Source organism: Cytobacillus horneckiae (genome assembly GCF_002835735.1).
GTDB classification, from domain to species: Bacteria; Bacillota; Bacilli; order Bacillales; family Cytobacillaceae; genus Cytobacillus; species Cytobacillus horneckiae.
On record NZ_PISD01000008.1, the window covers coordinates 115344 to 456652 of the forward strand.

The window sequence follows — 341309 nt, forward strand, 5'->3', positions numbered from 1 at the left end:
TTATATATTGATGAAGGGAGAAGAGGGCAGTTCTATTATCAGCTGAAATCTGGAGGCTGGAAAAAAATTAATCGCATCCATATTAGGTAAGTTCATCCTTTCATATGTATTTTAAATAAAAGGATAATAAAGCATCAATTTTTTCGAGTTAGAAAAATGGTCTAGCTCCAGCGCCTACTCCCTCGAGGTCATAAGCCAATCCTCCCAGAAAGGTAAAGAACACCTTTCCGTAAGGCTCGTCTTATACTTGTCGGGGGTGAATGAGCAAGGCGCTTGCGCTTTTCTTGTCTATATTTGACGAAAAAACAATCACATGATTTACTGATAATAGCGGTTTAGTTTTCTAGGCCGTTTTTATTATGGTATATTAAGTAAACATAAGCAGTCTATATCATGTGGGAGGTAATAACAATGAGTGTACATATTGGTGCCAAAGAAAATGAAATTGCAGAAACGGTCCTTTTACCTGGAGATCCGCTGCGTGCAAAATATATTGCTGAAACATTTTTAGAGGATGCAAAATGCTATAATGAAGTAAGAAACATGTTCGGCTATACTGGTACATATAAAGGGAAAAGAATTTCTGTACAAGGTACAGGGATGGGTGTGCCATCCATTTCAATATATGTTAACGAGCTAATGAACAGCTATAACGTCCAAAATCTAATTAGAGTAGGTACTTGCGGTGCGATTCAAAAGGATGTAAAGGTACGTGATGTCATCCTTGCAATGACAGCATCCACTGATTCGCAAATGAATCGCCTCACATTTGGCGGCGTCGATTATGCGCCAGCAGCAGATTTTGATTTACTTAGAAAAGCCTATGATAGCGGTGTTGAAAAAGGATTGAATTTAAAAGTCGGCAATGTTTTCACAGCAGATACGTTTTATAATGATAATGCAGAACACGAAAAATGGGCGCAATATCAAATTCTTGCCATTGAAATGGAAACAGCAGCATTGTATACATTAGCTGCAAAATTCTCTCGTAAAGCACTGTCAGTTCTTACTGTCAGCGATCATATTCTTACAGGTGAAGAAACGACATCAGAAGAAAGACAAACGACGTTTAATGAAATGATTGAAGTGGCGCTAGAAGCAGCAATCCAAGAATAAAAAGATAAAGAGGCAGTCAGATGGCTGCCTCTTTTGGTGTTTTTATTATGGGAATTTTTAACTAAATGAGTTCATTTTCGCATTTCATATTATAAAATGATATGATAGGTTGTGAAATGTAAAGCAATAGAGATAGGTGAGTTAAACGATGAAAAAAGTAATTATCGGTACGGTCGCGGCAAGTATAATCCTTAGCGGCTGCAGTCAATTAGATCCATATTTAGAAAAAATCCCATTCTTATCAAATGCTGATCATAATGGCTCAGATACAACGGAGCAAAATGAACAGCCAAGTCAAAATGAAGAAGATAATCATGAAACTAATGAAGAATCGGAAATAGCATCAAACACGATGGAAGAAGAAAACGATATGTCATTAGAGGCAGCTTATTTTAATGACATTAAAGTTGTAGATGAATTAAATATCATTCAAAATCCAAGTAACATTATGGCGCTTGTGAATAAACAATTCAGCCTGCCATCAGATTATGCACCAGATGATTTAGTTCGTCCTGATGTCGCTTTTTCATTCGGTGACGAGGAAGTTGAAAAAAGCTACTTAAGAAAAGAGGCAGCTGAAGGCTTAGAAAAAATGTTCGCAGCGGCTAAAAAGGACGGCATTGATTTATTCGCTGTTTCCGGATACCGCTCTTATGAACGTCAAGATGCAGTATTTAGCGCTGAAGTGAACCGGGTAGGCGAGGAGAAGGCAGTACAGGCAGTTGCTTTTCCAGGCAGCAGTGAACATCAAACAGGCTTATCTATGGATATATCAAGTGCAACAGTTGACTATACCTTGACAGAGAAGTTTGAAAACGCTCCTGAAGGCAAATGGCTAAAAGATAATGCTCACCATTACGGTTTTATTCTTAGATATCCAAAAGGGAAAGAAGAAGTGACAGGTTATCAATTTGAACCATGGCACTTCCGCTACATCGGCGTTGATGCAGCAACGGTTATCTTTGAAAAGGATTTAACTCTTGAGGAATATTTTGATGCGGTAAAAAAAATCTAGCTGAGAGCTTTCTTATAAAGCCGGAAATAGAAACTTGCCCATAATGGGAAAATAGGAAGAATCCACAAATACTTAAAAAGATTGTCAATAGAAAAAAGGTAATAACTAAGCGGTAAAAACAAAACTGCGCTGAGCAGCTCCTGTTTCCAAGAGCGGTTTATTATACCTGATATGAAAAAAATAATAGAAAAAGCAAAGCTTAACCATAAAAGAATACCAATAATCATGACCAGGCTCCTTTCTTGGTCGTTATAAGGTTCTTAGGTATAAATAAATCTTATGAGAGAAAAAAACGGTATAGAATATAAAAAAGCACTTAACATAAAAATGAGTGCTTTTTTATTTTTCCTATTTATAATTAAAATGAGTTATAATTTGTTCATATGCTGGTAAGTTTTTCATTTAGCATCGATGTTGGTTTTTTAATAACTTGAGAAACCCATTCCTTTAGGTCTTTTTTTCTTTGTTAATTATCTAGTAAAAATGTTATTCTAATCAGTAAAGGATTATAAACAATCCTACGGTCATGAAAGTGGTGAAAGATTTGTCAAACGAGGATTTAAATCAAGAATCTACAGAAAAGCAACCTGGTTTTATACGTATGAAGAAATTTCCCTTTATCATGCTATTATTTTTCGTTGTCTTTATTACTGCAGGAATTACAACCCTTGCTCTTTCCTTTGGGGATGAAAAAGCAGTAAATGTCGGCACTAACGAAAGAAGTGAATTTAATAAACTTTATATGGCATATGATACGTTAAACAATAATTATTACGAGAAGGTAGACAAAGATGATCTTATGAATGGAGCAATCAATGGAATGCTTGATGCATTGGATGATCCTTATTCAGATTACATGAATGTCGATGAAGCTAAAAACTTCCATGACAGCATCGCCTCTTCATTTGAAGGAATCGGAGCTGAAATTTCTGAGCAGGAAGGCCATATTGTCATTGTTTCTCCTTTAAAAGGCTCTCCAGCTGAAAAAGCTGGATTACAGCCAAATGATAAAGTAATGTCAGTGGATGGCGAAAGTCTTCAAGGGATGAGTTCATCGGAAGCAGTCTTACTCATTAGAGGTGAGAAAGGAACAGACGTTGAACTGGAAGTCCTTCGTCCAGGCACAGAAGAGTCGGTCAAAATGACGATTACACGCGATACGATTCCGATTGAAACAGTTTATGGCGAGATGATTGAGGATGACATAGCCAAAGTGCAAATCACTTCTTTCTCAGAAAATACAGCACAGGAGCTTGTCGATACATTAAATGAACTGAAAAAAGAAGGAATGAAAGGGCTAGTGCTTGATCTCCGTCAAAATCCAGGCGGGCTATTGGACCAAGCGATAGAAATTTCCAGTTTATTTGTTCCTGAAGGTGAAATACTGTTCCAAATCGAAGATCGAAATGGTAATAAAGAAGCTGTTCAATCAGTCAACAAGGAAAACAAAGATATTCCGCTTGTTGTTGTCATTGATAAAGGCAGTGCAAGTGCGTCCGAAATACTTGCGGCTGCAGTACAGGAATCTGCAGGAATTGAACTAGTTGGAGAAAAATCATTCGGTAAAGGAACAGTGCAGCGTGCACAGGACTTTAGCGATGGATCCAATATGAAGTTTACGACTGAAAAATGGCTGACTCCTGATGGCAATTGGATTCATAGTGAAGGAATCACACCAGACCATAAAGTATCACTTCCAGATTATGCATCACTTCCTTTCCTCAATCCGGAAGCAGAATTAAAGCTTTCTTCTTCATCTAATCAAGTGAAGGTTGCACAGGAAATGCTGAAAGCTGTTGGACATGATCCTGGCAGAGTGGATGGCTTCTTTGATGAAAAAACGGAAGAAGCAGTAAAGGCATTTCAAGAGGAAGCGGAGTTAGAATCAACAGGTGTTCTCTCCGGCGAATCCACATTGAAACTAATGGAAGAATTGCGAAAGCAAGTCATCGAAAATGATACTCAAATTAAAAAAGCAGTAGAAGTGCTTCAAGAAAAAATGAAATAAACGAAAAACTGTCAGTATAACTACTGGCAGTTTTTTTTAGACTGTAGAGAAACCCATTTCAAAGTAAAAATGATCGGTTTGGGACACCGCTCGTTTTCTCCGCAATTAGAGCGTCGAACCGCTTCAACTTTCGCGCCTATCTCCTCCAGGAGTAGATGACACCTCTCCAATTGGAAAAATTGTCAGTATAGCATTGGCCGTTTTCTATCTTCTTTTTTAAAGCATCAAGCTCTATCGGAAAAAAAGTGATTGAACAGATAGCAAAAGCGAATTGACAGGAATGTAGTATAAAGTTTCGCTACTCAAAATATTTTCTGAAATACTAATGATTTTTCCGAAAGGATGTGGTAAATTAGCAATATTCTGATTCAGATGAAGTAGAGAGAAGGAAAAATATGAACCAATTACAACAAAGCATCACCTTAAATGAAACAAAGAAATCAAAGCGATTATTACTAGCGATAATATTAGGTACACTATCAGCCTTTGGACCTTTTTCACTTGATATGTATTTGCCAGCTCTGCCTATATTGGCAGACAATTTACATACCACCGCATCCTATGCGCAATTGAGCTTGACTGCATGTATGCTTGGGCTTGCGATTGGGCAAATTTTTGCAGGTCCGATAAGCGATATTGTAGGGAGAAAAAAACCATTATTATTTGGACTTATATTATATATAGCCGTTTCTATTTTTTGTATATTGGCGCCGACCATACAATCATTTATCATTCTTCGTTTCATTCAGGGAACCGCGGGGGCTGTTGGAATCGTTATTTCTAGGGCGATTGTGCGAGATTTATATGCCGGACCTGAATTAACAAAATTTTTTGCCCTGCTTACATTGATTAATGGGGCAGCTCCTATCATTGCTCCGGTAATAGGCGGACAGCTCTTATCATTTACTTCATGGCGCGGCGTATTTCTTGCGCTTACTTTATTAGGAGCAGCCAGCTTACTCCTCGTCCTTTTTTTCTTAAATGAAAGCTTGCCTATCGAGAGAAGAATGCAAGGCGGGATAAAATCAACCTTCGTTACGTTTAACAAAATAATAAGAAATAAAGAATTTATGGGCTATGCGCTTGCCCAAGGTTTAGTCGGAGCTGCGATGTTTGCCTATATTGCTGGCTCGCCATTTGTTCTGCAAAATATTTTTAATCTTTCCCCGCAAATGTTTAGTCTTTGCTTTGCAATTAATGGACTTGGCATTATTATCGGGAGCCAATTAACTGGAAGACTTGCTGGAAAGGTAAGTGAGACTAAATTGCTTATTATCGGCCTTTCCATCGCGGCAGTTGGCGGAATGAGCTTGCTCGTGAATATTTTCTTTGAAACCGGACTATTTGGTGTATTAATACCATTATTCTTTGTTGTATCGTCAGTTGGTATTGTCAATACAGCAACTTTCTCGCTTGCAATGGAAAGCCAGGGGAGGAATGCTGGAAGTGCATCTGCATTAATAGGATTAATGACATTTTTATTAGGAGGTCTTGTTGCCCCTCTTGTTGGCATGGGGGGAGAGAATACCGCATTGCCAATGGGGATTGTCATTGCGGCGGCAGAAATCGGAGCGATAGCAATTTATTTCTTACTTGTAAGAGGAACAAAAATCAAAGGACAGCGAGGGCATTAGCATCATGAGAGTGAATATACTTTCTTATTTTCAACAGTTTCATCAAACCGTTTGGGTGTTATTAATTGGAACCGTGCTGTCAAGAGGTGCGGCATTCATGACGATGCCGTTTCTAGCGATATACCTTGCAAGACAAGATCTTCACCCTATTTTTATCGGAATAACTATTGGAATGAGTCCTTTAATGAGCACCATTGGCGGTTTTATTGGCGGACATCTGTCTGACCGTTACGGCAGAAAGCCTATTATGATGATTGCCCTATTAGGGACCGCTCTCGGTTATTTTGGTTTTGCCATAGCAGAGCATCAGTGGTGGTTTTTGCTGTTAAATGCTTTATTAGGTTTATGCAATTCTTTCTTTGAACCGACTGCACAGGCGTTGATGGGGGATTTAACAAGCAAAGAGATGCGGATGAAGGTATATTCACTGCGTTATGTAGCGATTAATATCGGTGCTTCAGTCGGCCCTTTAATTGGAGCTTTTCTAGCAATGACGAATGCAAATATGACTTTTTATATAACCGGATCAATCTATTTTCTCTATATGATTATTCTTTTTATTATGATAAAAAAAGTAAAATCAACGAATGGTGTGAACAATAAAACCACATTATCCGCTGCTTTTCAAATTGTTAGGAAAGACCGGGCGCTATTATATTTCATTCTAGGAGGAATGATGATTGCTGTCGGGTATTCGCAAATGGAGTCCAATCTACCGCAGCATTTCGATAATAGGCTAGAAAATGGTGTAATGATTTATTCGATTTTGCTATCCTTAAATGCGATAATGGTCATCTTTTTGCAAATGCCTGCTTCACATTTAATGGAACGCTACAGGCCAATGAAGCTGATGATAGCAGGTTCCATATTTACTATTGCCGGACTGCTTTGCTTTGGATTCGCGACAACATGGCTAGTCGCAATTTTTGGAATGGTTTTATTTACATTTGGGGAAATTCTATCCTTTCCAACGAGCAGTTTATTGATTGATCAGCTTGCAGCAGATCATTTGCGAGGAACTTATTTCGGTGCTTCGCAATTTAGAAATTTAGGCAGCTTTGCCGGTCCTATTTTTGGCGGCGTATTATTTAGTCAAATTGGCGGTGTCTTGACGTTTGTTGTAATTTCTGTCATATGCTTGAGCAGTATACTATTCTTTTCAGCTGGCAGCAAAGTAAATCAAATAACCGAGTTAACAGGAAAATCGGTGTGAATTCTTTTAAACCAATGAATGAGAGGCAGTTTTTAAGAAACTTCCTCTCTTTTTGTATAATTGTCCTTTTCCAATCCTACAATGATGATAAAGTCTGTGGAAGAGGTGTAAGTATGCTAAAAAAGACAATCGTTGTAATGCTGATATTAATGCTTGCTGGGTGTTCTTCCGGTCTTTCTGATAAACATGAGAGTACGGAAAAGAATAGTAGAAAAGAAGCAGCAAAAGAGGCAAAGAACTTCCTGCTAATTGGTGTCGATTCCAGAGGTGAAAAGGATTCACGATCTGATGCCATTATGCTTGCAAGATATGAGCCTTCAGGAGAGGCGATTAAGCTTGTATCTTTAATGAGGGACAGTTATGTAAAGATCCCGGATTACGATAAAACATATAGTAAATTGAATCACGCATATTACATAGGCGGTGCAGATTTATTAAAGGAAACAATCGAACAAAACTTCGAAATCAAAATTGACCATACAGCTGTCATAGATTTTAATGGCTTTGTAGAAGTATTGGATACATTGGCACCGGACGGGTTAGAAGTAGAAGTTACAGAAGCGATGATTGATGATATGAATTTAAATTTAGCTTCCGGTAAGCAAAAATTGCACGGGGAAGAATTATTAGCCTATGTAAGATTTCGTCATGATGATCAGAGTGATTTTGGCAGAGTCGACCGGCAGCGGGAAGTGTTGGAGCTTATAAAAAATGAAATGAAAAGTAGTTTAACCTCAGTCGAAGGCATTGCAAAGTCACCGGAATTGATCAAAAAAGTAATGAATGACATTGATACTGATTTACAGGTGGATGAAGTGCTTGCACTGGCTACTGCCTTTATCCTTAACCCGGTAACAGAAGTGGAATCAATGAGAATTCCAGTTGAAAATTCTTTTACAGATAAAATGTCTAATCACGCCGGTGCAGTCCTGCAATTAGACTTTGCAGAAAATATTTCTGCACTAAAAGAATTTTTCCAAGGTGAAGAGAGTATTGAAGTGAATGGCTGAAATCAAATCGGTTGTAAGCATGTGATTTATCCTTTAAAATGAGTGATTGAAAGAGGTGATTTCTCCTGAGACAAATTGTTCAGTTAGATGAGCAGACAAAACAGGAAGTTGCCAGCCTTGAAAAAAAATGCGAAAACCTTGTTGATAAACTATCTGTACAATATGCAGAAATAGAAAATTTAGTCATCGAACTCATTCGTTGTAAAAAAGGAAAATCTGCATGTAATGAAGATGTCTATGAGGGAGATTACGAATCATTCATTGAAGTGGGAATTGAAAATGATGACGAATATTTCCCTAATGACTATATTCCAATATGGAAATGCAAGAATGAGTTATTTCAAACAGTTGGATATATTACAGATGATTCAATAGAGAATATAGAAAAAAAGCTGCATTGTATTTTAGATGACATGCTGTTGGACTTGGGTGAAAGAGGGAGAAACTGAATGAAGACGGAAATATATATTTTGTCAGGTTTTTTAGGGAGTGGCAAAACTACATTATTAAAGCAGCTCCTTGCTGATGAAAAGCAGCAGGGACGTAAAGTAGCGGTAATGATGAATGAATTAGGTAAAGTATCGATTGATTCTGATGCAGTAGATGAAGACGTGCCGCTAAAAGAATTATTAGACGGCTGTATATGCTGTACAATTCAAGATAAACTGGAAGGCCAGCTTCAAGGGCTCCTAACAATTGAAAAGCCTGAGGTCATTTATATTGAAGCAACTGGTGCAGCACATCCGGTTGAAGTGCTTGACGCCATACTCTCACCATTATTTGCGGAAAAAATCGAAGTGAAAGGCATCATTTCAGTAGTAGATGGTGTAAGATGGCTTAATCGCCATTCATTAACTCCGCAAATACAGCAACTTCTAATCGAACAAGTACGTCATGCAGATTTATTACTAATAAATAAAACAGATGAATTATCAGATATGGAGCAAGCAAAAGTGAGCGGGGAAATTCAATCTCTCAATCAGCATGCCTTTGCTATACTGACATCCTATGCAAAAGCGCCACTTGAAAAAATTAGAGGTTTATCCATGAACGGCAAAGAAAAAAAGCAATCTACAAAAATAGGGCTGGATCTATCATTAAGCACGTTTGTTTATCAATTTAAAAAACCGGTAAATAAAGAAGCATTTGAGGACTTTTTACGTAATTTGCCTGACACCATGTACAGAATAAAAGGCTACATTAAATTTGATTATGCAAAATATCCGTCTTTATTTCAATTCTCTTATGGAATGCCTATCTATCTCCAGGAGAATATGAATATTCCACTTAACATGGTTTTCATCGGAGAACAAATTGACTGGAATATCATTGAACAAAGCTTAAACCACTTGGAAAAATAATAAACAGTCCAACAGCCGATTGAGTCGCTGTTGGACTGTTTTTTTTCGATTCAGCTAATGCTGTAAATGTGCCAATTGAAAAGAAAGCAGAGCGCTTCAGGTGAACAAAGAGCGTTTATTCCTCTGAAGGAAGAAGAATCGGAGCGCTTCAGGTGAATAAAGTGCGTTTATTCGCCTGAAGGAAGAAGAATCGGAGCGCTTCAGGTGAACAAAGACGTTTATTCGCCTGAAGGAAGAAGAATCGGAGCGCTTCAGGTGAACAAAGTGGTTTATTCCTCTGAAGGAAGAAGAATCGGAGCGCTTCAGGTGAACAAAGAGCGTTTATTCCTCTGAAGGAAGAAGAATCGGAGCGCTTCAGGTGAATAAAGTGCGTTTATTCGCCTGAAGGAAGAAGAATCGGAGCGCTTCAGGTGAATAAAGTGCGTTTATTTACCTGAAGGAACAAGAACCCGAGCACTTCAGGTGAACAAAGAGCGTTTATTCACCTGAAGGAAGAAGAATCCGAGCACTTCAGGTGAACAAAAGAGCGTTTATTCCCCTTGTAAAAAGAAAACTATACACAGCCCCAAAAATAGATAGACCTTTCCCTCAATAAATAAAATTCCCTTTCTCCTCTAAAAAACAGCATTTTCCAAGCATACAATTCTCATTTCATGGAAAACTTTTTTTATGGAATAGCACTTAAAAACCTTATGAAATCGAGTGATTTAAATGAAAAAAGTACTATTAGTTGTTCTTGCATCTTTTTGCTTTATCTTTAATCCCAGCATAACAAAAGCAGCTGAGGATGAAATCGGCATGCCGATTGAAATGCTGCATTGGAAAGAAGTGAATAAAATCCTGCCGAAGTTTGTTAAATTCACCGTTCTTGATGTTGAAACAGGGATGAAGTTCAATGTGCAGCGACGGGCAGGGCGTGACCATGCAGATGTTCAGCCGTTAACAGAAGATGATACAAAAATAATGAAAAAAATATATAATGGCAAATGGAGCTGGAAAAGAAGAGCGATTATCATTATAAGTGATGGAGAATGGATAGCTGCCTCCATGCACGGAATGCCTCATGGTGCAGGGGCATTAGCAAATAATTTTCCCGGCCATTTTTGCATTCATTTTTATGGGAGTACAACACATCGAACAAACTCAATGGATTTGTCACATAAGTTAATGATATTGAAGGCGGCTGGAAAACTTGATGAATATACAGCTACAGCAAACCCTGATAAAGTGATTAGTGCTTTTATTGCAGGCCTTAAGCAGCAGGATCCCTTCGTTGTATCCAGTGTCTCTTTAAGAGAAATGTCTTTAAAAGAGATGAGCATGATAGAAAATGCAAACTTAGCTTCAGTGAATAAAAAATGGAAGCAGCAAATGGATGAAAGATGGGTATTAGATATCCCAGTTGAAGTTGAATGGTATATTAAAAACAAAGGAAAGAAAATATACAGAGGCAGCATAAGGGTTGTTCGAATGTCTCCAATGGGTCCTTGGAAAGTGGACGCTGTCACGTTCATGGAAAAAAATAAATTCTCAAAGAAAAAAGCTTGAATGGCTTACGCCTCAAGCTTTTCCTTTTTCTCCAAATTTGATAAAAGTTTTCTCATCTTCTACTAATCCACAAGCACCGCACTGGATTCTAACATCAGGCCCGTTATATTTCATATGAAATGCAGTAAGGTTTTCTTCGCCATATTCCTCAAGGACATTTCCTGTTTGAGGATCAAGCTTGACTGATTTTGGAACCTGCTCAATTATATTGAATCGCGTTCTATTCGTTCTGCAATTTGGACAGCAATAAGGTGCACTCATTTTCTGTCTCCTTTCATAATTAGTTATCTTATTTTTCGCAAATAAACTATATTTATGTATACAGTGTATGTATGGCATAATGGAAGTGGCTACGAAAGGGGGCTGACTAAGTGGGCGCAAATATGAATCAAGATCTATTAAATGGGTATCGTTCTCTATGGAAAAATAGGCAGTTAGGAGAAACAGCTGAAAATTCGGAAGCAATTCTTATAGATGCAATTTCTAGAGAACTTAAAGATGAAAATTCCCATCCGAGAATTAGGAAACCGCCAGCAGATAAATTATACTTGGCAGTCAAGCGAATAAGCGATTCAAATCTTAATGGAGAAATGAAGCTGAAACTGATAGAAAAACATATTGAAATTTATGAGTCAATCAAGTGATTCTTTCACAGAATTATCACAAAAATGGTATATCCTTATGAAGAATTGTTACGTGAGGAGATGGGAAATGCCAACAATATATAAGCTACTAATTGTCTTTGCTTATATTTGCCTTCTAGCAGGATGTCAGCAGGAGGAATATGAACCAATAGCGGAAAAAGCCAATGTCGCAGCGACGATAAATATAAAGGACATGTCTGTATCGTTTATTGATATTGATAAACAGGAAAAAATGGCACAATGGACGCTAGAGAAGCCTTATACCGGCGGAGTTATTTTTCCTGATGGTGATACTTTCCTTTTATACGGAAAGGATATAGATACAATCGACCTGTTCTCTTTATCAAAAGGTACGATGATTGATCATTGGGATGTTGGTGAGGGTATCGTCAATGGACTTCTCATTAATAAAGATGAACTGGCTTTTGCCGATGAAAACCAGGATTCAATACGATTCTTTGATTTATCGGGGAGCGAGCATGCAACAGTAGATACTGAAGCAAATCCATATACAATGACGCTATCTGAAAAAGAAGGACTTCTTTATGTATTAAGCTTTGACCATGAAGAATTGACCAAAATAGACGCAAATAAGAAAGAACGTTTAGAAGGTTTTACGATTAATCCTTATGCATCAGGTGCGCTATTATTGGAAGAACAAAACGAACTCTGGGTTGGCGGTCATGGAGAAGGGATAGATATTGAAAAGAATGTTCATGTGTATGGTACAAAGACTGGAGAGCTGAAAACGAAAATTTCTGTTCCAACCATGCCGGTCGATTTTGTGCAAAAAGACGATTGGATCTATATTGTCAGCCATGGATCCAATACTTTATATAAAGTTGATAAGGAGGGGAAAGTAGCCGATTCGGTGACTGTTACGGCTAATCCCTTCAATATTGAATTAGCTGGTGAAGAATTATTAGTTGCCGGCTATGACAGTTCAGATATCCAATTTATTAATGAGGATACGCTTACAGTAGATAAGCGGGTGAAAGTTGGGGAAGGCCCTTTCCAAATTGTATTAAGGGAGAAATAAAGATGACAAACATTAATATACTTATTATTGATGATGAAGCAGATATGAGGCATCTTACAGAAATGTATCTAGAAAACTCTGGCTTCCATTGTCAAACAGCTTCAAGTGGTGAAGAAGGTTATCAAATTTTACAAGATGAATCGATAGATTTAGTCATACTGGACATTATGATGCCAAATGAAGATGGCTATGAGGTGTGTAAAAATATCCGGGCAACATCAGATATCCCTATTATATTTCTTTCAGCAAAAGGAGAGGAATGGGATAAAGTTAAGGGTCTCCAGCTCGGCGGAGATGACTACATTGTCAAGCCGCTCAGCCCAGGAGAGCTTGTAGCGAGAATTCACGCTGTATTAAGAAGAAGCGGCATTACTAAACAAGAAACCGATCAATTGAAAATAGGAAAGCTATTAGTTGATAAGAAAGCAAGAAAGGTGACAGTAGACGGCAAGAAAATCCCTTTAACCTTAAAGGAGTTTGAAATGCTATTGTTTTTAATTGATCACGTGAACCAGGCGCTTTCAAGAGAGCAGCTACTTGAGCATGTATGGGGAATGGAATATGAGGGAAGCTTAAGGACAGTAGATACACATATAAAAACATTAAGAATGAAGCTCGGAATAGCAGACTACATACAAACCGTTTGGGGTGTAGGGTATAAGCTAGAGGTACCAGATCAATGAAATTTTTAACTGATACATTAGCTAAGAAGCTATGGCTAACTGTAACAGCTGCCATTTTTATTACGATTCTTTATTCTTATGCATTATCATACTTATTTTATGAAAAGCTTTATGTTGAAAATGTGGAGGAATCACTGTTAGAAGAAGGGCTTGCGCTTGCTTCTGATTATCATGATGGTCCGCTAACAGATGAATTTAAAGGCCATGTGGCCTGGTATAATACCAAATCGGAAACGGATGTATTTATCGTTAACAATCCGCGTGAACTAAGTGCATGTTTTCCTTTTCAAATGAATTATGATTCATTGATTAATGGGGCAGAACGCGACGAATTGCTTAAAGGAAACCCGATCTTCAAGTCAGGCTATGAGGACAGATTTAACGGCAGAATTATGGCCGTCATCGTGCCATTGCTAGATGAAAGTCGATTAGAAGGAATCATTTATTTATATCTTCCATTAGAAAAAATATCTGATATTACAAAAGACTTTGCGTATCTTTGGATGATCGCCGCTTTTCTGTTTCTCATTGTGGCTATGATTTCAGGTACAGCATTAGTAAAGAAAATGACAAGTCCGCTTTTAGAAATGAAACGCGCCGCTGAACAAGTATCGAAAGGGGATTATGAAGTAAGTATAAAAAATCAATCCCAAGACGAAATTGGACAGCTAGCTAACGCTTTCAATACAATGGCAGATTCTATAAGACAAGAAGATGAACGGAAGCGGGAGTTTCTTGCGAATGTATCCCATGAACTGAGAACACCGATAAGTTATGTTAAAGGCTATAGTGAAGCATTAAAGATTGGATTAGTAAAAAATGAGGAAGATTATCAGAAGTATTTAGAGTTAATCTATCGGGAAGCTGGCAGAATGGAAAGGCTTGTAGGTGATTTGCTTGATCTTTCTAAATTGGAAACAGAGGAATATCAATTAGTGAAAATGCCTATTCCGCTTGCTCAATTGATTGAGGACTCGCTGCAAAAATATTTGCCGAGAATTAAAGAAAAAGGGCTAGAGCTAGAATATGACCTTGATCCAGAGATTATTATTAATGCAGATGAAGGCAGATTAGAGCAGATTATACAAAACATCATGGATAATGCGCTTCGTTATACTGAATCAGGTTCACTCTCACTTCATTTATATGAAACGGAAGAAGGATGCTGCATCGAGTTGGTCGATTCAGGCATAGGCATTCCAGCAGAGGATTTGGATAAAATAAAGCAAAGGTTCTATCGTGTAAATAAAGCAAGAACACGAGCAGACGGGGGCACTGGACTAGGTTTGGCCATTGCAGAGAAGCTGGTTAATCTTCATGAAGGCGAATTAACAATAGAAAGTACACTTGGAAAAGGCACCACCGTTAGAATTTATCTACCCATTATTATTGAGTAAAGAAGCAGTTATCGCTGCTTCTTTTTTTATAATCATCACTGTTGAAAGATAATCATCATTGTTGCTATATGCCTATCATTTTTGTTACCAGTGTGTAATAAACGTAAAAGTAAACCGTATCTCAAAAACATGTCAATGCTATTATTTTAGTGTATAAATGGAAAGTACCTTAATAGATTTCCAGTGTTGTATAAATTATCCTATTCATATTTTCCTATGTGAAAATCCTATAAGAATAGGTTTTACTTATTTTTCACAACCCAATTAAATAGAAAGATCGTTACGAAATGAGTAATTAAGCATATTCTCCCAGAAATATTACAAAAAACCCTATGATATGATTTAGTCACAGCAAGGCCAGCAACAAAATCACAAAAAAAACAAGTCATAGGGAGGAAATACAATTATGAGTAAGAAAGTTATTTTTTCTGTAGCTGCTGCAGCTGCATTACTAATGTCAACACCGGGTATGGACAAAGCGGAGGCTGCATCTCCTGCACAGGCAAAAGTAGATTCTAAAGTATTTGTCTATAACTCTTCTAATATGAATCAAGAAAATATCAATAAAGTGATGCAAGATTGCATGACTAAATATAATGTGAATTGGGATCAAGCTGAAGACATTATTAAAAATGCTCAAGCTAAAGCTAAAGAAGCATTAGCTTCGAAAAAAGCTCAAGCTGAACAACCAGCTCAAGAACAACAAAAAGAAGCTCCTGCTGAGCAGCAAGCAAAGCCAGAGCAACCAGCTGAGCAACCAGCACCAGCTCCTGAGCAACCTAAAGAAGAAGAAGCTGCTCCAGCACCAGCTCCTGAGCAAGAAGTAACTAAAGATGAAGAAAAACCAGCTGAAAATGCATCTTCAGAAGTAAGTGCATTTGAACAGCAAGTATTAGATCTTACTAACAAAGAGCGTGAGAAAAATGGCGTACCTGCATTAAAGCTTGATGTAGAACTTAGCAAAGTAGCTCGTGAAAAATCACGCGACATGCAATCTAAAGGATATTTCGACCATAACAGCCCAACTTACGGTTCACCATTTGATATGATGAAACAATTCGGTATCTCTTACTCTTCTGCTGGTGAGAATATCGCTATGGGTCAACGTTCACCAGAAGAAGTGGTACAAGCATGGATGAACAGCCAAGGTCACCGTGAAAATATTCTAAATGCTAACTACACTCACCTAGGTGTTGGTCACGTAGAAAACGGTAACTACTGGACTCAAATGTTCATTGGTAAATAATATGAGTAAATTTTAAAGGATTTATTCCTTGAACAATAAAGAAGCTAAAGAAAACAAATCAGTTTTCTTTAGCTTCTTTTTATTTATTTTATTCAAACGAAGCGAACACACTGATAAATTGAATTTATAAAAAAATATAAAAATTTAAAATCAATTGATATAATCAAACGGTGTGAGTAATCAAACAAACAGGGGGGATGATCCATGAGCTATAAGAATGCTCTAAAAGAATACATCGATGCGACTAATACACATGATTTCGATAACGTGAAGTTGCTGTTACATCCTGATGCCATTTATTGGTTTACAGATCGCAGCTGTACTACTATTAAGGAAATCGGCAAATACTTTAATCATACTTGGCGTGTCATTAAAGATGAAGTATATTCAGCGACTGATATTCAATGGATTGCTGTTGATCAAACAGTGGCAACATGTATTTATACATATCACTATAATGGCTATCTTAATGGCGAATATATTTCCGGGAGCGGCAGAGCAACAAATGTTTTTACCTTCGTAGAAAATGAATGGAAATTAATTCATGAACATTTAAGCAGATGATAAGATCTCTGGTATATTTGAATTAGTAGATGAAAAAGTATTAACCAGACAACGTAGTAAATTCGGTTAACAAATAGGAAGATTCTGTTTAATTGGAGATCATTCCCTTAGCAGTTAAGTATTAATTCTACCATCATTTTAATAGCTAAACATAGTCACTAAATGAATGATAAATGATCGTATATGATAGAATAGGTATATATGTATATAATTTTAGTGAGGATGTATAGGTATATATGATTAATGATGATGAATATCTCATTTTTATACGAGAAATCGGAAAGCTTTTTGAGGAATATAATAAATGCTCTAATCAAATGTTCAAAGAAATGATCGCTGAAGACCTAGAGATACTTGGCAGAGCACTAGATTGATAATGAGTTGTAGCTTAAATTATATATTTATTTTGAACAGGGCTATTTTATAAATAAATAGTGCTGTTTTTTTGTCATTAACTTCCATAGTTTGAAGACGATTTTACAGTTTTGAAGCATTTATGAAAACCAATTCATATCTTCTTAATATTCAGTCATTATTTAAAGGGTTTATTGCTATGTTTTAAAGAATTTAACAGTTTAGTTAAAACGAATGAATAAGGGGATTCTCGACAAGTTTTTCAAGATGGCTTGTATATAATGACTGTAGCTTTAAGAGGAAGGAGCTGAGAACGACCTATTTTAATTTCCTGGCACCATTTGAAAAATAATGAGGAGGAATAAAAAAATGATACTTAAAACTTTAAGGAAACTAGCGGTACCAGTTTTTGTTTTGTTTATAGCCACGGCTTGCAGTCAAGGGGTTGATGAAGAAGATGCGCCAGTAAATAGTGATGTGAATACAGAAGAGTCTGTAGATGGGGATGATACCAATGAGGCGCCTGTGGATGGAGAAGTAGAAACAGAAGCACCGGCAAATGGAAGTACGGATTCAGAGGAATCTCCTGTAGATGAGGAGTCAAATATCGATACAGAAGAAACAACGGATGAAGAGTCTGATACGGAATAGATGGACGGGCTAATCTGAATTTATTAGATTTCATCTACTGACTTTGCTTATTTTCAGGATAGAAAGAGATTAAGACAGTGTAATTGTAGAAGGCAGCAAAGCTTTCTTAAAGAAACGCTTTGTTGCCTTTTTGTGATTAACCATTTAACTTAGTCCTGATGTTTATTCATATTCTGTAATAAGAATTTTAAAGTGCAGTCGACATAATAATTCTTTCTCGATTTTTTAAGAAAGATTCTCTACAAATTTGTTTGATGCTATTATAGTTTTGTGCACAAATAGCTTCATAAATATATTTATTTAATTGATTTGCAGAATAGTGCCTTTGGTTCGGGGTTAATTTCCAATTCACCATGGCCATTCGTATAAATTTATCTTTTAATGAATCCATAAAATCTAGCATTGTTTTATTATTTGCAGATGAAATCATACAGCGACTAAATAGGATGTGGTTTTGAATATACTTAAAATAGTCCATATGCTTTTCTGCTTCAAGTTGTTGGTCTAAATACATTTTCAATTTTTCAAGATTGAAGTAATAGCGCCTTGCCACTACTTCATCAACTGAGTATTCTTGCAAAAATAAAATTACTTGAGCGATGTCTAACATTTCCTTCATAGAAATCTCTTTCACTATAATCCCACGGTTTTTTATCGATAAGATAAACCCATCTGACTCTAAGCGCGAGATGGCACTTCTAATAGGGGTGCGGCTCATATTGAGTTCTTTAGCTAAAACATTTTCAGATAGAAGGAGGCCTGGCATATAATTGGCATGAATTAAATTTTCAAGCATTCTCGTATAAGCGATGTCAACTAGTGAGTGTTGGGTCATTTTCTACGATCCTTTCAAAGTAAATCTAATTGAGTGAACTGCCTATGATGCAACAGTTTCACCTAGTCCTAAGAAGCGATGTTTAACCCGATTAATCACATCTTGTTCAACATCTTTTGCCATCAAAAATTGATCTACACTTTGATAGTTTTGAAGAATGTACTCATAGGCTTTTAAGATATAATCGCGATTTGAATACAAGAACTCCTTTGGAATCATGCCATAAGGCAGTTCAGTCTGATGAATGGACTCCAGATTTGTAAACGTTACTTCATAATTTGAGACGATATCTTTCTTTTCTACGCCCGCAATTCCCAACAGCAGCATGGCTAACACGCCTGTCCGATCCTTTCCTGCCTGGCAATGAAAGACGATGCAGCCCTCATTAGCTTGATCAATTATATCAAAAATTTTCTTTACTGAATCGTTTTGCTCCAATAAATCAACATAAAAATCTCCCATCGACTTCTCATAAAAAGATTGAGTAATATCTGAAACCTGCTGAGTAATAAACGGGATATTATGATATTCGCAAAACGCCTCTTTTGCTAGTGGGTTCTTATGTGTTTCGATTTCATCTTTTCCTCGTAAATCTATGACAGTTTTTACACCGTACTCTTTTAAAAAGACGATGTCCTCATGTGTGAGTCTACTCATATCACTTGATCTTAAGAATGAGTGCCACTTTGTTTGCTGACCGTACTCAGTGCTGTATCCGCCTAAATCTCGGCAGTTTTCTATACTATTAATGGGCAATCGTGCCCAATGTAATTTTGCGTTTTTCATTATTCTATTCTCCTCCTAATTTCAGCTATTTCCGTATTTTATATTCTTTTTAATCCTTGTCATTAACAGTTCCATCACAAACATAAGTAAACAAATCATGATGACAATTGTTGTTGTTTGTGCATAGTTATAAGTATTTATTGCTTGCGTCAATAAAAGGCCAATTCCTCCTACCCCAATGATGCCTAAACCAATTGATTCGGAAAGATTGGATTCAAAACAGACGGTAATCCAAGCAATAAAAGAGGTAATGCATAGAGGAATCAAACCATGAAAAATAATTTGAAACCAAGAAGCGCCTGTTGACTTCATTGCTTCGATAATCTCGCCGCCTGTCTCTTCAATACTTCCTGTAAAAGTTTTTGTCAAATAGCCGACAGCAGAAATTAAAATTGCAACAAATCCTGATGTATTCCCAAAGCCTAAGCTTGCAATGACCATTAATCCCCATACAAGAGAAGGGACGGACCGGATGACGGCGAATATACTTTTAATAAATATGGCAGTTAACCGATGGGGTGCAATATTAGAAGCTGCTAAAAAGCTTAAGAGCATCGCTAAAAAAACAGCAACGACTAATGATAAAAAAGCGAGAGCTAAACTGGTCACAATATTAGAAAAGGTATCAGGGACTATTGAAAGGTCAATAGTCATCATTCTACTTAAAACTTCTGGAGCGTTTTCTAGTCGCTCGTAAAATTTTTGCATATCCAGGTCAATTAGCTTTACAGCTGCAAAAAACACAGTTCCTAAAGTAAGAACAGTCAGTATGGATTTGCCAACACTTCCTTTTGAAGTAACTCGAATATGCTCCATTATGTCTCCAATCTCCTTACTTAAATTAAACGAAACGTTTACGAATTGAATTCGTCACTAATTCGGTTAATAATATAATTATGACGACCACAGCAATAATCGTAATCGCTTCTCCATATTTAAATAAATTAATGTTTGTATCAATTAACACACCAATTCCCCCGGCACCGACAAGGCCTAATACAACCGAAGCTCGGACATTAATCTCGAAGGCGAATAATGTCCAATTTATCCACGCAGGTATAAATTCAGGAATGACGCCATGAAATAATATTTGTAAATAGGAGGAACCATTCGCTCTTAACGCTTCAAGCTTATCACCGGAAATTTCATCAATCGATTCTGCATAGCTTTTACTCAAAAATCCAACCGTCACAAGAATCAGAGCAAAAACACCTACGATCCCGCCGATCCCAAATATATAAACCAATAAGGCTCCCCAAATAATAAAAGGAATATTTCTTAAAATCGACACAAAGCCGCGGGTAACTACCTGCAATGTTTTAAATTTATTCGTGTTTTCCGATATTAAGATACCTAAAATAAACGCAATAATCGTTGAAATATAGGTAGAGATGACGGCATAGCCAAGTGTATCAATCACTGCTGGAATATAGTGTTGTAAGTTTTCCGCATTAGGCGGAAAGAACTTTTGAAAGAAAAACATCACAAAGTTTGGCAAGCCCATCATCATTTCAATAAAGGAAATCTCCAAATAATAAACAGAAAAGCTCAATAAAGCAAAGATGGATAGCATAATGAATAACGGTCTTTTAATCTCTCTTTGATCAATCGGGATTTTGTAATTGATCGCTTTATTATTCATCATTTTGTCCCGCTGCCATTGGCATCGCATGGCTTCTTTCATTATCGGTTAGTGCGCCCGGCAAGTGCGGACTTTCATTTTTCAGTGCCATTTGCGATTCTTTTCCTTCATAGATTTCTCTAATCATGGCTTCAGTTAGCTGAGACGGAACTCCGTCAAAAACAACAGCACCTTGTTTTATGCCTATGATTCGCGTAGCATATTTTTTCGCATAATCCACTTGGTGAAGGTTTACAATACATGTCAATTGCTTTTCTCGAGAAATGGTATGAAGCTGCTGCATAACAATATTGGCGGAGAGCGGATCCAATGATGCAATCGGCTCGTCAGCGAGCAGGAGCTTAGGTCTTTGCAGTATTGCCCGACAAATGCCGACCCGCTGCATTTGACCTCCAGAAAGCTCATTCGCTCTTTTATAAATTTGGTCCTGGAGTCCAACCTTTTTAAGAAGCTCAACAGCTTCTTGTTTATCTTCATGACGATAGAGCCCAAGCAAGCTCTTGTATAATGGAAGATTGCTTAATTGCCCATGCAGCACATTTTTAATTACATTTGTTCTGCCAACCAAGTTGTAGTGTTGGAAAATCATTCCTATTCCAGCTCTGTTTTTTCGTAATTTTCGCCCAGTCAATTTTTCGAGATGCTGCCCATCAAAAACAATTTCACCTTCTGATGGATCGACAAGGCGATTGATGCATCTAATAAAAGTGGACTTACCTGCACCGGAAGGGCCAATGACTACGATAAATTCACCAGGGTAGAAATCTAAAGAAATTCCATTCAAAGCACGCGTATCTTTACCATAAACTTTAACTAAATTTTTTATTGATAATAATGGATTCATTTTGCTTCTTCCTCTAATGCATTTATGGCATCCAGCATTTCAATTGTAGGATCATAATAATCTTGTTTCGTAGCTACAAAGCGGGCCTTTGGATCATTATGGACTGCCTCAAAGTATGCTTCATCTTCAAATGATACAAACGCTTCCCTTAAGGCTTGCTTAAAATCTTCAGGTAAATTCTCGCGAACAATATAAGAAGCATCTGGGATATCTTGAGTGCGTCCAATTACTTTAAAGTCATCTTCCTTAATTGTCCCAGCCTGAATCATACTATCCAGCTGACCAATAGCCACTGCCGCTGCGTCAAAATCACCCATTTTTATGCCCATGACACTATTGACGTGAGATTCGGAAAAAGTAACATTTTCAAAAAAGTAGCCCGACTTCTCAACCAAATTTGGATCTAGGTCAAATTCTTGAACTAAAGTTCCCTTTGGATAAAGATATCCAGAAGAGGAAGCTGCATTCACAAACGCAAAGTTCATTCCTTTAAGATCCTCCATTTTGTTGATTTCCTTATTATCCTTCTTAGTAATAAAAGCAGTATAATATTCATTGCCCTCAAATTGAGGCGTGACTAACAATTCAGCTCCTGCCAATTGGTCAGCCTGATAATAGCTCATTGGACTAGCTAGCATGACATCTAACTTCTCACTCGCTAGCGCTTCAATTCCAACAGCGTAACTGCCTCCTTCAAACTCTTTTACTTCAATCCCTAATTCCTCGGAAAGGTGCTCTCGCAATGATTCATGCATAGAAGCTGCATTTGGATTGTTTTCGTTTGGCATTTGAACTAACTTTAATTCCTCCGGCCATCCCTTGTTTGCTGTATCAGCTGAAGCCGATGAACTCGATTCATTCCCGCAAGCTGCCAAAGTAGAAACAAGACCTACTGTAAGAAAAATTGTTGAAAGTTTTTTTAACATGTCATTATCTCCTTTTTCGAATTAATCCAAATTCTCTAGTTTCCCTGCAAACTTAGAAACTTTAACCTCTCAACCATGAAATTTTATATTATGGAATCTCGCTCACCTCTCGTAGTATTCAAGTTGTATACAATTGCTAATATACAGAAGGAGTGTTTAATTAATACTTTACTTGTGTAAAGTTTCAGAAAAAGGATGTAAAGTAATCGTAAATAACAAAGTTATTCCAACAATCATAATTTGAAGATTAATAGGGAGAAATCATTGAACACTTTTTTTACTAGTTAAGGTTTTAAACTTTTCAGCTTAGCAAAAGGAGTATATTATAACATAAAGATTACAAATGTAATATTAAAGTTTTGTATGGAATAATTTTACAAATAAAAATGTTTGACCTTAAAACTTACATATGTAATATTTATAGAGAATAAGCTGTGAGAAAACAAATTATATTCTCAATAAGTTTAATAATTATGGAGGTTGGATGGAGGCTAAACATATTTACACCCAAAAATAAAAGGAGCTTTAGTAATGATAAAAGTTAACAAAGGATACATCGTTGTGATTGCGATTATTTTAATCCTCTTTACTTTATTCATAGAATTAAGCTTTACCCCTGTTAAGGTCAAGGGAAGTTCTATGCTGCCTACTTTTAATGAAAATGACCGATTAATTATCGAAAAAGCTAATTTGAGTGACATAAAAAGGAATGACATCGTCATTTTCAAGGATATAAACAAAGAAAAATATTATTTAAAAAGAATAATAGGTGTGCCTGGAGATCATCTAGAAATTATCGACAACGAAATATTTGTAAACGAACAAAAAATAGAAGATTTCTGTAGTAAAAATGAAAATAAAAACTATATCTTTTCCACTCAAAATCCAATAGAAGATATCACTGTACCAGAAGGGGAATATTTTGTTCTCGGTGATAACTTTGATCATAGTAAAGATAGCCGCCATATTGGAACTGTCCCCTTTGAACAAATACGGGGAAAAGGAATATTAGTGTATTGGCCTTTAAAAGATATACAAATTATAAACTAGGAACGAGAATCGAAAAAAACTGCTCTAGCATGAGGGATGTGAATGGTATTTGAAAAAAAATAGAAAGGTCCATACTTCTTTTCGTTTAAACATTCTATTTGCAATTGTATTCCTATTATTCGCCTTACTGATTATAAGATTGGGTGTCGTCCAAATTGTCAAAGGAGAGCAATTTGCACGAGAAGTTTCAAGAAATCAAGAAAGTAACATGAGCACCTCTGTACCAAGAGGCCTAATGTTTGATCGAAAAGGAAAGTTAGTTGTTGATAACGAGGGATTAAATGCAATTACCTATACTAGAGAACCTGGAACTAGCTTAGAGGATATGCTAAAGATAGCGGAAAAACTGTCAACTATGATAGAGGTTGAAACGTCAAAAGTGCGCGAAAGAGACAAAAAGGATTATTGGATTATGGTAAATGAAAGCAAAGCTAGGAGTAAAATCACCCAAGAGGAATGGGGAAAATATGACAACAAAAAAATAGACGACAAGAAAATTTATGAATTACAACTCGAGCGCATTTCAGAAAAGGATTTAAATACGCTAACAGCTCAAGATATGAAAACACTGGCAATTTATCGAGAAATGAATAGTGGATATGCATTTACCTCCCAGGTTCTAAAAAATATAAATGTGACATTCGAAGAGCTGGCTAAAATTAATGAAAGCTTAGAAGATTTGCCGGGAGTGGACACCGCCGTCGACTGGAATAGGAGCTATCCTTTTGGTGAAACCTTAAAAACCGTTTTAGGAAATGTGAGCTCTTCAGAAAAAGGCATTCCTAAAGATAAGATTGATTACTATCTTTCAAAGGGATACAGTCTGAATGATCGCATTGGGCTTAGTTATCTAGAAATGCAATATGAAGATGTCTTAAAAGGCAACCCAGGAACCATTCAATATATGACGAATAAGGCAGGTAAGGTTCTTAGCTCTCAGATCATTGATAAAGGACAAAGAGGCAGAGACCTTGTATTAACCATTGATATGGAGCTTCAGCTAACTGTAGAAAAAATAATAGAAGAAGAGCTTAAAGCAGCAAAGAGTCAACTAGGAACCTCTTTACTAGATAGAGCGTATGTGATATTGATGGAACCAAAGACTGGTGAAATACTTGCACTGGCCGGAAAACAGATTACAACAGACAAAGAGAGTGGCGAAAAAATCATTATTGATGATGCGCTTGGGAATATTACAAATAGTTATAACATCGGCTCTGTTGTTAAAGGAGCTACTATTCTTGCAGGCTATCAAACAGGAGCAATAAAACCGGGTACGCAATTTTACGATACACCAATGAAAATTAAAGGAACACCAGTAAAAAAGTCATGGACTGCAAATAGCATGGGATATTTAGATGATTTGATGGCGATCAGAAGATCTTCTAACGTCTACATGTTTAAAACAGCGATAGAAATTGGAGATGGATATTACCAGAAAAACCAGCCTTTACGTTTAAAACAAGCCGAGGCTTTTGACAAATTGAGGACATCGTTCAGCCAATTCGGATTGGGCGTAAGAACAGGAATTGATCTTCCTAATGAAACAATCGGTTTTAAAGGGATGGAGACTAAGCCGGGATTTGTATTGGACTTAAGCATTGGGCAATATGATACGTATTCAAACATGCAGATGGCGCAATATATCTCAACCATTGCAAATGATGGTCTTCGCATGCAACCGCATTTAGTCAAAGAAATTCGAGAACCAAATGATGAAAAGGAGATAGGACTAATCATTACAGAAATTCAGCCGACAGCTATGAATCGGATAGATATGAGAAACGAATGGATCGATAGAGTTCAGTTAGGTTTTAAACAAGTAATGCAAGAACCATTGGGCACTGGAGTTAGTTATTTTGGTGATACCCCTTATTCACCAGCGGGGAAAACAGGGACTGCCGAAGCTTTTTATGATGGACCCCTTCGAAGTAAATTTGGAACAGAACCACCTGAAGTAATCAACTTAAGCCTCGCGGGATATGCACCCTCTGATCATCCGCAGATTGCAATGGCAGTCCTTGTTCCATGGGCTTACCAAGGAAATATCGACCACCATGCAAACATGAAAATTGGCAGGAAAGTAATGGATGCATACTTTGAACTAAATAATCCGAATTGAAAGTAAGACACCCACATATTAGAAGGAGAGAGGGAAAAAGATGTAAAATCTTAGTTATCCAAACTGGAACCAAAATCGAGCTTAAAAGAGTCCAAAATGGTCATATTTTTACGAGCTAGCAACAAAAAAGTTAACCCGAATGGATCAAAAAAGCTCAGTCCTAAAAGGACTGAGCTTTTTTTGGATAAACTACTTACCTAGTGTTGTAGAGTGAAAAATGTTTTCTTCCTCTAAAATCGATAGAACAATATTCGTTGCATAAACTCCACCAGCGGGCTTTTTACCTTCAATATGAATAGCAAAGAAATAAGTATTATTTCCAGTTTCTACATAGCCTACAAACCATCCATTATACTTTTCCCCGTTTACTTTTAAAGTTCCTGTTTTTCCAGATAACCGCTTGCCGTCTGTAACTTCTAGAAGTAGAGAATCTTTAACAGTTTGGATATTGGATTGCTCAAATGCGAATTCATTATTATAGAACTTTTTTAACATTTCTACTTGTTCAACTGGAGAAATTTTTAGCGAGCCATCGAACCAATAATTAGAAATATGACCTGATAAATTTTCATTACCATAATTAATTTGCTTGTAGTAATTATTCAATTTCTCTTTGCCTATTTGTGAATCGAGATTTTGAAAATACCATGAGGCAGATATGTCCATAGCAGAGAATAAATCTAAGTCTTGATTCCATTCCTCATAAGGATATTGATTGCCATCCCAAGCCATTTGAGAATGATCCCTTGTAATAATTCCAGATTCTAACGCAAATAATGCACTATAAATCTTATAAGTGGAACTCGGCTCGAATCTCGTGATGCTTTCTTCTTTATTGTGTATCGTATACTTCTTGTTTTTTGAATCATATATGACAGCACTGCCTGAAAGCTCTTCAAAAAAATGACTGTAATCTTTGTAAACAACATTTGAACTAGAAAATGCATGCGTCTCTTTATCCACTGCTAATGCAGATATTGTTGGGATACTAATTAAGATGATAGCAAGAACTATGATAAATACGAGTGAACTTTTCATCTTAAGCTGATTTGATTCCACTTTGTAATTTACGATTTCAACTATACGTCTTTTTACTTGTTTGAACGAGCTGCTGATTTCTGAAGCAGGTGACAAAAAGGTAGATGATCGTTTTGATGGCAAAGCAAATTTTAAGATAACCTCACCATATTTGATTTGCGCTTGCTCGTCTAACGTTTTGATAACGGCATAATCGCATGAAATCTCCATTTCAGTTTTCATCTCTCTTAACAAATACCAAACGAGAGGATTGAACCAATACACAATTCTAGATAAGCACATTAGATAATTGAATAGAATATCTCTGCGTTTACAATGGTGCAGCTCGTGGAGCAAAACGAACTTCATTTCATCACTTGAAAGAGTGGAAATATTTTTCGGTATGACAATATATGGACGAATAAGCCCGAAAGTAATCGGCGATGTCACGAATGAAGAATAGCCAAATATAATCTTCTTTTGAATATGAATTTCTTCTTTACATGTATAAAAAAGGGTAGATAATTCTTTGTTTTTCACTTCTTGTACGCTTTTACGAATTTTATAGATTCTTAAATTGCTATATAAAGTAGCCGAAAGCATAACAATTATTCCTAATATCCAAACAATAAAAAAGACAGTATTCATTGGACCAAGTGGAGATTGTTCAATCGACATCGTAAAGTCTTGTAGCCAATTTGCATTTTGATCAATTGTGCCAGCAGCATTGCCTGTTGAATTGATATTAGCTAGCTTTGGATAATCTATTCCGAAGTTTACCATCCAGTCAAATAAAGAATTTATTTTTAAAGATTGAAAGGGAATAAACGGAACAATCAATGTGACAAGTGCAATTAAACTGATATGAAATTGTGCATTTACAGTTGTTTGCGCTCTTAATAATTTTTTAATCAATATGATGATAGAAAATACCAAGGATAAAATGAGATTACTAATAAAAAAAACAGTAAAGAAAGAACTGCCCATATTATTCCTTCTTTCTATTCTTGCGTTCTTCTAATATTTGATGCAACTCATCAATTTCATCATCTGATAGCTTATCTTTTTCCAAAAAGTTTAATACCATCGAGTTGAGCGTGCCATTATAAAAACGATTTAAAAAACTACGGCTTTCAACTTCAATGTAGTCACTTTCAGCTACATTCGGTGTGTAGACAAACACACGGCCTTCCTTGCCATGATTCAGCGCACCTTTTTTTATAAGCCGTAACAACATAGTTTGAATCGTTTTCGGACTCCAATCACTTGTTTTGGATAACTTTTCAATGACCTCATTTGTATTTATTTGCGGATGTTTCCAAACTATTTTCATTACTTCTAATTCTGCCTCTGAGATTTGAGGTAATTTTTCCATCTTAACCATCCTTTAAACTTACGATTGTAATATTATAATTATATGGTTCATATGTTTATTAGTCAAATTACCCTTACAATTTAATAATAAGTCTTGCAATTAAATCTTACATGTGTAATACTTTTAAAAACTACAACTGTAATATTTGTTTTTTTTAGGAGGTTACTTAATGAATAAAAATAAACCGTTTATGCTCATCGTAATGATGCTGGCATTTTGTTTCATATTGCTATCCGGGTGTTCACAAGAAAATAAACAAGAAGAGGTTTTTAGACTGTTTTCTGAAAATCTATCGAAACAAGATTATGCCAATCTATATTCTATCTTATCTAAGGAATCAACAGAGTATATATCAGAGGAAGAGTTTGTAACAAGATACAATAATATATACTCTGGCATCCAAGCGAATAGTATAAACATAAAAAAAAATAAACCGGCAAATGAAAAGGATGTGATTCCATTCTCAATAGAAATGGAAACAGTGGCAGGTAAGGTGGATGTAACAGATTATCAGCTAAAGTTAGTAAAGGAAAAGGGAGAATGGAAAATCCAATGGAACGACAGCTTGATTTTTCCGAATATGCAAAGGGGGGACAAGATTAGAGTAAAGATTAGTCAAGCAAAAAGAGGAAGTATTCTAGATAGAAATGGCAACCCGCTTGCAAAAGATGGAGAAATCAAAACGGTCGGAATAAACCCGTCCATCTTCGACAAAAACGATCGCGAAAAGAAAATAAAACAATTGGCAGCGATATTAGAAATAAGTGAAGAAGAGATTACGAAGAAATTAGATGAGAACACAAATCCAGATTATTTCGTTCCAATTGTCGATATACTGCCTGATAATGAAAAACTAAAAAGGGTGGAAGAAATAAGGGAAGATGGAATTTTTATATACAATAAACCTTCAAGGATATATAAGAATCATGAAGGCTTCGGCAGGCTTCTCGGACACGTAGGCAGCATTAATGCCGAGGAATTGGAAAAGCACAAGGAAACCGGATATAGTGCTTCCTCACTTATTGGAAAAGCAGGTCTTGAACAAGTATATGAAGATACATTACGCGGAAGTGATGGAGCCGAGATTTTTATTGAAAGAGACGAGGAAAAGGTTAAAACAATTGCAAAAAAAGAACCGAAAAACGGTCAAGATATTCGGTTGACAATTGACTCTGAATTACAAGCTAAAATTTATGATGAAATGAATCGAGAAAAAGGATCTGCAGCAGCTGTTGATCCAAAAACTGGAGAAGTTCTCGCTCTTGTTAGTTCACCTTCCTATAATTCTAACCGTTACACAACATATGTAACGAGAGAAGAACAAAAATTGCGTGAAGAAAATGATTTTGCTGATGAAGAAAATAGGTTTAGTAAACTTTACTCTCCAGGTTCTGTCTTTAAATTAATTACTTCAGCTATTGGACTTGAAAAAGGAATAATTGATCCAGAAAAGCAAATTCAAATGAATGGCCGTTCATGGCAAAAAGATCGTTCTTGGGGGAATTATAGTATTACAAGGGTGAATCATCAATCATCCGTTAATCTTAAAGATGCAGTGAAATACTCGGATAATATTTATTTTGCTATGAGTGCGCTGGATATGGGAAGTGAGGATTTCATTGCAGGGGCAAAACAATTTGGAATTGGCGAAGAATTAAAAATTGGCTATCCATTAACCACAAGCCAAATCTCAAATGATGGCAGCTTGAACAGTGAAATTCTCCTTGCTGATTCAGGATATGGACAAGGCGAAATAATGGTTACTTCATTAAATATGGCTCTGGCGTATAGTAGTTTATCAAATAATGGAAGTATTATGACGCCTACACTTGTTCAAACAAATAATCAAAATGCGGCGGTTTGGAAAGAGGGTGTGATTTCACCTGAGCATCTGTCTACATTGAATAATGCATTTACTGCTGTCATTCATGAAGAAGGGGGCACCGCAAGCAATTCTAAAATCTTTGGCGTACTATTAGCTGGTAAAACAGGCACAGCAGAAATAAAAGTATCCAAAGATGATCATGCCGGAAGTGAAAATGGCTGGTTCGTTGCAACAGATTTAGAGACTTCAAAAATATCACTTGCAATCGTGCTAGAGGATGTAAAAGAGAAAGGAGGAAGCCGAGCTGCTATACCTATTGGCAAAAATACATTGTCAGCCTACATGCAAAGATGAGAAATGGTAAATCGAAAATATATTAACTAAAAAAAGATGAATGGAGATAAATATATGATGAAATTATTAAACACAAATTCTATGATTAAAAAGACGAAAAAGGTTGTCCCTTTACTGCTTCTTTCATGTTTAGCGCTAGTAGGCTGCTCTGAAGATAAGGCTGATACTGCTGAGGTGAAGCCGAAACAGGAAGGCGGCGTAATTGCAGAAAAATTTGGCAAACTGGAAGAGGAATTCGATGCTAGACTTGGCGTCTTTGCGTTGGATACTGGCACGAATCAAACGGTGGAATATCGATCAGATGACCGTTTTGCCTATGCCTCTACCCATAAAGCTTTAGCAGTTGGTGCACTCTTACAGCAAAAGTCTATTGAGGAACTTAACGAAAGAATTACCTATAATCATGATGACCTAGTTGAGTACAGTCCGATCACAGAGAAAAATATTGATAAAGGCATGACGCTAAAAGAGCTTTCAGATGCTTCTATCCGGTATAGTGACAATACAGCGGCTAACCTTATACTTAAAGAACTTGGCGGACCTGATGGTTTTAAAAAATCGCTCAGAGAGATTGGGGATGCGGTGACAAATCCTGAAAGATTTGAGCCAGAGCTAAATGATGTAAAGCCAGGAGAAATTCAGGATACTAGCACACCGAAAGCAATGGCTGAAAGTCTAAAGGCATACGTCATTGAAGACACACTTCCAGAAGAAAAACGTGCTATTTTAACAGATTGGCTTAAGAGAAACACAACTGGAGATGCTTTAATTCGTGCCGGCGTTCCGAAAGGATGGGAAGTTGGCGATAAAACTGGGGCGGCATCATATGGAACACGAAATGACATTGCTGTGATTTGGCCGCCGAAAGGAGAACCAATTGTACTTGCCATACTTTCCAGCCGTGATAAAAAGGATGCTGAGACGGACGATAAATTGATAGCGGAGGCTACGAAGGAAGTCATCAATATCCTTGAAAAATAATGGCGGATTCAACAAGATCATTTATTTTTGAAAAAAGGATAAAAGAATGATGCAATAACAATTCGTCAGCAGTAGCTTTCAAGTAAAAAAACAATTGAAAATGCCTGGCTCAAGTCTTTGCGTTATAGAGCCAGGCATTTTTTTGATGAGTCTTATAAGGTTACTTAACAAAAACACTCTACTCTTTTATTAATCTAAAATAATCGTATTTTCTTTAATTTTTTCAATAATTTTTTCAGCTACTGCACGTGGTGATCTTAATCTGGATTTATCCTTAACATGGTCGCTGCTTTCCCAGAAAGGAGTATCCATGCCGCCCATATATACGGCTTTAATTGAAATTCCTGAACCTTCATACTCTTTTTGAAGGCTCTCGGTAAGTCCTCTTTGCGCAAATTTGCTAGCTGAATAACCCGTCTCATGCTTCTTTCCTTTTAAACCGGCAGTTGAGATAATATTCATAATGAATCCCTCGTTTTCCTCTTTTAATAGAGGAAGAGCACCCTGACACATATTTATAGTGCCATACAAGTTTGTTTGAAGCATATCTTCAAGCTGTGTCGTCGTTAAGTTCTCAAATGGACCAAAATGGCCAACCCCTGCATTGTTAATTAAACCGTATAGGGTAGATTGCTGTATATTTTTCATAAACGATTGCACACTTTCCTGACTTCTTACATCAACCTCGAATGAAGTGGCACTCTTGCCATGTTCATTTATTGCCGCTTCAACCTTTTGTAAATTCCTTAATGATCTTCCAGCTAAAATAATGTGATATCCTTGATTCGCAAATCCAATGGCAAGCTCTTTGCCTAACCCAGTGCCTGCACCGGTAACAATAATAGATTTCATGTTTAATCTCCTTCGCTTTTGTTCTAATGTATCATACTTGTTTTTTAGAAGGGATGGAAATGCTTTTTTAAAAAGGCATCTTCAGTTCATTATTTCAGGGAAATAAGCATTTGTTTTAACGATTATTATAGGGGAGAAAGAGAGTCAATGTTAAATAATTATATGGCAGTTTGTGCTGATTCTTAGCGATATAATAGATTGGACATTGAAGCTTTAGGAAAGTCGTTTAAAAAGTGAATGACAGTACAAAAGACTAAAGCACGACATAAGGAAACTAGAAAAGATGGCAGAGTATGAGGATAGTGTGGCAAGTTGCTGCACCTTCCTGTTGATTATTTGATAAGTTTACATCTAATGCATAGAGAGTTTCAACGATGATGTACAACTTTCAAAACTCAAAGAAAAAGGCCGGTTTCAAACTATTGTCATCTTTTCCATTCAAGTAGGTTCCCAATGTATATTATGCGTGATTGTAGATGTCTAGTAATCAGAAGGGATTTTTATTATGGAGTCTAATTGAATGTAAATGGAATTTCTATTAACCAAAAGTTCATTCGATTCTAGATGTCATCAGAAACACTAATTAGCTTTATAATACATATTTGAATATCATTTATATCCTGACTTGTACATCTATCTTAAAAACTAAAGTACCAATTGGAGGGTTTTACTCGGGTTACATACCATAACAAACATATGAAGTTCAATTCAACTATTTGTACAGTGAAGATTCTTGGTTTTTATATTGGGAAAAAATGCAGTCTTCTTTCTTTTAAGAATAAATCGTTATTCCAACAAATCCCGAAAGTAAAATAACTAAAAAGGGATGCCAACGTAATTTCCAAAGGGATAGTAATGATAAGGAGAAAACAATGAACAAACTTAACGAATGCCAAGAAAAATATAAACTTATCATATTATTCGTAATTGCAAATTTTAATGCCGCATAGATGATCAAGCTTGTAACAATGGGTCTTAACCCATAAAAAATTGATTTTGTAATAGAATAATGATTTATCTTTTGGAAAAAAGCGGCGATAATAAGGACGAGAATAAAAGATGGAAGTGAGATTCCTAAGGCAGATATAACTGCACCTATGATCCCAGATACAGAATGTCCAACTAAAATGGCACTGTTTGTAGCAATTGGTCCTGGAGACATGCCTGAAATTCCAATAATATCAATAAACTGCTGCGCTGTTATCCATTCGTGTTTTATTGCCTCAGCTTCAATTATAGGGATGATAGCGTACCCTCCACCAAATGAAACGAATCCAATAATAACAAACGTTTTAAATAATTGTATTAATATCATGGTGTCAACCCCCTTTTTCTAACGGTTCTACACTTAATGAACAATCTTTACTTCCACCATCAGCTTCCTTATGTTGTCTGTCTAATATAGTGAAATAGCCTAATTTTCTTTTAATCCAAACGATGATAACCCCCATGAGCATACCGATTAATATAACAAAAATAGGATGAATAAAGAAAAGAATAGGGACTCCGGCAACTACAATACATAGTGTAGATTTATCAAAAATAGCTGTTTTTCCAATCTTCTTTGCCGCGTATACAATTAATGCTAATATGGTTGTACGAACCGATGTAAATGCCGCCTCAACCATTGGATGATCTTTGATTAACATGTAGAGCATTCCTAATGAAAGAACAATAATAAAAGTTGGGAGTAAAATTCCAAGCATAGCTGCAATTGAGCCTTTTACTCCACTTATACGATGTCCAATAAATATAGAGGCATTTAAGGCAATGGCTCCCGGAACGGATTGGGCTAACGCAAAAATATCTGTCACATCATCGATTTTTAACCATTCCCTCTTTTCTACTATTTCTTTCTCAATAAGCGGAATCATCGCATATCCCCCGCCAAATGTAACCGGTCCAATTTTAAAAAATGTCCAAAAGATTTGAAAAAGCATTTTCAATTGATCATTCATATATTTCTCCTTCCTCGTGAATTATAAAAATTCTCCTTCTTCTAAGTTACCAAGTGGATGAAGATAGGTAAATTTCAATAAATGCATAGCATATAACAAATTGTTATACATTGACATGTTAAAATGGATTAAATTAAGAAAGGATAGGGGGAGCCATATTTGAATATAGAAAGTTTGAAGTTATTTTGTTTAGTGGTAGATGAAGGAAGTATCAGTCAAGCAGCACGATTAAGCTTTGTTTCACAACCGGCAGTGACAAGACAAATAAACCAATTAGAAAACTTTTATGGCACCTTATTATTTGATCGTACCAATGGGAAAATGATTGTAACAGAGATAGGGAAAATTCTCTATCCCTTCGCAAAAGCGATCATCCATGACTTTGAACGATCAAAAGAAGTGATTTTACTTCAGCAAGGTGAATATCATTTAAATCTTCGTATCGGTGCATCCTTTACAATTGGAGAGTTCCTATTGCCTTCCTTATTGGGGAAATTTAAAAAACAAAGACCAGAAATAAAAGTTACATTAACAATTAAAAATACACCAGGGGTTTTGTTAGATTTATCTAATGACGTAATAGATTTGGCACTTGTAGAAGGGTTTGTTGAAACTAATCATCTCCTTGTAAAGAAGTTTGCAGAAGATGAATTAGTACTTGTTTGCCCTCCTGACCATAAATGGAGGAATCGACAGGACGTACCGATTGATGAGTTAGTGAATGAACGGATGATTTGGAGAGAATCCATTTCAGGCACACGCCATATTGTTGAAAGTATTTTAAAAGAATACGGAGTGCTGGATAGAACAATCAATTACATGGAGATCGGGAGCACTCAAGCAATAAAGAGCGCGGTCGAAGCTGGGCTCGGAATTAGCATCCTTCCTAAATTAGCTGTTGCAAGGGAAGTAGAACAAGGTCAATTAATAAAGGTCAATATAACAAAAATAGATTTAACAAGAAATTTGTGGATGGTACAAAAACCTCAAAGATTTAACAGAAAGGGCTTATCAGACTTTGTGAAATTTGTAAAGAGTAGTATTTGATAAGGGTAAGGAAGAGTGAAGTTTGATTAAATCTTGGAGGAATATATTTTTAAGTTAGAAGTAGCCTATCGAGATTTAACTGACTAGGAAAAATAGAAAATAATTCAAAGGCTTTCAAATTTTTATTTATATAAATTAAGAGACAAATAGTTAGAGCGATTCTCACCGGAGGATCGTTTTTGTTATTTTTTAATAAAGTGTAAATTAACCAATTTTATAACTATTCTTGCTCATGACTAGCTCATAATATTTACTTAACTTACCTTTAAATATTTATCCTTTATAAAATTCAACTATAAAATTATTATAAATTTAATATTCTTTCTATTTTGGATATTGATGATTTATCATACTGTACAAAAAAGAGGGTGTTTGCTTTGGGAAAAAAGTTTAAGTGGTCGCTGTAAGTATGATTCCGGTTTAAAAGCCTTTATACAGAAGAACTTTATGAAGGGATGACAGCTAAAGTAGTAATGATACATTGAAAGTTTGGGAATTGATTACTGAAGATTACAAGTGTATGTATTAGTTAAAAACAGTTCTGTGAGCTAGATTTAGTAATTTTACATGATTACCTTGAACGTAAAAGAGGTCATTGCATTTCTAGAGATTAGACACTTATGTTTTAGTACGTGCCCGAGGAGATTATTATAACAGATTTACAGTTGCGGATGAATTTTAAAACATTAAATTCTAAAGTCTAGTTGAATAACGAATTCCTCTAGATTAAAGCAATAAGTAACGTAAGATTAGATAGACTCTTTCTACACACATTGTTTGTGACCTTCATTATTTTAATCATCTATCAATACTTTGAGAGGAGCTATAAGCATGAAAAAAGCATGGCATGCGAGTTATCCGGAATCCATCCCATCTGAAGTTGAGATACCCTCTTGCTCTATCTATCATTTTCTAGAACGTGCTAGTCAGGATTTTCCAGATCATTTAGCAATCATCGAGGAAACCATGAAGCTTACATATATCGAACTGAAACATGCAGTTGATCGCTTTGCAGCTGCATTGCATCGACGTGGATTTAAGAGAGGCGATCGATTTGGTATTATGCTGTACAATTGCAAAGAATACATCATCGCTTATTTTGGTGTTCAACGATTGGGTGGTATTGTCGTACAGTTAAATCCAATGTATCAGCAGCACGAATTGAATTTTATGCTAGATAATTCCGAGCCGGCCTGGTTGATTTGTGAGAGTAGTCAAATTGAGAAACTGGATGCTCTTAGGTATAGAAGTAAGTTAACAATAGTTACTATAGATAGAAATTTTAATGAAAATCCAAATCACTATTTATACAATTGGATCGAGGAAGAGAACGATGACCTTCCCATGCTGCAAATCAATAATAAAGAAGATATTGCTGTACTACAATATACTGGAGGAACGACTGGAACACCAAAAGGAGTGATGATTACCCATTATAATACTGTAGCTGCCATTTATCATACGTATATCACAGATGATGGGGCACTTCAGCGTCCATGTGAACGCTTTTTTGGTATTTTTCCAATGTTTCACGGTGCTGGCTTAATGCTAATGTTGTCCTGTATTTTCTATGCAGGAGCCTACATCCCCATTAAGCACTTCCGAATAAGCGACGCCCTATGCAAGATCCGAAAATATCGACCAACTCAGGTTTCGGCGCCCCCAACAGTAATTGTTGCATTATTAAATCATCCTGATTTTCAGGAAGATGATTTAAGCTCTTTAAAAGTATGCAGATCGGGTTCTGCTCCTATTCCTCTAGAAGTGTTGCAAGCTTTTGAAAAAAAATCGGGAGTGCGTATTTCCGAAACATATGGATTAACGGAATCCAACGGTATTTTTATTCGTACATTATTGAAAAATAAAGATATTAGAAAAACAAGGAGTGTAGGGATTCCAGTTCCTAACTCGGAAGTAAAGATCGTTGATCTTGAAACAGGTTTGAAAGAAATGCCAATAGGAGAATGCGGGGAGATTCTCTTAAAAGGTCCACAAATTATGAAAGGATACTGGAAAAACCCTGAGGAAACAAATCGAACTTTACGTAATGGGTGGCTGTATACAGGAGATACTGGTTTGCTGGATGAAGATGGATTCTTATACGTTGTCGGAAGAAAAAAGGAAATGATCATCGCTGGAGGATACAATATCTATCCTAACGAGATTGATGAAATCCTGTACCAGCATCCAGCGGTCGCTGAAGCATGTACATTTGGTATCCCAGATGCCTATCGTGGAGAAACGGTCAAAGCTGCCATTGTTGTAAAGGAACAAAATTCGTTAACAGAAGAGGAAATCATTAAATGGTGCAGAGATAGGCTGGCAAAATACAAAATACCAAAACAGATAGAATTCAGGGAACAATTGCCAAAAACAGCGGTAGGGAAAATTTTGCGTCGTGCATTGGCAGAAGAGCATCTTGAACAAATAAGAGTATCTGATTTTACAAAAGGAAAGAGATAAGTGCCTGTACTTCCATTTGATTTTAATTTTCATAAACGAGTTAAAATGTATTTAGAATTTTTATGATCTTCCCTACACTTTCTGCCATAAAATATTGGCTTATGGCACACAAGTAATTTCACATTTTATGAAGTTACAGAATACTGTTTATAACCAAAAGTAAGTTTCAAGCTATATTCAATGGTAGGATTTGACCAAGCCGCTAAAAGAGCAATTATTTTCAAACCAATCAATGTCTAGTTAAGGAAGGGGCAAATCTATAAATCCCTTCTTTAACTAGACTATCCACCCTTTAAAATTTATTTACTCAAAATGCTTTTATTTTCATTTTTGAATCTATTAGCTTGAGTACAAAGTTCTTTCATAAATTCCCGAGCTGCAGCAGTAAAATGCTGGTTTTTTAGTCGAATACAATAATAAGAAAGTATTGTATTGATTCCGAATATCGGCTTAATTATAAAATCTTCGTGATGGAAAAATGAATCAGATTCCAAAGTTAACCGTGTTTCAATTCCGACTGCAATCCCCTGTGAAATAAAATACTTTCTTGTATCTGAATTTTGTGATTGAATAATAGTCTTTAATTCTCGATTTTTACCAAATATTGGAGCGTAATATTTATTTTTATCTTTATTATCCGTAAAGGATACAGCAATAGGATGTTTAATTATATCGTCAATTGAAATGTTGTTTATTCTTGCCAATTCAGAATCTTTTCTAAAACAAACCATCATGGGTGTATCTAGAAGATGTGTGGTAGTAAGTAGCTGATTATCTTCAAGTGTCGAATAGGTATAAAAGTTAATACCGAAAGAAGCATTGCCTCTAAGAACATCTTTTTTAACCTGGTGAGGATTTTTTTCATTAATTTCAAAGGTTATTCTTGGGAATTTGGCTTTGATTTCAGCACATGTTTTAGGAATAATAATTTTACAAAAGCTAGAGACGGCTGAAATGGTGAGATGTCCTTCAAGTTCAGCAGAATCTGATTTTGCCTCATTTTTTAAATCTTCTATACCGTTAATAATCTTTTGGGCTTTTATGATTATTTTTTGTCCAGTTCGAGTTGGCTCTAAGCCAGTCCTAGAGCGTTCAAATATCTTTACTCCAAGCTCTTCTTCTAATTGTCTGATCGCTTGACTTATTGCAGAAGAAGATACATAAAGGCGTTCGGACGTATTCGCAATAGATCCAGTTCTTGCTATATCAGTAATGAATATAAGTTGATCAATACGCATTGTTTCACCTCTAGTACATTGATAGAAATCCATAGTGTTTGATTAATTATTAATGATCTTTATATTCCTAGCTATTAATAATTTTTTAACATACCTTCCGATTACTGAACTTTTAATAATCATGATATATTATTATGATTATTATGATTATTGATATTATTTTGAATGTAGAAGGGGCAATTTAAGAATAAATAGAGAAATCACATAGGGTATACAGGTAATGGTACTGATAAATACCAAAAAGTCTATTTATTTTAGTATAGCAACTGAGTGAGTGTTATTGTTCAAAGAATTAATCTTCTTATTTAGGAGGAAAAATCATGTCTAAAACAGTAAAGTCAACAACTAAAAACCCATTTGACTTATTTAATACACATCGACCTTTTTATAGTCAAGAACATGAAATGTTTAGGAGTTCATTAAGAACATTCATCAAAAAAGAAGTGCTTCCATATTATGAAGAGTGGGAAGAAAACGGTTATATCCCACGTGAACTATACACGAAAATGGGCAAACAAGGTTTTCTCTGTCCTCAGGTCGATCCCGGATACGGTGGACTAGGTCTCGACTTTGGATTTAATTTAGTCCTTTCTGAAGAATTGTCTCGAGTTGGTGGAGGAACTGCCGGTGTAAACATTCACAGTTCAATTGTAGTTCCTTATCTTGAAACATACGGGACGCAAGAGCAAAAGGAAAAATATTTACAAAAGTGTGTGAATGGAGAAATCCTTACAGCTGTTGCTATGACTGAACCGGGTACTGGGTCTGACTTGGCCAGCGTTCGAACAGCTGCAGTACAAATTGGCGACCATTACGTTATTAATGGGCAAAAAACGTTTATTACAAATGGAATTAATGCTGATTTGTTTTTTGTTGTAGTTAAAACAGATCCAAATGCAACACCAGCCCATAAGGGAGTTAGCGTCATCATGGTTGATGGAGATAGCCCAGGTTTTTCACGTGGCCGCAAATTAAAAAAATTAGGAATGCGGTCTTCGGATACTGCAGAGCTTATTTTTGAGGACGCCAGCGTACCTGTTTCCAACTTGCTTGGTGAAGAAGGAAAAGGCTTCTATATTCTAATGGATAAATTACAACAAGAGCGGATCTTGGCTGCAAATGCAGCCTTCGCTCAAGCACAAGAAATGTTAAAGTCAACAATTGCCTATGTAAAAGAAAGACAGGCATTTGGTAAACCAATTAGTTCATTCCAAAACACTCAATTTCAAATGGCGGAAATGGCAACAGAATTATCAATGGCTCGCTCCTTCCTTGATAATCTCGTTAACCTCCATATGAAAGGTGAAAATATCGTAACACAAGTATCCATGGCGAAGTGGTGGATTACTGATATGGCGAGACGGATGGCCGCCCGTTGCTTGCAACTTTACGGTGGTTATGGGTTTATGGAAGAGTATCCCATAGCTCGGCGTTATCGCGATATTGCAGTTTTACCAATTGCTGCCGGATCTAATGAGATTATGAAAAATATTATTGCAAAAAGTCTTGGGTTGTAATAATTTTATTTTGTTAAATAATAGTCCTACTAGTACAAATGCTAGTTTTCTGGAAGATGAAAAAATGAAAATTATGATTGTGCTCAAAAAGGAATGTCTAGTTTAATAGACATTCCTTTTTGGATATTAATCAGAATGCCATATTTATTTTTAAGACCTGTTAGAAAATCCAATATAAAGAATTCGATTCATGGCCAAAACGATTAACCTTACAATTTAACTGTTCGATTGTATAAGTTTTATCTTATCTTCAGAAATTATAGCAACTTTTTTAGAGAAGATTCTTGCTTTTCTACTGAACGCCTGAAATCCATGATGAAGTCCTTTTATAAAAAAATGACTATAAAGCGCTTACATTTTTGGTGTTTCACTCAGACTTTGATTCGCAAAAGGAATAAAGAAATCAATTTTCTATACGCTCAAATTTCCCCCTCTATTTTTTGATAGATTATCTACTTTGGTATCGGAAATTTTGAAATTTCTATGTTTTTAATAATAATTAGATTTTATTTTTTTATAAAGTTTAAAAATTTAAAGGTGCATTAAGTAAATTTTAATGGCTAGAAAATAATGGATGGTCTATAGAAGGTTCATTGGTGAAGCCGGTCAATTAGAAGAGCCACATTTAATAGGATGGAGTTAGTGGATAAATAAAAATGATTGCTATCGAAAGGTAATACAGTATCCTCCTAATAGCTTTAAATAAGTAATCTATTTTTAGAATAGTTTATAGCTTTTTACAGATTTTAGTAAAAAGTCCATCAAAACCAAACTATCAATCAAATAGGAGAACTCATTATTCTACAGATTTTAAATTTGTCTTTAAAATTACTTAAGGTACCTTCAAATATTTATCCTTTTTAAAACGCTTTCAATGAATTATTATTCAAATTGAAAGATTCTAATTATTCAGAATCAAATAAAATTTTTAAACTTTGAGCTGTATGGTAAAGGAGGTGTGGGGGAGTCAATTAAAACTTACCGTAAATGATATTCAAAGAGGAGAGTTGGAATTCGGTATGAGATGGATAATACTCTTATTTATGTTCTTTGGTATAATGATTAATTTTGCAGATAAGTCAATAATAGGCTTTGCAGCAGAGCCTATTATGAAAGAATTTAATTTATCATACTCACAATGGGGAATAGTGGGTAGCAGTTTTTTTTGGTTATTTAGTATTGCTAGTGTTATAGGAGGTGCGTGGTCAGACCGAATTGGGACAAAGAAAGCATTATCCATTTTATTATTATCCTGGACGGTTATCCAATTTGGAGCTTTTGCGATATCGGGACTTCCATTGCTAATTATTTACAGGATATTGTTAGGTATAGGTGAAGGGCCACATGGAGCGATATCCATGAGTCAGTTAAGTAAATGGTTCGATCCGAAATCTCGTGGATTAGCATTATCCATTTTTAATGGCGGTGCTTTAGTCGGAGCAGTGATATTGGCTCCAGTTTTCGTTGTACTAATAGAAGGTCTAGGCTGGCGGGGAGCAATTGCCTCAACTGGTATTTTGAGTTTTGTTTGGGCTGTTTTATGGATGTGGCTGGGCAAAGAGAGACCAGAAAAAGTAGAATGGGACGAACCAATTTCCACTCATAGTAAATTTAAATGGTCTGAAGTTTCATCGATAATATTCTCCCGTTCATGCTTATTAACTTTATTCATAGGCTTTGCAGCATTCGGGGGCTTTGCATGGACATCGGTGTTTCAGCCATTATATTTCGGGCAAATACTCGAATTAACTAATAAACAAATTGGACTTGCATCCGTTGCCGTTGGAATAGGCGGTGTAATTATTAGCATTTTTATTAATCGATTTTCTGATTATCTTTATAAAAAAAGTCAGAGTTATTTTATATCACGTGTTGTTGTCGGTGGAACTAGTCTATTCGTCGCAGCACTCTGCTTTTTTCTTGCAACAATTGTCCAATCTAAATTAGTGATACTAGGGATATTTATTCTGTCAGCTGGTTGTATTGCAACTATTGTCTCTATAGTTCCACTAATAATGATTAAGCTTTTCCCAACTAGGAGAGGATTTGGAATTAGTTTAGGAACATCCTTTCAAAATCTATCGGGGATTATAGGACCAATCGTAATTGGCCTTCTCATTAACCTAGGTGGCAGCGATAAAGTTCTGGGTTTCAATTATGCATTATTTTATGTGGGTGGATTGATGTTTATTGCAGGGCTTCTTTTTATCATTTTTTGTAGGCCTGATAAGTCAGCTGAGGAGGCTCATCCGATTGATGATGCCATTTCAATATAATTTATAAAAGAGGTGAGTTCTTGTGGGAAAGACCAAAAATCAATTAAGCGGTAAGTGTGAAACTGTAACAAAGGTAGGGCCAAAAGGTGAAATTGCTAACGCAAACCTGATAAATCATTCGAAAAATTTCACAAAAAGATTAGTGAAGATTACGGATGGTGTTTATCAAGTTATTGGAGTTGGACTTGCGAATACAACCATGATTGAAGGAGAAAATGGGATAATCATTGTTGATACAGGAGATGGTATTGAAGAAGCGGAAGAACATTTGGAGGAATTTAGGAAAATATCTGATAAACCAGTAACAGCAATTATTTACACACACTGGCATTATACAGTGGGTACAAGGGCTTATGTACCTGAGGGTCAGGAGGGTACTATTGAAATTTGGAGCCACGAACTGGTCGATAATAATTTTACCGCTCATAATGCTGAACTAAAACTGACTCATACAAAAAAAGCATTTACGCAATTTGGGCTGTTTCTTCCGGCAAAAGGTCCTGATGCTTTTCCAAATTTGGGACTGGGCTCTTATTTTATCGATAATGATAAAGGAAAAACAAGGGGGTACGTAAAACCTAATCGTACAGTATCAAAGGCATGTAAAGCTAAAATTGATGGAATTAATGTAGAGTTAATCCCTACAATTACAGACACAAATGACGGGCTGATCATTTGGTTACCTGATAAAGGTGTAGCTATTAATAATGTTCTTTGGGGTGTGTTTCCAAACATCGGAGCTTTGAGAGGTGATACTCGAGATCCAAAAAACTGGATTAATAGTATAAAGGAACTACGTGCATTAAAGCCATCACATATTATTGGAGTACATGGGGTACCCATTTTTGGATCAGAAGAGTGTGAAAAGGCTATCGAAGAATATCACGATGGAATGCAATTTGTTTACGATCAGACGGTACGAGGAATTAATTTGGGACTTACTCCAGAAGATCTTGTTGAGTTTGTTAAATTGCCGCACCGCCTAAAGAATAGTCCGATTTTACAACCTTTTTACGGTGAAGTCGAAAACTTTGTGCGAGGGACATATGCTTATTTAATCGGTTGGTATGGTAATGATACAGCAATGATTCATCCAGTTTCGAAAAAAGTCGAAGCTGAGAAAATGATAAAAGGCTTTGGAGGGCCCGATAAAGTATTAAATGAAGTCCGAAATGCATATGAAGATGATGAATTTGCGTGGGCGGCCCAATTGATTACTTATGTATTAAAATTGGATCCTAATCATAAGGAAGCGCGTCAATTAAAAGCGCTTGCTCTCAGAAAACTTGCTGAAACAACACCTTCTTCCATAACAAGAAATTTTTATCTAACTCAAGTTTTTGAACTAGAAGGGAAAATAAGTCCAAAAGTAAGAGTAGTTAAATCTGATAATTTAAGTACTTTGAAGCCGGAAGCTTTTATGCATTTTCTTAGAGTGAAGTTAGACCCGGTGAAGAGTGAAAAGGTCACTCAAGTGATGCGTGTTATTGTATCAGATTCAAGTGGTGAAATAGGCTTGCAAGTTCGTAGAGGCTTAGCAGAAGTAGTAGATTTCAACAGAGATTCCATTGTTCCTGATTTAACGCTTAAGTCAACATGTAAAGATATAGCTCGATTGCTAACTAGTGAAATTTCACTTGAAGATGCATTAAGATTAGGCAATATTACGATTATTAAAGGCGATATTGATAGGGTGGTTAATTTCTTTGCCTTGTTTGATGAAATCATTATCAGCAACAATGAAAGGAGATAATAGCGATGAATTTTAAATTAAAAGGAAAAAAGCTAAATGTAAACGGGCTTCAATTTCATGTAGTTGATGAAGGTAGCGGCCCTGCTGTACTGCTGCTTCACGGGTTTCCAGACTCTTCATACTTATGGAGAAAACAAATTCAGCCATTGGTTAAGGCTGGCTACAGGGTAATTGCACCAGATTTACGGGGGTTTGGTGAATCAGACAAACCACAAGAGATTGAAGCATATCATATGCAGTCTCTTGTTTCGGATGTAATAGGAATCTTAAAGGAATTAAACGTTGATCGTATTAAATTAGTTGGCCATGATTGGGGTGCATTGCTGGGCTGGGCACTTACTTCTCATTTTCCTAATATTGTTGAAAAATATGTTCCAATTTCTGTTGGTCATCCAGGCGGCAGATTCCATGTGCAAATTGATCAATTTGAAAAATCATGGTACGTGTTTATGTTTCAGACAGAACACTACGCCGAGGAATTTTTAACAAAAAATAATTGGGAACTTTTCCGAGAATGGGGACGAAATCATAGTGAGCAAGAAAAATGGATAGAAGAGCTATCACGACCGGGTGCTTTGAGAGCAGCACTGAATTGGTACAGAGCGAACGGCTCACTGAAATTCTATGTAAATAAGGGGGGGCATCCAAAAGTTAAGTCACCAACATTAGGAATATGGAGCAGCTTTGATCCATTTTTAACAGAGGCAAAAATGCTTCAATCGGGTGAAATGATTGATGGACCATGGCGATATGAAAGATTGTCAGGCAGTCATTGGGTACCCCTTGATCAACCAGAAAAATTAAATGAATTATTAATCGAGTTTTTTGAGAAGTAATTTAGAGAATGATAGTCAGAGTAGAAAGATAATATTTAATGGATAGAATAATTAAAATATTCTTTAGTAGGAAGAAGCTTTTTAAACTTTTAATATGTCGTACAGGTGCTACCTTATTTTTGTTACTATATTGATATTTTAAATTTTTGAGGTGAGTTTATGATTAATCAAGAAATGAAACAGAATTCCCCTTATTTAGGGAGGGAAGTTGAAACGGCTGTTTTACCTAATGGGGCTATTGTTAATAAATTTCTTTCTTTAATGGGTCCTGCAGAGCCCAATCTCATTTCAATTACAAAAGGTATAACAGTTCTACGCCGTTTTTCTGTCGATAACACTGTTATTATTGAAGGAAATGAAGGGGTTATCATTTGGGATACAGGCTCGTACATGTCAATCGGAAGGCGCAAATATGAAGCGCTCCGTCAATTGACGAATAAACCAATTAAAGCAATCATTTATTCACATAACCATTATGCTATGGCAGCGAAAGCATTTGTAAAAGAAGGAGAAGAGGTTGAGATTATTGCTCATCCTGATGTCCATAAAAATGTTATCAATGGGGCAATGGAGCTAGCACCCACATATCAAAGAAATGGTGCACAACATGCAGGATATTTTTTACCACGTACCGGTCCAGACGCAACGCTTGCCCAGTTTGAAAATGTTACAGATAACGATAAATCGACTGGATATTTAAAACCAACCTATGTGGTAAAAGATGGCGAAGAGTTGATGTTGGATGGAGTTAGAATGCAGTTTTTTCATACACCTTCAGACACGAATGATTCCCTAACTATGTGGCTGCCAGATCATGATACAATCATTACGAATAGTATTTGGAATGCATTTCCAAATATTTATACGCTTAGAGGTCAAAGATACCGTAATCCAGTAGAGTGGACAAATGGAATTGATATAATTCGTCAAATTAATCCTCAATACTTAATACCAATACATGGTAATGCAACAAAAACAAGGGCAGAAAGTTATGAGCTTGCAACGAGTTACAGGGATGGAATTTCCTTTATATATAGCCAAACAATTCGTGGAATAAATAATGGCCTTAAACCAGATGAGATTGCGGAGAGGGTAAAGCTTCCTGAGCATTTGGCAAAATTCCCCCAGTTATGTGAAGCATATGGTGAAATTACCCACCATGTCAAAGGAATATATAGTGGTGAATTAGGCTGGTTTAGCATGGATGCAGCAGAGATTAATCCAGTTCCAATTTCGTTTAGGTCTAGGAGAATTATTGATGGATTCGGGGGAATAGATAAACTTATAGGGGCTTCTAATAAAGCTTTGGAAGAAAAAGAATATGCCTGGGCAGCTGAACTCATTACCCATGTCTTAAATGTAGATTCCAAAAATCAAAAAGCTATCCAAATTAAAGCCAATGCACTGCGCCAAATGGGATATGTAACAACTGCTGTAACATCAAGAGCAATTTATCTTACACAGGCGTTGGTTTTAGAAGGGAAAGTAAGTTTGGAAAAAATTCCAGCTGTATTTCCGGGAATTATAGATAATAGTGAGATAAAATCACTTCCAATAGAAAAATCTATAAAAATATTAGAGTTCAAAATTGATCCTAACAAATCAAAGAAAATAGACCGGATTTTGACAATTAAGTTGAAAGACTTGAATCAGAAATTAGGTTTACATGTGAGAAGAGGCGTTGCAGAATATTTAAAGACAATACCTAAAAAGACGGATTTGAGTATAGAAACGACAAGTAATATATGGATTGATATTGTTTTTGGAGAAATAGCAATGGAGGAAGCAATCAAAAATGGAAAGGTAATAACAAAGGATGATGGAGAAGAGGTAATAAGGTTATTTAATGTTTTTGAACTATAATATCACTTTTTGAAAAATGGCAAAAGAAAGGTTTCGCTTAATAGTGAAATCCCTTCTTTTGTTTTATTGCACCAAAGAGGTATTAAAGTTGCAGTATGTCCTAAATTATTCTTTGAAGTAATTAGCTTGATTTTGAAGTTCTAATAAAAATTCCTTCTCCACTGCAGAAAGAAATTTGCTTTTTAATCGAATACAATAATAGGACATTCTTGAATCTATTCCTAATACAGGCTTAGCTAAAATCTCGTCTCCTTGATAAAATGGATCAGACTTGATAATTAACTCAGGTTCAAAACCTACTGCCAACCCTTGTGAAATAAAATACTTTTTTGTTTCAGAATTTTGTGATTGTACTAGAATGTTAAGTTTGTTATGTTTTCCGAATACTTGAGAATGATGTTTTCTATCATTTTCATTTAAATTTGCGGCAATCGGATAATTGTCTATATCCATCATGGTAAGAACTTCTTTACTTGCCAATTCAGAATTTTTTCTGAAGCATAGCATCATAAAGCTATCTATTATATGTGTGGTAGCTAAGAGTTGATTTTCTTCGCGTGATGAGGAAGGATAAAAGACTAAGCCTATATCCGCATCACCATTCAAAACGTCTTTTCTAACTTGTGAAGTTGGTGATTCTTTAATTTGAAGGGTTATTCTTGGGAATTTCAATTTAAGTTCAGCCGATGTTTTAGGCATAATGCTCCTGCAAATGGCAGGATCAGATGAGATAGATAAATGACCTTCAATTTCTGAAGAATCGATTTTAGCCTCATGCTTAAATTCCTCTATACAATTTAAAATCTTCTGTGCTTTTATGATGAGTTTTTTTCCGGTTTCAGTTGGCTCTAATCCAGTTCTAGATCGTTCAAATATCTTTACACCGAGTTCTTTCTCTAAGCTGCTGATCGCCAGACTTATACCTGGTGAAGTTACATAAAGTCGTTCAGCTGTAGTCGCAATTGATCCAGTTTTTGCTATTTCAGTGATGTATAAGAATTGCTCGATACGCAAAGTTTCACCCCTGTCAATAAAAGAATTGGCCTACTTATTTTTTTCATTAATAATTACTTAACCTATGTTTTAATTTCTAAACTTTAAAAAAGTATAATATAAAATTATCATAATTGTAAAGGTTTACATTAATTTGAATTATTAGAATTTTAATTCGAGGAAGGATGATCCAATTGTCACTAGCTTTAGAATCTCTAAGAGTTTTAGATTTAACAAGATTGCTGCCAGGTCCCTTTAGCACAATGCTTCTTGCTGATTATGGTGCAGAGGTTATTAAAATTGAAGACACTGGAACTGGAGATTATGTAAGAGAAATGAAACCGAAAATCGGCGAAAATAGCGCTCTTTTTCAATCAGTAAACCGAAACAAAAAAAGCATTTGTTTAGATTTAAAAACAGAACAAGGTAAAGAAATCTTGTTGAAACTGGTTGAAAAAGCAGATGTCCTTGTTGAATCCTTCCGACCAGGGGTCATGGAGCGGCTTGGCATTGGCTATGACGTGTTAAAACAGGTTAACCAAAGACTAATATACTGTGCCATAACAGGCTACGGACAAACTGGGCCTTATTCTAAAAAGCCAGGACATGATATAAATTATATTAGTTATGCAGGGATACTTGAATATATGGGTGTAAGTGATAGAAAACCGATTGTTCCTCCAGTACAGCTCGCGGACCTTGGTGGTGGAGCCCTCATGGGTACGATAGGTATATTAATGGCTCTTATTGAAAGAGAAAGCTCTGGAAAAGGACAGTTTGTTGATATTTCCATGATGGATGGAGCTCTTTCGTTGTTCCAAGTCCTTCTTCCAGCTTTTTTAGCGTCGAAAGAACAGCCAAAACGTGGCGAACATTTTTTGGCTGGAGGAAGAGCTAATTACGAAGTGTATCAAACGAAGGATGGTCTATATCTTTCAGTTGGATCAACGGAACTAAAATTTTGGAAGCGATTTTGTGAAACAATAGGACGGGAAGACTTCATTCAAAAGATACATGCGCCAATTAAAGAACAAGACTCCATGAAAGAAGAAATACAATCCATTATTATCAAAAAATCAAGACAAGAGTGGCTGGGAATATTTGATAGAGTAGAAACTTGCGTATCTCCAGTAAATAGACTTGAAGATTTAGAGAAAGATCCTCAGTTTATTGAAAGAAAAATGTTTCAAACATATCGAGACGCAGAAAATGATGAGGTCAAATTAATTTCACCGCCGATAATGTTATCAGAAACACCAGGAGTAATTCGTAATCTAGCACCAAAGCTTGGAGAGCATACAAATGAAATTTTATCAGACATTGGATTTTCCGACCAACAAATTGAAGTCTTATTAAATCAACATATTATTAAGAATAGAGCAAGTGAATCTGCTTCTAAAACAGGATAATATTGGAAAGTTTAATAGGGATCCAATGAGTAATGAAAAAGCTAAACCATTAAGCTAAGTTCTTCTCTTAGAGCATACAAAAATATAACATTTAAAAAAAGAAAAGAGGTGTTCTTTATGAATAATAAAAAAAGTAATGTAATTAAGAGTGATAGAAACACTTTAACTACTATTGAAAACAAAGTTTGCTTCATAAAATTGAATAGACCTGAAATTCGAAATCCTATATCTGAAGTAATGTGGGAATTACTCGAAACTTTTAAAAAAATTCAATACGATGACCAAATAAAAGCAGTTATTATAACTGGGGCAGAACGAGTGTTTTGTGCTGGTGGAAATCTAAATAATGTGCAAGGTGATATAAATGTCTTTGACACTCGAAAAAGATTGAAACAAATTCATGATCTGCTTCACATTATGAGAAGTTTGGAAAAACCAATTATTGCTGCGGTAAATGGAGCTGCAGCGGGAGCTGGTGTCAGTCTTGCTTTAGCATGTGATCTGGTTATTTCCGCTCGATCTGCTTTCTTTATTCAGAGTTTTGTAAAAGTGGGTGCTCTCCCTGACTTTGGTGGAATTCATTTTCTAACACAATTAATCGGCCCTCATCGTGCCAAAGAACTCATGCTTTTAGGTAATCGGATCACTGCTGAACAAGCCTTACAATTAGGCATGATAAATGAAGTAGCTGATGACGATGACTTAATTGATCGAGCATATTCGGTAGCTCAAAAGATAGTAGATGGGCCAAGTTTGACAATAGGACTGATTAAACAATTAGTTAATCGTAGCATAAATATAACTTTAGAAGATTTTTTGGAAATAGAAACTTTTGGTCAAGCTTTATGCTTTCAAACAAAAGATTTTAAAGAAGGCGTATCAGCTTTCTTAGAGAAACGTTCGCCATATTTTAAAGGAGAATAATCCCATTTAGTAAAATACTTTTAAAATCTTGAAAATAAGTTGGCTTTTGTTCAAATGAAAAATGATTGAATTATATGGAGAAATATTGAATAACAAATTCTTAATAATTAGGAGAGTTAACATGAGATTAAAAAATAAAGTAGCAGTAATTACAGGTGGTGGAAGTGGAATTGGACGGGCAACTTGCCTTAAATTTACCAAAGAGGGTGCCAAAGTTGTTGTCGCAGATTTTAATGAAACTGCAGGAAAAGAAACGATTGAAATGCTCAAAGAAATAGGCGGAGAAGCAGTTTTTAAAAGTGTAGATGTGACCGACTACAAACAGGTTGAAGACATGGTGAATTTCACAGTTGAAACCTATGGACGAATCGATACGATCTTTAATAATGCTGGAATTGCATTAGGAAAACCTTTACTTGAGCTAGATCCAGAAGCCTATGAAAAGGTTGTTAAAGTGAACCAAGATGGAGTGTATTATGGGATTTCATTTGCAGGCAGGAAAATGCGTGAATTAGGGATTCATGGAACAATTATCAATTCATCCTCAGTATTTGGATTTTTAGCAAATGCAAATACCTTTAGCTATAATGCATCCAAGGGTGCGGTAAGGTTAATGACACAGACTGCCGCGCTAGAATTGGCACCATATGGCATTCGTGTGGTCGGCGTTGCTCCAGGAGTAGTTAATACGCCTATATACGACCCTGTTAAAGCTTTGGGACGTGAGAGCGAGTACACCCATAAGCAAATGACGAAAAGATTCACACCACCATCAGACATCGCGAATGTTGTCGCATTTTTGGCTTCAGACGAAGCATATGCGATAAATGGCAGTACGATTTTGGTTGATGATGGTTATGCCTCATATAAATAATGGAATAAACATAGAATTTTATAGTTTCGGGTAATAAAACAAAAGAAGGGACCTCGCATATAGGTGAATTCCATCTTTTCCATCAATCGTTTTTAGGATTTCACTAATCTCAAACTATTAAAATTTATTTAATATACCTTTTAATTTATAAACTTTATTAAAGTGATTAATAAAGTTATCGTTAGGAAAAGATTCTAACTTTTTAGAATATTATCAGGATAACTTACTTAATAAAACAGGAGGTAATGAAGTTTGGGAAAAAAAGCAAGAATTATTGGGGTAAATATGATACCGTTTACAAAGCCTGGTAATCAAGAACCATATCCAGTGATGGCAGCTAAAGCAGTAAAAGGTGCTTTAGAGGACGCTGGATTAGATTATTCCGAAATTCAACAGGCATATGCAAGCTATATTTATGGTGACAGCACTTGTGGTCAAAAAGCATTATATAAGGTTGGGATGACAGGGATCCCAATTTTTAATATTAATAATAACTGTTCTTCAGGTTCTACTGCGCTGTTTTTGGCAAGGCAAGCAGTTGAGTCTGGTTTAGTGGAATGTGCGTTGGCTGTTGGATTTGAAGAAATGCAGCCCGGTGCATTGAAATCACACTGGGATGATCGTATTTCACCAGTCGAATGGCTACAGGAACGATTGGTAGCGTTGTGGCCCGAAGTGCCGCAAGCACCTAGAGCAATCCGGCTATTTGGAGGTGCCGCTGAGGAATACCTTGAGAAATATGGAGTGAATCCAGACATTTTTGCAAAGGTGGCTGTGAAAACAAGAAGTCATGCGATTCAAAATCCCTATTCGCTTTTCAGTAAGCAATTGACAGTCGAAGAAGTGATGAGCTCTCCAAAGTTGATGCCACATATGACACGTCTAATGGCCTGCCCGCCCACTTGCGGAGCTGCTGCAGTTATTGTATGTAGTGAGGGATTTGCTAAGAAACATGGTATTTCCAATCCTGTTGAGATTGTAGCACAAGCGGTAACAACGGATATGGACGTAACTCATGACAATATTATCAATCTAGTTGGTGCAGACATGACCCGCCGTGCCGCCAAGCAAGTATATGAATCAGCAGGAATTGGTCCTGATGAGGTAGATGTATTAGAACTGCATGATTGCTTTACTCCAAGTGAGGTTATTATTTATGAAGGCTTAGGGTTATGTGAGGAAGGTGGGGCAGAGAAGTTTATTCATGATGGTGAAAATACTTACGGTGGAAAAGTGGTCGTTGGTCCTTCCGGTGGGTTAATGTCGAAAGGGCATCCCATTGGAGCAACGGGTCTGGCTCAATGTACGGAGCTTGTATGGCAACTTCGCGGTCAAGCTCAAAAACGTCAAGTGGAAAATGCGAGAATCGCCCTTCAACACAACTTGGGCCTTGGTGGAGCTTGCGTCGTAACCATGTACCGCTTAGGATAATTGGAATCTTTTTAATAAATTATTTGCTGTATTGCTTTCTCCAAACTGACCGTCTTGATTAACGTGAAATTCGGCATATTTATGCCCTACACGGTCTCCAAGTACGGTTTTTTTATTTATAAATATATCGGAGGTATTAATATTGAATATTGGGAGTTCACTTAGTAGAAATGCGAGAATTATGCCAGAAAAAGATGCAATAATTTGTAATGGGAAGTTTTACACATACGACCAGCTTAACCGAATTGTTAATCGTTTTGCACATGGATTAATTTCACTAGGAATTAAAAAGGGTGACAAAGTATGCTTGATGATGAAAAACTCAGAATACTTTCCTATCGCTCAATTTGCTTCATATAAAGTTGGAGCTGTCGTTATACCAATTAACATTCGTTTAACAAAATCAGAGGTTGCATATATTGTAGATCATTCTGACGCGAAGTTAATAATCTTTGATTCAGAATTTGGAGAGTTAATAGAACAGTCACGATCGACAAAGGTAATTCACTGTATTGCCGTTCACGAAGCAAATATAGAGGGACACTTGCCTTTTAATAAAATACTCACTGAAAATGAAAAAGATCCGGATGTTGTTGTTATACAATCTGATGATTCTCACATTTTATACACCTCTGGGACAACAGGAAAACCAAAAGGAGCCTTATACGATCATTATCGGGGCGTCCTGTTTGTATTTAATGCTTTAGGTTTGCACGGTGTAGGCTTAGAAAATCGCATATTGCATTTTATGCCATTCTTCTTCGCAGGAGGATTTACTGCATTATATAAGTGTATTTTCTTAGGTCAAACTGCTGTCATTCATCAAAAATTTGATGCAGCTGAGGTTCTGCAATCGATTGAACAATATAAGATTAATACATTTCTTGCAGTTCCAACTATGTATAACATGTTACAGCAAGTACCCAATAAAGAACAATATGATTTATCTTCTATTAAAGTTCTTCAATATGGTGGAGCACCAATGCCTCCTGAACTTATAAAGCAAACGATGGAATTGTTTAAAACTGATCAATTTATAAATAGATGTGGACTAACAGAAGGAGGTCCTGGTGGAATTTTTTTATATCCTGAAGATCATAAAGAAAAGCTTGGTACAAGCGGAAAGCAAAGGTTTTTAATGGAGGCCAAAGTAGTAGACAAAATTGGGAAAAGTGTAATACCAGGAGAAATCGGAGAATTGATTCTTCGAGGGGATATGATTATGAAGGGTTATTATAAAAATCCCAAGGCTACAGAAGAGGCAATTCGTGACAGCTGGTTATATACAGGAGATATGTGCTCAATTGATGAAGATGGGTACATAACGCTTGTGGATCGTAAAAAGGATATGATCATTTCTGGTGGGATTAACATTTATTCTGTAGAAGTGGAGAACATATTGTATTCTTATGATGGCGTATTAGATGCAGCTGTTATTGGACTTCCAGATGAAAAGTGGGGTGAAACAGTTACAGCCATTATTGTCCCTAAACCAGGATATTCAATAAATAACGCTAACTTAATTGAATTCTGCCGGTTGCACCTAGCAGGTTATAAGATTCCTCGCAATATTCATTATGTGGATGTATTGCCGAGAAATGCATCAGGGAAAGTCCTAAAGTATGAACTGCGTTACCAGTATTTGAATGGTAAATCGGAACTCCACCCATTTACTAATAGTTAACGACTGGATTTTATTGATTTCTAAATGATATTAAGGGATGTCTATTAAACTAGGCATTCTTTTTTATTGTAATTTTTATTTAGTTATATCCATGATGTTCCCTACTGATAAAGAGCCATAAAATATATTTAATGCACCTTTAATTTTCAAAACTTTATAAAAATACAAAAAATAAATATCATAAAAGTATAAAGATTCATATAATTCTGAATCTAGTTAAACGATTTTTTCAAAAAAGAGGGGAGAAGTATTTGGCTAAAAGGAATAGTTATTGGGTGTAAAAATGATAGCGTTCCCAAAAACCGGAACACTACATTGGGATGAAAATTAAAAATAATTAATATTGAGGTGAATTTATGAGAAAGGATATTCAGAGTAAAGGTTCACTTTATTAAAGTTAACCATAGCTTGCCTCTTATCCGGAAGGAAATCCACATCATATTGAAATACCGTCAATGACTATATTCGACATTCTAAACAAATTCCCAAATTAGATTGCTGTCGTGGATGAAGAGAGGGAACTAACCTTTTTTGAGTTAAAAAATATTAGCGAACGTGTAGCGATGGCGCTCTATAAAAGGGGATTTCGCAAGGGTGATTGCATCTCGATCATGGCACCGAATTGTCTAGAATATGTCATTGCCTTTTTCAATTCAAAGCTTAGGTGGTGTCGTTGTTCATGTGAATCCTAATTATCAGCCGGCAGAATTGGAACATATTCTACAAAAATCGGAGTCAAAAGGTATAGTGGCTTTCATCATGGCATGGAATCGTATATTTTAATTAAAGAAATCCAGAACTGTTGCAGAGATCGATTAACTAGAAATAAAGCTCCTCGTATTATTGACTTTAGAGATTACTTTGTATCGGACAAGAGTAAAATATTATATTTTAAAAATTATGAAGGAGGTGTAATACTTGCGTTGGATTAGCCTTATGTTTTTGTTTTTTGCTTCTTTTATAACCTATGCAGATAAGGTAGTAATCGGTTTTGCAGCCGAACAACTTATGAGAGAATTTAGCTTAAACAGTTCTCAATGGGGAATTGTAGGGAGTAGTTTCTTCTTAGTATACATTATTACCAGTCTTATAGGAGGGACTTGGTCAGATCGTTTTGGAACAACTAAAATAATATTCATTGTCTTAGCGGGTGTTAGTATTATACAGTTGGGATCATTTGCGATTATCGGATTACCAATGCTAATTATGTATCGAGTGTTGCTAGGAGCTTTCGAAGGGCCAATTGTTCCAACTGGGTTGAGTCATATTGCAAAAATCTTCCCTGCAGAGGCAAGAGGGTTCGCAGTGTCCGTGTTCATTGCTGGTGCCTCTATTGGCGGAATAGTTTGTGCACCTATCCTAGTAAGTTTGATTGCAAATATAGGATGGAAATGGACGTTCGTATCACTAGGATTTGTCAGTTTGATATTACTCGTAATTTGGGCTCTAGTTAATTATTTTTCCCAAAATAGGAATAATCACACGACGATAATGACCAAAAAATTAAAATGGTCACATATTGCTCCTATTCTTCGTAATCCAGCTTGCCTATTAACAATTACTTTATCAGCTGCTTCTTATTGGCTCATCATTTGGGTAGCGTTATGGGCCCCTGTATATTTAACGAAGATAATGAAATTGGCACCTATGAAGATGGCTTATCTAATCTCGGGAACAGGTATTGCATCCATATTTTTGGTGTTTTTGATATCAACTATTTCTGACCGCATCTTCAAAAAGACCCAGAGCTATAGAAGGTCACGTGTATTTGTCTCAGCCATTAGCACCATTATAGGTGGTCTAGCTCTTGCAGTCATTCCGCTAGTAGGAACTTCATTCCAATGGATTTTTGTGTTCTTGTGTTTAGCAAAAGGGGCTACCTATGTGAATGTTTCAATGGCTACTCAAGTCATGATTAAACTAATGCCAGAAAGAGCTGGTTTCATGTCCAGCATTTTGACCTTAGGTAACAATATCACACAATTGGTTGCACCAATTGTTACGGGATTATTAATTCAATCTGCTGGGGGGAATTTAGCGCTTGGTTTTAATTATTCCATTTATCTCATGGTGGGGTTGTTTCTCCTCATTGCTATTCTCAACTTAATCTTTGTGAGACCTGATGATATTAAAGAAAACACTATTTCTGAAAAAACAGTGACATTCTAAACAGTGAAGTTGTACTGCAAAGAATGATAGGCAACGAAGTTGTTACTGAGTATTCGCAAGGTGAATTATGTACAACTACTTAAGCTAGTGAGAATTCTCACTAGCTTAATCATGGAAGAATAATCAAATGATTCGTAATATTAATAATGTTTTTAGGGTTAAAGAGTAAGGTGGAGTATGACTGTAATGTAGAATAATCAGATGGGGATAGGGGAATTTAACATGAATGGTTATGATAAGGTTGCTAAAATTAGCCTTCCGACAACTATAAATACAGATGGTGTGAATGTTTTTTTAATAAAGGGAGATACCATCACATTAGTAGATGCTGGTCATAATATCGAGGGTTCTTGGGAAGTTTTTAATGATCAATTAAAATCGTATGGATATACAGTGAAGGATATTAAACAAATAATCATTACTCATCACCATGTGGATCATATTGGTTTTATTAAATATTTTGATCATGATATTACTTTAATAGGCCATTCTGATTGTGAACGTTGGTTAAATCCTACGACTCCATTTTTAGAACAACACGATGTCTTTTTCAATGAATTATTTAATCAGCTTAGTGTACCGGATGATTTAGCTAAACAATATCTTATTCATAAAAATGATCATGTCATAGAAAATGCTCATCGTGGTATAGATCTAAAAGTTAAAGAAGGCTCAGAAATTCCTGATCTTTCGGAATGGAGGATTGTCCATACTTTTGGTCATTGCCAAGGCCATATATCATTATTTCATCCAGAAGATAAGATTTTAATCGGTGGAGATATATTGATGCCACATATTTCCCCGAATCCGATATTAGAGCCTCCTCTTCATATAGGGGGTGAACGATTAAGGCCGCAAATTCAATTAAATGAAACGCTTCGTAAGTTATTTGATTTGCAGATTGAAAGAGTTCTTCCAGGACATGGAGAAGACATCACTAACGCTAGAGAGTTGATTAATATTCGTTTAAAAAGACAGCATGAACGCGCCATTCGTATAAGAGACTGGCTTGTGGAAGAACCAATGACAGCCTTTGAAGTGTGTAGTCGTTTATTCCCCAAAAGCTATAAGTCTAGGCTTGGACTTACACTTTTTGAAACAGTTGGGCATTTAGATTATTTAATAGCACAGAATTTAATAATAGAAGCACGAAGAAAGGATGGTTTTAACTATTCTGTTAACATTAAAAGCAAACAATATTAGAATATATTAAAATATAGTACGTAAGGTAGGGTGTAAATTATGGGATTAGAGGAGTATGTAAAAGAAAACTACCCAAACGTTATGGAAGAATATAACTGTTTTGTACGAGATTTTGTTCCTTCAGTTGGATCTGAAGTGGCTTCTTTAATAGATGACCTTGGTGGTATTTCTGGACAGTTTCTAGAGGTAATTGGGTACAGTGCTTTAGGATGTGGTATGGATGCATTTATAGATTTGAAAAATAGATCTGATGGAGAAAATTGTATGTGTTCTTTTGTAAACTGGCATAAAAAAGTCAAACTGATGAAGGGAGAATTTGTCTTAATAAAAAGTGTAAATTTCAATGATTAATTATTATGTAAAAGAAGGGGGTTCACTAAATAGGGTGAATTCCTTTTTTTTATTTTGATGAAAAATCGTAAAAGCAGTTGCATTGTAGATGTCGTTTTTCCCTAGTGTTAGTAATTGTTTCAAGACATTAATTTTTATTTAATGTACCTTTTAATTTCTATACTTTTAAAAAAAACAATATGAAATTATCATAAATATAAAGATTCGCACTATTTAGAATCTTGCTAAACCAGCAAATCATACTAAGAAGGAGGGATGTAGACTTGAGTAAAAAAGTAAAAGTGATCGGTGTAAATATGATGCCGTTTACAAAGCCTGGGACTCATGAACCCTATGAAGTAATGGCAGCTAGAGCAGTAAAAGGTGCGTTGGAAGATGCAGGAATTAATTATTCTGAAATACAACAGGCTTATGCAAGTTATGTTTACGGTGATAGTACTTGTGGCCAAAGAGCCTTATATATGGTGGGGATGACAGGAATCCCAACTATAAATGTGCACAACAACTGTTCTTCTGGTTCTACGGCTCTATTTTTGGCAAGACAAGCGGTCGAGTTTGGTTCAGTTGAATGTGCACTGGCGGTCGGATTTGAAGAGATGCAGCCTGGAGCATTGAAATCTCATTGGAATGACCGGACATCAGCACTCGGTTGGGCGGAGGATCGCTTGAAAGAGCTTTGGCCTGAGGTGCCAGAAGTACCTAGAGCCATTAGGCTGTTTGGAGCAGCAACAAAAGAGTATCTTGAGAAATATGGAGTAAATCCAGACATTTTTGCAAAAATATCTGTGAAATCGAGGAACCATGCAACTAATAATCCATATTCGCTTTTCCGTAAACCACTGACGGTTGAAGAAGTGTTAAATTCTCCGATGCTGATGCCTGATATGACACGTCTAATGGCCTGTCCACCTACTTGCGGAGCCGCAGCGGCTATTGTATGTAGTGAGGAATTTGCTAAGAAGCATGGTATTTCCAATGCTGTTGAAATTGTTGCGCAAGCTTTAACTACGGATATGAATGAAAGTAATGACAATATTATCAATTTAGTTGGAGCAGACATGACTCGACGTGCCTCTAAGCAAGTATATGAAGCTGCTGGAATAGGTCCTGATGAGGTAGATGTGTTAGAACTCCATGACTGCTTTACTCCAGCTGAGGTCATTACATATGAAGGCCTGGATCTCTGCGAAGAAGGTGGAGCAGAGAAGTTAATAAATGACGGAGATAACACATACGGTGGAAAATATGTGGTAAATCCTTCAGGTGGTTTGATGTCAAAAGGACATCCCATTGGGGCAACTGGATTGGCTCAGTGTACCGAGCTTGTTTGGCAGCTTCGTGGTCAAGCACAAAAACGCCAAGTAGAAAATGCAAGAGTCGCTCTTCAGCATAATTTAGGACTCGGTGGAGCCTGTGTAGTAACAATGTATCGAGTGGGATAAATGAAATTCCATTTATATAATTGCGAATTTTAGAAATCAATATTAGAAAATAGAGAGGAAGATATTTGATGGTCAAGTTATTGGAAAATCAAGTAGCGATTGTTACTGGAGGTGGATCTGGTATCGGTAAAGCAACTGCACTATTGTTTGCTGAACATGGAGCGCGTGTTGCGGTAGCAGATTTAGATGAAAAACTGTCAGCTGAAACGGTGGCAGAAATTAAGGCACTTGGAAGCGAAGCCGTTTCTATCTGTGGAAACCTATTAGATCCTGAATTTCCGAAGCAAGTGGTAGAAGCAACTATAGCTACCTTTAGTAAACTGGATATTCTTGTGAATAATGCAGGCTATTGCCTTGACGGTTTAATTCATAAAATGACAGATGAGCAGTTCCTTGAAATTATGAACATTCACTTGGTCGTCCCGTTCCGTCTCATTCGTGCAGCATCTCCATATATGCGTGATGTTGCAAAGAAAGAAATTGAGCAAGGGATTGTTCATCACCGTAAAATTATCAACGTTTCCTCTGGTTCAGGTGTAAGAGGAAATATGGGGCAGGCAAACTATTCTTCTGCAAAAGCAGGAGTCATTGGATTATCAAAGGTAGTTGCACAGGAATGGGGACAATTTAACATTAACAGTAACGCCGTTGCTTTTGGATTTATTGATACGCGTCTTACACGTCCAAAAGAAGAAGGAACAGTAATTAATGGAGAAGTAGTAGGCATTCCTGAAAAAGTACGCAACATATTAATTAACAAAATTCCCCAAAAACGTGTTGGTAAAGCTGAGGAAGCAGCTGCAAGTATTTTATTCCTTGCCTCTCCATTGTCCAATTATGTAAATGGACAAGTGCTTGGTGTAAACGGAGGTTCATTAACCTAATCGTTTCCTTAAAAAGAGAGGATGTAGAGACATAATACGAAATAGTTAAAAAGAAGAGGTGAAGAAACATGTCAAACGTGAAAGATTTAATCGGGCTTGAGTTAGAACCTTACAGTATGGCAGTGGAAAAAGGAAAAATAAAAGAATTAGCACTCGCTCTTGGTGATGATAATCCGATTTACTATGATTTGGAGGCAGCGAAAAAAGAAGGGTATGACGGAATCCCTATCCCCCCTACATTCTTACAAGTAATTGACTTGTGGGGCGGATTGGGTTCAGCAGAAAAAGTGGAGAAGTTGAAATTCAACCTAGTTAGAGTTTTACATGGACAGCAAGCGTATGAATATCTAGGTGATATTGTGGCTGGAGATGTATTATCAGTAACCAGCAAGGTGGTTGCGGCGGAGACGAAATCAGGAAGTACCGGGGTAATGGAATTCGTATCATTGGAAAATCAATATCAAAATCAACGAGGCGAATTGGTAGCCATTACAAGAAGCACATTAGTGCATCGTCTTTAATAGAAAGGGGAAATAAATGATGTTTTATGAGGATGTAAATGAAGGATATGAATTCCCAGTACTGAAAAAGGAACCAATTACGCGCGTTCAACTTGTAAGGTTTGCAGGTGCTTCTGGTGATTTCCATCCCCTTCATTTGGTTGAAGAGGTAGCCGAGAAAGCAGGTATGAAGATTCTGGCTCACGGAATGTTAGTTATGGGCATGTTGTCCCATGGGGTTACATCATGGGTTTCTAGAAAAAACATTAAGAAACTACAAGTAAGATTTAGTAAAATGACGTTTCCTGGTGAAACCATCCAGATTGTAGGGAAAGTGCTAGAGAAAAAGGCTAATAACATAGTATTGTGTGAAGTACAGGCGAAGAACATCGAAGGCGAAGTAAAAGTGGCAGGAGTTTTTGAAGCGACATTGCCATCAAGAAAATTGTAGATCAATCTATTTCTCCAATCTAACCGCCTTGAGTAACGTGGAATTGGGCAAAACTATTACCTCACACGTTGCTCAAAGACGGTTTTTATTTATACAGGGTTAATTAAGTAGTTTACATTTTTATGAATCAGCATTACGGGATAATAAATCTACGTATCATGCATAAGCCAAATTTATTAAAAAACAGTTGTGTAATTAGTAAATAAAAACTTTCTGGAGGGATTCATATTGTCAAATACAATTGCTAAGCAGGTCAAATTTGATTTATTTAAGAGAGAAAGACCTTTTCTTACTCATGAACATGAGTTATTTCGCAATTCTCTTCAAAAATTTCTTGAAAAGGAAGCACTCCCTTATATTGAGAAATGGGAGGAAGAAAAATATACCCCACGAGAATTTTATGAAAAAATGGGTCACAATGGTTTTCTTTGTCCGCAAATCCAACCTGAATATGGCGGTCTAGGACTCGATTTTGGTTTTAATATGATTTTAGCTGAAGAGTTAAACCGTGTTGGAGTAGGTACCTTGGCAAGCACTAGCAGTTCAATTATCGTACCTTACCTTGAACGATTCGGAACAGAAGAACAAAAGAAAAAGTACTTGCCAAAATGTGTTAGCGGAGAGATTACAACTGCTGTTGCAATGACGGAGCCAGGAATAGGTTCCGACCTGGCCAATATGAGCACAACAGCTGTACGCGATGGTAACGAATATATCTTGAACGGGCAAAAAACCTTTATCTCAAATGGTCTAAATGCAGGGCTGTTCTTCGTTGCTGTCAAAACAGATCCAAAAGCTACTCCTGCACGAAAAGGAATGAGTATCATCTTGGTTGAGGCTGGTGCACCAGGGTTTTCACTTGGACGTAAGTTGAAAAAACTAGGTCAGCATTCTACAGATACAGTTGAATTAATTTTTGAGGACGCGCGTGTTCCATTAGTGAATTTACTAGGTGAAGAAGGAAAAGGTTTCTACTACCTGATGGATAGGCTCCAACAAGAGCGCCTTTTAATTGCCATCGGTGCATTAATTGTCGCTGAAGAAATGCTAAAGTCGACCATTGGATATGTAAAAGAGAGACACGCATTTGGAAAGCCGATTAGTTCATTTCAAAACACTCAATTTGAGATTGCTGAAATGGCAACCGAATTGTCAATGGCTCAGACCTTTCTTGATGATTTAACAAACAAACATTTGCAAGGTGAAAACATCGTTACACAGATTACAATGGCGAAATGGTTCATAACTGAGATGGCAAGAAGGATGTCAGCACGGTGCTTGCAACTTCATGGAGGATACGGATTTATGGAGGAATATCCCATTGCTCGCCGTTATCGAGATGTAGCGGTCATGCCTATTTATGGTGGTACAACGGAAATTATGAAAAACATTATCGCCAAAAACCTTGGTTTATAAATAATTCAATAATTTAATGTTTTGGCCTTAATATAAGTAGAAAACCGATCCAATTCTATTTATTTAACTAAAAAGGAATGAGTATAAATGAAATTTGAAACGAAAATCGCGATGTCTAAACCGGATGCGATATATGTACATGGATTTAATTTAACGGAAGATTTAATAGGAAATATCACCTTGGCTGATATGGCATTTTTAGGAGCAACACATCGCCGACCAACCAAAGAAGAGTCTAAAATGCTCAATGCATGTATGGTAGCCGTTTGCGAACACGGATTTACCCCTAGTTCAATTTCCGCTCGTCTAACTTATTTAGGTGCACCTGAAGCTGTTCAAGCCGCAGTTGCAGCTGGACTATTAGGTGCAGGTTCAGTCTACCTTGGAGCTATGGAAAATGCAGCACAAATGCTTCAAGAAGGCTGGGAAACATATGGCCAGGAAAAGGACGTTACTTTGGCAGCTACAAGTATAATACAGGAACGAAAAGTGAAAAAACTACAAGTAATGGGGTTTGGTCATCCGGTCCATAAGCCAGTTGATCCACGTACGCCTAAATTATTTGCTTTAGCTGAAGAATTAGGCTTTAACGGGATACATACTGCATTGATGAAAGAAATTCATCGTCAAATTAATAAGCAAAAAAATAAGCAAATTAGCTTAAATGCAGCAGGGGCAATCGGTGCAGTTCTTTCGGATATGTCTTTGCCTTTCAGTGTTGTAAAATCATTTGCTGTCGCAGCACGTGCAGTTGGTTTAATAGCACATATTGTTGAAGAAATAGAAGCCGGTCGAAAAAATTGTATATCTCAGAAACTATATAATCATATCGAAGCAAATACGTTATATACAAATGATATATCAGTAAAATAAAAAAACATTTAACAGATGGGTGGAGGTTTTAAAGATTAATAATGTTGTAGAAAAAGATTGTTGAGAAAGGAAATCTGATAAATGAACATTTTAGTATTAATCAAACAAACTTTTGATACAGAAGAAAAAATTACACTACAAAATGGAAAGATTTGCGAAGATGGTGTTAATTTCATCATCAATCCTTACGATGAATATGCAATTGAAGAAGCACTCAAGTTACGTGATTTACATGGCGGCGAAGTAACGGTTATCACTATCGGCCCAGAACGTTCAGAAAATGCTCTCAGAACAGCACTTGCTATGGGGGCAGACAAAGCAATCATTGTAGATAGTGAAGACCAAGAACTGGATGAGCACAGCATTTCCAAAGTTCTGGCGGCTGTAATTAAAGGTCGGAAATATGATCTTATTTTAGGTGGAAATATGGCAGTTGATTATGGTTCTGGACAAGTAGGGCCTCGCCTTGCTGAAGAACTTGATATTCCACAAATTACGACTATTACTTATATAGAGGTTAATGGAAATCAAGTCATAATTGAGCGGGATGTGGAAGGGGATAAAGAATTGGTAGAATCTTCACTCCCGGTACTTGCAACTGCGCAACAAGGCTTGAATGAACCACGATATCCATCGCTTCCTGGAATCATGAGAGCGAAGAAAAAACCAATCGAAAGATTAGAGATTGACGATTTTGATTTCGAAGATGATATAGATGCAAAGACCGTTGTGACGGAAACGTATTTCCCACCGAAGAAAGATGCTGGACGTATCCTGATTGGGGAAATAAAGGATCAAGTAAGTGAATTAGCAAATCTTCTTCGAAGTGAAGCAAAGGTATTATAAACAATTCTGGGGGAATAAACGGATATGAAAAAAGTACTCGTCTTGACAGAAGCTAAATATGGAAGTTTAAGGGGAGTATCCCTTGAAATGCTGTCTGCTGCTCATCGCCTAGCTGATGGCGGGGAAGTCATAGCAGTCGCTATTGGCAACGAAGCGATATATTATGCAAATGAATTAGGTAAACATGGAGCAAAAAAAATATATATTGTTGGCAACAAAGAGCTAGATATGTACATCACTGAAGGGTATTCGCAGGCATTGCAACAAATAATTGATATGGTTAATCCCGAAGCAATTCTAATGCCTCATACAGCAATAGGAAAGGATCTTGCACCTCGCATTGCTGCACGTTATGACCTTGGTTTAATATCCGATGTGATTGATGTTCAAGTTGTTAATGATGTTGTAATTTTTACTCGTCCTATTTATTCCGGAAAAGCATTTGAGAAAAAGACAGTAGTATCTGGTATCCCATTTGCAACTGTGCGTCCGAATAATATCCCTATGAAAGAAATTAATGGAACAACTGAAATTGTGCGTTTAAATGTTGAAATCAAAGATATACGGACGATTGTTAAAGAAGTAGTGAGAACTTCGACAGGAGTTGTAGATCTATCAGAAGCGAAAATAGTCATCTCGGGTGGCCGCGGAGTTAAATCGGCAGAAGGTTTTAAGCCGCTCGAGGAACTAGCGGATGTCCTTAATGGTGCGATAGGTGCTTCCCGGGGTGCATGTGATGCTGAATATTGTGATTATTCTCTGCAAATAGGGCAAACAGGTAAAGTAGTTACACCCGATTTATATATCGCTTGTGGGATTTCGGGTGCAATACAACATTTATCAGGAATGTCAAACGCTAAAATTGTTGTTGCTATTAATAAAGATCCGAATGCGCCTATTTTTCAGGTGGCAGACTACGGAATTGTTGGTGACTTGTTCGAAGTGGTTCCGTTGCTTACCGAAGAATTCAAAAAAGTACTTGTTAATTCTTAAACAATATACTTTATTATCTTGCAGGCCCAATTATTTAGATTTTTTTAGTGCTTAGTAAGTAAACCAACAGCAACATAAAAGCAGGATTAAGGAGCTTAAAAATTATTTATCCTAATACATCTATTGTAATGTGAAATGGATATATTGGGAGAAAATGAAATGAGATGATGGGAAACGAAACTATAAAGCTTTTGGCATGGACGGAGGATTTTCATATGGGCTTCAGTCTGCCATGTCTAAACTGATTGCCGGTGATATCGGAATGGAAGTAGTAATCAAGGCTATGTAAGAAGAAATATCTTATTCATACGTCAAAAAAAAATGGAGAATATATATGAGATTTCAAGGAAAAGTAGCAGTCGTTACTGGTTCAGGAAAAGGGATCGGTAAGTCTATCATACGAAAATTAGTTCAAGAAGGAGCTTTAGTTACAGTATCAGATTTGAATAAGGAAACATGTGAAGAGACTGCCTTGGAAATTAACAATAGCGGGGGAAAGGCAATCGCAGTTGATGGCGACGTATCTAATTCAGTGGATGCAAGAAATATTGTCGAAAAAACAATAGAAGCTTATGGGAAAATTGACATTCTCGTTAATAATGCAGGGGTTTTGAAGGATTCGCGCATCAAAGATATGGAAGAGGAAGATTGGGATAAAGTTATCGATGTTTGTCTTAAAGGCGCTTTTCTATGTTCAAAATATGCTTCTGCGTATATGGTTGATCAAAATTACGGGAAAATTATAAATATTTCATCGAGAGCATATCTAGGAAATCCAGGTCAAGCAAATTACTCTTCTGCAAAGGCAGGAATTGTTGGACTAACACGATCTTTAGCAAAAGAATTGGGTAAAAATAACATTAATGTCAATGCTGTAGCACCTGGGCTGATTGAAACTGATGCACTAAAGAGCCATCCGAAATATAAAAAAATTAAAGACTTACAAAAGAAGGATACACCAATACCGCGAATTGGATTACCTGAAGATGTGGCCAATGCGGTATTGTTTTTTGCTTCTGAAGAGGCGGACTATATTTCAGGAGATATATTACACGTCTCTGGCGGAAGGTTTGGTTAAATAAATTCAGAAAAATAACCTGATAAAAAAAGATAGAAAAATCGACAAATGAGGAGGGGAAATATGTCAAAGGAGACCATGTATTTTGACGACTTTGTAGTTGGAGAAAGCTTTTTATCTCCTGCTAGAACTATCACGGAAACAGATGTAGTAAATTTTGCTGGCTTGTCTGGTGACTATAATGCTCTCCATGTTGATAATGAGTATGCGAACAACTCCATATTTGGTGGACGTATTGCACATGGGCTTCTTGGATTGACTGTCGCTTCTGGCTTATTTACGAGGACGGACTTAAATAGGAAAATGGCGTCATCCCTTCTAGCACTTTTGGGGATTAATTCTTGGAGATTTCTAGGTCCGCTCAAATTCGGAGATACTATACATCTTGAAATTGAAATTGTATCAAAAGAAGAAACAAGTAAGCCTGATAGGGGAATTGTATATTTTAATCGCAAAGTAGTGAATCAAAGAGGAGAGCTTATCCAAGAGGGAACGACCCCCATGTTGATTAAAAGAAGTAATACTAATTTATAAATAAGGAGGAAATGAAATGGCTCTAATATTGTCTGATGAGCAAATGATGATAAAAGATACCGTTAGAAGATTTTTGGATAAGGATATACTTCCAATTGTAGATAGCTATGAAAAATCAGGAAAAGCAGTTTCAAAAGAGATTGTTCAACAATTAGTGCCTCTTGGTTATTTAGGAGGCCTTCTTCCAGAAAACGCAGGGGGTCTAGGGCTAAATTATACAACCTATTTTACTATGATTGAAGAATTATCAAGAGTTTGGCCATCCTTACGTGCAACTGTCGGGCTTACGAATTCGGTTTTGACACATATCTATGAATATGGAACTGAAAATCAAAAAAAAAGATTCTTAGAACCTTTGTTAAAGGGAGAAAAATTTGGCTTTTTTGCTCTAACGGAACCTAATGTTGGATCGGATACTTCCAGCATTCAAACACGAGCAGAACTAAGAGGAGATAAGTGGATTATCAATGGTTCAAAGATGTTTATTACGAACGGTGTAGAAGGTGAAGTCGGTATTGTCATCGCACAAACGGATAAGTCCAAAGGGAATGAGGGAATTGCTGCTTTCATAGTAGAAAAAGGAGAATCTCATTATGAAACTAAACCTATTGAAAAAATGGGAACCACCAGCTGTCCTTTTGCAGAGTTGATTTTTGAAGATTGCGAAATTCCAGCAGAAAATTTACTTGGAAAAGTAGGGGACGGATTAAGACAGGGGCTGAAATTCCTGAATAGCGCACGGGCAATGGTCGCTTTTATATCTACTGGAATCGCCCAAGCATGTATTAACGCTTCAGTAAAATATGCCAAAGAACGTATCCAATTTGGCAAACCAATTGGAGGTTTCCAACTAATACAAGCAAAAATCAGTGAAATGGTGACACTTACAAACGCAATGCGTTTACTTGGTCTTCATGCCAGCCATTTATTAGATCAGGGAAAACCATGCAAAGTGGAATGCTCAATGGCAAAATACTTTGCAACTGAAAATGTATTAAAGGTTGCTGAAGAAGCACTTCAAATTCATGGTGGTTATGGATACACGAAAGAATTCCCCGTTGAACGCTATTACCGTGATATTCGATATTTTACGATTGCTGAAGGAACAAATGAGATTCAAAAACTAATCATCGGTAGAGAAATTTTAGGAATTTCAGCATTTAAATAAAATGGTTTTTTTAAAAAATTTGTCCTTAAGAAATCTTTTGGACTAGCAAATTCGAAAAAACGGAACATCTTTTGACATTAATTACTGCAATTTAAGGTCCATTTTTCCTGAGTAACTTAAATAAAAAGAATTATTTATCCGCTGAGAACACAGGTAGAATAAATGTTTTCTTGAATTAGAGGAAAGAATAGTAGCTATTATTAAAATACGCGAAACGATAATGTCAATAAGTATTTGTTAAAGGCAACTGAACGAAAAGAGGCAATGGCAGCTACACTGAATCCTTAAAGCTTTTTATCCATAATATTTACTTAATGTACCTTTTCATATGTAAACTTTATTAAATGGCAAAAGTTAATTATTATACAAGTGTAAAGATTCAAATAATTTAAAAATTAAGCGACGCCCTTAAGGAGGAGATAAAGTTATTTGAAATGTTAAACGTAAAAATTATCGCCTTTAGGAAGGAAGTGGACTGATGGAAAATTTAGACCCAAATGCCATTGCATATTTAGAAATGTATAATAAATTGCCTGCACTACATTTGATGGAGCCAAAGGCAGTAAGAGAAATATTTGCAAACGCACCCCCAGTAGTAGTTGAGCTTGCGCCGCTCGAAAAAGTAGAAACCCGCCAGATTTGTGTGGGAGAGGATGCTGAAATTAAAATTAGAATTTACACACCTGAGGGGCAAGGTCCATTTCCCCTTTTTATATACTATCATGGCGGTGGTTGGGTATTAGGTAATCTAGAAACATCTGATGCAACCTGCCGAATGCTTGCAAATCGAACTGGCAGGATTGTAGTTTCCGTGGATTATCGGTTAGCACCTGAGTATAAGTTTCCTGTTCCGGTAGAAGATTCATATAAAGCATTGAAATGGGTAAGTAACAATCACTCTGCCATTAATGGCGACGCATCTAATCTAGTAGTAGGTGGTGATAGTGCAGGGGGAAACCTTGCCACTGTCGTGTTACTTATCTCTAAGGAACAAAACGGACCAGCCATTGCAGCTCAGGTTCTAATTTATCCGGTAACCTGCCTGAGCTATGACACTGAGTCATACCAGAAATTTCAAAAAGGATTCGGTATGGAAAGAGAATTGATGATGTGGTTTGGCAATCATTATACGAACAATGATGAGGAAAAGTGTCATAAATATGTTGCACCATTAATGGCGAATGATGTAAGTAATCTCCCGCCAGCTATTGTGATCACTGCAGAAAATGATGTACTTAGAGATGAAGGATTGGCATATGCAGAATGCCTTAGGAGAGCAGGAGTTAAGGTGAAATTGATTTGTGAACAAGGGTTAGTACACGGCTATTTTACAAATATGGCGATGTTTCCTGTTCGTATAAAAGCATCTATTTCTAGAATTGCTGAATATTTAAATAAAATAGAACAAACGATGAAAAACAAGGCTTAGTGTGAAAGGGCTTACATATTATTGGTCCTTATATAAAGAAAATGCTGTAATTTCTAAACAAAAAGTTTTTTGAATTTATGGAGGGAAGATAGATTATGGTGGCTAATCAAAAATATAACCAGACAAATCAGAATAACGACTTCGACGCGATTGTAATCGGGGCAGGATTTTCAGGGTTATACATGCTGCACCGTTTACGTGAAGCAGGACTTTCCACCCGTGTTTTCGAGTCAAATAGTGATGTAGGCGGTGTATGGTATGTAAATCGCTATCCCGGAGCGAGATGTGACTCGGATAGTATCATTTATAATTATACTTTTTCTGAAGAGATTCTACAGGAATGGACATGGACTTCTAGATTCCCGGAACAGGAAGAAATACTGAGCTATCTTAACTTTGTTGCCAATAAATTAGATTTGCGCCGTGATATTCAATTCAATACACGTATAATTGCTGCTCATTATGACGAGATAAATAAACGGTGGAGGTTCCAAACTGAAGAGGGCACTAGCTTAACGGCGAAGTATTTCATTTCAGGGATAGGATTCCTCTCAACCGCAAATATACCAAAATTTAAGGGATTGGATAGTTTCAAGGGAGATTGGTACCACACAGGAAATTGGCCTCATGAAAAGGTAGACTTCAAGGGTAAGCGTGTTGGAGTTATAGGCACAGGTTCAAGTGGTATTCAATCCATCCCAATCATTGCCCAGGAAGCAGATCACCTCACCGTCTTTCAGCGAACCCCAGGGTACTGTACTCCTGCCAGAAACCATCCCTATGACCCTGAGTTCATCAGTAAAACTAAAGCAAACTACAGCAAGATTCGGAATCATACTCGAAATTCTAAGGGTGGATATCTTGATACGCTGATTAATAATCGTTCAGCTCTGGATGATACCCTAGAGGAACGCCAGCGGGAATACGAGAAAGTTTGGGAAAAAGGTGGATTTTCAATGCAAGTTACCTACAATGATTTGATGGTAAACCCAGAAGCCAACGACACAGCGGCAGAATTCATCCGCTCTAAGATTAGTGAAATCGTAAACGACCAAGAGGTGGCAGAGAAACTTAAGCCGAAGTATTATTACGGCGGAAAGCGACCGGTTCTGGACACTAATTATTATGAGACATATAATCGTGAAAATGTTGCTTTGGTAGATGTAAAAAGCGCACCAATTGCAGAGATCACGCCCAATGGAATCCGAACAACAGAACATGAGTATGAACTTGACATGATTGTTTTTGCTACTGGCTTCGATGGGATGACAGGTCCATTGTTTAAGATAGATATCCGAGGTAAAGATGGTTTGTCTCTAAAGGAGAAATGGGTTAATGGAGCAAAGGTTAAAACATACCTAGGAATCGCTAACGCTGGATTCCCGAACATGTTTATGATTACTGGTCCGCAGAGTCCCTCCGCGCTCAGCAACCTTCCGGTATCGATCGAGCAGCATGTTGAATGGATAGGTGATTGCATTGAATATCTTCGTAAGAAGGGTGTGGAAACCATTGAAGCGAATATAGACGCGGAAGAAGCATGGAGTAAACATTGCAAAGAGTTGGCTGACCAATCTCTATATACCAAGGCAGACTCCTGGTACACAGGTGCCAATATTGAAGGTAAACCGCGTAGCTTCCTCATTTATATTGGAGGTGTACAAGCATACCGGCAGAAATGTGATGAGATAGCTGTCAGGGGCTATGATGGTTTTTCATTAACCCCCGCTAGAGATACAGTTTTATAAAAGGGATTTCGTGTCAAATGGTTAAATTCAAAAAGATAGGGGATGAATAATAAATGTCAAAATTATTAGATAAATATCAGGGGAACGTAGCAAAATTTCTTTCTGGCACAAAGAAAATGTTCATTAATGGTGAATGGGTTCCTTCTCTTTCTGGTAAAGTATATGAATCTATTAATCCAGCAAATGGAGAAGTCATTGCTAAAATTTATGAGGGGGAAAGGAGAGATGTGGATCGTGCAGTTCGTGCTGCAAGGTCAGCTTTTAAAGGACCGTGGTCAACTACTTCTCCTGCAACAAGGTCGAAACTCCTCAATAAACTGGCTGATTTGCTTGAACTTCATTCAGAAGAGTTTGCCTATCTCGAAACGCTTGATGGCGGTATAACTATTAATTTTTCTCGCTATGGATTTGTTCCCTCAGCAATCGCCCATCTGCGCTATTATGCAGGCTGGGCCACTAAATTAACCGGTGATACGATACCTTTTGCGAATGGGGGAAACGTCCATGCATACACAAAAAGGGAGCCAATAGGGGTTTGTGGACAAATTACGTCATGGAATATTCCTTTGCTTGGGGCAATTTGGAAATTAGCAGCCCCCCTTGCTGCAGGAAATACAATTATCTTAAAGCCTTCCCAGCAAACGTCCCTTACAACATTGCTATTAGGTGAGCTTATAAGGGAAGCAGGTTTCCCTGACGGGACAGTAAATATTGTAACCGGTTCCGGAGGGGTTATTGGGGAAGCTATCACCAGCCATCCCGATATAGATAAAATCGGCTTCACTGGTTCAACGGTTGTTGGGAAAGGAATTATGAAGAACTCTTCTCAAACGTTGAAAAATATAACATTGGAATTAGGAGGGAAATCGCCGAATATTATTTTTGCAGATGCTGACATCGATAAAGCAATAAAAGGCTCCTTCATGGGGATGTTTACCAATCAGGGTCAAGTATGCATGGCGGGTTCCCGACTCTATGTAGAAAAAAAGGTGTATAACCAAGTTACAGAAAAATTAGTTGAAATGGCGCAACAGATGAAAGTAGGCAACCCGTTAGATCAAAAGACACAGATGGGGCCGCTGGTTTCTAAACAGCATCTTGAAACAGTAAAAAATTATATTAAAACTGCTAAAAAAGAAGGGGCCAAAGTTTTGACAGGAGGAAATACTTTACAGGGTGACGAGTTAGCAGGTGGAAATTACTTGCAGCCAACAATACTAATTAATCTGGATGAAAACTGTATAGCTGTTAAAGAGGAGATATTTGGACCAGTTTTATGTATCATGCCATTTGAGGATATAGATGAGGTAATTAGAAGAGCTAATTTAACTGAATATGGACTGGCATCTGGTGTATGGACGAAAGATATTTCCAAAGCTTTTAAGGTTGTTAATACATTAGAAGCAGGAACCGTTTGGGTAAATAACTACCTCAAATCGGATAATGCGATTCCTTTAACTGGATATAAACAGAGCGGGATTGGTGCAGAAATGGGTTATCCAGGTATTGAAGCATATACCAAAACGAAAAGTGTTGTAATTAATCTGGATTAAACTCAAATCATCTATTTTGAAGGAGGAATAATATTGAAAGCACTAGTACTAGTAGATAAACAGAGGTGTGAGGTTAAAAATGTTCCCGATCCAACACCTGATAAGGATGGAATCGTAATTAAAGTAATGGCAAATGGAGTTTGCCGAAGTGATTGGCATATGTGGATGCATGGGCAGCCGGAAAACCGCATCTTGGGACATGAATTTAGCGGTGTAGTCGAAGAAGTGGGCAAAGAAGTGACTCGATTTAAAAAGGGAGATCGGGTAATTGTGCCATTTATAAGCAGTGATGGAACTTGTCCACATTGTCTCGGCGGTAAGTCACATCTTTGTGACTCTCGCTTATCGCCAGGTGCAAACTATGATGGTGGCTATGCAGATTACGTGGCTATTCCAAAAGGTGATCGCAATGTGATTCATCTTCCAGAAGACCTGAATTTTCTTGATGCCTCTGCCTTAGGTTGTCGATTCATGACTGCCTATCATGGGCTGGTTGATCGGGTACAGGTTCTTCCAGGAGAGTGGGTGGCCGTTTATGGGTGTGGTGGTCTCGGGTTATCCGCGATAAACATCGCATCCACGATGGGGGCCCATATAATCGGCGTTGACATTAATGATGCTAACCTCGAGTTAGCAAAGCAGATGGGTGCTAATTATACCATTAATAGCCGTGTAACGAATCCCGTTAATGCAATAATGGAAATCACGAGAGGCGGAGCAGACGTTTCCGTGGATGCACTAGGGCATTCCGAAACATGTGTTAACTCAATCCGCAGTTTAAAAAATGATGGACGTCACTTGCAAGGGGGAATCATTTCAAACGAAGGTGGGAATGTTTCAATTCCGGTCAATGAGATGCTCAAGAAAGAGATTCGTTTTATTTCTACCTATGGAATGCCTGTTCATCGTTTTTCATCTTTACTTCCTTTGGTTTCACAGGGAAAGCTTACACCAGGAAAAATGGTGAATCGTGAAGTATCCCTTTCTGAAGTGAACAGCCTTTTTGAAAGTATGAGCCGAAATGCTCTTTCAGGTACATTTGTTGTGACAAAATTCGAATAATATCGTATAGCTATTGAACCAGATCATTGTTTCTATAATGATTTTTACTCCTGATATAGGTTTAACAGTTTTTAAAAAGGTAAAGAAGAGGGGGATTATATTGATTTTGAAAAAAATCGTTGATGAATATGAATCAATAAAAGGAAATATGAATGTAGCCCGTAAGCAGTTTGGTGAACATCATCATCTTGTAGCCGAATATCAGAATCAATTAGATAATCTATGTAATCGATATATCAATGTTAAGAGAACAGATAGTAGATTAAATGATGAAAAGTAAACCTTTTCATTTCATCGTTCGTGTTTGCTAGATATGGTGAAGCATCTACAAGATGAGAACAATAGTAACATAAGTGATAATACCTGATAATATTCAGTAGGAATCCATCAAATAATATCGTTATACAAGTTTACTTTTCCTATTTAGTGTACAGTTTAAATTCTTGAATATATCGGGATGTTTTTCTCTTGTTATTATATAAGTAACTAATCTGGTAAGTTTATCTTTTATATTAATGAACCGATCTGCAGACTAAAGTTCTTATGTCTTGAAAAATAGGATTACATAAGTTGAATCCTTAGACTATAAAAGTTAAAAGTTCGGACATAAGAAAGCTGATTCCAGTATGTTTTCTTTAATTAATGCTCAAAATAGTAATGCCCTCCAATAAATCCAAATCGGACAGATGTTTGTACTAAGCTTATTCATTTCAGTTATTTCCTATTTGATATAGAGATGTTCTTCTGTTAGAATAATCTTCTGTTAGCATTGTTGAATGCGAGTGGGGTAATGACTTTTTATGCGGTTAACCTTCCCAAGTTAACTGCTTATTTTCATTATTAATAACAACATCGAAGGAGAAACATACATGGTAAGCATTTTTATAGGTATTTTAGGGATATTATTGGTCCTAGGCCTTGGTTTCTTGCTGTCTAATGACAAAAAGAACATTAATTTCAGGGCAATCATCGTTATGATTGTTCTGCAAATACTAATTACTCTATTCATGTTTAAAACGACGATAGGGTTAAAGGTTGTTGAAGCTGTTTCAAATCTAGTAGCAACAATATTGAATTTTGGATATGACGGAATTGACTTTGTGCTAGGTGGACTCATTCCGGAGGGTACATCCGTATTCTTTATGAATGTACTGATGTTGATTATTTTTACATCAACTTTACTATCTATCCTAACGCATATCAAAGTATTACCGTTTGCGATTAAATACATAGGAGGGACGCTCGCGAAAATTACTGGATTGTCAAAGGTTGTTACGTTCAATTCAATAAACTCTATTTTTTTCGGTCAGAGTGAATCAATCTTAGCGATTAAAGCCCACCTTGATAAAATGAATGATAACAAGTTATTCATTATTTCAACATCTGCAATGGCAAGCGTTTCAGCTGGCATTATGGGATCCTATATGACCATGATCCCTTCAAATTATGTTTTAGTGGCAATGATTTTAAATGCACTGTCTTCATTAATTGTAGCTACCATCATTGCGCCAATTAAACCTGAAGAAGATGAAGAGATAAATATCAAAGAAATATCGTCAACGAAGTCAGTCTTTGAAGCAATCTCTAATGGGGCACTTGATGGCGGAAAAGTTGCATTAATTGTTGCTGCTATGCTAGTTGCATATATTGCGCTTATGTCCCTGCTTAATGCAGTATTTGACGGAGTTTTCGGCATGGATTTAACAACAATGTTAGGCTATGTTTTTGCACCGGTTGCTTGGATCATGGGTATTCCAGCAAGTGAAATTGTGACTGCCGGTTCAATCATGGGTACAAAATTAGCTACAAATGAATTTGTTGCCATGCTTCAGCTGCAACCGATGATTCCAGATTTAACAGAGAAAACAGTTGCAATCGTTTCTACCTTCTTAGTCTCATTTGCCAACTTTAGTTCTATTGGAATTATTAGTGGATCCATTCAAGCGGTTAATGGTGAAAAAGCTAGGGTTGTTGCCAATTTTGGTCTGAAAATGCTGTTAGCTTCCACGTTAGCTTCCGTATTGTCGGCAACGATGGTAGGCTTATTTAGCTAAGAATAACAAGTCAGGTGTACTTTAAATAAACTTGATAATCATGCTTCAATTGAACATTATCAAAGCATTATCCTTTAAAGGATATGCTTTGGATAATGTTCTTTTCTTTTTTATCAGCTTTGTACTAAAGTTATTCTATCATGCCGTTTGTTGCTTTAAATTGCAAATATGGAAACAGTTCATAAAGCTCGATCATCCACTTCATGAAAAATAGTGAAGTCTGCCATTCTATCAAAAGCAAACAAGCTGAATTCCTTGTAAACTTATAGGAGTAATGTTATATTTGAGCCAAAAAATAAGGAGTGATTCATAATGACAAACATTTCACCAATTGTTTCTACACAATGGTTAGCTGATCATTTAGATGATGCAAATTTAAGAATACTAGATGCAACGACTTTTCTAAAACTTCCATCTGGTGACGGCCTTTATTCGATAACGAATGGACGTGACGCTTATGAACAAGAACATATTCCAGGTGCGGTTCATGCAGATGTCGTTAATGAATTAGCTGACCCAAATGATAAGAAGGCATTTACGATTCCTTCCCGTGAACGATTTGTTGATCATATTGAAAAGCTAGGTGTTGGTGACGGAAATCATGTTGTTATCTATGATCGCATTGCTGAAGTTGGATCAGCAAATTCGGCATCAGATTGGGCATCAAGAGTATGGTGGCAACTCCGTTTTGAAGGATTTGAACATGTATCTATCCTTGATGGAGGGTTTAGAAAATGGAAAGCGGAAGGTCGAGACGTGAATTCGGGTATTGAAGAATATCCACGAGGTACTTTTACTGGAGAACGTCGACGAGAGCTTTTGGCTACGAAAAGCGATGTTGAAAATGCAATTGAAGACCGTAATACGATTTTAATGAATTGCTTATCACCTGATGTATTTAGCGGCAAGGTTAACACTTACGGACGTCCTGGACATATTCCAGGCAGTAAAAATGTTTATTTTGCTGACTTATCAGATCATGATTCGCTGCTAATAAAGAAAGAAGAAGAACTACGCGCCATTTTCGAACCTACGGATGTATTTAATAGACGTAAGAAAGTAATTACTTACTGTGGCGGAGGAATCGCGGCAACATGGAATGCATTTATCCTTTATACATTAGGCCGTAAAGATGTAGCCATTTATGATGGATCAATGACAGAGTGGGTACAGGATGAAAGCGCACCGCTTGTTATAAGTGAAGGATAATATAAATAAGGTATATAAGATTAATCCATAATAACGAAAAAATGAGTATCCGTAGTGAAGTTTCTATCAACTTCTCTGCGGATTTTTCATGTATTTCACTCTTCTGGCTACAAAACGGCAGTCCAAAAGAGATTTAATAAAAACATAAGGAGGCATCCATTTTTCGAAGGAAGTATGCAGCTTAAAGGGAAGCTGTATGCAAAAGTAGTTAGATTGATAAAATGAAATTTTCTTTCAAATAAAATTAAAGAGAGTGATACCTGATGGTTAAAATAGCATTTCGTTTAACCTAACCTTATTTTAATTTGGGCTGTGGATAAGTTTCGGTTCAATATAGAGCAACATATATTACTTTAGGCAGCTATTTAAAAAGTGAAAAAGGAGTTTTTTCATGTATGATCATTCTATGTATTTCCCATATATAAACTATAATCAACCATATGAACGTCAATTTCTCGGTTTACCTGGACCATCAAGTTCACAAGCTCCAACAGCTCCTCCACCAGCATTTATTCCACAACAAGCAACGGCCTCACCATTTGCTGTTGATCCAGGAGCGATTTCGCTATGCTTATTTCGAAATACCTATATATGGCTGACTAATGGTCAAAGCTTCTGGTTCTTTCCAATTTTCGTAGGGCCAAGGTCTGTTGCTGGATTTAGGTGGACTGGTAGATTTTGGACCGTTTTTGGTATTGATACAAGACAAATTGTCTCATTTACATGTTTTTAATGAAAATTACTGCCATTTAAAATGAATGATTATTGTGCCTTATTAGTTAGATGCTCGGCACATATTTAGTTGAAGATCCGTATTTTTAGATCAATCCCCTTAATATAAATTAATCTTAATTAAGGGGTCCAGAATTAGATTAGGAAATATGTAAGGTTGTCGCTACCTTTGCAAGTGCTGCCTAAAAATATAAAAATTATTTAAAGTAGAGGGGTCAATATGGCAAACTTCCAACCATTTAATGGTACCATTACTATGATTAGCGATTTTATGACAGGACTAAATGAAGAATCAATAGGGTGCAATAAATTGATGTCGGTAGATAATGGATATGGAGCTATAGTAAATTTTGTGGTGACACCAGATACTTACTTTATTGACCAGGTAATGGTAGCAATTGGGGATAAGGTAACTGGATTTTATGATGCAGATGCACCAGCTCCGCTCATTTTTCCGCCGCAATTTCGAGCAATCGTTATGACAAAAAATATCCCGTATCAAAATGTAAAGGTAGACTATTTTAACAGTCAGTTAGAAAGTAGTGATGGCAAGCTAAGATTAAATATTGCTCCATCTACTTCAATTGTATTGAAAAATGGGCAAGCCTTTACAGCAAATCCTACAAATAGAAATTTAATAGTTGTCTATGGTCCTACGACAATGAGTATTCCAGCACAAACGACTCCCTATAAAATAATTGTAATGTGTTAAATTGAACGGGTAATGACCGGTAAATTATTTAAATAAAGGCAGGTCGTTTCTTTTTTTTTGATTTTTTCTATAGGTGAATTTAAGCAATATCAATTATCACTTTCATATCGATTAGCTTATTCTTTAAGAAAGATAAGAATAATTGAGCTGCTTTTTACTGCACATCGTGAGGAGTTACACTTAGGCGGTGATATCGCTGTGTCTCTAAAAGAAGAAATCATTGAAGGAAGATAAACGCTCTGCGGGTTGAAGAGAGATTTGAAGTAGCGGACAAGCAGGAAAGTAACGGGTATGGCTGCATTGATTTGTAAACTGCATTTATATCAGAAAGAATGGTGAGGATTTTTATTTAGTTTTGGATTAATTCAAGGTTAACCATGATGTATGGTTCCTGTAGCATTTAAATAAATCGTCTGTTTAATTGTGTGCCAGCTCATGCTATAATGAGTAGCTAAGGATAATTATGATAATGAACGGATGCCAAGAAAAGCCTCCGCTTAGCAATCAAATCTGGAGGTATAAGAATGAATAAACGATGGACGATTGGAAAAATTAAAGAATTTGTTGAGAACAACTCGGAAAGCAAATTGCTAACGACTGAATATCATGGTTTTTCTCAAAAATTATTATTTAAATGTGATTGTGGTACAAATTTTGAAAAAACATTTAAGAAATTTAAAAATAATCACCAACGTAAATGTGATGTTTGCCAACCGCCAAAAGCGTCACGCTAACTGGATAGCTAATAAACGAAGCGCCGATTTCTATTAAAGAGAAGTTGGCGCTATTTTTATTCCGTCATTTCCATATTTTTTAGCTTGGACGTTAAATGACCTAATTTACTGATGTAAATGAGGGTTTTAAAGTAACGTAACCTTTTCTATAGGTGCGATGGGCAGATAAAGCAGTCCTACAGGGGTACATCCGTAGTTATAACAAAAAGATGCGAGACCATTCCTGAAATGATCAATCATGTCGTTAAAGCGTGGCGCGGACAGTATCGCTTGATCGAATTCATCCTAACTTAAGGCAAAAAATAAAGAAACCTTCAAAAACAATATCTGAAGGTATCTTCTCTTGAAAGGAGCATGCTAAAAATTTCTCATGCCAAAGTTAGTATGGTCTTTCCCCAATTAAATATTCCTTTTGAAATCATTTCAACGTTCTTTGTTGTCGTTTTTTTATACTCATCCATTACCAAAGCTAGTATAAAAAAACTTTCATTACAAAAGCTAAGGAAGTGTTATTAACTTAATTAGGAAGGAGTAAGGAAAAATGAAGAAAAACTTATTAAAATTATTAGTAACGCTATTTGCCTTCATGCTAATCACAGGTTGTGCGGCAAACAATGATCAAAATCCGCCTCCAGAAAATGAACAGAATGGTGAACAAGGCGGGAATAATGGAGATGAAAATATACCTGGGGTAGACGAAGATGATAACATGTTAAAAGACGATGAAAATGATAATGATCCTGACCCAGAAGATGTAATAGAAGATCCACAAGATATGAATGATGAAGACAACCGAGATAATTAACAGGACTTTGGTGTTGTCAGCAGACAACATGAAAAATTGTAAGTATGATTGAACAAATATCGTTTAGCTTTTACAGTAAGAGGATATGATCTATTCTCTGCTGTAAAAGCTAAAGAAAAAGGAACATCAAGCCCTACAGAATTTATTAAACAAATTCCCGATGAAAAAGGGGTATATATAATGAAAAAACAAGAAAAACAGAATCAAAGCGTTAATAAAGAGAGACAAGAGGAACTGCAAACAATTAATGATATAACTAACATGGAAAACGGGCAGCCAGTACCTACTCCAAAAGATTATGATGAAATAGAATATTAATAAAAACAAAAAAATTATCGCAGATTAACGGGCAGTAGAAGACCCTCAACCAAAGATTAGAGGAATCAAGCTTAGATGGGGGATATCTAACAGAAAAAGCCCGATTATCAGAACTCGGACTAAATGTGTCATATCCCGTAGCAACGTCTGAGTGACCCGTATCCTGCGGACCAAACTAACCATCAGTGAAGAAAGAAGGAAAACCCCACTGCTGGAAGTTTCAGTTTATGAGCCTGGTTTCACACTATTGTGAGGAACAGGCTTTTTAAGTTTTTATAAAAATACTTTATCATATGATAGACTTTGGTTTATCTCAACTTAAATGGACATTTTAAGGCAACTTTTTAGGAATTTATCATAAGGCTGCACAAGGTTGGACCAATTTATCACAGATGAACGGAGTAGGACTCACACTTCAAAGATTAGATTAGAGAAACCGAAGAAGCTTAGGGTGGGTTCAACTGCCCGTGAAGGCCCGATTATCAGAACAACTCAGATTAAATGCGCCACGTCCTGGCATCCTGCGGGTTAACCATCAGTGGAGAGAAGAGATGGAGAAAAACCTCTACTGCTGGAAATTTTACTTTTACAAGCAGTCTGCTATTCGAAAACTTGTCAAAAGTTTAGTAGGTTGCACCATGATACTAGTCCAATCAAAACATTCTCCATTAAATAAAATATATTAAACCATGTGATAATTTTAGGAGGATGAAAATTGAATAATCATCAACGTTTTTTTGCACAGTTAAGCGGCTCTGAAGAGGTTCCACCTGTATGTACAAATGCATTCGGCCTTGCTAAATTTAAAGTTAGCAGCAATGAAAGAAGAATGGGTTTTCGATTAACAGTAAATAAACTGAACAATTTTACTCAAGGACATATTCATTTAGGTAGAAGAGGAGAAAATGGTCCTGTTGTCGCCTTTCTCTTCGGTCCTGTTGACCCTGATATAAGTGTTAACAAAGGAGTTGTAGAAGGAATCATAACTGCAAATGATCTTGTTGGGCCTTTAGAGGGTGAACCTCTATCGAAGTTAATAGACCTTATGAGAGATGGAAAAACATATGTCAATGCCCATACGGCTCAGTATCCAGATGGAGAAATTCGCGGCCAAATCAAATCTCTGAGGCATGATAGATGTTGTGAATATTAAAAGCAATAAATCGGGAGGGAAAAAGCGCCTTGGCTCTTTCTCTCCCTTTGTCATCAGCCTTATCTAGTTCCTTCTTCCGTGTAATAGGAAGGGAACGAACTCATTGTTTTCTCAATGATTGAAATGATTCTGTTCTGAAATATGATTTAAAGCATCCCCGGCTTCGTTTACATAAATGTCCATTTTCACAAGATCACCAATCGCACAAATGCCGACAATTTCACCATTTTCTACAACAGGAATCCGGCGAACTTGATTATCGGCCATCAAACGAGCACATTCGTGAACATCAGTTGTCGGATCACATGTAATTACATCTGTAGTCATACAATCATGGCAATGAGTATCATGGGTATCCTTCCCATCAGCCACACAATTTATTATAATATCACGATCTGTTATCATCCCGACAACTTTTTTTCCTTCACAAACGGGGATAGAACCACAGTCGATATCACGCATCATTTTTGCTGCAGTTTCTACTGAATCATGCGGTGCACATACATTTACATCTTTAGTCATAATTTCACTTACATTAGTCATATGAATCATTCTCCTTTTAATAATAAAATTTTAAACTTCTGATATTATTCCAAGTTATTAGTGAATTATTCCGGAAAGGTCTGCTTTGAGTGGTTATTAGAAAAGTCAGAGGTATAAAAACTGAAGTATACCTAACTTTTTCCCCTTTTGCTGCAATAATGGAATCGTGCAGTGAAAGGCTTATCTGCATGGAGAAAGGTTAAGCTGAACGGTTCTTAGCTCACCTAGTTGGGCACATGTACTTTGGCTACCAATTAATAAAAGTCAACCAGGAATATTTTCTGGCTGACCCAAATCGTTTAGTTAACTAATCAATAAATGAAAATTTTCCTTTATTGTCAGCCTCTACTTATTTCATTTTCATTACTTTTTCACCGTTTTCATCCTCTTCGTTAATGAAAATAAACCCTAATTTCTTATATAATTTAATCGCACGTTTATTATTTTCATATACACTTAAATAAATATTATTAGTAGGAAACTTGTTTTTTAAAAACTCGATTAGCTTTTGCATAAAATACTGCCCTAATCCAGTTCCTTGGAAGCGCTTATCAATTAAAAAACGATCTAGCCAAACTTGGTCTTCAAATTTACCATACATTGAGAATCCAACTGCTTTGTCATTTTTATATAAACCTAAAGGAACATAACGATTATCCTCCTTAGCCTCTGCTAAACATTGTGAGATAGGCTCAATAAAACGATGTTGTTCCTTCGTAATGTTTAATGATAAGATTTCTTTTTCATTCGAGCTTGTGATATCCCGAATTTCCCTAGACATGATGTCAAAACCCTTCTATAAAATATTGTTTACCATTTCATTTTATGGTATATAGTAACTATATAGTCAAGGGAGTGTTTAACAAATTGAATGAAACGAATGTGAAATTTTTTACAACAGGTGAATTTGCAAAACTATGCAAAGTAAACAAACAAACGCTCTTATATTACGATCAAATCGGGCTTTTATCACCAGTATTAAAAAGTGATAAAGGCTACCGCTATTATTCAATTCGTCAATTAGAGCTATTCAATATGATTGATTTGTTAAAGGATCTCGGCATGTCGCTAAAAGAAATTCAACAATATATGCAAAATAAGTCACCTGAGGCTTTCTTATCTTTAATGTACACTCAAAAAGAAGAAATAGTGAAAAGACGGCTCAAGCTGGAAATGAATGAAAACATTATAGACGCAAAAATTAAATTAATGGAGGAAGCGTCTTATATCGATTTTCATCAAATTACACTTGAACATTTTCCTGTAGCTGCACTCTATCTTAGTAAAAATATTGAGAATATAGCTGATGATGAATTTGTAGAGGTTGTATCCGATTTTATTGATGAATTGTATGTTTCACAACTTGATACCGGATATCCAATAGGTGGAATGACTAAACGAGAGCAAGTAATAAACGGTGAATATACTAATTATAGTTATTTATATATGGAGCAGCCTAATCCAAAGAAAGGATATCAGTATTTTCAAACGGTTAAAGGAACTTTCCTTGTTGGCTATCATATTGGGGAGGAGCAAACAATACAAAATACATATAACAAACTTTTTTCAAAGATGAAACAATTAAATTTCACATTAGGAGAGTATGTTTTTGAAGAATACATCTATGATATGGTTGTAAAAAATCGTGAGGAACATTATGTAACTAAAATAAAGATTCATGTAATTTAAAGAAGAGAGGAGGGGGATTGCTCACATTAACTTTCGTCTCTTACTTATTAATTTTATAATAGAAAACAAATCGTATAATAGATTTATTGCTCCTAGCCTATTCAAGCTTCCAACAATTTTCAATGAAAACACACCTCCAAGTCATTCTACGGTACAACAATACATGAATACTTAAGGTGTTTTTATTTATCGCAGATTAACGGGCAGTAAAATCCCCGCATCAAAGCTTAGATGAATCGAAGAAGCATAGGTGGGGATAACTGCCCGTAAAAGCCCGATAGGTTCAACTAACAATCAGTGGGGGCTGAAGGAAAACCCCCACTGATAGAAGTTTCACTTTATCGCAGATTAACGGGCAGTAAAATCCCCGCATCAAAGCTTAGATGAATCGAAGAAGCATAGGTGGGGATAACTGCCCGTAAAAGCCCGATAGGTTCAACTAACAATCAGTGGGGCTGAAGGAAAACCCCCACTGATAGAAGTTTCACTTTATCTCACTGGTTAAAATTAAACCCCTTCAGCATTTTTTAATCGATGTTTTTAGTTAAGTCTTCCATCATTGCCTCGTTCATTGGTCCAACAATCTTTTTTATAATAATTCCATTTGAATCAATAATATAGCTGGTTGGAATAGAAAAGGTTTCATATTGAATACCAATCGTTCCATCCTTGTCTAATGGGATTGTAAATGAAAGATTATTTTCATCAACGAATTTTTTTATCTCTGACATTCCTTTATCTAAGCTGGTTAGGTTTACTGCAACGATTTCAATATCATTCTCCTTGTTATCTTCGTAAAACTGTTGCATATGAGGCATTTCAGCTACACATGGTGGGCACCATGATGCCCAAAAATTCAAAATAACTTTTTTACCTTTATAGTCAGATAATTTAACCGTATCCCCATCTAATGTCGTCAATTCAAAATCTGGAGCAGGCGAACCTTCTTGTACGCTTAATTGCCCATCCTGATTAATATTTTCATTTACAACTACACTCTCTTCAGTTGAAGAGTTTGCCGTTTCTTTCGTTCTTTCGGTTGGTGATAACTTATAAATATTGACAATGACGATGCTAAGAGCTAATAAAACTATTGCAGCAGATATTATACTTTTACTCAAGTAACTGATCCCCCTGTTTCCTACTAATAATAAAAATAATGATTCCTATCCAAATGAATGATAATGTCTCTATGGAGAGGAGCGTCCCAAATAAGCTAATGAATAAAATTTCTAAGAGCATAAGCAATATCAATAATTGGCTGGACACTAGCTTTTTTCTGTTTTTAAGAATAAAAAGTAAAGTAATTAATGGTAAAGAGAGAATGAGTGAACCTAGATAATCTTTTACAATAATATTTAATATAACTTCATAGCTGAAATAGAAAAGCAGAAAAATTCTAGGACTTTCAATGTGAAAAGATGGATATTTATTTGGCGCAATGAATAGTAAGTAGAAAGAAAGGAATATCAATGCAAGCAACTGCCCATTCACTCCGCCATTGAAGTAAATTATAGAGCGCGGTACATTTATAAACATTTCTATATTAAATAGAATGTAACTTAATTTCCATATAACGAAATAAAGAAAAAAGCTATTCCCATACCAATCACTTACTTTTTTATGTCCCAATAACCTGTTTAAAATATTGGCAAGGATAAGAGCAGCAAGAACAGCTATCCAGGTGGCAGGAACAGTTAGATTTCCAACTTGTAAATAATTCATGGCAATCTTCCTTTTGAAAAACTAATTTTTCGCTAATAGATCAATCAACTATTTTGCAAATATTTAATACTTGAAAATAATTAGTAGTGAAGAATATTTAAACGAGCGTTTTACAATGTCTTGCATAGTCTTTAATTCAATTCTTAAAGTTCATCAGGTCCCCCTTACCTTCAACAATCGATTCATAGTGGATTCATTCAAATAAAGTATAGTTGTATCATGTTAAGGAATGATTAAGATTGAAAAAAAACTAACTTTGGCACTTATCCGTTTCCAAAGGGAATTCTATCCAAAAAGAATGATTGTTTCCATCGGTATTCAGACCAATACGGCCTTGATGTGCAGAAATAATTCCTTTAGCTATAGCGAGACCAAGTCCGGCACCTTCAGTCTTGGTACTTCGTGATTGTTCTAATCGATAGAAGCGTTCAAATATAAGCTTTTTCTTATCAGGATGAATATATTGACCCTCATGTAAAAATGTAATTGTGTATGTTTTTTTATTTTTTATCGCGTTAATAGTAAGAGAGTCTCCTAAGTTATAATCAATAATATTTTGAAGAATATTAGTAAAAACTTGAGTAATGCCGTCTTGATTGCCAACAATGTCTGCTTCGTCTATATGAATATTTATTTCTTTAAATTCCTCATTAAGTTTCAGTTGAAAAGATAGGATTGACTCTTCTAACAAATTGTTAATTTTTAATGGATGAAACTGTTTTTCAATAAAATAATGGCCATTGCTCCATGAGTTTAATTCTGTAATGAGCTCGACAATTCTTGTTATTCGACGTGATTCTTCAAGTAATGAGCCAAATAATTCAGGGTTCCCATCAATTACATTATTTTGCAAAGCTTCGAGGTATCCATTGATATTGGTTAGTGGTGTCCGCAGCTCATGCGCAATATCTCGCAGCATTTCATCTCGTCGTTCCTGTACGGATTTTAGCGTGGTAGTCATTGAATTAAAGCTTTCAATTAACTCTTTTATTTCTCCGGTGGTGTTCACCTCTATTTTATTTGGAGTCTTTCCCTCCTTAATTTCCTTCGCTGCATCAGACAAGCCTTTAATCGGTGCGATAATCTTTTTTACAGTAATATAATGAAATAACCCTACGATCACAAAAGAGAATAAGCCGATTTTCCAAAGGAAATTATTTAATGTATCAACGAGTTCCTTGCCGATGACTTGCTCTGAGTTAACCAAAAAGCAGGCATAATCTTTAACAGATATACCTGCTAACAAAATGACAAATACGATGACAATACTATTAAGTGCGACGAGTCTTGATAAAAGGTTGGACAACTTTCTACTGAGCCACAAATTTATACCCCATTCCTCTTACTGTTTGAATATAATTTTTAGGTGATTTATTGTTGATTTTTTCTCGTAAATGCTTAATATGCACATCGATTGTTCTGTTTGAAACCACTTTTTCATCGTTTTCATAAATAAAAGCAAGAATCTGATCTCTTGCTAAAACTTGTCCAGGATGCTGCATGAAAGTTTGAAGAATGATATATTCAAAATGAGTTAAATCAAGCTTCTCACCGTCAATCCAAGCTTGGCGTTCCGTTAGTTTTATCGTAAATCCTGCAATTCTCAATATCCCGCATCTTGCAGCAGCTCTCCTTAAAACAGCTTCAATTCTGAACATTAATTCTTCAGGACTAAAGGGCTTAACTACATAATCGTCGACTCCTAGCTTAAAACCATTGATTTTGTCCTTTTCCGATGCCTTAGCAGTAAGCATGATGATTGGCATATTGCTTTTCATGTCCTCTCTTACCCATCTGCATATTTCTTCACCTGCAATACCTGGAATCATGAGGTCAAGTATTAAAATACATGGATGCAGTGTTTCTATTTTTTTCTTTGCTTCCCATCCATCACTTGCTTCAATTACTTCATAGCCGTCTCTTAGTAAATATATTTTAATTAAATTTCGTACCTTTTGATCGTCTTCGACCACTAGCACAGATTGACTATGCTGATTTTTAACCATCTTGCTACGCCTCTTTCTATAACTGAAATAAACTATATGATGCCAACCAGGCACTTATTTTTTGCATTTGTCCGCTTAATACAAAAAAACCTAGAACAATCATAATCATACCGTTTACAAACGATAATTTTCCTAAATATTTATTTATCCTTTTGATCGTTTTAAGAGAATAAGAAACAATAATCGAAATGACGAGAAATGGAATAGCCATTCCAAGAGAGTATGAGCTTAATAGGTAAATGCCTTGATTTAATGTGTCTGAAGAGCTTGCCAACAGCAGGATAGACGAGAGTGCAAGTCCTACACAAGGTGACCAGCCGGAAGCAAATGCCATTCCGAGTAAAACAGAACTAAACACATTCTTTGTCCCTTGTTTGGTTTCTATTTTTTTTTCCCTCATAAGAAATTTAAATTGGAAAAGACCTGCCATCTGCAAACCGAAAATAATGATAAGAAAACCTGCAATTTGCATAACAATGATACGGTAATCCATTAATATTTTGCCGATAAAGCTTGCCGAGGCACCGAGTGCGATAAAGACTAAACTAAAACCGACGATGAAACCAAATGAACGAATATAAAGCCTTTTACGATTTAAAAGTATTTTTCCCTCCTCAATTTTTCCACCTGTTAAATGTGTGATATAGGCAGGTAGAAGCGGAAACACACATGGAGAGAAAAAAGATAGTATACCTGCTACTAAGGCGAAAAATATACCAATGTCATTCATAATAACATCTCCTTTATTCAAATAGTTTAATTTTTATTTGTTAAATTTTGATTAAGATAAATCGATAACTTTAGAACATATGAACGAATAGAGAAGTGGCATGGGAATGTAGTTAAAGAGTGAGGGGTAAAGAATTTTTGTTACGCTAAGTTGACGAAAGTAATAGGACTTGAATTGGCAGAAGAATGACAGCTTATATTAAAGAACCTTGTGTAATAACCAATTCAATACTTACTAAATATTAGGTGTAGGTAAAATGAATAGGAATTTTATTTAATAGAAAGCAACGGTAAAAAATTTAAGTTTTCTAATAAAAAGGAAGATTCTATTTAAAAATTTATTTATAATAGAAGAGGTGTTTAGTTTCTTTATCAAAAACCTGCAAATTTACTATAAAGAAAATGAATCTTTCATTTTTGTATTTTTTTAAAACTAAATATATATGGAAATAGGTGCACGATAGAAGGAATGAAAAAGCTTTTATCTGCATAATAGGGAAGTTCGGTTAGATACCGACACGGACTCGCCACTGTAATGGGGATCAGTAAAATCATGCTGAAAACTTTCAGAAAAACCACTGGGTTATACCTGGGAAGGTCTGTAAGTGAATGCCTCTAGTCAGGAGACCTGCCTATTTTAACATCACCGTTAGACCTACGGGATTTAGGGAGGTGGTTAGGATGCTCAATGTAAATGATTTTAATTCTATGTCTCATTGTTGATATGGTGATTTTTAGTCATTCATTAACTTATTAAAAAAAGCATTTCTGACCCATATACCGGTCAGGAATGCTTTTTTATTTTTTACATAAAATTGGAGGTTTTCGATTTGGAGAAAAAAAGTCAACAAAATTACTCCTTGGTTTTCTATGTGGTTTTTTGTAGTCTTGTTTTCATTCTAGCTGGATGCTCTGGGATGGAAAAGCAAGAATCTGGAGGTGGGGCAACTGACAATAATGTAACTCTTGCTTTTCCATGGAGCCCGACCAGTCTTGATCCGCATGGAATTGATAGCTGGGAAATCATGCGTTCAGGAACAGGGGAAACATTAGTGAAATTAAATGAAGACTTGGAGCCTACTCCTTGGCTGGCAAAAGCCTGGAAACAAGAAAATGAGACAACGTGGGTCTTCCAGTTAGAGGAAAGTGTAAGTTTCCACAATGGAAAAGCAATGAATGCTGCAAGTGTGATTGAATCATTGAAGAGGTCCTTAGAAAAGGATCAAAAAGCGATAGATTTATTACAAGTAGAATCAATGGAGCCACTTTCTGAAAATGAATTAAAAATTGTTACGAAACAGCCTAATGCTGCTTTAATAGCACATTTGGCAGACCCTTCTACAATCATCGTAGATGTGTCGACTATTGAAGATAAAAACAACTATCCTGCACTTACAGGAGCATTTCAATTTAAGCAATTTAACAAAGATGAATCCCTTGTAGTTGAGAGATATAAAGATTATTGGGGAGAAAAAGCCATACTTTCAGAAATAACAATCAAATTTATACCAGATGGGAATACACGGTTAATGGCATTGCAGTCTGGGGATGTTGATGCAGCAACCGATATTTCTATTGATAATATTCCTATTTTAGAGAAGGACGAGAAATTCGCTGTATTGACGGCAGAGTCACTACGCACACATATGTTGCTTTTTAATATGCGCTCACCTCTATTTAAGGATATAGCTCTTCGGAAAGTTATTGATCAGTCCATTCCGCGTGAAAATATAGTCCAATCGATTATGTTGGAGCAAGGGACGGAAGCAAAGAGCCCATTTCCAGAAATATTACCATTCGGTAAAGTTCTAGAAAATGCACCTAATGAGACTATTGAACAATTAATGACTCAGGAAGGATGGGAAAAAAACTCAGATGAGATGTGGCAAAAGGAAGGAAAACCCTTTGAAGTGAACCTACTCACCTTTCCGCAACGACCAGAATTAACAGTAATGGCAGAAATTATTCAAAGTGAACTATTGAATGAAGGGATAAAAGCAAATATTAGCCAAGTGGAGAATATCGATGAGGCGCTAGCGAATGATGAATGGGATCTATCTATGTATAGTATGTTGACAGCACACACAGGCGATCCCCAATATTTCCTTAATATATTTTATCAATCTGATAGCGAATCAAATGTTAGTTACTATGATTCGCCAACGATTGATGGAATGATAGATGAATTAAATCGAACAAGCGAAAGCGCAAAGCGGAATCAGTTAGCTTTAAAAATACAAGAAGTTATTCATACTGATCTACCTCAGTCATTTATTGTTCATCCAAAAACAGTCTTTGCTGTAAGAAAAGAAGTCAAAGGATTTACGCCTCACCCAATAGAGTACTATTATATTCATTCCAAAATTGATGTGAATGAGTGAGATAGGATATGATACGTTTTTGTTTAGAACGTTTGGCACAATTGATTATAGTCTTCTTTTTTGTCACTACTCTTACCTTTTTACTTTTAAGGTTGGCTCCGGGCGATCCGGCGTATATATTGCTGACTACACACGATGTACCTGCTTCTGAAGAAGCATTGAATGCTTTGCGAAAAGAGCTGGGATTGGCAGAATCGTTATGGAGTCAATATTTTCAGTGGATAACAGATGCATTTACTTGGCAATGGGGAACATCTTATGTTTCGAAAGAACTTGTTGTCGAAGAGTTATTCAGGAGAATACCTGCAACTATAGAACTTGCAACCGCTGGATTGGTCGTAATGATAGCAGTTACCTTAATCATGGGAATATCAACTGCTATTTATTCGCATGGGTTACTTAATCAAGTAGGAAAGCTCATGGCTCTATTAGGATCTTCTATCCCCACATTCTGGCTTGGATTCTTATTAATTTATTTTTTTTCGGTTCAATATGGATGGCTTCCTTCGATGGGGCGCGGTACTGTAAAACATCTATTCTTACCAGCAATCACCCTTGGCTTAGGCTTGGGGTCTATGTATGCACGTGTATTACGCACCAATATGCTTGAAGTGATGAATCAGCCTTTTATAAAAGCAGCTATGGCGAGAGGGTTGTCCAAGAAACGTATTTTCATATTTCAAGTCTTTAAACACGCCTTTTTGCCTGTTGTGACGATGTTGGGTACTAGCTTTGCGTTTATGCTAGGTGGAAGTATTATTGTAGAGGAAATCTTTTCGTGGCCTGGTTTAGGGAAATATATTGTTGAGGCTATTAATATGAGAGACTATCCTGTTATACAAGGCTATGTCATGCTCACTACTTTCATATTTGTAGCTATTCATAATGTCGTTGATATGATTTATGTATGGTTAGACCCGAGATTAAGAGTTAGCTAGGGGGAGCATTTGATGAAAAAAATATCTTATTCATTAAATATAAGCATACTTTTGGGGAGTAGCTTACTGATAGCAATCGTTTTAATCGGTCTTTTCGCACCGTTGTTTTCTCCTCACGACCCTTTAGCAGTAAATCTGTCAAATAGGCTGACATTTCCTAGCTGGAACTATCCCTTTGGAACAGATCATTTAGGACGCTGTATCTTATCGCGAATTATTCATGGAATTAGGGTTAGTGTAGCATGTGCGTTTCTTATTATGATCTTTACATTCGCCATCAGCCTTCCAATTGGCTTTTTAACAGGGTATTGGCGCGGGAGGACGGACCATCTTATTATGCGATCGATTGATGGGATTCTTGCAATTCCAGAATTTGTCCTTACAATAACCATCGTAGGATTACTAGGTCCAGGATTCTTTAACATGATGATTGCCATTACTATGGTTCGCTGGACAAATTATGTTCGGCTCATTCGCAGCCTTGTTTTAAAAAGTTGTGAGGAAGACTATATACGATCAGCTCGGATGTCAGGGAACTCGCATCTGCGAATTATGAAACGTTATGTTTTTCCTGACGTTTTTCCGTCTCTATTTGTTTTTGGAGCATTGGATATGGGGAAGATTGTTCTTTTAATGGCGGGACTTTCTTTTTTAGGTTTGGGTACACAGCCGCCGACACCGGAATGGGGAGTGATGCTGCATGATGCAACCGCATATTTTCAAATTGCTCCGCATGTGATGATTTTCCCTGGTTTAGCTATATTATTTTTTGTTTTAGGCTGTCAGTTAATTAGTGAGCGGTATAGAAAATTAAATAGTGCTCCTTTAAAAGAGGTGAACGATGAGGACAACATTCATAAATCCTATATTAAGTGTTGAACAATTAGAAATTTCCTCTCATGTTATGGAAAAGCCCAGTCCTATTGTTAAGGATGTAACGTTTCAATTATATTCTGGAGAAATGCTTGCACTGACAGGCCCAAGTGGATGTGGGAAAAGCTTAACTGCGCAAGCAGTTGTTGGATTGTTAGAAAGGGAGTGCAAAGTAACGTATGGAAACATTTATTATAAAAGTGAAAACATTCTAGATTATGATGTGAAGAGCTGGCAGATGCTCAGACGTTCGGACATTGCTTTGCTTATCCAACATTCCTTAAATGGATTAAACCCTATCCGTACGGTTAAAAAACAGATGGTAGAAACAATGAATCAAAACAAGAAATGGCCGAGAAAAGAGGGAAATATTTATTTGCATTCTATTTTGCATCAAGTTGGTTTTTCAGATCCGGACGATATCTTGTCCGCGTATCCGTTTGAATTAAGTGGAGGCATGCGGCAAAGGGTATTGTTAGCGATGATGATAAGCTTAAAGCCTAAAATTTTAATTGCTGACGAACCAACCACAGCCCTTGATGTCATAAATAGAGAAAAGGTACTGACCTTATTAAAAGAGCTGCAATACAAATTTGAGATGGCCATTTTACTTATTTCTCATGATTATGAAAATATAAATAAGTATGCAGACCGTGTAATTAAGATGGATCAAGGGGGAAGCATTATTTGATGTTACTCGAATTACGAAATGTAACAAAAGAATACCCATTAAGAGCTAGGTCATTATTTAAACCAAGGCCTTGCCATACAGCTGTCAAACAAATTAATTTGCAAATAAAAAAAGGAGAATGTGTTGGATTAGTTGGTGAAAGCGGAAGCGGGAAAAGCACAATAGCAAAATTAATAATGAAAATGGAGTCCGTCACAACTGGGCAAATTATCCTCAGCGGCCACCCGATTCATGAAAGGAATATGAAAGATTTAAAGTTGTACAAGCATATACAGTTAGTATTTCAGGATTCATCTTCCTCTTTGCATCCAAAAATGAAAGTGAGGCAAATATTAGCTGAACCACTTTGTAATTATTTTTCACTAGAAAACGCTATGCTGGAAGCATCCATTCAAGAATTACTTATGCTAGTTAAACTCGACGCTTCTCTCTTAAACAGATATCCTCATCAATTAAGTGGTGGGCAAAAGCAGCGTGTATGCATTGCGAAAGCATTAGCTGTCAAACCGGAGATCATTATATTTGACGAATCAATTGCCAGCTTGGATCAGCATTCACAAATAGAAATCATAAATATGCTGAAACTTATTAAACAAAAACAAAAAATATCTTATTTATTTATTACTCATGACCTTAAATCGACACAAAAACTTTGTGATCGAGTGATGGTCATCTATCAAGGCGAGATTGTAGAAGCTTTTAGCAGCATGGACAGTCACCAATTCAGCCATCCATATACTCGCCTACTATTTCAAGATTTTGAAGCAAAATAATCATTCACTTTATACTTTTGAGGTAAGATAAAGGAGAGTGCTATATTAACAGGAGGATATATTAACGTATTATATAGGCATATAAAGCTGATAGTTGCAGTGCCTTCTGCAACCTTGTTTACTCGATTTGAAGTCTAATTTAAATTGCATTACCCAATTGTGGACTTTCGATGGTGGAAATTAGAATGTTTAAACAAAAAGCAAAAGCTTGCTTATTTCCGGAAAAATGAAAGAAATGTATAAATTATTTAAGTGTATTCTTAACAATTGAAGTTTACACGAACCAAAACGAGTCTTTTCTTTGCGATAATGATGATATATTTAATAAATAAAGTGAGCTCAAATTATAAAATAATGTTACAGTTAGAGAGAATATTTTAAAAGTGAGTAGGCGATGAATATGCTTGAGGTTAAGACATCTTTACTAAGTGATGGAAAATTCAATAGAGGGGTATTTGCTATTTGTGATTTCAAAAAAGGCGAGCTTTTACATGAAGCGCCTGTAATCTCTTATCCAAATGAACAGCATCAATATATTGAACAAACGATACTAGCTGATTATGCTTTTGAGTATGGGCTTGACCAATCTGCCATCCTTCTTGGCTATGGAATGTTGTTTAATCATTCTTATGAGCCTAATGCTACTTATGAGATTAATTTTGACAATCACACATTTGACTTCTATGCGTTCACAGATATAAAAGCCGGAGATGAAATATTAATCAATTATAATGGCGATGTTGATGACAAAGAGCGACTGTGGTTTATTCAGGATTAAAAAAGAAAAGCGTGTTTCCTAATCAAGTGTTCATAGAAATCCAAACTGGAACCAAAAATTGAGTGGGAAAAAGAAAAAAATGGTCCCAGTTATCCAAACTGGAACATTGCTTGTGCCAGACGATTACAAGGCATGTTCAAAATGCATATGTATGGATATAATTTTTCATAGATGAACCTAAATTAGTTCATTGAAATATTCAGTAAAACACCCTTTCAATTATTTGGAAGGGCATTTTTTTTACAATGGGAATTCAATTGAATCGTGTGAAAAAAGTGTGTTTGGTGTTATTTTTTGTAAAAGGAGGTTAGTTAAACAATAAATTCGTTAAACTAACCAGTTTCTTCATTCATGTAATCGGAAAGGATTTTTAATCCTTAGTTAGATCTTCTAATGAGCTAGTAGAAGACAGTGCAATACGAAGGAATTTATCAGATATAGTTTTTCCGCTTAAAAAACGATTAGAGTGTTTGTAAAGGTCAGTCTCAATCTCAACTTCTTATAGGGTACCATCGATAGAAACTCCAAGGGTGTCCGAATATATCTGTAAGTAAATATTTATTGGAAATTTTGTTGGTTAATTCTGTAAGCTCTTGAAAATGATCCTTATGCCCGTTCACTAGGGATAGAATTAACTAGTTTTGAAGCTGGTTGCACTAGGCAACCATATGGTAAATGCTTATGGCACTGTGCATTAGCTGACCATGCTTGTAATGCTTATGGTAAAATCTCATTAGGACTTTCAACTACTATCCAATTTATTGAATCTGCGAAGCCTAGAGTTTCAATTATAGCTAAAGCTACATAAGAGGAATTTCAGAACAGGTTACTATTGTATGACCTTTTTCAAAGATAAAAACTTGATTGCATCAATAGATGCGATCACTTATAGGAAGACTCAATAACTCTATGAAAAAGGAGAAAAATAAAGTATTGATTATCAATAGTGGGAGGGTTTTAATTGCATAATCGAAGATGGAGCAATGAACAGCTAAGAACACAAGTTGAAGTAGTTAACGGTACAATAAAGCCCCATATTATATTAAAAAAGGCAACTTATCTAAATACCTATTTGCACCAATGGCTAAAAGCTCACATTTGGATTTATGAGGACCGAATTGTGTATGTGGGAGAAAACCTCCCAGATGATTTAACTGGCATTGAGATTATAGATTGTAAAAATCAATATGTAGTACCAGGATATATCGAACCTCACTGTCATCCTTACCAATTATATAATCCTGTTACTTTTGCTGAACATGGGGGACAGTTCGGTACAACTACTTTCATTAATGATAATTTAACTCTTTTCCTTGAACTATCAACACCACAAGCATTTAAATTAATAGATGAATTGAAAGATATTCCCTCAAGTTTATATTGGTGGTGTCGCTTTGATAGCCAAACAGATTTGCCTAATAATGATAATATTTTTAATAGTGACGATGTGCTTGCTTGGTTAAATAATGAAAATGTTATACAAGGTGGAGAATTAACAGCTTGGCCGAAGTTATTAAATGGAGATAATACCATGTTGTCATGGGTTCAAGAAACAAAGTCTCTACACAAAAAAGTCGAAGGTCACTTTCCGGGTGCATCTGAACGAACGCTTGCAAAGATGATGCTATTAGGCACTGATTGTGACCATGAAGCGATGACCGGGAAGGAAGCGCTCACCCGTCTAACACAAGGTTATACTGTATCATTAAGACAATCTTCTATTAGGCCAGACTTGGAAGAAATACTAAAAGAATTAATAGAATTGAATGTGGAACGATTTGATAGGTTCTTCTTTACAACAGATGGATCGCATCCATACTTTTTTGAACAAGGAATGACTGATGAATTAATTCGGATCGCCATAAAGAGCGGTATCCCGATACCTGAGGCATATAATATGGCTAGCTATAATATTGCTAAGTATTATGATATCGAACATTTACATGGATCTATCGCAACAGGCAGAATTGCAAATATAAATTTTCTAACAAGCAAAGAGAACCCTACTCCTTGGAGTGTACTATCTAAAGGTGAATGGATCAAAAAAGAAGGTGAGGACCTTAGAAAATTTCAGCCAATTGATTGGGAAAGGCATGGTATTTCTAAGATTAAGCTAAATTGGCAATTAGAAGAGAAGGATATAACTTTAATAGAACCGATAGGAATCCAGTTAATGAATAATGTCATTACCAAAACTTATGAGAGCCGACTTGATCTAAATAGCTCGCAAATTCATTCAGACTCTGATGAATGTTACCTAATGATGATAGCTAAAGATGGATCTTGGAGAGTAAACACATTAGTTAAAGGATTTGCAAATCAAATAGGCGGGTTTGCTAGTTCTTATTCTGGAACGGGAGACATTTTAATTATTGGAAAAAATAAATCAGACATGATACAAGCATTTCAAAGGGTAAAAGAGTTGGGTGGCGGGATCGTATTGGTTGAAAATGATACAATCATCCACGAAATGGAATTACCGTTATCTGGAATTATGTCTAAAAAAGATATGCATTCATTAATCCAAGAAGAGGTGCATTTGAAAAATTTATTAAAAGAAAGGGGATTTAGCTATAATGATCCCTCGTTTACTTTATTATTTTTCTCTGCAACTCATTTACCTTTTATAAGGATAACGCCTAGCGGACTCATTGATGTCAAAGCAAATAAAGTACTTTTGTCACCGACTGCGAGAAATATTTAGTAGGATATAGAAGCAACTGAGGGCATTTTTTCATTAGGAAGAAATGCCATTCTTATGTAAAAAAATGACTTAAACAAATCAATAATAATATATTAAAAGAGAATAATGATTTATTGATATTCAATAAATAGTGTATTAAAATCAAATTACTAATATTATTAATTGAGGTGCTTTTTATGAAACAGGGAACGACATTATTTTTAAAAATAGCTGTTCTTCTTATCGGCGCTCCCGTTCTTGCAATATGTATATTTGGATTGCCTATGATAGCTAAAGGAGCAGCGGAAAGTAATTCGGAGTTCGCTTATGCACTATATGGCATTTTAATAGTTATGTATGTATCAGTGCTCCCGTTTTTCGCTGCTTTGTATCAAGCTTTTAAACTTTTGAGTTATATTGACAAGAACAAAGCGTTCTCGGAAATATCTGTAAAAGCTTTAAAGATTATTAAATATTGTGCAATCACAATCAGTGCCCTATATGTGGTTAGTATGCCATTCTTCTATATTTTTGCTGAGATAGATGATGCACCTGGCGTCATATTAATTGGAATGCTCATTATTTTTGCTGCAATGGTTATCGCAGTCTTTGCTGCTGTTCTCCAAAGACTATTGCAAGAAGCAATCAATATAAAATCAGAAAATGATTTAACGGTCTGAGGTGAAAAATAATGGCGATTATAATCAATATTGATGTGATGTTGGCTAAAAGAAAAATGAGTGTAACAGAACTTTCGGAGAGGGTTGGAATAACAATGGCTAATCTTTCTATTTTGAAGAATGGAAAGGCAAAGGCAATTAGACTTTCAACATTAGATGCAATTTGTAAGGCTTTAGAATGTCAGCCTGGAGACATTTTAGAATACAAAAGTGAAGAAGACACGCAAGAATAAACAATAAAAAACGATGCAGCGGTATCAAATCGCGAATATTAACGAAAAGCTATCCTTCCATAAAGTGAAGCAAAACACTGCCATTGCTTTGTTGAAAGACAGGACTGATGGCATAAGAAATAATCAATGGAGGGGTTGCTAATTGGAAATAGTTATTGATATTAACCATTATAAGCACTATAATTAGTGTATAAAAGTTCATGGATGTATAAGTAATGTGAGATTGCCTATCTCTATGTCTTTTTTATATTTTTAATGGTGAGATGGATAACTAGTAGGATAAACTGCTTAGATATTAGCCCGCCATAAAATAGTTTGTGCAAAGTCGTATGCACACTATTTTATGGCGGGCTTTTTATTTTGGAAAAAGGAGAGTTGACATTGTCTGAATTAGTGAGAGTGAAGATAAATGGAGAAGAACATGAAGTAGAAAAGGGCATTCGCATTCTCGATTTTCTTTTGCGTCAAGGAATAGAGCACCCCCATATTTGTTATTCAGAAGTATTAGGCCCAATACAAACATGTGATACTTGCATGTGTGAGGTAGATGGGAAAATTATAAGAGCCTGCTCTACGGTAATGGAGGAAGGAATGAATATAATGACTTCCTCAGAACGATCCATAACTGCACAAACAGAAGCAATGGACCGGATTTTGGAGAATCACTTACTTTATTGTACGGTTTGCGACAATAATAACGGGAATTGCCGTGTGCATAATACAGCGGAATTGTTAGAAGTTGAACATCAAACTCGTCCATTCCGAGAAAAAGGATATGAAGTAGATATGTCACATCCTTTTTACCGCTACGATCCGAATCAATGTATTCTTTGTGGGCGTTGTGTAGAAGTATGCCAAGATTTACAGGTTAATGAAACATTAACGATTGATTGGGAAAGAGAGATTCCACGTGTCATGTGGGATAATGGCTTATCCATTAATGAATCTTCCTGTGTATCTTGCGGACAATGTGCAACAGTTTGTCCTTGTAACGCACTAATGGAGAAATCGATGCTTGGAGAAGCCGGATTTATGACGGCCATTTCAAAAGATTTATTAAACCCTATGGTTGAGCTTATTAAAGAAGTCGAACCAGACTATAAGACCATTTTTGCATTATCTGAGGTAGAGGCGGCAATGCGGGAGACTCGTACGAAAAAAACCAAAACAGTTTGTACATTTTGTGGAGTAGGATGTTCATTTGAAGTATGGACAAAAGGACGGGAAATCTTAAAAATCGAACCCACTGAAAATGGACCTGTAAACAGCGTTTCTACTTGTGTTAAAGGAAAGTTTGGATGGGATTTTGTTAATAGTGAGCAACGACTAACAACCCCTTTAATCAGAAAAGGGGATGAGTTCGTCCCTGCAACTTGGGATGAAGCCATGACATTGATTGCAGAAAAAATGAGCACGATTAAACAATCCTATGGTGGGCATGGAATAGGCTTTGTAAGCTCTTCTAAAACAACGAACGAAGATTCATATCTGATGCAAAAATTAGCTCGTCAAGTATTTGAATCAAACAACATTGACAACTGTTCAAGATACTGTCAGTCACCTGCCACAGATGGACTGCTTGCGACAGTTGGACACGGAGGTGACTCCGGTACAATTAAAGATATTGCCAATGCAGGTCTTGTTATCATTATTGGTGCCAACCCAACGGAAGGTCATCCCGTACTAGCGACTCGGGTAAAGCGCGCACAGAAATTAAACGGCCAAAAATTAATTGTTTCCGATCTTCGAAAACATGAAATGGCGGAGCGTTCCGATTTGTTTTTACATCCAAAACAGGGGACCGATTATGTATGGATAACGGCTATTGCCAAATATATCATCGATCAGGGATGGCATGAAGAAAAATTCATTGAAAAACGTGTAAATCAATATAGTGAATATCTAAATCTACTTGAGAAATACACACTTGAATATGCAGAGGAAGCAACTGGTCTATCAAAAGAGCAACTAATTGAAACGGCCAGAATGATTCACGAAGCAGATGGAACATGTATTTTATGGGGGATGGGTGTCACTCAAAATATTGCTGGATCCCATACTTCAGCAGCTATTGCTAACCTTCTACTAATAACAGGAAACTTTGGCCGCCCTGGTGCAGGCGCATATCCTCTTCGCGGCCATAACAATGTTCAAGGGTCCTGTGATATGGGTACCCTTCCGCAATGGCTTCCAGGTAATCAACGATTATCAGACGATAAAGCTCGTGCAAAGTTTGAAAAAGCATACGGGGTAAAAATTTCTGATAAGCCAGGGCTAACAAACATCGAAATGTTAGAAGCAGTGGAGAAAGACGAATTGAAAGCAATGTATTTAATGGGTGAGGATATGGCATGGGTTGATTCAAACTCAAACCATGTACATGATACGCTCAGTAAACTAGAAATTTTTTGTCGTCCAGGATGTGTTCTTAACCAAAACTGCACAATTTGCAGATGTTGTCTTACCAGCAGCACCGTCACTTGAGAAAGATGGTACCTTTACAAATACGGAGCGGCGTATTCAACGGCTTTATCGTGCGCTTGATCCATTAGGCGAATCCAAACCAGATTGGTGGATCATTCAACAAATTGCGCAATATATGGGTGCTAATTGGGACTATGATCATCCAAGCGAAATAATGGAAGAGATTGCAAGTTTATCTCCGATTTTTGCAGGTGTATCGTATGAAAGGCTTGAAGGATGGAATAGTTTAATTTGGCCAGTACAAAAAGATGGTACTGATGAGCCGCTTCTTTATACTAAATATTTTAACTTTCCAGATGGTAAAGCTCGTTTTTCTCTTGAAGAATATGTTCCGCCTATTGAGTTTGCAGATGAATTTGACCTTATTTTGAATAATGGACGGCTTTTAGAGCATTTCCATGAAGGAAATATGACTAATAAATCAAAGGGAATTCAATATAAATTACCTGAAGTATTTGTAGAAGTTTCACTGGAACTTTCCCGAGAGCGTGGTATCAAAGACGGTTCTCTCGTTCGTCTTATGTCACCCTATGGTGCTATTAAACTCAGCGCAGTAGTAACAGATCGGGTACGGGGAAAGGAATTATACGTACCAATGCACTCAGTAAGTCATGAAAATGCTATCAATCTACTAACTGGAAGTGTCGGTGATGTTCGGACACAAACACCTGCGTATAAACAAACGAAAGTAAGAATGGAATTAATAAATGTAAAAGGTAATAATCCACTTCCTATTCATAATCCTCGGTATGCCAAGCGAAATCCACAGCTAGGTGTACAGATGGAGCGTAAATGGGCACGAAATGATTATATCCCAATTGCAGATATGAATGAAAACTCAAGGAGGACGAAGTAATGGCTGAACCGATATGTAAAGTTGCTGAGCCTATTTTGAATGAAGATGAAATTCAAAACCAAGTTCTTGAGAAAGTTTTACAGGATATTACTAAAAACGTTGATGGCATTCAAGAAACAATTAAATTACTTCAAGAGCTCCACGAGAGTGGAATTCTTGAAGCTGTTAATAGTTTGATAGAAGCCAAAGAGCAAATCGCTAAAATTGTGGTGGGTCAAAGTTTACGTCCTCCTGTCACAAATGCAATTAATAATGCAATGGCTACAGCTGGAATATTGACAGAAGTCAATCCTGAAACAACGAAGAAAATGACAGATAGTCTATCTAAAGGGCTTCAAAAAGCCGAGGAGGGAATTCAACTAAATAAAAAAGTAGGTTTATTTGATCTGTTAAAACTAATGAAAGACCCTGATGTTAACCGTGCAATGAGATTTGGTATAGACTTTTTGAAAGGTTTAGGAGAAGGAATGAAGGTAAAGGAGTAAACTTCAAAAGTAAGTTCCATTGCATAAAAAAGTTGGTTTAGAAGATAAATTTATAAAGGAGGGGAGCAATGTCAGCAATATATAAATTAAAAAAAGGAAAATGGGTATTGAAATTTTATCAAAATATATTAAATTTATCCTTAATTATTCTTAGCTGTGTTCTTATATTCTTTCTATTTAGAGAACTTTTCAATATAGTAAAAGACGCGTTTATTGGAAATAATGATGTACATGATATCCTCGGTAGGGTTTTAGTATTTTTCTTGTATTTTGGATTTATTACAATGATTGTTGACTATTTTAAGGAAAATTATCATTTTCCTATAAAGAATCTTCTCTATATTGGAATTACAGCAACCATTCGTTTTATCATTGTTAACAATGAACATCCGATACAAAATTTATGGTTATCTTTAGTAGTATTAGTCCTTATGATTAGTTATTTTTTACCAAATAAAAGGTTGGAAGTTTAATCTACAAAAGGGGAAAAACTTAATGACAATAGAACATCAATTCAATATGCTAGTCCGAGAAATACGTAAAGAGTGTGTTGGGAATGGACCAAGAGAAATCACCACTCGGTTTGTAGGTCCCTGGGCGATTAGTGAAATGAAAGGGAATCTGACAAATATAGAAAAGTTTATGATTGAATCAAAAAAAGGACATCAGGTGGTCCATGAAGCAAGGACCACATTAGTAAAAGAAATATATAATGACATTGAAAAAGTGAAAAAGCTCGAGGACTTGGTTCAGGCAAAACTTGTTAGTATTTTTGCTGATATCAATATTGATTCGGATATTGCAATGACAATTTATGTTTTTGACAAACCTATTATTGTAAATAGAGAAAATAAAAATTAATCCAATCTTGTTACTGAAAGAACAAGAGAATTTTTAGCTAGTATAAAAAGAATCCACATTTTATATACAGCATGATTAGGTTTCAGTCCAAACAAAACGGGATGCAACCGATGAAATATTGTGTTTCTCTATTTCGAAATTGTAACAGCTGGTCGTCCTCTAGTATTTTCTTCGTTTATCCTAGCAAAGGGGACAATGGACATAAACTGAAAGAGCTACTACAAAAATCACATAATATACTTTAAGTATTAACTATTTATTTTTGCAAAATGAGAAAAAATTCATCAAAGATATTTGAACAACTCTGTTACTATTCAACCATACTTTGCGGCTTTATTATGTTGTTTACAGACCCATAGCGCGGCTGTCGCAAGCAGCATAATTCAGTTAATTAACTGGTTTCTGAACTGGATGCTGCTTGTTTGTGTAGTCGTGGTGAAAATATTAAGATATAATTTTGTTAAAATATTATTAGCAACATGAAAAATTTGGGTTATAATTTAACTATGATAAATGAATTAGACTGAGGGACAATAGTTAAAACTTCTTTTGAAGATATGCGGAATGAAGAAAAAGTTCCAATTACAATCACATTTACAAAACCACAATCTATAATTATCGTTTTATGCTGGGTATACAATGATTATAAATGCCACCAAAGCAATCGCACTAATTGACAGTTGGGGAATTTTATTTAATGGTGAAAAGAGCAAATTATCGAAGTAATTATACATCGTGTTAACGACCGATAATCTCTCATACTCACATGATTCTACTACGCTAAATACCTTGATAATTTCATGGTTACAATGAGCGATGTTCTGACAATGCTTTATTACGATGATGCAAGGCGCAAGGGTGACAGTTTGGAGATAGATTAAAGTACAAAAATGAAGAGAATATATTCAGAGTGCCTTCGAAAGGTGAAAATAAAAAAATTTAGTTGGATTTGTAGAGGTGTCCGCTCGACGCTCGCCTCGCGGAAAGCTCGGAAAATCCCAAACCTCATCATTTTAATTTTGGAATGAGTTTCTCTACAGCCTGAATGTATTGTTTATTAGTTAAAAACATTTCATAAGTAATATGAATAAAGTGACAATCGCTGGATGGTGAGTTTTTAATAGAGAAAACAGGAGAAGCGATAATAGAGATGAAAAATAAAACGATCTATGTTTTATTAACAGATACAAATACATTATTTACTAAAATGATCAAATGCTATACAAAAGCACCTTATAATCATGTTTCTATCGTTTTTGACGAAAAGCTTAATGAAATTTATAGCTTTGGAAGAAAATATCCGAGAAATCCACTGATTGCGGGTTTTATTAGAGAAGACGTCTATTTCGGAACTTACCGTTATTTTCACAACACAAAATGCTTATTTTTAAAGATTGAAGTTTCAACAAGGGAATACAATCGTATTAGAAATATTATCAAAACCTTTAACAATAATAGGAATATATATTCATATAATTTATTGGGACTCTTAGGTGTAGCTATCCAACACCCAATCAATAAAAGAAATAAATACTTTTGTTCGCAATTTGTTGCGGAAATTTTTGAAAAATGCGGCTTGAATTTATGGGATATTACACCTGCGCTTATTACACCTAATGACTTTTTTATGCATCCTTCCTTCGAAATTGTTTATGAAGGAAGATTGTATGATTATCCGTTATTGGACGATGCTATGCTGTCGATGCGAGCGACCGGTTTTAAACATGGGGTTTTTCCTTCTTTAGAGCTTATTAAAAGGAAACTTTATTTTTTATTTTAGCAATTGCACACTATGAAGTAATTAAGCCTAATTTCTCAATTCTACACAGTGAAATTAGGCTTTTTTTGATTTCGATGATACCACATATCCAATAACAAAAATTTATTGATTCCTAATCAATAATAATTAATAAACAAAGCATGGCAAAGAAACCCGTTAAAAAACTTGCAGCTTGTTTTCATTCCCCCCTTTTGTTTACACCCCAAACTAATGAATGATTATATACATAAACAACCAGTTCATTTCTATAACCATGTTCGTTATTTAACAAAAAACCTTGAAACAAAGTCACTGATTTATCGTAAATCAACTTGCAGTAAAAGCCCGATTGGTTCAACTAACAATCAGTGGGGGATGAAGGAAAAAACCACTACTGAATGAAGTTTCACTTTATATGCAGGAATTATTGCCATTCGTTCTCAAAGTCAATAACGATAAAAAATTGTGGACCTGCAGGTAGAAAATAATAGAAATGTATACGTTTTTATGATAGTATAATTTAAAATCTCAATATTCTAAAAATAATGAATATACAACCTTCTTGCTTCTCCTGAGCACTTGTGTTTTACGAGAGATTAACCACTGCATTTCCCTTTAATTTTAAAGGTCATTCTTGTGGTTTTTAATAAAATGAATAAAAAGGAGTTGGGAAATTTGCAGAAGAAGCAGAAGAAGACAAAGAACCGCTGGCTTATCGCAGCTTCGGCAGTGGGCGTCCATATCTCGATTGGTTCAGCCTATGCGTGGAGTGTATTCACGAAACCAATGGTTAGTACGTATGGTTGGGAACAAACGCAAGTATCACTAGCTTTTAGTATTGCTATTTTTATGCTCGGCATGTCTGCAGCCTTTATGGGGCGTTTTGTAGAAAAGCAAGGTCCGAGAAGATCTGCTATGTTGGCTGCAACCTTTTTTGGGGTCGGTGTAGCTGGGTCAGGACTCGCCACAGCATTGGAGTCCTTATTTATGCTGTATTTGTTTTACGGGATCATTGGAGGAATCGGTCTGGGTATAGGTTATATTGCTCCGGTTTCTACTCTTGTCAAATGGTTTCCTGACCGGCGGGGATTGGCAACTGGAATGGCAATTATGGGATTTGGATTTGCCGCATTGCTGAGCGGTCCGGCCGCCGAGTACTTAATTGGGGCTGTTGGGATTTCGACTACATTTTTCATATTGGGTGCGATTTACTTTATTGTTATGTTTGCTGCTTCTCAGTATCTTGCTCCTCCACCTGAAGGCTGGGTACCTGAAGGATTTAATGAGCAGGAGAAATTAGGTGAAAAGAAAAATCGCGGAGACCTTTCCCAGCTGACGGCGAACGAGGCAGTAAAGACAAAGCGTTTTTGGATGCTTTGGACGATGCTATTCCTTAATGTTACCTGCGGCATTGCTGTAATCTCTGTCGCCTCTCCAATGGCTCAGCAGATTGCCGGTTTGACTCCGGTTGCGGCTGCAACGATGGTTGGGTTAATGGGGCTGTTTAACGGAGTGGGACGAATTGGATGGGCAACACTTTCCGATTATATTGGACGGCCTAATGTGTATATCGCGTTTTTCGTAATTCAAGTAGCAGCTTTTTTCTTGCTTCCAAGTTTAACAAGCGCAATACTTTTTCAAGTTTTTGTGTTTGCAATTCTGACTTGTTACGGCGGTGGATTTGCATCAATACCAGCATACATCGGAGACATCTTTGGCACTAAACAACTTGGCGCAATACACGGCTATATTTTAACTGCATGGGCGATGGCAGGTGTTGTTGGACCAATCTTATTGTCAAGGATATATGATGCAACCGGCAGCTACAACGTCACGATGTATATCTTTGGTGTCATGTTTTTGATCGCTCTTGCTTTATCATTTTTAATTAAGATGGAGATTAAAAAGCTGCATGAACATCAAGAGCAACACAGCGCCAGTGCTGTAAATTAAGTCGTTCGAAATAAAATGCAATCTCATTCTCCGGTTGGAATTTGAGTGGAATAATGTTTTAGACGGATGAGAATCCATGAAATGGAAGGGAATATGATTTTCGTTGAGTATTTCTTGCTTGTGCAGTAGAAGGATATGCCACAATCAGTAACGAGTGAAAAGACTAAGGAAATACACAGAAAAAACACTTCTTAGAAATGAAAAATTTTTAGATTCCAAATATGGCAAACTCACATATTGATATTGGAATCAAAAAAAGCGTACAAAATGTGTATTTTTGTATTTGAGAAAAATGATCATCTTTTGTAAACAAGAGTGCAAAAAGTTGTACGGTAGTTTTTCATTTGCGAAATTCAACTGCTACATAAGGAGGATTCTAATGGGGGAAACAAAGCATACCGGTCCAATGAAATTACCAAAACTCCCTGAACCGAAATTTTGGGTGAGTTCAATTCCTTTTGGCTTAGGGAAAATTAAACCGAAGCATATTCGGGATACGATGAAAGTTGCTTGGGACAATCGCGATAATCTTGGTTATGCAAGCCGTATCTTAACACAAGGTGTATGTGATGGATGTGCACTCGGGGTATCTGGCTTGTACGATCAAACGCTTTCTGGTCCGCACCTTTGCACAACCCGTTTAAATGTTCTTCGGTTGAATACAATGCCCGCGATGGAACCTGACATCATTCACTCTGATATTGATGAGTTAAGAAAGAAAAGCAGTACAGAACTGAGGAATTTAGGTAGAATACCTTATCCGTTGATCAGAAAGCCGGGAGAAAGAAAATTCCGTCGTCTCTCTTGGGATGAAGCACTAGACAAGATTGCTGCAAAAATGAAAAGGCTTGATCCGAAGCAATATGCATTTTACTTAACATCTCGTGGAACTACGAATGAGTCTTATTACGTAGCCGGAAAGACGGCTCGCTTTCTTGGAACAAATAACGTTGACAATGCTTCACGGATTTGCCATTCACCATCTAAAACAGCGTTAAGCCGATCGCTCGGAATCGGCGCATCAAGCTGTAACTACAAAGACTGGATTGGTACAGATGTCCTGATCTTTTGGGGATCGGTTGCTGCAAACAACCAGCCTGTTTCTACGAAGTACATGTATGCAGCAAAACGGAAGGGGACTAAAATCATCATCATTAACCCGTATTATGAGCCGTCCATGGATAACTACTGGATTCCCTCTATTCCAGAATCGGCACTGTTTGGTACGAAAATTGCTGATGAAGTGTTTCAAGTGAATATCGGTGGTGACATCGGTTTCATGCACGGAATTATGAAGCACTGGTTTGAAATGGAAGATCAACAGCGTGGCTCTGCGATCGATCATACATTTGTAAAAACGCATGTGAATAACTACGACGAATTAAAGGAGAAAGTGCAGCAATATGATTGGGGGCAGCTTGAACAATCTTCTGGGTTGTCGAGGGGAAGAATGGTTGAGCTGGCACAGCTACTTGCAAAATCGAAATCAGCCGTGTTTGTCTGGTCAATGGGATTGACACAGCACCGTTTTGGGACGGATAATGTTTCCCAAATTGCAAATCTTGCTTTGCTTCGAGGCTTTATTGGCAGAGAGAATTGTGGTGTGATGCCAATTCGCGGTCACTCGGGCGTACAAGGAGCCGGGGAAATGGGAGCAGACCCTTTCAGTCTTCCAGGAGGAGGATATAATGAAACCAATGTGAAGCGTATCGAAAATATCTGGGGATTTGACCTTCCTGATTGGCAGGGGGACATTGTAGGGACCACCTTGGAAAACACGTTGCTCCCGAATGATCATGAAAGAAAGTTAAAGCTATATTATATGTCAGGTGGGAATTTCCTCGAAACGATGCCTGATCCTGTTTTTGTAAAACAGTGCTTGGAGAGTATGGATATGCGCGTTCATCAGGACATAATCTTCAATACGTCAACATTTGTAGATGCGAAAGAAGCAGTGATTGTGTTGCCTGCGATGACGCGATATGAACAACCAGGAGGAGGCACGTCTACATCAACTGAGCGCATGGTGTACTTTTCTCCTGAAATCAATGGGCCGCGAATGAAGGAAGCCCGAGCAGAATGGGAGATTTACGTAGATCTTGCCAGCCGTGTTAAGCCTGAAGAAAAACATCTGCTTGCATTCGAAGATGCGCAGTCGATTCGTGACGAAATCGCAACAGCAGCTCCAAACTATGACGGGATTCAACACTTGAAGAAGAAGGGGGACGTCTTTCAGTGGGGAGGAGCCTGGCTTTGCGAGGGTGGTGTTTGTCCCACTCCTGATGGAAAAGGGAATCTGATTTCTATCGAATTGCCTGAACTGCGTAAACCGGTAGGCTATTTTTACGTGACCACGCGCAGGGGTAAGCAATTTAATTCAATGGTGTATCATAAAACGGATCCTTTTAATGCAGCTGACCGTCATGATGTGCTGATGAATAGGGAAGATGCAGAGTCTCTTGGTATTAAAGATAGGGAAGCGGTGGTTGTCTACAATAAATTTGGAACCTTTCACGGAAAAGCAAAATTTGTTAATGTGAAATCAGGAAACATAGAGGTTCACTGGCCAGAGGGGAACCAGTTGATTCCGAAAGGGGTTTATGAGAAGTTTTCAGGAATTCCAGAGTATAACACGGAAGTCGTTGTAGAGAAAGCGGAAACGTACCATGCTCATAAAGATACAAAATACGTTGAGAAACGGATTGAAGAGCTGGAAACCGAAATCAGCTGATTTTAAAAATAGAGGATTATTTAAATGCGAAGAATAATCTTTGACGCAGGAAGAGTATGAAACCGCCGTAAAATTTGAATGGCAACTATATTATAAGGTAAGATACTCGCGACCAGCCCCAAGCATTTTTGGTTAATTTTCAAAAGACTTCACCTTTCGCTAATAGGTTGGAATCATATGAACTAAGTAGGTGAAAAAAGGTTTGACTTAAGTAAAGGTTCCAACACAAATGAACGACATCTCTATAAAAGCTGATTCCCTTAGAATAGGAGAATCAGCTTTTATTTTACTTATTTTCATAGTATGGCTTTTTTATTAGTCGTACCATCAATTTCAACTTTGGAAGTATTTATTTATTCTTCACGCCAAAGGAACAGCCTAGTTGTTCCTAAGTTGCTCTTTAATTTTTAGCACATTATTGATAGCAGGAAGAAAAATAGACATCGCAAATTTTCTCATCAATTCATTTGTAAATCGACGTTGCCAAAATAATGGTGGTCGTGCTTCTGCAACAGCTTTGGGAGCATACTTAAGCATTTCTTCTTGATACGCTTGTAGCGCAGCAGCTGAGTCAATATTTTGTGTCAGCTTTTCCGCTAAATTTACAGCATCAATAATTGCGGTACTAGCACCTAACCCACTAGTTGGCGGCATTGGATGCACGGCGTCTCCAATTAATGTTATCTTGTTATGTTCCCACGAAGATAAATTATTTGGAAACCAAAATTGAAAGGATGCTGTCCCTTCTTTAACGGAGCACTTAATAAGATCATGAAACCCTTGATCCCAATTTTTCAATAATTTGCATGATTCTTCCTCAAGCTGATCGGAATTTAATACTTTTGGGTCGGTACGAAATGATTCATTCAATGCAGCTACTGACCAGATAATATAGGGTTGTTCAATTATATCTAAGGATTTTACAAATTCATTTTCAACCGCCAAATGATTGGGATCATGCACAGTTAAAAACATTCCGATTCCTCTTGGTCCAACTGCAAATCCGGGACCTTTAAATAAGTCTTTGTAGAGAGTTGATCTAAATCGATTTGTTAATATCGTTTTCCCTGCAATCCCTGTCACTCCAGCGCTTTTTGCTGTCTCGCTCCCTAATAACTTTCGCGCTACTGCAGAATGCACCCCATCCGCTCCCACTAAGATATCTACTTTTTCACTCTGCACGTTGGAAAAATGGAGTAATACACCAGAGTCTATTTCTTCATAGTGTGTAAACTGTGTACCCCAACGAATGATGTTTTCCAAATCAACAGCTAATATTTTTCGTAAGGGCACCCTCCCTATCATTAGAAGGTCTTCTTCGTCTGTTTGACGAAAACGCAACTTTGTTTTTCCGTGATGGTCCAGAATTGAAAATTGCTTAAATGATTCCGGTCCAGTACCGCTCATCCTAAGTGCTTGTTCAATTCTCGCTTGCAAACCTTTGCGAATGGATTTTAGCGCTTCTTCGCTAAGATGTAACCGATACCCGCCTGTTTTTGCAGGGAATGGATCACGATCAAACACGACCACTTCTATATTCTGAATACAAAGAGCTTGAGCCAAAGTGAGTCCACCTATTCCTGCACCAATTATACCCACCCGCACGTACATTCCTCCATAATTAAACTATTCACTGTCATTTATTTTTATTGTATTGCTTTAATAAAATTCTATGTCAATTTCGTATTATTAAATTGCGGCGTATTCATGTTATGACTACTGAACGAGCTCGCCGTTACTTAATAATTTGGCCCGATTGCGGAATGGAGTAATTGGAGCTTTTAACTTTACAATTTTTTATGTGGAAAATAAAAACGAATTATTTTAACGATGAAAAAAGACGACTCTTCATCCAAAATGAATGTGAGCCGTCTTTACATTACACTAGGAAAATAATATTTTCATCAGCCTATCAAACAGTTAGCCTCGGGTTTTAATAGTCTATTATTTCACATTATTTTCTTTACTATTTTTCGTTGCTTTTGCTACGTTTTCATGTATTTCTGATTCAATGGCCTGGACATGGGGAGTATCAAGCTTTTGTTTCGGCTGAGGATGGAACCATTGGATTTCACCTTTGTGTATAAAGCCTTTGTATTCTTCTCCGTGAACTTGCAGAGTGAATTGCTGACGCTCGTGTATTCTTTCTTCAAATGCTTGCTTTAATTCAAAATTTTTAATTCCGCTTGAAATACCATACTGTCCCATTAATTTGTGTATGGTCGCTTCAATTGCGTCAACTTTACTTTCACCTATCATTTGTTTTGGGTGAGGGTGGAGCCATTGAATCTCATCCTCATGGTAATGCCCCTTAAACTCATCACCTTGAACATTAAAAGTGAATGCGTACCGCTGATGAACACGATTCTCGAACACCGTTTCAACCTCAAAATCTTCAAGTATGGGTTTTGCATTCTTATCTTTAGACATACTTAACCCCCTTATGAAAGTTTCCATTAATCTTAAACTATTTCATCTTCTCTTTCAAGAAATCGGTTACAAATTATAAAAGACTGGACAGTCGCCTATGAAGCGAAGATTGAATAAAAATTCTACAAGCCTGTAAAATAATGAATATTGCGTAAATGATTTAACCCCCCAATTTTCATTGGGGGAGATGTTAATATTTCCTTAAAGAACTTGGTGTACGATGAAACCATTTTTGATTAATTATGTGAAGGCATTTCGTAAAAACACGTTCAATATGCTGTGTTGAGTTGCCCAGAATACGTAAACTAAATCCTGGCACCTCAAGTTTGGAAAGTCCAAATTTAATATCTATTTCTTCCGTTTCTATAGATTGATAAATTTCATCTATGATGCTGGTACTCGTTTGCTCGCTTATTATTATCATTGAGCCTAGATGAGAATAGCCTTCCATATACCCTAGCCCAGATAAATTCTGCTGTGCAGGGGTTAACTTAATATGATCAAAAACGCCGAGTTTTCCATCCCAATTAATCTCAGTTATTAACTGTACAGAATCAAAGCTGAAATAGTCTCCGTTCGGGGACCATCCAGGCGTTAAAATATCTGTATAGAGAAATGTTGCTCCTTTTTCCATATGAATCACGTTTTTCTGCTTATAACGAGCATTTTGATAGGCAATCAGCGGATCGGGAAGATATTCTAAATAACTACCTTTCTTTAAATATATGACTGTTTCTTGATAGGCATAGTTATTTGGCGTTTTATACACCTTTGTCGCAGATTGTGTTGTCAAAGTGACTTTAGCTCCTTCTTCAGCGGAAATATCCATTTTGTACCGATCGCCGTCTAAGTAGCCACCGCCGGGATTTAAAAGGTAATAGCAAACCTTTCCAGAATCATCATGGTAAATTGGCCGCATCACTTTAAATGCACCTTGGAAAAATACTCTTTTCGCTATCGTTTTTCCTTTGCGATTTTCTAAATCCATAGAAAGTACGCCTGTCCATTTTGACATTTATACTAATCCTTTTAATAAAGCATGCTTTTTAATCCAATCTATGACTTTATCGAGTCCTTCATTATTTTTTAAATTTGTAAAAATAAATGGTTTATCGCCGCGGAAAACTTTAGTGTCTTTTTCCATTACTTCAAGGCTGGCACCGACAAAAGGGGCAAGGTCAGTTTTGTTAATGATAAATAAATCCGATTTAATCATTCCTTGTCCGCCTTTACGAGGAATTTTTTCGCCTTGAGCTACATCAATGATATAAATAGAAAAGTCTACTAGTTCCGGACTAAACGTTGCTGCGAGATTATCTCCGCCGCTTTCGACAAAAATGAGCTCAACATCTTGATGGCGCTCTGTTAATTCGTCGATGGCAGCGAAATTCATAGATGCATCTTCACGAATTGCCGTGTGAGGGCATCCTCCTGTTTCGACTCCAATGATCCGGTCCTCAGGAAGTACACCGTTCTGAATTAAAAATTTGGCATCTTCTTTTGTGTATATATCGTTCGTCACGACCGCCATCTTTACTTCACCTTCAAGAAAGCGAGTCAGTTTTTCAACAAGCATTGTTTTTCCTGCTCCTACAGGTCCTCCAACACCCATTCTAATTGGTTCCATATAAAACACGTCCTTTTCTGATTTCTTTAAAAATGTTTAAGACATAAATATACGAATATTGACACGTTCATGCTTCATTTGTGATAGTTCAAGACCTGGGGACACGATGCCGAAATCATCTTCGTGAAGCTGCATGATGCTTTCAGCCGCTCGGGTTAATTCAGGTTGAAATTTATGTGTGATCGTTTGTCCTGCCGTTTGTCCGAGAGGGATAGCGCGTACCGCGTTTTGAACCTGACTGGAAACAGCTGAATATAAATAATAGAGAATGGTATTTTGTTTTGAAACCTCAAGACCATGCGCAACCATAGAAAATACAATCGCGGGGTGGCCGTAAGATTGTTTCTTGTCGATCCTTTCCCTGTACTGTGAAAGAGTCGGCATACCATATAATGATTCAGCAAGCTTTAGCATTCGATATCCAATCATTTTCGTTCCTTGCCTCGTTTCTCTCGGCAAATTTTGAACAGTAATTAGGTGATCAAGTTTCCATATTTTTTGAATATCTTTTTTTCTGAGAGCATCATAAATGAGACGGCAGACAAGGCCATCCGTATAAATGAGCTGCTCATGTAAATACACTCGGAGCCACTCGTAAAAAGACTCGGGATCTTTCACTTTTCCATCTTGGATATAGCTTTCTAAGCCAAAGGAATGGCTGAAAGCTCCTGTAGGAAGATTAGAGTCACATAGCTGAAACAGAGATAAAATACGATTATCCATGACTATGGCCTATATGCCGGAATGCTTGTTTCACCTTTCGTTCTTCCCGCTTATATGGAATCCCAAGTTCTTGCAGTAAATCCTCTACTAAATAGTCATATTGAACGAGCATATGATGATCTTCAAATTGAGCAGGGAGGTGGCGGTTTCCTAGCTGATGAGCGATTGTTCCCATTTCTTTGATGCATCTAGGACTAATAACAAGAAGGTCATCTGAAAGCACATCAATGACAATCATATTTTTATCGTCCATGTACAAAACATCACCTGCTAAAAGATCACGAGATTCTTTCAAACGAATCCCAAGCTCGTTGCCATGATCCGTCTTTATCCGCTGAATCCTCTTCATTAAATGTGCGCTTTCCAAGAAAACTTTCTCTATATGCCGTTTCTTAATCTCGTCTTTATCCATTTTTTCTAAATTTGTAACAACTCTTTCAATAATCACTGTTTTTCACCTCAAAATAAAAAATATCGCTGACCCATCGGTACTGTATCAACTGGATCACAAGACAGCAGCTCACCGTTTACTCTCACTTCATATGTTTGTGGATCGACTGTAATCTCAGGCGTTTCTGAATTTAATTTCATATCTTTTTTAGATAGTGTCCTAATTCCGCCAACTGGAAGGACCATTTTTTTAAGTGCCAATTTTTCATGAACCCCGATATCATAGGCTGCCTGAGAGATAAAGGTAACAGAACTTTTTGATAGTGCCGCTCCAAACTGGGCGTACATTGGTCGATATATATAAGGCTGCGGAGTCGGAATGGAAGCATTTGCATCTCCCATAAGGCCAGTTACAGCAAGACCGTTTTTAAGAACCATTTCCGGTTTAACGCCAAAGAATTTAGGCGACCAAATGACTAAGTCTGCCATTTTGCCGACTTCGATTGAACCTACATGTTCTGATATTCCATGTGTAATTGCTGGATTAATCGTGTATTTAGCAATATAGCGCTTGGCACGGTTGTTGTCAGCAAATTTACTGTCTCCTTGCATGGAACCCCTTTGTTTTTTCATTTTGTCCGCTGTTTGCCATGTGCGCAGGACGACTTCACCTACACGGCCCATTGCTTGTGCATCAGAACTAACCATGCTAAATACGCCTATGTCCTGAAGAATATCCTCAGCTGCAATTGTTTCTCTTCTAATTCTTGAATCTGCAAATGCAATATCTTCTGGTACAGAAGGGTTTAAGTGATGGCATACCATGACCATATCGAGATGTTCATCAATCGTATTGACGGTATAAGGGAGGGTAGGGTTAGTTGATGATGGCAGAATGTTCAGATAACTTGCTGATTTAATTAAATCGGGTGCATGTCCACCACCGGCGCCTTCAGTATGATACATATGAAGAACCCGGTCTTTCACAGCAGCCATTGTATTTTCCATAAATCCGCTTTCATTCAAAGTATCAGCGTGCAAGGCAACTTGAATATCAAATTCGTCTGCTACACGCAAGGCATAGTCAAGGGATGATCCTGTTGCTCCCCAGTCTTCGTGAACTTTTAACCCAATTACGCCTGCTCTCACTTGCTCTGCTAAAGGCTCAAAGGAAGCCGCATGCCCTTTGCCTGTAAAGCCAACGTTAATAGGAAGGCCTTCAGCAGCAGCTAACATACGATGAATACTCCATTTACCAGGAGTTACTGTAGTAGCCCGCGATCCCGCCGCTGGCCCTGTGCCTCCGCCGATTAAAGTGGTCGTTCCAGATGTGAGAGCTACTTGCACTTGTTCCGGATTGATAAAATGCACATGGGTATCGATCGCTCCGGCAGTCACAATCAAACCTTCCCCGGCAATAATTTCAGTCGAAGCGCCAATAATAATATCAACGTTATCCATCACTAGAGGATTGCCGCTTTTGCCAATGCCAAAAATCAATCCATCTTTAATTGCTAAATCTGCTTTATAAATACCTGTGTAATCTAAAACAACAACATTCGTTATAACTGTATCTGCTACGCCTTCATCTCGTATGGCTAGAGGGTGTTGACCCATTCCGTCCCTAATGACTTTTCCACCGCCAAAGACAACTTCTTCTCCATAGGCTGTATAATCTTTCTCGATTTGGATAAACAAGTCAGTATCTGCAAGCCGGATGGAGTCACCTGTTGTTGGACCATACATTTCTGCATACTGTTTTCGTGACATTTTAAAACTCATAATTGATCCTCGCTTTCTAAAGAGCCATCAACTTTATTATTGAAACCGTATACACGGCGTTCACCTGCAAAATTAATCAGCTCGATTTCCTTTTCATCGCCAGGTTCAAACCGAACTGCTGCTCCGGCGGGAACATTTAATCTTTTTCCGTAAGATTGCTTCCGATTAAATTGGAGCGCTTCATTCACTTCGTAAAAATGAAAATGTGATCCTACCTGAATAGGGCGGTCGCCTAAATTTGTAACGGAAATGATAAATACTTCTTTTCCGTCATTACAAATAATATCTCCCTCTCCTAAGACGAATTCTCCAGGCACCATATACTGATTCCTCCTCATTATTTTATTGGGCTGTGGACAGTTACCAATTTTGTCCCATCTGGAAAAGTCACTTCTACCTGAATATCATCAATCATCTCAGGTATCCCGTCCATGACATCTTCTCTAGATAGAATCGTCGTTCCAAATTCCATTAGTTCCGCCACGGTTTTGCCGTCTCTCGCTCCTTCCATCACTTCATAAGTAATGAGAGCGACAGCTTCCGGATGATTTAATTTTAGCCCTCTTAATTTCCGGCGTCTGGCAAGGTCTGCCGCCACTACTATCATGAGCTTGTCAATTTCCCTTGGCAATAAATGCATATTAAACCTCCTGTATTAAATTTGAGCAATAAAAAACTCCCTTTTGGAAGAAAGGGACTTTTTACTCATAACAAAGTATAAAATTGTCCAAATTTCTCCTCTTGGCACTATTCTCAACTTCACAAGAGCGATTCTAGCATATAAAAAATTTTAAGTGAAGTCTAACGCAATGCGGTTTCGGTAATTTAGACAGTTATATATTTTAAATATTTTCATAGAAACATATGAGTCACAAGGTTTAGCCGTATATTCCTGGTTTATTTTTTTTCACTTCATAAAAAATTTTAAAGTGTTCCTCTTGACAGAAAAATATTTCTTTTTTAAAGTATAGCTGTACTAAATACTCCGCAACAAAAATTGTCTCAAGCATCGTCTCTCCCACTTCACAATTTGAACTGGCTGCTCCCAAAGCTATTCAATTATCTTACATCTAATTATAAAAACTGAATGATTAATGATGCATACTTATCTGAAAATTTTAAAGAAAGGGGGAAGTATGAAAAAGGCAATTAGTGTCCTCGCGCTGATATCAATCTTCTTTGTATTATGTTACAAGGAAGTTATGCAGGAGCACGTAGATAAACACATTGTAATAACTGAGGATAGCAAGGTTACCTTTGAAATAATTTCTCGAACTGGATCATTTAACGATATAGCGTCTGTCGAGAAAGAAGTATTAGAAGCATATGATATTATCCACCAAAAGCTTCAAGTAGATGATGTATCGCCTCTAACGATCAAAATCATTGTGGAGAAGGATAGATCTGCTACTTGCTATAAAAATAATATGAACGAGATGACAATTTCAGAAAATAATGATCTTGTTGTACACAAATTAACTCATATTTTACTCGGATATGGGTTGAACTTTGATGCGAGCAATGGGTATTTAACACAAGAAGGGTTTGCTATTTACATGGAGAGTAAATATGGCAAGCAGAGTTTTCCTAACTTTGGTATTTCAGAGCATAAAATGATGAAATATCTTATTGATTCTAATAAAGAGATCCCTCTATCTGAATTGATAGATGGACAATACGATGGTTCTTTATTTCGACCTTTCATGATGAAACAAGAGGGCCTTACTTTACAGTGGATTAGCTTTATTCAAGCAGGTTCGTTTATAACTTATTTAATTAATACCTATGGTTTAATAAAGTTTGAGTCCATCTACAACAGTAGATACTTAGCGAGAAGAATGGAAGAAGTATACGGAAAAGACATGAATGAATTAGAGCAAGATTGGATTGTTTATGTAAGGAAAAGTCAGAAAGAATTAAAAAGAGCTGAGCAGAAAAAAATTCAAAGTTATGTAAATTAACAAACTTCTTCATCTACTATTTTTTGAAAAGGCAATAAAATGAGAAGAAGTATTGGATGTTTAAATGTTTGAATATTCTTATTATTTATTAAATGCAACATGAGGTGAAGAAATGAAAAATAATAAAATTAGTTTTCTTTTCTTGTTACTTTTAGTGTTTTCAATTTTGACAGCTGGTTGTACCTCATTGGATTCAACTCAATCTGTCAATGAAAGTAAGGAGATTAGAAAAGACGAATTGGTATTAGCTGTTGACGGGGAGCCTGATGCTGGCTTTGACCCGACAACTGGCTGGGGCCGCTATGGATCTCCACTGTTTCAAAGCACGATTTTAAAAAGAAATAATCAATTAGAAATTGTTAATGATATTGCGGAAAATTATGAAGTAAGTGAAGATGGCAAAGTTTGGACAGTGGACTTGCGTAAAGATGTGAAGTTTTCAGACGGTGTTCCTTTAACAGCAGCAGATGTTCAATTTACATTTGAAACGGCCTTACACACTGGATCAGTTGTTGACTTGAATATTTTGAAAAAAATAGAAGCTACTGATAAGTACACAGTAAAATTCACATTAAAGGAGCCGCAATCAACCTTTATAAACTCTTTAGTGACGACAGGTATTGTGCCTAAACATGCATATGGAAAGGATTACTCCGAAAATCCGGTTGGATCCGGCCCCTATCAGCTCGTTCAGTGGGACAGGGGTCAACAGCTCATTGTACAAGCTAACCCTGAATATTATGATAAAAAGCCATTTTTTCAAAAGCTGACTTTTTTATTTTTAAATGAAGATGCCACTTTTGCAGCTGCTCAAGCGGGCAATGTTGATGTCGCCTCTATTCCGGCTGCATTTAGTAAACAGCAAGTACCCGGTATGCAATTACAGGCAGTAAAAACGGTTGATAATCGCGGAATTGTGTTTCCATACGTAAAATCAGGTGATTTTACTGAAAGTGGTTTACCAATAGGAAACGATGTAACAGCTGATCCAGCCATTCGACGAGCGATAAATTATGCAATTGACAGACAAGCACTCATTGAAGGAGTGCTGGAAGGGTATGGTTCACCAGCCTATACTTCAGTAGATGGTTTGCCATGGTGGAATTCTGATACCGTCTTTGAGGATGCGAACATTGATGGCGCTAGAAAAATTTTGCAAAAATCTGGATGGGAAGATACTGATGGAGACGGAATACTCGAGAAAGGCTCATTGAAAGCTGAATTCACTTTATATTACACTGCTGGCGATGCAATAAGACAATCTCTCTCGATAGCAGTTGCAGATATGTTAGAGCCTCTTGGGATTAATGTAAAAGTAAAGGGTGGAAGTTGGGATACGATCGAAAAAGAAATGTACTCAAATGCTGTACTCATGGGCTGGGGGAGCCACGATCCGCATGAAATGTATAATGTTTACAGCCGTAAATATGCAGGAGTAGATTACTATAACACTGGTTTCTATCAAAATAATACAGTTGATGAGTATTTTGAAAAGGCTCTTAGTGCTCTAAATGAAAAAGAAGCTTTGGAGTTTTGGAAAAAAGCACAATGGGATGGCGAGACTGGCTTAAGTGCAAAAGGTGACGCTCCATGGGCATGGCTAGTGAACATTGACCACTTATATTTAGTTAAGGATGGGCTTGATATTGGTAAACAAAGAATTCATCCCCATGGTCATGGCTGGCCAGTGACAAACAATATTGAAGAATGGAGATGGAATGACTAAGGTGGACAAAAATTTTTATATAAAACTTGGGAAATTTTTTTTATTGAAAAGTTTTAGAATCGCCACTTTATTATTTGCCATTTGCATCATTTCTTTTCTTTTAATAAAGAACTCGCCTATTGACCCAATTCAAGCCTATATTGGTGCGGATATGTTAACGGTGGGACCTGAACAGCGCGAGAGAATAGCTGAGTACTGGGGGCTAAATCTTCCAGTTATGGTTCAGTTTTGGAATTGGCTTTCCGCACTGCTAACAGGAGATTTAGGCACCTCAATGATCTATCGCAGTCCAGTATCTGAAATAATTAGTGAACGTTTTATTCATTCCCTTGTTTTAATGATTGCAGCATGGCTTTTATCAGGGATTTTTGGTTTTGCAATGGGGGTGATTGCCGCTATGAAAAAGGATACATGGATTGACAAAATCATTGTCTGGTATTGTTATACTCTTGCATCGACCCCGACATTTTGGGTTGGGCTGCTTATGCTCATTATTTTTGCTGTATGGCTTGGCTGGTTTCCAATAGGGCTGAGTGTTCCTGTTGGTTCCCTTGCGGAGGATGTTTCGATAGCAGATCGACTAAGACATCTTATTCTTCCTGCTGTCACGCTTAGCATTGTTGGTGTGGCGAATGTCGCCTTGCATACACGTCAGAAAATGATCGATGTTTTAGCTAGTGATTATGTGTTATTCGCAAAAGCCAGAGGTGAACGCGGTTTTGTCTTATTTTGGAGACATGGATTAAGAAATATTGCGTTGCCTGCAGTCACATTACAATTTGCAGCTTTTAGTGAATTGTTTGGCGGGGCGGTTCTCGCTGAGCAAGTTTTCTCTTATCCCGGTCTTGGTCAAGCAACAGTTGAAGCAGGTTTAAGGGGGGATGTGCCTCTTTTGTTGGGATTAGTAATATTTAGTACAATATTCATTTTTGCAGGTAATTTAATTGCTGATTTAATTTATTACGTAGTAGATCCAAGAACAAGGGAGGGCTGGAGGATATGATTTCAAGCCTCAAAAAAAGAACTCGTTTCTCCCTTAACCGAAGGCAAAAGACATTTCTTACGCTTTTTAGTTTGATTGTTTTCTTAATATGTATTGTATTAGTGGGAGCTTTATTGGATGAAGGGAGAATTGCGACAAACCTTGTCGACCGCAATCTTGTTCCTTCTTTTGACCATCCCTTTGGTACTGATTGGTTAGGAAGAGATATGTTTACACGTACGATCATGGGGCTTTCTTTAAGTATAGGAGTGGGATTGATCGGAGCAGTTGGTAGCATATCGATTGCTCTGATTCTTGGTACCGCTGCAGCAATTATGGGCAACAAAGGCGATCGGCTAATTTCGTGGCTCATTGACCTTTTTCTCAGTGTCCCGCATCTAGTTACCCTTATCCTTATTGCTTTTACATTAGGCGGAGGCTTTAAAGGGATTGTTATTGGAATTGCATTAACTCATTGGCCAAGTCTTGCTCGAATCATTAGGGTAGAAGTGATGCAAATTCGCACTTCAGAATTTGTAAAAGTTTCTCGGCAAATGGGTAAATCTCATTGGTGGATCGCTTTGCATCATATGCTACCACACTTAGTCCCTCAGGTTTTAGTTGGCTTTACCTTACTATTCCCTCATGTAATTTTACATGAATCTGCTGTAACGTTTTTAGGATTAGGGCTATCGCCTCACGAGCCGGCAATCGGGATTATCCTGTCTGAATCTATGAAATATTTGTCTTCAGGTATGTGGTGGCTTGCATTTTTTCCGGGGCTTTGTTTGCTGATTGTTGTTCGGACGTTTGATAATATTGGTGAAAAACTTCGTATGTTCCTTCATTCCAACTAGTAAAAGATGCAGTTTTGTGAGGTGTTAACAAATAGCTATTCTAGAAGTAAATGATTTATCGATAACTTTTAAACAATATACAAATGGACTAAAAAAGAAATATATTAAAGTGATTTCAAGCTTGAACATCTCTGTTGAAGCCGGTGAAATCCTTGCCGTAGTCGGCGCAAGCGGTTCAGGGAAAAGTTTGCTGGCACATGCGATTTTAGGGATACTTCCAAGTAATGCAAAGGTGAGTGGGACAATTAAATTTAACGGAGAAATACTTACTTCTGCTCGACAAGAAGCATTACGCGGAAGGGAAATTGCACTTGTTCCTCAATCAGTAAACTATCTAGATCCTCTTATGCGTGTTGGAAAACAAGTTCGTACATCTGTAAAAAAAGGCAATGAAGCTAAGGCACAGCGGGAAGTATTTGAACGTTATCGCCTTAAATCAGATGTAGATAAGATGTATCCATTTCAACTTTCTGGCGGTATGGCGAGAAGAACACTTCTATCTACTGCCATGGTTAGCGGAGCTAGGGTTATTATTGCAGATGAGCCTACACCCGGACTTGATCCCGCTGTAATCAACGAGGCATTAAATCATTTTAGGGATGTTGCAGACAACGGCAATGCAGTCATGCTTATCACACATGATATTGAGTCTGCCTTAAAAATTGCCGATAAAATTGCCGTTTTGTATGCAGGAAGTACAGTCGAGGTAGCTCCTGCCAATAATTTTACTGGTAATGGTGAGAAACTAAGACATCCGTATAGCAAGGGTTTGTGGAGAGCATTACCCCAAAATGAATTTATCCCAATTCCAGGTTCACAGCCTCATCCAAGTACCTTACCGTCTGGGTGTTTGTTTGAACCACGATGTGTAAAAGCAACTCTTGAATGTACGAAAGCTCAACCAGTGATGAGGGAGCTACGAAATGGAATAGTGAGGTGTATTCATGCAACTTGAAGCTAAAAACATCGGCTTTCGCTATGATAATGGCCCGTGGCTATTTCAAGGAATCAATTTCATTCTCAAGCCAAGGGAGATTGTAGGACTGACTGGAGTAAGTGGACGTGGGAAAACAACATTTTGCAAGATTTTAGCAGGGTTAGAGAAACCTGTTGAAGGCAGTATCACCCTTAATAGAAAAGAGCTTCATAGAAATGGATATCACCCTGTACAATTAATCTATCAAAATCCGGAAAAGGCCGTAAATCCGCGTTGGAAGATGGAAAAAATTCTTAACGAAGGGTGGAAACCTGACGAAGAGTTGCTGACATCATTAGGAATCGAGAAGGAGTGGCTCATGCGCTGGCCGAATGAGCTTTCTGGTGGTGAGCTTCAGAGATTTTGTGTTGCCCGTGCATTGGGACCTAATACTCGTTTTTTAATTGCGGATGAAATGACAACAATGCTTGATGCAATCACACAAGCTCAAATCTGGCAAGCTGTTTTGGAAATCTTCAAAAAAAGAGAGATGGGAATAGTTGTTGTCAGTCATGAAGCTAAGCTTATTCAAAGGCTTTGCCATCGCGTAATTGAGATAAATAGTTTATAAATATTCTATACTAATGAAGAAAGATGAAATTTTAGTTGGATTTGAAGAGGTTCCATCCCGCGAAACAATAAGGCAAGAATTGCTTGAGTGATAAGCCATTAAAAAGAGACCGTCATGACTAAGGATATCAATTATCCTTCATTTTTTAAATTCTTCATATTCTTTTCATGCATCCCATAACTTTTTAAAAAGGTAAAACGTTTATTGATTAGAGTGCACATTTTTTCTATATCATTAAATGAATGGAGGCAAAACATGAAGATTCTTATTTTAGGGGGGACTCGTTTTTTAGGAAGAGCTATCGTAGAAGAAGCAGTGAAAAGAAAACATGAAATTACCTTATTTAATCGCGGAACAAATAAAGAGGTTTTTCCTGATCTTGAGCAGCTTGTTGGAAATCGGGATCAAGATGTATCTCTTTTGAAAAAAAGGAATTGGGATGCCGTTATAGATACATGCGCATTCGCGCCCCACCAAATCAAAAATATCGCGGCAGTACTAAGAGACAGTGTTGAACATTATACTTTCATCTCAAGTATCTCTGTTTATAGAGACTGGATTCCGCCAAATATTACAGAAGATTACCATTTGCAATCAATACAGTTAGATAAATTAAAAGCAGTAGAAGTGGGGACGGTTTCACCGTACGAGTATTATGGCGCATTAAAAGCTTTATGTGAAGCAGAAGTTGAAAAAAATTGGCCAGGGCATGCTTTGCATATACGAGCTGGACTGCTTGTCGGGCCATATGATTATTCCGATCGGCTCCCATATTGGGTCGAGCGGGTAGCACAGGGCGGGAGAATATTGGTACCGGGACGCCTTGACCGTCCAATACAATTGATTGATGTAAAGGATATAGCATCGTGGGTCATTCATATGGCTGAAAACAGAAATGCAGGCGTATATAATGTAACGGGTCCGAATAATCAATTAACGATTGAAGAACTATTAAATATATGTCGAGCAGTGACAGGTAGTGACGGGGAATGGGTGAGTGTTGATGAACCATTTTTGCGGGCGCACAAGATAGAGCCGTGGACTGAAATGCCTTTATGGATACCTGAAGATTTTTCATTGGAAGGTGAAAAAGCACCTTGGAAAGGAACTTTTGCAATCAGTATAGATAAAGCTGTGCGAACGGGTCTTTCTTTTCGACCTCTTAAGGAAACGATTCAAGAAGTATATCACTGGGAAAGGGAGCGGCATCATTCAGATAAAGTAGCGGGATTATCAAGAGATAAAGAGTGTGCACTGCTGAATGAGTGGCATAAGTAAAAGCCTTTATTAACCAAGAGTCCCGTCAATCCATGGAAAGGATGACGGGATTTTTTTTCGCTTAAGGGACAATCACATCTGTTTCAATTAATCGGGGATGGATTTTCTTTGCTTTCTTAAATGTTTCAGGGGTATTAACTTTGTAAACATGCAGTTTCAGTTTTGCTTTTTTTATTTTTTTGGCAGTATATTCATCTACATTATCAATTGATGTTGTATATATGGCGTTTTTATATTTTTTTAACTCTTTAATATCTGCTTCCACATTCTTCAATGCATTTCCTAGAAATGTTACAGTAGCTTCCGGGTACCATGAGTTAAATTGGTCTCTAATCGTTTTATTACTCAGTACAAAAAACGAATGATGCAATACTTTTGCTTCCTCCGCTTCATTCATAATGTCATCAACGAATTCTTTGTCATCCCAGTTTCCTTTTGAACCATCAAAATTGATGCCAAGTTTATATTTATGAGCTTCTTCTAATACTTCTTCAAGTGTTGGGACTTTATAGCTTGTCACATTTCCTTCATGATCTTCAATTGAAAAAGCCTGTAGCTCCTCAAGTGTTAAATCCTCTACCATTCCCGTTCCTGTCGTTGTACGATCAATCGTTTTATCATGCATTAACACATATTGGCCATCCTTCGTTTTTTGAACATCAATTTCAACAAAGCCATATCCTAATACTCCAGCTTGTGTAATAGCCTCCAATGTGTTTTCAGGTGCAGCAACTTGTGCCCCGCGATGGGCACTCAACTCCGTTTTATTACTGCGCAGCCAATGATCATTCGGTGCTGCAATGACGGCATTTCCATATACTGAAGCTGCAAACATCATCGGTATGGCCAGCGATAAAATTCTGCGCTTTTTCAATTTTCCTCACTCCCTCTTGGATCCCATATTTTCTCTTTTTACAATACATAAATGATGTTAAGTCCATTCTTTTGTTTTGTTAAACTTGTGTATCTGTTTATGAAAACTGAGAGCGAGGTCTTTTTGCATTACGAAAAAAATTTAGTGGAAAAATAAAATAAATACTTGAAAATCGTAATCGTTACGTTTTATACTAATGAAGTAATCATTACAGATGGTGAAGCATAGTTATTAAATCGTAATCATTACTATTTAATGATGATAAGGAGAGAGTATGAATGAGAGTCAAAATCACTTTAGCTTGTACTGAGACAGGAGATAGAAATTATATTACTGTGAAAAACAAAAGAAATAATCCTGAAAGAATTGAGTTGATGAAGTATAGCCCGAGGTTGAAAAGAAGAACAATTCACAGAGAAACTAAATAATGCACGGAGTAGAGCAACAAAAGAGTAGTCACCGACACAAAATCGGAGCGGCTGACGCAAAATTAAAATAGAATTTAAAAAGGAATGATAAAAATGAAAAAAATTCCCGTAACTGTATTGAGCGGTTATCTCGGTTCAGGTAAAACTACTTTGCTCAATCATATTTTAAACAATAGGGACGGTTTGAAGATAGCCGTCATTGTTAATGATATGAGCGAAGTTAACATTGATAGTGAGCTAGTCCAAAAACAAGCAGGCTTTTCACGTACTGAGGAAAAACTAGTAGAGATGAGCAATGGCTGTATTTGCTGTACGTTAAGAGAAGACTTATTAGTTGAGGTGGAAAGGTTAGCAAAACAAGGAGATATCGACTACATAATGATTGAATCTTCAGGAATTAGCGAGCCTGTGCCAGTTGCTCAAACTTTTTCCTATATAGATGAAGAAATGAATATTGATTTAACGAAATTTTGCCAATTAGATACGATGGTGACGGTTGTTGATGCAAACCGATTCTGGCATGATTTCGAATCAGGTGACTCATTATTAGAACGCAAGGAAGCGGTAGGTGACAATGATGTCCGGAATATCGCTGATCTCCTTATTGATCAAATTGAGTTTTGTAATGTGCTTGTTCTGAATAAATGTGATTTAGTTAAAGCTGAGGATTTGGAGAAATTAGAAAATGTTATTCGTATGCTACAGCCAGAAGCAAAAATTATCCGTTCAGTAAACAGTATGGTAGACCCTCAGGAAATTTTAAATACAGGATTATTTGATTTTGAAAAGGCAAGTGAATCAGCAGGCTGGCTAAAGGAATTAACTATTGGCCCGGCTGACCATACACCAGAAACCGAGGAATATGGAATTTCATCATTTGTTTATTCAAGAAAACGACCTTTCCATTCTGAGAGATTTGATGATTGGTGCCAAACGATGCCAGTAGAAATTGTAAGAGCTAAGGGAATCGTCTGGTGTGCGAGTAGAAACGACTTAGCTATATTGTTATCCCAAGCTGGCCCTTCAGTCACGCTTGAACCGATTTCTTATTGGCTGGCTTCGCTGTCAAAAGCGGAACAAGAGCAAATATTAAGTGAGGAAGATGCCGATTTATTAGATGATTGGGATGATGAACATGGAGATCGCCATACAAAGCTTGTTTTTATTGGCGTCGATTTAAATGTGGACGTCATTACAAAAGAACTAGATGCGTGCTTATTAACTACAAGTGAGTTTGATGAAGAGTGGAGTAAACTATCGGACCCGTTTCAGTGGACGGTAGAAAGTAACTAGAAAATAGTATGACAGAACGGATTGGGAGGAAAACTTTCCTATCGTTTGACCTTAAGCAGGCCGAATGCTATAATGAAACAAACATTCTAAATATTACTACCTTTGTATAAAGGGGAGTAGCATATACAATAAAGTCGTCAATACAGGTGCGTAATGCCCTCGGCTTTATTGGCAACATTCGTTGTTTGCGAGACCTTTACCAATTTATTTGGTGAGGTCTTTTTGCCGTATAAAATACAAATAGGGGAGTGTAGACGATGTCGATTAAAAAATATATGAAGAAATTTGTTCAAAAGGAAGGGGTCAAGCTATTAAAAGAAAAAGGCTTGCCAATGATTAAAAAAGAGTTAGAAAAAAGAAAAGGCAAGAAATAATGGAGGGATATTAATTTTGAAGAGATTTATATATTTTATACCGGTTTTCTTATTATTAACAGCAGCATGTTCACCAATTGAAGATACGAAGAATACGTTGACCTATATTAACGGTGCCGAAGATTATATGAACGAAATGTCTCAATTTACCGAGGATTTTCCTACTATGGCTGAAGCGGCATTAAGAGATACCCAAGCTGCTCAAGAATTGGAATCTTACGTGCAGCAAATACAGCAGGATATTGAAACCTTTAATAAACTGGAATCTCCCGCTATGATGGAAGAGCTGCATAGTGAAATATTAAATCATAACGAGAACATTCAGCAAGGGCTGAAAACATTTGAGCAAGAACTTGAGAATGGAACATTAAATATAGAGTTTATCGAGAATAGTGAAGTACTGAAATCTGTACAAGATATACAAAATATTTATGAACAAATAGAACAATTAGGTGAATAATTTTCGAATAAGGGTTGAAATTTTTTGACCCTTATTTTGAAAAATAAATACTTGTAATTTGCAAATTATTGAGTTATAAATATTATTAAGAGGTGAAAATAAATGGAAAATATTCGTGAGATTTTTCAAGTCATGACAAGGCATTTTGGTTTTCTAAACAAGAATTGTTGTACTGTAGGGGGCCATGATATTTCTTTAATCCATAGTCATATTCTTTACGAAATTGATAAACAGCACAATCCTTCCATGCAGCAAATTGCAGCAACTTTAGGAACGGATATTACTACATTTAGCCGGCAAGTTCAATCTTTAGTTAAAATGAACTTAGTTAAAAAATCTCCTCTTCCTGAAGATAAACGAATTTCAGTCCTGTCTTTAACAGCTGAAGGAAAATTTATTGCAGCAGTGATAGATGAACAAATGAATACTATGTTAAATGAAGTTTTTGCGAATATGAATGAATTTGAAAGAGAAACGGTTGTTAGATCAATTAAATTATTAAATGCGTCCATGGCAAAAACGAGTTACTGCTGTACAACTCCAATGAGGTAGTTAGCCTCATGAATAATACTTGCAAAATGCAAATAATAAAAATCTTAATTACGAGAGAAGGATGAGTAATGAAAAATTTTAATATTCAAGGATGCTGTACTCCATTCGGACAAACGATTCTTGCGAATGATCAAAATAAACATTTACCTATTGCCGTAATTGGTGCCGGTCCTGTCGGTTTAGCCGCTGCAGCACATTTAGCAGAACGCGGACAGCCATTTCTTTTACTAGAAGCAGGAGAAAAAGTAGGTGCAAATATATTGACTTGGGGTCATATTCGATTGTTCTCTCCATGGGGATATAACATTGATAAAGCGGCAAGAGGTTTGCTTCATAAAACGAGCTGGGAGCAGCCTAATTTAGAAGAATTGCCAACAGGAAAAGAAATGGTCGAAGAATATTTAGAACCGCTTTCCAATGTTTCTGAAATTTATCCATATCTTCATTTAGACACGAAGGTCCTGTCAATTGCTAAAAAAGATACAGATAAGATGAAAACCGAGAATCGTGAAAAAGTGCCATTTATTATTCATACAGAATCAAACGGCCATTATAAGGTGTTTGAAGCTAAGGCAGTGATTGATGCCACTGGTACATGGGGGAATCCTAACCCGGCCGCTTCAAGCGGTGTTTGGCTAAAAGAGGAAAAAGCCCTCTATAATCAAATTTTTTATGGAATACCGGATACATTAGGGACAGAAAAGGAGCGTTATGCAAATAAAAGAGTAGCGGTTGTAGGCGGTGGCCATTCTGCCATTAATTCTTTATTAGATCTAACAAAATTACAAGAGACTTTTCCTGAAACAGATATACTTTGGATTATGAGAAGAAAAAATGTAGAGGATGCCTATGGGGGAGAGGAAAGGGATGCTCTTGAAGCAAGAGGTACATTAGGTATAAGAATTCATAAACTTGTAGATGAACAAAAAATTAAAGTCGTTACGCCATTTTCCATCCAGCAAATAAAAAAATCTGATAACGGAATAATCATTTGCGGTAATCAACTGGGCAAAGAAAGTACTCTAGGAAATATAGATGAAGTCATTGTAAATGCTGGTAGCCGTCCTGACCTAGACATGATCCGTGAAATAAGGACTTCAATTGAAACATCGACAGAAAGTGTTGATCAACTAGCACCTCTCATTGATCCTAATCTTCATAGCTGTGGAACAGTCCGACCCCATGGTGAAAAAGAGCTTCGACAACCGGAAAAAGATTTTTATATTGTAGGAGCAAAAAGCTATGGAAGAGCGCCGACATTTTTAATGGCGACAGGCTACGAACAAATACGATCAGTTGTTGCATACTTATCTGGAGATAAGACAGCTGCCGAAAAAGTAGAGCTAGATTTACCTGAAACTGGTGTATGCAGTGTGAATATAAATAGTAAAACGCCTTGCTGTGATCATTAGGCATCCACTTGCAACTAATAAATCTTTTATAGAAGGGGGCTTCTTGCTTCCTTTCTTTTTGGATAGAAAATAGTAGACTAGAGAAAAACATGAATTTTTTGCGTCATCGCACTCGCTTTTGCGTCCCATCTCGTCTTTATGCGTCAGTGCACACGTTTTATGCGTCTGATCTCGCATTATTGCGTCAGCCACCACTCTTTTTGCGCCACTTCGCATTATTGCGCCCCCCATTTGCTGCTCTGTTGTTCAAGCAAAGAGCGCAAAATCATATGAAAATATCTTGCAATCAATATATAAGTGTTTTATTATATAAGCAAATTATTATATAAGAATTCGATTATATAATTATATAAAAGTGATTAGGAGGTGTTTTGGAAAATGTCAACGGTGGAAATTGAAAAAACTGCTATGTTACTGAAATTATTAGGAGATAAAACGCGGTTAACAATGGTAAAGATATTAGATTCACATGACTGTTGTGTTTGTGAATTTGTTGAAATGTTTAAGATGAGTCAGCCTGGTGTTAGCCAGCATGTTCGTAAATTAAAGGATGTCGGCATTGTTAGTGAAACGAGAAGAGGGCAATGGGTGATTTATTCTCTTAATAAACAGAGTGAGTATTATCCATTCATTCAAGATTTATTGAATCATCTTCCAAGCCAAGATTTTAAATTACTGGAATTAGAAGAACAGGGATTGCGGATCTCATGTGATTAGTAGGGGGTTTAAACAGTGACATCAGTCATGTTAGCATCTGTGATTTTTTTAATCACACTTATTTTAGTTATATGGCAGCCAAAAGGATTATCTATTGGCTGGTCAGCATGCGGAGGCGCAATCTTAGGATTAATTGTAGGTGTTGTAGATTTTAACGACGTAATAGATGTAACTTCAATTGTGTGGAATGCGACATTAACTTTTATCGCCATCATTATTATTTCTTTAATTTTAGATGAGATTGGTTTTTTCGAGTGGTCAGCCCTGCATATGGCAAGAGCCGCCAAAGGCAATGGCGTAAGAATGTTTGTCTATGTAAGCTTACTCGGTGCGCTTGTTGCTGCATTCTTTGCAAACGACGGCGCTGCCCTTATCCTTACACCGATTGTATTAGCGATGGTACGAAACCTTAATTTTAACGAAAAAATGGTTTTTCCATTCATTATCGCAAGTGGTTTTATTGCAGATACAGCTTCGTTGCCATTAGTCGTAAGTAATTTAGTTAATATCTTATCCGCAGACTTCTTTGGAATTGGATTTGCAGAGTTTGCTTCAAGAATGATTATTCCTAACTTTTTCTCTGTAGGCGCGAGTATTTTAGTCCTATACTTGTTCTTTAGAAAAAGCATTCCAAAAAATTACGATTTGTCTCAATTGAAAAATCCAAATGAAGCAATTAAAGATAAAAAAATGTTTAAATTATCTTGGCTTGTGCTCGGAATTCTGTTAATTGGCTATTTCACAAGTGAAGTGATCGGACTCCCTGTCTCTATCATGGCCAGCATCATAGCGATCTTCTTCTTATTAATGGCAAGGAGAAGTGCTGCTATCAACACCGGAACAGTCATGAAAGGAGCACCTTGGAATATCGTATTTTTCTCGATAGGAATGTATGTGGTTGTCTATGGATTGAGAAATGTGGGATTAACTAATCTATTGAGTGATGTGATTCAAGTAGCAGCTGATCAAGGGTTATTTGCTGCAACTATGGCAATGGGCTTCATCGCTGCCATCCTATCATCAGTTATGAATAATATGCCGACAGTAATGATTGATGCGTTAGCGATTGCTGACACGAATACAACTGGGGTAATTAGAGAAGCATTAATTTATGCCAATGTCATCGGGTCAGATCTAGGTCCTAAAATTACTCCGATAGGCTCTTTAGCGACATTATTATGGTTACATGTATTGTCATTAAAAGGAGTAAAAATCTCATGGGGAACCTACTTTAAAACAGGAATCATTTTAACTATTCCCACACTATTTATTACATTATTAGGCCTATATTTTTGGCTATTATTCATTCACTAAATCTACAAATAAAGGAGCATACACATGTCTAAAAAAACAATTTACTTTTTATGTACTGGAAATTCATGCAGGAGCCAAATGGCGGAAGGATGGGCCAAGGAGCATCTCGGCGAAGGCTGGCAAGTATATAGTGCAGGAATTGAAGCACATGGTTTAAATCCGAATGCAGTGAAAGCGATGAGAGAGGCAAACATTGATATTTCAAATCAAACATCTGATATCATTGATCCTGAAATTTTAAACAATGCTGACTTAGTTGTTACATTATGTGGCGATGCCGCAGATAAATGCCCTATGACACCGCCACACGTTAAGCGTGAGCATTGGGGCTTTGATGATCCAGCGAAGGCTGTAGGAACAGAAGAAGAGAAGTGGGCTTTCTTCCAGCGTGTAAGAGATGAAATTGGAGAAAGAATTTATCGATTTGCTCAAACGGGCAATTAATAATTTGATAAATCAGTAGTCAACATGACTGCTGATTTTCTTATTTTAGTTTTAAAAACTAAGGGCATCATAGAGAAAAATTTCAAAAAACAATGATATCGGATGTATACACCATATTTTGATAGAAAAACAACAGGAAATAGCTGAAAATAATCGTTTTTATGGAAAAATAGTGCAGTTATCCCCTTTACAACGATAAATTTCAGGAGTAATATAACTCTCATGAAAATTAAATCATTCTTAATTCGCTAAATCTTTGAGCGGGGGAACCAATTTTGTGACAAAGTCACTTGGGGTGAATCCTTTATAAGGTAGGGCTACTCTCATGGCCCGAATCCGACAGCTAACCTCGTAAGCGTTAAGGGAGAGGATGGATAACTGGTGTTCGAAAAAGCTATTCGACCACGGGGGAGTCCTCTGTGGTCTTTTTTGGCATTTATTACTTTAATCAATTATCGTATTAAAGAAAAATAAGGATTTACAGCGCATAAGCAAATTTGAAGGGACTTCGTTTTCTTGCTTGTAAGTGATCTCTGTCGTAATGGTCATTTAAATGCATTTAATGATAGACTGCGTAGGCGTCGAAAATTGTAGGAGGAAACAGCCGAATTTAATAGAGATAATAATTTTATGAGATGTCCACTGGATTTCATCAATCACTTAGGAGTACAAAATGAAAAAAAATAAATGGCTATTTTGATCCGCCAAAAATATTAGTTTTGGGCTTTGCGGCAGTTATTCTGATTGGAGCTTTTTTGCTGACTCTCCCCATTTCCACAGAATCTGGAAAGAGTCTTTCGTTTTTGGATGCTTTATTTACGGCTACATCAGCAACGTGTGTGACAGGACTTGTCGTCGTCGATACGGCAGATACTTTTTCTATATTTGGTGAAATGGTGATTTTATCGCTTATCCAAATTGGTGGACTAGGCTTTATGACATTTGCAACTTTTTTGTTTTTACTATTAGGTAAAAAGATTTCTTTAAAAGAAAGGCTGCTGCTGAAGGAGGCATACAATAACATCTCCATTGCTGGGATTATAAAATTAGTGAAGAGGATATTAATATTCACAGCTGTGATTGAGATGCTCGGTGGCATCATTTTATCCATCCGTTTTTCGTTTGATTTTCCAATAGGTAAAGCCGTTTATTATGGATTTTTCCATGCTATATCCAATTTCAATAATGCGGGATTTGATTTAATGGGAGATTTTCGGAGTCTTACCAATTACGTTGATGATCCTGTTGTAACCTTGACCGTATGTTTTCTAATAATTTTCGGAGGGTTAGGCTTTATTGTCATAAATGAACTTTATGAATACCGAGAGACGCGAAGGCTATCAGTGCATACGAAGATTGTATTAATGACGACTGTGATCTTAACTGTATGTGCAACCATATTAATCTTTCTATTTGAATATGGGAATGATAAAACGTTAGGTACTTAATCTGAAGCTGGCAAAAGTTTGGGAGCCTTCTTTCATGCGATCACTCCAAGAACGGCCGGTTCCAATACTTTGCCAATAGCGGATTTGACTCAATCTACATTATTCTTGACAATTTTTCTTATGTTTATAGGAGCGGGTTCAGGCTCAACAGCAGGCGGAATTAAAATTACGACCTTCGCTGTTCTAATTGCAACTGTATGGTCCCAACTTAAAGGGAAAGAAGATGTAGTTTTATTCAGGCGAAGAATTGAATTACAAACGATATTAAAAGCACTGACTGTTGCAATGTGCGGGCTTGCTATTGTTATAGTGGTCACCTTTATTTTAAGTATTACAGAAAAAGGGCAAAACTTTATTGTTTATCTTTTTGAAGCAACCTCAGCGTTTGGTACAGTTGGGTTATCGATGGGGTTAACCCCAGAGCTATCGCCTATTGGTCGAGTGCTGATTATATTCACAATGTTTGCAGGAAGGTTAGGTCCAATAACGCTAGGATTTGCAATTGCAAAGAGACGTAAAAAAGAAGCCTACCGTCATCCTAAAGGAAATATAATGATTGGTTAATTCACTGATTTGGAGTGGAGATGAAATGAAGACAAAACCATATGCTGTTATTGGGTTAGGAAGATTCGGAACTAGTATCGCAAAAAGATTATTTGAGGCTGGACAGGAAGTTCTGGGAATTGACATCGATGAAACTAAGGCGGAAGATGCGGAATTATTCCTCTCCCATACGGTCGTGGCGGATGCCACAGATGAGAGAGCACTTACGTCCGTTGGTATTCTCAATTTTGATTGTGTAATCGTTGCAATCGGAAATAATATGCAATCGAGTATATTGACCGTGATGATTCTAAAGGATCTCGGAGTGAAAAAAATTATTGCAAAGGCGCTTGGTAAGCACCATGGACAGGTTTTGGATAAAATAGGCGCTAATCTGATTATATATCCTGAAAGAGATATGGGTGAAAGGGTGGCAAATCAGCTATTATCACCGAACATGCTGAACTACATTGAATTGTCTAATGAATACAATATAGAAGAGATCATGATTCCATCAAAAATGGCTGAAAAAAGTCTAAAGGAACTTGACATTCGGGCAAAATATAAAGTTAGTGTGATTGCTATTGTAAGAGATGGGGAGATTCTCGTCTCTCCTTCACCTAAAAAAATTATTCATAGAGGTGACTTGTTGGTTATTATTGGAAATAAAGAAAGTCTCGCCAAATTTTCAAGGTTAGAATAAGTATAAGGTCGTATCTAAAAAGGGCTGAGTACAGTACAATATCTAACTCAGTCCATGATTGAATAAATAATGGGGGTCACTTCACGCCTTAGTGTCTCGACTGTCTCGCATCTACCACAGTAGTCGAGCGGACACCTATCTAAATAAAATTTCTATATCTTTCTCTTTGTCTCCAGTCTGAGACCATTCACTATTTGAATGGTCTTTTTTTATTAATAGGTTTCTCTATCATTTTTCTTACAGCATATTTTCCTATTCAATGAGAACATGTCATATTCCCACTTATTTCAACATATTTATGTCCAAAAAGGGGGGAGAGGTAGATGCAAGAATTATTTAAGAATAAATTAATCGCCTATTTTCATACGACCATCCTGTCATTTACACTAATCTGTATTTTCATAGCCGGAGCAGCGTCTTTCATATCTATTAAAGCTTCTGCAAAAATTGAATCTCCGCTCCTGTCAGATGTGCATATAGAATCTCTCTACCTATTTCTCTTGAAGAGTGCGAATCATAGTTTTGTTGAGGACAGCCAGATAAGAGAATTTTCACTGGGTAAAACAGTATTGCAATCACTTGTTCATATGACACCGGAGGATTTGAGCACTTATTTTGGCAGAGAATTGCCGTCATATACGCTGTATAATTCTTTGCCAAAGAGTACCGATAGCCGGCTAGCGGAATCACCTGCTCCTTTGGAAAATTTGTTTAAAGATAAAGAGGCTATTCCAGTAGCTGCTGAGCAAGAGGAAGCTAAGGAAGCTGAGCCTCCGCAAACGAAGAATGTATTCATCTATCATACGCATAGCTGGGAGTCATTTATTCCCTTATTAGGGAGTGTCGATCATGCTGATGATGCCAGAAGTGATGATCCGAAATTAAATGTAATATCGGTAGGGGAGAAGCTTGAAGCTGAACTGCTTTCAAAAGGCATTGGGGTGGAGCATGATACCCGAAATGTGACTGAAGAACTTTTGCAAAATGGCTTAGATGCCAATCACTCTTACCCGTTTATGAGAAATCATGTTTCTCAAGCTGTTTCTGCAAATAAAGATTTGGAATATATCATAGATGTCCATAGAGATTCACTCCGGAAGGAAAAAACGACTGTTACTATCAATGGCAAAAGTTATGCAAAATTATATTTTGTCGTTGGGGAAGAAACTGCAAACTTTGAAGCCAATTATCAATTAGCGGAAAAACTAAATAACGAATTGAAAGAAAAATATCCGGGCATTAGCAGAGGCGTGCTCCCGAAGGATAAAAATGACGGCAATGGTGTGTATAATCAAGATTTCTTTGACCGTTCGATTTTAATTGAGGTCGGCGGTGTCGACAATACGAGGGAAGAGCTAAACAATACAATTGAAGCATTTTCGGAAATCTTCAGTGATTATTACTGGGAGAATAAAGGCGTAGAACAGCATTAGGAAGGGAGAAAAACAACATGCAGAAGCTAACTCCGATATTTTGGCTGTTCTTTATGCTCATTACAACAATTTTGTCATTTTACTTTTTACATTGGCAGCTAACCATCGCCTTCTTTTTTACGGGAATGATTGCAGCTTTAGCTTCTCTTATTGAAAATCAAATGAACAACTAGCAAGTTATGTAGACGTTAGTGCTGTTCTCTACAACTAAAGTCGTAGTTTTCATTAGGCTAAATGCGTATACTTCTTTCTATTTATCCATGTTAAGTTTTAAATAGTTGCAGCTTATTTTTTCTTTATGCAAGAAAGGGGGCAGTAAACGTGAAATCTCAATCTAGAAAAGCGAATGTGCAATTTCCAATACTAAAAAATGATCCTACGATTGGTGATGGCGGTTTTGGTATTGGCACGCTCTCACTTGAGAATATTACGCCTGTTATTGTTGAGCCTGATAATGATGTCGCTTACATCGATATGGATGCTTTGCATGGGAAAAGCAAGGTAGAAAAGAAAGTGCGATTTCAGCGCCATACTGAAGAATTAATTGAGCCACATCTTTACTGGATTGTCTGGGTTGCTATAAATATAGGCAAAAGTGGCGCGTATTATTCTGGAATTGCTGCGGCAAAAATTCTCGTTTCCAGAGAAGAAAGAAGGATAAAATTAGGCTATAAGTCATTGCCAGAACATGTAAATTATTTAGATAAAGCATTAAAAGGAAAATATATTTTCAATCATATGGATAGAAAATCTAAAGCTATTTTAAAGGATTTTTTAGAACAGTATGAAGATTATTGGAAGAACACAACAAACGATTTTAAGAAATTATGGGAGAGGGAGGAATACTAATATGGCTTTTGTAATCACATCCCCTTGTATAGATGAGCAGGCAGCTGATTGCTTGGATGTATGTCCTGTGGATTGTATCGAAAAAGGAGAGGATCAGTATCTTATTGACCCGTCCATTTGCATCGACTGTGGTGCATGTGAAACCGCTTGTCCAGTGGAAGCAATTTTCCATGAGGATGAGCTTCAAGAAGAAGAGCAATCTTTCTTAGAAAAAGCGAAAAAGTATTACCATTTATAAAATGGTTTCCTTCGTTAGATTCTGCAATGATCAGAATTAGCAAGTACAATCTTTATACAGTAAAAGGCCCCAAACCACTTCTGTTTGATTTGGGGTCTTTTATACATCAGTTACATGAATCTCCGATAGCTGCCGATCCATGCTTTTATATAATTTAACTTCAAGCACTTCATCCTGATAATCAGCCTTCGCTCCCTTTTTATTCACAAGAGCAGGAAGAGTAATGATTTCTTTGTCATCATACTCGGGTATATGTTCGATAATTAATTGATTGGATGTATGGTAAATCTTCAGTTGTTTCAGCCATTTCTCATGCTTCATTTTGATGCGCACAAATACAAATTTATGAGTTTCAAAGACAGAATATTGGATTTTGGATGGACGATGATGGTTTGCGTTATGTTCTTTTTTATCTTCGCTTGAGTCCTGTCGTGAAAAGTTGCCCATAATATCATTAGGGAACACTTTGCCTAACATGCTCTGAACATAATCATTTACCTCTGCCTGATCCATTTGCTTCATTTTGGACTTCATTTCTTTACTAAAGGGGAATTGATTCCAAGGAAACATGTTAACCATCCTTTCAAGTGAAGCATATAAGGTCACATCATTGTTGTTTATTGTTCATTCGGCTACGCCCACCCATGCTTATATAGCTTATGCTCGCGTGATTCCATACGTTAAAAAAACCTGATTTCAAAAGGCTTGCATGTTTTTTAAATTCTGTCTAGTATAGGATTAAATAGATGATTAAAATTTCTGACAAATGGGGTTGTTTTGTGAAGAGAAAAACAGCGTTAATAACGGGAGGATCAACCGGAATTGGAAAAAGTATCGCTTATAAGCTCGCTGAACAACATGTAAACCTAATCATTAATTATCGCAGTAGTGAAAAGGAAGCTCTTCAACTATGCCGTAATTTAACTGAAACATACGGCACTAAAAATTTCCCAATAAAAGCAGACATAACGAATTTCACAGAGTGTGAAAATTTAATAGAAAATGCCAATAAGAAGTTTTCTGCAATCGATATATTAGTACATAATGCAGGACCTTACATTCATGAGAAGAAAACTCTTTCTGAATATAAGGCAGATGAATGGCAGTATTTAATCAATGGCAATTTAAATGCTGTTTTCTATTTATCAAGCAAGCTTATACCGCAAATGAGAAGCAATCAATGGGGAAGAATCATTACGATTGGTTTTGATCGGGCAGATACAGCTCCTGGCTGGAAATATCGTTCAGCTTATGCAGCAGCGAAAACAGGAGTCGCTTCCTTGACGAAAACAATCGCACTTGAAGAAGCCCCATACGGCATTACTGCTAATATGGTCTGTCCTGGGGATATCATCGGTGAGTGGAAAGAGAAGCAGATTGATAGCGCTTTGAACTTTAAGGATGATGAAACCCCTATAGGACGGCCAGGAACAGGTGAGGATATCTCCAGAGTGATTGCTTTTCTCATCGATAATCAGTCAGATTTTATAACTGGCAGCATCATTCCTGTCACAGGCGGAAAAGACGTATTAGGAAAAAATATTCATTGCTGAACGCATAATATTAAGTATGTTTTCCTCACTTTTTTCATATAGTGTATGGACAAGTGAGGGGGAGTAAACGATGGCTTATCAAGGTTCTAAAGGATGGTATATTGCACGGCTGAAAGAAGAGGGGATTTTTAAGCATCCGATAGATTTGCGGAAGCTGGAGCTTTATAAAACTTTTGAAGTTCGAAAAATCTATCTGGATGTCATAGCTACAAAAATGAAGGATAAGCAATAGGTTTATTTGCTTATCCTTCAGTATATTGCAATAGAGTTAAGCTTCCTTTAAATGGGATGTATCTTCGATTAATGTACCTTCTCTTAACACATGTAATGAATAGAGGTCTTTTGGAATTTCATATATATCATAGATGATCCCATCAGCATTAATTTGATCATAAACGGCCTTTCGTGACTCATTTGCATGAATGATATACGGGAGCTTCTCTGCCGCTCTTTTAGAGCGGATATTTTCTTTCTTAATTCTCATAAATATGGTCTCAATTCCAAGCTCATAAAAGGCTTCATTAAAGAAAGCGTCTTTTGCGAGTTTATTATAACCTTTGCCATGATAAGGCTTGCCAAGCCAGGTGCCAAGGAAGCCAGCATGGCTTTCTATATCATAAAGGCTGATTGTTCCAATTGGCGACCCCCATTCATCAAGAATAGTGCGTGAGATTAACTCATTTCTTTCTTCTGCTTCAATCGTTTGCTTTGTCATAAAAAGAAGTTCCTCATAGGAATGGGCTTTATGGCGCACAAAAGGGAAGACTTCAGGATGCGTCATTAATTCAAATAAAACTTGGCAGTCAAAAAGTTCACGTTTTTTCAGCAAGGAAATCCCTCCAATGAGGATAAACCTGAACCATGCCAAATAGACACTAAAGGCCCACCCTCGAAATTTTTTGTAATGTAGCTAAAAAATTTCGGGGTGGGAATCGAACCCACTAGAACCAGTTTTACTGGTGGCGCACCATTTGCCTTCCCTCAAATACCGTCAAAGATATTTAATTGAAAAATATTATTTTATTAAAGTATAATACTAAAAAAAATCAAAAAAGGAAATAGATTTTTTTAATTATTTTATCGCCATTTTCCGGCAAATTTCACCACTTTTCAACAAAGCTGAAATTACGCAATAAAAACGAACGCTCCGTTAATCATAGTCCATATTGGCTTGGCCAAAAAATGAAAAGGGTGATGATTCCAAAGTACCAAATCCGCGTCTTTTCCAACCTCAATACTGCCTATTTTATGATTGATTTTTAAGTTTTTCGCAGCGGTCAATGTAATGGCTTCCAGTGCCTTTTGTTCGGACAAGCCTTCTCTCACGGCAATGGCGGCGCAAATATTTAAATATTGGATAGGTGTATAAGGGTGATCTGTTGTTATCGACACTTCCACGCCTATTTGATCTAGCTCTTGATAGGTCCGCCATGTCTTATTTTTTAATTCTACTTTTGATCTTCTTGTAAAGGTTGGACCAACACAAACTTTTAAGTCCCTTCCTTTCAATACATCAGTAATTAAATGACCTTCCGTACAGTGCTCGATTCTTAAATCTAAATTGAACTCATCCGCAAAGCGAATAGCAGACATAATATCATCTGCTCGATGGGCATGTATGCGAACCGGTATCTCCCGGTTTAAAGCTTTCAGAATGGGCTCCGTTCTAAGAGTAACGTATCTTTCATCAGACTTCACATTATAAAATGCTTCTCGAAGCATCCCCATAATGCCCATTCTAGTAATAGAATCATTTGAACTGTGGCTATGGATACGCTTTGGGTTTTCTCCTAAAGCAATTTTAAGTCCAGCCGTTTCTTCTACTAGCATTTGTTGTATGTCTGTTCCCGCTGTTTTTATGACGGAGGTCGTTCCACCGATAACATTTGCACTGCCTGGCATGATATGGACAGTTGTAATACCGTGTTGAACAGCATCTTTAAATGCGGGATCTAACGAATGAACTCCGTCCATTGCGCGTATATGGGGAGTAAGCGGCTCAATTGTTTCATTTGCATCATTGCCCGCCCAACCAGTTCCTTCATCATATAATCCCAAATGGGTATGAACATCAATCAGTCCCGGTAATAAGTATCCTCGGGCACACTCGATCGTTTGTACATCGGTGGGCGGAATTATATTTTTTTCTACACGCGTTATTTTTTTTCCTTCAATCATGATATCTCCTAGAAAGGGAGGCATAATGATTGGATAGAGGAGTGCATTTTTTAGAATTAGTTTTGTCATATAACATCGTTCCTTTTATTTTATGGAGGAGCGAAAAGTTGTTTCCGCATGTAATTTTCATGTAAACTATTTTGAGTGTTCTTTAAAATATGCCTGTCATTTGCATAACTAAAATCGTCAGGCCGAGTATCCATACATAGACAGCAAATATTTTCAATGACCTCTTCTTTAAAAAATTTATCATCCATACAACAGCAATATAGCCGAAGATGGCTGATGTTAATGTAGCGATAAACATGCTGCTTAAGCTGATAGCGTCTGTGTGGCCCGATAGCATTTCGCCAAATTGGAGGACAATCCCTCCAGCTATAGTAGGGATGGATAGTAGAAATGAAAAATAGGCAGCAGTCTCTCGATCAAGTTTTCGAATAAGGCCGGCTGCGATCGTTAATCCTGAACGGGATACAGCCGGGAAGATGGCTGCGGCTTGGAAGCTGCCGATAAATAATGCATCTCCATAGCTGATACTGTCCATTTTTTTCACACCTTTTTTAATGCTGTCTGAAAACCATAAAATCAATCCGGTGACTATAAACTCCCAGCCAATCGTGATGCCGCTTTTTGAGATTGAGTCAAATAAATCACTGAACAGTAAACCAACAACGACTGCAGGAATCGTACCAATGACAAGCAGCATGGATAGTTTGCCGAAGGGTTGTCTGATTATTTGCCATAACTCATTTTTATACACAACAAGTACTGCAAGCAAGGTGCCAATATGCAGCATTGTATCAAGGAACAATCCTGCTTCGTCCAATCCAAACAAATGGCGGCCCAAATATAAATGTCCCGTACTGGAAATGGGGAGAAATTCAGTTATTCCTTGAATGATCCCGAGAAAAAAAGCTTCAATTTTTGATAACATGTACATCACCTTTTAAGAAGAAATAATTTATGCTTATAAAAGTTTATTCGAGTTGTCCAAAACAAGAACTGAAAAATGAATAAGGATAACAGACCGAAACTTTTTATAATATCAGCCGTAAATACGGTATATAGTTTTTATCAATAGGTATTTTAAGGAGGAAACGAAGATGGGTAACTCAAAGGATTCACAAACGGACCGCTTACTTGCTGCAGCTATATACGTTTCAAGCTTTTTTACAGTATTTATAGGACCGCTTGTTATTTGGCTAATAAAGAAAGATGATTCGCCATTGGTAGATTTTCATGGAAGGCAATACTTTAATTTTCTTATCACCTATTTTTTATACGGTGTGATCAGCTACATTTTAATGATCATCCTGATTGGATTTGTACTAGCCGCCATTGTTGGAGTAGCAATGTTTGTGTTTACAATAATAGCAGCCATCAAAGCGTTTGAAGGAAAAGCATACCGGATACCATTTATCCTAAGAATTCTATAATCATACAAGCCATCTTGGAGGAAACTTTAAGATGGCTTTTTTATTGCTGGGAGTGAACGGACTATCGAATAATAGTTAGCATGAAAAATGGCTCCAAAAAATAGAGCAAACTGAGCCTGTCTATAAATCGTATGAACATCAGAAACATCACCTTAAAAAAATCAAAAAAAAAAACTGAACGATTTCTATACTTCACCGTCATATTAAAAAGGGGGTAAACAAATGGAAACGATAAGCACGGAACTTATTCTTATGGTTATGCCGATTATTTTGATTCAGTTGATTTTGATGGTTATTGCAATTATAGATATTGTGCGCAATGAACATACGAAAGGACCTAAGTGGCTGTGGATATTAGCCGTTATATTTATTAATATCATTGGACCAATCGTCTATTTTATCTTTGGTAGGAGGACAGAAGGATGAATGTACTGACTGTTAAGGAATTGAGAAAAAAGTTTAAACGCAACAATGTGATAAAAGGTGTCAGCTTTGAACTTCCAGAGAAGAAAATTATTGCTTTGTTAGGTGCAAACGGTGCAGGTAAAACGACAACTCTGCAAATTATTGCAGGTCTAATGAATAAAACAGGGGGAGAGATTCAGTTTGAAGGGGTGGAAGCGGGAACAGATACAAGACAAATGATTGGTTATTTGCCGCAATTTCCAGTGTTTTATCAATGGATGTCAGGCAAAGAGTTTTTGCAATATGTCGGCAAGCTAAGCGGTCTGTCAAATGAAGCGGCTGCAAAAAAGACAACAGAGCTGCTTGCTTTAGTTGGAATAGCAGATGCAGGGAAGAAGAAAATCGCCAATTATTCAGGAGGTATGAAGCAGCGTCTAGGTATTGCCCAAGCACTTATCCATGACCCAAAGCTGTTAATTCTTGATGAACCGGTATCTGCACTTGATCCTTTAGGCAGAAGAGAAGTAATAGAACTGTTAAAGAAATTAAAAACACAGATTACTGTCTTATTTTCTACTCATATATTATCTGATGCTGAAGAAGTCAGCGATGAGATTCTTTTTCTTCATCATGGTGAAATCGTTGAATCAGGCTCATTAGAGGCGCTAACGGCAAAATATAAGCAGCCGAAAATTACGTTGGTGTTTGAACGTTCCCCGCAATCATATATCGACCAGCTCCATCAAGCCTTAAAAATTGATGAAGTGGATATCAATGGAAAAGAAGCCGTGCTGCTCGTCAATGAAACGGATAAAGCAAGAGATATCATTCTGCAAATGTCTGTGGAAGACAGATGGCCGCTTGTGAAATTTGAGATGAGTAAAGCCAAACTGGAAGAAATGTTCTTAAAGGTGGTGCAAGGTCAATGAGGCAATGGATCTTTTTATTGCAAAAAGAAATGCTTGAGAATATCCGCAATTTTAAATGGATATGGATGCCGCTAGTTTTTATTATTCTCGCTGTACAGCAGCCTGTGACAATGTATTACATGCCGCAAATCATAGAAAAATTTGGCGGTTTGCCTGAGGGTACGGTTCTGCAATTCCCGACTCCTTCTGCTGAGGAAGTGTTAGCGGCAAGTCTGACACAGTATAATAGTTTAGGCATACTGATTATTGTGCTGAGCACAATGGGCATCATTGCTTCAGAAAGGAAAAGCGGCGTCGCAGCGATGATTTTAGTTAAGCCGGTTTCCTACACTTCTTTTGTCACTTCTAAATGGATAGGCAGCATGCTTTTATTATGGGTATCCTTCTTCTGCGGCTATTTAGGCGCTTGGTATTATACAGGTATACTGTTTGAGTTTGTGCCATTTAGTATATTTATCGAATCACTGCTCTTATACGGCATATGGCTCTCATTTGTAACAACGCTGACTTTGTTTTTTAACTCGTTTATGAAATCATCTGGAATGATTGCGTTTATAACATTGACAATCATTATTCTATTAAGTGTTTTTAGCAGTACATTAAGCAACGCGCTGTCATGGAGCCCTGCGTTATTAAGTAATTATGTGACACAATATTTGATGATGGGTGTCTTCCCAGAAGAAATGACCGCATCACTGCTGCTCGCCATCGTTTCGATTATTGCTTTACTTATTGCTTCTATATTTCTATTTCGAAAAAATGAATTAGCTGCTTAATATTAGAAACTATTGATTCTAATATGCTAAAATAATATGAAATGAGATTCGTACGGAAGGGATTTAGAAGCGAATGATGTTAAATGGGAAAGCGCTAGTGTTGGAAGGTGGAGGAATGCGGGCCGCATTCTCTGCAGGTGTAATGGAATATTTATTGGAGCGGGGGCTTTCTTTTCCATATGTGATTGGCGTTTCAGCCGGTGCAGCAAATGCTGCTTCCTACCTATCAATGCAAAAAGGAAGAAATAAGAAAGTGAGTATTGAGTATGTTTCAGATCCACGTTACATTTCTTTCAGTAATTTCTGGAAATCAAAGCAACTCTTCGGAATGGATTTTATTTTTAATGAAGTGCCCAATCACTTAGTTCCTTATGATTTTACTTCCTTTCAAAATAATGAAGCGGAATTTGTAATTGTAACGACCGATTGCATGACGGGAAAACCTCTTTATTTCAATAAAGCAGATTACGGCAATGATTTACTGTTATTGCTTAGAGCCTCCAGCTCCTTGCCATTTATCGCTCCAGAGGTTGAATATAATGGGAAACTATTACTCGATGGCGGAATTAGCGATTCCATACCAATCAAAAAAGCACAAAATGACGGGTTTGCAAAAGCTGTCGTCGTCCTAACAAGGAATAAGGGATATATGAAGAAACCATCAAAGCTAAATTTTTTAGTTAAGAGAAAATATCCTCACTATAAAGGGCTTTACGAAGCAATGGCAAATCGATACAGAATGTATAATGAAACATTGAATTATTTAGAGCAAGAAGAGCAGAGAGGGAATGTCGTCATTATCCGGCCGACGGAAAAAGTTGAAGTCGGCCGAATGGAAAGAAATCCGCAAAAGCTTGAAACGTTTTTTTACCAAGGGTATCGTGATGCAGAAAAGCTAGCAGATAAAATTATTTCGTTGTAATAAAGTCCGTCTCTATTTTTTAGAGACGGACTTTATTACATTTTCATGATTCAATCATGTTATCTTTTTTTCTTAATAGAATAGTAATAAAGCTGCTGATAGATTTAATTGCTTGCACCATCAATATTAGCAGTTTTTACTATTTTTACAGGGAGTAGTAGTCATGAATATACAGCAATATTACGATAAAGCAGCGATGATATCTCTAAATGCAAGCCTTGCGTCACTGCTGCCGCCATTTATATTACTCATCTATAGCCTATTATTTGTCCCTCCTAAAATGGTGATTATATGGGCGGTGCCATTTCTTATTTATAGTATTGTTTGTTTTCAATCCTATATAACAAATAGCCAGAGAGCTAAAGAAGCAAAGTCGGTAAATTTTTCTGCTAATCATGTTGGCGCATTATTTCAGAAGCGAGCTGTTTCGCTTACTTTTTTACCGGCACCTAGCTTAAGAATGTTGTTTTTTAATGCAAATGGACAAGCAATTGGTGAGATTAGAGATACTCATCTGCATAGCTACCGCTGGTTTTTACCATACTTCTGTGATAGGCTTGCTCGTGAGAAACAATATGGATTATTTACTGAGGATGAACAGCCTTTTGCAACATACAAGGTGAGGAGAGACAGCATAATAATTGACTGGGAAGGAAAGTCGATTCAACTGACATTTAAAAACAACCGAGCTGCAAATCATATAGAATTTATCAATGAAATTAATGGTAGAAGCTTTTATGTTGAGAGGGCCCGGCTTTATATGGATTTCAAAATATTTATCGAATCTAAAACAGAGGCAGTGATACTAAAAAAAGGATGGCTGCCAAAGGAATGGAGCAAGCATGTGATGGATGCAAATACCCCGTATTTAACATTCCATAAGGAACTTTCATTAGAAGACCAGCTTGCGGTATATGCTATCTTAATCTACCACCTGCGAAAGCTAAACCATTAGTAAGATAAAAAATTAGCCTATCCATATGAGTTGTAGTATGATTAAAACAGTTTTGAAAACTGATTTTACTTTCTACAATCATGAGGTGTTTGTGTGAAAAAATTCTTAATAATTGCGGCTGTCATTTTAATAGTACTGATTATTGTTGATCGTACTGTGTTAAAAGATAAGGGGATTATTCAACAAGCGAAAATTGAAAAATATGAAGAAATCGAAAACATAGGAGAGCTCCCGGTAGGTCTTAAAGAAGGAGAGCTGGCACCTGAAATCGAATTGGTAGATATAAATGGAGATTCATTCAAGTTAAGTGATTATAAAGGAAAAGCAGTACTATTAAATTTTTGGGCAAGTTGGTGCGGCCCGTGTGAAGCAGAAATGCCGTATATGGAAAAACTTCATAAAAAATATCAAGAGGATGATATTGAAATTATTGCAGTTAATATGACAAGAAGTGAAAAAGTTAATGATGCACCTGAAAAATTTGTTGAGAAGCATGATCTTACATTTACCATCCCAATGGATCAAGAGGGCGTGGCAAGCAAGGATTACGAAATTATGGCCTATCCAACAAGCTATTTTATTGATTCGGACGGAGTGATTCGAAACAAAGTTTTAGGAGCACTAAATGAGGAATATATGGAAAAGGAGCTGCTCCGGCTTCCATAAATGAAAAGACAGTTGTTAATCCAACTGTCTTTTTTTATTTATGGAAGCCGGATTTTTATTGCAGCGTGCTTTTATATGTGCTTAAACGTTCTTGAATTTTTCTTTTGCGATAAAACATCATGCCTGCTTCTGCTATATCGCTTACACTTGACCGGTTAATAAATGCCCCGAATAGGAAGCCGGCAATAGGAATGATTTGAAATAGTTTTTTCCAACCAATATGATCACGATAAGCTAATACTACTTCTCGCCAGCCCTGAAGTTCAGAGACAACTTCTCTTTTGACTGCGTCGTCGGCGTCATCGATTCGTGATAGCTGTTTTAAAATCGTTTCTTTACCTACTATATCTGCAGAAACAAACTGCAGAATTTTTACGATAAACAACCGCTCTTTCTTTTCGTTAGGGTCATATCCATAGCAAATAGCTATATCTTGCAATGTTTTAAGCTGAGTACCAAGAAGGACCGGGACATCAATTGAAAGCGTAAAAATTCCACCAGCACCTGTGCTTGCCCCTTGAATAGTGGCAAAGCGCTTTCGATTGGCCGCTAGCTTAGAAACCGCTTGGTCCATCTCTTCAATAGAAAGGTTATTTAAATCAGAAAAGCTCTGAATGTTTTTTTTAGGATAATAGGAGGTTAATGAGCGGGAGGAGCTTAAATATTGCCCTCCAGATTGAACATAATGGCCAAGTTCATCTAATATTACTCCAACCTTCTTTTGTATAAATGCAGGTGTAAGCTTATCGAGAAATTTAAATGGAATTCTGCCAATTTTCTCCCAAAACCATAAACCAGATTGATCCTTTTCCCAACGCTCACATTCTTCTTTTTTCTTTTGCAGCACTTCAATTGTTTCCATTTTTTCTTCCTTTCACATACGAGATAATCTATATACGTATGATTTCATACAATCGTTTCAAAAATTATATCATATCCGCACAAAGACCCTTATCCAAGATTAACAAATAGTAATAAAACATGTAAACAAATACAGTATATGTAAAAAAAGATTTTGTACTAAAGAGAAAGAAGGAAAAAACTACATTTATTTATCAGCGCTAAGACTTTTAGCATAAATTCACCAAATTTAGATATTAGTAAAATTGGAATGTAGTCGTTAATGTTTATGAAATTCCCAATAAATTTACATAAGATATTTACCTTTATTTGAATATATTTCGTCTTTTGAAATAGTCACATTCGAGATAATTAAGGCTCTATTAGTAAATTTCAACAGATTTAACAAAACGTCCTTTATCTTTTAAGCTTTGGAAATATGAATAAATATTCCTAAATAGAATGTTTTATAAATAGACAGAATACTCATAAAATTAATACTATTATCACTGCCTCCTTTCTTCCTATCATGCTATCGTTCATATTGTATAGATAATTTAATAGGGAGGGGTTCGATTGTTCAAGAGAAAAAAACTAATTAGCGTGATTCTCGCTATTATGATGCTTGTTTCGCTGGATGTATCTTTTGCCAATGGCGCACAGGCATCAGAAGTAAAAGCTGCACCGGAACATCAAATAGTAAATGGTGTAACCGAACCAGTATTTTCTTATAATGATGCGATTAAAGAAACGATTTTCGTAGAGTCAGGGATGGATAGCGACCGAGACGGAAATCCTGATCGCATTGCCGCAGATATTATTCGTCCGCAGGAAACTGAGGATGGTTTAAAAGTGCCGATAATTATGGACGCAAGTCCTTATTATGAAAGCATGGGACGCGGTAATGAATCACAAATAAAGGATTCAGATGGGGATGGTATGAATGAAATGTTCCCGCTTTATTATGATAACTATTTTGTGCCGAGAGGGTATGCAGTTGTCTTAGTAGATATGGTAGGAACAAATAATTCAGATGGCTGTCCTCCGACAGGAGGAAAGGAAGAAATTGAAAGTGCCAAAGTTGTTATTGACTGGCTAAATGGCAAAGGTACTGCCTGGGATAAAGATGGAAATGAAATCAGTGCCGATTGGTCAACAGGCAAGGTTGGCATGATTGGTAAATCTTATGATGGAACAATTGCACAGGGAGCTGCGGCAGCAGGTGTCGAAGGCTTGGAAACAATCGTGCCGATTGGAGCAATCAGCAGCTGGTACTATTACTACCGTTATGAAGGCATTCCTTACTATTCAAATGGACCAGGGAATCTCGCAAGACGTATTACGAGCAGTGAAAGAGTTGAAGCGTGTGCACCGATTCGTGAGGAAATGCGGATTGCATCTGATGATACGACAGGGGATTATAATGAATTCTGGGATGAGCGCAATTATTATAAAGACGCTGAGAATGTAACTGCAAGCGTATTTGCCATTCATGGAATAAATGATTATAACGTTAAAGCTAACCATTTTTCTAAATGGTGGGAAGCGATAAGTGAGCATGATGTCCCTAGAAAAGTATGGCTGACCCAAACTGGTCATGTCGATCCATTTGATTTTAGAAGAGCGGAATGGGTGGAAACATTGCATCGCTGGTTTGATTATTGGTTGTTGGATATTGACAATGGCATCATGGACGAGCCTATGGCTGATGTTGAGCGAGGATTAGATCAATGGGAGACTCATTCAAATTGGCCGGATGAAAAGGCAGAAAAGGTTAAAATGCGTTTTGCTCCGCAAACGGAAGAACTGCCTGGTTCTGTAATGACTAGTCCGCTCCTAGAAGAGGCCATCCAAACATTTACAGATAATCCACGTCAAACAGAGCAGCAAATGGTGACAGGTGAATTTACCCAAAAAGAGAACAGATTGATTTATATGACGCCTGAATTAGAAGGTGATGTTCGTTTAAGCGGCATACCTGAATTGAATATTACTGCTTCTATAGATAAAAATGATACACATTTAACTGCGATGATTGTTGATTACGGAACAGATACGAGAATCAATCATACTTCCAGAGGAGAAGGAATTATTACCCTTGATGAGGTGTCTTGTTGGGGAGAAAGCTCTGATGTAGACAGCAGCTGTTACAAAGAAACAGAGACAATTACACATGAACAGCCTTACGAAATTGTCACTCATGGCTGGCTAGATGCGCAAAACTATGAATCTCTTGACTATTCTATTCCACTAGTGCCTGGACAAGAATATAAATTTACTTGGGATACACTTCCTGAGGATTATGTTTTCAAAGAAGGACACCGAATCGGCGTTATTATTGCTGGAAGCAGTACAAGATTAATGACCGATAATAACCGCGCAACATTTGATGTGTCTTTAGAAAACAGCTATATTTCCTTGCCGATTGTAGGCGGCAAGCCAGCTTTGGACAATGCTTTAGGATTTAACGGTGGTTCATCACCAAGCAGTGCAGCTCATATAAGCAAGGTTGTTGATTTCTATAGAGGAGATGGGGAAATCAAAGAAGAAATAGCTGCCCGTTCACTGCAAATGCATTTAACATCTGTTGCACAATTTGAAAAACAAAACTCGCCGGCAAAAGTAATTAAGCATCTTCAAAGTTTCTATACTTTGTTAGAACATCAGTCCGCCAACAAATTAATAACAAAAGAGGTCTATCAAGTGCTGAAGGCAGATACGGACTATCTCATCGCAAAATGGCAATAGTTTTCAATTGAAAAGGTCGGTTGGAGAGTGGGAAGCCTCTTTCCACCATCATAAAAAGGGGGAAGTTAAGATGGGTTTTAAAAAGAAAATTGCAATGGGTGCAATGTCAGCAGCTTTAGGTGTCGCTTTAATTGGTGGAGGAACGTATGCGTATTTCAGTGATACAGTGACAACAAATAATACATTTGCTGCCGGTACACTAGATTTGGCTGCCGAGCCATTGGAAATTATTAATGTGGATAATATCAAGCCTGGCGATTCAATTCTCCGCAGCTTTGAATTGCAAAATAATGGGTCGCTGGATATTGAGAAGGTGCTGTTAAATACAGACTATACCGTTACTGATGCAAATGGTGACAATACTGAGGATTTTGGCGAGCATATCGTCGTCGAGTTTCTATATAACGCCGACAAGCTTGACGAAGTCATTTATGAAACTACTTTAGCAGAATTGAAAAATATGACGCCTGAAGCAGTTGGAGAAAGTGTATTTTATCCGCTACTCGGGGAAAAAGGACTTCCGGTTGGGACAATTGATGATCTCGTTGTGCAAATTAATTTTGTAGACAATGGGGAAGATCAAAATCAGTTCCAAGGTGACGCATTGCAATTAGAGTGGACGTTTACTGCGACACAAACAGCTGGAGAACAAAAATAGACAGTTAATAGAATCAAGGGGGGATTTTTGTGAAGATTGGTAGAACGCTGTTTGTCTCTGCACTTTCCTTTTTTATGATTGCTTCTTCTGTGCAGGCAGCACCGGTTGGACTTGATCAATTTCCAGAACCGGCAGATAAAGAATCATGGGTGTTGCCGGAGAATATGACTTGGGATGATTATAATCCGATTCCAGGGCTTGATTGGAGAGAGCCGGTCGTTGAACCTGAACGAGAAATAAAAGGCGCGCTTGTTGTCGTTGATTTTTCAGATCGAGATTTTATTTTAAGCATGGAGGAAGGCTCTGAATTGGCCGGCAATCCGATTGTCGGGAATATACCACGAGAGGATATTCCGCAATACTGGGTCGACTTTTTAAATACTCCTCAGGAGATTAATAATTACCGGACGATTGATGAATATTGGCGTGAAAATTCATTTGGAAAATGGGCTGTTGATTTGGAATCATTTGGACCATATAAAATGAGTGGACGCGAATTTCAGTACGGCTTAAGCAGAGGACATGGACAAGATGTAAATATGCCTGAGGGCTATTCTGCGCTGGATTTGAAAAGTGAAGCAATGGCAGCAGCCGAAGCGGATATGGAAGCTTCTGGTGAGGAATATGATTTTACATTCATTCTTCATGCCGGCTATGATGAATCAGGTGTGTGGCAAGAATTTGGAGAAATGATGTTCCAAACGAAAGAGGATGTATCAGCAGAATTTGGGCCGCCTGCTGAATTCGCTAATATGCCAAACTGGGCGAATACGAGGTATGTTGATTGGACATCCTGGATTGCAGCGAGCAGTATTTGGTCTAGTGCTGATATTAGAAACGGAATTTCTATTCAAGGTGAAAATGACGGAATGGGAACGTTCGCACACGAATTTGGACATATTATGAATCTATTAGACAATTATAATAATCCATATGCCAATCCGGTTTCGCGAACTTATTCCGGTCCATGGGAGCTAATGAGCCGCGGCAGCTTTAACGGACCTGGAGGCCCTCATACCCGGTGGATGGTCATGCCGACGCTAGGTGCCTCATCTCCGTCACATCATATGCTTCGAAATAAAATTAAACAAGGCTTCCTTGCTGAAGAAGAATATATTAATGTAGACAGGGATGAGCTTGCTGACACTGGACCAGTATTCGCGGATATTCTTGCTAGGGAAATTCCAGTTAGCAGTGAGTTTGGCAGAGAAAATGTTTTTGCAGGAATTAATATTGAGATGGAAGACTTAACACCGCCTAATTCATTAAATGACGATTGGCGAGCAGATATGCAGCGCGGAGCAAAATGGTATGATAATTATACAGTTGAAGTGGTAGACCGGGTTGGATTCGACTCCTTCCAGACTGATTCTGGCGTTCTGCTGGCAAAAACAAAGAATGCTGAATCTGCACCAAATATTTGGGTCATCGATGCAAAGGATGAAGACATTGATCAAGTAGATTTTGTCAGACCAAATGGCAGCATTGCAAAGTATTCTAAAGGTGACTATCGACAATTAGCTGATGCACTTTTCAAAGCTGGAACAGATGAAGGAGTAGAAAGTGAATATATTGACGAACATAATCGTCTTCACTTCTATATTTTAAATAAAGAAGTAGATGAAATTGGCGCACTCTCCTATCGGGTCGCAGTCCGGCATCTGGATGGAGCAGGTGATTTTGAACGAGGTTTGGAAATAGAAAATGGCACGGTAGAAAGAGCATTGCCTGGCAAAATTGCAACCCATCATTTCAAAGTAACAAATACAGGTGAAGAAACTGATCTCGTTCGGCTTCAAGCTGAAGTAGATGCAGGCTGGGAAACAAAATTAATGAATTCTGTCATTGAAGTGCCTGCTGGCGAAACGGTAGAGGTACCAGTATATGCTGAAGTACCTGATGATCAAATGGGCATCACGACTGTGCAATTTACTGCTACATCGGAAACAGACAGCAGTAAATCAGTGAGCAGTATTCAACCAATAACGAATGATATAAGTGCAAATGGAATAAAAGCGTTAGTCACGTTTTATGGCGATGAAGGTGGTTTTGCAGACAGTGCAGTGGCAAGGCAGCTGAACACGCATTTAACTTCTATTGCATTATATGAATCCAAGGATCTATCAGATAAAGTGACGAAACATACCCAAAGCTTTAAACAACTAGTTTCCAAGCTTAATGACAATGAATTAATCACAGATGAAGCTGCTGGTGCGCTGCTTGATTATAGCGACTATTTATTGCTTCAATGGCAGTAACTCCATTCGAAAGGCAAGGGAGAAAGGGTTCCTTGCCTTTTTTGAGTTCTTTTTATTATGCATTCACACTTAGTGTAGAGCGGCAAGCTTCGGGTATAATACTGGAAAACAGTCATTGTTATTGGGATAAAATAGTCATATTAATAGTGATATAGTATGATTATGATAGGAGGTGGGAACATGAATAAATCAACGATTCTAAAGTGGGTTACCGGAGGCTGTGAAGCTTTTCTTGGCATTCCTTTTATTGGCGGTGTCTTTATCCTTACATATGCCTGGACTCCATTAATGGTTATGTTAATTTTACATATCATCACATTAGTTTTTTCCGCCAAAGAAAATGAAAACAGATATGGCAGTATTTTAGGAATTGTCACTTCATGCCTTGGCTGGATTCCTATAGTGGGCATGATTATGCACATTATTACAGCAATATTGCTGATGATCGATGCAGCGAAAAGCAATAAGAAGCAGAATGAAAGCAGTATGATTTAAGATTGTTTTGCCTTGAGCGGGGGTGTTAACTCCTGCTCTTTTTTTTATAGTGACTATGTAATAGCTTTTTGTTGATTTTTGCATCGTGATCATTGGAGCGGCAAGCGTGAGACTCCTTCGAGGCTTGAAAGGGAAGAGGGACTTCCATTGATCAATTTAATCAACCTCTTTTCCATATTTTTTTGAATATGTTCTTACTGAATTAAGAAAAGTAGACAATTACTATTTAATTAAATTAGATAGATATTAGTACAAGCCATCCTGTAAGTTCTTTAATAACATGAAAAGAATCTTCTTTTTGAAAGCAGGGTGAATAATGGGTGCTAACTATCCGAAAAATAGGAAAAAAACAAACTCAAAAGGAATGAATAATACTTCAGCTCGGTCAGGCAGTAGTACCGGTGTCCCCAATTGGAATCGGCCGCCAAGGAGAAGCGGAACGGTTAATCTCTGTATTAGAGCAGCAGTAGACGCTCAAATTGAACATGGGTATAGGATAAAGAGAGATGTTGAAACTGCAACAGCTATTTGGAACCAATCTACATCGCGCCATTTTTCTGGTGTATCCTTTGATATTATTGATTTGAAGGCGATTGAAACGAATATAAATACTGAAATTTTTAGTATTGATCGCAATATCCATGCAAGTGAAATAAAAGCTATGGTGGATGCAGCAGCTTGTGACGCAGCAGATGTAACTGTATTCTATCTTCCAGGAAAGTTCATATCAACAAATCATCCCTTTAGTTTAGTAGTAGCGAGATATTATCCAGTTCATCGCGTGATTATCATGTCAGAAGGAGCAGTAGCCAATCCATATTTTCTTGCCCATGAACTTGGTCATGCCCTATTTACAACCAATAGCAGAGGTTATTATGATGACCCAGATCCACAGAGAAAAGATAACGCACATAACAGGAACGAAGGAAACTTGATGTATAAAGGATTATCAAGTAGGACAGTGCCAACCATTACAAATGAACAAATCGGAAAAGCATTGTACAGTACTTTGTTTCGATAAGCAATGCTCGTAAATAAGAGTAGCAGTAAAAAGAGCGTGCTGTAGTAATCTTCGCATTACTTTGCACGCTCTTTTATTTAGTCATATTCTACTCAATTGATCAGCGTTAAAGCGCTGTCCAGCCGCCATCGATAACCAATTCAGATCCTGTTACAAAGCGAGATTCATCAGAGGCAAGGAAAACGACGCCATAGGCAACATCTTCCGGTTCACCGAAGTATGGAAGCTGTGTATATGTTTTGTAATAAGGCGTCGCGCCACCTTCTACCATTGTTGGTCCTGTCATCGGTGTGACGATGATGCCAGGATGAACAGAATTAACGCGGATTTTATCTTTTCCATACTCGACTGCCGCTGATTTTGATAGCACACGAAGTGCTCCTTTGGCAGCAGTGTAAGGGCTTGTGCCTGCCATGCCGACAATGCCCCCAATTGATGAAATATTGATGATAGAACCGCCGCCAGCTTTTTTCATTTCTGGAATAACGTATTTCATCCCAATCACACAGCCGTTTAAGTCGATGTCCATGATTTTATTCCATTCGTCCATTTCCATGTTTGCAATCGTTTTTGGTGAAGACACACCGGCATTATTAACGAGAACATCAACTTTCCCAAATAATTTAACTGCTTCTGCAATAATGGCTTTCCATTCGGCTTCAGAAGTAACATCATGTTTAATGGCTACTGCCTCGCCGCCATTCTCTTTAATTTCTTCAACAACTTTATTTAAATGTTCCATTTGCACATCAGTTGCGATGACCTTTGCGCCCTCTTTGGCGAATAGCATTGCTTCAGAAGCGCCCATGCCCATCGCTGCTCCAGTAATAATGGCAACTTTCCCATTAAGTCTGCCCATCTATCATTACCCCCATAAAATTTAAAGTATTACTATATAGTGAATATATAAACAACTAGTTGTCTTATCAACATGATGTTGATAATCTAATTATAACCATCATTTAGAAAAGGGCAATCAACATACAGTTGTGAAGCGTCGCATTATAAACAAGTTTTGAAATAATGTTGTATAAATGGAGAAAGTAATACAAGGAGGCTAATTATGTCGAAAAAGAAAATCGATCCTCGTGTTTTAAGAACGAGACAATTACTTCGAGATGCGCTCGTAGAACTCATCCGAGAGCAGGGCTATGAAAAAATAACTGTCCAAGATATTACTAGCAGAGCAACTTTGAACAGGGCAACATTCTACCTTCACTATCAGGATAAACTTGATTTGTTAACACAAAGTACTGATGAAATTTTAAATGAGCTTGTTGAAGGTATTCATTCATCTTTTGATGGCAAAGTGGAACTGGATTTTCAAATGAACACTCCAAATGAAAAATTTATCTTCTTATTTGAGCAAATATTACTTAATGCAAAATTATATAAAGTGTTTTTAACTGAAAAAAATATGCCTCATTTTACATCGCGAATGATGGAGGTTTTAACAGGCTTTATCTCAGAGGGAATGATGGCAATGGAGCCTGACGATCATAAGCTTACCGTACCGAGAGAGTTTGCAGAGAGGTACTTTTCTGCCGCTTACTTAGGTGTGATTGTATGGTGGCTGGAAAATGATATGCCTTATACACCGAAATTCATGGCTACGCAGTTAATGCGCATTACAGTTCAAGGCCCATATGCGGAAAATCCATTTATAAAACTGAAATAAAGCATATGCAAGTGTTCAGGCTATAAGGGAAAAAGAAGGTGGTACACGGGCTAGGCCAGCTCTGCCGCCGTTTTCAAAATAGAAAGATTGATTAAAAAATAAGTTGACAACATAAAAAAAAATGATAAACTGATGTATGTAAACGGTTACATTCTTTGTTTTCTGTTTTTTTTTAGCAGTGTGTAACGGGTTACACATACGCGTAATTTCGGTCAAGGTAGGTTGTATAAGATGATAACGATTAAAGAAGTGGCAAAATATGCGGATGTATCTGTTGCTACAGTTTCAAGGGTTATAAATAATAAAGGCTATGTGCAGGCAGAAACAAGACAAAAGGTAGAGGAAGCGATAAGGCTCCTGAATTACCGCCCGAATAACGTAGCTCGAAGTCTATTTAAAAAGCAATCTAAAATGATTGGCTATATCGTACCTGATATAACTAACCCGTATTTTCCACAGCTTGTAAGGGCGGTGGAGGATGTAACTGTGAAGGCCGGATTTACGACTTTTTTATGTAATAGTGATGATGACCTGCAGAAAGAACAAATGTATTTAGAAAAGATGCTAGAGAATCATATTGATGGTGTCATTATCGTTTCTAACAACATTGAAGCCCGCCATTTAGAAAATATTCATTTGCCCATTGTAGCATTGGATAGGGTTTTTCATGAAAAAATTCCTTCTGTAACAATTGATAATTATGATGGTGCAAGACGAGCTGTCATGCATCTATTGGAAAATGGCTGCAAAAAAATAGCTCATTTAAAAGGACCTGAGATAATAGAAAACTCCAACCTGCGCAAGAAAGCCTATGAAGATGTTATGGAAGAGAATAAGCTCCCAATCATCATAGGGGCGGGTAACTATCAGTTTAAAGATGCTGAAATGACCATGAAATCACTGTTGGAATTGCATCCTGATATTGATGGTGTTTTCGCTGGGAATGATGTGATGGCAGTAGGTGTGCTAAAAGCATTGAATCGGATGAGGATTCATGTGCCGGAACAAATCAAGTTAGTTGGATTTGACGGGATTGAATGGACAGAAACTGTATCTCCAGAAATTACGACCATTGCTCAGCCTATTTATGATATGGGTAAGAAAGCAGCAACGATGCTGATGGAAAGAATAAATGGACAGGCAGTTGGAGAGGACCATATCGTTCTTGAGACAGAATTGAAAGTGAGAGAAACAACAAATAACGGCAAGTTTTAAATGTATAAAGGAGGAATCCCATGCTAACCGTCATCGGCAGTATAAATATGGATCTAGTCACACTTACAAATATAAACCCTTCTATGGGTGAAACGGTCATGGGAGAATCTTTTTTAACCATCCCCGGCGGAAAAGGTGCAAATCAAGCTGTTGCGGCAGCAAAGCTTGGTGCAGATGTAAAGATGATCGGCAAAGTAGGCGATGACCTATTTGGCAAAGAGTATATGGAATATTTCCAGCGTCAAAGCATCAATGTCGAGAAAATCAGTGTTGAGAAAGGTGAAAAGACTGGTATTGCAAGTATTACTGTCTATCAAAATGATAATAAAATCATCGTTGTTCCAGGTGCAAATCACCTAATTACACCAGAAGTGATTGACAGCTACAAAGAGGATATTTTACAAAGCAGCTGGCTGCTATTACAGCTTGAAATCCCGCTTGCAGCAGTAGAGCGAGCATTAGAAATTGCCAAGTCTGGTAATGTGAAGGTTATTTTAAATCCAGCACCGTTCCATCATATCCCTGAGCATTGGCTAGAGAAAATCACCTATTTGACACCAAACGAATATGAAGCAGAGCAATTATTGAATGCTTATAGCAATGAGCAAATTGGCAATAGGGTAAGAGAAAAGTTAGTGATCACTAAAGGTGATGAAGGAGCAGAATTTTTTAATGAAGGGAAAATCGTGCATATTCCAGCAATGAAAGTCGAGGCAGTTGACACAACTGGTGCCGGAGATACATTTAATGGCGCATTGGCAGTAGCGCTGTCAGAAGGAAACACGCTTGAGCAGGCAGTCGCATTTGCGATTAAAGCAGCTGGCCTTTCAGTTATGAAGCTTGGAGCGCAGTCAGGCATGCCAACAAGAGAGGAAATAAGCGAGTAAAACTATTGAAAGTAGAAGTGAAATGCTTTGAAAAAAAACGGTACATTGAATAGTGAAATTTCTAAAGTTTTAAGTGACATGGGACACACAGACACGATAGTGATAGCGGATTGCGGACTTCCTATTCCAGCAAATGTGAAAAAAATAGATTTAGCTTTAAAAATAGGAACACCAGCTTTCCTTGATGTATTAGAAGAGTTAGAGCTCGAAATGATGATTGAAAAAGTAACATTGGCATCAGAAATCAATGAGCATAATCCGAATTTGCACCATCTTTTATGTGACAAGTTTACGGATATTGCCTATGTTTCGCATGAAGATTTGAAGCAAGAAACAAAGAGTGCCAAGGCAATCATCCGCACAGGGGAGGCAACACCGTACGCCAATATTATCTTAAAGGCAGGAGTGATTTTCTAATGCAAACAAACCCGATTGTTGAAATGAAGCAAATTCATAAATCCTTTTATTCAGTGAATGTATTAAGGGGAGTGGATTTTGATTTATTTTCAGGTGAAATTCATGCATTGATGGGTGAGAACGGTGCAGGAAAATCTACTCTAGTGAAAATCCTTACCGGAATTCATAAAAGCAATCAAGGTGAAATCTTTTATAAAGGCAATCAGACGGAATTTTCCTCTCCAAAAGATGCAGAGAAAAATGGAATGGCAGTTATTCATCAAGAATTAAATATCATTCCTTATTTAACGGTTGCAGAGAATATGTTTCTTGGAAAAGAGCTAAAAGCTACACCGTTCGGAATATTAAAAACAAAAGAAATGAATCAGCGAACAAAGGAATACTTGAATCGACTAGGAATTGATATGGATCCGCAGAAGCCTGCAGGAGAATTATCTGTCGGGCAGCAGCAAATGATTGAAATTGCCCGTGCCATTGCCGCGAATACTGAAGTGTTAATTATGGATGAGCCGACCGCAGCCTTGACAGACAGAGAAATAGAAACTTTGTTTAAAGTAATGGATCAATTGCGCCAAGAAGGTGTTGCCATCATCTACATTTCCCACAGGATGGAAGAGATTTTCAGAATGTGTAATCGGATTACGGTCCTGCGGGATGGCCAATCAATTGGCACGAAAAATACGAATGAAACAAACTTCGAAGAAATCGTTAAAATGATGGTTGGCCGCGAGCTAGGCGAGCGCTTCCCTGATCGTACAGCTGATATTGGGGATACCTATTTTTCTGTTGAAAACTTGAGTTTAGAAGGTGTATTCAACAATATTTCCTTTGATGTGAAAAAGGGAGAAATCCTAGGGGTCGCGGGACTTATGGGTGCGGGCCGCACTGAAATAATGGAAGCGATTTTTGGCGCGCGAAAGAAATCTTCGGGCACAATTGTCTTGGATGGAAAAGAATTATCGATTAAAAAACCGCATCATGCCATTAAAGCTGGGATTGGGTTTATTACTGAAGACCGTAAAGATGAAGGCTTAGTGCTCGGATTAACTGTTCGCGAGAACTTATCAATCCCGAACTTAAAGACATTGTCCAATCAAACCATTATGTCAGACAATAAGGAAAAACAATTTTCTAAGGATATGATTGAGAAACTTAGAATTAAAACTTCAAGCTCTGAACAAGAAGTAAAGTCACTAAGTGGAGGCAATCAGCAGAAGGTTGTGTTTGGAAAATGGCTTGGTATCAATCCGAAACTATTAATTTTAGATGAGCCTACCAGAGGCGTTGACGTCGGGGCGAAAAAAGAGATTTACAGCATCATGAACGAAGAGACGAAAAAAGGAAAGTCCATTATTATGGTATCTTCAGAACTCCCTGAAATATTGGGGATGTCGGACCGTATTATGGTCATTCACGAAGGAAAGGTAACTGCCATTCTCGATAAAGCGGATGCAAACCAGGAGAAAATTATGGAAGCAGCTACAGGGGGGATAAACAGATGAATAAGCTAACAAAAGGTCTCGGATCGTTGCAAAAATTAGGACCAGTACTTGGACTATTACTAATTATTATTATTTTGGCGATTATGAGTCCTAACTTTTCAACAACTGAGAATATATTCAATGTGCTGCGTCAAGTATCAATTAATGCTTTAATCGCATTTGGGATGACCTTTGTTATTTTGACGGGCGGAATTGATTTATCAGTCGGATCGATACTTGCGCTTGCCTCTGCATTAACAGCAGGTATGCTTGCAAGCGGAATGGACCCAATCTTAGCCGTATTATTAGGATTGCTTGCAGGAGCAGCCATGGGGCTATTCAATGGATTGATTATTGCGAAAGGTAAGGTTGCACCTTTTATAGCAACATTAGCAACGATGACAATTTTTCGAGGCTTGACGCTTGTTTATACAGAAGGCAGACCGATTACAGGGCTTTCTGATGCGGTAAGCTTTCAAATGCTCGGAAAAGGTTATTTTCTTGGAATACCTTTCCCTGTCATTACAATGTTAATCGCTTATTTGATTTTATACTTTTTACTTAAGAAAACGACATTCGGCCGTGGTGTATATGCAATCGGCGGAAATGAAGAAGCTTCTAGATTATCAGGCTTAAAGGTGGACCGCCTGAAAATGGGCGTCTATTCACTATCAGGCCTACTGGCAGCACTCGCCGGCATTACGCTGATGTCACGACTAGATTCCGCTCAGCCAACAGCAGGTACAAGCTATGAATTAGATGCCATTGCAGCGGTTGTTCTCGGTGGAACTAGTTTATCCGGCGGAAGAGGCTGGATATTTGGAACATTAATCGGCGCCCTTATTATTGGCGTATTGAATAACGGCTTAAATCTATTAAATGTTTCTTCATTCTATCAACAAGTGGTTAAAGGCGGCGTCATCCTTTTGGCTGTATTAATAGACCGAAAAAAAGCTGCCTAAACATAAATTGAAATGATATTTTACAAGGAGGTTTAATCATGAAACATATTTGGAAGCTTTTTGTTATGGTAATGATCTTATTTATTGTTAGTGCCTGTTCGCTTGAAGGTGGAGATACAAAGGGAACAGAAGAAAAGGGAGCAAAGGATGACACGGCAGCTAAAAAGATTGGCATTTCCATTTCAACATTAAACAACCCTTACTTTGTCACGCTAAAAGACAGTGCGGAAGCAAAAGCGAAGGAATTAGGAATGGAAACAACAACAGTGGATGCTCAGAATGATCCGGCCAAACAAGTGAGTGATATTGAAGACTTAATTCAGCAAGGAGTAGATATCCTTTTGATTAATCCAGCTGACTCATCAGCAATTGCTGCTGCCATTAACTCAGCAAATAATGCAAATATCCCTGTTATTACTGTTGACCGCAGCGCAGAGGGCGGCGAAGTCGTAGCCCATGTAGCTTCAGATAATGCAGCCGGCGGCAAAATGGCAGGAGAATATATTATTGAACAACTTGGTGAGGAAGCGAAAGTAGTTGAACTAGAAGGGATACCTGGTTCTTCAGCAGCGCGTGAAAGAGGCGCAGGCTTTAACGAAGCAATCGCTGCAGCTAGCGGTTATGAGGTAGCATCAAAGCAGGCAGCCAATTTTGATCGTGCGCAAGGATTAACCGTTATGGAAAACATAATCCAAAGCACGAAAGATTTTAAAGCAGTATTTGCCCATAATGATGAAATGGCTTTAGGCGCAGTACAGGCATTAAATGCAGCAGGTCTAACTGACGTCATCGTCGTTGGCTTTGATGCGACTGAAGACGCAGTAAAAGCCGTTGAAGACGGCAAGATGGCAGCAACGGTTGCCCAAAAGCCCGACCTAATGGGTGAACAAGCAATTGAAGCAGCTCAAAAAGTATTGAAGGATGAAACGGTGGAAGAGTTCATTCCTGTAGAGCTTGAATTGATTAAATAAGAATATTCGCAGTCTCCTTGAATTGTGGAGGCTGCTTTTTCTGTATCAGCAGTCGAAATGCTTTTTGCTAACTAAAATGGCAAGATAGAAAATCTTTTCACAGGCACTAGTATTATTGCCTCATCGTTCTCTTTATTTTCGTAACTCCATTGAATGAGTAACGAGTAATCAGTATTCGTTGGTTTTTTTTGTAACAGAAGAATTTGAATTAGAATAATTTATAGGATAGTTAGTCTAATTTGAGGGCTAATTATCTTTTTTGTATACATAATCTTAAATATATATAAAGGTTGAAAATAAGGTATAAGAGGTTCAATATGCAAATACAAAGATTATAGGACGTAGCCTTGGTATGAGGATAGCACTACGCAGAACTTAGTTCGAGGCATTGAAAAGCAAATCGAACTTTTACATCAAAAAAAGAAGCTTTCCGTGTTCCGGAAAAGCCCACTTTTTTTGATAACAAATATGCTTTATTAGCTAGTATATTTACAAATGATACATCTTATTGTTCTTTACTCTTGTAAAAGTGTTTTGTTGGGTGCGAACCTCAAGATATTTTAATCATCGTTTATAAATATGACCGGCGAGCTGGCCATGAACCTTGTAGTTTTCTAAGTTGTACAATTTGTCCTGTATGATAAGCATCGTGCAAAAGGATATTTAAATATTGTTGCCAAACTGGTAGAGAAGGACTTGGTTGATCCAGTTCTGCTTCTTGAAGGGATGTTAATGTAGATAGTAAGGCATCATGTACTTGAAGGGTTCGCTTCACTGTTTCTTGCCAAGCATCTTCATCATTAGCTCCACCTTGGACAAACGTGTCATCGTTATTTTGCGGAGCAACAAATGTGTCATCTTGTTGTAAGCGGGAGAGTAAGCGCTCTTTAAAGGTTAGTAAATGGTTTGCATTTTCCCAAATCGTATTACCGGCCTTTCCTTCTGGTTGCCAACATGCTTGTACAGCGGTAAGATTTTTTAACGCTTCTGATATCGGTGGGTACCATTCTTCTTCGTAAAAAGCTTGCTTGACTCCATTTTGCAAGATTTCTTTTTTACTCATTAGGATAGCCTCCTTGTATGTAACTATCTAAATTAAATTCAGTAGTTACGATCATTTTAGTATATTTTCCGAAAAAAATATATAGGAGTGAAAATATACATGAACTTTATATTTCTGGAGCCTATATCTTAATCAACGATCTTCCGAAAAACCAGCTATTTTAGACACATCGGTTATTCCGTTTTAAGGCGCGATTGGGGAAGATCGAAGTTAGGGAATGATCAAACTTTATTTCAAAGCAGTAGGAACATATTGGATATGTACAAAATGTTCCTACTTTTGATTTTATTGAGTTTAACATCTATGACCTAAATCCTGTATTTTTTATACCGGGACATTTAACTGAATTAAAACGATTATTATCAGGAAAAGAAACCCATTTTAGATTAGTATTTTATTGATGAAATTGAAAGTGAAATTCATTATTTAATGGAGTTTGCTTTTAAAGTTAAGATAAAGGTATGGAGAGACAGATTTGAAAATATTCAGGATAGGATTTGTAGGTTAGATGGGATTAATAAAATGGTGTACTTGGGGATAGGGAAGGCATTTTAGAGAGAGTTAAGTTTGATGATATTTTTGGAATTGAATTGACATGTGAGATATAAGTAACAGTTATCACCTAGAGATGCAATCATCTATCTACGGAGTCTTATGTCTAAGTCATGGTTGGCTAGGAGAAGCCTTCTTTTTAGTTTTATTTTTTACGTTAACTCCCTGATATCTATTGATAAACAATTCCATTAAAATATTTAAGAACTTATTATTAGTAGGAGTGTATATGGGGATAGATTTAAATGATTATTACATAGAAGATACAGTAATTCTAACTGCAAAAGAAAGAGATGAGATAGGTTTCTAGTAAACTTGTCGCTTGGAAAAGATCCAGAATAAAGTAAAGAGGCAATGTTTGAACGCTGACTAGCCTATCAGCAAGTGGATATTTAAGGGAAAATAATCAGTGCCATTCAGCATACGTTATATATCGGTGGAGATGAGGGGGGAATTTAGGGTTAGAAATTGAGGGTTTAGAAGGCATGGAAAACCAGGTTGTTGATGCGGAAACTGGGGAAGAGATATATGAGGATGTATGAAATATATGATGAATTTCCCATTTATAAATAAAATACTTGATTTAGCCAAATAAAGCATCTATGCTTATTTTAGATGCTATAGTACCTCATTGCATCTGAAAATTTAATAAATATCCTTCGGGGCAGGGTGAAATTCCCAACCGGCGGTGATGAGGGGGGACCCTCTTAGTCCGTGACCCGGGTTCGAATTTTTTTGAAAACGGTGGATTTGGTGTAAATCCAAAGCCGACAGTATAGTCTGGATGGGAGAAGGATGGAGTACATTTACGTTAAAAAATTTCATGATTAACGTTTATTTGTTCATGGCTGATTCTCCCGTACATTAAATAATGTACGGGTTTATTTATTCATGAAAAAAATTTAGGGGAGGTGTCGACTTTGGGAATAAATCAATCATTTTAATTGCTGTAAAACTTGCATATTCAACCATTCTTTCCTTTTCTCCGCGAAAATGCCCCGAGCGGAACAAATTCCAAATGAATCTATTAAAAACTTTATAAGAGAAAGGTAGCGTTAGTTGTGTTTACTGGGATCATTGAAGAAATTGGATCCGTAAAACGGACGATTAAAAAAGGGAACACGATTCAATTTACGATTGGCGCATCTCTGATTTTAGGTGATATGCAGTTAGGCGACAGCATTGCAGTAAATGGTGTTTGTTTAACTGTCACAGACTTTAATGATAAAGAGTTTCATGCAGATGTGATGCCTGAAACGTATCGCCATACCTCATTAGCAACCTTAAAGCAGGCAGGGAAAGTAAACCTTGAACGCGCAATGCCTGCAAACGGCAGATTTGGTGGCCATTTTGTCAGCGGCCATGTAGATGCTGCAGGAACAATTATTAGGAAAAGCGTGCTGGAAAATGCGATATACATTGATATTACTATTCCTGGAAAGTACAAACATCTAGTCATTGAAAAAGGTTCTGTTGCAATCGACGGCACCTCGTTAACAGTCATGAAAATAGAAGGCGAATGTTTAACTGTATCATTAATTCCGCATACGGCAGATCAATCGGTACTAGGTTTGAAACAGCCTGGAGAGACTGTCAATCTGGAATTCGATATGATGGCCAAGTATATTTTTTCATTTAGTAAAAATAAAACGGAAACACATCATTCAAGAATAGAGGATTTACTAGAGAAAAATGGATTCCTATCATAGGGGGGCTGCCTCGTGTTTAACACGATTGAAGATGCAATCGCTGACTTGAAACAAGGAAAGGTTATTATCGTTTGTGATGATGAAAATAGAGAAAATGAAGGTGATTTTTTAGCAATTGCCCAATACGCAACAGCAGAAACCATTAACTTTATGGCGAAAGAAGGAAGGGGACTCATTTGTGTGCCAGTCAATGAAGCTATTGCTGCTAAGCTGGAATTAGCACCGATGGTTCTAAAAAACACAGATACTCATCAAACCGCTTTTACCGTAAGCATTGATCATAAACAAACAACAACAGGTATTAGTGCGCATGAACGTGCACTGACAATCGAAAAAATGCTGGACGATCAATCCGAACCGCGCGATTTTCAGCGTCCAGGCCATATCTTTCCATTAATTGCGAAATGTGGCGGTGTGATTGAGCGACCTGGACATACAGAAGCAGCCGTTGATTTAGCGGTTCTTGCTGGTGCAAAGCCTGCAGGAGTGATATGTGAAATTATGAAGGACGACGGTACAATGGCGAGGGTTCCTGACTTGGAAATCATTGCAGACAAATTTGATTTGAAGTTTATTACAATTAAGCAATTAATTGATTACCGGTCAAAATCATTACAATTCAACTAAAGAAGGAGATTAAGAATATGAGTCATATTATAGAAGGAAATTTAGTCGGAACAGGTTTAAAAGTAGCGGTGGTCGTTTCAAGATTTAATGAATTTATAACAAATAAATTACTAAGTGGCGCTCAGGATGCATTAAAACGGCATGATGTTGCTGAAGACGATGTAACAATTGTATGGGTTCCGGGCGCATTTGAAATTCCTTTAACTGCAAAAAAGCTGGCTGAGAGCGGAAAATATGATGCTGTCGTTGCATTGGGCACGGTTATTAGAGGGGCAACACCGCACTTTGATTATGTAAATGCAGAAGTAGCAAAAGGGGTTGCAGCAACAGCGATGCAGACAGGTATTCCGGTAATCTTTGGTGTTTTGACAACGGATTCGATTGAACAGGCGATTGAGCGTGCAGGGACGAAAGCCGGCAATAAAGGCTGGGATGCAGCTGTCAATGCGATTGAAATGGGCAATTTGTATAAAAGCCTTGGCTAATTAATGTCTGCAGTCGCCTTCTTAAACAACTAGCCATCAGCGGGTAAGGTCCGTTGATGGAACTTTCACTTTAAACTTTGAAGTGTTTATAAGTATAATAGTATATATTATTCTACCTAAATGTTGAAAAGAGGGTTTATGATGAAGATTGAATTAACTAAATGTCACGGATCTGGCAATGATTTTTTTATTATAGATGAAATGAATCATTCATACGATCTTGATGATAATAAACGTGCTGCATTGGCAAGAGCATTTTGCAATCGTTCAACTGATTTGGGAGCAGACGGCATTCTGTTTGTTTTAGCGAGTGATGTCTCTGATGCAAAAATGCGTGTTTTTAATACGGACGGCTCAGAAGCTTCCATGTGTGGTAACGGACTGCGCTGTGTTGCCCGCTATGTATGTGAGAAGCTTTCGATTGAAGAAGCTACGATCGAAACGATGAAAGCAAATTTGCAAGTGAAAAATCAGCCGGATATTTTTGAAAATATCCCTACTTATTTAGTGGAGATTTCCCCGGTATCATTTGATCTTGATAGTTTGCCGCTGAAATTAAATCAAAATCAATTAATGAATGAAAAAATTCCAGCGCTATCAGAGAATATACAATTTACTGCCCTATCTGTTCCTAATCCTCACTTAGTGGCAATTGTAGAAAAAGAACAGATTCAATCAAATGAGCAAGAAACCTTAAGTAAATATGTGAATGGCGAAAATGAATTTTTTCCGGATGGTGTGAATGTGAGCTTTGTAAAGCCGCTGAAGAAGGGTCATATTTATGTGCGTACTTTTGAAAGAGGTGTCGGGTTCACGAATGCTTGCGGAACAGCAATGTCCGCCTCCAGCCTCGTTACATGTCTTCAAGGCTTGAATGAGATGGAAACGCCGATTGAAGTGTATAATAATGGCGGAAAAGTCCGTTGTGTCGTCCATGAGCAAAATGGGTTGCAGTCCATTGATTTAATTGGAAACGCAAGCTACTTATATCGCTGTGATGTTGAATTAGAAATTGAAAACCCTGAAATTTTTACAATTGACAATAATAAAGAATATGTTGAAGAAGTTATGCAATATGCTAAACTGCAAAAGCATGCTGCCGAATTTTTAAACGAATGGATAAATGCATAACGGTGAATAAAAAAGAACAAGATTGCACAATCTTGTTCTTTTTGATTGTTCACCATTTAAGATAAATAGAAATCATAGCAGGAATGAGCTATCTTAACCTCCACTCTCACTCTTCAAAGATTCAACAATACCTTCAAGTTCAAAATTTCTCGTATCGAAAAAATCTTTCATTGGGCAATCTTTTTCAGAAAATCTCTCAATCATCCTCGGTATATTGTAATTTTCCATTTTTAAACCTTCATTCACCTCATCCCAAAATAGGGGAGCTGCGACAGTAGCATTTGCTCGCCCGCGCGGTGAGTACGGGCAAATGATGGTTTTGCCCTCTGCATGCTGAATATAATCAATATACAATTTGGCTCCTCTATTTTTTTTCAATCGTTCTATTGTAAAATCATGCGGATATTTTTCTATCAGGTAATGAGCAATTAATTCTGTGAACCGGCGCGTGTCATTAAATGTCAAGCTCGTATGCATGATAGGTATATGGACTTGGATGCCTTTGCTTCCTGACAGCTTTGGAAAACTGATGATATTCAGGTCATCAAAGATTTTTTTCATCTCGACGGCTGCTTTAATGGCGAGCGGGAAATGGTCCGTATCTGGCGGATCCAGGTCAAAGACAATTTCGTTCGGTTGCTTGGAGGCAATCGTCTGAAACGGGATATGGTATTCCATTGCTAATTGATTGCCAAGCCATACAAGTGTTGATAGGCTGTTGCAAAGAATATAATCAATCCCCTCATGCCTCTTCTTTTCAATAAAGGAAGGGGCATAATCAGGACAGTTTTTTTGAAAAAAAGATTCAGAGCCATAGCCATGGGGAAAGCGAATGGTTGTAAGAAGCTTATCTTTCAAAAACGGAAGAAAAAAAGGTGCTGCTTGAATGAGATAGGAAATAAAACCTTCCTTATTCAGTGCTGGCTGTGACCAAAGTGGTTTATCTGGATGGGTTATGCTCACTTCATTTTCAATGTTTGCGCATTTAATGACAAGCCTGTCCCATGTGCAATTTTCCCAGGATTCCTTAAACAGAAATGATTCGAAAACAGCTCCGATAATCTGTTCATTCTCAAACCGATCAAATGAGAGTAAAACACAGATGCTTGGAGGAATAGAAAACTTTCCTGCTTCATTTCTAACAGCATTGGTTTTAAGTGTTAAAACTAAAGTGTCGGCATCAGCCGAACCAATTCCTTCAGAAAAATGCCCAATTTCAACAGCTTGTCCATCCTTGATAACACCGAATAGAAATTGCTTCCTGTTTTCATCCCAGCCGGTAATAAAAAATTCGCCTCTCAACTTCATCTTCTTCATCCTCTTGTCAGTGAAAATATTGTTATTTTTCACATCGCTTCATATTTTATCCCGTAAAAGCGAATATTAATTTCAAAAAACTGGGGGCAGCTATGGAGCCGATTATTCCTTTTGAACCGATGATTACGAATGACATCCCAGCCGGTGAACAATGGATTGCGCAAGTTAAGTGGGATGGTACGAGAATGTTAACCTATTGTCAAAATGGTCAAGTCAAATTGTTTAATCGAAAGCTGAATGAGCGGACAAAACAGTATCCTGAAATACATAATTACCGAGAATATTGCCGTGCAGATTCTTTTATTTTTGACGGAGAGATGATTGCACTCCAAGATGGAAAACCTTCTTTCTACAATGTAATGAAAAGGGATAGGATTAGAAAATTTGCAAATCTCCCACTGCTCATTGCTGAAGTGCCAATTATATATATGGTTTTTGATTTATTATACTGCAATGGAAAATGGATTGTGGATCAGCCTTTATCTGAAAGACAAGCGATGCTCGCTGAGGTTCTTCTACCTAATGCCGCTGTCCAAATGGTGGAGAGTTTTTCCGATAAACTCGGCTTGTATCAAGCCTGTATGGATAAGGAATTAGAGGGGGTTGTTTTTAAGAATTTGACTAGTGCGTATACAATTGGTGGAAAGGATGCAAGATGGCTAAAGCGGAAAAAGGAAAGTGATTTGATTGCCTATGTGGGAGGCGTATCTTACAGGGGGAATGTCGTTAATTCTCTTGACCTGGGCATTTGGAATAAAGAAAATGAGTTTGTTTATATTGGGAGTGCAGGTGGAGGAAAGTTGTCAGTGCGTGATTGGAAGGATGTAACCCATGCTGTTCAGCAGATTATTCAATTCGATAGCCCGTTTTCCAATTATCGTCAGCCGGAAACTAATTTGGAACATCATTGGATTCAGCCGGTATTGCAAGTGAAGGTCGCTTTTTTGGAGTGGACGCAATCTCATACATTGAGACAGCCGATTATTCAGGCTTTTGTATAACGAAGAAATAGTCATAACAATTTCATTCTTTTCTCACAATCGAGTGTTATAAATATGATAGCGGATGTGAAAATTAACATTTTTTCACACTCTCTATCATATTTTTATTTTAATATCGGCTTTGAAAGGAATGAATCCTATGCTGCCAATTGAAAGACAACAACAAATCCTCGCTTGGCTGGAAGAGGAAGGGACATTGAAGGTATCGGATATTAGCGAAAGGCTAAAGGTTTCTGAAATGACAATTTATCGAGATATTAAGCAGCTTGTTAGTGAAAATAAAGCAGCTAAAACAACAAATGGTGTGGCTCTTTTTCAGAAAGAAAAAAGCTTTTCGAGCAATCAATGTGCCTATTGTTTTAAAGAAGGGAAATCGCGACTGTCGATGCAAATCATTATGCATGATCATTCGGTGGAACATGCCTGCTGTCCGCATTGCGGTTTGTTGATGTTCTCAGAACGGAGGGATGAAATTTCACAGCTTATTTGCCATGATTTTTTATATGACACAACGATAAGTGCTAAAATGGCGACTTTTCTTTTACAGCCTGACATTCAAATCCATTGCTGTGAACCACAGGTGATTGCTTTTCAGTCAACCAAGCATGCAAAACAGTTTCAAAAAGGGTTTGGCGGAGAAATTTGTGATTTGGAAAAGGCCATTCATATAATCAAATCAGAAATGCAGGGAGAAACTTGCAAGCATTAGTAGGGGGAAGAGATGAATATTGAAAGAGACAGCAACTACGAGTTAGAACAATCAGAGAAACGAAAGAAAAACCGAAAAACGAAAAGCGCTTTTTATCAATCCGTTTGGAGATGGCACTTTTATGCAGGTCTTATTTTTGCGCCATTTCTAATCATTTTAGCCTTTAGTGGTGCGGTATATCTTTTTAAACCGCAAATTGAATCGTTTTTATATAATAATCAGTACTATGTTCAGCAGGCTGATTCCGAAGCAATAAGTGCGAACGAGCAATTGGCTAAAGTAAGTGAAGCTTACCCTGATAGTACTGTTACTTCTGTTACGTATTATGAAGAGGCGAACCGCACAACTGAATTTGCTCTAAGCGATCAAGGTGTCATGAAAACTGTATATGTGAACCCCTATAATGGTGAAATAGCAGGTGAAATTGAGACAGATAAAAAATTTACGGAAGTGTTTAAAAAACTGCATAGTGAATTAATTATCGGAGGAACGGTTGCTAATCGGATAGTTGAGCTGGCAGCATGCTGGGCTGTTATTTTATTAGTTACAGGCTTGTACATTTGGTGGCCGCGCAACAAAGCATCGATTTGGGGAACGATTTTGCCTCGTATTACGAGTGAAGGAAGAACATTTTGGCGTGATATGCATGCGGTCCCTGCCTTCTGGCTATCGGTTTTTCTATTGATTCTTATAGCTACCGGACTTCCGTGGTCAGGCGTTCTTGGCGAACAAATAAATCGGGTGGCTACTTCTACAAACACAGGGTATCCGGATTATGCCCAGAGCTGGGCAGAAAAGCCTGAATCAGTTGTTAAAACGAAAGATGTCGCAGAAAACGTTCCTTGGGCAGCGGAAAATCTTGATGTTCCATTATCAGTAGCGAATGGATATGTACCGCTTTCGCTGAGTGATGCCGCTTTTATTGCGGAAAATGAAAAAATAGAAAAACCTTACACGATTACGATGCCGCAGGGAGATACTGGTGTGTATACCATTGCAACTTCACACTCGACTCCATGGGATGATGCGACTCTTCATGTCGATCAGTACAGCGGTGCTAAATTAACAGATGTGCGTTTTGCTGATTACGGATTATTGGCAAAAAGTATAACGGTTGGCATCGCACTTCATGAAGGAAGATTGTTTGGATTTATGAACCAATTGATAGGGCTCTTTGTTTGTATGGGCTTAATAGGGCTAATTGTCAGCTCGTTTATCATGTGGAAAAAGAGAAAGCCTGAAGACCGAGTTGGTGCGCCGCCAAAGGCAAAGGATAAGAAAGTTAGCCGCACGGTGTTTGTTATCATGCTTATATTTGGCGTTTTAATGCCGCTTGTAGGGATTTCTATAATTATTGTTTATATACTTGACAGATTTGTGATACAGAAATTTGAACCATTGAGAAAATGGTTCAGCTAACAATGGAGGACCATGATATTGAAGAGGTTAATCTTTTTACTCGTTGGTGCGCTGCTGCTGGCAGGATGTAATGTTCAGGAGAATGATCCTGTAGGTAATCAGCCGGAAAGAGTTGATGGAGCAATCATTTTGCCTGATAAAGCAGAACCTGAAGACACAGTTGAATTGAAGACTGTTGTTACGCAAGGAGAAGAGCAAGTGGCAGATGCTGAAGAAGTGAAGTTTGCAGTTTGGAAAATGGGCAGTGAGGAAGAAGCTATTGAATTAAAAGCTGTTCATGAACAGGATGGCATGTATGCTGCTGCAACAGAGTTTAATGAGGAAGGCATTTATTTCGTACAGGCAAAAATAGATGCTAGAGAACAGCATGTTCGTCCATTGATGCAATTTATCGTAGGTGAATTGACGGAGGAAGAAATTCAAGAATTTATGAATTCAAAGCAGAAAGAAGAAAAGAATGATGCTGAAGAAGGTCATGAGCACCATCATCATTAAAATGGGGACGCCGCCGTCATTCGCTAAATTTGTACTGTAGGTCGATGCCCAAACCAAAGCTGGGTCATAGTCATACTCTGTATATTGAACCTTGATTGAGGAGGAGAGAAGATGACCCGGCACCCATATTATGTGCATGCGCACGAACAATTTTACAGAAGACCATATGGCGGTGGACTAGGCTTTGGTAGACCTGGTTTCGGCAGGCCTTGGGGCGGCGGCTTTTTTGGTGGGCCATTCCTTGGAGGGGTTGCCACAGGATTATTGGGCGGCGCACTAATCGCTCCATATGTATTTGGACCCCCATATCCTTACAACGGCTACCCATACCCGTACCCATACTATTATTAATGATGAATGATTAATTATGAACCAAAACATAAGCAACCCAATGGAATGCGCTCAATCGCCGTTCCATTTTTTTTATTTGATCCATTTGTAGAATATTGTCGAAGCTTGTGGGTGACAGGTACCATAATCGATTTTATCCCGCAATTTTTCCAGTTGTTTTCTTTGTGGGAAGGTGCAAACTAGGGGTAATGATTATTATGTTGAGATGGGGGATTGTTGTTTATGCATACAATTTGGAAGGGCAGTATAAGTTTTGGTTTGGTGAATATACCGATTAAGCTGCATGCGGCGACAGAGGATAAGGATATTAAGTTGAGAAATCTTCATAAAAAATGCCATTCTCCGATTAAATATGAGAAGGTTTGCCCTGTTTGTGAGGAGAAGATTGAACAGAATGAGATTGTGAAGGCATACGAATATACGAAGGGAAAATTCGTTATTCTTGAGGATGGAGATTTGGAAAAGCTAAAGAAAGAAAAGGAAGATAAGGCCGTTGAGATTATTGATTTTGTGAAGATGCAGGAAATCGACCCGATTTATTTCTCGCGGACTTATTATATATCTCCTGGAGATAGCGGGACCAAGGCATATTCCTTATTAAGGAAAGCATTGCAGGAATCTGAGAAGGTTGGCATTGCAAAAATCATTATCCGTTCAAAGGAACAATTGGCACTCCTAAGAGTATATGAAAATACACTTGTAATGGAGACGATTCACTTTCCTGATGAAGTAAGAAAAGCAGAGGATGTACCGAATGTGCCGGCTGATGAAAATGTAACGAAAAAAGAACTGGACACAGCCATTCTGCTCATTGATCAGCTGACAACTGAATTCAGTCCTGACAAATATACGGACGATTATCGAACGGCGCTTCTTGAACTGATTGAATCGAAACGAACAGGCGAAGAAATCGTTACCCCTGCAGGAAAACAGCCAGCCGCAACGAATGTGACTGATTTGATGGCTGCACTACAGGCTTCGATTGATAAAACGAAACCAGCCGTGACAACAGCAAAAACAGAAAAAACCGGCAATCCTGCAAAAACAACAACTAAGAAAAAACGAGCAGCACCGAAGGCAAAAAAACAAGCATAGCACATTACATGCGTAGCAAAATAAAATATGGTAATCTTAAGAAAGACTAGGCTAAAACAACCTAGTCTTTCATTATCTAGAAAAAAATACAATAATTGAATAGGATAATACAATGAAGAAACCAACAGCATATTTTACAACATCATTCACGATACTTTTTTTGTTTACCACTTTATTTTTTTACATCCTGAATGACTATACACGCAATGATTTGGCGTGGTTTGATGAACGTCTTATCACTGCTGTTCAATCGTATGTTTCACCAAGTTTAACAAGTATAGTCAATGTGATAACCTTTTTTGGTTCAGTGAAGTGGTTCGTTTTAGCTGCAATATTCGTATGTTTACTACTCATTATTGCAAAAAAATACTCACTAGCTATTTTTGTTGCACTTTCTTCCGGTTTAGGAGGTCTTATCAATTGGCTGCTTAAATGGCTGTTCAAGCGAGAACGTCCGGATATTTTGCCTTTAATTGAGGAGACCGGATTCAGTTTTCCGAGTGGACATTCGATGGGCTCGTTTATATTTTACGGAGCGCTTGCCTTTGTTTTGATTCACTTCGTAAAGAATATGCTCCTTCGATGTATAATTTGTTTGTTGCTAGGGCTTACAATTTTAACCATTGGAGTAAGCAGAATATATTTAGGCGTTCACTACCCGAGTGATGTTCTTGCTGGCTTTCTAGTAGGTGCCATTTGGCTGATTCTCAATATCATGGTTTATCATTATTATGAATATAAATTAAAGAGACGTGAGGTGAGTTAAATTTGGACCAAGAAATATTGCCAGCGTCGTCTTCTATGAAGGAATTCGAAAGCTTTTTAGAAAGCGCTTATACAATTGGGATATTTCTTGATATTCATGTCGCCCAATTAAAAAACGTTGCTAAAATGGCAAAAGCACATGATAAGAGGATCATTTTTCATGTTGATTTAATTAATGGCTTGAGAAATGATGAATATGCAGTGGAATACCTCTTTCAAGAGTTTAGGCCATATGGCATAATTTCAACAAAAGCAAGTGTCATCAAAAAAGCAAAATCGAAGGGAATGATTGCGATTCAAAGGATTTTCCTCATCGATTCCCACGCACTTGAGAAAAGTTATCGATTAATTGAAAAAACAAAGCCTGATTATATTGAGGTATTGCCAGGCGCCATGCCTTGGATGATTGCCGAGGTGAAAGAAAGAACAAATATCCCTGTATTAGCTGGAGGGCTCATACGTACGGCGGAAGAGGTTAAATCTGCCCTGGATGCAGGAGCAGCCGCGATTACGACTTCAGAGACAGAATTATGGTATTCTTTATCATAAAATATTGGAGGAGAAAAGGTTGGAAAAATATATTTTATCTCTTGATCAAGGAACAACAAGCTCAAGAGCCATTCTATTTAATAAAAATGGTGAAGTGTTTCATTCTTCTCAGAAGGAAATCACTCAATATTTCCCTAAGCCAGGGTGGGTTGAACATGATGCAAATGAGATATGGGGATCGATTCTTGCGGTGATTGCCGGCGTATTATCTGAATCAAATGTGAAGCCAGAGCAAATTGAAGGAATTGGCATTACTAATCAAAGAGAAACAACTGTTGTATGGGACAAGAAAAATGGCAATCCTATTTATCATGCAATTGTGTGGCAATCGAGACAAACAAATGACATTTGCAATGAGCTTAAAGAGCAAGGACATAATGACGTAATCAGAAGAAAAACGGGTTTATTAATTGATCCGTATTTTTCCGGAACAAAAGTAAAATGGATTTTAGATCATGTCGACGGTGCCCGTGAAAAAGCAGAGAATGACGAGCTGTTATTCGGAACGATAGATACATGGCTGATTTGGAAACTATCTGGCGGGAAGGCTCATGTCACTGACTATTCTAATGCAGCGAGAACACTGATGTATAATATTCATGAGTTGAAATGGGATGACGAGCTGCTTTCCATTTTAGATGTGCCGAAATCGATGCTGCCTGAAGTTCGCAGCTCTTCAGAAGTCTATGCAAAAACAGTCGACTATCATTTCTTTGGAACCGAAGTACCAATTGCCGGAGCGGCTGGGGATCAGCAAGCTGCATTATTTGGGCAGGCATGCTTTGAAAAAGGCATGGCAAAAAATACATATGGTACTGGGTGCTTTATGCTCATGAACACCGGGGAGAAAGCTGTAGAGTCAGAGCATGGATTACTCACGACCATTGCATGGGGAATTGACGGGAAAATTAATTATGCGCTTGAGGGCAGCATCTTTGTAGCTGGCTCTGCCATTCAATGGCTTCGAGATGGCCTCCGCATGTTTAATGATGCTAAAGATAGCGAACAATATGCAACAAAAGTAGAGTCCACTGAAGGTGTCTACTTAGTGCCGGCCTTTGTTGGATTGGGAACGCCTTATTGGGATAGTGAAGTGCGAGGTGCAGTTTTTGGGCTGACGAGAGGAACGAATAAAGAACATTTTGTCCGGGCTACAATTGAATCACTTGCCTACCAAACAAAGGACGTTCTGTCGGCGATGGAAGAGGACTCGGGGATAAAAGTGAAAGCATTACGAACGGATGGCGGAGCTGCTAAAAATAATTTTCTTATGCAGTTTCAAGGCGATTTGCTCAATACAAAAGTAGAAAGAGCCAGTATTAATGAAACGACTGCACTTGGCGCTGCATATTTGGCAGGGCTAGCGGTCGGATATTGGAACAATCAAAATGAACTAGAAGAGAAATGGTCCTTCGATAAATCCTTTACACCTCAAATGGAGGAGAAGGAAAGGGAAAAGCTGTATGAAGGCTGGAAAAAGGCTGTCAATGCGGCAATGGCCTTTAAGTAAGCTTTAGTTGGCCCTCTTATCATTTTTATGTTACAATATCATTAAGTTAATAAATTGGCCGGAGAACGGGAGAGACCATAAAATCATTATCTATATTAGGTAATGTATTTTATGGTCTCTTTTTTCTCTATAATAATGTTTTTTCTAAACCAGGAGGATTTTGCTATGAATTTTTCAAACTCAAATAGAAATGAAATAGTAAACAAATTAGCAAGTAACGACTACGATATTCTTATTATAGGCGGAGGGATAACAGGTGCTGGTATTGCACTCGATGCAGTTACAAGAGGAATGAAGGTTGCTCTAATTGAAATGCAGGATTTTGCTGCAGGTACTTCCAGTCGTTCAACTAAATTGGTACATGGCGGCCTTCGCTATTTGAAACAGCTAGAAGTAGGTGTTGTGGCTGAAGTTGGCAAGGAGCGTGCGATTGTTTATGAAAATGGTCCTCATGTCACAGTGCCGGAGTGGATGGTTCTGCCTTTCCATGAAGGTGGAACATTTGGTAAGTTCACAACTTCAATCGGATTAAAAGTATATGACTTTTTAGCAGGTGTAAAAAAATCAGAGCGTAGAAAAATGTTGGATGTGAATGAGACTTTAGCGAAGGAGCCTCTCATTAAGAAAGAAGGATTAAAAGGCGGCGGCTATTATGTTGAGTACAGAACAGATGATGCCCGTTTAACTATTGAAGTGATAAAAGAAGCGGCTCATCGTGGCGCTGATATTATCAATTATACAAAAGCAGAACACCTCATTTATCATGACGGCAAAATTACTGGCGCAGAAGCCCATGATCTGTTAACGGGCAAAAAGTTTAAAATACAAGCGAAAAAAGTAATTAATGCCACTGGGCCATGGGTAGATCAGCTGCGTGAACTGGACGGCTCAAATACGAAAAAATCTTTAAAGCTAACGAAAGGAGTTCATATCGTTCTTGATCAGTCGGTTTTTCCGCTTAAGCAGGCAATATACTTTGATACAAAAGACAAACGAATGGTTTTTGCTATCCCAAGAGATGGGAAAACATATATTGGCACGACAGATACTTTTTACTCAGAAGATCCTGTCCAGCCGACGATTACTAAAGAAGATAGAGACTACTTGCTAGAAGCCATCCATTATATGTTCCCATCGTTAAAAATAACAGATGAAATGATAGAATCAAGCTGGGCTGGCGTGCGACCGCTTATATGGGAAGAAGGAAAGGATCCTTCCGAAATCTCACGCAAAGATGAAATTTGGGAATCAAATACTGGGTTAATTACAATAGCGGGAGGAAAATTGACAGGTTATCGAAAAATGGCTGAATCAGTAGTAGATTTAATCTCACAAAAATTCAAACAGGAAAATGACCGCATTTTTTCTAATTGCATAACAAAAGACATGCCTATATCAGGCGGCCATGTCGGCGGTTCAAGTCAATTTGATGAATATATAAATAAAGAAACAACTGCAGGAATAGAGGCTGGTCTGCCTAAAAGTGATGCCTATCATTTATTGGCTGTTTATGGTTCAAATGCACCTATCATTTTTGACCTTGTACAAAAGGATTCGAGCGAAGCAAGCGCTGCAGGACTTCCTCTTCTATTATGGGCGAAGTTAAAATATAGCATTGATTTTGAAATGGCTGCTACTCCTACAGATTTCTTTTACCGAAGAACAGGCGCATTATTATTTGATATAGCAGCTGTTAAGAAATACAAAAAAGAAGTGAATGAATATATGGCGCAAAAACTCGGGTGGACGACAGCAGAAAAGGAAAAGTATAGTCAGGAATTAGAGGAGAAAATCCTTGTAGCAACAACAGCATCAGAAAAATAAAAAGGATTAAGCGGCCGCTCTATCGAATGTAATTTAGAAATGAACGAATAGGGGGCTGCTTAATAGCTTATGAAGAGAATCACTGCATTCGTTTTTATTTTTGGATTTATCGGCCTGCTTGCCTTTTTGGCCATTTTTATCTTTAATGTTGGTGGAATGAATCCGTTGCAAAATAATAGTACTAAAGGTGAAAGCATTGTTCACTCAAATGAAAAGGTTGGTTCTACTGAAGACCATACAGCTGAAAAATCAGATGATAGCCTCTCGTCCTTCATAAAAGAAAATCATTCTTTTTATAATGAGACGCTAGGGTGGGGAAGAGATAACAATATTAAGTGGGAAGAACAGCGCGAACAAGCAGAATCCATTCAATCAGACTTGGAAAATTTAACGTCTGAGGATAATGAGTTACAAACAGACTTGGACGCGATAAATGAGCTGGTACAAACGATCGCCGCTGGATCAAAAGACAAAGATGATGCAATCAAGCTTCACCGTTATTTTCATGATTTAGATATCGTCTACAATGATTATAAAGATACAAAGGATTTCTTTAAGATGACAAGGTTTCGCGGAGAATAGAAAATCACTTGACAAAAAATAGGATGGTTGCTATACTATAGAATGTAATATTTGAGGTACAATTAACAAGTCGTAAATCTTTGTTAATGAAGATTTCAACGGCTTTTTCTTGTTGTGAAAGTTACTCTTTAGAGTAAGGTTCGATCAACGGGTTTATTATTAAGAACTATTTTGTGGACCAGCATAATAACATGCTGAAATTCTTCTTAAATCATCTTCTGTTAAACCAGAACTTCTACGCAAGGTTTACTTCATTAAAAATAAGACTGCGGTTCTTATTTTTTCTTCTAATCAAAATCTATAAGAGTTACTTTTCTCGAGAACAATCTTTCGAAAACCTGAATCCTACTGGCGCGGTCTTGGAGCTGCAAGGATGGAAGAGAGGCAGGGCTTTCATTGTTTTAGGTAAAGAACTTTAGTGAAAACTCAAATATTCGGCGGACAGCGTTTTAGCTGTCCGCCTTTTGATTTTTTTAGGTAATTATCATGATCAAATTAAATATTAAAATCATCTGATAAAATACGAACATTACAAATCAAATTGATTGTAATATATGTGTTGTGATATAATTTTTATGAGATAAATTTAAATAATTTAAGATTGAAAAATCGCAGTGACTGACGACAATGCGGAATGGACCGCTGGGGAGCTGCGTCTATGTATAGCCGGTCGTCTGGGCAGAGACAAGGGTTATCCTTGTCTCTTTTCTAATTAACGGAGGGAACATACATGGCAGACAAATTAATTTTAGACGGGCAAGTTGTATCAAATGATGTGAAACAAAAGCTGAAAAATAGAATTACCAAGCTAGCTGATGCTGGGGTGACCCCATGTTTAGCGACGATTCTAGTAGGAGATGACCCTTCCTCTGAGACTTATGTCAGAATGAAGGGCAACGCCTGTGAAAAGCTAGGAATCATCTCTAAAAGAATTCATTTGGATAAAGATACAACGACTGAGCAGCTGCTAGAAACGATTCAAAGCTTAAATGAAGATCAAGCTGTACACGGAATATTATTACAGCACCCTGTTCCCAATCAAATTGATGAAAGAAAAGCTTTCGAAACAATTGCTATCGAAAAAGATGTTGATGGCGTTACAAGCATAGGATACGGTCAAACTGCATTCGGTTTCGGTGTTTATCCTTCATGTACACCTGCTGCAATCATGCAGATTATTGACTATTTCGATATCGATATTGAAGGTAAACATGCCGTTGTCGTGGGAAGAAGCCCGATATTAGGAAAGCCGGTATCAGCTTTATTGCTTAATCGCAACGCGACAGTGACTACGTGTCATTCGTATACTGAAAATCTTAACCAACATTTAAAACAGGCAGATATTGTTGTAGCAGCAGTAGGGAAGCCTAACTTCATTAAAGGCAGCTCATTAAAAGAAGGTGCAGTCGTTCTAGATGCTGGATACAATAAAGGAAACATTGGCGATGTTGAATATGAGAGCTGCTATGAAAAAGCCTCGGCCATTACTCCAGTTCCAGGAGGCGTAGGCCCAGTTACCATTTCAATGTTATTAAAACATACGGTTGATGCCGCGGAGAGAACAATCACTATTTAAATAAAACATTTGACTTCTGCTAAAGTATAGCTTATGATTAAGTCAACGCTGTAAAGTTCGTTATATATTATTTGGATAAGTGGTCGTAACTGCAAGTGAAATGTAGGCGATTTAACTCCTCATTTCATGCAGGTACGGCCTTTTTTGCTCAAAAAATTAAGTAACAAGGCTTCCCACTTTTCTATATAAGCCCATATAATTAAGACTTATAGTGAAACATTTTTTTGGAGGTATTATCATGAACAACGGTAAAGTAAAATGGTTTAATGCAGAAAAAGGTTTTGGTTTCATCGAATCAGCAGAAGGACAAGATGTATTCGTACATTTCAGCGCTATTCAAACTGATGGTTTCAAAACTCTAGAAGAAGGTCAAGACGTAACTTTCGAAATCGTTGAAGGTAACCGTGGACCTCAAGCTGCTAACGTAGTTAAAGCATAATAATGCTTGAAATGAGGTGATGCATGTCAAATCATGCATCGCCTTTTTATGTTAATAGAATTATGCGGTAGGTAATGTGAAAATTTTTTATTCATACTCCGCTTTCTACTTCATTCATCCATTCCTCAAAAGCGATTCCATCCAATTATCCTTTTCAGGAATAATTATATACAGTTTTCTTCCATGTGATCGCTATTCAATACTCTTTTCCTTATGTTTAAAAAATATAAATTTCAGGAAATGTAAAAAAGAGAAGCAAACTGGAAAGACTCATAATAATAAGTATAAATCTATTGGGTTTATTAATATAAGGAGGATCTTTTATTTTGGTAAAATTTTCAGATTTTGGACTAAGTATTGAGCTTGAAAAAGCTCTATCTAATATGGGCTTCGAAGAGCCAACACCGATTCAGGCACAGGCACTTCCAATTGCGTTGCAAGGCAAGGATATGATTGGCCAGGCACAAACAGGAACAGGTAAAACAACAGCATTTGGCGTTCCTTTATTAGAAAAAATTGTTAAAGAAGATGGCATTCAAGGATTGGTTCTAGCACCAACGCGCGAGCTGGCTGTCCAAGTAGCGGAGGAATTAAACCGCATTGGTCAAGTCAAAGGCATCCGCACCCTTCCTATTTATGGTGGGCAAGATATCGGCCGTCAAATTCGTGCGTTAAAAAATAGACCGCAAATCATTGCAGCAACTCCTGGTCGTTTAATTGACCATATCGAAAGAAGAACAATTCGCCTTGGCAATATTAAAACTGCTGTTCTTGATGAAGCAGATGAAATGCTGAACATGGGATTCATTGAGGATATTGAAAGAATCCTTGGTGAAATTGAAGGGGAAAGACAAACACTTCTTTTCTCAGCGACAATGCCTAAGAGAATTCAAGCTTTAGCTGAAAAGTTCATGCATGAGCCTGAAATCGTTAAAGTGAAAGCGAAAGAATTGACAGTTAAGAATATTGAACAGACGTATATGGAAGTACATGAAAAACAAAAATTTGATGTGCTTTGCAGCTTGTTAGATATCCAATCACCAGAACTAGCCATTGTATTTGGCCGCACGAAGCGCCGTGTTGATGAGGTGGTTGAAGGCTTGATTAAACGTGGATATTCAGCTGAAGGAATCCATGGCGATATTCCACAGGCTAAGCGTGACCAAGTTATCCGCCGCTTTAAAGATCAAACGATTGATATTATGGTAGCGACAGATGTAGCTGCTCGCGGACTTGATATTTCTGGCGTATCACATGTGTATAACTTTGATATTCCTCAGGACCCTGAAAGCTATGTTCACCGTATTGGACGAACAGGCCGTGCAGGTAATAAAGGATTAGCTGTTACGTTCGTTTCACCAAGAGAAATCGATCATTTAAAAATAATCGAAAATGTAACAAAAACGAAAATGAATAAGCAGCCAGTGCCTTCTTTCAAGGATGTACTAGCTGGTAATCAGCAATCTACAATTAATCGTTTAATGAACACGATTGATAAAAACGATAATAATGATTATAAACGAATTGCAGAAACATTATTGGAAGATACTGATTCAGTCACATTATTATCTGCGGCATTGAAGCTATTAACGAAAGATCCGGATGTCACACCAGTTAAGATCACTGCAGTAGAGCCGTTGCGTACGAAGAAGCCAAAGAGCGGCGGCGGACGTGACCGCAAACGCTATGGCGACCGTTCGAGAGGCGGTAGTAGAGATCGTCGTGAGGGCGGCAAAGAAAGAAGAGAAGGCGGAAGCCGTGAAAGAAGAAGACCAAGAAATCGCACGAAATGATTATAAAATCCAGTGAATTGAGTCATATTAGTAAATACAGGAATAATTTCCTGTGATTTATTGATATTAGGAGGAAAAGAACAAATGGCAACAGGTAAAGTAAAATGGTTTAACTCAGAAAAGGGATTCGGCTTCATTGAGCAAGAAGGTGGAGACGACGTATTTGTACACTTTTCAGCTATTCAAAGCGAAGGATTCAAAACACTTGACGAAGGCCAAGAAGTTAGTTTTGATATAGAAGAAGGTCAACGCGGACCTCAAGCTGTAAATGTTACAAAGGTTTAAATCAATGAGAAGGGCATCCTTATGGATGCCCTTTGCTTATTCGGCTCTGTTTTCGCGAGCGAAGTTACAGCACTTTAATTCAGTTTAATTTTCAAATTTATAATAGGCCTGCTCACCATAAACTTCAAAACCGCAGCTTTGATATAAGCGGAGTGCATGAGCGTTTTTTGCTGCGACCTCTAAATGAATGCTGTATTGTTTGCCCTCATTTCTAATAATCTGATTTAAAACTTGGCCGCCTATGCCGCGTCCTTGATAATCGGGGTGAACAGCAAACCCGTAAATCCAAAGTTCAGCTTCTTGCAGCTGCAGCCTTATTTTCCCCACTTCTTCAGTGCCAGCTAAGATAAGGTAGATGGTATCGTTTTTTGCATTCAATCGGATGTTAGCAAAAGATAAAGCTTCTTCTTCAGTTAAATCAAAACAAAGCATATCAAGCTTTTGTATAAAAGGTATGTCATTTTCTGTTGCCTTTTTTAATGTGAGATCGGCCGTGTTTTTACCTTTCGTTTTCTGATTCCATTTCATTTGAAATTCAGAAAATGCATATTGGCATGGTAGTGACTGAATAAATGCCTTTCCGCTAATAGAAGATTCGGGTGTATTTAATAAGACTTCCTCTGCTTGAACTAGGAGAGGTTTCGCTTTTTCCAGAAGTTTGGTAAAAATGCCTTTTCTTCTAAATTGAGGGTGAACCATCCCGCATAATTCAAACTTTTTGCCGAAAGGGTAAAGCCCTAAATATCCAATTAATTGTTTGCTGTCATAATGAAAAAAATCGAACTCGTCATTATCTCTTTCCGTTACCATATCCAAGTTAAGTTTTAAATTAAATTCTTTTTCCGCCTCGCAAATCTCCTGCAATTGTGTGATTGCTTCAATTTTGTTTTGCATAGGAAGACACTCCCTTCTTGATATATATTTTATCGCGCATGAATAAGCAGTAAAATCCCCACTGATGAAAGTTTCACTTTATCAGAAAAAAACAATGGAAACATCGTACATATTTAAGCTGATAATGTTTCTTTCAAATAAAGAGGGTAATAATAGGAATAGTAGATAAAATATGCTATTATCAGTTTGAAAGCGAGGGAGTTTAATGAAACAATTTACGGTAAATTTTCATGATGAAGATCAAGTAGAGACGATGAAAGTGAACAAGCTATCTGAAGAGGATTTCGAGCGTGTGACAGAAGGTGGAACTAGACATCTGTTTGAACTTGATACGAATATTGGCTTCTTCGTTTATTTTGATGCTTTAGATGAGGATGGAAATGAATCCTATATGGTTCTTCATTATGAAGGAGATGAAGAGGAGCCAAGTGCAGTCTATGGCTTTGAATTAAAGGATTTCTATCAGTTTGCTGCACTTCACCTAAACGATTTAGAGTTTAATGAGGAACATGATGAAGAAGACGATGTTTATGGACCTATTCATCAATTAGCACACTTGATGTATCATATTGTTGAGGATGGCAAAAACGTTGAACTGTAAAAAAAAGCCTGGAATTAAATCCAGGCTTTTTTATTATTCATTATCTTCATCAAGATGTTCTTTACAAAACTTAGTCACAACAATTTCTTCTTCTTCATCTAATGCAAAATCAAAAATTTTATCAGTATTATTTTCTTGAAAATAATAATTGAGAATCTTTTCGTCCTCGGTGCCTTTATAATAAAGAACGCGAAGGCGGATGCCTTGATCAGAATAGAGTTCATCCTCTTCATCTACATCAATATCTAAAAAGTATTCGTATCTTTTCCCTGTTAGGATACCTGTTGGATCTTTAATCTCTTCAATTGTAAAACTAGATATATTCAAAAGAATCATCCTTTCTTCACTTACCCACTAACTAAACTATTATACACTTTATCCAATAAGTTTGAATAGTATTTCCTCTTCATCGAAATTTTTTAATCATAAATGCATTTTTTTAGTGTTGTCTGCGCAGTAAAGCAGACTATTTCAATTTTGACATATTAATTACAATGTGATATACTAAATGTATAAAATAAAAAAATCATTTGGTTACACTTGTTATATAGGCAATTTTTCTGCTATATATGACGAGTGATTTTTATTTTATGGATGTGGTGTTCTACTCTCTAGGAGGTGCCTTTAGATGGCAATGGGATTTGGAAGAAAGAACATGGAAGAAATTAAAACCGAAGAGGTTAAAATTTGGGAATGTTCATCAGAAACTTGTAACGCTTGGGTGAGGGACAATTTTAAAAGCACGCCAAAATGTCCAATCTGCAATAGTGAAATGGTTGCGACAACTAAAGAGCTGCAAGTTGTGAACAATAATAGCATCTTTTCTAAATGAATTATATAACTTGTACGAAGAGTAATCAAATGATTGCTCTTTTTTTCTTTTATAAAATGGTGGATTTATTAGAAAAAATAGGTAAATTTAGCGAATTAGAAGATGAATATTTCGAAAGTTTAAACTGGGATGCTAATACTTCGGTTAAGTCAATTTATTTTTTTGATGCTTGGCCGGCAAAAGAAGAAGGCAATATAGAACAAAATTAAGCCGTCTGCTCTAACGAGTCTAGACGGCTCAATACTACGATTTAAATAAATCGGCCAACACCGACTTATTATAAGAAATATCAGCAAGTGTCACTTCATCCAAAACATTCAAGTAAGCTTTTAACGCTTTATTCAGTACATGTTTAAGGCCACAGGCAGGGGAGATGACACAATGATTGTTGTTTTCATCAAAGCATTCCACGATGTGGAAGTCTTCCTCTGTCTTTCTTACAACCTCCCCAATATTAATCTCTGCAGGATCTCTCGATAATCGGATGCCTCCATTTCTGCCTCTTACTGTTTCGATATAATCATTTTTTCCAAGCTGGTAAATAACCTTCATTAAATGATTTTTTGAAATTGAATAAGCTTCGGCAATTTCTTTAATATTGGAAAGCTTTCCTTTCTCAATCGTTGATAAATATAGTAATACTCTTAATGAGTAGTCAGTGTAATTAGTTAACCTCATATATGACCACACCTTTTTGGAATGATTACTTCTATTATACATTTTTGAACGTGACATGAACAAAATGTGACAACTTTTATAAAGATGTATTTAAAATATTGCTTTTACTAATAGAATAGATGTATTGTAAAGATGTATTTAAAATATATCTTTTACTTTAGGAGTGAAGGGCTTATGTTATCCCAACAAACCATACAAACGATTAAAGCTACTGTACCTGTTCTGGAACAGCACGGAGTAGAAATAACGACTCAATTTTATAAAAGGCTATTTGAACATCATCCGGAATTATTAAATATTTTTAACCACGCTAATCAGAAAAAAGGAAGACAGCAAACAGCATTAGCCAATACGCTATATGCTGCAGCTCAGCATATTGAACAGCTTGAAGTCCTTGTTCCAGCAGTTACTCAAATCGCGCATAAACATCGCAGTTTAGGTGTCAAAAAGGAACATTATCCTATTGTAGGAGAACATTTGCTGGCAGCGATGAAAGAAGTGTTAGGTGAAGCAGCCACAGATGAGGTTATTCAGGCTTGGGGCGATGCATACGGTGTGATCGCTAATATCTTTATTGATGTTGAAGAATCTATGTATGACGAAGCCGACTGGAGAGAATTTAAACCATTTATCGTTTCAAATAAAGTGAAAGAAAGTGCTGTGATTACTTCTTTTTATCTTGTAGCAAAAGATGGGCAACCTGCACCTTCATCTAAACCGGGTCAATATGTAACAGTGAAAGTGAAGCCGGAGGGAGAACAATATACTTCTAACCGTCAATATAGTTTATCTTCGAATCAAAATGAAGAATATTTACGGATCTCGGTGAAAAAAGAACTGAATGGGAAAGTATCTAATTACTTGCATGATGATGTGAAAGTGGGAGATGAAATCGAGGTAAGCGCACCTGCAGGTGATTTCACCTTAAAGCAGGACTCAGATTCTCCAGCTATACTTATTAGCGGTGGTGTTGGAATTACACCAATGATGGGAATGCTCCATTCAATTGCATCAGCAAACAGCAGCAGAAAGACCGCATTTATCCATGCATGTAAAAATGAACAAGTACAAGCATTTAAACAAGAAGCATCAGATTTAATCACCGCCATAAACGGTGAAATCTACACTAAATATGAAGATCAATCTGGCAGGCTGTCAGCTGAAGATTTAGCAAATTTTGTTAATGAAGATGGAGAGTATTATGTATGCGGACCAGCATTGTTCATGAAATCGGTTATTGCGATTTTATCTGAACTTGGCGTGCCTAATGAAAAGATTCACTTTGAATTTTTTGGTCCCGCAATTTCCTTTGAGCAAGCAGAAAATAAGGTCGGCATTTAAACAATATTAAATACCTCCTGAATTTCATTTCAGGAGGTATTTTTATACTGAAACTTATTTCCTGTTCATCTTTTCTATAATCGCATGCAAATCATCCGGCCGATGAAATTCAAGCGGAGAAACCCCTTATCAAAAACGATGGATTCTGATTCGACTAAGAGTACATGAATCATTGGCGCACCTTCACGGGTGGGTAAAACGAGGTCATTGTCGCAATAGCGGGTCTGGCAATGCTTCTTTTCCCATTAGATTAAATGACGGTGTTTTACTAATTCTCCCATAAGTCATCTTGGTATGAATACGGATCTAACGCTGGACTCGTTCTTTGCGCCCGCCTTTATTTCGGCTTTCTGCGTTAAAGTTTGGCGAATGTTTATGATGTTATTATCGAAGTCAATATCCTTCCATCTAAGCGCCAGTATTTCTCCTTGTATAAGGCCGGCAAGCAATCCGATCTGAAATCCTATTAAGCAACGAGTTACTCGGGCAATATGCGGTGCCTCGCGGAGAATATAGTTAACCTGGACGAGCGTCCAAACGGCCATTTCACGTTTCCGTTTCTTAGGTAGCGTTACGTCTTGCGCGGGATTTTCCATAATTATTTTGCGCTGACGTCCTTTTGGAGCGAGCCATAAAGGATACGATACATTAAGTGCACAGTAGGCGGAGAATATTCGTGATCCACCATGTCGTTAACGATATTCTGAATATGTTCGTATGCAATCGCCTGTAATTTTAAACGTCCCAACGCTGGCTTAATATTATTTTCGTAGTGAACGAGTTGAGTTTTTAGAGTTGAGCGTTGCAATGAAATCTTTCTTTCCGTCCAATATTCCTCCATAAATCGTTCGTATGTTAGCGAAGATTAATTCGTATAGTTTTCGGACAAGACTTCTGCTTTCAAACGAATATAAGCGTCATTAGCTGCGGCTCTTGATGCGAAACCTCTCCGTCTAATTTGCTTCCGTTTTCCTGTGAGCGGACTCTTGCCCGCATCGAAAACGAAATCCCATTTTCCTGTTCTTTTGTTCAATGATACTGCCACAGATAAAACCTCCTAGTATACCTGTGCAGATTCCCAATAAATTTATAAAATCACAATTAATTAACAAAATAGATAATGATGTTCGGATTCATTTTCACCAACACCGCTGATTTTACTATCTCGAAGGGAGAAGGAACGGATCTCCAAAAAGACACAACGTAAAATTTTGCTGAATGTTAATCCTATGAAAATGGCTAGGTGCATAGTAGAGTTGGAGAGGATTTATGGAATTAGAGTAGGTAATCCTCAACGACGAAATGATTTCACAATATTTAGGTTCGTAAATGGTACGCATATGTACCAAACTAAGGAACTATTCTACGAATACTTAAGGGGAAGGGTGGTGTTAATTGTGATAGCAGAAGTCATTTCTTCAGCACTCGTTGGTGGAGATTGCTAAAGCGTTGTAGGGTACGTCAAATATGACGCAGGGTTAGGTCTGCGAGGGACCTGAGCTATATATATCATATATTATTCAAAAATATTTCACCATTATTTTCTACTCTTTCTATAATTAGTATAAAAAAGAAAGGGTGATATGATTGGCTAATTTTTCCTTTAGGGTACCGCCAACATTTCGGAAATTTTGTACGCTAAGCGATTTTATAACTTAAAAAAGCTGATTTCCTGTACCTTAAGGAACCGACTTTTTTATTTGACTTGTTAAACTACAGCTGGTTTAGTTTATTGCAATTAATTTCTAACTTTTACAATTGTTATATTGCTCTATATCCTCTAATAACCGTTGTATTGACTGTTGCCAAAATTTTTGTTGAGAGAGATCTATATTGAAATGTTTTTTAATTAGTTGCTCTAGTGGTAGTAATCCAGTCTCACTTAGAAATCCTTGAAACTTTTTGTGAAATAGTTCATTTCCTTTAGCAATTTCTAAAAGTCCAATACTTAATAAAAAACCAAAAGAGTATGGATAATTATAAAAAGGAATATCAGCTTGATAGAACTGTCTATATTTGATCCATACAAAAGGTTCATATTCACTTAAATCATTACCATAAGCCTTTTCCTGACATTGTAACGAAAGTTCTTCAACCTGAATTACATCTAATTGTCCTTTTTTCCTACACTCATAAAATCTATTTTCAAATAAGTAAGCTCCTCTAATAGACATCAAATAATTTAGACTACGTTCAATCTTCCATCCAAGAATTGCTTTTTTAATTGAACCATCATCTGTGTTTTGAATTATATAGTCAATAAATGCCGTTTCAAAAAAGATAGAAGAGGTTTCTGCCATTGTCATCTCAAAAGTTTCTTCTGAAAAGCGTAAGGATGGAACATCTTTCATTTGTTTAAAATGCCAAGCATGTCCTAATTCGTGTGCAAGTCTTCTAGCACTATCTATGCTATCATCATAGCTTAAAGAAATTCTTGATTCACCTTCAGCAATAAATGGAGCACAAAAACCACCAAGTGGTTTTGTATTACGTTGTTCTGCATCTACCCAACCTTGTGAAATTGCTTCCTTTACGAATTCAGAAATATTTTTGTCAATGCCTTCAAGGGATTTAGTTATTCCATCTATTGCTTGTGAGAATTTAATCTGATGAGATCCTCCCTGAGATGACGTCATCAAATCATGCCATGAAAGTCTTTCTTTCTCTACTTCTTTTGCTTTGATTTTTAAATACTTTGAAAGTTCATGTGAATTGGAATCTACTACATCCCACATTGCCTTAAGGGTTGATTCAGATATGCCATTCAATTTTAAAGATTCATTAAGATAATCTACATTTTTTAGCCTGTTTTCATTAAGCCTAAGTCCAACCATTTGATTATAAATGGAAGCAAACACATTAGCTTGTGTTTCTAGTGTGTGGTTTAGTGCCTTAAATACAAGATGTCTTTTAGAAGGTTCCGGGTGAGACATTGCTAAATTATTGGCTTCAACAAAAGGTATTTCATTTTCTCCATTATCAAGATCAACTTTTACTTTTAAATTATTATTAAGTTGTGTATATATGTTTTCAAGACAGCTTAATGTTTCTCTGACAAAACTTGAAATAATCTTTTCTTCACTACTTGCCCTTGCTCCATCTTTTAATAACTCCGATATAAAACTTTCATGATTAATACTGTTAGACCAATCAACAAATTCTTCATATTACCTAGAGATTCTTGTAAATTAGATATAATATAACGAACTTGAGATTTCAATGCCGAGATGCACGCATTTAATGATGTTAAGAAAGAGGGGTCTATATTTTCTGTTGTTAAGCAATAATAAAATGATTCTGCGGATTCAATCTGTTTAATAACCTCCGAAAGGGTTACCAATTCATTTTCATACAGGGTATTTGATTTTGAACTCATCTCAATATCTATCAACTTTTCTTTGATACTACTCATATGTTTTTTAAACTTATCCAAGTCAAGACCACTTTGAAGGTTATTCAAGTTCCAACGTGTTGGTGTAATTATCGTTTCCAAATCCCTTTCCCCCTTTTCCATATCCAACAGATACATGTTAAAAAAATCTCAATCCATGTTAATTCCATATCTATCTTAACATATTTATCCATTTCATTTTCTATAAAAAACACCAAAACGGACGTTTAAGGTACTGAAAACATCTTTATTAAAAATCAACCTATTTTGTATTAATTCATAGAAGCAAAACTCATTTCCGAAATCAAAGTAACATTTTTAAATTCTAAAACCGTTTTTGGTGCTAAAATAGGTTTATAAACAACTATTCGCAGGTGATGAATGATGATATTTGGTTATGCACGTGAAAGTACAGAGGAGCAAAAATTAGATATACAAGTTGATGCTCTCGCACAATTTGGAGTAGAAAAGATTTATAAAGAAAAATTAACCGGAACGAGAAAAGATAGCCCTCAACTAGAAGAGCTTCTTAAAGTTTTACGCAGTGGCGACAAAATTGTTGTATATAAGCTTGATCGTTTTTCACGTTCTACAAAACATCTAATTGAACTTAGTGAACTATTTATTGATTTAGAAGTAGATTTTGTATCCATTACTGACAGTATTGACACTTCAACTGCAATGGGGAAATTTTTCTTCCGTACAATGGCAAGTATTAGTGAAAGAACAAAGTCTGGTCTTCAAGCAGCACGATCCAGAGGAAGGAAAGGTGGTAGACCAACAAAGAAAAAAGATAAAGTGGAAATGGCGATTAAAATGTATAAAAGTAAGGATTATACAATCAACCAAATTACAGAAGCAACGGGAATAGCAAGGACTTGTTTTAATTCGTGTTTATGGAAATGAAGGTATTCACCCAGGTGAAATTGATTAAATGAAGATCAAGAAATTGTCATTTATCTATTTGAATTAATAAATGATATGGGTTGAAGAACTAATCGCCAGAAAGAAGAAGATTAAGAAAGCTTTTAATAAAATTCCGACTGCAAATTTCAGGGGATATTGAATCGAGATAAGTAGAAGTAGACAACTAAATAAAATACACATTTTAATGGAAGAGGGTTATCTATTTTAGAATAATCTGGATTCAAATATTACTTGAATCCAGATTATCAGATGTTGTTCATTAATAATATTTATAATACTTTTCAGCATCTAGTTTCGACCATTCCCAGAAGTTAGAACCATTTGATATAATGAACCTATCTAAAAATATTTCAAAATTCATGTGCATAGGATCTTTTTCAGTGTTACCAATATATAAGTAATTTTTGTTGTTATCTACACAATTTTTAATCCAAAGATAGTTTTCATGTACATATCCAATAGGATAAAACTCATTATCAGTTGAGACAAATTGCTTTACTTTTGATAATTCCTCTAATGAGTATAATTCTAACCCTCCACCAATATTCGTATCACCTAAATACAATTGATGAAACTTCGCTCCATTTTGTTGTAATAAAAAAGCTTCATAATCCTCTGGAATATACAGTTCATTTATTTCCCTAAATTCTGTAATAGCTTCTTGAGCAATAGGAGAATTAAAGTAAAAGCCTACAGTTTGTAATTCCCCTTGATGAGAAAAAATCTGTAGCTTATTTTCTTTTAGTTGTGATTTCAATGTATCTATACTTTGTTTTATAAACATCATAATTCTCCTATCTAATTAATTTTAATAGTTGACCCACCAAGGTGTTACAATCTGTTGATGAATATCTCTAGGTATAGGATATAAGTTTGCAAAGTTATTTTGGCCACCACGCTCTCTAGGTCTTACATGATGTATGTCTAAAGCAGACCAATCCCACTTTGGGTCACCATAGGTATTTATATAATCTTTAATATATTTTCCTCTTAGAGTATTATTCCACGGTACTCTATCCTCGAGGGGAACTGTTTTATAATCTGCTCTTGCTGGGAATGGTAGAACTTTTCCGCTGTGGTTGTTTTTAAATAATTGGTAAAGTTTTGCTCTTTTATTTGCTAATACTGGCCCTACTTGATCAGCAGAATTGCTAATACCGCCGCCTGCCCAACCAACTGTCATTCTATATTTAAATATATAAAAATCTGACTGAGTAACATTATAAGTAAAAGAAACAGTTTTTCCAACATAAATGTCTGTACCTGTTAACTCAGTAGTTCTACCAGCTTGTTTTTTGTAAGTACCCTCATGAGCCTTACTAGTAAAAATATCATCTCCAGTAATAATAATTATGGTTTCAACCCAGTTATTTTAGTAATCTTTGAGGTTACTTTTATTTGTCGTTTATCGGCATCAAAAGTACTTTGTGATGTCATTTGAACATAATTGGCTACGGCAGGTTCGGCTTTGTTTACTTGTTTATCAGTCGTAAATGGTTCACCATTATCATTTTCTATAAAATCACTATCAGATGATTCGTGAGATGCTTTTACATCTTTTTGTAGTAGCTCAAATTCTTCCTGTGTTAGACTTGTGCTATGTTCCCCATTTCCATCAGAAACAATATATGTAATTGTTTCAAATGAATTTACACCTTCATCTACTAATGAAATATCATTATTAGCATTTTCTGAAGCACCGACATTAAGCCCGAGAGATAATAACACTGTGCTAAATGAAAGAACAAATACTAAAAACCACTTAGCTAACACCTTCATTTTATTCCTCTCCTTTTTAAATATAGTGAAAATAATTTTAAAAAACTCTCTCAAATATTAGATCATATCTTTATCACCTCATCTGTTCATCTGACATCAAATACCAATATTATCCAAATAATTTGAAATCCCTTCCCTTTTTTTGAGAAATTTACTTATTTTTTTACGTTATTTCCCATCTGAAATTTTTGGTAATAAATGGGTTAATTAGAATGTTTTTATATGATAATATGAAAATAAATAGAAAAAAGAAAAGTAAGGAGGAGTAATAATGGAGGACAATAAATCAAATTTAAAGAATGCAGCGATCATTTTAGGAGTATGTTTTGTGCTTGGTTCATGTACGATAGCAAGCTCAATTAATGATGTAGTAAATCATAACATTATTGATAGTAACTATGATTCTATTGATTACGAGTTAAGCAGATTTAACGATAATTTCGAAAGATACCTAGACATTATTGAAGGGAAAGAAAGTGGACAATAAACATGGAAAAACTTATAAGAGCTATTTTAGTAGGAGTTATAGCAGGTTTAGTGTTTTATTTTACTAATCCCTATGATTTGAATTTTATTGTTACCTTATTAATCGGGGGGTGACTCTTGAAAAGAGTAAAAGTTGGGGAGTGACCAAGATTTTAATTTTGTAAAAGTAACTAAAAAAACAAAGGGAGAGATACATAATATGGAGAAAAATTTACTTTGAATTTAGGAGCATTTACAATTTGGAAGAAGCAAAATGGCTCCCACAAACATTTATTGATGCAAAACTTGTTGTAATTAATGCCGATGGTCAAGAAATCGAATTAGGAATTGCAGATTTATTGAATATGGATGGTCTAAAAATGTATGATGCGGAAACAGGTGATGAAATATTTGAGGATGGTGTTGTATATGAGTAAAATTTAAGACATTGTGACCAAATAAAAAATGAACACAATTTATGCTCATTTTTTATTTGGTTAATTGGGAAACTGCACATTTTTATTTAGTTTGCGGTCACATTTCCTTGTGACTTCAACTTTTTCTACTATATTATACTGAAACTTATTTCCTGTTCATCTTTTCTATAATCGCATGCAAATCATCCGGCCGATGGAATTCCAGGGGACTCACGCCTTTATCAAATACAATCGACTCTGATTCCACTAAAAGCACATACCGTCCATCAATCTTCCCAAGATGAATATTCTCTCCGAAATCAGCAAGCAAGCCTTTAATTGCAGTATTGCCGATAGTCATTCGAATTTCCGCTTCCGGTGTATGCTCGATAATTTGGGCAGCGGCCTCCATGACTTGGTGTGTATCCAGCCGCTCTTGAATTTCTCTCTTTTCACTCGCTTCCCAAATCTCTAAAGACTCTTCAAATTGCTGCATTTCTTCACTGTTTTCTGCAAAAGTTTCCTGAGCATGCTCCTGCACCATATGCATGACTTGAGACTTCATAATTTCAGGCATGGAGTCCTCATACTCAACAAATTTCAGGAAATCCTCAAAGTATCGTGCGTGTGAGGCTTGATGGATTTTCAATTCGCCTTCTTCAACCATGCCTTCTTCGGGCATATAAGGATATTGAATCGACTTCATATTTTTTGTTGTAATGGCCATTTCTACATTTTTTATTAATGTAGACTCGTCTGATATCGATGCGACCTTTGGTTCAAAATCACATTTCATAATAAATAAAAACGGTTCATCGAAGTATTTAGTTAGTTTCGCTGAGGCGATAAGCACTACGCCGCCGCGTACTGCTGCCGTATCTACATATGCATGAACAATTTGCTCGTTGTGTTCCTTAAAACCATCAATCGTTTCTGCGTATCTCACTTTGTGAAATAAATTATAGTTAGGATTAGAGGTAAGTTCATGACCAGGTTCGACAATAAAGCGGCCGATTTTCGTCGGTGCTTGATCAGTTTTTGGATGGCGCTCGACCTTACGCTTAGAGATTTTCATGAGCTCGCCATCAAGGAAATCTTTTAAAGCGCTATTTTCGTACCCTTCATTATCCAATGTTTGAAAATGCTTAATAAATTTATTTGCTTTTTCCCCTTTACCCTCGACTTGTACTACATAGAAGGAGATGTAACTTATATCAAAGTCCATGATTATGCCACCTATTTTTATATTTCGAACTTTAACAGTATAGAAAATGAATGGAATGCCGTCAACTTTTTATCATTTATGATTAAATATTCATTATAATAAAAATAATCAAGGAGGCGATGTGATGGCAACGGGTATGATTCATCATTTTGAAATAAATGTGTCTAATCTTCAAAGATCTATAGCGTTTTGGGGCTGGCTATTAAAAGAATTGGGTTATGAATCATTTCAGGAATGGGAGAGCGGCAAGAGCTGGAAGCTAGGCGAAACCTATTTAGTATTTGTACAAACAGACGTTAAATTCATCGAACCAGGTTATCATCGCAGGCGTACAGGGCTAAATCATATTGCTTTTCATGGACGTTCCAGAGAACAAGTGAATCAATTAACGGAGAGGCTAATGAGCAAAAATGTCCCCATCCTTTATAAGGATAAACATCCATATGCTGGTGGGGAGCATCATTATGCAGTATTTTTTGAAGATCCTGATAGAATAAAGGTTGAAATTGTTGCACCAATAAATAACTCATATGCATAAAATTTATCCCTCTTCAAAAAATAGAAAGACAACTTTGAGGAGTGTGGTTAAATGGATTCAAAACGCTTAAAACAAATCTTATCTTCATCCAGTGATGTAGATGTTCAGTACAATGGCACATCCGTTTGGGTGGATCAGCTCCACGAAGATGGAAGAACTGTAACCGTTCACTTAAGAGGGGTCCCGCTCGAAGAAAGAACAGAAGTGGATGTAGCTGATTTAAAGGAAATTTAAAATGATGGCTGCCCTTCAGGAGGCGGCCATCATCGCTTTTCTATAACGAAAAATTGAACTTGATTAACTGAGAAAAAAATTTTTTAAAAGTAATCACTTTACATAGGGTACCGGGGTATAATATAATAAGCACATGAAGGAGGCGATTCAATGGAAAATGAATTTGATCAAGAACAAAATGTAATTGATCATTGTGCTGTGACCTCTGATAGACAAAGTCATCATTCTGATAAAGTGAAGAAGAATCTTGTCACGAGACTTAATCGTATAGAAGGTCAAATTCGCGGAATTAAAGGTCTGATTGAAAAAGACACATATTGCGACGATGTCATCACGCAAATATCTGCTACACAGTCTGCTTTAAATAGTGTAGCAAAAATTTTGCTGGAAGGGCATTTAAAAGGCTGTGTTGTTGATCGGATCAATGAAGGCGATCAAGAAGTACTTGATGAATTTTTAATTACGATTCAAAAACTTATGAAAAAATAGGAGGAATTTTAAGATGGAAAGTGTAACTTTAAATGTACAAGGTATGTCATGCGGTCATTGTGTCAAAGCGGTTGAAGGCAGTGTCGGTGAAATGAAGGGTGTAAAAACAGTCGCGGTTGATTTACAAAATGGAAAAGTGAAGGTTGATTTTGATTCAGCTTCTGTTAGTCTAGATGAAATCAAAGAAACAATTGATGATCAAGGCTATGAAGTAAAATAAGGAGCTGCGTGCTTATTTCGCACGTTCTCTTTTTACACTTTTTTATAGGATAGTAGGGTATAGTATTAGTTGTACAAAGAAAGGAGTGTGGCCAATGTCTCGTTCTAATCAAAAAGAAATCCAATTACCCATAGCGGGAATGACATGTGCCGCTTGCTCAACAAGAATAGAAAAAGGATTAAATAAGTTAGAAGGCGTGGAAAGCGCAAATGTTAATTTAGCCTTAGAAAAGGCAACAATTAAATATGATCCAGATGTGATTGGCGAACAAAAATTCGAAGAAAAAATTGATGATTTAGGGTACTCTGTTGTATCAGAAAAAGCGGAATTCGATATTGCAGGGATGACATGTGCCGCTTGTTCAGCGCGAATTGAAAAGATGCTGAATAAACAGCCTGGTGTAAAAAGTGCGAATGTTAATCTTGCACTGGAAACCGGTACGGTAGAATACAATCCTGAACAGATTTCAGTTCAGGAGTTAATCGAGAAAGTTGATAAGATTGGCTATCAAGCAACATTAAAACAAGATGACGAAGACAGTGATTTTCGCGAAATGGCGATTCAAAAGCAAAAGTGGAAATTTATAGCGGCTCTAATTTTGTCCTTGCCGCTATTATGGACAATGGTTGGGCATTTTGAATTCACATCATTTATTTACATGCCGGAATTTCTCATGAATCCGTGGGTGCAGCTTGTGCTCGCAACGCCGGTTCAATTCATCATTGGCTGGCAATTTTACGTAGGTGCCTATAAAGCCTTGCGGAATGGCAGCGCTAATATGGATGTGCTCGTTGCCCTTGGTACCTCTGCAGCCTATTTTTACAGCCTGTATTCAGCAATACAGTCTCTCGGACATCCTGCCGGACATCATGTAGATCTCTATTTTGAAACAAGTGCGATTATCATCACATTAATCCTGCTTGGAAAATTATTTGAAGCACGGGCTAAAGGTCGTTCGTCTGAAGCAATCAAAAAATTGATGGGGCTGCAAGCAAAAACGGCGACCGTTTTCCGCGAAGGGCAGGAACTAATAATCCCCATTGAGGAAGTGCGCAAAGCAGACATCGTTTATGTGAAGCCGGGTGAAAAGGTGCCGGTAGATGGCATCGTTTTAGAAGGCCAATCTGCAGTTGATGAATCGATGTTAACCGGTGAAAGTGTTCCAATAGATAAAGCTGCCGGAGACGAAGTCATTGGCTCTACAGTGAATAAGAATGGCTTTCTTAAAGTAGAAGCAACTAAAGTTGGTAAAGACACAGCTTTAGCACAGATTGTTAAAGTTGTTGAACAGGCACAAGGATCAAAGGCCCCTATTCAACGATTAGCAGACAAAATCTCTGGAATTTTTGTACCGATTGTTGTCGTAATAGCGTTGCTTACATTTCTGTTATGGTTCTTCGTCATCAGTCCGGGTGAATTTGCCGGCGCTTTGGAAAAATTAATTGCTGTATTAGTTATTGCCTGTCCATGTGCACTTGGACTTGCGACTCCAACATCGATTATGGCCGGTTCGGGCAGGGCTGCGGAGAACGGGATATTATTCAAAGGTGGAGAGCATTTAGAGTTGACCCATTTAATTACAACTGTTGTCGTTGACAAAACAGGTACAGTTACAAATGGAAAACCAGTATTGACAGATGTAGTCGTAGATCCAGGCATGAATGAAGAACATTTTTTAACTCTTGCAGGTTCTGCTGAGAAGCAATCTGAACACCCGTTAGCAGAAGCAATTGTTACAGGAATCAAAGAGAAGGGTATCACATTGCAGAGCCCTGAACAATTTGAAGCGATTCCTGGATTTGGCGTCGAAGCAGTCGTATCAGGAAAGCAAGTATTAATTGGAACAACTAGATTAATGAAGAAAAATAATATTGCTATCGATATGGCAAGAAAAGCGATGGAAGAACTTGAATCAGCAGGGAAAACAGCGATGTTGGTCGCAGTCAACGGGCGCTATAAAGGCATGCTTGCTGTAGCAGATACTGTCAAGGATTCATCTAAGGAAGCAATCAGCCGTTTGAAAGCGATGGGTCTAGAAGTCATTATGATGACAGGTGATAATCAGCTGACGGCAAATGCAATTGCCGGTGAGGTTGGCATCGAACGCACAATTGCTGAAGTCCTTCCTGAAGGAAAAGCAGATGAAGTGAAAAAATTGCAACAGCAAGGCAAAAAAGTGGCAATGGTTGGTGATGGAATTAATGATGCACCCGCGCTTGCGGTGGCCGACATCGGCATGGCCATCGGCACAGGGACAGATATAGCGATGGAAGCAGCAGACATCACTTTGATGCGTGGAGATTTAAACAGCATTGCCGATGCCATCTTAATGAGTAAAAAAACCATCAAGAATATTAAACAAAATCTGTTTTGGGCATTCGGCTACAACACATTAGGCATTCCCATTGCTGCAGCAGGATTCCTTGCTCCATGGCTGGCAGGGGCTGCAATGGCGTTCAGTTCCGTCTCAGTTGTTCTCAATGCACTTAGATTACAGCGTGTAAAATTAAAATAGGTTTATTTATATAGCAGTAAGGGAAAAACGAATTGGCCATTTCTCTTGCTGCTTTTTTTGCAGAAGATATTTGATACTTACAGATAACAAACCTCAAAAAAGCTTGTATTGGATATAAAAAAGGTGGTTATATAAGTTAATCTCGCAAATCCTCCGTACTGTTCAAAAATAAAAAATTGTAATCTCGGATTTCATATGTTAGAATTACTCATACAATATCTAGTATAAAAACAAAACTAAAACAACTACATATAGTGATTAAGTGATGGTGTCTAGTAAGACTTAATAGGGAATCCGGTGAAATCCCGGAGCTGTCCCCGCAACTGTAAGTGTCGACGAAAGAAGCATACCACTGTTGTAACCTGCTAAAAGAGAGGTGAAGACGGGAAGGGCTTTGAGTAGGGTGAAGCACAAGCCAGGAGACCTGCCGCCTTAATCTAAAGTTTCTTTTCTTCGGGGGTTGAGAGGATGAAACGATAGTACATAATAAAAGGTGCTTTGCCGCTTTATACTTATTCTGTCGTTTGATCCGCTCAAAACCTTGGGCGGATTTTTTATTTTTGGCGGAGAGTCAACACTTTCCACTAAATAGGAGGAAATAAAATGACAACATTATCTACGGTAATAGATTTAGAAGAGCTGGCGAAAAAGTTTGCTCATTTAGACATGAATACTTTAGCAGAACGAGCGGAAAGCATGAATCACTTAGATTCTTTCAACATACAAGAACAGCTTATATTAGAGTGTTTATCCTACATATCTATAGATGAACCAGACTGGACATATGTCGCAGCAAATTTATATTTGAAGAAAATCTATCATGAAGCATCATTAAATAGAAATTATGCAAAGGAATCCAAATATGGCGGTTTCTATTCACTTATCGTGGACCTTACAAATCTTGAAATCTATGAAAAAACAATCTTGGAAAGCTATTCGCAGAGTGAAATCCAAGAATTAGGTGCATGTATTTGTCCTGAAAGGGACGAGCTGTTCACTTACCTCGGCTTAAAGATGATGACGGATCGTTATTTAGCTAAAGATCGCAAAAAAAATATATTTGAACTGCCTCAGGAACGTTTTATGATTATCGCAATGGTTCTTATGCAAAAAGAGCAAACAAATCGCCTCCAGCTAGTAAAAGAAGCATACTGGGCAATGAGCAACCTTTATATGACTGTGGCCACACCGACCTTGTCAAATGCAGGAAAGAATTGGGGACAGCTGTCAAGCTGCTTTATTGAAACGGTTGACGATAGTTTGGATTCCATCTATGACAGCAATACCGATATTGCTGCTTTATCAAAAAATGGCGGAGGCATCGGTGTTTATTTAGGAAAAATCCGTAGCCGGGGCAGTGAAATAAAAGGCTTTAAAGGTGCATCATCCGGTGTTCTTCCATGGATGAAGCAATTGAATAATACCGCGGTCAGTGTTGATCAGCTAGGACAAAGGCAGGGAGCTATCAGCGTTTATCTCGATGTTTGGCATAAGGATATTTTCTCGTTCTTGGATGCAAAGCTGAACAATGGGGATGAAAGATTGCGCACACATGATCTTTTTACTGGTGTATGCCTGCCTGATTTGTTTATGGAAGCAGTGGAAAACAGACAAGATTGGTATTTATTTGATCCACATGAAGTAAGGCAAAAGATGGGGTATTCACTGGAAGATTACTTTGATGAAACAGAAGGAGCTGGATCATTCCGTCAAAAATACGAAGAATGCATTACAAATGCTGATTTGTCAATGGAAGTTGTCCCAGCCATCGAAATTATGAAATCGCTTATGCGCAGTCAACTGGAAACTGGAACACCTTTCATGTTCTACAGGGATGAAGTCAACCGGAAAAATGCTAATGCACATGCGGGAATGATTTATTGTACAAATCTGTGCACGGAAATCGTCCAAAACCAAAGTGTAACAAAGCGTGTAGAAGAATATACAAAGGACGGCAGGATTATTATCGAGAAAATCCCAGGAGACTTTGTTGTATGCAATCTATCATCTATCAATCTCGCAAGATCGTACAATGATAATATTTTAGAAAGATTAGTGCCGATTCAGGTGCGCATGCTTGATAATGTAATCGATATTAACAGCATTCCAGTTTTACAAGGACAATTAACAAATCAAAAATACCGTGCAATTGGGCTAGGCACCTTCGGCTGGCATCATTTGCTGGCTACAAATAAAGTGATTTGGGAAAGTCCTGAATCATTGGATTTTGCAGATCAAATCTATGAGAAAATTGCCTATTTAACGATAAAAAGCTCTATGGAGCTAGCTTGCGAAAAAGGCTCGTATCCAGCTTATTCAGGATCTGATTGGGAAACGGGCGACTATTTTGCAAAGCGAGGTTACTTAGAAGAAAATAGCGAGTTTGACTGGGCTGGATTAATGAATGATGTGCAGGAAAATGGAATAAGAAACGGCTATTTGCAAGCAGTTGCACCGAATGCATCTACTGCCCTCATTGCCGGAAGTACTCCGAGTATTGATCCAATCTTTAACAAGCAATATTCTGAGGAGAAAAAAGACTACCGTATCCCAGTTACGGCACCTGATCTGAATAGTCAGACTACATGGTACTATAAATCGGCTTATCATATTGATCAGAAATGGAGCATTGAACAAAATGCGCGCAGACAGAAGCATATTGATCAAGCAATTTCATTTAATCTTTATATTAAAAATAATATTAAAGCGAAAGAGCTGCTCGACCTGCATCTAACTGCATGGAAAAACAAATTAAAAACGACTTATTATTTACGTTCAACATCCACAGATATTGAAGACTGTGAGTCTTGTTCAAGCTAAAAGGAAATGGAGAGTTTTACATGGAAAGTATTAAAAAACGTCCGATTATGAATCATGAAGCACCGAACCGCTCAACCGGGATTGTGAACGGTGAATGTTCAAATGTCCTCAATTGGGATGATGTAAGGTATTCGTGGGCTTATCCAAAATACAAAAAAATGCTTGCTAACTTCTGGACACCATTTGAAATTAATATGTCACAAGATATTAAGCAATTTCCACAGCTAACTGAGGACGAGCAGGATGCTTTTTTGAAGATTATCGGGCTGCTTGCATTATTAGATAGTATTCAAACCGATTACGCAGGAAAAACAGCTGATTATTTAACCGATTCAAGTTTGTCGGCACTAATGATCATTCTTGCACAGCAAGAAGTCATTCATAATCATTCATACTCTTATATCTTGTCTTCTCTTGTTCCAAAACAGAAGCAGGATGAAGTATTTGATTACTGGAGGACTGAACCAACTCTAAGAAAAAGAAATGATTTTATCACAAATGGATACAAAGATTTTGCAGAGAATCCTTCTGTGGAAAACCTGTTAAAATCAATCGTCTATGATGTCGTATTGGAAGGATTATTCTTTTATTCCGGATTTGCCTTCTTTTACTACCTTGCCAGAAATCAAAAAATGGTATCAACATCAACAATGATTAATTATATTAATCGTGACGAACAAATCCATGTGGACTTATTTGTAAAGATTTTCAAAGAGATTCTTAATGAAAATCCTGAACTGGATACCCCGCAACTTCATGAATTTGTTAAAAATACATTTAAAGAAGCAGCGGAGCTAGAAATCGAATGGGCTCAATATATTATTGGCAACAAGATGGACGGAATTTTAATGAGTGATTTAGAAGCTTATATTAAGTTTTATGCAAATGTGAGAGCGAATCAATTAGGATTTGATCGTCCGTTTGACGGCTATCGCAAAAATCCGCTTCGCTGGATTGTCGCTTATGAAGAGGTTGATCAAGGGAAATCAGACTTCTTCGAGCAAAAATCAAGGCAATACACTAAAGTCAATCAAGTTGACAATGGATTTGATGAGCTATAAAGCCTATACTTAACCGTGCGAATATTGCAAGGTTCATGCTGTAGAGAAACTCATTTGAAAATAAAAAAAGAAGGTTTCGGATTTTACGAGGGTTACTGCTCGCTTATTAGCGGCTTCGTTGCTTCGCACCTTTAGTGTCTCGCTACTCTCCTACCGGAGACGAGCGGACACCTCATCAAACCAACTAATCACCTTCTCGACACACTGAACCTTGCTATTGCAAGGTTTTTTTTGATGGAGCATAATTGGACAAGGAGTCCGTAATTAGCTTAACCTTAATATATGAATAAGCGAATCGAGGTACAAAAATGAAAACAATATTAATTGTTGACGATGATCAGCATGTAAGATATTTAGTAAAGGATAACCTAATTAAGGAAGGCTTTCGCATTGTAGAAGCTGCTGATGGTAATGAGGCTTTGGCTAAGCTAGAAAAAGAGGATTTCGACTTAGCCATTGCAGATATAATGATGCCTAATATGGATGGATATGAATTAACAAAACGAATTCGATCACAATATGACCTCCCCGTAATTCTCTTAACAGCGAAAGGTCAAATCGAGGATAAAGAAAAAGGCTATTTATTAGGAACAGATGATTATTTAGTGAAGCCGTTTGAGCCGAAAGAGCTTCTTTTTAGAGTGAATGCACTATTGAGAAGGTATGGAAAGGCAGCTGAATCCAGTGTGAAAGCTGGACCGCTATACATAAATAAAAAAAGCTATGAAGTAGAGGTCAATGGGAGAACTTACATATTGCCATTAAAGGAATTTGACTTGCTGCATTTTCTTGCTTCACGCCCAAATCAAGTGTTTAGCCGTTCACAGCTCATAGAAAACGTTTGGGGGCTGGATTTTGAAGGGGACGAACGTACAGTCGATGTTCATATTAAAAGATTGAGAGCAAGATTCGTCAAATTAAACATCAACGTAACGATAAAAACAATTAGGGGAGTGGGATATTCTCTGGAGGTACAGTAATGAAAACCTTATATTCTAAAATTGCATTGACGATTATTGCAATCATGCTGGTAAGCAGCTTCGTTTCCTTTTTCGTTTCAAATATGTATTATCAACGCACATTAAAGTCGCAAAATGATGAAAAAGTCACGAAATTAGCAGAGGAAACATCGTCATTTTTAAATGAGCATGAACAATTAAATATGGATGAATATTTGGATCACATCGGCTCTATTGGGTATCAAATTTATGTAACTGACGGAGCTAGGTTCAACCAATTTTACGGCGCCGATTACCGCGAGCATAATCTGCCTGCCCATGCAGTTACCGAAGTTTTAAATGGCCAAGTTTACCATGGCATATCTGCTTTCCCTCATACTACATTTGTTACTGGATTTTTTGCAAATGAGCTAAAAAATACGGTGGGCATTCAATTTGAACATGATGGAACGGTTTATGCGATGTTTATCAGGCCTGATATCACATTGCTGTTTAGTGAAATGCATGTTATGTTTGCCTGGCTAATCGTTGGCATCCTTGTATTAAGTATTCTTTTTGTGTTAATAAGCACAAAGTATATCGTTAAACCGATTAGTCAATTAACTGACGCCACCGCCATCATAGCCAATGGCAAATTTGGTATTCAACTAAATACTTCGCGAAAAGATGAAATTGGTGCACTATCTGCAAGCTTTATGAAAATGGCAAGTAAGCTGGACAAAGCGAATGAAATGCGAAAGGAATTTATATCAAATATCTCACATGATATTCAATCGCCATTATCTAATATTAAAGGCTATATGAACCTATTTAAAAAGAGAAAGCTTACGCCAGAGGAAAGAGGCTATATTGAAATCGTTGAAGGTGAAGTCGATCGGTTATCAAGCCTCACCAATCAATTGCTGCTTCTCTCTTCCATAGATAGTAAAAAAGATTTAGTGAACCGAGCCACATTCGATATTAGTGAACAGATTAAACTTGTCATTAAACAATATCAATGGCATTTAGAGGAAAAGGGAATGATGGTCAGCTATTCGCTGCCTCCTGTCAAATATAGTGGCGATCCCTCGCTGCTCTATTCAGTTTGGGAAAATCTGATTACAAATGCAATTAAATACGGTAATGAAAGCGGCGAGATTTCCATTCATTTAGAGACTGAAATGGATCATGTAACCATCGAATTCCAAGATGATGGCGAAGGGATAAGCGAGAGGGAAGTGGAAAGAATATTTGACCGCTTTTATCGATCGGATACATCGAGGAATCGCGAGGTTAAAGGAACAGGCCTTGGGTTATCAATTGCACAATCTGTCATCGATTTGCATGATGGCAAGATGCTTGTCCAAAGCAAAAAAGGGGAAGGAACAGCGTTCAAAGTCATTCTTCCCCAAAAACCAGACAATTAGCAAATAGCTATGTCTGGTTTTTGTTTAAATCGTTCTTATACATCCATTTGTATTTGTAAATTTCTATTCATATTCCGTTCATATTCAACTAGTAAATTAAAGAGGAGGCAAACCATATAAAAAGAAGAGGAGAATTGATTTGAATAAATACAGCAAAATATTACTCAGATTATCGGCAGTATTTGCACTTATTGGTGCCTATTTAGGCTCACATATGGCTGGTGCTGGGGGCTATGCCTTCCGACCTGTTCATGCTCACAGTCTTGTTGTCGGCTGGCTGTCATTATTTGCTTGGGCAGTGTATTATCAGATTTTTACACCTAAATTAGGCTTGCTCGCAAAATTGCATGTTTGTACCGCAATAATCGGTTCTGTCGGCTTAACAGGGGGAATGGCTATGTTTATTTTTAAACCGGAAATCCTGCCAGAGCCTGTACACACGGTCGTATATATTGTCGGAGGCTCCATTTTATTACTGAGTTTCTTGTTTTTCCTCATTCTCACATTTACAAACTCAGCGGAACAAAACGTAAACAATGGCATAAGTAATTAATATAAAAAGTCAGTGATGCTATATAGGCTTCGCTGATTTTTTTATTAATCTAAAACTGCCACGAAACTGAATTTGATAAGAAAGCACCGGAATTTCATCAAGAAAATCGAAATCTGTATAAAGCTGATAAGAAAGCACCGCATTCTTATCAAGGAAATCGAAATCTGTATAAAGCTGATAAGAAAGCACTGGATTCTCATCAAGAAAATCGAAATCTGTATAAAGCTGATAAGAAAGCACAGGACTCTCATCAAGAAAATCGAAATCTGTATAAAGCTGATAAGAAAGCACAGGATTCTCATCAAGAAAATCGAAATCTGTATAAAGCTGATAAGAAAGCACTGGATTCTCATCAAGAAAATCGAAATCTGTATAAAGCTGATAAGAAAGCACCGGATTCTCATCAAGAAAATCGAAATCTGTATAAAGCTGATAAGAAAGCACCGGATTTTCATCAAGAAAGGCGAAATCTGTAGGCTATTTTGTTATTTCACAAGCTTTATTAAAAACCGGATATATTAAACTCCCGATGATGACGCCAATTATATTGAATATTAAATCATCAATATCGAGACTGCCGCGATTTAGAAACATTTGCATCATTTCAATGAAAGAGATTGAGAGAAATGAAAGTAAAATGATTTGACTGATCGAATATCGATAGATTTTCAAATAAATACCGAATGGTACAAATAATCCTACATTCGCAGCAAGATTATAAAAAGCAACCAGTTCACTCACTTGTCCAGACAAATAAAAAACAACTGTTGAAAATGGAATGAGATTATACGAATCATATGATTGATTATTCGGACGTAGAAATAACAAAACTAATAAAGCTAATGTATACATGCTAATCAATAAATCCACTACCTTCAAAGGTAGATAAAGTTTTTGGCCAGTAATCAGCAACCCGACTAAAAATATAAATGTAAACAGCAAAATATAAACAACAGGCAATACAATTGGGTGGAGGTAATAAACTAAATCAAAAATGAACGGCAAAAATAATCCGAATATGACAATAGAAGCTAAGACAGTGTAAGTAGTTAATTTTTTCATATAGCACCATTCTTTTAAGGTAATAGAAGTTAGCAGGTTGACAAATATACCCCTATGGGTATAAAATGTGATTGTAAGTTGATAGAAAACATAATTAGGAGGACGTTATACTATGTTATTGCTTGCAATAGCTGTGATTACTGTCATCTATTTATTCATGAGATATAGGCCTGTGATAGGAGTGGATTGCTCAGCGTCATATGACAATTATCCAGATAGTATAAGTGTTTTAGATGTACGAGATTACAGCCAAAGCAACAAAAATCTCTCTGAAGGTAGTATAAATATTCCGATTGCTTATTTAAATAGATACTATCATGAAATTAAAGGTAAAGAAATACATGTGATTGCATCCAGTCAGCTCGAGAAAAATATGAGCATTCGTTTTTTAAGGAAGAAGGGTTTCTCAGTGATTGGATATACGCTAAGGAAGGGGGATAAAACGAATGGATTATGATGATCAAATGAAAAATAGAGTCAAACGAATGGAAGGCCAGCTGCGAGGCATATTAAAAATGATGGAGGATGGCAAAGACTGCCGTGAGATTGTTACACAACTATCTGCTGTACGATCGGCTGCTGATAGAACGATTGGTTTGATTGTCAGTTCCAATCTTGTTGAATGTGTTTTAAAGGCTGAACAATCCAATGATGATAGTGGAAAAATTATTAAAGAAGCTGTCAATATGCTGGTGAAAAGCAGATAAAATAACCAGTTGACAAATTAATTAATTTTCTTTAACATACCCCTTAGGGTATTTAATTTAATATAAGGAGGACAATAAAATGAATATTAAGCAAGTATTAGATGCAAAAGGACTTGCATGTCCAATGCCAATTGTAAAAGCTAAAAAAGCAATAAATCAATTAGAGTCAGGTGATGTATTGGAAATTCACGCAACAGATAAAGGAGCAAAAAATGATTTAGCTGCTTGGTCTAAATCTGGGGGTCATGAAGTATTGGAATTTAAGGAAGAAAATAATGTGCTAAAGTTTTGGATTAAAAAAGGATAAAAAATTTTGATTTGTTCAATACCTATACGGGTATATGTATTAAAGAGGAGGATATTATGACGGAGAAAAAAAGAACAACCATTATATTATTTAGCGGTGATTATGATAAGGCGATGGCAGCGTATATAATCGCAAATGGCGCTGCCGCTTATGACCATGAAGTAACAATTTTCCATACGTTCTGGGGACTGAATGCACTCAGAAAGGATGAGCATGTGCCGACTAAAAAAGGCTTTATGGAGAAAATGTTTGCAAAAATGATGCCGCGGGGTGCCGATAGAATGGGCCTTTCAAATATGAACTTTGCTGGTTTCGGTCCAAAATTGATTAAAGATGTAATGAAAAAGCATCAAGCAGTGCCGCTTCCTGAATTAATAAATATGGCACAAGAACAGGACGTAAAGCTAGTTGCATGCACAATGACAATGGACTTATTAGGACTTCAGCAAGAAGAGCTACTCGATGATATTGAATATGCCGGTGTAGCTGCCTATCTTGCTGATGCAGAAGAAGGCAATGTAAACTTGTTTGTTTAGTATAGAAGATGAGGTATCTTTAAACCTTTAAAAATGGGGGATTTCATTGGAGAGCATCGTTTATATTTTTATCGCATTGATTGCTGTTTTCCTTCTGAAGCATATTCTGCCAGCGAGGGGAGTCCGGCAAATTACACCAGCGCAATTAAAAAATGAATTAAGGATAAAAGGAAAACAGTTTATTGATGTCCGAACGGCCGGGGAGTATAAAAGCCGCTCTATTCGTCAATTTAAAAATATTCCTTTGCATGAATTGGCTGAAAACACTTCATTGCTTTCAAAAGAAGAAGAAGTAATTGTTATTTGTGCGAGTGGAATGAGAAGCAATAAAGCAAGCAAGTTATTGAGAAAATTGGGATATAAAAGAATTACTAATGTTAAAGGTGGAATGAACGCATGGCGAGGCTAAAATCGAGGTGCAAAAATGGAACAGATATTTCCAGCAGAGCTTGAAGAGCTATTAAGTGAAGGGAAGGAGCTAACGGTTGTAGATGTCAGAGAAGCGGATGAAGTAGCACAAGGGAAGATTCCAAGTGCAGTCCATATTCCGTTAGGACTACTTGAATTCCGGATGCACGAACTGGATAAAAACAATCATTATGTCATCGTTTGCCGTTCTGGGGGAAGAAGCGCCAGAGCAACACAGTTATTAGAAAGCTATGGCTATCAAGTAAAAAATCTGAACGGCGGAATGGCTGCTTGGGAAGGAAAAACAGAGTAATTTTTTTAAAATGTAAATATACCATTGGTGGTATAGAGGGAGGATATTATCATGGAAAATATAAACGTTAACCAAAGATTAGATGCTAAAGGTTTGGCCTGCCCAATGCCCATTGTAAAAACAAAGAAAGCAATGAAGGAATTAGAATCTGGTCATATCATTGAGATACTAGCGACTGATAAAGGATCCAAAGCAGATCTTAAAGCATGGGCGAATAGCTCAGGCCATCAATATTTAGGAACGATTGAAGAAAGTGGCGTTTTAAAACATTATTTAAGAAAATCTTCAAATGTAGAGACGAAAAATGAAAATAAGCATCCTCATACAATAAGTAATGAAGAGCTAATCCCGTTATTGGAAAAGAATAATCAAGCAGTCGTTTTAGATGTTCGCGAAAGTGCAGAATATGCTTTTGGCCATATACCTGGAGCGGTATCCATTCCAATGGGTGAGCTTGAAAAGAATTGCGGCAATTTAAATAAAGAGGCAGAAATATATGTGATTTGCCGAACAGGCAGCCGGAGTGATTTAGCTGCCCAAATGCTAACGAAAAATGGGTTTGAAAAAGTAGTTAATGTAGTTCCTGGCATGAGTGAATGGACTGGAAAAGTAGAAGGTATTTAAACGTAACAAAAATTTTTAAATTAAAATATACCATAGGGGGTAATGTCAATGGCGATAAGACCGATGAAAGCAAGTGAAGTGGCCAAGCAGGTTTTTAATAAAGCGGAGCTTTTTATTCTCGATGTTCGCAATGAGGACGATTTTCAAGATTGGAAAATAGAAGGAAGTAACTTTTCTTATTTAAATATCCCATATTTTGAATTATTGGATGGGGTGGATGAAATATTGGAAAAGCTTCCTGCTGGAAAAGATATTTTAGTTGTTTGTGCAAAGGAAGGGTCCTCAATAATGGTAGCAGACATGCTTTCGGAAAAGGGAATCGATGTTTCCTATTTAGAAGGAGGCATGAAAGCATGGAGCGAACATCTTGAACCAGTTAAATTAGGAAACTTAACAGACGGTGGAGAGCTATATCAATTTGTCAGACTTGGTAAAGGATGTCTTTCATATATGGCAATATCCAATGGGGAAGCAGCTGTCATAGATGCGACAAGAATGACAGATATTTATCTCAAGTTTGCAGAAAGTAAAGATGCGAAAATAAAACATGTTTTTGATACTCATCTGCATGCAGATCATATTTCTGGAGGGAGGTTGATTGCAGAGGCAACGGGCGCCGCTTATTGGCTGCCTCCAAAGGATGCAGAGGAAGTAACTTTTGCTTACAATCGGTTAGAAGATGGAAATGAAGTGACAATTGGCGGAACTTCGATGAATATTCATTCCCTTTATTCCCCTGGCCACACGATAGGATCAACGTCGTTTGTCATTGAAGATAGCTATTTGCTAACTGGCGATATCCTATTCATTGACTCTATCGGCAGACCAGACCTCGCAGGACTTGCTGAAGACTGGGTCGGAGACTTAAGAGAAAGCTTATATAACCGCTATAAGAATTTATCGAATGAATTAATCGTATTGCCGGCACACTTTATGATGATTGATGAACTGAATAACGATGGCAGTGTAGCCGAAAAGCTTGGAGTGCTTTTTGAAAAAAACCACGGGCTAAATATTGAAAACGAAGCTGAGTTTAGAAAAATCGTTACAGAAAACTTACCGCCGCAGCCGAATGCTTTCAAAGAAATTCGTGAGACAAACATGGGAAAAATAACACCTGATGAAGTAACGCAAAGAGAAATGGAAATCGGTCCAAACCGTTGTGCAGTGAGGTAAGCAGAGAGACGAATCAACCTTAATGAAGGGAGCCAATTAAGGTTCCCTTTATTAAGGTGAAGTCTTTGAAAGGAGAAATAAGAAATGGATATAGCATTTATTATAACGATCTTCCTTATTGGATTTATAGGTTCATATATTTCAGGCATGCTTGGCATTGGAGGTTCAATCATTAAATATCCGATGCTGCTCTATATCCCGCCATTACTCGGAGTTGCCAGCTTCACTGCGCATGAAGTATCAGGCATAAGCGCCATTCAAGTGTTCTTCGCCACAATCGGCGGTGTTTGGGCTTATCGAAAAGGCGGTTATTTAAATAAACCTTTAATTATTTATATGGGAATCAGCATTTTAATCGGCAGCTTTATCGGAGGATATGGCTCAAAGCTGATGCCGGAAAACGGGATCAATTTAGTATACGGCATATTAGCTTTGATTGCAGCGGTAATGATGTTTATTCCAAAAAAGGGATTAGACGATATCCCATTTGATCAAGTGAAATTTAATAAATGGCTGGCAGCGGCACTTGCTTTAATTGTCGGAATCGGTGCCGGTATAGTAGGAGCAGCTGGCGCATTTTTACTCGTGCCAATCATGCTTACTGTGTTAAAGATTCCTACTAGAATGACAATCGCTTCATCTTTAGCAATCACCTTGATTTCCTCAATTGGGGCAACAGTAGGAAAAGTGACAACAGGGCAAATCGATTATTTTCCTGCGCTAATAATGGTTGTAGCAAGTTTAATCGCTTCACCGCTTGGTGCGATGGCCGGGAAGAAAATGAATACAAAAGTCCTTCAAATCATATTGGCGATGCTTATTTTTGCAACGGCTGTAAAAATATGGTTTGATATTTTATAGTGATTCGCTCATTGAAAAATAACAATAACCGATGCAAAACCGAGTGGAGCGACGTAAAAGAAGCAGCAACTGACGCGAAAAGCAGCAGCGGCGCAAAAGCAGCAGTAACTGACGCAAAAAGAAGTGAAGCGACGCAAAAGCAGCAGTAACTGACGCAAAAAGAAGAAGCGGCGCAAAAGCAGCAGCAACTGACGCAAAAATAGCAGTAACTGACGCAAAACCGAATGAAGCGGTGCAAAAGAAGTAACAACTGACGCAAAAAGAAGTGGTGCGACGCAAAGCAGCAGCAACTGACGCAAAAAGAAGTGGAGCGCCGCAAAAGCAGCAGCAACTGACGCAAAAAGAAGAAGCGCCGCAAAAGAAGCAGTAACTGACGCAAAAAGAAGTGGAGCGGCGCAAAAGCAGCAGCAACTGACGCAAAACAGAATGGAGCGGCGCAAAAGCAGCAGTAACTGACGCAAAAAGAAGTGGAGCGGCGCAAAAGCAGCAGTAACTGACGCAAAAAGAAGAAGCGGCGCAAAAGCAGCAGCAACTGACGCAAAAAGAAGTGGAGCGACGTAAAAGCAGCAGCAACTGACGCAAAAAGAGGCAGCGGCGCAAAAGCAGCAGCAACTGACGCAAAAAGAAGTGAAGCGCCGCAAAAGCAGCAGCAACTGACGCAAATTTGACTCTTTTAATATAGACTCGTCATCCTTTACTGTTTTTGCTATAGTAATAGACAGACTTAGGGGGATGCAAAATGAACGAGAATCATCATATGTTAAATATCATCGATTTCACGAGTACCGCACATCATACAATTTTTGTGAAAGTTACTGGCTATGATGCAGTGATAGCAAGAGAATTTACAGGAGAAGTCAAATTTGTTGGCGGGAGGCCATATGGCGATATCATTCATCCTCAGCGGACACACTTATCATTCGAGTGCAGGCAATTTGTTCAAGAACTGTTATTAAAAAAATATAACGAAGGTGCCTTTCAGTCATTTCTATAAAAATTTGTCTGCACTTTCAGTATTTGCAGAAAAATAAAGAGAAGGCGTTTATAACTTTGACCTAATGGCCAAAGTTATTTTTATTTTACGGCGCAAACGAGAGGTATTCATTGGGAAGAATGAGAATTCATGCTATAATGAATTATAAGAATAATCTTTAAATTATAATAATTGGAGGAGAAGTATGATTAAATTTCCTAAACCTGATGTTAGTCAATTCTTAAAAACATTTGCGATTGGCGATTTTGCTGTGAATCGAGATGAAAGCCAGTTAGTTTTTAGTACAAACTTAAGCGGACAATACAATATATGGGCGATGAACTTTCCAAGTACCTTCCCAGTTCAAATGACTTTTAATAATCAATCTTGTCAAGGACTTCTATATGATAAACAAGGTAGGTTCATCATCTCAGGATTTGATACAGATGGTGATGAAAATACGCAATTCTATGCGCTTCCACTTGAAGGAGGTACATTAAAGCAGCTGGTCAATAACGAAAAGGTCCGCAATTTCTTTCCCGCTTTATCAAAGGACGGAAAAAAGCTATATTACTCATCAGGTAAAGGAAACCCTTCTTATTTAAATGTATATGCGCTTGATTTAGAATCAGGAGAGGAAGAAAAAGTATCCGAAGGAAAAGAAGCAATGACTTTTTTATATTGCTTCAGCCCAGATGAGTCATCTCAGCTGTACTATAAAATGTATGCCAATACATACTCGCTAATGTTCGTTCGCAAGGGCGGTGAAGACATTTATATTACACCTGAGACAGATGAACATCATACTGTTAGTGATGCGTTGTTTGTGACAGAAGATTTGGTATACTTGTTGACTAATTATGATGAAGACTTTACTTACCTAGCTTCATTTGATTTAAAAGCGAAGCAATTTACAAAGATAAAAGCGATGGATAAGGAAAGTTTTGCAATGTTGAAATACGATAAAAAAAATCATCAATTATATTTATCATCTGAAAAGGGTGTAGAAGACTACCTATATAAGTTTGATCTATCCAAAAATGAAATGGTACGGATGCAATCACCGTGTTCCATCATTGAGAAGATGATAATAGCAGATTCAGGAAATTTATATTTATTAGGCAGAAGCGCTATAAAGCCGCATAATATATATAAATTTTCAGCAGACAAATGGGAATCATTAACGCAATATTCAGTACCGGGTGTTGCAGATGAGGATTTGGTCGCTCCTGAAGTTGTGACATATACATCTTTTGATGGTTTGGAGATTGAATCTTTATTTTTTAAAGCTAAACAGGAGAATGACAATGGGGAAATCATCTTCTGGCCTCACGGAGGGCCTCAGGCTGCTGAACGGAAATTTTTTAGAGCGTCTTTTCAATTTTTGCTGAACCATGGATACAGCATCTTTGCTCCTAACTTTAGAGGATCAACAGGCTATGGACACAAATTCACTAAAATGGTAGAGGGGGATTGGGGATACGGTCCAAGATTGGATAATGTGGCAGCACTTGATTGGCTAATCGAACAAGGTTATACAGAAAAAGGCAATATCCTTTTGATGGGCGGCAGCTATGGTGGGTATATGGCTTTGCTGCTACATGGCCGTCATGCCGATTATTTCAAGGCGGTCGTTGATATTTTTGGTCCGTCAGACTTGTTCACCTTCATTGAATCTGTCCCTGAAGATTGGAAGCCGATTATGGATCTATGGGTGGGCAACCCGGAAAAAGACAAGGAGAAATTAATTGAATTCTCACCGATTACCTACTTAGATGGAATGACAAAGCCGATGCTTGTTATACAAGGTGCAAATGACCCAAGGGTAGTAAAAGAAGAATCAGATCAAATTGTGAAAGCGTTGAAGGAAAAGGGTCGTGTGGTAGAATATATGCTTCTCGAGGATGAAGGGCACGGCTTTTCTAAAAAGGAAAATGAAATTGCTGTGTATCAGAAAATCCTGTCTTTCCTCAGTGAATACACATCCAATAAAGTAAATGTTTAGCATATGTAAAAGCCCCTGCCTTTAGAGGAGGGGTTTTTACATACATCACAAGGAAAGGAAGGTGTCCTCGTGCCCATCCAGCTGCAAGAAACCTATGCAATATTGAAGACTGATAAATGTGGAAGAGTTGTAGAAGTGAATGAAAAGCTGCAGCAATCAATCACATTTTCAATTAAAAATCAAAATGTGCGAGATGCGTTTCAACGTTGGGTAACTTATGAGGAGATAAAAGTTGTCATTGCCGAAACAGCTGATGGCTTATCCTTGCTGTTTTTAAAAGGGGAATATGCAGAAGGAGTGCAAAGCTATTATGGAATCATCTCCTCCGAAATGAAAGAATTAATGGTAAAGCTAGACGAATTAATAAAAGCAAATAGAAGATTAAAAGCAGTGATTGAAAACTCATATGATGGAATTTATTTAACAGATAACGAAGGCAATACATTATTAACTAATTCAGCAATGGAGAGAATTACAGGAATACCTAAAGAATACTATATGGGTAAAAAAGTAGAATCGTTAGTGAAGCGAGGTATTTTAGAAACATCATTGACACAAAGAGTGATAGAAACAAAGGAGAGCATTTCACGCGTGCAATTTAACCGGGCTGGCAATGAATCCTTGCTGCTAACGGGTAGTCCTGTATTTAATGAGGATGGCGATGTTGAAAGCGTTGTCACCAATATAAGAGACTTATCACAGCTGATTGAATTGCAGAATGCATTAAAAGAAGCGAATAGTTTAAATGATACTTATCGTCAGGAAATAGAGCGTTTAAAGAAAAACGATGTAAACTCTTCAAACAGCCTCGTTTTAAGAAGCGAGAAAATGAGAGACATTTATGATACTGTGGATCGGCTTGTAAATGTTGATGCAACAGTATTAATTTTAGGTGATACAGGCGTTGGCAAGGATGTGATGGCGATATACATATATGAACAAAGTGAACGTAAAAGCAAAGGGAAATTTATTAAATTAAATTGTGGCGCTATTCCTGCCGAGTTAATAGAATCGGAGCTATTTGGTTATGAAAAAGGAGCTTTTACAGGAGCGAATCAGCAAGGCAAGCCTGGTATGTTCGAGCTGGCAGATCAAGGGGTTCTATTTTTAGATGAAATAGGCGAGCTACCTATAACGGCTCAAGTCAAACTTCTTCGTGTCATCCAGGAAAAAGAGGTACAGCGAATCGGCTCAGTTTCTCCAAAAAAAATAAATGTCAGGCTTATTGCTGCAACAAACCGTGATTTGAAAAGTATGGTGGATGATGGAACCTTCCGTGAAGACTTATATTATCGGTTAAATGTCATTCAGCTTCAAATTCCTCGGCTTTCAGACAGACGCGAGGATATTTATCCATTAATGGAATCCATTTTGAAGAGAATGAATAATAAATATCAAATGAATAAACAATTTAGTGATGAATTAAAAGGCTTTTTATATCAATATAACTGGCCGGGAAATATTAGGGAGCTTTCAAATCTTGTTGAGCGTCTTGTGATTGTTTCAAAAAATTATACGATAACAATAAATGATTTACCCCAGGAGTACCATTCGGCTCAGCAAAATATGGAGCTGCCTCAAGCGTCACTCACATTAAAAGAAGCGATTGAAATGGCAGAAAAACAAGTCATTATGCAGGCATTAAATAAATGCTCAACAACTTATGAATTAGCTGAAATACTGCAAACTAGTCAGCCGACTATATCAAGAAAGTTAAAAAAATATGGAATAAAGTTGATTCATTAATGAATCCTAGATTCAATATTGAATCATAAGATACAGAATATTTAGCAAATAATGATTCAAATATAAATAATTTTTATAAGTAAGCGGATTCATATGTTGATATAATAAGGTTTTTATTGTTGGCACACTCCTTGCATTGTATAGAGAGAAACATAACAAAGGGGAGATGTGCATGTATACTGTTAAAGATTCTGAAATTGAACAAATGGCCCAGATGGTCCATAACTTTGTGGAAAATGAAGTGGAACCATATGCTCAGCAAATTGAAGATGAAGACAAAATCCCGCAGCATTTAATTGATCAAGTAAAGGAACTTGGTCTTTTCGGGATGAGCATTCCTGAGGAGTACGGTGGAATAGGTCTTGGCATGGTAGGAAAAGCAGCTGTCCTAGAGCAGCTGGGAAGGACGCATAATGGCTTTGTAAGCTTAATAAGCGCACATACAGGGATTGGCAGCACTGGCCTCGTCAGGCTGGCTTCTCCATACTTAAAAGAGAAATATTTGCCAGATTTAGCTGCAGGCAAAAGAATAGCGGCTTTTGCTTTATCTGAGCCGGGAGCTGGTTCTGATGCTACAAATCTTGCCACACGCGCTGAAAAAAAGGGAGATAAATGGATATTAAATGGTACGAAGCATTTTATTACGAATGCCCCTGTAGCAGATGTTTTCACTGTGTTTGCTACTACTGATAGAGAAAAAGGTGCAAAAGGAATCACTGCATTTTTAATTGAACGCGGGTTTCCAGGATTTACAGTTGGTAAGAAAGATAAAAAGATGGGTCTGCGCGGATCCTATACTGCACAGCTCATTTTTGATAACTGTGAGGTGCCTGAAGAAAATGTAATTGGCGAAGTAGGGATGGGTTATGTCGCTGCATTAAAAATTTTAAGTGAGGGTAGAATTGGACTAGCAGCTAGAGCAGTAGGGTCATGCGATAAATTAATCGAGCTCTCAGCAAGGTATGCCCAGGAGCGCATTCAATTTGGAAAACCGATTGCAGCAAATCAAGCAATTCAATGGATGATTGCAGATATGGCGACTGAAACGGAAGCTGCGCGGACACTTACACTAAAAGCCGCCCATTTAGTTGATGAAGGGAAGAAAGTTGTTAAGGAATCATCAATGGCAAAACTATATGCATCAGAGGTATTTAATCGCGTAGCCGATAAAGCTGTGCAAATTCACGGTGGAATGGGCTATGTGTCAGATTATCCTGTTGAAAGGTTTTATCGCGATGCGCGTATTACAAAAATATATGAAGGTACAAACGAGATTCAGCGGCTGATTATCTCCAGAAACGTTCTGAGTGAATTTTAAACGAGAGAAAGCGGGGATAAACATATGCGTTGGACAGTTTTAATACTTTTATTTTTAGGAATGATTGTAAACTTTGCAGATAAATCGATCATAGGCCTGGCAGCAAAACCGATTATGGAAGACCTTGGGCTCGGTCCGGCGCAATGGGGCATCGTAGGGAGCGCATATTATTGGCTGTACCCGATTACTGGAGTAATCGGTGCTGCTTATGCAGACAGGCTCGGAGCAAAGAAGATGCTGAGTTTCTTAATGCTCACATGGGCGGTGCTGCAATTTGGCGTTATCGCCATTACTGCGCTGCCTCTATTAATTGTATACCGCATTTTGCTAGGTGCGTTTGAAGGTCCGTTTAGTCCTGTCGCTTATGCTCATGCTGACAGATGGTTTCCGCCAAAACTAAAAGGTTTTGCCAACTCTGTTCTTGTATCTGGTGCGACTGTTGGTTCAATGGTTGTTGCACCGCTTCTTGTAGCGATGATTGCAGGTTTAGGCTGGAAAATCGCATTTGCAGCTCTTGGTGTAGTCAGTATTGTCTGGTTCTTCCTTTTCATGTTGTTAACAAAGGAATCTCCAGTCGAAGCATATGAGAAAGCTAAAAAGAAAAAGAAACTTGAGAAATTCAGCCTGAAGGACTTAAAATATATTGCTTCGTCAAAAACGGCTTTGTTTACGACGCTAGCCTATTTTTCAACCTATTTTATTGTCGTGTGGATTGCTACATGGATGCCGTTATATCTTATTGATATTGTAGGCATGACAGCAGGACAAATGGGCTTTGCAGTAGCAGCGATAGGCATAATATCAGTTGTCCTTTATATGGGCGTGTCGGTTATATCTGATTATGCTTTCAAAAAAACGAAGAATTGGAAGCTCTCCCGGATTTATATTACGGGCGCTTCAATGTTAATTGGTGCCATATGCATGCTGTCAGTCATCGTCTATCAAAACCCGATTTGGGTTGTCATAGCAATGTGTTTATCGAAAGGGCTTACATACGCAATTTTGCCGATAGGACCAACAATTATGATAAATGAAATGCCGGAGCGCGGAGGGTTAATGACAAGTATTTTAACCTCTTCAGGAAATCTGGCAGGCATTGTTGCTCCACTCGCTACTGGCTTTGTTGTCAGCCTTGCAAGTACACAAATATTAGGCTACAGCCTGTCTATCGGGGCAATGGCTTCATTAGTGCTCATATTCTCAATACTGTTTATGCTATTTGCCCGTCCAAATTCAACGGAACAAAAAGAAAAAATGGAGGAAGAGGCAAGTTAAAAAGAAGGGAGTGAGAATATTTTGAGTGCAATTTCAAACACAAAGGTGTGGGGAAAATACTACGAAGATATTATTGACCGCTTTAATATACCTGAGATTGGATTATACAATATGCTGCAAAAATCTGCTGAGCGCTTTGGCCATCTGACGGCAACTATTTTCCAAGCAAAAACATTAACTTATAAAGAGTTAAAAACTCGTGTTGATTTACTTGCAGCTGAATGGCATAGACAAGGGTTTAAAAAAGGTGATCGAATGGGCTTAATGCTGATGAATCATCCGGATTATATTGCTGCATATTATGCTGCACATGCGCTTGGCATCATTGTCGTACAGATGAATCCTGCCTATACACCAAGAGAGGTGCTACAAATTTTGCATGATAGCAAAATCTCCTATGTCACAGTGGATAATCAATCGTTAGCAACAATAAAAAGTATAAAAGAAATGTACCAATTTGAGCATATTACATTATCGACAGCAGTTGAAGATTATATTGACGATGAACGATTAACCAGGATGAATGATGTATTTACACGTGAAGTCCATCCAATCAAGCCAATAGCAGTCGATCCTAAAGAAGATGTAGCAGTGATTCAATACACTGGTGGAACTTCAGGCAAAGTGAAAGGCGCGATGCTCACCCATTATAATTTGGTAGCAAATGTGTATCAAAGCTATGTGCTATATCGTCAAAGAGTAGAATATGGAACAGAAACGGTACTTGCTGCTACGCCATTCTATCATGTATATGCGATGACGAGCGCAATGAATTTAGGTATCTATCTTGGAGCAAAAATTCTAATTATTGAAAAATTTAAAGCGGATGAAGTACTAAAGCAAGTAAAAAGATATAAACCAACAATGTTTCCAGGTGTACCGAAAATGTATATTTCATTTGTGAACCATCCAGATGCAGCCTCATCTGGCCTGAATTCTTTAAAAGTGTGCTCGAGTGGATCTGCACCATTACCAATTGAAATTATTAGGAAGTTTTACGAGCTTACGGGGTCGAAGATATTAGAAGGATTTGGCATGTCAGAAACTTCGCCAACTACACACAGGACACCAATTAATGGAAAGCATAAGCATGGCAGCATAGGCATCCCTGTACCTGCAACCGATTGTCGTATCGTTGATAAAAATCATGAAGTACTAGCAGCTAATCAAGTTGGCGAACTGCTAATCAAAGGACCGCAAGTAATGAAAGGATATTGGAATAATCCTGTAGAGACTGACGCGAATTTAAAAGACGGCTGGTTATTTACGGGCGACTTAGCAACGATGGATGAGGAAGGCTATTTCTATATTGTAGGCAGGAAAAAAGAAATGATTATTTTCGGTGGCTTTAACGTGTATCCACAGGAAGTTGAAGGTGTCCTTTATGAACATCCATCTGTTCAGGAAGCAGCTGTTGTCGGGCTGCCAGACCCTGATTCAGGTGAGGTTGCGAAGGCATTTATTGTAGCAAAAGAGGGGTTAGATATTAATTTGGAAGAGATTAAAGCTTATTGTTATACGAAGCTAACTCCATATAAAGTACCGAGACTCTTCGAAAAGATTGATCAATTGCCTCGTAATGGTGTAGGAAAACTGTTAAAAAGAGTGCTCGTAAAAGAAGAATTGGATAAAAGGGGTGTTTCATATGACGGAAATTAACATAAAAAAAGTGGGTGTAGCAGGTGCAGGAGCAATGGGCGCACAAATTGCCGCTGTTTCCGCGCTGCATGGCTATGAAGTGATTCTTCAAGATATTTCAAGTGAGAGCTTAAAAAAAGCAGAAGAAGTGTTAAGAACACAATTAGAGAAACGTGTGATAAAAGGAAAGCTTACAAGAGAAGATGTGGATTGCGCATTTTCTAATCTCATTTTTACAACGAATCTTGAAGCCTTTAAAGAAGTTGATATTGTGATAGAAGCTATAATAGAAGATTTGGAAGTGAAGAAATCGCTATTCGCGCAATTGGATCATCTTCTGCCTGAACATTGCATTCTCGCAACAAACAGTTCAACCATCGTTAGCTCGAAACTTGCTGAAGCTGTCGTCCGCAAAGACAAGGTGTGCAATATTCACTTCTTCAATCCTGTACTAGTCATGGATTTGGTTGAAGTAGTAAAAGGGCCGCATACTGCTGATGAAACAGCTGATACAAGTATGAAATTCATAGAAACGATTGGTAAAACTCCTGTTCTTCTGAAAAAAGAAATCTCCGGTTTTGTCGCCAATCGCATCCTTGCTAAATTAATGAATGAAGCTGTCTATCTTTATGAAAACGGATATGCAAGCTTTGAGGAAATTGATGTGGTAGTTGAAAAAGCGCTCGGTCATCCTATCGGCCCGTTTGCGCTGATGGATTTAACAGGGCTGGATGTAAATTATGCTGTGAGAAAACAGCGCTATTCTGAATCAGGTGATGAAGCTGACAAACCGGCAAAATCTGTAAAAGAAAAGGTTGAAAAGGGAGAGCTTGGGCGTAAAACAGGTAAAGGCTGGTATACCTATGACGCACAAGGTAAACGCGTCGTTTCCGAAACAATAAAGCAATAAAAGAGGTGGATATTATGAGGAAAATAACGGTGATTGGCGCAGGAACGATGGGCAGAGGGATTGCCCTCGTCTGTGCTCAAGCTGGATTTCATGTGATTGTTCAGGATATTCACCAGGAATCCTTACAAAAATGCAAACAATATATTGATAGATTTTTAGAAACAGGCAGCATCGAATATACAGCTAACCTTGAAGATGCTGTTGGTTCTGCAGATTTAGTAATTGAAGCCATTCTTGAGGTAATGGATTTAAAGAAGGAAATCTTCAAAAAGATTGATCAAATTGCGCCTCGCGAGGCAATTTTAGCCACAAATACTTCAACAATGAGTCCGACTGAGATTGCCTCTGTGACTTCAAGGCCGGATAAGTGCATCGCTCTTCATTTCTTTAATCCCGTTCATAAGATGAAGCTGATTGAAGTGATTTGCGGTTTAGAAACAAGTGAAGAAACGATCGAGTCTGCGTTTGCTTTCGGTGAAAAAATAGGCAAGGAATGTGTGAAAATTAATGAATTTCCCGGGTTTGCAACTAGCAGAATGAACTGTTTAATCGGTAATGAAGCAATGTTCATGGTAATGGAAGGCGTAGGTTCGGTTGAAGATATTGACCGCGCGATGAAGCTCGGCTTAAATCATCCAATGGGACCGCTAGAACTTGCGGATTTAGTCGGACTGGATTCACGCTTAAGAAATATGGAATATTTGCACAAAACTTTAGGAGAGAAATTCAGACCATGTCCGATTTTACAAAAATACGTAAGCGCCGGCTGGACAGGAAAGAAATCTGGCAGAGGATTTTATCAATATGATGAGAGGGGAAATAAAATATGAGCTATATGATTAGCGAAGATATTGAAATGCTAAAGCAGAATGTCCGTGAATTTGTTCAAACAGAAGTTGAAGCAGTGGCGATGGAAATAGAAAAAGAGAATAGAATCCCCCACCGCATTGTCAGTATGGCAAAAGAAATGGGATTGTTCGGCTTAAGCATTCCTGAAGAATACGGCGGCCTCGGAATTGGCATGGTAGGAAAATGTGCGCTTTATGAAGAAATCGGCGCTACACATAATGGATTCACAACGTTAATTGGCGCACATACAGGCATAGGATCAGTCGGCATTGTTGAAATGGGGAATGACGCGCAGAAAAGAAAATATTTGCCCGATATGGCAGCTGGGGAGAAAATCGGCGCTTTCGCCTTAACCGAACCGCAGGCAGGATCAAATGCAACTAATTTAAAGACTACAGCAGTCCGAAAGGGAGATAAATACATATTAAACGGATTGAAGCATTATATTACAAATGCGCCTGAAGCAGATGTATTTACGGTAATGGCAGTGACAGATCCATCCAAGGGAGCAAAGGGGATTACTTCTTTTATTGTTGAAAAGGATTTTCCAGGCTTTCAAGTTGGTGCAGTGGAGAATAAGATGGGGCTCCGAGGTTCGCATTCTGCTGAAGTAATCATGGAGGATTGTGAGGTGCCAGTTGAGAACGTTCTTGGAGAAGAAGGCAGAGGGTATGTAAATGCATTAACGATATTAGCAAATGGGCGTGCAGGACTAGCGGCAAGAAACCTCGGTTCAGCTCAAAAACTGCTCGATTTATCCATGCAATATGCAAAAGAGAGAATCCAGTTTAATGTCCCGATTATTGAACATCAGGCAGTAGCACATATGCTTGCTGAAATGGCGGTTGATATTGAGGCATTGCGTTCGTTCACTTACCGCGTGGCAAATATGGTTGATGAAGGGAAAAAGGTCATTAAAGAAGCGGCAATGATTAAACTGTACGGCTCTGAAGTGTATAACCGCGTAGCAGATAAGGCTGTGCAAATTCATGGCGGCATTGGGTATATTGCAGATTATCCAATTGAACGATTTTATAGAGATGCAAGAATTGCACGCATTTATGAAGGAACATCCGAAATTCAAAAAAATATTATTGTCGGCCAGTTAAATAAGGAATATAGCTAAGGGGGATAAATGTGGACAATAAAAGCAGAATCGTCATTGTAGAAGGTGTAAGAACAGCTATTGGGCGCTACGGAGGGGTTCTTAAAGAGACGGGCTCCGGTTATTTAGCTTCACATGTGATTTCCGAAGTATTAAATCGTGCCGGTGTAAACGCGGATGCAGTCGAAGAAGTCATTCTCGGTGAAGTGCGGCAAACTTCACAATCATCTAATGTGGCAAGAGTTGCTTCATTGAGAGCAGGCATTCCAGATTCTACACCGGCTTTCACAGTTAACCGTTTATGTGCCTCAGGTATGCAGGCGATTGCTTCCGGTATTCAGCAAATACAATCAAATCAAGCAAAGGTCGTCATTGCCGGCGGTACAGAAAGTATGAGCAATGCGCCAATATTTATTAGAGGCTCCCGTTTTGGCGGCGACAAAACGCATTTAGTTGATTCGAATAGTGAAAATGGTCAACAGCCGCAAGAAATATACGGTGAAAAGCTTGGAATGGGCATGACGGCAGAAAATGTGGCAGAAAAATTTAATGTATCAAGGGAAGATCAAGATTTATTTGCATATGAAAGCCAGCAAAAAGCAGATAAAGCGATCAAATCAGGTGCTTTTAAGGAAGAGATTGCACCATTCACAGTGAAATCGAAAAAAGCGGAACTAGTTGTAAATACAGATGAACACCCTAGACCTGAAACAACGATTGAGAAGCTGTCAACATTGAAACCAGCATTCAAAAAAGACGGAAGTGTTACAGCAGGAAATGCTTGTGGCAGAAATGACGGGGCAGCTGCCGTACTCCTTATGAGTGAAGACGAAGCAAGCGCGCGCGGATTAAAGCCCCATGCTGCAATTATTGACTGGTCCTCAGTCGGTGTGTCGCCAGAAATTATGGGTATCGGCCCCGTTCCGGCAATAAAGAAGCTTCTTGAAAGAACAGGGCTGTCGCTTGATGAAATAGATTTATTTGAGATTAATGAAGCTTTTGCTTCGCAGGCTTTAGCTGTTCAGAGGGAGCTTGGTCTCAACCCAAATAAATTAAATATTAATGGCGGAGCGATTGCTCTCGGTCATCCGCTAGGTGCGACAGGTGCCAGAATCGTTGTAACACTAATGCATGCTCTATCAAACAAAGGCGGAAAATATGGGGTTGCTTCTCTATGTGTCGGCGGCGGCCAAGGGATGGCTATATTGATCGAAAATCTCCGCCAAGATGAAGGAGTGGATAAAAATGTATGAATCTATTTTAGTAAAAAAAGAAGGCAGGCTCGCCTATATCACAATAAATCTTCCAGAAGTAAGAAATCGTTTAAGTAAGGAAACCGTTTCTGAAATGCTTCATACGCTGGAAATCTTGAAAGCGGATGATGAAGTTGGCGTTATTGTATTTACAGGACAGGGAGAAAAGGCTTTTGCTGCAGGTGCAGATATTACCCAACTGGTGAAGAAAAATCCGCTCGATGTATTATCATCTGGAGGCATGCAGGAAGCCTATGATTATATTGAATCTTATGAAAAGCCGACAATCGCAATGATAAACGGACTTGCACTGGGAGGGGGCTGTGAGCTTGCACTGGCATCAGACATTCGCGTAATGGCTGACCATGCAAAAATTGGCCTTCCAGAGCTCAACCTGGCAATCATTCCTGGGGCTGGCGGAACACAGCGATTAACAAGAATAGTCGGCAGGGGAAAAGCACTAGAAATGATATTATTAGGCAAGTTTCTTTCTGCGCAAGAGGCGCAGCAATCTGGTTTAGTCTCTGAAGTTGTTCCGCTATTTGAGCTGAAAGCAAAGGTAGAGGAGTTGGCAGACCAAATTTTAGCTAAAGGTCCGCTAGCAGTTAAGCTTGCAAAAATTGCTGTCACTTTGGGGGCAGACACAGATGTGAAAACTGGGCAAATGATTGAACGACTTGCTCAAGCCGTTCTGTTTGCAACAAATGATAAACAAGAAGGAACATCAGCATTTATTGAGAAAAGAAAACCTGAATTTACCGCTAAATAAATATCGTAATAGACAAAAAAAAGTATTAAAAAGGATGCCCGCAAAAGCAGGCATCCTTCCTGTTCCTTAATATACTTTATCACCATTAAAAATTGAATTTTTCACAACAACATAATCAACATTGCGAATGGATTCTAATTTATTTCCGCCTGCATAAGAAATTGAAGATTGTAAATCCTGCTCCATTTCTCTCAATGTATCAACTAGAGAGCCTTTATGCTCAACATACATTTTCTTACCTTCAACATTTTTCTTTTCACCTTTTTGGAACTCTGAAGCAGAACCAAAATACTCTTTAAATAGTTTTCCGTCTTTTTCAAATGTTTCACCTGGTGATTCTTCGTGACCAGCGAATAATGAACCAATCATCACCATTGTAGCGCCGAAGCGAATAGATTTAGCGATATCGCCATGCGTACGAATGCCGCCGTCAGCAATAATCGGTTTGCTTGCTGCTTTAGCACACCAACGAAGCGCAGCTAATTGCCAACCGCCTGTGCCAAATCCAGTTTTAATTTTTGTAATACATACTTTACCTGGTCCAATTCCTACTTTTGTCGCATCGGCGCCTGCATTTTCCAGTTCGCGCACTGCTTCAGGTGTTCCTACATTACCGGCAATCACGAAGCTTTCTGGAAGATGAGCTTTAATATGCTGAATCATTTTTATTACTGCATTTGAATGTCCGTGTGCAATATCAATTGTAATATATTCTGGAATAATATTTTCTTTTGCTAAATTTTCGATAAAACCATATTCCTCTTCTTTTACACCAACGCTGATAGAAGCAATTAGCTCACGTGAATGCATATCTCGAATAAAGTTTTTCCGTTCTTCTGGCTGGAATCGATGCATCACATAGAAATAACCATTTTCGGCAAGGTAGATAGCAATCTTTTCATCAATGATTGTTTGCATGTTTGCTGGTACAACTGGAAGTTTAAATGTATATTTCCCTAAAGTGACTGATGTATCACACTCTGATCTGCTATTAACAATGCATTTTGCTGGAATTAATTGAATATCTTCATAATCAAATACGTTATCCATGGATGACACCCCTAAATACGAATATTATTGGACTACTATTAAATAATCGTTCGTCCATAAGGTAATTTACATCATTTTTAATCGATTGTCAAAGATTTTTTTAGCGGAAAAAGCGTTTTAACGGTCTGAAGGTCTATATAGCAGTAATAGAGATGATTTAAAAAATGTTTATTTTTTATATTAACTGAATAATCATTCAAGTATTTGACAGTCTGATATTATCATAATACTATAATAATAAATATCAAAATATTTAATATTTTTAGACTTGTTTCGTTGTTTTTCTGATAGTTAGGGGGGAATAAAAATGAAAACGGTTACTAAAGGAACACTCTTATGGGAGCCTTCTGAGGAAAAGATTAAGACAGCAGGCGTAACAAAGTTTATGAATTGGTTAAAGGAAAATGAAGAGATAGAACTTACTAATCAGCAAGAAGTATGGAAGTGGTCAGTAGAACAGTTAGAGAATTTTTGGAGCTGCATATGGGAATATTGTGAAATTGATTCTAAAACACCCTATAAACAAGTATTAGATTCAAGAAAGATGCCTGGAGCTAAATGGTTTGAAGGGGCAACGCTCAATTATGCTGAACATGTGTTTAAAAATTATAAGAAGAATAAATGTGCATTGATTTTTCAATCTGAAATTTTGCCAAGAACAGAAATTAGCTGGGATGAATTACAGGAAAAAACAGGTTCAGTTGCCCAGTATTTAAGAGAAATAGGGGTTAAGCCGGGTGACCGTGTCGTTGGATATATGCCAAATATTCCTGAAACGATTGTTGCTTTTTTAGCATGTGCAAGCCTTGGGGCCATTTGGTCAAGCTGTTCACCTGACTTTGGAACTGGAAGTGTGATAGAAAGATTTCAACAAATTGAACCGACTGTTTTATTTGCTGTTGATGGTTATTCATATAATGGCAAATTGCATAGCCGTTTATCTAGTGTAGAGAAGCTTCAAAGTGAACTTCCTACTTTAAAACAAACAATTTTGCTGCCGTATATTCACGCGAACGATGAGAAACTAAGCAAAGATACGGTTCTATGGGATGATGTAACAAAGAATAAACATGAACTACTATATGAAGCATTACCTTTTGATCATCCGCTTTGGATATTGTTCTCATCAGGTACTACAGGATTGCCGAAGCCGATTGTCCAAAGTCAAGGCGGCATTCTTTTAGAACATTTAAAAACTTTAATTGTTGAGCAGGGTGTGAACGATGAAGATGTATTCTTCTGGTTTACAACCACTGGGTGGATGATGTGGAATTTACTGGTGGGCGGATTGCTAGCCGGCGGTACGATCGTTCTTTATGATGGCAGCCCTTCATATCCAAATATGGATGTGCTTTGGAACTTAGCAGAAGAGACTGAAGTAACATTCTTTGGTACAAGTGCTGCATTTATTAGTACCAACCTAAAGTTTGGTGTAAATCCAAATGAAAGGTATTCATTTAAAAAGCTGAAGGCTATCTGTTCTACAGGATCACCATTATCAATAAATGGTTTTAACTGGGTGTATGAAAATGTAAAAAAAGATGTTTGGCTAGTCTCAGTTAGTGGCGGAACGGATGTATGCACAGCATTTGTTGGCGGATCGCCAATTTTGCCAGTTTATTCAGGTGAAATTCAAACGAGAGCATTAGGAGCAAATGTTCAAGCTTTTAATGAGGTCGGCCAACCTTTAATTAATGAAGTTGGTGAATTAGTCATAGTTGATCCAATGCCTTCCATGCCGATATATTTTTGGAAGGATAAGAATAATGAGCGCTATCATGATAGCTATTTCGATATTTACCCCGGGGTATGGCGCCACGGTGACTGGATTCAAATTGATGAGAAAGGAAGCTCCGTCATTTATGGACGTTCAGACTCAACAATTAACAGACAAGGTGTACGGATAGGCACGAGTGAAATTTATCGGGCAGCTGAAGGCTTGGAAGAAATCATAGAGAGCATGGTTATTGATTTGGAACTGCTTGGCAGAGAATCCTTTATGCCTATATTTGTTGTACTAAAGCCTGGCATAGCGTTAAGTGATGAATTAAAAGCAAAAATTAAAGCGGAAATTAAACAAAAGGTATCGCCGCGATTTGTACCTGATGAAGTTTTTGAGGTTCCGGAAATTCCTAAAACATTAACAGGCAAAAAGCTGGAAGTTCCTGTTAGAAGAATATTGCTTGGCCAACCGCTTGAAAAAATAGTAAATCGAGGATCAATGGCTAATCCAGATACTTTACAATATTATATTGATTTAGCAAAGAAATTGGATAAAAAGAAATAGATTTTTATCGCCGCGAGCGGAAGCGCATCAAATGTATTCCATCACTGCTGTTTTAAATAAAAGGAAATCATTTTCTAACGTATAAAATAAGGAACAACATTAAACTTATGAGCTTAAATTCTTTAGAAGCCGATAAAAATGTCGAAATCGGCCTCACGAACGTTGGGCTCATCCTAATGGTGGGTCTGCAGATTGATTTGCGGAGTTTGGTCGCTGAAACTTTGGGGGATATCTGATGGTTAGCAAGGAAATTAAAAGTATGAGAACAAAACAATTATTAATGTTGAATGCATTCATGATTCCTTGCCTATTTTTCGTGCTATTATTTCATGCATTCTCACTAAAAAGCTATCTACCTTTAATATTGATTGGTAGCTTCTCTTTATTGCATGGGGTTTATGGCTTGACTAAGAATGAATTAACAAAATCACTCATCCCAATCTTTGAACAAGTAAATAGTTATGAAAAAGCCAAACTTGGAGTTAAGTGGGAAAAGCAGAAGAGAAGAGGACAATGGTGGTCAATAATCATCGGCTCATTTTTAATTTTTATGTCAGTTATTAGTCTTTCAGGCAACGATATAAGCGACTATTTGGATATGAAAAGCTTAATCATCATCTTTCTCACTGTGTGGACGGTAATGAATTTTACTCATTGGTCTCAAATTCGGGAGATAGACCAGCAGAATATGTAAAGAGAGGTGAAAAAATTATTCATATAAAAAGTATGAGGAAGAGACAATTTGCCGCAATCAATCTTATGATTATCCCAGTCGTTACGCTTAGTGTTGTTGCCGTATATATATTTAATATTACTAGCTTTTATTTTTATCTTACACTTGCAATCTTCTGTTTGTTTCAAGGGGGATATGGCGTAATGAAAAGAGAATCGACAAGTTCAATGATCTCTATTTATGAAGAAGTGAATAAGTATGAAAAAAGCTTGATGGGAGAAGAATGGGTCAAGCAAAAAAAGGTTATAAATTACTGGTTGATTTTATTTAGCATGGTACTGTTTGGAAAATCTTTTGTTTTTTATGGTTCAGCTGCTTTAGTACTGGACGTAGATCCATCAATTATTATCGCAATAATAGTAATGATTATTTTAATGATTAACATAGGACAATTATTCCACATTTATTATATAAACAGGCTAATAAAGAATGGCAAAGTTAAGGGCTTCTGGTGGAAGCAGTTAGTTATTGCCAGTGTTATCGGATTGTTAGTTGCTTTTGTGATGATGTTCGTTATGATTTTATATATTACGAGCGGCATTTGAATGGCTATTAGCATTCTGCTTGGTGGGGTAGTCAAAATATATTTATAATGAATAAAAAAGGTTCATATTTACAGGGACTGTAGGAACAACATCTTTTGAAAGGGTGGATAGCATGAAAGAAATCCTGACCGAAATTGTTGTGCAGCCAGAGGATATTGATGAATTGGGACATATGAATTATTTAAGATACTTAACATATTTTGAGAAAGGTGAGCTAGATTGGTTCGCACGCATCGGCGTTAGCGAAGAATATTTTATAACGAGAGATATAGGTGCAGTTTTGAGGAAGTTTGATGTAGATTATTTGAAGGAAGCAAGGTTAGGTGACTCGCTAAAGGTGAGGACCGAACTTATTCATGTAGGAAGCACGAGCTTTACGTTTCAACAAGATATGTTTAACAGTGAAAATGAACAGTTAACAGAATGTAAGAAAACATATGTGATGTTTCATCTAGTTACTAGAAAAGCGTTACCTGTCATTAAAATCATATCTGCACAAATGACTTCAAAATGAACCATAAAAAAATGCTGGGACTTTGTTCCCGGCATTTTAATTATTCTAAAGAGTCTTTACGTTTTTCGAGTTCTAGTTCTAAGTCGCATAAAAAGGTAACTCCAAATGAGACGAGCATAATAATCCAAAGCTCTGATCCAGAAATATTATGAGCTAAATAACTTTTTTTCAGCAGGACACTAATACCAATAGCGGCAACAAAGATAATCATCGATCCCATAAAATATAAAAATACCTTCTCTGATATACTTTGTTTTTCCATTCAAATGATCCCCTTACATTCGTTTTCTCATCCCGGTAATATATCGCATTTTATAATTTATAATACCATGATTATGATTAAAGGGAACTATTTTTTCGAAAAATTTAAAAAGTTTAATTATGGACAATTTCCAATTTAAATGGATAAAAAACATATTTTTATGAGGTTTTTTACGATGGAAGAATAAAGGTTCTAATCTCTTTTATTTTTCCACTTTTACCAGCTTTATTAAATTTTATTAAATGGCAAAAGTGATACAGCGTGCCATTTAATAAAAAATTCCCTTCAGCGGCTGCGCTTTTCCCATGTGTAATGATTTCATTTAAATGCATCGCTTGGATAGATTCTTTGTAATTGTTTAAGAAATGATGAATCTCTTGCTCGCTGTTCATTTTTTTTTTGAATGAATAATGACCCAAGTGGGTTCATTTATTAGGCTATGAAAAATTTCCTTAAAATCCTTATTGAAAAAATGAATATGCATTTGCTTGATGAGCTCTTTAAGTGGCGAGTTTTTACAGTCTTCAGGATATGTGAGTCCTGTTGGTGAATTTTTATTGCTGTTCATTGTCGAGGTAAGCTCCTTGTTCTAAATTTGTAAAATGTTCTAACGGAAAGGAATGAATGATCATTCATCTATTTCTCCATCTGTTGACTTAAGAACGCTTCAACCTGTTTTTTATGGTGGACATCATGCCAAACAAAACCGCATAAATAATTGAATAAAGAGTGGGGACTGCCTGAGTATTCATCGATTTCTTTCCCATCATAAATGAATTCAGCAAAGAATTCTTCTTCGGTTTTTTTCTTAAGAGAGGAAAGAAGCTTGGACCTTGTCTCAATTTGCAGCTGAATTAATTCTTTTGATGTGAATCCGGATAATGCATACTCTGCCGCTCTTTGATTCATTGGTTCAAATTCGATGCCTGTTATCACTGCATCTTTTTTCATGATTGGCAGCATTTCTTCAATAATATAACGATCCCAGAAGCTTATATGGCAGATAATTTCCGCAACTGACCATTTACCGGAAGCAATTGGGATGAAATATAGCTTTTCATCGAAATTTTCTAAAGAAGAAACCCAAAGGTTAAAGCTTTCTAAATCATCTATAAGATTCTCAATTGTATACATTCTCATCCTCCATATCATTTTTTAACCAATATTTCTACTTTATTAATTAAAATTCCTTTTTTATGAATGAGTAGAATAAACAGGATTTAGAAGAGGGAGAGTTGAATGTAGAAACTGAACCTTATAAGATAAACAGATGAAATGTAGTCATAGAGAGGGTAACAATAAAGGTCAACAGCATGGCAAAAAAATATCCGCTTCTTTTATAAGCGGAAAAAAAGAGACTATGGATTAAGAAGTTTTCAATCGGATATACAATATATAGTGGTTAAATAGATTATTGACATCTATATATTGTTATATTGATTCTAGCATATTTTTTATTTAAGAGCAAATAGCTATTTTATTTGTCATATCAAATTATAGAAACCAAAATACAGTTGATTTTATACGTTAGTTTTGTAAGATTGTACTATATATATTGAAAAGGCTGTGAAGAATTGATTTATACATTAACCTGTAATCCTTCTATTGACTATTTTTTAAATGTGCATGATCTGAATAAAGGCGAGCTGAATCGTGCGGAAACTGTTACGCTGCAGCCTGGTGGAAAAGGGGTAAATATCTCTCGAGTGATGAAAAGGTTTGGTCAAGATAGTGTGGCACTAGGATTTACAGGTGGTTTTACTGGAGAATGGATAACTGCATTCTTAAATAAGGAAGACATTAAAACAGATTTTGTCCAAATAGATTATGATTCTCGCATCAATGTGAAGCTGGTTGGCAAGGAAGAAACAGAAATAAATGCAGCGGGGCCACGTATTTCAAATAATAATATTAGTAAGCTAATTCAAACAATGGAACGGTTTATTGAAGGCGATTTGCTTGTAGTTGCTGGCAGTATTCATAAAGGAATGCAGCTTTCGCGTATATTTCAAATATGTAAAGAGAAGAGAATTAAATTAGTTGTTGATGCTGAGGCGGAACTTTTAAAGCAGGCCTTATTTTTTCAGCCTTATTTAATAAAGCCGAATCAACAGGAATTAGAGGATTTTTTTGAATGTTCATTTTCAAATATGAATGATGCTATTCCCTATTGCAGGAAGCTGGTCAATATGGGCGCCAAAAACGTAATTTTTTCGATGGGAAGCAGCGGCGCGCTATATGCAAACAAAAACGCTTTGTATAAAGCCTATGTACCTAAAGGGGAAGTCGTTCATACGATTGGTGCAGGAGATTCTATGGTTGCAGCATTTTTAACGAAAATACAACTTGGCTATTCACGATTGGCAGCATTTCGTTTTAGCGTGGCAGCGGGAAGTGCGGCGGCTTATTCTGAAGAGCTTTGCAATAAGCAGTCGGCATTTGATTTAATAGGCCAAGTGACTGTAACTAAAGTGGAGGAGGACGTGAATTGAGAATCACTGATTTAATAACAGAAGAAACCATCCTTCTCTCAATGAAAAACCTAACTAAATTAGAAGTGATCACAACATTAGTTGAAAAATTAAATCTTGCAGATGTGCTACACAATAAAGACCAATTTTTAACTGATGTAATTAAACGTGAAGAACAGAGTACAACAGGTATTGGAAAGGGCGTAGCTATTCCTCATGCAAAATCAGCAGCAGTAAAGCAAGTGAGCATTGCATGTGCCAAAAGTGATGAAGGTGTGGATTTTGCCTCATTAGATGGCGAAGCGACTCATCTAATTTTTTTAATTGCCGTTCCGGAAAAAGCAGCGGAAATTCACTTGAATATTATCGCTAAACTATCGACAATATTAATGAATGAAAACGCAAGAATTAAGCTTTTGCATGCGAAAACGGCAAAGGAAATGATAGATATACTAGATTTTTACGATGAAAATGATGTCCAATCACATTTGGCAAGCAACGATCATGAACATCCATTTGTAGTGGCGGTTACAGGCTGTCCAACTGGGATTGCCCATACATATATGGCTGCACATGCTTTGGAATCTGCAGCAGCGGAGGCAGGCATTCCGCTTAAAGTAGAAACAAATGGTGCAGCAGGTGTAAAAAATCAATTAACGAAAGATGAGATTGAACAGGCAATTGCAGTTATTATCACCTCAGATACAAAAGTTGATTTAGCGAGGTTTAGCGGGAAGCATTTAATTATTTCATCCGTTTCTGATGGAGTGAGCAAGCCGAAGCAGCTTATAGAAAAGGCTGTTAAACGTGATGGCCCCATATATGATCATAATAATGAGAAACAAAGTGGTGGTAGAAAAAGAAGAGATTTGTACCAGCATGTGATGAATGGACTTTCAAATATGCTACCTTTAGCCATTGGCGCCGGATTTTTACTCTCATTAGCGATTTATAGCAGTGACATGACTCATAGTTTTTGGGAAATACTTTCATTCTTTGGTGAGCAAACAATAGTCAGCTTGCTGATGCCAATATTCTCTGGATATATCGCCAAAAGCATTGCCGATCGCCCAGGCTTTGCTCCTGGAGCCATTGGCGGATTATTTGCAGCAATAAACGGTGCGGGATTACTCGGCGGTATATGTGCAGGGCTGCTTGCCGGATGGATTGTCAACTGGCTGAAAAAACTCTCTGGAAAACTTCCTACTGTATTGACAGCAATGTCATCTATTATTATTTATCCAGTAGCAGGAATTCTAATTACGATACTGGCAATGTATGTCATACTTATTCCGTTAGTTATCGTTAACGAAAAAATAATTTCTTTTTTCAATGTTCTTAATCCTATGCTAGCACTTGCTTTAGGGGCAATTTTAGGACTTTTGATGGCTATTGATTTAGGTGGGCCAATAAATAAAATCACCTACTTAAGCGGGATTGGGTTTATGTTAAATGGCGTTTATGAACCAATGGCCGCGATTATGGCTGGAGGGATGGTGCCTCCACTATCCATCGCCATCGCATCGACGATTTTTAGAAGCAGATTTTCAAGCTATGAACAGAAAGTATATAGAACAAATTATATTAAAGGACTATTCTTTATGACTGAGGGAGCTATTCCGTTTGTAGCGAAGCACCGCAGAAAATTTTTGCCGCCAATTCTTGTTGGGGCAGGATGTGCAGGTGGAATTTCAATGTTTGCAGGAACAGGTTTGGCGATTCCACATGGAGGCGTGCTCGTAACTCCGTTCATATTTGGTAGTTCAATCGTATTTTTGGCCGCCGTTTTTATTGGGAGCATTGTGTCAGCGATTATGCTCGGATTTTTAAAAAAGATTCAATTCGATTAAAGTAGGATGATGGTCTCAATTTTCTGAAATAGAACAGGTGTTCTGTTAAATTATGTAGAATATGTTATAATAGAAAGGCAATGGGAAGTTCGCAAGGGTGGTCGGCTAGCCCCGTATTGAAAGGGGGTGATGCCTTTTGACAGTATTTGAATCGTTAATGCTAATGATTTCTTTCACTACATTGATGTTGGCTGTCTTAGCTTTTAAGCATAAAAAATAGACCCCCCTTGATCTTAAACACCTATTAGGGTAAGGTCTACGTCTTATTATATTGGCCGACCCCTTTAGGGACGAACCTATTGCAGGTGACCGTTGGTGCTGCAACACCTGCGGTCATTTTTATTAGCGATTTGACCTATTTGGTTTGTTTAATACCGCTAGTTCAATAATACACCATAATTTTATGATATATATTAGAATATCATATGGTTTTTCGAAAGTCACGGTGAAACGTTTATTTTTGTAATAATTATACGCTTTAATTATATAGATTATGATTATTCACTCTTTTTCTGGTTTAATCGCAAAAAAAGTGTAAATCGCAGCTAAAAAAATCAAGCCGCTCAATAAATAGAACAATATATGATCGGAATGCTTTAATAATACTGCTACTGCTGGCGGACCCGCAGCAACCCCAATGAAACGCATCGAACTGTAAATGGAAGAAATGGTCCCTCTCGCTGCTTTTTCTATTCCTTCTGTAATTAATGCATCAAGACAAGGAAGTGCAAGGCCAATACCTACTCCACTAATTAAAAACATGACAATGAGAAACCATAATTTCTCTGAAAAGCTTAAGATGAAGATGGCAGCAGCAGATAATAGGCAGCCAGAGAATGTCAATCTTTTCATTAGCACCTTGTTTTCTTTAATAATCTTTCCAGTTACGTAAGAAGAAGCACATAAAGCACATAAAGGTACAGCAAGAAGAAATCCTTTTTTTATATCTTTTATTTCGAATGTTTTTTCCAGTGTGTCAGATAAAAAAAATAGAACACCGAAAAGGGCAAACATTAAAATTGCTCCTATAGCAAAGATGGCGTAAAGCCACATCCCATTGTCGGTAAAGATTTTTTTTATGTTAATAAAGAATTGTTTAACTGGGATCGGCTTTTCTCTTTTATTCGGTGTTTTAACGAGAAAAAGCATTAAAAGGATAGATATTAAGCAAAAGACCGGAATGGAGAAGAAAGGAAGAAACCAAATAAAGCCTGCTAATAATGCACCTAGAATCGGGCTTAAGACTTTACCAAATGTATTGGAGGTTTCGATTAAGCCTAAGGAACTGCTAACCTCGTCGTCATTTTTAAACATGTCTCCTACAAGCGGCATGACGATTGGCGAAGCTCCAGCTGCTCCGACTCCCTGCAAAGCCCGGCCGACTAAAATCAGCCAATAGGGATCTTTCATTTTCCATGCTGCCCATCCTGAGATAATTCCACCGATGCCAGCGATAATTAAGCTTGGAATAATCACTTTTTTTCTGCCGATATGATCGGATAAAAATCCTGCAATTGGTATGAGAAAGATAGCAACAATGGAATATACAGTGATAATCATACTAACCTGAAAAGAAGTAATGGATAATTCATTTTCCATTGCTGGCAACACCGGAATTAGCATAGAATTTCCAAGCGTCATAACTAATGGAATCGAAGAAATGGAGAGAATAGCCCATTTTTGATTGTTATATCCATCAGTCTTCTTTTTAGCTTTTTTTGTGGATTTATTGACTGCTTCTTCAATATGCTCCATATTTTCTCCTACTCATCTTTATTATTTTACACTATTTATTAATATGAGCTAATCTTTCGTGGAAAAAAGCTTACTTTTTTTGGAAAAATAATAAAAGAGAGGTTTTTGTCTAGCCAATCTTTGCTATAACAGATAGAATAAGAAAAACATAATATTCAGGAAGTGAGTCTCTTTTGAAATTAATTACTTTAAGTGTAGGAAAGCCAAAAACACATGAATGGAAGGGTAAAACCTTTGAATCAGGCATTGGGAAATCAAAAGTAGTAGAAGCTTTTTTAACGAAAGACGCTTTTATCGGAGATGGGGTAGCAAATCCTGCTTTCCATGGTGGTCCAGATCGGGCTGTTTGTTTATATTCTTATGAGCATTATCAATATTGGAAAAAGGAATTTAATCATCATTTTGAACTACCGGCATTCGGAGAGAATATTTGTGCCACGGGAATGCTGGAAAAGGATGTATACATAGGAGATATCTTTTCACTTGGTGAAGCGGAAATACAAATAACCCAAGGAAGAATACCTTGCTCTACGATTTCTAAACATAATAATCTCGATCCTTTATTACCGCGCATTGTTGAGACCGGATATACAGGTTACTTTTTCAAGGTATTGAAGGAGGGAAAGGTTAATAGTCATTCCCGTATAGAATTAGTCGATAGAGTGCAAACTATTATGACTGTGCTAGAAGCAAATAAAATTATCCTCCATAAAAAAAGAGATAAGGACGCACTTGAAACGCTGCTCCAAATTAATGAGCTTGCTGATGATTGGAAGGAACGGCTTCAAAAAGCATTAAAAAAATTTTAAAATAGTGTTGACATTATCAAATATTAAGAATAATATAATAACCAATATAGGCAATAGCAATGACGAAGAGTAGTAGCCTTAACAGAAACTTTCCAGAGAGCTGATGGTTGGTGAGAATCAGTGTGGATGTTTTGGTGAATGGACTTCCGAGCTTCCAGACCGAACCTTGATAACTAGTAGGCTCTGGCGACATGTCTCATCGTTAAAAGAGACAGGTATTAAAGCGATAGCTATGATATCTGTAAAGTGAGCTGTTTTACAGCTAATGAAGGTGGCACCACGGGTTTCTCGTCCTTTTTATAGGAGAGAGCCCTTTTTTATTTGGAAAAAAATATAGTAAATCGTTTGAACAAGAGTAGTAGGTTAATCTTGAATCGTTACAGAGAGCTGGCGTTGGTGGGAGCTGGTACGATGGAATAACTGAATGGACTTGTGAGAGGCACCCTGAATTCTAGTATGGGGCACGGATTTCCGCCGTTAAAAGGATAGAGTATCGATAAATGAAATTATTACTTAACGGGCAATATAACCCCCGGTTTCACTTTATCCGTACTTGAAGGAGTGAACGATTTTCGTTCTAAAAAGAGGTGGCACCGCGTTCAGCAGATACGTCCTCTATACGCAGCAGTTTTGCGCGTATAGGGGACTTTTTTATTTTTAAAGGGAGAAGTGATAGAAATGCAACCAGTACATGGCGATATTTTAGTTGAGGAAATCGAGGGGGATACATTAACTCCGATTCTTATCTATCAACGGTTAAAAGGAAAGAAGAAGTTTTTGTTTGAGAGCTCGCTAAAGCATGAAAAATCGGGGAGGTATTCATTCATTGGTGCCGATCCGATATATGAGGTTAAAGGATTTGGCGGCAAAACCATCGTTTGCAAAGATGAAGAGAAAGTATTGGAGAAAAAGCCGCTTGAAGTCATTCAAGAACGATTGACACGATATGATCATGAATTATTAAAAACCTTTCCTTTCACGGGAGGAGCGGTGGGGTATGCTGGCTACGACAGCATTAGGGAGTATGAAAATATCGGGAGCGCGCAGCAGGATGAAATGGGCGTACCTGATGTATATTTTATGTTTTTTGAAGAACTGGCTGTTTTTGATCATCTTGAACAAAAAGTATTTCTGCTTGGAATCCCAATGCAATCGTCTCGAGATGAGTTAGCTATTAAGATAGCGGCAAGAATAAAGCAAATTACAGAAGGGGCTGCAGAAAAAACAAAAAATGTGGCAATTACCAACTTCAAGCCAATGATGGAGAAGCATCAGTATATTGCAAAGGTTGAGAAAGCGAAGGATTATATTGTCGAAGGTGACATCTTTCAGGTTGTTTTGTCACAGCGTTTAACAGCAAATATAGACGGTGATCCATTTAGCTTTTACCGCCGGCTAAGGGTGCAAAATCCATCACCATATATGTACTATATTGACTTTGAAGACTTCATTGTTGCGGGGGCATCACCAGAAAGTCTTGTCAAGGTATCAGGAGATAAAGTAATCACCAATCCGATTGCCGGGACAAGACCTAGAGGGAAAACAGATCAGGAAGATCAGCTGCTAGAGAAAGAATTAGCAGAAGATGAGAAGGAAATGGCAGAGCATCGAATGCTGTTAGATTTAGGAAGAAATGATTTAGGCCGGGTATGCACATTCGGCTCTGTAAATGTTTGCAAATACATGGAGATTGAAAGGTATAAACATGTCATGCATCTTGTTTCTGAAGTAGGTGGCATTTTAAAGAATGGATTTTCTAATGTTGATGCGTTAATAGCTTGTTTGCCAGCAGGTACAGTGTCAGGTGCACCTAAAATAAGAGCGATGGAAATTATAAATGAGCTAGAAGAGGTAAAACGGGGCATTTATTCAGGCGCAATTGGCTATTTTTCAGCTAATGGAAATATGGATTTTGCTTTAGCGATCAGGACGATGGTTGCTAAGGATAACAAAGTTTATATTCAAGCTGGGGCTGGCATTGTTCACGATTCGATTCCGGAAAAGGAATATGAAGAAACGATTCATAAATTAAATGCATTTTTGGAGGCAGACCATGATTTTATTAATTGATAATTATGATTCCTTTACTTATAACCTTTATCAGTATCTTGGTGAATTAGGGGCGGATGTAAAAGTTGTAAGAAATGATTGTATGACTATTGATGAAATCGGTAAAATGGCACCTTTAGGTATCGTTTTATCGCCAGGTCCGGGAAGACCAGAAAATGCCGGAATCTGTGTGGAACTCATACAGCAATTTTACAAGCGCATACCAATATTAGGAATTTGCCTTGGGCATCAAGCAATTGGCTATGCCTTTGGGGCTCGGATTGATAAGGCTAAAAAAATCATGCATGGAAAAACATCTATGCTTATGCACAATGGTTCTGAGCCTTTTCAATATATGCCGCAGCCGTTGGAAGTGATGAGATATCATTCATTAGTTATACAGAAGGGAACATTGCCTGCAGCCTTTAAAGTATTGGCAAAATCATTGGATGATGATGAAATTATGGCAGTGAAACATGAAAAGTATCCATTGTATGGCCTTCAGTTCCATCCTGAATCTGTCGGGACGGGATGTGGAAAGAAGATTTTATCTCATTTTATTCAATTATCCAGGAGGGAAAGCGGAAATGAAAAACATTCTAGAACGCTTATCTGAAAGAGATTCACTTACAGAAAAAGAAATGATGGAGGCGATGGCTCAAGTTTTTTCACCAGAAGTTACGGATAGTGAAATTGCAGCGTTTTTAGTTAGTCTAAAAACAAAAGGTGAAACTGTAGAGGAAATTGCCGGAATTGTTCGTGCGTTAAGGGAAAGGTCGTTATTCTTCAATAAGAAGATTCCTAATATTATGGATAATTGCGGTACTGGAGGAGATGGATCAAAGAGTTTTAATATCAGTACAACTTCGGCATTTGTTATTGCCGCTGCCGGGATTCCAGTTGCAAAGCATGGGAACCGCAGTGTTTCCAGTAAAACGGGAAGTGCGGATGTTCTTGAACATTTAGGGATTAATCTGAATTTGCCTGTGAAACGTACTGAGGAAATTTTAGCGGAAATTGGGATTGCCTTTTTGTTCGCACCGCATGTCCATCCGCAAATTAAACGGATAATGAAGGTAAGACAGGACTTACGTATTCCAACGACATTTAATTTAATTGGTCCGCTCATTAACCCAATTAAATTGGAAAATCAACTGCTTGGAATTTATCGCCGAGATTTAGTAGAAATGTTTGCGGAAGTATTGCAGACCTTAGGAAGAAAAAGAGCGGTTGTCCTTAATGGAGCAGGATATATGGACGAAGCATCATTGCAGGGAGAGAACTATATGGCCGTGCTCGATAGTGGCCAAATACATGTGAAAACTCTTCATCCCGAAGAGGTAGGATTATCCGTTTATTCCAATGATGAAATTCGCGGCGGGGATTCCAAAGAGAATGCTGACATTTTATTAAAAGTATTAAAGGGTGAAAAAGGTGCAGCTCGGGAAACCGTTTTGTTAAATGCCGGCATTGGAATTTTTACAGGCGGAAAAACAGACAGTATTGCAGCAGGTGTAGACAAGGCAAAAGAAATAATTGACTCTGGGGCTGCTCTTTATAAGTTAATGGAATTAACAAAGCTCAGTAAAGTAATGACAGAAAAGGTGATGTAAGTGGGTTCTATATTAGACAAAATTATTTTAGTTAAAAAAAGAGAAGTAGAAAAATTAAAAAGCGGCAGTCATATTGCTGCTCCAATAGAAACAAAAAAGCGATCTTTATTGCATAAGCTGGAAAAAGCAGACGGTCTCGTTGTCCTTGCGGAATTTAAAAGGGCATCTCCTTCAAAAGGGGTAATAAATGAAGGGCTTGATCCAAAGGAACAGGCGAGGAATTACGAGGACTTCGGCGCTGATGCCATATCTGTACTGACTGATGAAACTTTTTTTAAAGGAAGCCACAAAGATTTAGCAGCGGTGTACGAAACAGTTAACCTTCCCATTTTGTGCAAGGATTTTATCATTGATGAATCGCAAATAAGCCAGGCAAAGGAAGCTGGTGCGAGTTTGATTTTACTTATTGTCGCTGCTTTGAATTTTGCAGAGCTTAAGCGTCTGTATACATTTGCTCTAGCCAATGAGCTTGAAGTGCTTGTAGAAGTGCATAATGAAGCAGAGGCAAAGCAGGCGATAGAGTTGGGTGCAAAAATCATCGGAGTAAATAATCGAGACTTAAATACTTTTCATGTTGATTTAAGTATGACCGAGAAGTTAGCCCCATTCATAAAAAGTTCAGGCGCCTTCCTAATTAGTGAAAGCGGCATGAAAACTTCCGCAGATGTCGGAAGAGTGATTCGCGCAGGGGCAGACGGCATTCTCGTTGGTGAAGCGTTCATGAAAGCAGACGATGTAGAGAAACTATTGAAAACCATGAAGAGTACAGATAGCGGAAAAAAAGAAAAGAGGGTAAATCATCATGAAAGTTAAAATATGTGGCATTACAGACATAAAGACAGCTCAGTTTGCAATTGAGTGTGGCGCAGACGCATTAGGCTTCGTATTCGCAGACAGCAAACGAAAGGTGACAGTACAACAGGCAAAAGAAATCATGGAGAAACTGCCTACATCTATTCTAAAAGTAGGCGTCTTCGTAAACGAAACAATCCAAAACATGACAGCCATCGCCTCCGAAGTAGGCCTAACCACCATCCAGCTCCACGGCGACGAACCTCCCGAAATTTGTCGAAATCTGGGGGTGACAGGTACCATCAAGACTATAAAAGCGTTTAATGTTGGGGCGAGGGAGGATTTGCGGCAGGTTGATGGGTATGGGTGTGATTATTATTTGCTGGATAGTCCGAGGGGAAGGTATCGCGGGGGAAATGGGACCGCTTTTGATTGGACTGTGCTTGAGGGCATTCAGCTGATTGATAAAAAAGTGATTCTTGCTGGCGGGCTCACGCCGGAAAATGTCGCTGAAGCGATTCGGCAAACCAATCCATATATGGTCGACGTCAGTAGCGGAGTAGAAACAGACGGAAAAAAAGATCATCGAAAAATCAAGGCATTTATTGAAGCCGCCAAAAGTACTGTTAAGGAGGAAGTAAAATGACAGCTACAACAATCTATCCAGATGATAAAGGGCAATTTGGCATATACGGGGGAAGATATGTACCAGAGACACTGATGCAAGCAATCCTTCAATTGGAAGCCGAATATAAAAAGGCATTAGCGGATCCCGCGTTTCAAACTGAATTAAACACACTGCTTACAGATTATGTCGGAAGAGAAACACCTTTATATTTCGCAGAAAACTTAACAAACTATGCCGGAGGCGCAAAAATTTATTTAAAGCGGGAAGACCTAAATCATACCGGTGCCCATAAAATAAATAATTCACTCGGCCAGGCACTCCTCACAAAAAGAATGGGCAAGAAAAAAGTAGTGGCAGAAACGGGAGCGGGCCAACATGGTGTTGCCACTGCAACTGCTTGTGCTCTATTAAACTTGGACTGTATTATATTTATGGGAGAAGAAGATATAAAAAGGCAGCAGCTAAACGTCTTCAGAATGGAAATGCTAGGTGCAAAAGTAGTAGGGGTAAACTCCGGCAGCTCCACACTTAAAGATGCCGTTAATGAAGCGCTAAGATATTGGGTGACAAACGTCGAGGATACGCATTATATTCTCGGATCAGCGATGGGGCCGCATCCGTTTCCAATGATGGTTCGTGACTTTCAAAGTGTCATTGGGAAGGAAACGAAAGAGCAATTTCAGCATAAAGAAGGCAAATTGCCTGATGCTGTCGTTGCCTGTATAGGTGGAGGAAGCAACTCTATTGGCATGTTTTATCCATTTATTAATGATGAATCGGTTCGCCTTTATGGTGTAGAAGCGGCTGGTCTCGGTCTAGATACGGATAAACATGCCGCATCATTAACAAAAGGAACGCCAGGTGTCCTTCATGGTGCACTCATGTATCTCCTGCAAGATGAGCATGGTCAAATTCAAGAAGCCCACTCAATTTCAGCAGGGCTGGATTATCCAGGAATCGGCCCTGAGCATTGCTATTTAAAAGAGATTGGTAGAGTCAATTATGACTCAATTACAGATGATGAAGCATTATCTGCCCTTCAGCTGCTTTGCAAAACAGAGGGGATTATTCCAGCTTTAGAAAGTGCGCATGCGATTGCCTATGCATTAAAGCTGGCACCAACGATGAACAAGCAAGAAAGCATGGTTATCTGCCTGTCAGGCAGAGGTGATAAAGATGTGGATGCAGTCAGAGCACGGTTGGGAGGCGCAAATTAATGAACCGCATAGAAAAAGTATTTCAAAACTTGCAGAAAAATAATCAAAAAGCATTTGTTCCATATATTATGGCCGGAGATGGCGGAATTGACAGTTTAAAAGAAAAGATTACTTTCCTAGAAAAAGCAGGTGCAACTGCGATTGAAATCGGCATTCCTTTTTCTGACCCAGTAGCTGACGGTCCGGTCATTCAGCAAGCAGGAATCAGAGCATTAAAAGAAGGAACAACCTTAAAGGATGTAGTTGCAGCAGTAGCTGAAATCCGTCCAATTGTCCATATTCCATTATTATTCATGACCTATACAAATCCGATGATGGCCTATGGATTCGAACAATTTATTAAAGATATTGAGGCTTCAGGAATCGATGGGCTCATTGTACCGGATATGCCTATTGAACAAGAGGAATTAATCGTTCCGTATCTTGAAGAAGCCCATATTGAATTGATTCGACTCGTCACATTGCAAAGCCCTCTTAGCAGAATAGAAGAAATAGCAAAAAGAGGAAAAGGATTTGTCTACGCGGTAACGGTTAATGGAATAACAGGGGCTAGAAGCAGCTTCAAAGAGGAGCTTGGCGCCCATCTGAAAAAGGTAAAAGAGCTAAGCCCAATCCCAGTATTGGCAGGGTTTGGCATTTCATTTCCTGACCAGGTGGAGGAAATGATTACTTATTGTGATGGTGTTATCGTCGGAAGCAAAATGATTGAGCTATTTGATAAAGGAGATTTACAATCCATCGTTGATTTGATCGATGCCTCGAAAATACGAGCGTCACAATTGTGAAAAGAACAAGAAAATATTAATTTGCGCCCTATAGAGTAGACACTTTCTAAAAGAGTCTGTTCTGTAGGGTATTTTTATTTCTATAGATATGATTCTTAAAAAGCAGACAATTGATGCTCATAAAAAAGACAATGTCTGATGAATAAGACAGCAACAAGCATTAAAACTGATGATAGCAATTAAAAATATTGAACTAGCATGGCACATAATTTGCATATAGATAAAAGACAACCCCAATCATCATTTTGTAAACGCATTCATTTTTCACTAAGCTTTTTTGAGGAGGTGTTTATAATGAATATGAGTCAATTATTATTTAACTCCGCTGAGAAGTATCCAAAAGACGAGTTTATCTTCTTTCAAAACAAAGTACTAACTTACGGATCAATAGCCGAAAAGGTAAAGGAAAAAGCTTCAGGATTAAGGCAATATGGGATTAAAAATGGTTCACATGTTGCTTTGATGATGGGGAATAAACCGGAATATATTATTGCATACTTCTCCCTGCTCTCTCTTGGGGCAACTGTCATCCCCATTAATCCCACTTTTAGACAGAAGGAAATAACGTATATTCTAAATGACTCAGATGCAGAAGCTGTCATTGCTGATGAGAATGCAATTGAGTCTGTGAAAAGCGCCCGGCCATCATTGAATACGGTGAAAATGGTTATTTCAATAACAGAATCTAAGCATTGCATTCATTGGTCTAAAGTGAATGGGCACAATAAAGACTTTTTTCTTGAGGAGAAAGCGCTGGATGACACTGCACAAATCATTTACACTTCTGGAACAACCGGCAGCCCAAAAGGAGCAGTTATTACACACGGTAATCTCAAATGGATGACAAAAACCTGCACAGAGATGAACAGCTTAACAAAAGAAGATCGCATCCTTGTCGTGTTGCCAATCTTCCATGCTTACGCAAAACTGCAGGGTCTTTGGCAAGCGGTTAATAAAGGATGCAAGGTGTACTTAGAAGAGCGCTTCGTTCCTGAACCGATTCTACATAGGCTGGCAGACAATAAGATTACTATTTTCTTAGGTGTTCCAACAATGTATACAATGTTTCTTGCTGTCCCTTCTATCTATCAGCTTGATTTTTCAAATTTAAGAATTGCAGGAAGCGGAGGTGCCTCACTTCCTCTAGAAACAATAGACAAAGTTAGAGAAGTAATGGGCGTTGTATTGCGTGAAGGCTATGGCCAAACAGAAAGTACAGTGATGATAAGCTGTTTCCCTCCTAATGTTGAAAGAAGACATGGATCTGTCGGACTGCCTTTACCAGGAATTGAATTAAAAGTCATTGATCCAGCTGGCAGGGAAGTTCCGACAGGAGAAGTTGGAGAAATTATTTTCCGTGGACCAAACGCAATGAAAGGCTATTATAAAAAAGAACTGGAAACGAAAGAGACAATAAAGGATGGCTGGGTCTATACAGGCGATTTAGCAAAAAGAGATGAAAACGGCTACTTGTACATCGTTGACAGGAAGAAAGATATGATCATTAGAGGAGGCTATAACGTATATCCCCGAGAAATAGAGGAAGTGCTTTACACTCATCCAAATATAGTTGAATGCGCAGTCTTAGGGGAGTCAGACCCGGTATTTGGAGAAGAGATTGCTGCCTATCTCGTTGTAAATAACGATATAGGTCCTGAAGACATTAAGGCCTTTTGCAAACAGAATCTTGCCCGCTATAAAGTGCCAAAAAACATTTATTTCCGAGAATCATTACCTAAAAATGCAACAGGGAAGATATTAAAAGCGCCGCTTAAAAATTAAAAAGTAAATATTTCACTAAATAGAGGAGGAACTAAAATGGATTTTTCCTATTCAGAATCAGAGCTATTATTTCAAACGGAGCTAAGAACATGGCTTGAGGAAAACCTGCCAGAAGGCTGGCTGGATGGAAATAGAAATATACCAGCAGATAATAAAGGCAAAGGAGAATTCCTGCGTGATTGGCAGAGGAAGCTCTCTGAAGGAGGCTGGGCGGGAATTTCATGGCCGGTAGAATATGGCGGGAGAGGAGCCACGCTCATAGAAGAAGTAATTTATGAACAAGAGATGGCAAGAGTGAAAGCTCCCCCGGTATTAAATATCATTGGTACGGCAATGGTCGGCCCAACGCTGCTTGACATCGGTACAGAAGAACAAAAAGAAAAATATGTCCGGAAGATATTAAACGGAGAGGAAATTTGGTGCCAAGGGTATTCAGAACCAAATGCCGGCTCTGATTTAGCCTCATTACAAACTAAGGCTGTAAAACAAGGGGATAAATGGATTATAAATGGACAGAAGATTTGGACAAGTTATGCCCACTTATCTGATCGTTGCTTTTTGCTTGCTAGAACTGAAAATACAGGCAAAAAGCATGAAGGAATTACGGCATTCCTTGTGAAGATGGATCAGCCGGGTGTAGAAACAAGAGGGATTCGCTCTATCAATGACCAGTATGATTTTAATGAAGTGTATTTAAATGACGCCGTTGCTGATGATGCAGATATTGTAGGCGAAGTGAACAATGGCTGGAAAGTATCGCTTACTTTATTAAGCCACGAAAGAGTGGGTGTTGCAAGACAAACCTTCAGGCTACAAAAGCAGTTTGATGAATTAGTAGAATTAGCGGAAACATTAGAGAAAAATGGACGCCCATTAATTTTAGATCCAATTGTTCAGCAAAATCTAGCCATATTCAGGGCAAAAACGAAAGCGCTGCTATTTAGCTATTACCGCCATCTAACAAATTCAATTCGGACAGGTAAACCAGGTCCTGAAGGGTCTATGGATAAGCTTGCCTCAAGTGAATTGGGCCAGGAGATGCTTGCCTATGCAATGAGCCTGCAAGGAGCGGAAAATACATTATGGAAAGAGGACGCGCTCGTTGACGCCAGCTGGCAAAGAGATTATTTGCGCTCGTTTGGCTACACAATTGAAGGTGGAACATCAGAAATTCAAAAAAATATTGTTGCTGAACGCATTTTAGGTTTGCCAAAAGATATTAAAAAATAATTCTTAGGGGTGAAAATATGGATTTCGCATTTAATGAAGAGCAAACAATGTTTCAACAAACGACGCGCCAATACTTACAATCCAAAGGTGATTTAGCGATTCCACGAAACTATATGGAAGGCAAACAGGAAATCCTAACACAATTATGGGGTGGATTAGCAGAGCTTGGTTTTATGGGAATAAATGTACCAGAGCAATACGGAGGTATAGGCTTAGGCCATTTATCAATATTACCGATATTGGAAGAAATGGGCCGTGCAGTTATTCCAGGCCCTTATCCGGAAACTGTTGCTTTTGCCATTCCATTACTAAACGAATTTGGAACAGAGGAACAGAAAAAAAGGTATTTACCTGATGTTGCAAGCGGAAAAACTAAATTTACACTTGCGATAATAGATGATCGGAAAAATCAACTGAAGGCAGATCTGCAAGGTGACAACTATGTTTTAAATGGCGCGAAGATTCTCGTGGCGCATGCCGAATTCGCTGATTTAATGATTGTGGCTGTACGAACAGGTGCAAGTAATCAAGATGTTTCATTATTAATTGTTGATCATCAGCTTCATGCTGAATGTCAGCCGGTAAAAAGCATCGACGAAACGCGGACTCTATTTACAGTAAGTTTCTCTGACTTCCTTGTTCCTAAGGAAAATTTGCTAGGGCAGGAAAGCGCCGGAGATCAAATTTTAAAAGCAGGTTTAAATGAATTAACTGCGGCTTGGTCTGCAACAATGGTCGGAGGCATGGACCGAGTGGTTGATATGTCAGCTCAGTATGTGAAAACACGTGAACAATTTGGGCAGCCAGTCGGACGTTTTCAAGCAGTAAAGCATAAAGTAGTCGATATGCTCTTGGCACTTGAAAATGCCCGCTCGCTTTCGTACTATGCTTCATGGACTGTCGAGAACAAGGCAGGAGATACATTTGAAGCAGTATCGATGGCAAAATCCTATAACTCTGAAGCATTTATTCGGACAGCGAATGCCAATATTCAAAATCATGGCGGTATGGGCTTTACTTGGGAGTTTGATTGCCATTTATTTTTAAAGCGTGCAAGGTCATTGGAAAATTATTTAGGATCGCCACAGGAGCATCGAGAAAATATTGCAAAAGAATCAGGCTGGAATAAAGAAAAAGTGCTGCAATATAACAAATAATTAAAGTAAAATGACAAGCATCCTTAGGAGGTGAAAAACGTTGAGGTTATGGTCGGTGGAGAGATTAGGAGAGCCGAGGGAAGCGCTTGAAATCAAAGAAAAACAGATGCCAGAACGGGAAGAAAACGAAGTATGCATTAAGGTTGAGGCTGCTGCACTTAATTTCTTTGACATTCTTTTATGCCAAGGAAAGTATCAGGAAAAACCGCCGCTCCCATTTACGTTCGGCTCTGAAATATCCGGTGTTATTACGGACGCGAATGAGGAGGGAGCTTTCAAAAGAGGTCAGCGTGTGATGGCGCTACCAAAAATGCCAAAAGGCGGACTGGCGGAATATGTATCCGTTCCTGAAGATCATGTTTTTCCGATACCAGACTCTATTCCTTGGGGAGAAGCTGCTGCTTTCAGCATCACTTATCGTACTTCATATTATGCATTAGTTGATAGAGCAAAGCTTCAAGCGGGCGAGGTGTTATTGGTGCATGCAGGTGCAGGAGGAGTAGGTTCGGCAGCCATTCAATTAGGAAAAGCCATCGGTGCAACTGTCATTGCCACAGCAGGCGGACCGGAGAAAGTAAAAGTGTGTAAAGACATCGGAGCTGATATCGTAATTGACTATTTGGCCGAAGACTTTGTCAGTATAGTAAAAAACGAAACGAACGGAAAAGGTGCGGATGTTATTTATGATCCTGTCGGAGGAGATGTATTTGATAAATCCCGCAAATGTATTGCATTCGATGGGAGAATACTAGTCATCGGTTTCGCGGAGGGCAGAATCCCAACAGTGGCAACGAATCATATTCTTATAAAGAATTATTCTGTTGTTGGTGTTCATTATGGACTGTATGCAAAGCTTTTTCCAGAAAAAGTCCATGAAGCACATCAATCATTAATGATCTTATATAATGAAGGAAAAATTAATCCACTTATCTACAATGAATACGCCTTTAATCAAGTTCCCGAAGTATTAGACTTGCTAGGTACGAGAAAAACTTGGGGAAAAGCAATCATCAAAGTAAATTGTTGATAGTAAAGCTAGAGTGACAATGCAATGCTGCATTTAACTCTAGCTTTTATTATAGCCGTGGAGAATGAAGTGTTTGATAAATTAACAATTGTATTCAAATAAATACAAGGTGTAAGCAAAATCAAACAGTTCATTGCATAACATTCAAACGCGTTAGCAAACAAGCAGCGGCTTTGCTGTAATTAGATGAACTTTGGCATGGTATTTGCATTAAAAATGTGATAAGGACTGTACAAAATTGATCACTTATTAAGCTCGTACTCGATAGAACTGAAAGCGTTTTCTATATAAGAAAGGAGGAATTAACGAGAAATACTGAGCTCTTCCAGCAATCCATTTGCAATCATGGTTCATGCTTCCTCTTTTGATTGCGTAGCTTGCGTGAAAAATAACTTTCTTAAATGAAAAAAGGAGTGCTTATTTTGAATAAACCGTGGCAGGCTTTTTATCCAACTGGAGTGCCTCATGAAATAGCGCCAGCACAATACTCTATTTATCAATTTCTTTCAAATGCTGCAGAACAGCATCCAAATAAAATTGCGGTAAAAGAAAATTACCATGAAACGACCTATGCAGAATTGAAACGAGCAGTAAACAAGTTTGCAGCAGCCCTATATGAAAATGGTTTCAAAAAGGGTGATATGTTTGCAATCATGCTCCCGAATTGCTTAGAATATGTGATCTCCTTTTATGCTGTACAAAGATTAGGTGGAACAGTTGTTCAAGTTAATCCAATGTATCAGCAGCGTGAGCTTGATTATATTTTAGAAGACTCAGGAGCTACTTGGCTAATCTGCAACGAATTCCAAAAGCCAAAACTAAAACATATAGAACATGTGATTTGTATATTTGCTGATGGTGCAAATGAAGATAAGCAAACTCTTTATACTTGGATAAATAAGGCGGAAAATTCTCCGCCAAGCATTCTGGTCGAGGTCGAAAATGATATTGCTATTCTCCAATACACTGGAGGGACGACAGGACGTTCCAAAGGAGTAATGATTACTCATCAGAACGTTGTCTGTAATATCTCTCAAAATATGATTACTAGCAGTGATTTGAATAGCTGGGAGCGAGTAATTGGCATTGCCCCGATGTTTCATGCGATGGGCTTAACAATAATGAATACGACTGTTTATAATGGTGGCACATACTATCCAATAAAAAGATTTGAATTAGATTCTTTAGTAGAAACAATAAAGGATTTTCAGCCTACAATTTTCAGCGGATCTCCAACAATGTTTATTGCACTGCTGAATCATCCTGATGTAAACAGCGAGACGTTAAATTCTATAAAAATATTTGGCAGTGGTTCTGCACCATTATCGTTAGAAGTAATGAAAGCATTTGAAGAAAAATCTGCAACACCGATTATTGAATCATATGGGCTTTCAGAAGCAACGACGATGACACATAAAAATCCCACTGATCAAAGAAAAGTAGGCAGTATCGGCATCCCAGTTCCAAGTACAGATGCGCAAATCGTAGATATGGAAACTGGAACAAAGAGATTGCCAATAGGAGAAATAGGCGAGCTGATTATAAAAGGGCCGCAAATTATGAAAGGATATTGGCGGAATAAAAATGAGACAGAAAAAGCGTTAAGAAACGGCTGGCTGTATACTGGTGATCTTGCTTATATGGATGAGGACGGCTTTTTTTATATTTCTGGCAGAAAAAAAGACATGATCATTGCAGGAGGATACAATATTTATCCAATGGAAATAGAAGAAGTTTTATATAAACTTCCTGCAGTGAAGGAAGTTTGTGTATATGGCATCCCAGATTCCTACCGGGGCGAAACGGTTAAAGCGGCTATCGTATTAAAGGATGGAATGAAGCTGAATGAGAGTGAAATTGTAAATTGGTGCAATGAGAACTTAGCAAGATACAAAGTACCCCGTGTGATTGAATTTAAAACCGAGCTACCAAAAACGGCAGTCGGGAAAATCTTAAGAACGAAACTAATCGAAATGGAGACATCAAAATTGTAATAAATAGCATGAAAGGAGGGATGTGACCTTGCACGATCATCGTAACGATACCATTCAGATCCGTAATGGGGAAGTATTTAATTATGTTAGGCTGGAAGTGCTGCTGCGGAATAAATTTGCCGGCATAAGTGATGATGATATGAAAGTGAAGCAATTTAGTGCAGGCCGTTCAAACTTAACATATTTAGTGGAAATTGGAGACTGGAAGGCTGTCATCCGCCGGGCTCCTATAGGACCAGTCAATACAAAAGCGCATGATATAGAACGGGAGTACCAGGTGCTTAAAGCTGTAAGTCCCATTTTTCCCCTAGCACCTAAGCCGTTTTATTATATTGAAGATGATGCGATTATTGGTGCGCCCTTCTATTTAATGGAGCTTAAGAGTGGTGTTTTACTTGGTCAGGTCCTGCCGAATAACGAAGATGGAAGTCAGCAGCTTTTCCAAAGGGTGTCACATTCCATGGTACATGCACTTGTGGACCTTCATGCACTTAAATATAACGAAACAAACCCTTATTCACTTCACGAAGCCTGATGGATTTTTGGAAAGACAGGTGAATGGGTGGGTTGGACGCTATAGGAATGTAAAAACAGAGGAAGTTCCATATATGGAGGAGCTAATAGAATGGATTGCAGACCACAGACCAATTTCACAGCCTCCAACTTTTATTCATTATGATTTTCATCTGAAAAATGTATTGTTCTCTGAGAACAATTTAGGTGAAATTTCAGGCATTCTTGATTGGGAAATGAGCACTGTTGGAGATCCATTAACGGATCTTGCTTCCGCTTTAGTTCTGTGGCATGAAAAGGACGATCCGGAATTGTTTAAAAATCATTTATCAAATTCTCCAATTACTTTAAGACCGGGATTCATGACAAGGAATGAATATATTGAAGCCTATGCAAAGAAGAGCGGCCGTGATGTTTCAAATATGAATTATTATATGGTATTTGGCTATTTCAAACATATTGTCATTATGCAGCAAATGTACTATCGCTGGAGAAAGGGGCAGACTGCAGATGAAAGATCTAAGAATCTTGACTCACTTGTAAGAGAATTAACCCAATGGGCAATGGAGAAGACAGAAGAAAAATTTTAACAGGAGATAATGTTTATTTTATCAAAAATAGTCGAGAAACCCCTCCTCAAGGAATGCGAAGAGCGAACATCCCAATGAGTAGGTGGGGGATGAATCGCCTTTGGACTAAGAATAGCTTCAGCTATCTCAATTATCCTAGAATACAAAGCGAAATGGTACGGGAAACGAGTGGTCACCGTAGATAAGAATTCCCCATCAAGTCAACGCTGTTCCTGTTGGGGCTATCGGAATAAAGACGTGGGATGCACCATGCCAAGGCTCTTAACGCAAGTAAAAACATTGAAGTCGAAGCGATCAGACTTCTAACCGTATGGACTACGGGGATAGCTAATCAAAACTTTTGGTTACGAAAGTGTTCTTAGAAATCCCTTCCTTCAAACAGCTCGTATAAGTGTTAAGTGGTGGGTAGTTCAAAGAAGCTCCTTCATGAAGAAGGTATCTTATCTGTAAACATAATATAAAGCTTGTTTTCTGACTATTTATACTTATAAAATAATAATATGGGGTGAACTTGATGCAAACTTTGACGTACAAAACATTAAAAACAGAAGTAAAAGACCGGATATTGACAATTACGCTATGCAGGGAAAATATGAACGCCTTTAATAGAGAGATGTTAACGGAACTACTTCATGTCTTTGATGAGGCTGATAAGGATGATCATATACGTGCCATTATTTTTACTGGAGACGGAAAAGCATTTTGTGCTGGAGCTGACTTAGGACGGGGAGAAAGCAGCTTTAAAAATACAGACACACCTACTAATGAATTTCGTGATGGAGGAGGAATCCTCAGCCTCCGTGTATATGAATTGAAAAAGCCGATTATTGCAGCTATAAATGGCGCCGCAGTTGGAGTTGGTGCAACAATGACTTTGCCAATGGACATTAGAATTGCTTCCACGAAAGCAAAAATAGGTTTTGTATTTGCACGAAGAGGAATTACTCCTGAGGCATGCAGTGGATGGTTCTTGCCGCGCGTTGTTGGGATTAGCCGTGCGGCAGAACTTGTTTATACAGGTAAAATCGTACCGGCAGAAGAAGCATTAAATATCGGCCTTGTGAGCAGAGTCGTGGAGCCTGAAGATTTGCTTTCAACTGCCCGCGAAATTGCAAAAGAGATTGCCGAAAATACATCAGCTATCTCAGTTACACTATCAAGACAGCTCCTGTGGAAAATGATGGGTGCTAATCATCCGCGAGAATCGCATTTAATAGAATCAAAGATGATTCAATGGACAGGTCAACAGGAAGACGTACGAGAAGGCATTAACTCTTTCTTTGAGAAACGGAAGCCTAACTTTCAAATGAAGCCAAGTAAGGATTTACCCGACTTTTATCCATGGTGGGAATGAATCAATCAGAGGCAAGGAGTTCATCATGCTCCTTGCCTCTGATTATAAATGGGGGAAGAAGAATGCAAAAAATGATAGACATTGTCGTTAAGGCGGAAGATATTGACCATTTAGGGCACATGAATTATATGAAATATTTATTCTATTTGGAAAAGGGCGTAATTAATTGGTATGAGATGGTTGGAATCGGAAGAAAAGTGCTTGATGAAAAAGGGTTAGGCACAGTCCTTATTCAATTTGATGTTTCGTATAAACAAGAAGCAAGATTAGGAGATCAATTAAAGATCATTACTTCGCTCACACATGTTGGGAATAAGAGCTTTATTGTTCACCAGGAAATTTATAACCAAGAAGAACAGCTTTTAACTAGATGTAAAAAGGTTTTCGTCATGTTTAATACGAGAACTCGAAAAGGAATACCTGTTGTTCAGGAAATTGCCCAATTTGCACTACAGTTAAATAAGGAAAACACGCTATAAAGCGATTCAAGTTCATTTTTAATCGGCAATGGAGGAATTCAAATGAATGAAAATATAATGATAAATAATATTCTGCCTCTAACAGGTGCAGTGAACTTCCGTGATATGGGAGGCATTCAAACAGCAGATGGGAGAACAATCAAGAAGGGGTTATTATTTAGGGCAGCGGCATTGACAGACTTAACTGCAGATGACATCGTCCAAATATCGGCCCTGAATCTAAAAAGAATTTTCGACTATCGAAGATTTGAAGAAGCAAACAGGCAGCCAGATCCGATATTGGAAAGTGTCATTAATGAAAGAATTTCTGTAATGGATGAAGAGAACGTCATTAATAATATATTTGTTAACAATCAATTTGATCAGCAATATTATCGTAAATTTACGCGTGCTCACTTTTTGAAAATCTACACTGAAATGCCGATAAATAACCCATCATATAAAAGGTTAATGAACTTCCTCAAAAAACCTAAAGAAAACCTTCCGTTAGTACATCATTGTACAGGTGGCCGTGATCGTACTGGAGTAGGCGCAATGATTATTCAAATGACACTCGGTGTACCATTTGAAACGATCATGGAGGATTATTTATTTTCCAATCATGCGCTAGAAAACTATCATAATAAAATCTTTCATAAAACAGCTGCATTCTTTAACGAAACAGAGCATAAAGAGTTCAGGGAATCATTCCTTTTACAAGAAGATTATTTACTTGCTTCCAAACAAGCCATTGAGCAAAAATATGGAAATTTTGATTATTATCTAGAAAAGGAATTTCAAATAACTGAACAAGTAAGGAATGAAATTCAAGAAGTTGTTTTAGCCTAAAAAAGTAATTAAAGGTTAGCTGCATTTTTTTATTTTGGAGTATGACTCTTCTCATTGTATGGAATGGAGAACTCTGTTAGGATAAATTTGTTATATGTAAGTGCTTTTAGAAGTAAGGAGAAGTGAATTCATTGAGTCAGTCATCATTAGCCATAAGATTGCTGCCTGGCATCTTAATTGCAGCAGCTGTTGCAGTGCTGGCAACGATTTTAGGCGGTTATTTTCCGCTATTAGGCAATCTTTTATTTGCTATATTAATTGGAATGCTCATTCGTAATACAATCGGCATTTCTCCAACGATTGAGCATGGAATTAATTATACTGTGAAAGGATTTTTAAAATTTGCTGTCATATTATTAGGCGTCGGTTTAAATTTGCATGAAATTGCTACAATAGGAAAGCAATCCTTTTTTATTATTTTTACATCAGTATGTTTAGGCATCATTCTCACAGTGCTTGTTGGGAAAATGCTTAAATTGGACAACACTTTATCCCTTCTTATTGGAGTGGGGACAAGTATATGCGGAGCCACAGCGATTTCCGCAGTAAAAGAGGTCGTGAAGGCGAAAGAAAATGAAACAGCCTATGCTATTTCTACTATTGTATTATTCAATTTGTTTGCTTTTTTTACATATCCAATTATCGGACAATTTTTTCAACTAAGTGAGACTTCATTTGGGATTTGGGCGGGTACTGCTGTGCATGACACATCATCAGCCATTGCTGTCGGGTTTTTATATGGGGATCAAGCTGGAGATACTGCTACGACTGTGAAATTAGCACGGACATTGTTTCTGCTCCCTCTGCTCTTCCTCCTCCCTTTTATAATTAAAAAATCTGCAAAGAGTAAGGTGAATTCATCCATTTTAAAAGCATTTCCTTGGTTCATCTTATGGTTCCTCCTTGTGAGTTTGTTAAACACAATCGGACTGATTCCAGAAATAGTAAAGATACCTTTGAATGATTTATCGAAGTTTTTAATTACAATGGTGATGGCAGGAGTAGGCATGCAGGTGAGTTTGAAGGAATTGACAAAGCTAGGCTTGAAACCTTTATTAACAGGATTGTTCGCTTCTCTTTGCGTAGGCATCATCAGCTTAATAATGATTCTATTATTTATTTAATTATGAAAGCTAATCTTATTAAAATTAGCTGAGGCTGAAGACAAACTCATTTCCTGTTCTAAAAGGTGCCGATTAGGGATTTTCCGAGGCTTACCGAGGGTGAACGTTGAGCCGCTTCGGCACTGAAATGCACCCCAATTGTTGTACACGTCTATCAATTGGAGGTGCGGTTTCTCTAATGGGGAAATTTACTCTAGAAGAGAAATTATTAGCGGTTCAGCTCTATCTATCCGGCAAGTTTTCTTATCATGAGGCTGCTACAGAAAATCGGTAATGAAATAAATAGGAGTATACGAAAGGACCATTTTTTGCGGACTAGTCACAATTACGGTTCCAATTACGTGGCTGATTAGAGTGGATTGTCCTTATAACTGAGGTTTAAAGAGGCGAACAGTACCAGCATGGAGCGATCCACTTCACGCTACGCACCTCGCGGGTCAAGACGGTCTCGCTACTACCGCAGGAGTCGAGCGGACACCTCTTCATATCCAAATAAAATATGGTTAATTTTCACTTTGTCTACAATCATGGCGAATCTTGTTAAGATTCGCCTTCTTTTTTAGGATAAAAATAAACAATCTGGAAAACGTAATAACATGTTATACATACAAAAAGGAGGATGACTGATGTGAACTACGGCATCAATCAATATCAAAATGATATAGAGAGATATGTGAATGATATTCAAGGGCAGTTGAACCATCTTTCATCTTCTTGGAAAGAAATTAACTGCTGTATCCTTACAGAGTTTGAAAAATTGCAAAAGCTTGTAAATGAAGCGCATAATTTAACCTCCACATATTACTTACAACATTATTTATCTCCTTATACTGAACAATTTTCTATCTTATCTCTTGCTGCTCAGCACTTATCTAATAAACGCCATGGTGGATTGATGATTGTTGAGCGAAGTATCAAAGTCGATGGCTTTATTCATAGCGGGACACCTATTGGGGCGAAAGTAAGTCACACTCTATTAGAAACAATCTTTTATCCGGGTAACCCTATCCATGATGGAGGGACATTGATTAGAAAAGATGAAATAATTTCTGCAGGAAATATTTTGCCGGTGACAGAGAAACAGGCAAATGGAAAAAAGCTCGGAACGCGGCACCGAGCAGCTATTGGACTGACAGAACATACTGATGCAGTAGTCATTGTCGTCTCTGAGGAAACGGGCAGAATTTCTTTTGCTTATGAGGGCGAACTATATGTAGTAAGGCCATAAAAAAGTACTCTGGAAAATAATCTCCTTATTATTTACTTCCCATATGTAATTTTTTTGAAATCGATAAATAGAAAAGAAACTAATCGGGAATATTGTAAATAGTTCCAAAGGAGGTTAATTATGAATAATAATGAAAAAGAGACAAACCACGAAACAGATGAAACGTTAACAACAAGGCAGGGGCATCCAATAACAAATAATCAAAATATTAGAACTGTGAGTAATCGCGGTCCTGCTACTCTTGAAAATTATGATTTTATTGAAAAAATCAGTCATTTTGACAGAGAAAGAATCCCTGAGCGTGTCGTCCATGCCCGCGGTGCAGGCGCACATGGTTATTTTGAAGCGACTGGTATGGCTGGAGATGAGCCAGTGTCGCAATATACACGGGCAAAATTATTTCAAGAAAAAGGAAAGAAAACACCTGTATTTGTTCGGTTTTCTTCCGTTATTCATGGCGGCCATTCCCCGGAAACGTTGCGTGATCCGCGCGGCTTTGCCACTAAATTTTATACGGAGGACGGAAACTGGGATCTAGTAGGCAATAACTTAAAGGTTTTCTTTATTCGCGATGCAATGAAATTCCCTGATATGGTCCATGCGTTTAAGCCTGATCCATTAACAAATATTCAGGATGCTGAAAGATTTTTTGATTTTTGCGCTAACTCGCCTGAAAGCTTTCACATGGTTACATTTTTATACTCTCCGTATGGAATTCCTGCAAACTACCGGCAAATGCAAGGCTCTGGAGTGAATACATATAAGTGGGTAAATGAAAATGGAGAAGGCGTTCTCGTAAAATATCACTGGGAGCCAAAGCAAGGGATAAAAAACTTAACTCAAAAAGAAGCGGAAGAAATTCAGGCAAAAAACTTTAATCATGCCACACAAGATTTGTATGATGCAATTGAAGAAGGTAACTACCCGGAATGGGATTTTTATGTTCAAATTATGAGTGATGATGACCATCCGGAACTGGATTTTGATCCGCTTGATGACACGAAGCTCTGGCCGGAGGACCAATTTCCATGGAAACATGTTGGTAAAATGGTCCTTAATAAAAATCCGGAAGATTATTTCAATGAAGTGGAACAAGCTGCATTCGGTACCGGTGTACTCGTGGACGGCTTAGATTTTTCTGATGACAAAATGCTTCAAGGTAGAACATTCTCTTATTCAGATACACAGCGCTATCGCGTCGGTGCAAACTATTTGCAATTGCCAATCAATGCGCCTAAAAAGCAGGCGCAAACGAATCAGCGTGGCGGGGCAATGTCTTACTATGTAGATAAAGCACCTGGACAAAATCCGCATATAAATTATGAACCATCAGATCTTGGCGGTTTAAAAGAAGCGAAGCAGACAGGCAAGGAACATACGCCGATGGTACAAGGACATTTAGTCAGGGAATCGATTGAGCGAACAAATAATACGAAGCAGGCAGGCAATACTTATCGCGAATTCGAGAAATGGGAACAGGATGAATTAATCTTCAACCTAGTCGGAGATTTATCTACATGCGCCAAAGTGATTCAAGATAAAATGATTGCACTTGCCGAAGAAGCGGATGAGGAATATGGACGCCGCTTAAGAGAAGGATTGGCAAATGCAAAACAAGAAACTGGAAAACATAAAGGACGCCCATTAGGAGATAAAGATGGCGATGACGCTCCTAAAAATGCAGAAAATATGGGCCATGATGCTGATCGTTATTAGAAATATGAAAAAGGAAGGTGAAAGCCTTCCTTTTTCATATACAATAAAGATGGATTGGAGGTGCTGAATCATATGTGCGGCAGATTTTCGCTAACAGAAGAAGTTTTAAATTTACAAAGAGGATTTGAATTTTATTATGCAGATGAAGAGCGCCCAAGATATAATATTGCACCGGGACAGCAAATATTAACCGTCATTGAGCAAGAAGGTGCAAGGATTGGCAAGTCAATGAAGTGGGGACTAGTTCCAAGTTGGGCAAAAGATTTAAAGACTGGATATAAAATGATTAACGCACGTTCAGAAGGAATTGAAACGAAACCAAGCTTTAAAGTACCGTTTAAAAAACAAAGATGTCTAATATTAGCTGACGGATTTTATGAGTGGAAGCGAATAAACGAAGGAAAGCAGCCTTACAGATTTGTAATGAAAAGCGGTTTGCCTTTTGCCTTTGCAGGGCTTTGGGATGTCTGGGATAAGGGAGAAGAGCCCCTTGTCACTTGTACGATATTGACTACTGCACCTAATAAAGTGACAGAAAAGGTGCATGACCGAATGCCGGTTATATTAAATGAGGAGGATTATGATTTTTGGCTTAATTCGTCAGTCAGCGAAACAGTGCAGCTATCAAAGCTCCTTGTTCCATATGATGAAGGAGCGATGGAAATGTATCCTGTGTCTACCCTTGTCAATTCATCAAAGCAAGATCATCCAGAAATGATAAAACAATTGAACAGCTTATAACAAGAGCCAATGACTAATCATCGGCTCTTGTTTATTGTTAAAATGTGGCCACTAACGGATGGGGTGATCGAATAAAAAATCCATCATCTTTATAATCGATTTCGGTTCCTTCTAAATATTTCAAATCAGCCGGGTGGTATAGTACGTCTACGCCATTAAAGTTAATTATTTTCTCTTGTGGCATGGCAGAAGCAGTCATCGCTAAGTCATATTGCATTTGATTGCAGCAGACGTTCGCAATCCGATATCTTACGTAAGATGGTGTAGTTTCATCTTTTTGAAATGATTGAATTGCTTCAATTGCCTCTGAAGTGAATGTAAACATAACGCTCATCCTTTTTCATATCTTTCCATTGTTAATTGTTACTGTTAACTATCTTATCTAACCTAACACAGAAAGGGCAAATCTTTTGTTTTCAATTAAGAAACACTGCTCCTTTTAAAAATATTCCTGATTTTGCTCCCTCGTTTCTCTGCTTTAGCAGGGCTATTTCCTACAAAGCGGCGAAGGATAAATTGTATGCTTTCTTCAATTAGCGCGACGATGATAATTGGTCCTAAGAGAACAGCCAACCAAAACCACATGAAAGACACCCCACTTTTTTAGTAACTATTTACCAATATTATATTTCTATTTCTCTATAAAGAACACCTTTTTCGCATCTCTGCAACTCTAAGATTTTCCCCTACATACTGACGAATGAAAGAATGATAGAAATGATAATAAAAAATGTGTATTTTCATATTTTCCTATATAAAATTAATTGTCTCGTTTAGTAAACAGTGTCCGCTATATCGTCCAACTAAAACACAATTAAAAACTACAAATTAGAAAGGATACAGCTAGAAAGCGCTTTCCTCATTGGCATGTTTTTTGCATCATAAACAGTGTCAACCCATTTTATATATATGAGAGGAGATAAAACGGATGCTATCGGGAATAAAAGTCATCGATTTTTCACAATACTTGCCTGCCCCGCATACTACTCTTCGCCTTGCAGAATTAGGAGCTGAGGTCATTAAAGTAGAATCTCCTGTTGGAGATCCTTCGAGAGCGCCTTCTGGGGAAGAAGAGATGGGCTATATTTTTCAAGCGCAAAATCGAAATAAAAAGAGTATAGTATTGAATTTAAAAGATGAAGCAGACAAGGAATGGGCATTACAGCTCATTGCCGCCGCAGATGTGGTGGTAGAAAGCTATCGACCGGGAGTAGCTGATAGGTTAGGAATTGGGTATAAAGAGGCACTATCGGTAAACGAAAAAGTTATTTACTGCTCGCTATCAGGCTATGGAAGAACAGAAACAATGCGCCACTTAGGTGGACATGATTTAAATTATTTATCTATTAGCGGGGTTTTATCCCAGCTGAAGGATCAAACTGGGCGCCCGATTCAACCGGGGACACAATTAGCAGATTTTATCGGCGGAATAACAGCAAGTGAAACGATTTTAGGCGCCCTTGTCAAAAGAGAAAGAACAGGTGAACCGAGTTATCTGGATATTTCAATTACAGACTCGTTATTTCCGTTTATGTCAAATCACTTTTTAATTGAAGGCTATACAGGCGAGCAAAATGGAGCTGATAAGCTTGGTGGCAAATATGTATGTTATTACATTTATGAGACGAAAGACGGAAGGTATGTTACCCTTGGCGCCCTTGAACCTAAGTTTTGGAAAAACCTTTGCCATGCTTTAAATAAAGAGTCCTGGTTAACTGGCCACTTCTCAAAAACGACGGATGACAATCCAGTCTTTAAAGAGCTGAAAGAAGTTTTTGCGAACAGAACTTTAGCTGAATGGACTCAGTTTTCAATGGAAGTGGATTGCTGTTTAGCGCCGATTTTAGAAACAAGCGAAGTAGTCAATCATCCACTAGTGAAAAGCCGCAACCTAGTCTTTACTAAACAAGGTGTGAATTACACGGCTACCAGATTTTCAGAACAAGAAAGCAAATTCTCTCCCCCGCCGAAGCTGTCACAGCATGCGGATGAATTGAAACAGCTTAAGTAAGGAGGAGTGGGAAATGGAAGCCTCACATTCATCATATGAAATAAATACATCATTAGCCATTCCAGAACAATCTGTGTACGAAATCCTTCATCAATCTGCCAATGACTATCCTAATCGTATAGCTGTAATTGATGGTGAGAAGCAGCTCACATATGATCAGCTTCTTCAAGCTGTGCAAGGGTTTGCATCATGCTTGAATGAGAAAGGAGTTCGTAAAGGGGCTCGTGTCGCGTTCATGCTGCCAAATTGCTTGGAATATATTGTTTCGTTTTTTGCAGTACAACATTTAGGAGGGACTGTTGTACAAGTCAATCATTTATATCAATCTGTTGAATTGGACTTGATTATAAACGATAGTCGCCCCAGCTGGATAATATGCAATCGCGCTCAAACAGAAAAGCTGGAACAAACAGAATGGAACAGGCGATTGAATATATTATTAATCGAGGAAGAACTTTCATATGAAAAGCTATTTGGTTATGTGCCTATGGCATTTTCACCTGCAAGTATCAACTGGGAAGAAGATGTTGCTGTTCTTCAATATACTGGCGGTACGACTGGGAAGTCAAAGGGTGCTATGATTACCCATAAAAATATTGTCAGTAATATTCATCAATCGTTTGCTGTTTTTTCTTCAGTATTAAATAAAGGTGTAGAAATTACTTTAGGCGTTTCGCCGCTCTCACATGCGATGGCGCTAAATAATATGAATATGACAATATTAATTGCAGGTACATATGTCATTCTCGAAAAATTCAAGATAAATTCTGTTATTCTGGCATTTCGGAAGCATCGTCCTACAGTATTTACCGGATCGCCGACAATGTATATTTCCATCCTTCATTTTTCTGATTTAAAGGATTCTGATTTAACTTCATTGAAGATTTGTACTTCCGGATCAGCTCCGCTGCCATTAGAGGTCAGAAGAGAATTAGAAGAAAAATCCGGTGCGAGAATTTTGGAAGGGTTTGGGCAAACAGAAGCAACGACTGCAACACACCGAACACCTCTGATCGGGAAGCAAAAGCTTGGCAGTATCGGTGTGCCAATCCCGTTGACAAAAGCTAAAATAATGGATCTCGAAAATGGAGAAAAAGAACTGCCTGTCGGGGAGCCAGGTGAACTGGTTGTAAAAGGCCCGCAAGTGATGAAAGGCTATTGGAATAACGAAGCAGCAACAGCAGAAACGATACGCAATTCATGGCTTTATACAGGGGATATTGCCATAAAAGATGAAGATGGCCACTATTTTATCGTCGGACGGAAAAAAGATATGATTATTTCCGGCGGTTATAATATATATCCAACTGAAATAGAAGAAGTGCTTTACGCCCATGATGCGATAGCCGAAGTATGTGTCTTTGGGGTGCCAGACGAGTATTTAGGTGAAAAAGTTGTAGCTGCTATCGTTCCCATCGAAGATAAGACAATCGATTCAACACAATTGCTAGCGTGGTGTAATGAAATGATTGCCCGCTATAAAGTACCGCGAGAATTGAATATAAGAAAAACTTTACCGAAAACGACGGTCGGCAAGATTTTGCGCCGTCAATTAATAAATGAATATATAGAGACTGAGTGAAACGATAACACTTTCATAATGAGGAGGAAAGGATATGAAAGGCATTATTTCTTATGGCGCATATATACCTTACAATCGGCTCCAGCGGAAGAAAATAGGCGACTTTTTCAATAAGCCAGTATTCGGAGGAGTAAAGGCGGTTGCTGGCTATGATGAAGACAGTGTCTCTATGGGAGTTGAAGCTGCCATCGATTGTTTGCAGCGAATGGAACATGAAAAAGTAGATTCAATTTATTTTGCTACTGTAAGTGCCTCTTATAGAGAGAAAGGATCAATCCCAACGATTGCAGCAGCATTAAACTTGCCAAATACTATACGCGGGATTGAAGCATCAACTTCATTAAGAAGTGGAACATCAGCAATACTTGCTGCAAATGAAACTGAAAATACATTGGTAATTGCTTCGGATAGCCGTACAGGTGCACCAACTGGTCAAAATGAACAGTGGTTCGGTGATGGGGCAGCTTCTTTTCTAATCGGCAGCGGTGAAGATGTCATCGCCCACATAATTGATTCAGGGACTGTTCAAGGTGAAGTCATTACTTCCTGGCGCAGTCAAAGCGATCCATTCACACAAAACTGGGAAGAAAGGCTTGGTTCCACTGTTTTCCTTGAACAGGTTAAATCTAATATTGTTCCATTTTTAGAGAAAAATGATGTCACAGCAGACGCGATAGCAAAGGTAATGATCTCCGGCCCTGGAACTAGGGCACATACTGCTGCGGCGCGGGCACTTGGCTTTAAAAACGAGCAAATTCAAGATCCTTTGTTTGATAAAGTAGGTGCTGCCGGAAATGCGCATGCGCCGATGATGATCGTCTCCGCTTTGGAAGCTGCCCATCCTGGCGATTATCTATTAACTATAAATTTCTCTGAAGGCCTCGATTTCATTCTATTTAAAGTAACTGCAGCAATTGAACAGCTGCCAGCAAGAAAAGGCGTGAATGGTTATTTAAAGATTCATAGCGATAAAATTGCTTACAGTGATTATTTGAAATGGAGAGAATTAATAGTTACTGAACCGCCAAGACGACCGGACATAGAACGGCCGTCCGCTCCGGCATTATATCGCGGTTATAATCAAAACTTATCTTTTACAGGGTCTAAATGCCGCAGCTGTGGCATACCTCAATTTCCGAAACAGCGAGTTTGCGTCCAATGTCAACAGAAGGATGAAATGGAAGACTATCGCTTTGTTGGTCAATCCGCCAAAGTAACGACTTTCACACTTGATTATTTAGCTGCCTCACCAGCGCCACCGATGATTGTTGCTGTAATCGACTTTGTGAATGGCGGCCGCATTATTTGTGAAGTAACGGATTGTGATCCTAAGGAAATGAAGATTGGGATGAATGTTGAGATGACATTCAGACGGCTATATGAAGCTGGCGGCATTAATAACTATTTCTGGAAAGCAAGACCAATTCGTCAGAAGGAGAGTAGCTGATATGGGGAAAAAGGGAATAACAGATAAAGTTGCTGTCATTGGTATGGGCTGTACAAGGTTTGCTGAACATTGGGATAAAAGTGTAGATGATTTGTTAGTAGAGGCCGCTTATGAAGCTTTTGCGGATGCAGGAATTGAACCTTCAGATGTAGAGGCAGCGTGGCTAGGCACGATGATCTCAGGTTATGCCGGCATTACCCTTTCAGGACCATTAAAAACGCAATTTATTCCAGTGACGAGAGTGGAGAATATGTGTGCAACAGGATCAGAAGCTTTTAGAAATGCATGCTATGCAGTAGCTTCTGGTGCCTATGATATCGTTCTGGCAATAGGCGTAGAAAAGCTGAAGGATTCTGGATTTAGCGGATTAAATGCGCCAAAACCTGCAAATGACGGCACGGTGCCCAATATATCCGCTCCTGCTTCATTTTCATTTTTAGCTCCTGCCTACTATGAAAAATATGGCCTTTCCAATGAGCAGGGCAGGGAAGTACTGTCGAGAATTGCCTGGAAGAACCACTATAACGGCTCATTAAATCCAAAAGCGCAATATAGGAATGAAGTGCCAATGGAGAAAATTACTAAATCGCCGATGGTTGCAGCCCTTTTGGGCATTATGGACTGTTCCGGTGTTGCAGATGGGGCAGCGGCAGCGATTATTGTAAGAACAGAAGATGCTCATAAATATAAAAAAGACCCGATGTATGTTAAGGCGCTATCGATTGCAGCAGGACCAGGCGATGGGAGGCTGCGGCAAGATTATGATTTTACTACTATTAAAGAAAATGTCGCAGCAGCAGCAGCTGCTTATGCACAAGCTGGAATTAAAAATCCCCGCAAAGAAATTGATATGGCTGAAGTTCATGACTGCTTCACACCGACTGAACTGGTAATCTATGAGGACTTAGGCTTTAGTGAACGGGGACATGGCTGGCAGGACGTGCTTAATGGCGTTTTTGAGCTAGATGGAGAACTGCCAGTTAATCCTGATGGAGGGTTGAAATCATTCGGCCATCCGATAGGAGCAAGCGGACTTAGAATGCTTTATGAAATGTACTTGCAGTTCCAGGGGAAAGCAGGCAAGCGCCAGTTAGACAATCCGAAAATCGGCCTTACCCATAATCTTGGCGGCACACCGATGCAATGTGTCTCCTTCATTTCCATTGTTGGAAAGGAAATATCTTAATTTAAAAAGGAGTGATTGTTAAATGGCAGCAGCCTTAGAGGAGAAGATAGGTTTAAAGCTAACACCAGCTACATTTAAAGTGGAGAGCGGAAAAATTAAAGAATTTGCGCTGGCAATTGGTGATTTAAAGGAAGAGTATTTAAGCGGGGAAAAGGTGCCTCCGACTTTTCCAACAGTTATAGACTTTTGGTCGGAAGGAGATTCGACCTCAGCATTGCTCGGTGTCAACATGGAAAAGGTTTTGCATGGCGGCCAGGAATACGAGTATTTAGCAGAAATTAAAGCAGGCGATGAGATTACGATAACTGGTGAGGTAGAGAACGTATATTCAAAAGCTTCAATGAATTTCTTCGTTATTAAGAAAGAGTATGTGAATCAAAATGGAGAAACGGTGCTAATTGCAAAATCAACGATTATAGAAAGACATTAGGAGTGAATTATGATGCAGACAGGATTTGAATTTAAACCATTGGTAAAACAAGAAATTACGCATTCTCAATTAGTCCGTTATGCAGGTGCCTCAGGGGATTTTAATCCGATTCATACAGTCGTTCCATTTGCGGAAAAGGCGGGCTTGGGCGGCGTGATTGCCCATGGAATGATGATAATGGGGTTTATTGGCCAAGCCATTGGTGAATGGGTGTCAGTAAAAGACTTGGCAAAGTTCTCTGTAAGGTTCAGCAAAATGACAAGACATGGCGAAGAAATTGTAGTTACCGGGAAAGTTGTCGGTGAAACCGAAAACAGATGGATTTGTGAAGCAAAAGCGCAAAATAAGGAAGGCGAAGTAAAAGTGAAGGCATCATTTGAAGTAAAGAAATAGATGCAAAAGTTCATTTCGCACTCAAGTTAATGTAATCTACCTGCGCATCATGATTTTGATGTGGAGGTTTATTGTGGGGGGAGTTATATATGTCGAATCTTTTAGAGAATCAAGTTGCCATTGTAACAGGTGCAGCTAGAGGAATTGGGCTGGAAGTTGTTAAAATGTTTGTTGAACACGGTGCAAAGGTTGTCGTATCCGACAAAGATGAAGCGCCTGCAGCAGAGGTGGTTGCAGCCATTCGTGCAGAGGGCGGGCAGGCAATAGCGGTTTGCGGTGATGTCACTGAGCCCCGTTTTGCAAAACATATAATCGATTCTACAATTGGAGAATATGGCAAATTAGATATTTTAGTGAATAATGCCGGTTATACTGTTGATAATTTAGTGCACAAGTTAACGGATGATCAATTTCAAAAAATGCTTGATATCCATTTAGTTGCCCCATTTCGCCTAATTCGTGAAGCGGCTCCATATATGCGGGAGGCAGGCAAGAAAGAAAGAGAGAATGGCATCAGCCATTACCGCAAGATTGTCAATGTATCCTCGATGTCAGGTGTAAAAGGGAATGTCGGCCAGGCAAACTACGCTGCCGCAAAGTCAGGCGTGATTGGGCTAACTAAAACTGTCGCGTTAGAGTGGGGTCAGTTTAATGTCAACTGTAATGCAGTTGCATTCGGCTTCATAGATACGAGATTAACTCGTCCGAAAGAAGAAGGCGGTCAGGTTGATGGAGCAGATGTTGGCATTCCAACAAAGGTGCGTGACGCAATTATTAGCAAAATCCCTCAGAAAAGACCAGGCGAAGCAAAGGAAGCTGCAGCGGCAATCTTCCATTTATGTTCACCGTTATCAAACTATATAAATGGTCAAGTTCATTTAGTAAATGGAGGCTCCTACACTTAAACATCGTCATTAACTAGGAATCTTTCACAATGATTCCTAGTTATTTTTAATGAGAAAGGCTATTGAATATCTAATTTTCTTAGCTTTTTATAAAATTGAGAGCGGCTGATGCCTAAAAGCTTGGCTGCAGCTGTACGATTGCCGTTAGACTGATTTAAAGCAAAAGTAATCGCATCTTTTTCGGCATTGTCCATATTCAATTTATAAAAATCAGAAATGGAAACTTGATCTTCATTAGACTGTTTTATAGATACTTTCTCATTTGTGTTATTGTTTTTCTGCTTTTGAATATATTCCGGCAAATGCTCTGTATCTAATAAATCACCTTCAACAGCGTTCAAGGCACGTTCGATTGCATTTTCAAGTTCCCTGACGTTGCCGGGCCAGTTGTGCATGGATAAGACCATTAACGCTTGTTTGCTTATGTTTATTTCTCCCATTCCCATCAAATGGCTTAATTTTTTTATGATGAAATTGGACAACAGTGGGATATCATTTGTTCGTTCACGCAATGGTGGAATATTTATGACGATGACATTCAATCTATAAAATAAATCCTCTCTAAATTCATTTTTTGCAACCATCTCAGTTAAATTTTTATTTGTTGCAGCAATGATTCGTACATTCACATTGATTGTTTCACTTCCGCCTACTCTCTCAAACTCCTTCTCTTGTATAACCCTTAGTAGCTTAACCTGCATGAGTAATGGCATATCGCCGATTTCATCAAGAAATAAAGTTCCATTGTTTGCTAGTTCAAATTTTCCCGGCTTTCCACCTTTTTTTGCTCCTGTGAAAGCACCGTCCGCATAGCCGAAAAATTCAGACTCCCATAACTCTTCAGGTATGGCAGCGCAATTCACTTTTATAAACTTCCCTGAACGAAGTGAAGCATTATGAATTCCTCTGGCAAACAATTCTTTACCTGTACCGCTTTCACCTAAAAGTAAAACATTGGAAAAACCTGATGCAGACTGACGTGCGAAGTTCTTCAATTTTTTCAGTTCATCGTCCTGAGTGATAATATCATCCAAATCAAATGGAGTTCCGCCAATTAACGATAATTCACCTCTGTAAAAGGATACTTCTTTTTCTAATTCGGTTAATGTTTTTATCACGCTTTTCCACTTGTGTAAATCTTTATAAATAATTTTTGCGATGGAACCTACAAGCTGCTGATCTTTATAAATGGGTGTTTTTTGGACAAGGCATTTTCGGTTGCCGATAATCAGCGCTTCTAATTTTTCAGTTTGAAAGTCTTTACTTAACGCTTCTTCTAAGTGAATTTCCGGTATAACCTCTCGTACATGCTTATTTAGCAGCGCGCTTCTTGGTTCTTTTATGAACTCCATTGCAGCTTCATTAACCATGTCTACTTTACCGCTCTGATCAATTACAATGTAAGCGTCATTTGTCGTATTTAGAACAGTTTGTAAAGTTCTTTCAAGTCTTTTCGTTATTTCCAGCTCTTTTGCGATTTCTTCATAATCAGTTAAATCGGATATCAGGATAATGCCGCCCCAATACTTGCTCTCGCGTGATAAGGACTTATATTTAACGAGCAGCTGTTTATTTTCAATTGTAACCCTCTGAAGGGGAATATCGGTCATCTGATTATGCTCACTAGTAAACTCTATTAGATCAGGGAAAACCTCAGAATAATGCCGTCCGATACTATAATCTCTCTTTATGTTGCACATGATTTCTGCCGAGTGATTAGCAACCAAGATTCTTCCATTTCGGTCTAAAGCAAGCAGGCCGCTTTGCATATGCTGAAATAAAGATTCCAAAGAGTTGCCGTACGTATCGCTTCGTGTTTGATAGGCATAAATAATGTTTTTTGTATCAAGTACGCCGCTTACCGTATTATCTGATGATAGCACAACAGCTTGGCCGACCTGTTTTTCTTGAAGAAACAGACGGACTTCAGCCAGGTCATCTGTTTCATAAACGGTAATCGTATTTTTAATAATATATGGAAGAATGTTGTCATCAATGGAAGCGTTTTCTGAAAGGGCTTTAAAAATAGCGGATGGAGTCATTGCGCCGATAAATAAATTATGTTCATCCATGACAGGCAAGATCCATATTTTATCTTTTCTGAAAATTTCAACTGCATCTCGTACTGTGTGCTTAGCGGTCAATTTAGGGACATTTCGATTCATATAATTTTCTACAGTCTGTGTAAAAGAATTTCTTACAAGCAATTTCCTCACTCCGTAATTTTGTATTTAATTAGAGACATTATATGAATTCTTCATAAGTAATACAAAATCCTTTTAATTTTCTGAATAATGTATGAAAAAACAAACACTGTCTTCATTAATGGACATTTTATGAAACAGTTTGTCTTTCTTTTTTTTTGAAAAAATATGAAAAGACTGTGCTAATCATGACTGGCATAGTACTTGCATTGTTTTAAAGTGCAGACAACCAAATCTATATTAATAATTTGAGGGAGGGATAGATTTGAAGGAAAGTGAGACGAAGGTACGGCAATTATTAATCGGGGAAGCGTTAAAATATGCTGCACATAGTTCCCCTAATAGATCTGCATTTGTTTTCGAGAATAAGAGATTATCATACAAGCAGCTTCTGAATCGCGCACAGCTGTTGGCGGGCTGGCTAACGGAAACCGGAATTAGCAAGGGTGATAAAATAGGCTGTCTTTTTAAGAACGGGTTATCATTTGTTGAAGTATACTTTGGGGCGAGTCTTTCCGGCGGTGTGCTTGTTCCGGTAAACTTTCGGTTAGTGCCTAATGAAGTTGAATATATTTTAGACCATGCAGATGTGAAGATTTTATTTGTCGAAGAGGATCTTTTAAGTTCTATTGAACCGATTGTAAATAAATTAAAAAAAATTGAGCAGATAGTTGTAGTGGGAGAAGTTTATCCACTATTAAATAAAGAAGTACTCTCATATGAAACTATTTTTCCAATGAACATAAAAGGTGAGGCTGAAGAGCTTTGTGATGATGATGCACATGCAATCATTTACACCTCTGGTACGACTGGAAAGCCAAAGGGCGCTGTGCTTACACATAAAAATATATACATAAATGGGATGAACAAATCTTATCACGGTCAGAGCAAACGCGGTGCAAAGCACTTGCTTATTCCGCCATTATTTCATGTAGCAGCACTCTCCCTGCTAGTTACCAACTGCTTGTTGGAAGGAACAATGGTCATCCATCGTGAGTTCAACCCGGAAAAAGTATGGCAAACGATTGAAAATGAAAAGATTAATTCAATGTTTCTAGTCCCTGCGATGTGGAATATGCTTTTTCAAGTCCGAAATTACGAAAAGTATGCGCTTGATTCGATGACGAGTTGTTCTACCGGAGGAGCGATTTGCCCGCTTGAACTTAAGAAAAAAATTATGAGCACGTTTAAAAATGCTGGCCTGCATGAAGCATTTGGGCAAACGGAGATGAGCCCATCGACAACGTATTTATCAGGAGAGGAATCTATAAAAGAAGGAAAAGCCGCCTCTGTAGGCAGGCCGTCTTTAAATGTAAGAATCCGCATTGTTGATGAATATATGAATGATGTACCGGCTGGTGAGGTGGGAGAAATCCTTTACCAGGGCCCGACAATGATGAAAGAGTATTACAAAAATCCGGAAGCTACTTCAGAAGCTTTTAAAGGGGGCTGGTTTCACAGCGGCGATTTAGTGCGAATGGATGAAGACGGCTATATTTATGTCATCGACCGCAAAAAAGACATGATTATTAGCGGCGGTGAAAATATTTATCCGAAGGAATTGGAAGAGGTTCTATATACCCATCCATATATTTTGGATGCTGCAGTCATTGGCGTACCAGATGCTAAATGGGGAGAAACAGTAAAAGCATGTATCGTATTAAAGGAAGATAAGCAATTATCGAAAGAGGAAGTTTTAGAATTTTGCCAAACTAGAATTGCGTCATATAAAAAACCACGTCTAATTGAGTTTTTGGAAGCGTTACCACGTAATGCTTCAGGAAAAGTTTTAAAAACTGTATTAAAATCACAAGTTTTTACAGAAAAAAGTGAAGGGAGAATTGAGTGATGGGGAATTTACAAGGAAAAGTGGCGATTGTTACAGGGTCAGGAAGAGGAATAGGCAGAGAGATTGCTATATTACTGGCAAAAGAAGGGGCAAGTGTTGTTGTCAACGATCTTGGCGGAGGTTCAGACGGTAAAGGAAATGATACTAAGGTTGCGGATGAGGTAGTAGCGGAAATTAAAGAATTTGGCGGTGCAGCAATTGCGAACGATCAATCTGTAACAGAGCTTGAGAATGCAGAAAATATCGTAAATACAGCGGTAGAGGAATTTGGCGGCATTGATATCGTTGTCAATAATGCAGGAATCTTGCGTGATCGCATGGTGTTTAAAATGAGTGAAGAAGAATGGGATGCAGTCATAGCGGTCCACTTAAAAGGCTCTTTTAATATGACAAGAGCAGCATCACCACATTTTAAAGAGCAGAAAAGTGGCAGATTTATCAATTTCACATCCACTTCCGGATTAATTGGGAATGTTGGGCAGGCAAACTATGCTGCAGCTAAGCTTGGAATTGCTGGTCTTAACAAGATTACAGCTTTAGACATGGCTAGGTATAATGTTACCGCAAATGCGGTAGCTCCATTTGCTTGGAGCAGATTGATCGGTTCAATTCCGACTGATAGTGATAAAGAAAAAGCACGTGTGGACAAATTGAAAAAGCTGTCTCCTGCACATATCGCCCCTCTAGTTGCTTTCCTTTGTTCAGATGAGGCAGCAGACGTGTCAGGCCAAATTTTTGGCGTTAGAGGAAAAGAAATTATGGTCTTTTCTCAGCCTCGGCCAATCCGGTCTGTATACAAAGAGGAGGGCTGGTCAATTGAAAGCTTGAGTGAAATTAAGGGCTCCTTGCAAGGAAGCTTTACTCCTTTGGAAGTTAGTGCAGATGTATTTCCATATGAACCACTTGTATAAATAAAGTTCAACGATAGGAGGCCAACAAAAATGATTGATCAGGAAGCATTATCAAAACTAACACTCTATGATTTATTACTGCAGTCTGCAAAGGAGTTTCCGAGCAAAATGGCAGTTATTGACGGGTCATTGCAGTTTACTTACGAAGAGCTGGTGAAGGCAGTCGATGCATTCTCATCCAGTCTCTATTATCAAGGCTTTAGAAAAGGGGACAGAGTAGGCATGATGCTTCCTAATAGCATTCATTATATTGTTTCCTACTATGCTGTCCAACGGCTTGGTGGAATTGTTGTTCAAGTGAACCCGCAATATCAAGCGGTTGAATTGGATTACATAATGGTGGATGCTGAACCAAAATGGTTTATTTGTGAACGCATTCAACATGGGAAAATACGTGAGGTGAGAGCTTTTAATGATGTTCATGTAATTTTTACAACAGATGATTACGGTGCAGACCGAATCCTGCAGCCAAGCAGCGGTGTACAGCCTGAGCAAGTGAGTATAAGTCCGAAAGCGGACATTGCAGTGATTCAATATACAGGTGGTACAACCGGAAAGTCAAAGGGTGTCATGCTTACACATTTCAATATTGTCTGTAATATTCATCAATCAGGTGAGGCGTTTTCAGATGTACTGAATAAAGGGGAAGAGAGAATTTTGGGTGTGGCCCCGTTAACACATGCAATGGCAATGACAAATATGAATAATTCCGTTCGGTTAGCTTCCACGTTTATTATTTTGGGGAAATTTGATGCAGGGAAAGTGCTGGAGCTTATTCGAAAGTATCAGCCGACGATGATGTTAGGCTCACCTACAATGTATATTGCTCTTCTTAATTTACAGGATTTGCAGCCAAATGATCTATCGTGTTTTAAAATATGTATTTCCGGTGCGGCGCCTATTCCGGCAGAAGTATTAAAAAATCTTGAAAAAAAATCAGGGGCTCATATTTTAGAAGGTTATGGATTATCGGAAGGAACAACCTCGACACATCGGACGCCATTAAATAAAAAGAGAAAAATTGGCAGTGTTGGCTCGCCCATCGCTCTAACAGAAGCAAAAATAGTTGATGAGGAAACAGGCACAAAAGAATTGCCTCCAGGAGAAAAGGGAGAATTAATCATCTAAGGACCTCAAGTGATGAAAGGCTATTGGAAAAAGCCTGAAGAAACGAATTTAACGATTAAGGGCGGATGGCTGTATACAGGGGATATCGCTGTACGTGATGAGGATAATTACTATTTTATCGTGGGCAGAAAAAAAGATATGGTGATTGCCGGCGGCCTCAATATTTATCCCGCAGAGGTCGAAGAAGTCATTTATCAGCATCCTGATATCGCTGAAGCATGCACATTCGGTGTCCCTGATCCGTATTTAGGTGAGAAATTATATGCAGTGGTCATTTTAAAAGAGGGGGCCAAGCTGACAGACAAGGAACTTTCCAGCTGGTGTGAAGGAAAGATTGCCCGCTATAAAATACCGCGTGTGATCGAATTCCGTGACTCCCTTCCAAAAACGATTGTAGGAAAAATTTTAAGACGGACTCTAGTGGAAGAATTCACGCAAAAAAGTAAATGATAATGATCAATGGAGTTGATGAGGATGGAAAGAAGTAGTGTTATTGTGACTGGCGGCGGCAGCGGAATCGGAAAAGCCATGGCAATGAAATTTGCAGAAAAGGGAGCCAATGTTGTCATTACAGGCCGAAGTGCAGAAAGATTAGCAGATGCGAAAAAAGAAATCGAGCAAATAGCAACGGGGAAGGTACTGCAGTTTCAGATGGACGTCCGCAATCCAGAAAAAGCAATTGAAATGATTGAATTTACAAAGGATGCATTCCAAAAAGTAGATGTCCTCATCAATAATGCTGCCGGTAATTTTATATGTCCGGCAGAGGACCTCTCTTTTAATGGCTGGAATTCAGTTATAGATATTGTCTTAAATGGAACTTGGTACTGTTCCCAGGCAGCTGGAAAGGACTGGATTGCCAATGGGACGAAGGGTAGTATCCTTAATATCGTTGCGACTTATGCTTGGGGTGCAGGAGTCGGGACGATTCACTCTGCAAGCGCAAAGGCCGGAGTTTTGACAATGACTCAGACTTTGGCTGTTGAATGGGGAAAGAAATATGGCATACGTGCAAATGCAATTGCTCCTGGGCCAATTGAAAATACGGAAGGCGTAGCAAGGCTAGTAGCTTCAGAAAAAGCGAGAGAAAGAGCCATTGAGTCGATTCCATTAAGCAGGTTTGGTAAGGTCGAGGAAATTGCTCATATGGCCTACCTTCTTTCAACTCCTGAATTATCATATATTAATGGTGAATGTATTACGATGGACGGAGGAAAATGGCTAAATACACAAACAAGGTAATATGACTGCGGCATGTCTACATGCCGTATTTTTTACTATGCTTATTTGAAAGCTATGTAAAATGTGTTTGTACCGCTCTTGCATAGAAAGAAGTCGTAAAAATAAAAAAAGAACCATCATTATTGTCATTCAATGATTGGTTCTTATATTTTTGCTTGTATAGATAATCCTTCTTCGTTTTCGTTATTCTTGTACGCATATCTGCAAATGCATATATACCTCGATTTTGGTCAGGATTCCTTTTGCCTTCTCTTTCAAGCTTTTCTCTCATTTTCTTTGCTCGTGATTTACTCATCAAATTCACCTCATCTAAAAATTGGTTCATTTGATTTTATCATATTTCTAAAGATTAAGCAGGAGGTATAAGTCCTGATACAAGAAGAATAAAAAATACTAATCCAATAACAGTAAAGATTATAGATGCAATTAAGGCAAAACTGGGGTGTAATTTAAATTGTTCCCATTTAAGAATAATTCCTGTCGCAGTTGTTGTTTGCGTATTATAATAATTCCTTGCTGCTCCACCACTGCTCGTGAAAAATATAACTATTAATGTAAACATAACACCGCTAAAAAACATAATTTCGATAAATCGAATGGAAAAAAGTTGAGAAAAAGCATAGGTTACTGCAAATTCTACTATGAGTGTTGATATGAATATAATTGCGCGTTTCATATTTTGCATTCCCCCTTATAATGGAAATTACGGATGGGTAGAGGGGAAGGTTTCAATTATTGCAAATATTTAACGGGCATAACCAACAACAACCGAAATAGAGAGAGTCGAAAAGCTTAGCTGTTTTGTACAAGTCTTAACAATTTATGTACATCGTCACCTGTAAGAGCAGCATAATGCTCCCAAATCTCATCTCGCAACATATCAAGTTCAATAATCTTTTTCGCTAACTCAACAGCTTCCTGGCTTGCCATCCGGAAAGTCCTCCTAAATCGTTATTTTACCGACAAATATTTCTTTGATAACCCCTCAAGTTCTGATAATGTTAAATTTTGTAAGTTTTTCTCGAGTTCATGTATTTTATTTTCTTTCAAAAGTTGGATTAAATAGTTGCGTTTTTTTTCAACCGCTTTTCTTAAATATTGCATACAACCTGCTCCTTTAAATTATGATGGTGTTATTTTAATTAAAATAAAAGAAAAATTCATTTAGTCTGTCAGAATTTCTTACATACTTTATATTATGTAAGAAATTCTGACATTAAAGGTGAAATTATTTAACAATTCTGTATAATAGAAATAAAACCTTCTAACTAATATGGGGTGGTCTGCAGATGGAAAGTGAATACTCCTATAAAGAAAGAAAAGTCATTTCTATTGGAGCGGTAAGTGAATTAACTGGATTAAGTGAAAGACAGATTAGGTATTATGAAGAAAGAAAGCTAATTTTTCCGTCACGGTCTAATCGCGGCAATCGAAAATACTCCTTTTCCGACGTTGAACGGTTGATAGATATCGCCAATAAACGGGAAGAGGGTGTGAGGACGGATGAAATAAGAATGGAATATAAGAAAGAAAAGACGAGAGAAGATCGTGAAACTAGAAAGAAAATGATTCAAGGACAGCTTAATGCAAGATTTATGACGCAAAAAAACGGGAAGCGATTTAGCTGAATGGATTCATCATCGAAAGCAGTAAAGGACAGCCGTATAAGATTCATTTACTGCTTTAGAGTGCCTTCGAAAGTGAAAATAAGAAAATTTAGTAGGATTCGAAAGAGGTGTCCGCTCGACACCTGCGGGAGAGAAGCGAGACAGTCGAGAACCAGGAGATGCGACCCGACGCTAGAGCTGCTAGAAAGGGAGCAGAAAGCCTCGAAAAATCCAAAACTCTTTATTTTACGTTAAATGAGTTTTCTACAACCTGAAGCAGAAAAGGGGACAGTTCGTTTCCTTTACTGCTTTTTTGTTGATTGCCATTCAGGAATTTAATACTCTTTAAAATTTAATTTTCTGTTTATAGAAATCATACTTTCATATTTTTAACAATTCATTTAATATGTAAAGACGAGAATTTGATTAAAAAGGAGGGAGTACAATGGAGAATAAATACCCTCAGACTTTCGAAGTGATTGAACTGTGTCTGTTAGCAGGAAAAATTATGCTGCAGTGCGGAGCAGAAACGTATCGGGTGGAGGACACAATGACCCGGATTGCTGCAGCTCTTGGGATACCAAATTCACATAGCTATGTTACGCCAACAGGAATCGTCTTTTCAACAGATGATACGAATCCCGCCAAACTGATCCGCATTTCGGAACGTACGACTGATCTATATAAAGTGACGTTAGTAAACGGCGTTTCACGGAAGGTGAGCAGCGGGGAAATGACGAGAGAACAGGCTTTTCTAAAATTAAAAGAGATTGAAAATGCCAATTACACTTTTCCAATCTATCAGCAAATCCTGGCAGCTTCTATTGCAAGCGCCTGCTTTATGGTTATGTTTCAAGGTGAATGGAACAACTTTATTCCTGCGCTCATAACAGGTGGAGTAGGTTTTACTTCATTTATCTTTCTGCATAGAGTGGTGCAAATAAAATTCTTCTCGGAATTTATTGCTTCGTTTATTATCGGCATCCTGTCCATTCTTTTCATAAAGGCCGGACTGGGGACGCAGCTGGATAAAATAATTATTGGTTCAGTGATGCCGCTTGTGCCGGGGCTGCTGATCACGAATGCTGTACGGGACTTAATGGCTGGCCACCTTGTATCTGGATTATCTAAAGGGGCGGAGGCATTTTTAACTGCATTTGCAATCGGAGCGGGAATCGCAGTGGTGTTCTCCTTTCTATCTTAAAACGATAAGGCGGGATAAAAATGACAATTATCATCAATTTAATGACAAGTTTTATTGCCGCGGCAGCTTTTGGCGTTATTTTTAATGCACCAAAAAAATCTTTGCTGCAATGTGGCTTTGTCGGCATGTTCGGCTGGCTTATTTATATATCATTAGTCAATCATAATCATGATGCCGTATTGGCTTCTTTAATTGCAGCCATTTTTATCTCCGCTATTAGTCAAGTGTTTGCAAAAATATATCGCACGCCAATTATTATTTTTAGCGTAGCCGGCATCATTCCCCTCGTGCCTGGAGGAATTGCATACGATGCCATGAGAAACTTTGTGGAAAATGATTATAATATGGCGATTCAGCTTGCGGCGAGAGCATTTATGATATCTGGTGCAATCGCTGTCGGCTTAGTGATATCAGAAGTCATCTATCAGCTGATCATGAAGGCAAGATTGAAATTAAAAAAAGCGTAAGAAGCTTCGTTCATTCGAAGCTTCTTTTGTTTTGATTAGCGTTTATTCTAAGGTAAACTCGTTCACACTAAAGTATAAGGAATGGGGGCCAATATGCTAAAACTACGAATCATCTTTATTATTTTTTTAATGCTGGCACTTGTTTGTTTTCTATTTGTATACTCGAAGCCAGCCCCTGCAGAAACTGTATGGGACGACTTAATCATAATAAATAACTTGCCAGAGGTTGAAACCTCCTTTCATAAAGGAAAAACGAGGTTGACTGCAATCCATTTATATAAGGATGGCCACGTCAAAAAAGCAGCCAGAGCTTTAACATGGCATTCTTCTGACAGAAGTGTCGCTCAAGTAAGTCAAGATGGTCAAATAAGATTAAAAGGTAAAAAAGGGATGACAAAAATAACAGTTACAGACGGAACTTTTCAGGATAATCTTGTCATTAATCATGGCAAAGAAAAAGTTTCCGTTATTAAAGAAAAAGGGACTAAATATCATTTGATTTCACAACTGGTTAAAAGCTTAACTTTAGAAGAAAAAATAGGACAGATGCTGATGCCGGATTTCCGGCAGTGGGACGGTAAAGCTGTAACTGAGGTTAAACCAGAGATCGCTCAAATCATTCAAAAATATCATCTTGGCGGCATCATCCTATTCAAAGAAAATATTCAATCTATCGAACAAACGCTCCATTTAACAACTGGATTTCAAAGCAATGCAGAAAAATTTGGATTATTATTGTCGATTGACCAAGAGGGTGGCAGTATTGACCGCTTGAATTTTGGCACAACAATGCCTGGAAATATGGCATTAGGAGCAGGAAATGATAAAAGGCTTACAGAACTTGTCGGTAAGGCGATTGGAAAAGAGTTGTCGTTACTCGGAATCAACATGGATTTTGCCCCAGTATTAGATATTAATAATAATCCGGAAAATCCTGTTATTGGGTTGAGATCCTTTAGTTCTGATCCGGAGACAGTTACAAAAATGGGTACAGCGCTAGCAAAAGGGCTTGATGAAGCTAATATTGTTGCGGCAGCCAAGCATTTTCCAGGTCACGGGAATACTGCGGTTGATTCACATATAGGTTTGCCTGTTGTAAGGACAAAACTTGATGAGTTGAAGAAGATGGAACTACAACCATTTCAACAATTAATGGATAAAGATATTGATGCGGTCATGTCGGCACATATTACCTATCCTTTCATCGAAACTGAGAAATTTAAGTCAGCTGTGTCAGGACAAGAAATTACACTGCCTGCTACATTGTCGCATAAAATCTTGACAAGACTAGTGAGAGACGAAATGGGATACGAAGGGGTGATCATTACAGATGCCTTGAATATGAATGCGATCGCATCTCATTTTCAGCCTGTGGACTCGGCGATACGTGCAATTAAAGCCGGAGTGGATGTCCTTCTAATGCCTGTAGGAGTCGAAGAGGTGGCTAATGGTTTATATGAGGCAGTTGCAAAGGGAGATATAACAGAGGAAAGAATCAATCAGTCTGTCACTCGAATATTGACGCTTAAACTAAAGCATGGGATTTTAAAAGAGGAAGAAGCTCCTTCTTATCAAAAAAAGCTTGAAGCGGCTAGAAGTGGAATTCATTCTATAGAGCATCAACAATTAGAAAAACTAGCAGCAAAAAAAGGAATTACATTAGTGAAAAATAATGGAACGCTCCCTATTTCGCAAAATCTATATAAAAAAATCATCGTAATTGGCGATGATAGTAGTGATGTGTTAGCGGCCAGCTTAGAAAAGTTTCACTCAAATATTACCGCTTTTCGATTAGAAAATAAAAGCGATGGATTTGAAGAATGTAAAGAGGCTGATTTAATCATCATTTCTGTAAGTAATAATAAAAAACTGTCAGAAGATTACATAGATTTAGGCGAAAATAGGGATGTGCCTGTTGTATTCATATCAGTCGGTACTCCGTATGCAATTACTGCACTTCCTTCTGCTGATAGCGTTATTGCCCAATTCGGACAAACGAAAGCGAGCTATCAAGCGACAGCTGAAGCATTGTTCGGTGGGTTTAATCCATCTGGACGATTACCAGTAGCCATTCCAGATAAAAACGGACATGTGCTGTATCATTTTCGAGAGGGCTTATCATATGATTAATTGGCGAGAGGCAGTAGAAAGAGAACCGTCTAATTTTGCCTGTTTAATACGACCAAATAACAGATGAGGATCGGAAAGCTGCCTGCTAATCGACCAGATGAGCAGCAATGGAAGATGAACAGTCGATTAGCCGCGTCCAATTCGATCAAGTGAGCAACAATGGATAATGAACGGTCAATAAGCTACCTCCAATTAACCAAAAGTAAGAAACAATTAGTAAGGAAAGGTCGAAAAGCTACCTGCCTCTTATTCGACAAGGAGAGTAACAAAGAGCGGAGAAAGGTCGATGGTTTTGATGGTTCACTTTGAAAAAAATATAATTGATATTGAATATCATTTTCAATTGGTATACAATACATACTTGGAAAGCAGTGTCATGCAAAATTAATTTTATGAATGACTGCTTGTATCACCTCAGATAGAAGCATATAATCCAAAGTATATTTTAATAGATGCATAGAATAGGGGATAAGCATGATTAAACGATTTTTTAGTTATTACCGGCCTCATAAACGATTATTTATTATTGATTTTAGTTGTGCGATTATCGTTGCTATATTAGAGCTTGCCTTTCCAATTGCCGTGCAGTGGTTTGTAGATGATCTGCTTCCTACAAGCAATTGGTCGATGATTGTCTCAGTTAGTGCTGGATTATTGACGCTTTATTTAGTAAGCACGGGTCTGCAATTTGTCGTTAACTACTGGGGACATAAACTTGGGATTAATATTGAAACAGATATGAGACAACAGTTATTTAAGCACGTGCAAAGCCAGTCCTTCCGTTTTTTTGATAATACTAAAACTGGGCATATTATGAGCCGTACAACAAACGATTTAATGGATATTGGGGAGCTCGCCCATCACGGACCTGAAGATTTATTTATTGCTGCGATGACTTTTATAGGCGCTTTTTGGATTATGATGACAATAAATGTGAAACTAGCTTTATTAGCCATCTTTATTGTTCCATTTCTAATCTGGCTTATTGCTTATTGCAATATTGCCATGAATAAAGCGTGGAAAAAGATGTATAGTGAAATTGCAGAAGTGAACGGCCGTGTAGAAGATAGTGTTTCAGGTGCACGCGTTGTTCAATCTTTTACAAATGAAGATTTTGAAATCGAGCGCTTTACAAAAGATAATCGAAGATTCCGCAAAGCGAAGCTTGGAGGATATAAAGTAATGGGGTATACTGCCTCTGGCGTATATTTTCTTACGCGAATCTTAATTTTAGCGATATTGGTATACGGTTCCTATTTGGCTTTCAACGGCGAGCTAAAGCCAGGAGAGCTAGTTGCTTTTGTATTATATGCCAATGTTTTAATGAAACCGATTGATAAAATCAGTGCATTAATGGAGCTTTATCCGAAAGGAATGGCAGGGTTTAAGCGTTTTACGGAAATGCTCGATATGCAGCCTGAAATAGAGGATAGAGAGCATGCGATTGATGTTGCATCTTTGCGCGGAGATATCGCATTTAAAAATGTCTCATTTAGCTATGATGACAATAAAACGGTACTATCGAATTTAAATATGAAAATAAATGCAGGGGAAACAGTTGCTTTTGTAGGGCCTTCTGGTGCCGGGAAATCAACGATTTGCTCACTTATACCAAGATTTTACGATGTGAATGCTGGCCAAATTACAATTGATCGTATGGATATTAGAGATATGACAAAACAATCATTGCGTTCGCAAATTGGTATCGTCCAGCAAGATGTCTTTCTTTTTACCGGAACATTAAAGGAAAATATCGCTTATGGAAAGCTGGATGCGACGGATGAAGAAATTTTTGATGCTGCAAAAAGAGCGCATCTTGAAAGTTTCATAAAGTCATTACCGAATGGCTATGAAACGCAAATAGGGGAAAGAGGTCTTAAGTTATCAGGTGGCCAGAAACAAAGGTTAGCGATTGCGCGAATGTTCTTGAAGAATCCGCCTATCCTCATTCTCGATGAAGCCACTTCAGCACTTGATACGGAAACAGAAAAAATTATTCAAGCAGCTCTTAATGATTTGGCAAAAGATAGAACAACACTTGTGATTGCGCATAGACTGGCAACAATTAGGAATGCAGATACAATCAAGGTAGTGACAGAGGACGGCATTGCCGAAGAGGGCTCTCACGAAGAGCTTATCGAGCTTGGAGGGATTTTTGCGAACCTTCATCAAGTTCAGTATCAACGGGCATAAACGCTTACAAATATATCCTTCCAATTATTAATGAAAAGTGGTTGTTTTCTTAGTGAAAATCATTGATAATCTTATGGAGATAAGATTGTCTAAAAAGCATATGATATTTACGGCCTAGTACCTTCATCTAGGAATAATAAATTGAGGGGGATGACGATGAAAATGAGAGTTTCTAGTGTGCAATATCATTTGCATACCATCCGTTCGTTTGAAGATTTTGCAACACAATGTGAACATTATATTAAAACTGCCCAGGAGTTCGGCACAGAATTTGTGCTCTTTCCAGAGTTCTTCACAACTCAGCTGCTTTCAATTGGAAGTGAGCAAGGAACGAGCCTTACTATCAACGAACTTCCTGGTTTTACTGAACAATATAGAAATTTATTTACAAGACTGGCAGTCGAATCAGGCATGCATATCATTGCCGGTACCCATGTCATTCATCGGGATGGAAAGCTGTACAATGTCGCTCATCTTTTTTACCCGGATGGAAGAATCGGCGAGCAGGCCAAGCTCCATATAACGCCAACTGAAGTACACGAGTGGAATATGTCTCCGGGTGAAGATTTACATGTATTTGATACTGATAAAGGCAGAATAGCGATTCTTACATGCTATGATATTGAATTTCCTGAAATTGTCCGCATGGCAAAGGCAAAGGGGGCAGATGTCATCTTTTGCCCGTCCTGTACAGATGATCGCCACGGCTTTCATCGCGTTCGCTACACTTCACACGCACGTGCGATTGAAAATCAAGTGTATGTGGTTGTAACAGGAACAATTGGCTCCTTGCCGACTGTTGACTTTATGAGAGCAAACTTTGGGCAAGCTGCGGTGATTACTCCTAATGATATCCCGTTTCCGCCTAAAGGCATTATGGCAGAAGGCGAGCTGAATGATGATATGATTATTACTGCTGATTTGGACTTAAGCCTTCTTTATGAAGTAAGAGAAAGAGGTTCTGTTACTACTTGGCGTGATCGCAGAGTCGATTTGTACACAGATTGGGAGAAAGAAAACATTGACGGCTAAATATCACAATGAATTTTTCGTTATGAAAGACAGCAAGCCGATTCCAGCCGTAATAAGAAATTATACTGAAGCTGATTTCGAGAATTTAATAGCTATTCAAGCTAAGTGTTTTCCTCCGCCGTTTCCACCAGACCTTTGGTGGAATGAAGCACAATTGAAGAACCATGTAGCCATTTTCCCTGAAGGCGCACTTTGCATCGAAGTTGATGGCATACTGGCAGGTTCATTAACTGGTGTAAGAGTGAACTTTAATTCTGATTATCCTGCTCATACATGGGAAGAAATGACTGATAATGGCTATATCGGAACGCATAATTCCACCGGGAATACTTTATATATTGTCGATATTGCTGTCAGGCCGGATTACCGAAAGCTTGGTATAGGGAAAATACTAATGCAGGCGATGTATCATGTAGTTGTTGAACTAGGTATAGACCGCTTGTTAGGTGGAGGCCGAATGCCAGGCTATCATAAAGTTTCGCACGAAAAAACACCTGAGCAATACGTTGATTCGGTTGTAAAAGGCGAGTTAAAAGACCCTGTTCTCACATTCTTGCTAAGCTGCGGGAGAAAGCCGCTCGCCATTGCAGCAAACTATTTAGATGACGCCGAATCGAATAACTTTGGTGTATTAATGGAATGGAGAAACCCATTTAAGATGAAATGACCCGCGAGTCAATTGACTGCGGGTTTCTTGTTCTCTACAATAAAGAGAAGAAAGATTGTATAGGGCGGTGCTGTACTTGCAAAAGAAATATCCCGGATTTCTGTTAATATTTATTGGATTAATATTTTTATATTTATCTTTTAAATTTCCAATGTCCCCTATTTTAGCTCTCTTACTGCTTATAGGCAGCATAATTTTAAACATTGCCGGCACGATAGTTTTAATAAAAATGTTCATATCGTTGCAAAAACAGAGCGAGATGAAGGGAAAAGAAACAACCAAAAAGCACTGATTAGTGCTTTTTTTTTATCTCTAAAGGATGATTGCCGTTCGGAATGCGAAAGATAACTGCGAAGCTTCCAACATTATATAATTTGCGTTTCTTTTCAAGCAGAACATTTGAATTTTTTATGTTTATCATCTAACTTGATAGTTATCATTTTACACACAGACACAAAGGGGACTTTACTATGAAAAAGAAATTTGAACCGCTTTTTAAAGAGTTTCAATTTAAAAACGGAGTCACTCTAAAGAATCGCGTTGTCATGGCGCCGATGACGAATTATTCCTCCAATGAAGATGGTACGGTTTCTAAAGGTGAATTGGCTTATTATGCACGCCGTTCGACTGGAGCTGGGATGGTCATTACTGCCTGTACTTACGTAACAGAAAATGGCATTGGGTTTCCAGGTGAATTTGCAGGCTATGATGATAAATTTATTCCTAGCTTTAAACAATTAGCCGATACCATAAAAGGGCAAGGAGCAAAAGCTATCCTGCAAATCTTTCATGGAGGAAGAGAGTGCCCACCTAATCTAGTCCCGAACGGAGAAATTGTCTCAGCAAGCTCAGTTCCCTCACCAAATAGGAGTGGGCAAGAACCAAGAGCATTGCATGATGATGAAATAAACCAAATTGTGAAAGCATTTGGTGATACGACAAAAAGAGCTATTGAGGCAGGATTTGATGGTGTAGAAATTCATGGTGCAAATGGATACTTAATTCAGCAATTCTTCTCTCCTCACTCAAACCAGAGAGCAGATAGATGGGGAGGAGCGCTGGAAAAAACAAGGCTGGCGTATGTTCTGGAACAAATTGCTGATAGAGTGCCGCTAATTGGGGTGGGATCTATATATCATCCGGAAGATGCAATAGTAGCAATGAATGAAACGAATGTCCCTCTGTTGGCATTGGGCCGTGAACTTTTGGTTGATCCTGATTGGGTACAGAAAATAGCGGAAGGCAGAGAAGAGGAAGTAGTAACAAAGCTTGATCATGAACAGCAGGACAAACTCGTTATCCCAGATCCACTTTGGAAAGTTATTATGAGTGTGCCTGGGTGGGTTCCTGGAGTATAGCCAAAGAAGCCCCGCTTTTTCTAAAGCGGGGCTTTGATTAGCAATGCTGCAATAGTTAAGTTCAATTTATTCGATCACTGTATTCTTCTCAAATCCATCTGCAAACTGACGGTATTCCTGCACTTTTCCATCTTTATTTAAGTAATATACCGATATATTTCTAATATTTTCATTGTCATCAAAGCTAAAGAAAATGATAGCTTGCAATTCTTTATCCTTTAATGCTTGGAAATCAACTGAATCAGTACCCGTTTTACTTTCATAGTCCTCATTTATTTTTATATCATATCTCCATGTTGGCAAATTGTACATTGAATCTGTCAGGCGTTGATCAGGATCACCAAATGTGTCTGTTATTTCCTCTGTACTTAAATTAGGGTGAATCTTCTCTTTAATTGAATCGATTGTGACTTTTTCTTCTTCAACAGCAGCTTCAATGGTCGGTTCAGTATAGCTTGTCTCTCCACTGGCATCAGAAAAATGTAACGGCATTGAAATTAGGCCTAGGGTTAGGAAGGAAACTGAAAAAATAAGCTTGAACATATTAAAACCTCCAATGATTTCTTACTATATATTAGACGTATTACCCGCTAAAAAGATTCATAATATTACAGTATGATTACATTTGGTACTTTAGAACGATAAAATAGTAAAATAAAATAAAGATATATTACATAATCATACATTAAATGTAATTACTAGGGGATGTGAGATGAAACGATGGAAAATGATTTTGCTGTTGATTTCATTCATCAGAGGCATATAAGTGAACAAAGAGAGTTTACGGGAAAAGGAGAAAATTGGGAGGTCTTCAGCAAGCTAACTTCAGAGGGGGAAAGAAAATATCATCATCATATCGAGATTAAATATTTAGGCTCTGACAATGAAATTAATATTCGAGAATGGAAGGTACAATCCAATGGAATTGCAACTGGCGGGGGAGATTTCATGCTTGATAATCATCGTGTAATTATTAGTGATGATGAGATAGGTATTAGTTCTATCCAATTTGAGGAGCAGCAATTTTTCATTAAATGGAATGATGATAACAGCGAGGGATTTATTTTAAAGATAAAAGAAAACTAACCCCGGCAAAATGACTGCCGGGGCTTCATAGAAGGGATTACTGAAAACCAAAGAATCGGTCATCGACCAGCCATAGCCATAGGCGGTTATGGGTAAATGGTGAAGGTTTAACAGGTAATGTGTCATTGGTTTGCCATTACTTGTATTTAGTACTTAGATGTACTCTATAAGAATCCTTCTATGCCTTGAAGCAGAGTCTCACTGCTTCAAGGTTTTAGAAATATTTATCTTGGTCAAATTCAAGCTCAATTGTATAGTTTTTACTATTTATTAAGTTTGACAGTCTGTTTGCATGTCTTTCAATTTCAAGCGACTTTATGCGATACTCCTCCGGTTCAAAGGCGGCAACTCGCAACATGCTGCTTGACTCTCCAATCATATAAAGAAATTCTTCTTTTTGAGCAGATCCAAATTGTTTACATTTCCGTGCTTTTGCCCGAAGCTGTGTCGCCAGTTCAATCGCTTCGACAATAGATAAAGAGTCGCCATTGAACTGGATTTCATTGTCAATATTAGCTCGATAAACAAGCTTATCAAGCAATCGGAAATCCTTTCTAATTTCATCTATATCCTTTTCTGCATCTTGAAACAGCCTTTTCTGTGTAGGGAGAGGACTCGCTTTCTCGATTTCAAAGAAGGCAAGTCTATCCATTTCTTCTTCAAGTTCATGGATCCTCTTAGATAAGACACTTTTTAATTTCACTGCTTCTGCTAATGTGATTTTCGGCATTTAAGATTCTCCTTCACATTTATATATAATCCAATATTACTAGAAAAAAATGGATTTGGAAATAAATATATTTATAAAATAAAGTTATAAAGAAGTTTTTATCTGTAATAATTAAAAAATAGAGGGAGTTCGTATATGAAACTATAGCTAAGTGGCTATAAACTAGAATACAATATTCAGCTCAATAAATGATATTTAGGAATGGTTCTCGTTGTTGATGACGGAATTGTCGTTACTGGAACTACTTTATTGTGAATGGGCATGTTTGTTATAATTAAAAAGTAGAAACAGATTCGCAATCAAGGGAGTTTTCCTGTTGAATAACCAATTAAGTCAAAAAAACATCATTGAGCGCTGCGGAGCTGTCTCCTATAAAAGAGGAGAGGCTTTTTATCGCGGTAATAAAGTGCTAATACATAAAACGAATGACCATAAATATGTAGGTAAAGTAAAAGCTGCAGAAGCTTTTTCAGTCACTGTGGATATAGACGAAAACGGCAGCTTGTTTACCGAATGTTCATGCCCAAAGCTCGCTTCATTTAATAAGGATTGTCAGCATATTGCAGCTGTCCTTATCGCATTGGGAGAGGTAAAACCTAGTAGAGAAGGACAAACACAGGGAATGGCAGAGGATTTAATTGCCATTTTCTCAACTGACTCAGAAAGGCTTTCTACAGAACAAGCCCATTTTGAAAACAGGGAACTGTTAAATCCGACTTTTATATGCAAAGTAATTCCAGTTGATGGAAAACAATATTTGGGGATTTCGCTTGCATTTAAAAATAGTGACGTATTAGACGCAGCTTCTTTTATTCAAGCTGTTCGCAGCAATAAGGCATACACAATAACGCATCAAATTAAATACTCACCTGAGCTTCATTGTTTTCGTGAAAGTGTTGATACAATATTCCAGTTTCTTGCTGACGGAGATTATGAAGGTGAAGGCAAGTCTATATTATTGAGCCCATCGATTTGGAAAAATGTTTATCCAATCCTTTTGAAAATCAAAGATGTTCACTTTATATATGTAGATAAGCAGTATGATCGATTAATTGTGAAGAATGAAGTACCGCCATTATCATTCTCTTTTTACAAAAAGACCGATTCAGCAGCTGTTACGATTAGCGGTTTACATTCATCCGTTTTATTTGATATGTATGACATGGTTTTTATTGATGGTGTATTTTATCTTCTTTCATTGAAAGACTTTCAAAGACTCACAGAAATAAAAACAATGATTGAGAAATCTCATGCTGATGAAATAGTCATTGAAGAAAAACAAATAGGATTTTTTCTCGAGAAAGTCGTTCCAGGATTAAGAAAGCTTGGTCATGTACATATCTCGAAAGAAATGACAATGCAATATGTGGCGTCGCCTCTAAAAGCAAAGCTTTATCTTGATCGCGTCAATCACCGAATACTTGCTAGCCTCGAATTTCATTATGGAAATATCGTCATCAATCCAGTCGAAGGCAGTCATGTACATAAAGATGTGATGGTTTTTCGAGATATTGATAAAGAAGAAACGATTTTGGAACTGATGGGGACAGCTTCATTTACTACAACAGATGAGGGCTATTATCTTCACAATGAAGAATTAGAATACGAGTTTTTATATCATCTACTTCCTAAACTGCAGAAGCTTGTAAAAGTTTATGCTACAACTGCAATTAGAAATCGTATCTACCGGGAAAACCCAAAGCCAAAAATCAATGTCCGTATGAAAAAAGAACGAACGAACTGGCTAGAATTCAAATTTGATATTACTGGGATATCGGAACAGGAAATACGAAATGTTCTTGCGTCGCTTGAGGAAAAAAGAAAATACCATCGTTTAAAAGATGGCACATTATTCTCATTAGAATCTAGAGAATTTGCTGAAATACAAGCATTTCTCAAAAGAGTGCCTGTTCAGGATGATTCATGGATTGATTTTCCGTTTTTAAAGGGAATGCAAACGATTAGTCAATCTAATGAAGAAATTCTTCATTTTGAAAAATCGTTTCGTGAATTTATGCTGCAATTTAAGCAGCCCGGATACAAAAGCTTTCCGCTTCCAACGGGCATGCAGACGCTACTTCGCACTTATCAAAAAGAAGGTTATTACTGGATGAAGTTGATGGCACAATATGGATTCGGCGGTGTGCTTGCTGATGATATGGGTCTTGGAAAAACGATACAGGCCATTGCATTTATTTTATCCTCCATGGATGAGATTCGTAGAAATGAACAGCCGGCTCTAATCATTTGTCCATCTTCTGTTACTTATAATTGGTTAAGCGAATTTCTGCGGTTTGCGCCATCAGTAAAAGCGGTAATTGTGGACGGAAAGCAAGTGGAAAGAGCAACTATCCAAAAGGAAGCTAAAGTGGCAGATGTTCTTATTACTTCTTATCCGCTTCTAAGAAAGGATATTACATGGTATGAGAAACAGTTTTTTCATACGATTATTTTTGATGAGGCTCAGAGTTTTAAAAATCCTGTAACAGAAACCGCAAAAGCTGTAAAAAAACTGCAATCAAATCATCGCTTTGCGCTTACTGGCACACCGATAGAAAATTCTATAGAAGAGTTATGGTCAATTTTTCATGTGGTTTTTCCAGAATTATTCTTAGGGCTGAAGGAATATAGTCAGCTGAGCAGACAAAAAATTGCACGTATGGTACAACCCTTTATGTTAAGAAGAGTAAAAGCAGAGGTTTTGTCGGAGCTGCCTGAGAAAATTGAAACCTTGGAGGCAGTTGAGTTATTGCCGGAACAGAAAAAATTATATGCCGCTTACTTATCAAAGCTGCGTCATGATACGTTAAAGCATTTAAACAAGCAAACGCTGCGAAAAAATCGCATCCGCATTCTTGCTGGTTTAACTAGATTGAGGCAAATATGCTGTCATCCAAAGCTATTTGTAGACGGTTATAATGGGAACTCTGCTAAGTTTGAGCAATTACTATCTATTCTTCGTGAAGCAAAGCAGTCAGGCAGAAGGGTACTTGTGTTTTCACAATTTACAAAGATGCTTGAAATAATCGGAAGAGAGCTCGCAAATGAAGGTAGAGAATATTTCTATTTGGATGGACAAACCCCCACTTATGAAAGAGTAAAGATTTGCAATCAATTTAACGAAGGTGAAAAGGATTTGTTTCTTATTTCCTTAAAAGCAGGGGGAACAGGGCTAAACTTAACCGGTGCAGATACCGTCATTTTATATGACTTATGGTGGAATCCAGCTGTTGAGGAGCAAGCTGCGGATAGGGCATACAGAATGGGACAAACAAAGGATGTTCATGTAATAAAAATGATAACAAGAGGAACGATTGAAGAAAAAATAGAAGAGCTTCAAGATAAAAAGAAGCATTTAATAGAGGAAATATTAGATAAGCAAACACAATCCACACTTACCGAAGAGGATATTTTAGATATTTTAGAATTGAGAAGCTAAAGTTTTTTTAGCTTCTTTTTTTGTAGGTCGTAATAAATAGGTATTTCGCTTAAGTAATTACAATTATTTAGGAGATTTTTCTTAAATTTTTCAAAAAAATGATGAATTGTGTCGGTTTAGTAATATATTTGTAATATTACTATTACCTGATTGTCAAAAACAGATGTTATAATGCTTTTTGTAAACATAGTAAGAACGTAGTATTTTGTCGTATATTTAGTAAACACATAGAATAATAGAACATAATGAACTTTAAATAACATACATATGTCGAAAAGAGAAATAATTAGAGAGAAAGCAGGGGAATTTGAGTGAAGAAGAAAATAATTGCTTTAAACACAACGATTATGCTTGGATTAGGAGCTTTTGCATTACCGGCAGTGAACGCGGAATCAGTAGACGATATTAAAAAGGAACGCTCAGATGTTCAATCAAATTTATCTAAAGCTGAAAAAGAGCTGGCAACTGTATTAGCTGAACTTAGCAAATTAGAAGATCAAATTAAAAAAGTAGACAAAGCAATGGCTGATAATGACAAGTTTATTGTTGACACTGAAAAAGAAATCGAAGATACAAAGAAAAAGGTTAAAAAGCTAGAAGAAGAAATTAAAGTTATTCAAGAACGCATCGATCAGCGCAGCGAAGTTTTAAAAGAGCGCGCAGTAGCTTTCCAAGAGAGCGGCGGAACAAATGTTGGATACATAGAGGTATTACTCGGATCTACTAGTTTCGGTGACTTCATCGATCGTGTCGGTGCAGTTTCTAAGATCGTTGAAGCTGACCAAGATCTATTATTACAACATGATGCAGATAAAAAAGAAGTTAAAGAAAAGAAAAGCACTGTTGACAAAGAATTATCTGGGCTTAATGAGAAAATGACTGAGCTTGAAGGTATGCGCGCTCAGATGGAAGATCAAAAGAAACAAAATGATGTTCTTAAAAAAGAGTTAAAAACAAAAGAAACAGCAGCAGCTGATAAAAAATCTAAACTACAAACAAAAGATAGCGAACTAGCAGCGATGCAAGCAGACATTGAAAGAAGCATGGCAGCTCAAAACACAGCTGTTGCATCTGTAGCTTCAACTCCTAACTCAGGTAACTCTGGTTCATCTGCAGATTCAACATCTGTAAAATCTAGTGGCGGAAAATCAGCACCTGCTAAGTCTGCGCCTTCTACAACTGTTGGTAGCGGAATTAGCGCTGTAATTAGTGCTGGTAATAAATACATCGGAAACTCAGTATACGTATTTGGTGGCGGTAGATCTGCAGCAGATATCGCTGCTGGTCGTTTCGACTGCTCTGGCTTTGTTCACTGGGCATTCGCTCAAGGTGGATATAGCGTTGGTTCAAGCACAGAAGCATTAAAAAACCAAGGTACACCTGTATCAGCTAGCCAAATGCAGCCTGGTGACATGGTATTCTTCGACACATATAAAAAAGATGGCCATGTAGGAATCTACATTGGCGGCGGTAAATTCATCGGTTCTCAAAGCAGCACTGGTGTTGCCATTGCCAACATGTCTAGCGGATATTGGAAAGACGCCTTCAACGGCCGTGTAAACCGTATCAACTAATAAATATCCTAAAGTCCAATCACGATAGTGGTTGGGCTTTTATTATTTTTATACCACTTATATAGAACAAATAAACGCTGAACTTTGCATTGAGTGCGCGCTTTAATTCAAAATTACGGGGCGAGTATATCGTTCTAGGTAAATAAAACATATAAAAAGTGTTCATTCCTGCGAATATATGAATCATCGCGATAAAGGTATGATTCCATTCTACTAATATAATTTTCGTAAATCTGCTTCACTTTATCTCTTTTCCAAGTGATATTTAAGAATAACCTTTCATTTGCTAACTTTTACTATTATTTTAAAAAAAAATGAACAGAAAAATCTGTTAATTCTAAATAATCATTGCATTTTTATTTTCTAAATGTTTAAATAATATTAACTTATCAGATATGTGATGTCTGCAAACAAAGGCGGTGACTATTTGAAGGTCGAAAAAATATCAACGAGAAAGATCTCTGAAATCGTAGCGGAAAAGATTGAGGACATGATAGATGAAGGTAAGTTTACTGCAGGTGAGAAACTTCCGTCGGTCCGTGAACTATGTGAATTATATGGGGTAGGTAGATCAGCAGTTAGAGATGCAATTACAGCGCTGCAAGGAAAAGGATTAGTTCAAGTTAAACAAGGAGAAGGGACGTATATACTTGGCTTTGATTCTTCGAAATTGTTTACTGCTAATCATCTTCTTCCTGGAATTAAGGATATTAAAGAGCTTTTCCAGGCGAGGAAAATGGTAGAGGCAGGATTAGCAGAAATGGCAGCCAAACATCGAACAGATGACGATTTAAAAAATATGGCTAGCCTTCTGAAACGGGATGATGGCTGGGAATCAGACTATTTATTTCACCATAGTATTGCTACAGCTGCAGGAAATACAATCATGGTTCATTTTATTGAGTTTATTTCATCAACCTTAAAAAAATCGATGGTTAATTTTCACGATTTAATTCAGAGTGATCAAGAAATCGTTCATACTATCAATCAGCAACATCTCATGATTTATGAAGCGATAAAAAACAAACAATCAAACAGCGCTTATCAGTCAATGATTGAACATTTGAATCTTGTAGAAAAATTGCTGCAGAAACAAATTCTCCAACAAAATTAATTTTTGCCTTACTAAAAAACAGTGTTTGTTATTACAATACACGGGAGGTGCGAAGCAATTGACAACAACTAGCTTTTTAGATGAAATAAAAAGCCTTATCGATGAGGATCAAGTAATTGATTCAACTAAGGATAATCAGCCATATGGCAATTCCGGCCATATCACGATACATCCACAGACAGAGCAAGAAATATGCGATATTTTACAATATGCCTCTAACCATCATTTATTAGTTAACATCGCAGGTGCCGGATCAAAAAGAGGCTTTGGCGGAGAAATGGAATCAGCTAATATTCTATTATCATTAGAGCGATACACTGGTATTGTTGAACATCACGCAGGCGATATGACTATTACTGTGAAAGCAGGCACATCATTTCAAGAGATTCAAAATTACTTGAAACCATATAATCAGAAAATCGCCTTGGATCCATTTTTACCACAGCAGGCGACTATTGGCGGGTTAATTGCCTGTAATGACAGCGGTCCGAAACGGCTTGGCTATGGATCAGCAAGAGATGCTGTGATCGGTCTCCGCATCGTCTATCCCGATGGAAAAGTCATCCGTTCCGGCGGCAAAGTTGTAAAAAATGTTGCCGGCTATGATATGAATAAGCTTTTTATCGGATCAATGGGCACCATTGGTGTGCTCTCAGAAATAACCATTAAGCTTAGACCGGTCACGAAAGATGAAACGACAATGCTTATCACTTTTCCAAACCATAAAATTGAGGAAATTAAGGCGTTTAGTATTCAACTTTTAGATTCAATGATTGAACCAATATGTTTTGAGCTATTAAACCCTGAATTGACAGAAATTTTTTCCGGCGAGAAATCGTTTGCACTATTAATAAGTTTTGAAGATGTTGAAAAATCTGTTCAATATCAAGAAGAATATTTAAAAAAGCAAATTCCCAAGAATGCAAAAATGAAAAAATTAAAGGGAGAAGATAGTGCGCATTTTTGGCAGGCTTTTTATCAGTTAGTGCCAAATGCATTGGAAAATCCAAAAAATGAGAAAGTAAAAGCTGCAGTAAAAATAGGGACGGTTAATGTGAACATCGCTCCTATTCTAAAAGAAAGTTCATTAATCCAGGATACATGCAATGTAAAGATTTTCGGTCATGGGGGTTTGGGTCACGGCATTATGCAGTTATATATAGATGGTGCTGAAGTTGATGTCATTGATGCATTGAAAAAACTAAGGAGTTTGGCAAAGATGTATAATGGCTATGCGGTTATTCGTCATTTACCATTCAATCTCAGAAAACAAATTGATACTTGGGGAGAAAAACCATCATCATTTTTCCTGCTAGAAGGTATTAAAGAAAAAATAGACCCAAAACGGATGCTGAACCGGCATAGATATGTAGGAGGGATATAAATGGCTGTAACTGAAGAGCGTTTAAAACAAAGCCCGCCTTGTACGAATAACAGCTTAAGTAACTATCTTTGGAAAGATGCACCGGATGAGAATAAATGGGCGGATTGCGTCCATTGCGGAATGTGTTTGGAATCTTGCCCTACCTATGAACAAACCGGGCAGGAGCAGCATTCGCCAAGAGGAAGGGTATATTTAATCAAGTCTGTCGCAGAAGGAAAATTGACAGTCAATGAACAATTTATGGACCCAGTGTTTGCATGTTTGGACTGTCGTGCTTGTACAACTGCATGTCCAGCAGATGTTGATGTAGGCGGCTTAATCGAAGAAGCGCGCGGTCAAATTCGGCAGGCAATGCCATTAACCGGATGGCAGGGAGCGGTCAGCAAGTTGTTTTTGCATGGTATCTTTCCTCATGATAAGCGGCTGCAATCGCTTGGAGGATTACTTAAGTTTTATCAAAAGAGCGGCATGCAAACGCTCGTCCGCAAAACAAAGCTGATCAATGTCATGCCAAAGCATCTTGTTGAAATGGAAGCCATTATGCCAGAAATAAATCAGCCAATTAAAAAGAAGTATAAAAATAATAACATCATAAAGGCAAAAGGTGAAACGAAGCGTGAGGTAGCGATGCTGACTGGGTGTGTGATGGATGTAATGTTCAGTGACATTAATGAATCGACAATTAATGTACTTACACGGAATGGCAATGATGTCGTAATTCCTAAAAACCAAACATGCTGTGGGGCGCTTCATGTTCATGCAGGTGATCGCGACATGGGCCGAAAGCTTGCCAAGCAAAATATAGAAGCGTTTGAAGGAACAGAGAAAATAATCGTTAATGCGGCTGGCTGTGGCTGTATGATGAAAGAATATGAAGAGCTGTTCCGAGAAGAGCCTGAATGGAAAGAAAGAGCAGAAAAATTCTCAGAAAAAGTGGAGGATATATCAAAGTTCCTTCATGATACAGGCTATGAAAAGCCAAAAGCTGAACTTAACACTCGCATTACTTATCATGATGCCTGCCATTTAGCGCATGGGCAAGGTGTCAGGCAGGAACCGCGTGACATACTCCTTGATATCCCAGGTGTAGACATGGTTCACATGCCAAACGCAGACCGCTGCTGCGGCAGTGCAGGCATTTATAATATAACAAACCCGGACATGGCTGGGGCTGTATTAGAAAGCAAAATGGAAAATGTTCCTGATGATGTAGAGATGATTTCAATGGGCAATCCAGGGTGTATGCTGCAAATGGCAATGGGTGTGGAAAAGTATGGCCGCAATCATAAAATTGTTCATACTGTACAATTGCTTGATTGGGCGTACCAAAAGGAGGCTGAGAAATAAATGGCGCGAAAAAAGATTAAATCAAAAGATAAACATATTCTTGCTCTGTCCACTCTAGTCAATCATCCAAGTGCAATCCTCTATGAAAAAGAAGATTTAATTGCCTACGATTGTGACGGCTTTACAATTCATAAAGCAACACCTAAAGCAGTTGTTTTTCCAGAAAATACGGAACAAGTAGCTAAAATCGTAAAGTACTGTCATGATCATTCTTTACCTTTTTTAGCGCGAGGAGCTGGAACGGGCCTTAGCGGCGGAGCTATCCCGTTAAATGGTGAAGTCATTATTAGCATGGTGAAAATGAAAAAACTGCTGAGTGTAGATTTAGAGAATAGGAGAGCAGTAGTAGAACCTGGATTTGTGAACTTAAAATTAACGAATACAATTTCTGATAAAGGATATTATTATGCACCAGACCCTTCAAGTCAATATTGCTGTACAATTGGCGGGAATGTGGCTGAGAATGCTGGAGGCGCACACTGTTTAAAATACGGCGTAACGACCAACCATATTCTTGGGCTTGAAGTTGTATTGCCGAATGGCGATGTCATTGAAATTGGCAAAAATGGTATAGCAGACGAACCAGGCTATGATTTATTGGGCTTAATAACCGGATCAGAAGGAACGCTTGGCATTGTGACAAAAATAACTGTCCGCATTTTAAAGAACCCTGAATCAAAGCAAACCGTATTGGCTTATTTTGATAAAGTAGAAGACGGAAGTCAGGCAGTTTCAGATATTATTTCTGCCGGCATCGTGCCTGCAGCATTGGAAATGATGGATAAAACCGCGATTGAAGGGGTGGAGGCAGCTGCATTTCCGGTAGGGCACCCAAAGGATATTGAAGCATTATTACTTATTGAAGTGGATGGAATTGAAGCAGGGATTGGTGAGCAAATTGAACAAATTTTACAAGTTTGCAGAAACCAAAATGTCCGTGAGGTTCGCGCAGCTAAGGATGAACAGGAACGCGCAGCGTGGTGGGCTAATCGGAAGACGGGCTTTGGCGCAATGGGGGCCATTTCACCGGATTACCTAGTACAGGACGGTGTTATTCCGCGCAGCAAGCTTCCAGAAGTATTAAGCAAAATTAATAAAATCAGCGAAGAATCAGGTTTAAGAATCGCTAATATTTTTCATGCCGGTGATGGGAACTTGCATCCGCTCGTTTTGTTTGATGCACGTATTCCAGGTGAAACAGAAAAAGCAATGGAGGCAGGCAGCGCTTGCTTAAAAGTTTGTGCAGATGTAGGCGGCACGATAACTGGTGAACACGGAGTTGGAATTGAGAAAAGAGAAGAAATGAGATTTGTATTCAAAGATGAAGAAATTCAAGCTCAAACGGATATCCGCGATGTCTTTAATCCTGACAATCTATTGAATGCAGGAAAGCTGTTCCCAACGCCAGGACGTTGTGCTGAAGTAAAGAAAGAAATGAAAGCAGCAGCCATTTCGTAAAAAATTGAAAGACAATGCTCGAAAACGGTACCAGAAAGGCAAACTAAGACGATTTTCGCAAGGCAATGCTAAAAAATGGTTCCAGATTCAAAGACAAAACCATTTTTATTCAGAAAAATATGAAAATAATTGAAATCCCCTTTACAATCATGATATTATTTTTTTAAGAATTATAGAAACAGCGTTTTGTAATAACAAACAAATAATACTAGGAGGCTTTATGCAATGAGTAATTATGTAAATGCAGGTCAATTGAAAGTAGCAAATGAACTCTATGAATTTATTAATTCAGAAGCACTGCCAGGTTCAGGTTTGGATCAAGCGGTATTCTGGAATGGATTTGAAGAACTTGTTAAAGATTTGACACCAAAGAATAAAGCTTTATTAGCAAAAAGGGAAGAACTGCAAGAAAAAATTCATGAATGGCACCGTGAAAATAAAGGTTTTGATTTTAATAAATATAAATCCTTTCTTGAGGAAATCGATTATTTGCTTCCTGAAGCAGAAGATTTCCAAATCACGACTGAAAATGTTGATGAAGAAATCTCATTACAAGCAGGTCCGCAGCTTGTTGTTCCAATAAATAATGGCCGCTATGCTATTAATGCAGCGAACGCAAGATGGGGCAGCCTTTATGATGCATTATATGGAACAGATGCAATTAGTATGGATGATGGCGCCCATAGAGAAGGACCGTACAATCCTGTGCGTGGAAATAAGGTCATTGAATTTGGCCGCAATTTCTTAGATGAAACAGTACCACTATCTTCAGGTTCGCATAGTGACGCGATTCTATATAGTGTGGAAGAAGGAAATCTAGTTGTTACACTCCATAGCGGTGAAAAGGTTGGATTACAAGATGATTCAAAATTTGCCGGCTTCCAAGGTGAAGCAAATGAACCTTTTGCCGTATTGTTGAAAAATAATCGACTTCATTTTGAAATCCAAATTAATCGTGAACATCCGATTGGAAAATCAGATGATGCAGGAGTAAAAGACATTTTACTAGAAGCTGCCCTCACAACTATTATGGATTGTGAAGACTCGGTGGCTGCTGTTGATGCTGAGGATAAAGTGCTTGTTTATAGAAATTGGCTTGGCTTAATGAAGGGTGAATTGTCAGCCACTTTCAGTAAAGGTGCAAAAACAATCACAAGAAACATGAATCCTAATCGTGTATATTCCAGTCCAGACGGTGAAAAGATCACTTTAAATGGCCGCTCGTTAATGTTTGTCCGGAATGTAGGACATTTAATGACAAATGAAGCAATCCTTGACCATGAGGGAAATGAAATTCAAGAAGGCATCCTAGATGCAGTCATTACTTCTTTAGCTGCTAAACATACCCTTTTAGGTAATGGCACATATAAAAATACTGAAAAAGGATCTATCTATATTGTTAAACCTAAAATGCACGGACCGGAAGAAGTTGCGTTCGCAAATGAATTATTTAATCGTACTGAAGATTTATTAGATTTGGAAAGAAATACATTAAAAATTGGAGTAATGGATGAAGAACGCAGAACGTCATTGAATTTAAAAGCATGCATTAAAGAAGTAAAGGACCGAGTTGTTTTCATTAACACAGGTTTTCTCGATCGAACAGGTGACGAAATGCATACTTCAATGGAAATGGGACCAATGATTCGTAAAAATGATATGAAGTCAACTAAGTGGCTGCAAGGATATGAAAAATCAAATGTATTAACAGGACTTGCAATAGGCTTTCAAGGAAAGGCGCAAATTGGAAAAGGAATGTGGGCAATGCCGGATTTGATGGCGGGTATGCTTGAACAAAAAATCGGGCATCCGCAAGCAGGAGCGAATACCGCATGGGTCCCTTCACCAACAGCGGCAACATTGCATGCGCTGCACTACCATCAAGTAAATGTTGCAGAAGTACAAAAAGACTTGCTAAATAGTCAAAATAATTTAAGGGATGACATTCTGCAAATCCCGGTAGCAGCAAATGCGAACTGGACGGAAAAAGAGGTTCAAGCCGAATTGGATAATAATGCGCAAGGCATACTCGGCTATGTCGTACGCTGGGTAGAGCAGGGCATCGGCTGTTCAAAAGTACCGGATATTAATGATGTGGCATTGATGGAAGATCGTGCAACATTAAGAATTTCCAGTCAGCATATGGCAAATTGGCTGCATCACGGCATTACGACAAAAGAACAAGTACTTGAAACACTTCAGCGCATGGCTGCAGTAGTCGATGAGCAAAATGCCGGCGATGTTGAATATCGTCCCATGGCTCCTAATTTTGATGAATCCGTTGCTTTCCAGGCGGCATGTGATCTTGTTTTTAAAGGATATGACCAGCCAAGTGGCTACACTGAACCAATTCTCCACCACCGCCGCTTAGAAGCAAAAGCTAAATTTGCGGTAAAACAGTAATGAATGTTAGGCAGGGCAGTTATGTTGCCCTGTCTTGCTATAAAGTTTAGCAAATGACTGTAGCGGTGGTTGCTGCAAGATTTTATGTGGATTGAGAAGAAATGTGAAACTGGTATTTCGCTTGTAATGAGCAAAAGTGGCATCAAGAAGCAAAAACCAAAAAATTTCCCATTATGATACCGATCAATACTGGCATAAAAAAGCTGCCAATCTTCAATTGTGTAAATAACTAACTTATCAGCATAATAAATAAATGTCTAATAAAAACTTAATTAATATCCAGAAAATTAAATTAGTATCTACCACAATATAATGCTACTATTTTAGTAAAATAAAAACAGAGAGGGAGAAGCATAATGAAATTCACAAGGTTTGAAGCGAATGATAATATCTTCCAAGGAGTAATTGAAGGAGATGAAATTCGCGTTTTCTCAGGAGAGTTATTTGGAGATTGGTCTTATACGGGAGATACATATAAAAGAGATGAAGTGAACTTGCTGGCTCCTTTGCAGCCGAATCATATTATTGGAATTGGAGCCAATTTCGTTGCAAGGAAGGAGGACTTGCCAGAAAGCTTGCCGGAAATTCCTGTCTTCTTCTATAAGCCGTCTTCGTCTGTCATTGGACCTGAAGCTGAAATTGTCATTCCAGATGGGATAAATCAGGTGAAATTTGAGTCTGAACTTGCTGTGGTTATAGGAAAAACAGCAAAGGATATAAAAGAAGATGAAGTGCTGGATTATGTTTTTGGGTACACTGTTGGAAATGATGTTACCGCACCTCAATTTTTTCATGAGGATGGCCATTGGACCGTTGGAAAATCATTTGATACTTTTACACCTTTAGGACCGGTTATTGAAACGGAATTAGACCCATTTTCTGTTAAAGTCGAAGCGAAGCTGAATGATGTTGAGAAGCAAAATAGCGCGACTGATTTAATGATTATTCCTATCCGTAAAATGATTTCATATTTATCGAAAGTGATGACACTACAACCTGGCGATGTCATTTTAACAGGAAGTCCTGTAGGAGCAGAGCTTGTGAATGAAGGGGATGTCATTCAATGTGAAATTAAAGAAATCGGCACTTTAAGAAATTCATTTGTAGCTGCTCGTCAATCTGTAAAAAGTTAAATAGAGATAGGTGAAAGCTTGTTTTGAGGTGAGACGATGGAACGGGAAAATATGGTGAAATCTGTGAGCCGGGCTCTGGATATTATTTCAATTGTCAGTATGAAAAAAGGCGGCCTCGGAGTAACCGAGATCGCCAACCAAATAGATATTAATAAGAGTTCAGTCTATAGGATCTTATCTACACTAGTCCAGTATGGTTATGTAGAACAAGATGATGATACAGGGAGATATAAACTCGGTTATAAACTTTTAGAAATTAGTTCACGGCTGCTCGATTCGATTGATTTGCGTACTGAAGCACATCCGTTCTTGCGTGAGCTTGAAAATGCAACAAATGAGGTCATTCATCTTGTTGTATATGATCAGGATGAAGTCGTGTATATTGAAAAGCTAGATGGGAATGAAGCGCTGCGCATGCACTCAAAAGTTGGTAAGCGCGCGCCAATGCACTGTACATCTGTCGGCAAGGCGATTTTATCTCAGCTGCCCGTTCATCTTGTTCATGACATTCTTGATCGCAAGGGGCTGCCTGCACATACAAATCAAACGATTGTAGATAAAGAAACATTGCTTAGAGAACTAATAGAAGTCAGGCATAAAGGCTTTGCCCTTGACTTGCAGGAAAATGAGTATGGGATTACATGTATTGCAGTGCCCATTTTCGATCACCAAGGTAAAGTTTCTGCAGCAGTCAGTATTTCGGGCCCAACTATGAGAATGACAGACGAGCGGTTGCAGGAGCTTCGGCCGCTTATGATTCAAACAGGACAGCAAATCTCTGCAAGGCTTGGATATGTACAATGATTCTTTGGATCAATGGGACATTCGGTTCTGGAAAAACAACGCTTTCATACGAATTAAATGATCGTATCGAGGGTTCCTTTCGTTATGACCCGGAAAAGCTGGGCAGCCATTTAATGAGAACGATTCCAGCAAACGTCGCAGAGAATGATTTTCAAAAGTATCAGGCATGGCGAACAATGGTCTGCTCAATGATTCTCGAATTATCCATGCGTTTACAAGGAAAAATAATCATTGTCCCTATGACACTTACAAATAAAGATTATCGGCATGAAATTTTTAGTGCACTGAAAAGCAATGGGCTGGAAGTGCATGAAGTTCTTTTGGAAATAAAGGAAGATAAGCTCCTTAAGCTTCTTCAATCACGAATGGAGACTAAATCGTCATGGGCGTACAAGCAATTTGAATATAAAAAAAATGAAATCAAGCAAATAGACACTTTCAAACTGGACGTAAATGAACGGTCAATTGATGATGTGGCCGAAACAGTCATAAGCCATTTTAACTTACCGGCAAGAGCTGATCAAAGAGGCATCCTTCAGAAAAAATGCAAACGAATGATAAATAAATTTAGGGAATCTTTTTATTTCAAATAAGAGCCATCTAACAGTCGCTATAAGCGTTTGTTAGATGGCTCTTATTTTTTGACTGCCGAACAAAATAATTGAATAAAATTAATATAATAAATTCTCAGAATATTATTGTAATTGATGAGAATCTTAGTATAATTATATTAAAGTGTTTGTTATATAACATATAAAATATAGTTATATAACAATGTTTACTGATGCGCAACATCTTGCATTTATTGTTTGTTATGAAGAAACATGAACTAAGGGGGAGAGGTCAAATGAGTACAGGAATGTTAGCAATTTTATCACTTTTACCGATTATTGCCGTTGCCGTTTTCTTAGTCGGATTAAAGTGGCCTGCAAGTAAAGCCATGCCAATAGCATTTTTGGTAGCGGTTGCATTAGCTCTGTTTGTATGGAAAGTGCCAGGCGTCAATGTGGCGGCTGCTTCTGTACACGGATTAGTAGTTGCAATTACCTTGCTTTATATTATTTTCGGATCGATACTTCTGCTCAACACATTACAGGAAAGCGGTGGCATGAGAACAATTCGACAGGGGTTTACGGATATAACCGCAGACCGTAGAATTCAAGTTATTATCATTGCCTGGCTCTTTGGCTCATTTATTGAGGGAGCGTCTGGTTTTGGTACACCTGCTGCCGTTGCCGTACCATTAATGGTTGGATTAGGATTCCCTGCAATGGCTGCTGTAGTAGCAGGAATGGTTATTCAAAGTACCCCCGTTTCCTTTGGAGCAGTTGGAACACCCATTCTAGTAGGTGTTCTATCAGGGCTATCAGCTGACGCAAGTATTACTGATAATTTTCTTGCACTTGTCTCGCAAATTGGCGGTCAAGTAGCGATACTACATATGATCGCAGGTACATTGGTGCCTTTATTCGTTGTAGCGCTAATGACGCGATTTTTTGGGAAAAATAAATCTTTCTCAGAAGGAATTAAAATTTGGAAGTTTGCACTATTTTCAGCATTTGCAATGACGATTCCTTATGTAATCGTTGCCAACACACTTGGCCCTGAATTTCCTTCGATGACAGGCGGTTTAGTTGGTTTGGCAATTGTTATATTTGCGGCAAAGAAAGGCTTTCTTATGCCTAAGGATGAAGTGTGGCAGTTTGAAGAAAAATCAAAGTGGAATCCTGATTGGACAGGGAAAATTGAAATACAATTAGACAAAAAAGGTAAAGAGATGAGCATGTTTACAGCATGGCTACCCTATGTATTAGTTGGATTATTCTTGGTGTTAACAAGACTGAATGCACTTCCATTAAAAGCATGGCTGCAATCAGTCGTATTAAAGATAGAAAATTTATTTGGCTCAGGAATAGGTACGAGCTTTGAAATTTTATATTCACCGGGGACAGTTTTTATCCTTGTATCCATACTCACTTTCTTTATACACGGAATGAGGAGCGGAGCTTATGTAAATGCATGGAAACAATCTGGCAAGACTACATTGGCAGCATCAGTTGCGCTTGTCTTTACTGTCCCGATGGTTCAAGTCTTTATCAATACAGGGGGCGGAGCAGCGGGCTATAACCAGATGCCAATCGAGCTTGCAAATGGAGCAGCGGCACTTGCTGGCGAATTCTGGCCATTCTTTGCTACATTTATCGGTGGGATTGGCGCTTTTATAGCAGGAAGTAATACTGTCAGTAACATGATGTTTGCTCTTTTCCAATATGATGTGGGCAGCCAAATTGGCGTTGATCCAACATGGATTGTTGCTCTCCAGGCTGTTGGTGGGGCAGCAGGGAATATGATTTGTGTGCATAATGTCGTTGCAGCATCCGCTGTCGTAGGTCTTGTCGGCAAAGAGGGAGAGGTCATTAGGAAAACTTTATTCCCGTTTGTTTATTACTCTTTATTTGCTGGTGCAGTTGGATATTCAATTGTATGGTATTCAACAAAAGGAATATTTAATGTTGGTTCAATTGTTGCTGTCCTGATTGCAGTCGCGGCAGTATACATCATTGCCACTAACAATCGGAGATTAAGTTTAGAATATCCGAATAATAAAACGATCTCGAAATAATCATAAATATCCTTTGAAAACAAAAACGCCCCTCATTCTTATTCGTGTCTAATAATGAAGGGAGAGTTCAGATTAAGAAAAAGATGCAAGAACTGAGCAGTTTTTTTCATATTTTAAATAATAAAGCGATATATTTATACTGTTGGGCTTAACTTTATGCCCGCACACCCCTGACATTATGAAGATGCAGTTATTAAAACTTTTTTGAGCCAGTAATGGCTCTTTTTTTATGGAAAAAGAAGCTAAGTAAGGTTTAAGGTGAGTTCCTGGAAACGGACGCCAACAGCTTCATTTAACAGATAGCTCTTTTGTTAGGTTGGAATAATATTCCAGATGACATTAATTACTTTGTAAAAGATGATTTATTTCATCTAAGTTTTTCTCAGATAAAACTTTAATCCCATTCTGTTTAAACAAAGCAGCTGTAACTCCAGTTCCTTCGACTTTTCTTCCAGAAAAGCTGCCATCATAAATTTTTCCGCTGCCACATGAAGGGCTATTTTCTTTCAATATAACTATAGAAGCAGATAATTCTTTTGCTTTTTTTAATGCTTCTTCAGCCCCAGTAATATAAAGATCGGTTACGTCGTTGCCAGAAGCATCATATACTTTCGCTCTCCCATTTAATACATCATCTCCATTTCCACCAACAATCTCCGCGGGTTCTCTAGGAGTAGAAAATCCGCCCAGTAATTCTGGACATACAGAAATGGCTAATTGTTGCTGGAGGAGCTGAGCAATGCTGTTATTGTAACAATCTGAAGCATCATACCGCACTTTATGGCCTGCTAAACAAGAGCTGACTAATATCATGATTCACTCTCCTAAGCTTTTCAATATACACCTATCGTAATTCACTTCTCCCGGTTTGAAAATAAATAAATTAAAATAAAGCTTCTATTTTCCATAAAATTGATATATAATTCAACTGTACTACGTATCATAGTACACTACATACAGCTATATCCAGATAGGAGGGTGGCTATGCTTGAGCTTGATTTGCGGAGTCGTAAGCCGATTTATGAGCAATTAGTCGATAAAATAAAAGAGTTAATTATCATAGAAGTGATGAAGCCTGATGAACAGCTTCCATCTGTAAGGTCGATGGCACAAGAGCTTGCGATAAACCCAAATACCATCCAAAAAGCCTATCGTGAATTGGAAAATCAGGGATATATCTACTCGGTCAAAGGGAAAGGAAGCTTTGTCAGTCCAGCTACGCCACAACCTGACATAGAAAAACTGATTCAAGTAAAAAAAGAATTAGCCAAATACTTGTCAGAGGCCATGTTTTTAGGAATGCCTTCTGAAGAGATTATAAATTTAATAAAAGAGATAGAAGATTCAATGGGAGGAGGGTCATAAATGATGAAAATGATCCAAGTCAGAAAGAAATTAGAAAATACCTGGGCAGTAGATAATGTGACTATTCATGTAGCAAAGGGATCGATTTACGGTCTTTTAGGTTCGAATGGTGCCGGAAAAACTACATTGCTGAAGATTATGTCAGGGATTTACTTACAAGATGATGGCGAAGTAATTTTTGACGGAAATCAAGTTTTTGAAAATCCATCAAATAAAAGACGAATCTTTTTTATTCAAGACAGCCCTTATTTTATTCCGCAATATACTGTAAAGCAAATGGCTAATTTTTATAGTCAAATTTACAGCAGATGGGATTGGGAATGTTATGAAGCGCTGATTGCTAGTTTTGAAATGAACACGAATAAAAAAATTCACCGCTTTTCAAAAGGTATACAAAGACAGGCGGCCTTTATCTTTGCACTATCAGCGAAACCAGATGTATTAATACTAGATGAACCGATGGACGGCTTAGATCCAGTGCTGCGCAAGAAGATTAAATCCCTCATTATCGATGAAGTTGCCGCAAGGGAAATGACAGTAATCATCTCCTCACATAACTTGCGAGAAGTTGAAGATTTATGTGATACGATCGGAATTATGCATAAAGGGAAATTGATACTTGAAAAAGATATTGATGATTTAAAATCAGATACTCATAAAATTCAGATCGCATTTAAAGGACCTGTTCCTCCGGTTATTTATCAAAATATGAAGGTTTTGCATAAAGAGAAAAGAGGAAGTATTGTCCTGTTAATTGCCAAGGGGGATGAAGAGGAAATATCATCAGTGATTCAAAGTTACCAGCCGATCATATTTGATTTATTGCATCTAACTCTTGAGGAAATTTTTATCTATGAAATGGAGGATGTCGGTTATGCAGTCAAAAACATCCTTAATTAATAAAGAGATTATAAAAAGTATTTTTCGCAGTGTCGGATGGGTATCCATCCTGTATTTCCTATGTTTAATATTTATCCTTCCTTTGAATATGTTTATTCTCTTTTCGAATGGTCAAGGACAATTTTATTATTATGATAATTTATTTTCTTATAATTTCTTTTATCAAGCGGCATTAATGATTGGTATTCCTGTGATATTGTCGATGTTCCTATTCCGGTTTTTACAAGTTAAACAATACAGTGATTTTATTCATAGTTTGCCAATAAAACGCACGAGTATATTTCATCAATATACATTGCTAGGCTATTTCATTTTAATAACGCCAATTGTTCTCATTGCGGGCGTGATTTTACTATTATACTCGCCTTTAGAATTAAATGGGTATTTTCCGCTAACGGATATATTTGAATGGCTTGGATTAACAATTTTGTTCAACACTGTTTTCTATATTGCCGGCGTTGCGGTAGCAATGATTTCGGGGATTTCAATTGTACAGGGCGTATTAACTTATATTGCTTTGTTGCTTCCGTTAGGGTTGCTTATATTAATAAGCTATAACCTGCAATATTTTCTTTTTGGCTTTTCGGCAGAATATATTTTACAAAATAAATTAGACTTTATATCACCGCTTGTTGTAGCAGCCCAAATTAATTATTATAGTTTATCAACAATTCAGTTGGTTTTATATATTGGTTTAATCATTGTCTTATATTTCACAGCATTATTTCTTTATAAGAAAAGGAATGTGGAATCTGTTTCACACGCATTAGTATTCCCGATATTAAAGCCATTTTTTAAATACGGAGTTACCTTTTGCATGATGCTCCTAGGTGTCTTGTACTTTGGGGAGATGCAGGGAGATCGCACATGGGTGATGATTGGCTATATTTTTGGAGCGATATTAGGCTATTTGATCGCCGAAATGGTCCTGCAGAAATCATGGCGAATCACTGTCCACCTTAAAGGGTTTATATTATATTGTGCAGCAATTATCTGTCTTGTTGTTTTATTAAAGATGGACTTAATGTTTTTTGAAAAAAAGATGCCTGCAATGAACGAAATAGAGTCTGTCCATTTTAGTGAAGGCTATTACGGATATTACCTTGAGGAAGATCAAGAACAATATTCTCTAAAAGAAAGAGATAATATTCATTTTGTTCAACAGCTGCATAAAAGCATATTAAACAACCATGAAGGAAAAAGGCTTGATAGTCGTTTTGGAGATTCTGCTTTTTTTGCCTACAAGCTTAAAAACGGGAAAAAGGTCGTGCGCGAATACAAGATTGATAAGAAAAACTATGAAGGAATGTATAAACTTATTTTCGAATCTGAGGAATATAAGATCGCTACTAATGATATTTTTTCAATCAATGAAAATGAAGTTTCTAAGATTATGATACATTCCAATTCGATTGTCGATAAAATTACATCCATCAATAAACATGAGGAAAAGCTTGAGTTCATAAAGGCATTAAAGCAAGATATTCTAACCTCGAAATATGAAGATATGCAAGAAATGACTAATCCGTATGCTTCCATTAACATAATTACTGATAAAGATGATATCTATCTAGACTGGAATTATTACAATAAAGAAGTTGAAGCTTGGTTAAATAACCACGGATATAGCGATGTAAGATTAACTGGTGATGATCTTGACTATGCCCTTATTGTGAAAAAAGATGCGGTGGAAATTAATGATCGGCAATCATATGAAGAAATAAGAGATACGATAGAAAAATCTCCTAATAAGCTAAAAATAGAGAAAACGTCTGATCTGGAAGAGACATTAGTAAAAACGCGTCCTTTTGTGGACGGCGACTATGTCATTGTCTATTACTATAAAGATATTAATCAGGTAGAGATAAGCGGGATATCTGCTAAGGATGCCCCTGAGTTTATAAAGAATAATTTAAAATAAAAGGAGGGAGAAGCGTGAACAGAAAAGAAACGCTGATGAAAGAGCTATGCGGACAATATGAGAAAAGAATGTTCCACATAGCTTATCGAATTACTCGTGATCATTATACTGCTCAAGATGTTGTGCAAGAATCATTTGTAAAAGCATATATGAAACTCGATACACTTCAGGACCATGAGAAAATCGGGTCATGGCTTGCAGCTATCACGACTAGGACGGCTATAGATGTAGTTAGAAAAGAGCGGTTAACGAAGGAGCGAACAGAGAGTATAGATGATTGGGAGAAGTCAAACTTACGGATGAAGCAAAACGTTGAAGATGAAGTAGCGGCACATATAATAGAAGAAAAAATTTCCCGTTTTATTGATTCGATATCAACAGATCAGCAAAACGTTTATCAGTTGAAAATGAAGGCTGGCCTAAAGGAGAAAGAAATTGCTGCGCTTCTACAATTAAATCAAAACACAGTAAAGACAAAAATATATCGGCTGAGGAAGCAATTAAAGCAATTGTTAAATAATAACGAAATAATTGAATGGTCTTAAGAGAAAGCCTGGCATAATTGCCAGGCTTTCAGAGTTTCTTCAAAAGTTGCAATAAGAATATTCCGTTGGATTTGGAGAGGTGTCCGCTCGACTCCTGCGGGAGAGTAAGGAGACAGTCCAGACCTGCAGGCGCGTAGCGCTGAAGCGGCTGCGATGCTCGCTCTGTGGAAAGCCTCGGAGAAAATCCCAACCCATTCATATTAATTTTTGAGATGAGTTTCTCTACAGCCTGTAAGCCTGGAATAATTGTCAAGCTTAATTTCTTTAGATTGGTGATTCATTAGACCCTCATTAACGGAAAAATACCATATATCTTTATTATCCTACCAGAAAAATAATGGCAAGAAAAATAATGATGCAATAGCGCCAAGGGCAATGCCTGCACCAAAGCCCCATCCCCATCCGCCGCCGCAGAATCCACCGCGACATCTACCTGCATATCCATATCCGCCATAATTTTTACCTAGAGGGCGAAGATAAACTCTGTCTGAAGAAACGCGATCAATAATTCCGCGTTGGATTCTGCCATCATGTAGTCTTACTTCTACGGGTTTGCCGACTCCACCGCGGCAACGATTATAATAACAATTTCCTGACAAAACATACACCTCCAAACGAATGTTGAAAAATTAATATCACTTACAATGTATGTCCATTTATTGAGAATGAATAGATACAAGCCTAATAATGGTGCGGAATTTTTTTCAATTTCGAAAAATCGTATCATTGCTGATTTAATCCTCATAAGATAGGTAAGAGATTTAGAAAAGGAGGAAGAAGAATCCTGAGTTATTCATACGAAGATGCATTAGCTTATTTTAGAATTGGCTCTGCACATCCAGGTGGAATGAGATTAACTAAAGAAATTTTATTAAACGAAAATATACAATCTAGTGCCACAGTTCTTGATGCTGGCTGTGGTATTGGTGACACTTCAATATTATTAGCTGAAATGTTTCATTGCCAAATTGAAGCAATTGATCAACATCCGGAAATGGTTCGAGTCACAGCTGCGAAGGCAAAAAATTCGGCCCATGCGATTACTGTTGCGCAAGGAAATATTGAGAACCTGCCCTATAAAAACGAAACGTTTGAAGTCATCATTTCAGAATCTGTGACTGCTTTTACTGATACAAGCAAAACATTAGCAGAGTTCTCAAGAACATTAAAGGAAAACGGTGTTCTCTATTTAATAGAAATGACAGTGGAACAGCCATTTTCAAAAGATGAGGAAGAAGAATTTTTGGATTTTTATGGAATGGTGGAAATGTTAACAGAAGAAGGGTGGAAGGAAAGATTAAAAAAAGCAGGATTCCAGACTGTACAAGTAGTAAAGGCAAATACCGTTTCGAATGAAATGAGTATGCAAAGCGCGCCGGAAGGACAAGAACAGCCTGTACCTTTTGTCATGATAGACAATGATGACTTAAGAGGGGTTTTAGAAGATCATTATGTTCTTACTTATCAGTATGCAGAAAAACTTGGTTACAGAGTTTTTCGTGCACAATTATAGCGATCAAGATTTTTCTAATAGGTTGTTTAATTTATTGTAAATAGTTAATAATTGATGTCTTTCTTCAGCAGACAGCTTTTCAAACGTTCGCATTTGTAAAAGATAACCTTCTTCCTGTGCCTTTTGTAAAATCTCTAGTCCATTCTCTGTAATAGCCACATAGGATATCCGCTTATCGTTCTCATCAGCGATACGAATAATAAGTTTTCTGCTAAGCAGCTTATCTGTAAGATGTGTAATGGATGAGGGAGCAATACCTAAGTAATTCGCTAAATCAATTGGCCGGCATTTGCCATTATTTTTTAATTGTCCAAGCAAAAGGATATGCGTGATGCCTAAATTTTCATTGAATGATTGGTTCCATTGAATAATTAATCGATTTGTTACTTTTTCCATTGTATGTATGAGTTCAAATACAGATTGATCTTTCATTTTTACCATGCTCCCTTATTAAATCCTTCTATTCATAATTTTATTCTATTCTTTTTTAAACGAGATTTTTAGTTGTTCATCCTCTTATTAATGAGCAGTAAATCCACCATCGATTACAAGCTCTGTACCTGTAACAACAGAGGAATCATCTGAAGCAAGATATAAAGTAGCTTTAGCAATATCTTCAGGTTCACCTAATCGCTGTAGTGGTGTCATAGCAAACAGTTGGTTAAGAACAGCTTAAGCGATTGTATACTTCCTCAGCAAGTCTGCTCCAATCTTCATCAGAAGAAACATTTAACAATATTTTCCTTTCGGTCTATTTGCTTTACTGCATCCTCATTGATATCTGCGGCGATTACTGTTGCGCCTTCATTTCTGAATAATTCAACCATACCGGCACCAATTCCAGAAGCGCCCCCAGTAATGATGGCAATTTTGTCCTGTAATCTTCCCATTCTATATCCCTCTATATTACTGTTTTGTTTTCTATACACTGATTTATGTAACAGAGAGTATTTAGATATCTAAATAATATCACAGATAGGCAATTAAAACGAACATTATATTTTAGGCGAAATAAAAGCGGTTTATTTTATGACGCTCATCAACTGAATTTATATAAGATGATAGCTTTCCTTCATACACTTTTCTTAATTGCGGGAGCCTGCCTAAATCGAAGGGAGTAACCAATGATACAGGTTTTCCAAATCCATTAACTTTACCTTTTTCAAGTGTTGCAGCCACAAATTGAGAACAAAAATACGCATTTGAACGCTCCAGTTCAATATTAAAAAGAATGGCAAATAGTCCAAGCAAGTTATAGCGGTATTGATGCTTGCATTCGTTTAATTCTTTAAGGAAGGCTTGAATATCGTTATATTGATTATTTGAAATAGTGCAAGCATAAATGGCGCATGTTGTGTGGCGAAAAAAAGGATTGCGCCAGTTTTCTTTAACAAAACCTCCAAAAAAAGGGTTATAAGGATTTTTACGGCCAAAGCTATAAACTTGATGAAAATCTTTATCTAATGAAAGCGAGGCATGATTAAAAGTTTTTTTAGTATATAATTTTATGCATTTTGTAAACCAAGTACCAGTATCTGTTAATAATATATAAATTTCTTTTTTCATGACATATGACCTTCTTTTTCTATATGGAGTGGTTGGTAATTAAATGGTATCAAGGCTTAGATTAAAAGATAACTAGCTGCAGATTGAACTTCATATCAGACTAGAGACGCATATTTTTTCAGTTTTCTCGGAAATTATATTCTAAATGTTCGAAAAATAACGAAAAGTATTGTACAATATGATTGAGAAATGGAAAGGAGACTTTTATGGCAGCTGCATACTTAACAGAGGATCATGAAATTTTTCGTAAGTCATTAAGAAAGTTTTTGGAAAAAGAAGCGTATCCTTACTATGAACAATGGGAAAAAGACCGAATCATTCCAAGAGAATTTTGGAAAAAGATGGGTGAACAAGGATATCTCTGCCCGGATATTGAAGAGCAATATGGCGGCAGTGATGTAGATTGGGGCTTTTCTGTTGTCATAAATGAAGAAATTGAAAAAGTTGGTTCTGGGACAGTAGGGATTGGACTTCATAATGATATTGTCGTTCCATATATAACAGCATATGGAACAGATGAGCAGAAAAAAAGATGGCTGCCAAAATGTACAACAGGTGAAATCATTACAGCTATTGCAATGACTGAACCGGGTGCTGGGTCTGATCTTGCTTCTATTTCGACAATAGCTAAGCTTGAAGGAGATACTTACATTGTAAATGGTGCGAAGACATTTATTACGAATGGGATTCACTCCGATTTAGTAATAGTCGCCTGCAAGACAGATCCGAATGCACAGCCTAAGCATAAAGGAATTAGTTTAATTGCAATTGAAAGAGATACGCCAGGGTTTTCAAGAGGAAGAAAACTTGAAAAAGTTGGTCTCCACTGTCAGGATACAGCTGAACTTATCTTTGAAGACTGCCTTGTGCCAAAGGAGAACTTAATCGGTGAAGAGGGTATGGGTTTTAAATATTTAATGCAAAAACTGCAGCAGGAAAGACTTGTCGTAGCGATTGCAGCACAAGTGGCAGCAGAGGAAATGTTAAGGCTTACAATTGATTATGTGAAAGAGCGTCAGGCCTTCGGGAAATCGATTAGCAGGTTTCAAAATACGCAATTTAAAATGGCTGAAATGGCAACAGAAGTTGAAATGGGCAGAGCATTTCTTAATCAGCTCATATGCGATCATATGAAACAAAAAGATGTAGTTACCCAAGTTTCTATGGCTAAATGGAAACTAACCGAAAATGCCCGTAGAATTGCTACAGATTGCATGCAGCTTCATGGCGGTTACGGCTATATGGAAGAGTACGAGATTGCAAGAAGGTATCGTGATATTCCGGTGGCTAGCATTTATGCCGGCACAAATGAAATCATGAAAACAATTATTGCAAAGAAATTAGGATTATAGAGGAGGAGTTTTCATGCGTGAAGTAGTGATTGTTGAAGGAGTTCGGAGCCCGGTTGGCAGGAAAAACGGATCATTAAAAGATATTCGTCCCGACGATTTAGCTGCTGAAGTGTTAAAGGCATTAGTCAATCGTGCGGGTATAGATCCAGCAATGATTGATGATGTCATTTTAGGCTGCGTATCTCAAATTGGAGAGCAGACGGGCGATATTGCAAGAGTAGCCGCCCTTATTGCTGGATTTCCAATTGAAGTTCCTGGGACGACCATTGACCGTCAATGCGGTTCAAGCCAGCAGGCTGTTCATTTTGCAGCACAGGCGATTCTTTCAGGAGATATGGATATTGTCATCGCCGGCGGGGTGGAAAGCATGTCAAGAATCCCAATAGGTTCAAGTTATCAAGGTGTAGGATTGAGTGAGAAGCTGAAAAGCCGCCATGAAATGATTCATCAAGGCTTATCAGCAGAAAGAATAGCTGAGAAGTACGGCTTTACTAGAGAAGAGCTGGATGAATTTTCATTGCAAAGCCATGAAAAAGCATTGCATGCTCAGGAAAATGGCTATTTTGATCATGAGATTGTTCCAATTGAAGGATCCAATACTGAGGGAGAAAAAGTTTCAGTTACAGAGGACGCTGGTCCGCGAAAGGGAACAAGCCTTGAAGCATTGAGCAGCCTAAAAACCGTTTTCAAAGAGGATGGTGTCATACATGCCGGTAATTCAAGCCAAATAAGCGACGGTGCTGCTGCTCTACTGATCATGTCGCGCGAAAAGGCAGAAGAGCTTGGTTTGAAACCTAGATTCAAAATATTGACAAGAACTGTTGTAGGGTCTGATCCCACCTTAATGTTAACTGGACCAATTCCTGCTACTGAAAAAGTGTTGAAAAAAGCTGGTTTATCAATTGATGAAATTGATGTATTTGAAGTAAATGAAGCGTTTGCCTCTGTCCCATTGGCATGGCTTAAAGATACTGGCGCAGATCCAGCTAAATTGAATCCAAATGGCGGTGCGATTGCACTTGGACATCCACTTGGTGCAAGCGGTGCGCGTTTAATGCTTACTATGATGAGCGAATTGGAGAGAACCGGTGGGAAATATGGATTGCAAACGATGTGCGAAGGCCATGGAATGGCGAATGCAACGATTATTGAAAGGTTAGAAGCATAGTAGATTAATTACTTTGGGGGTATGATGAATGACGATGACGATTGGAAAAATTTTCGATTTAACTGTAAGCAAATATCCGAACAAAGAAGCAATATATGATGTTAGAAAGGATTTGCGCTATACGTATAAAGAGTGGAGTGAAGAAGTAAATAAATTAGCTAATGTTCTTCTAGACCATGGTATTAGAAAAGGAGATAGAGTAACGACATACCTTTATAATACTGAAGAGCTTGCAACCGTTTTCTTTGCTTGTGCGAAAATTGGCGCTGTTTTCAACCCCGTTAACTTTAGATTAATGGCCGAAGAGCTTGCGTTTATTTTAAGTGATGCTGAACCAAAAGTCGTTATTTTTGAAGAATTACTGCAATCAAGTATAGATCCAATAGCAGAGCGGTTTCAACAAACTGCATTTTGGACAATTAATGATCATACCCCCACATATGCTGAAAGCTATCATGAAAAAGTAAAATCTGCATCTAATAAAGGTATTGCTGCATCTGTCGAACCTGATGATATTTACGCGATTATGTATACAAGCGGTACAACAGGAAGGCCAAAAGGCGTATTGCATCGCCATCGTGACATGACTGAACAAAGCTTGGTCGTCATCAATTCAGTACAGTATAACATTAATGATAATGGCTTGGTGACAGCACCGATGTTCCACTGTGCCGAGCTGCATTGTGCATTTTTACCGCGCGTTCATATTGGTGCAAAAAACACAATTTTACATCAATTTGATGCAAAAAAAGTATTAGAATTAATAGAAAAAGAAAAGGTGACGATTCTTTTTGCAGCACCTACAATGTGGAATATGCTATTGCAGGAAAATTTAGATGACTATAATATTGAGAGCTTAGCTACAGGATTATATGGTGCAGCTCCAATGGCCCCCTCACTTGTCTTTGCTTGTCAAGAGAAGCTGGGAGTTAGGCTTGTACAGGCATATGGAATGACAGAAATGGGGCCGGCAATTACGTTTTTATCTGATGAAGATCAAATTAGAAAAGCTGGTTCAGCCGGAGTAGCTGCGATTAATCATGAAATCAGAATTGTTGTGCCAAATGAGGATGGGCGGTCAGACCCGAATGCTATCGTTCCTGCTGGTGAAACTGGTGAAATCATTGTTAGAGGCCCTAGTATGATGAAGGGATATTTTAAAAGAGAAGAAGCAAGTGAGCAAGCATTGGCTGAAGGATGGTATCATTCAGGGGATATTGGCTATTTGGATGATGAAGGGTTCCTTTATGTAAAAGACCGTGTTGATGACATGATTATTAGCGGTGGGGAAAATATTTATCCGAGAGAAGTTGAAGATATTATTCACTCTCATGCCGGTGTGCTAGATGTCGCAGTCCTTGGGCAGCCAGATGATCATTGGGGTGAAATTGTTACAGCTTTCGTTGTCAAAAAAGACCCTAATGTAACAGAGGAAGAATTGGATGAACTATGTAAATCTAGTGAGGAGCTGGCGAATTATAAGCGTCCCCGTAAATATATGTTTTGTGAACAATTACCAAGAAATGCTAGCGGGAAAATTCAAAAGTTTGTTTTAAGAAAAGAACTGGATGGGATAATATCAGAATAATCAAACAACGAAGAGAGGCAGTATGATGCTAAATGGAATGAGGGTAGTGGACTTCTCTAATTATTTGCCTGGTCCATACGCAACAATGAGACTAGCTGAGCTCGGTGCTGAAATTATTAAAGTGGAATCACCAAGAGGAGATCCCGCCCGTGAACTAGATGTAAAGCTGGACGGTACAGGAGTTGTTTTTCTAGCAAATAATAAAAGCAAAAAAAGCGTAACACTCGACTTGAAAAATTTTAAAGATCAACAGTTAGCAAAGCGGTTAATTGCTTCTGCAGATGCAGTGCTCGAAAGCTTTAGACCAGGTGTGATGAAAAAGCTCGGTTTGGATTATGAGACGGTCCGTTCGCTTAACACGAAGCTTGTTTATTGTTCATTAACAGGCTATGGAAATAACGGGAAGTATCATCAGCACGGAAGTCATGATTTAAATTATATGGCTATTAGCGGCATGCTCGCACAACTGAAGGATAGAAGTGGAAAACCGATTCATCCTTCGCAAACAATTGCTGACTTTGTCGGCGGAATTGCGGCAAGTGAAAGGATATTAGCAGGGCTTGTTGCAAGGGGGATTTCGGGTGAAGGTAGCTATCATTGTATCTCGATTGCAGATGTTATGACTTCAATGATGGGAAACCATTTTATTATGAATCAGGCGACTGGTGCAATAAATGGAGTTGAAATTCTCTCAGGATCGATTATAAATTACGCGATTTATGAAACGATGGACCAACGCTATATCGCATTAGGAGCGCTAGAAAAGAAATTTTGGGAAAACTTTTGTGAGGCGATACAGAAGAGAGAATGGGCTGTTTACTATTATCATCAAACAAATTCAGATATATATCAAGAAGTAAAGACTGTTTTTATGAGCAAATCGTTTCAGCAATGGATTGAATTTAGTGAAAAGGTCGACTGCTGTATGACTCCAGTACTAGAAGTGGATGAACTATCTAATTTTTCCTATTTTACAAATAGAGATATCATTAAAAATGAAAATGATATTTTACTACCAAAGTTGCACAGTGATAGATATGATGCATCACAATGTGCACCTCCGAAACTAGGAGAAAATACAAATGAAATATTGTCCTCATTGTCCCAAGGGAAATGAAAAAGTGGAAAAAACAATCTTTTCAATAAATGTCAGTTATAATGATTAACTTTATAGAATAAAGTGATATAATATAAGGAATCTAAACCTAAACAATAATAAATGTTTAGGTTTATTTCATTTAACATCAATGATGATTTATAGAAAAGTGAGTGATGAAAACGCGTGAAGTTTATTAAGATGATTCCAAACATGATGACGCTTGGCAATTTGTACTGTGGTTTTCTATCAATTGGATACGCAGCCCACGGACAATATAATAATGCGGCAATATTAATCATTATCGGAATGATGCTGGATAGCATGGACGGCAGAGTGGCACGAATGCTGAAAGCCGATAGCACTCTAGGGATGGAGCTGGATTCGTTAGCTGATGTTGTGACATTTGGCGTCGCCCCGTCATTTTTAGTATATTATACATATTTTTATCAGTTTGGCACGATCGGATTAGCCGTTTCTGGTTTATTCCCTTTATTTGGGGCATATAGATTGGCAAGGTTCAATGTTGGATCTCCGAAGCAATCAAAGAACTATTTTATTGGTGTACCCATTACAGCTGCAGGAGGAATCCTAGCGATTCTTACACTTTTAGGCAATTGGGTTCCTAATATCATTACAACGGTTGTATTTACAGCCCTTTGTTTCTTAATGGTAAGCCGCATTAGAATTCCTAGCTTTAAAGATGTTCCTCTGCCAAAGTACGGAACAATTGTAACGATTTTTCTAGGCTGCCTGCTATTCGTTCTATATAAGGGGACATACGGTGCCTATCCTTATTTAATTTATATTGCAACGCCGCTTTATATCGCTTATTTAGCTCATCGGTTTAAAAAAGGAAAAAGCAATAAATCAGCAGATTAATGATATGTTTAAATTGGTAATTGTTTAGCAGCCAAGTTTTTAAAACGAAAAAGCCAAATAAAAAAGCGATTTTCACTTGTGATAGTGAAAATCGCTTTTTTATATTTATTTATAAAACACCTTATCAACATTATACTTTGCTTCTAAAGTATTAATAATATATGTTTCATAAATTTCGCGCTCCATCGCATCATCAACAAAAATAGCAGCAATTTTGTGGACTTCATCTCGATGAGCTTTAATCGGGGAAACATTGTCTTCAAAATGCTTCTTTACTCGCTGTCTCAATTTTCTTGCTTTACCTACGAATAACAGGTCTTCATTTGCATCAAAGAAGAGAATAATGCCGCCTTTATCGCGAGGGATTTTATGATAATCAATAAATCCGTACGTGTTGCTCAAAGGTGACTCCGTTCCTTCTCCACCATGATTTTTTCTAGTTATTACTATATCCGGAGATGGTATTTGAATTTCTATCATTTGTCATCACTTCCTATTCTGCCCTTCATCGTACCATAAATGAATTGCATTATCCATATCCACTCGATTGATAAAAAAAGAATAAATTTTCAAATTGTTTAAATGGCAGATAGACTTTTTACTTAAAGACTAGATATGTCAAAAAAGGCCTTATTCGGTTATGGCAATAATATTTCCTGAGAATTACAGGTAATAATTCCGTTTATTTCCATAAAGGGAGTGAAAAAGTGAGTGTTCACAGAGAAATAAGTTGTTTATCTCCGTGGAGGCACTGAAGAACGTGTTTCCATAGAAAAAAATGCCTCCAAATGTTTCTCGACTGTCTAGCTTCTCAACCGCAGGAGTAGAGCAATCACCTCTCCAATTAAATGTAGATAATTGTATTAAAAACATGATAGATTAAGCATATTTAAATTCTGCTGGCTTATTGGGATTCAAGTTTAGAGTTTTCAAACATATTATTTAATTTCTCATATGTCTCAGGATACTTTGCTTCATATTGAAGATAATGTGGGATTGGGTAGCGTACGCCTCCTTTATGTGTTCTCTCTAATCCAACAATAAAATCGTCCACCATAATATATGGAAGAGTGAACGCCATTTCATGGTCCTGTGTTTGTCCAAATACCCGATCTCCGTAGCACGGAAGAATCACTTGCGGTTTGCTTGTTTGAACGGTCTTAATCACAATATCTGCACAATCAGCTCTTGCAGTGAAAGTCGATGCAATTTCTCCGCCTGTTTGATAAAGTGCTGCAGCAACCATCCTCATGACTTGTGCAGAGTTTCCATAAACAGTAATGACCTCAGGTTCATAATTTGTCCGGTTAAGCGGGGAAATAAGTACTGTTCCAGCTTCATTCTGACTGAACTTCGGCACAGCAGCCTCAGTTATAGCGCCTGCTTCACATGTTTTAGTATACATTCCGTCTGTTAAATTTCCTGCTGAATAATAATCTAATTCTTCTTCAAACCCAAAAGCGACTTTGGCAATTGGACAGGATAAATCCTTTGCCCCCATTGCCAATGACCAGCCATATTTGCGTGCCATTGTTATCGCTTGGCAAATACTAAAAGTTTTTGCGAAGTCAATATGCGGCTGCTTTATGTGCGGAGGCAAACTTTCATTTTTCTTCATTACTCGGATAGCAAGCGCAAAGCTATCTGGTCTAACGTATTTTTGAATGGCATCCTCAAGCAAACGCAGCTTTTCTGAAATGTCGGTTTTTATCATTCCATCACCACCTCTATATACTATTCCATACATGAATGGCATCCTCCTTTGAAATAGAAGAAAAGCCTGTAAAGAAAGAAGGAGATTTTTTTAAAGACAAAGAATTAAAGTAATGTGAAGGAGTGATTAAGAAATGGTGCATGCAGAAACTGTGTTATTAGATCAATTACTTGCGAATGCAAATGATGAAAGCTGGTATATGTCTTTTGAGCAAGTGGCAGACGGAATAGCCGAAGCTGATGCTGTTTGGAAGCCAGACGAGAACAGCCATAGTATTGTGGAAATTGTTCAGCATTTGATTTATTGGAATGAAGCATGGCAAGTAAGGTATGAAAAGAATGATGTTGCAGCTGTCCCAAAAATCGAAAGAAATGAGGACAGTTTTAAATATAAGGAAGGTAGCTCCTATAAAGAACTAAAGGAAGAGTTATTGCATGTGTTATTGAAGTGGCAGCATTTATTAACGGCAGAAAAGCTTGAAGCAGAAGTGCCAGGCTATCCCGTCTCAGCAGAATGGTGGGGAATGATTGCTAATCTAGCGACACATAATGCCTATCATATCGGTCAAATAGCTTATATAAAAAAAATAATTAAGATTTAGAGTAGGAAGGTTTTTCATGAATGACAATTTAATATCAGACTGTGAACATTGCTTTGCACTATGCTGTGTTGCCTTGCCTTATGGGAAATCTGCGGATTTTCCAATAAATAAAGAAGGCGGGGAGCCTTGCGGAAATCTATGTAACGATAATCAATGCAGCATACATAATCATCTATTAAAAAAAGGTTTTAAGGGATGTGTTTCATTTGAATGCTTTGGAGCTGGTCAGCACGTATCCCAACAGATATATGGTGGTCAAGACTGGCGGCAGAACGGCGGCATCGCTAAGCAGATGTTTGCTGTGTTTCCAATCATCCATCAGCTGAATGAGATGTTATATTATCTCAATCAATCATTGTGTTTGGATGAAACTAAAGCTTATCGAAATGAATTAAAGGAAATTTATGAATTAACATACAGGCTGACAGGGCTTCCGCCGGATGATATTTTGGAAGTTGATCTTGTACAGCATCGTTTTACTGTTAATGAATATTTACTGCGAATAAGCGATAGCGTCAGAAATGAAATAAATCACGAAAAAAAACACAAAAAGGCAGATTATATAGCGGCAAACCTTAAGTATGCTAAAATGGCAGGAATTAATTTAAGAGGCAAGCTTTGTATAGCTGCCGATTTCAGCCATGCGGATTTACGCAGAGTTGACTTTTTAGGGGCAGATTTAAGAGACGCCAAACTACATTCAGCAGACTTAACTGATTGCATTTTTTTAACACAATCCCAAGTAAATGCAGCAAAGGGGAATATTGATACAACGCTGCCTGATTATGTACAGAGACCGAGACATTGGTCTTAGTTTTATATTTTGGGGTTGAAAAAAATCATGCATCAATATAAAATAAATATATTCTATTTAGGAGGATGATTAAAAATGACTGCTTCAATCAGATTGCGTTACCGTGCTTTGAACAAATAATTTAATATGTTCAAAGGCTCTGTTTTTTGCTTGCAGAGTAAACGGGAGTAGTCTGTCCATTTTTAATTATCTTAATCGGTCATTGTAATATTTTTAAGTAATTTGGATTTTTCTATCCTTAAACATAGATGAAGTTCTCTTTTTTATAAAAAAGGGGATAGTTCCGTTTACTTTTCTAACCTGCAGACAGAGATAGCTGCAGGTTTTTTTATGTCTTAAATTAATTTTAAGGCTTAACTTTAATCATAAAATAGAGCGCAGTTAGAACGATAAAAAACATATTGGAGGCACAAATCATGAATAAAAAAGAACTAAGAAAATTAGCGAAAAGCAATGGAATAGATGTATTAGAAGAGTCGTTGAAAATAAATGAATCAGGTCTTGATTTTCAAGTTGCACATGCAATGGATCGAAAAGGCGAAAGATGGATATTGCGAGTGCCCCGCCGACCAGACTCAATGGCAAAGTCTAAACAAGAGAAAATGGTTTTAGATATTGTCAATAAATACACAAGTATTGAAGCCCCAATCTGGGAGGTTGATGCAGCAGATTTGATTGCTTATAAACAGTTAAGTGGTGTCCCGGCAGGAACGGTTAATCCTGAAATACAAAATTATGATTGGGTGCTGGATATTGAAAATATACCTGATTCATATTTCTGTTCTTTTGGGCGAGTTCTGGCAGATTTACATCGTGTTCCAGAGGCGGCCCTTAAAAGTGCTGGATTAACCATATATACTGCTGAACAAGCAAGAGAATTAATGAAAGAAAGAATGCTGAAAGTAAAAAATGATTATGTTGTACAAGAGGAATTGTGGAATCGCTGGGAAAGATGGCTGAATAATGATGCAATGTGGCCGAATCATACTGGATTAAGTCACGGTGATGTACATCCCGGACATATATTAATCAATAAAAAATCAGAGGTGACAGGTTTAATTGATTGGACAGAAGCAGCGGTCACCGATGTCTCGCGTGATTTTATTGCGCATTATTTAATAACTGGAGAAGCTGGGTTAGAGAAAGCAATTGCTGCCTATAACGAAGCTGGAGGAACGACATGGCCATTAATGAAGGATCATATCGTTGAATTGAACTGTACGCAAGCGATTGCAGTTGCCGAGTTTGCTGAGAGCTCTGGATTAAAGGAATATAGGGAGATAGCACAGCAAATGCTTAATCCAATTCAGGATTAATAATTATAGGAAAAATTAAAGAAGGGGGATCATTAAAATGACGGCTTCAATGAGATTACGTTACCGCGCTTTGAACAAATAACTAAATATGTTCAAGGGCTCTGTTTTGTGATACAGAGTAAACGGGAGTAGTCTGCCTTTTTTATATATTCCTTCTTTATTGATGTCAACGACCAACAACAAATAGTAACAGGAGGATTTTTTTACTTGTATTGTTTAGTATGGGCTTATCTCCTAAAGAGAAATATATTTCCGTTTACTCCTAATCACAGGCAAATAGCCTGTGATTTTTGTTTTTTAGGCTTTGTTCAATCGATTGTTGACATCAAATTCAGGAGCACGCTGTTTCGCTTCTTCCATGTTTAAACAACAATCTGCTTAACATAGCCTTATTATTAAAGGAGGATAATAAGATGGAAACATTAAATTTAGAATTGAACGAAGTTGAAGTCACATATCTTGACCGGGTAATACTGAATATTCCTAAGCTAACTGTCTATCAAAATGATCGAATTGGAATTGTTGGCGCAAACGGACAAGGAAAAACTACTTTACTTGATCTCATAAACGGAAGGATAAAACCAAATAGTGGAAATGTAAATAGAGTGGTCAGCTTTAACTACTATGAACAAATTAAACAAGCAAATGCGAGTTTAAATGCAGATTTACTGGATGCGGAGCTGCTTGGCAGGATGAAGGTGCCATTGAATAGTGTTGAAACACTAAGCGGAGGCGAGCAGACTAGGCTGCGGCTTGCGCAAGTATTGTCCAAATATGAATTAGGGCTGATAATGGATGAACCGACAACCCATTTAGATGCGGATGCTATCAATTATTTAATTGATGAATTACGATACTATTATGGAACCCTTATATTAGTCAGTCATGACCGATATTTCTTGGATCATTTAGTTACAAAAATATGGGAGGTAAATAATGGAACAGTCCATGAGTATGAAGGGAACTATAGTGACTATTCCGAACAAAAAAAACTGGCAGCATTAGAAAAACAGCGCAATCATGAAAATTATCTAACAGAAAAAAAGCGTTTAGAAAGATCGGCTGAAAAGAAATTGTTGCAGGTTCAAAAAATGAGTCAAGTCAGTGTGAAAAAACAGAAAAGAAGCATAAAGCCAGATCGTCTTTCAGCTTCTAAATCGAAGGATTCGGTCCAAAAAGCAGCTCAAAAAACAGTTAAATCAATCGAAAAGCGAATAGACCAATTAGAAGAAGTTTCACCAATGCAAAAACAACAGCAGATTCATTTTCCGTTAAGCAGGAACTTGGCTATTCATAATAAATATCCTGTCATGGGGCAAGATATTTCGCTTATGCGAGGTAATAAAGTTCTATTAAATAGAGCAAACTTTCAATTCCCTCTAGGTAAGGTTATATCAATCACAGGCAATAACGGTACAGGTAAATCAACACTCCTGAATTATATTTTACAAGATGGTGAAGGAATCGTATTGTCTCCCAAAGTAGTATTTGGCCAGTATCATCAAATGGACTATAAATTTTCTAACCGAGTTTCTATAATTGAATACCTTCAAAAATTCACCGACTATTCAGAGTCTACAATCCGTGCTGTATTAAGTAACATAGGGTTTAGGCAAACAGATTTAGGGAAGATAGTGAGTGACATAAGCGGCGGAGAAGCGACAAGACTTGTATTGGCGAGGTTGTTTCTTCAGCCTTCTAATGTATTAATACTAGATGAGCCAACAAATTTTATTGATGTATTAACAATTGAAGCACTGGAAGAGTTTATTAAAAAATATGAAGGCACGGTTATCTTTACATCACATGATCGCTATTTCACTGAAAAAATAGCGGATCAGGTTTGGAAAATAGATAATGAGAAATTAGTTTTAATCTACGATAGATAAAATCGTTGTTTAACTAAAATTCGACTAGTTTACATTTCAGCTGTAATGATCAATAAAGTAAAAGCACTGCTTATAGTTTGAGAAAAATTCTATAAAAAACATTAGAAATGCAAAGAATAGCTGAGATTAAAGAAATCTCAGCTATTCTTTTACAAATGGCAGTTATTTTTAGTAAAAAATTTACAATATATCCATGTATTTTAATCATTTTATGCTGAAATTTACAAAGCCTTTACAAAACATTAATAGTGCATTAACTATGCTTGTTTATATTTAAACTATATTAAAACCGAATAGTAAACAAATTATTTGAAGCAGATTATCTTGGAGGTTTTTAAATGGGGTTATTAAAGAAATTATCAATTGGATTATTTATTCTATCCGCTGCAGCCCTGTTAGCAGCATGTGGGGATAGTAATGATAATGAAACTGAATCATCAGGCACAGGCACAGATACTGTTTCCATTTCGGGATCAACCTCTGTTGGACCTTTAGCTGAAAAATTAGCTGAAAAATATAAAGAAAAGCAAAGCAATACAAATATTGAAATTAACCAAATTGGTTCTTCTGCAGGAATCACGAATGCGATAAGCGGTGTGTCACAGATAGGCATGTCATCGCGTGATTTAAAGGAAGAAGAAGCGAGTGAACTGACAGAAACGGTCATTGCATACGATGGAATTGTCGTTGTAACTCATCCAAGCAATAAAGTAAAAGATTTAACGATGGAAGAAGTGAAGCAAATTTTTACTGGTGAGATTACGAATTGGAACCAGCTTGGTGGAGAAGATATGGAAATTGTTGTTGTATCTCGTGAGGATGGCTCAGGTTCGCGCGATGCCTTTCAAGAAATTGTCGGATATTCTTCTGGTGAATTAATTAGAAATTCAATCATCGCCAGTGGAAACGGAAATATTAAAACAACAGTAGCGACAAACAAACATGCAGTAGGATTTATTTCTTTTGAATATATAGATGACTCAATAGCAACTCTAAAAATAAATGGAGTGGAAGCAACTGCTGAAAATGTATTAAATCAGCAATACAGCTTATCAAGACCTTTCTTATTTGTTCATAAAGACGGGAATTTTACTGAAGCTGGCCAGGAATTTATTGATTATATTTTAAGTCCAGACGGACAAAAAATTGTTTCAGAAGCGGGTGCTATACCAGTTAAGTAATTGCTGATGTAAATCTGACGCTTTAGACATGAATGATATGTGTAAAAGCAACCTTGGAGGAATGCAACATGCCAAGCCCATCAAATGAAAATCAAATAGTAGATATGAAAAAATCAAATAAACTCAAGTACTTTTTTGAAAGCGCATCGGAAAAATTATTCTTGATTTGTGCGATGCTATCTGTAATTAGCTTATTATTAATTATCGGATTTGTATTTTATAAAGGATCTCATCCCTTTGTAGCTGAAGGCTACAGCTTTATTGATTTTATCTTCGGTATGGAATGGGTTCCAAGCGAAGATAAATTCGGCATATTGCCAATGATTGTAGCATCCATTTTTTCAACAATCGGTGCATTAGTAATTGGTGTACCAATTGGACTTTTTACAGCTATTTTCTTAGCGGAAATTGCGCCAAAAAGAGTCGCTAAAATTATTTCGCCGGCGGTGCAATTATTAGCTGGAATTCCTTCTGTATTGTACGGTGTGTTTGGACTAGCTATCATCGTTCCTATGTTGCAAAACAATTTTGGATTAGCTAAAGGACAAAGCTTATTAGCGGTAATTATTGTACTAGCCATCATGATGCTGCCAACGATTGTGACGGTAGCCGAAACAGCCATTAGAGCAGTGCCAAAAACATATAGAGAAGGCTCTTTAGCATTAGGGGCTTCACCAATCGGAACAATCTTTAAAGTAGTCGTCCCTGCAGCAAAGTCTGGGATTATGGCCGCAATTGTTCTTGGATTAGGAAGAGCAATTGGTGAAACCATGGCGGTTATTCTAGTAGCAGGTAACAGCCTCATCTTGCCAACGAGCTTAACAGACAGTGTGCGTCCGTTAACAACGAATATCGCATTAGAAATGGGATATGCATTTGGAACGCATCAAGAGATGTTATTCGCAACAGGTATCGTGTTATTCTCATTCATCTTAATATTAAACTTTGTACTAGCAAAAATCTCTTCGAAAGGTGGTAAGTAAGTTGAGGAAGTTTAAAGATAATTTTATGCTTGGACTGCTTTGGTTTTCAGCTTTCTTAACTGTTGCCGTCCTTGTAGTCATTGTAGGATATATATTTTTTAAAGGTTTCCGGTTAATTAATTTTGACTTTATCTTCGGAGACTATTCTCCAGTTGGCCACGGCGGAATTTGGCCGATGATTATCACAACGATATATACAATCGTCATTTCGTTAATTATTGCCACGCCTATCGGAATTCTTGCTGCAGTCTATTTGCAGGAATATGCAAAGCAAGGCAGATTGGTTAGAGTGATACGATTTGCAACAGAAAGTTTAACAGGTATACCATCAATCATTTACGGATTATTCGGGGCAGTATTTTTTGTTACAACACTTAAACTGGGCATGTCAATCATCGCAGCCTCATTAACATTAACGATTATTGTTTTGCCAGTCATTATAAGAACAACAGAGGAAGCTTTAAAAACAGTACCTTTGTCGTATCGTGAAGGCTCGCTTGCTTTAGGAACAACAAAGCTGCAAACTTTATACAAAGTCATTTTACCAAGTGCAATGCCGGGAATATTGTCAGGAATTATCCTTTCAATGGGGCGGATTGTCGGCGAATCTGCGGCGATCTTTTTAACAGCTGGAACAGTAGCAGCAATGCCGGAAAGCATTTTTTCATCAGCAAGAACTTTAACAGTTCATTCTTATTTAGTTACACAGGAGTCAGGTGACATTGAGCTCGCTGCAGCAGTCGGGATTGTCTTAATTGTAATTATCTTAGTTCTTAATCTCTCGGCCACGTTCATATCAAAGAAATTAAATAAAGCTGACTATTAAAGGGAGTGTAATGAATGAGTGCAACGACATTGGAAAGAAATAATAAAGGAACTGAAAAATTCTCAAGCAATAATGAACAGCAAACAACAGACGCAAAAATCAAAGTAAAAAACCTTGATTTGTTTTATGGCGAAAAGCAGGCGCTATACCAAGTATCACTGGATATTAAAGAAAAAGAAGTAACAGCGCTTATCGGTCCTTCAGGATGCGGAAAGTCTACATTCTTAAGAACATTAAACCGCATGAACGATTTAATTGATGGTGTGAAAATCAATGGAGAAATCGTTATTGATAATGAAAATATTTATAATTCAAGCGACGTAATCAAATTAAGAACAAGAGTAGGCATGGTATTTCAAAAGCCGAATTTATTCCCAATGAGCATTTTCGATAATGTTGCGTACGGTCCAAGAATGCAAGGAATTAAAAACAAAAAAGCGCTGAATAAAATTGTAGAGGAAAGCCTGCGCGGCGCAGCCATTTGGGATGAAGTGAAGGATCGTCTAAAATCTTCTGCCCTTGGTTTATCAGGCGGACAGCAGCAGCGTGTCTGTATCGCACGTGCAATCGCAATGAAGCCAGACGTCATTTTAATGGATGAACCAACCTCAGCATTAGATCCAATCTCAACATTAAAAGTGGAAGAGCTAATTGCCCAAATGAAAAAGGATTACACAATTGTCATCGTCACCCATAACATGCAACAAGCAGCACGTGTATCAGATAAAACAGCGTTTTTCTTAAACGGCGAAATCATTGAATATGACGAAACTGATCATATCTTCTCAATGCCGAAAGACCAAAGAACAGAGGATTATGTAACGGGACGCTTCGGATAAAAATTATATATTTAATGATAAAAAAGCGAATCAGTCATTGATTCGCCTTTTTTATATTTAATTGAAGAGGAGTGATTTCCGAAGCTTACCGTTTGCGAGCGCTGAACGAGAGCACACACAAGATTGGGGCATTAGTGTGAGCGATAATCGAGAAAGGCCAATGCCTGCTTGACTACAATTAATATCGGTCCAAGTTATAGAAACTAAGACCATTTTCCGCATGCCTGCCCCGAATATTGGTTCCAGTTACAGAAATATAAATCTTTTAAAGAGGGAGTATACTTTAATCTTCAAATTAGAGCGATTTACCTAAATGAAAAAAAGGTGACAGAGACTACTCAGTTTTATCTATTGGAAAAAGAGCTGTAGCTATCACATGTACTCGATTTATTTAACGAAGAACTTATTAGTTTACACTTTAAAACAAGAAGCCAATTTAGGCTTCTTGTTTTAAAGTGATCTTATTTTTTTTCTATATTTACTCTTCCTGAGAAAAATGTGGCTCCGCCGCCCATGTCTGCAATTCTGTCGGGCGTTAGCGAGTTGACGATTTGCTTTGTTCCAGGCTGATCAGCCCAAAGGCCCTGGCTGACAAGCACGCCTTTTAAAACATTATCTCCTACTGCTGCAGTTAATTCACATTCGCCGCGCTCGTTCCAAATTTTCACAATGTCATCTGTTTCAATTCCGTAAGCTATGGCATCTTCACTATTGATATGCAGCTTAGGTGTTTTTTCAAGCTTAATATGTTTTTCATTATTGGAGAATGTGGAGTTCAGGAAATTATGGTTTGGACCAGGTACAAATAAGAATGGTGCATCGCCATCATTTACAATAGGAGTATAGGTTGGCAGCCCATGGTAACCGTCTTCTACCATTTTTTCTGAATACAATTCTATTTTTCCACTTGGGGTCAAAAGTTTCCCAGGTAGTAATGGTTTTACATTTGCTTTCATATACTCATTTTTAGCAAGCTTTTCATAGGTGATTTCTTCAATGTATGGATTTCCAGTATTGCTTAAAGCATTTTCAATCATTTCTGCTTCCGTTTCCTTGAAGGCATCGTCATCATACTCCATACCGTTTGCTAGCAGTTTAAACACTTCATAATTTGATTTCGATTCACCATAAGCTTCAATTACCGGCTGTTGGAGGTGAAAATGATTATGCCAATAAGATCCGTAAAGGTCAGTGTTTTCATAGGACGATGTAGATGGAAGGACAATATCTGCATATCTTGCTGTCTCAGTTAAGAATAAGTCGTGGACAACAAGAAATAAGTCGTTCCTTTCTAAACCAGCTTTAACTTTATTGCTGTTTGGTGCAATAACTGCCGGGTTGCTGCCATATACATACATAGATTGGATTGGGTTGTTCTTTTGCAGCAGGGCGTCACCGATTGCATTCATATTAATTGTACGCGTTTGTTTATTTTCTAATAAATCTGGTCTTTGCATGGAGTACGTATTATGAGCCAAATAACCGGAATTAGACTTAAGCGCACCGCCGCCTTTATGGAGCCATTGCCCTGTGAGCGCTGGAAGGCATGCAATTGAACGAACAGACATACCGCCATTATCATGATGCTGCAAACCATTACCAACTCTAATAAATGATGGGGTGATTTCGCCATACAAGCGGGCTAATTTATACAAATTATCTACAGGAACGCCGGTAATACCTGAAACAGTGACAGGATCATATTGACGAACATGTTCACGCAATTGTTCATAGCCGATTGTAAAATTCTTAAGAAAATCTTCATCTATTAAATTTTCATCAAATAGAATATTCATCATCCCTAGAGCTAATGCACCATCAGTGCCAGGCAATATCGGAATAAACCAATCTGCTATTCTTCCAGTTTGATTTTTATGAACGTCAATGACGACGATTTTGGCGCCGTTCTTTTTCGCTTTTTGTGCAAGTACGACTTGATGCATATTCGTACTTACGGCATTCACACCCCAGAAGATAATAAGCTTGGAATCAACCGAATCTTCAGGGTCAATCCCGAAGCTGCCGCCCATAGTATATTTATACCCTTCCGAACCTGCGGCTTGGCATACTGCACGATCCAATTGACTTGCACCCATACGGTGGAAAAAACGTCTATCCATCCCTTCGGCGGTAATATAGCCCATATTTCCATAGAAGCTGTATGGAATAATGCTTTCTGGTCCCTTTGTTTCAATAAGTGACTTCCAGCGATTTGTAATTGTTGCAATGGCTTCATCCCAGGTGATTCGCTCGAATTTGCCTTCACCTTTGGCGCCTACCCGTTTTAGGGGATATTCCAGCCGCTTTTCATCATATAGGCGGGCAGCCATATTGCGAACTTTATTGCATATATTCCCTTTCGTTACAGGGTGATTTGGATCGCCTTCGACCTTTACGATTTTGCCGTCTTTTTTATGCACAAGCAATCCGCATTGATCAGGGCAATCTAATGAACAAACTGATGGGAAAATTCCGTCTTTTTCTTTAATAAAAGAGGACATTTGCACCTCTCCTTTGGTAAAATAATATTAATATCATAAGCTAGATTGCATATTACTGCAACAATGCTGTTTGAACGCAGAAAGATTGACAATAGTAATAGTCTCAAGAAAAAAATTAACAATTCTTAAGGCTCACCCTCTATTAAAAATTCAATAAATATAATATAATATGATAAAAGTTTACATTTCGTAGGCCTTAAGTTCTAACTGTCAGTGAGGTATTTTATAGAGAAATAGATTTTAAGGAGCTGGTAGGCTTTATGTTACACGAATACAATATCGGTGAAATTTTACAAACTTTAAGAATGAACAAAGAAATATCGATTGAAGACCTCACAAAAAATATCTGCTCTGTGGAAGAATACGAACAATTTGAAAAAGAAAGCGCCTACCCAACAGTGGACCAACTATATTTATTAGGACAACGACTACAAGTAAACCTTATGTACTTTTTCTCAATGGCAAAGAAGAGCAACCAGAATTATTCGCAGCTGATTATTAAGCTAATTGATAAATACAAAAAGGAAAGGGATTATAAAACAATTCATCAAATTGTTTTAAAGGAACAGAAATCTCCTGTATTTGAAAATGTACAATTAAAGCAATATTTAAAATGGCATGAAGGTATTTGCATTTATTACTTACATAATGATGTACAAACTGCAATAAGTATATTAGAAAATGCAATTAAGTTAACGAATCCGAATATGGGGGATTTAACTGAATCTGAATTGGAGATTTTAACTAGTATTGCTATGATAATTTATGAAACTAAAAATTATAAAGAAGCATCTTTAAACTTTCAGAGAGCATTAGATAACCTTAAAAGTCTACCAACTATAGTAGATCCAAAAGTGAAAATTAGAATTTTATTTGGATATGCTCAGTCATTAACAGGGGAAGAAGAGTATTTACTATCTCTTGATTTTTGCAAACAAGGAATAGATATTTGTATAGAAGAAGAGTTAATGTACCTTTTTGCAGAATTATTGTATCAAACAGGTGAAAACTATATTAAATTTGGGGATAGAAATCTAGGTCGAAAATACGTGAAACATTCTATTTATATATGTGAGTTAACTAAACAAGAAAAGCTTGCTCAAATAATGAAAAGTGAGTTAGCTAGAATGGAAAACGTATCTAATTAATAATAATGAAAGTGGTGAGTTTATGAAGAAATTAGTATTAGCAGTAGTATTAGTACTTGGGGTAAGTGGTTTTACTAGTTTATCCTCAAATTCAGTGGAAGCAGCTATACCAGCATCAAAGTTTAAAGAAGCAAGTCCTGTAATAAACGAAATTCCAACTAGACATAGTTTACCCATTGTTACTCCTTTTGAAATTCCAACTCGTCATTAAGCATCTATTACTTTATGTAAAGATTTACAAAGGCCGACCACCATATTATTATGGTGGTTATTTAGTTTTTTATACTTTAAACCTTGTTTTCACCACCAAAAGGTGTATCATATAAATGATGTTTTGCAAAAATTCATTCAAGGAGAAAACATCATGAAACAGACGTTTACTTTAAAAGAAAAGACAAAACTGATCCTGATTTTACTGATTCCGATTTTGATCACTCAGCTAAGCATGTTTTCGATGGTGTTTTTTAATACGATGATGTCAGGCCGATATGACTCTGCAGATCTAGCGGGAGTGGCGATCGGTGCATCAATATGGAATCCTGTATTTATAGGGCTAAGCGGCATTCTATTGGCCGTTTCACCTATTGCAGCACAGAAAATAGGGGAGAAAAATAATAGTGAGGTCACTGCAATTGTTAAGAACGGTCTAGTTTTATCTGTTCTTATAGCATTGATTGTCATTATTGCCGGTATTCTGTTATTGAATCCTCTTTTATCAAGTATGGGAATTGAAGGCAGAGTATATGAAATAGCTTTTCATTATTTATCTGGTTTAAGCATTGGAATTTTTCCGCTCTTTGCCTTCAATGTATTGCGCTCGTTTATATATGCTTTAGGAAAAACAAGGATAGTAATGGTGATTCTTCTGCTTGCTATTCCTATTAATCTAGTAATGAACTATATTCTTATCTTTGGAAAATTTGGTTTTCCAGAGCTAGGAGGCGCAGGTGGCGGATATGCGACCGCGATCACCTATTGGTTTATATTATTCATGACCATTTTAGTCATTTTAAAATTGCAGCCATACTCGACATATAAAATCTTTGCAGGTTCTAAAGGCATAGAATGGAGTAAAATCGGCGAAATTTTAAAAATCGGCATTCCGATGGGACTGTCCGCTTTTTTCGAAACGAGCATGTTTGCTTGTGTGACAATTCTGCTTAGCCGATTTGATGTGACAACGATAGCCGCTTACCAATCAGCATTAAATATTGTCTCCTTCCTATATATGATTCCTATTAGCATATCAATGGCATTAACGGTTGTGGTTGGCTATGAAGTCGGAGCGGGAAGGAATAAAGATGCGAAAACATATAGCTGGTTAGGTATTTATATGGCTATGTTTATTGCGCTGTTAACTGGACTATTAATTGTGTTCTTTAGATATGAAGTAGCAAGCTTGTACTCAAGTGAACCGGCAGTTGTTGCTTTAACGTCTCATTTTCTTATCTTTGCTTTGTTCTTCCAAATATCGGATGCGATGCAAGTAACTGCACAGGCTGCCTTGCGCGGGTATAAGGATGTAAACATTGCCTTTATTATTACTTTAGTAGCGTATTGGTTAATTTGTCTGCCAGTTGGCTTTGTTCTCGCCAATTATACTAGCTTAGGTGCTAATGGCTATTGGCTGGGATTAACAGCAGGACTTTTGGTAGCAGGCATTTTTCTATCAGGGAGATTGCTGCATATTCAAAAGCATAAATTTTCCTATGCATCAAGCACTGCCAATTAAAGCAAGTGAGAAAGTCACTTGCTTTAATTTTTTTAAAACATTTGACTTTTCATGTTTCCTCGCATATTATGAACATTAATTAATCTTGAATAAAAAATTCGATGACGAGAAAGAGTAATGATGATTATCTTATCTGCAGAGAGTCGGCTATTTTGCTGAAAGGCCGATGTTAAGACCATGATGAAAATCCTCTCCGAGAAGCAAGGCTGAATTTCTAATTAAGCCTTGACGGCATTCAACCGATACCTTGAACGCGTATGATGGTACGTAGTGATAGCAGCAAAAAACCACTACTGATGGTTTTTTATTTTGCTAAAAATGAATTTATATTTGTTATATAAACTCGACTCTGCGTATAGAGTCGAGTTTTTTATGCTCCTTAAGTATTTTTTCTAATAAAAAGAGGTGGGAAAGATGAAAGAAACAGCAGCTGAAAGAGAGTTGAGAGTCAGAAAACTTTGGGAAGAAGAAAATGTGTTTGAACAATCCATTGTCAACCGTGAAGGAAGGGAGTCCTATGTATTTTATGAAGGTCCGCCAACAGCAAATGGACTTCCGCATGCTGGCCATGCATTAGGAAGAACAATCAAAGATTTTGTCGCACGCTACAAGACAATGAGCGGATTTAAGGTGTTAAGAAAAGCAGGCTGGGATACGCACGGGTTACCAGTAGAGCTTGAAGTTGAAAAAATGCTGAACATTCGCGGTAAGGATGAAATTGAAGCATATGGTGTAGAGAGTTTTATAGAAAAATGCAAGGAAAGTGTTTTTACGTATGAAAAAGAATGGCGTCAATTTACAAATGCACTTGGCTATTGGGTCGATATGGATGATCCTTACATCACCTTGCAAAATTCGTATATTGAGTCTGTTTGGTATATTCTTTCAGAAATACACAAAAAAGATTTACTATACAAAGGACACAGAGTGGTACCTTATTGTCCACATTGTGAAACTTCATTAAGCTCCCATGAAGTGGCACAAGGCTACAAAGATGTAACAGATTTATCAGCGACAGCTAAGTTTCGCCTTAAAGAAAATGAGTTTTTACTTGGTTGGACAACGACACCTTGGACATTGCCGAGCAACGTAGCGATTGCAGTAAATCCTGAGATGACCTATATACGTGCGAAGCAGGGAAATGAGGTCTATATCGTTGCAGAAACGCTTGCAGAAAAAGTATTAAAATCAGATTACACCATTTTGGACTCCTTTAAAGGAGAAAAGCTGGTTGGATTAACATATGAGGCACCGTTTAATTATCTCTCATTGAATAATAGCCATAAAGTGTTGCCAGCACAGTTTGTTACCGAAACAAGCGGGACTGGTCTTGTTCATATCGCACCCGCACATGGGGAAGATGATTATAAACTGATCGCAGAGCATGGACTCGATTTCATTAATGCTGTTGACCGCAAAGGATGTTATAAAGACGACATCACACCGCTTGCAGGAAGATTTGTTAAAGATTGTGATGTAGATATTATTAAAATGCTTGCTGCTAAAGGTCTTCTTTTCGATAAGCAAAAGTATGAACATAGTTATCCGCATTGCTGGCGCTGTGACAGCCCGTTGCTTTATTACGCAATGGAAGGCTGGTTTATTAAAACTACAGCAGTAAAAGAAAAAATGCAATCGAATAACCAGCAGGTTGAATGGCATCCTCTCCATATGCGCGACGGCCGCTTCGGAAATTTCTTAGAAAATATGGTTGACTGGAATATCGGACGAAACCGTTATTGGGGTACACCATTAAATGTTTGGGTTTGCCAAGCTTGCCGAGCTGAAAAATCGCCTAGTTCAATAAAGCAGCTGCAAGAAATGGCAATCGAAAAGGTCGCAGATAATATTGAACTTCATAAACCATATGTCGATGAAATTCATCTTAAATGTGATTGCAGCGGTGTAATGAAACGGACGAATGAAGTGATTGATGTTTGGTTTGACAGCGGGTCAATGCCATTTGCACAATACCATTACCCATTTGAGAATCAAGCTGCTTATCATAATCAATACCCAGCAGATGTCGTAATTGAAGGGGTTGATCAAACGAGAGGCTGGTTTTACAGTTTACTGGCAGTATCAACACTCTTCACAGGTAAGGCACCATATAAAAGAGTATTATCGCTAGGTCACATATTAGATGAAAATGGGCAAAAGATGTCAAAAAGCAAAGGAAATGCACTGAATCCAGTGGAATTAATCAATGAGTTTGGTGCAGATGCGCTTAGATGGGCTTTACTTGCCGATAGTGCACCATGGAACAATAAACGATTCTCTAATAAGACCGTTGCCCATGCGAAATCGAAAGTGATCGATACACTACAAAACGTATTTGCTTTTTATCAAATGTACGCTGAAATTGATGATTTCAATCCAAAAAATGATCAAGGTGGAGAAAAAACAACATTGGATAAATGGATGATATCAAGACTTCACACTGTGATTAATGAAGTAAGAGAGAGCCTTGATCAATATGACATGACCAAAGGAGCGAGGTCAATTGCCGGACTTCTTGATGAGGTAAGCAATTGGTATGTGCGCCGTTCAAGACAACGTTTTTGGAAAAGCGGTATGGATGGGGATAAACAAGCTGCCTTCACAACTTTATATGAAGTGCTTACAAAACTGACGCAGCTTATGGCGCCGTATACACCCTTCATAACAGATGATATTTATACGAAGCTGAATGGGGATAGTGTGCATTTATCAGATTTCCCTAAGAGTGTTCCAGCAGTCATAGATGAGCAACTCGAAAAAGATATGGATGCCGTATTGCAAATCGTAGAATTAACAAGGTCGATAAGAACCAACACAGGATTAAAAACAAAGCAGCCATTGGCAACTGTCGCTGTGATACCAGCCAACCATGTAAATCCTACTAGGCTGCAGGCTTATGCAAGCATTGTAGAAGAAGAAACGAATGTAAAAGAAGTGGTCGTTGCTAATCCAACTGATTCTTATTTACAGGTTGAACTGAAATTAAACTTCGCAGTTGCTGGTAGAAAATTCGGCAAGCTTGTCAATGTAGTAAAGCAACAGATAGAAGCACTGTCATATGAAGAAAAACAAATCCTCCTGAAAGAACAAGAGATTTCTCTAAAAGCAGGTAGCGAGATCGTACATTTAACTATTGAAGATGTGCTTCTAGAAAAAAGAGGAAAAGAAGGCTTCGAAATAGCTGAAGGAAAGGATTATACCGTTGCATTGGACACAAGAATTACTCCTGCGCTGAAAGAGGAAGGTCTTGTAAGGGAAGTCATACGAGCAGTTCAAAATTATCGAAAGGAATTAAATCTGCCAGTAGAGTTAAGAGTTGATTTATTTATTAAAACGAAGGGTTCTTTGCAATCAACCTTAATTAAATTTGAAGATCTATTGCACAACAATTTACTCGTCAATAAAATCCACTATAGCGATATAAATGAGATGAGGTCAGTGCAAATAGAAGAAGAAGAGCTGCAAATAGCGATTCAAACAAATGCATAATTGAAAAAAGGCTGTCCAAAAAGTCAGTATGACCTGAATTTTTGGCAGTTCTTTTTTTATATTCAATGTTCCCAAACGGTCACTCAAAAGTCATCCCCTAGATGTACAAGGAAACATTCCAGCGCTGTATTTTTTGCAGTGATACAACGCAAGAAAACCAATCTCCAAGTCTGGTTGATAAGAAAGCGCCGGATTCCCATCTAAAAACAATTTGTCGCATCAACGAGATTGTTAAAAATAGACATTGGGTATTGTAGCATTAGCCTGGAAGGAGAAAATAAAAAAGCTGTAAAGGAAA

Annotated in this window: 334 protein-coding genes, 5 pseudogenes, 5 riboswitches and 2 other annotated features (1 of these 346 only partly in view); of the genes and pseudogenes, 262 read left to right on the plus strand and 77 right to left on the minus strand. The window is 37.6% G+C overall.

From position 1 onward, the window contains the following. The 3 genes from CWS20_RS03745 to CWS20_RS03755 all read left to right on the plus strand — a co-directional run. Nucleotides 1-90, plus strand: partial view of a YodL domain-containing protein gene (locus CWS20_RS03745; RefSeq protein ID WP_066200123.1) — the 3' end only. It extends 219 nt beyond the left edge of the window; only the last 90 of its 309 coding nucleotides appear in the window; its start codon lies off the left edge, out of view; the stop codon is at nucleotides 88-90. A gap of 321 nt (nucleotides 91-411) precedes the next feature. Continuing rightward, nucleotides 412-1116, plus strand: a complete 705-nt coding sequence (gene deoD / locus CWS20_RS03750) for a purine-nucleoside phosphorylase (RefSeq protein ID WP_066200120.1) — start codon at nucleotides 412-414, stop codon at nucleotides 1114-1116. A gap of 148 nt (nucleotides 1117-1264) precedes the next feature. Further along, the gene (locus CWS20_RS03755) at nucleotides 1265-2131 is read left to right on the plus strand and encodes a M15 family metallopeptidase (RefSeq protein WP_066200118.1); all 867 of its coding nucleotides are present in this window, start codon (nucleotides 1265-1267) and stop codon (nucleotides 2129-2131) included. On the opposite strand, the gene CWS20_RS03760 is transcribed toward CWS20_RS03755, so the two are convergent. Next, entirely contained in the window at nucleotides 2128-2358 is a 231-nt protein-coding gene (locus tag CWS20_RS03760; protein WP_066200115.1) for a hypothetical protein, read from the minus strand. The two genes, CWS20_RS03755 and CWS20_RS03760, sit on opposite strands and share 4 nt — an antisense overlap. A gap of 317 nt (nucleotides 2359-2675) precedes the next feature. Here CWS20_RS03760 and CWS20_RS03765 point away from each other — a divergent pair, with 317 nt between their 5' ends. The 7 genes from CWS20_RS03765 (at nucleotide 2676) to CWS20_RS03795 (ending at nucleotide 10905) form a co-directional block, all read left to right on the plus strand. Further along, nucleotides 2676-4139 (plus strand): lmo1851 family serine protease, encoded by a 1464-nt coding sequence (locus CWS20_RS03765; protein WP_454040250.1) that lies wholly within the window; start codon nucleotides 2676-2678, stop codon nucleotides 4137-4139. 395 nt (nucleotides 4140-4534) lie between these two features. Then, nucleotides 4535-5773, plus strand: a complete 1239-nt coding sequence (locus tag CWS20_RS03770) for a multidrug effflux MFS transporter (protein WP_066200106.1) — start codon at nucleotides 4535-4537, stop codon at nucleotides 5771-5773. A gap of 4 nt (nucleotides 5774-5777) precedes the next feature. Further along, a complete protein-coding gene (locus CWS20_RS03775) occupies nucleotides 5778-6986 on the plus strand; it encodes an MDR family MFS transporter (protein WP_083957456.1) in 1209 nt (402 codons plus the stop codon). A 113-nt stretch (nucleotides 6987-7099) separates the two neighbouring features. After that, a complete protein-coding gene (locus CWS20_RS03780; RefSeq protein WP_066200103.1) occupies nucleotides 7100-7996 on the plus strand; it encodes an LCP family protein in 897 nt (298 codons plus the stop codon). A 449-nt stretch (nucleotides 7997-8445) separates the two neighbouring features. After that, entirely contained in the window at nucleotides 8446-9357 is a 912-nt protein-coding gene (locus CWS20_RS03790) for a CobW family GTP-binding protein (protein WP_066200097.1), read from the plus strand. Nucleotides 9358-9561: 204 nt separating this feature from the next. Next, the gene (locus CWS20_RS28910; RefSeq protein ID WP_276328290.1) at nucleotides 9562-9690 is read left to right on the plus strand and encodes a hypothetical protein; all 129 of its coding nucleotides are present in this window, start codon (nucleotides 9562-9564) and stop codon (nucleotides 9688-9690) included. Between the two features lie 378 nt (nucleotides 9691-10068). Beyond that, nucleotides 10069-10905, plus strand: a complete 837-nt coding sequence (locus CWS20_RS03795) for a hypothetical protein (protein ID WP_066200095.1) — start codon at nucleotides 10069-10071, stop codon at nucleotides 10903-10905. Between the two features lie 12 nt (nucleotides 10906-10917). Here the strand turns inward: CWS20_RS03795 and CWS20_RS03800 are convergent, their stop codons facing one another. Next, nucleotides 10918-11166, minus strand: coding sequence for a DNA alkylation repair protein (locus tag CWS20_RS03800; RefSeq protein ID WP_066200093.1), 249 nt, complete (start codon nucleotides 11164-11166; stop codon nucleotides 10918-10920). A gap of 110 nt (nucleotides 11167-11276) precedes the next feature. Between CWS20_RS03800 and yoyC the strand changes: the two genes are divergently transcribed. The 8 genes from yoyC to CWS20_RS03835 all read left to right on the plus strand — a co-directional run bounded on the left by yoyC (nucleotide 11277) and on the right by CWS20_RS03835 (nucleotide 17483). Further along, a complete protein-coding gene (gene yoyC, locus CWS20_RS03805; protein ID WP_321202567.1) occupies nucleotides 11277-11549 on the plus strand; it encodes a protein YoyC in 273 nt (90 codons plus the stop codon). Nucleotides 11550-11616: 67 nt separating this feature from the next. Next, complete coding sequence (locus CWS20_RS03810) at nucleotides 11617-12588, plus strand: hypothetical protein (protein WP_066200090.1); 972 nt, start codon at nucleotides 11617-11619, stop codon at nucleotides 12586-12588. A gap of 2 nt (nucleotides 12589-12590) precedes the next feature. After that, nucleotides 12591-13271 (plus strand): response regulator transcription factor, encoded by a 681-nt coding sequence (locus CWS20_RS03815; protein ID WP_066200087.1) that lies wholly within the window; start codon nucleotides 12591-12593, stop codon nucleotides 13269-13271. Continuing rightward, nucleotides 13268-14668 (plus strand): sensor histidine kinase, encoded by a 1401-nt coding sequence (locus tag CWS20_RS03820; protein ID WP_066200084.1) that lies wholly within the window; start codon nucleotides 13268-13270, stop codon nucleotides 14666-14668. Before CWS20_RS03815 ends, CWS20_RS03820 begins: the two co-directional genes overlap by 4 nt. Before the next feature lie 406 nt (nucleotides 14669-15074). After that, nucleotides 15075-15914, plus strand: coding sequence for a CAP domain-containing protein (locus CWS20_RS03825; RefSeq protein ID WP_066200081.1), 840 nt, complete (start codon nucleotides 15075-15077; stop codon nucleotides 15912-15914). Between the two features lie 204 nt (nucleotides 15915-16118). Further along, nucleotides 16119-16478, plus strand: coding sequence for a YybH family protein (locus CWS20_RS03830; protein ID WP_066200079.1), 360 nt, complete (start codon nucleotides 16119-16121; stop codon nucleotides 16476-16478). Nucleotides 16479-16714: 236 nt separating this feature from the next. Then, the gene (locus CWS20_RS27890; protein ID WP_157090552.1) at nucleotides 16715-16852 is read left to right on the plus strand and encodes a hypothetical protein; all 138 of its coding nucleotides are present in this window, start codon (nucleotides 16715-16717) and stop codon (nucleotides 16850-16852) included. A 349-nt stretch (nucleotides 16853-17201) separates the two neighbouring features. After that, the gene (locus CWS20_RS03835; protein WP_066200075.1) at nucleotides 17202-17483 is read left to right on the plus strand and encodes a hypothetical protein; all 282 of its coding nucleotides are present in this window, start codon (nucleotides 17202-17204) and stop codon (nucleotides 17481-17483) included. Between the two features lie 187 nt (nucleotides 17484-17670). Here CWS20_RS03835 and CWS20_RS03840 read toward each other — a convergent pair whose 3' ends face one another. The 6 genes from CWS20_RS03840 to CWS20_RS03865 are packed head-to-tail and all read right to left on the minus strand — an operon-like array spanning nucleotide 17671 to nucleotide 22516. Beyond that, complete coding sequence (locus tag CWS20_RS03840) at nucleotides 17671-18318, minus strand: GntR family transcriptional regulator (RefSeq protein ID WP_066200072.1); 648 nt, start codon at nucleotides 18316-18318, stop codon at nucleotides 17671-17673. Nucleotides 18319-18360: 42 nt separating this feature from the next. Continuing rightward, entirely contained in the window at nucleotides 18361-19104 is a 744-nt protein-coding gene (locus tag CWS20_RS03845) for a tyrosine-protein phosphatase (protein ID WP_066200069.1), read from the minus strand. A gap of 21 nt (nucleotides 19105-19125) precedes the next feature. Next, nucleotides 19126-19920: a PhnE/PtxC family ABC transporter permease gene (locus CWS20_RS03850; protein ID WP_066200067.1), complete on the minus strand. Its 795-nt coding sequence runs from the start codon at nucleotides 19918-19920 to the stop codon at nucleotides 19126-19128. A 25-nt stretch (nucleotides 19921-19945) separates the two neighbouring features. Further along, nucleotides 19946-20749 carry a phosphonate ABC transporter, permease protein PhnE gene (gene phnE / locus CWS20_RS03855; protein ID WP_206605385.1) on the minus strand — a complete coding sequence of 268 codons (804 nt, stop codon included), beginning with the start codon at nucleotides 20747-20749 and terminating at the stop codon, nucleotides 19946-19948. After that, nucleotides 20739-21590, minus strand: coding sequence for a phosphonate ABC transporter ATP-binding protein (gene phnC, locus CWS20_RS03860; protein WP_066200061.1), 852 nt, complete (start codon nucleotides 21588-21590; stop codon nucleotides 20739-20741). Before phnC ends, phnE begins: the two co-directional genes overlap by 11 nt. After that, complete coding sequence (locus CWS20_RS03865; RefSeq protein WP_066200058.1) at nucleotides 21587-22516, minus strand: phosphate/phosphite/phosphonate ABC transporter substrate-binding protein; 930 nt, start codon at nucleotides 22514-22516, stop codon at nucleotides 21587-21589. The genes phnC and CWS20_RS03865 overlap by 4 nt, the downstream gene beginning before the upstream one ends. Nucleotides 22517-23047: 531 nt before the next feature. Between CWS20_RS03865 and lepB the strand changes: the two genes are divergently transcribed. Together lepB and CWS20_RS03875 are read left to right on the plus strand one after the other, a co-directional pair. Beyond that, on the plus strand, nucleotides 23048-23566 hold the full coding sequence (gene lepB / locus CWS20_RS03870; RefSeq protein WP_066200055.1) for a signal peptidase I: 519 nt from the start codon (nucleotides 23048-23050) through the stop codon (nucleotides 23564-23566). 49 nt (nucleotides 23567-23615) lie between these two features. Next, a complete protein-coding gene (locus CWS20_RS03875) occupies nucleotides 23616-25688 on the plus strand; it encodes a peptidoglycan D,D-transpeptidase FtsI family protein (protein WP_066200050.1) in 2073 nt (690 codons plus the stop codon). A gap of 189 nt (nucleotides 25689-25877) precedes the next feature. Here the strand turns inward: CWS20_RS03875 and CWS20_RS03880 are convergent, their stop codons facing one another. Then, on the minus strand, nucleotides 25878-27692 hold the full coding sequence (locus tag CWS20_RS03880) for a BlaR1 family beta-lactam sensor/signal transducer (protein ID WP_066200047.1): 1815 nt from the start codon (nucleotides 27690-27692) through the stop codon (nucleotides 25878-25880). A 1-nt stretch (nucleotide 27693) separates the two neighbouring features. Beyond that, nucleotides 27694-28080, minus strand: coding sequence for a BlaI/MecI/CopY family transcriptional regulator (locus CWS20_RS03885; RefSeq protein WP_066200045.1), 387 nt, complete (start codon nucleotides 28078-28080; stop codon nucleotides 27694-27696). 169 nt (nucleotides 28081-28249) lie between these two features. Here CWS20_RS03885 and CWS20_RS03890 point away from each other — a divergent pair, with 169 nt between their 5' ends. Next, nucleotides 28250-30259, plus strand: a complete 2010-nt coding sequence (locus CWS20_RS03890; RefSeq protein ID WP_066200041.1) for a penicillin-binding transpeptidase domain-containing protein — start codon at nucleotides 28250-28252, stop codon at nucleotides 30257-30259. A gap of 57 nt (nucleotides 30260-30316) precedes the next feature. After that, nucleotides 30317-31240: a class A beta-lactamase gene (gene bla, locus CWS20_RS03895; RefSeq protein WP_083957512.1), complete on the plus strand. Its 924-nt coding sequence runs from the start codon at nucleotides 30317-30319 to the stop codon at nucleotides 31238-31240. A gap of 189 nt (nucleotides 31241-31429) precedes the next feature. Here bla and CWS20_RS03900 read toward each other — a convergent pair whose 3' ends face one another. The 3 genes from CWS20_RS03900 to CWS20_RS03910 all read right to left on the minus strand — a co-directional run bounded on the left by CWS20_RS03900 (nucleotide 31430) and on the right by CWS20_RS03910 (nucleotide 34050). Further along, nucleotides 31430-32092 (minus strand): SDR family NAD(P)-dependent oxidoreductase, encoded by a 663-nt coding sequence (locus CWS20_RS03900; protein WP_066200035.1) that lies wholly within the window; start codon nucleotides 32090-32092, stop codon nucleotides 31430-31432. Between the two features lie 772 nt (nucleotides 32093-32864). Continuing rightward, nucleotides 32865-33407 carry a chromate transporter gene (locus CWS20_RS03905; RefSeq protein ID WP_066200032.1) on the minus strand — a complete coding sequence of 181 codons (543 nt, stop codon included), beginning with the start codon at nucleotides 33405-33407 and terminating at the stop codon, nucleotides 32865-32867. 4 nt (nucleotides 33408-33411) lie between these two features. Continuing rightward, complete coding sequence (locus CWS20_RS03910; RefSeq protein ID WP_066200029.1) at nucleotides 33412-34050, minus strand: chromate transporter; 639 nt, start codon at nucleotides 34048-34050, stop codon at nucleotides 33412-33414. 159 nt (nucleotides 34051-34209) lie between these two features. Between CWS20_RS03910 and CWS20_RS03915 the strand changes: the two genes are divergently transcribed. Next, the gene (locus tag CWS20_RS03915) at nucleotides 34210-35097 is read left to right on the plus strand and encodes a LysR family transcriptional regulator (RefSeq protein ID WP_066200025.1); all 888 of its coding nucleotides are present in this window, start codon (nucleotides 34210-34212) and stop codon (nucleotides 35095-35097) included. 831 nt (nucleotides 35098-35928) lie between these two features. Further along, on the plus strand, nucleotides 35929-37560 hold the full coding sequence (locus CWS20_RS03920; protein ID WP_083957455.1) for a long-chain-fatty-acid--CoA ligase: 1632 nt from the start codon (nucleotides 35929-35931) through the stop codon (nucleotides 37558-37560). 299 nt (nucleotides 37561-37859) lie between these two features. Here CWS20_RS03920 and CWS20_RS03925 read toward each other — a convergent pair whose 3' ends face one another. Beyond that, a complete protein-coding gene (locus CWS20_RS03925) occupies nucleotides 37860-38798 on the minus strand; it encodes a LysR family transcriptional regulator (protein WP_066200022.1) in 939 nt (312 codons plus the stop codon). 320 nt (nucleotides 38799-39118) lie between these two features. Between CWS20_RS03925 and CWS20_RS03930 the strand changes: the two genes are divergently transcribed. The 5 genes from CWS20_RS03930 (at nucleotide 39119) to CWS20_RS03950 (ending at nucleotide 47043) form a co-directional block, all read left to right on the plus strand. Continuing rightward, a complete protein-coding gene (locus CWS20_RS03930; protein WP_083957453.1) occupies nucleotides 39119-40315 on the plus strand; it encodes an acyl-CoA dehydrogenase family protein in 1197 nt (398 codons plus the stop codon). A 1019-nt stretch (nucleotides 40316-41334) separates the two neighbouring features. Next, a complete protein-coding gene (locus tag CWS20_RS03935; protein WP_066200020.1) occupies nucleotides 41335-42591 on the plus strand; it encodes an MFS transporter in 1257 nt (418 codons plus the stop codon). Between the two features lie 22 nt (nucleotides 42592-42613). Further along, a complete protein-coding gene (locus CWS20_RS03940; protein ID WP_066200017.1) occupies nucleotides 42614-44344 on the plus strand; it encodes an alkyl sulfatase dimerization domain-containing protein in 1731 nt (576 codons plus the stop codon). A gap of 5 nt (nucleotides 44345-44349) precedes the next feature. Continuing rightward, nucleotides 44350-45180, plus strand: a complete 831-nt coding sequence (locus CWS20_RS03945) for an alpha/beta fold hydrolase (RefSeq protein ID WP_066200014.1) — start codon at nucleotides 44350-44352, stop codon at nucleotides 45178-45180. A gap of 159 nt (nucleotides 45181-45339) precedes the next feature. Beyond that, nucleotides 45340-47043 (plus strand): alkyl sulfatase dimerization domain-containing protein, encoded by a 1704-nt coding sequence (locus CWS20_RS03950; protein ID WP_066200011.1) that lies wholly within the window; start codon nucleotides 45340-45342, stop codon nucleotides 47041-47043. A 105-nt stretch (nucleotides 47044-47148) separates the two neighbouring features. On the opposite strand, the gene CWS20_RS03955 is transcribed toward CWS20_RS03950, so the two are convergent. Beyond that, a complete protein-coding gene (locus tag CWS20_RS03955) occupies nucleotides 47149-48057 on the minus strand; it encodes a LysR family transcriptional regulator (protein ID WP_066200008.1) in 909 nt (302 codons plus the stop codon). A 173-nt stretch (nucleotides 48058-48230) separates the two neighbouring features. On the opposite strand from CWS20_RS03955, the gene CWS20_RS03960 reads away from it, so the two are divergent. The 34 genes from CWS20_RS03960 (at nucleotide 48231) to CWS20_RS04120 (ending at nucleotide 81775) form a co-directional block, all read left to right on the plus strand. Beyond that, nucleotides 48231-49445, plus strand: coding sequence for a CaiB/BaiF CoA transferase family protein (locus tag CWS20_RS03960; protein WP_066200005.1), 1215 nt, complete (start codon nucleotides 48231-48233; stop codon nucleotides 49443-49445). A 117-nt stretch (nucleotides 49446-49562) separates the two neighbouring features. Beyond that, on the plus strand, nucleotides 49563-50369 hold the full coding sequence (locus CWS20_RS03965; RefSeq protein WP_066200003.1) for an enoyl-CoA hydratase/isomerase family protein: 807 nt from the start codon (nucleotides 49563-49565) through the stop codon (nucleotides 50367-50369). A gap of 121 nt (nucleotides 50370-50490) precedes the next feature. Next, nucleotides 50491-51243, plus strand: a complete 753-nt coding sequence (locus CWS20_RS03970; protein ID WP_066200001.1) for an SDR family NAD(P)-dependent oxidoreductase — start codon at nucleotides 50491-50493, stop codon at nucleotides 51241-51243. 252 nt (nucleotides 51244-51495) lie between these two features. Next, nucleotides 51496-52674 carry a lipid-transfer protein gene (locus tag CWS20_RS03975; RefSeq protein ID WP_083957450.1) on the plus strand — a complete coding sequence of 393 codons (1179 nt, stop codon included), beginning with the start codon at nucleotides 51496-51498 and terminating at the stop codon, nucleotides 52672-52674. A gap of 142 nt (nucleotides 52675-52816) precedes the next feature. Continuing rightward, nucleotides 52817-54358, plus strand: coding sequence for a long-chain-fatty-acid--CoA ligase (locus CWS20_RS03980; RefSeq protein WP_066199998.1), 1542 nt, complete (start codon nucleotides 52817-52819; stop codon nucleotides 54356-54358). A gap of 503 nt (nucleotides 54359-54861) precedes the next feature. Then, entirely contained in the window at nucleotides 54862-55050 is a 189-nt protein-coding gene (locus tag CWS20_RS29275; RefSeq protein WP_158236993.1) for an AMP-binding protein, read from the plus strand. A 226-nt stretch (nucleotides 55051-55276) separates the two neighbouring features. Further along, entirely contained in the window at nucleotides 55277-56527 is a 1251-nt protein-coding gene (locus tag CWS20_RS03990) for an MFS transporter (RefSeq protein ID WP_066199992.1), read from the plus strand. A gap of 222 nt (nucleotides 56528-56749) precedes the next feature. After that, on the plus strand, nucleotides 56750-57730 hold the full coding sequence (locus CWS20_RS03995) for an MBL fold metallo-hydrolase (protein ID WP_066199989.1): 981 nt from the start codon (nucleotides 56750-56752) through the stop codon (nucleotides 57728-57730). A gap of 39 nt (nucleotides 57731-57769) precedes the next feature. Next, entirely contained in the window at nucleotides 57770-58081 is a 312-nt protein-coding gene (locus CWS20_RS04000; RefSeq protein ID WP_066199986.1) for a hypothetical protein, read from the plus strand. A gap of 263 nt (nucleotides 58082-58344) precedes the next feature. Next, complete coding sequence (locus CWS20_RS04005; RefSeq protein WP_066199981.1) at nucleotides 58345-59523, plus strand: lipid-transfer protein; 1179 nt, start codon at nucleotides 58345-58347, stop codon at nucleotides 59521-59523. Nucleotides 59524-59591: 68 nt separating this feature from the next. After that, nucleotides 59592-60407, plus strand: coding sequence for an SDR family NAD(P)-dependent oxidoreductase (locus tag CWS20_RS04010; protein ID WP_066199979.1), 816 nt, complete (start codon nucleotides 59592-59594; stop codon nucleotides 60405-60407). Between the two features lie 68 nt (nucleotides 60408-60475). Further along, nucleotides 60476-60928 (plus strand): MaoC family dehydratase N-terminal domain-containing protein, encoded by a 453-nt coding sequence (locus tag CWS20_RS04015; protein ID WP_066199976.1) that lies wholly within the window; start codon nucleotides 60476-60478, stop codon nucleotides 60926-60928. A 16-nt stretch (nucleotides 60929-60944) separates the two neighbouring features. After that, on the plus strand, nucleotides 60945-61358 hold the full coding sequence (locus CWS20_RS04020; RefSeq protein ID WP_066199973.1) for a MaoC/PaaZ C-terminal domain-containing protein: 414 nt from the start codon (nucleotides 60945-60947) through the stop codon (nucleotides 61356-61358). A 228-nt stretch (nucleotides 61359-61586) separates the two neighbouring features. Continuing rightward, on the plus strand, nucleotides 61587-62774 hold the full coding sequence (locus CWS20_RS04025; RefSeq protein ID WP_083957447.1) for an acyl-CoA dehydrogenase family protein: 1188 nt from the start codon (nucleotides 61587-61589) through the stop codon (nucleotides 62772-62774). Between the two features lie 87 nt (nucleotides 62775-62861). After that, nucleotides 62862-63647, plus strand: coding sequence for a citryl-CoA lyase (locus CWS20_RS04030; RefSeq protein ID WP_066199970.1), 786 nt, complete (start codon nucleotides 62862-62864; stop codon nucleotides 63645-63647). Between the two features lie 81 nt (nucleotides 63648-63728). Then, nucleotides 63729-64493 (plus strand): electron transfer flavoprotein subunit beta/FixA family protein, encoded by a 765-nt coding sequence (locus CWS20_RS04035; RefSeq protein ID WP_066199967.1) that lies wholly within the window; start codon nucleotides 63729-63731, stop codon nucleotides 64491-64493. A gap of 24 nt (nucleotides 64494-64517) precedes the next feature. Beyond that, entirely contained in the window at nucleotides 64518-65486 is a 969-nt protein-coding gene (locus tag CWS20_RS04040; protein ID WP_066199964.1) for an electron transfer flavoprotein subunit alpha/FixB family protein, read from the plus strand. 334 nt (nucleotides 65487-65820) lie between these two features. Next, complete coding sequence (locus CWS20_RS04045; RefSeq protein WP_083957446.1) at nucleotides 65821-66564, plus strand: SDR family NAD(P)-dependent oxidoreductase; 744 nt, start codon at nucleotides 65821-65823, stop codon at nucleotides 66562-66564. Between the two features lie 63 nt (nucleotides 66565-66627). Further along, nucleotides 66628-67098, plus strand: coding sequence for a MaoC/PaaZ C-terminal domain-containing protein (locus tag CWS20_RS04050; RefSeq protein ID WP_241198633.1), 471 nt, complete (start codon nucleotides 66628-66630; stop codon nucleotides 67096-67098). A gap of 16 nt (nucleotides 67099-67114) precedes the next feature. Beyond that, nucleotides 67115-68266, plus strand: coding sequence for an acyl-CoA dehydrogenase family protein (locus tag CWS20_RS04055; RefSeq protein WP_066199958.1), 1152 nt, complete (start codon nucleotides 67115-67117; stop codon nucleotides 68264-68266). 478 nt (nucleotides 68267-68744) lie between these two features. Then, entirely contained in the window at nucleotides 68745-69695 is a 951-nt protein-coding gene (gene lipP1, locus CWS20_RS04060) for a LipP1 family hormone-sensitive lipase (protein WP_170063570.1), read from the plus strand. Nucleotides 69696-69790: 95 nt separating this feature from the next. Further along, nucleotides 69791-71443: a flavin-containing monooxygenase gene (locus CWS20_RS04065; protein ID WP_066199953.1), complete on the plus strand. Its 1653-nt coding sequence runs from the start codon at nucleotides 69791-69793 to the stop codon at nucleotides 71441-71443. Between the two features lie 53 nt (nucleotides 71444-71496). Then, nucleotides 71497-72996 (plus strand): aldehyde dehydrogenase family protein, encoded by a 1500-nt coding sequence (locus CWS20_RS04070; protein ID WP_066199951.1) that lies wholly within the window; start codon nucleotides 71497-71499, stop codon nucleotides 72994-72996. 33 nt (nucleotides 72997-73029) lie between these two features. After that, a complete protein-coding gene (locus CWS20_RS04075) occupies nucleotides 73030-74058 on the plus strand; it encodes an alcohol dehydrogenase catalytic domain-containing protein (RefSeq protein WP_066199947.1) in 1029 nt (342 codons plus the stop codon). A gap of 100 nt (nucleotides 74059-74158) precedes the next feature. Continuing rightward, on the plus strand, nucleotides 74159-74338 hold the full coding sequence (locus CWS20_RS04080) for a hypothetical protein (RefSeq protein ID WP_066199944.1): 180 nt from the start codon (nucleotides 74159-74161) through the stop codon (nucleotides 74336-74338). 589 nt (nucleotides 74339-74927) lie between these two features. Further along, nucleotides 74928-76112 (plus strand): NupC/NupG family nucleoside CNT transporter, encoded by a 1185-nt coding sequence (locus CWS20_RS04085; protein ID WP_066199941.1) that lies wholly within the window; start codon nucleotides 74928-74930, stop codon nucleotides 76110-76112. A gap of 312 nt (nucleotides 76113-76424) precedes the next feature. Beyond that, a complete protein-coding gene (locus CWS20_RS04090) occupies nucleotides 76425-77321 on the plus strand; it encodes a sulfurtransferase (RefSeq protein ID WP_066199940.1) in 897 nt (298 codons plus the stop codon). 391 nt (nucleotides 77322-77712) lie between these two features. Next, the gene (locus CWS20_RS04095) at nucleotides 77713-78054 is read left to right on the plus strand and encodes a transporter (protein ID WP_066199938.1); all 342 of its coding nucleotides are present in this window, start codon (nucleotides 77713-77715) and stop codon (nucleotides 78052-78054) included. Between the two features lie 219 nt (nucleotides 78055-78273). Then, a complete protein-coding gene (locus CWS20_RS04100; protein ID WP_066199936.1) occupies nucleotides 78274-78765 on the plus strand; it encodes a hypothetical protein in 492 nt (163 codons plus the stop codon). A 57-nt stretch (nucleotides 78766-78822) separates the two neighbouring features. Continuing rightward, complete coding sequence (locus tag CWS20_RS27895; protein WP_157090551.1) at nucleotides 78823-78999, plus strand: hypothetical protein; 177 nt, start codon at nucleotides 78823-78825, stop codon at nucleotides 78997-78999. A 290-nt stretch (nucleotides 79000-79289) separates the two neighbouring features. Further along, on the plus strand, nucleotides 79290-79499 hold the full coding sequence (locus CWS20_RS04105) for a hypothetical protein (RefSeq protein ID WP_066199933.1): 210 nt from the start codon (nucleotides 79290-79292) through the stop codon (nucleotides 79497-79499). Nucleotides 79500-80040: 541 nt separating this feature from the next. Next, on the plus strand, nucleotides 80041-80304 hold the full coding sequence (locus tag CWS20_RS04110) for a hypothetical protein (RefSeq protein ID WP_066199930.1): 264 nt from the start codon (nucleotides 80041-80043) through the stop codon (nucleotides 80302-80304). A gap of 48 nt (nucleotides 80305-80352) precedes the next feature. Continuing rightward, nucleotides 80353-80622, plus strand: coding sequence for a hypothetical protein (locus CWS20_RS04115; protein WP_066199927.1), 270 nt, complete (start codon nucleotides 80353-80355; stop codon nucleotides 80620-80622). Between the two features lie 715 nt (nucleotides 80623-81337). Next, entirely contained in the window at nucleotides 81338-81775 is a 438-nt protein-coding gene (locus CWS20_RS04120; protein WP_066199925.1) for a CHRD domain-containing protein, read from the plus strand. Between the two features lie 111 nt (nucleotides 81776-81886). On the opposite strand, the gene CWS20_RS04125 is transcribed toward CWS20_RS04120, so the two are convergent. Both CWS20_RS04125 and CWS20_RS04130 read right to left on the minus strand, forming a co-directional pair. Further along, entirely contained in the window at nucleotides 81887-82318 is a 432-nt protein-coding gene (locus CWS20_RS04125) for a CBS domain-containing protein (protein WP_066199922.1), read from the minus strand. Between the two features lie 349 nt (nucleotides 82319-82667). Next, a complete protein-coding gene (locus tag CWS20_RS04130; protein ID WP_066199920.1) occupies nucleotides 82668-83099 on the minus strand; it encodes a GNAT family N-acetyltransferase in 432 nt (143 codons plus the stop codon). 86 nt (nucleotides 83100-83185) lie between these two features. On the opposite strand from CWS20_RS04130, the gene CWS20_RS04135 reads away from it, so the two are divergent. Then, entirely contained in the window at nucleotides 83186-84007 is an 822-nt protein-coding gene (locus CWS20_RS04135; RefSeq protein ID WP_066199915.1) for a MerR family transcriptional regulator, read from the plus strand. Nucleotides 84008-84534: 527 nt separating this feature from the next. On the opposite strand, the gene CWS20_RS04140 is transcribed toward CWS20_RS04135, so the two are convergent. The 5 genes from CWS20_RS04140 to CWS20_RS04160 form a co-directional block, all read right to left on the minus strand. Next, nucleotides 84535-85128 carry a peroxiredoxin family protein gene (locus CWS20_RS04140; RefSeq protein ID WP_083957445.1) on the minus strand — a complete coding sequence of 198 codons (594 nt, stop codon included), beginning with the start codon at nucleotides 85126-85128 and terminating at the stop codon, nucleotides 84535-84537. Then, nucleotides 85121-85732, minus strand: coding sequence for a hypothetical protein (locus CWS20_RS04145; RefSeq protein WP_066199912.1), 612 nt, complete (start codon nucleotides 85730-85732; stop codon nucleotides 85121-85123). Before CWS20_RS04145 ends, CWS20_RS04140 begins: the two co-directional genes overlap by 8 nt. 250 nt (nucleotides 85733-85982) lie before the next feature. Then, nucleotides 85983-87056, minus strand: a complete 1074-nt coding sequence (locus CWS20_RS04150; RefSeq protein WP_066199910.1) for a sensor histidine kinase — start codon at nucleotides 87054-87056, stop codon at nucleotides 85983-85985. Further along, nucleotides 87043-87738: a response regulator transcription factor gene (locus CWS20_RS04155; protein ID WP_066199907.1), complete on the minus strand. Its 696-nt coding sequence runs from the start codon at nucleotides 87736-87738 to the stop codon at nucleotides 87043-87045. The genes CWS20_RS04150 and CWS20_RS04155 overlap by 14 nt, the downstream gene beginning before the upstream one ends. 16 nt (nucleotides 87739-87754) lie before the next feature. Continuing rightward, on the minus strand, nucleotides 87755-88468 hold the full coding sequence (locus tag CWS20_RS04160; RefSeq protein WP_083957444.1) for a cytochrome c biogenesis CcdA family protein: 714 nt from the start codon (nucleotides 88466-88468) through the stop codon (nucleotides 87755-87757). A 433-nt stretch (nucleotides 88469-88901) separates the two neighbouring features. Next, nucleotides 88902-89117, plus strand: a riboswitch (cobalamin riboswitch). A 267-nt stretch (nucleotides 89118-89384) separates the two neighbouring features. On the opposite strand from CWS20_RS04160, the gene CWS20_RS04165 reads away from it, so the two are divergent. The 16 genes and pseudogenes from CWS20_RS04165 to CWS20_RS04245 all read left to right on the plus strand — a co-directional run bounded on the left by CWS20_RS04165 (nucleotide 89385) and on the right by CWS20_RS04245 (nucleotide 109626). Beyond that, a complete protein-coding gene (locus CWS20_RS04165; RefSeq protein ID WP_083957510.1) occupies nucleotides 89385-90848 on the plus strand; it encodes an ABC transporter substrate-binding protein in 1464 nt (487 codons plus the stop codon). Between the two features lie 8 nt (nucleotides 90849-90856). Next, complete coding sequence (gene nikB / locus CWS20_RS04170; RefSeq protein WP_066199901.1) at nucleotides 90857-91786, plus strand: nickel ABC transporter permease; 930 nt, start codon at nucleotides 90857-90859, stop codon at nucleotides 91784-91786. A gap of 12 nt (nucleotides 91787-91798) precedes the next feature. Beyond that, nucleotides 91799-92665 carry a nickel transporter permease gene (gene nikC / locus CWS20_RS04175; protein ID WP_066199898.1) on the plus strand — a complete coding sequence of 289 codons (867 nt, stop codon included), beginning with the start codon at nucleotides 91799-91801 and terminating at the stop codon, nucleotides 92663-92665. Next, complete coding sequence (locus CWS20_RS04180; protein WP_066199895.1) at nucleotides 92628-93350, plus strand: ATP-binding cassette domain-containing protein; 723 nt, start codon at nucleotides 92628-92630, stop codon at nucleotides 93348-93350. Before nikC ends, CWS20_RS04180 begins: the two co-directional genes overlap by 38 nt. After that, complete coding sequence (locus CWS20_RS04185) at nucleotides 93350-94123, plus strand: ABC transporter ATP-binding protein (RefSeq protein WP_066201798.1); 774 nt, start codon at nucleotides 93350-93352, stop codon at nucleotides 94121-94123. Before CWS20_RS04180 ends, CWS20_RS04185 begins: the two co-directional genes overlap by 1 nt. Nucleotides 94124-94523: 400 nt before the next feature. After that, nucleotides 94524-94901 carry an SET domain-containing protein gene (locus CWS20_RS04190; protein WP_066201795.1) on the plus strand — a complete coding sequence of 126 codons (378 nt, stop codon included), beginning with the start codon at nucleotides 94524-94526 and terminating at the stop codon, nucleotides 94899-94901. A gap of 961 nt (nucleotides 94902-95862) precedes the next feature. Next, nucleotides 95863-97605 carry an adenine deaminase C-terminal domain-containing protein gene (locus CWS20_RS04195; RefSeq protein ID WP_066199893.1) on the plus strand — a complete coding sequence of 581 codons (1743 nt, stop codon included), beginning with the start codon at nucleotides 95863-95865 and terminating at the stop codon, nucleotides 97603-97605. A 176-nt stretch (nucleotides 97606-97781) separates the two neighbouring features. Continuing rightward, nucleotides 97782-98264 (plus strand): DUF2975 domain-containing protein, encoded by a 483-nt coding sequence (locus CWS20_RS04200; protein WP_066199890.1) that lies wholly within the window; start codon nucleotides 97782-97784, stop codon nucleotides 98262-98264. Nucleotides 98265-98275: 11 nt separating this feature from the next. After that, nucleotides 98276-98497: a helix-turn-helix domain-containing protein gene (locus tag CWS20_RS04205; protein WP_066199888.1), complete on the plus strand. Its 222-nt coding sequence runs from the start codon at nucleotides 98276-98278 to the stop codon at nucleotides 98495-98497. A 381-nt stretch (nucleotides 98498-98878) separates the two neighbouring features. Continuing rightward, nucleotides 98879-101837: pseudogene (gene fdhF, locus CWS20_RS04210) on the plus strand (formate dehydrogenase subunit alpha). Next, on the plus strand, nucleotides 101837-102322 hold the full coding sequence (locus tag CWS20_RS04215) for a helical membrane plugin domain-containing protein (RefSeq protein WP_066199886.1): 486 nt from the start codon (nucleotides 101837-101839) through the stop codon (nucleotides 102320-102322). The pseudogene fdhF and the gene CWS20_RS04215 overlap by 1 nt, the downstream one beginning before the upstream one ends. Nucleotides 102323-102390: 68 nt before the next feature. After that, nucleotides 102391-102795, plus strand: a complete 405-nt coding sequence (locus CWS20_RS04220; RefSeq protein ID WP_066199883.1) for a phosphate-starvation-inducible PsiE family protein — start codon at nucleotides 102391-102393, stop codon at nucleotides 102793-102795. Nucleotides 102796-102817: 22 nt separating this feature from the next. Next, the gene (locus tag CWS20_RS04225; RefSeq protein WP_066199881.1) at nucleotides 102818-103183 is read left to right on the plus strand and encodes a Na-translocating system protein MpsC family protein; all 366 of its coding nucleotides are present in this window, start codon (nucleotides 102818-102820) and stop codon (nucleotides 103181-103183) included. A 1150-nt stretch (nucleotides 103184-104333) separates the two neighbouring features. Continuing rightward, the gene (locus CWS20_RS04230) at nucleotides 104334-104963 is read left to right on the plus strand and encodes a C40 family peptidase (RefSeq protein ID WP_066199878.1); all 630 of its coding nucleotides are present in this window, start codon (nucleotides 104334-104336) and stop codon (nucleotides 104961-104963) included. A gap of 654 nt (nucleotides 104964-105617) precedes the next feature. Continuing rightward, nucleotides 105618-106895 carry an L-lactate MFS transporter gene (locus CWS20_RS04240; protein ID WP_241198636.1) on the plus strand — a complete coding sequence of 426 codons (1278 nt, stop codon included), beginning with the start codon at nucleotides 105618-105620 and terminating at the stop codon, nucleotides 106893-106895. Between the two features lie 379 nt (nucleotides 106896-107274). Then, nucleotides 107275-109626: an FdhF/YdeP family oxidoreductase gene (locus CWS20_RS04245; protein ID WP_066199873.1), complete on the plus strand. Its 2352-nt coding sequence runs from the start codon at nucleotides 107275-107277 to the stop codon at nucleotides 109624-109626. Between the two features lie 378 nt (nucleotides 109627-110004). Here CWS20_RS04245 and CWS20_RS04250 read toward each other — a convergent pair whose 3' ends face one another. From CWS20_RS04250 to CWS20_RS04290, 9 genes are all read right to left on the minus strand, one after another. Then, nucleotides 110005-111231, minus strand: coding sequence for an FAD-dependent oxidoreductase (locus CWS20_RS04250; protein WP_066199870.1), 1227 nt, complete (start codon nucleotides 111229-111231; stop codon nucleotides 110005-110007). A gap of 339 nt (nucleotides 111232-111570) precedes the next feature. Beyond that, on the minus strand, nucleotides 111571-112056 hold the full coding sequence (locus CWS20_RS04255) for a DUF5342 family protein (protein WP_066199867.1): 486 nt from the start codon (nucleotides 112054-112056) through the stop codon (nucleotides 111571-111573). Nucleotides 112057-112246: 190 nt separating this feature from the next. Continuing rightward, the gene (locus tag CWS20_RS04260; protein WP_066199864.1) at nucleotides 112247-113071 is read right to left on the minus strand and encodes an urease accessory protein UreD; all 825 of its coding nucleotides are present in this window, start codon (nucleotides 113069-113071) and stop codon (nucleotides 112247-112249) included. Further along, nucleotides 113072-113683 carry an urease accessory protein UreG gene (ureG, locus tag CWS20_RS04265; RefSeq protein ID WP_066199861.1) on the minus strand — a complete coding sequence of 204 codons (612 nt, stop codon included), beginning with the start codon at nucleotides 113681-113683 and terminating at the stop codon, nucleotides 113072-113074. Between the two features lie 36 nt (nucleotides 113684-113719). Beyond that, on the minus strand, nucleotides 113720-114406 hold the full coding sequence (locus CWS20_RS04270; RefSeq protein WP_066199858.1) for an urease accessory protein UreF: 687 nt from the start codon (nucleotides 114404-114406) through the stop codon (nucleotides 113720-113722). Next, nucleotides 114399-114854 carry an urease accessory protein UreE gene (gene ureE, locus CWS20_RS04275; RefSeq protein ID WP_066199855.1) on the minus strand — a complete coding sequence of 152 codons (456 nt, stop codon included), beginning with the start codon at nucleotides 114852-114854 and terminating at the stop codon, nucleotides 114399-114401. Before ureE ends, CWS20_RS04270 begins: the two co-directional genes overlap by 8 nt. Nucleotides 114855-114865: 11 nt before the next feature. Beyond that, the gene (ureC, locus tag CWS20_RS04280) at nucleotides 114866-116578 is read right to left on the minus strand and encodes an urease subunit alpha (RefSeq protein ID WP_066199852.1); all 1713 of its coding nucleotides are present in this window, start codon (nucleotides 116576-116578) and stop codon (nucleotides 114866-114868) included. After that, nucleotides 116575-116898 carry an urease subunit beta gene (locus CWS20_RS04285; RefSeq protein WP_066199850.1) on the minus strand — a complete coding sequence of 108 codons (324 nt, stop codon included), beginning with the start codon at nucleotides 116896-116898 and terminating at the stop codon, nucleotides 116575-116577. Before CWS20_RS04285 ends, ureC begins: the two co-directional genes overlap by 4 nt. Nucleotides 116899-116915: 17 nt before the next feature. Beyond that, nucleotides 116916-117218: an urease subunit gamma gene (locus CWS20_RS04290; RefSeq protein ID WP_066199849.1), complete on the minus strand. Its 303-nt coding sequence runs from the start codon at nucleotides 117216-117218 to the stop codon at nucleotides 116916-116918. Nucleotides 117219-117714: 496 nt separating this feature from the next. On the opposite strand from CWS20_RS04290, the gene CWS20_RS04295 reads away from it, so the two are divergent. From CWS20_RS04295 to CWS20_RS04325, 7 genes are all read left to right on the plus strand, one after another. After that, nucleotides 117715-118539, plus strand: coding sequence for a hypothetical protein (locus tag CWS20_RS04295; RefSeq protein WP_066199844.1), 825 nt, complete (start codon nucleotides 117715-117717; stop codon nucleotides 118537-118539). A gap of 112 nt (nucleotides 118540-118651) precedes the next feature. Next, complete coding sequence (locus CWS20_RS04300; RefSeq protein ID WP_066199841.1) at nucleotides 118652-120265, plus strand: ABC transporter substrate-binding protein; 1614 nt, start codon at nucleotides 118652-118654, stop codon at nucleotides 120263-120265. Continuing rightward, nucleotides 120258-121268 carry an ABC transporter permease gene (locus CWS20_RS04305; RefSeq protein ID WP_066199838.1) on the plus strand — a complete coding sequence of 337 codons (1011 nt, stop codon included), beginning with the start codon at nucleotides 120258-120260 and terminating at the stop codon, nucleotides 121266-121268. Before CWS20_RS04300 ends, CWS20_RS04305 begins: the two co-directional genes overlap by 8 nt. Further along, nucleotides 121265-122104 carry an ABC transporter permease gene (locus CWS20_RS04310; RefSeq protein ID WP_066199835.1) on the plus strand — a complete coding sequence of 280 codons (840 nt, stop codon included), beginning with the start codon at nucleotides 121265-121267 and terminating at the stop codon, nucleotides 122102-122104. The genes CWS20_RS04305 and CWS20_RS04310 overlap by 4 nt, the downstream gene beginning before the upstream one ends. Nucleotides 122105-122135: 31 nt before the next feature. Further along, entirely contained in the window at nucleotides 122136-123059 is a 924-nt protein-coding gene (locus CWS20_RS04315) for an ABC transporter ATP-binding protein (protein WP_066199832.1), read from the plus strand. Next, a complete protein-coding gene (locus CWS20_RS04320; protein WP_066199830.1) occupies nucleotides 123049-123651 on the plus strand; it encodes an ABC transporter ATP-binding protein in 603 nt (200 codons plus the stop codon). The genes CWS20_RS04315 and CWS20_RS04320 overlap by 11 nt, the downstream gene beginning before the upstream one ends. A 255-nt stretch (nucleotides 123652-123906) precedes the next feature. Continuing rightward, on the plus strand, nucleotides 123907-124929 hold the full coding sequence (locus CWS20_RS04325; protein WP_066199828.1) for an NAD-dependent epimerase/dehydratase family protein: 1023 nt from the start codon (nucleotides 123907-123909) through the stop codon (nucleotides 124927-124929). A gap of 61 nt (nucleotides 124930-124990) precedes the next feature. On the opposite strand, the gene CWS20_RS04330 is transcribed toward CWS20_RS04325, so the two are convergent. Next, entirely contained in the window at nucleotides 124991-125803 is an 813-nt protein-coding gene (locus CWS20_RS04330; protein ID WP_083957442.1) for a glycerophosphodiester phosphodiesterase family protein, read from the minus strand. Nucleotides 125804-126081: 278 nt separating this feature from the next. Between CWS20_RS04330 and rpmG the strand changes: the two genes are divergently transcribed. The 14 genes and pseudogenes from rpmG (at nucleotide 126082) to CWS20_RS04395 (ending at nucleotide 138011) form a co-directional block, all read left to right on the plus strand. Next, nucleotides 126082-126231: a 50S ribosomal protein L33 gene (rpmG, locus tag CWS20_RS04335; RefSeq protein ID WP_066199824.1), complete on the plus strand. Its 150-nt coding sequence runs from the start codon at nucleotides 126082-126084 to the stop codon at nucleotides 126229-126231. Between the two features lie 93 nt (nucleotides 126232-126324). Further along, entirely contained in the window at nucleotides 126325-127524 is a 1200-nt protein-coding gene (locus tag CWS20_RS04340; RefSeq protein ID WP_066199820.1) for a GTP-binding protein, read from the plus strand. Nucleotides 127525-127914: 390 nt separating this feature from the next. Further along, nucleotides 127915-128358 (plus strand): DUF6376 family protein, encoded by a 444-nt coding sequence (locus tag CWS20_RS04345; RefSeq protein WP_066199818.1) that lies wholly within the window; start codon nucleotides 127915-127917, stop codon nucleotides 128356-128358. 102 nt (nucleotides 128359-128460) lie between these two features. Beyond that, on the plus strand, nucleotides 128461-128910 hold the full coding sequence (locus tag CWS20_RS04350; protein WP_066199815.1) for a MarR family winged helix-turn-helix transcriptional regulator: 450 nt from the start codon (nucleotides 128461-128463) through the stop codon (nucleotides 128908-128910). Between the two features lie 68 nt (nucleotides 128911-128978). Beyond that, entirely contained in the window at nucleotides 128979-130322 is a 1344-nt protein-coding gene (locus tag CWS20_RS04355) for an NAD(P)-binding domain-containing protein (protein ID WP_066199810.1), read from the plus strand. A 378-nt stretch (nucleotides 130323-130700) separates the two neighbouring features. Continuing rightward, complete coding sequence (locus tag CWS20_RS04360) at nucleotides 130701-131039, plus strand: ArsR/SmtB family transcription factor (protein ID WP_066199807.1); 339 nt, start codon at nucleotides 130701-130703, stop codon at nucleotides 131037-131039. 15 nt (nucleotides 131040-131054) lie between these two features. Beyond that, the gene (locus CWS20_RS04365) at nucleotides 131055-132353 is read left to right on the plus strand and encodes an arsenic transporter (protein ID WP_066199805.1); all 1299 of its coding nucleotides are present in this window, start codon (nucleotides 131055-131057) and stop codon (nucleotides 132351-132353) included. A 24-nt stretch (nucleotides 132354-132377) separates the two neighbouring features. Then, a complete protein-coding gene (gene arsC / locus CWS20_RS04370) occupies nucleotides 132378-132797 on the plus strand; it encodes an arsenate reductase (thioredoxin) (RefSeq protein WP_066199802.1) in 420 nt (139 codons plus the stop codon). A gap of 236 nt (nucleotides 132798-133033) precedes the next feature. Beyond that, nucleotides 133034-133171: riboswitch (cyclic di-AMP (ydaO/yuaA leader) on the plus strand. 309 nt (nucleotides 133172-133480) lie between these two features. After that, nucleotides 133481-134809, plus strand: a pseudogene (locus CWS20_RS04375) (TrkH family potassium uptake protein). A gap of 25 nt (nucleotides 134810-134834) precedes the next feature. Beyond that, nucleotides 134835-135491 carry a potassium channel family protein gene (locus CWS20_RS04380; RefSeq protein WP_066201789.1) on the plus strand — a complete coding sequence of 219 codons (657 nt, stop codon included), beginning with the start codon at nucleotides 134835-134837 and terminating at the stop codon, nucleotides 135489-135491. 323 nt (nucleotides 135492-135814) lie between these two features. Next, entirely contained in the window at nucleotides 135815-136924 is a 1110-nt protein-coding gene (locus CWS20_RS04385) for a stage II sporulation protein P (protein ID WP_066199799.1), read from the plus strand. A gap of 17 nt (nucleotides 136925-136941) precedes the next feature. Next, complete coding sequence (locus CWS20_RS27900) at nucleotides 136942-137097, plus strand: hypothetical protein (protein WP_157090550.1); 156 nt, start codon at nucleotides 136942-136944, stop codon at nucleotides 137095-137097. Nucleotides 137098-137245: 148 nt separating this feature from the next. Continuing rightward, nucleotides 137246-137773 (plus strand): YwhD family protein, encoded by a 528-nt coding sequence (locus CWS20_RS04390; RefSeq protein ID WP_066199798.1) that lies wholly within the window; start codon nucleotides 137246-137248, stop codon nucleotides 137771-137773. 1 nt (nucleotide 137774) lies between these two features. Then, nucleotides 137775-138011, plus strand: coding sequence for a ferredoxin family protein (locus CWS20_RS04395; RefSeq protein WP_066199796.1), 237 nt, complete (start codon nucleotides 137775-137777; stop codon nucleotides 138009-138011). A 99-nt stretch (nucleotides 138012-138110) separates the two neighbouring features. Here CWS20_RS04395 and CWS20_RS04400 read toward each other — a convergent pair whose 3' ends face one another. Beyond that, the gene (locus CWS20_RS04400; RefSeq protein WP_066199793.1) at nucleotides 138111-138581 is read right to left on the minus strand and encodes an Hsp20/alpha crystallin family protein; all 471 of its coding nucleotides are present in this window, start codon (nucleotides 138579-138581) and stop codon (nucleotides 138111-138113) included. A gap of 209 nt (nucleotides 138582-138790) precedes the next feature. On the opposite strand from CWS20_RS04400, the gene CWS20_RS04405 reads away from it, so the two are divergent. Together CWS20_RS04405 and CWS20_RS04410 are read left to right on the plus strand one after the other, a co-directional pair. Continuing rightward, nucleotides 138791-139564, plus strand: a complete 774-nt coding sequence (locus CWS20_RS04405; protein ID WP_066201786.1) for an SDR family oxidoreductase — start codon at nucleotides 138791-138793, stop codon at nucleotides 139562-139564. A gap of 70 nt (nucleotides 139565-139634) precedes the next feature. Continuing rightward, entirely contained in the window at nucleotides 139635-139796 is a 162-nt protein-coding gene (locus CWS20_RS04410; RefSeq protein WP_083957441.1) for a DUF2639 domain-containing protein, read from the plus strand. Between the two features lie 36 nt (nucleotides 139797-139832). Here the strand turns inward: CWS20_RS04410 and CWS20_RS04415 are convergent, their stop codons facing one another. The 3 genes from CWS20_RS04415 to CWS20_RS04425 form a co-directional block, all read right to left on the minus strand. Further along, entirely contained in the window at nucleotides 139833-140393 is a 561-nt protein-coding gene (locus tag CWS20_RS04415) for a GNAT family N-acetyltransferase (RefSeq protein WP_066199790.1), read from the minus strand. A gap of 296 nt (nucleotides 140394-140689) precedes the next feature. Next, nucleotides 140690-141811 (minus strand): amidohydrolase, encoded by a 1122-nt coding sequence (locus tag CWS20_RS04420; RefSeq protein ID WP_066199787.1) that lies wholly within the window; start codon nucleotides 141809-141811, stop codon nucleotides 140690-140692. Between the two features lie 82 nt (nucleotides 141812-141893). Beyond that, nucleotides 141894-142676: an undecaprenyl-diphosphate phosphatase gene (locus CWS20_RS04425; protein ID WP_066199784.1), complete on the minus strand. Its 783-nt coding sequence runs from the start codon at nucleotides 142674-142676 to the stop codon at nucleotides 141894-141896. Between the two features lie 169 nt (nucleotides 142677-142845). Here CWS20_RS04425 and CWS20_RS04430 point away from each other — a divergent pair, with 169 nt between their 5' ends. From CWS20_RS04430 to CWS20_RS04460, 7 genes are all read left to right on the plus strand, one after another. Beyond that, nucleotides 142846-143178, plus strand: a complete 333-nt coding sequence (locus CWS20_RS04430) for a DUF4870 domain-containing protein (protein WP_066199781.1) — start codon at nucleotides 142846-142848, stop codon at nucleotides 143176-143178. Between the two features lie 222 nt (nucleotides 143179-143400). Next, a complete protein-coding gene (locus tag CWS20_RS04435) occupies nucleotides 143401-143604 on the plus strand; it encodes a PLD nuclease N-terminal domain-containing protein (RefSeq protein WP_066199777.1) in 204 nt (67 codons plus the stop codon). Next, entirely contained in the window at nucleotides 143601-144512 is a 912-nt protein-coding gene (locus CWS20_RS04440) for an ABC transporter ATP-binding protein (protein ID WP_066199775.1), read from the plus strand. The genes CWS20_RS04435 and CWS20_RS04440 overlap by 4 nt, the downstream gene beginning before the upstream one ends. Next, nucleotides 144509-145288, plus strand: coding sequence for an ABC transporter permease (locus CWS20_RS04445; RefSeq protein ID WP_066199773.1), 780 nt, complete (start codon nucleotides 144509-144511; stop codon nucleotides 145286-145288). The genes CWS20_RS04440 and CWS20_RS04445 overlap by 4 nt, the downstream gene beginning before the upstream one ends. 76 nt (nucleotides 145289-145364) lie before the next feature. After that, nucleotides 145365-146210: a patatin-like phospholipase family protein gene (locus CWS20_RS04450; protein WP_066201783.1), complete on the plus strand. Its 846-nt coding sequence runs from the start codon at nucleotides 145365-145367 to the stop codon at nucleotides 146208-146210. A 163-nt stretch (nucleotides 146211-146373) separates the two neighbouring features. Next, nucleotides 146374-147165 carry a hypothetical protein gene (locus tag CWS20_RS04455; protein ID WP_066199770.1) on the plus strand — a complete coding sequence of 264 codons (792 nt, stop codon included), beginning with the start codon at nucleotides 146374-146376 and terminating at the stop codon, nucleotides 147163-147165. 93 nt (nucleotides 147166-147258) lie between these two features. After that, nucleotides 147259-147831, plus strand: coding sequence for a TlpA disulfide reductase family protein (locus CWS20_RS04460; protein ID WP_066199766.1), 573 nt, complete (start codon nucleotides 147259-147261; stop codon nucleotides 147829-147831). Nucleotides 147832-147886: 55 nt separating this feature from the next. On the opposite strand, the gene CWS20_RS04465 is transcribed toward CWS20_RS04460, so the two are convergent. Then, on the minus strand, nucleotides 147887-148693 hold the full coding sequence (locus tag CWS20_RS04465; RefSeq protein WP_066199763.1) for an EcsC family protein: 807 nt from the start codon (nucleotides 148691-148693) through the stop codon (nucleotides 147887-147889). Nucleotides 148694-149247: 554 nt separating this feature from the next. Between CWS20_RS04465 and CWS20_RS04470 the strand changes: the two genes are divergently transcribed. From CWS20_RS04470 to CWS20_RS04490, 5 genes are all read left to right on the plus strand, one after another. Then, nucleotides 149248-151419: a Xaa-Pro dipeptidyl-peptidase gene (locus CWS20_RS04470; protein ID WP_101226238.1), complete on the plus strand. Its 2172-nt coding sequence runs from the start codon at nucleotides 149248-149250 to the stop codon at nucleotides 151417-151419. A gap of 70 nt (nucleotides 151420-151489) precedes the next feature. Then, nucleotides 151490-152077: a CalY family protein gene (locus tag CWS20_RS04475; RefSeq protein ID WP_066199760.1), complete on the plus strand. Its 588-nt coding sequence runs from the start codon at nucleotides 151490-151492 to the stop codon at nucleotides 152075-152077. Nucleotides 152078-152106: 29 nt separating this feature from the next. Next, nucleotides 152107-154335 (plus strand): M6 family metalloprotease domain-containing protein, encoded by a 2229-nt coding sequence (locus CWS20_RS04480; protein WP_083957440.1) that lies wholly within the window; start codon nucleotides 152107-152109, stop codon nucleotides 154333-154335. Between the two features lie 180 nt (nucleotides 154336-154515). Beyond that, the gene (locus tag CWS20_RS04485) at nucleotides 154516-154830 is read left to right on the plus strand and encodes a hypothetical protein (protein WP_066199757.1); all 315 of its coding nucleotides are present in this window, start codon (nucleotides 154516-154518) and stop codon (nucleotides 154828-154830) included. A gap of 316 nt (nucleotides 154831-155146) precedes the next feature. After that, a complete protein-coding gene (locus CWS20_RS04490) occupies nucleotides 155147-155851 on the plus strand; it encodes a hypothetical protein (RefSeq protein WP_066199755.1) in 705 nt (234 codons plus the stop codon). A 106-nt stretch (nucleotides 155852-155957) separates the two neighbouring features. Here the strand turns inward: CWS20_RS04490 and CWS20_RS04495 are convergent, their stop codons facing one another. After that, complete coding sequence (locus CWS20_RS04495) at nucleotides 155958-156710, minus strand: glucose 1-dehydrogenase (protein ID WP_066199753.1); 753 nt, start codon at nucleotides 156708-156710, stop codon at nucleotides 155958-155960. Nucleotides 156711-156914: 204 nt separating this feature from the next. Here CWS20_RS04495 and CWS20_RS04500 point away from each other — a divergent pair, with 204 nt between their 5' ends. From CWS20_RS04500 to rbsB, 7 genes are all read left to right on the plus strand, one after another. Continuing rightward, nucleotides 156915-157529, plus strand: a complete 615-nt coding sequence (locus CWS20_RS04500) for a TetR/AcrR family transcriptional regulator (RefSeq protein ID WP_066199750.1) — start codon at nucleotides 156915-156917, stop codon at nucleotides 157527-157529. A gap of 231 nt (nucleotides 157530-157760) precedes the next feature. Further along, nucleotides 157761-158744, plus strand: coding sequence for a LacI family DNA-binding transcriptional regulator (locus CWS20_RS04505; protein ID WP_066199747.1), 984 nt, complete (start codon nucleotides 157761-157763; stop codon nucleotides 158742-158744). 20 nt (nucleotides 158745-158764) lie between these two features. Continuing rightward, on the plus strand, nucleotides 158765-159631 hold the full coding sequence (gene rbsK / locus CWS20_RS04510; RefSeq protein ID WP_066199741.1) for a ribokinase: 867 nt from the start codon (nucleotides 158765-158767) through the stop codon (nucleotides 159629-159631). Nucleotides 159632-159658: 27 nt separating this feature from the next. After that, nucleotides 159659-160048 (plus strand): D-ribose pyranase, encoded by a 390-nt coding sequence (gene rbsD / locus CWS20_RS04515; RefSeq protein ID WP_066199738.1) that lies wholly within the window; start codon nucleotides 159659-159661, stop codon nucleotides 160046-160048. Further along, nucleotides 160048-161550 (plus strand): sugar ABC transporter ATP-binding protein, encoded by a 1503-nt coding sequence (locus tag CWS20_RS04520; protein WP_066199735.1) that lies wholly within the window; start codon nucleotides 160048-160050, stop codon nucleotides 161548-161550. Before rbsD ends, CWS20_RS04520 begins: the two co-directional genes overlap by 1 nt. Next, nucleotides 161547-162491 (plus strand): ABC transporter permease subunit, encoded by a 945-nt coding sequence (locus CWS20_RS04525; RefSeq protein WP_066199729.1) that lies wholly within the window; start codon nucleotides 161547-161549, stop codon nucleotides 162489-162491. The genes CWS20_RS04520 and CWS20_RS04525 overlap by 4 nt, the downstream gene beginning before the upstream one ends. A gap of 38 nt (nucleotides 162492-162529) precedes the next feature. Continuing rightward, complete coding sequence (gene rbsB, locus CWS20_RS04530) at nucleotides 162530-163462, plus strand: ribose ABC transporter substrate-binding protein RbsB (protein WP_066199726.1); 933 nt, start codon at nucleotides 162530-162532, stop codon at nucleotides 163460-163462. A gap of 571 nt (nucleotides 163463-164033) precedes the next feature. Here the strand turns inward: rbsB and CWS20_RS04535 are convergent. Next, nucleotides 164034-164525, minus strand: coding sequence for a DinB family protein (locus CWS20_RS04535; protein ID WP_066199723.1), 492 nt, complete (start codon nucleotides 164523-164525; stop codon nucleotides 164034-164036). A gap of 1203 nt (nucleotides 164526-165728) precedes the next feature. Next, nucleotides 165729-165877, plus strand: a riboswitch (FMN riboswitch). A gap of 261 nt (nucleotides 165878-166138) precedes the next feature. On the opposite strand from CWS20_RS04535, the gene ribE reads away from it, so the two are divergent. The 4 genes and pseudogenes from ribE (at nucleotide 166139) to dapF (ending at nucleotide 169029) form a co-directional block, all read left to right on the plus strand. Then, nucleotides 166139-166786, plus strand: coding sequence for a riboflavin synthase (gene ribE, locus CWS20_RS04540; RefSeq protein WP_066199720.1), 648 nt, complete (start codon nucleotides 166139-166141; stop codon nucleotides 166784-166786). 12 nt (nucleotides 166787-166798) lie between these two features. Next, nucleotides 166799-167395 (plus strand): annotated as a pseudogene (gene ribB, locus CWS20_RS04545) (3,4-dihydroxy-2-butanone-4-phosphate synthase); the annotation flags it as partial. Nucleotides 167396-167430: 35 nt separating this feature from the next. Beyond that, nucleotides 167431-167898, plus strand: a complete 468-nt coding sequence (gene ribH / locus CWS20_RS04550) for a 6,7-dimethyl-8-ribityllumazine synthase (protein WP_066199717.1) — start codon at nucleotides 167431-167433, stop codon at nucleotides 167896-167898. Between the two features lie 141 nt (nucleotides 167899-168039). After that, nucleotides 168040-169029 carry a diaminopimelate epimerase gene (dapF, locus tag CWS20_RS04555; RefSeq protein ID WP_066199715.1) on the plus strand — a complete coding sequence of 330 codons (990 nt, stop codon included), beginning with the start codon at nucleotides 168040-168042 and terminating at the stop codon, nucleotides 169027-169029. A gap of 93 nt (nucleotides 169030-169122) precedes the next feature. Here dapF and ligD read toward each other — a convergent pair whose 3' ends face one another. Further along, nucleotides 169123-170337, minus strand: coding sequence for a DNA ligase D (gene ligD / locus CWS20_RS04560; RefSeq protein WP_241504136.1), 1215 nt, complete (start codon nucleotides 170335-170337; stop codon nucleotides 169123-169125). A gap of 101 nt (nucleotides 170338-170438) precedes the next feature. On the opposite strand from ligD, the gene CWS20_RS04565 reads away from it, so the two are divergent. The 15 genes from CWS20_RS04565 to CWS20_RS04635 all read left to right on the plus strand — a co-directional run bounded on the left by CWS20_RS04565 (nucleotide 170439) and on the right by CWS20_RS04635 (nucleotide 184739). Beyond that, on the plus strand, nucleotides 170439-171347 hold the full coding sequence (locus CWS20_RS04565; protein WP_066199709.1) for an ATP-dependent DNA ligase: 909 nt from the start codon (nucleotides 170439-170441) through the stop codon (nucleotides 171345-171347). A gap of 139 nt (nucleotides 171348-171486) precedes the next feature. Then, nucleotides 171487-172056, plus strand: coding sequence for a DeoR family transcriptional regulator (locus CWS20_RS04570; protein WP_066199706.1), 570 nt, complete (start codon nucleotides 171487-171489; stop codon nucleotides 172054-172056). 12 nt (nucleotides 172057-172068) lie between these two features. After that, nucleotides 172069-173475, plus strand: coding sequence for a PepSY-associated TM helix domain-containing protein (locus tag CWS20_RS04575; protein WP_066199704.1), 1407 nt, complete (start codon nucleotides 172069-172071; stop codon nucleotides 173473-173475). A gap of 18 nt (nucleotides 173476-173493) precedes the next feature. After that, entirely contained in the window at nucleotides 173494-173970 is a 477-nt protein-coding gene (locus CWS20_RS04580) for a FixH family protein (protein WP_066199701.1), read from the plus strand. A gap of 111 nt (nucleotides 173971-174081) precedes the next feature. Beyond that, nucleotides 174082-174321, plus strand: coding sequence for an inner spore coat protein YmaG (gene ymaG, locus CWS20_RS04585; RefSeq protein WP_066199699.1), 240 nt, complete (start codon nucleotides 174082-174084; stop codon nucleotides 174319-174321). A 222-nt stretch (nucleotides 174322-174543) separates the two neighbouring features. Beyond that, nucleotides 174544-175416, plus strand: a complete 873-nt coding sequence (ku, locus tag CWS20_RS04590; RefSeq protein WP_066199693.1) for a non-homologous end joining protein Ku — start codon at nucleotides 174544-174546, stop codon at nucleotides 175414-175416. A 112-nt stretch (nucleotides 175417-175528) separates the two neighbouring features. Then, complete coding sequence (locus tag CWS20_RS04595; protein WP_066199688.1) at nucleotides 175529-176182, plus strand: phosphatase PAP2 family protein; 654 nt, start codon at nucleotides 175529-175531, stop codon at nucleotides 176180-176182. A 2-nt stretch (nucleotides 176183-176184) separates the two neighbouring features. Further along, nucleotides 176185-176730: a glycerol-3-phosphate responsive antiterminator gene (locus CWS20_RS04600; protein WP_066199685.1), complete on the plus strand. Its 546-nt coding sequence runs from the start codon at nucleotides 176185-176187 to the stop codon at nucleotides 176728-176730. 19 nt (nucleotides 176731-176749) lie between these two features. Beyond that, on the plus strand, nucleotides 176750-178240 hold the full coding sequence (glpK, locus tag CWS20_RS04605; protein ID WP_066199683.1) for a glycerol kinase GlpK: 1491 nt from the start codon (nucleotides 176750-176752) through the stop codon (nucleotides 178238-178240). A 165-nt stretch (nucleotides 178241-178405) separates the two neighbouring features. Next, entirely contained in the window at nucleotides 178406-180064 is a 1659-nt protein-coding gene (locus tag CWS20_RS04610) for a glycerol-3-phosphate dehydrogenase/oxidase (protein WP_066199677.1), read from the plus strand. A gap of 69 nt (nucleotides 180065-180133) precedes the next feature. Then, complete coding sequence (locus tag CWS20_RS04615; protein ID WP_066199673.1) at nucleotides 180134-180646, plus strand: hypothetical protein; 513 nt, start codon at nucleotides 180134-180136, stop codon at nucleotides 180644-180646. A gap of 604 nt (nucleotides 180647-181250) precedes the next feature. Then, nucleotides 181251-181333: riboswitch (ZMP/ZTP riboswitch) on the plus strand. A 43-nt stretch (nucleotides 181334-181376) separates the two neighbouring features. After that, the gene (locus tag CWS20_RS04620; RefSeq protein ID WP_066199671.1) at nucleotides 181377-182222 is read left to right on the plus strand and encodes a bifunctional 5,10-methylenetetrahydrofolate dehydrogenase/5,10-methenyltetrahydrofolate cyclohydrolase; all 846 of its coding nucleotides are present in this window, start codon (nucleotides 181377-181379) and stop codon (nucleotides 182220-182222) included. 238 nt (nucleotides 182223-182460) lie between these two features. Next, nucleotides 182461-182661, plus strand: coding sequence for a cold-shock protein (locus CWS20_RS04625; protein WP_066199668.1), 201 nt, complete (start codon nucleotides 182461-182463; stop codon nucleotides 182659-182661). A gap of 326 nt (nucleotides 182662-182987) precedes the next feature. Then, nucleotides 182988-184454 carry a degradosome RNA helicase CshA gene (cshA, locus tag CWS20_RS04630; RefSeq protein WP_101226239.1) on the plus strand — a complete coding sequence of 489 codons (1467 nt, stop codon included), beginning with the start codon at nucleotides 182988-182990 and terminating at the stop codon, nucleotides 184452-184454. Nucleotides 184455-184538: 84 nt separating this feature from the next. Further along, the gene (locus CWS20_RS04635; protein ID WP_066199666.1) at nucleotides 184539-184739 is read left to right on the plus strand and encodes a cold-shock protein; all 201 of its coding nucleotides are present in this window, start codon (nucleotides 184539-184541) and stop codon (nucleotides 184737-184739) included. A gap of 84 nt (nucleotides 184740-184823) precedes the next feature. Here CWS20_RS04635 and CWS20_RS04640 read toward each other — a convergent pair whose 3' ends face one another. Next, a complete protein-coding gene (locus tag CWS20_RS04640; protein WP_066199663.1) occupies nucleotides 184824-185633 on the minus strand; it encodes a GNAT family N-acetyltransferase in 810 nt (269 codons plus the stop codon). A 205-nt stretch (nucleotides 185634-185838) separates the two neighbouring features. Here CWS20_RS04640 and CWS20_RS04645 point away from each other — a divergent pair, with 205 nt between their 5' ends. Continuing rightward, on the plus strand, nucleotides 185839-186234 hold the full coding sequence (locus CWS20_RS04645; protein ID WP_066199660.1) for a cytosolic protein: 396 nt from the start codon (nucleotides 185839-185841) through the stop codon (nucleotides 186232-186234). A gap of 33 nt (nucleotides 186235-186267) precedes the next feature. Here CWS20_RS04645 and CWS20_RS04650 read toward each other — a convergent pair whose 3' ends face one another. Further along, entirely contained in the window at nucleotides 186268-186570 is a 303-nt protein-coding gene (locus tag CWS20_RS04650; RefSeq protein WP_066199657.1) for a DUF6509 family protein, read from the minus strand. A 292-nt stretch (nucleotides 186571-186862) separates the two neighbouring features. Here CWS20_RS04650 and CWS20_RS04655 point away from each other — a divergent pair, with 292 nt between their 5' ends. Together CWS20_RS04655 and CWS20_RS04660 are read left to right on the plus strand one after the other, a co-directional pair. Continuing rightward, entirely contained in the window at nucleotides 186863-187066 is a 204-nt protein-coding gene (locus CWS20_RS04655; protein WP_066199654.1) for a cold-inducible protein YdjO-related protein, read from the plus strand. Between the two features lie 29 nt (nucleotides 187067-187095). Continuing rightward, nucleotides 187096-187275, plus strand: a complete 180-nt coding sequence (locus CWS20_RS04660; RefSeq protein WP_066199651.1) for a hypothetical protein — start codon at nucleotides 187096-187098, stop codon at nucleotides 187273-187275. A gap of 34 nt (nucleotides 187276-187309) precedes the next feature. Here the strand turns inward: CWS20_RS04660 and CWS20_RS04665 are convergent, their stop codons facing one another. Beyond that, the gene (locus tag CWS20_RS04665) at nucleotides 187310-187744 is read right to left on the minus strand and encodes an RrF2 family transcriptional regulator (RefSeq protein WP_066199648.1); all 435 of its coding nucleotides are present in this window, start codon (nucleotides 187742-187744) and stop codon (nucleotides 187310-187312) included. Between the two features lie 174 nt (nucleotides 187745-187918). Here CWS20_RS04665 and hmpA point away from each other — a divergent pair, with 174 nt between their 5' ends. Continuing rightward, nucleotides 187919-189085 carry an NO-inducible flavohemoprotein gene (hmpA, locus tag CWS20_RS04670; protein WP_066199645.1) on the plus strand — a complete coding sequence of 389 codons (1167 nt, stop codon included), beginning with the start codon at nucleotides 187919-187921 and terminating at the stop codon, nucleotides 189083-189085. Between the two features lie 284 nt (nucleotides 189086-189369). On the opposite strand, the gene CWS20_RS04675 is transcribed toward hmpA, so the two are convergent. The 5 genes and pseudogenes from CWS20_RS04675 to CWS20_RS04700 form a co-directional block, all read right to left on the minus strand. Continuing rightward, nucleotides 189370-189681, minus strand: coding sequence for a site-specific integrase (locus CWS20_RS04675; RefSeq protein ID WP_066199642.1), 312 nt, complete (start codon nucleotides 189679-189681; stop codon nucleotides 189370-189372). A gap of 2 nt (nucleotides 189682-189683) precedes the next feature. Beyond that, a pseudogene (locus tag CWS20_RS29280) lies at nucleotides 189684-189929 on the minus strand (tyrosine-type recombinase/integrase); the annotation flags it as partial. A 21-nt stretch (nucleotides 189930-189950) separates the two neighbouring features. Continuing rightward, the gene (locus CWS20_RS04685; protein WP_066199637.1) at nucleotides 189951-190130 is read right to left on the minus strand and encodes an Arm DNA-binding domain-containing protein; all 180 of its coding nucleotides are present in this window, start codon (nucleotides 190128-190130) and stop codon (nucleotides 189951-189953) included. Nucleotides 190131-190830: 700 nt separating this feature from the next. Continuing rightward, entirely contained in the window at nucleotides 190831-192018 is a 1188-nt protein-coding gene (locus CWS20_RS04695; protein WP_083957435.1) for a M3 family metallopeptidase, read from the minus strand. Nucleotides 192019-192188: 170 nt separating this feature from the next. Beyond that, nucleotides 192189-192578 (minus strand): hypothetical protein, encoded by a 390-nt coding sequence (locus CWS20_RS04700; RefSeq protein WP_066199631.1) that lies wholly within the window; start codon nucleotides 192576-192578, stop codon nucleotides 192189-192191. Between the two features lie 282 nt (nucleotides 192579-192860). Here CWS20_RS04700 and CWS20_RS04705 point away from each other — a divergent pair, with 282 nt between their 5' ends. Then, nucleotides 192861-193382 (plus strand): recombinase family protein, encoded by a 522-nt coding sequence (locus CWS20_RS04705; RefSeq protein WP_066199628.1) that lies wholly within the window; start codon nucleotides 192861-192863, stop codon nucleotides 193380-193382. A 280-nt stretch (nucleotides 193383-193662) separates the two neighbouring features. Here the strand turns inward: CWS20_RS04705 and CWS20_RS04710 are convergent, their stop codons facing one another. The 3 genes from CWS20_RS04710 to CWS20_RS04720 form a co-directional block, all read right to left on the minus strand. Then, nucleotides 193663-194190 carry an SMI1/KNR4 family protein gene (locus tag CWS20_RS04710; RefSeq protein ID WP_066199626.1) on the minus strand — a complete coding sequence of 176 codons (528 nt, stop codon included), beginning with the start codon at nucleotides 194188-194190 and terminating at the stop codon, nucleotides 193663-193665. A gap of 21 nt (nucleotides 194191-194211) precedes the next feature. Beyond that, complete coding sequence (locus CWS20_RS04715; RefSeq protein WP_066199623.1) at nucleotides 194212-194586, minus strand: HNH endonuclease; 375 nt, start codon at nucleotides 194584-194586, stop codon at nucleotides 194212-194214. A gap of 167 nt (nucleotides 194587-194753) precedes the next feature. Beyond that, nucleotides 194754-195182 carry a hypothetical protein gene (locus tag CWS20_RS04720; protein ID WP_066199621.1) on the minus strand — a complete coding sequence of 143 codons (429 nt, stop codon included), beginning with the start codon at nucleotides 195180-195182 and terminating at the stop codon, nucleotides 194754-194756. A 271-nt stretch (nucleotides 195183-195453) separates the two neighbouring features. Here CWS20_RS04720 and CWS20_RS04725 point away from each other — a divergent pair, with 271 nt between their 5' ends. Together CWS20_RS04725 and CWS20_RS27905 are read left to right on the plus strand one after the other, a co-directional pair. Next, a complete protein-coding gene (locus tag CWS20_RS04725) occupies nucleotides 195454-195669 on the plus strand; it encodes a hypothetical protein (protein WP_066199618.1) in 216 nt (71 codons plus the stop codon). Between the two features lie 238 nt (nucleotides 195670-195907). After that, nucleotides 195908-196084 (plus strand): hypothetical protein, encoded by a 177-nt coding sequence (locus CWS20_RS27905; RefSeq protein ID WP_157090549.1) that lies wholly within the window; start codon nucleotides 195908-195910, stop codon nucleotides 196082-196084. 145 nt (nucleotides 196085-196229) lie between these two features. Here the strand turns inward: CWS20_RS27905 and CWS20_RS04730 are convergent, their stop codons facing one another. Further along, nucleotides 196230-197288 carry a DUF3900 domain-containing protein gene (locus CWS20_RS04730; protein ID WP_066199614.1) on the minus strand — a complete coding sequence of 353 codons (1059 nt, stop codon included), beginning with the start codon at nucleotides 197286-197288 and terminating at the stop codon, nucleotides 196230-196232. A gap of 124 nt (nucleotides 197289-197412) precedes the next feature. Here CWS20_RS04730 and CWS20_RS04735 point away from each other — a divergent pair, with 124 nt between their 5' ends. From CWS20_RS04735 to CWS20_RS04780, 10 genes are all read left to right on the plus strand, one after another. Beyond that, on the plus strand, nucleotides 197413-197826 hold the full coding sequence (locus tag CWS20_RS04735; protein WP_066199611.1) for a VOC family protein: 414 nt from the start codon (nucleotides 197413-197415) through the stop codon (nucleotides 197824-197826). 51 nt (nucleotides 197827-197877) lie between these two features. Further along, nucleotides 197878-198060 (plus strand): H-type small acid-soluble spore protein, encoded by a 183-nt coding sequence (locus tag CWS20_RS04740; RefSeq protein ID WP_066199608.1) that lies wholly within the window; start codon nucleotides 197878-197880, stop codon nucleotides 198058-198060. A 150-nt stretch (nucleotides 198061-198210) separates the two neighbouring features. After that, nucleotides 198211-198549, plus strand: coding sequence for a metal-sensitive transcriptional regulator (locus CWS20_RS04745; RefSeq protein WP_066199604.1), 339 nt, complete (start codon nucleotides 198211-198213; stop codon nucleotides 198547-198549). Between the two features lie 13 nt (nucleotides 198550-198562). After that, nucleotides 198563-198769, plus strand: a complete 207-nt coding sequence (copZ, locus tag CWS20_RS04750; protein ID WP_066199601.1) for a copper chaperone CopZ — start codon at nucleotides 198563-198565, stop codon at nucleotides 198767-198769. A 94-nt stretch (nucleotides 198770-198863) separates the two neighbouring features. Continuing rightward, nucleotides 198864-201284 (plus strand): heavy metal translocating P-type ATPase, encoded by a 2421-nt coding sequence (locus CWS20_RS04755; protein WP_066199598.1) that lies wholly within the window; start codon nucleotides 198864-198866, stop codon nucleotides 201282-201284. A gap of 249 nt (nucleotides 201285-201533) precedes the next feature. Continuing rightward, nucleotides 201534-201730, plus strand: a riboswitch (cobalamin riboswitch). 157 nt (nucleotides 201731-201887) lie between these two features. Further along, nucleotides 201888-204104 carry a ribonucleoside-diphosphate reductase subunit alpha gene (locus CWS20_RS04760; RefSeq protein WP_066199595.1) on the plus strand — a complete coding sequence of 739 codons (2217 nt, stop codon included), beginning with the start codon at nucleotides 201888-201890 and terminating at the stop codon, nucleotides 204102-204104. 20 nt (nucleotides 204105-204124) lie between these two features. Continuing rightward, complete coding sequence (locus CWS20_RS04765; protein WP_066199591.1) at nucleotides 204125-205165, plus strand: ribonucleotide-diphosphate reductase subunit beta; 1041 nt, start codon at nucleotides 204125-204127, stop codon at nucleotides 205163-205165. 308 nt (nucleotides 205166-205473) lie between these two features. Then, nucleotides 205474-206145 carry a response regulator transcription factor gene (locus CWS20_RS04770; RefSeq protein WP_066199589.1) on the plus strand — a complete coding sequence of 224 codons (672 nt, stop codon included), beginning with the start codon at nucleotides 205474-205476 and terminating at the stop codon, nucleotides 206143-206145. Then, a complete protein-coding gene (locus CWS20_RS04775; protein WP_066199586.1) occupies nucleotides 206145-207530 on the plus strand; it encodes a sensor histidine kinase in 1386 nt (461 codons plus the stop codon). The genes CWS20_RS04770 and CWS20_RS04775 overlap by 1 nt, the downstream gene beginning before the upstream one ends. Before the next feature lie 139 nt (nucleotides 207531-207669). Continuing rightward, nucleotides 207670-208083, plus strand: a complete 414-nt coding sequence (locus tag CWS20_RS04780; protein WP_066199583.1) for a hypothetical protein — start codon at nucleotides 207670-207672, stop codon at nucleotides 208081-208083. Nucleotides 208084-208101: 18 nt separating this feature from the next. Here CWS20_RS04780 and CWS20_RS04785 read toward each other — a convergent pair whose 3' ends face one another. Together CWS20_RS04785 and CWS20_RS04790 are read right to left on the minus strand one after the other, a co-directional pair. Next, nucleotides 208102-208527: a hypothetical protein gene (locus tag CWS20_RS04785; RefSeq protein ID WP_066199580.1), complete on the minus strand. Its 426-nt coding sequence runs from the start codon at nucleotides 208525-208527 to the stop codon at nucleotides 208102-208104. A 33-nt stretch (nucleotides 208528-208560) separates the two neighbouring features. Then, nucleotides 208561-209145: a VanZ family protein gene (locus CWS20_RS04790; RefSeq protein ID WP_066199577.1), complete on the minus strand. Its 585-nt coding sequence runs from the start codon at nucleotides 209143-209145 to the stop codon at nucleotides 208561-208563. 112 nt (nucleotides 209146-209257) lie between these two features. On the opposite strand from CWS20_RS04790, the gene CWS20_RS04795 reads away from it, so the two are divergent. The 9 genes from CWS20_RS04795 (at nucleotide 209258) to CWS20_RS04835 (ending at nucleotide 214077) form a co-directional block, all read left to right on the plus strand. Continuing rightward, on the plus strand, nucleotides 209258-209602 hold the full coding sequence (locus CWS20_RS04795; RefSeq protein WP_066199527.1) for a rhodanese-like domain-containing protein: 345 nt from the start codon (nucleotides 209258-209260) through the stop codon (nucleotides 209600-209602). Beyond that, nucleotides 209592-209852 (plus strand): metal-sensitive transcriptional regulator, encoded by a 261-nt coding sequence (locus tag CWS20_RS04800; protein WP_066199524.1) that lies wholly within the window; start codon nucleotides 209592-209594, stop codon nucleotides 209850-209852. Before CWS20_RS04795 ends, CWS20_RS04800 begins: the two co-directional genes overlap by 11 nt. 79 nt (nucleotides 209853-209931) lie before the next feature. Beyond that, on the plus strand, nucleotides 209932-210159 hold the full coding sequence (locus CWS20_RS04805) for a sulfurtransferase TusA family protein (RefSeq protein ID WP_066199522.1): 228 nt from the start codon (nucleotides 209932-209934) through the stop codon (nucleotides 210157-210159). 56 nt (nucleotides 210160-210215) lie between these two features. Continuing rightward, nucleotides 210216-210695 carry a DsrE/DsrF/DrsH-like family protein gene (locus CWS20_RS04810; protein ID WP_066199520.1) on the plus strand — a complete coding sequence of 160 codons (480 nt, stop codon included), beginning with the start codon at nucleotides 210216-210218 and terminating at the stop codon, nucleotides 210693-210695. A 46-nt stretch (nucleotides 210696-210741) separates the two neighbouring features. Beyond that, nucleotides 210742-211104 (plus strand): rhodanese-like domain-containing protein, encoded by a 363-nt coding sequence (locus CWS20_RS04815; RefSeq protein WP_066199518.1) that lies wholly within the window; start codon nucleotides 210742-210744, stop codon nucleotides 211102-211104. Nucleotides 211105-211119: 15 nt separating this feature from the next. Next, nucleotides 211120-211416, plus strand: coding sequence for a rhodanese-like domain-containing protein (locus CWS20_RS04820; protein ID WP_066199515.1), 297 nt, complete (start codon nucleotides 211120-211122; stop codon nucleotides 211414-211416). A gap of 51 nt (nucleotides 211417-211467) precedes the next feature. Next, entirely contained in the window at nucleotides 211468-212040 is a 573-nt protein-coding gene (locus CWS20_RS04825) for a sulfurtransferase TusA family protein (protein ID WP_066199512.1), read from the plus strand. Between the two features lie 48 nt (nucleotides 212041-212088). After that, entirely contained in the window at nucleotides 212089-213216 is a 1128-nt protein-coding gene (locus CWS20_RS04830) for an MBL fold metallo-hydrolase (protein ID WP_066199511.1), read from the plus strand. An 84-nt stretch (nucleotides 213217-213300) separates the two neighbouring features. Further along, nucleotides 213301-214077, plus strand: a complete 777-nt coding sequence (locus tag CWS20_RS04835; protein WP_066199508.1) for a sulfite exporter TauE/SafE family protein — start codon at nucleotides 213301-213303, stop codon at nucleotides 214075-214077. A gap of 8 nt (nucleotides 214078-214085) precedes the next feature. On the opposite strand, the gene CWS20_RS27700 is transcribed toward CWS20_RS04835, so the two are convergent. Next, complete coding sequence (locus CWS20_RS27700; RefSeq protein WP_142385363.1) at nucleotides 214086-214739, minus strand: hypothetical protein; 654 nt, start codon at nucleotides 214737-214739, stop codon at nucleotides 214086-214088. 77 nt (nucleotides 214740-214816) lie between these two features. Between CWS20_RS27700 and CWS20_RS04840 the strand changes: the two genes are divergently transcribed. The 11 genes from CWS20_RS04840 to CWS20_RS04890 all read left to right on the plus strand — a co-directional run bounded on the left by CWS20_RS04840 (nucleotide 214817) and on the right by CWS20_RS04890 (nucleotide 227918). After that, nucleotides 214817-215071: a hypothetical protein gene (locus tag CWS20_RS04840; RefSeq protein ID WP_066199505.1), complete on the plus strand. Its 255-nt coding sequence runs from the start codon at nucleotides 214817-214819 to the stop codon at nucleotides 215069-215071. Between the two features lie 184 nt (nucleotides 215072-215255). Then, nucleotides 215256-217055 (plus strand): S9 family peptidase, encoded by a 1800-nt coding sequence (locus CWS20_RS04845; RefSeq protein WP_066199503.1) that lies wholly within the window; start codon nucleotides 215256-215258, stop codon nucleotides 217053-217055. Between the two features lie 69 nt (nucleotides 217056-217124). Beyond that, on the plus strand, nucleotides 217125-218801 hold the full coding sequence (locus tag CWS20_RS04850; protein WP_066199499.1) for a sigma-54 interaction domain-containing protein: 1677 nt from the start codon (nucleotides 217125-217127) through the stop codon (nucleotides 218799-218801). Nucleotides 218802-218973: 172 nt separating this feature from the next. Next, nucleotides 218974-220119: an acyl-CoA dehydrogenase family protein gene (locus CWS20_RS04855; protein ID WP_066199496.1), complete on the plus strand. Its 1146-nt coding sequence runs from the start codon at nucleotides 218974-218976 to the stop codon at nucleotides 220117-220119. A gap of 24 nt (nucleotides 220120-220143) precedes the next feature. After that, a complete protein-coding gene (locus CWS20_RS04860) occupies nucleotides 220144-221394 on the plus strand; it encodes an MFS transporter (protein ID WP_066199494.1) in 1251 nt (416 codons plus the stop codon). Nucleotides 221395-221415: 21 nt separating this feature from the next. Then, complete coding sequence (locus CWS20_RS04865) at nucleotides 221416-223053, plus strand: long-chain-fatty-acid--CoA ligase (protein ID WP_101226241.1); 1638 nt, start codon at nucleotides 221416-221418, stop codon at nucleotides 223051-223053. Further along, complete coding sequence (locus tag CWS20_RS04870; protein ID WP_066199491.1) at nucleotides 223040-223942, plus strand: 3-hydroxyacyl-CoA dehydrogenase family protein; 903 nt, start codon at nucleotides 223040-223042, stop codon at nucleotides 223940-223942. Before CWS20_RS04865 ends, CWS20_RS04870 begins: the two co-directional genes overlap by 14 nt. A 14-nt stretch (nucleotides 223943-223956) precedes the next feature. Further along, nucleotides 223957-224772: a 3-hydroxyacyl-CoA dehydrogenase family protein gene (locus CWS20_RS04875; protein WP_066199487.1), complete on the plus strand. Its 816-nt coding sequence runs from the start codon at nucleotides 223957-223959 to the stop codon at nucleotides 224770-224772. Further along, a complete protein-coding gene (locus CWS20_RS04880; protein ID WP_066199484.1) occupies nucleotides 224769-225917 on the plus strand; it encodes an acyl-CoA dehydrogenase family protein in 1149 nt (382 codons plus the stop codon). Before CWS20_RS04875 ends, CWS20_RS04880 begins: the two co-directional genes overlap by 4 nt. Nucleotides 225918-225928: 11 nt before the next feature. After that, complete coding sequence (locus CWS20_RS04885; protein ID WP_066199481.1) at nucleotides 225929-227149, plus strand: thiolase family protein; 1221 nt, start codon at nucleotides 225929-225931, stop codon at nucleotides 227147-227149. After that, nucleotides 227142-227918, plus strand: a complete 777-nt coding sequence (locus CWS20_RS04890) for an enoyl-CoA hydratase/isomerase family protein (protein WP_101226242.1) — start codon at nucleotides 227142-227144, stop codon at nucleotides 227916-227918. The genes CWS20_RS04885 and CWS20_RS04890 overlap by 8 nt, the downstream gene beginning before the upstream one ends. A 66-nt stretch (nucleotides 227919-227984) precedes the next feature. On the opposite strand, the gene guaC is transcribed toward CWS20_RS04890, so the two are convergent. Continuing rightward, nucleotides 227985-228968: a GMP reductase gene (guaC, locus tag CWS20_RS04895; RefSeq protein ID WP_066199475.1), complete on the minus strand. Its 984-nt coding sequence runs from the start codon at nucleotides 228966-228968 to the stop codon at nucleotides 227985-227987. 307 nt (nucleotides 228969-229275) lie between these two features. Between guaC and CWS20_RS04900 the strand changes: the two genes are divergently transcribed. The 4 genes from CWS20_RS04900 to CWS20_RS04915 all read left to right on the plus strand — a co-directional run bounded on the left by CWS20_RS04900 (nucleotide 229276) and on the right by CWS20_RS04915 (nucleotide 233047). Beyond that, nucleotides 229276-231255 (plus strand): acetoacetate--CoA ligase, encoded by a 1980-nt coding sequence (locus tag CWS20_RS04900; RefSeq protein ID WP_066199473.1) that lies wholly within the window; start codon nucleotides 229276-229278, stop codon nucleotides 231253-231255. Nucleotides 231256-231490: 235 nt separating this feature from the next. Then, nucleotides 231491-231949 carry a hypothetical protein gene (locus CWS20_RS04905; RefSeq protein ID WP_066199471.1) on the plus strand — a complete coding sequence of 153 codons (459 nt, stop codon included), beginning with the start codon at nucleotides 231491-231493 and terminating at the stop codon, nucleotides 231947-231949. A gap of 182 nt (nucleotides 231950-232131) precedes the next feature. After that, nucleotides 232132-232533, plus strand: a complete 402-nt coding sequence (locus CWS20_RS04910; protein ID WP_066199468.1) for a hypothetical protein — start codon at nucleotides 232132-232134, stop codon at nucleotides 232531-232533. A gap of 112 nt (nucleotides 232534-232645) precedes the next feature. Beyond that, the gene (locus tag CWS20_RS04915) at nucleotides 232646-233047 is read left to right on the plus strand and encodes an acyl-CoA thioesterase (protein WP_066199465.1); all 402 of its coding nucleotides are present in this window, start codon (nucleotides 232646-232648) and stop codon (nucleotides 233045-233047) included. A 40-nt stretch (nucleotides 233048-233087) separates the two neighbouring features. On the opposite strand, the gene CWS20_RS04920 is transcribed toward CWS20_RS04915, so the two are convergent. After that, nucleotides 233088-233309 (minus strand): hypothetical protein, encoded by a 222-nt coding sequence (locus CWS20_RS04920; protein ID WP_066199461.1) that lies wholly within the window; start codon nucleotides 233307-233309, stop codon nucleotides 233088-233090. A 636-nt stretch (nucleotides 233310-233945) separates the two neighbouring features. Then, nucleotides 233946-234443, minus strand: coding sequence for a DinB family protein (locus CWS20_RS04935; RefSeq protein WP_066199454.1), 498 nt, complete (start codon nucleotides 234441-234443; stop codon nucleotides 233946-233948). A 440-nt stretch (nucleotides 234444-234883) separates the two neighbouring features. Between CWS20_RS04935 and pfkB the strand changes: the two genes are divergently transcribed. The 3 genes from pfkB (at nucleotide 234884) to CWS20_RS29285 (ending at nucleotide 237850) form a co-directional block, all read left to right on the plus strand. Next, complete coding sequence (gene pfkB, locus CWS20_RS04940; RefSeq protein WP_066199451.1) at nucleotides 234884-235801, plus strand: 1-phosphofructokinase; 918 nt, start codon at nucleotides 234884-234886, stop codon at nucleotides 235799-235801. Next, nucleotides 235798-237630 carry a PTS fructose transporter subunit IIABC gene (locus CWS20_RS04945; protein WP_066199448.1) on the plus strand — a complete coding sequence of 611 codons (1833 nt, stop codon included), beginning with the start codon at nucleotides 235798-235800 and terminating at the stop codon, nucleotides 237628-237630. The genes pfkB and CWS20_RS04945 overlap by 4 nt, the downstream gene beginning before the upstream one ends. Nucleotides 237631-237766: 136 nt before the next feature. Then, a complete protein-coding gene (locus tag CWS20_RS29285; RefSeq protein WP_350339527.1) occupies nucleotides 237767-237850 on the plus strand; it encodes a putative holin-like toxin in 84 nt (27 codons plus the stop codon). Nucleotides 237851-238131: 281 nt separating this feature from the next. Here the strand turns inward: CWS20_RS29285 and bcbE are convergent, their stop codons facing one another. Next, the gene (gene bcbE, locus CWS20_RS04950) at nucleotides 238132-239385 is read right to left on the minus strand and encodes a bacillibactin exporter BcbE (RefSeq protein ID WP_066199445.1); all 1254 of its coding nucleotides are present in this window, start codon (nucleotides 239383-239385) and stop codon (nucleotides 238132-238134) included. 173 nt (nucleotides 239386-239558) lie between these two features. Here bcbE and CWS20_RS04955 point away from each other — a divergent pair, with 173 nt between their 5' ends. The 23 genes and pseudogenes from CWS20_RS04955 to CWS20_RS05060 all read left to right on the plus strand — a co-directional run bounded on the left by CWS20_RS04955 (nucleotide 239559) and on the right by CWS20_RS05060 (nucleotide 263041). Further along, nucleotides 239559-240194 carry an MOSC domain-containing protein gene (locus CWS20_RS04955; protein ID WP_066199443.1) on the plus strand — a complete coding sequence of 212 codons (636 nt, stop codon included), beginning with the start codon at nucleotides 239559-239561 and terminating at the stop codon, nucleotides 240192-240194. A 50-nt stretch (nucleotides 240195-240244) separates the two neighbouring features. Beyond that, nucleotides 240245-240493, plus strand: a binding site (T-box leader). Between the two features lie 36 nt (nucleotides 240494-240529). Then, nucleotides 240530-240813 (plus strand) — a binding site (T-box leader). A gap of 59 nt (nucleotides 240814-240872) precedes the next feature. After that, nucleotides 240873-242264 (plus strand): anthranilate synthase component I, encoded by a 1392-nt coding sequence (gene trpE / locus CWS20_RS04960; RefSeq protein WP_066199440.1) that lies wholly within the window; start codon nucleotides 240873-240875, stop codon nucleotides 242262-242264. Next, a complete protein-coding gene (locus CWS20_RS04965; protein ID WP_066199437.1) occupies nucleotides 242248-242859 on the plus strand; it encodes an anthranilate synthase component II in 612 nt (203 codons plus the stop codon). The genes trpE and CWS20_RS04965 overlap by 17 nt, the downstream gene beginning before the upstream one ends. After that, entirely contained in the window at nucleotides 242831-243856 is a 1026-nt protein-coding gene (gene trpD, locus CWS20_RS04970; protein ID WP_066199435.1) for an anthranilate phosphoribosyltransferase, read from the plus strand. The genes CWS20_RS04965 and trpD overlap by 29 nt, the downstream gene beginning before the upstream one ends. Continuing rightward, a complete protein-coding gene (gene trpC / locus CWS20_RS04975) occupies nucleotides 243857-244669 on the plus strand; it encodes an indole-3-glycerol phosphate synthase TrpC (RefSeq protein WP_066199432.1) in 813 nt (270 codons plus the stop codon). Then, complete coding sequence (locus CWS20_RS04980; RefSeq protein WP_066199430.1) at nucleotides 244659-245294, plus strand: phosphoribosylanthranilate isomerase; 636 nt, start codon at nucleotides 244659-244661, stop codon at nucleotides 245292-245294. Before trpC ends, CWS20_RS04980 begins: the two co-directional genes overlap by 11 nt. Further along, nucleotides 245291-246493, plus strand: a complete 1203-nt coding sequence (gene trpB, locus CWS20_RS04985) for a tryptophan synthase subunit beta (RefSeq protein WP_066199428.1) — start codon at nucleotides 245291-245293, stop codon at nucleotides 246491-246493. The genes CWS20_RS04980 and trpB overlap by 4 nt, the downstream gene beginning before the upstream one ends. Then, the gene (gene trpA / locus CWS20_RS04990; RefSeq protein WP_066199423.1) at nucleotides 246493-247278 is read left to right on the plus strand and encodes a tryptophan synthase subunit alpha; all 786 of its coding nucleotides are present in this window, start codon (nucleotides 246493-246495) and stop codon (nucleotides 247276-247278) included. The genes trpB and trpA overlap by 1 nt, the downstream gene beginning before the upstream one ends. A 294-nt stretch (nucleotides 247279-247572) precedes the next feature. Then, nucleotides 247573-249060: a class I adenylate-forming enzyme family protein gene (locus CWS20_RS04995; RefSeq protein WP_066199421.1), complete on the plus strand. Its 1488-nt coding sequence runs from the start codon at nucleotides 247573-247575 to the stop codon at nucleotides 249058-249060. A 36-nt stretch (nucleotides 249061-249096) separates the two neighbouring features. Further along, complete coding sequence (locus CWS20_RS05000; protein WP_066199419.1) at nucleotides 249097-250290, plus strand: acyl-CoA dehydrogenase family protein; 1194 nt, start codon at nucleotides 249097-249099, stop codon at nucleotides 250288-250290. Nucleotides 250291-250307: 17 nt separating this feature from the next. Further along, nucleotides 250308-251447, plus strand: a complete 1140-nt coding sequence (locus CWS20_RS05005) for an acyl-CoA dehydrogenase family protein (protein WP_066199413.1) — start codon at nucleotides 250308-250310, stop codon at nucleotides 251445-251447. 40 nt (nucleotides 251448-251487) lie between these two features. Next, entirely contained in the window at nucleotides 251488-252474 is a 987-nt protein-coding gene (locus CWS20_RS05010; RefSeq protein ID WP_066199410.1) for an NADPH:quinone oxidoreductase family protein, read from the plus strand. A gap of 413 nt (nucleotides 252475-252887) precedes the next feature. Then, a complete protein-coding gene (locus tag CWS20_RS05015; RefSeq protein WP_241504143.1) occupies nucleotides 252888-254468 on the plus strand; it encodes a long-chain-fatty-acid--CoA ligase in 1581 nt (526 codons plus the stop codon). 28 nt (nucleotides 254469-254496) lie between these two features. Next, the gene (locus CWS20_RS28915; RefSeq protein ID WP_276328291.1) at nucleotides 254497-255003 is read left to right on the plus strand and encodes a phosphotransferase family protein; all 507 of its coding nucleotides are present in this window, start codon (nucleotides 254497-254499) and stop codon (nucleotides 255001-255003) included. Continuing rightward, complete coding sequence (locus CWS20_RS28920; protein ID WP_276328292.1) at nucleotides 254954-255571, plus strand: phosphotransferase family protein; 618 nt, start codon at nucleotides 254954-254956, stop codon at nucleotides 255569-255571. Before CWS20_RS28915 ends, CWS20_RS28920 begins: the two co-directional genes overlap by 50 nt. A 117-nt stretch (nucleotides 255572-255688) precedes the next feature. Continuing rightward, nucleotides 255689-255933 (plus strand): annotated as a pseudogene (locus CWS20_RS05025) (zinc ribbon domain-containing protein); the annotation flags it as partial. Nucleotides 255934-256085: 152 nt separating this feature from the next. Next, a complete protein-coding gene (locus CWS20_RS05030; protein WP_101226243.1) occupies nucleotides 256086-256925 on the plus strand; it encodes a crotonase/enoyl-CoA hydratase family protein in 840 nt (279 codons plus the stop codon). Nucleotides 256926-256987: 62 nt separating this feature from the next. Next, nucleotides 256988-257404: an acyl-CoA thioesterase gene (locus CWS20_RS05035; RefSeq protein ID WP_066199403.1), complete on the plus strand. Its 417-nt coding sequence runs from the start codon at nucleotides 256988-256990 to the stop codon at nucleotides 257402-257404. Nucleotides 257405-257446: 42 nt separating this feature from the next. Next, nucleotides 257447-258232 carry a tyrosine-protein phosphatase gene (locus tag CWS20_RS05040; RefSeq protein ID WP_066199400.1) on the plus strand — a complete coding sequence of 262 codons (786 nt, stop codon included), beginning with the start codon at nucleotides 257447-257449 and terminating at the stop codon, nucleotides 258230-258232. 122 nt (nucleotides 258233-258354) lie between these two features. Then, on the plus strand, nucleotides 258355-259356 hold the full coding sequence (locus CWS20_RS05045) for a YeiH family protein (RefSeq protein ID WP_241504137.1): 1002 nt from the start codon (nucleotides 258355-258357) through the stop codon (nucleotides 259354-259356). A gap of 619 nt (nucleotides 259357-259975) precedes the next feature. Next, complete coding sequence (gene cdaS, locus CWS20_RS05050; protein ID WP_066199398.1) at nucleotides 259976-260584, plus strand: sporulation-specific diadenylate cyclase CdaS; 609 nt, start codon at nucleotides 259976-259978, stop codon at nucleotides 260582-260584. Nucleotides 260585-260704: 120 nt separating this feature from the next. Then, nucleotides 260705-262300, plus strand: a complete 1596-nt coding sequence (locus CWS20_RS05055) for a catalase (protein WP_066199395.1) — start codon at nucleotides 260705-260707, stop codon at nucleotides 262298-262300. 72 nt (nucleotides 262301-262372) lie between these two features. Next, entirely contained in the window at nucleotides 262373-263041 is a 669-nt protein-coding gene (locus CWS20_RS05060) for an SOS response-associated peptidase (RefSeq protein WP_066199394.1), read from the plus strand. Between the two features lie 37 nt (nucleotides 263042-263078). On the opposite strand, the gene CWS20_RS05065 is transcribed toward CWS20_RS05060, so the two are convergent. Next, nucleotides 263079-263366, minus strand: a complete 288-nt coding sequence (locus CWS20_RS05065; protein WP_066199387.1) for a HesB/IscA family protein — start codon at nucleotides 263364-263366, stop codon at nucleotides 263079-263081. A 95-nt stretch (nucleotides 263367-263461) separates the two neighbouring features. Beyond that, nucleotides 263462-263626 (minus strand): hypothetical protein, encoded by a 165-nt coding sequence (locus CWS20_RS27910; RefSeq protein ID WP_157090548.1) that lies wholly within the window; start codon nucleotides 263624-263626, stop codon nucleotides 263462-263464. A 343-nt stretch (nucleotides 263627-263969) separates the two neighbouring features. Here CWS20_RS27910 and CWS20_RS05070 point away from each other — a divergent pair, with 343 nt between their 5' ends. The 7 genes from CWS20_RS05070 to CWS20_RS05100 all read left to right on the plus strand — a co-directional run bounded on the left by CWS20_RS05070 (nucleotide 263970) and on the right by CWS20_RS05100 (nucleotide 270995). After that, entirely contained in the window at nucleotides 263970-265052 is a 1083-nt protein-coding gene (locus CWS20_RS05070) for a CaiB/BaiF CoA transferase family protein (RefSeq protein WP_066199385.1), read from the plus strand. 13 nt (nucleotides 265053-265065) lie between these two features. Then, nucleotides 265066-266634 (plus strand): long-chain-fatty-acid--CoA ligase, encoded by a 1569-nt coding sequence (locus tag CWS20_RS05075; RefSeq protein WP_066199379.1) that lies wholly within the window; start codon nucleotides 265066-265068, stop codon nucleotides 266632-266634. 34 nt (nucleotides 266635-266668) lie between these two features. Further along, the gene (locus CWS20_RS05080) at nucleotides 266669-268081 is read left to right on the plus strand and encodes an OB-fold domain-containing protein (protein WP_066199373.1); all 1413 of its coding nucleotides are present in this window, start codon (nucleotides 266669-266671) and stop codon (nucleotides 268079-268081) included. 1 nt (nucleotide 268082) lies between these two features. Continuing rightward, the gene (locus CWS20_RS05085; RefSeq protein WP_066199369.1) at nucleotides 268083-269267 is read left to right on the plus strand and encodes an acetyl-CoA acetyltransferase; all 1185 of its coding nucleotides are present in this window, start codon (nucleotides 268083-268085) and stop codon (nucleotides 269265-269267) included. Nucleotides 269268-269289: 22 nt separating this feature from the next. Beyond that, the gene (locus tag CWS20_RS05090) at nucleotides 269290-269697 is read left to right on the plus strand and encodes an FAS1-like dehydratase domain-containing protein (RefSeq protein WP_066199367.1); all 408 of its coding nucleotides are present in this window, start codon (nucleotides 269290-269292) and stop codon (nucleotides 269695-269697) included. A 12-nt stretch (nucleotides 269698-269709) separates the two neighbouring features. After that, on the plus strand, nucleotides 269710-270090 hold the full coding sequence (locus CWS20_RS05095) for a MaoC/PaaZ C-terminal domain-containing protein (RefSeq protein ID WP_066199365.1): 381 nt from the start codon (nucleotides 269710-269712) through the stop codon (nucleotides 270088-270090). 89 nt (nucleotides 270091-270179) lie between these two features. Then, nucleotides 270180-270995: an SDR family NAD(P)-dependent oxidoreductase gene (locus CWS20_RS05100; protein ID WP_066199363.1), complete on the plus strand. Its 816-nt coding sequence runs from the start codon at nucleotides 270180-270182 to the stop codon at nucleotides 270993-270995. Nucleotides 270996-271054: 59 nt separating this feature from the next. Here the strand turns inward: CWS20_RS05100 and CWS20_RS05105 are convergent, their stop codons facing one another. Continuing rightward, entirely contained in the window at nucleotides 271055-273202 is a 2148-nt protein-coding gene (locus tag CWS20_RS05105; RefSeq protein WP_066199359.1) for a sigma-54-dependent Fis family transcriptional regulator, read from the minus strand. Nucleotides 273203-273464: 262 nt separating this feature from the next. Between CWS20_RS05105 and CWS20_RS05110 the strand changes: the two genes are divergently transcribed. From CWS20_RS05110 to fadH, 5 genes are read left to right on the plus strand one after another with little or no spacing between them, the layout of a single operon-like run. Continuing rightward, nucleotides 273465-275048, plus strand: coding sequence for an acyl-CoA synthetase (locus CWS20_RS05110; protein WP_066199356.1), 1584 nt, complete (start codon nucleotides 273465-273467; stop codon nucleotides 275046-275048). Next, complete coding sequence (locus CWS20_RS05115) at nucleotides 275048-275959, plus strand: SDR family NAD(P)-dependent oxidoreductase (RefSeq protein WP_066199353.1); 912 nt, start codon at nucleotides 275048-275050, stop codon at nucleotides 275957-275959. The genes CWS20_RS05110 and CWS20_RS05115 overlap by 1 nt, the downstream gene beginning before the upstream one ends. Nucleotides 275960-275989: 30 nt before the next feature. Next, nucleotides 275990-277087, plus strand: coding sequence for an AMP-binding protein (locus CWS20_RS05120; protein WP_083957429.1), 1098 nt, complete (start codon nucleotides 275990-275992; stop codon nucleotides 277085-277087). Nucleotides 277088-277099: 12 nt separating this feature from the next. After that, nucleotides 277100-277537 (plus strand): class I adenylate-forming enzyme family protein, encoded by a 438-nt coding sequence (locus CWS20_RS05125; protein WP_083957428.1) that lies wholly within the window; start codon nucleotides 277100-277102, stop codon nucleotides 277535-277537. A 24-nt stretch (nucleotides 277538-277561) separates the two neighbouring features. Continuing rightward, nucleotides 277562-278329, plus strand: coding sequence for a 2,4-dienoyl-CoA reductase (gene fadH / locus CWS20_RS05130; RefSeq protein ID WP_066199350.1), 768 nt, complete (start codon nucleotides 277562-277564; stop codon nucleotides 278327-278329). 52 nt (nucleotides 278330-278381) lie between these two features. Here the strand turns inward: fadH and brfA are convergent, their stop codons facing one another. From brfA to CWS20_RS05145, 4 genes are all read right to left on the minus strand, one after another. Then, the gene (brfA, locus tag CWS20_RS05135; RefSeq protein ID WP_066199348.1) at nucleotides 278382-278624 is read right to left on the minus strand and encodes a ribosome rescue factor BrfA; all 243 of its coding nucleotides are present in this window, start codon (nucleotides 278622-278624) and stop codon (nucleotides 278382-278384) included. Between the two features lie 54 nt (nucleotides 278625-278678). After that, complete coding sequence (locus CWS20_RS05140) at nucleotides 278679-279005, minus strand: hypothetical protein (protein WP_066199345.1); 327 nt, start codon at nucleotides 279003-279005, stop codon at nucleotides 278679-278681. A 116-nt stretch (nucleotides 279006-279121) separates the two neighbouring features. Beyond that, nucleotides 279122-279259, minus strand: a complete 138-nt coding sequence (locus CWS20_RS28365) for a hypothetical protein (protein ID WP_162840983.1) — start codon at nucleotides 279257-279259, stop codon at nucleotides 279122-279124. 21 nt (nucleotides 279260-279280) lie between these two features. Further along, on the minus strand, nucleotides 279281-279433 hold the full coding sequence (locus CWS20_RS05145) for a Fur-regulated basic protein FbpA (RefSeq protein ID WP_101226244.1): 153 nt from the start codon (nucleotides 279431-279433) through the stop codon (nucleotides 279281-279283). Between the two features lie 185 nt (nucleotides 279434-279618). On the opposite strand from CWS20_RS05145, the gene CWS20_RS05150 reads away from it, so the two are divergent. The 8 genes from CWS20_RS05150 (at nucleotide 279619) to CWS20_RS05190 (ending at nucleotide 288987) form a co-directional block, all read left to right on the plus strand. Continuing rightward, a complete protein-coding gene (locus CWS20_RS05150; protein ID WP_066199343.1) occupies nucleotides 279619-279957 on the plus strand; it encodes a MerR family transcriptional regulator in 339 nt (112 codons plus the stop codon). 424 nt (nucleotides 279958-280381) lie between these two features. Then, a complete protein-coding gene (locus tag CWS20_RS05155) occupies nucleotides 280382-281140 on the plus strand; it encodes a threonine/serine exporter family protein (RefSeq protein ID WP_066199338.1) in 759 nt (252 codons plus the stop codon). Between the two features lie 20 nt (nucleotides 281141-281160). Beyond that, nucleotides 281161-281607 (plus strand): threonine/serine exporter family protein, encoded by a 447-nt coding sequence (locus CWS20_RS05160; RefSeq protein ID WP_066199335.1) that lies wholly within the window; start codon nucleotides 281161-281163, stop codon nucleotides 281605-281607. Between the two features lie 93 nt (nucleotides 281608-281700). Then, nucleotides 281701-283737 (plus strand): glycoside hydrolase family 3 protein, encoded by a 2037-nt coding sequence (locus CWS20_RS05165; RefSeq protein ID WP_066199332.1) that lies wholly within the window; start codon nucleotides 281701-281703, stop codon nucleotides 283735-283737. Between the two features lie 474 nt (nucleotides 283738-284211). Further along, complete coding sequence (locus tag CWS20_RS05170) at nucleotides 284212-285930, plus strand: ABC transporter ATP-binding protein (protein ID WP_066199329.1); 1719 nt, start codon at nucleotides 284212-284214, stop codon at nucleotides 285928-285930. A gap of 156 nt (nucleotides 285931-286086) precedes the next feature. Beyond that, entirely contained in the window at nucleotides 286087-286962 is an 876-nt protein-coding gene (locus tag CWS20_RS05175) for a carbon-nitrogen hydrolase family protein (RefSeq protein ID WP_066199326.1), read from the plus strand. Nucleotides 286963-286984: 22 nt separating this feature from the next. Then, a complete protein-coding gene (locus CWS20_RS05180; protein ID WP_066201762.1) occupies nucleotides 286985-287629 on the plus strand; it encodes a GNAT family N-acetyltransferase in 645 nt (214 codons plus the stop codon). A gap of 470 nt (nucleotides 287630-288099) precedes the next feature. Continuing rightward, nucleotides 288100-288987 (plus strand): oxidoreductase, encoded by an 888-nt coding sequence (locus CWS20_RS05190; RefSeq protein ID WP_066199321.1) that lies wholly within the window; start codon nucleotides 288100-288102, stop codon nucleotides 288985-288987. A gap of 66 nt (nucleotides 288988-289053) precedes the next feature. Here CWS20_RS05190 and CWS20_RS05195 read toward each other — a convergent pair whose 3' ends face one another. Further along, on the minus strand, nucleotides 289054-289530 hold the full coding sequence (locus tag CWS20_RS05195; protein ID WP_066199318.1) for a hypothetical protein: 477 nt from the start codon (nucleotides 289528-289530) through the stop codon (nucleotides 289054-289056). Nucleotides 289531-289707: 177 nt separating this feature from the next. Between CWS20_RS05195 and CWS20_RS05200 the strand changes: the two genes are divergently transcribed. Next, nucleotides 289708-290073 (plus strand): hypothetical protein, encoded by a 366-nt coding sequence (locus CWS20_RS05200; RefSeq protein WP_066199315.1) that lies wholly within the window; start codon nucleotides 289708-289710, stop codon nucleotides 290071-290073. A 214-nt stretch (nucleotides 290074-290287) separates the two neighbouring features. On the opposite strand, the gene CWS20_RS05205 is transcribed toward CWS20_RS05200, so the two are convergent. Then, on the minus strand, nucleotides 290288-290803 hold the full coding sequence (locus CWS20_RS05205) for a hypothetical protein (protein ID WP_066199312.1): 516 nt from the start codon (nucleotides 290801-290803) through the stop codon (nucleotides 290288-290290). 316 nt (nucleotides 290804-291119) lie between these two features. On the opposite strand from CWS20_RS05205, the gene CWS20_RS05210 reads away from it, so the two are divergent. From CWS20_RS05210 to CWS20_RS05260, 11 genes are all read left to right on the plus strand, one after another. Further along, on the plus strand, nucleotides 291120-294242 hold the full coding sequence (locus tag CWS20_RS05210; protein ID WP_066199309.1) for a DEAD/DEAH box helicase: 3123 nt from the start codon (nucleotides 291120-291122) through the stop codon (nucleotides 294240-294242). Nucleotides 294243-294553: 311 nt separating this feature from the next. Further along, a complete protein-coding gene (locus CWS20_RS05215) occupies nucleotides 294554-295816 on the plus strand; it encodes a coiled-coil domain-containing protein (RefSeq protein ID WP_066199307.1) in 1263 nt (420 codons plus the stop codon). 427 nt (nucleotides 295817-296243) lie between these two features. Next, entirely contained in the window at nucleotides 296244-296930 is a 687-nt protein-coding gene (locus CWS20_RS05220; protein WP_066199302.1) for a FadR/GntR family transcriptional regulator, read from the plus strand. A gap of 58 nt (nucleotides 296931-296988) precedes the next feature. Then, nucleotides 296989-298314 carry an FAD-binding oxidoreductase gene (locus CWS20_RS05225; protein WP_066199299.1) on the plus strand — a complete coding sequence of 442 codons (1326 nt, stop codon included), beginning with the start codon at nucleotides 296989-296991 and terminating at the stop codon, nucleotides 298312-298314. Next, nucleotides 298315-299661 (plus strand): (Fe-S)-binding protein, encoded by a 1347-nt coding sequence (locus tag CWS20_RS05230; protein ID WP_066199296.1) that lies wholly within the window; start codon nucleotides 298315-298317, stop codon nucleotides 299659-299661. It abuts the gene before it with no gap. Continuing rightward, nucleotides 299662-301119: an FAD-linked oxidase C-terminal domain-containing protein gene (locus CWS20_RS05235; protein WP_066199294.1), complete on the plus strand. Its 1458-nt coding sequence runs from the start codon at nucleotides 299662-299664 to the stop codon at nucleotides 301117-301119. It abuts the gene before it with no gap. A 225-nt stretch (nucleotides 301120-301344) separates the two neighbouring features. Further along, nucleotides 301345-303522 (plus strand): malate synthase G, encoded by a 2178-nt coding sequence (locus CWS20_RS05240; RefSeq protein ID WP_066199289.1) that lies wholly within the window; start codon nucleotides 301345-301347, stop codon nucleotides 303520-303522. A gap of 356 nt (nucleotides 303523-303878) precedes the next feature. Then, on the plus strand, nucleotides 303879-304655 hold the full coding sequence (locus CWS20_RS05245) for a fumarylacetoacetate hydrolase family protein (protein WP_066199287.1): 777 nt from the start codon (nucleotides 303879-303881) through the stop codon (nucleotides 304653-304655). Between the two features lie 36 nt (nucleotides 304656-304691). Then, complete coding sequence (locus CWS20_RS05250; RefSeq protein ID WP_066199284.1) at nucleotides 304692-305459, plus strand: IclR family transcriptional regulator; 768 nt, start codon at nucleotides 304692-304694, stop codon at nucleotides 305457-305459. Continuing rightward, a complete protein-coding gene (locus CWS20_RS05255) occupies nucleotides 305456-306052 on the plus strand; it encodes a P-loop nucleotide/nucleoside kinase family protein (protein WP_066199281.1) in 597 nt (198 codons plus the stop codon). Before CWS20_RS05250 ends, CWS20_RS05255 begins: the two co-directional genes overlap by 4 nt. A gap of 254 nt (nucleotides 306053-306306) precedes the next feature. Continuing rightward, the gene (locus CWS20_RS05260) at nucleotides 306307-308082 is read left to right on the plus strand and encodes an L-lactate permease (protein ID WP_066199278.1); all 1776 of its coding nucleotides are present in this window, start codon (nucleotides 306307-306309) and stop codon (nucleotides 308080-308082) included. A gap of 339 nt (nucleotides 308083-308421) precedes the next feature. Here CWS20_RS05260 and CWS20_RS05265 read toward each other — a convergent pair whose 3' ends face one another. After that, on the minus strand, nucleotides 308422-308895 hold the full coding sequence (locus tag CWS20_RS05265) for a 2-thiouracil desulfurase family protein (protein ID WP_066199275.1): 474 nt from the start codon (nucleotides 308893-308895) through the stop codon (nucleotides 308422-308424). A gap of 171 nt (nucleotides 308896-309066) precedes the next feature. Here CWS20_RS05265 and CWS20_RS05270 point away from each other — a divergent pair, with 171 nt between their 5' ends. From CWS20_RS05270 to CWS20_RS05285, 4 genes are read left to right on the plus strand one after another with little or no spacing between them, the layout of a single operon-like run. Beyond that, nucleotides 309067-309447 (plus strand): GntR family transcriptional regulator, encoded by a 381-nt coding sequence (locus CWS20_RS05270; protein WP_066199272.1) that lies wholly within the window; start codon nucleotides 309067-309069, stop codon nucleotides 309445-309447. Further along, nucleotides 309448-310347, plus strand: a complete 900-nt coding sequence (locus CWS20_RS05275) for an ABC transporter ATP-binding protein (protein ID WP_066199270.1) — start codon at nucleotides 309448-309450, stop codon at nucleotides 310345-310347. Beyond that, the gene (locus CWS20_RS05280; protein ID WP_066199269.1) at nucleotides 310322-312268 is read left to right on the plus strand and encodes a DUF6449 domain-containing protein; all 1947 of its coding nucleotides are present in this window, start codon (nucleotides 310322-310324) and stop codon (nucleotides 312266-312268) included. Before CWS20_RS05275 ends, CWS20_RS05280 begins: the two co-directional genes overlap by 26 nt. A 14-nt stretch (nucleotides 312269-312282) precedes the next feature. Beyond that, nucleotides 312283-312813 carry an RNA polymerase sigma factor gene (locus CWS20_RS05285; RefSeq protein ID WP_241504138.1) on the plus strand — a complete coding sequence of 177 codons (531 nt, stop codon included), beginning with the start codon at nucleotides 312283-312285 and terminating at the stop codon, nucleotides 312811-312813. A 323-nt stretch (nucleotides 312814-313136) separates the two neighbouring features. Here CWS20_RS05285 and CWS20_RS05290 read toward each other — a convergent pair whose 3' ends face one another. Then, nucleotides 313137-313412, minus strand: a complete 276-nt coding sequence (locus CWS20_RS05290; RefSeq protein WP_066199266.1) for a hypothetical protein — start codon at nucleotides 313410-313412, stop codon at nucleotides 313137-313139. 248 nt (nucleotides 313413-313660) lie between these two features. Here CWS20_RS05290 and CWS20_RS05295 point away from each other — a divergent pair, with 248 nt between their 5' ends. Continuing rightward, nucleotides 313661-314326 carry a class I SAM-dependent methyltransferase gene (locus CWS20_RS05295; RefSeq protein WP_083957426.1) on the plus strand — a complete coding sequence of 222 codons (666 nt, stop codon included), beginning with the start codon at nucleotides 313661-313663 and terminating at the stop codon, nucleotides 314324-314326. 3 nt (nucleotides 314327-314329) lie between these two features. Here the strand turns inward: CWS20_RS05295 and CWS20_RS05300 are convergent, their stop codons facing one another. From CWS20_RS05300 to CWS20_RS05315, 4 genes are all read right to left on the minus strand, one after another. Then, entirely contained in the window at nucleotides 314330-314758 is a 429-nt protein-coding gene (locus tag CWS20_RS05300) for a MarR family winged helix-turn-helix transcriptional regulator (protein ID WP_066199260.1), read from the minus strand. Nucleotides 314759-314845: 87 nt separating this feature from the next. Beyond that, nucleotides 314846-314974, minus strand: a complete 129-nt coding sequence (locus tag CWS20_RS29400) for an SDR family oxidoreductase (protein ID WP_083957425.1) — start codon at nucleotides 314972-314974, stop codon at nucleotides 314846-314848. Nucleotides 314975-315042: 68 nt separating this feature from the next. Continuing rightward, a complete protein-coding gene (locus tag CWS20_RS29405) occupies nucleotides 315043-315216 on the minus strand; it encodes an SDR family NAD(P)-dependent oxidoreductase (RefSeq protein WP_083957424.1) in 174 nt (57 codons plus the stop codon). Nucleotides 315217-315328: 112 nt separating this feature from the next. Next, complete coding sequence (locus CWS20_RS05315) at nucleotides 315329-315892, minus strand: hypothetical protein (protein ID WP_066199257.1); 564 nt, start codon at nucleotides 315890-315892, stop codon at nucleotides 315329-315331. A 206-nt stretch (nucleotides 315893-316098) separates the two neighbouring features. Between CWS20_RS05315 and CWS20_RS05320 the strand changes: the two genes are divergently transcribed. The 5 genes from CWS20_RS05320 to pssA all read left to right on the plus strand — a co-directional run bounded on the left by CWS20_RS05320 (nucleotide 316099) and on the right by pssA (nucleotide 321978). Next, nucleotides 316099-317244 (plus strand): acyl-CoA dehydrogenase family protein, encoded by a 1146-nt coding sequence (locus CWS20_RS05320; RefSeq protein ID WP_066199254.1) that lies wholly within the window; start codon nucleotides 316099-316101, stop codon nucleotides 317242-317244. Nucleotides 317245-317257: 13 nt separating this feature from the next. Beyond that, a complete protein-coding gene (locus CWS20_RS05325) occupies nucleotides 317258-318412 on the plus strand; it encodes a thiolase family protein (RefSeq protein ID WP_066199251.1) in 1155 nt (384 codons plus the stop codon). A gap of 28 nt (nucleotides 318413-318440) precedes the next feature. Then, nucleotides 318441-320000, plus strand: a complete 1560-nt coding sequence (locus CWS20_RS05330) for a fatty acid--CoA ligase (RefSeq protein WP_066199249.1) — start codon at nucleotides 318441-318443, stop codon at nucleotides 319998-320000. 22 nt (nucleotides 320001-320022) lie between these two features. After that, nucleotides 320023-321117: a CaiB/BaiF CoA transferase family protein gene (locus tag CWS20_RS05335; protein WP_241504139.1), complete on the plus strand. Its 1095-nt coding sequence runs from the start codon at nucleotides 320023-320025 to the stop codon at nucleotides 321115-321117. 180 nt (nucleotides 321118-321297) lie between these two features. Continuing rightward, nucleotides 321298-321978 (plus strand): CDP-diacylglycerol--serine O-phosphatidyltransferase, encoded by a 681-nt coding sequence (gene pssA, locus CWS20_RS05340; protein WP_241198660.1) that lies wholly within the window; start codon nucleotides 321298-321300, stop codon nucleotides 321976-321978. A gap of 105 nt (nucleotides 321979-322083) precedes the next feature. Here pssA and CWS20_RS05345 read toward each other — a convergent pair whose 3' ends face one another. Both CWS20_RS05345 and CWS20_RS05350 read right to left on the minus strand, forming a co-directional pair. Next, nucleotides 322084-322458: a nucleotide excision repair endonuclease gene (locus CWS20_RS05345; protein WP_066199243.1), complete on the minus strand. Its 375-nt coding sequence runs from the start codon at nucleotides 322456-322458 to the stop codon at nucleotides 322084-322086. A gap of 424 nt (nucleotides 322459-322882) precedes the next feature. After that, nucleotides 322883-323725, minus strand: coding sequence for a DUF169 domain-containing protein (locus CWS20_RS05350; protein WP_326135003.1), 843 nt, complete (start codon nucleotides 323723-323725; stop codon nucleotides 322883-322885). Nucleotides 323726-323825: 100 nt separating this feature from the next. Here CWS20_RS05350 and CWS20_RS05355 point away from each other — a divergent pair, with 100 nt between their 5' ends. The 8 genes from CWS20_RS05355 to pstB all read left to right on the plus strand — a co-directional run bounded on the left by CWS20_RS05355 (nucleotide 323826) and on the right by pstB (nucleotide 332141). Then, entirely contained in the window at nucleotides 323826-324293 is a 468-nt protein-coding gene (locus tag CWS20_RS05355) for a DinB family protein (protein ID WP_066199241.1), read from the plus strand. A 16-nt stretch (nucleotides 324294-324309) separates the two neighbouring features. After that, on the plus strand, nucleotides 324310-325107 hold the full coding sequence (locus tag CWS20_RS05360) for a pentapeptide repeat-containing protein (RefSeq protein WP_066199240.1): 798 nt from the start codon (nucleotides 324310-324312) through the stop codon (nucleotides 325105-325107). A gap of 416 nt (nucleotides 325108-325523) precedes the next feature. Further along, the gene (locus CWS20_RS05365; protein WP_066199237.1) at nucleotides 325524-326423 is read left to right on the plus strand and encodes a macrolide 2'-phosphotransferase; all 900 of its coding nucleotides are present in this window, start codon (nucleotides 325524-325526) and stop codon (nucleotides 326421-326423) included. Nucleotides 326424-326836: 413 nt separating this feature from the next. After that, on the plus strand, nucleotides 326837-328312 hold the full coding sequence (gene abc-f, locus CWS20_RS05370; protein ID WP_066199234.1) for a ribosomal protection-like ABC-F family protein: 1476 nt from the start codon (nucleotides 326837-326839) through the stop codon (nucleotides 328310-328312). Nucleotides 328313-328650: 338 nt separating this feature from the next. Beyond that, nucleotides 328651-329493, plus strand: a complete 843-nt coding sequence (locus tag CWS20_RS05375; RefSeq protein WP_066199232.1) for a phosphate ABC transporter substrate-binding protein — start codon at nucleotides 328651-328653, stop codon at nucleotides 329491-329493. Between the two features lie 68 nt (nucleotides 329494-329561). After that, complete coding sequence (gene pstC / locus CWS20_RS05380) at nucleotides 329562-330476, plus strand: phosphate ABC transporter permease subunit PstC (protein ID WP_066199229.1); 915 nt, start codon at nucleotides 329562-329564, stop codon at nucleotides 330474-330476. A 1-nt stretch (nucleotide 330477) separates the two neighbouring features. Next, complete coding sequence (gene pstA, locus CWS20_RS05385) at nucleotides 330478-331302, plus strand: phosphate ABC transporter permease PstA (RefSeq protein WP_066199227.1); 825 nt, start codon at nucleotides 330478-330480, stop codon at nucleotides 331300-331302. 14 nt (nucleotides 331303-331316) lie between these two features. Continuing rightward, entirely contained in the window at nucleotides 331317-332141 is an 825-nt protein-coding gene (gene pstB / locus CWS20_RS05390; protein WP_083957423.1) for a phosphate ABC transporter ATP-binding protein PstB, read from the plus strand. A 461-nt stretch (nucleotides 332142-332602) separates the two neighbouring features. Here pstB and CWS20_RS05395 read toward each other — a convergent pair whose 3' ends face one another. Further along, complete coding sequence (locus CWS20_RS05395) at nucleotides 332603-334642, minus strand: molybdopterin oxidoreductase family protein (RefSeq protein WP_066199223.1); 2040 nt, start codon at nucleotides 334640-334642, stop codon at nucleotides 332603-332605. Between the two features lie 260 nt (nucleotides 334643-334902). On the opposite strand from CWS20_RS05395, the gene CWS20_RS05400 reads away from it, so the two are divergent. The 4 genes from CWS20_RS05400 (at nucleotide 334903) to ileS (ending at nucleotide 341011) form a co-directional block, all read left to right on the plus strand. Continuing rightward, nucleotides 334903-335790, plus strand: a complete 888-nt coding sequence (locus CWS20_RS05400; RefSeq protein ID WP_066199221.1) for a transcriptional regulator — start codon at nucleotides 334903-334905, stop codon at nucleotides 335788-335790. 22 nt (nucleotides 335791-335812) lie between these two features. Then, nucleotides 335813-336001: a hypothetical protein gene (locus CWS20_RS05405; protein WP_066199218.1), complete on the plus strand. Its 189-nt coding sequence runs from the start codon at nucleotides 335813-335815 to the stop codon at nucleotides 335999-336001. 153 nt (nucleotides 336002-336154) lie between these two features. After that, nucleotides 336155-337522, plus strand: a complete 1368-nt coding sequence (locus tag CWS20_RS05410) for an MATE family efflux transporter (protein ID WP_066199214.1) — start codon at nucleotides 336155-336157, stop codon at nucleotides 337520-337522. A gap of 414 nt (nucleotides 337523-337936) precedes the next feature. After that, nucleotides 337937-341011, plus strand: a complete 3075-nt coding sequence (gene ileS / locus CWS20_RS05415) for an isoleucine--tRNA ligase (RefSeq protein WP_066199211.1) — start codon at nucleotides 337937-337939, stop codon at nucleotides 341009-341011. The last annotated feature ends 298 nt before the right edge of the window (nucleotides 341012-341309 follow it).

Coding starts and splice junctions, on each gene's coding strand:
- trpB (WP_066199428.1), top strand. CDS start 245,291: ATGACAGCTACAACAATCTATCCAGATGATAAAGGGCAATTTGGCATA.
- CWS20_RS04880 (WP_066199484.1), top strand. CDS start 224,769: ATGAGCTATATGATTAGCGAAGATATTGAAATGCTAAAGCAGAATGTC.
- CWS20_RS05320 (WP_066199254.1), top strand. CDS start 316,099: ATGGCAGCTGCATACTTAACAGAGGATCATGAAATTTTTCGTAAGTCA.
- ureG (WP_066199861.1), bottom strand. CDS start 113,683: ATGGAACCAATTAGAATGGGTGTTGGAGGACCTGTAGGAGCAGGAAAA.
- CWS20_RS03865 (WP_066200058.1), bottom strand. CDS start 22,516: ATGTTAAAAAAACTTTCAACAATTTTTCTTACAGTAGGTCTTGTTTCT.
- guaC (WP_066199475.1), bottom strand. CDS start 228,968: ATGGATAACGTATTTGATTATGAAGATATTCAATTAATTCCAGCAAAA.
- CWS20_RS05300 (WP_066199260.1), bottom strand. CDS start 314,758: ATGAAAGATCAATCTGTATTTGAACTCATACATACAATGGAAAAAGTA.
- CWS20_RS05115 (WP_066199353.1), top strand. CDS start 275,048: ATGGGGAATTTACAAGGAAAAGTGGCGATTGTTACAGGGTCAGGAAGA.
- CWS20_RS05345 (WP_066199243.1), bottom strand. CDS start 322,458: ATGATAGAAATTCAAATACCATCTCCGGATATAGTAATAACTAGAAAA.
- CWS20_RS03820 (WP_066200084.1), top strand. CDS start 13,268: ATGAAATTTTTAACTGATACATTAGCTAAGAAGCTATGGCTAACTGTA.
- CWS20_RS05150 (WP_066199343.1), top strand. CDS start 279,619: ATGGAAAGTGAATACTCCTATAAAGAAAGAAAAGTCATTTCTATTGGA.
- CWS20_RS04855 (WP_066199496.1), top strand. CDS start 218,974: ATGTATACTGTTAAAGATTCTGAAATTGAACAAATGGCCCAGATGGTC.
- CWS20_RS04220 (WP_066199883.1), top strand. CDS start 102,391: ATGTCAGCAATATATAAATTAAAAAAAGGAAAATGGGTATTGAAATTT.
- CWS20_RS05205 (WP_066199312.1), bottom strand. CDS start 290,803: ATGCCGAAAATCACATTAGCAGAAGCAGTGAAATTAAAAAGTGTCTTA.
- CWS20_RS05355 (WP_066199241.1), top strand. CDS start 323,826: ATGGTGCATGCAGAAACTGTGTTATTAGATCAATTACTTGCGAATGCA.
- CWS20_RS04905 (WP_066199471.1), top strand. CDS start 231,491: ATGGTTAGCAAGGAAATTAAAAGTATGAGAACAAAACAATTATTAATG.
- abc-f (WP_066199234.1), top strand. CDS start 326,837: ATGGAAACATTAAATTTAGAATTGAACGAAGTTGAAGTCACATATCTT.
- CWS20_RS05140 (WP_066199345.1), bottom strand. CDS start 279,005: ATGAAACGCGCAATTATATTCATATCAACACTCATAGTAGAATTTGCA.
- CWS20_RS04875 (WP_066199487.1), top strand. CDS start 223,957: ATGAGGAAAATAACGGTGATTGGCGCAGGAACGATGGGCAGAGGGATT.
- rpmG (WP_066199824.1), top strand. CDS start 126,082: ATGAGAGTCAAAATCACTTTAGCTTGTACTGAGACAGGAGATAGAAAT.
- CWS20_RS04840 (WP_066199505.1), top strand. CDS start 214,817: ATGAACGAGAATCATCATATGTTAAATATCATCGATTTCACGAGTACC.
- CWS20_RS05350 (WP_326135003.1), bottom strand. CDS start 323,725: ATGTATGGAATAGTATATAGAGGTGGTGATGGAATGATAAAAACCGAC.
- CWS20_RS04065 (WP_066199953.1), top strand. CDS start 69,791: ATGGTGGCTAATCAAAAATATAACCAGACAAATCAGAATAACGACTTC.
- CWS20_RS05005 (WP_066199413.1), top strand. CDS start 250,308: ATGGATTTCGCATTTAATGAAGAGCAAACAATGTTTCAACAAACGACG.
- CWS20_RS04860 (WP_066199494.1), top strand. CDS start 220,144: ATGCGTTGGACAGTTTTAATACTTTTATTTTTAGGAATGATTGTAAAC.
- CWS20_RS04440 (WP_066199775.1), top strand. CDS start 143,601: ATGAATGTACTGACTGTTAAGGAATTGAGAAAAAAGTTTAAACGCAAC.
- CWS20_RS05365 (WP_066199237.1), top strand. CDS start 325,524: ATGAATAAAAAAGAACTAAGAAAATTAGCGAAAAGCAATGGAATAGAT.
- CWS20_RS04325 (WP_066199828.1), top strand. CDS start 123,907: ATGAAGATTCTTATTTTAGGGGGGACTCGTTTTTTAGGAAGAGCTATC.
- CWS20_RS04050 (WP_241198633.1), top strand. CDS start 66,628: ATGTCAAAGGAGACCATGTATTTTGACGACTTTGTAGTTGGAGAAAGC.
- CWS20_RS04035 (WP_066199967.1), top strand. CDS start 63,729: ATGAACATTTTAGTATTAATCAAACAAACTTTTGATACAGAAGAAAAA.
- CWS20_RS05375 (WP_066199232.1), top strand. CDS start 328,651: ATGGGGTTATTAAAGAAATTATCAATTGGATTATTTATTCTATCCGCT.
- CWS20_RS04160 (WP_083957444.1), bottom strand. CDS start 88,468: ATGAATGACATTGGTATATTTTTCGCCTTAGTAGCAGGTATACTATCT.
- CWS20_RS04735 (WP_066199611.1), top strand. CDS start 197,413: ATGGCAACGGGTATGATTCATCATTTTGAAATAAATGTGTCTAATCTT.
- CWS20_RS05325 (WP_066199251.1), top strand. CDS start 317,258: ATGCGTGAAGTAGTGATTGTTGAAGGAGTTCGGAGCCCGGTTGGCAGG.
- CWS20_RS04825 (WP_066199512.1), top strand. CDS start 211,468: ATGGAAAATATAAACGTTAACCAAAGATTAGATGCTAAAGGTTTGGCC.
- nikC (WP_066199898.1), top strand. CDS start 91,799: ATGAAAAAAATATCTTATTCATTAAATATAAGCATACTTTTGGGGAGT.
- CWS20_RS04520 (WP_066199735.1), top strand. CDS start 160,048: ATGCAAACAAACCCGATTGTTGAAATGAAGCAAATTCATAAATCCTTT.
- CWS20_RS04730 (WP_066199614.1), bottom strand. CDS start 197,288: ATGGACTTTGATATAAGTTACATCTCCTTCTATGTAGTACAAGTCGAG.
- CWS20_RS03935 (WP_066200020.1), top strand. CDS start 41,335: ATGAGATGGATAATACTCTTATTTATGTTCTTTGGTATAATGATTAAT.
- CWS20_RS03900 (WP_066200035.1), bottom strand. CDS start 32,092: ATGAAATCTATTATTGTTACCGGTGCAGGCACTGGGTTAGGCAAAGAG.
- CWS20_RS04385 (WP_066199799.1), top strand. CDS start 135,815: ATGCAAGAATTATTTAAGAATAAATTAATCGCCTATTTTCATACGACC.
- CWS20_RS04030 (WP_066199970.1), top strand. CDS start 62,862: ATGAAATTTGAAACGAAAATCGCGATGTCTAAACCGGATGCGATATAT.
- hmpA (WP_066199645.1), top strand. CDS start 187,919: ATGTTATCCCAACAAACCATACAAACGATTAAAGCTACTGTACCTGTT.
- CWS20_RS04205 (WP_066199888.1), top strand. CDS start 98,276: ATGGCGATTATAATCAATATTGATGTGATGTTGGCTAAAAGAAAAATG.
- lepB (WP_066200055.1), top strand. CDS start 23,048: ATGATAAAAGTTAACAAAGGATACATCGTTGTGATTGCGATTATTTTA.
- CWS20_RS04355 (WP_066199810.1), top strand. CDS start 128,979: ATGAAAAATTTTAATATTCAAGGATGCTGTACTCCATTCGGACAAACG.
- CWS20_RS05235 (WP_066199294.1), top strand. CDS start 299,662: ATGGCGCGAAAAAAGATTAAATCAAAAGATAAACATATTCTTGCTCTG.
- CWS20_RS05195 (WP_066199318.1), bottom strand. CDS start 289,530: ATGTTCAAGCTTATTTTTTCAGTTTCCTTCCTAACCCTAGGCCTAATT.
- CWS20_RS04445 (WP_066199773.1), top strand. CDS start 144,509: ATGAGGCAATGGATCTTTTTATTGCAAAAAGAAATGCTTGAGAATATC.
- CWS20_RS03920 (WP_083957455.1), top strand. CDS start 35,929: ATGAAAAAAGCATGGCATGCGAGTTATCCGGAATCCATCCCATCTGAA.
- CWS20_RS03930 (WP_083957453.1), top strand. CDS start 39,119: ATGTCTAAAACAGTAAAGTCAACAACTAAAAACCCATTTGACTTATTT.
- CWS20_RS03790 (WP_066200097.1), top strand. CDS start 8,446: ATGAAGACGGAAATATATATTTTGTCAGGTTTTTTAGGGAGTGGCAAA.
- CWS20_RS03970 (WP_066200001.1), top strand. CDS start 50,491: ATGAGATTAAAAAATAAAGTAGCAGTAATTACAGGTGGTGGAAGTGGA.
- CWS20_RS04225 (WP_066199881.1), top strand. CDS start 102,818: ATGACAATAGAACATCAATTCAATATGCTAGTCCGAGAAATACGTAAA.
- cdaS (WP_066199398.1), top strand. CDS start 259,976: ATGACTGATGTGAACTACGGCATCAATCAATATCAAAATGATATAGAG.
- CWS20_RS04260 (WP_066199864.1), bottom strand. CDS start 113,071: ATGTCAAAATGGACAGGCGTACTTTCTATGGATTTAGAAAATCGCAAA.
- CWS20_RS04290 (WP_066199849.1), bottom strand. CDS start 117,218: ATGCATTTATTGCCAAGGGAAATTGACAAGCTCATGATAGTAGTGGCG.
- CWS20_RS04565 (WP_066199709.1), top strand. CDS start 170,439: ATGGAGCCGATTATTCCTTTTGAACCGATGATTACGAATGACATCCCA.
- CWS20_RS04810 (WP_066199520.1), top strand. CDS start 210,216: ATGACGGAGAAAAAAAGAACAACCATTATATTATTTAGCGGTGATTAT.
- CWS20_RS04230 (WP_066199878.1), top strand. CDS start 104,334: ATGAAAAATAAAACGATCTATGTTTTATTAACAGATACAAATACATTA.
- CWS20_RS05180 (WP_066201762.1), top strand. CDS start 286,985: ATGAAAGACAGCAAGCCGATTCCAGCCGTAATAAGAAATTATACTGAA.
- CWS20_RS05165 (WP_066199332.1), top strand. CDS start 281,701: ATGCTAAAACTACGAATCATCTTTATTATTTTTTTAATGCTGGCACTT.
- ku (WP_066199693.1), top strand. CDS start 174,544: ATGCATACAATTTGGAAGGGCAGTATAAGTTTTGGTTTGGTGAATATA.
- CWS20_RS29405 (WP_083957424.1), bottom strand. CDS start 315,216: ATGGGAAGATTACAGGACAAAATTGCCATCATTACTGGGGGCGCTTCT.
- CWS20_RS03835 (WP_066200075.1), top strand. CDS start 17,202: ATGATACTTAAAACTTTAAGGAAACTAGCGGTACCAGTTTTTGTTTTG.
- CWS20_RS04740 (WP_066199608.1), top strand. CDS start 197,878: ATGGATTCAAAACGCTTAAAACAAATCTTATCTTCATCCAGTGATGTA.
- rbsB (WP_066199726.1), top strand. CDS start 162,530: ATGAAACATATTTGGAAGCTTTTTGTTATGGTAATGATCTTATTTATT.
- CWS20_RS05085 (WP_066199369.1), top strand. CDS start 268,083: ATGGGGAAAAAGGGAATAACAGATAAAGTTGCTGTCATTGGTATGGGC.
- CWS20_RS04255 (WP_066199867.1), bottom strand. CDS start 112,056: ATGTCTAAAGATAAGAATGCAAAACCCATACTTGAAGATTTTGAGGTT.
- CWS20_RS05000 (WP_066199419.1), top strand. CDS start 249,097: ATGGATTTTTCCTATTCAGAATCAGAGCTATTATTTCAAACGGAGCTA.
- CWS20_RS04720 (WP_066199621.1), bottom strand. CDS start 195,182: ATGAAGGTGTTAGCTAAGTGGTTTTTAGTATTTGTTCTTTCATTTAGC.
- CWS20_RS04190 (WP_066201795.1), top strand. CDS start 94,524: ATGCTTGAGGTTAAGACATCTTTACTAAGTGATGGAAAATTCAATAGA.
- CWS20_RS04525 (WP_066199729.1), top strand. CDS start 161,547: ATGAATAAGCTAACAAAAGGTCTCGGATCGTTGCAAAAATTAGGACCA.
- CWS20_RS05260 (WP_066199278.1), top strand. CDS start 306,307: ATGAGTACAGGAATGTTAGCAATTTTATCACTTTTACCGATTATTGCC.
- CWS20_RS05410 (WP_066199214.1), top strand. CDS start 336,155: ATGAAACAGACGTTTACTTTAAAAGAAAAGACAAAACTGATCCTGATT.
- CWS20_RS04185 (WP_066201798.1), top strand. CDS start 93,350: ATGTTACTCGAATTACGAAATGTAACAAAAGAATACCCATTAAGAGCT.
- CWS20_RS04430 (WP_066199781.1), top strand. CDS start 142,846: ATGGGTAACTCAAAGGATTCACAAACGGACCGCTTACTTGCTGCAGCT.
- brfA (WP_066199348.1), bottom strand. CDS start 278,624: ATGAGTAAATCACGAGCAAAGAAAATGAGAGAAAAGCTTGAAAGAGAA.
- CWS20_RS04180 (WP_066199895.1), top strand. CDS start 92,628: ATGAGGACAACATTCATAAATCCTATATTAAGTGTTGAACAATTAGAA.
- CWS20_RS03815 (WP_066200087.1), top strand. CDS start 12,591: ATGACAAACATTAATATACTTATTATTGATGATGAAGCAGATATGAGG.
- CWS20_RS04450 (WP_066201783.1), top strand. CDS start 145,365: ATGTTAAATGGGAAAGCGCTAGTGTTGGAAGGTGGAGGAATGCGGGCC.
- CWS20_RS27910 (WP_157090548.1), bottom strand. CDS start 263,626: ATGTGGTTTTGGTTGGCTGTTCTCTTAGGACCAATTATCATCGTCGCG.
- CWS20_RS03770 (WP_066200106.1), top strand. CDS start 4,535: ATGAACCAATTACAACAAAGCATCACCTTAAATGAAACAAAGAAATCA.
- CWS20_RS05155 (WP_066199338.1), top strand. CDS start 280,382: ATGGAGAATAAATACCCTCAGACTTTCGAAGTGATTGAACTGTGTCTG.
- CWS20_RS04485 (WP_066199757.1), top strand. CDS start 154,516: ATGAATAAATCAACGATTCTAAAGTGGGTTACCGGAGGCTGTGAAGCT.
- CWS20_RS05100 (WP_066199363.1), top strand. CDS start 270,180: ATGTCGAATCTTTTAGAGAATCAAGTTGCCATTGTAACAGGTGCAGCT.
- phnC (WP_066200061.1), bottom strand. CDS start 21,590: ATGAATCCATTATTATCAATAAAAAATTTAGTTAAAGTTTATGGTAAA.
- CWS20_RS04635 (WP_066199666.1), top strand. CDS start 184,539: ATGGCAACAGGTAAAGTAAAATGGTTTAACTCAGAAAAGGGATTCGGC.
- CWS20_RS03880 (WP_066200047.1), bottom strand. CDS start 27,692: ATGGGCAGTTCTTTCTTTACTGTTTTTTTTATTAGTAATCTCATTTTA.
- pstB (WP_083957423.1), top strand. CDS start 331,317: ATGAGTGCAACGACATTGGAAAGAAATAATAAAGGAACTGAAAAATTC.
- CWS20_RS04610 (WP_066199677.1), top strand. CDS start 178,406: ATGAATTTTTCAAACTCAAATAGAAATGAAATAGTAAACAAATTAGCA.
- fadH (WP_066199350.1), top strand. CDS start 277,562: ATGGAAAGAAGTAGTGTTATTGTGACTGGCGGCGGCAGCGGAATCGGA.
- CWS20_RS04500 (WP_066199750.1), top strand. CDS start 156,915: ATGTCGAAAAAGAAAATCGATCCTCGTGTTTTAAGAACGAGACAATTA.
- CWS20_RS04245 (WP_066199873.1), top strand. CDS start 107,275: ATGGGGGAAACAAAGCATACCGGTCCAATGAAATTACCAAAACTCCCT.
- CWS20_RS04845 (WP_066199503.1), top strand. CDS start 215,256: ATGATTAAATTTCCTAAACCTGATGTTAGTCAATTCTTAAAAACATTT.
- CWS20_RS04015 (WP_066199976.1), top strand. CDS start 60,476: ATGTCAAACGTGAAAGATTTAATCGGGCTTGAGTTAGAACCTTACAGT.
- CWS20_RS04495 (WP_066199753.1), bottom strand. CDS start 156,710: ATGGGCAGACTTAATGGGAAAGTTGCCATTATTACTGGAGCAGCGATG.
- CWS20_RS04420 (WP_066199787.1), bottom strand. CDS start 141,811: ATGACAAAACTAATTCTAAAAAATGCACTCCTCTATCCAATCATTATG.
- CWS20_RS04105 (WP_066199933.1), top strand. CDS start 79,290: ATGAATAAACGATGGACGATTGGAAAAATTAAAGAATTTGTTGAGAAC.
- CWS20_RS03885 (WP_066200045.1), bottom strand. CDS start 28,080: ATGGAAAAATTACCTCAAATCTCAGAGGCAGAATTAGAAGTAATGAAA.
- CWS20_RS04655 (WP_066199654.1), top strand. CDS start 186,863: ATGGCAATGGGATTTGGAAGAAAGAACATGGAAGAAATTAAAACCGAA.
- CWS20_RS04215 (WP_066199886.1), top strand. CDS start 101,837: ATGGCTGAACCGATATGTAAAGTTGCTGAGCCTATTTTGAATGAAGAT.
- CWS20_RS04000 (WP_066199986.1), top strand. CDS start 57,770: ATGGGATTAGAGGAGTATGTAAAAGAAAACTACCCAAACGTTATGGAA.
- CWS20_RS04800 (WP_066199524.1), top strand. CDS start 209,592: ATGGATTATGATGATCAAATGAAAAATAGAGTCAAACGAATGGAAGGC.
- CWS20_RS04045 (WP_083957446.1), top strand. CDS start 65,821: ATGAGATTTCAAGGAAAAGTAGCAGTCGTTACTGGTTCAGGAAAAGGG.
- CWS20_RS04695 (WP_083957435.1), bottom strand. CDS start 192,018: ATGTCTCACCCGGAACCTTCTAAAAGACATCTTGTATTTAAGGCACTA.
- phnE (WP_206605385.1), bottom strand. CDS start 20,749: ATGATGAATAATAAAGCGATCAATTACAAAATCCCGATTGATCAAAGA.
- CWS20_RS04755 (WP_066199598.1), top strand. CDS start 198,864: ATGTCTCGTTCTAATCAAAAAGAAATCCAATTACCCATAGCGGGAATG.
- trpD (WP_066199435.1), top strand. CDS start 242,831: ATGAAAAACATTCTAGAACGCTTATCTGAAAGAGATTCACTTACAGAA.
- CWS20_RS04505 (WP_066199747.1), top strand. CDS start 157,761: ATGATAACGATTAAAGAAGTGGCAAAATATGCGGATGTATCTGTTGCT.
- CWS20_RS03830 (WP_066200079.1), top strand. CDS start 16,119: ATGAGCTATAAGAATGCTCTAAAAGAATACATCGATGCGACTAATACA.
- CWS20_RS04125 (WP_066199922.1), bottom strand. CDS start 82,318: ATGACTAATGTAAGTGAAATTATGACTAAAGATGTAAATGTATGTGCA.
- CWS20_RS04340 (WP_066199820.1), top strand. CDS start 126,325: ATGAAAAAAATTCCCGTAACTGTATTGAGCGGTTATCTCGGTTCAGGT.
- CWS20_RS27900 (WP_157090550.1), top strand. CDS start 136,942: ATGCAGAAGCTAACTCCGATATTTTGGCTGTTCTTTATGCTCATTACA.
- CWS20_RS05090 (WP_066199367.1), top strand. CDS start 269,290: ATGGCAGCAGCCTTAGAGGAGAAGATAGGTTTAAAGCTAACACCAGCT.
- ileS (WP_066199211.1), top strand. CDS start 337,937: ATGAAAGAAACAGCAGCTGAAAGAGAGTTGAGAGTCAGAAAACTTTGG.
- trpA (WP_066199423.1), top strand. CDS start 246,493: ATGAACCGCATAGAAAAAGTATTTCAAAACTTGCAGAAAAATAATCAA.
- CWS20_RS04320 (WP_066199830.1), top strand. CDS start 123,049: ATGCAACTTGAAGCTAAAAACATCGGCTTTCGCTATGATAATGGCCCG.
- CWS20_RS04725 (WP_066199618.1), top strand. CDS start 195,454: ATGGAGGACAATAAATCAAATTTAAAGAATGCAGCGATCATTTTAGGA.
- CWS20_RS04200 (WP_066199890.1), top strand. CDS start 97,782: ATGAAACAGGGAACGACATTATTTTTAAAAATAGCTGTTCTTCTTATC.
- pstC (WP_066199229.1), top strand. CDS start 329,562: ATGCCAAGCCCATCAAATGAAAATCAAATAGTAGATATGAAAAAATCA.
- CWS20_RS04360 (WP_066199807.1), top strand. CDS start 130,701: ATGTCAACGGTGGAAATTGAAAAAACTGCTATGTTACTGAAATTATTA.
- CWS20_RS04995 (WP_066199421.1), top strand. CDS start 247,573: ATGAATATGAGTCAATTATTATTTAACTCCGCTGAGAAGTATCCAAAA.
- CWS20_RS04350 (WP_066199815.1), top strand. CDS start 128,461: ATGGAAAATATTCGTGAGATTTTTCAAGTCATGACAAGGCATTTTGGT.
- bla (WP_083957512.1), top strand. CDS start 30,317: ATGAAATTATTAAACACAAATTCTATGATTAAAAAGACGAAAAAGGTT.
- CWS20_RS05055 (WP_066199395.1), top strand. CDS start 260,705: ATGAATAATAATGAAAAAGAGACAAACCACGAAACAGATGAAACGTTA.
- CWS20_RS04675 (WP_066199642.1), bottom strand. CDS start 189,681: ATGGAAAATCCCGCGCAAGACGTAACGCTACCTAAGAAACGGAAACGT.
- CWS20_RS03825 (WP_066200081.1), top strand. CDS start 15,075: ATGAGTAAGAAAGTTATTTTTTCTGTAGCTGCTGCAGCTGCATTACTA.
- CWS20_RS03795 (WP_066200095.1), top strand. CDS start 10,069: ATGAAAAAAGTACTATTAGTTGTTCTTGCATCTTTTTGCTTTATCTTT.
- CWS20_RS03755 (WP_066200118.1), top strand. CDS start 1,265: ATGAAAAAAGTAATTATCGGTACGGTCGCGGCAAGTATAATCCTTAGC.
- CWS20_RS04090 (WP_066199940.1), top strand. CDS start 76,425: ATGACAAACATTTCACCAATTGTTTCTACACAATGGTTAGCTGATCAT.
- CWS20_RS05245 (WP_066199287.1), top strand. CDS start 303,879: ATGAAATTCACAAGGTTTGAAGCGAATGATAATATCTTCCAAGGAGTA.
- CWS20_RS04770 (WP_066199589.1), top strand. CDS start 205,474: ATGAAAACAATATTAATTGTTGACGATGATCAGCATGTAAGATATTTA.
- CWS20_RS04915 (WP_066199465.1), top strand. CDS start 232,646: ATGAAAGAAATCCTGACCGAAATTGTTGTGCAGCCAGAGGATATTGAT.
- CWS20_RS04285 (WP_066199850.1), bottom strand. CDS start 116,898: ATGGTGCCTGGAGAATTCGTCTTAGGAGAGGGAGATATTATTTGTAAT.
- CWS20_RS04020 (WP_066199973.1), top strand. CDS start 60,945: ATGATGTTTTATGAGGATGTAAATGAAGGATATGAATTCCCAGTACTG.
- CWS20_RS03780 (WP_066200103.1), top strand. CDS start 7,100: ATGCTAAAAAAGACAATCGTTGTAATGCTGATATTAATGCTTGCTGGG.
- CWS20_RS05070 (WP_066199385.1), top strand. CDS start 263,970: ATGCTATCGGGAATAAAAGTCATCGATTTTTCACAATACTTGCCTGCC.
- CWS20_RS03910 (WP_066200029.1), bottom strand. CDS start 34,050: ATGAATGATCAATTGAAAATGCTTTTTCAAATCTTTTGGACATTTTTT.
- CWS20_RS04830 (WP_066199511.1), top strand. CDS start 212,089: ATGGCGATAAGACCGATGAAAGCAAGTGAAGTGGCCAAGCAGGTTTTT.
- CWS20_RS04870 (WP_066199491.1), top strand. CDS start 223,040: ATGACGGAAATTAACATAAAAAAAGTGGGTGTAGCAGGTGCAGGAGCA.
- CWS20_RS05250 (WP_066199284.1), top strand. CDS start 304,692: ATGGAACGGGAAAATATGGTGAAATCTGTGAGCCGGGCTCTGGATATT.
- CWS20_RS27890 (WP_157090552.1), top strand. CDS start 16,715: ATGATTAATGATGATGAATATCTCATTTTTATACGAGAAATCGGAAAG.
- copZ (WP_066199601.1), top strand. CDS start 198,563: ATGGAAAGTGTAACTTTAAATGTACAAGGTATGTCATGCGGTCATTGT.
- CWS20_RS04465 (WP_066199763.1), bottom strand. CDS start 148,693: ATGGAAACAATTGAAGTGCTGCAAAAGAAAAAAGAAGAATGTGAGCGT.
- CWS20_RS04395 (WP_066199796.1), top strand. CDS start 137,775: ATGGCTTTTGTAATCACATCCCCTTGTATAGATGAGCAGGCAGCTGAT.
- CWS20_RS04380 (WP_066201789.1), top strand. CDS start 134,835: ATGAAGACAAAACCATATGCTGTTATTGGGTTAGGAAGATTCGGAACT.
- CWS20_RS04640 (WP_066199663.1), bottom strand. CDS start 185,633: ATGCAAAACAAAATTGAAGCAATCACACAATTGCAGGAGATTTGCGAG.
- ureC (WP_066199852.1), bottom strand. CDS start 116,578: ATGAGTTTTAAAATGTCACGAAAACAGTATGCAGAAATGTATGGTCCA.
- CWS20_RS04100 (WP_066199936.1), top strand. CDS start 78,274: ATGGCAAACTTCCAACCATTTAATGGTACCATTACTATGATTAGCGAT.
- CWS20_RS04805 (WP_066199522.1), top strand. CDS start 209,932: ATGAATATTAAGCAAGTATTAGATGCAAAAGGACTTGCATGTCCAATG.
- CWS20_RS05160 (WP_066199335.1), top strand. CDS start 281,161: ATGACAATTATCATCAATTTAATGACAAGTTTTATTGCCGCGGCAGCT.
- CWS20_RS05240 (WP_066199289.1), top strand. CDS start 301,345: ATGAGTAATTATGTAAATGCAGGTCAATTGAAAGTAGCAAATGAACTC.
- CWS20_RS04145 (WP_066199912.1), bottom strand. CDS start 85,732: ATGAATTATTTACAAGTTGGAAATCTAACTGTTCCTGCCACCTGGATA.
- CWS20_RS04110 (WP_066199930.1), top strand. CDS start 80,041: ATGAAGAAAAACTTATTAAAATTATTAGTAACGCTATTTGCCTTCATG.
- CWS20_RS03760 (WP_066200115.1), bottom strand. CDS start 2,358: ATGATTATTGGTATTCTTTTATGGTTAAGCTTTGCTTTTTCTATTATT.
- CWS20_RS05125 (WP_083957428.1), top strand. CDS start 277,100: ATGAAAGGCTATTGGAAAAAGCCTGAAGAAACGAATTTAACGATTAAG.
- CWS20_RS04595 (WP_066199688.1), top strand. CDS start 175,529: ATGAAGAAACCAACAGCATATTTTACAACATCATTCACGATACTTTTT.
- CWS20_RS04665 (WP_066199648.1), bottom strand. CDS start 187,744: ATGAGGTTAACTAATTACACTGACTACTCATTAAGAGTATTACTATAT.
- CWS20_RS04270 (WP_066199858.1), bottom strand. CDS start 114,406: ATGGATAATCGTATTTTATCTCTGTTTCAGCTATGTGACTCTAATCTT.
- CWS20_RS05040 (WP_066199400.1), top strand. CDS start 257,447: ATGAATGAAAATATAATGATAAATAATATTCTGCCTCTAACAGGTGCA.
- CWS20_RS04660 (WP_066199651.1), top strand. CDS start 187,096: ATGATTGCTCTTTTTTTCTTTTATAAAATGGTGGATTTATTAGAAAAA.
- CWS20_RS05295 (WP_083957426.1), top strand. CDS start 313,661: ATGAGATTAACTAAAGAAATTTTATTAAACGAAAATATACAATCTAGT.
- CWS20_RS04300 (WP_066199841.1), top strand. CDS start 118,652: ATGAAAAATAATAAAATTAGTTTTCTTTTCTTGTTACTTTTAGTGTTT.
- CWS20_RS05280 (WP_066199269.1), top strand. CDS start 310,322: ATGCAGTCAAAAACATCCTTAATTAATAAAGAGATTATAAAAAGTATT.
- nikB (WP_066199901.1), top strand. CDS start 90,857: ATGATACGTTTTTGTTTAGAACGTTTGGCACAATTGATTATAGTCTTC.
- CWS20_RS04010 (WP_066199979.1), top strand. CDS start 59,592: ATGGTCAAGTTATTGGAAAATCAAGTAGCGATTGTTACTGGAGGTGGA.
- CWS20_RS05035 (WP_066199403.1), top strand. CDS start 256,988: ATGCAAAAAATGATAGACATTGTCGTTAAGGCGGAAGATATTGACCAT.
- CWS20_RS04305 (WP_066199838.1), top strand. CDS start 120,258: ATGACTAAGGTGGACAAAAATTTTTATATAAAACTTGGGAAATTTTTT.
- CWS20_RS04310 (WP_066199835.1), top strand. CDS start 121,265: ATGATTTCAAGCCTCAAAAAAAGAACTCGTTTCTCCCTTAACCGAAGG.
- CWS20_RS05145 (WP_101226244.1), bottom strand. CDS start 279,433: ATGCAATATTTAAGAAAAGCGGTTGAAAAAAAACGCAACTATTTAATC.
- CWS20_RS04165 (WP_083957510.1), top strand. CDS start 89,385: ATGGAAAAGCAAGAATCTGGAGGTGGGGCAACTGACAATAATGTAACT.
- trpE (WP_066199440.1), top strand. CDS start 240,873: ATGCAACCAGTACATGGCGATATTTTAGTTGAGGAAATCGAGGGGGAT.
- CWS20_RS05170 (WP_066199329.1), top strand. CDS start 284,212: ATGATTAAACGATTTTTTAGTTATTACCGGCCTCATAAACGATTATTT.
- CWS20_RS05315 (WP_066199257.1), bottom strand. CDS start 315,892: ATGAAAAAAGAAATTTATATATTATTAACAGATACTGGTACTTGGTTT.
- CWS20_RS04965 (WP_066199437.1), top strand. CDS start 242,248: ATGATTTTATTAATTGATAATTATGATTCCTTTACTTATAACCTTTAT.
- CWS20_RS04055 (WP_066199958.1), top strand. CDS start 67,115: ATGGCTCTAATATTGTCTGATGAGCAAATGATGATAAAAGATACCGTT.
- pssA (WP_241198660.1), top strand. CDS start 321,298: ATGATTCCAAACATGATGACGCTTGGCAATTTGTACTGTGGTTTTCTA.
- CWS20_RS05190 (WP_066199321.1), top strand. CDS start 288,100: ATGAAAAAGAAATTTGAACCGCTTTTTAAAGAGTTTCAATTTAAAAAC.
- CWS20_RS04820 (WP_066199515.1), top strand. CDS start 211,120: ATGGAACAGATATTTCCAGCAGAGCTTGAAGAGCTATTAAGTGAAGGG.
- CWS20_RS04570 (WP_066199706.1), top strand. CDS start 171,487: ATGCTGCCAATTGAAAGACAACAACAAATCCTCGCTTGGCTGGAAGAG.
- CWS20_RS05400 (WP_066199221.1), top strand. CDS start 334,903: ATGTTACACGAATACAATATCGGTGAAATTTTACAAACTTTAAGAATG.
- CWS20_RS04490 (WP_066199755.1), top strand. CDS start 155,147: ATGGGTGCTAACTATCCGAAAAATAGGAAAAAAACAAACTCAAAAGGA.
- CWS20_RS04920 (WP_066199461.1), bottom strand. CDS start 233,309: ATGGAAAAACAAAGTATATCAGAGAAGGTATTTTTATATTTTATGGGA.
- CWS20_RS03905 (WP_066200032.1), bottom strand. CDS start 33,407: ATGATATTAATACAATTATTTAAAACGTTTGTTATTATTGGATTCGTT.
- CWS20_RS04765 (WP_066199591.1), top strand. CDS start 204,125: ATGGAAAGTATTAAAAAACGTCCGATTATGAATCATGAAGCACCGAAC.
- CWS20_RS05080 (WP_066199373.1), top strand. CDS start 266,669: ATGAAAGGCATTATTTCTTATGGCGCATATATACCTTACAATCGGCTC.
- CWS20_RS04715 (WP_066199623.1), bottom strand. CDS start 194,586: ATGACAGTTGGTTGGGCAGGCGGCGGTATTAGCAATTCTGCTGATCAA.
- CWS20_RS05060 (WP_066199394.1), top strand. CDS start 262,373: ATGTGCGGCAGATTTTCGCTAACAGAAGAAGTTTTAAATTTACAAAGA.
- CWS20_RS04890 (WP_101226242.1), top strand. CDS start 227,142: ATGTATGAATCTATTTTAGTAAAAAAAGAAGGCAGGCTCGCCTATATC.
- CWS20_RS03775 (WP_083957456.1), top strand. CDS start 5,778: ATGAGAGTGAATATACTTTCTTATTTTCAACAGTTTCATCAAACCGTT.
- CWS20_RS04645 (WP_066199660.1), top strand. CDS start 185,839: ATGAAACAATTTACGGTAAATTTTCATGATGAAGATCAAGTAGAGACG.
- CWS20_RS05405 (WP_066199218.1), top strand. CDS start 335,813: ATGAAGAAATTAGTATTAGCAGTAGTATTAGTACTTGGGGTAAGTGGT.
- CWS20_RS05330 (WP_066199249.1), top strand. CDS start 318,441: ATGACGATGACGATTGGAAAAATTTTCGATTTAACTGTAAGCAAATAT.
- CWS20_RS04410 (WP_083957441.1), top strand. CDS start 139,635: ATGGCTTATCAAGGTTCTAAAGGATGGTATATTGCACGGCTGAAAGAA.
- CWS20_RS28365 (WP_162840983.1), bottom strand. CDS start 279,259: ATGGCAAGCCAGGAAGCTGTTGAGTTAGCGAAAAAGATTATTGAACTT.
- CWS20_RS04070 (WP_066199951.1), top strand. CDS start 71,497: ATGTCAAAATTATTAGATAAATATCAGGGGAACGTAGCAAAATTTCTT.
- dapF (WP_066199715.1), top strand. CDS start 168,040: ATGAAGATTGAATTAACTAAATGTCACGGATCTGGCAATGATTTTTTT.
- CWS20_RS03845 (WP_066200069.1), bottom strand. CDS start 19,104: ATGAAAAACGCAAAATTACATTGGGCACGATTGCCCATTAATAGTATA.
- CWS20_RS04625 (WP_066199668.1), top strand. CDS start 182,461: ATGAACAACGGTAAAGTAAAATGGTTTAATGCAGAAAAAGGTTTTGGT.
- CWS20_RS03965 (WP_066200003.1), top strand. CDS start 49,563: ATGAATAATAAAAAAAGTAATGTAATTAAGAGTGATAGAAACACTTTA.
- arsC (WP_066199802.1), top strand. CDS start 132,378: ATGTCTAAAAAAACAATTTACTTTTTATGTACTGGAAATTCATGCAGG.
- CWS20_RS04535 (WP_066199723.1), bottom strand. CDS start 164,525: ATGAGTAAAAAAGAAATCTTGCAAAATGGAGTCAAGCAAGCTTTTTAC.
- CWS20_RS04790 (WP_066199577.1), bottom strand. CDS start 209,145: ATGAAAAAATTAACTACTTACACTGTCTTAGCTTCTATTGTCATATTC.
- CWS20_RS04085 (WP_066199941.1), top strand. CDS start 74,928: ATGGTAAGCATTTTTATAGGTATTTTAGGGATATTATTGGTCCTAGGC.
- ymaG (WP_066199699.1), top strand. CDS start 174,082: ATGACCCGGCACCCATATTATGTGCATGCGCACGAACAATTTTACAGA.
- CWS20_RS04130 (WP_066199920.1), bottom strand. CDS start 83,099: ATGTCTAGGGAAATTCGGGATATCACAAGCTCGAATGAAAAAGAAATC.
- CWS20_RS04910 (WP_066199468.1), top strand. CDS start 232,132: ATGAAAAGAGAATCGACAAGTTCAATGATCTCTATTTATGAAGAAGTG.
- CWS20_RS04040 (WP_066199964.1), top strand. CDS start 64,518: ATGAAAAAAGTACTCGTCTTGACAGAAGCTAAATATGGAAGTTTAAGG.
- CWS20_RS05395 (WP_066199223.1), bottom strand. CDS start 334,642: ATGTCCTCTTTTATTAAAGAAAAAGACGGAATTTTCCCATCAGTTTGT.
- CWS20_RS05265 (WP_066199275.1), bottom strand. CDS start 308,895: ATGATATTAGTCAGCTCTTGTTTAGCAGGCCATAAAGTGCGGTATGAT.
- CWS20_RS04475 (WP_066199760.1), top strand. CDS start 151,490: ATGGGTTTTAAAAAGAAAATTGCAATGGGTGCAATGTCAGCAGCTTTA.
- CWS20_RS04650 (WP_066199657.1), bottom strand. CDS start 186,570: ATGATTCTTTTGAATATATCTAGTTTTACAATTGAAGAGATTAAAGAT.
- CWS20_RS04295 (WP_066199844.1), top strand. CDS start 117,715: ATGAAAAAGGCAATTAGTGTCCTCGCGCTGATATCAATCTTCTTTGTA.
- bcbE (WP_066199445.1), bottom strand. CDS start 239,385: ATGGAGCATATTGAAGAAGCAGTCAATAAATCCACAAAAAAAGCTAAA.
- CWS20_RS29400 (WP_083957425.1), bottom strand. CDS start 314,974: ATGACACCACTACAGCGATTAGGTGAACCTGAAGATATTGCTAAAGCT.
- CWS20_RS04710 (WP_066199626.1), bottom strand. CDS start 194,190: ATGATGTTTATAAAACAAAGTATAGATACATTGAAATCACAACTAAAA.
- CWS20_RS04775 (WP_066199586.1), top strand. CDS start 206,145: ATGAAAACCTTATATTCTAAAATTGCATTGACGATTATTGCAATCATG.
- CWS20_RS05200 (WP_066199315.1), top strand. CDS start 289,708: ATGGAAAATGATTTTGCTGTTGATTTCATTCATCAGAGGCATATAAGT.
- CWS20_RS05075 (WP_066199379.1), top strand. CDS start 265,066: ATGGAAGCCTCACATTCATCATATGAAATAAATACATCATTAGCCATT.
- CWS20_RS03850 (WP_066200067.1), bottom strand. CDS start 19,920: ATGGAGCATATTCGAGTTACTTCAAAAGGAAGTGTTGGCAAATCCATA.
- CWS20_RS04745 (WP_066199604.1), top strand. CDS start 198,211: ATGGAAAATGAATTTGATCAAGAACAAAATGTAATTGATCATTGTGCT.
- CWS20_RS04760 (WP_066199595.1), top strand. CDS start 201,888: ATGACAACATTATCTACGGTAATAGATTTAGAAGAGCTGGCGAAAAAG.
- CWS20_RS05175 (WP_066199326.1), top strand. CDS start 286,087: ATGAAAATGAGAGTTTCTAGTGTGCAATATCATTTGCATACCATCCGT.
- CWS20_RS05335 (WP_241504139.1), top strand. CDS start 320,023: ATGATGCTAAATGGAATGAGGGTAGTGGACTTCTCTAATTATTTGCCT.
- CWS20_RS04620 (WP_066199671.1), top strand. CDS start 181,377: ATGGCAGACAAATTAATTTTAGACGGGCAAGTTGTATCAAATGATGTG.
- lipP1 (WP_170063570.1), top strand. CDS start 68,745: ATGGAAAATTTAGACCCAAATGCCATTGCATATTTAGAAATGTATAAT.
- CWS20_RS03995 (WP_066199989.1), top strand. CDS start 56,750: ATGAATGGTTATGATAAGGTTGCTAAAATTAGCCTTCCGACAACTATA.
- CWS20_RS05030 (WP_101226243.1), top strand. CDS start 256,086: ATGCAAACTTTGACGTACAAAACATTAAAAACAGAAGTAAAAGACCGG.
- CWS20_RS04705 (WP_066199628.1), top strand. CDS start 192,861: ATGATATTTGGTTATGCACGTGAAAGTACAGAGGAGCAAAAATTAGAT.
- CWS20_RS05255 (WP_066199281.1), top strand. CDS start 305,456: ATGATTCTTTGGATCAATGGGACATTCGGTTCTGGAAAAACAACGCTT.
- CWS20_RS04425 (WP_066199784.1), bottom strand. CDS start 142,676: ATGTTATCAAAAATTGAAGCTTTTTTTCTCGGGATCATTCAAGGAATA.
- ribH (WP_066199717.1), top strand. CDS start 167,431: ATGAGTCATATTATAGAAGGAAATTTAGTCGGAACAGGTTTAAAAGTA.
- CWS20_RS05360 (WP_066199240.1), top strand. CDS start 324,310: ATGAATGACAATTTAATATCAGACTGTGAACATTGCTTTGCACTATGC.
- CWS20_RS04400 (WP_066199793.1), bottom strand. CDS start 138,581: ATGTTTCCTTGGAATCAATTCCCCTTTAGTAAAGAAATGAAGTCCAAA.
- CWS20_RS04155 (WP_066199907.1), bottom strand. CDS start 87,738: ATGGTTAAAAATCAGCATAGTCAATCTGTGCTAGTGGTCGAAGACGAT.
- CWS20_RS04795 (WP_066199527.1), top strand. CDS start 209,258: ATGTTATTGCTTGCAATAGCTGTGATTACTGTCATCTATTTATTCATG.
- CWS20_RS05270 (WP_066199272.1), top strand. CDS start 309,067: ATGCTTGAGCTTGATTTGCGGAGTCGTAAGCCGATTTATGAGCAATTA.
- CWS20_RS28920 (WP_276328292.1), top strand. CDS start 254,954: ATGCACTTAAATATAACGAAACAAACCCTTATTCACTTCACGAAGCCT.
- CWS20_RS03800 (WP_066200093.1), bottom strand. CDS start 11,166: ATGAGTGCACCTTATTGCTGTCCAAATTGCAGAACGAATAGAACGCGA.
- CWS20_RS03925 (WP_066200022.1), bottom strand. CDS start 38,798: ATGCGTATTGATCAACTTATATTCATTACTGATATAGCAAGAACTGGA.
- CWS20_RS04435 (WP_066199777.1), top strand. CDS start 143,401: ATGGAAACGATAAGCACGGAACTTATTCTTATGGTTATGCCGATTATT.
- CWS20_RS03950 (WP_066200011.1), top strand. CDS start 45,340: ATGATTAATCAAGAAATGAAACAGAATTCCCCTTATTTAGGGAGGGAA.
- CWS20_RS05095 (WP_066199365.1), top strand. CDS start 269,710: ATGCAGACAGGATTTGAATTTAAACCATTGGTAAAACAAGAAATTACG.
- CWS20_RS05275 (WP_066199270.1), top strand. CDS start 309,448: ATGATGAAAATGATCCAAGTCAGAAAGAAATTAGAAAATACCTGGGCA.
- CWS20_RS04095 (WP_066199938.1), top strand. CDS start 77,713: ATGTATGATCATTCTATGTATTTCCCATATATAAACTATAATCAACCA.
- deoD (WP_066200120.1), top strand. CDS start 412: ATGAGTGTACATATTGGTGCCAAAGAAAATGAAATTGCAGAAACGGTC.
- CWS20_RS05230 (WP_066199296.1), top strand. CDS start 298,315: ATGGCTGTAACTGAAGAGCGTTTAAAACAAAGCCCGCCTTGTACGAAT.
- CWS20_RS04980 (WP_066199430.1), top strand. CDS start 244,659: ATGAAAGTTAAAATATGTGGCATTACAGACATAAAGACAGCTCAGTTT.
- CWS20_RS03890 (WP_066200041.1), top strand. CDS start 28,250: ATGAATAAAAATAAACCGTTTATGCTCATCGTAATGATGCTGGCATTT.
- ligD (WP_241504136.1), bottom strand. CDS start 170,337: ATGAAGTTGAGAGGCGAATTTTTTATTACCGGCTGGGATGAAAACAGG.
- CWS20_RS05120 (WP_083957429.1), top strand. CDS start 275,990: ATGATTGATCAGGAAGCATTATCAAAACTAACACTCTATGATTTATTA.
- CWS20_RS03945 (WP_066200014.1), top strand. CDS start 44,350: ATGAATTTTAAATTAAAAGGAAAAAAGCTAAATGTAAACGGGCTTCAA.
- CWS20_RS03840 (WP_066200072.1), bottom strand. CDS start 18,318: ATGACCCAACACTCACTAGTTGACATCGCTTATACGAGAATGCTTGAA.
- CWS20_RS04835 (WP_066199508.1), top strand. CDS start 213,301: ATGGATATAGCATTTATTATAACGATCTTCCTTATTGGATTTATAGGT.
- CWS20_RS04935 (WP_066199454.1), bottom strand. CDS start 234,443: ATGTATACAATTGAGAATCTTATAGATGATTTAGAAAGCTTTAACCTT.
- CWS20_RS04575 (WP_066199704.1), top strand. CDS start 172,069: ATGAATATTGAAAGAGACAGCAACTACGAGTTAGAACAATCAGAGAAA.
- rbsK (WP_066199741.1), top strand. CDS start 158,765: ATGCTAACCGTCATCGGCAGTATAAATATGGATCTAGTCACACTTACA.
- CWS20_RS04615 (WP_066199673.1), top strand. CDS start 180,134: ATGAAGAGAATCACTGCATTCGTTTTTATTTTTGGATTTATCGGCCTG.
- CWS20_RS03810 (WP_066200090.1), top strand. CDS start 11,617: ATGCCAACAATATATAAGCTACTAATTGTCTTTGCTTATATTTGCCTT.
- CWS20_RS04900 (WP_066199473.1), top strand. CDS start 229,276: ATGAAAACGGTTACTAAAGGAACACTCTTATGGGAGCCTTCTGAGGAA.
- CWS20_RS04455 (WP_066199770.1), top strand. CDS start 146,374: ATGAATATACAGCAATATTACGATAAAGCAGCGATGATATCTCTAAAT.
- CWS20_RS05065 (WP_066199387.1), bottom strand. CDS start 263,366: ATGTTTACATTCACTTCAGAGGCAATTGAAGCAATTCAATCATTTCAA.